Genomic DNA, 408,052 nt, shown 5'->3' with positions numbered 1-408,052 from the left:
CGACAACCTGACCAACGACGACACGCCGACGTTTAGCGGCACGGCCGAAGCCAACGCGACGGTGACGCTATACGACACGGACGGGACGACGGTGGTTGGCACGGGCTCGGCCGACGGCAGCGGCAACTGGTCGATCACGGTGAGCACGCTCTCGACGGGCGCCCACACGGTGACCGCCAAGGCAACGGATGCGGCCGGCAACACCAGCGTGGCGTCGACGGGCCTCGCGATCACCATCGACACGACCGCACCGAACGCGAACGACGATACGGGCGACGCCACTGAACCGGGCACTTCCGCGGCCGTCGACGCGACCGGCAACGTGATCACGAATGATTCCGACACCCACACCATGTCGATCAATGCCGTGGGAGGCGCGCCAGGCGACGTTGGCGCCGCGGTCACCGGCACGCACGGCACCTTTACGATCAATTCGAATGGCAGTTACACGTATGCGGTGAATGCCGCCGACTCGGCCGTCGATGCGCTCGCCACGTCGACGGACACGCTGACCGACGCGATCGTCTACACGGTCCAGGACGCCGCGGGCAACACGAGCACCGCCACGCTCACCGTGACCATCCACGGCGCCAACGACGCGCCCACCTCGGCGGCCGACTCCGTGACCTTCGACGAAGACACGGCCCAGACGCTCGACGCCTCGCACTTCGGCAGCTTCGCCGACGTCGACACCGGCGACTCGCTCAAGTCCGTGCGCATCGTCACCCTTCCGGCCAACGGCGTGCTGGCGCTCAACGGCACGCCGGTGTCTGCGGGCGACCTGGTCACGGCGGCCGACTTGGCCGCGAACCTGCTGGTCTACACGCCGGCGGCCAACGACAACACCGACGAGTCCCTGACGTTCAAGGTGCTCGACCAGTCGGATGCCGAGAGCGCGACGTACACCCTCACGCTCGACCTCACGCCCGTGGACGACCTGCCCACGGGCAACGTCACCATCAGCGGCACCGGCCTGGCCGGAAACACGCTCACCGCCACCAATACGCTCGCGGACGTGGACGGCATCGGCGTCATCTCGTACCAATGGAACTCAGACGGCACACCCATCGGCGGCGCCACCTCGGACACCTACCTGCTCGGATCCGCGGACGTCGGAACCGTCATTTCGGTCACCGCCACCTACATCGACGGCGATGGGAACACCGATTCCGTGACGGAGGCGATGACGTCGGCCATCGGTGCGGTGATCGTGCCGACGCCCGGCAGCACCACGCTCATCGGCTCGCCCGGCAACGACGTCCTGGCCGGCGGCAATGCCCGCGAAACGATGCTCGGCGGCGACGGAGACGACGTCTATCTCGTCGGGCGCGGCGACGTGGTCATCGAGCTCGCCGGCGAAGGTGTCGACACCGTGCAAGCGACGGACCGGTTCGAACTCGGCGATTTCGTTGAGAACGTGCTTCTCGTGGGTAACCGCAAGGCGACGGCGACGGGAAATTCGCTCGACAACATCATCACCGGCAACTCTGCGAGCAACACGCTCATCGGCGGCGGCGGCGCCGACACGCTCACGGGCGGGCTGGGCGCCGATACCTTCAGCTACCTCTCGGTCAGCGACAGCGCCTCGCCCGCCATCGACGTCATCACCGACTTCGACGTCACGGCGCGCGAGCACATCAACCTTTCGGTGATCGACGCGGACGTGACTCGCGACGGCAACCAGAAGTTCAAGTTCATCGGCGCAGCGAACTTCTCGGATTTCGCTTCGGCAGCCGGGCTCGTACGCTTCGATGCCGCGACTCACATGCTGCAGGCCAGCATCGACGGCGATACCGATGCCGAACTCGAAGTGGAATTGCTGGGGGTGACGAGCCTGGTGGCTCGCGACTTCGTCCTGTAAGCGTGCCGGGGGCGGGGCCTAGAGCTCCGCTCCCTCGACCAGGAAGCGCACGCGGCGAACGCCCTGCCATTCATCGGCGTCGAGGCGGAAGGCGATCTTCACGCGCGCCGGCAGCGGGTCGGTGTGGCCGAACCAGATCGCATCGACCGGCTGGCCCTGGTGGCGCAACTTCAGCTGCAGGTGCTTGTCGCCCACGAGGCGCTGCGAGACGACCTCCACCTCCTCGGAGAACACGGGCGGCGCGAAGCCCTGGCCCCACACCACCGCGTGCAGCGTCTCGACCAGGTCAGGGCGGCGGTACTCCGGCGCGAGCGGGCCATCGGTGTCGATGCGGCGCATCAGCGTGGCGGCATCGAGCCACTCCTGCGCGACCTGCGCGAAGGCGTTCTCGAACACGTCCAGGTGTTCCTCGGCGATGGTGCAGCCCGCGGCCATCGCGTGGCCGCCGAAGCGCAGCAGCACGCCCGGATGGCGCTTGGCCACCAGGTCCAGCGCGTCGCGCAAGTGGAAGCCCGGGATGGAGCGGCCCGAGCCCTTCAGCTCGTGCTCCTTGCCTTCGACCGAACTCGCCGCGAACACGAAGGTGGGGCGGTGCCACTTGTCCTTGATGCGCGAGGCGACGATGCCGACCACGCCTTCGTGGAAATCGGGATCGAAGACGCACACGGCCGGCGGCGGCACGTCGCTTTCGTCGAAGAGCGACTCGACGATCTCCATCGCCTGCTCGCGCATGCCGCCTTCGATGCCCTGGCGGTCGCGGTTGATGCCGTCCAGGCGCAGGGCCAGTTCTTCGCCGCGGACCGGGTCGTCGGTCAGCAGGCACTCGATGCCCAGTCGCATGTCATCCAGGCGCCCCGCCGCATTGATGCGCGGGCCCAGCGAATAGCCGAAGTCGAAGGTGGTCGCCACGAGGTGCTGGCGGCCCGCGGCCTTGAAGAGCGCGGCCAGGCCGCACGGCAGGGCGCCGGCGCGGATGCGCCGCAGGCCCTGCGCGACCAGGCGGCGGTTGTTGGCGTCGAGCTTTACCACGTCGGCCACGGTGCCGAGCGCCACCAGCGGCAGCAGCGTGTCGAGCTTGGGCTGCGTCGCCGCATCGAAGGCGCCGCGCGAACGCAGCTCCGAGCGCAGCGCCATCAGCACGTAGAACATCACGCCCACGCCGGCGATGGACTTGCTTTCGAAACCGCAGCCCGGCTGGTTCGGGTTGACGATCACCGCCGCGTCGGGCAACTGCGGCCCGGGCAGGTGGTGGTCGGTGACCAGCACCTGCAGGCCCAGTGCGTTGGCCGTGGCCACGCCTTCGACGCTCGCGATGCCGTTGTCGACGGTGACGAGAATGTCCGCGCCGCGGTCCTTCACGCGCTGGGCGATCGCGGGCGTCAGGCCGTAGCCGTCCACCACGCGGTCCGGCACGATGTAGTCCACCTGCTGCGCACCCAGCAGCTTCAGCCCGCGCAGGGCGACGGCGCAGGCCGTGGCGCCGTCGCAGTCGTAGTCGGCGACGATGCACAGGCGGCGGTTGGCGGCGATGGCGTCGGCCAAGAGCACCGCGGCTTCGGCCAGGCCCTTCATGCCGGCGGGCGGCAGCAGCCGGGCCAGGCCGTCGTCGAGTTCGTCGGCCGCGAGCACGCCGCGCGCCGCGTACAGGCGCGCGAGCAGGGGGTGCACGCCCGCCTGCTCCAGCGTCCATGCGGCCCGCGGGGGGATGTCGCGCGTGAGGATCTTCATAGGGATTCGAGAACTTGCGCCGCGCGCTTGCCGCGCAGCGTTGCCCGCAGTTTGCCCAAGAAACCGCCGCCCGCGCCTGCGAATGTGCGGGCGTTGCGTTCGCCGCACAACGTCAGCGCGACTTGTTCCCCGCGGTCCAGCGCCGCCACGAGGCGCATGCACTCGCGTTCGTCGACCTGGCGCCATGCCGAGGCCCACGCCTGCCAGTCCTGCAGCAGGGCGGCGTCGCGCAGGTTCTTCGTGACCTGAAGGCCGTCCGGGGCGCGGGGCGCGGCCGAGGCGGGCAGCGCGCCCGTGCCGCTCAACCAGAAGGAGTTGACCACCGGCAGGCCGCCCCGCGCGCGTTCCTCGTTGGTCTCGTTCGTGTACAGGAGCATCTGCATCTCCTGCTGCAGGCGCCGCACCGCCTTGCCCGCGTCGCCGCGCGGCATCCAGCGGTCGATCACGCGGCCGCTCACGCGGTCCAGCGAGGCCGACGCGAAGCCGCGGAACACCTCGCCGCGCGCCAGCCACTGCGTCGGCCCCTCGTACTCGAGCGCGATGCCGTCCTGCTCGAAGTAGGGCCGCATCGCGGCGAGCAGGGCCTGCGATTCCTCGCCGGACAGCTGCAGCTGCTGCGGGTGCGCCATCGCCACGTGGTCCTGGCCCACCTGCCAGTGGCAGGGCGTGATCCACGCCCACGCGGCCCCTTGCGGGTCGCGCCCGGCCTGCGCGACCTGCCACGCCGCCCACGGCACGCAGCCGTCGGGCGCGGCGATGCCGAATTCGCGCGCCAGCACCCTTTCGTGGGGCATGGCGAGCATGTGCTCGTCGCCTTCGTCGGCGGCGGCCGGCTGCAGGCGCGCCAGCAGCTGTTCCAGCGCCGGCAGCCGGAGCGTGCGCCGCGCCTCGGCGCAGCCGCGGTCGTCGCACGATGCGAAAGGGATCAACAAGTGGGCAGCGTCCGACACAGCTGTATTCTCGGCGATGCCACAATGCGCGGCTGGGCCACTTCCTGCATATCCGGTGAGCATCCCCTACGAACTGGCGCTGGGCTGGCGCTACACGCGCGCCGGCCGGGCGACCCGCCGCAACGGCTTCATCTCCTTCATCTCGGGCGTCTCGATGCTCGGGATCGCGCTGGGCGTGGCCGCGCTCATCATCGTGCTGTCGGTGATGAACGGCTTCCAGAAGGAGGTGCGCGACCGCATGCTGGGCGTGGTCTCGCACATCGAAATCTACGGCGCCACCGGTGGCACGCTGGCCGACGTGAACAAGACCATCGAGGAAGCGCGCCGCAACCCGCAGGTGGTCGGCGCCGCGCCGTTCATCGCGGCGCAATCGCTGTTGGCGCGCGGCGAGGACATGCGCGGCGCGATCATGCGCGGCATCGACCCCGCGCGCGAGCCGGAGGTGACCGACCTCGCGGCGAACATGAAGCAGGTGCTGTCGCGCCTGAAGCCGGGCGAGTTCGGCATCGTGCTGGGTGGCGAGCTCGCGCGCAACCTCGGCGTGCGCGAGGGCGACCCCGTCACGATGATCGCGCCGGGCGGGCAGGTGACGCCCGCGGGCGTCGTGCCGCGCCTGAAGCAGATGACCGTGGTGGGCACCTTCGATTCCGGCCACTTCGAATACGACAGCGGCCTGGCGCTGCTGCACGAGGAAGACGCCGCGCGCATCTTCCGGCTCGAGGGGCCGACGGGCGTGCGCCTGAAGCTCAAGGACCTGCACCAGGCGCCCGAAGTCGCCGCGCAGCTGGCCACCACGCTCACGGGCCACCCCATCGTGCGCGACTGGACGCAGCAGAACCGCACGTGGTTCGCGGCCGTGAAGGTCGAAAAGACCATGATGTTCATCATCCTCACGCTGATCGTCGCGGTGGCCGCGTTCAACCTCGTGAGCACGCTGGTGATGACGGTGACCGACAAGCGCGCCGACATCGCCATCCTGCGCACGCTGGGCGCGTCGCCGGGCAGCATCATGGGCATCTTCGTCGTGCAGGGCGCCGCGGTGGGTGTGATCGGCACGCTCGCGGGCCTGGTGCTGGGCCTGGCGGTGGCCTTCAACATCGACGTGATCGTGCCGGCCATCGAGAACATCTTGCAGGTGAGCTTCCTGCCGCGCGACATCTACCTGATCTCGCGCATGCCCAGCGAGCCGCAGCAGGCGGACATCCTGCCCATTGCCATCATTTCGCTCGTGCTCGCCTTCGTCGCGACGATCTACCCCAGCTGGCGCGCCAGCCGCGTGAATCCCGCGGAGGCCCTGCGCTATGAGTGACAACGGCGCGGTCCTGCAGGCCGAAGGCATCACCAAACGGTTCCACGAAGGCGACATCGACGTCGAGGTGCTCAAGGGCATAGCCCTCGACGTGCGCCGCGGCGACACGGTCGCCATCGTCGGCGCGTCGGGCTCGGGCAAGAGCACGCTGCTCCACCTGCTGGGCGGCCTGGATGCGCCGACGGCGGGCAGCGTGCGGCTGATGGGCGAAGCCTTCACGCAGCTCGACGCGGCGGCCCAGGGCCAGTTGCGCAACAAGCACCTGGGCTTCGTCTACCAGTTCCACCACCTGCTGCCGGAGTTCTCGGCGCTGGACAACGTGGCGATGCCGCTGCGCATCCGCCGCATGCAGTTGCACGAGGCGCACGAACAGGCCGCGAAGACGCTCGAAGCCGTGGGGCTGGGCGCGCGCGTGAAGCACCGGCCCGCGGAACTCTCGGGCGGCGAACGCCAACGCGTGGCGATCGCGCGGGCGCTGGTCACCAACCCGGCATGCGTGATGGCCGACGAGCCCACCGGCAACCTGGACCGCAGCACCGCCGACGTGGTGTTCGAGATGATGATGCAGCTCGCGCGCGACCGCGGCACGGCCTTCATCCTGGTGACGCACGACGAGGTGCTGGCGCGCAAGTGCGGCCGCGTGATGCGGCTCGCGTCGGGCGTGCTCAAAGAATCCGGTTAAACCACAGCAGGGAGAGTGCTGCGGACAGCAGCGCGAGGCCCGCGGCCGCCATCGCGAACAGCGCCGAGATCTCGGTCTCCTTCTTCTCGACCGTCAGCTTCGAGCTGAGCGACTCGTAGACCTTCTTCAGGTCCGCCGCCGTGCCGGCGTAGAAGTACTCGGCGTTGGTCTTGGTCGCGATCTGCTTGAGCGTTTCCTCGTCCAGGCGCACGCGCATCGACCAGCCTTCGAAGCCGATCGTTTCGCCGTCCACCGTTCCGATGCCCACCGTGTAGACGCGGATGCCGCGGTCGGCGGCGAGCTTGGCGGCCTCGATCGGGTCCACGCCCGTGGTGCGCTGGCCGTCGGTGAGCATGATGATCGCGGCCGAGGTGTAGGAGCCGGGCGCGACGGGCTCGCGCACCTTCTTTTCCTTCTTCTCGGCGTCGATGGCGAAGCCCTTCTGGCGGTCGCGGCCGGTCTGCAGCGACTGCAGGTCGATGCCGTCGTCGGGAAACAGCGTGGCCAGCGAGATCACGATGGCGTTGCCGGTGGCCGTGGCGCGCTGCAGCTGGAAGCGGTCGATGGCGGTGACCAGGTCCTCGCGGTTGATCGTCGGCAGTTGCGCGACCTGCGCCGAGCCGGCGAAGGCCACGATGCCCACCTTCACGTGGCGCGGCAGCTCGGTGATGAAGGCCTTGGCCGCGTTCTGCGCGGCGACGAGGCGGCTGGGCTGCACGTCGGTGGCGCGCATCGAGCCCGAGACGTCCATCGCCAGGATGATGGTCTGCTGGTTGGACGGCAGCGTGATGACCGCAACCGGCCGCGAGGCGGCGAACAGCATCGCGGCCATCGCGAAGAGGAAGAGCAGCGGCGGGATGTGGCGCTTGAGGCCCTGGCGCGCGCCCATGGCCTCCTTGACGATGGACAGCGACGCGTACTTCAGCGCGGTCTTGCGCTTGCGGCGCAGCATCCACACGTACAGCAGCACCAGCAGCGGCAGCGCCGCCATGAACCAGAGGAACTGGGGCCAGAGGAAGTTCATGCGGCCCTCAGGTGGGCGGGCAGGCCGCCGCCGGCGGCGAGCCGGGCGCGGCGCTTGCGCAGTTCGACGAAACGGATGACGGCGTCGGCCAGGTCGCCGTCGGTGGCGAGCTCCAGCGCGTCGACCCCGGCCTTGACGAAGGCGTCGCGCAGCTCGGCCTCGCGCTGCGCGGCGATGCGCGAGAAGCGCTTGCGGAAGCCCGCGTCGTGCGTGTCGACGAGCAGCTGCTCGCCGGTTTCCACGTCGCGCATGGTGATGAGGCCAAGGTCGGGCAGGTCCAGCTCCAGCGGGTCCACCACGCGCACGGCCACCACTTCGTGCCGCTGCGCCAGCAGGGCCAGGGCGCGCTCCCAGCCGGGTTCGCTGATGAAGTCGGAGACCACGAAGATGGTGGAGCGCCGCTTGATCATGGCCGCGCCGGCTTCGAGCAGGTCACGCAATTTCGTCGTGCCCGTCTCGCCCGCGGCCTGGCGCTTCTGCACGGCATCGAGCAGGTGCAGCACGTGGCGGCGGCCGCCGCGGGTGGGGATGACCTCGTCCACGCCGGCGCCGTAGAGCATCGCGCCGACGCGGTTGCCGTGGCGCGTGAGGATGCGCGCGAGCACGGCGGTGAACTCCGAGCTGATGCTGCGCTTGGCGAACTCGCCCGAGCCGAAGTCGACCGAGGGCGACAGGTCCACCAGGAACCAGGCGGCCATCTCGCGGTCTTCGGTGAACTCGCGCACGTGCGGCACCTGCAGGCGCGCGGTGACGTTCCAGTCGATGTGGCGCACGTCGTCGTGGTGCTGGTACTCGCGCAGGTCGGCCAGGTCCAGGCCCGCGCCGCGCAGCAGCGTGCGGTAGTCGCCCTGCAGCAGCCCGTCCAGGCGGCGGATCACCGTCCATTCCAGGCGTTTGAGCACGTTCTCCGCCGACGGGCGCACGGCCACGGGCGAGGTGGAGGCCGGCGCCTGCGGCTCGGCCTTCTTACGCCACCAGTTTTTCATGTTCCAGCGGTTTCGGCGGAGCGGGGATCTTGGCCATGATCTTGCCGACCAGCGCGTCGGGCGTGAGGCCTTCGGACAGCGCCTCGTAAGACAGCACGATGCGGTGGCGGAACACGTCGGCCACCAGGTCGGTCATGTCCTCGGGCAGCACGTAGGTGCGGCCGCGCAGCATCGCGAGCGCGCGCGAGGCTTCGGTCAGGTTGATGGTGGCGCGCGGGCTGGCGCCGAAGGTGATGTACTTCGCCAAGTCCTTCAGGCCGTGCTTGTCGGGGTTGCGCGTCGCGGAGACGAGGCGCACCGCGTACTGCACCAGCGACGGGTCGACGTACACGCGGCGGCATTCGTGCTGCAGGTGCGCCAGCTGTTCCGTGGTGGCCACCGCCGTCACGTCCACCCGGGGGCCGGTGACGCGCTCGACGATGACGAACTCTTCCTCGTCGGTGGGGTAGTCCACCAGCACCTTCATCATGAAGCGGTCCACCTGCGCCTCGGGCAGCGGGTAGGTGCCTTCGGTCTCGATGGGGTTCTGCGTGGCCATCACCAGGAACGGGTCGGGCACCTTGTGCGTCTCGCCGGCGATGGTCACCTGGCGCTCCTGCATCACCTCGAGCAGCGCGCTTTGCACCTTGGCCGGCGCGCGGTTGATTTCGTCGGCCAGCAGCAGGTTGGTGAACACCGGGCCCAGCGAGGTGCTGAAGTCGCCGGTCTTCTGGTTGTAGATGCGCGTGCCCACCAGGTCGGCCGGCACCAGGTCGGGCGTGAACTGGATGCGCTTGAACTGGCCGCGCACCGTCTGCGCGAGCGTCTTCACCGTGAGCGTCTTGGCCAGGCCCGGCACGCCTTCGACGAGCAGGTGGCCTTGCGCGAGCATGGCGACCATCACGCGTTCGAGGAAGCGGTCCTGGCCCACCACCACGCGCTTGACCTCGTAGAGGATCTGTTCCATCAGCTGCGCGGTGTCGCTGTCCTGGCGGGTCGTCGAATCCATGCTGCCCCTGCGTTGAAAACGAAAAAAAGCCGCCTCAGAACGGCGGCAGGCCGGCCGCCGTGGCGGCGTTCTCGATGGGCACCGCGAAGCCGATGCCGATGAAGGTGCGGGCGGGCGTGGGGTTGAGGATCGCCGTGACGATGCCCACCACCTCGCCGTCCATCGTGACGAGCGGGCCGCCGGAATTGCCGGGGTTGGCCGCCGCGTCGAACTGGATCAGGTTGTTCATCTCCTGCTTGCCCTCGGGCGAGCGGAACGAGCGCTTCAGGCCCGACACCACGCCGCCGGAGGCGGAAGGGCCGATGCCGAAGGGGAAGCCCACCGCCATCACCTTGTCGCCGGGCTGCAGGTCGGCGGTGGAACGCATGGTGGCGGCGATCAGGTCGTCGGGGATCTTGCGCGCCTGCAGCACGGCCAGGTCGTTCTCGGGCTGCACGCCGGTGATGGAGGCGTCGGCTTCCAGGCCGTCGGAGAAGGTGACCTTGATCTTGTCGGCGCCCGAGACCACGTGCAGGTTGGTCAGGATCACGCCCTTGTCGATGATGACGACGCCGGTGCCCACGCCCTGCTCGACTTCCTCGTCATCGTCGGCCTTGGCCAGCTTGTCGCCTTCCAGCGCCGGGCCGAGCGGCTTGGGCTTGGCGGTCTTGGGGGACTTGGGCGTGGGGTGCGCCTTCTCGAGCGCCTCCTTCAGGCGGCTCTTCTTGACGTAGCTCACGACGCGCACCACGGCGGGGCGGATGCTGTCGTAGGCCTTGGCGTACTCGGAGGGCAGGGTCTGCGTCTCCATGGTCTTGAGCACGGCCTTGTCGATATCTTCCTGCGTGATCGCGCGCGGGCCGTGGCGCAGCGACAGGCTCAGGCTGTACACCAGCGCCATGGCCATGAGCAGGATCACCGCCCAGAGCACGCGGGGGCTGGCGGGGTCGAAGCGGCGGGGGGTGGCGGGGGCGGCAGGCTGCGCGGCTTCCGGCGCCCCGCGAGGCGCTTCCGGCTGCTGCTGTCGCTGCTGCCGGCTGGAGCTGTAGAGGGCGGGCCTGCGCATGAAAACCTCGCCTGCACAGTAGCACGGTTTGAGCTCGGCTGCACGTAGGAGCGCGTAGCTCCTTCAGGCATCATGCCCCGCGATGGCCAGCTGGATCGACACGCACTGCCACCTGGACGCGCCCGAATTCGCGGCCGACCGGGAGCAGGTGCGTGAGCGCGCGCGCCACGCCGGTGTGACGCATTGCGTGGTCCCGGCGGTGGAGGCGGCGAATTTCGACGCCGTGCGGGAACTCGCGCACGCCGGCCGCGACAGCTACGCGCTGGGCATCCACCCGCTCTGCACCCCGCGGGCGGCGGATGAGGACCTGGTCCTGCTCGACGCGGCGCTGGCGGCCCACGCCGCCGACCCGCGCCTGGTGGCGGTGGGCGAGATCGGCATCGACCTGTTCGTGCCCGGCCTGGACCCGGCGCGACAGGAACTTTTTTATGGCGAGCAGCTCGCGCTGGCGCGCCGCCACGGCCTGCCGGTGATCCTGCACGTGCGGCGCTCGGCCGACGCGCTCCTCAAACACCTGCGCCGGATCCCCGTGCGCGGCATCGCGCATGCCTTCAACGGCAGCCTGCAGCAGGCCCACGAGTTCGTGCGGCTGGGGTTCAAGCTGGGCTTCGGCGGCACCCTGACCTACGAGCGCGCGCAGCAGGTGCGCCGGCTGGCGGTGGAGCTGCCGCTGGAAGCCCTCGTGCTGGAGACCGACTCGCCCGACATCCCGCCGCACTGGTTGTACCGGACCGCGGAAGAGCGCGCCCAGGGCGTGCCGCAAGGGCGCAACGAGCCCGGCGAGCTGCCGCGCATCGCCGCCGTGCTGGCGCAGCTGCGCGGCATCGGCGAGGACGAACTGGCCGCAGCCCTGCGCGCCAACGCCGTCGATGCGCTGCCCCGGCTGGGCCCACTGCTGGGCAGCCCATAATCGCGCGCCGTGAAGAAACCCGAGTTGCTGCCCGAAGTCACGTTCTCCGACCACGGCGACATCCGCTACCTGCACCTGGGCACGCCCTGGGTGCAGGGGTCCATGGACCTGCGCCGGCCCTACGAGCTGGAGCTGGAGTACGTGCAGCGGATGATGGCGTGGCTGCTCTTCGTCGAGCCCGCGACGGTGGCGCAGCGCCACGCGATGCAGTTCGGCCTGGGCGCGGCGTCGCTCACCAAGTTTTCGCACCGCAAACTGCGCATGAAGGTGACGGCCATCGAGCTCAACCCGCAGGTGGTCGCGGCCTGCCGCCTGTGGTTCAAGCTGCCCGCCGACGACGCGCGCCTGTCGGTCATCCTGGGCGACGCGGGCGAAGTGGCTTCGCACGACCACTGGCGCGGCCAGGTCGACGCGCTGCAGGTGGACCTGTACGACCATGAAGCGGCCGCGCCCGTGCTCGACTCGAAGGCCTTCTACGCCGACTGCCGCAAGCTCCTCACCGCCGACGGCGCGATGGTGGTGAACCTCTTCGGCCGCGACTCCAGCTACGGCGAAAGCCTGCGCCGCATCGTGGCTGCCTTCGGCGAGGACGCGGTGTGGGCCTTCCGCCCGACGCGCGAGGGCAACACCGTCGTGGTCGCCCTGCGCGCCCCCGTGACACCGGAGCGCGGCGAGCTTGCCCGCCGCGCGGAAACCATCGAAACTCGCTGGGGCCTGCCGGCGCGCAAGTGGCTGCGTTCGTTCAGGCCCACCGCACCCACCGCATGACCGCCGCAACCGCCAAGCACAAGGACAAGGCCTCCGCCCGCACCACGCCGCACGGCCCGCTGGACTGGCGCACGCTCGTCGAGTGGATGGAGCACGACGCCGTGATCACGCCCGAGGAGGCGCGCCGCACCATCGCGCGCTGCTCGCAGGCCGAAAGCGCCCAGCACCCGCTGGTGCGCCTCGCGGCCGTGGCCGTCACGCGCGCCAGCGACGGCAAGCCGCTGGACATCGAGATGCTCACGCAGTGGCTCGCGCAGCGCACGGGCCTGGACTACCTGCGCATCGACCCGCTGAAGGTGGACGTGGGCAAGGTCGCCGACATCATGAGCGCGGGCTACGCCGAGCGGCACCGCGTGCTGCCGGTGCAGGTCACGCCCACCGAGTGCGTCATCGCCACCGCCGAGCCCTTCATCACCGGCTGGGTCGACGAGGTGGAGCGCCAGGCCCGCCGCAAGGTGCGCCGCGTGCTGTCCAACCCGCAGGACATCCACCGCTACACGGCCGAGTTCTTCGCGCTGGCCAAGTCGGTGCGCGCGGCGCAGAAGGCCGGCGGCAACGCGGGCGCGGCGAGCTTCGAGCAGCTGGTCGAGCTGGGCAAGAGCAACAAGCAGCTGGACGCCAACGACCAGGGCGTGGTGCAGGTGGTCGACTGGCTGTGGACCTATGCCTTCGACCAGCGCGCGAGCGACATCCACCTGGAGCCGCGCCGCGAGCAGGGCGTGATCCGCTTCCGCATCGACGGCGTGCTGCACCCGGTCTACCAGATGCCCATCGCCGTGCTCAACGCGATGACGGCGCGCATCAAGCTGCTCGGCCGCATGGACGTGGTCGAGAAGCGCCGCCCGCAGGACGGCCGCATCAAGACGCGCAACCCGCGCGGCGACGAGATCGAGATGCGCCTGTCGACGCTGCCCACGGCCTTCGGCGAGAAGATGGTGATGCGCATCTTCGACCCCGACACGGCGGTGAAGGACCTCGACGCGCTCGGCTTCTCTGCGCACGACGCGCAGCGCTGGGAGCAGCTGGTCAAGCGGCCGCACGGCATCATCCTCGTCACCGGCCCCACGGGCTCGGGCAAGACCACCACGCTGTACTCCACGCTCAAGCGCCTGGCCACCGAAGAGGTGAACGTGAGCACCGTGGAGGACCCGATCGAGATGATCGAGCCCGCGTTCAACCAGACGCAGGTGCAGCCGCAGCTGGACTTCGGGTTCGCCGAAGGCCTGCGCGCGCTGATGCGCCAGGACCCGGACATCATCATGGTCGGCGAGATCCGCGACCTCGAGACGGCCGAGATGGCGGTGCAGGCGGCGCTCACCGGCCACCTCGTGTTCTCGACGCTGCACACCAACGACGCGCCGTCGGCCATCACGCGCCTGATGGAGCTGGGCGTGCCGCCCTACCTCATCAACGCGACCGTGAGCGGCGTGCTGGCGCAACGCCTGGTGCGCACCTTGTGCAAGCAATGCCGCGTGCTCGACGAGACCGCGTCCAGGGCCGAGGTGGACGCGCTGGTGAAGCCCTGGAAGATCACCGGCACCTGGCAGCCCTACAAGCCGGTGGGCTGCGTGGACTGCCGCATGACGGGCTTCCTCGGCCGCATGGGCCTGTACGAGCTGCTCACCGTGTCCGAAGCGTTCAAGGACAAGGTGAACGTCTCGCCGGCGATGGACAACCTGCGCCGCCAGGCCGTCACGGATGGGATGAGGCCCCTGCGCCTTGCCGGTGCGCTGCGGGTGGCCGAGGGCGTGACCACCATCGAGGAAGTGCTCACTGCGACGCCTCCGCTCGAGTAGGCGACCTGACCGGACGCTGAGCGCCGGTAGGTGAAACCCACATCCTTCCGAGGGGGCATTGCGACCACAATCGCGCCACCGTAATGCCGTTGAGGGCAAGGAGACAGCGACGTGAAAATCAAGAGCCAGAGGGACTTCTGGGCCGGCCTCATGTTCATGGCGGTCGGGCTGGGATTCTCGTGGGGTGCGACCCGCTATAACGTCGGCGAGGCGGCGCGGATGGGGCCGGGCTACTTCCCGCTCGTCCTGGGCATCGTGCTCGCGGGCCTGGGCGCCTTCATCATCTTCGAAGCCCTCGCGATCGAGACAGAAGATGGCGAGCCGATCGGCAAGTGGGCCTGGCGGCCCCTGGGCTACATCATCGCGGCCAACGTGCTGTTCGGCATCCTGCTGGGCGGCCTGCCCAGCATCGGCCTGCCGCACATGGGCCTGATCGTCGCGATCATCGGCCTGACCTTCGTGGCCGCGATGGCCGGCGACGAATTCAACTGGAAGGAAGTGGCGGTCCTTGCCGTGGTGCTCAGCATCGTGAGCTACCTTGCCTTCATCGTGCTGCTCAAGCTGCAGTTCCCCGTGTGGCCCAAGTTCATCACGGGCTGAAGCGAAAGAGAACGACATGGATCTGATTGCCAACCTTTCCATCGGTTTCGGCGTGGCCTTCACGCCGATCAACCTGCTGTACTGCTTCATCGGCTGCCTGCTGGGCACGCTGATCGGCGTGCTCCCGGGCATCGGCCCGGTGGCCACGATCGCCATGCTGCTGCCCGCCACGTATGCGCTGCCGCCCGTGTCGGCGCTGATCATGCTGGCCGGCATCTACTACGGCGCGCAGTACGGCGGCTCCACCACCGCCATCCTGGTGAACCTACCGGGCGAATCGTCGTCGGTCGTCACCTGTATCGACGGCTACCAGATGGCGCGAAGGGGGCGGGCCGGGCCCGCGCTCGCGGCCGCCGGCCTCGGCTCATTCTTCGCCGGCTGCGTCGGCACGCTGATCCTGGCCGCGTTCGCGCCGCCGCTGACGGAACTGGCGTTCAAGTTCGGCCCCGCCGAATACTTCTCGCTCATGATCCTGGGCCTGATCGGCGCCGTGGTGCTGGCCTCGGGTTCGCTCATCAAGGCCATCGCGATGATCGTGCTGGGCCTGTTGCTCGGCCTGGTCGGCACCGACGTGAACTCGGGCGTGGCGCGCTATTCGTTCGACATCCCGGAACTCACCGACGGCATCGGCTTCGTGGTCGTCGCCATGGGCGTGTTCGGCTACGGCGAGATCATCAGCAACCTGTCGGTGCCCAGCGAGCACCGCGAGGTGTTCACCGCCAAGGTGTCGGGCCTGCTGCCCACCAAGGAAGACTTCAAGGCCATGGCGCCCGCGGTGTTGCGCGGCACGAGCCTGGGCTCGGCACTGGGCATCCTGCCCGGCGGCGGCGCGCTGCTGGCGGCCTTCGCGGCCTACGCGCTCGAGAAGAAGATGGGCACGAAGCCCGGCGAAATCGAATTCGGCAAAGGCAACATCCGCGGCATCGCGGCGCCCGAGTCCGCCAACAACGCCGGCGCCCAGACTTCCTTCATCCCGCTGCTGACGCTGGGCATCCCGCCCAACGCCGTGATGGCGCTGATGGTGGGCGCGATGACCATCCACAACATCCAGCCGGGCCCGCAGGTGATGACCAGCAACCCGCAGCTGTTCTGGGGCCTGATCGCCTCGATGTGGATCGGCAACGCGATGCTCGTGATCCTGAACCTGCCGCTGATCGGCATGTGGATCAAGCTGCTGACCGTGCCCTACCGCTGGCTGTTCCCGGCCATCGTGCTGTTCTGCGCGGTGGGCGTGTACTCCACCAACAACAACACTTTCGACGTGTGGATGGTCGCGGCCTTCGGCGTGATCGGCTACGTGTTCATCAAGCTCGGGTGCGAACCGGCGCCGCTGCTGCTCGGCTTCATCCTGGGGCCGATGATGGAAGAGAACCTGCGCCGGGCGCTGCTGCTGTCGCGCGGCGACTGGAGCGTGTTCGTCACGCGGCCGCTGTCGGCGGGCCTGCTGGCGGGCGCGGTGGCCCTGCTCGTGATCGTGGCGCTGCCGTCCATCAAGGCCAAGCGCGAGGAAACCTTCGTCGAAGTCGATTGACGGCATCGCGAACGGAGAAGGCGGCGCCTGCGGGCGCCGCTTCACTTTGTACGGGCACAATCAGCGGGGGGGAGCCATGCCGCCGAACACGCATCCGCAGCGCACGGCGCTGCACAACGAGATCCACGCCCGCCCGCCCGAGGCAATGGGCGCGCCGCTGGCGATTTCGCACGTCGTCATGCTGGCCGACGCGGCGGGGCGCGAGGCGAGCCGCGCGCACCTGGCCGCGCTGCTGCGCGACCACCACCTGCCGCAGCCCGACGCGCAGGCTTCGCACCTGCGCATGGACATCGGCGCGGGCTTTCGCGTGCGCTGGGAGCTGCACACCGAATTCGTCACCTGGACCTTCTCGCGCGCCTTCGACGCGCAGGGCTTCGGCGAGCGCGAGCCGCCCACGGCCATCGAGGCCGTGCCGCAGGAGTGGCTGGCGAAGCTGCCGGGCGAATGCATCGCCAGCCTGCACCTGTGGGTGCTGCCGGCGCGCGGCTCGGCGGACACCAGCCTGGTCAAGCACGTGCTGCACGACGAATCGCTGGTCGCGTCGACCGTGGCCGATGGCCACGCGGAGGTCTACACCGACTTCGAGCTGCACGCCGACGGCTTCTCGCGCATGGTGCTGCTGGCCGGCGGGCTGGCACCGCGCCGCCTCGGGCGCCTGGTGCAGCGGCTGATCGAGATCGACACCTACCGCATGGTGGCGCTGCTGGGGCTGCCCGCGGCGCGCGAAGGCGCGGCGGTGCTGGCCTCGGCCGAGAGCGGCCTGGCCGAGCTGGCCGGCGCCATCCGCGCGGCGGGGCGCCACGAGGAACCGCAGCTGCTCGACCGGCTGACCAAACTCGCCGGCGAAGTGGAAGGCCAGTACGCGGCGACGCACTCGCGCTTCTCGGCGAGCGCCGCCTACTTCGAGCTGGTGGACCGGCGCATCGCCGACATCGGCGAATCGCGCCTGGCGGGCCTGCAGACCATCGCCGAGTTCATGGAACGGCGCCTGTCGCCGGCGCGCTCCACGTGCGCGTGGGTCACGCGGCGGCAGGACGCGCTGTCGCAGCGCGTCTCGCGCATCAGCAACCTGCTGCGCACGCGCGTTGAGATCGAGCAGCAGCAAAGCAGCCAGCTGTTGCTCGCCGCGATGAACCGGCGCCAGGGCCTGCAATTGAAGCTGCAGGCCACGGTGGAAGGCCTGTCGGTCGCGGCGATCACCTATTACATCGTCGGCCTCGTGAGCTACATGGCCAAGGGCGCGCACGCCATCGGCTGGCCGTTCAGCGCCGAGGCCACCGCCGCGGTGGCCATCCCCATCGTCGCGCTGGGCGTGTGGGCGTCGCTGCGGCGCCTGCACTCGAAGGTGTTCGCGGATTGAACGGCGTCCCCGCGCCCGCCCCACGCCTGGGCAGCGGGCTCGCGATGGCGCTGGCGGGCTCGATCGCCTTCAGCGGCAAGGCGATCATCGTCAAGCTCGCCTACCGCTACGGGGTCGACGCGGTCACGCTGATCATGCTGCGCATGCTGTTCGCGCTGCCGCTCTTCGCCGCGATGGCGTGGTGGGCCAGCCGCGGCAAGGAGCCGCTCACGGGACGCGACTGGATGGGCATCGCGGGGCTCGGCGTGTCGGGCTACTACCTCGCGAGCATGCTCGACTTCATGGGGCTGCAGTACATCACCGCCTCGCTCGAGCGGCTGATCCTCTACCTCAACCCGACGCTGGTGCTGCTGTTCGGGTGGGCCTTGTACCGCAGGCGTTTCACGAAACGCCAGGTACTGGGCATGGCGGTGAGCTACGCGGGCGTGCTGCTGGTGTTCGGCCACGAGGTGACGCTGGAAGGCGCCAACGTGGCGCTCGGCTCGCTGCTGGTCTTCGCCAGCACCATCAGCTACGCGATCTACCTGGTCTACAGCGGCGAGCTCGTGCAGCGACTGGGGTCGCTGCGCCTGGTGGGCCTGGCCACGAGCGTTGCGTGCGTGTGCTGCATCGTGCAGTTCGTCGTGCTGCGGCCGGTGGGAAGCGCCTTCGCCGTGGCGCCGGAAGTGATCTGGCTGTCCGTCCTGAACGCGAGCCTGTGCACCGCGGTGCCGGTGCTGCTGGTGATGATGGCGATCGAGCGCATCGGCCCGGCGACGGCCGCGCAGACGGGCATGGTCGGCCCGCTGTCGACCATCCTGATGGGCGTGCTGATCCTCGGCGAGCCCTTCACCGCGTGGATCGCGGCGGGCAGCGTGCTGGTGATCGCCGGGATCTTCGTCTTCAGCTCGAAGGGCGGCTAGCCGTCGTACTTGAACGACAGCGAGACGCGGGCGCGGTACGCGACCACCTTGCCGTTCTCGATCTTCAGGTCCAGCTGGCCGACCTCGGCCACGCGCAGGTCGCGCAGCGACTTGGCGGCGGTCTCCACCGCGTTCTTCGCGGCGGCTTCCCATGAGGTCGGGCTCGTGCCGATGATCTCGGTGACGCGGTAGACGCCGGAATCGGCTTTCTTCTTGGCCATGAGTGGTCTCCTCGGAGTGGCCGAACCATCATAGGCGCACTGCGGCGCGGCGCAAGGGCACCTGTGCCGGGGTCAGACGGTGGTCTTGGGGGCCGTGAACTTCCAGCCCGCGGGCGCGCCCGAGTCGAGCTTGGTCTTCATCTGCGGGCTGGCGCAAGCGCCGCTGAGCGTCACGTTGACCTCGGTGGCCGTGGCGCCGCCCAGCGCGAAGCACGCTTCGCCCATCTTGGCGTTGAGCGGGCGCAGCACCGCGTCCTGCACGATGTCCGTGGCGCTGCCGGGAGGCAGCTGCAAGGTGAACCGGCCGCCTTCGGCCGCCTGCGCATCGAGCACCGTGCGCAGGGAGCGCAGCTCGCGCAGGAGCGCGCCGCTGCCGCCCTCGGGCAGGCCCGTGAAGACGAGGGTCGTCTTCTGCGGGCGGTAGCTGAAATAGGACAGGAAGAAGTTCTTCGAGAACTCGTCGCCCACCAGCTTGCCGATCTCGGCCAGCGCCTGGTCCTCGTTGGCCCAGCTCTGGCCCTGCGGCATCTTGGTGCTCAGGTAGACCTCCTCGCCCGTGCCGGTGTCGATGGCCTTGAGCGTCCACGACGTGATGGCGCTCTTGGACACCGTCAGGCCCGAGGCCTGCAGCTTCATCGACATGGTGCGCAGCTTGACGTCGCCCTTGATCACGAAGTCGGCCTGCTGGGCGCTGGCGGCGTTGGGGTTGTCGCCTTCGCCCGACCAGACGCGGAAGCCGAAGGACTTGATGCGGTCCTTCACCACGTTCTCGGCCAGCTGCGAACGGTCGCGCGCGAGGTTGCCGCCGTCGGCGTTGCCGATGTCGATGCGGATGGAGATGCGCGGGTCGCCCTGGTTGCGGATGAAGTCGATGCGCTCCTCGCGCGAGAGCTGGTTGAGGGACCGCTGCACGTCGCGCATGTTCACCACGGCGCGGGTGGGCATCTCGACCAGCGAGCCTTTCGAGTCCGCCGTGCCTTCCTGCACCACCGTGCGGATGAACGAGCCGGAGTTGGCGAGCAGCTTGGCCTCGATGACCTTGCGGTTGGCCTCCAGCGACGACTTGTCGACGTACAGCGCCAGGGCCTTTTCGACGAGCTGGCGCTTCGCGTCCTCGCGGGCGGCGGCTGCGAGGGCCGCGGCATCGCCCTTGAAGTTGTTCGAATCGACGACGCCGAGCGCGGACAGGACCATCGTGCCGGGCTCGGCCGGTGGCGCCGCGACCGCGGGCGCCGCCGTGCCGGCCGTCAATGACACCACGGGAGCGGCGGAGCCCTTGGGGCCCTGGGTGACTTGCAGGGACCCCGAAACCTTCGTCCCGAAGAACACGTAGCCGCCGGCGACGACGGCGACGAGGGAAGCGGCAACCGCGACCCATGCACCGGCGGGCACAGCCTTCCTGTCGGCGGCGGGCAACTGCGCGGCAACGGGGGGCGGCTTGGTCGCGACCGCAGCGGCCGCGGCACCGGCGGTTGCGGCACCGGCGGGTGCGGCGACCGCCGCGCGCAGCGCCTCCGCGAACTCCTTGCCCGCCTGGTACCGCTCGTTCGGGTTCTTCGCGAGCGCCTTGCGGATCACCGCGTCCAGCGCCGGCGCGAGCGCCAGGTTGATCTGCGAGGGCGGCACCGGCTCTTCGCGCAGCACCTTGTACATGATGGTCGTGGTCGACTCGCCGGTGAACGGCTTCTCGCCCGTCATCATCTGGTACAGCATCACGCCGCACGAGAAGATGTCGCTGCGGCCGTCGACGGGGTGGCCCATGAACTGCTCGGGCGACATGTACGAGGGCGTGCCCAGCACCGCGCCGGTCTGCGTCAGCTCGGACTTCTCGACGCGCGCGATGCCGAAGTCGGCGATCTTGATGCGCCCGCTGTCCAGCACGATGATGTTGGCGGGCTTGATGTCGCGGTGCACGACGCCTTGCGCATGCGCGTGGTCCAGCGCCTCCAGCACCTCGCCCATGATGCGGGCCGCGTCGTCCGGCTTGAAGCGCTCGTTGCTCGCGAACAGGTCCTTCAGCTCGCGGCCCTTGATGAACTCCATCGCGATATACGCGACGCGTTCGGCGGGCTTCTCGGGCGCCGCCTTCGGCGCCATCATGGTGGCCTCTTCCTCGTTGAGGTCCTCGGGCACTTCCTCGCCGTAGTCGTAGATCGCGACGATGCCCGGGTGGTTCAGGCGGCCGGCGGCCTGCGCCTCGCGCTTGAAACGCGCCATGACCTCGGCGTACTGCGCGCCGTCGAGCTGCGAGGGCAGGATGGTCTTGATCGCGACGGTGCGTTCGATCACGGGATCGAAGCCCTCGTACACGATGCCCATCGCGCCCTTGCCGAGCGTGCGGCGGATCTGGTACTTGCCGAGCTTGTTCATCGTGACTTCAACCGGCGATCACTTGTACTTGTTGTCGATTTCCCAGACGCTGGTCTGCACCAGGCGCTGCACCATCGTGTCCAGGCCGACGCCGCCCTTGGCGCCCTGCGAGATGCCCAGCACGCTGGTGTTGTTGGCGCCGACCTCCATCTTCAGTTCCTTGTAGCCCTGCGCGACCTGCTCGGTGGTGGTGGCGTCCATGATCTTGTAGCGCATGCCGATCAGCCACACGCCGCTGGTCTCGTTGGTCTGCACGCTGCCCACCGCGCTGCCGGCCGCGTAGCTGCCCGTGGAGCCGCCCAGCATGCCCATGAGGCCGCCGATCGCGCGGCCGTCGAAGCCCTTCTTGTTCTCGGCGATCTGCTCGGCCTTGAGGATGTCGAACTTGACCACGAACTTGGCCGTCTTGAGCCGGCCGACCTGCATGGTCTTGCGCGCGGCCTGCGGGTCGCCCAAGTTGTAGGCCAGCGAGATCTCGTTGAGCAGCGGGCCGAGGTTGGAGCGCTCCAGCACCTGGAAGTTGGCCTGCGACAGCTCGAGCTCGCCGAAGTCGGCGATGTTGTTCGGAGCGAACTTGGCCATGAAGCCGGCGTTGTTGCTCTTGATCTCGCCGGGGATCACCACCAGCACCGGGCCCTGCCGGTTCTTGTTGGTGTACTCCACCTCCTTGTACGCGGCCTGGTCGGCGGCCGCATTGGCGGCCTGCGACGTCGAGCTGCCCGCGTTCGGCGACGGGTTGCCGAAGGTCGGTTGCGCGAGCGCGCTCGCGCATGCGAGGGTGGCGACGGCCGCGAAGGCGGCGCTGGCGCGCAGGGTTCTCTTCTCCATGGTGGCTCTCCTGTTGTGTGGTCACCGCTACCGGGCGTTGCGGCAGTAGTCGCTGTACAGCTGCGCGACGATTTCCTCGGCGCGTTCTTCGATGAGGGTCAGCGCCATGCCGGAGACGTCGGCCCCGGCGTAGCTGGCATTGGTGGCGCGCGCGTTCGAAACGGGGCGGCCCGCGGCGTCGGTGAGCGTGAAGTCCAGCGCCACGTTCACCTGGTTCACGTTGACCATCGTGTTGCGATAGGCCTGCGTGGCGATCACGCCCTTGAGCACGTACTGCGCGGCGAGGCGCCGGGACGCGGACAGCGCGCGGTCGGGGTCGTTCTTGAAGTACGCGTCGACTTCTTCCTGCGCGACCTGCTTGCGGATCTGCTCGGCGGAATAGGTCTGCAGGCCCAGGCCCTTCAGGCGCATGTTGATCGCCTCGACGTGCCGGCCGAACTGGCCCTGCGGCGCCGACACGCGGCCGTTCACCTCTTCGCCCACCAGCACGACGATCTTGCGGTTGCGGATGCGGTCGCGGCAGGGCGTGGCCAGTTGCCAGTCGACCTGCGCCTGCTTGCCCGCCTTGGCGGCGGCTTCGCGCTGCTCGTCGGGCGAGGGGTTGGAAAACTTGAAGCCCTGTTGCGCCGACGCGGAAAAAGCAGCCGCGCAGCACGCGAGCAAAATGGCCGATGATTTGAGCATCGCTGTGGAACTGCCAAGCTCAGCTATAGGAGGGCTGATTGTCATGGATATGGGTATTGCGGGCAAGTGGGCGCTGGTGTGCGGCGCCAGCAAGGGATTGGGGTTCGGCTGCGCCCAGGCGCTGGTGCGCGAGGGCGTGCACGTGCTCGTCGTCGCGCGCGGCGCCGAGGCGCTGGAGGCCGCCGTCGAGAAGCTGATTGCGGACCCGTTGCGGCCGAAGGACACCGCCGTGCAGCACGTCGCGGTGGACATCACCACCGCCGAGGGGCGCGAGAAGGTCTTCGCGGTCCGCCGCGAGTGGGACATCGTCGTGACCAACGCCGGCGGGCCGCCACCCGGCGACTTCCGTGAATGGACGCGCGAGGCGTGGCTGAAGGCGGTGGACGCCAACATGCTCACGCCCATCGAACTGATGAAGGCCACCGTCGACGGCATGGCGGCGCGCGGCTTCGGCCGCGTCGTCAACATCACGTCGAGCGCGGTGAAGGCGCCCATCGACATCCTCGGCCTGTCCAACGGCGCGCGCAGCGGGCTCACCGGTTTCGTCGCGGGGCTTGCGCGCACGGCGAAGCTGGCTTCGGCCAACGTCACCATCAACAACCTGCTGCCCGGCGCGTTCGACACCGACCGGCTGAAGGCGACGATGGAAGGCGCGGTGAAGAAGACCGGCAAGTCGATGGACGAGATCGCCGACGCCCGCCGCAAGACCATCCCGGCCGCGCGCTTCGGCACGTCCGACGAATTCGGCGCCACCTGCGCGTTCCTGTGCAGCGCGCACGCGAGCTACATCACGGGGCAGAACGTGCTGATCGACGGGGGCGCCTACCCGGGCACGTACTAGCGCCGCTGCGACGACACCACGATCCCGCCCACGATCAGCACGAACGCGATGGCGTGGTACACGTGCGGCAGCTCGCCGAGCATCGTGGCCGACATCACGGCGGCGAACAGCGGCGTGAGGTTGGAAAAGAACGCCGCGATGGTCGGGCCCACGCGCTGCACGCCGATGCCCCAGCAGCGGTAGGCAAGGATCGCGGGGCCGATGGCGACATAGGCCAGCGCGACGGCGAGCGGCCAGCCCCACTCGATGTGCGTGATGCCGGCGCTCCACTCGCCGGCGGCGAACAGCAGCGACCAGCCCAGCCCGAACACCATCTGCGCCATGAGGAATGCGGCCCAGTCGCCGCGGATCTCCGGCGGGTCGCCGGGGCGGATCAGCAGCCAGCTGTAGAAGGCCCACGCGAAGGTTGCGAGCAGCACGTAGAAGTCGCCGGGCACCAGGCGCACCTGCAGCAGCGCGTCCCAGTCGCCATGGCTGAGCACGACCAGCACGCCGGCGATCGACAGCACCGCGCCCGCCATCTGCCGGCTCGTGATGCGCTGGCCGAAGAACCAGGCGCCGACGAAGAGCATCCAGATGGGCGTGCTGGCGGCCACCAGCGTCACGTTGAGCGGCGTCGAGGTCTTCAGCGCCAGGTACTGCAGCGCGTTGTAGCAGCCCACGCCGAGCAGCCCGAGTAGCGCGAAACGTTTCCAGTGCGGCCACAGCGGGCTCGAGCGGCGCATCACCCAGCCCGCCAGCGGCAGCAGGATCAGGAAGGCGAAGAACCAGCGCAGGAAGTTGAGCGTGATCGGCGGCACAAGGCCGTTGACGAGGCGCCCGGTGACGGCGTTGCCGGCCCACAGCAGCGGCGGGACGGTGAGCAGCGCGGCGGTTCGAAGGTTAAGGCGTGAGTCCATGCGAGGGCCCGACTTTAGCCGTACGATGGCGCCGCATTGCTTTCAAGAGGACAACAGCATGACGCGCGCCATCCAGATCCAGAAGACCGGCGGACCCGAAGAACTGAAACTCGTCGACGTGAAGGTCGGCGAGCCCGGCCCCGGCGAGATCCGCATCCGCCACAAGGCCGTGGGCCTGAACTTCATCGACGTGTACCACCGCACCGGCCTGTACCCGCTGCCGCTGCCCGCGGGCATCGGCGGCGAAGGCTCGGGCATCGTCGAGGCCGTGGGCGAGGGCGTCACGCACCTGAAGGCGGGCGACCGCGCGGCGTATGCGACGAACTCGCCGGGTTCGTACTGCGAGGCGCGCGTGATGAACGCCAAGCACGTCTGCAAGATCCCCGATGCGATCGACTTCGACACGGCGGCCGCGATGATGCTCAAGGGCCTGACGGCGCAGTACCTGCTCAAGCGCTCGTCGCTGGGGCAGCTGCAGAAGGGCGACCACGTGCTGTTCCACGCCGCGGCCGGCGGCGTCGGCCTCATCGCCGTGCAGTGGGGCAAGGCCCTGGGCTACGAGATGATCGGCACCGCGGGCAGCGACGAGAAGTGCGCGCTGGCGAAGGAGCACGGCGCCGCGCACATGATCAACTACGCGAAGGAAGACTTCCTCGCGCGCGTGAAGGAGATCACCGGCGGCAAGGGCGTGAAGATCGTCTACGACTCGGTGGGTAAGGACACGTGGGAGAAATCGCTCGACTGCCTGCGGCCGCTGGGCATCATGGCGAGCTTCGGCAATTCGTCCGGCCCGGTGCCGCCGTTCGCGCCCGGCATCCTCGGGCCCAAGGGTTCGCTCTTCGTCACGCGCCAGACGCTGTTCACGCACATCGCCACGCGCGAGACCTGCCAGCAGATGGCCGACGACCTCTTCGACGCCGTGACCAGCGGCAAGGTGAAGATCCGCATCGCGCAGCGCTACCCGCTGGAGAACGTGCAGCAGGCGCACAAGGACCTGGAAGCGCGCAAGACCACCGGGTCGACCATCCTCACGCTGTGAGCCTGGCGCTCGACGCGGCGTACCGCGCGCGGCTGGCGCAGTTGCGGGACGTGGCGCCGCGCTCCCCGCGAGTGCCGCTGTTCGCGGGCGATGCGCGCATCGGCAGCGTCGAGCCGCACGTCTTTCCCCATCTCGCCTTGCCTGCATCGGTCATCCGCGAACACGGCGGCGGCTGGCAGGTGCAAGGCGAACTCACGGCCACGCTGGACACGATCGCGCGCGCCCTGCACAAGGCCGGCATCGCGCACCCGTCGTGGCGCGACGAGCAGCTGGCGGTCACCGACGAAGCGGGGCGCGTGCTCGGTTCGGTCGAGCGTGCGGCCGTGCGGCCCCTGGGCGTCACCACCTTCGCCGTGCACATGGCGGGGTTCGCACCCGACGGTCGGCACTGGGTGCAGCAGCGGTCCTTCTCGAAAGCGAACGACCCCGGCCTGTGGGACACGCTGATGGGCGGGATGATCCCCTTATCCGAGACGCTCGCCACCGCGCTCGAACGCGAGACGATGGAAGAAGCGGGGCTGGCGCTTTCGCAGCTGCGCGACCTGCGCCACGGCGGCCGCGTGCTCACGCGCCGCCCCACGCCGCCCGCGGGCTACATCGTCGAATGGATCGACTGGTACCGCTGCACGGTTCCCGATGGCGTGGCCCCGCGCAACCTCGACGGTGAAGTCGAACAGTTCGCCTTGCTGGACGAGCCCGCCGTCGCCGCGAAGCTCATGAATGACGAATTCACGCTCGAAGCGGCCGTGGTGTTGACTGAATCCGCGGGTTGACCGCGTTGCCAGCGGATGACTACAGGCATCGCCTGCGCGGGACGGCAGCGCGCCCTCACTTCCGTTCCTAGAGTGGCTCCAAGAGGGAGACACCAGCTCATGCCGTTCCGCACTTACATCGTCGAGGACAGTCCCACCATCCGCGACAACCTCATCGAGACGCTGGCGGAGCTGGCCGAGGTCGAATCCGTGGGCACGGCCGACACCGAGCAGGAAGGCAAGAGCTGGCTGGCCGCGAACGACGACCACTGGGACCTCGCCATCGTCGACCTCTTCCTCAAGGAGGGCAACGGCCTGAACGTCGTCGCCGCCTGCCGCGCGCGCAAGCCGACGCAGAAGCTCGTCGTGCTCTCCAACCACGCCACCCAGGACATCCGCTCGCGCTGCGCTCAGCTCGGCGCCGATGCGGTGTTCGACAAATCGACGGAGATCGAGAAGCTGGTGGCGTACTGCCTCACCGTGCGTGAGGACGTCACCTGAGACACTGGATCCCGGCCTGCGCCGGGATGACCTTCGCGTACGCGAAGGTCACTTCGGCATCAGCATCGCGCCGTCGGGCGCGGGCTCCTGCTGGCGCAGGCGGTTCGGCGCGAGCGCGCCGGCCGAATCCAGGATCGGGTAGGCGATCGAGCAGATGTGCGAATTGATGCGCTTGAGGTCGCTGATCAGGTCGATGTGCAGCGAACTCGTCTCGATGCTTTGCGGCGTGTTGCCCGACAGCCGCGTGAGGTGCGTGGAGGCATAGGCGCGCTCCAGGTCGCGGAAGCGCGCCTTCTCCTCGAGGAGCTTCTGCGCGTCGCGCACCGAGCCGTTGAGGAACACGCTCATGCCCAGGCGCAGGTTGTCGATCAGGCGCGCGTGCAGCTCGCAGATCTCGGCCATGCCGGCATCGGAGAAGCTGCGGCCCTTCTTGATCTTCTTGTCCTCGACGTCGATGATCACGCGCTCGATGATGTCGCCCACCTGCTCCATGTTGATGGTGAAGCTGATGATGTCGGTCCAGCGGCGGCTTTCCTCCTCGCCCAGCGCCTCGCGCGAGATCTTGGTCAGGTAGTACTTGATGGCCGAGTACAGCTCGTCGACCTGGTCGTCGAGCTTGCGCAGGTCTTCGGCCAGGCGCAGGTCGTTGTTGCGGATCACCTGCAGCAGGCCGACCAGCATGGTCTCCACCACGTCGGCCTGGTGCAGCGCCTCCCGCGCCGCGCAGGAGATCGCCAGGGACGGCGTTGCGAGGGCCGAAGGGTCGAGGTGGTGCGGCCGCCCCGACACGCGCGACTTGTCGGGCTTGGGCAGCCAGGCCTCGACCCATCGCGCGACGATGTGCGTGAAGCCGATGAAGACGATGGACACGGCTACGTTGAAGCACAGGTGGAACAGCACCACCAGCGTCGCCGGGTCGTTGACGTAGGGGCGCACGTGGCGCAGCCACAGGCCGGCCAGCGGCGCCATCAGCAGCACGCCGATGCCCTTGAAGACCAGGTTGCCCACGGGCACCTGCCGCACTTCCACGGTGGCCTTGGCCGTGGTGAGCACGGCCAGCAGCCCGCTGCCGAGGTTGGCGCCCAGCACCAGGCCCATCGCGGACTCGAGCGGGACCAGGCCGGTATGCGCCATGGTGGCCGTGAGCAGCACGATGGCCAGGCTCGAATAGGAGATGACGGACAGGAAGGCGCCCACCGTGATCTCCAGCAGCAGGTCGCTGGAGATCGAGTTGAGCAGGCCCTTCACCACCGGCGACTGCGTGATGATCTCCGTGGACGACTGCACCAGCCGCAGCGCCAGCAGCATCAGGCCCAGGCCGATGAAGATGCGCCCGATGCGCCCGACGAGGGTGGCCTGGCGCGACACGTAGAAGACCACGCCGACGAAGATGAACAGCGGCGACAGCCACGACAGGTCGAAGGAGAAGACCACGGCCATCAGGCTGGTGCCGATGTCCGCGCCCAGCATCACGGCCAGCGCCAGCGGCAGGGCAACCAGCCCTTGCCCGACGAAGGAGGAGACGATGAGGGCGGTGGCGGTGCTGGACTGGACCAGCGCGGTGACGCCCAGCCCGGAAATGAGCGCGGCCCAGCGGTTGGCCACGCTGTGCGCGATCACGTTGCGGAGGTTGGCGCCGAAGACGCGCAGGATGCCGGCGCGCACGAGCTGGGTGCCCCAGACCAGCAGCGCGATCGCCGCCAGGAGATTGAGCAGGTGCTTCATCGTTGACTGATCAACTATACGCCCCGCCGCGCGCCGACGGTATTAACCCGTGCGCCGGATCCTGCGCAATTCGTCGAGGATCAGACACACGGCGCCGATGGTGATGGCGCTGTCGGCCACGTTGAAGGCCGGGAAGTAATACGTGTTGCTCCAGTGGACCTGGATGAAGTCCACCACGTAGCCGTGGACCAGGCGGTCGACCACGTTGCCCACCGCCCCGCCCAGGATGCAGGCGAGCGAGAAGGAAAAGAGCCTCTGGCCCGCGTGCGAGCGCAGCAGGTAGACGATGAAGATCGCCGCCGCGATGCCGATGCCGGTGAACAGCCAGCGCTGCCAGCCCGAGGCGGCCGCGAGGAACGAGAAGGCGGCGCCCGTGTTGTGCGCGCGCACGACGTTGAAGAAGCTCGTGACGTAGGTCGAGTCGCCCAGCCGGTAGTAGCCCAGGATCATGACCTTGGTGAGCTGGTCGAGGAGGAAGATGGCCAGCGCAAGCGCCAGCCAAGGCATCCAGCTGCCCTGCGTGCTGCCGCGGGCCATCAGGCGAACTTCCTCGCTTCGCCTGCGCCGAACAGGTTCGACGAGCAACGGCCGCAAATGAGCGGATGCGCCTTGTCGCTGCCGACGTCCTCGCGCCAGTGCCAGCAGCGCTCGCACTTGACGCCCAGCGAGGGCTTGACGCTGATCGACATCTGTTCGCCCGCCTCCACCTCGGCCTTCGACGTGATGAAGACGAAACGCAGGTCGTCCTCCAGGCTTGCGAGGGCTTCGAAGAGCTCCGGGTGCTGGTGCATGGGCACGGTGAGGTCCACGGTGGCCTGCAGCGACGAGCCGACCTGGCCGGCCTCGCGCAGCGACTCGATTTCCTTGTTGACCATCTCGCGGGCCGCGCGGATGCGCGTCCACTTGCCGATCAGCGCCGCGTCGGGTGCACCGATCTCGGCGTAGGTCTCCAGGAAGATCGATTCGGAGCTGCCGAAGATCTTCCAGGCTTCTTCGGCCGTGAAAGACAGGAAAGGCGCCATCCAGCGCAGCATGGCGTGCGTGATGTTCCACAGCGCCGTCTGCGCGCTGCGCCGCGCCAGCGACTTGGGCGGGGTGGTGTACAGGCGGTCCTTCAGCACGTCCAGGTAGAACGCGCCCAGGTCCTCGGAGCAGTACACCTGCAGCTTGGCGACGACGGGGTGGAACTCGTACACCTCGTAGTGCGCCAGCACCTCCTGCTGGAACTCGGCCGCGCGCGACAGCGCATAGCGGTCGATCTCGAACATCTCGGCCACCGGCACGGCGTCCTTCGCGGGATCGAAGTCGCTGGTGTTCGCCAGCAGGAAGCGGAGCGTGTTGCGGATGCGGCGGTAGGCGTCCACCACGCGCGCGAGGATCTTGTCGTCGCCGGCGATGTCGCCCGAGTAGTCGGACGCGGCCACCCACAGGCGCACGATCTCCGCGCCGAGCTTCTTGTTCACTTCCTGCGGCTCGATGCCGTTGCCCAGCGACTTGCTCATCTTGCGGCCCTGCGCATCGACCGTGAAGCCGTGCGTGAGCAGGCCGCGGTAGGGCGCGCGGCCGTACATGGCGCAGGCCGTGAGCAGCGACGAGTGGAACCAGCCGCGGTGCTGGTCGTGGCCTTCGAGGTACAGGTCGGCCTCGGGGCCGCTCTCGTGCGCCGAGCCTTCGTGCGAGGTGCGCAGCACCGTGGTGTGCGTGGTGCCCGAGTCGAACCACACCTCGAGGATGTCGTTGCTCTTGGTGTACGCGGGCGCATCGGCGCCTGCGCCCACGCGCGCCAGGATGTCCTCGGTCGTGGCCTTGCTCCACGCCTCGATGCCGCCCTTCTCGACCATGCCGGCGGCGATGTCGAGGATTTCCATCGTCTTCGGATGCAATTCGCCCGAATCCTTGTGCAGGAAGAAGGGCAGGGGCACGCCCCAGCTGCGCTGGCGCGAGATGCACCAGTCCGGGCGGCCCGCGATCATGTCGCGCAGGCGCGCCTTGCCGTTCTCGGGGTAGAAGCCCGTTTCCTCGATCGCATCGAGCGCCATCTGGCGCAGCGTCTTGGGCGCCTTGTCCTTGGTGAAGACGCCTTCACCCTCGTCCATGCGGATGAACCACTGCGCCGCCGCGCGGTAGATCACCGGCGTCTTGTGGCGCCAGCAGTGCGGGTAGCTGTGCGTGATGCCTTCGGTGGCGAACAGGCGCCCGGCTTCCTTGATCTTGTCGATGATCACGGGCACGGCCTTCCAGATGTTCAGGCCGCCGAACAGCGGGAAGTCCGGCGCGTACGAGCCGTTGCCCTGCACGGGATTGAGGATGGCGTCGTACGCGAGGCCGTGCGCGATGCACGAGTTGAAGTCGTCCAGGCCGTAGGCGGGCGACGAGTGGACGATGCCGGTGCCGTCCTCGGCCGTCGCGTAGTCGGCGAGGTACACGGGGGACAGGCGCTTGTAGCCGGCGTCCACGTCATACAGCGGGTGGCGGAAGTTCAGCCCGGCCAGCGCCTCGCCTTCCACCGTGGACAGCACCTTGCCGTGCAGGCCGTAGCGCTTGAGCACGGCCTCCACCAGCGTCTCGGCCACGATGATCATCCCGCGTTCGGTGTCCACCAGCGCGTAGATGATTTCGGGATTCAGGTTGAGCGCCTGGTTCGCGGGGATGGTCCACGCGGTGGTGGTCCAGATCATCGCGAAGATGTCCTTCTTGGGCGCCTTGTCGAGCCCGAAGGCGTCGAGCACCTTCTTCGGCTCGTCGGCGGCGAAGCCCACGTCGAGCGTCTGCGACTTCTTGTCGGCGTACTCGATCTCGAATTCGGCCAGCGACGAGCCGCAGTCGAAGCACCAGTACACGGGCTTGAGGCCCCGGTAGACGAAGCCACGCTCGATCACGCGCTTGAACGCGCGGATCTCGGCCGCCTCGTTCACGAAATCCATCGTGCGGTACGGGTGGTCCCAGTCGCCCAGCACGCCCAGGCGCTTGAAGTCGCCCATCTGGATGCCGATCTGCTCGGTGGCGTACGCGCGGCTCTTGGCCTGCATCTCGTCGCGCGACAGGTTGCGGCCGAACTGCTTCTCGATGGCGTTCTCGATGGGCAGGCCGTGGCAGTCCCAGCCCGGGATGTAGGCCGCGTCCAGGCCCTTGAGCTGGCGCGCCTTCACGATCATGTCCTTCAGGATCTTGTTGACCGCGTGGCCCATGTGGATCTGGCCGTTGGCGTACGGCGGGCCGTCGTGCAGCACGAACTTCTCGTGGTTGCAGCGCGCCGCGCGCAGCTTCTTGTACAGGCCCTGGTCTTCCCACTCCTTGACCCAGCCCGGCTCGCGCCTGGGCAGGTCGCCGCGCATGGGGAAGGGCGTGTCGGGCAGGTTGAGGGTGGCGCGGTAATCGGTCTTGTCTGTCATGGAATCCTCGGCAAAGCGGAACGAGTGCTTGTCATGCCGGGCTCGACCGGCATCCGGTGTCTTTCGGTCGAAAGACGCCGGCCGCCTTAAATTCGATCGCGCGTCGTCTGGCGGCGCGTGGACGCGAAGAACGCGCGCGCCTGCTCGCTGTCGCGGGCGATGCCTTGCTTCAGCGCATCGAGGCCGTCGTACTTGAGCTCGTCGTGGAGTTTGTTCAGGAGTTCCACGCGGATGATTTTACCGTAGCCCCCCTCGTCGCCGAGGTGCGCCGGCCACTCGAAGCAGTGCGTCTCCAGCAGCACGCGGCCGCCGTTGGCGTCCTGCGGGTCCAGCGAGGGCCGGATGCCGAGGTTGGCCACGCCTTCCAGCGGCGCGTCGCCCAGGCCGTGCACGCGCACGGCGAAGATGCCGCTGGCCGCCGGCTTCCAGTGCGAGAAGCGAAGGTTCACCGTCTTGAAGCCCAGCTCACGCCCCAGCTTGCGACCGTGCACCACGTGGCCGCTGATGCTGTAGGGCCGCCCCAGCAGCGCCGCCGTTGCGTCCATGTCGCCGCGGCCCAGGGCCTCGCGCACGGCCGAACTCGACACGCGCAGGCCGTGCACCTCGTAGCTGTTCATGCGCGCCACGTCGAAGCCCTTGGCGGCGCCGGCCGCATCGAGCATCGCGTAGTCGCCGGCCCGCTTGGCGCCGAAGCGGAAGTCGTCGCCGACCAGCACGTACTTCGCGCCCAGGCCCCGGACCAGCACGTTCTCGATGAAGGCCCCGGGAACCTGCGACGACAGCCGCGCGTCGAACGGGAGCACGACGGTCTGGTCGACGCCGCAGCGCGCGAGTTCCGTGAGCTTGTCGCGCAGCGTGGCGACGCGGGCGGGCGCGAGCTCCGGCTTGCGCGCCAGCGCCGCGAAGAAGTCGCGCGGGTGCGGCTCGAAGGTGAGCACGCAGCTGGGCACGCCGCGGTGCTTCGCCTCGTTGTTCAGCAGCGCCAGCATGGCCTGGTGCCCGCGGTGCACGCCGTCGAAGTTGCCGATCGTCACGGCGGCCGCGGGCGCGACGCCGGGATGGTGGAAGCCTCGGAAGATGTGCATGCGGCGGGCGGTGCCTTGATATCGTTTTGATAGCAGCTCGTGCCGATTGCGCAACGGCCCGCAGGCAGCCGTGAGCGACCGGTCACGAAATCAGGGTATATTGTGCTGTAGAGCGTTCCCGGATGTGTTCGATGCACCGAAAGGAGTCCGTGTCTTGAAGGTCTTGAAGTTGTCGGCCCAGGGGCTGCCCCAGTCGTGGATCTCGCTGGAGCAGGCCGTCCTGCACTATGCCGCCGATGAGGTGCGGTGGGAGGCGGGCCGCGAGATCGCGGTGTTCCGCGGCGGCCACAACGCCGTCACCGGACGCCAGTCGCTGATCGCCGTCAGCAGCATCATCGGCACGAAGGGCGTGCCCAACATCAACCCCTTCGACCTGAAGCCGGGCCTCACGAACAGCAAGCTCTTCGCGCGCGACCGCAACGTCTGCGCCTATTGCGGCAGCCACCACCACGAGGAAGAGCTGACCCGCGAGCACATCATCCCCTTCGCGCAGAACGGCAAGGACCACTGGATGAACGTGGTGACGGCCTGCCGGGCCTGCAACCACCGCAAGGGCAGCCGCACGCCCGAGCAGGCGCACATGTCGCTGGTGTACGCGCCTTATGTGCCCAGCCTGTGGGAGGACTTCATCCTGCGCAACCGCCGCATCCTGGCGGACCAGATGGAGTTCCTGATGGCGCACCTGCCGAAGAACTCCCGCCTGCACTCGTAGCGAGCTCGGCCCCTCCCGGGCGGGTCCCCTTGCGCCTGGGGCACCCCGGGCGTATCTTGCCCTCTCCTGCGAGGAGGGCGCGCATGAAACGCATCCCTGGATGGCTGGCACCGGTCGTGGTCCAGCTCGGCTTGCTGTCGGCGTGCGGCGGCGGCGAGCCACCTGCCGCCCCCAGTGCCGATGTGCGCATGGCTGCCACCGCGGCCATCCCGACCTTCAGCGGCAAGCGCAACAGCTACAACATCGAGCAGACGGCGTCGGGCTACACCGTGTCCCAGAAGGTGGGCAGCACGTCCACGCAGGTGCCCGCGGGCACGGCTTCGGTCGCCTTCTCCGACTACACGGTGAACCTGGGTGTCGGCGCCAACGCCGCGGCGCTTTCGCAGGCCGACCTGCAGTTGCTCGTGGAGCTCTACATCGCCTTCTTCAACCGCGTGCCCGATGCGGATGGCCTGTCGTACTGGATCGGCCAGTTCCGGGCCGGCCGCTCGATCGACACGATCGCCGACAACTTCTACGGCGCGGCGGTGCAATTTTCCTCCGTCACGGGCTACAGCGCCGGCATGTCCAACGCGGACTTCGTGCGCATCATCTACAAGAACGTGCTGGGGCGCACCGGCGCCTCGGCTCCGCCGGACGCCGACGTGAACTACTGGGCCAATCGCCTGGACACCCACACCGACACACGCGGCAGCCTGATCCGCGTCATGCTCGGTTCCGCGCATACCTTCAAGGGCGACGCGACCTGGGGCAAGGTGGCCAACCTCCTGGACAACAAGTTCGCGGTGGGCTTCTACTTCGCCGTGCAGCAGGGGCTGAACTACAACTCCTCCAGCGACAACATCACGCGCGGCGCCGCGATTGCCGCGGCGGTGACCGCCACCAGCACGACTTCCGCGCGCACCCTCGTGGGCGTGACCGACCCGTCGTTCGCGCTGCTGACGCTCGCCCCCGGCGCGCCGACGCTGGTCACGGCGACAGCGGGCGAGGGGAAGGCCACGGTCACCTTCGCCGCACCGGCCTTCGACGGCGGGTCTGCGGTGACCGGCTACTCCGCGTCGTGCACGGGCGGGGGCATCACGCGCACCGCGACGGGCACGACCAAGACGATCGTCGTGAGCGACCTCACCGGCGGCACGACCTACGCCTGCACCGCGGCGGCGAAGAATGCGATCGGGACCGGCGCCTCGTCTGCAGCCGTCAGCATCACGACGCCGGGGTCGAACGCGTCGGGCATCTACGGATTCCTCACGGATGGGGCCGTGATGGGCGTGCGCTTCGCTTGCGGTCCCTCCAACGTATCGGGAATGACCGACCTGACCGGCCGCTTCCAGTGCGACCCGGGCGACGCGACTGCCGCTTTTTCCATCGACGCGCGCAATGGGGCCATCAACCTGGGCTCGGCAAACCTGCCGCAAATGAATGGGTTGCCGCTGTTCGTCTCCGTGCTGGAGCTCAATGGCACCGCCGTGGGCCTGAAGACGGCGGAAATCCTCCATGCGCTGGACCACGGCACCGGGACGCACATGGACGTCAGCAGCATCGTCCTGCCCGCGGCAGTGATCCAGGAAGCCAACGCCTTCATCGCCAACCCGTATGCGCCGCCGGCCGGCTACGCCAATGACGACGTCTTCCTGGCGCACCTGCAGACCGAGGCTGCGCAGAGCAGCGGATGGACCTTCAGGAATGCCGCCAATCCCCTTGGCAACGGGCAGGCGTTCGTCCAGGACGTCGTGCTGCCGCACGTGGCCGACACCTTCGTCCGGGCGGCGGCCGAGCTGCCGCGACCGGTTGTCGGCGCGGGCGGGTCCACACGCCTGGCCGGCACGATCGGCGTGGGCGGGAGCGTGAGCACGAGCGTCGACGGGGCGAGCGTCAATGCGTCATGGCAGGGAGGCGGCGTGATCAACATGGTCGTGCAGGGCGACATCACGCAACCCGGGGCCCACGGCGTCAACTACTCGACCCCGGGCATGGTCGTCGGCATCAATGTCGTCGTGACGGTCCCCGGGTTCCCGACGCAGACCCAGCGAGCCGCAGTCAATACCCCGGGCCTGCAAGGCAACGGCACGATCACCGTGACGGCCGGATTCGGTGGCAACTCGCTGACGTTGCCGGTGAACGCGCCCTTGCCGGCTGGTTGCTCGGGAACGCAGCAGTTCACCGGCACCGACGTGGGCCTGTCCAATCCGATGATCACGATGTCGATGCCGATGACCTGCAGCATCGACGGTGTCACGGTGACGGTGACCGTGACCATGAAGCTCGTCGGCGCGCCCTAGCCGGGGATTTCCGCCTCGGCGAGCAGCTTGAGGAGCGTGAGCGATTCCTGCCACCCGAGGTAGCACGCCTCGGCAGGGATCACGTCCGGGATGCCTTCCTGGATGACGTGCATCTCGGTGCCGACCAGCACCTTCTTCAGCGTGACCGTGGTCGTCATCTCGCCGGGCAGGTTCGGGTCGTCGAACTTCGAGGTGTAGCGCAGCTTCTCGCCGGGTACGAGCTCCAGGTAGGTGCCGCCGAACGAGTGGCCGCGGCCCGAGGAGAAGTTCGTGAACGACATGCGCCACTGCCCGCCGACCTTCGCGTCCATCTGGTGGACGGTGCCGGTGAAGCCATGCGGCGGCAGCCACTTGCACATGGCGGCCGGGTCGGTGAACGCCTTGTAGAGGCGCTGCGGCGGCGCGGTGAAGACGCGGTGGAGCTTGACGGTGTTGGGCATGGTGGTGGTTCCTTTCGGCCAGAGGACGACCCTCTGCCTGCACGACGAACGAGGATGCCGGAAATCGACAATCAGTAGGTCAGCTCCAGCACGCTGACGTGGTTTTCGGCGGCGGGCCAGCTGCGGCCGACCACGCGCTCGCCGTTGAACTCGGCCACGACGGCCCGCGGGATCCCGGTGGGCTTGATGGTCGAGCTGGCGACGCCGGCGCCCATGACGGCGCCCGGCGGCGGCGTCTGGCCGTCGAAGGCCATCTTGTCGCGCACCGGGTCGAGGAAGCCGCGCGGGCGGTCCAGGATCACGATCGATGGGGCATTCTTGTCGACGTCGGCAATGCGACGCAGCCGCAGGTTGACGATGTCGCTCGAGCGCGGGAAAGGGCTGCGGTAGACGTGCAGCGTGGCATAGCCCGGCGCCGTGACCGCGAATTCGTAGCGTGCATCGGGTTGCGCCGTGAACGGGCCCCACGTGCCGTCGGCGCCGACCTGCTTCGAGTACACCGCGGCGCCCTTGCGTTCGCCGAGGATGGGATCGATCACGAACATCTCCAGCTTCGCACCGGGCACCGGCAGGTTGTTCTGCGAGTTCCCGGACGCCGGGTCCGTCGACGACACGCCCAGGCCGGTCACGCGGCCCCTGAGCACGACGGTGTTCTCGGGCACGGGCGCGGTGGTTTGCGGCGCCTTGCCGGTGATGAACTCGTACGCTGCCGCGAAAGCCTGCGGCGAGAAAGCGGTCTCGCGGTGGTCGATGCGCGGGATCACCACGTTCTTGGCGCCCTTGAGTTCGGGGCTCGCCGGCGTCACGCCGGTCGCGACACCGCGCTTGCCGACCCACAGCCCGTCGGGCTGTGCAAACTTGTCGTTGCTGTCCGAGCGGATCGTCATCCACTTCACCGGCCCGGAGACTTCGTCGCCAGCGGCGTTCTTCGGCTTGTTCAGGGCGGTGAGGAAGGGACCGTGCCCGGCAAACTCGCTCGAATCCGGCAGGCCGTCGATCGTCACGGCCCACACGCCGTGGTTCGGCGTGCCGCCCAGGATGGCATGGCTCACCGTGCGTTCGCCGCCGCCATTCTGGATGTAGTCGCGCACGGCGTTGCCCCCGCGCGAACTGGCGAACAGCACGACTTTCGGCGCGCCGGTGCGCGCCATGACCTTCTCCACCTCGGACTTCAGGTAGGCCATGTGTTCGCCCGTCGAACTGCGTCCCGGCTGCTCCTTCAAGTCGTCGTCACGCGCCAGCGGGTAGGGCATCTCGATGGCGTGCAGGCGCTCGCGCGGCCAGCCGTTGGATTCGAAGCGCCAGATCGTGGACTGCCATTGCGAAGCCTGGTCGCCGTGCCCGTGCACGAAGACGATGGGCGGGACCGCCTGCGGGGCGGGGGCGGTGGCGCACGCCGCGAGCAGGGCGGCGGCGAATGCAAGGAATAGCCGGCGGGATGTCATGGATGCTCCTCTGGGCGGGGTATTTCTCTCGGGAAGGAGTTGCAGCAGAATTCCTTCGGGCTTTGTACCAAAGTCTTGAGGAGAGGGACATGGATGCAATCCGCAGGAGCACGTTCATCGCGTGCCTGGCCCTGGCCGGGTGCGGCGGCGGCGACGGGCTCGTGGCGCAATCGCCCCGGGCGCCCTCGACGACACCCTTGAACGGCGTCGTCACCTTCTCGGGCAACCGCACGAATTACACGCTCACTCGCACCAGCGCCGGCTTCGTGGTGAAGGACAACGTCGGCACGGAGGGTACGAACACCATCACCGGTGCCAGCTCGCTGAATTTCACGGACTACAGCGTCAACCTGGCGATCGGCGACAAGTCGCAGACCCTTGCGACCGCCGACCTGCAGTTGCTGATCGAGCTGTACGTCGCCTTCTTCAACCGCGTGCCCGACGCCGACGGCCTGTCGTACTGGATCGACCAGTTCAAGGCGGGCATGTCCATCGACACCATCGCCGACAACTTCTACGGCGCGGCGGTGCAGTTCTCCTCGGTCACCGGCTACAGCGCCACGATGACCAACGCCGACTTCGTGCGGATCATCTACAGCAACGTGCTGGGCCGCTCGGGCGCGACCGCGCCGCCCGACGCCGACGTGAACTTCTGGGCCGGCGAGCTCGCCAACGGGAACGAGACACGCGGGAGCCTGATCCGACGCATGCTGGGCTCGGCGCACACCTTCAAGGGCGACGCAACCTGGGGCTGGGTCGCGAACCTGCTCGACAACAAGTACTCGGTGGGCCTGTACTTCGCCGTGCAGCAGGGCCTGAACTTCAACACCTCCAACGACAACATCACGCGCGGCGCGGCCATCGCCGCCGCGGTGACGTCGACCGACACCGCGGCGGCGAGGACGCTGGTCGGCGTGAACGACACGACGTTCACCACGTCGGTGTCGGTCCCCGGCGCGCCGACGATTGGCACGGCCACCGCGGGCGACGGCACGGCCAGCATCGCCTTCACGGCGCCGGCATCCGACGGCGGCGCGGCGATCACGGGCTACACGGTCACGTGCACCGGCGGCAGCGTCGCGCGCACGGGGACAGGCGCGGCGAGCCCGGTCGGCGTCCTGGGCATGACCAACGCCACGTCGTATTCCTGTTCGGTGAAGGCGACCAATTCGGCGGGGACGGGCGCCGCATCCGGCATCGTCAGCGTCACGCCGCTGGCCGCCAACTCCACGGCCGCGGTCTATTGCTCGTTCAGCCAGAGCGTCACCAACCCGACGATCCACATCACCAGCACGGTCAACATCACGTGTTCCGCCACCCTTCGCATGATCTCCGGCAACGGCGTGCCGGACCATGCGGTCGGCGCGTTCCCCAACGCCGGCAACCCGAACAGCATCGGCTCCGTGAACGTGCAGTACAGCCATACGCTGACGCCGGTCTCCAACGGCGCGGCGACGGTGATGCAGCACAAGATCGGCTACGCGAACAACAGCGTGCCGTTCGACCCCGCGACGGCCGAGAGCTACCAGAACGCCGGCGTGTGGCGGATCGAGGCACTGAACCAGACCTACTTCCCCTTCGGCGTGGACAGCAACAACGCGCACGTGCAGCCCGACGGCGCGTACCACTACCACGGCATGCCGGAGAACTACATCACGCGCCTGGGCAAGGGCACGTCGACGATGACGCTGGTGGGCTTCGCGGCGGACGGCTTCCCGATCTATGCGCGCTACGGCTTCCAGACGGCCACCAACGCGTCGAGCGGCGTGAAGGTCATGAGCTCCAGCTACCGCAAGAAGACCACGCCCAACCCGGGGCGGCCGTCCACCGCGATGGTGCCCATGGGCACGTTCACGCAGGACTACGAGTACGTGCTGGGGCTGGGCGACCTCGACCAGTGCAACGGGCGGTATGGCGTGACGCCGGAGTTCCCCAACGGCATCTACCACTACTACATCACCGACGGCTACCCCTACATCCAGCGCTGCGTGATGGGCACGCCCTCGTACAACGGCACGCTGCAGCCGTGAACAGGTTCTGGACTGTCCTGTTACTGATGCTGGCGCTGGCGCGCCCGGCGGCGGCGCACCTGATGCCCGCCGGGCAGGGGGCGGTGCGGCTGGTGGGCGACTCCGCGTACGTGGTGGTCGCCGTGCCCGTGGCGGCGCTCACCGGCTTCGACGACAACCGCGACGGCCGCATCGACGTCGCGGAAGTGAACCGGCATCGCACGGCGCTGAATTCGCAGGTGTCGCGCCTGCTGCAGTGGCGCGACGGCGAGGGCGCCGAAGGCAGGCTGCTGTTCGAGGACCTGTTGATCTCGCACGCCGACCTGCCGGGCTTCCAGGGCGCCGACCACGTCGTGGTGGTGCGCCGCTACCAGTGGGGCCGGCCCGTGCGCTCGCTGGCCGTGAAGGCCGGCGTCAAAGTGGCCCTGCGCTGCATCCGCGACGCGCAGACCGAGGCCACGACCTTCACGCGCGCGGGCGCCGAGCACACCTTCTTCGCGCAGCGGCCCGCGCCTTGACGTTCAGGCGAAGACGCCGGCGGTGTCTTGCATGCGCGCGGAAACCTCGCCCAGGTGGTGCAATGTGTCGCCGAAGGTCATCTCCAGCTGCGTGAGCTTCTTGAAGTAGTGGCTGCCCGCGTACTCGTCGGTGACGCCGATGCCGCCGTGCATCTGCACCGACTGCTGGCCGATGAAGCGCATGGAGACGCCCAGCTGGTACTTCGCGCGTGACAGCGCGCGGCGGCGCTCGTCGGCCGGGGCGTTGAGCTTCAGCGTCGCGTAGTAGCTCATGGAGCGCGCGAGCTCCTGCTGCATCTTCATGTCGGCGACGCGGTGGCGCAGCGCCTGGAAGGTGGCGAGCGTCACGCCGAACTGCTTGCGCGTGTTCAGGTACTCGACCGTCAGTTCCATGGTCTTGTCCATGGCGCCCACGCCTTCGGCGCAGGCGGCGGCGATGCCGACGTCGACCGCGTACTCCAGCGCGGCCAGGCCATCTTGCGTGACGAGCGTGGCCGCTGCGTCCTTCAGCTTCACCTCGCCGGCACGGCTGCCGTCCTGCGTGACGTAGCCGCGCGTGGCGGCCGCGCCCTTCTCGACGAGGAAGAGGGCGAGCTTGCCGTCGGCGACCGCGGGGACCAGGAAGGCATCGGCCTTGTCGGCGAACGGGACCACGCTCTTCTCGCCCGTGAGCCGCCAGCCGCTGCCCGCCTTCTCGGCGCGCGTCTCGCACACGTCGAGCTTCCAGCGTGCCTTGCGCTCGTGGTGCGCGAGCACGACGATGGCTTCGCCGCCGGCGATCTTCGGCAGCCACGCCGCCTTCACGTCCTGCGGCGCGTAGGCCTGCAGCGTCGCGCCGGCGATGAGCGCCTGGGCCACCGGCTCCATCACGATGCCGCGGCCGAGTTCTTCCATCACCACCATGCCTTCGACCGGGCCCATGGCCATGCCGCCGAAGTCGTCGGGGACATACAGGCCCGTCAGGCCCAGCTCGGCGAGCTGGCCGTACACGGCCTTGTCGAAGCCACCCGCGCGCACGATGCCGCGGCGCTTCTCGAAGTCGTAGCCGCGGTCCACCCACTTGCGCACGGCGTCACGCAGTTGCTGCTGTTCGTCGCTGAATTCGAAATCCATTTGCCTCTCCTCAGCCCAGCACCGTCTGCGCGACGATGTTGCGTTGCACTTCGTTCGAGCCGCCGTAGATGGTGGTCTTGCGCATGTTGAAGTAGGTGGCGGCCAGCGGCGCGGCGTGGGCCGCGCCCACGTACTCGCCCTGCCAGCCGGCTTCCATGGCTTCCTGGATGAAGGGCAGCGAGTACGGGCCCGCGGCGAGCATCATCAATTCGGAATAGCGCTGCTGGATCTCGCTGCCCTTGATCTTGAGCAGGCCCGCGATGTCCAGCGAGTTCTTGCCCGACTTCTCGGCGGACAGGACGCGCAGCACGAGCATCTCGAGGGCGACGATGTCGACTTCGAGCTTGGCGATCTCGTCGCGGAAGCGCGTGTCGTCGTACACGCCCTCGGCTTTCGCGATGCGCTTGACCCGCTCGAGTTCGCGCTTGGCGCGGTTCACGTCGGCGATGTTGGTGCGCTCGTGCGAGAGCAGGTGCTTGGCGTAGGTCCAGCCCTTGTTCTCCTCGCCGATGAGGTTCTCGGCGGGCACCTCGACGTTGTCGAAGAACACTTCGTTCACCTCATGCCCGCCGTCGAGCATGATGATCGGCCGTACCGTGACGCCGGGCGACTTCATGTCCACGAGCAGGAAGGAGATGCCCGTCTGCGGCTTGCCTTCGTTCGACGTGCGCACCAGGTTGAACATCCAGTCGCCGTGCTGCGCCAGCGTGGTCCAGGTCTTCTGGCCGTTGACGATGTACTTGTCGCCCTTGCGCTCGGCGCGCGTCTTGAGCGACGCCAGGTCGGAGCCCGAGCCGGGTTCGCTGTAGCCCTGGCTCCACCACACTTCGCCGCTGGCGATGCCGGGCAGAAAGCGCTTCTGCTGCTCGGGCGAACCGAAAGCCATGATCACGGGCGCGACCATCACGGGGCCGAACGGCACCACGCGCGGCGCACCGGCCAGCGCCAGTTCTTCCTCGAACAGGTGCTTCTGGATCGCGGTCCAGCCGGGGCCGCCGAATTCCTTGGGCCAGCCGTAGCCCAGCCAGCCTTTCTTGCCGAGGATCTTCGCCCAGCGCTGGTGATCGTCGCGCGTCAGGTGCAGCGCGTTGTGCACCTTGTGCGAGATGTCCTTGGGCAAGGCGTCGCGCACCCAGGCGCGGATCTCCTCGCGGAATTTCTGTTCTTCGGGGGTGAATGCCAGGTCCATGGCGGATGTCTCCAGTGGTCGGGCGAATTATTAGCACGGTCGTGCTATTGCCGGTGTCCGGGCCGTGACAAGTGCGCGCCACGGATAATCCCGGCCTCGATGAAGAACATTGTGATCCTCATTTCGGGCGGTGGCTCGAACATGGCGGCCATCGTCCGCGCGGCCCAGCAGGGCAACTGGCGCAAGACCCTGGATGCGCAGGTGGCCGCGGTGGTCAGCAACCGGCCCGACGCCGGCGGCCTGGCGGTCGCGCGCGACAACGGCATCGCCACCGAAGTGGTCGACCACAAGCAATTCGAATCGCGCGAGGCTTTCGATGCGCAGCTGGCCTTGCGCATCGACGCGCACCGGCCGTCGCTGGTGGTGCTGGCGGGCTTCATGCGCATCCTCACGCCCGCGTTCGTCGATCGCTACCGCGGCCGGCTCATCAATATCCACCCGTCGCTGCTGCCCGCGTTCCCGGGCCTGCACACCCACCAGCGCGCGATCGAGGCGGGCTGCCGGTTCGCCGGCGCAACCATCCACCAGGTCACGCAGGACCTGGACTTCGGGCCCATCCTCGACCAGGCGGCGGTGCCGGTGCTGCCCGGCGACACGCCGCAGGCGCTGGCCGCGCGCGTGCTCACGCAGGAACACATCCTCTACCCGCGCGCCATCGCGCAGCTGCTGCCCACGCTCTGATGCATCCGAAAGCCTTGCTGGATGCGTCCGCCGAACTGGTGGGCCGCGTCCTGAAATTCGACCATCCCGCCGATGCGGTCGTGTCGCGCTACTTCCGCGACAACCGCTCGCTCGGGCCGCGCGAACGCGCCACGCTTGCCGAGACCGTCTACACGGTGCTGCGCAAGAAGCTTCTGTTCGACCATTTCGCGCCTTCGGGCATGGGCCCGCGCGAGCGGCGCATGGCGATCCTCGGATTCCACGGCGACCGCGACTTCCTCAAGTCGGCGCTGTCGCCGCAGGAGCGCGAATGGATCGACCAGTGCGACGCGATCGACACGAAGGACCTGCTGGAGCGCCATCGCCACAACCTGCCGGAGTGGCTGGTGGCGCCCCTGAAGCAGCAGGTGGGTGACGGCTTCTGGGCGCTGGTCGAGGCGCTGAACGAGCCGGCGCCGCTGGACCTGCGCGTGAACGCGCTCACCGACAAGCGCGAGGACGTGCAGAAGGAGCTGAAGCTGGCCGGCCTGCAGGCGCAGGCCACGCCGTATTCGCCCTGGGGCCTGCGGCTGGAGGGCAAGCCGGCGGTCAACAAGCTCGACGCGTTCGCGCGCGGCGCGATCGAGGTGCAGGACGAGGGCTCCCAGCTGCTGGCCTTGCTGCTCGACGCGAAGCGCGGCGAGATGGTGGTCGACTTCTGCGCGGGCGCGGGCGGCAAGACGCTGGCGATCGGCGCTTCGATGCGCAACACCGGCCGCCTGTATGCCTTCGACACCTCGGCGCACCGGCTCGACGCGCTCAAGCCGCGGCTCGCGCGCAGCAAGCTGTCCAACGTCTACCCCGCCGCCATCGCCAACGAACGCGACGAGCGCGTCAAGCGCCTGGCCGGGAAGATTGACCGCGTCATCGTGGATGCCCCGTGCTCGGGGCTGGGCACGCTGCGCCGCAATCCCGACCTGAAATGGCGCCAGTCGCCCCAGTCGGTGGAGGAGATGACGGTGAAACAGGCCGCGATCCTGCAAAGCGCCGCCCGCCTGCTCAAGCCGGGCGGCCGCCTGCTCTATGCCACCTGCAGCGTCCTGCCGCAGGAAAACGAGGCCATCGCCGAGGCCTTCACCGGGGCAAATAGGGAGTTCAGCCCACTCGCGGCAGGCGAAGTCCTGTCCAATCTGAAGGTCGCGCAGGGGTCGTCGCTCACTTCGGGCGGTGGGGATGGCCAGCAATATTTACGGCTTTGGCCGCACACCCGTGGCACGGACGGGTTCTTCGCCGCCCTCTGGGTGAAAAATTGACGAGCGACAACCATTTGATTACCTGCCCGCGAAATAGGGCTTGCAAATGGACCCCCCGGCTTAAAATGACCGGCTGAGCGCTGCCCGGCGCTTGCAATACCGACAAAGAGAGACACCCTTGATGCTTCCCGACTGGCCTGTCCTGGCCGCCGCGATCGACTGGCTCGGCAATGGCCTGTGGAACCTGACTTGGTGGCAGGTCGTGCTGTACACGCTGGCCACCACGCACATCACGATCGCCGCCGTGACGATCTTCCTGCACCGTGCGCAGGCGCACCGCGCGATGGACCTCGGGCCCATCCCGTCGCATTTCTTCCGCTTCTGGCTCTGGCTGGGCACCGGCATGGTGACCAAGGAGTGGGTCTCCATCCACCGCAAGCACCACGCCAAGTGCGAGACGGAGGAAGACCCCCACAGCCCGCAGACGCGCGGCATCGAAACCGTGCTGTGGCGCGGCGCCGAGCTGTACCGCGACGAGGCCAAGAACCCCGAGACCATGGCCAAGTTCGGCCACGGCACCCCCAACGACTGGCTCGAGCGCAACCTGTACTCGCGCTACAGCTGGCAGGGCGTGGGCCTGATGCTGCTGCTGGACCTGGCGCTGTTCGGCGGCGTCGGCGCGGCCGTGTGGGCCGTGCAGATGCTGTGGATCCCGATCACGGCCGCCGGCGTCATCAACGGCATCGGCCACTACTGGGGCTACCGCAACTTCGAGGCGCCGGACGCGTCCACGAACATCTCGCCCTGGGGCATCCTGATCGGCGGCGAGGAGCTGCACAACAACCACCACACCTACCCGACGAGCGCCAAGTTCTCGGTCAAGAGCTACGAGTTCGACCTGGGCTGGGTCTACATCCGCGCGATGGAAAAGCTCGGCTGGGCCAAGGTCAAGAAGGTGCCGCCGAAGCTGCAGCTGGGAGAGATCAAGCCGGTGGCCGACGAGAAGACGCTCGAGGCCCTGATCGCCAACCGCTACGAGGTGATGGCCGCCTATGCCCGCGAAATGAAGCGTGCGTGCAAGGCCGAGATCGCCGCGCTGAAGGCCAGGCGTGCCGATTCCTCCGGGCTCAAGTCGGTCCGGCGCTGGATGCACCGCGACGAGGACCGCGTGCCGGCCTCGGCCCGCCCGCAGATCCAGCAGGCCCGCGCCGCCCACCCGGCGCTGGACAAGATGCTCGCCATGCGCGAAGAGCTGCGCCAGATGTGGCTGAACACCTCGCAGTCGCGCGAGCAGCTGGCCGTCGACCTGCAGGCCTGGTGCCGCCGCGCCGAGGACAGCGGCGTGTCGCACCTGCAGCAGTTCTCGATGAAGCTGCGCATGGCGCACGCCTGACGAGAGCTGGCACAAAGAAAAAGCCCCGCGATGCGGGGCTTTTTTCTGGATCCCGGCCTGCGCCGGGATGACACGGCTATCGCCGTGTCACTTCAGCTTGGTCTCTTTGTACTCGACGTGCTTGCGGGCCTTCGGGTCGAACTTCATGATCGACATCTTCTCGGGCATCGTCTTTTTGTTCTTGCTCGTCGTGTAGAAATGGCCGGTGCCCGCCGTGGACTCCAGCTTGATCTTCTCGCGTCCGCCTTTGCTTGCCATGTCGGTGCTCCTTTAGGCCTGGCCGCGGGCACGCATGTCCGCCAGCACGCTGTCGATGCCGTTCTTGTCGATGAGGCGCAGCGCGGCGCTCGAAACACGCAGGCGAACCCAGCGGTTTTCGGTCTCGACCCAGAAACGGCGGTATTGCAGGTTCGGCAGGAACCGGCGCTTGGTCTTGTTGTTGGCGTGGGAGACGTTGTTCCCCACCATCGGGCCCTTGCCCGTCACTTCACATACGCGTGCCATGAAGCACTCTGCTTTCTTTTCAACGGCCGCCCGTGACCGGGAAGCCTCACCTCGCCAGGAAGGGTGGCGGTAACCCATGAAGGCCGGGTTGAATCCGGCCGAGCCCGCGATTATAGCAAGCCGGGCTCAGCCCTGCTGTTCCAGGAACCGCTGGGCGTCCAGGGCGGCCATGCAGCCCGTCCCCGCGCTGGTGATGGCCTGGCGGTACACATGGTCCTGCACGTCGCCCGCGGCGAAGACGCCCGGCACGCTGGTCATCGTCGCCATGCCCGAAAGGCCGGACTTCGTGATGATGTAGCCGTCCTTCATCTCCAGCTGGCCCTTGAAGATGTCGGTGTTGGGCGAGTGGCCGATGGCGATGAAGCAGCCTTGCAGCTGCAGGTCCTCGGTGGTGCCCGTGTTCGCGTCCTTCAGCCGGATGCCGGTCACGCCGGTCTTGTCGCCCAGCACCTCGTCGAGCGTCTTGAAGAGCTTGAGCTCGATCTTGCCTTCCTTGACCTTGTCCATCACCTTGTCGATGAGGATCGGCTCGGCGCGGAACTTGTCGCGCCGGTGCACGAGGTACACCTTGCTCGCGATGTTCGACAGGTACAGCGCCTCTTCGACGGCGGTGTTGCCGCCGCCGATCACGCAGGTGACCTGGCCGCGGTAGAAGAAGCCGTCGCAGGTGGCGCAGCCGGACACGCCCTTGCCCATGAAGGCTTGTTCCGAAGGCAGGCCGAGGTACTTGGCCGATGCGCCGGTCGCGATGATGAGGGAGTCGCAGGTGTATTCCCCGCTGTCGCCCTTGAGGGTGAACGGGCGCTTCGAGAAATCGACCGCGTTGATGTGGTCGAAGACGATCTGCGTCTTGAAGCGCTCGGCGTGTTCGAGGAAGCGCTGCATCAGCTCGGGGCCCTGCACGCCCATCGCGTCCGCGGGCCAGTTGTCGACGTCGGTGGTCGTCATGAGTTGGCCGCCCTGGGCGATGCCGGTGACGAGCATCGGGCTGAGGTTGGCGCGCGCAGCGTAGACCGCCGCGGTGTAGCCGGCGGGGCCGGAACCGAGGATCAGGACTTTGGCGTGTTGGGTGCTTGGCATCGTGAAAAACCTGTGTGATAAACAGCACGGACCGTGTAAAGTCGGGCCGCCGTTGCAAGTATCAACCCCGCAGTCGGGCGGAGCGCCTTGCACGTTTCAATCGCTGCGATTGTAAGAAGCCATCAGTAGTCCTCGCAGAAGGGATGTCTTGAGATGTCGATGCTGTCCAATCTGGAACTGATTCGCCGGGTCCCGCTGTTCGCCTTGCTGACAGCGAACCAGGCGGAAGCGGTCGCGGATGCAGTCGTCAAGCGCCGCTTCAAGCGCGGCGAGATCATCGTCGAGCAGGGCGAGAAGTCCAACACGCTCTTCATCATCCTCACCGGCCGGGTGCGCGTGGTCACCTCCGACAAGCGCGGCCGCGAGGTCATCCTGGCCACGCTCAACCCCGGCGACTACATCGGCGAGATGAGCCTCATCGACAACGAGCCCCATTCGGCCACCGTGCGCGCCGAGGTGCAGACGGACATGCTGGCCCTGGGCCGCGCGGAGTTCGCGCGCTGCCTGCCCGAGAACAGCTCGATGGCCTACGCGATCATGAAGGGGCTGGTGCAGCGCCTGCGCCAGGCCGACCGCAAGATCGAATCGCTGGCGCTGATGGACGTGTACGGCCGCGTCGCCCGCGCCCTGCTGGAGTTCGCGTCGCCCGACAAGGACGGCCAGCCGACGATCCGCGAGCGCATTTCCCGCCAGGACATCGCCAAGATGGTCGGCGCGTCGCGCGAAATGGTCAGCCGCGTCATGAAGGACCTGGAAGACCGTGGCTTCATCGAGACACGGGAAGACGGTTCGATGTTGATCAAGGATCGGCTGACCACGCTCGGATAGACAATCCGGGTTGATGACCTATTCGCTGAACACTCTCTCCGGCGCGGGCGGGATGCCCGCAGCGAACAAGGGCGGGGTGGGGCGCTTCGCCCACGAGATTGCCCTGGTCCTGGGCCTCGTCGCCATCGTCTTCTGGTTCCTGGCGCTCCTGAGCTACTCGGCACAGGACGCCGCCTTTTCCACGTCGGGCGCGGGCGGGCCCGCACGCAATTGGGGCGGGCGGCTGGGCGCCTGGGTCGCCGACGCCAGCTATTTCCTGCTCGGCTTTTCCGCCTGGTGGTGCCTGGCCGCGGCGTTGCGCGCGTGGCTGTCCACGCTGGCGCGCTGGATGCGCGGTGAAGAGCGCGTCGCCAAGGGGTGGACCCGCACGCGCGTCGCTTTCTGGGTGGGCCTGGCGGTGCTGCTGTGCGCCAGCACGGCGCTCGAATGGTCGCGCCTGTACCGCTTCGAAGCCCGGTTGCCGGACCACGCGGGCGGCGCGCTCGGATGGGTCGTCGGCCCCGCCGGCGTGAAGTGGCTGGGATTCGCCGGCTCGGGGCTCGTGTTCGTCGCGCTGGCCGTTCTGGGCATGGCGGTGGTCTTCCGCTTTTCGTGGAGCACGGTGGCCGAGGCCATCGGCGCCCGCATCGACGGCTTCATCGAGGCGCGGCGCGAAAAGCGCGAACGGGCGCAGGACATCGCCTTCGGCCAGGCCGCCGCGCGCGAGCGCGAGGAAGTCGTCGAAGTCGAGCGCACGGAGATCGCCGAGCATCACCCGGCGCCGGTGTTGATCGAACCGGTCGTCGTCGACGTGCCGCGCAGCGAGCGCGTGGCGAAGGAGCGGCAAAAGCCGCTGTTCTCGGACCTTCCGGACTCCAAGCTGCCGCAGGTGGACCTGCTGGACAACGCGGCGTCGCGCCAGGAAACCGTGGCGTCCGAAACGCTGGAGATGACCTCGCGCCTGATCGAGAAGAAGCTCAAGGACTTCGGCGTGGACGTGCGCGTGGTGCTGGCGCAGCCCGGCCCCGTGATCACGCGTTACGAGATCGAACCCGCGACGGGCGTGAAGGGCTCGCAGATCGTCAACCTCGCGAAGGACCTGGCGCGCTCGCTGTCGCTGGTGTCCATCCGCGTGATCGAGACCATCCCCGGCAAGAACTACATGGCGCTGGAACTGCCCAACGCCAAGCGCCAGTCGATCAAGCTGTCGGAGATCCTCGGCTCGCAGGTCTACAACGAAGCGCGCTCCATGCTCACCATGGGCCTGGGCAAGGACATCGTCGGCAACCCGGTGGTGGCGGACCTCGCGAAGATGCCGCACGTGCTCGTCGCGGGCACGACCGGCGCCGGCAAGTCGGTAGGCATCAACGCGATGATCCTGTCGCTGCTGTACAAGGCCGAGGCGCGCGACGTGCGCCTGCTGATGATCGACCCCAAGATGCTGGAGATGTCGGTCTACGAAGGCATCCCGCACCTGCTGGCGCCCGTGGTCACCGACATGCGGCAGGCCGCGCACGGCCTGAACTGGTGCGTCGGCGAGATGGAGCGGCGCTACAAGCTCATGTCGAAGCTCGGCGTGCGCAACCTGGCCGGCTACAACAGCAAGATCGACGACGCCAAGGCCAAGGGGCAATCGATCCCGAACCCGTTCAGCCTCACGCCCGAGGAGCCCGAGCCGCTCGAGCGCCTGCCGCACATCGTCGTCGTCATCGACGAACTCGCCGACCTGATGATGGTGGTGGGCAAGAAGATCGAGGAGCTGATCGCGCGCCTGGCGCAGAAGGCGCGCGCGGCCGGCATCCACCTGATCCTCGCGACGCAGCGCCCCAGCGTCGACGTGATCACGGGCCTGATCAAGGCCAACATCCCCACGCGCATCGCGTTCCAGGTGTCGAGCAAGATCGACAGCCGCACCATCCTCGACCAGATGGGCGCCGAGGCGCTGCTCGGCATGGGCGACATGTTGTACCTGCCCGCGGGCACCGGTTTCCCGGTGCGGGTGCACGGCGCGTTCGTCAGCGACGAGGAAGTGCACCGCGTCGTCGGCTACCTCAAGTCGCAGGGCGAGCCGAACTACATCGAGGGCGTGCTCGAGGGCGGCACCGTCGACGACGACGGCGACCTGCTGGGCGGCGAAGGCGGCGCGACCGGCGAGAAGGACCCGATGTACGACCAGGCCGTGGAAGTGGTGCTGAAGAACCGCAAGGCCAGCATCTCGCTGGTGCAGCGCCACCTGAAGATCGGCTACAACCGCGCGGCGCGCCTCGTCGAGGACATGGAGAAGGCGGGGCTCGTGAGCGCGATGAGCACCAGCGGCCAGCGCGAGATCCTCGCGCCGAACCGCCACGCCGAGTAACAAGCGCTCACGGCTGAATCGATCCGTCGGCCTGCGCTGACGCGGCCTTCACATGGCTGAGGAGACAATGGCGCCATGAAAACGAAGATCCTTGCCGCCGTCCTCGCGCTGGCCGCCTGCGCCGCGCACGCCAGCGGCCTCGACGCGCTCGAAGCCTTCATCAAGAACGCCAAGACCGGCCGCGCCACCTTCACGCAAGTGGTGACCGGCCCCCAGCGCGAGGGCCAGCCCGCCCGCACGCGCAATTCCACGGGCAGCTTCGAATTCGCGCGCCCCAACAAATTCCGCTTCGACTACAAGAAGCCTTTCGAGCAGGTGATCGTGGCCGACGGCCAGACGCTGTGGCTGCACGACGTCGACCTGAACCAGGTGACCGCACGCAAGCAGGACGCGGTGCTGGGCTCCACGCCGGCGGCGCTCATCGCCTCCGCGCCCGACCTCGCGACGCTGAAGAAGGACTTCGACCTGCAGGCCGCGCCCGACAAGGACGGCCTGCAATGGGTGCAGGCCACGCCGAAGAACAAGGAAGGCCAGCTGCGCGCGATGGCGCTGGGCTTTCGCGGCAACGAGCTGGCCAGGCTGGAGATCACCGACGGCTTCGGCCAGCGCTCGCAGATCACCTTCGACAAGATGGAGCTGAACGCGCAGGTACCCGCCGAGCGCTTCCAGTTCAAGCCGCCACAGGGCGCGGCCGTCGTCAAGCAATGAGGCGCGGCGTCAGATCTCGCGCGCGACGCGCTCGAGGTCCTTCCTCTCGATGAATTCGTCCATGCGCGACACGAGGCGCCACCACTCGCTGCCGTCGTCGCGGTAGATGCGCATCGCGCCGGCGCGCACCAGGATCTTGCGCAGCTCGTCGTCCTCGAAGCCGCCCAGGTGGCGCTGCAGGGTTTCGAACGAGCGGTCGGTGAAGCCCTTGTGCGACAGCAGGGCCCGCGCCGTTTCCTCGGCCATGAACTCGGTGCGGTGCTGCTCGCGCGCGAGCTTCAGCTGGTTGTCGAACTGTTGGCGGTTGAGCAGCCAGCTCATGCCGCCGCCAACGAGCGCGCCGGCGAGGGCCGAGAGCGCGGACCAGACCTGGGATTCCATGGGCCGGGACTATATTCGAGGCCGTGGCCAAAGCCATCCCCGTCCCCCTTGCCGAACGCCTGCGGCCCAAGTCGCTGGGCGAAGTGATCGGCCAGCAGCACCTGCTGGGTGAAGGCAAGCCGCTTCGCATCGCCTTCGAATCAGGCCGGCCCCACAGCTGCATCCTGTGGGGGCCGCCGGGCACGGGCAAGACCACCATCGCCCGCCTGATGGCCGATGCGTTCGATGCGCAGTTCATCCAGATCAGCGCCGTGCTGGGCGGCGTGAAGGACATCCGCGATGCGGTGGAGGCCGCCACGCGCGCACGCGACGGCCTGCAGCAGCAAAGCACCATCGTCTTCGTCGACGAGGTGCACCGCTTCAACAAGAGCCAGCAGGACGCGTTCCTGCCGCACGTCGAGTCGGGCCTGTTCACCTTCATCGGCGCGACCACGGAGAACCCCTCGTTCGAGGTGAACTCGGCGCTGCTGTCGCGCGCCGTGGTCTACGTGCTGCAGCCGCTCACCGAAGACGACCTGAAGCAGATCGTCGGCAAGGCGCAAGCCCTCGCCGCCGTGCCGCCGGTGGAACAGGCGGCGCTGGACCGGCTCGTGGCTTATGCCGACGGCGATGCCCGGCGCCTCCTGAACACGCTGGAGACGCTGGACGTCGCCGCGAAGAAGGAGAAGGTCGGCGAGATCACCGACGAGTGGCTGCTGAAGGTGCTGGGCGAGCGCATGCGCCGCTACGACAAGGGCGGCGAGCAGTTCTACGACACGATCAGCGCGCTGCACAAGTCGGTGCGCGGCTCCGACCCCGACGCGTCGCTCTACTGGCTGATGCGCATGCTCGACGGTGGCGCCGACCCGCGCTACATGGCGCGGCGCATGGTGCGCATGGCGGCCGAGGACATCGGCCTGGCCGACCCGCGCGCGCTGCGCCTGGCCCTCGACGCCGCGGAGGTGTACGAGCGCCTGGGCTCGCCCGAGGGCGAACTGGCGCTGGCCGAATGCGTCATTTATCTGGCGATGGCGCCCAAGTCCAATGCCGTCTATGTGGCATTCAATGAAGCAAAAGCATGGATTCGCGAAGACGGCACGCGCCCGGTGCCGCTACATTTGCGCAACGCGCCGACGCGCCTGATGAAGGACCTCGACTACGGCAAGGGCTATCGCTATGCCCACGACGAGGAAGGCGGGTACGCGGCGGGCGAGAAGTACTTCCCCGACGCGATGGAGCCGCAGCAGTTCTACCGGCCCGTGGAACGGGGTCTCGAGATGCGCATCGCGGAACGCCTGCGTGAGCTGAGGAAGCGCGACGATCAGGAACGCTGATAGGCGTTGAAAGAAGGCTGGAACGCCCGCGTATCGAGGGAAAACCCGGGACGGCGGGACGGCGGGCCGTCAGGAGCGCTGGCTACAATCCCGCGCAATCGAACCCGCCCCAGCGCCCGCTGGCGGGTTTTTTGCTAATTAGCGACGACGTACAACAGGCGGAGAAACCCAAATGGATGTCTTGCTCCAGCAGATCATCAACGGTCTGGTGCTCGGAAGCATGTACGCCCTCGTGGCCCTGGGCTACACGATGGTGTACGGCATCATCAACCTGATCAACTTCGCGCATGGCGAAGTGCTGATGGTCGGCGCGGTGACCAGCTGGTCGATCATCGTCACCGCGCAGGAGTCCATGCCCGGCATTCCCGGCTGGCTGCTGCTGGCGGTGGCCCTCATCATCTCCTGCGTGGTCGCGGCGGCGCTCAACTTCGTGATCGAGAAGGTGGCTTACCGGCCGCTGCGCAACAGCCCCAAGCTCGCGCCGCTGATCACCGCCATCGGCATGTCGATCCTGCTGCAGACGCTGGCGATGATCATCTGGAAGCCGAACTACAAGTCCTACCCCAACCTGCTGCCCGGCGGCCCGTACGAGTTCGGCGGCGCGGTGGTGACGACGACGCAGATCATGGCGCTGGTGCTCACGGTGGTGTCGCTGGCGGTGCTGACCTACGTGGTGAACTTCACCCGCCTGGGCCGCGCGATGCGCGCCACCGCCGAGAACCCTCGCGTCGCCGCGCTCATGGGCGTCAAGCCCGACATGGTGATCTCGGCCACCTTCATCATCGGCGCGATCCTCGCGACCATTGCCGGCATCATGTGGGCCTCGAACTACGGCACGGTCCAGCACACCATGGGCTTCCTGCCTGGCCTGAAGGCCTTCACCGCCGCGGTGTTCGGCGGCATCGGCAACCTCGCGGGCGCCGTGGTGGGCGGCGTGCTGCTCGGCCTCATCGAGTCGATCGGCTCGGGCTACATCGGCGCGCTGACCGGCGGCGTGCTCGGCAGCCACTACTCGGACATCTTCGCGTTCATCGTGCTCATCGGCGTGCTCACGCTGCGGCCTTCCGGCCTGCTGGGCGAACGCGTCGCGGACCGCGCCTGAGGAGGACGAGGCCATGGACTTCATCAACCGCCAGAACAAGTACGTCGTCTACGCACTGGGCGCGCTCGCGCTGTGCATCCTGCCGCTGCTGCTGCAGTACGCCGGCAACTTCTGGGTGCGCATCGCCGACATCGCGCTGCTCTACGTGCTGCTCGCGCTGGGCCTGAACATCGTGGTGGGCTATGCGGGCCTGCTGGACCTGGGCTACGTCGCGTTCTTCGCGATCGGCGCCTACATGTACGGCCTGATGGCCTCGCCGCACCTGTCCGAGAACTTCCCCTGGTTCGCGCGCATGTTCCCGCAGGGCCTGCACACGTCGGTGTGGATGATCATCCCGATGGCCGCGGCGCTGGCGGGCATCTTCGGCATCCTGCTGGGCGCGCCCACGCTGAAGCTGCGCGGCGACTACCTCGCCATCGTCACGCTCGGCTTCGGCGAGATCATCCGCGTGTTCCTGAACAACCTGGACCACCCGGTGAACCTCACCAACGGCCCCAAGGGCCTGGGCCAGATCGACGCGATCACGCTGTTCAAGTTCGACTGGCTGGGCATCCCCGGCATCAACCTCGGCAAGCGCCACGAGGTCTTCGGCTTCGACATCTCGGCGGTCACCAACTACTACTACCTGTTCCTCGTGCTGGTGGTCCTGTCCGTGATCATCTGCCACCGCCTGGAACTGTCGCGCATCGGCCGCGCCTGGATGGCGATCCGCGAGGACGAGATCGCGGCCAAGGCCATGGGCATCAACACGCGCAACATGAAGCTGCTGGCGTTCGGCATGGGCGCCACCTTCGGCGGCATCTCCGGCTCGATGTTCGCGGCCTTCCAGGGCTTCGTCTCGCCCGAGTCGTTCTCGCTGACCGAGTCGATCATGATCGTCGCGATGGTGGTGCTGGGCGGCATCGGCCACCTGCCGGGCGTGATCCTCGGCGCGGTGCTGCTGTCCTCGCTGCCGGAAGTGCTGCGCTGGGTGTCGGGCATCTTCGACCTGCAGGCGATCTCCGGCGGGCGGCTCGACCCCGCCATCCTGCGCCAGCTGCTGATCGCGCTGGCGATGATCATCGTGATGCTGCTGCGTCCGCGCGGCATCTGGCCCACGCCGGAACACGGCAAGTCGCTGCAGCAGCAGCCGGCGTCGAAGTGAGGTGAGCGGCATGGCTGAAACCGTCCTTCGCGTCAGCGGCGTATCCAAGCGCTTCGGGGGCCTGCAGGCGCTCTCCGACGTCGGGCTCACCATCGAGCGCGGCCAGGTCTACGGCCTGATCGGCCCGAACGGCGCCGGCAAGACGACCTTCTTCAACGTGATCACCGGGCTGTACACCGCCGACAGCGGCAGTTTCGAGCTCGCCGGCAAGCCCTACGTGCCGAGCGCGGTGCACGAGGTGGCCAAGGCCGGCATCGCGCGCACCTTCCAGAACATCCGGCTCTTTGCCGAGATGACGGCGCTCGAGAACGTGATGGTCGGCCGCCACATCCGCACGGAGTCGGGCCTCATGGGCGCGATGTTCCGCACGAAGCATTTCGTGAACGAGGAAGCAGCGATCGCCAAGCGCGCGCAGGAGCTGCTCGACTATGTCGGCATCCCGGGCTATACGGATTACAAGGCGCGCACGCTCTCGTATGGCGACCAACGCCGCCTGGAGATCGCTCGCGCGCTGGCGACCGACCCGCAGCTGATTGCGCTCGACGAGCCGGCGGCCGGCATGAACGCCACCGAGAAGGTGCAGCTGCGCGAGCTGATCGACCGCATCCGCAACGACGGCAGCACCATCCTGCTGATCGAGCACGACGTGAAGCTGGTGATGGGCCTGTGCGACAGCGTCACCGTGCTGGACTACGGCAAGTCGATCGCGCAGGGCTCGCCCTACGACGTGCAGCGCAACGAGAAGGTGATCGAGGCCTACCTGGGCCACAGCTACGTCGCGGGCGCGCCCGCGGCCGCCACCGCGGGGGACGAAGAATGAGCAACGTGCTCCTGAAGGTGAGCGGCGTGAAGGTGGCCTACGGCGGCATCCAGGCCGTCAAGGGCGTGGATTTCGAGGTGCGCGAGGGCGAGCTCGTTTCGCTCATCGGCTCCAACGGCGCCGGCAAGACCACCACGATGAAGGCCATCACGGGCTCGCTGCCGCTGGCCGGCGGCGACATCGAATACCTGGGGCGCAGCATCAAGGGCCGCGGCCCCTGGGAACTGGTGAAGGAAGGCCTGGCCATGGTGCCGGAAGGCCGCGGCATCTTCACCCGCATGACCATTGCCGAGAACCTGCTGATGGGCGCGCACATCCGCAGCGACAAGGAGGGCATCGCGGCGGACATGGACAAGGTGTACGGCATCTTCCCGCGCCTGAAGGAACGCCGCGAGCAGCTCGCGGGCACGCTGTCGGGCGGCGAGCAGCAGATGCTCGCGATGGGCCGCGCGCTCATGAGCCGGCCGAAGGTGCTGCTGATGGACGAGCCGTCGATGGGCCTGTCGCCCATCATGGTCGACAAGATCTTCGAGGTGGTGCGCGACGTGTACGCGCAGGGCGTGACGGTGCTGCTGGTCGAGCAGAACGCGGCGCGCGCGCTGGACATCGCCAACCGCGGCTACGTGATGGAGTCCGGGCTCATCACCATGAGCGGCGAAGGCAAGGCGATGCTCAACGACCCGAAGGTGCGGGCCGCCTACCTGGGCGAGTAGCGCCGCTCAGTACTTGTATTGCAGCCCCAGGTTCGTCGACCGCACGAGCCCCGTGGACATGCGCAGGTCGTAGGAAATCCACTCGAAGGTGGCCGTCAGGCGCGGTGAGAAGTCCCAGCTGACCCCGCCGCCCCAGGACATCCCCGGCGCGGTTTCCTGCAGCGGCACCGCTAGCGTGGACAGGCCGGTCAGCGGTGCATCGGGGCGTGACGCGGTGGTCGTCCCCAGCTTGCCGAATGCGGTGAAGGAGGCCACCTGCGCACGGCCGACGACGCTCAGGTCCTTGAGCCCGATGGGCGCGCGGCTCACGGCCAGGCCGAGCGAATAGGGAGAGGCAGCCTCCTGCTGCTGGGCCTGCACGATGCCGGCCGCGAGGAGGATGACGGATGCGAAAACCCTGCGCGCGATGCCCATGGCTGTCTCCTTCTTCCCTGCTGCTGAGGCACGTTGTAGGTCAGCAGCAGCCCGGCCGTTTGTAGGACAAACCGCACACGCGGTGTCGGAGAGACTGCTTAGGGTCAGTCGACCTTGGCGCCGGAAAGCTTCACAACTTTTTCGTATTTCACGAGCTCGGATTGCATGAAGCGGCCGAATTCCTGTGGCGTATTCCACACGGGCTCGGCCATCAGCGCGCCGAAGCGCGTCCTCGCTTCAGGCGATTGCAGTGCAGCAACGAACGCGGCGTTGTATTTCGCGACGAGGTCCGCGGGCATGCCCGCGGGGCCGACGAGTCCCCACCAGGTGTCGATCGCGAACCCCTTGACGGTGTCGGCCACGGGTGGGACGTCGGGCAGCGCAGGCGAACGGTTGAGCGTGGTGACGGCGAGAGCTTTCAGCTTGCCCGCCCGGATGTTCGGCGCCGCGGTGGCGAGGTTGTCGAAGTTGAAGTCGACCTGGCCCGACAGCAGCGCCAGCTGCGCCGGGTTGCCGCCGTTGTAGGGGATGTGCACGGCAAAGATGCCCGCGCCGCTCTTGAACATCTCGCCGGCGAGGTGCCCCGCGCTGCCGTTGCCGCCGCTGCCGTAGTTGAGCTTGGCCGGGTTGGCCTTGGCGTACGCGACGAGGTCGCGCACCGAGTTGATCTTCAGGCGCGCGGCCGTCTCCGCGTTCATGACCAGCACGTTGGGCACGCGGACCATCTGCGTGATCGGCGTGAAGTCCTTCACCGCGTCGTACGGCATCTTCGCGAACAGCCACGGGTTGATCGCGTGCGTCGCGACGGCCGAGATGCCGATGGTGAGGCCGTCGGGCGGCGCCTTGGCCACGATGTCGGCGCCGATGTTGCCGCCGCCGCCGGGCTTGTTGTCGATGATGAGGGTGCCCAGCGAATCCTTGACGCGTTCGGCGAGCAGGCGCGCGGTGACGTCGATGGGGCCGCCGGCGGCGTACGGGACGACCAGGCGGATGGGGCGCTGTTGCGCGAAGGCGGGCAGGGCGAGGGCGCTCGCGGCCGCGAGAAGGAAGGGGCGTCTTTGGATCATGCGGTCTTGCCGTGCTTGTCCGACTCGCTCGTGAAGGCGTCGGCGTAGAACTCGTCGGGGGGCAGCTTGCACTGCGCGCTGAACTGCTCGCGCGCGGAGTCGACCACGATGGGCGCGCCGCAGGCATACACCTGGTGGCCCGAGAGGTCGGGGAAGTCTTCCATCACCGCCTTGTGCACGAAGCCCGTGCGGCCGGTCCAGTTGTCCTCGGGCAGCGCGTTGGAGATGACGGGCACGTACTGCAGCGTCGGCATCTGCGCGAGCTGCGCCTTCACCCAGTCGTCCAGGTACAGGTCCGCCGGGCGGCGGCCGCCCCAGTACAGCGTGGCCGGGCGCTGGATGCCCTTGAACTGCAGGTGTTCGATCACGGCCTTGATCGGTGCGAAGCCGGTGCCCGATGCGAGCAGCACGATGGGCTTGTCCGAGTCCTCGCGCAGGTAGAAGCTGCCGTACGGCCCTTCGACGCGCATGATCTCCTTTTCCTTCATCGCCGTGAACACGTGGTCGGTGAACTTGCCGCCGGGCATGTGGCGGATATGCAGCTCGATCACCGGCGCGCTGGTGCCCGGGCCTGTCTCCTGCATCAGCCGGTGCGGCGCATTGGCCATCGAGTAGCTGCGGCGCGCGCCGTCGCGCAGGATGAACTCGACGTACTGGCCCGCGTGGAAGCGCATGGTGTCGTTGGCGGGCAGCTGCATGCGCAGCACCACGACGTCGGGCGAGCGCCGCTCCATCGACAGCACGCGCGAGGGCATCTTGCGCACGGGGAAGGCGCTCTCGTCGGTGACCTGCTTGGAGTAGATGACGACGTCGCTCTGCGGCACGCCGCAGCAGGTGAGGATGTAGCCCTCGGCTTCTTCCTCGGCGCTCAATGCCTTGGCCTGGTGGGTGCCGTGCACCACGATGCCCTCGAGCTTCTTGCACTTGCACGAGCCGCACGCGCCGTCCTTGCAGCCGTAGGGCATGCCGATGCCCTGGCGGATGGCGGCGGGCAGGATCGCCTCGCCACCTTCGACTTCGAACGAGCGCCCGCTCGGCTGGGCCGTCACCTTGAAGGGTCCGGTCGGTGCGCTGGGGCTCGTCATGTTTTCGGTATCCTCGGGCGGTCGTTGTCGCGAACAGTCGATTTTGCCCTCAATCCAGAGTCCCCTAGGCGCGCTGCCGTCGCGCTTCCGGCGCGAGCGCGTGCTCATCGTGGGCTGCGGCGACATCGGGTTGCGTGTCGCCAGCCGCTTGCGCGGGCGCGTGCTGATGAGGGCGCTCAGCTCCACACCGGAGCGTCATGCAACCTTGCGGGCGGCGGGGATCGTGCCCCTGGCGGGCAATCTCGATGACCCCCTGTCGTTGCGGCGCCTGGCCGGCCTCGCCACCCGTGCCATCCACCTCGCGCCGCCGGCGACCGAGCACTCGGGTGCGTGGTGGCGGGACTTCCGCACGCTCGCCCTGCTGCGCGCGCTGGCGGGGCGGTCCGCGCCGGCGAGCATGGTCTACGCGTCCACCAGTGGGGTGTACGGCGACTGCGGCGGGGCTCTTGTCGCCGAGGCTCGTCCGCCGAACCCGAGGACGCCGCGCGCGCAGCGCCGGCTCGACGCCGAGCGGCTGGTGCGGCATTTCGGCCGCCGCACCGGGTCGCGCGTGTCCATCCTGCGTGTGCCGGGCATCTACGGGCCGGGGCGCAGCGGCAGCCCGCGTGAGCGCCTCGAGCAGGGCACGCCCGTGCTGGCGGCCCCCGAGGATGTGTACACGAACCACGTGCATGCCGACGATCTCGCGCTGGCCGTCGAGGTGGCGCTTTGGCGGGGTTCGGCGCAGCGTGTGTACAACACCAACGACGACACGCGCCTGAAGGCGGGCGACTACTACGACCTGGCAGCGGACATCTACGGCCTGCAACGGCCGCGCCGCGTCGCGCGGGCATCGGCCGAACAGGAGCTGTCGCTCAACTCGCTGGGCTTCCTGAACGAATCCCGGCAGCTGTCCAACGAGCGCCTCAAGCGCGAGCTGCGCGTGGCGCTGCGCTTTCCGACCGTGCGCGAAGGCCTCGCGGCCATGCGGCCCTAGGGCAACACGCCGCGCTCGCGCAGCAGCGCGACGATGCGGTCGACCGCTTCCGCGGGCGTGACGCGGTCGGTCTGCAGGCGCAGCTCGGGCGACTCCGGCTCCTCGTAGCGCGAGTCGATGCCGGTGAAGTTCTTCAGCTCGCCGCGCCGCGCCTTCTTGTACAGGCCCTTCACGTCGCGCTGCTCGGCCACGGCCAGCGGCACGTCGATGTGGATCTCGATGAACTCGTCCTGCGCGACGAGCGAGCGCGCCATGCGCCGCTCGGCGCGGAAGGGCGAGATGAACGCGGTCATCACAATCAGGCCCGCATCGACCATCAGCTTGGCCACTTCGGCGACGCGGCGGATGTTCTCCACGCGGTCGGTGTCGGTGAAGCCCAGGTCCTTGTTGAGGCCGTGCCGCACGTTGTCGCCGTCGAGCAGGTAGGTGCGGTGGCCCATCGCGAAGAGGCGCTTCTCGAGAAGGTTCGAGATGGTTGACTTGCCCGATCCCGACAGGCCCGTGAACCACACGACGCACGACTTCTGGCCGTTCAGCTTGCAGCGCGCGGCCTTGTCCACGTCCGTGTGCTGCACGTGCACGTTCTGGCTGCGGCGCAGCGCGAAATGGATCATCCCCGCGCCGACGGTGGCGTTGGTCATGCGGTCGATCAGGATGAAACCGCCGGTGTCGCGGTTCTCCTTGTAGGGATCGAAGCCGATGGGGCGGTCAAGGTTGAGCGTGCACACGCCGATGGCGTTCAGGCCCAGCGTCTTGGCGGCGGTGTGCTCCAGCGTGTTGACGTTGACCTGGTACTTCACGTCCATCACGGAAGCGGTCACCGTGCGCGTGCCCATCTTCATCAGGTAGAAGCGGCCGGGCAGCAGCTGCTCCTCGTGCATCCATACGATGGTGGTCTCGAACTGGTCGGCGACACCGGCCGGCGCATCGGCCTGCGAGATCAGGTCGCCGCGCGAGATGTCCACTTCGTCGGCGAGCGCGATCGTCACCGACTGGCCCGCCACCGCGTGCGGCAGGTCGCCGTCGAGGGTGACGATGCGCTTGACGGTGCTCTCCTTGCCGGAGGGCTGTACCCGGATGCGGTCGCCGGGCTTCACCGTGCCACCCGCGATCGTGCCGGAGAAGCCGCGGAAGTCGAGGTCCGGGCGGTTCACCCATTGCACGGGCAGGCGGAACGGGCCCTTCTGCTGGCGCTCCTCGTCCACTTCCACCGTCTCGAGCCAACCCATCAGTGTCGGCCCGTTGTACCAGGGCATCTTCTCGCTGCGGCCGGTGATGTTGTGGCCCTTGAAGGCGGAGACCGGGATGAAGGTGACGTCCTTCAGGCCGATCTGCCCGGCGAACGCCAGGTAGTCGTCGACGATCTTCTGATACGTCTTCTCCGTGTAGTCGACGAGGTCCATCTTGTTGATGGCCACGCAGATGTGCTCGATGCCCAGCAGCGACACCAGGTAGCTGTGGCGCCGGGTCTGCGTGAGCACGCCCTTGCGAGCATCGACCATCAGGATCGCGGCGTCGGCCGTCGACGCACCGGTGACCATGTTGCGCGTGTACTGCTCGTGGCCCGGCGTGTCGGCGACGATGAACTTGCGGTTCTCGGTCGAGAAGAAGCGGTAGGCGACGTCGATGGTGATGCCCTGCTCGCGCTCGGCGGCCAGGCCGTCGACGAGCAGCGCGAAGTCGATGTTGTCGCCCTGCGTGCCCCACTTGCGCGAGTCGGCTTCCATCGCCGCAATCTGGTCCTCGAACAGCATCTTCGAGTCGTACAGCAGGCGGCCGATCAGCGTGCTCTTGCCGTCGTCGACGCTGCCGCAGGTGATGAAGCGCAGCAGGCTCTTCTTCTCGTGCTTCTCGAGGTATTGGGCGATGTCGGTGGAAATGAGCGCGTCCATCAGAAATAGCCCTCCTGCTTCTTCTTCTCCATCGAGGCCGACTGGTCGTGGTCGATCACGCGGCCCTGGCGCTCGGAGGTCTTCGCCAGCAGCATCTCCTGGATGATGTCCTGCAGCGTGTCGGCCTCGGACTCGATCGCGCCGGTCAGCGGGTAGCAGCCCAGCGTGCGGAAGCGCACCTTGCGCATCATGGGCACCTCGCCCGCGCCCAGCGGCATGCGCTCGTCGTCGACCATGATCAGCGTGCCGCCGCGCTCGACCACCGGGCGCTTGGCCGCGAAGTACAGCGGCACGATCGGGATCTTCTGCAGGTAGATGTACTGCCAGATGTCCAGTTCGGTCCAGTTCGACAGCGGGAACACGCGCAGCGACTCGCCCTTGTGCTTGCGCGCGTTGTACAGCTTCCAGAGCTCGGGGCGCTGGCTCTTGGGGTCCCAGCGGTGCTGCGCGGTGCGGAAGGAGAAGATGCGTTCCTTCGCGCGCGACTTCTCCTCGTCGCGGCGCGCGCCGCCGAAGGCCGCGTCGAAGCCGTACTTGTCCAGCGCCTGCTTCAGGCCCTCGGTCTTCATCACGTCGGTGTGGATCGCAGAGCCGTGCGTGAAGGGGTTGATGTTCTTCGCGACGCCTTCGGGGTTGGTGTGCACCAGCAGGTCCAGCCCCAGGTCCTTCACCATCTTGTCGCGGAAGGCGTACATGTCGCGAAACTTCCACCGCGTGTCCACGTGCAGCAGCGGGAAAGGCGGCTTGCTCGGGTAGAAGGCCTTCATCGCCAGGTGCAGCATCACGGCGCTGTCCTTGCCGATGGAATAGAGCATCACCGGCTTCTCGCACTCGGCGACCACCTCGCGCATGATGTGGATGCTCTCCGCCTCGAGGCGTTGCAGGTGGGTGAGGTTCATGGAGGTCCTTTCGACAGGGGCGGGCGCGGGCGCCCTGAGGATCGTGGGTGCGGCGAGCACGCTGGGCGTGCCGACCTGCGGGTCGACGAGGCGCACGGCATCGCGGTGCGCATCCAGCCACTCGCGCAGCTCGGGCACGCGCAGCAGGCGCGCCGAGCCCGGCACGCTCAACTCGATGGCGGTGCGTCGCGTCGCGATGCGTTGGAGGAATTCGCGGTAGTGGCGCGCTTCGAGCGGCCCGGCGAAGGCGAGCCAGAGCAGCTGGCCGCGGGCATCGCGCGCGACCAGCAGGCCGATCTTGCCGCTGTCGGCCGGCACGCCCGGCCAGGCGGGCAGGTAGGTCTCGATGCCCGACCAGCGCATGACGCCCTCGGCGCTTGCGGCCTGGGGCAGGGCGCTGTCCTCGAAATCCAGCCCGAGCATCTCGCACAGCCGGGTCACGGTGCCGGCGCTGCGCTCGCTGCCCTGGGCCTTCAGCCAGTCGCCCAGGGCCTTGCGGCTCCACAGCTTCTGGCCGACGCCGGAGTCCTCCGGCGGGCCCGCGAGCATGGCCTGGACGAGCCCGTGCAGGAGCTCCGGAGGCAGGCCTTCGGCCTCCCGTTTCGGCCGGCCTTGGCGAGGGCTCACTTGCACGGCATTCCAGCCGCCGTCCCGGTAGGCCTTCAGGGCCCCGATGATCGTGGGCGCGCTCAGCCCCGTGGCCGCAGCGACCGCGGCGAGCTTTTCGCCCTGCAGCCGCAGGCGCACCGCCTCACGCCGCCGGGCGTTGAGGTCGGCGACCGGGATCTGGTGGCCTTTCATGTATTAAACATTAAACTGCTGAGTGCAGTTAAACATATATTTCGGGCTGCAGTCTACACCAAGCCGGCCGTGACCTTCGACTTCAACCCCATGCTCGCCACCGCGGGCGCCTTCACCGGCGTGCTGGTCGGCCTGACCGGCGTCGGGGGCGGCTCGGTGATGACGCCGATCCTGCTCCTGATCTTCGGCACGGCGCCCATGGCCGCCGTCGGAACCGACCTCTGGTTCGCGGCCTTCACCAAGATCGCGGCGACGAAGGTGCACAGCGCCCGCGGCTTGATCGACTGGCAGGTCGTGCGCCGCCTGTGGCTCGGGAGCCTGCCCGCATCGGCTGCCACCATGTGGTGGCTTTCCACCTATCCCGTCGACGCGCATTCCACCGAATGGGTCAAGGGCGCGATCGCGATGGCCATCCTCGTGACGGCGACGGCCATGCTGTTCCAGGAGCAGCTGCACGAACTGGGGCGGCGCCTGCGCATCGGCGATGCCGAAACGTTCAAGGCCCTGCAGCCTTTCATGACGGTGGCTTGCGGGGCGACGCTCGGTTTCCTCGTCACGCTCACTTCGATTGGGGCGGGCGCGCTCGGCGTCGTCTTCCTCGCGTACCTCTACCCGCTGCGCCTGACTTCCTCGCGCCTCATCGCCACCGACATCGTGCACGCCATCCCGCTCGCGATGTTCGCGGGCATGGGCCACCTCGTCGCCGGCCATGTCGACCTGAACCTGCTCGGCAACCTGCTCATCGGCTCGCTGCCCGGCGTCGTGGTCGGCGCGCTGCTCTCGTCGAAGTTGCCGCAAGTGGTCCTGCGCCGCACGCTCTCCGCCATCCTCGTATTCATCGGCGTCAAGCTTTTGCACGCCGCCGGTTGACCCGCACCATGAAGTCTTCCCCCACCTTTGCCATCGTCGGCGCCGGCTTCTCCGGCATGGCCGTCGCCGTGCAGCTGCTGCAGCGCCTGAAGGGCCCTGCGCGCATCTGCCTCATCAACCGCTCGCTCAGTTTCGGCCGCGGCCTGGCCTACGGCACCAACTCGCCGAGCCACCTGCTCAACGTGCCCGCGGGGCGCATGAGCATCGACCCCGCGCACGAATCCGGCTTCATCGACTTCCTGAAAAGCCGCGGGCTGCGCTACAAGGGCGGCGACTTCGTGCCTCGCAGCCTCTACGGCGACTACCTCGAGCGCTGCCTGCTGCGTGCGCAAGCGGCCGCGGACGAGGGCGTGCGGCTCGAGATGGTCGAAGGCGAGGTGCTGCGCATCGAGACGCAAGGCGACGGGCAGGCGCCGGTGATCCACCTGGCGTCGGGCCGCGCCATCGAGGCGAACGAAGTGGTGCTCGCGCTGGGCAATTTCACGCCGCAGCCGCCGCGTGCATCGCGCGAGATCGACTGGACCGTCGCGCCGCTGGTGAACGACGTGTGGGCGCATGGCGTGCTCGAAGAACTCAAGCCCGACGCGCCGGTGCTGCTGGTGGGCACGGGCCTCACGGCCTACGACGCCGTGCTGCGCCTGCTGGACCAGGGACACCACGGGCCCATCACCATGCTGTCGCGCCGCGCGCTGTTGCCGCAGCCGCACCGCGAACAGGAAACGCCGCCTGCCGCGCACCTCGTGCCGGGGGACTTCCTGGCCGGCGAGACGAACCTGCGCCGCTGCCTGCGCGCGACGCGCGAACTGCTGGCCCGCGCCGCGGTGGAAGGGCACGACTGGCGCGACGTCATCGGTGGCCTGCGCCCGATCACACCGCGCCTGTGGCAGCAGCTCGACGCGAAGTCGCGCAAGCAGTTCGTGCGCCACGTGGGCCCGTACTGGGACACGCACCGGCACCGCGCGGCGCCGGCGATCTTCCGGCGCATCCGCGCGGCGCTCGATTCGGGGCAGCTCAGGGTGGTGCAGGGACGGTTGCTCGATGTCCATGCCAACGGCGACGGGCTCGCGCATGTGACGTGGCGTGCGCGAGGCGCCGCGGCGCCGACGGAGTCCACTTTCGCGGCGGTGGTGAACTGCACCGGCCCGTCCAGCGACCTGCGCCGCGTCGCCGATGCGCTCATCTCGCACCTGCGCGACACGTCGCAGCTGCAGATCGACCCGCTGTCGCTGGGCCTCGCGGTGGACGACGACTACCACGTGCTGCGCGCCGACGGCACGCCGCTGCGCAACGTGCGCTACGTGGGGCCTTTGCTCAAGGCGCAGCGCTGGGAAGCGACGGCCGTGCCCGAGCTGCGCGTGCACGCGAAGAACGTCGCGGATCGGCTGCTCGCCGAGTAGGAGGCCGGAATCCCGCGCGCTTGCGCGCGTTCCATTTCGGGCACATGTGCCGGTTCGAATCCGGCACGAGGGGCCACGCGCGAAGCAAGTGGTCCCGGAGGCCGGAATCGAACCGGCACGGGTTTTACCCCGGGGGATTTTGAGTCCCCTGCGTCTACCAATTTCACCACTCCGGGCTCAGGAGAGGGAGAAATGAATTGTGGCACAGTGACATGCATGAACGCCGTCACCTACCCCACGATCGAGGACGCGATCGGCAGGACGCCGCTGGTTGCGCTGCAGCGCATCGGGGCCGAGGACAACCGCAAGCGCGGCAACGTGATCCTCGGCAAGCTCGAGGGCAACAACCCGGCCGGCTCCGTGAAGGACCGTCCCGCGTTGTCGATGATCAAGCGCGCCGAGGAGCGCGGCGAGATCAAGCCCGGCGACACGCTGATCGAGGCCACTTCGGGCAACACCGGCATCGCGCTGGCGATGGCCGCGGCGATCCGCGGCTACCGCATGGTGCTGATCATGCCGGAGGACCTGTCGGTCGAGCGCGCGCAGACGATGAAGGCCTTCGGCGCCGAGCTGCTGCTCACGCCCAAGAGCGGCGGCATGGAGTACGCGCGCGACCTCGCCGAGAACATGCAGCGCGAAGGCAAGGGCCGCGTGCTGGACCAGTTCGCCAACGCCGACAACCCGCGCATCCACTACGAGACCACCGGCCCCGAGCTGTGGGACCAGACGCAGGGCCGCATCACGCACTTCGTGAGCGCGATGGGCACGACGGGCACGATCACCGGCGTGTCGCGCTACATGCGCGAGAAGAACCCCAAGGTGCGCATCGTCGGCGCGCAGCCCAACGAAGGCTCGCGCATCCCCGGCATCCGCAAGTGGCCCGAGGAATACCTGCCCAAGATCTACGACCCGGCCGCGGTCGACGAAATGGTCTACGTGAGCCAGGACGACGCCGAGGAGATGTGCCGGCGCCTGGCGCGCGAAGAGGGCATCTTCGCCGGCATCTCGGCTGCGGGCGCGCTGTGGGTGGCGCTGGAAGTCGCGAAGAAGGTCGAGAACGCCACGATCGTCTTCGTGGTGTGCGACCGCGGCGACCGCTACCTGTCGACCGGAGTGTTCCCCGCGTGACGCAGCACGAGTGGCGGTTCTGCCCCCACTGCGCGACCCCGCTGCAAAGCATCGCGCAGATGGAGGACGGTGGCGAGAAGGCGCGCCTGCGCTGCACTGCTTGTGGCTGGACGCACTGGAACAACCCGACGCCGGTCCTTGCGGCGGTGATCGAGTACGAAGGCCACATCCTGCTGGCGCGCAACGCGGCCTGGCCCGGCCGGCGCTTCGCGCTCATCACCGGCTTCATGGAAGCGGGCGAGACGCCGAAGGACGGCATCGCGCGCGAGATCAAGGAAGAGACCAACCTCGACGCGCGCGAGCTGAACCTGATCGGCGTCTACGAATTCTTCCGCATGAACCAGGTCATCATCGCCTTCCATGCGCGCTGCGAAGGCGAGGTGCGCCTGTCGCCCGAACTCGCCGAGCACAAGCTGTTCAAGTACGACGACGTGATGTGCTGGCCCGCCGGCACCGGCTACGCGCTGGCCGAATGGCTGCGCAGCCGCGGCCACGAACCCAAGTTCATGGAGATGCGATGAACGTCGACAAGGAAATCGACACGCGCGGGCTCAATTGCCCGCTGCCCATCCTCAAGGCCAAGAAGGCGCTGGCGGACATGCAGTCCGGCCAGCTGCTGAAGGTGGTGGCGACCGACTCGGGCTCGGTGCGCGACTTCCAGGCCTTCGCGAAGCAGACCGGCAACGAACTGGTGGAGCAGCAGACCGTGGGCGAGGAGTACGTCCACGTGCTCAAGCGCCGCTAGGCCTTCAGCTGCCGGATGTATTCCTGGAAGCCCGGCCCGACTTCGCCGTGCTTCAGGGCGAATTCGACCGTGGCTTCGAGGAAGCCCTGCTTGCTGCCGCAGTCGTAGCGCTTGCCTTCGTAGCGGTAGGCATGCACGCCTTCCGTCGCGATGAGCTTGGCGATGCCGTCGGTCAGCTGGATCTCGCCGCCGGCCCCGCGCGGGTTGTTGCGGATCTCCTCGAACACCGCGGGCGTGAGGATGTAGCGGCCCGAGACGCCCATGCGTGACGGCGCGTTCTGGGGCGAGGGTTTTTCCACCAGCTTCTCGGCCTTGAGCAGGCGCTCGCCCGCGTCGGTGCCGGCGACGATGCCGTAACGCTGGACGTGTTCGAGCGGGACCTCCTGCACGGCGACCAAACTTGTCTGCTTCTCGCGAAAAACGTTGACCATTTGCGTCAGCACGCCCGGGCCGCCCTCGGGGCCGCACATCAGGTCGTCGGCCAGGAGCACCGCGAACGGCTCGTCGCCCACCAGCGGTTCGGCGCACAGCACGGCGTGCCCGAGGCCGAGCGCGCGGGGCTGCCGCACGTAGGAGCAATCCATGTCCTCGGGCACCGAGCGCACGACCCGCAGCAGTTCGTGCTTCTGGTTGATCTCGAGTTCGTTCTCCAGCTCGTACGCGGTGTCGAAGTGGTCCTCGATGGCACGCTTGTTGCGACCCGTGACGAAGATCATGTGGCGGATGCCGGCCTCGTAGGCTTCTTCCACCGCGTACTGGATCAGGGGCTTGTCCACGACCGGCAGCATTTCCTTCGGCAAGGCCTTGGTGGCCGGCAGAAAGCGGGTTCCAAGGCCCGCGACCGGGAAGACCGCCTTGCGAATTTGTGTGATTTTGTTCATGGACGATGCATTTGTTTACAGCTAAAGTCTGCCCCACGCTTGTGGCGGGGGCCCACGAGTATCGGACTTAAGTTCAGCCGTATCTGTCAGACAAGGACTCATCCCGGGTGGACATCCTACTTCTCGAACGCCTGGTGCCGGAAGCCCTGGCATGGCTCGAGGCCCGGCACTCCGTCGAATCGCGGCCGGAGCTGGCCGCGGACCCGAGCGCACTGCGCAAGGCCGTCTACAAGGCCCAGGCCGTCGTCCTGCCGCGCAAGGTGCAGGTCACCCGCGAATTCCTCGATTTCGCCCCGATGCTCAAGGCCGTGGCCCGCATGCACGTGGGCACGGACAACACCGACCTGGAAGCCTGCCGCGAACGCAAGGTCCGCGTGATCCAGGCCACCACCGCCAACGTCCGCTCCAACGCCGAATACCTGCTCGCCTCGCTGCTGCTGCTGTACCGCCGCGGCATCGGCTCGTCGCTGATCGGCGACCGCCACGCCGACATCCGCATGGGCCGCGAGTTGAACGGCAGCATCGTGGGCATCTTCGGCCTGGCGCCCACGGCGCACACGCTGGCGCTCATGCTGCATGCGCTGGGCGCCAAGCTCGTGGGCTACGACCCGGCGGTGCATCACAGCGCGCCGATCTGGAGCCGCCTGAACATCCAGCCGCTGTCGCTCGCCGACATGATGGCGCAGGCCGACGCGGTCTCCGTGCAGGTGATGTACGCGTCGCGCTACCAGGGCTTCATCAACGACAAGGTGCTGGCGCACTGCAAGCCGGGCCAGGTGTGGGTGGGCACCAGCCGCTCGCATCTGTTCGACACGGAGGCGCTGGCCGCCGCGCTCACCGACGGCCGCATCGAGGCCTGCATGCTCGATGGCGCGGAGGCCGGCTTCGCCTCCAAGGGCAGCCCGCTGCACGAGCTGACCAACCTGTTCCTCACGCCGCGCATCGGTTCGCACACGCGCGAGTCGCGCCTGCGCGCCAGCTGGTACGTCGCCCACCGCATCCACGAGACGCTCGCCGCCCCGCGCGTGACCCATCTCGACCAGCTGCCCAGCGGCACCGCGCCGCTGGAGCCGGCCACGCCGCCCCAGTTCATCATCCGCTGAAGCCGCGGGCGTTCAGCCCAGGCGCTTGAGCTGCTCCTGGACCTTGTCCAGCGTGGCGGTGAAGTCCGCGATGCGCTTGCGTTCCTGCTCGATCACGGCCGGCGGCGCCTTCGCGACGAAGGCCTCGTTGGCGAGCTTGCCGTTGGCCTTCGCGAGCTCGCCCTTCAGGCGTTCGGCTTCCTTCGCCAGGCGCGCCTTCTCGGCGGCCAGGTCGATCTCCATGTACAGGCACAGGCGCGTGGAGCCCACGACGGCAACGGGCGCGGCTTTCGCTGCCGCTGCCCAAGAAACTGCGTCGTCGAACAGCTTGACTTCCGACAGGCGCGACAGCGCTTGCAGCACCGGCGCGGCTTCGCGGATGAACGACGCGTCGTCCGTCGAGCCCGCTACGACGTACGCCGGCAGGCGCGTCGAGGGCGACACGTTCATCTCGCCGCGCAGGTTGCGGCAGGCATCCACGACGGACTTGAGCTTCGCGGCCCAGGCCTCGGCCTGCGGGTCCATGTTGGCGGCCTGGCTTTCGGGATACGGCGCGACGCTGATCGACTCGCCTTCCTTGCCCGCGACGCCCTTCACGACTTGCCACAGCTCCTCGGTGATGAACGGGATCACCGGGTGCGCCAGGCGCAGGATCGCTTCCAGCACGCGTATCAGCGTGCGGCGCGTGCCGCGCTGCTGCGCTTCGTCACCTGTCTGGATCTGGACCTTCGCGATCTCCAGGTACCAGTCGCAGTACTCGTCCCACACGAACTGGTAGATCGTGTTGGCCACGTTGTCCAGGCGGTACTCGGCGAAGCCTTTCGCGACTTCCGCTTCCACGCGCTGCAACAGCGAGACGATCCACTTGTCGGCCTGTGTGCGCGTCGCGCCTTCCTCGCGCAGGTCGTGCCCTTCGCAATTCATCAGCACGAAGCGCGAGGCGTTCCAGAGCTTGTTGCAGAAGTTGCGGTAGCCCTCGCAGCGCTTGGTGTCGAAGTTGATATTGCGGCCCAGGCTGGCGTAGCTGGCCATCGTGAAGCGCAGCGCATCGGCGCCATACGCCGGCATGCCTTGCGGGAATTCCTTCTTCACGCGCGCGGCGACCTTCGGCGCCGTCTCCGGCTTGCGCAGGCCCACGGTGGACTTGTGCGTGAGCGTCTCGAGGTCCGCGCCCTGGATCAGGTCCACCGGGTCGACCACGTTGCCCTCGGACTTGGACATCTTCTTGCCTTCGCTGTCGCGCACCATCCCGTGGATGTACACGTTGCGGAAGGGCACCTGCCCAGTGAAGTGGGTCGTCATCATGATCATGCGCGCGACCCAGAAGAAGATGATCTCGTAGCCCGTCACCAGGACGGTCGACGGCAGGTACAAGTCCATCTCGGCCGTCTTCTGCGGCCAGCCAAGGGTGGAGAAGGGCACCAGCGCCGACGAGTACCAGGTGTCGAGCACGTCCTCGTCGCGGCGCAGCTTCTTGCCCGGCGCCTTCGCCTGCGCTTCGGCCTCGCTGCGCGCCACGATGATGTTGCCATCTTCGTCGTACCAGGCGGGGATCTGGTGGCCCCACCACAGCTGGCGCGAGATGCACCAGTCCTGGATGTTCTTCATCCACTGGTTGTAGGTGTTGACCCAGTTCTCCGGCACGAAGCGCACCGCACCGGAATCGACGGCATCGATCGCTTTCTGCGCAATCGACTTGCCCGTCGGGTCCTTGTCGCTCACCTTCGTGACGGCGACGAACCACTGGTCGGTGAGCATGGGCTCGACGACCTGCCCCGTGCGCCCGCAGCGCGGCACCACGAGCTTGTGCTTCTTGGTCTCGGCCAGGAAGCCTTGCGCCTCGAGGTCGGCGACGACCGCCTTGCGCGCGACGAAGCGGTCCATGCCGCGGTACTTGTCCGGCGCGTTGTCGTTGATCTTCGCGTCCAGCGTCAGTACGCCGATCATCGGCAGGCCGTGGCGCTGGCCCACGGCGTAGTCGTTGTAGTCGTGCGCGGGCGTCACCTTCACCACGCCGGTGCCGAAGGTGCGGTCCACGTACTCGTCGGCGATCACCGGGATCTCGCGGTCGACCAGTGGCAGCTTCACCTTCTGGCCAACGAGGTGCTTGTAGCGTTCGTCCTCGGGGTGGACCATCACGGCGGTGTCGCCGAGCATCGTTTCCGGGCGCGTCGTGGCCACGACCAGTTCGCCCTTGCCGGAGGCCAGCGGGTAGCGGATGTGCCAGAGGAAGCCGTCTTCCTCCTCGCTTTCCACTTCGAGGTCGCTCACCGCGGACTTCAGCTCCGGGTCCCAGTTCACGAGGCGCTTGCCGCGGTAGATCAGGCCCTGCTCGTACAGTTGCACGAAGGTCTCGGTCACGATGGTCGAGAGCTTCTCGTCCATCGTGAAGTACTCGTGCGACCAGTCGACGCTCGCGCCCAGGCGGCGCATCTGCGAGGTGATGGTGTTGCCGGACTTCTCCTTCCACTCCCACACCTTGGCGACGAAGTTCTTGCGGCCCAAATCGTGGCGCGACAGCTTCTGGTCCTGCAGCTGGCGCTCCACCACGATCTGCGTGGCGATGCCCGCGTGGTCCGTGCCCGGCACCCACAGCGTGTTGAAGCCGCGCATGCGGTGGTAGCGCGTCAGGCTGTCCATGATCGTCTGGTTGAACGCGTGCCCCATGTGCAGCGTCCCGGTGACGTTCGGCGGCGGCAGCTGGATCGAGAAGGCCGGCTCGCCGGCGCGCGACTGGCCCGTGCCGCGGTAGCCGGCCTTGGCGAAGCCGCTTTGCTCCCACCACGGCCCCCAGCGCGCCTCGATGGGCGCGGGTTCGAAGGACTTGGAAAGGCTGTTCAGCCCGGGTTGGGCGGTGGTGTCGTTCATGGGGCGGGAAAGGATGGCGCGCCCGGGGCTGCGCGCGGAGGTTCCCGCTATTTTAGGAGGCGAAGAGCTCGCACTCCGCCCAGCGCTTCGCCTGGGCGTCCTTGGCCGACAGTGACGGGGCCGCCCGCAGCTCTGCCAGCGGCCACGCGATGCCCAGGTGCGGGTCGTCCCAGGCCAGCATGCGCTCGTGCGCGGGGGAGTAGAAATCGGTGGACTTGTACAGCACGTCGGCGGCTTCCGAAAGCGTCAGGAAGCCGTGCCCGAAGCCGGCCGGGATCCACAACTGCTGCCCGTTCTCGGCCGAAAGCTCCACGCCCACCCACTGGCCCAGGCGGGGCGAGGACTTTCGCAGGTCCACCGCAACGTCGAAGATGCGCCCCGCCGTCACGCGGACGAGCTTGCCCTGAGCGGCCGGTTCCACCTGGTAGTGCATGCCGCGCAGCACGCCATGCGCCGAGCGCGAGTGGTTGTCCTGGACGAACCGCACCGGCTGCCCCACGGCTTCGTCGAAGCGCTGCTGGTTCCAGCTTTCCATGAAGAAGCCGCGCTCGTCGCCGAACACACGCGGCTTGAGAACCAGCACCTCCGGCAGGCGCGTGGGCGTGACTTCCAGCATCAGCGCTCCTCGGCCACCAGCGCGCGCAGGTAGTCGCCGTAGCCGCTCTTGCCGAGCGGGGCCGCCAGCGCCAGCAGCTGCGCGGCATCGATCCAGCCGTTGCGCCACGCGACTTCCTCGGGGCATGCGACCTTCAGGCCCTGGCGCTTTTCCAGCGTCTGGATGAAATGCGAGGCTTCGAGCAGCGATTCGTGCGTGCCCGTGTCCAGCCATGCGAAGCCGCGGCCCATCACCTCCACCGCCAGGTCGCCGCGCGCCAGGTAGGCCTGGTTCACGGTGGTGATCTCGAGCTCGCCGCGCGCGGACGGTTTCACGCCCGCCGCGATGTCGCACACGTCCCTGTCGTAGAAGTACAGGCCCGTGACGGCGCAGTTGCCCTTGGGCTGGGCGGGCTTTTCCTCGATCGAGGTCGCGCGGCCCGCCTTGTCGAAAGCCACCACGCCGTAGCGCTGCGGGTCCTTCACGTGGTAGGCGAAGACCGTCGCTCCCGCAGGCCGCGCATCGGCTTGGGCCAGCAGCTTGACCAGGTCGTGGCCGAAGAAGATGTTGTCGCCCAGCACCAGCGCCGCGGGGGCGCCGGCCAGGAACTGTTTGCCGATGATGAAAGCCTGCGCGAGGCCCTCGGGCTTCGGCTGCACGGCGTAGGTGATGTTCATGCCCCACGCCGACCCGTCGCCCAACAGCTGCTCGAAGCGCGGCGTGTCCTGCGGCGTGCTGATGACCAGCACGTCGCGGATGCCGGCGAGCATCAGCGTCGACAGCGGGTAATAGACCATCGGCTTGTCGAAGACGGGCAGCAACTGCTTCGACATGGCGAGCGTCGCGGGATGCAGGCGCGTGCCGGCGCCACCCGCGAGCACGATGCCCTTGCGTTTCGTCGCCGTCATGGGCGCCCCGCCGAATACTGCTGCTCGATCCACTGGCGGTACGCGCCGCTCGTGACCGATTGCACCCAGGCTTCGTTGTCCAGGTACCAGCGCACCGTGCGGCGGATGCCTTCCTCGAAGCGCACCGACGGCGCCCAGCCGAGCTCGCCCGCGATCTTAGTGTCGTCGATGGCGTAGCGCCGGTCATGGCCGCGCCGGTCCGTCACGTAGCGCACGAGCCGCTCGTGCGGCTGCCCGTCGGGCGAGGGCCGCATCTCGTCGAGCGTTGCGCACACGATGCGCACGACGTCGATGTTGGCCATCTCGGCGCGGCCGCCGATGTTGTAGGTGGCTCCCGGCTTGCCTTGCGCGAGCACGGCGCGCAGCGCACTGCAGTGGTCGGCCACGTAGAGCCAGTCGCGCACCTGCTGGCCGTCGCCGTACACCGGCAGCGGCTCGCCGCGCAGCGCGTTGTGGATCACCAGCGGGATCAGCTTCTCGGGGAACTGGCGCGGGCCGTAGTTGTTGGAGCAGTTGGTCGTGATCGTCGGCAGGTCGAAGGTGTGGTGCCACGCGCGCACGAAATGGTCGGCGCCGGCCTTCGACGCCGAATAGGGGCTGTTGGGCTGGTAGGGATGCGACTCGGTGAAGGGCGCGTCGCCGGGGCCCAGCGAGCCGAACACCTCGTCGGTCGACACGTTGACGAAGCGGAAGGCCGCCGCTTGCGCCGCGCCGAGCTTCTGCCAGTACGCCAGCGTCGCTTCCAGCAGCGCCACGGTGCCGTTGACGTTGGTGTCGACGAACGCGGCGGGGCCGGCGATGGAGCGGTCGACGTGGCTCTCGGCGGCGAAATGCACGATGGCGCGCGGCTGCCACTTCTCGAGCAGCGACGCGAAGAGGGCGCGGTCGCGGATGTCGCCGCGCACGAAGTGGTAGCGCGCGTTGCGCTCCACCGGCGCGAGGTTGCCCAGGTGGCCCGCATAGGTGAGCGCGTCGAGGTTCAGGACGGGCTCGTCGGCCTGCTCCAGCCAATCCAGCACGAAGCAGGAGCCGATGAAACCGCAGCCGCCGGTGACGAAGATCATGTGTTCAGCCCTTGGGCTGAACGATACCAGAGGGCATGTTGCGCGCAGCGTCCACGCAGCGCGCCAGAACCTCGGGGTCGCCGACCTGGTTGGCCAGCAGCAGCACGAGCCGCGCGTTCAGCAGCTGCGACTGCTCCGGTGTCAGGCCCTCGTGCGCATCGAGGAGGCGCTCGTAGAAGCCGTCGGCATCCTTCAGGTTCAGATCCGTCTTCATGCTGCGACCTCCGCCGTTCCCAGTGCCTTGCCCAAGGCTTCCACGAGGGAAGCATCGACGGCTTCGCCCGTCGCGGCGACATAGGCGTCCGGCCGCACCAGCGCCCACGAATGCCCGAACACATGGCAAGCGCCCTTGAGGTGCCCCTGTGGATCGCGCACATGCTCGCGTGCGGCGGCCCTGTCGCCTTTGCCCACCACCTGTACCGCAAGCAGCGGCGCGCTGGCCGCCAGGGCCTGCACGCGGCGCAGGTCGCTCGCTGCGACATCGCCGAAGAGCATGAGCAGCAAGCGCCCATCGGCCCACTGCAGCAAGTCGTTGACGGTTCCCGCCGCTCCGTCGGCCCACCGGAAGGCAACGTTCTGCACCGGCAGCCCGCCGCCGTCGCAGCAGGCGCGCGAAGCGGTGTACGGGTTGGCGATCGCCATGCGGCCGGTGTTCACGAACTGCCGGGCGAAGGGATACTGCCGCGCGAGGCTCAGGGCGGCCGAGCGAAACAGCCTCTCCGCACCGTCCGCGGGGCGCAGGAAGCGTGCCGTGCGATTCGTGACCAGCACGTTCTGGCGTGCGGCTTCATGCCGCTCGTCGTGGTACGTGTCGAGCAGCGATGGCGCCGCCCGGCCCTTGACGACCGCTGCGAGCTTCCAGGCGAGGTTCTCCGCATCGGCGATCCCGGTGTTTCCGCCGCGCGCGCCGAAGGGGCTGACGACCTTCGCGGCGTCGCCCATGAAGAACACGCGGCCATGCCGCATCTGGTCGACGCACTCGCTGCGGTACGCATAGGGGCCGACCCAGACGATCTCCAGTTCGCAGTCGGCGCCGAACTGGCGCGACAGGCGCTCGCGCACCACGTCCTCGCGGCTGACCTGCTCGGGGTCGGCATTGGGGGCCATCTGGTAGTCGATGCGCCAGACGCCGTCACCCATCAGGTGCTGCCACACGGCGCGGTTGTCATTGAACGGCGCCTCGATCCAGGTGTGGCGCTCCACCGGCGGGTGCTTGGAGAAGCGCACGTCGGCGATGCACCAGCGGTCGTCGCCCTTCTTGGCCGTGACCGAAGCGCCGACCCACTTGCGGAAGGGCGAGCGCGAGCCCGTGGCGTCGATCACGTGATCGGCTTCGATGGTGTATTCACCCTGCGGCGTGGCGACCGTGAGCGTGGCCACGCGGCCGTCCTGGAAAGCGGTGATGCGGTTGTTCCAGCGCAGGTCCACGTGGCCCAGCTCGCGGATGCGGTCGACGAGGAAGGCCTCGATGTAGAACTGCTGGATGTTGATGAAGGGCGGCTGGCACGACAGGTTGTACTGCGCCTGCTGCTTCAGGTCGAACGAGTACACCTCGTCGTCGCCGGCGAAGGTGCGGCCCACGCTCCACTGGATGCCCTTGCCGGCGATCTTGTCGTACACACCGAGGCGCTGGAAGATCTCCAGCGAACGCTGCGTGTAGCAGATGCCGCGCGAGGATGCGCCCTTGACGCCGACCGTGTTGTCCTCGTCGAGCAGGACGGCGGCGACGCCCAGGCGCGCGAGGCTGCACGCCATGGTCAGGCCGGCGAGGCCGCCGCCGGCGATCACGATCGCATGGCGGCCGGGTTTGCCGCTGCCGAGCTCGGGCGGCGCGACGAACGGGTACTCCGGCAGCGCGTAGCCCGAGCCCTGCGCGAATTCGTAGCTGTTCGTCAGCGCGACACGCGCGTATCCCTCCGCCATGGCCTCACTTCTTCACGTATTCGGGCCTGTCATTCTGCTGCGGCTTGAGCGGCTGGCTGGCCCTGCCGGCCGCGCGGTCCTTGCGCCACTGTTCCTTGCGCGCCGTCCACTCCTGCAGGCGCTTGTGCGCGGTCCTGCTCTCCTCGAGCATCTGGAACTCGTCGGCGCGCTGGGCGGTGAGCTCCAGCCGCACGCCGTTGGGGTCGAAGAAGTAGATGCTGTCGAAGATGTGGTGGTCGGTGATGCCCAGCACCTCGACGCCGTTGGCCTCCAGCCGCGCCTTCATCGCCTTCAGGTCGTCGATGGAGTCGACGCGGAAGGAGATGTGGTTCACCCACTTGGGCGTGTTGGGCGAGGGCTCGGCGGCCTGGTCGTCGCCGAGGTCGAAGAAGGCGATGAACGAGCCGTCCTGCAGGCGGAAGAAGAAGTGCGTGTACGGGCAATATTCGCCGGTGCTCGGCACCACGTCGCTCTGGATGATGTGGTACAGCGGCAGGCCCAGGATGTCTTCGTAGAAGCGCCGCGTTTCCTCCGCGTCCTTGGCCCGGTAGGCGTAGTGGTGCAGCTGGTGGATGGGCGCGGGCGGCGGCAACTGCGCGGTCGTCATGTCGGCTCCTCGATTTACCATTGCGTAACGCGTTTACTATAGCGTAACTGCTCGATGCTATCGAAACTGCTGAGTAATAGCTGCAGTCAATTGGATGGATAGCCGCCGCCAATTGGACGGTGTTCTCGCCGCCGCGCTACGCTCATCGCGCCTTTCAACACAGGAGAACACACCATGGCTTCCCTCAAGGGCTCGAAGACGGAAGAGAACCTGAAGGCCGCATTCGCCGGCGAATCGCAGGCGAACCGCCGCTATCTCTACTTCGCAAACAAGGCCGACGTGGAAGGCCAGAACGATGTCGCCGCGCTGTTCCGCTCCACCGCCGAAGGCGAGACGGGCCATGCGCACGGCCACCTCGAATGGCTCGAGCAGGTGGGTGACCCCGCCACCGGCCTGCCGATCGGCCCGACGCGCGACAACCTGAAGGCCGCCGTCGCCGGCGAAACGCACGAGTACACCGACATGTACCCGGGCATGGCCAAGACCGCGCGCTCCGAAGGCTTCGACGAAATCGCCGACTGGTTCGAGACGCTGGCCAAGGCCGAGCGTTCGCATGCGAACCGCTACACCAAGGCGCTGAACGAACTCGCCGACTGAAGTCCCAGAAGATGGCGCGTGAAGGCAACCTAGAGGCGCCCACGCGCCATCCGATCGACTGGAAAAGCGCGGACTACTGGGACGAGGCGTCCGCGCTCAACGAGCTCGAACGCATCTTCGACATCTGCCACGGCTGCCGCCGCTGCGTCAGCCTGTGCAACTCGTTCCCCACGCTCTTCGACCTGGTGGACGAAGGCAAGACGGGCGAGGTCGACGGGGTCGACAAGCAGGACTACTGGAAGGTGGTCGACCACTGCTACCTGTGCGACCTGTGCTACATGACCAAGTGCCCCTACGTTCCGCCGCACGAGTGGAACGTGGATTTCCCGCACACCATGCTGCGCGCGAAGGCCATCAAGTTCAGGAAGGGCGAGGTCGGCTTCGGCTCGAAGATGCTGTCGTCCACCGACGTGCACGGCCAGCTCGCGGGCATCCCGGTGGTGACGCAGGTCGTGAATGCGGTGAACGCGACGAAGCCCGCGCGCGCCGTCATCGAAAAGACGCTGGATGTCGACCGCAACGCGTGGCTGCCCTCGCTCGCCACGCGGCGCTTTCGCAGCAGTGCGCCGAAGGCGAAGGAGCAGCCCGTCAAGGATGGTGAGCGCACGCCGGGCAAGGTCGCGATCTACGCCACCTGCTACGTCAACTACAACGAGCCCGGCATCGGGCTGGACCTGCTGAAGATCCTCGACCACAACGAGATTCCCTACGTGGTCGTGAACAAGGAGAAGTGCTGCGGCATGCCCAAGCTGGAGCTGGGCGACCTCGATTCGGTCGACGCCAGCAAACAGGCCAACATCCCCGTGCTGGCGAAGTACGCGAAGGAAGGCTGGGCCATCCTCACGCCCGTGCCCAGTTGCACGCTGATGTTCAAGCAGGAGCTTCCGCTCATGTATCCGCAGGACGCCGACGTGCAGGCGGTGAAGGCGGCGATGTGGGATCCGTTCGAGTACCTCGCCGCGCGCCGCCGCGACGGGCTGCTCAAGACCGAGTTCCCCGTGCCGCTGGGCAAGGTGAGTTACCACACGCCCTGCCACCAGCGCGTGCAGAACATCGGCCGGAAAACCGAGGAAGTGCTGAAGATGGTGCCGGGCACGCAGGTGCACACGAACGAGCGATGCTCGGGCCATGCGGGAACGTATGGCGTCAAGAAGGGCACGCACGAGGTCGCGATGAAGATCGGCAAGCCGCTCTTCAAGCGCATGGCCGACCACCCCGCAGGCGGTGCGCCCGACTACATCAGCTCCGACTGCGCCCTGGCCGGCCACCACATCGGCCAGGGCTTCGAGGTGAATGCGCTGGGCGAGCCGAAACTTGAACATCCGCTGTCGCTGGTGCGCAAGGCGTACGGGTTGGAATGACCATGCAACTGACAGGCAAGATCACGCACGACAGCCTCATGACGCTGGAGGCCTACAGCAAGTGGCGCAAGGCGCACAAGGGCGAGGTCATCGCGCACCGCAAGCTGCGCAGCGTCGGACTGGGCGACCACGTCACGCTGCAGTTCGAAAGCGAGATGACCATCCGCTACCAGGTGCAGGAGATGCTGCGCATCGAGAAGATCTTCGAGGAGGAGGGCATCCAGTCGGAGATCGACACCTACGCGCCGCTGGTGCCGGACGGCACGAACTGGAAGGCGACGATGCTCATCGAGTACCCCGACGAGAACGAGCGCCGGCGCGAGCTCGCCCGGCTGATCGGCATCGAGGACCGCATGTTCGTCGAGGTCGAGGGCCACGAGCGCGTGTACGCGATCGCCGACGAGGACCTCGACCGCGAGAACGACGAGAAAACCTCGGCCGTGCACTTCGTGCGCTTCGAGTTCACGCGGCCGATGATTGCCGCGGTGAAGGCGGGCGCCGGCGTGATGCTCGGCTGCGACCACCGCAACTACCCGGCGCACGTGCACATTGCGCCGGAAACGCTCGCCTCACTCGCCGGCGACCTGCGCTAGCTACAGCGGCGCAAAGAGGTCCACGCGGTCGGTGATGACGCCGTCGGTGCCGAGCGCCAGCAGGCGCTGCGCGGCCCATTCGTCGTTGACGGTGTAGCTCAGGCACCGCCAGCCGGCGTCGTGCGCGCGCTTGACCGTGGCCGCGTCCCACAAGGCGTGGTTGCAGACGATGGCCACGACATCGAGCTTCTTCGCCGCTTCGAACCAGCCGTCCCACAAGGTGTCGAGCAGCAAGCCGCGCGGCAGCTGCGCCGCCGTGGCCAGCGCGCCTTCCAGCGCTTCGGGGCGGAACGATGTGAGAAGCGGCGGCACCACCGCGTCGTTCCACAAGCGCGCCGCGTGGCGCGCGACGACTTCCCCCGTGGCGCGCTCGGTGCCCGGCGTCGGCTTGATCTCGATGTTCAGGAAGAAGCCGTTGGCGAGGCAGTAGTGCGCGATGTTCTCCAGCGTCGGCAGCGGCTCGCCCGCGTAGCTGCGCGAGTGCCAGCTGCCCGCGTCCAGCCGCGCGAGCTCGGCCCACGCATGGTCGCCGCCCACATTGCTGGGGGCGGGGCCGAACACCGCTTTTGCGTTCGTCGTGCGGTCCAGTGTCGCGTCGTGCATCAGGAAGGGCACGCCGTCCGACGACAGCTTCGCGTCGCACTCGAACATGCGGTAGCCGTGCTGCGCGCCGAGGCGGAACGCCGCCAGCGTGTTCTCCGGCGCAAGCTTGCCCGCACCGCGATGGGCGACCCAGCGCGGGTAGGGCCAGGCCTTCATCCCATGCGCTTTCCGCTGGCCGCGTCGAACCAGTGCACGCGGTCTTCGCGCGGCTTCACGCGGATGCGGCCGCCCGGCTGCGGCGCGGCGACGTGTTCCTCGGTGCGCACGATGACCTGTTCGCCACCGACCGTGGCGTAGACCAGGCGTTCGGCGCCCAGCAGTTCGCAGGTCTCGACCGTTGCTTCCCAGCCGTCGTTGCCGACGTCGAGGTGCTCGGGGCGGATGCCGAGGATCGCACCGGCCTTGCCGCCGGGCGCGTTTTTCAACAGGTTCATCGGCGGCGAACCGATGAAGCTCGCGACGAACGTGCTGGCGGGGCGGTGGTACACCTCCTCGGGCGTGCCGAACTGCTCCATGTTGCCGGCGTTCATCACGATCATGCGCTGCGCCAGCGTCATGGCCTCGACCTGGTCGTGCGTGACGAACAGCGAGGTGATGCCCAGTTCGCGGTGCAGCTTCTGGATCTCGATGCGGGTCTGCGCGCGCAGCTTGGCGTCCAGGTTCGAGAGCGGCTCGTCGAACAGGAACACCTTCGGGGCGCGCACGATGGCGCGGCCCATCGCGACGCGTTGCCGCTGGCCGCCGGACAGCGCGCGGGGCTTTCGGTCCAGCAGGTGCGACAGCTCGAGGATCTTCGCCGCCTTGTCGACGCGGTTCTTGATCTCCTCGATGGGCATCTTGCGGATCTTCAGGCCGTACGCCATGTTGTCGAACACGTTCATGTGCGGGTACAGCGCGTAGTTCTGGAACACCATCGCGATGTCCCGCTCGGCCGGCTCCAGGTTGTTGACCACGCGCCCGCCGATCTCGATCGTGCCTTCGGTGATCTCCTCCAGGCCGGCGACCATGCGCAGCAGCGTGGACTTGCCGCAGCCCGACGGCCCGACGATGACGACGAACTCGCCTTCGCCGATCTGGGCGTTCACGCCGTGGATCACCTGCAGCGCCTGCTTGCCGGCGCCGTAGCGCTTGATCACGTTGGTGAGGGTGATACCCGACATCTTCTTATTTCTCCGTATCCACCAGCCCGCGCACGAACCACTTCTGCATCAGCATCACGACCAGCGCCGGCGGGATCATCGCCAGGATGGCCGTGGCCATCACCAGGTTCCACTCGACCTGCGCGTCGCCGCCGGTGGGGATCATCTGCTTGATGCCCATGACCACCGGGTACATGCGCTCTTCCGTGGTCACCAGCAGGGGCCACAGGTACTGGTTCCAGCCGTAGATGAACTGGATGACGAAGAGCGCGGCCGTGCTCGTGGCCGACAGCGGCAGCAGCACGTCCTTGAAGAAGCGCAGCGGCCCGGCGCCGTCCATGCGCGCCGCCTCGGCCAGTTCGTCGGGCACGGTGAGGAAGAACTGGCGGTACAGGAAGGTCGCCGTTGCCGATGCGATCAGCGGCACCGTGAGCCCCGCGTACGAATTGAGCATTCCCAGGTCCGACACGACCTTGTACGTGGGCAGGATGCGCACCTCCACCGGCAGCATGAGCGTGATGAAGATCGCCCAGAAGAACGCCATGCGGAAGGGGAAGCGGAAGTAGACGATCGCGAACGCCGACAGCAGCGAGATGGCGATCTTGCCGATGGCGATCGCCAGCGCCATCACCAGGCTCACGGTCATCATGCGGCCCACGGGTGCGTTCGTGCCGGCGCCGTGGCGGTCGCCCGTGATCACGGCCCGGAAGTTCTCGACGACGTGGCTGCCGGGTGTCAGCGGCATCGGCACCTGCACGACTTCCTGCGCCGTGTGGGTGGCCGCGATGAACGTGAGGTAGACGGGGAAGGCCACGACGAGCACGCCCAGCACGAGCACGACGTGCGTGAGGATGGTGAGGAAACGGTTGCGCTCGACCATCAGTAATTCACCTTCTTCTCCACGAAGCGGAACTGGATGACGGTGAGCGCGATCACGATCACCATCAGCACCGCGGACTGCGCGGCGGAGCCGCCGAGGTCCAGCGCCTTGAAGCCGTCGAAGTAGACCTTGTAGACCAGGATGGCGGTGTCCTTGCCCGGGCCGCCGTGCGTGGCCGCGTCGATGATGCCGAAGGTGTCGAAGAAGGCGTACACCACGTTGATCACCAGGAGGAAGAAGGTGGTGGGCGACAGCAGCGGGAACTGGATCGTCCAGAAACGCCGCCACGGCCCGGCCCCGTCGATCGCCGCCGCCTCGACCAGCGAACGCGGGATGCTTTGCAGGCCTGCGACGAAGAACAGGAAGTTGTAGGAGATCTGCTTCCACACGGCGGCGATGACGACGAGCGCCATCGCGTGGTTGCTGTCCAGGAGCGGGTCCCAGCGGATGTCGGCCTGGCGCAGGGCGTAGGCGATCATGCCGATGCTGGGCGAGAACAGGAACAGCCAGATCACGCCGGCCACCGCAGGGGCGACGGCGTACGGCCAGATCAGGAGCGTGCGGTAGAAGAGCGCGCCGCGCGCGACGCGGTCGGCGAAGTACGCCAGCACCAGCGACAGCGCGATGCCGAAGAACGCCACCAGCAGCGAGAACTTCGCGGTGACGGCGAACGAGGCCAGGTAGGTCTCGTCGTTGAACAGGTTGCGGAAGTTCTCCAGCCCGATCCACACCACCGAAGCGCCGAAGGCGTCCTGCTGCTGGAACGACTGGATCAGCGTCTGCACGGCCGGCCAGTAGAAGAACACCAGGATGATGATCGCCTGCGGCGCCAAGAGCGCCCACGGCAACCACGCCGACCGGAACGTGACCTTCTTCTCCATCGTCTTTCGATTATCAAGAAAAAGCGGCCCGCGGGCCGCTTTTTGATTTGCCGAGTGCGGTCAGCCCTTGTTGGCTTTCTGGAAACGTTCGAGCAACTCGTTCCCGCGCTTCACGATCGAGTCGAGCGCTTCCTTCGCCGACTTCTTGCCGGCCCAGACCTGCTCGAATTCCTCGTCCTCGATGGCGCGGATCTGCACGTAGTTGCCCAGGCGGATGCCGCGCGACTTGTCCGTGGTCTTGCGGATCATCTGGTTGACGGCGGTGTCCGTCCCCGGGTTCTCCTTGTAGAAGCCCGACTGCTCCGTGAGCTTGTAGGCCGCCATCGTGATCGGCAGGTAGCCGGTCGTCTTGTGGAACTTCGACTGGACCTCGGGCTGCGACAGGTAGCTGAAGAACTCGGCCACGCCCTTGTATTCCTCGGGCTTCTTGCCGGCCATCACCCACAGGCTGGCGCCGCCGATGACGGTGTTCTGCGGCGCACCGGCGACGTCGGGGTAGTAGGGCAGGGTGGAGACCGAGAACTTGAACTTGGCGTTCTTGGACGCGTTGCCGTAGAAGCCGGACGACGTGGTGATCATGGCGCACTCGCCGGAGACGAACGACGCCTCGGCCGCGTTGGCGCGGCCCTTGTAGACGAACAGGCCCGTCTTGGCCATGTTCGCCAGGTTCTCGATGTGGCGCACGTGCAGCGGCGAATTCGCCACGAGGCGGGCGTCCATGCCGTCCAGGCCGTTGCGCTTGGTCGCGAGCAGCGTGTTGTGCCAGGTGGAGAAGCTCTCCAGCTGGGTCCAGCCCTGCCACGCGATCGTGAGCGGGCACTTGTGGCCGCTGGCCTTGAGCTTGGCCGCAGCGAGCGCGACTTCGGGCCAGGTCTTCGGCAGGTTGCTCGTGTCCAGGCCCGCCGCCGTGAACGCGTCCTTGTTCACGTAGAACACGGTGGTCGAGCTGTTGAAGGGGAAGCTCAGCATCTGCCCGCTGGGCGCGGTGTAGTAGCCCGCCACGGCCGGCACGTAGGCGGCGGGGTCGAACTTCTTGCCGGCGTCGGCCATGATCTTGCTCACCGGCACGACGGCGCCCTTGGAGGCCATCATCGTCGCCGTGCCCACCTCGAACACCTGCAGGATGTGCGGCGCGTTGCCGGCGCGGAAGGCGGCGATCGCGGCCGTCATCGACTCGTCGTAGACGCCCTTGTAGACGGGGACGACCTTGTATTCCTTCTGCTTCGCGTTGAAATCGGCGGCCAGCCCGTTCACGGTTTCGGCGTTGACGGCCACCATCGAATGCCACCACTGGATCTCGGTCTGCGCGTGGGCGGCGAAGCTGGCCGCCGCGGCGAGGACGAGCGCGGAAAGTTTGCGTTTCATGAAGACTCCTGGATGTTCGGTCGCGGCAAAAACGCGCGACTCTACCTTTGCTTTGTGACGGCGATTAGAACGGGCGCCCTTCCCGCGGGGCAAGCGGGTTTCCCATGAGCGGGCCCGGTGATTGCTGCGCTGCGGTAACATCTTTCGTTCTCCAATGAACGCACCCACGACGCTCAACCAACTCATCGCGGCGGCCGACGACGCGCCGCGCCTGCGCGAGATCCCCTACAACTACACCTCGTTCTCCGACCGCGAGATCGTGATCCGCCTGCTCGGCGCGCGCGCGTGGGAGGTGCTGAACCGCCTGCGCGAGGAGCGCCGCACGGGCCGCTCCGCGCGCATGCTCTACGAGGTGCTGGGCGACATCTGGGTCGTGCAGCGCAATCCCTACCTGCAGGACGACCTGCTCGACAACCCCGGCCGGCGCAAGCAGCTGGTCGAGGCGCTGCACCACCGCCTGCACGAGGTCGAGAAGCGCCGCTCGCCCGAGGGCGACGCCGAACGCGACGCGCTGGTCGGCGAGCTGCTCGACGACGCGAAGCGCGCCGTGCACGCCTTCGATGCGTCGTTCCGCGAGGTGTCCGACCTGCGCAAGCAGGCGCTCAAGGCGCTGCGCCGCTGCACCGCGAAGGACAACATCAAGTTCGACGGCCTGTCGCGCGTGTCGCACGTGACCGATGCGACCGACTGGCGCGTGGAGTACCCCTTCGTCGTCCTCACGCCCGACACCGAGTCCGAGATGGCCGCTCTGGTGAAGGGCTGCATCGCGCTGGGCCTGACCATCATTCCGCGCGGCGGCGGCACCGGCTACACCGGCGGCGCGGTGCCGCTGACGTGGAAGAGCGCCGTCATCAACACCGAAAAGCTCGAGGCGATGACCGAGGTCGAGATGACCGCGATCCCCGGTCACGCGCAGCCGGTGCCGACGATCTGGACCGAGGCGGGCGTGGTCACGCAGCGCGTGGCCGACGCTGCCGAACGCGCGGGCTTCGTGTTCGCGGTGGACCCCACCTCGGCCGAGGCATCGTGCATCGGCGGCAACATCGCGATGAACGCCGGCGGCAAGAAGGCCGTGCTGTGGGGCACGGCGCTGGACAACCTGGTGTCGTGGCGCATGGTGACGCCGCAATCGCAGTGGCTGGAAGTCAGGCGCACCGACCACAACCTGGGCAAGATCCACGACGCCGAAGTCGCGCGCTTCGACCTGAAGTATTTCGAGGCCGACGGCAAGACCTTCGTGCGCGGCGAAACGCTCGAGATTCCCGGCTTCACCTTCCGCAAGGAGGGCCTGGGCAAGGACGTCACCGACAAGTTCCTCTCGGGGCTGCCGGGCATCCAGAAGGAAGGCTGCGACGGCCTCATCACCAGCGCGCGCTGGGTGGTCCACCGCATGCCGGCGCATACGCGCACGGTGTGCCTGGAGTTCTTCGGCAACGCGAAGGATGCGGTGCCCTCCATCGTCGAGATCAAGGACTTCATGTTCGCCGAGCAGAAGCGTTCGGGCGTGCTGCTGGCCGGCCTCGAGCACCTGGACGACCGCTACCTGAAGGCGGTCGGCTACGCGACCAAGTCCAAGCGCGCCGTGCTGCCGAAGATGGTGCTGGTCGGCGACATCGCCGGCGACGACCCCGACGCGGTGGCGCGGGCGACGTCCGAGGTGGTGCGCATCGCCAACTCGCGCAGCGGCGAGGGCTTCGTCGCCATCAGCCCCGAGGCGCGCAAGAAGTTCTGGCTGGACCGCAAGCGGACGGCCGCGATCAGCAAGCACACCAACGCCTTCAAGATCAACGAGGACGTGGTGATCCCGTTGCCGCGCATGGCCGAGTACACCGACGGCATCGAGCGCATCAACATCGAGCTGTCGCTGGCCAACAAGATCCAGCTGGCCAACCAGCTGGAGCTGTTCTTCGAGCGCGGCAACCTGCCGCTGGGCAAGGGCGACGACGCCAGCGAGATCGCCTCGGCCGAAATCCTCGAGGACCGCGTGCAGCAGGCCCTCGCGCTGGTGCGCGAGGTGCGCGCGCAGTGGCAGGGCTGGCTCGACGGCGTCGAAACGCTGTTCCCGCAGCTGCAGGACCACACGCTGCGTGCCAGCTGGAAGACGCAGATCCGCGCGCCGCTGCAGGCCATCTTTGCCGGCAACGCGTTCGTGCAACTGCTGGCGGAAGTGAACGCCATCCACAAGCGCGTCCTGAAGGGCCGTGTGTGGGTCGCGCTGCACATGCACGCCGGCGACGGCAACGTGCACACCAACATCCCGGTGAACAGCGACGACTACCAGATGCTGCAGACGGCGCACACGGCCGTGAAGCGGATCATGATCCTGGCGCGCTCGCTCAACGGCGTGATCTCGGGCGAGCACGGCATCGGCATCACCAAGCTGGAGTTCCTGACCGACGACGAGCTCAAGCCCTTCGCCGACTACAAGCAGCGCGTGGACCCGGAAGGGCGCTTCAACAAGGGCAAGCTGCTGCGCCACGCGCAGGAGGACCGCGCGGGCTCGGTCTATGCCGACCTGACGAACGCGTACACGCCGTCGTTCGGCCTGATGGGGCACGAGTCGCTGATCATGCAGCAGAGCGACATCGGCGCCATCAGCGATTCGATCAAGGACTGCCTGCGCTGCGGCAAGTGCAAGCCGGTGTGCGCCACGCACGTGCCGCGCTCGAACCTGCTGTACAGCCCGCGCAACAAGATCCTTGCGACCTCGCTGCTCGTGGAGGCTTTCCTGTACGAGGAGCAGACGCGCCGCGGCGTGTCGATCAAGCACTGGGAACAGTTCGAGGACGTCTCCGAGCACTGCACCGTGTGCCACAAGTGCGCTTCGCCGTGCCCGGTGAAGATCGACTTCGGCGACGTCTCGATGAACATGCGCAACCTGCTGCGCAAGATGGGGCAGAAGAGCTTCCGCCCCGCCAACGCGGCGGCGATGTTCATGCTGAACGCCACCAACCCGGACACCATCCGCTTCGTGCGCACGGCGATGGTCGACGTGGGCTTCAAGGCGCAGCGCCTGGCCAACGACTTCCTGCGCGGTCTTGCGCGTAAGCAGGTCACGCGGCCTCCTTCCACCGACGGCGGCCCGCCGAAGCTGAAGGAGCAGGTGGTCCACTTCGTCAACAAGAAGCTGCCCGGCGGGTTGCCCAAGAAGACGGCGCGTGCGCTGCTGGACATCGAGGACAAGGACTACGTCCCCATCATCCGCAACCCGCAGGCCACGACGCCGGAGACGGAGGCGGTCTTCTACTTCCCGGGCTGCGGCTCGGAGCGCCTGTTCTCGCAGGTCGGCCTGGCGACGCAGGCGATGCTGTGGCACGCCGGCGTGCAGACGGTGCTGCCGCCCGGCTACCTGTGCTGCGGCTACCCGCAGCGCGGCTCGGGGCAGTTCGACAAGGCCGAGAAGATCATCACCGACAACCGCGTGCTGTTCCACCGCGTGGCCAACACGCTCAACTACCTGGACATCAAGACGGTGGTGGTGTCGTGCGGCACCTGCTACGACCAGCTGCAGGGCTACGAGTTCGACAAGATCTTCCCCGGCTGCCGCATCATCGACATCCACGAGTACCTGCTCGAGAAGGGCATCAAGCTGGAGCCGTCGACGGCCTACATGTACCACGACCCCTGCCACACGCCGATGAAGCTGCAGGACCCGATGAAGACGGTGAAGGCATTGGTCGGCCCCGACGTGCGCAAGTCCGAGCGCTGCTGCGGCGAGTCGGGCACCTTCGGCATCACGCGCCCCGACATCTCCACGCAGGTCCGCTTCCGCAAGGAGGAGGAGCTGCGCAAGGACGAAGCCGCGCTGCGTGCCAGCGGCAAGGTCGGCGAGAAGGACAACATCAAGATCCTCACCAGCTGCCCGAGCTGCCTGCAGGGCCTGTCGCGCTACGGCCACGACCTGCAGAACGGCCTGCTGGAGGCCGACTACATCGTCGTGGAGATGGCCAACCGCATCCTCGGCGAGAACTGGATGCCCGACTACGTGCACGCCGCCAATTCGGGCGGGATCGAGCGCGTGCTGGTCTGATGCGCGCCGCCGGCTGCCCCTTGTGCGACACGGCCGGCGGACACATCGTGTTCGCGGGTGACAAATTCCGGCTGATCCGGGCCGAGGAGGCGGGGTTCCCCGCCTTCTACCGCGTCGTCTGGAACGACCATGTCGCCGAGTTCACCGACCTGGGCGCCGCCGATCGCGCCCTGTGCATGGAAGCCGTGGCGCAGGTGGAGGCCCTCGTGCGCCAACGCCTGAAGCCGCACAAGGTGAACCTGGCCGCCCTGGGCAACGTCGTGCCGCACCTGCACTGGCACGTGGTCGCGCGCTTCGAGTGGGATTCGCACTTCCCCGCTCCGGTGTGGGCCGAAGCACGCCGGCCCCCGGATGCAACCGGCGTCGCACAGGTTGCGGAACAACTGCCCGGGCTCGATGCGGCCTTGTGCGAAGCGCTCGGAAACGGGCGTGGAAATTGCACGGCAGCGTGACAATCCGCACGGCACGCCGTGCACGCCCGGGGATCGGCGGGTAGTTGCCGCGCCGACAACCGTGTATAAACCCACGGAGAAGGGCTATTCAGAGGAAACAAGAGTGTCCGGAGGTGCCATGTTCCCCCAGAAGCGATACCCCCTCGCCGCGCGTGCCGCGCTCGGGGCCTGGCTGCTGCTTGCCGCGGCGGCCGCTGGGGCGCAGGTTGCCGGCCAGGTGGAGTTCTCGCGCGGCGTCGGCTTCGCGCAGACCGCCGGGCAGACCCCCCGCACCCTCGGCCAGGGCCTGGACCTGAGGGAAGGCGACCGCCTGACCACGTCCGACGGCGGCTCGGCCATCATCAAGATGCAGGACGGCACGCGCATGACCGTGCGTCCCAACTCCGAACTGGTCATCTCCCAGTACCAGTTCAAGGAGAACGCCAACGACAACGGCATGGTGATGCAGCTCGTGCGCGGCGGCTTCCGCGCCGTCACCGGGCTGATCTCCAAGAGCTCGCCCAACGCGGCCCGCGTGCAAACCAGCACGGCCACCATCGGCATCCGCGGCACGGACTTCGACGCGCGCGTCTGCACGCGTGAGTGCGGGCAGGAGTCGCAGCAGCTCGCCGCCGCCGTCGCGCGCCCCAACACGGTGGTCGCCAGCGCCAAGATCGCCAACGCGGTCGGCGAGGTCTTCGCGCTCGACACGGCCGGCCAGCGCCGCCGCCTGGTCGAAGGCGGCAGCATCTACCCCGGCGACGTCGTCGAGACGCTGCCCGGCGCGCGCGCCGTGCTGGCTTTCCGCGACGACAGCCGCGTGAGCGTGGGCTCCAACAGCCGTTTCCGCGTCGACAACTTCGTCTACGACGAGAAGAACGCCGGCGAAGGCCGCTTCCTCGCCAGCATCCTGCGCGGCTCGGTCCGCGCGCTGACGGGCCTGATCGCCAAGGCCGACAACCGCAACGCCAGCTTCTCCACCGCCACGGCCACCATCGGCATCCGCGGCACGGGCTTCGATGCCGTGTGCGAGGACGCCAGCTGCAACAACGTCACCCTGTGGACCTGGCTGGGTTCGATCGCCGTCACCCCGCAGGGCACGACCGCGCTGCAGCTGCTGCAGTCCGGCCAGGGCCTGTTCATCTCGCCGCAGGGCATCCAGCCGGTGCTGAACGCGCCGCCCATGGGCGACAACGCGCGCCCCGACACGGTCAACATCCCGCCCAAGCTGTTCGGCAACCAGGAAGTGTCGGACGCGCAGGAGGGCCTGTTCGTGTTCGTGCGCGACGGCCACATCGAGATCGCCACCGCCAACCAGGTGCTGCAGCTGGGCAAGGGCGAGGCGGGCTTCGCCGGCAACAACGGCGACACCGCGCGGCCGAACAACATCCCCAAGTTCATCGACTTCGACAAGATCCCCTTGCCGAACTCGAAGAACCCCTTGCTCGTGAGCGTGCTCGCCGATGCAGGCGTGAAGCAACAGAACCAGTGCAAGTGAGTGCCTTGCCACCCGTCCAAGGGTGACAAGGCGGTAACCGGATGACACAATCGCCGATCATCCGGTTCCAAGAACAAGAGGGGCGAATCCGAATGCTGACAACGACTTGTGCGCCCCGCCGCGAGTGCGGGCGCGTGCGGCTGGGGGTGTTTGCCTTGACGGCGCTGGCAGCCGCGGCGTCGGCGCTCGCGCAGGCTCCCGCGCCGGCCCCGGCACCGGCACCGGCACCCGCGCCGCCGCCCATGGCCGCCTCGGTCCCGCCGCCCACGTTCGCCATCAAGGGCTTCACCGTCACCGGCGAGAACCCGCTGGGCGATGCCGAGACCCAGCGCATCCTGTCGCCCTACGTGCGCAACGACGCCAGCATCGACACGCTGCAGCAGGCCTCGGGCGCGCTGGAAAAGGCGCTGCGCGAGCGCGGCTACGGCCTGCACCGCGTCTCGCTGCCGCCGCAGGAGGTGGGCCAGTCGGTACGCCTGACCATCATCAAGTTCACCATCGCCAAGGTGGACTTTGAAGGCCGCAGCATCTACAGCGAGGGCAACATCCGCCGTACGCTGCCCGAGCTGAAGGAGGGCGGCACGCCCAACTTCTCCAAGCTCGCCATCCAGACGGCCATCGCCAACGAGAACGCCAACAAGCAGATCCAGGTGAACCTGAAGGAATCGGAGGAGATCGACAAGATCGACGCCGTGGTGATCGTGAAGGAGCAGAAGCCCTGGAACATCGGCCTGGGCATCTCCAACGCCGGCACCAAGAATTCGGGGCGCGACCGCTTCACCATCACCGCCTCGCACAGCAACCTGTGGGATGCGGACCACCAGTTCGTCGGTGCGTACACCACCTCGCTGCAGCGCTCGGGCGACGTCAAGCAGATCGGCCTGACTTACAAGGTGCCGCTGTACACGCTGGGCGGCGTCATCGGCCTCACCGCCACGAAGTCCGACGTGGTCGGCAACTTCGGCGCCTTCTCCAGCACGGGCGCGGGCCACACGCTGGGCGCCAACTACACGCACTACCTCGCGCCCGAAGGCGGCCGCCGCAGCTACGTCAGCATCGCCATCGACGACAAGGTCTTCAACGCGACCGAGATCGACGGCGTCGTGGCCGGCGTGGACCGCCGCAGCCGCCCGATCACCCTGGGTTACGCGGCCCGCATCGAGAACGACGCCGCCGCCTATGGCTACGACGTCGGCGTGGCGGTCAACACCGCCACCGGCTCGCACAACGATTCCGCGTCGTACGCGGCCGAGGCGGTGGACACTGTCCGCTGGAAAGCCCTGCGCGGCTCGGCCAACTACACGGCGCCGTTCGCCGGCACGTGGCTGTGGTCGATGCGCGGCAGCTGGCAGTACAGCCCCGATCCGCTGATCTCCGGCGAGTCCTTCGGCCTGGGCGGCCTGGGCTCGGTGCGCGGCACCAGCATCGACCGGCCGGTCACCGGCGACAGCGGCCTGGCCGGCACGCTCGAGGTCAGCACCCCCGAATGGGTCGGCGGCCTGCGCCTGCTCGGCTTCGTCGACGCCGGCTGGCTGTCCAGCAACGACGCCGCCGTGCGCGGCAAGCCTTCGAGCGACCGCCTCGCCAGCGCCGGCCTCGGCCTGCGCTACGTGAAGGAGCCGTTCGCCTTCTCGGCCGACTACGGCCGCATCTTCGTGGGCAGCAAGGTGCCGCTCACGGCGAACTCGGCCGCGCCCAAGAACGGCGACGACCGCTTCTACGTCAACTTCCAGGTCCGCTTCTGATCGCACATGGGTCCTAGAATGGGCCCATGGCAGGACTCTCCACCGATACGCCCACGCCCGTCGAACTGACGGTGCACGGGCGTTCGCGCGTGCTGGAAGTGGCGTTCAGCGACGGCGCGCGCTTCCGCATCCCCTTCGAGCTCATGCGCATCTACTCGCCCTCGGCCGAGGTGCAGGGGCACGGCCCGGGCCAGGAAGTGCTGCAGACGGGCAAGCGCGAGGTCGAGCTCGCCGACCTCAAGCCCGTCGGCAACTACGCCGTGCAACCGACCTTCTCCGACGGCCACGACACCGGCATCTTCTCGTGGGACTACCTGTACTTCCTGGGCTCGCAGGAGGCCCAGCTGTGGGCCGACTATGAGCGGCGCCTGACGGAAGCCGGCGTCGAGCGCGATGCGCCCATGGCCGCCAAGGGCGGCCACGCCTGCGGGCACCACTGAGCATGAGCCAGACGCATTTCGGCTACGAAACGGTCGACGAGCAGGAGAAGGCGCGCCGCGTGCGCGGTGTGTTCGACTCCGTCGCGCCGAAGTACGACGTGATGAACGACCTGATGTCCATGGGCCTGCACCGCGCGTGGAAGGCCTACACGGTGCTGGTCGCCAACGTCGCGCCGGGTGCGCAGGTGCTGGACATCGCGGGCGGCACCGGCGATCTCGCGCTGGCGTTCGCGAAGAAGGTGGGGAGCACAGGCCGCGTCGTGCACACCGACATCAACGAGGCCATGCTGCGCACCGGCCGCGACCGGCTGCTCGATGCCGGCGTCGTGTTGCCCACGGCGGTGTGCGACGCGGAGAAGCTGCCCTTCGCCGACGCCAGCTTCGACGTGGTGAGCGTGGCCTTCGGGCTGCGCAACATGACGCACAAGGAGGCCGCGCTCGCCGAGATGAACCGCGTGCTGAAACCGCGCGGCAAGCTGCTGGTGCTCGAATTCTCGAAAGTGGCGCAGCCGCTGGCCAAGGCCTACGACTGGTATTCCTTCAACGTGCTGCCGCTGCTGGGCCGCTGGGTGGCCGGCGACGAGGCGAGCTACCGCTACCTGGCCGAGTCGGTCCGCATGCATCCCGGGCAGGAGGAACTGAAAGCCCTCATGCGCAAATGCGGTTTCGGGCATGTGGACTACCACAACCTCACCGGCGGCGTGGTAGCGTTGCATGTTGGAATCAAGTGCTGACGCGCGCCGTGCGTGTCCTGGAGGCATCATGAAATTCTGGATTTCCGTTTTCGCGCTGGTGATGGCGACGTTCGCATTCGATGCGGAGGCCGCGCGCCGCCTGGGCGGCGGCAGTTCCGTGGGCCGCCAGTCCTCCAACGTGACGCAGCGCGAGGCCCAGAAGCCCGCGGCGCCCAACCAGGCGCAGCCCACCGCGCCCGCCAATGCCACGCCGCCCGTGCAGCAGGGCCCGCGCTGGGGCGGCATGCTAGGCGGCCTCGCCGCCGGCCTGGGCCTGGCGTGGCTCGCGCATTCGCTCGGTTTCGGCGAAGCCTTCGGCCAGTTCATCCTGATCTTCCTGGTCGTCATGATCGCGATGACGCTGATCGGCTGGGCCATGCGCCGCCGCGCGCAACATGCAGCGCCTTACGCCTATGGCGGTGCCGCGCCGGCAGACGTCGCGCGGGCCCCGCGCCAGTACAGCCCGGACAAGGTCGGCAATGACGCCTCGGCCCGCCCGTGGGAGCGCGCCAGCATGGCGTTCGACGCCGCCAAGTACGCCCCGCAACAGCCGGGCGAGCCCGTGCGCATCGGTTCCGCCCTGGAAGGCGCGCAGAACTGGGGCGTGCCCGCGGGCTTCGACACCCCGGGCTTCGTGGAAGCCGCCAAGCGCAACTTCGTGACGCTGCAGGAAGCCTGGGACAAGTCGGACCTGCCGACGCTGCGCTCGATGATGACCGACGAGATGCTGGGCGAGATTCGCTCGCAGCTGGCCGAGCGCGAGCGCCAGCAGGCCGGCCAACCCAACCGCACCGAAGTCGTGATGCTCGAGGCGCAGTTGCTCGGCATCGAGGACCTGGGCGGCGACTACATGGCCAGCGTCGAGTTCTCCGGGATGATCCGCGAGGAGCCCGCAGCCGCGCCCAGCCCGTTCCGCGAAGTCTGGAACATGACCAAGCCGAAGAGCGGCGCCAGCGGCTGGCTCGTGGCCGGCGTGCAGGCCCTGCAATAGCCGCGGCGGCCCTCGTCTTTCGGCGAGAATCCGGGGCCATGGCCAGCCCCTTTCCCTTCCAGCCCCCGCCTTGGCTTGTGGATGAAGTGCAGCGCCGCGTGGTGCTGCTGATCAACCACGTGCTGATGCAGGAAAGCGAGGCCCAGGCGCGCCTCGTGCGCCAGGCCGGCAAGTCCGTGCAGGCGAGCTGGCGCTCGTTCTCGATGCGGCTCGCGGCCACGCCCGCCGGCCTGTTCGAGGTGGTCGGCGACAGCGGCACGCCCGCCGACCTGACGCTCACGCTCACCGAGACCTCGCCCTTCCAGCTGGCGCAGGCCGCGCTCAAGGGCGACAAGCCGCCGGTGCACATCGCGGGCGACGTGCAGTTCGCCGCCGAGATCAACTGGCTCGTCGAGAACGTGCGCTGGGACCTCGAGGAGGATCTCGCGCGCGTGATCGGCGATGCGCCTGCGCATGCCGTGGGCGATGCGGCACGGCGCGTGCTCGGCGCCATGCGCCAGTTCGTCGCCAGCGCCACAGCGGTGGGCGCGCCAACGCCCGCGCCGGGCCCGGGCCCGGGAGGCCCGGGAAGCGCATGACGCGTTACCTGCGCGGCCTCTACATCGTCTGGGTCGCGCTGCGCTACGGCCTGGACGAGCTCGTCCTCAAGAGCTTCCGGCTGGCGTCCATCGCCCGTGTCCTGGCCGTGGGCCGCGACCTGCGCGCGCCGCGCGGCCAGCGCCTGCGCCAGGCGCTGGAGCACCTGGGCCCCATCTTCGTGAAGTTCGGGCAGGTGCTGTCCACGCGCCGCGACCTGCTGCCGCAGGACATCGCCGACGAGCTCGCGCTGCTGCAGGACCGCGTGCCGCCGTTCCCCACCGAAGTCGCGGTCGCCACCATCGAGCGAGCCTTCCGCCGCCCGCTCGATTCGATCTTCGTGAGCTTCGAGCGGGAGCCGGTGGCCAGCGCCTCGATCGCGCAGGTGCACTTCGCGACCATGCGCGACCGCCAGGGGCAGCTGAAGGAAGTCGCGGTGAAAGTGCTGCGCCCCGGGATGCTGCCGGTGATCGAGAAGGACCTGAGCCTCATGCGCATGATGGCCGGCTGGATCGAGCACCTGTCCGAGGACGGCCGCCGCCTGAAACCGCGCGAGGTGGTCGCCGAGTTCGACAAGTACCTGCACGACGAGCTGGACCTGGTGCGCGAGGCGGCCAACGCCGCGCAGCTGCGCCGGAACATGGCGGGCCTGAACCTGGTGCTGATCCCCGAGATGTACTGGGACCTGTGCCAGCCCGACGTCATCGTGATGGAGCGCATGCACGGCGTGCCGATCTCGCAGCGCGAGCGGCTGGTGGCTGCGGGCGTCGACATCAAGCAGCTCGCGCGCGACGGCGTCACCATCTTCTTCACGCAGGTGTTCCGCGACGGCTTCTTCCACGCCGACATGCACCCGGGCAACATCCAGATCAGCCTGGCGCCCGGCTCGTTCGGGCGCTACATCTCGCTGGACTTCGGGATCATCGGCACGCTCACCGAGTACGACAAGGAATACCTGGCGCAGAACTTCACGGCCTTCTTCCGCCGCGACTACAAGCGCGTGGCGGAGCTGCACATCGAGTCGGGCTGGGTGCCGCCGGGCACGCGCGTGGACGAACTGGAGGGCGCGGTGCGCACGGTGTGCGAGCCGTACTTCGACCGGCCGCTCAAGGAGATCTCGCTGGGCATGCTGCTGATGCGGCTGTTCCAGATGTCGCGGCGCTTCCACGTGGACATCCAGCCGCAGCTGGTGCTGCTGCAGAAGACGCTGTTGAACATCGAGGGGCTGGGGCGGCAGCTGGACCCCGACCTGGACCTGTGGGCCACGGCCAAGCCCTTCCTCGAGAAGTGGATGCAGGAAGAAGTGGGCCCGCAGAAGTTCCTGGACGAACTGCGGGACCAGGCGCCGCGCTACGCCAAGCTGCTGCCCGAGCTGCCCCACCTGGTCCACAAGTACCTGCGCGAGCGCTCGTGGGAGGTGCGCAACATCGACCGCGAGCTGCTGCAGGAACTGAAGCGCACCAACCGCCTGCTGCAGACGGTGATGTACGCCGCCGTGGGCTTCGCGGCCGGCCTGGTCGTGGTGCAGTTCCTGCTGAGGATGCGCGGGTTCTAGGGGATAATTCCGCCCCAATACGAGAGGGGCTTGGACGGCGATGAACTACACGCTGATCACGTTTGTCGTGCTGTACCTGGTGGGCACGCTCGCCATCGGCGTGTGGGCCGGCACGCGCATCAAGAACACGGCCGACTTCGCCATCGCCGGGCGCAGCCTGCCGCTGATCATGGTGGTGACCACCACCTTCGCCACCTGGTTCGGCGCCGAGACGGTGATGGGCATCCCGGCCAAGTTCGTGCAGGGCGGCCTCAACGCCATCGTCGAAGACCCTTTCGGCGCCGGCACCTGCCTGATCCTCGTGGGCCTGTTCTTCGCGGCCAAGCTGTACAAGCAGAACCTGCTGACCATCGGCGACTTCTACCGCCAGCGCTACGGGCGCGGCGTGGAGATCTTCTGCTCGGTCGCCATCATCCTGTCCTACCTGGGCTGGGTCGCGGCGCAGATCACGGCGCTGGGCCTGGTGTTCTCCGTGCTCACCAACGGCGCCATGTCCGAGACCACCGGCATGATCGTCGGCACGCTCGCGGTGCTGGTCTACGTGGTGATCGGCGGCTTCCTCGCGGTGGCTTGGACGGACTTCATCCAGATGATCGTGCTGGTGATCGGCCTGTCGGTCATCGCCTTCTTCTCGGCGGAGCTCGCGGGCGGCGCCGACAAGGTGATGGCCCTGGCGTCGTCCAAGGAGCTGTGGAACTTCCTGCCGCCGCCCACGTTCACGGACATCGCCTTCTTCATCGGCATGGGCCTGACCATGATGCTGGGCTCCATCCCGCAGCAGGACGTCTTCCAGCGCGTGATGTCGGCCAAGGACTCCAACACCGCCCGCAACGGCGCGGTGATCGGCGGCGTGAGCTACATCCTGTTCGCCTTCGTGCCTATGTTCATCGTCGCCAGCGCGGTGGTGGTGATGGGCAACAGCGCGCTCGAGCTGGCGAAGAACGACTACCAGCGCGTGCTGCCCACCTTCGTGCTGACGAAGATGCCGCTGGTGATGCAGATCCTGTTCTTCGGCGCGCTGCTCTCGGCCATCAAGAGCACCTCGTCGGCGACGCTGCTGGCGCCTTCGACCAGCTTCGTCGAGAACATCCTGAAGAACATGCGCCCGCACATGAGCGACAAGCAGCAGCTGCTGGCCATGCGCGTGACCATCGTCGTCTTCACGGCCTCGGTGCTGGCCTATGCGATCGCGATGAAGGGCACCTCGATCTACGACCTGGTGTCCTCGGCCTACCAGGTGACGCTGGTGGCGGCCTTCGTGCCGCTGGTGATGGGCCTGTACTGGAAGCGCGCCACCACCCAGGGCGCGATCTTCTCGCTGGCGGCGGGCATCGCGGTGTGGGTGCTGTTCTTCCCGCAGGTCGGCGGCGAGGCGCTGTCCAAGATGTTCCCCGGCCAGCTCGCCGGCCTGATCGCCGCCTTCGCCGGGATGGTCATCGGGTCGCTGATGCCGCAGGTCCTGCGCAACCGCCACGAGCCGCGCACCCCCGTGGCGGGCCTGCAGCCGCACTAGGGAGAGCCGGGGTTGAAAAACCCCGCCCCCTCTATAATTGAGGGCTTTGCACCGCCGCAACGACCCCTAGACAACGCCATGCCGATCTACGCCTACAAGTGCGCGTCCTGTGGCCATGCCAAGGACGTCCTGCAGAAGATCTCGGACGACCCGCTCACCGTGTGCCCCGCGTGCGGCGCCGACGCGTTCGCCAAGCAGGTCACGGCGGCCGGCTTCCAGCTGAAGGGTTCGGGCTGGTACGTGACGGATTTCCGCGGCGGCAACAAGGCCGGCGCCGAAAAGTCCACGGATGCCGCCCAGCCGGCTGAAGCGGCCAAGACCGAGGCCAAGCCTGCCGAGTCGAAGCCCGCGGAGTCCAAGCCCGCGGACAGCACGCCCGCGACCAAGCCCGCGACCAAGCCCGACACGCCGGCGGCGGCGGGCTGAAAGCCGGCACCATGCTCGCCCTGCGCAAATGGCTCGTCGCCGGCCTGCTGGCCATCGTGCCGCTGGCCGTCACGTTCGCCGTGCTGCGCTGGATCGTCGAGACGCTCGACAGCACGCTGCTGATCCTGCCCGAGGCCTGGCAGCCGGACAAGCTGATCGGCTTCCACATCCCCGGCTTCGGCGTGCTGCTCACGCTGGCCATCCTGCTGATCGTCGGCGCGATCGCCACGAACTTTTTCGGCCGCAAGCTCGTCGAATGGGGCAATGGCATCGTCGCGCGCATCCCCGTCGTCCGCTCGATCTACTCCAGCGTCAAGCAGGTGTCGGACACGCTGTTCTCGCCGGGGGGCAACGCCTTCCGCACGGCGGTGCTGGTGCAATGGCCGCGCGAGGACGTCTGGACCATCGGCTTCGTCACGGGCACGCCCGGCGGCGACGTCACCAACTACCTGGTGGGCGACTACGTGAGCGTCTACGTGCCGACCACGCCCAACCCCACCGGCGGCTACTTCGTCATGCTGAAGAAGAGCGACTGCATCGAGCTGAAGATGTCGGTCGACGAGGCGCTGAAGTACGTCATCTCCATGGGCGTGGTCGCACCCGCCCACCACAACGACAATCCCTGACGCGCCGCGCGAAAGCGGCAGCGTCTTTCCCCGGAAAGAAGGTACCTCCATGCAACTTCGCACCACCTATTGCGGGCTCGTGACCGAAGCCCTGATGGGCCAGACCGTGACCCTGTGCGGCTGGGTCAATCGCCGGCGCGACCATGGCGGCGTGATCTTCGTGGACCTGCGCGACCGCGAAGGCTACGTGCAGGTCGTGTGCGACCCCGACCGCGCCGAGATGTTCAAGACGGCGGAGGGCCTGCGCAACGAGTTCTGCGTGCAGGTCAAGGGCGTGGTGCGTGCGCGCCCGGAGGGCACGACCAACGACAACCTCAAGAGCGGCAAGATCGAGGTGCTGTGCCACGAGCTCACGGTGCTCAACGCATCGGTGACGCCGCCTTTCCAGCTGGACGACGAGAACCTCTCGGAGACCACGCGCCTCACGCACCGCGTGCTCGACCTGCGCCGCCCCACCATGCAACGCAACATGATGCTGCGCTACAAGGTGACGATGGAGGTGCGCAAGTTCCTCGACGCCAACGGCTTCATCGACATCGAGACGCCGATGCTCACCAAGAGCACGCCCGAAGGCGCGCGCGACTACCTCGTGCCCTCGCGCGTACACGATGGCCTGTTCTTCGCGCTGCCGCAGTCGCCGCAGCTGTTCAAGCAGCTGCTGATGGTGTCGGGCTACGACCGCTACTACCAGATCACCAAGTGCTTCCGCGACGAGGACCTGCGCGCCGACCGACAGCCCGAGTTCACGCAGATCGACGTCGAGACCTCCTTCATGCTCGAGGAGGAGATCCGCGAGATGTTCGAAGGCATGATCCGCAGCACCTTCCAGAACGTGCTGGGCATCGACATCGGCGCCTTCCCCGTGATGAAGCACTCGGACGCGATGCGCCTGTACGGCTCCGACAAGCCGGACCTGCGCGTGAAGCTGGAGTTCACCGAGCTCACCGACGTGATGAAGGACGTGGACTTCAAGGTGTTCTCCAGCCCCGCGAACCAGCCTGACGGCCGCGTCGTCGCCCTGCGCGTGCCGGGCGGCGGCGAGATGAGCCGCGGCGAGATCGACGGCTACACCGAGTTCGTCAAGATCTACGGCGCCAAGGGCCTGGCGTGGATCAAGGTCAACGAGGTGGCCAAGGGCCGCGAAGGCCTGCAGTCGCCCATCGTCAAGAACATCCACGACGCCGCGATCGCCGAGATCATCAAGCGCACCGGCGCCAAGGACGGCGACCTGGTCTTCTTCGGCGCCGACAAGGCCAAGGTGGTGAACGACGCCATCGGCGCGCTGCGCGTGAAGGTCGGCCACAGCGAGTTCGGCAAGAGCCGTGGCCTCATCGAAGGCGCGTGGCGCCCGCTGTGGGTCGTCGACTTCCCGATGTTCGAGTTCGACGACGACGCCCAGCGCTGGAACGCGGTGCACCACCCGTTCACGTCGCCGAAGGACGGCCACGAGGACCTGCTCGAGACCGATCCCGGCAAGGCGGTCGCCAAGGCCTACGACGCGGTGCTCAACGGCATCGAGCTCGGCGGCGGCTCGGTCCGTATCCACCGCGAGGAGGTGCAGAGCAAGGTGTTCCGCGCGCTGAAGATCGACGCGGAGGAAGCCAAGCTCAAGTTCGGCTTCCTGCTGGACGCGCTGCAGTACGGCGCGCCCCCGCACGGCGGCATCGCCATCGGCCTGGACCGCTTCGTCATGCTGATGACGGGCGCCGAGTCGCTGCGCGACGTGATTGCGTTCCCCAAGACGCAGCGCGCGCAGGACCTGCTCACGCAGGCGCCGGGGCCGGTGGACGAGAAGCAGCTGCGCGAGCTGCACATCAAGCTGCGGAATCCCGCGGCCGCCTGACCTGTCGTCCCGGCGCAGGCCGGGACCCAGTGACTGTTGTTCGGACGCCGGCGCTCAGCCGGCAACGCCTTTCCGCAGGTTGGCAATGAAGTTGCCCCGGAACGTTTTCTCCACCAGCTCGCGTATGTCCGGCGGTGCCCCAGGGGTCGGATCGAAGTTCGCGCTCCACTCGATGGCGCACCGGTTCGCACCGAGCGAGGCCAGGCGCACGGTGGCGACATAGTTGGCCAGCGGCCACGGGGACTCGACCAGGGAATAGCTGAAGCTGTGCGCCGCCTCGTCATGGGCCTCGCAGCGCTCGACGACGGGGCCGGCACTGCCTTCGACGTGGCGGATCGCCCCGACACCCGTCCCGTCGACCCGCACCACGCGGGCCTTCGCCCAGATCTCGATGTCGCCGAAGTTTCTCAGCAACGCCCACACTTCGGCGATGGGTGCGGCGATTTCCTCTTTCACGTGAGCACGCTCCATGGCGATCCCCTGTTGCGGCGGGCAGGCCGGCGGCTGCAAAGCTACGCCTGTGGCTGGCGACCTGCAAGAGTGAACACCAACAGCAGGTTGTTGGCCGGCATCGCGTGCCGCTGCGTGAGCGCGAGCCCGTTGCGGGCGGCTTCCGCCACGACGTCATCGAGCTGGCGGATGCCCCAGGAAGGATCGCGCGCCTTCAAGCTCTCGTCGAACGCGAGATTGCTGGGGGCGGTCGGCACTTCCCTCTCGAAGTAGGGGCCGTAGGTGACCAGCAGGCCGCCCGGCACGAGGTGGCGTGCCGCCCCGGCCATGAGGCCGGCGCATGCTTGCCACGGCGCGATGTGCAGCATGTTGGCGCAGAAGATGGCGTCGAACGTGCTCGTCAAGGGCCACTGCTGTTGCGTGACGTCCAGCTGCAGCGGGGGCAGGACGTTGCCCACGCCCGACTGGGCGATCCTCTCGGCGATGAGGGGCACCGTGTCCGGATCGAAGTCGGTCGGCTGCCACGTCCACCCGGGCAGGGCGGCGGCGAACCAGACCGTGTGCTGCCCGGTGCCCGAGGCGATCTCGAGGGCCGCCCCGTGGCTGCCCAGGATGGCCAGCAGCCGCGCAAGGATCGGTTCCTTGTTGCGTTCGGCAGCGGGGCTGTGGGGGAGGCTTGGCATGGGTAGAGGGGAAGCATAGCGGACGTCATCAGCACCGACGGACCCGGTCGGTCGCCAACGTCCGACGAATTGCTCAGGCATTTCGAAACGCAGGCGGCTTCCGCCAGGGTGAAGCTCTGGCAATGAAAATATCGACGATCCGACTGTGTGCCCTTGCCCTTCTTGCGACCGCGGTCGTCGCTTGCGGGGGAGGCGGAGGGTCACCGTCGCCGGCTGTGGCCGCAGCCGCGGCCGCCGAGCAGCCCCAGCCGCAACCACCCCAGGCGCAGTTCTCGGACCTGCTCGTCATCGGCAACAGCATCACCAAGATCGGCCCGAACGCCATGGTGGGCTGGACGGGCGACTGGGGCATGGCGGCATCGTCGGCCGACAAGGACTTCGCCCACCTCACGGCGGCGGCCCTGCACCTGCCGCTCACGGCGCTGAATTTCTCCCCGCTCGAAAAGAACCCCGCGGACAACGTCTGGCAGATCCCGTCGTACGTGCAGGCGGCTACGCCACGAACCGCCGTGGTCGTCGAGCTCGGTGACAACGTGCCGTTGGCATCCGTGCCCGCGTTCGGCGCCGCATACGGCTTGCTGCTGGATGCGCTGCACGTCGCGAAGCTGGCCTGCGTGTCCACGTGGTGGAAGGAAGAATCCAGGGATGCCGTGATCGAGCAGGCCTGCAAGGCCCATGGCGGCAAGTACGTCTACATCGGCGACATCTACCCGCAGCGGGCCGACGACATTGGCCGCTACGCCGATGTGGATGTCGACCGGCATCCCCACGACTGGAGCATGCGGGTGATCGCCGAGCGCGTGACGGCGGCGCTGCAGAACTGACTCAGAGGCTAGTCACCTGTCATTGCGGGCTTGACCCGCAATCCAGCGTCTTTGAGTTGTCCGCATTGGATCGCTGATGCATTGACACTGCCGGACAGGTCAGTGACCATCCTCCGCTGAGTCGTTCATCGACGCGCCATCCGCAGGAGGTACTGTGTTTCGACAATTGCACGTAGCAGCAGTCGCGCTGGGCCTGTGCTGTGCCTCTTTCATCGCAGGGGCACAGACCGGATTTCGGCCGGGGCCCATCTTTGGGGCGGAAGCGAAGCTCGATCCGGTCTTCTCTGGCGGCTTTTTCCTCGAAGGGCCGGCGGTCGCGGAAGATGGCACTGTCTTCTTCAGCGATATCACGATCACCGCCCAGTCCAGTGCGCAGGCAGGACACGTATGGCGCTACGACCCGCGCACGGGCAAGACCGTCATCTTCCGCTCGCCGAGCGGCATGAACAATGGGAACCGGTTCGACGAGGATGGGAGCCTGGTCAGCGCCCTCGGCGCCGACTTCGGCTGCCGCTGCGTGATCCGCACCGACATGAAGACGGGCAAGAGCTCCATCCTCGCCGGGTTGTTCAATGGGCGTCCACTGAATTCGCCGAATGATCTCGTGATCGACCGGCAGCGGCGCATCTATTTCACCGACCCCCGGTACTACGGCCACGAGTCCGTGGAGCAGCCGGTCGCGGGTGTGTACAGGATCGACCCAGGCGCACCGGCCAGGCTGGTCATCGCCGATGCCGGGAAGCCCAATGGGATTGCCATCTCGCCTGACCAGCGCACCCTTTACGTATCTAGCATCGGGCCGCCTGCGACCGCACAAATGGCCAGCAACCTCCCGGCAGCCATGAACTGGAACGCTGTCTACGCGTACCCGCTGGGGGCGGATGGCAGCGTGGGTCCCCGGCAGACCTTGGTGGACTACTGGGGCCGCCGGACAGGGATCGACGGGATGACGGTGGACACGGAAGGAAACATCTATGCCGCCCGCGTCAGCGCGGTGCCGCAGGATCGCGGCGTTGTCGTGTTTTCGCCTACGGGAGAAGAATTGGCCTTCGTTCCGATGGCCGACAACCCCACAAATGTTGCATTCGGCCGTGGCGGCGATCGGCGCAAGCTGTACATCACCGCGCGAGCGAACCTTTTTCGGATCGATGTGCTGAAGGATGGGTTCCACCCCTTCGAAAAGTGAGGGCCCCGACGCCAAGCGTCCGCTTCTCAGACGCGCACCTGCGGGCGGTCAATCCGTCGGTCCGTGTCCGTCAGTGCAGCCGATCCGCCTTGGAGCGTCGATCTTTCCGGGGCCAGACCCTTCTCATCGATTGGCGGGGGTTGGCGCTGGCCATCGCCCTACCGAAGCGGCGCGATCCGGAGCAACGCGCGCCCTGAAGCGAAGACCAGCCCCTCCGGCGTCCAGACCATGGCAGCAGGCGCGTAGAACTGTCCCGGCAATGCACCCAGTGCGATGCCGGTGCGCGTCGGGTTCCCTGCGAACCTCGTGATTTCGCCATCGGGCGTGACTTTCAGGATGGAGCCAGCCTGGATGACGATGGTCGAGCCCACGTAGAAGCCTTGCGGCACGTAGACGTTGCCCTCCGGATCGATCGCAAGCTCAGGACTGCTGGTAAATGCCGGGATGGAGCCCGGCGCCCCCACCGTCGCGGTCCGGCCGTCGGGTGTGACGCGGTGCAGCGTCTGTCCTTCGGGCGAGTATGCGAGCGCGTACGCGGTGCCGCCTGAATCGACTCCAAACGATTCGATGCCGCCCGCCACGGGCGGAATGAGGTCGTCCGTCACCGTCGTCATCGTGCCCGCGGGGGTGATCCTGACCAGTCGCGAGCCATCGACCACGTACACGTTGCCCTGCGCGTCGATGTCCGGCCCGACCAGCGCGTGGCCGAAGGAGGTGCGGTGGCTCCCCTCCGGGTCGGCGGCGCCGGCGATCTCCGCCCAGGTACCGTCGCGCTCGAGCCGCCAGACCGCCGATCCGCGCAGCTGGCAGAACTCCGGCAAGCATTCCGTGTTACTCACTGCGAGGTAGTGGACGCGGCGGCCGGGGTCGTATGCATATCCGGTGGCGGCAATGAGGCGGCCGCCCGCGCTCGGCTGCAGAAGGGGGATCTCGGTGGTCACGTTGCCCGCCGGTGTGACGCGGCGAATCGAGTAGCCCGCGGTCTCACGCGACAGGACGAGTACGTCCGCACCGTCCGCAGCCGTTGACAGGACGCCGAACGGGCTGAATCGCGCGTCCGCGCCTTGCCCATCACGGGCCGGGCCGTAGTCGAATGGCATGCCCGCGAAGAGCTCAAAGTGCTCGCTGCCCGGGCGAAGCACTCCCAGCACGGCGTTCCCTCCCGAGGCGTAGAGGTTGCCCGCCGCGTCGGCTGCGATGTCATCGATGAAAGGCAGGAGCGCATCCGAGGCGGCGATCGTCGTCACCTGACCCGCGGGATCGAACCGGCGGATGGTCTGGCCATCGGAGAGGAACACATTGCCACGGCCATCCACTGCGATCTGCCTCGCGCGCGGGAAGCGCGCGGTGTTCGCAGGACCGTCGACGTTCGTCGCGCCCTCGCCACCCGCCACAGTGGTGATCGCGCCATCGGGGCTAAGCCGCCGCAACGCGGTCCAGAAATATTCGATGGCGCCGTTCGACTCCCCGTCCAGCACGTACAGGCCGCCCTGTCCGTCGCTGGCCATGTCGAGCACATAGCGCAGCGTGCCCTGGCCTCGGGGGCCATCCGTGCGCCCCGGTGTGTACTCGATGCCGGCGAACAGCGTCTTTTGGTTCGAGGGCGACACCTTCCAAATGGTGTCGCGCAGCGTCTCGTCGGTGACGTACGTGTTGCCCTGCGCGTCGAAGACGCTGCCGAAGGAGACGGGCAGCGAATTCCTGAAGGCGTCCTGCGGGGGCGTGCTGACAGCCCCTTCGGGTGTCACCGTCCGGAGAAGGCCACTGTTCTCGAAAACGACCAGGTTGCCGTGCGGATCGATCCACAGTTGCATCGGCCCCTGGAGCCGCGCCACGGGGCCGAGGCCGTCGACTTCGCCGGGGCCGCCGCTGCTGCCCGCCAAGAGCGTGAGCGCGGGCTGCACCGCCTCGGCGGCGGGATGGGTGCCGCCCCCGCCGCAGGCCGCGAGCAGCAGCGTGCAAGAGAGCGCTGCGAGCGACGCGAGCCGCGCAATTTTGATCGCCATCGTTCCCCCTGAGATCCCGGGGATGGTAAAGAGACTGCCGCGCTGCGACCGTGGCGCAGGTCACGGTTTGGAAGAAGTGGCTTTAGCGACGGCCTATTGCCGGATTTTCAGCAGCGCGAGCCCCGAGCCGACAACGAGCCCGTCGGGCGTCCATAGCATGGAGCTGGGCGCATAGAGGATTCCCGGGAGCGGGCCGAGCTGAATGCCCGCGCGACCCAACTGACCAGCGATGGTCGTCACAGTGCCGTCGGGGCTGACCTTGCGCACCGCGCCTGGGGTGTCTGGCCCTAAGTAAACGGACGCGTCCGCCACCGCCGCTGCAGGCATGTAGACGTTGCCTTCGGGGTCAACGGCCATGCTGTTGGCCAAGACCTGTGGCCCCTGCAGCCGTGCAGCCGCGCCTTTCCCATCGACCCACCCCGGCTGGTTGGCGGCACCGGCCATGAATGTCACTTGGCCGTCGGGGCTGATTTTCCGCAGCACCCAGTCGTTGCTGAACGCATAGGCGGTCCCTTCGGCATCGACCGCCAAGGCGCGCACGGCGACGTTTGCCGGCGCTATCGCCTGCACGACTGTCGAAAGTGCTCCCGTGGGCGTGATCTTCCGCAGGGCATTGCCATCGGCTACATACAGATTCCCCTGCCCGTCGATCACCGGCCCGGTGACCGGTGCGTTCTCGAGGTCCGCGAATTTGCTCAATGAGCCGCTGGCCGTCATCCGCCAGATCGCGTGCCCTGGCAGGCACACGCTGTCGCTGATGCAGTGGCTGCCCTCTGAAAAGTAATGGATGCGGCGCACCGCGTCGAAGGCATAACCATTGGGATAGGAGACTGCCGACGCCGGGGCCCCGGTAGGAGCCACGAATTCGGTCGTCACCTTGCCGACCGACGTTACGCGCCGCGTGGTGAGGCCCGCCTTCGCGCCGAAAATCTCCCATGACGCGACGAGCACGTCCCCGTTCGTGTCAAGTGCCGTTGGCGCGACCGACGAAAAGCGCGCTTCGGCGCCAGTACCGTCGATCGTCCCGCCCTCTGCGGGCTGGCCGACTAGGCGCGATGCGTTCCCCGTCCCGGCGGGCACCTTGTAGATGGCGCCGCCGTCCGTCGTGAAGTAGATGTTGCCCGCTTCGTCCGCGGTAAAGCGCCTGGGATACGGCACGTCGGCAGGGATGGGCAAGACCGTGTCGTTGCCGGCACCGTCCACGCGCACGATGCCACGCGCGTCCAGTACGTATGCGTTGCCCTTGCCGTCGGCGGTGATGGTGTCGATCCACGTGAAGCGGCCGCCCGTACCTGGGTCCTCGACGAGGGTCGTGACGGTGCCGTCGGCGGCGATCTTGCGCAGCCGCTGCACGACGGGCTCCGGCGGCTCGTCCCACTCATTGCCCGTTTCGTCCGCGACGTAGATGGAGCCATGCCGATCGGAGGCGAGGGCGAAGATCCGGCCGAAGCGCGCCTGGTCGAGCGCGCCGTCGATCGCGCGGCAATCGTCCGCGAGGCCGCCGAGGACCGAAGCCACGAGCGCGGGCGTCACCTTCCAGAGCACGCAGTGGTAGCTATCTGCCACGTATCCATTGCCATTCGCGTCAGCCCCGATCGGGTAGAACTTGCGCGACATGTCCAAGGGATCGGCGGCAAATGCGAGGCTGTTGTTTGCCCCAGCGCGGCGATGCACTCCTTTGCCATCGGAGACCCACAGCGCCCCGTCGCCAGCGATCGCGACGCGGATGGCGCTCTGGTAGTCGCGCTGCGGCGTCGTTCCATCGTTGCTGCCCAGTGTGGTCACGGTGCCGGTCTGCGTCACTGCGCGTAGAACGCTGTCGTCGCTGACGACGATGTTGCCTTGCGCGTCGGACGCGATGGCCAGCAGCGACGAGAAGCGCGCCGTGACTGCATCACCGTCCGTGAAGCCGGGGCCGCCAGTGCTTCCGGCAAGCAAAGAGAGCGACGCGGCGGGCGATTGGGGCGCCATGCTTGCGCCGCCGCAAGCAGCGAGGACGACGGAAGCGGCGAGGGCCGCGCACACAACAGCTCTAAGCAACATCAGGATCGGGCACCGGAACAAGTGGGCGGTCGCGTAGGGTTCGAACCTGAAGCAACCAGTTCAAAACTGCGCGTCGCACAAGGATACTCGGTCGACAGAGGGTGAAAAGAGGAAGTCGGTGCATGGTGAAACCGCGGGTGCCAGAACCCCCAACTGAATCACGCTGGGTAGATGCTGCTTAGATTGACAGAGACTTGGCTGGCTTGTCACCGGCCAACAACAACTTGTGTGCTGCGATCTGTTCATCCTTTGTCTGAAGCCGAATTGCCTGACCACCGGATCGGTGTGACGGCTCATGGCAGTCGGTGCTGAAGGTCCAATGGGGGCGAAGGCAAGGGAGCGCGGACGGACAATCCGTCGGTAGGTGCGTTTCCGGTTAACACCGACGCCGGCGACCTCGGGCTGAGGGGGAACTCTCCGGCACGAAATAAAGGAGGAGGTGCGCATAGCGCAGACCGGGGGACATTCGTGCCAGAAAGTTCCCATTCAGCCCCGCCCCACAGTCAAAATGGGCCCGTGCAACAGCCGCGCCCTTACAAGATCCCGCACTCCGTCCTGGTCGTCATCCACACGCCCAGCCTGCAGGTGCTGCTGGTCAATCGCGCCGACATGCCGGACTACTGGCAGTCGGTGACGGGTTCGAAAGACACCATCGACGAACCGCTCGAAACCACGGCCCGCCGCGAAGTCATGGAAGAGACGGGCATCGACTGCGCGATCGGGCGCCTTTCGGACTGGAACCTCGAGAACGTCTACGACATCTACCCGCGCTGGCTGCACCGATACGAGCCCGGCGTGAGGCGCAACACCGAGCACGTGTTCGGCCTGTGCGTGCCCGAGAACACGCCCGTCACGCTCAACCCGCGGGAGCACACGGCGTACCAGTGGCTGCCCTGGCGCGACGCGGCGGACACCTGCGCTTCGTTTTCCAACGCCGAAGCGATCCTGTTGCTGCCAGAATTTGCCGATGGCAACGCTCTTTAGGGTCGCGACCTACAACATCCACAAGGGTGTGCAAGGCCTCGGCCCTGTCCGCCGGCTGGAGATCCACAACATCGGGCATGCCATCGAGCAGCTCGACGCCGACGTGGTGTGCCTGCAGGAGGTGCGCAAGCTCCACCGGCGCGAGGAACGCTGGTTCAAGCGCTGGCCCGAGCTGCCGCAGCACGAGTTCCTCGCGCCCGAGGGCTACCACGCCGTCTACCAGACCAACGCGACCACGAAGCACGGCGAGCACGGCAATGCCCTGCTGTCGCGCTGGCCCGTGGTGTCGCACGGCCACGAGGACATGTCGGACCACCGATTCGAGCAGCGGGGGCTGCTGCACGTGGAACTGGTGGTGCACAAGCACAAGCTGCACGTCATCGTGCTGCACCTGGGCCTGATCGCCGGCAGCCGGCTGCGCCAGGTCGAGCAGATGTTGCGCTACGTCCACCGGGTCATACCGCGGCGCGAGCGCCTGATCATCGCCGGCGACTTCAACGACTGGGGCGCGAAGCTGCGGCCCGCGATGCGCGCGGCGGGGCTTTACGACTACGTCGCGGAGCGCACCTACACGTATCCGTCGCGGCTGCCGCTGACGCAGCTCGACTACGTCTACGCGCGCGGCGTCAAGCCCACGGGCGTGCTCATCCCGAAGGGCCGCATCTGGTGGCGCATGTCGGACCACCTGCCGCTGATCGCGGAATTCAAAGCCTAGGCGCCATGGCGATCGCTTCCTGGATGCCCCGGCCCGGCCACGAGCTCGTGTTGCTCGAAGGCAGCCAGCAGTACTTCGCCGCGCTGGTGGCGGCGATCGACTCGGCGCGGGCGGAAGTGCTGCTCGAAACGTACATCTTCGATTTCACCGGCGGCGCCGCGGAGGTCGCGTATGCACTCGAGCGCGCGGCGCGGCGTGGGGTCACCGTGCGCGTGGTCGCCGACGGCTTCGGCAGCGCGCCGCCGCCGCCCATCTGGGAAGAGCGCTTCCTCGACGCGGGTGTCCAGTGGCGGATGTACCGCCCCATCGGCAACTGGGACCTGCTGTGGCCGGGCAGTTGGCGGCGATTGCACCGCAAGCTGTGCGTCGTCGACGGCAACCTCGCTTTCTGCGGCGGCATCAACATCCTCGACGACTTCCACGACCCGAACCACGGCCCGCTGACGTCGCCGCGCTTCGACTTCGCCGTGCAGGCGCGCGGGCCGCTGGTGGGCTATGCGCACCTGGCGATGCGGCGCACGTGGCAGCGCTTCAAGACCGTCAAGGGTTATGCGCGGCTGGCGGGCGCGCTGTCGTCGCTGCGCCCGTCGACAGCTGCTGCCGTGCCGCTGCCGCCGCCGGAACATCCCGAGTCGCGTTCGCGCGCGGCACTGGTCCTGCGCGACAACGTCCGCAACCGCGGCCGCATCGAGAAGGCCTACCGCCGCGCCATCGGCCGCGCACACGACGAGATCATCATCGCCAACGCCTACTTCGTGCCGGGCGGCAAGATGCGGCGTGCCCTGATCTCGGCCGCAAAGCGCGGCGTGAAGGTGAGCCTGCTGCTGCAGGGGCGCTACGAATACTTCATGCAGTACTACGCCTCGCGCCCCGTCTATGGCGCGCTGCTGGCCGCGGGCGTGGAGATCTACGAATACTCGGCGAGCTTCCTGCATGCGAAGGTGGCGACGGTGGATGGGCACTGGGCCACGGTGGGCTCGTCCAACCTGGACCCGCTGAGCCTGCTGCTGGCGCGCGAGGCCAACATCGTCGTGGAGGACCGCGAGTTCGCCGGGCAGCTGACGGCGCGCCTGCGCCGCGCCATGGCCGAGGAGGGCCGGCGCATGAACCCGGATGAGTACGCCAACCGCCCGCTGCACCAGCGCGTCCTCGAACGCCTTGCCTTGGGCATCATGCGGGTGTTGCTCATGATCCAGGGAAAGAAATACCTGTAGTGCCCGACCTCGTGGTCCAGCGGCCCGAGGGCCTGTACTGCCCGCCGGGCGACTTCTACATCGACCCGTGGCGCCCGGTCGCGCGCGCCGTGATCACGCACGCGCACTCGGACCACGCGCGCTACGGCAGCGGCCACTACCTCGCGTCGGCGCCGTCGGAAGGCGTGCTGCGCGCGCGCCTCGGCGAGATCAACCTCCAGCTGCTGCCGTACGGCGAGCGCATCGTGCACAACGGCGTCACGCTGTCGCTGCACCCGGCGGGGCATGTGCTGGGCTCGGCGCAGGTGCGGCTCGAGCATGGCGGGCAAGTGTGGGTGGCCAGCGGCGACTACAAGGTGGCGCCCGACCGTACCTGCGCGCCGTTCGAGCCGGTGCGCTGCGACGTGTTCATCACCGAATCGACCTTCGGCCTGCCGATCTACCGCTGGTGCGACGACGCCGACCTGTTCGCGCAGATCAACGCTTGGTGGGCGCGCAACGTGGAGCACAACCGCGCCAGCGTGCTCACCTGCTACTCCTTTGGCAAGGCGCAGCGGCTGCTGTCGGGCGTCGACCCGTCGATCGGCCCCATCGTCGTGCATGGCGCCGTGGAGCCGCTCAACCGCGCCTACCGCGAAGCGGGTGTCGAGCTGCCCGAGACGCAGTCGGCCTTCACGATCGCGCGCGCGGACATCAAGCGCGCGCTGGTCGTCTGCCCGCCGAGCGCCGCGGCCAGCCCGTGGATGCGGCGTTTCGGCGCCGACGCGCAACTGGCCTTCGCCAGCGGCTGGATGCAGGTGCGCGGCAACCGGCGCCGCGGCGGCTACGACCGCGGCTTCGTGCTGTCGGACCACGCGGACTGGCCGGGGTTGTTGAAAGCGATCGGCGCGACCGGCGCGTCGCGCGTGATCGTCACGCATGGCAGCTCGGCCGCCATGGTGCGCTACCTCGCGGAGCAGGGACTCGAGGCGGGCTCGTTCGAGACGGAGTACGGCGACGACGTCGTGGAGGCCGATGCGGCGGCGGAGGAGGGCGCGAAGTGAAGCGCTTCTCGCAGCTGTTCGCCGAACTCGACCAGACGACGTCGACCAACGCCAAGGTCGAGGCGCTCACCCGCTACTTCAACGAAGCGCCGCCGCGTGATGCGGCATGGGCCGTGTACTTCCTGGCCGGCGGCAAGCCGCGGCAGGTCGTGCCGATGGGGTCGCTGGGGGTGCTGGCCTGCGAAGTCGCGCGCATCGAGCCGTGGCTGTTCGACGAGTGCTACGAGCAGGTGGGCGATTTGGCCGAGACGATCGCGCTGGTGCTTCCCCTGGATGGCGAGACCACCGACCTGGGCCTGGCGGAGTGGATCGAGGACCGCCTGCTGCCCTTGCGCGGCTTGCCCTTCGAGGACATCGCGCCGCGCATCAAGTCCTACTGGCTGGAGCTCGATTCGCAAGGGCGTTTCCTGCTCACCAAGCTGATCGGCGGCGCCTTCCGCGTCGGCGTGAGCAAGTTGCTGGTGCAGCGGGCGCTGGCCGCGCACGCGGGTGTCGACGCCAAGCGCGTCGCGCAGCGCATGATGGGCTACACCGACGGCAAGGTCGTGCCTTCGGCGCAGCGCTACGAAGCCCTCGTCGCGCGGGAAGGCGCCGAGGAAGTGCGCGACGTCGGGCAACCCTATCCCTTCTTCCTGGCCCACCAGCTCGACGCGCCGGTCGAGCTGTTCAAGCCGCGCCTGGGCCCGGTCGAGGACTGGATGGTCGAGTGGAAGTACGACGGCATCCGCGGGCAGGTGATCAAGCGCGAAGGGCAGGTGTGGATCTGGACGCGCGGCGAGGAGCTCGCGACCGAGCGCTTCCCCGAAATCGTGGCGCTCGCACAGGCGTTGCCCAACGGCACGGTCATCGACGGCGAGATCCTGGTGTGGAACGAGGCGGACAACCGCCCGGCGCCTTTTTCCATCCTGCAGCAGCGCATCGGCCGCAAGAACCTGTCGAAGAAGATCCTGGAGGAAGCGCCGGTCGGCTTCATGGCCTACGACCTGCTGGAGCAGGACGGCGAGGATGTGCGCGCGCTGCCGCAGCGCGAACGGCGCGCACGGCTCGAGTCGATCCTGCAAGGCACGCGCATCCGCATCTCGCCGATCGAACGCGCCGCGTCATGGCTCGAGTTCGCCCGCCAGCGCGAGCGCTCGCGCGAGCTCGGCGTCGAGGGCTTCATGCTCAAGCGCATGGACGCCGCCTACGGCACGGGCCGCACCAAGGCCGAGGGCCTGTGGTGGAAGTGGAAGGTCGACCCGATGTCGGTGGACTGCGTGCTGGTCTATGCGCAGCCGGGCTCGGGCCGGCGCTCGTCCGTCCACACCGACTACACCTTCGCCGTGTGGAACCGCGCGCCGCAGGGCAAGGAAGAAGCCGACGCCGTCGTGCAGGCCATCCTGCGCAAGGAGCCGCCGAAGGAGGGCGAGCTGCAGCTGGTGCCCTTCGCCAAGGCCTACTCGGGCCTCACCGACGAGGAGTTCCGCCAGGTCGATGCCCTCATCCGCAAGAACACGGTGGAGAAGTTCGGCCCCGTGCGCAGCGTCAAGCCCCAGCTGGTCTTCGAGCTGGGCTTCGAGGGCATCAACCGCAGCAAGCGCCACCGCAGCGGCATCGCCGTGCGCTTCCCGCGCATGCTGCGCATCCGGCACGACAAGCCTTTGCACGAAGCCAACACATTGGGCGACCTGGAGGCACTCCTGGGACTGTAGGGGCATAGAGCGAGTGCTAACATTGTGTTAGTTCTATGAAAGCCGAACCTTCCGCCAACCTCGCGAAGCAGGCCGCCGACGAAGGCGTGCCGGTGTCGCAGAAGATCCGCGAACGCCTGATCGCGGCGCGCAAGCGTTTCCACTCCAACGACAACATCTCGGCCTTCATCGAGCCCGGCGAGATGGAGAAGCTGCTGGACGAGGTCGAGCACAAGATGCAGGGCGTGCTGGACGCCATGGTCATCGACACGGCCAGCGACCACAACACCAACGACACCGCGCGGCGCATCGCCAAGATGTACCTGAACGAGGTGTTCCGCGGCCGTTACGCCAAGCAGCCCACCATCACCGAGTTCCCCAACGCCGAACACCTGAACGAGCTGATGATCGTCGGCCCGATCACCGTGCGCAGCGCCTGCAGCCACCACTTCTGCCCCGTCATCGGCAAGCTGTGGGTCGGCGTGATGCCCAACGAGCACACCAACGTCATCGGCCTGTCCAAGTACGCGCGCCTGGCCGAATACATCATGGGCCGCCCGCAGATCCAGGAAGAGGCCGTGGTGCAACTCGCGGACCTGATCATGGAAAAGACGCAGCCCGATGGCCTCGCGGTCGTCATGGAAGCCAGCCACTACTGCATGGCGTGGCGCGGCGTGAAGGACCTGGACAGCAAGATGATCAACTCGGTGATGCGCGGCGTGTTCCTGAAGAACTCGGCGCTGCGCCGCGAATTCCTGTCGCTCATTCCGCAGAAGGGCTGACCACGATGCTCGTCCGCCTCCTTTATTGCAGCCGCGCCGTCGACACCAGCCCCGAGGCGATCGAGGCCATCCTCACGCAATCGCGCCAGCACAACCCGGTCAGCGGCATCACCGGCATCCTCTGCTACGGCGGCGGCATCTTCCTGCAGGCCATCGAGGGCGGGCGCATGCAGGTGAGCGAGCTGTTCGGCCACATCATCAAGGACGCGCGCCACAAGGACGTGGCCGTGCTCTCATTCGAGGAAATCTTCGAGCGCCGCTTCGGCGGCTGGAGCATGGGGCAGGTGAACATCTCCAAGGTGAACCACTCGATCCTGCTCAAGTACTCGGAGAAGGCCGAGCTCGACCCGTATGCCGTCTCCGGCAAGGTGTCGCTGGCGCTGCTCGAAGACCTGATGGCCACGGCCTCCATCTGCGGACGGGCGTAGCATTCCGATGACGCACCCGTGCGTCACCCGCCGCACGCTCGCCTGGGGCGAATGCGACCCGGCGGGCATCATCTTCTACCCCAACTACTACCGCTTCATGGACGAGGCCACGTGGGCCTTGTTCGCCGAGGCGGGCTTTCCGGCCGACCGCATGCGCGCCGAGCATTTCTCGCTGCCGCTTGTCGATTCGCGCTGCGAGTTCATGGCCTCGCCCTTCTTCGGCGACGAGATCGAAGTCCGCTCGCAGGTCTCCAAGTGGGGCCGCAGCTCGTTCTCGCTGTCGCATGAGTTCGTGATGGCCGACGACGGCCGGCTGCTCGCGCGCGGCAGCGAGTCGCGCGTGTGGTGCCGCTACGAATCCGGGCCGGGCTCGCCGCTCAAGAGCGTGCCGATCCCGGACGAAGTGCGCGCCGCGCTCGGCGCGCCGAAGTGAACCCGCCGCCGGTCCTCGGCTGCGACTTCTCCAGCACGCCGACGCGCCGCAAGCCCATCGTCATCGCGTGGGGCGCCGTTGCGCGCGAGGCCGTGGTGCTGCAGCGGATCGAAAAGCTCGAGTCGCTCGAAGCATTCGGCCTGTGGCTGAAGCAGCCGACCGATTGGGTGGGCGGGTTCGACTTTCCCTTCGGCCTGCCGCGCGAACTCGTCGAGCACTTGGGATGGCCGCTCACGTGGCGCGAGTGCATGGCGCACTACGCCACGCTGTCGCGCCCGCAGATCCGCGAGACCTTCGCCGCGTTCTGCGATGCGCGGCCCGTGGGCAACAAGTTCGCGCACCGCCTGTTCGACAAGCGCGCCGGCTCCAGCCCGTCGATGAAGTGGGTGAACCCGCCGGTGGCGTACATGTTGCACGCGGCGCTGCCGCTGCTGATCGAAGCCGGCGTGCACATGCCGGGCCTGCACGCCGGCGACACGAAACGGGTGGCGCTCGAAGCCTATCCCGGCTTGCTGGCGCGCGAACTCATCGCGCGGCGCAGCTACAAGGCCGACGAGAAGGCCAAGCAGACGCCCGAGCGCCTAATCGCGCGCAAGGACCTCGTCACGCGCCTGGAGCACGGCGACACGCGACTGGGACTGCGCCTGAAGCTCACGCACGCGCAGCGCGATGCGCTCGTGGCCGACGCGATGGGCGACAGCCTGGATGCCGTGCTGTGCATGGTGCAGGCGGCGTGGGCCGCGCGGCAAGGGCCGCCGAACTACGGCTTGCCAGCGGAACTCGATCCGCTGGAAGGCTGGATCGTCAGCTGCTGACCGTCAGCGGCCGAGCAGGCGCAAGGCCTGTTCGCGCAGAGGCGAAGGCTCCGGCCCGACTTCCAGCACGGTCACACGCTCGCCGTCGCGCAGCAGCTCGATGCGCAGGTCGCCGTCCGGCGCTCGCGCATCGGCACTCTTGCGCGCCGCGAAGCGCTCGGTGACCAGCGAAGCGAGTTCCGCCGCCTGCGAACGCGGGACCAGCACGGAGCGTGCGCCGCTCGTGATGCGCAAGTCCGTCCACGGGGGAGGGGCGGATTCGGCGCGTTGCGACCGAAGGGCGGGTGCAGCAGCGGGCGCCGGGGCGGCGGCCGCCGCGCGCCCTTCGGCCATCGGCGCCGCATCGCGGCGTGCGAGGTCTTCCGCGGGGGGAAGCGTCTTCGCGTCCGCGAGCGCGGGTGGAGCGGCAGGCACCGGCTTCGGCGCGGGCGCAGCCTGGCTTTTCGCGCGGGACGCGAGCGCGGCCTGGTCTTTCGGCGCAGGAGCCTGCTGCGCCACCACCACCGGAGGCGTGGCCGGAGCAGAGGCCGGGGGCGGTGCGGGTGCTGCGGCCATGGGCGCTTCGCGCTCCTGCACCGGCACCTCCTGGCCATGCCACATCACGCCGACCACGACCGCGAGCATGACGCTGGCCAACGCGGCGTTCCACGGCATGCGCGATTCGGGCACGAGCAGGCGCCGCCACCAGGGAAGGGCGATGACAGGCTTGGCGACCGCGTGCCGCGCCGCATCGCGGATGGCTTGCCTTGTCGCCGCGCCGGGTTCGGCCGCCACATCCGGCGCCGCCTGCAGCGCGCGCTTCAACCTCGCATCGCGCAGCTCGGTCATGCCGCCGCCCCCAGCGTCTGCAGGTAGTGCTTCATGCAGCCGCGCAGCTTCGTGAGCGCGTAGCGCAGCCGGCTCTTGGCCGTCTCGAACGGCAGGCCCAGGTGGCGGGCCATGTCCTCCACGCTCGCGCCGTCCTCGTGGTGCAGCAGGAACGCCGCACGCTGAGCCTCCGGCAATTCGTCGAGGCAGTGCAACAGCTGGCGGCCCGCGGCGCGCCAGAAGGCCTCGTCCTCGCTGGACGGATGGCTCGCATCGAGCGCGCCTTCGAGCCAGTCGAGCGGATCGTCACCGTCATCCTGCGTGGCCAGCGAGACTTCGCGGCCGCTGGTGCGCAGCCGGTCGATCGCGAGGTTGTGCGCGATGGTGAAGGCCCAGGTGCGCCAGCTCGCGCCCTGCGGCGAGAAGGACTCGCGCGCCGCGATGATGCGCACCCACGTGTCCTGGAACACCTCGTCAGCCTGCGCGGCCAGTGCGCCGCCGAGCACGCGCCGCACGAAGCGGAACAGCGCGCCTTCGTGCCGCGCGTACAGCTCGTCGAAGGCCTGCACGTCGCCCTTCGCATAGGCAAGCATCAGGTCCTCGTCGGGCATGTCGCGGGGCAGCCTCGGCATGGGCGGATTGTCACACCACGTTGTACGGGCGGCGCCGCGGATCGGGGTTAAACCCGGCGCGATCTTTTCACCCCACCGGCGCGCGTGGCCCGTGTGAGCCTGCATCCCAACCCCAGGAGCTGCCATGCACCGCCCGCCCTTCTTCCGCACCGTCGCCGCGCTCGTCGCCGCCCAGCTCGTGCTCTCGGCCTGCAGCGTTTCGGCCCAGCCGCAAGGCCTGTGGCCCGACCCCGAGCCGGCCATGCCTTCGACACCGGGGCCCATCGTGCGCAGCGTGCCGAACTTCCGCGCGCCTTCGGCCACGAACTGCGCCCGCCCGGTCTCCACCCGCGAGGTGCCCGGCTTCGCCCAGGGCCGGCGCGACGCGCGGGATGCGCTGGCATCGCGCGACGCGCGTGCGAAGTCGGCCCCCGCGGAAGGCGCGGCGGCGCCAGCCGCCCCGTCCACGCGCGGCGAGGGCCGTGCACTCGCCGACGCCGAATCGCTGCACCGGATGTTCCCCTCGCCACAGCCCGCGCCGCAGCGGCGGCCCGTCGAACCCGTGACCGTCGGCATGGTCGACGACAACGCCAGCTTCGCCGAGTACCTGGCCTTCGTCGCGCGCACGCCGGTCGTGCACCGCCCGCGCGACGTGCGCGAGCGCTACCTGCTGGACGTCAAGGACGCGCGCGGCCGCGGCGTCGCCGACGCCGAGGTGGCGGTGCAATCCCCGTCGGGCCACGCGATGTGGGCGCGCACCGATGCCGGCGGCCGCGTGTGGCTGCATCCGGACGCGTTCGACCCGTGGCGCTCGCCCACCTATGACGTGGCCGTGCGCAAGGAAGGGCGCGTGGCCTGGGGCCGGCTCGCGCGCGGGCAGAAGAGCGCCGTCGAGGTCCGCCTCGATGCCGCGGCGGCGACCTGGCCCGCCCGCCTCGACCTCGTCTTCCTCATTGACGCAACCGGCTCCATGTCAGACGAAATCGACAAGCTCAAGGCCAGCCTGCGCGCCATCGTCTCGGAAGTCTCCGCGCTGCCGAGCCGTCCCGACGTGTGCCTGGGCCTGGTGGCCTACCGCGACCGCGGCGACGCCTTCATCACGCGCACCCACGACTTCACCAACGACGTGGGCGGCTTCCTGCGCCAGGCGCTCATCCCGCTGCGCGCCGATGGCGGCGGCGACTATCCCGAGGCAATGAACGAAGCGCTGCACGAAACGGTCCATCGCCTGAGCTGGCGCGGCGACGGCGCGACCCGGCTCGTGGTGCTGCTGGCCGATGCGCCGCCGCACCTGGACTACGGCGCGCCGCACTACGACGACGACATGGTCGCCGCGCTGGGCAAGGGCATCAAGGTGTTCAGCGTGGGTGCGTCGGGCCTGGACCGCCAGGGCGAATTCATCCAGCGGCAGATCGCGCAGTACACCGGCGGCAAGTTCGTGTTCCTCACCTATGCCGACGCGCACGACCCGTCGAGCGGGCCGGGCCGCGAAACCGGGCACGACGTGAAGAACTATTCCGTCGACACGCTGGACCGCCTCATCGTGCGGCTGGTGTCGGAGGAACTGGCGAAGCTGGCGCCGCGTGGCTGAGCGCGGCGCTCACAGGAACGCCAGCTTCTTCACCGTGAAGTTCGCGAGGTTGGGCAAGGCGGTTTCGAGGTCGGCGTCCGCCACGCCCAGCCACGAGGCGATGGTCGCGGCATACTGGTCGACGGAGGTCGTGGGAACCCAGCGGCCTTCGTCGCTGCCGTCGTCGGGGCCACCGACCTGCAATTGCGGGAAGGTGCCGTACATGTCGCCGCCGCGCACGGCACCGCCCATCACGAAGCTGTGCCCGCCCCACGCGTGGTCCGTGCCGTCGCCGCCGTCGCCCGCCGCCATCAGCGTGCGCGAGAACTCCGAATGCGTGAAGGTCACGACGTTCGGGTCGACGCCGAGCGCGAGCATCGTCGCGGCGAAGGCGCCCAGCGCCTCCGACAACTCGCCCAGCAGTTCCTGCAGCGAATCGGCCTGGCCCGCGTGGGTGTCGTAGCCGCCTTGCTCCACGTAGAACAGCTGGCGCGACATGCCCAGCGCGCCGCGCGACGCGATGAGCTGGGCCACGCGGTACAGCTGCAGGCCGAGGTAGCTGTCGGGGAATTCGACGGGCAAGGTCGTCTCATACGCGGCGTCCAGCAGCCGGTCCTGCAGCAGCGCGCCGGACAGTGCATCGTTGTACGCCGAGTCCAGTTGTGGTGCGCCCGCGGCGGGCGCGAACTGGGTGAGGGCCGCCATGCGCGCGCGGTCCACCGGGGAGCCGCCCGCACCCGCGAACGACACCGAGCCCCACGGATCGATCACACCCGCGCCCGTGGCCAAGCCGTCGCAGAAGACATTGCTGCCCGCGGCCGACACCGTGGCGGGGAAGCGCGCGGTGGCGTTCGCCGGCCGCAGCAGGTCGGCGGTGCGCCCGCCCCAGCCCGTCACGGCGACGGGCATGCCCGGGTTGAGCATCACCCACTGGTTCTGCTGGTCGATGTGGGACAGCAGGTTGTCGGGCAAGGGCCACGCGCCCGACTTCGCTTGTTCCGCCGTGGTCGGCTTCACGAGCGTGCCGACATTGGCCAGCACCGCCAGGCGCTGCTGGTTGAAGAGCGCCTGCAAGGCGCCCAGTTGCGGATGCAGCCCGTAGGAGCCGCCGGAGGCCGGGGCGATGGCCAGCAGCTGCTCGCGCGGGATCGCCAGGCGCGGCCTTGCGCCGGCGTACATCGCATAGCGCGCGGTGTCGGTGGGCACGACGAGGTTGTTCGCGTCGCAGCCGCCGGCGAGGAACACGCACACGGCCGCGCGGTAGTCGCTGCCCGCGGCGCTGGCGACCAAGGACCCCAGTCCGCCCGTGGCCAGCGCGGAGAAGGCGCCAAGTTTCAGGAATTGTCGACGGTCCATCGCGATCACCTCTGGATGTTGAAAGCCGGGCTCGCGGCCACGAGGTACAGCGCCAGCATCGCGCGTTCGCGCGGCGCGGCGCCCGACGAGACCAGCGCCGTCGCCAGGGTGGACTTCATGCCGTCAGGCATCGTCCCGTGCATCAGCGTGGCATCCAGCTGCGCGACCAGCGCGGCGTCGCCGGCGGTCGCGGCCGCCACCAGCGGCGTGAAGTTCGGGAGCGTCTTGTTCGGCAGGCCGCCGTTGGCGAAGTCCCACGCAAAGTTCAGGCGTGATGCCACCGAAGGCGAGTTGAGCAGCTTGAATTCGGGGCCGTACAACGTGTAGCCCTGGGGCTTGTACGAAGGCGGGTAGAAGTTGAACACCGAGGGCGCGTCGAACACGTCCTGCCGCATCGACTGCGCGTAGTACGGCAAGCCGACGCCGGAGGTGCGCGTTGCGAACGCGCGCATCAGCCGCGTCATGTACAGCACCGGCTCGCGCAGCTTGCCGTCGGAAGCCGCCGCCGCCTGCGTGTCGCCGGCTCTGGCCTCCGCGTCCAGCAGCACCGCGCGGATCACGGCCTTCATGTCGCCGCGTTGCCCGCTGCCGTTGTTGGCGAAGGCGGCGGCCACGCGCTGCACGTAGGCCGGCGAGGGGTTGCTCTTCACAAGCGCCTGGATCAGGCGCGTGCCGATGAACGGGCCGACGTTGGGATGCCCGGCGATGTTGTCCAGGGCGACCTCCATCTCCGCCGCCGCGCCCTGCGACACCGTCGCGCCGTCGAGCAATTGCTTCGTGCCGCCCTGGTGGTATGACTCCACCAGCTGCAGCGGGCCGGTGTAGAGCGGGCCGTTGAGCGTGGGGAACTTGCTGCGCCTCTTCGAGGGATAGGTCCAGCCGGTGAACACGTGCGCGAAGCCCTCCACCGTCTCCTGCGAATAGGTGGCGATGGGCTTGCCGCCGGTATCGAGGACCGGCGTGCCGTCGGAATTGAGCTTGACCAGCCCGACGGAGAAGAGCTGCAGCACCTCGCGGGCGTAGTTCTCGTTGGGGGCGGTGCCCGCTTCCGGGTCCTCCTTCACGTTGTTCGCCATGTCCAGGTAGGTGCCCATGGCGGGCGACAGCGTCACGTCCTTGAGCAGCTGCCGGTAGTTGCCGAATGCGCCGGTGACCAGCACGCGCTGGTAGCTGGCGATGGCCGCCCGGTTGTCCAGCTTCTGGTCGCTCACCACCATCACCTGCCCGAGCGCGAAGGCCACGCGCTGGCGCAGCTGGTCGGGCGCATTGACGGCGATGTTGAAGAACGAGGCCTGCACCGCCTCGAGCGAAGTGCGGTCGCTGGCATTGGGGAACTGCGTGGGCTTCATGGCGAACTGTTCGTTCAGCCACGCGTCGAAGCCCACGGATTGAACGTGCGCGACCTCGCCCGGCGTCGGCCCGAAGGTCGCCTGCTCCAGGAAACGCACCGCCGCGGCATTCGAAACCGGCGCCGCGGCGACGAGCGCGGACTGCTGCTGCTGTCCGGCCAGCGTCATCACGGCGTCGCCTCCGCCGCACCCGGCAAGGAAGGCCGCGCCCGCGGCTGCGGCCATGTGGATCCATCGAGCCATCTCGTCCTCCACAGGCCAGCGGCCTGCGAGAACATTCTTGTCGAGCTGTGGCAAGCCCAGCAATACCGGAAATGCGTCGCGATGCGACTCGTTACACGGCTTGCACCGATGCGTTGTTGCGCAATGCTTCGAGCGCTTCCGCATCGGTTCGATACATGTGGAGCAGGGGCGAGGCCTTCAGCGCGCCGGCCTTTTCCAGCACGCGCTCCACCGGCAGCTTGATCCCGCTGACGTGCAGCGCGATGCCCCGGCCCTCCAGCATCGCGCGCAACTGCATGAAGGTTTCCACGCCGGTGGTGTCGATGCGGTTGATGGGCTGCGCGAACATCACCACGTGGCGCGTGCCGGGATGCGCGGCGATGTGGTCGACGATCGCTTCCTCGAACCAGGTGGACGAGGCGAAGTCCAGCTCGCCGTCCATGCGCAATGCGTACACGTCGGGCCCGAGCGGTTCGAGCTTCCACAGGTGGCGGTCGCGCAGGCTGCCGTCGGGGTGCAGGCCCACCTCGATGATGCGCGGGTGCAGCCGCATGTAGAGGAAGTGGCACAGGCCCAGCACCACGCCCGCCAGCACGCCCCAGTAGATGCGCGGCGCCGCCGCCAGCGTGACGGCGAAGGTGACGAGCGCAATCGCGGCCTCGATGCGGTCGATGCGCCCCACGCGCCAGAAGGTCGCCGGCTTGACGAGGTTCAGCACCGCCGCGACGACGATTGCCGCGAGCACCGCGCGCGGCACGTGGTGCAGCACGGGCGTGAAGAACAACAGGGCCAACGCGACGAACGCCGCGGCGAACACGGTGGCCCACCCGGTCTTCGCGCCGGAGTACAGCGTCAGCGCCGAACGCGAGAACGAGGTGCTGGTCGGGAAGCTGCCGCTGAACGCCGATGCGATCTTGCCCACGCCCTGGCCGATGAGGTCCTGGTTGGCGTCCCAGCGCTTGCCGTCGCGCTGGCTCTCGATCTTGGCGCTGGCCGCCATCTCCAGCGAGCTGACGAGGGCGAGCACCAGCGCCGGGATCACGATGGCGTGCAGCGTGGCCAATGTCGGCCATCCCGGCGCGTACGGCGACGGGAAACCGGCGGGCAGGTCGCCGACCACGCTGCCGTGCGCCGACCACCCGGTCCACTTGGCGATCGCCGCGGACGCCAGCAGCACGATGAGCACCATCGGCAACCGCGGCGCGAAACGTTTGCCCAGGATGAAGAGCGCCACGCTGCCCAGCCCGAACGCCAGCGCGGTGGGATGCGCGGGGCCTTGCGGGAGCGTCTCGATGCCGCCGGCGAGGCCCAGCAGGGCCGGAACCTGCGACACGATGATCAACAGCGCCGCCGCCTGGCTGAAGCCGGCGAGGATCGGCGAGCTCACGAGGTTGAGGACCCATGCCGCGCGCAACGCGCCCAGCGCCAACTGCACGAAGCCCGCGACGAGCGCCATCCACACGGCCAGCATCACCCACTCGGCCGACGCGGGTGCAGCCAATCCCGCGAGCGACGCGCCGACCAGCACGCTCGACAGCGCCGATGGGCCCACCGAGAGGCGCGTCGATGCGCTGAACAGCACCGACAGCAGCGGCGGCAGGAACGTGGCGTACAGCCCCGCGATCAGCGGCATACCGGCGAGGTGCGCGTACGCGACCGACTGCGGGATCATCACCAGCGCCACCGTCAGCGCCGAGACCGCCTCGTTGCGGGCGAGCGCCGGCGTGAGGCGCGGCCAGGCGAGGAAGGGCAGGTGGCGGGCGAAGCGCGTCATCGCTGCGGCATGTCCTTGGCGCCGAAGCCCGGGTACACGGCCGCGTCGTCGGGAATGGCGGGCATCGTCGCGTTCCACGCTTCCCAGGCTTCGCGCATGCGTTCCAGGCGGCGCGGGTCGCGGCCCGCGCGGTTGGCGCGCTCGCGTTCGTCCGCAGCGATGTCGAACAGGTAGTCGTGGCCGTCCACGCGCAGGTACTTCCAGTCGCCGTCGCGCAGCGCGCGTTGGCCGCGGTGCTTCATGCGCCAGTACAAGGGGCGGCGGAAGGTGCGCGACGGCTCGCGCAGCACCGGCAACAGCGACACGCCGTCCAGCGCATAGTCGGGGTCGGCCGCCACGCCCGCCGCGTCGAGCATCGTCGCCGACCAGTCCATGGTCATGCAGGCCTGGTCCGTCACGCCGCCCGCGGCGATGGCGGCGGGCCAGTGCGCGACCCACGGCACGCGGATGCCGCCTTCGGTCAGGTCCATCTTGCCGCCCACCAGCGGCCAGTTGTCGGAGAAGCGTTCGCCGCCGTTGTCGCTGGTGAAGACGACGAGCGTGTCGCGCTCGACGCCGGCGCGGCGCAGGGCATCCATCACCCAGCCAATGCCTTCGTCCATGTGGTGGATCATGCGGCGGTAGGTGTCGATGCTGCCGCCGTGCAGGTGGAAGAGGTTGTCCTTCACGTCCTGCGCCAGCGCCTCGTCCTCGCGCGTTTCCCACGGCCAGTGCGGCGCGGTGTAGTGCAGGCTCAGGAAGAAGGGTGCGTCCCCTTTCGCAACGCCCTCGATCCACTGCACGGCGCGCCGCGACAGCAGGTCGGTGAGGTAACCGGCGTCGGTGCGCTCCGCCTCCTTCTCCCACAGGTCATGCTCGCCGTTCGTGCCGCAGTGCGTGAAGTAGTCGACGCCGCCGGACATCGGCCCGTAGAAATCCTCATAGCCGGACTTGAGCGGGCCGAAGTGCGGCGGGTAGCCCAGGTGCCACTTGCCCACGAGGGCGGTGCGATAGCCTGCGTCCTTCAGCAACGAAGGCAGCGTGGGATGCGCCGGCGGCAGCCCGAGCGTGCCGCTGGCGCGCGTGCGGATGCTGAGCGGCTCTTCCGCCGCGCCGCGCAGGCGGTACTGGTAGCGCGCCGTCATCAGCGCGAAACGCGTCGGCGAACACACGGGCGAGTTCGCATAGCCTTGCGTGAAGCGGATGCCGTTCGCCGCGAGCGAATCCAGCACGGGCGAGACGGCGCCCCATTCCGCATCGCGGCCGCCGTAGCAGCCCAGGTCGGCGTACCCGAGGTCGTCGGCGACGATGAAGACGACGTTCGGCCGCTTCAAGGCTGGTAGCCGGACTTCTGCACCGCCGGCGCCCATTGCGCGCGGTACTTCTGCAGCATCGCGGCGCTTTGCGCCTGCGTCGCGACCACGGGCGTCATTTTCTGGTCGGTGAACTTGCGCCGCGTGTCCGGGTCCTGCATCACCTCATGGATCGCCTTCGCGAGCATGTCGACCTTGGCCTTCGGCATGCTGGCCGGCGCGAAGAACGCGTTCCAGCCGGTCGCGACGAGGTCGAGGCCCGCCTCCTTGAACGTGGGCACGTTCGGTGCGAGCGGGTTGCGCGTGGCGCCCGACACCGCCAGCACGCGCAGCTTGCCGCCTTCGTGCTGCGGCAGCAGGGTCTCGAACGTGTCGATGGCCACCGGCACCTGGCCGCCCACGACGTCGGAGACCAGCGGCGCCGAGCCGCGGTAGCCGATGACCTGGGCCTTCACGCCGGACTTGTCGCCCATCATCAGCGCGAAGAAATGCGGCAGGCTACCCGTGGCCGGCACGCCGAAGTTGGCCTGGTTGGGGTTCGCTCGCAGCCACGCGACGAGGTGCGTGAGCTCGCGCACCGGCACCGCGGGGCCCACGGCGACAGCGAACTCGTAGTCGTTCACGTGCGCCACCGGCACGAAGTCCTTCTCCGGGTCGTAGCCGTTGTCCTTGAACACCAGCGGCGCCACCACCATCGTCGCGGGGTTGCCCACCAGCAGCTGGTTCTGGTTGGACGGGATGCCCTTCATCTGCTGCGCGGCGAGGCGTCCGCCGGCGCCGGGCTTGTTGTCGACGACGACCGCGACGCCCAGCTTGGCTTGAAGCTTGTCGCCGACGATGCGCGCCACACGGTCCGTGGAACCACCCGGTGCGTAGCCGACGACGAGGTGCAGCGGGCCGTCGAGCGCCTGCGCTAAAGCGGTGAACGAGAAAGCGGCGGCCAGTGCCGCGAGCAGGCGTTTCATGCTGTCTCCTCTATGCTTCGGCCAATCATATGCCTGCCCCGCATTCCCCGGATGAGTTGACGCCCTCGGGCCAGTGGCTGGCGGGCAAGGGCTGGCAGGCCTTCCCGTTCCAGTACGAGGTGTGGGAGGCGATCGCGCAAGGCCGCAGCGGCTTGCTGCACGCGACCACGGGTTCGGGCAAGACCTACGCGGTGTGGCTGGGGATGCTCGACCAGCTGCTCGCGCGCCATCCGCCCGCTCGCGGCGCGGAGCCGCTGCGCGCCATCTGGCTCACGCCGATGCGCGCGCTCGCGGCCGACACGACACGGGCCATTTCCGAACCGCTGCGCGCGCTCGCACCCGAATGGACCATCGGCCAGCGCACCGGCGATACGCCCAGCGCCGAGCGGGCGCGCCAGGACCGGCGCTTTCCCACCGTGCTGGTCACCACGCCCGAGTCGCTGAGCCTGATGCTCACGCGCGAACATGCGCGCGCGGAGCTGGAAGGCGTCGAGTTCGTCGTCGTGGACGAGTGGCACGAGCTCGTGGGCAGCAAGCGCGGGGTGCAGGCGCAGCTGGCGCTGGCGCGGCTGGCCCGCTTCAACCCGAAGCTCGCGGTCTGGGGCCTGTCGGCGACGCTCGGCAACCTGGGCGACGCGATGGACGTGCTGTGCCGGCCCTGCGTCGCCGCGGGGGCGCCCGAGCCGCGCTTGGTGCGCGGGCGCATCGAGAAGAACCTGGTGATCGACACCTTGCTGCCGCACGACCCCGGCCGCTACTCCTGGGTAGGTCACCTGGGCGCGCAGATGCAGCAGCCGGTGGTGGAGGAGATCGCGAAGTCCTCGACCACGCTGGTGTTCACCAACGTGCGCTCGCAGGCGGAGATCTGGTACCAGCTGCTGCTCGAGGCGCGGCCGGAATGGGCCGGCGAGATCGCGCTGCACCATGGCTCGCTCGACAAGGCCACGCGCGAATGGGTCGAGCAGGGGCTGAAGGAAGGCACGCTGCGCGCTGTCGTCGCGACCTCGTCGCTCGACCTCGGCGTCGACTTCCTGCCGGTCGAGCGCGTTCTGCAGATCGGCTCGGCCAAGGGCATCGCGCGCATGATGCAGCGCGCCGGCCGCAGCGGCCACGCGCCCGGGCGTACCAGCCGCATCACGCTGGTGCCGACCAACACGCTGGAAATCATCGAAGGCGCGGCCGCGCGCGCGGCCGCGGTGGCGGGTCACGTCGAGGAACGCAACGCGCCCGACAAGCCGCTCGACGTGCTGGTCCAGCACCTCGTGACCATCGCCTTGGGCGGCGGCTTCACGGAGGATGCGCTCTACGACGAGGTGCGGGCGGCGTGGTCGTACCGCGACCTCACGCGCGGGGAGTTCGACTGGGCCCTGGCATTTTGTTCGCAGGGCGGCTCGAGCCTGGGCGCGTACCCCGAATACCACCGCATCGCGCGCAACGACGAAGGCGTGTGGCACGTGCCCGACCGCGGCGTGGCCAAGCGCCATCGCCTCTCCATCGGCACCATCGTCAGCGACGCGGCGATGCAGGTGAAGTGGATGAGCGGCGGCAACATCGGCACCATCGAGGAAGGCTTCATCGCGCGCCTGCACAAGGGCGACAACTTCTTCTTCGCCGGCAAGCTGCTGGAGTTCGTGCGTGTGCGCGAGATGGCCGCGTACGTGAAGAAGGCCACGAAGAAGAAGGGCACGGTGCCGAAGTGGCAAGGCAGCAAGATGGCGCTGTCGGCGGAGCTCGGGGACGCTGTGCTCGAGATGATGCTGCGTGCCGCGCAAGGCGATTTCTCCGAACCCGAGCTCGTCGCCGCGCGGCCCATGCTGGAAACGCAGGCGCGGCTGTCGCACATCCCCACGCCGCAGACGGTGCTGGCCGAAACCTTCCGATCGCGCGAGGGCTGGCACCTGTACCTGTACCCCTTCGCAGGCCGGCACGTGCACCTGGGCCTTGCCAGCCTGCTGGCCTGGCGCCTCGCGCGCGAGCGGCCCAACACCTTCAGCCTCTCGGTGAACGACTACGGCTTCGAGCTGGTGAGCGCGGAGGAATTCGACCTGACGCCGGTGATCCGCAAGGATGTCTTCGGCACCGACGACCTGTTGCACGACGTGCTGGCATCGCTCAACTCCACCGAGCTCGCGCAAAGGCGCTTCCGCGAGATCGCGCGCGTGGCGGGCCTGGTCTTCACCGGCTATCCGGGCCAGCCCAAGAGCACGCGCCAGCTGCAGGCTTCCAGCGGCCTGTTCTTCGAGGTGTTCCGCAAGTACGACCCGGCCAACCTGCTGCTCACGCAGGCGCAGAAGGAAGTCCTGAGCCAGGAGCTGGAGATCACGCGCCTGAAGGCGTCGCTGGACCGCATCGCGTCGCGCGAGCTGGACCTCGTCGAGCTGCGCCACCCCAGCCCCATGAGCCTGCCGCTCATGGTGGAGCGCTTTCGCGAGCAGCTCACGACGGAGCAGTTGTCGACTCGGCTGGACAGGATTCTGCGGGAGATGGAGCGGGAGGCTTAGCGGGCTTCGCGCGCGCGGCGTGGATCACGTCGTGCACGAAGCGCAGTTTCTCCAGCGCGGCGGCCGAGAGGGCGAATGGATAGGCATCGTCCTGCCCGAGGCTGCGGTTCAGGCTGTTCACCAACAGCGTGAGCGGCACCCAGTCCTGCACCAGCGCATCGAAGTCGCTGTGCGACGCCTCGAAGGGGTTGATGACCTCGTCGGCCTCGACCTCGTCGTCCCCGGGCAGCGCGATCGACGTGCTGTACGACGCGGCGGTCTCCAGCAGGTCCACCATGTGCAGGTAGTGCGCCCAGGTCTCGGCCCAGTCTTCCCACGGGTGCGAGGTGGCATAGGCGCTGACGTGGCTGGCCTCCCAGCCGCTCTTGCCGCCGCCGCCGGCGGCGTAGTGGCGCTGCAGCGACTGGCCGTAGTCGGCCCGCTCGTCGCCGAAGATCTTGCGGAAGGCTTCCAGCCGCCCGCCGCCTGCGATCAGGCGGTCCCAATAGAAATGGCCCGATTCGTGACGCAGGTGGCCGAGCAGGGTGCGGTAGGGCTCGTGCATCTGCACGCGCCGCTTCACGCGCTCGTCGTCGTCGGCTTCGGCGATGTTCAGGGTAATCACGCCGCCGGCGTGTCCGGTCATCACGCGATGGCCGGGCGTGTCGGCGAGGAACTCGAAGACGGGCCCGTCGTGCCCGTCCTTGGGCATGACCGCTGCGAGCCCGAGCTTGGCGAGCGTGTAGAACAGGTAGCGCTTGGCGCGCTCGACCTTGTACCAGCGCTCATGGTTGCCGGCGACCGACAGGTCGGGCAGCACGCGGGTCTGGCGGCACGACACGCACAGCGGGTTGGGGTCGTCCTGCGGCACCGCGAAATTGCAAGCCTGCTGCGTGTGGTTGGAGCAGAGGCGGTAGGTGAATTGCGACGTGGAGCGCCGCTTGCGGCGCCGCCACAGGCCCTTGCCGCCCGCGACCGGCTCGATGGCGCACAGCGCCAGCCGGTGCGGGAGGAAGGCGAGGTCGCTGCCGCACTTCAGGCAGCGGACGTTCTCGAAGAAAAGCGGGTGGCCGCAGTGATCGCAGAAGAACGTGCGCACCGCGGCTCCCCTTACTGCCTGGCCGCGCTTACGGGCGGACCATCAGGCTGTTCTGCACCTGGCGCACACCCTTGGTGTTGCGGGCGATGTTCTCGGCCTGCATCTTCTCGGCCTGCGACTTCGCGAAGCCCGACAGCTGCACGGTGCCGTTCAGCGTCTGCACCTTGATCGCGGCGGCGTCGACGGTCTTGTCCTCGACGAACTTGGCCTTGATCGCGGTGGTGATGGCCGTGTCGTCGACGTAGGCGCCGGCGGTTTCCTGGCCGCGGATCACCGAGCAGCCGGTACCCACCAGGGTGGCGCCGGCGACGATGGCGATGGCGAGGGCTCTTGCGTATTTCATCTGATTCTCCTGTTTCCAAGTTGCATTCGGTGCCCTTGCTCCCAATTGACGCACCGGCCGCGGCACCACGCCGCCGGTGCGTATCTCCCGTTACCGGTAGAACTCTTCGTCGTCGTACTCCGCTCCCTGCATCGCCGACATGACGACGCCCGCGAGTTGCGGCGACTTGGCGAGCGCGACCAGCACGCCCGTCACGGATATGAGGCGCCACGGCCGCGCGACCAGCAGCACCGCGCCCGCCACGGCGGCGATGCCGACATAGGCCAGCGGCTTGCGGCGCGCGAACTGCGACAGCAGCGGCGTCGCCATCTCCACGCCCATGCGCGCCGGGTGGTGGCGCCAGTAGCTTTTGGCGGCGCGGCCGATGCGCGAAAGCCACCCGCCGCCGCCGGAGGCAGCCGCAGCTTCGGCGGCTTCCCATTGCTCGCCTTCCTCGTGCTCGCCGCGCGCCTGCTGCGCGCGCGCGCGGTCGGGCTTGCGCTCCTTGCGGTGCACGTGCTCGATGAGCGCGAGCCGCGTGCGGTCCAGCTTGTCGCTCGCTGCGCTCATGCAGCCCCCATCGTGCGCAGCGCCTGCGCGTCGGCATCGAGCTGCTGGCGCAGCTCGCCGAAGGCGCGCGCCGGCAGCGGCTTGCGCGTCATCAGGAAGCCGGCGACAGCGATGGCCAGCGGCACCAGCGGGACGACGATGAAGGCCCAGTGGAAGTCGTGCGTCGCCGCCAGCATGCAGGCCACGCCGGCCAGCACCAGGAACACGAGCGCGCCGATGGCGCATGCGGCCCACGCGGCGGCGCGCCGCGCGACCTGCACGCCCACGGTCGACGCTTCTTCCTGCACCAGCGCCGCATAGCCCGCCACGTGGTCCATGACCAGTTCGGGCCTCGTTATCAGGGTCGAGAAGATCGGGTGGACCATGGCGTGCCCGCGGGGATCAATAGCGGTTGGTCGAGTTGTAGCGGCGCATCGCGATCACGATGCCGGCGACGGCGGCGCCGACCGCGGCGGCGATCAGCGCCGACTTCACGGGCTCGTCGGCGATGTAGCGCGTGGTGGCGCGCGTGTATTCATTGACGCTGCCCGCGCCGCGGCTGGCGATGTCCTTCACGCCCGTGCGCAGGTCGCGCAGGCGCGCGCCGGCGCGGTCGAAGGCCTCGTTGGCGTACTCGCGCGTGCTGTCGAGCGCTTGCGACGCGAGCGTGCGGGCGTCGTCGGCGTACGCGCCGGCTTCGGTGCGGATGGAACGGGTGCTGGTCATGGTGGTGTCCTCTGTGGTTGTGGATGAAAGCGGGGCCGCCCCGGGCCCCGCCGCTGGAATCGTGGGCCCGCTACTTGCGGCCGAGGCTGATGACGAAGGCGACGACGGCCAGGATGACGAACACGAAGAACAGGACCTTCGCGATCTCCATCGCGCCTGCTGCGATCCCGCCGAAGCCGAACAGCGCCGCGATCAGCGCGATCACGAGGAATACGATGGCGTAGTGAAGCATCCCGGTCTCCTGCCTGCGCGAACGGCCGCGCCTGCGAGGCAAGGTTAGGGTCGCCACGGCCGTGCTGGTGATAAGAGACAGGCGTGTGTACTTGTCGGCAGCCGCGAGAGCCCCCTGTAGGAGCACGACTACGCCGCGAAGGGACGAATCGGAAGCGGTTTTGTCAGGCGGCCGTCTCGGCCTCGGGCTCGGGGGCCGGCGCCGGCGGGCTGGCCGGCAGCACCGCGGCGATGCGCGTGCCGCGCCCCGGCGTCGAGGTCACGGTGAGCTTGCCGCCGGCGGCCTCCACACGGTGGCGCATGCCCGCCAGGCCATGCGTCGTGGGCTTCATGCGCGCGGGGTCGAAGCCCTTGCCGTCGTCGCGGATGTCCACCTCGACATGGCCGCCATAGTCGCGCAAGCTCACCTCCACCTGCTTCGCCTCCGCGTACTTGCCGACGTTGGTGAGCGACTCCTGCACCAGCCGGTACACGGTGAGCTGGCGCCCCTCGTCCAGCTGCACCTGCTCCAGGCCCGTGGTCACGTCCACGCCGGAACGTTCGGAGAACTCTCGCGCGAGGATTTCCAGCGAGGCGTTCAGGCCCAGATTGGACAGCGACGAGGGCCGCAGGTCCTCGATGATGCGGCGCTTCAGCGCGATGCCGCTGTTGAGCGCCTCGGTCAGGTGCTGCAGGCGCTGGGTAATTTCCGGGGCGGGCGTGGCGCCCAGCCGCGACTTCAGGCGCGCGACATCGAGCTTGGCGGCGGTGAGCAAGGCCCCGAGTTCGTCGTGAAGTTCGCGCGCGAGGTGGCCGCGCTCTTCCTCGCGCACGTTCTGCAGGTGGGTGGCCAGCTCGGCCAGCGTGGCGGTGCGCTCGCGCACCTGGCGCTCCAGCAGGTCGCGCTCGGCCTGCAGCACTTCCTGCTGGCGCTCGCCCGCTTCCTTCAGCGCCGTCGTCTGCCGCAGGTACAGGTAGAAGGCCACCAGCGCGATGAGCGTGACCAGCGCGATGCCCACGCGCGAGACGTCCTGCGACCGGCGCACCTGGTCCTGGCTGACCTCGACGCGCGCGGTGGCGCCGTCGAGCAGCTTGGCCGATTCGGCGCGGATCGCATCCATGTGCTGCTTGCCCACGTCGGACATCAGGATGAACTTCCACGTCTCCTCGTTGCCCTGCTTGCGCATGCGCACCGACATGTCCATCTCGGCGAGCTTGCGCTGCACGTGCCCGGTGAGCTGGTTGAGCATCTGCGCCTCGGCGCCCGAGGGCGCGTAGGTGGTGCGCAGGGCGTCCAGCTGCTGGCCAATCTCGGCCACCGCCGAGTTGTAGGGCTCCAGGTAGCGCGGGTCGCCGGTCAGCAGGTAGCCGCGCGAGCCCGTTTCGGCATCGAGCATCAGCTGCAGCACGCGGTTCAGCGACGCGCGCGTGCGGGAAGCCGCGGCGATGTTGTCCAGGGCGATGCTGGATTGCAGGTACCCGGTTTCGTTGATCGCGATCAGGAATACCGCGGCCAGCGTGGCCAGCCACAGGTTGACCGAGGTCCGGGACATTGAAAACCTACGCATGACACTTACTCCCCGTCACTCTTGTTGTGCATACAATGCCCGCAGGACTCGAGCGGACTCGGGACAAGGGGACGAACAGCCATGATCAGAGTCGGCATTGTCGATGACCACGCCATCGTGAGGCAGGGCCTCAAGCAGTTCTTCTCCGAACAGGTGGACCTGCGCGTGGTCGGCGAAGCGGCCAGCGGCCGCGAGGCCATCGACCTGGTGCGCAATGCGGAGATGGATGTGCTCGTCATGGACCTGTCGATGCCCGGGCAGAGCGGCATCGATGCCCTGGGCATGATCCGCGCCAAGGCGCCCGACGTGGGCATCCTCATCCTCTCGGGCTACCCCGAGGAACACTACGCGATGAACCTGATCCGCCAGGGCGCGAGCGGCTACCTCAACAAGGAATGCGAGCCGATGGAGATCGTCAACGCGATCCGCACCATCGCGCTGGGCCGCCGCTACATTTCGCCCGCGGTGGCCGAGCTGCTGGCGCAGCAGCTCAACCGCAAGGAAGGCGGCGCCCCGCACGAGCAGCTGTCGGAACGCGAGTTCCAGGTGTTCCTGAAGCTGGCCAAGGGCGAGACGGCGGGCGAGATCGCCAAGGCGCTGTCGCTGTCGGTGAAGACCGTGAGCACCTACCGCACGCGCCTGATGGAGAAGATGAACCTCGCCTCCAACAGCGACCTCACCTACTACGCGCTGAAGAACAAGCTCATCGACTGACAGGGCGGCGTCCATGCCTGGCGTCATGTCGCGCTTTGCGCGATGCAGTACTCCACGAGCGCATCGATTTCCCGCGACTTGTCGAACACGGCGTCCGCGCCCAGCTCGGCGCAGCGAACGCGCATCTCGGGTGTCGCGTAGTTGCTGAGGACGACGACGCGCTGCGAAGCATCGCGCTCGCGGCAGGCCTCCAGCACGCCCAGGCCGCTGCCCTCCTTCAGGAAAAGGTCGACGACCGCCAGGTCCCAGTCGCCCCGGCCGTGCGCGGCCAGCCAGCGGCGCGCGTCACCCTCCGTCTCGGCCCAGCCGAGCGAGCGGATGGAGGCAAGTTCTTCGAGGGCGCCGATGAGGTTGTCGCGGATCGTGGCGTTGTCTTCGACGATGTAGGTTCGCAGTTGCACTGGGATGCGCGCGTGGCCGCGCTGCAGACTTTCTTGGGGTCCCCTGGGTCGCGGAAATTGTGCCAGCGCCCCTTCGTGCCCACCGTAGGATGATTCCTACGCCGTAGGCGGGTGCCGACAGGCGCTCGCAAGGCATGCCGACCGCCGCGGCTGCGGCTCACCATGCAGACTGGGCCATGGACCACGCCGCACGCCACCCGCTGTGGGCGAAGCTGCTCGTCGCCTTCGCCGTCCTCGTCGCGGCGCTGGCCTTGCTGCTCGTCTTCTTTCCCTGGGACACGCTGCGCGAGCCCGTGAACCGCTACGTCAGCGAGAAGACGGGCCGCCACTTCGCGATCACGCGCAAGCTGGACGTGAAGCTGGGACGCACGACGCGCATCCTGGCCGACGGCATCGAGTTCGCGAACCCCGAATGGGCGAAGGACCCCTTCCTGGTCAAGGCCGAAGGCGGCGAGGTGCACATTCGCCTGTGGCCCCTGATCGCGCACCGCCAGTTCGTGATGCCGCTGGTGGAGCTGCGCAAGCCGCAGCTGGGCCTTCAGCTGGAGCCGGACGGCAAGCGCAGCTGGGCGTTGGGCCGCGACACCGGCGACAAGGCCAACGTGCCGGACATCGGCGCGCTGGTGGTGGACGAAGGCACGCTGCATTTCGTCGCGCCCGCGCACAAGGCCGACATCGCGACCGAGTTCGTCATCGACGGCCCGCTCACGCTGCGCGACACGACGACCCCCGACGGCCAGGCGCGCCCGGCGCTGCCGCTGCGCTTCAGCGCCAAGGGCACCTGGCAGGGCGAGGCCTTCAGCGCGAAGGGCCGCACGGGCAACGTGCTGTACCTGTCGGCGCCGCTGCAGCATCCCTTCCCGATGGAGATCGATGCGGTTGCCGGCGCGACGAAGCTGGCCGCGCGCGGCGAGATCGCGAGCCTGGCCACGCTGGACGGCGCGAACGCCACGGTGAACCTGCAGGGCCGCAACCTGGCGGAGCTGTACAAATTGCTCGGCGTGGTGCTGCCCGAGACGCCGCAGTACGCGGTGCAAGGCCACGTCACCAAGCGCGGCGAGGTCTGGGACGTGCAGGACATCAAGGGTCGGCTGGGGCACTCGGACGTGGCCGGCCGCCTCGCCTACGACAAGCAGAAGGACGTGCCGCACCTGGTTGGCGCGCTGCGCTCGAACCTGCTGGACTTCAACGACCTCGCGCCGCTGGTCGGCCTGCAGGACAAGCCCCGCGGTCCCAAGGTGGACCAGGTCGAGGATGCGCAGGCGAAGGCGGAAACGGGCAACCCGCGCGCCAAGGCGAAGAAGCCCCCGCGCGACCCCAACCGAAAGGTGCTGCCCACGGCGACGCTGGACCTCGCGCGCCTGAAGGCCATGAACTCCGACGTGCACTTCGTCGCCGCGAAGGTGACGAACGTGCAGCACCTGCCGCTGGACCGCTTCGACCTGCGCGTGCGCCTGCAGGATGGCGTGCTGAACCTGGACCCGATGAAGCTGGGCGTGGCCGGCGGCACGCTCAACGGCGCCTTGCGTATCGACAGCCATGCGAACCCCGCGGTGACCGAGGTGAAGCTGCACGCGCGCGGGCTGGAGCTGCAGAAGCTCGTGCGCGACGCCGAGATCATCAAGGGCAGCTTCGGCAAGATCCACGGCGACATCGAGCTGAAGGGCCGCGGCAACAGCGCGGCCCAGATGCTGGGCTCGTCCACCGGCAACGTCGCGCTGCTGATGGGCAAGGGGCAGATCAGCAACCTGCTGCTGGAACTCGTCGGCCTGGACGGGCGCGAGATCCTCAAGTTCCTGATGGGCGGCGACAGGGACGTGGGCCTGCGCTGCGCCGCGACGTCGTTCGACGTGAAGGACGGCCTGATGACGAGCCGCGCCGTGGTGCTCGACACCACCGACACCATCGTCTACGGCAAGGGCAGCGTGAGCTTCCAGAGCGAGGAGCTCGACATGTGGCTGCATCCCTACCCCAAGGACAAGAGCATCCTGAGCCTGCGCTCGCCGATCAACATCGGCGGCACGCTGGGCGCGCCCAAGGTGTCGCCCGACAAGAAGGCGCTGCTGGCGCGCGGCGCGGCGGCGGTGGCGCTGGGCGCGATCAACCCGCTGCTGGCGCTGGCCGCGACGATCGAGACGGGCCCGGGCGAGGACGCCGACTGCGGCGCCATCCTGAAGGAAGCCGCCAACCCGAACAGCCCCATGCGCGGCGCGACCGAGGCGATGCGCCGGCAGCAGGAAGAGGCCCAGAAGCTGGGCGGGCCGCGCGGGTTCCTCGGCGCGCTGCGCAAGGACAAGCCGACGGCCGAAGAGCCTGCCCTGCCCAAGGGCCAGTAGAACCGCAGCACGCAGAGTTTCTCTCTATTGGTCCCTGGGTCCCCTGCGTTTACGCTGTGTCCTCCGCGTTGGGCGGTTCAACGGAGGCCAAGTGATCCATTTCGTATTGCACGACCCGCGCGACACCGTCGCCGTCGTCGTCGTGGAGGGCGTGAAGTCCGGCAACGAGCTGACGGGCTGGGTGATGGACGAGGACCGGCTGGTGAACGTCGTCGCGCGCCAGGACATCCCCATCGGCCACAAGATCGCGCTGAAGGACATGAAGTCCGGCGACACGGTGGTCAAGTACGGCATCGACATGGGGCGCGTGGTCGAGCCGATCCGCGCGGGCGAGCACGCGCACGTGCACAACATCAAGACGAAGCGGTGGTGAACGGCATGGCAATCATCGACCGCAACACCACCTTCCTGGGCTACCGGCGCGAGAACGGCCGCGTCGGCGTGCGCAACCACGTCATCATCCTGCCGCTGGACGACCTGTCCAATGCGGCGAGCGAAGCCGTGGCCCACAACATCAAGGGCGCGCTCGCCATCCCGCACCCCTATGGCCGCCTGCAGTTCGGCGCCGACCTGGAGCTGCACTTCCGCACGCTGATCGGCACCGGCTGCAACCCCAACGTCGCCGCAGTCGTCGTGATCGGCATCGAGGACGGCTGGACGAAAAAGGTGGTGGACGGCATCGCCGCCACCGGCAAGCCCGTGGTGGGCTTCGGCATCGAGGGCCACGGCGACCACGACACGATCATGCGGGCGAGCAAGGCCGCGCGCGAGTTCGTGCAATGGGCCAGCGAGAAGCAGCGCGAGGCGTGCCCGATCACCGAGCTGTGGGTCTCCACGAAGTGCGGCGAGTCGGACACCACGTCCGGCTGCGGCGCCAACCCGACCGTGGGCAATGCCTTCGACAAGTTGCACCCCCTGGGCACCTACCTGTGCTTCGGCGAGACGACCGAGCTCACGGGCGGCGAGCACATCGTGGCCGCGCGCTGCGCCAACGACGCCGTGCGCGAGAAGTTCATGTTCATGTTCGACCGCTACCAGGAAGTGATCAACCGCCACAAGACCACCGACCTGTCCGAATCGCAGCCGACCAAGGGCAACATCGCCGGCGGCCTGACGACGATCGAGGAGAAGGCGCTGGGCAACATCCAGAAGATCGGCAAGCAGTGCACGGTGGACGGCGTGATCGACAAGGCCGAGATGCCCACGCACCCCGGCCTGTGGTTCATGGACTCGTCCAGCGCCGCCGCGGAGATGGTGACGCTGTGCGCGGCGTCGGGCTACACGGTGCACTTCTTCCCGACGGGGCAGGGCAACGTGATCGGCAACCCCATCCTGCCGGTGATCAAGATCTGCGCGAACCCGCGCACCGTGCGCCTGATGAGCGAGCACGTCGATGTCGACACCTCGGGCCTCCTGCAGCGCGAGATCACGCTCGACCAGGCGGGTGACAAGCTGCTCGAGTGCATGCTGCGCACCGCGAACGGCCGGCTCACCGCCGCCGAGGCGCTGGGCCATCGCGAGTTCGTGCTCACGCGGCTGTACGAATCGGCGTGAAGGTTCCCTTCGACGAAGCCGTGCGGCGCGTGGCGCTGCAGCTGGAGGCCGCCGGCGCGAGCGAGGCGCAGGCCGTGAGCACCGCCCTGGCGCTGGTGCGGGCGGAGGCGCAGGGCATCGGCTCGCACGGCCTGTCACGCGTCACGCAGTACGCAAGCCACTTGCGCAACGGACGTGTCGATGGTGAGGCCGAAGCGGTGATCGCACGTGAGCATGGCGCCGTGTTGCTCGTCGACGCCAGGGATGGCTTCGCGTTCCCGGCCTGCGAGCTGGCGGTCGAACGCGGCTCGCAGCTGGCGAAGAAATTCGGCGTGTGCTTCGCGGGCGTGACGAACAGCCACCACGCAGGCGTGCTGGTCGACCACCTTCGGCCGGCCGCGAAAGCGGGCCTCGTCGGGCTCGCCTTCGCGAATTCGCCGTCGGCCATGCCTGCCGCCGGCGGCAAGCGCGCGATCTTCGGCACGAATCCCATCGCGGCGGTGTTCCCACGCAAGGACCACGACGCGCTCATGATCGACCTCGCGCTATCCGAAACGGCGCGCGGCAAGATCGCCGTCGCGGCAAAGAAGGGTGAGCCGATTCCGCTCGGTTGGGCGCTGGACAGCGAAGGCCGCCCCACGACTGACGCGAAGGCGGCGCTCGCGGGCTCGATGTTGCCGATCGCCGGCGCGAAAGGCGCGATGCTGGCGCTCATCGTCGAGATCCTCGTCACCGCGCTCACGGGGGCACACATCGGCAGCGAGGCTTCGTCCTTCTTCGAGGACGAAGGCAACCGCCCGCGCATCGGCCAGGCGTTCATCCTCGTGAACCCGGGCGCGCTGTCGGGGAACGATGTCTACAACGAGCGCATCGAGGCGCTCATCGCGGCGATGCTGGTGGACGATGGCGTGCGGCTGCCGGGCGAGAGAAGGCTGGCGCTGGAGCGCCGGGCGCGCGAGGAGGGGATCGAGCTGCCGCCGGGCCTATGAGCGCAGCGGCGCGCACACCTCGCACGACGGGTTGCGCGGCACCCGCACTTCGTTCCACGCCATCGCGAGCCCGTCGAGCATCTGCAACCGTCCCGCGAGCGACTCGCCCGTCCCCGCGAGGATCTTCAGCGCCTCGGCCGCCTGCATCGCGCCGATGATGCCCACCAGCGGCGCGAACACGCCGAGCGTGGCGCAGCGCGTTTCCTCGAAGTCCTCGCTGGGCGGGAACACGCAGGCATAGCAAGGCGACTTCGCATCGCGCGTGTCGAAGACCGACACCTGCCCGTCCATGCGGATCGCGGCGCCGGAGACCAGCGGCTTGCGGTGTTTCACGCACGCCGCGTTGATGGCGTGGCGGGTTTTGAAGTTGTCGGTGCAGTCGAGCACCACGTCGGCCTGCGGCACCAGCTCGTCGAGCAGTTGCGCATCGGCGCGTGCGACCACCGGCTTCACCAGCACTTCGGGGTTGATGGCCTCGACGCCTTCGCGCGCGGACGTGGCCTTGGGCTGGCCGACGCGCTGCAGGGTGTGGGCGATCTGGCGTTGCAGGTTGGTGAGGTCCACGCTGTCGTGGTCGACGAGCGTGATGCGGCCGACGCCGGCGGTGCCCAGGTAAAGCATCACGGGCGAGCCGAGGCCGCCCGCGCCGATGACCAGCGCATGCGCATCGAGGATGCGCTGCTGGCCCTCCACGCCGATCTCCTCCAGCAGGATGTGGCGGGAGTAGCGCAGGAGCTGCTCGTCGGTCATGCAGGAATTGTGAAGGGAAAAAGAAAAGCCGCCTTGCGGCGGCTTTCCCGGGATCGCAGAGCGATCAGTTGTCCTTCTTGTCCTGCTTGTTCTCGACGACCTGCGTCTTCGAGACCAGCACCGGCCGTCCCTTGAGCTGGTTGACGGCCTGGGCCAGCTGGAAGTCCTTTTCCGTGCCGTACTCGGGCGCGCGCGGGGTGGGGCCGCCGGCCTTGGCCTGCTCTTCGGCCTTCTTGCGGGCTTCCTCGCGGGCCTTCTCGACGGCCGGGTCCTTGGTCTCGGGGCCCTGGCCGCTGCCGATGTGCTTTTCCAGGTCGGCTTCGCGCGTGCGCAGCAGCGAGAAGACGTTGCCCTCGGCGGTTTCGTCGACCAGCACGTCGGGCACGATGCCCTTGGCCTGGATCGAACGGCCGCTCGGCGTGTAGTAGCGGGCGGTGGTGAGCTTCAGGCCCGTGTCGGGGCCGAGCGGGCGCACCGTCTGCACCGAGCCCTTGCCGAAGGTCTGGCTGCCCAGCACGGTGGCGCGGTGGTGGTCCTGCAGGGCGCCGGCCACGATCTCGCTGGCCGAGGCGGAGCCTTCATTGACCAGCACGACCAGCGGCACGCTCTTGAGCCCGGCGGGCAGGCGGCGCAGCGGGTCGGCCCCGGCGCGGCGCTGGTAGTACTCCGGCGCGGCCTTGTAGGTGAACTTGGATTCGGGCAGCTGGCCGTTGGTGGAGACGACGGTGACGTTCTCCGGCAGGAAGGCCGCCGAGATCGCCACGGCCGCGTCGAGCAGGCCGCCCGGGTCGTTGCGCAGGTCCAGCACCATGCCCTTCATGTTGGGTTCCTGGCGGTACATCTCCTCGAGCTTGCGGACGAAGTCCTCGACGGTGCGCTCCTGGAACTGCGACACGCGGATCCAGCCATAGCCGGGCTCAACCACCTTGCCCTTGACGGACAGCGTGCGGATCTCTTCGCGGGTGATCGTGACCGGGAAGGAGCGGTTCTCGTCCTTGCGGTAGATCGTCAGCATGACCTTGGTGTTCGGCTCGCCGCGCATCTTCTTCACGGCTTCGTTCAGGCTCAGGCCCTTCACGGCCGAGTCGTCGATCTTGGTGATGAGGTCGTTGGGCTTGAGGCCCGCGCGGAAGGCGGGCGAGCCCTCGATCGGGGCGATGACCTTGACCAGGCCGTCTTCCTGCGAGATTTCGATGCCGACGCCAACGAAGCGGCCGGACGTGCCTTCCCGGAATTCCTTGAAGGACTTCTTGTCGAAGTACTGCGAGTGCGGGTCCAGGCTGGACACCATGCCGGCGATCGCGTCCTGGATCAGCTTGTGCTCGTCCACGGCCTCGACGTAGTCGGTCTTGACCATGCCGAAGACGGCCGCGAGCTGCTGCAATTCCTCCAGCGGCAGGGGCGCGAGCGAGCCGCGGGCGACCGTCTGCAACGACACCGTCGTGAGCGCGCCGGCCACTGCGCCTACGGAAATCCAGCCGGCAATCTTGAGTTTGTGGCTCATTAAGAGGGGGTCCTTGGAGGGTCCTGGGAGCACCTGCGGTGCTGCCTCGAAAATATACACCTGAGAAACGGATATGACGCCCGCGTTACCCGGGGGTTCCCGGAACGGTGCTTCCGTAACGTGTAAAAGTCCCGGGGCTGGCGAACTGCAGGGCGCAGCCCCGGGCAGGACCCACTACAGGGTAGGGCCGCCGGGAGCGGGGGTCAGTGAGGGGTCCGGCGGCCCCGTTCCCAATCTAGGCCGCCCGGCGCCGCCGTGGGTAAGCCTTTTCCTTAACCTGCCTTGCCCTGGTTGGCCACCGCCGCGGCCGCCTTGGCGATGGCTTCGGCGTCGCCCAGGTAGTAGTGGCGGATCGGTTTCAGGGCATCGTCCAGCTCGTACACCAGCGGGATGCCGTTGGGGATGTTCAGGCCCACGATGTCGGCGTCGGAAACGCCGTCCAGGTACTTCACCAGCGCCCGGATCGAGTTGCCGTGGGCCGAAACCAGCACGCGGCGGCCGACCTTGAGCGCCGGGGCGATGGAGTCGTTCCAGAACGGCAGCACGCGCGCCACGGTGTCCTTCAGGCACTCGGTCAGCGGGAACTGGCCCTCGGGCACGTGCTTGTAGCGGATGTCGCCGCGCTCGCTGCGGGGGTCGTTCGCGTCCAGCGGCGGCGGCGGGATGTCGTAGCTGCGGCGCCAGACCAGCACCTGGTCGTCGCCGAACTTCTTCGCCGTCTCGGCCTTGTTCAGGCCCTGCAGCGCGCCGTAATGGCGCTCGTTCAGGCGCCACGAGTGCACCACCGGCAGCCAGGTGCGGTCCATCTGGTCCAGCGTGTGCCACAGCGTGTGCGTGGCGCGCTTGAGGACGCTGGTGTAGCAGATGTCGAAGTCCCAGCCCTCCTGGCGCAGCAGGCGGCCGGCGGCCTGCGCCTCCTGGATGCCTTGTTCGGTCAGGGGGACGTCCGTCCAGCCGGTGAAGCGGTTTTCGAGGTTCCAGGTGGACTGGCCGTGGCGGATCAGGACGAGCTTGTGCATGGGAGCTTTCGTTGGAGGCAGGAAGAAAACCCCGGGTGGGCGGGAGCAAAACCCCGCATTCTAGAATCCGGGGCTGCCACCCAAGGAACCCACGTGAAATTTGTGATCGACAACTGGATGCTCATCACCATTGCCCTGACTTCCGGCGCGATGCTGGTGTGGCCCACCATCCAGGGAGCCGGCGCCGGCAGCCTGTCCACCGGCATGGCGGTGCAGTTGATCAACCGCGAGAAGGCCGTCGTGGTGGACGTGTGCGAAACCGAAGAGTTCGCGCAGGGCCACATCGGCGGCGCGAGGAACATCCCGCTGAACCAGCTGGAGCAGCGCCTGCCCGAAGTGGTGAAGAACAAGGGCCTGCCCGTGATCCTGGTCTGCGCCACGGGCGCCCGCGCCAGCCGCGCGGCGGCGGTGGCGAAAAAGCTGGGCTACGACAAGGCCCAGGCGCTGTCCGGCGGACTCAAGGCGTGGAAAGAAGCGAACCTGCCTGTCGAGAAAGCCTGACAAGGCCTCGCAGCAACGACGAACAAGATCGGGAGCCATGCAGTCCGTCAAGATGTACACGACCGCGGTTTGCCCCTACTGCATCCGCGCCAAGCAGATCCTCAAAGCCAAGGGCGTCGCCGACATCGACGAAGTCCGCGTCGACCTGCACCCCCAGGAGCGCTACAAGATGATGGAGATGACCGGTCGCCGCACGGTGCCGCAGATCTTCATCGGCGAGACCCACGTGGGCGGCTGCGACGACCTGGTCGCGCTCGACCACCGCGGGGGATTGGACCCGCTCCTTAAGGGATAATCGCCCTTCTGTCCCGAATCCGGCCCGCTTCGGTTCACCCCGGCGGGCCTTTGCACATCGAGTAAAGCCATGGCCGAGAACACCTTCACGAAAGACTCCCCGAACGCCCCCGTTTTCCAGATCCAGCGCGTGTACCTGAAGGAGGCTTCCCTGGAGCAGCCGAACTCGCCGGCCATCCTGCTCGAGCAGGAGCAGCCCGCGGTCGAGATCCAGCTGGGCGTGGAGGCCAATGCCGCCGCCGACGGCGTGTGGGAGGTGTGCGTGATGGCCACCGTCACCACCAAGATCAAGGACAAGACGGTGTTCCTGGTCGAAGTGAAGCAGGCCGGCATCTTCGAGATCCGCAACGTGCCGCAGGAGCAGGTCAGCCCCATCCTGGGCATCACCTGCCCGCAGATCCTCTACCCCTACCTGCGCGCCAACGTCGCCGACGTCGTCACGCGCGCCGGCTTCCCGCCCGTGCACCTGACCGAGCTGAACTTCCAGGCCATGTACGAGGCCCAGAACCCGCAGTTCCAGAACACGCAGCCGGGCGAAGAGTCCAAGGCCGTCGCCGCGGCCTGACGCGCGCATGAAGATCGCCGTGTTCGGGGCGGGCGCCTGGGGCACGGCGCTCGCGGTGAACGCGGCCGCACGCCACGACGTCGTGCTGTGGGCCCGCGACGCGGCGCAGGCCGATGCCTTGCGCCGCGGCCGCACCAACGCCCGCTACCTGCCGGGCGTCGACCTGCCGCAGCAGGTCACCATTTCCTCCGATGCCGACGTCGTGCCGCTCGCCGCCGCGTGCGAGCTCGCCGTCGTCGCCACGCCGATGGCCGCCTTGCGCGGCATGTTGTCGTCGCTATCGGCGCAGGCCAGCCCGGTCGTCTGGCTGTGCAAGGGCTTCGAATCGTCGGGCGCCGAAGGGCTGTTGGGCCATGAGGTGCAGGCGCAAAGCGCGCCGGCGCTGCGCTGCGGCGTGCTGAGCGGCCCGAGCTTTGCCGAGGAGGTGGCGCGCGGCCGGCCGACGGCCCTCGTCGCAGCGAGCGCGGATGCCGCGGTGCGCCAGCTGCTCGTCGACGCATTCCACAATGACCGCCTGCGCGTCTACGCGAACGACGACGTGCCGGGCGTCGAAGTCGGCGGCGCGGTGAAGAACGTGCTGGCCATCGCCACGGGCCTATGCGACGGCCTGGGGCTGGGCCTCAACGCGCGCGCCGCGTTGATCACGCGCGGCCTCGTGGAGATGACGCGCCTGGGCGTTGCGCTCGGCGCGCGGCCCGAAACCTTCATGGGCCTGTCGGGCCTGGGCGACCTGGTGCTCACCGCCACCGGCGACCTCAGCCGCAACCGCCGCGTCGGCCTGCTGCTCGCGCAGGGCCGCAGCCTCGCCGACGCGACCGCGTCACTGGGCCACGTGGCCGAAGGCGTGCTGTGCGCGCGGGCCGTCGTGGCGCGCGCCGACCGGCTCGGCGTGGAGATGCCGATCGCGCAGGCGGTGGCGGCGCTGCTCGAAGGCAGCGTGAAGCCGCACGACGCCGTGGCTGAGCTCATGGGCCGCGGCCCGGTGCCGGAAACCCGCTAGGAAACGTCCGCGCAACTGCGCTAGCCTGCCGTCTCCAACAACAAGGAGACCCCCATGCGCCGAACCGTCCTCGTTGCCGTCCTCGCCGCCAGCGGACTCGTTGCCGCCTGTGCCTCGATGATGGAAGACAAGTCGATGAGCTTCTTCATCACCAGCGCCAACCCCGGGAAGGGCGGCGACCTCGGCGGCCTCGCGGGCGCCGACGCGTTCTGCAAGCAGCTGGCCACCGCGGCCGGCCAGGGCAACAAGAACTGGCGTGCCTACCTGAGCACGGAGCCCGCCGGTTCGCAAGGCGCCGTCCATGCGCGCGACCGCATCGGCAAGGGCCCCTGGTACAACGCCAAGGGCGAGATGATCGCGGCCAACCTCGACGAGCTGCATGGCAACAACAAGCTCACCAAGGAGACGAACATCGACGAGAAGGGGCAGGTGGTCAAGGGCTTCGGCGACCCTGCGCCCTACGCGCACGACATCATGACCGGCTCCGGGCCTGACGGGCGCGCGGTCGGCGGCGCTACGTGCAACAACTGGACCGCCAGTTCCGGCGGCAGCGCGATGGTGGGGCACCATGACCGCAAGGGCACCAACCCCGACCCGGTGGCCAACGTGTCGTGGAATGCGTCGCACAAGACGGCCGGCTGCAGCCTGCCCGAACTGGCGCGCAGCGGCAGCGCCGGCTACTTCTACTGCTTCGCCGCGCGCTAGTCGATCTGTGCGAGCGCGCCGGCCATGGCGCGCTCGTCGGCGGGGCGCGTCACGCGCGCGACCTCGCGGCCGTCCTTCAGGAACACCAGCGTGGGCCACAGCTTGATGCGAAACGACCGGCCCAGCGGCCGCCCGGGGCCGTCTTCCACCTTGATGTGGCGCACGCCCTCGTGCCCGGCGAAGGCCCTGGCGATGTGCGGCTGCGCGCCCTGGCACCAGCCGCACCAGCCCGTGCCGAACTCCAGCACCACGGGCCCCGGCATGGCATCGACTTCCTCGCGCGTGGGCGCCTCGGCGGTGTAGCTGTCGGTCATGGCGCAACTGTGGCATGAACGGGCCGTGCGCGTGGTCGGAGGGTTTCCCACCCGCCTGCCGGACGGCCACCGGCATTGAAGCTATGCTTCCTGCATGACCTTCGCACCGCCTGAGCTGACGCGCACGGCCGCCGACGATGCGGCGCGCGCCCTGCGCGAGGACGTGGGCGCCGGCGACCTCACGGCTGCGCTGGTGCCGGCCGGCCGCCGGGCCTCGGCACGCATCCTGGCGCGTGAAAGCGCCGTCATCTGCGGCCGCCCCTGGGTGGAAGCCACCGTGAAGCAGGTGGATGCCGCCATCGAGGCGCGCTGGCGCGTCGACGAAGGCGCGCGCTGCGCGGCCAACGACGTCGTGCTCGAACTCGAAGGCCAGGCGCGATCGCTGCTGACGGCCGAACGCACGGCGCTCAACTTCCTCCAGCTGCTCAGTGCGGTCGCCACCAAGACCGCGACCTTCGTCGAGGCCGTGCGCGGCACGCGCGCGGCGATCGTCGACACGCGCAAGACGCTGCCGGGCCTGCGCATGGCGCAGAAGTACGCGGTGCGGGTGGGCGGCGGCACCAACCACCGCATCGGCCTGTTCGATGCGGTGCTGATCAAGGAAAACCACATCGCGGCCGCCGGCGGCGTGCGCGCGGCGCTCGAAGCCGCGCAGCGCGCCGCGGCGGGCGCATCGTTCGTCGAAATCGAGGTCGAGCGGCTCGACCAGCTGCAGGAAGCACTGGCGGCCGGTGCGAAGATGGTCCTGCTGGACAACATGGACATCCCCACCCTGCGCGAAGCCGTGCGCATCAACGCCGGCCGCGCCATCCTCGAGATTTCCGGGGGCGTCACGCTCGACGGCGTGCGCGCCCTCGCGGAAACGGGCGTCGACCGCATCTCCATCGGCGCGCTGACGAAGGACGTGAAGGCCACGGACTTCTCGATGCGCTTCACCGGCATCTGAAGAGACGACATGGCAGCCGTCATCCCCATCAAGGAAGTGGAATACGAGCACCCGCTGCCGGCGGGCACCTGCGACACGCGCTTCGCGTGGGCGCGCGTGCCGGCCGAGCCCTCGCAGGACGAGCGCGCGCAGCTGAAGGACAGGATCAGGCGCCTGCTGAAAGAGCGCAACGCGGTGATGGTGTCGCACTACTACGTGCACCCGGACCTGCAGGACCTGGCGGAGGAGACGGGCGGCATCGTCTCCGATTCGCTGGAGATGGCGCGCTTCGGGCGCGACCACCCGGCCACCACGCTCGTCGTGTCGGGCGTGCGCTTCATGGGCGAGACGTCCAAGATCCTGTCGCCGCACAAGAAGGTGCTGATGCCCGACCTGGACGCCACCTGCTCGCTCGACCTGGGCTGCCCGGCCGACGAGTTCTCGGCGTTCTGCGCGCAGCACCCGGACCGCACGGTGGTTGTCTACGCGAACACCAGCGCCGCCGTGAAGGCAAGGTCCGACTGGCTCGTCACCTCCAGCTGCGCGGTGGACATCGTGCGCGCACTGGCCGGCAAGGGCCACAAGATCCTGTGGGCGCCGGACAAGCACCTGGGCCACTACATCCAGCGCGAGACCGGCGCCGACATGGTGTTCTGGAACGGCTCATGCATCGTGCACGACGAGTTCAAGTCGTTCGAGCTGGAAGCGCTGAAGAAGGAGCACCCCGGCGCCAAGGTGCTGGTGCACCCGGAGTCGCCGGCGGAAGTGGTCGCGCTTGCCGATGCGGTGGGCTCCACCTCGGGCATCCTGAAGGCCGCGAAGGAGATGGACGCGAAGGAGTTCATCGTCGCGACCGACAACGGCATGATGCACAAGCTGCGCACCCTCAACCCCGGCAAGGTGTTCTACGAAGCGCCGACGGCGGGCAACAGTGCCACGTGCAAGAGCTGCGCGCACTGCCCGTGGATGGCGATGAACGGGCTGGCGGTGCTGGCGCACGTGCTCGAGACGGGCACCAACGAGATCTTCGTGGACGAAGCCATCATCGACCGCGCACGCGTGCCGATCGACCGCATGCTCGCTTTCACGGCCGCACTCAAGAGCGGCAAGCCCGCCGGCAGCCTCGTGCCGGACATCGGCGCGGCGTGACAGGATGCCGGCATGGAAACGATCGAGGACTTCTACCAGCACCACTGCCGCGAAGCGAGCGACATCCACGAGCACCTGCCCACGCTGGCGCGCTACGCGAAGGGCTGCGCGCACGTGACCGAGATGGGCGTGCGCACGGTGGTGAGCACCTGGGCCTTCCTGCACGCGCGCCCGAAGAAGCTGGTGTGCATCGACATCAACCCCGCGCCCATCGAGTACGCGCAGCGGCTCGCGGCCTCCAGCGGCGTGCAGTTGCAGTTCCGCCAGGCCGACACCGGCGACGAAAAGTTCGAGATCGAGCCGACCGACCTGCTGTTCATCGACACCTGGCACGTCTACGACCAGCTCAAGCGCGAGCTGGACCTGCACGCCGAGCAGGCGCGGCGCTGGATCATCCTGCACGACACGACGACCTTCGCGGACTTCGGCGAGGGCTACACCTACGAGTGCGCCACGCGGCCCGGCCGCCGCCGCAAGGGCCTGTGGCCGGCGATCGAGGAGTTCCTGCTGCAGAACCGCCACTGGCAGCTGTGGGAGAAGTACGCCAACAACAACGGGTTGACGGTGCTGGCGCGGCGCTGATCGCGCGCTACGTCGGCGCCAGGATCGTCGGGTGCGTGTCGTCAGCCAGCTGCGGGTAGTCGCGGCTGAAATGCAGCCCGCGGCTTTCGTGCCGCGCCTGCGCCGACTTCACGATGAGGTCGGCCACCGTCACCAGGTTGCGCAGCTCCAGCAGGTCGCGCGTGACGTGGAAGTTCGCGTAGAACTCCTGGATCTCGGCCTGCAGCAGGCGGATGCGGTGCGCCGCGCGCTCCAGGCGCTTGTTGGTGCGCACGATGCCGACGTAGTCCCACATGAAGCGGCGCAGCTCGTCCCAGTTGTGCGAGATGACGACCGCCTCGTCGGCGTCGGTCACGCGGCTCTCGTCCCAGCCCGGCAGCGCCGGAGGAACGGGCAGGCGCTGCGACAAGATGTCGTTGGACGCCGAGCGCGCGAACACCATGCATTCCACCAGCGAGTTGCTCGCCAGGCGGTTGGCGCCGTGCAGGCCGGTGTACGCCGTCTCGCCGATGGCGTGCAGGCCCGCCAGGTCGGTGCGGCCCTGCAGGTCGGTGTGGATGCCGCCGCAGGTGTAGTGGGCGGCGGGCACCACCGGGATGGGCTGCTTGGTGATGTCGATGCCCAGTTGCAGGCAGCGCGCGTAGATGTTCGGGAAGTGTTCCTTGATGAACTCGGCGGGCTGGTGCGAGATGTCCAGGTACACGCAGTCGATGCCGTGCTTCTTCATCTCGAAGTCGATCGCGCGGGCGACGATGTCGCGCGGCGCCAGCTCCTCGCGCTTGTCGTGCTGCGGCATGAAACGCGTGCCGTCGGGCAGCAGCAGCTTGCCGCCTTCGCCGCGCACGGCCTCGGTGATCAGGAACGACTTGACGTGCGGGTGGTACAGGCAGGTGGGGTGGAACTGGATGAACTCCATGTTCGTCACCCGGCAGCCCGCGCGCCACGCGGCGGCGATGCCGTCGCCGGTGGCGGTGTCGGGGTTGGTCGTGTACAGGTAGACCTTGCCCGCGCCGCCGGTGGCCACGATGGTCTGCGGCGCGCGGAAGGTGACGACTTCGTCGGCGATGTCGTCCAGCGCGTACAGCCCCAGGCAGCGCTGCGGCTCGTCGGGCGACATGCCCAGCTTGCGCGTGGTGATCAGGTCCACCAGCGTGTGCTGCTCGAACACCGTGATGTTCGGCGTGTTCTTCACGTGCTGGATCAGCGTCTGCTGCACGGCCGCGCCCGTGGCGTCGGTCACGTGCACGATGCGGCGGGCGCTGTGGCCGCCTTCGCGCGTCAGGTGCAGGTGGCCGCCTTCCTGCGAGAAGGGCACGCCCATCTCCACCAGCCAGTCGATGGTCTCGGGCGCGTGCTCCACGACGAAGCGCGTGGCATCCAGCTGCGACAGGCCCGCGCCCGCCACCAGCGTGTCGTCCACGTGCGACTGGAAGCTGTCGTCCTCGGCCATCACGGCCGCGATGCCGCCCTGCGCCCAGCCGCTGGAGCCGTCGCTCAACGAGCGCTTGGTGATGACGGCCACGCGCTTGGTCGGCGCGAGGTGCATGGCCGCGGTCAGGCCCGCGAGGCCGCTGCCGACGATGACGACGTCGAAATCCTTGGTGGTCATGCCGGCTGGTACGTGATGCGCACGTAGATCGGCGCGTAGGCTTCGGCCTGCGTCACCTCGATGAGCGTTTCCTTGGCGAGTTCCAGCATGGCGATGAAGGTGACGATCACCACCGGCATGCCGCGCGTGGTGTCGAACAGGTTCTCGAACTCCACGAACTTCCGCCCCTGCAGCTTGCGCAGGATGATGGACATGTGCTCGCGCACCGACAGCTCCTCGCGCGTGATCTTGTGGTGCTGCACGAGCCGGGCGCGCTTGATGATGTCCTGCCAGGCTTCCTGCAGGTCGACCACGTTCACGTCCGGGAAGCGCGGCTGCAGGGCCTGCTCGATGTAGACCTGCGAGCGCAGCACGTCGCGGCCCAGCTGCGGCATTTCGTTCAGGCGCGCGGAGGCGAGCTTCATCTGCTCGTACTCGAGCAGGCGGCGCACGAGCTCGGCGCGCGGGTCCTCGGCCTCCTCGCCGTCGGCCGACTTCTTCGGCGGCAGCAGCATGCGCGACTTGATCTCGATGAGCATCGCCGCCATCAGCAGGTACTCGGCGGCCAGCTCGAGGTTGCGCGTGCGGATCTCGTCCACGTACACCAGGTACTGGCGCGTGACGCCCGCCATCGGGATGTCGAGGATGTTGAAGTTCTGCTTGCGGATCAGGTACAGCAGCAGGTCCAGCGGGCCTTCGAAGGCCTCGAGGAAGACCTCCAGCGCGTCCGGCGGGATGTACAGGTCCGTCGGCATGGCGAACAGCGGTTCGCCGTAGAGTTTCGCGAGGGCCACCTGGTCCACCACGTCGGGCATCGTTTCCAGGGCAGGTTCGGTTGCCTCGGGCAACTGGGCCTCGCCGCTCGCGGCGGCGCTCATTTCACCGGTTCCGTCTGGTAGACGTAGGGCTTCTGGCGCACCTGCCCGGCGCGGAACTCGTCCCAGGCCTCGCGGTTGACCTGCTTGTCCCACCAGATGGCGCGGCCGGCGCGTTGCTGCGCCTCCAGGTCGGGCTTCTTCTCCTTGAGGTCGTCGATGAAGAGCGTGACCTCCGACTTGTAGTCGGGGCGGCGGAAGATGCGCTGCAGGAAGGACATACTCGCGATTTTACCGGTCCGACCCATGAAGCATTTCCTGCCTGCCATGGCCCTGTCGCTGGCGCCGTCACTGGCCCTGGCGCTGCCCCCGCTGGAAGAACTGGCCGCGCAGGTGAGCGAGGCCGAACTTCACGGCACCATCACGCGCCTGGTGGCTTTCGGCACGCGCCACACCTTGTCGGAGACGAAGAGCGAAACACGGGGTATCGGTGCCGCGCGGCGCTGGGTCCAGTCGCGCTTCGCCGCCATCTCGCGCGACTGCGGCGGGTGCCTGCAGGTGGTGACGCCGTCGCAGGTGTTCACGGGCCCGCGCATCCCGCAGCCCACGGAGGTGATGGACATCGTGGCCATCCAGCGCGGCACCGAGGACCCCAGCCGTGTCATCGTGATCACGGGCCACCTGGACTCGCGCGTCTCGGACGTGATGGACGCCACCAGCGACGCGCCCGGCGCCAACGACGACGCGTCGGGCGTCGCGGCGGTGATCGAGGCCGCGCGCGTGCTTTCGCGCCAGAAGGTGCGCGCGACACTGGTCTACGCCGCGCTGTCCGGCGAGGAGCAGGGCCTGTACGGCGGTAAGGTGCTGGCCGAATACGCGAAGGCGCAGGGCTGGCAGGTGGAGGCGAACCTGAACAACGACATCGTCGGCAACAGCCATGGCGCCGACGGCGTGCACGACAACAGCACGGTGCGCGTGTTCTCCGAAGGCACGAAAGCGACCGAGACGCCGCAGCAGGCCAACCGGCGCCGCTACAACGGCGGCGAGGTCGATTCGCCTTCGCGCAACCTCGCTCGCTTCATCGACAAGCTGGCGCAGAAGCACCTGCCGACTTTCAAGGTGCAGATGGTCTATCGCACCGACCGCTACGGGCGCGGCGGCGACCAGGTGGAGTTCCTCAACGCGGGCTTTCCCGCCGTGCGCATCACCGAGGCGCACGAGGACTACTCGCGCCAGCACCAGGACCTGCGGGTGGAGAACGGCGTGCGCTACGGCGACACGGTCGAGGGCGTGGACTTCGGCTACCTCGCGCAGGTCACGCGCCTGAACGTGATCGCGATGGCGGCCCTGGCGCACGCGCCGGCGCCGCCGAAAGGCGTGGCCATCGAAGGCGCCGTGACGCCCCACACCACGCTCAAGTGGCAAGCCGTGCCGGGCGCCGCGAGCTATCGCGTCTGGTGGCGCGCAACGACGGAGCCGCAGTGGCGCTTCAGCCGCGACGTGCCCGGCAATGTCACGCAGGCGCAGCTGCGCAACGTGGTGATCGACGACTGGTTCTTCGGCGTGTCGGCGGTGTCGGCCGATGGTTTCGAATCGCCTGTGGTCTTCCCCGGCGACCCCGGCTCGTTCTAGCCGGCCGCGACTTCGGGCGACGGCAGGTTCGCGGCCAGTTCCGCCGCGAAGCCCGAACGTTCGATCAGCCCGCGCGGCTGCTCGTGCAGGTTCTCCAGGTGCAGCGTGCCGCCGCGCAGCAGCGCCGCCTTGTGCAGCTGGCGCAGCGAATCCAGGCCCGAGGTGTCCAGCTGCACGAGGTGCGAGCAGTCGAGGATGACGACGGGTTCGCTCGGCCCGCGCTCCACGGCCTGCACCACCTCGTCGATCTTCGCGACCGCGCCGAAGAAGAGCGCGCCGTACAGCTCGTAGTGGATCACCGCGCCTTCTTCGCGCACGCGCTTGACGGAGAACAGCGCGCTCATGCGGCGGATGAACAGGCCGCACGCGGTGAGCAGGCCCACCTGCACGGCCACGGTCAGGTCGAAGACGACCGTGAGGAAGAAGGTGCCGAGCATCAGCACGCGGTAGTGCATGCTGTACTTCTTCAGGTTGGCGAACTCGTGCCACTCGCCCATGTTGAAAGCGACGAAGAGCAGGATGCCCGCCAGCACCGGCAGCGGCACCAGGAGCGCAAGCTTCGCCGCCGCCAGCACGATGATGGCCAGCGTCACGGCGTGCACGATGCCCGCAACGGGCGTCGAGGCCCCGGCGCGGATGTTCGTCACGGTGCGCGCGATGGTGCCGGTGGCCGGCATGCCGCCGAAGAAGGGCGTGACGAAATTGGCCACGCCTTGCGCCATCAGTTCCTGGTTGGGGTCGTGGCGCGGCAGGGTCGTGAGCTGGTCGGCGACGCGCGCGCACAGCAGCGACTCGATCGCGCCCAGCGCCGCGATGGTCAGCGTGGGCGTCACCAGCAGCTTCACCGTGGCCCACGAGAACTCGGGCAGCACGAAGGCGGGCAGGCCCTCGGGGATGGAGCCGAAGCGCGTGCCGATGGTTTCCACCGGCAACTGGAAGTACCAGGCGAAGAGCGTCAGCAGCACCAGCGCCACCACCGGGCCGGGCACGCGCCGGTTGAACGCCGCCGCCGTCTTCACGCCGGGCAGGTCGATGGCGGCGCGGATGGGCGAGCGCTCGCCCCACAGGCGCGGCCACACGAACAGCACCAGGACGCAGGCGGCTCCGAGCCCGAACGCGAAGGGGTTGAAGGTCGCGATGTTCGCGCCGATCACGTTCAGCTGCGCGAAGAAGTCGGCGGGCATCTTCTCCACCTTCAGCCCCAGCCAGTCCTTCAGCTGCGACACGGCGATGAGCACCGCGATGCCGTTGGTGAAGCCGATGACGATGCTCACCGGCACGTAGCGCACCAGCCGCCCCAGCCGGAAGAAGCCCGCGACGAAGAGCAGCACCCCGGCGCAGCTGGTGGCGATCAGCAGGTTGGCCAGGCCGAAGCGTTCGACGATGCCGTAGACGATGACGATGAACGCGCCCGCCGGCCCGCCGATCTGCACGCTGGAGCCGCCCAGCGCCGCGATCACCAGGCCCGCGATGATGGCCGTCCACAGGCCGGCTTCGGGCTTCAGGCCGGACGCGATGGCGAAGGCCATGGCCAGCGGCAGCGCGACGATGCCGACCGTGACGCCGGCGCCGAGGTCGCGCGCGAAATGCTCGCGGTCGTAACCGCGCAAGGCGTCCGCCAGGCGCGGACGGAAATGGAAGGGAAGTTGCAATCAGGTCTCCGGGAGCGGACGAAACGCGAAGCAGGCGTTCAGTTCGTTCCCGGTGGGCCGCAGTGATGCAGCCGCGTGATGAAGCGGCGGCGGCGCGAAAGCTGGAGCGGCGCGCGGACCATGGAGGGCAGTTTACGCCCGCGTGGCCTTACTGCTTGTCTTCGGCCTTCGACGGCATCACGACGCTGCCGACGGCCTTGGCCGTGCCGACGGTGGCGTCCACCGCCAGGCTGGCCGCCGTGGCGGCGAAGCCGACGGCGGTGCTGGCAACGGAAACGACGGCGCAGCCGGCGAGGAGGGCCGCGGCGGCGCAGGCCGCCGCGAGGCGAAAGAGGGCGGGGGTACTGCTCATGCGCAGCACTCTAGCGCCAAACGGCAGAGCTAGCGCACCCGCAACCCGGGCGTGGCGCCGGATGTGGGCTCCAGCACGAAAATTCCGGGGTTGGCCTTTTCGTCCCCGTGGCTGGCCGCCAACACCATGCCCTCGCTGACGCCGAACTTCATCTTGCGCGGGGCGAGGTTGGCGACGAGCACGGTGAGCTTGCCCACCAGCTGCTCGGGCTTGTAGGCCGAGGCGATGCCGGAGAACACGTTGCGCATGCGGCCTTCGCCCGCATCGAGCGTGAGCTGCAGCAGCTTGGTGGAGCCTTCCACCGCCTTGCACTCGACGATCTTCGCGATGCGCAGGTCCACCTTGGCGAAGTCGTCGATGGTGATCGGCGGTGCGAGCTCCTCGCCGCCCGGCGTCGCGGCGGCGGGCGCCGCTTCGGGCGCGGCTTCGAACAGGGCGTCGAGCTGCTTCGCATCGACACGCTGCATGAGGTGCTTGTACTCGCCGATCCGGTGGCCGACCGGCAACGCCTGCGCGGCGTTGGACCAGTCGAGCGGGCCGCACTTCAGGAAGGCCTCGGCCTGCGCCGCCAGCTCGGGCATCACCGGCTTCAGGCACGCCGTCATGACCTTGAAGGCCTGCAGGCAGTCGGAACACACGATGGCCGCCTCGCCGCCCTGGCCTTCCTTGACCAGCTTCCACGGCGCGGCGGTGTCGAAGCGCGTGTTGACCTTGTCGGCATAGGCCATCACCTCGCGCAGCGCGCGCGCGTAGTCGCGCGACTCGAAGAGGCCTTGCACGGACTGCGCGAGTTCCGTGGCTTCGGGTTCCACCTGCGAAGACACGAGCTTGCCGCCCTCGATGAACTTCACCGCGCGGCTGGCGATGTTCACGTACTTGCCGACCAGGTCGGAATTGACCCGGGCCATGAAGTCCTCGGGGTTGAAGTCGATGTCCTCGTTGCGGCCATTGAGCTTGGCGGCCAGGTAGTAGCGCAGCCACTCGGGGTTCATCGCGAGCGACAGGTACTTGAGCGGGTCCAGGCCCGTGCCGCGGCTCTTGCTCATCTTCTCGCCGTTGTTCACGGTGAGGAAGCCGTGCACGAACACCTTGTTCGGCACCTTGCGCCCGGAGAAGTGCAGCATGGCCGGCCAGAACAGCGTGTGGAAGGTGATGATGTCCTTGCCGATGAAGTGCACCTGCTCCACCTGCGGGTCGGCGATGTAGCGGTCGTAGTCGACGCCCACCTTGCCCAGGTGGTTCTTCAGCGAGGCCAGGTAACCCACCGGCGCATCGAGCCACACGTAGAAGTACTTGCCCGGCGCATCCGGGATCTCGATGCCGAAGTAGGGCGCGTCGCGGCTGATGTCCCAGTCGCCCATGGCGACCTTGCCTTCGGAGTCGGGCGTGAGCCACTCGGTGATCTTGTTCAGCACCTCGGGCTGCACGGCGCCGCTGGTCGTCCACTGGCGCAGGAAATCCAGGCAGCGCGGGTCGGACAGCTTGAAGAAGAAATGCTCCGACGACTTCAGCACCGGCGTGGCGCCCGAGAGCGCCGAGTACGGGTTGATCAGGTCGGTGGGGCTGTAGACCTTGCCGCACACCTCGCAGTTGTCGCCGTATTGGTCCTTCGCGTGGCAGTTGGGGCACTCGCCCTTGATGAACCGGTCGGGCAGGAACATGTTCTTCTGCGGGTCGAAGAACTGCTCGATCGTCTTGCTGGAGACGAGGCCGTTGACCTTGAGGTCGCGGTAGATCGCCTGCGCCAGCTCGTGGTTCTCGGGCGCGTCGGTCGAGTGCCAGTTGTCGAAGGCGATGTGGAAGCCGTCGAGGTAGGGCTTGCGGCCCGCGGCGATCTCCGCCACGAAGGCCTGCGGCGTCTTGCCGGCCTTGTCGGCCGCGATCATGATCGGCGCGCCGTGCGCGTCGTCGGCGCACACGAAATGCACCTGGCTGCCCTGCATTCGCTGGTGCCGCACCCAGATGTCGGCCTGGATGTACTCCATGATGTGGCCGATGTGGAACTTGCCGTTGGCGTACGGCAAGGCGGTGGTGACGAAGAGCTTGCGCTGGGGCATTACGGGATTTCTCGGGGTGAACCGGCGATTTTAGTTGGGGACCGTACACTCCGTCGGATGGCATCCCCCGAGCAATTGATGGCCGCGCTGGCGGCGGTGACCGACCCGAACACCGGCAAGGATTTCGTTTCCACCAAGCAGGTGAAGAACCTGCAGGTGACCGGCGGCGAGGTGTCGTTCGACGTCGAGCTGGGCTATCCCGCGAAAAGCCAGCTGCCGCAGCTGCGCACGGCGCTGATCGCGGCCGCGAAGTCGGTGGCCGGCGTGCAGAACGTCTCGGTCAACCTCTCGACCAAGGTGACCGCGCATTCCGTCCAGCGCGGCGTGCAGCTGATGCCCAACGTCAAGAACATCGTCGCCGTGGCCTCGGGCAAGGGCGGGGTGGGCAAGAGCACGACGGCGGTGAACCTGGCGCTGGCACTCGCTGCCGAAGGCGCGCAGGTCGGCCTGCTCGACGCGGACATCTACGGCCCCAGCCAGCCCATGATGATGGGCATCGACCAGCGCCCGGAAAGCGACGACGGCCAGACCATGGAGCCGCTGGAGAACTACGGCGTGCAGGTCATGTCGATCGGCTTCCTGGTGAACCAGGACGAAGCGATGATCTGGCGCGGCCCGATGGCCACGCAGGCGCTGGAGCAGCTGCTGCGCCAGACCAACTGGCGCGACCTCGACTACCTCATCGTCGACCTGCCGCCGGGCACGGGCGACATCCAGCTGACGCTGTCGCAGCGCGTGCCCATGACCGGCGCGGTGATCGTGACGACGCCGCAGGACATCGCGCTGCTCGACGCCAAGAAGGCCATCCGCATGTTCGAGAAGGTCGGCGTGCCGATCCTGGGCATCGTCGAGAACATGGCCGTGCACGTGTGCAGCAACTGCGGGCATGCCGAGCACGTCTTCGGCGAGGGCGGCGGGCGCAAGCTGGCCCAGCAGTACGGCGCCGACTACCTGGGCGCGCTGCCGCTGGACATCCAGATCCGCCTGCAGGCCGACAGCGGCAAGCCGACGGTGGTGAGCGACCCGGACGGCGACGTGGCGAAGGTCTACAAGGCCGTCGCGCGACAGGTCGCCGTGAAGATCGCGCAGAAGGCCAAGGACTTCAGCGCGAAGTTCCCGACGATCTCGGTCTCCAAGGACACCTGAACCCGGCGAGGCAGGCATGGCCGAACGTCCCAGCCTCGAAGTCGCGGTCGTCATGCGCCGGCAGCGCATCGACAACCGCTGGCAGCCCTGGCGCTGGGAGCTGGCCGACGTCGTGCCGCAGGAGGCCGGCTTCGGCACCGGGCCGCGCCTGCTGCTGAAGAACGACGACGAGGAGCGCTGGCTGCACCCGGGCTTCGTCGTGGAGCTGTTTCGCGATGACGCCGAGGGCTATTACCTCAACGCCACGACGCCGGCGCCGTGCTGGTTCGTGATGTGGCGGATGGAGGAAGAAGCCACCATCGCCGACGAGCCCATCGCGCGCCCCATCGTCGTCAGCGTCAGCTACCACGACGCCGGCCGCTGGCTCGATGCGACGGAGACGGTGGAACAGGTGCCCGCGCCACCGGACGTGGTGGAGTGGATGCGCGAGTTCGCGCTTGCGCACTACGTTCCCGAGCCGCGCAAGCGCGCGCGGCCGCAGAGCTTCCAGCGGCTGGAAGACCGTTTCGGCAACCCGGCGTCGGTGACGACGACGAAGAAGTTCGGCGGGGGCGGCGATGGCGGATGACAACTTCCTCTCGCGCTGGTCGCGGCGCAAGCAGGAGGTGCGCGCCGGCAAGCCCGTGGAACCGGAACCCGTCGCCGAGGCGCCCGCCGAGACGCCCCCCGATGTCGCGCCCGCGGTTGCGGAACCGCCGCCCCTGCTGGAGCCGCTGCCCAAGAAGCCCCCCGGCCCGACGATGGAGGACGTGCGGAGCCTCACCTTCGAATCCGACTTCAAGCGCTTCGTCGCCCCCGACGTCGCGCCCGAAGTGAAGAACGCCGCGGTCAAGAAGCTCTTCGCCGACCCACGCTACAACGTGCGCGACATGATGGACATCTACGCGGACGACTACAGCCAGCCCGACCCGATCCCCGAGTCGATGCTGCGCCAGCTCGCCAGCGCGCAGTTCCTCGGCCTCTTCGACGAGAAAAAGGATAGTCCCGAAGGGAAAAAGGACACGGAGGATGGCGCGGCGCCGAGGGATGTTGCGGATGACGTGCCCTCGGAAAACGTGGCACAGTCGCCGCAGGCCCCCGAAGCAGTACCCCATGCCGACGCTGATCTGCGATTGCAACAAGACGATGCCCCTGCAGGCGAAGAGCCTGGGCTCGGCGCTGAACCAGGAACTGCCGCTGCACACGACCCTGTGCCGCCGGGAAGCGGCCAGCTTCCAGAAGGCGATCAAGGGTAGCGAGGAAGTCGTCGTCGCCTGCACGCAGGAGCAGCGCCTCTTTTCCGAACTCGCGCAGGAAACCGAAGGCGCCGTCGCGCCCATCCGCTTCGTCAACATCCGCGAAACCGGCGGCTGGAGCCGCGACGCGGCCCAGGCGATGCCCAAGATCGCCGCGCTGCTCGCGGCCGCGCATTTGCCCGACCCGCAGCCGGTGGCCACCGTCACGTACAAGAGCAACGGGCGGTTGCTGGTCATCGGCGCGCTCGACGCGTGCGAGCAGGTGGCTTCGCTGGTCGGCGACGTCCTCGACGTCACGTTCTTCGCGCAAGGCGGCCGCAGCGAGCAGCAGCGCCGCTACCCCATCCTCACCGGCAAGCTGGACAGCATCAAGGGTTGGCTGGGCGCCTTCGACGTCGAGTGGACCCGCGGCAACCCGATCGACCTGGACCTGTGCACGCGCTGCAACGCGTGCATCACCGCGTGCCCCGAGGATGCGATCGGCCTCGACTACCAGGTCGACATGGGCAAGTGCAAGTCGCACCGCGCGTGCGTGCAGGCCTGCGAAGCGGTCGGCGCCATCGACTTCGACCGCGCGCCGCAGGCCTTCCGCGAAACCTTCGACATCGTGCTGGACCTGCGTGCGCAGCCTGCGTTCGCGCAGCACGCGCCGCCGCAAGGCTATTTCCACGCGCCCAAGGGCCTGGACCTGCCGCAGGTCGTGAAGCTGCGCGACCTGGTCGGCGAGTTCGAGAAACCCAAGTTCTTCGAGTACAAGGCCAAGCTCTGCGCGCACAGCCGCAACGAGAAGACCGGCTGCACGGCCTGCATCGACGTGTGCTCGGCCGAGGCGATCACCAGCGACAAGTCGCGCCAGCAGGTCAAGGTCAACCCGAACCTGTGCGTGGGCTGCGGCACCTGCACCACGGTGTGCCCGAGCGGCGCGATCACTTATGCCTACCCGCGCGCGAACGACCAGGCCGTCAAGCTGAAGACGCTGCTGGGCACGTACGCGCGCAGCGGCGGCAAGCAGGCGGCGGTGCTGCTGCACAGCCAGGAGCGCGGGCAGGCCCTCATCGAGGAACTGGGCCGCGCCGCGCAACTGGGCGTGGCGCAGGGCGTGCCGGCCAACGTCATTCCCGTGCCGCTGTGGCACACGGCCAGCGTCGGCATCGACCTGTGGCTCACCGCGGTGGCGTACGGCGCCGCGCAGGTGGTGGTGCTCATGACCCGCGAGGAGGTGCCGGAGTACCGCGACGCGCTGCGCCAGCAGATGGCAGTGGCGCAGGCCATCGTCACGGGCCTGGGCTACGCGGGCACGCACTTCGCGCTGGTCGAAGCCGACGCGGCTGCAGACCTCGACCAGCACCTGCGCGTGGTTGCCACCCGCGACGCGCAGCCGGCGACGGACCGCGCGAGCTTCGCGGTGCCCGCCGAGAAGCGCACCACGCTCGAACTCGCGATCGACCACCTCGCGGCCTGTGCGCCGGCCGTGCCCGAAGTCATCGACTTGCCGCAGGGCGCGCCCTTTGGCGCCGTTGCCGTGGACAAGGACAAGTGCACGCTGTGCATGAGCTGCGTCAGCGCCTGCCCGGTGAGCGCGCTGCAGGACAACCCGGCCGCGCCGCAACTGCGCTTTATCGAGAAGAACTGCGTGCAGTGCGGCCTGTGCGCGAAGACCTGCCCCGAGGACGCCATCGCGCTGGTGCCGCGGCTGCTCACGACGCCGGCGCGCAAGGAAGCGCGGGTGGTCAACGAGACGAAGCCTTTCGCGTGCGTGCGCTGCGGCAAGCCCTTCGGCACGCTCAAGGGCATCGAGGCGATGCTTGGCCGCCTGGCCGGCCATTCGATGTTCCAGGGCCCGGCGCTCGAGCGCCTGAAGATGTGCGGCGACTGCCGCGTCATCGACATGTTCTCCTCGCCCGACGGCGAAGTGAAGATCACCGACGCATGAAGCCCGAGATCCCCGTGTCGTCGGCGCTCGACGAGGAAACCGCGCGGGCCGAGGTGTACGGCCTGCTGGCGCAGCTCTACTACGCGCCGCCGCAGCCGAAGCTGCTCGAGGCGATCCGCGTCGCGCCGACGGAAGCGCCGTCCGCCGGTGGTTTCCTCGAAGAGCCGTGGCGCGCGTTCGTCGGCGTGGCGCGCGAGATGTCCGATGCCGACGTCGCCGCCGAATTCGAGGCGCTGTTCGGCGGCGTGGGCCGCCCCGAGCTCTACCTCTTCGGCTCGCACTACCTGGCCGGCTTCCTGAACGAGAAGCCGCTGGTGCGGCTGCGCACGGACCTCGACGCGCTGGGCCTCGCGCGCGACGAGGCGATGCCGGAAACCGAGGACCACTTCGCCTACCTGTGCGAGGTCATGCGCTACCTGATCGCGGGCGACGACGTCGCCGTCGCCAACCTTGCGAAGCAAAGCGAGTTCTTCGCGGCGCACGTGCAGCCCTGGGCGCCACAGATGTGCGACGCGATCGCGGCGTATCCGAAAGCGCGCTTTTACTCGGCCTTGGCCCTCTTCACGAAAGCTTTCCTCGCTGTCGAAACGCAAGGTTTCGACATGATGTGACGCGCTGCAGCATGCGGGGCAATGCTTTGGATTGCAGGTAGTTCTCCGGGTGTTGGCATGCTTGCGGCGACCCCTGTGCGGGGATACAGTTGGCCGGGGAAAACCCATGCATCGCCATGCATAACGCGGCGATGACACAGGAGACAAGACCATGAGCCAGGCCAAAGCCAAGTTGTCGCGCCGGACTCTGTTCGCAGGCGCGGGCACCGCAACCGCACTTGCCGCAGCCGCCACCGTGCTGCCGCGCATCGTGGAGCAGGAAGCGCCCCTTCCCGAAGCCAAGCCCGCCCCCGCGCGCGGCGGCGGCTACCAGCTGACGGACCACGTCAAGCAGTACTACAAGACCACCCGCATCTGACCCGCGCTGTCAGGAGACCCACATGTTGCTGACCAAGAAATCGGCTGGGCAAGCGCAAGCGCGCTCGCCGTTCGTGCACAGCTTGCAGCGCGGCCTGTCGCAAGCCATCCCCACCATGGACCGCCGCGCTTTCCTGCGCCGTTCGGGCCTGGGTGTCGGCGCCGGCATCGCCGCCACGCAGCTCGTGCTGGTGAAGAAGGCGCGCGCCGCCGAAGGCCGCGAGACCGCCGTGGGGCAAGGCAAGATCGAGGTGCGCCGCACGGTGTGCAGCCACTGCTCGGTCGGTTGCGCGATCGACGCCGTCGTCGAGAACGGCGTGTGGGTGCGGCAGGAGCCGGTGTTCGACTCGCCGATCAACCTCGGCGCCCACTGCGCCAAGGGCGCGGCGATCCGCGAGCACGGCCACGGCGAATACCGCCTGCGCTGGCCGATGAAGCTGGTGGACGGCAAGTACCAGCGCATCAGCTGGGACCAGGCCTACAACGAGATCGTCGCGAAGCTGAACGACATCCGCAAGCAAAGCGGGCCCGACGCGGTGTTCTGGGTCGGTTCGTCCAAGCATTCCAACGAGCAGTCGTACCTGCTGCGCAAGTTCGTGTCGCTCTGGGGCAGCAACAACTGCGACCACCAGGCGCGCATCTGCCACTCCACCACCGTCGCCGGCGTCGCCAACACCTGGGGCTACGGCGCGATGACCAACTCGTACAACGACCTGCAGAACAGCAAGTGCGCGTTGTACATCGGCTCCAACGCCGCCGAGGCGCACCCGGTCTCCATGTTGCACATGCTGCACGCCAAGGAGAACGGCACCAAGATGATCGTGGTCGACCCGCGCTTCACGCGCACGGCCGCGAAGGCCGACGAGTACGTGCGCATCCGCTCGGGCAGCGACATCCCGTTCCTGTTCGGGCTGCTGCACCACATCTTCAAGAACGGCTGGGAAGACCCGAAGTACATCAACGACCGTGTGTACGGGATGGACGAGGTCAAGAAGGACGTGATGGCCAAGTGGACGCCCGACAAGGTCGAGGAGGCCTGCGGCGTGCCCGAGGCACAGATGGCCAAGGTCGCCGAGATGTTCGCGAAGAACCGGCCGTCCACCATCGTGTGGTGCATGGGCCAGACGCAGCACACCATCGGCAACGCGATGGTCCGCGCCTCCTGCATCCTGCAGCTGGCGCTGGGCAACATCGGCGTGGCCGGCGGCGGCGCGAACATCTTCCGCGGCCACGACAACGTGCAGGGCGCCACCGACGTCGGACCGAACCCCGATTCGCTGCCCGGCTACTACGGCATCGTCGAAGGCTCGTGGCGCCACTTCGCCAAGGCGTGGGGCGTCGACTACGACTGGATCAAGGGCCGCTTCGCCAACCCGGCGATGATGTCCAAGCCCGGCATCACGGTGTCGCGCTGGATCGACGGCGTGCTCGAGAAGAACGAGCTGATCGACCAGGACCCGAACCTCAAGGCGCTCGTCTTCTGGGGCCATGCGCCCAACTCGCAGACGCGCGGCCTCGAGATGAAGAAGGCCATGGACAAGCTGGACCTGCTGGTCGTGGTCGACCCGTACCCGTCCGCCACGGCGGCGATGGCCGCGATGCCCGGCAACGCCAACGACCTGAACCCGAACCGCGCCGTGTACCTGCTGCCGGCGGCCACGCAGTTCGAGACCAGCGGCTCGGTCACCGCGTCGAACCGCTCGATCCAGTGGCGCGAGAAGGTCATCGACCCGCTGTGGGAAAGCCGCAGCGACCAGATGATCATGCAGCAGCTGGCCGACAAGCTCGGCTTCGGCAAGGAGCTGTCGAAGAACTACAAGATGCAGCAGGTCAAGGGCATGGACGAACCCTTGCCCGAGGACATCCTGCGCGAGATCAACAAGTCGGTGTGGACCATCGGCTACACGGGCCAGAGCCCGGAGCGCCTGAAGGCCCACATGCGCAACATGGCGGCGTTCGACGTGAAGACGCTGCGCGCCAAGGAAGGCGTGAAGGACAAGCTCACGGGCTACGACCTGACGGGCGACTTCTTCGGCCTGCCGTGGCCGTGCTTCGGCACGCCGGAGCTCAAGCACCCCGGCACGCACGTGCTCTACAACCCGTCGCTGCACGTGATGGAAGGCGGCGGCAACTTCCGTGCGAACTTCGGCGTCGAGCGAAACGGCGTGAACCTGCTGGCCGAGGACGGCTCGGCCTCCAAGGGCGCGGACATCCAGACCGGCTACCCGGAGTTCGACCACGTGCTGCTCAAGAAGCTGGGCTGGTGGGACGAGCTGACCGAGCCCGAGAAGGTTGCGGCCGAGGGGAAGAACTGGAAGACCGACAACTCGGGCGGCATCATCCGCGTCGCCATGAAGAACCACGGCTGCCATCCCTTCGGCAACGCGAAGGCGCGCGCGGTGGTGTGGAACTTCCCGGACCCGATCCCGCAGCACCGCGAGGCGCTGTACAGCACGCGCCCCGACCTCGTGGCCAAGTACCCGACGCACGACGACAAGAAGGCCTTCTGGCGACTGCCCACGCTGTACAAGACGATCCAGCAGAAGAACCTCACCGACAAGGTCGCGGAGAAATTCCCGCTGATCCTCACGTCGGGCCGCCTGACCGAGTACGAGGGCGGCGGCGACGAGACGCGTTCCAACCCGTGGCTGGCCGAGCTGCAGCAGGAGTCCTTCGTCGAGATCAACCCGAAGACCGCGGCGCAGAAGAACATCCGCAACGGCGACCGCGTGTGGGTGAGGACGCCCACCGGCGCGCAGCTGAACGTGCAGGCGCTGGTGACCGAGCGCGTCGGGCCCGACACGGTCTGGATGCCGTTCCACTTCGCGGGGCGCTGGCAGGGCCAGGACATGCTGGCCTGGTACCCCAACGGCGCGGCGCCGGTGGTGCGCGGCGAGGCCGTGAACACGGCGACGACGTACGGCTACGACAGCGTGACGATGATGCAGGAAACCAAGACCACGATCTGCAACGTGGAACGGGCATAAGAGGAGCAGCACCATGGCACGAATGAAATTTGTCTGCGACTCGGAGCGTTGCATCGAGTGCAACGGCTGCGTCACCGCCTGCAAGAACGAGCACGAGGTGCCCTGGGGCGTGAACCGCCGCCGCGTGGTCACGCTCAACGACGGCGTGCCGGGCGAGAAGTCGATCTCGGTCGCCTGCATGCACTGCTCGGACGCCCCCTGCATGGCGGTGTGCCCGGTCAACTGCTTCTACCGCACCGACGAGGGCGTGGTGCTGCACGACAAGGACGTGTGCATCGGCTGCGGCTACTGCAGCTACGCCTGTCCGTTCGGCGCGCCGCAGTTCCCCTCGGCCGGCTCCTTCGGCGTGCGCGGCAAGATGGACAAGTGCACCTTCTGCGCCGGCGGCCCCGAGGCCAATGGCTCGCAGGCCGAGTTCGAGAAGTACGGGCGCAACCGCCTCGCCGAAGGCAAGCTGCCCGCCTGCGCCGAGATGTGCTCGACCAAGGCGCTGCTCGCCGGCGACGGCGACGTGGTGGCCGACATCTTCCGCAACCGCGTGGTCAAGCGCGGCAAGGGCGCCGAGGCCTGGGGCTGGGGCACCGCCTACGGCTCCAAGCAGGCCGGCCAGCCCGGGGGGCAGAAGTCGTGAAGCGGCTCGTCTACCTCGCGCTCCCCTTGTTGGTCGTGGCCTGCGGCGACCAGCCGCAGACCATCGGCTCGAACAGCAAGGTCGACAAGCAGGCCTTCGAAGGCACGGGCGTCGCGCCGCCCTACACGGCCGCCGGCTGGAAGAACGGCGACAAGGGGGCCTGGGAGCAGCAGCTGAAGGTGCGCACCCAGATGGGCCAGAACGACTACAACAAGGTGCCGTGAAGATGAGTGGCGTTCGCAGCAGCCTCGTCGCCGCATTCGCCGTGCTGGCGTGCGCCTTCGCGTTCGCGCAGGCGCCCGCGCCGAAGCACGACGAGCCGCCGCCCGCGCCCGGCATGGGCGGCATCAAGGGCCAGAACATCCTCGAGGTGAAGCCCGAGGTGAAGCCGGACGCCAGCTCCGACCCCAAGTACATGCAGCAAAGCAACGGCGAGCGCAACCGCGTGCAGCCGGGCAACAACGCGCCCATGTACCGCGACATCGCACGCGGCGTCGAAGGCTTCACGAACTACCCGAAGGACCAGTACCCCGAGATGGGCGTGCTGATCCAGCCGCCGGTGGCCTACCCGGGCACCAAGTACGTGACGGCGGGCGAGGCGTGGCGCCAGGTGCGCAACAACTACATCATTCCCTACGGCGGCGCGCTGGTGCTCATCACCCTCGTGGCGCTCGGCATCTTCTACTTCACGCGCGGCCCCATCGGCCACGCCCCGGCCGTCGGCGGCGGCGGCCAGCTGATCGAGCGCTTCACGCCGTTCGAGCGCGCGGCGCACTGGACCAACGCCATCGCCTTCTGCGTGCTCGGCATCTCGGGCATCGTGATGGCCTTCGGCAAGTTCTTCCTGCTGCCGGTGATGGGGCGCCAGCTGTTCGGCCCGCTCACCTACCTGCTCAAGACGCTGCACAACTTCTTCGGGCCGCTGTTCGCGGTGTCGCTGGTCATCGTGATCATCACCTTCATCAAGGACGAGTTCCCGCGCCGCGGCGACCTCAACTGGCTGCTGAAGCTCGGCGGGATCTTCAGCAAGTCGGGCGACGAGCCGCCGACGCACCGCTTCAACGCCGGCGAGAAGGTCGTGTTCTGGATCGCCGTGGTGGCGCTGGGCCTCGTGGTCGTGGCGTCGGGCCTGGTGCTCGACAAGCTCGTTCCCTCGATGGACTACCTGCGCGCGACGATGCAGACGGCGCACATGGTCCACGCCGTGGCGGCCGTCTTCATGATCTGCCTGATCGGCTTCCACATCTACCTGGGAACCGTCGGCGTGCGCGGCGCGTACACGGCGATGCGCCACGGCTGGGTCGACGAGGCGTGGGCGCACGAGCACCACGGCTACTGGTACGAGGACCTGCGCGACGGCAAGGTGCCGGTGCAGCGCAGCCAGCCCGCCGGCCCATCGACCCCGGCCGAAACCGCAAGGCCCGCCTGAGGAGTGCAAGCCATGAACAAGAGCCTCATCGTGCTGGCGCTGGCCGGCTTCGCCCTGGCGGCATCCGCCAAGATCCCCCCGCCGCAGCTGGACGAAGCCGCCAAGGCCAAGGCCGCGGAAACCGCCGCGAAGACCGCGTGGCAGGCCAAATATGACGCCTGGCAGACGTGCAAGGTGCAGGACAAGATCGCGGCCAAGTACGGCAAGGGCGGCGCCAAGCCCATGCAGGTGGCCGCCAAGCCGCCGGCCGCGCCCGCCTCGGGTGCGGCATCGGGAACGCCGGTTTCCGCCGCCCCGCTGGCCCCGTGCATGGACCCGGGCCCCTTCGCCTTCAACCAGCCCGCGCAGAAGCCGCTGGAGACCTCGGGCGCGCATTCGCCGGCCGGCAATGCCACCAGCCCACCCAGCGTGAAGCAGGAAGCCGCGAAGATCCAGCCCTCGGGCAAGGCCGCGAAGCAGTAAGGCATTCCCGCATGGGGGAATAATCGCCCCCATGCCGCTGCCCTTCCTCACGCAGGCGAGCGCGCCCCTCACGCGCGAAGTCGAGACCGTCGACGAGCACGGCGAGCGCGGCACCACCTCGATCCCCGCCGAGCGGCCGCTGACGCTCTACGTCGACCGGCGCGAGCTCGTCACGCTGATGACGCTGGGCGCGCACCCGGAGTGGCTGGTGCTGGGCTACCTGCGCAACCAGCGCCTGGTGGAGTCGCCCGACGAGATCGAATCGATCACGGTGGACTGGGACGTCGACGCCGCCGCCGTGAAGACGCGCCGCGGCATCGCGAAATTCAAGGAGCGCACCGCCAGGCGCGTCGTCACCACCGGTTGCGGGCAAGGCAGCGTGTTCGGCGGCCTCATGGACGAGGTCGATTCGATCCACCTGCCCGAGGCGACGATCACGCAGGCCCAGCTCTACGCCATCGTCAACGCGATCCGGCTGCAGGAAAGCACGTACAAGTCCGCCGGCTCCGTGCACGGGTGCGCGCTGTTCGAAGGCGGGAAGATGCTGCTGTTCGTCGAGGACGTGGGCCGGCACAACGCCATCGACACCATCGCCGGCTGGATGTGGCTGCAGGGCGCCGCGATGACGAGCAGCAACAAGGTCTTCTACACGACGGGGCGCCTGACCAGCGAGATGATCATCAAGTCGGCGCAGATGGGCGTGCCGGTGGTGGTCTCGCGCAGCGGCATCACGCAGATGGGCCAGGAGATCGCGCAGAAGCTCGGCCTGTGCGCGATCGGCCGCGCGATGAACAAGCGCTTCCTCTGCTACGCGGGCTGCGAACGTCTCCAATTGCAACCGGAGCTCGCTGCGCCCGCGGTGGCATGATCCGGCGATGCCGGAACCCGAAAGACTGCCGCTTGCACGCTGGATCGCCGAAGGCCTGAGGGCCGGCGTGCTGCTGCGCCCGCGCGTGGGCGGCGCGCAGCCCACGCCGTGGCAGGTCGCCGCGCTCGTCGCCCTGTGGTCGCTGCTGGAGATCGCGCTGGGCCGCCTGGAAGTGGCGGGCGACGCGCATTTCGACCTGCGCGGCTGGCTCGTGCCGTGGTGGAGCACCGCGGCGATGCTGCTGATGGCGTGGTGGGTGCTGCCACGCCGAGAGGAAGCCGGCGAGACGCCGCGCGGGCTGGCGGCGTGGTTCGCGTTGTGGATCACCGCGGTCGTGCCGATCAACTGCTTCGCGCAGCTGGTGAGCATTGCGCAGGCTTATGACGCGATGCCGGCGTGGTTCAACGAAGGCGACTGGCGCGCGTGGCTCGTCTACCTGGTGCTGTGGGTGTGGATTCTGGCGATGGGTGCGCGGCTGGCCGCGGCGTTCGACGTACGGCCGCGCGCCAACACGGCGCTCACCGCCGGCTTCGCGCTGCTCTTCGCCATCGCAGCGTGGCAGTTCCCGGACCGTCCCTGGCAGCCCGATGCGCTGGCGCAGGGACCGGAGGGCAAGCCGCAGTTGCAGCTGTCGCAGGAAACCTTCGAGGCGCAGCAAGGCATGCTGCGGCAGGCCGCCGCGAACCTCGCGCCGGAGCGGCCGGGCGTGGTCGACGTGTACGGCGTCGTCTTCTCGCCGTACGCCAACGAGGACGTGTTCCTGCGCGAAGGCACGATGGTCACGCGCCTGCTGGAAGAGCGTTTCGACGCCGCCGGGCGGGTGATGCAGCTGGCAAACCACGCGACGACCGCGGAGGCGCTGCCCTGGGCCACGCCCGCCAACCTCGACCGCGCCATCGCCGCCGCCGGCGAGAAGATGGACCGCGAGCGCGACGTGCTGTTCGTGTACCTCACGTCGCACGGCGCGAAGGACTTCAAGCTGGAGGCAGCGAACGCGCCGCTGGCGGTGGACCCCGTCAGCCCCGGCGAATTGCGCCAGGCGCTGGACAACGCCGGCATCCGCCACCGCGTGATCGTGGTGTCGGCCTGCTACGCGGGCGGATGGGTCGGCCCCCTGGCCGACGAGCACACGCTGGTGATGACGGCGGCCGACGCGACGCACACGTCGTTCGGCTGCGGCGTCGGCTCCGAGCTCACCTTCTTCGGCCGGGCCCTCTTCGACGAGCAGCTGCGCAAGACCCATTCGCTCGAACAGGCCTTCGCTGCGGCGGTGCCGGTGATCCGCGAGCGCGAGCAGGCGGCCGGCAAGTCCGACGGCTTCTCCAACCCGCTGATGCAGGTGGGCGAGAAGATCCGCCCGCTGCTGCGGGAGCTGGAGCAGCGGCTGGACGCAGCCCCCAAGTAAGCGCTCATGCGCGCCTAAGGAAACACGGGTAGCCTCGCCGCCATGAACTCCGCCTGGCAGCTCGGATGGCGCACGCTCTGGCGCGACCTGCGCGCGGGCGAACTGCGCCTGCTGATCGTGGCGGTGACGCTGGCCGTGGCGGCGCTCACGGCCGTCGGCTTCTTCGCCGACCGCCTCAAGACCGGCCTCGCGCGCGACGCGCGCCAGCTGCTCGGCGGCGATGCGGTGGTGGTCAGCGACAACCCGTCGCTGGGCGCCTTCGCCGCGAAAGCCAAGGAGCTGGGCCTGCAGGCAACGACCACGGCCACCTTCCCGACGATGGCGCGCGCGACGGATGCCAAGGGCGGTGCGGCCCGGCTGGTGGCGCTGAAGTCCGTGCCCGAGGGCTATCCGTTGCGCGGGCGCCTGTCCACCGCGGTGCAACCCGAAGGGGAAGGGCAGCCGACCAAGGACATCCCGAAAGCCGGCGAGGCATGGGTCGATGCATCGCTGCTCGAGGGCCTGTCGCTGGGGCCGGGCGACGAGCTGCTGCTGGGCGACAGCCACCTGCGCATCGCGCGCGTGATCACGGCGGAGCCCGACCGCGGCGCGGGCTTCATGAGCTTCGCGCCGCGCGTGATGATCAACGCGGGCGACCTGCCGGCCACGAAGCTGGTGCAGCCGGCCAGCCGCATCTCGTACCGGTTCGCGGTGGCGGGGCCGGACAAGCGCGTGTCCGAGTTCGCGAACTGGGCGGACGCGCAGGCCAAGCGCGCCGACGTGCGCGGCGTGCGCGTGGAATCGTTCGAGGCCGGCCGCCCCGAGATGCGCCAGACGCTGGACCGCGCCGAGAAATTCCTGAGCCTGGTCGCGCTGCTCGCGGCGCTGCTCAGCGCGGTCGCCGTCGCGCTCGCGGCGCGCGGTTTCGCGGCCAACCACCTCGACGACTGCGCGATGCTGCGCGTGCTGGGGCAAAGCCAGCGCACGATCGCCTGGGCGTACACGTTCGAGTTCGGCGTGGTGGGCGCGGTGGCCAGCGCGATCGGCGTGGCGCTGGGCTTCATCGTGCACTTCGTGTTCGTGCAGCTGCTGTCGGGCCTGGTGGCCAGCGACCTGCCGATGCCGGGCGTGGGGCCGGGGCTGTTCGGGCTGGGCATGGGCCTGACGCTGCTGCTGGCCTTCGGCTTGCCCCCCGTGCTGCAACTGGCGCATGTGCCGCCGCTGCGCGTGATCCGGCGCGATGTCGGCAATCTCAAGCCGGCTTCGCTCGCCGTGCTCACCATCGGCGTCGCCGGTTTTGCCGCGCTCCTGCTGGGCGCCAGCAGCGACCTCTTGCTGGGCGCCATGGCGGTCGGTGGTTTCGCGGGGGCGGTCGTGCTCTTCGCGGTGCTCAGCTGGATCGCGGTGAAGGTGCTGCGCCTCTCGGTCAACGAAGCGACGGCGCCGCGCTGGCTGGTGCTGGCTACGCGGCAGATCTCGGCGCGGCCCGCGTATGCCGTCGTGCAGGTGAGCGCATTGGCCGTGGGCCTGCTCGCGCTCGTGCTGCTGGTGCTGCTGCGCACGGACCTGATCTCCAGCTGGCGGCAGGCCACGCCGCCCGACGCGCCGAACCGCTTCGTCATAAACGTGATGCCGGAGCAGGCGGACGATTTCCAGGGCGCGCTGCGCTCGGCCGGCGTGAAGAACTACGACTGGTTCCCCATGATCCGCGGGCGGCTCGTCGCGGTGAACGGCCGGACCGTGACGCCCGACGACTACAAGGACGACCGCGCCAAGCGCCTGGTCGACCGCGAGTTCAACCTGTCGCACGCGGCCGCGCAACCCGACCACAACACCGTGGTCGCGGGCAAATGGGCCGACAACGAGCCGGGGGCGATCAGCATGGAGGATGGCATCGCCACCACGCTGGGCCTGAAGCTGGGCGACATGGTGCGCTTCGACATCGGCGGGCTAGCGGTGGATTCGAAGATCACCTCGCTGCGCAAGGTGGACTGGGGCTCGATGCGCGCGAACTTCTTCGTGATCTACCCGGTCGCGCAGCTGCAGGGCGTCCCGGCCACGTACATGACGGCCTTCCGCGCGCCGGCGAAGAAGGGCTTCGACAACGAGCTGGTGCGGCGCTTCCCCAACATCACCAACGTCGACATGACCGCCACCATCAACCAGGTGCAGGGCGTGCTGGACAAGGTGGTGCGCGCGGTGGAGTTCCTGTTCGGCTTCACGCTGGCCGCGGGCGTGGTCGTGCTGTTCGCCGCAGTCACCGCGACGCGCGAGGAGCGCGCCCGCGAGTTCGCCGTGATGCGCGCGGTGGGTGCGGGCGGCAAGCTGCTGCGGCAGGTGCAGCGCGCCGAGCTCGCCGGCGTCGGGCTGCTGGCGGGCTTCCTTGCCAGCATGGTCGCCAGCGTGGTCGGTTGGGCCATGGCGCGCTACGCCTTCGAATTCACGTGGACCGCATCGGCCTGGGTGCCGTTCTTCGGCGCGCTGGCCGGCGCCGCGCTGGCGCTGGCGGCCGGTTGGTGGGGCTTGCGCGAGGTGCTCAACCGCCCGGTCGTGGAGACGCTGCGCCGCGCGGCAGAATGAGGGCATGACGCAGGACACGCAGACCCGGACACCTTTCGAGTGGATCGGCGGCGAAGGGAAGGTGCAGCAGCTCGTCGAGCGCTTCTACGATCTGATGGACCTCGAGCCCGCGTACGCCGAATTGCGGCAGGCGCACGGCACGGACCTCGTGCGCGCGCGGCAGAACCTCTTCTGGTTCCTGTGCGGCTGGCTCGGCGGGCCGCCGCACTACGAAAGCCGCTTCGGCCACCCGCGCCTGCGCGCGCGGCACATGCCCTTCATGATCCGCTCGGTGGAGCGCGACCAGTGGCTCGCGTGCATGGACCAGGCGATGGGCGAGGTCGGCATCGACGAGCAGCTGCGCGCACGCCTGAAGGAATCGTTTTTCCAGACGGCGGACTGGATGCGCAACACGCCGGGCTAGGCGCCCGGTACGGTCGGTCGCAGCAGGACCACCAGCGCCCCCGCCCCGCCTTCGTCGCCGCGCGCCTGCACGAAGGCCAGCACCTCGTCCTTCTGCACCAGCCAGCCGTGCACCTTGCCCTTGAGCACGGGCGTCTTGCCGGGCGAGCCCAGGCCCTTGCCGTGCACCACGCGCACGCAGCGCCAGCCGCGCTTGAGCGACTCGCGCAGGAAAGCCGCCAGCGCCTCGCGCGCCTCCTCGCGGCGCAGGCCGTGCAGGTCGATCTCGCCCTGGATGCTCCAGCCGCCCTTGCGCAGCTTGCGCACCACGTCCATGCCGACGCCGTGGCGGCGGAAGCTCAGGGCCTCGTCGACGTCCAGCAAGGTCGTCGCGTCGAACTCGTCGCTGATCGACTCCTGCAGCACGCGCTGCTCGTCCAGCTGCTGCTGCACGGCGACGGGCGCGGGCTGCTCGGGCGCGAGGTCCACCCGGCGATGCGGCGCGGCATGTTGCCGCAGCGGCTGCACCTCGCCCGCGGCGCGCACGAACAGCGTGCGCTCCGCATGCGCGCGCCGCTCGGCCTCCTGCCGGGCCCTTTCCTTTTCGGCGGCGGCCTTCTGCTGCTCGGCGAGCTTCTTGCCCACCGCCTGCAGGTCTTGCAGCGACTTGAACTTCATCGAAGCGAGGTTACAGCAAGCCCTTTTCGGCCATGGACAACGCATCACCCGGGGCAACGATCACGTGGTCGAGCACGCGCACGTCGATGAGGGCCAGCGCCGACTTCAGCGTCTGCGTCAGTGCCTCATCGGCACGCGAGGGCTGCACGGTGCCGCTGGGATGGTTGTGCGCGAGCACCACCGAGGCCGCGTGCAGCGCCAGCGCCTGCTTGACCACCTCGCGCGGGTACACGCTGGTTTGGGTGAGCGTGCCGTGGAAGAGTTCCCGCATCTCGACCAGGCGGTTCTGCGCGTCCAGGAACAGCACGCAGAAGACCTCGTGCGCCTTGTGCGCCAGGTGCAGCTGCAGGAAGCGCTTGACGGCATCGGGCGAGCTGAAGACCTCGCGCTCCTTCAGCTGCTGCGCGGCGGCGCGGCGCGCGAGCTCCATCACCGCCAGCAGTTCGGCGCGCTTGGCCGTGCCGCCCAGCCCGCTCACGGCCTTCAGCGCCGTGGGCTCGGTGTGCAAAAGTCCCGCGATCCCGCCGAACCTCTGCAGCACTTCGTCCGCCATCTGGAGGACGCCGCGCTCCCTCGTGCCGGTGCGCAGGAGCAGGGCGAGCAGCTCGGTGTCGGAGAGGGCGGCGGCGCCGCGGGCGAGGAGCTTCTCGCGCGGGCGGGAGTCGGCGGGCAGGGTCTTGAGCATGGCGGTCGTCAGCCCTTAACGCGCCAACCTAGAATGACGGCCTACCGATCGGCATCCGCATGGCATCCAACCGTGTCCAGCCGGGCTCCTTCCTCACGTTGCACTACCGTCTGGCCGGGCCCGAAGGCGACATCATCAACACGTTCGCAGGCAAGCCCGCCACGCTCACGCTGGGCACGGGCGAGCTGTCGCCGGCCGTCGAAAAGCACCTCATCGGGTTGGAGGAGGGCGCGCACCGCACCTTCGAGATTTCGGCCGGCGAGGCCTTCGGCGAGCGCAACCCCGAGATGATCCAGTGGGTGGCCAAGAAGATGCTGCGCGACCTGGGCGAGACCAGCACGGAGTACCACGTGGGCGAGGCCGTGCAGTTCCCCACGCCCGACGGCCTGTCCAGCTACGCGGGCCACGTGAAGCAGGTGGGCGACGACGCCGTCCTGTTCGATTTCAACCATCCGCTGGCGGGCCGCGCCGTCACGTTCGAAGCGAAAGTCATCGGCATCCTGTGAGCACCGTCCCCAAGGAAATCGTCCTGGCCGAACCGCGCGGCTTCTGCGCGGGGGTGGACCGCGCCATCGAGATCGTCGAGCGCGCGCTGGCCAAGTTCGGCGCGCCCATCTACGTGCGCCACGAGATCGTGCACAACACCTTCGTCGTCAACGACCTGAAGGCGCAGGGCGCGATCTTCATCGAGGAGCTGGACGAAGTGCCGCCCGGCGCGACGCTGGTGTTCTCCGCGCACGGCGTGAGCAAGGCGGTGGAGGAAGAGGCCACGCGCCGGGGCTTCCGCATCTTCGACGCCACCTGCCCGCTGGTGACCAAGGTCCACGTCGAGGTGGCCAAGCTCGCCAAGGAAGGCTACGAGTTCATCATGATCGGCCACAAGGGCCACCCCGAGGTCGAGGGCACGATGGGCCAGCTCGAGTCGGGCATCCACCTGGTCGAGGACGTGCACGACGTGCAGAAGGTGCAGCCGGGCCAGACGGACAAGCTCGCCGTCGTCACGCAGACCACGCTGTCGGTGGACGACGCGGCGGAAATCTCGGCGGCGGTGAAGCAGCGCTTCCCGAAGATTCGCGAGCCCAAGCAGCAGGACATCTGCTACGCCACGCAGAACCGGCAGGACGCCGTGAAGCTGCTGTCCAGGCAGGTCGACGTGCTGATCGTCGTCGGCAGCCGGACCAGCTCCAACAGCAACCGCCTCGCGGAGCTGTCGCGCAAGTTGGGCGTGCCCGCGTACATGGTGGACAGCGTGGAAGACCTCAAGGCCGAGTGGCTCGAAGGCAAGGACCGCGTGGGCCTGACCGCCGGCGCGTCCGCGCCCGAGGTGCTGGTGAAGGCCGTGATCCGCCACATCCGCGCGTTCGGCGCCGTCACGATCCGCAAGATGGACGGCATCGAGGAGACGGTGAAGTTCCCGCTGCCCAAGGGGCTGAAGCTGTGAACCGCGGCGCGATCGCGCAGGCTGCCGATCGCTTCTCGCGCGACTACGCGCACTTCATCCGCCGCACGCCGCTGCTCAAGTTACCGGGCAAGGCGCTGGGCGTCGCCAACGACGAGGTCTGGCTCAAGCTGGAGCACCTGCAGGCGGGCGGCAGCTTCAAGGCGCGCGGCATGCTCAACCGCCTGCTGGCTAACCCCATTCCCGCATCGGGCGTGATCGTCGCTTCCGGCGGCAACGCGGGCATCGCGACGGCGGCCGCCGCGCGCGAGCTCGGGGTGCCCTGCGAAGTCTTCGTGCCCACGGTCTGCAGCCCGGCCAAGCAGCAGAAGCTGCGCGAACTCGGCGCGAAGGTGGTCGTGACCGGTGCGGTCTACGGCGAGGCGCTCGAAGCGTGCATCGCGCGCCAAGGGGAGACCGGCGCGCTGATGACGCATGCCTACGACCAGCCCGAGGTGGTGGCCGGCGCGGGCACCATCGGCCGGGAGATCGAGGAACAGGGCAGCGGCTTGCCCGACGCCGTGCTCGTCAGCGTCGGCGGTGGCGGCCTGATCGCCGGCATCGCGGCGTGGTGCGAGGACCGCACGCGCGTGATCGCGCTGGAACCCCAGCTGGCGCCCACGCTGCACCGCGCGCGTGAAGCCGGCGGGCCGGTCGACGTCGCGGTGAGCGGTGTCGCGGCCGATTCGCTGGGCGCCAAGCGCGTGGGCGCCATCGCCTGGGACATCACGCAGCGCTGGGTGCGCGAATCGCACCTGCTCGCCGACGAGGCGATCCGCGAGGCGCAGCTGGTGCTGTGGAAAGAATTCAAGCTGGCCGTCGAGCCGGCCGCCGCGGTGCCCCTGGCCGCCCTGCGCGCGGGCATTGCCGCGGACGCCCGCCGCGCCTGCCTCGTCGTGTGCGGGGCCAATCTGGATCCTGCCACTCTCGCGTAGGGCCGCCGCCATAATTGGCCGCATGCCCACGTACGCCGACGTCCGCCTCGAAACCTCGCGCCTCGTCCTGCGCCCGTTCCGCCACGCGGATGCGGCCGACCTCTTCAAGGTGTACGCGGACCCGCAGGTGTTCCGGCACATCCCGATCGGCGACTGGAAGGACCTGGACGAAGCGCACCAGCGCATCGCGCGCGACATCAACACCATGGCCGAAGGCGGCTACGTCCGCCTGGCCGTCGAGCGCCGCGAGGACGCGCGCGTGCTGGGCGAAGTGCTGCTGTTCAAGTTCGACCTGCCGAGCCGCCGCGCCGAGATCGGCTATGCGCTGGCGAGCGATGCCTGGGGCTGCGGGTACGTGGCCGAGGCCTTGCCGCCGCTGGTGCAGTTCGGCTTCCACGAGCTCGGGCTGAACCGGCTGGAGGCCGTGATCGACCCGCGCAATGCGGCGTCCGAGAAGGTCATCCGCCGCCTGGGGTTCACGCACGAAGGCACCTTCCGCGAACACCACATCATCCGCGGCGAAGCGGTGGACAGCGCCGTCTGGGCGCTGCTGCGCCGCGAATGGGATTCGGGGACGCGTCCATGAACATCCACGGCAGCTGCCACTGCGGCAACATCGCGTTCGACCTCGACTGGCCCGGCGATGCGAAGGAGATCCCGGCCCGTGCGTGCACCTGCACGTTCTGCCAGAAGCACGGCGGCGTGTGGACGTCCAACCCGCAGGGCCAACTGAGCGTGCAGGTGAAGGAGCCGTCGCAGGTTTCGCACTACGCATTCGGCACGAAGACGGCGCGCTTCCACATCTGCTCGCGCTGCGGCGCAGTGCCGGTCGTCACGAGCGTCGTCGAAGGACACACCTACGCGGTCGTCAGCGTGAACGCGTTCGACAACGTCGACAAGGCTGCGCTCAGGCAGGCCAGCGCCACCTTCGACGGCGAGACGGAGGCCGACCGCCTGGCGCGCCGGGCGCGCAACTGGATCCCGCAGGTGCGGTTCGCGGAGGGCGCATGACCTTCACGACGAAGCCGCTCACCGCCGCCACCTGGCCGGACCTCGAGGCCGTCTTCAACGCGCGCGGCTGCTCGGTGGCGCGTGCGTGCTGGTGCATGTTCTACCGCAAGACCGGCAGCACCGAATGGGGCACGGCCGAGTACGCGAAGATCAAGGAGAAGAACCGCAAGCAGCTGAAAGCGCTGGCGGACGGCGGCGAGCAGGTGGGCCTGGTCGGCTACGAGGACGGCGTGCCCTGCGGCTGGATCTCCTTCGGCCCGCGCGAGGATTTCGCTCGGCTGGCCAACTCCACGATCATGAAGCCGGTGGACGACAAGCCGGTGTGGTCGGTGATCTGCTTCGTGGTGCCCAGCGAGTTCCGCAAGCAGGGCGTCGCGCGGCGCCTGCTGGATGCGGCCGTGGCCTTCTGCCGCAAGAAGAAGGTCAAGCTGCTCGAGGGCTACCCGGTCGACAAGCCCGGGCGCGCCGCGGACAGCAGCATGTGGTTCGGCGCGAAGTCCATGTTCGACGACGCGGGGTTCCAGGAAATCGCGCGGCGCAAGTCGACGCGGCCGGTGGTGCGCCTGAAGGTGGTGTGACGTGGTGCGCGTGGCCATCGAACGCCCGGACCAGCCGGACGTGCTGCGGCTCATCGACGAGCTCGACGCCTACCAGAAGCCCTTGTACCCGGCCGAGAGCCACCACGGCATCGACATCGAAGCCTTGCTGCAGCCTGCGGTGAGTTTCGCCGTTGCTCGGGACGACAGCGGTGAAGCGCTGGGGTGCGGCGCGGTCGTGGCCAACGGCGACTGGGCCGAATTGAAGCGCATGTATGTGCTGCCGCTATCGCGCGGCGGCGGGGTCGCGCAGTCCATCCTCGCGGTCCTCGAAGCGCAGGCCCGCGAGCGCGGCGCCGGCATCGTGCGCCTGGAGACGGGCTACCTGCAGCCCGAGGCCCTGCGCTTCTACGAGCGCGCCGGCTACGTGCGCCGTGGCCCTTTCGGCGACTACGGGCCGGACCCGAATTCGGTGTTCATGGAGAAGCGCCTGCCTGCTTAAGATAGGCGCCCAGGAGAAGACGACATGAAGGCATACGCCATCGCCGCGGCTTGCATCGCCCTTGCCGGATGCGCCACCGCACCCCCGCCGCCACTCGTGCAAGGCGAAGCGGCGCGCGAACAGGTAGCGGCCACCGAGCGCGCCTTTGCCAAGACCATGGCGGACCGCGACCTCAAGGCGTTCGGCAGCTTCCTCTCGGACGACACGGTGTTCTTCTCCGGCCCCAAGCCGCTGCACGGCAAGCACGCCGTGATCGACTTCTGGTCGCGCTTCTACAAGGCCGACGCGAAGCCCCCGTTCTCGTGGGAGCCGACCCTCGTGGAGGTGCTGCAAAGCGGCGCGCTCGCGCGCTCCAGCGGCCCGGTCTACGACCCCGAGGGCAAGCACGTCGGCTGTTTCGACTCGGTGTGGCGCCAGGAGTCGCGCGGCCAGTGGAAGATCGTCTTCGACCACGGCACCGGCCCGCAGGAATGCGAGAAGAAGTGAGCGCGCAGGACTACGAGGGCGGCTGCGACTGCCGCTACATCCGCTACCGGATGACCAGCGGCCCGCTTTTCGTGCACTGCTGCCACTGCCGGTGGTGCCAGCGCGAGACGGGCGCCTCCTTCGCGCTCAACGCCATGATCGAGAGCGAGCGTGTCGAGGACATCGGCGGCGAGGTCGAGATCGTCGACACGCCCAGCAACAGCGGCCGCGGCCAGAAGATCGCGCGCTGCCCGAAATGCCGCATCGCGCTGTGGAGCCACTACGCCGGCGCGGGGCCGATCGTGCGTTTCATGCGCGTGGGCACGCTGGACAACCCCGACACCTTCCCGCCCGACGTGCACATCTTCACCGAGAGCAAGCAGCCCTGGGTGGTGCTGCCGGCGGGCACGCCGGCCGTGCCCGTGTACTACGACTTCCGCGAGCTGTGGCCGGCCGCAAGCATCGAGCGCCGCCGCGTGCTGCGCGCGAAACACGGCCTGCCCGAGTAGCGGCGCATGCGCGAGGCGATCCGCTGCCTGGCCTGGGCCTTCGCGCTCGGCGCCGGCGCGCTGGCCTTCGCCCTGTTCGCCGGCGCGGGGCTGGAGCATTCCGACGGGCCCTTCGCGTGGCTCCTGGTCGTGGTGTATGCGCCGTACTACGCGCTCGTCCACGTCTTCGGCGACCGCGGCGAATGGCCTTTCCGAATCGCCGTTTTCGTCGCGCAAGCGGTGTGGTTCTTTGCCCTCGTCGCGCTGGTGCGGCGGGCGGCTCACGGGAAACCACGCTGGCGCTCCCGCGGCGCGGCGGAATAATCGCTGCCCATGGAAACGAAATGGCTCGAGGACTTCGTGAGCCTCGCGGAGACGCGCAGCTTCAGCCGCTCCGCGCAACTGCGCCACGTGACGCAGCCCGCGTTCTCGCGCCGCATCCAGGCGCTGGAAGCCTGGGCCGGCACCGACCTGGTGGACCGCAGCTCCTACCCGACGCGCCTCACGCCCGCGGGCGAGACGCTCTACGCGCAGTCGCTCGAGGTGCTGCAGGCGCTGCAAAGCACGCGCGCCATGCTGCGTGGCCATTCGGCGGCGGGGCAGGACGTGATCGAGTTCGCCGTGCCGCACACGCTGGCCTTCACCTTCTTCCCCGCCTGGGTGTCGTCGCTGCGCGAGAAGTTCGGCCCCATCAAGAGCCGCCTGATCGCGCTGAACGTGCACGACGCGGTGATGCGCCTGGTCGAAGGCAGCTGCGACATCTTCATCGGCTACTACCACCCTTCGCAGCCGTTCCAGCTGGACGCCGACCGCTACGAGATGGTCACGCTGGGCGAGGAGCCGCTGGCTCCCTACTGCAAGCCGGACGCCAACGGCGAGCCGCTGTTCAAGCTGCCCGGCCGTGCCAACCAGCCTCTCCCGTACCTGGGGTATGCACCCGGCGCCTACCTGGGGCGGGTGACGGACTTGATCCTCAAACAAGCGCCTACAGCGATCCACCTCGACCGCGTGTACGAGACCGACATGGCCGAGGGCCTGAAGGTGATGGCGCTGGAAGGCCACGGCATCGCCTTCCTGCCCTACAGCGCGGTGAAGAAGGAGCTGCGCTCGCGCCGCCTGGTGAGCGCGGCGGGGGATGTGCAGGGCCTGGAAATGGCGATGGACGTGCGCGCTTATCGGGAAAAACCCGTAGGCAAGGAAGCGCCCAAAAGCACTGCGCACGCGCTGTGGGAATACCTTTCCAAGGGCGGAAAGTAGGGTTATAACTTTCCTGCATAGCCCACCGCGCAAACAGCATTGGCGCGGTAAAACGCGTTTCCCTACAGTTCGCGCCACCGTGAACCAGCCCCACCGCACCGAACACGACTTCCTCGGCGAGAAGCAGATTCCCGCCGATGCCTACTGGGGCGTGCACACCGCCCGTGCGGTCGAGAACTTCCCGATCTCGGGCACGCCGGTGTCGGCGATGCCGCAGCTGGTGATCGCCTTCGGCCACGTCAAGAAGGCCGCCGCGCGCGCCAACTGCGAACTCGGCGTGCTCGACGGCAAGTTGCTCGATGCCATCGGCAAGGCGTGCGACCAGCTGGTCGCCGGCAGGCACCACGAACAGTTCGTCGTCGACGTGATCCAGGGCGGCGCCGGCACATCCACCAACATGAACGCGAACGAAGTGATCGCGAACGTGGCGCTGGAAACCATGGGCCTGGCCAAGGGCCGCTACGACGTGCTGCACCCCAACGACCACGTCAACGCCTCGCAGAGCACGAATGACGTCTACCCGACGGCCGTGCGCCTGGCGCTGTGGCAGGCGATCGACGAGCTGCTCGGCGCGATGGCCTACCTGCGCGCCGGCTTCGAGGCGAAGTCGGCCGAATTCGCCGACGTGCTCAAGATCGGCCGCACGCAATTGCAGGACGCCGTGCCCATGACGCTGGGGCAGGAGTTCAGCACCTACGCGGTGATGCTGGAAGAGGACGAGGCGCGGCTGCGCGAAGCGCGTGCCCTGATCCAGGAAGTGAACCTGGGTGCCACGGCGATCGGCACCGGCATCAACGCACCGGCCGGCTATGCCGACCTGGCGATCCGCTTCCTCGCCGAAGGCTCCGGCGTTCCCGTGGTGAAGGCGGTGAACCTCGTCGAGGCCACACAGGACACGGGCGCGTTCGTGCAGCTGTCGGGCGTGCTCAAGCGCGTGGCCACGAAACTGTCGAAGACCTGCAACGACCTGCGCCTGCTGTCCAGCGGCCCGCAGGCGGGCTTCGCCGACATCAAGCTGCCGCCGCGGCAGGCGGGCTCGTCGATCATGCCGGGCAAGGTCAACCCGGTGATCCCCGAAGTGGTGAACCAGGTGGCCTTCGAGGTGATCGGCAACGACGTCACCGTCACCATGGCGTCGGAAGCGGGCCAGTTGCAGCTCAATGCCTTCGAGCCCATCATGGGCTGGAGCCTGTTCAAGAGCATCTCGCACCTCGCGAGGGCCTGCCGCACGCTGCGCGACAACTGCGTGGACGGCATCGAGGCCAACCGCGACGTGCTGGCCAAGCGCGTGCGCGAGTCGATCACGCTGGTCACCGCGCTCAACCCGATCATCGGCTACGAAAAGGCGGCGCTGATCGCCAAGACCGCCATGGCCAGCGGCAAGCCGATCGACGAAGTGGCCGAAGAGCTGGGGATCATGAAGCGGCAGGAACTGCTCGCGCTGCTGGTGCCCGAGAAGCTGACCCAACCCTTGCGCCTGGAGCAGGGCGCCCGGAAGGCGGGCACAAAGCCTGCTTCATAGCCGGGTACTTCCGGGTATTCCCCCGCAACCGAATCCCTAGAATCCCGTTCTGCAATCACCCCGTTTCACACAGGAGACCCGTATGAAAAAGCAATTGATCGCCATCGCGGCCCTCGCGCTGGCCGCCGGCGCGCAAGCCCAGTCCGGCGACACGCTCGCCAAGGTCAAGGCCACCGGCCTCATCACGATGGGCGTGCGCGATTCGTCGGGCGCCCTGTCGTACACGCTGGGCGACGGCAAGTACGCCGGCTACCACGTCGAGATCTGCGAGCGCATCATCGCCAACGTCGAGAAGTCGGTGGGCCGCAAGCTGCAGATCCGCTACCAGCCCGTCACCTCGCAGAACCGCATCCCGCTGGTGGCCAACGGCACGGTGGACATCGAGTGCGGCTCGACCACCAACAACGCGGCCCGCCAGAAGGACGTGGACTTCGTGCACACCACGTACGTGGAAGAAGTGCGCATCGCCACCAAGGCCAACTCCGGCATCAACGGCATCAAGGACCTGACCAACAAGACCGTGGCCACCACCACGGGCACCACGTCCGTGCAGCTGCTGCGCAAGCACGAGCGCGCGAACAACGTCGACTTCAAGGAAGTCTTCGGCAAGGACCACGCCGATTCCTTCCTGCTGCTCGAATCGGGCCGCGCCGATGCGTTCGTGATGGACGGCCAGATCCTCGCGGGCAACATCGCCAACGCGAAGAACCCCGCCGAGTACAAGATCGTCGGCGAGCCGATCAGCGTCGAGCCCATCGCGATCATGGTCCGCAAGAACGACACGGCCTTCAAGAAGATCGCCAACGACACGGTGGACGGCCTGGCGAAGTCGGGCGACATCGGCAAGCTCTACGACAAGTGGTTCGTCAACCCGATCCCGCCGAAGAACGCGCGCCTGAACCTGCCGGCCAGCACCGCGACCAAGGCGGCGTGGGCCTCGCCGAACGACAAGCCGGTCGAGGAATACCTGAAGAAGTAACACCGGCGGCTCGGTGCACGAGGACCCCGCCGCAGGCTTGCCCCGGCGGGGTTTCTCATTTAAGGTTGAATGGATGGGCTGGGCGCAACGCGTGGCCCGACAAATAACGAACACGACGAGGGGCGCTCCAGGCGGCAGCTTATGAGTTGGGACTGGCAAGTCTTCTGCAAGAACACGTCGGACGGCGCCGTCGAGGCGGCGTGCTGGGCCAAGGGCGCGGACATCACCTATTTCGAATGGATGATCCATGCCTGGGGCTGGACGCTCGCGGTGGCCGCCTGTGCGTGGGTGATCGCGATGGTCGTCGGCTTCTCCGTGGGGGTGGCGCGCACCTTGCCGGCAAGCCCGGTGCTCACGCGGCTGGCCAACGCGTGGGTCGAGCTGTTCCGCAACATCCCGATCCTGGTGCAGCTGTTCCTGTGGTACTTCGTGGTGCCCAAGGCGTTCCCCTTCTTCCAGCACGTGCCCGGTTTCCTGCTGGTGATCTTCGCGCTGGGCTTCTTCACCTCCGCGCGCATCGCCGAGCAGGTGCGGGCCGGCATCCAGGCCCTGTCGCGGGGCCAGCGCTACGCCGGCATGGCCGTGGGCTTCACCACCGCGCAGACGTACCGCTACGTGCTGCTGCCGATGGCCTTCCGCATCATCATCCCGCCGCTCACCAGCGAGTCGATGAACCTGCTGAAAAACTCCTCGGTGGCTTTCGCGGTGTCGATCGCCGAGCTCACCTGGTTCGCCATGCAGGCGCAGGAAGAAACGTCACGCGGCATCGAGATCTACATCGGCGTCACGGTGATGTACGCACTGTCGGCCTTCGCCGTGAACCGCGTCTTCGCCTTCATCGAGAAGCGCATGCGCATCCCCGGCTTCATCGTCGCCGGCACCGGCGCGGGGGGGCACTGACATGGGCAACCTCGATTTCAGCTGGGTCAACTGGGACGTCGTCAGCAAGTTCGTCGCCACGGGCTTCGTGTTCTCGGTGGAACTGACGGCGATCTCCACGCTGGGCGGCATCGTCTTCGGCACGATCCTCGCGTTGCTGCGCCTGTCGGGCAAGCCCGCGCTGGCCATGCCCGCCACGGCGTACGTGAACGGCATGCGCTCCATCCCGCTGGTGATGGTGATCCTGTGGTTCTACCTGCTGGTGCCGCTGGTGATCGGCCGGCCCATCGGCGCCGAGTACTCGGCCATCATCACCTTCGTCGCCTTCGAGGCCGCGTACTTCTCCGAGATCATGCGCGCCGGCATCCAGTCGATCCCGCGCGGGCAGGTGTACGCGGCGCAGGCCATGGGCATGACCTATTCGCAGCAGATGCGCCTGGTCATCCTGCCGCAGGCCTTCCGCAACATGCTGCCGGTGCTGCTCACGCAGACCATCATCCTGTTCCAGGACACCTCGCTGGTCTACGCGATCAGCGCCTACGACCTGCTCAAGGGCTTCCAGAACGCCGGCAAGATCTACGGCCGCACCGAGGAGGCCTACCTGATCGCCGCCGTCGTCTACTTCATCCTCTGCGTCACGCTGTCCTTCCTGGTCAAGCAGCTGCAGAAGAAGATCGCCATCATCCGCTGAACGCATCGCCAGAAAGCCAGCCATGTCTTCCATGATCGACATCAAGAACGTTTCCAAGTGGTACGGCCCGGTGCAGGTGCTGACCGACTGCTCCGTCGCCATCAACAAGGGCGACGTGGTCGTGGTCTGCGGCCCCTCGGGCTCGGGCAAGTCCACGCTGATCAAGACGGTGAACGCGCTGGAGCCGTTCCAGAAGGGCGAGATCTTCGTCGACAGCATCCCCGTGCACGACCCCAAGACCGACCTGCCCAAGCTGCGCAGCCGCGTCGGCATGGTGTTCCAGCACTTCGAGCTGTTCCCGCACCTGTCGGTCACCGAGAACCTCACCATCGCGCAGGTCAAGGTGCTGGGCCGTTCGGCCGACGAGGCGCGCGAGCGCGGCCTGAAGATGCTCGACCGCGTGGGCCTGATGGCGCACAAGGACAAGTTCCCCGGCCAGTTGTCGGGCGGCCAGCAGCAGCGCGTGGCCATCGCGCGCGCGCTGTCGATGGACCCGATCGTGATGCTGTTCGACGAGCCGACGTCGGCGCTGGACCCGGAGATGGTCGGCGAAGTGCTGGACGTGATGGTGGGCCTGGCCAAAGAAGGCATGACGATGATGGTCGTCACGCACGAGATGGGCTTCGCCCGCAAGGTGGCCAACCGCGTGATCTTCATCGACGTCGGCGGCCGCATCCTCGAGGACTGCAGCAAGGAAGACTTCTTCGGCAACCCGGACGCCCGCCAGCCGCGCACCAAGGACTTCCTGAACAAGATCCTGCAGCACTGACCGTGCCGCGCCGTCTGGGACAATTGCTCCCATGACGCAGCAGATCACCATCACCCGCCCGGACGACTGGCACGTCCACGTCCGCGACGGGGAAGCGCTGAAGACCGTCGTGCCGCACACCGCGGCGCAGTTCGGCCGCGCGATCATCATGCCCAACCTGAAGCCGCCGGTGACCACGGCGGCGCAGGCCGTGGCGTACCGCGAGCGCATCATGGCCGCCGTGCCGAAGGGCGTGGCCTTCCAGCCGCTGATGACGCTGTACCTCACCGACAACCTGCCGCCCGACGAGATCAGGCGGGCGAAGGACGCCGGCGTGGTGGCGCTCAAGCTGTACCCCGCTGGCGCCACGACGAACAGCGACGCGGGGGTGACCGACATCCGCAAGACCCACAAGACGCTCGAAGCGATGCAGCGCGAAGGCATCCTGCTGCTGGTGCACGGCGAGGTGACCGCGCCCGACGTCGACGTGTTCGACCGCGAGGCCGTCTTCATCGAGCAGCAGCTGATCCCGCTGCGCCGCGACTTCCCGGGCCTCAAGGTGGTGATGGAGCACATCACGACGAAGGAGGCGGCGCAGTACGTGCGCAGCGCCGACGCCAACCTGGCCGCGACGATCACGGCGCACCACCTGCTGTACAACCGCAACGCGATCTTCACGGGCGGCATCCGGCCGCACTATTACTGCCTGCCGGTGCTCAAGCGCGAGGTGCACCGCCTCGCACTGGTCGAGGCGGCCACCAGCGGCAGCAGCAAGTTCTTCACCGGCACCGACAGCGCGCCGCATGCGGCGCACCTGAAGGAGCACGCGCTGGGCTGCGCCGGCTGCTACACGGCGCATGCCGCGATGGAGCTGTACACCGAAGCCTTCGACCGCGCGAACGCACTCGACAAGCTCGAAGGCTTCGCCAGCTTCCACGGCGCGGATTTCTACGGCCTGCCGCGCAACCCGGGCACGGTGACGCTGAAGCGCACGGAGTGGACCGTGCCCGACGCGTACGCCTACGCCGATGCGCAACTGAAGCCGCTGGCTGCGGGCGAAAGGCTGGGGTGGAAGCTCGCATGAGCGCGATTACCGAAAAGCTGCACCTGAGGATCGCGTTGTTGATCGACGCCGACAACGCGCCGGCCGAGAAGATCGACGAGATCACCACGGAGCTCTCCACGCTCGGCGTCATCAACGTGCGGCGGGCCTACGGCAACTGGACCAAGGCGGCCTTGCGAGGGTGGCAGGAAAAGCTCCTCGAATACGCGATCCGGCCCATCCAGCAATTCGACTACTCGCGGGGCAAGAATGCCAGCGACATGGCGATGACCGTCGACGCGATGGAACTCTTGTACTCCGACAAGCCGGATGCTTTCGGCATCGTCTCTTCCGATGCCGACTTCACGCCCCTGGTGATGCATTTGCGGGGCAAGGGCGCGGCGGTGTACGGGTTCGGGGCCGCGCAAACCCCGAAGCCCTTCGTGAATGCCTGCTCGCGCTTCCTCTACTTCGAGTCGCTGGGAGAATCCGCACCCGTCTCCGCGGTCGAACCCGACAGCGATGGCGCTGCGCCCGGGGTCCCCGTTCGACCCGCGAGGCTGCGCGTGCCGGGCAACGACCTGAGGCGCGACTCGAAGCTGGTCGTCTTGCTCCGCGACGCCGTCAATGCCAGCAAGGACGAATCCGGCTGGGCGCGTGTCGGTGCGGTCGGCACCCACATTGCGAACAAAACGTCGTTCGATCCTCGCAACTACGGCTACGCCACCCTCACGAAACTCATGGCGGCCACGGGGCTGTTCGATTTTCGTGACGAGGGGACGTCCCAGATTGCCGTGCGCGCCGTGGCCTCCAGGCCGGACAAGGGGTGATGGCCATTGGCGTGGACTGGCTGGCGCCATGGTTCGCACCGTGGCGCGATGTCGGCGAAGGCGTGCTGCAAGCCTGGCGCACGCGGCCATTGTCCACCGCGCTCGGCTCGGCCGGTGCTTTCCGTTTCGTGGCGCAGTCCGACATGCCGGAAGGCGAGCCCTACGAGGCCTTCGTCTTCCGCACGCGCAGCATCCCCACGCGCGACAACGCGCACGACTTCTTCAACGGCCTGGCCTGGCTGCGCTTTCCGCAACTGAAGCAGCGGCTGAACGAAGTGCAGGCCGGCGAGATCGCGCGCGACGGCGTTGGTGGCCGGCGCGGGCCGGTGCGCGATGCGGTCACGCTCCTGGACGAAAACGGCGCGTTCCTGGAAGCGCCCGACGCCCTCCGCGACGCGCTCGTGGCGCGCGACTGGCGGCGCCTCTTCGTCGACCTGCGGCCGCTCTGGGCGCAGGCGCAGGTCACCGTCTTCGGCCACGCGTTGCTCGAAAAGCTGCTGGCGCCGCGCAAGGACCTCACCGCGCACGTCTGGCTGGGCCCCGCCGACGTCACGCGCGAGGCGCTGGCAACCAAGCCTTTCGCGCCCCTGCCGCTGATGGGCATCCCCGGCTGGAGCCCCGAAAACCAGAACTTTTCCTTCTATGATGACTCCCTGGTCTTCAGAGCAGCCGGGCGCAGAACGAACCTCCAACAGCCCGTGCGCCGCCCCGAGCCTTGAAGGCGGCGCCAGCCGCCCCCATCTGGCGCTCGGGGTGAACCGCCCTTATCGGAGAAACCGACCTTGGCGAAACGAATCTTCCTGTTCCTGGCCACCAACCTGGCCGTCATCGTGGTGCTGGGCATCGTCGCCTCGCTGCTGGGCGTCAACCAGTACCTGACGGCGCAGGGCCTGAACCTCACGTCGCTGCTGGCCTTCGCGTTCGTGATGGGCTTCGGCGGCGCGATCATCTCGCTGCTGCTGTCCAAGCCGCTGGCGAAGTGGACGTCGGGCGTGCGCGTCATCACGGGCACCGAAGGCGCCGACGAAGCGTGGATCGTCGAAACCGTGCGCCGCTTCGCCGAGCGCGCGGGCATCGGCATGCCCGAGGTCGGCATCTTCGACGGCGAGCCCAATGCGTTCGCCACCGGCGCGTTCAAGAACAGCGCGCTCGTGGCCGTCTCCACCGGCCTGCTGCAAGGCATGACGCGCGACGAGGTCGAGGCCGTCATCGGCCACGAGGTCTCGCACATCGCCAACGGCGACATGGTCACCATGACGCTGATCCAGGGCGTGATGAACACCTTCGTGGTGTTCGCCTCGCGCGTGATCGGCTACGTGGTGGACGGCTGGCTCAGCCGCGGCGAAGAGCGCCGCGGCCCCGGCATCGGCTACTACATCACCACCATCGTGCTGGACATCGTGCTGGGCTTCCTCGCGGCGCTCATCGTCGCGTGGTTCTCGCGCCGGCGCGAATTCCGCGCCGATGCCGGCTCGACGGCGCTCATGGGCCAGAAGCAGCCGATGATCAACGCGCTGGCCCGCCTGGGCGGCATGGTCCCCGGCGAGCTGCCCAAGGGCCTGCAGACCATGGGCATCACCTCGGGCGTGGGCAAGCTGTTCTCCACGCACCCGCCCATCGAGGAGCGGATCGCCGCGCTTCAGGCGGCGTAAGCCGCGATCGAGAGGGCGACGGCCTCGCCCACCTTGATGCCGTCGACGCCGGCGGAGAGGATGCCGCCGGCGTAGCCCGCGCCTTCACCGGCCGGGTAAAGCCCGCGGACGTTCAAGCTTTGCAAGTCCTCGCCGCGCGTGATGCGCACCGGCGAGGACGTGCGCGTTTCCACGCCCGTCAGCACCGCATCGGGCATGTCGTAGCCGCGGATCTTGCGGCCGAAGGCGGGCAGCGCTTCGCGAATCGCCTCGATGGCGAAGGCGGGCAGGGCGGCGTGCAGGTCGCCGAGCTTCACGCCGGGCTTGTACGACGGTTGCACGTCGCCGAAGGCCGTTGACGGCTTGCCCGCGACGAAGTCACCCACCAATTGGCCCGGCGCATCGTAGGTTTCGCCACCGAGCACGAAGGCGCGCGACTCCAGCTCGCGCTGCAGGCCTACGCCGGCGAGCACGCCGCCCGGGTAGTCGCGCTCGGGTTCGATGGCCACGACGATGCCGGCGTTGGCATTGCGCTCGTTGCGCGAGTACTGGCTCATGCCGTTCGTCACGACGCGCCCCGCTTCCGATGTGGCCGCCACGACGGTCCCGCCAGGGCACATGCAGAAGCTGTACACCGCGCGCCCGTTGGCGGCGTGGTGCACGAGCTTGTAGTCCGCAGCGCCCAGCAGTGGGTGGCCGGCATGCTTGCCCCAGCGCGCGCGGTCGATCACGCCCTGCGGATGCTCGATGCGAAAGCCGATGGAAAAAGGCTTGGCCTCCATGAACACGCCGCGTGCGTGCAGCATCTCGAAGGTGTCGCGCGAGCTGTGGCCCAGGGCCAGCACGGCGTGGTCGGTGCGCAATTCGCTCGAAGTGCCCGTCGCCTGGTCCAGCACCGTCAAGCCGCGCAGGTGGCCGTCCTCGGTGTGCACGTCCGTCACGCGCTGCTGGAAGCGCACCTCGCCGCCCAGCCGCTCGATCTCCGCGCGCATGTTCTCCACCACCTTCACCAGGCGGAAGGTGCCGATGTGCGGGTGCGCGACGTAGAGGATTTCTTCCGGCGCGCCGGCCGCGACGAACTCGCGCATCACCTTGCGCCCGAGGTGGCGCGGGTCCTTGATCTGGCTGTACAGCTTGCCGTCGGAGAAAGTGCCGGCGCCGCCTTCGCCGAACTGCACGTTGCTCTCCGGTTGCAGTTCGCGCTTGCGCCACAGGCCCCAGGTGTCCTTGGTGCGCTCGCGCACCGTCTTGCCGCGCTCCAGCACGATGGGCCTCAGGCCCATTTGCGCGAGCACGAGCGCGGCGAAGATGCCGCAGGGGCCGAAGCCGACGACGACGGGGCGCCGCTCGGGCGCCGCATCGAAACGCGCGGGCGCCTGCCACGCCATGTCGGGCGTGCGTGCGATGTGCGGGTCGCGTTCGTGCCGCGCCAGGACGGCGTCTTCGTCGGCGACGGCGGCGTCCACGATGTAGACGGCCGCCAGCTCGGCCTTGCGAGCGTCGAAGCTGCGCTTGAAGACCTCGAGCTGCGTGACCGGCGCGCCGAGCCTGGCGGACGCGGCGGCGCGCAGCGCCTCGAGCGGATGCACGCCTTCCTCGGGCGGGACGGCCGCCAGCGGCAGCTTGATTTCGGAGATGCGGATCATGGCTTCGGGGCCGTGTCGAGCGGCCAGTTGAAGTGCCGGGGATAATACGCCCCGTGAAGCCCGCCAGGCCGTCGCTGGTGCCGCATGGGAAACCTGGCACCGGAGGAACGTCCGGACTGCACAGGGCAGCGTAGCAGGTAACTCCTGTCCGCCGTGAGGCGAGGATCAGAGCAACAGAGACGAGTCTTTCACGCCGCAAGGTGTGCGAGGGTGAAACGGGCAATCTCTACGCGCAGCAATACCAAATAGGCCAGCGTTGATGTGGCTCCGCGGAGCTGGCGGGTAGGTAGCACCGAGCCGGTGGGGCGACCCCCGGCCCAGAGGAATGACGGTCACGTCCCGCAAGGGACGCACAGAATCCGGCGTACGGCGGACTTCACACTTTTTCTTTTTCAGCGGCAGGCCCCGCCGCCGCCGGAGCGCAGCGCCAGCGCGCGCTCGTGCGTGGCCGGGTGGCTGCTGAGCAAATCCAGCGCGCCCGACGACTTCGCGGGCGCCTTGCCGCCCGCCTGCAGCGCTTCGAGCGCCAGCAGCAAATCGGCCATCGGCGGCGTCGCCACCTTCACCTTGCGCAGCAGCGCCACCGAAAAGCAATCGGCCTCGGTCTCGTGCGCGCGCCGGTAGGCCAGCCCCGTGATGGCCGAGCCCGCGAGCGACACCAGCGACGACACGTCGCCCATCGCCAGGCCCAGGCCGACGTTCAGCACCGCCTGTTCCACCACGATGCGCGTGGTGTGGCGGTGGAACACGTGGCCGATCTCGTGCGCGAGCACGCCCACCAGCGCGTCGTCGCGCAATTCCTGCTTCTGTGCTTCCTCCACCAGCGCATCGGTCATCACGATCGTGCCGCCGGGCAGCGCGAACGCGTTGGGGCCCATGCCGGAACGGAAGGCGAGCGTGAGCTTCGGCGAGTAGGCGCCATAGCGTTTCATCGACGGGTCGACGGCGCGCGCGAGTTCGTCGAAGCGCTGCTTCAGCTCCGCCTGCCGCTGCGCCGGCAGCTTGCTCGGCTTGAGCCACGCTTCGTCCAGCTGGGACATGGCGCGTTCGCTCAGCGAGAGCTCCCATGTGAGCGGCACTTGCCGCGTGACCTGCGTCGCTGCCCACGGCGTCCCCCACCGGTAGAACGCCGCCAGGCCCAGCCCGGCGAGCAGGAAAACCGTGAGGAAGGTCTTCCACCGCGTCTGCATGCGCGTGGCCAGCCGGTTGCGCCCGCCCGCGGCTTCGAAGGCGGATTGCCACGCGAGGGGCTCGTCCACCTCCAGCGTGCCGGCGTCGCCGAGGGCGACGGTCACGCGTTTCGGTGCGCGCTTCGCGCTCCACGCCTCGGGCCATTCGACGTCGCGCGCCGCGAAGGATTCGCCGGGCGTGCCGTCCACGGGCAGGAGCACAAGAGTCGGCCCGCCGGGCGCGGGTTCCAGCCGGACGTCGACTTCGCGCGGCCGGCTGCTGCGGCCATCGAACCAGCGGCCGCGCATGGTGTCAGCCGACGAGGTCCAGCCCCACGGCGTCGGCCAGCGCGTCGCCCACGCCGCCTTCCTGCTGCCGCGCGAGGCGGCCGGCCAATTGGTCGAGCCCGCCCTTGACGTGCAGCGTGACCGATTCGGTCCTCATGCGGTGCTCGCTGACGCGCGCGAACGGGCGCCAGAAACCCAGCGTGAACACGGTGAGCAGCACGTTGCGGATGCGCAGCAGCACGTAGCGCCACGCGCTCAGGTCGCACTTGAAGCGCGCGATCTGGCTGACGCCCACGTTGTTCCACACCAGCTGGAACATGCGGGCCTCGCGGTACGCGCGCACCGGCGCGATGGCGACCAGCATGCCGACCAGCGCCGCGAGCGGCACCAGGACGAGCAGCGCGAAGCCGAGCGAACCCAGGTCGGCGGGAACCTTCGATTTGCCGACGAAGAGGAACACGACGCCCGCGATGAGGGCCACCATCGTGAGCATCGACAGGAACAGCACGCCCAGCGTGGCGAGCCAGATGCGCACGAAGTCACCGTACACCGGCTTCCAGCGGCCCGACTCGCCGCCGATGCGCGCACGCAGCACCAGCAGGCTCTTGTAGTTGAACTCCAGCCGGATGGTGCACAGCACCGTTGCCACCAGCGCCGCCGCGACGGCCAGCCAGAACACGCCGGGAATCTTCGGCAGGCGCGGCCCGCGCCCGGTGGCTTGCGACGGCTCGAAGAGCACGCCGGCCGCGAAACTCACGCCGATCCACACCAGCGCGATCACGAACACCGGCCAGCTGGCCTTGTAGACCTCGCCCCACGACGGCGCGAACTGCAGGCGCAGGCCGCGCCAGCGCGTGGCGCTCAGGCGGAAGCGCATCGCGCTGGCCCAGAAGTACGGCGCCAGTACGGCGCCGGCCAGCATGAAGAAGGCGACGGTCGCGTCCTGCCCCGTTTCGCTGGCGACGTTGAACGCGATGTACAGGCCCACCAGCACCAGGAAGCCGATCACCATCTTGCGCTGCTGCGCGGTGAACTCCAGCGGGCTGCCGGCCACGTCGGTGTGCGAGAAGAAGTACTGCGCCGTGCGCCGGCGCGCGAAGGGCGTGTAGAAGCCCAGCGTCACGATGGACAGCAGCACGTTGACGATCCAGACGCGGAAGAACTCGCCGCCCGTTCCCGTGAAGCGCAGCGGGAAGGCCTCGATGCCCGGGGCCAGCATCGCCTCCGTGTCGACGCGTTGGCCCGATGCGTGCGTGCGCGGCGCCGCTGCGCCTGCTTCGATCTCCATGCCCCTGTCTCCCTGTCGATGGCGCGGCCAGTTTAGCCGAGCAGGCCCAGCGCCTCGATGCGCTGCACGTGCGCCAGCAGCGAGCGCTGCGCCACCGGCCACATGCGCGGCGGCACGTCGTCGTAGGCGATCTGCACCCAGTCGTCCATCGACCCCGCGGGCTTCGCGCGCATGGCGGCGATCACCTTCGCCTCGCGGGCGAGCCGGTGCGACTTCAGGTGCGCGATCGCGAGCGGCGCGAAACCCAGCACATAGCCATGCGCGGGCAGGATGAACTCGATGCCGCGCTCGTCGCACGCGCGCCGCAGCTTGTCGAGCGATTCGATGTAGGCGCTCATGTCGCCGTCGGGCGGGTCCACCACCGTCGTGCTGCCGTTCAGGATGTGGTCGCCCGAAAAAAGCAGGGCGTCTTCCACCAGCACGAAGCAGGTGTGGTTCGCGGCATGGCCGGGCGTGTGCACGGCGCGCAAGGTGTGGCGCACGCCGCCGCCCTCGACGAAGACCTCTTCGCCGTCGGCAATCTCGCGATCGGGCGTGAACTCGCTGGCCGGGCGCGCCGTGGGCTTCGACGCCAGGCCCAGGACCGGCGGCTTCGTGGCGCACAGCTGCTGCAGCGGCCGCGCGCCGGGCGAATGGTCGGCATGCGAGTGCGTGCACAGGATCAGGCGGATGTCGCCGCCCGCGGTGCGCCACAGCCGCTCGATGTGCGCGGGATCGTTGGGGCCGGGATCGATGGCGACATAGCCGGTGTTCGGGTCGCCGACGAGGTAGCTGTTGGTGCCGGGCCCCGTCATCACGCCGGGGTTGGGCGCGGTGATGCGCGTGACGTTCTTCAGCAGCGGCACGGCCTGGTCGGCGCGCCAGTCGAGGTGGTGCACCAGCTGGCCGTCGGGGCTGACCAGCGCCAGCTCGCCGAAGGGCATCTCGTGCTCCATGTAGCGCGTGTCGGCGCCGCCCACCAGGCCTGCGCGCGGGCACGAGGTCCACAGCGGTTCGCCCGGGCATGCGGCGAGCACTTCCTGCACGTTGGCGTACTTCGCCAGCCGCTGCAGCGTGCGGATGGTCGGGAAGATCATGAAGAAGCTGCCGGCCTCGTGGCGCGCCAGCGCGTCGGCGGGGCGCACCCACACCGGCTCGAACTGCTCGGCTTCGTCGGCCACGGGCTCCTGGCCCTCGGGCATGCGGGCCACGAAGAAGGTCACGTCGAAGCGCCGGGGCAGGTCGCGGTCGGTGATCCAGCGCGCCAGCACGTGCAGGCTGTCCTGCGTGATCCGCAGGGACAGCTCCTCGAGCGTTTCGCGGACGGCGGCTTGCGGGGGCGTTTCGCCGGCGTCGACCACGCCGCCCGGGAAGACGAACGCACCGGGGGCGAAACTCGCCTTCTCCGAGCGGCGCGTCATCAGCACCTCGAAGCCCTGCGGCGTGTCGCGCAGCAGCAGGACGGTGGCCGCGGGGCGCGTGGCGACGGGTTCGCGTTGCGGATGCAGCAACTGTGTGGCTCTGACCATGGACGGATTATCGGGTTGGGGCGGAATCTCTTCGATAATCCGGGGCATGCGGGTTCGCTTCACGAAGATGCATGGCGCGGGCAACGACTTCGTCGTCCTGGACGAGACGAAGGAAAGCCTGGGCCTGAAGCCGTCGCAGTACCGCTGGCTCGCCGACCGGCACTTCGGCGTCGGCGCCGACCAGATCCTCACCGTGCGCCCGGCGCCGGCGGCGGGACTCGATTTCGAATACGTGATCCACAACGCCGACGGCGGCGAGGTGGAGCAGTGCGGCAACGGCGCGCGCTGCTTCGTGCGCTACGTGCGCGACAAGGGCCTGACGGACAAGGACCGCGTGCGCGTGCAGACTCTCTCCGGCGTGATCGAGCCGCGCCTGGATGCCGACGGCCGCGTCACGGTGGACATGGGCGCGCCCTTCTTCGAGCCGTCGCAGGTGCCGTTCGACGCCGCGGGCCTGTCGCCGCAGCCCGACGGCGGCTGGCAGAAATGGCACCTGGCGCTGGGCGCCAGCGCCGATTCGGCCATCGTGCCCCTGGCCATCCTCTCCATGGGCAACCCGCACGCGGTGCAGGAAGTCGCGGACGTGGACCGCGCGCCGGTCGGCACGCAGGGCCCCGTGATCGAGCACCACTCGCGCTTTCCCAACCGCGTGAACGCCGGCTTCATGCAGGTGGTGAGCCGCTCGCGCATCCGCCTGCGCGTGTGGGAGCGCGGCGCGGGCGAAACACTCGCCTGCGGCACCGGCGCGTGCGCGGCCGTCGTCGCGGGCATCCGCCTGGGCCGGCTGGACCGCCGCGTCGACGTGGAGACGCGCGGCGGCATGCTCACCATCGAATGGGACGGCGCGGGCCCGGTCTTCATGACCGGCCCGGCCGTGACGGTTTTCGAGGCGGAGATCGAAGTCCCCGAATCACCATGAAACACAACCAGAACGGCACCATGAACCCGATCACCGAGGACGACATCGCCAACTACCTGGCGAACTCCCCCGACTTCTTCGAGCGCCACGCGGCGCTGCTGGCGGGCGTGCAGCTGACCAGCCCGCACGGCAACCGCGCGGTGAGCCTGCAGGAGCGGCAGGCCGAGATGCTGCGCGAGAAGATCAAGGCGCTGGAACACCGCATCATGGACATGGTGCGCCACGGCAACGAGAACATGATCATCGCCGACCGCCTGCACCGCTGGGCGCGCAACCTGTTCCGCGTCACGTCGGGCCGCGCGCTGCCGGCCACCATCGCCGCGGAGATCCAGTCGCAGTTCATGGTGCCGCAGGTGGCGATCAAGGTCTGGGACGTGGATTCGAAGTACGGCAAGGAGGTGTTCGCCGACGGCGTCACCGACGACGCGAAGGCTTTCGCTTCCTCGCTCACGCAGCCGTACTGCGGCGTGAACTCCGGCTTCGAGGCGGTGAAGTGGCTCGACGACGCGGCCATGGCGCTGTCGATCGCGCTCATCCCCTTGCGCGAAGGCTCGGTCAGCGAAGCCGGCTCGGCCTTCGGCATGCTGGTGCTGGCCTCGCCCGACCCGCAGCGCTTCACCTCGGGCATGGGCACCGACTTCCTGGAGCGCATCGCCGAACTGGCGAGCGCTTCGCTCTCGCGCCTGCGCAAGGGGTGACGCTCGTGGCCGATGGCGCCGCCCGGATCGAGCGCTATCTGGAACACGTGCGCGTGGAAAAGCGGCTGGCGCAGCGCACCGTGGAGCTGTACGCGCTGGACCTGGCGAAGCTCTCGGAGTTCGCGAAGCAGGCCGGCGTCGAGTTCGAGCGCGTCACCTCCGCCCACATCCGCCGCTGGGTCGCGCAGATGCATTCGGGCGGGCGCAGCGGCCGCGGCATCGCGCTGATCCTCTCGGGCTGGCGCGGCTTCTACAACTGGCTGGGACGCGAAGGCGTCGTCGCGAGCAACCCCGTCGTCGACGTGCGGGCGCCCAAGGCGCCGAAGCCCTTGCCCAAGGCGCTGTCGGTGGACGACTCCGTGCGCCTCGCGGAATTCGAGGACGGCGACGCCGACCCGTGGCTCGAAGCGCGCGATGCGGCGATGGTGGAACTGCTGTACGGCTGCGGCCTGCGCGTGGGTGAACTCGTGGGCCTGGATGTCGCTGCGAGCACGCAGGCACGCGGCTGGGTCGACCTGGAGGCCGGCGAGGCGCACGTGCTCGGCAAGGGCAGCAAGCGGCGCACGGTGCCCGTCGGCACGAAGGCCGCGCAGGCGCTGCAGCACTGGCTGGCCGCACGCGGGGCGCAGCCGACGCCGGCCCTCTTCACCGGCCGCCACGGCACGCGATTGACCGCGCAAAGCATCTGGGCGCGCCTGAAGCGCCGCAGCCGCATCGCCGGCCTGGCGACGCCGGTGCATCCGCACATGCTGCGCCACTCGTTCGCGAGCCACGTGCTGCAATCCAGCGGCGACCTGCGCGCGGTGCAGGAGCTGCTGGGCCACGCGAACATCACGACGACGCAGGTCTACACGCGGCTGGACTTCCAGCACCTGGCCAAGGCCTACGACGCCGCGCACCCGCGGGCGCAGCGAAAACGAAAATAAAGCCACTGGGTCCCGGCCTTCGCCGGGATGACATCAGCTCGTCAAAGTAAAGACGGCCCGCTTGCTCTCCGGCGACACGTTCGCCAGCAGCGCCTCCAGCCGCTCCACCACCTGCTTCGCGTCGGCGCGCTGCGTGGGCACGATGGTCTGCGCCACGCGCACGTGGGCCACCCATTCGATCGGCTTGTCCTTGAACGGCATCAGGCAGCGCGCGACGATGCGCGGGCCTTCGGAGGCGGCGTCCTCGGGGCTGAGCGGCCCTTCGATCAGCATCCCGAACCGGTGCTCGCCCAGGCGCGCCACGGCGTCGATGTCGCGCGCCGACGCGAGCAGGCGGCCCGCGACCTGCAGCGGCAGCTCCTCCGACGAACGCGCGCCGTAGTTGCGGCGGATCTGGTCGGCATTGATGATGTCGACCACCAGCACCGCGCTCTGGTACTTCAGCCGCTGCGAGCGCGCCATCATGCGCGACAGGCCGCCGACGAAGGTGGTGGCGTTCAGCAGGCCCGTGGCCGGGTCGATCTTGTCGAAGCCCTGCAGGCGCCGCGTGTGCTCGCGCCGCTGTTCGCTGCGCAGGATCAGGATCAGCAGCACGATGGGCAGCTCGAAGCTCATGCCCAGCTGCATCCCGTGGGTGGCCCAGAAGCCGACGGGGATGACGCCCGATGCGCGCAGCATGGGGAACGTGGCGCCGATCGCGACCGGCAGCGACCCGACCAGCAGCCACGATGCCCAGCGGTCGCCGCGGCGCGCCGCCCACAGCACCGCGAGCAGCCCGATCGTGCCGGCGACCGAGATGTACCCGACCATGATCTTCACGCGCAGGGCCGGGTCCATCAGCGCGATGCCCGCCGCGGCGGCGAGCGACAGCCAGCCCAGCGCGGCCATCGTGTAGTGGAGCAGGCGCGAGCGCTCGCGCATCGACACCACCTCGGAGAAGAACCATTGCAGGGAGCCCACGCCCAGCACGGGCAGGGCCAGCACCGAGAAGTCGTTCCACCAGGGCGCGTCGGGCCACAGGTTCAGGCCCGCGATGCCCGTGAGCGAGGCCTGCGTGAGGGCCATGAACAGCACGCTGACCGCGTACAGGGCGTAGCTGCGGTCGCGCAGCGACACCGCGCTCATCATGGCCAGCACCATCGCCAGGCCGGCGAGGCCGAAGTAGATGCCCAGGATCACCGAGCTTTGCTGCGCATCGCGCAGCAGGTGCGCGTCGCTCACGAACTCCAGCGGCGCGCCGAAGCTGTGGGTGTTCTGGATGCGCACCAGGTATTGCTGCGGCCCGGGCGCCAGCGGCAGCAGCGGGAAGCGGTGCGGCACCGGCCAGTCGCCCACTGCGATCGTGTCGCCGGCCTCCTGGCCCCAGCCGCCCGTGCCCTCCAGCCCGTACAGCGTCACCTTGTCGACGGCGGGGTAGGGGATCTGCAGGTACCAGCGTTCGGTGCCGGGGACGATGACCGTGAAGCGAACCCACAGCGTCTTGCCGGGCGCGATGCGGTAGACGCCGCCCTGGGCCATCGGCGACCAGGTGATCCCGGTGCCGTCGGCGACCATCTCGGGGGAGGCCTGGCCGCTTTCGTCGATCCAGGCCGTGCCGGCCTCGGCGAGCGGGACCGGCTGGTCCTTCGCGACGTCGAGCTGCAGCGGCTGGTGGGCGGCGAACGCGCACGCGCACGCCCCCAGCCCCAGCAGGGCCGCGATCGCCCACGCGCGCAGCATCTTCCGCATACCCCCGACTCCTTGCGCCGAGAATAACGCCAATGAAGACGATTCGACTGAGGGTTGGCAAGGAAAGGTCGCTGCGGAGACAACATCCGTGGGTTTTCGACAGCGCCATCGCGAAGGGCGGCGGCGATGCCGGCGAAACGGTACGCATCGATTCCGCGGAGGGCGAGTTCCTCGCCTGGGCCGCGTTCAGCCCGCAATCGAAGATCCGTGCCCGGGCCTGGAGCTTCGACGAGTCGCAGCGCATCGACGCGGCGTTCATCGCGGCGCTGTGCGAAAAGGCCGTGCGCGCGCGCGAGCGCTTCGCCATCGCCAGCGACGGCATGCGCCTGGTGCACGGCGAGTCGGACGGCTTGCCCGGGCTGGTCGTGGACCGCTATGGCGACACGCTGGTGGCGCAGTTCCTCTCGGCCGGCGCCGAGCGCTGGAAGCCGGTGATCGCCGATGCGCTGCTTGCGGCCACCGGGCTGGCGAAGCTGTACGAGCGCTCCGACGCGAACGCCCGCTCGCTCGAGGGCATGGAGAGCGCCACTGGCTGGCTGCGCGGCGAAGGGCCTACGGAGATCACGATCCGCGAACACGACTGGCGCCTGACGCTGGACGTCGCCACGGGCCACAAGACCGGCTTCTACCTGGACCAGCGCGACAACCGGCGCAAGTTCCGGGACGACGTCGCGCGCCTGAAGTCGCAGCGCGTGCTCAATTGCTACTGCTACACCGGCGGCTTCACCATCGCGGCGCTGGCCGGCGGGGCCGGGCACGTGACCTCGATCGATTCGTCGGCGCCGGCGCTGGAGCGCGCCCGCGCGCACGTTGCCCTGAACGGCTTCGACGCCGCCCGAACGGATTTCCTCGACGCCGACGTCAACGCGTCGCTGCGCCGGTTCATCGAGGAAGGGCGCACCTTCGACGCCATCGTGCTCGACCCGCCCAAGCTCGCCCCCACGGCCGCGCACGCCGAACGCGCGGCACGGGCCTACAAGGACATCAACCGGCTCGCGCTGAAGCTGCTCGAGCCCGGCGGCGTGCTGTTCACCTACTCGTGCTCGGGCGGCATCTCCGCCGACCTCTTCCACAAGATCGTCGCCTCGGCCGGCGCCGACGCGCAGGTGGACGGCTACATCGTCGAGCGGCTCTCGGCCGCGCCGGACCACCCGATGACCTTGAACTTCCCCGAAGGCGAATACCTCAAGGGCCTCGTGGTCCAGCGGAAAGCCTAAACTTCCCGCATGAGCCTCATCCCCGCCACCATCCTCACCGGCTTCCTGGGCTCGGGCAAGACGACGCTGCTCAAGCGCGTGCTGTCCGAAGCCCATGGCCAGAAGATCGCCGTCATCGAAAACGAGTTCGGCGAAGAGAACATCGACTCCGACATCCTCGTCACCGAGACGAAGGAACAGATCGTGCAAATGAGCAACGGCTGCATCTGCTGCACGATCCGCGAGGACCTGCGCGCCACGCTGCAGCTGCTCGCCGCCAAGAAGCGCAAGGGCATGCTCGACTTCGAGCGCGTGGTGATCGAGACCACGGGCCTGGCCGACCCCGGCCCCGTCGCGCAGACCTTCTTCATGGACGACGAGATCGCCGAGAGCTTCCTGCTCGATTCGATCATCACGCTGGTCGACGCCAAGCACGCGGACAAGCAGCTGGACGACCGCCAGGAGGCGCGCCGGCAGGTGGGCTTCGCCGACCAGATCTTCATCAGCAAGACGGACCTGGCCGCGAAGGACGAAGTCGACGCGCTGGTGCACCGCCTGAAGCACATGAACCCGCGCGCGCCGATGAAGCCGGTGCACTTCGGCGAGGTGGCGCTGAAGGAGGTGTTCGACCTGCGCGGCTTCAACCTGAACGCCAAGCTGGACATCGACCCGGACTTCCTGAAGGAAGACGACCACGCCCACCACGACCACGATCACGACCACCACGACCATGACCACGAGCATGGCGAGCATTGCGACCACCCGCACCACCACCACGTGGACGACGACGTCAAGAGCTTCGTGTTCAAGTCCGACCGACCCTTCGATGCCGCGAAGCTCGAGGACTTCCTGGGCGCGGTGGTGAACATCTACGGCCCGCGCATGCTGCGCTACAAGGGCGTGCTGTACATGCAGGGGACCGAGCGCAAGGTCATCTTCCAGGGCGTGCACCAGCTGATGGGAAGCGACCTGGGCCCCGAGTGGCAGGCCGGCGAGCAACGGACCAGCAAGATGGTCTTCATCGGCATCGAGCTGCCCAAGGACATCTTCCTGCAGGGCCTCGAACAGTGCCTGCTGCCCGCGTGAAAGGGCGTTGAGCCTTCCCAGGATCGGTTAGGCTAGCGCCCTTCCAAAAAGAGGGGTTGGGGCGCTGGAAAATGATTGTCTCGATTCTGCAACTGATGGCTTTCCCATTCGGCAGGCGCGAGGCGCAGCCCGAGGGTGAAAACCCCAACCGCGAGGCTCCGCCCAAGGGCAATCAGGGTATAACCCGCATTGATGAAGGCGATCGAGCGCAACAACGAGGACAGCCTGCGGACGGGCGGCACGGCCGTGCCGAAGCAGCGGGCGCGAGGAGACGGGAAGTGAAGCCCCAATCGAAGGCGAAAGCCAAGCCGGCCGCGAAAAAGCCGGCGGCCAAGACCTCCAAGCCGGCGGCCAAGAAGCCTGCGGCAAAGAAGGCGCCGGCCAAGAAGGCCGCCAAGGCGCCCGCGAAGAAAACGCCTGCGAAGAAACCCCTGGCGAAGGCGCTGGCCAAGGCCGCCAAGCCCGCCGCGAAGAAGGCGCCCCCGCCCAAGGCCAAGCCGGTCGCGAAAGCGCCCGCCAAGGCCCCGGTGAAGGCGCCGGCGAAAGCCGCCACCAAGCCGGCGGCGCCCGCCAAGGCGGCGCCCGCCCCCGCAGTACCCGTGAAGGCGCCCGCGGCGCCTCCAAGGGCCGACAAACAAGCGGCGCGGTCAGCGCCCGTGCCGGTGGCCCCCCCGCAGCCGGTGCAGGCGTCCATGGCCGCCAAAGCAAGCTACACCCCCACGATGTCCAATGTGCTGAACCCGCCGCCCCTGGTGGCGATCAAGAAAGACCCGAAGCTCGCCAACAACTGGAAGTCGAAGTCGGCCGAGGAGATGAGCGACGAGGAAGTGCTCGCCATGCCCGACAGCGAGTACATGAACGACAAGCAGATGGCGTATTTCCGCCTGAAGCTGCTGGCCCTGAAGGAAGACATCCTGAACAGCGCCGGCGAGACGACGGAACACCTGCGCGAGGACACGGTGATCGTGCCGGACCCGGCCGACCGCGCGACGATCGAGGAGGAGCACGCGCTGGAGCTGCGCACGCGCGACCGCGAGCGCAAGCTGCTCAAGAAGATCGAGCAGTCGATCGCGCGCATCGACGCCGGCGACTATGGCTACTGCGACGAGACGGGCGAGCCGATCGGTGTCGCGCGCCTGCTCGCGCGGCCCACCGCGACGCTCTCGCTCGAGGCGCAGCAGCGCCGCGAGCTGAAGCAGAAGATGTTCGGGGACTGAAGGTCCCCCTCGCACCGCAGTACCCCTGACGACCCGCCATGGCAACCAAGGACGACGGATCCGGATTGCTTTCGAAGGTCGTCAAGTTCGTCAAGAACCCGACGACGAACTGGGCCGACCTCGACCAGCCCGACAGCGACCGCGAAAGCTCCTACAGCAAGCAGATGCTGAAGGAGATGATCGAGCGCAAGCGGCGCAACGACTTCGTGCGCAAGCGCGAGTTCGACATGCTGCGCAAGATGCGCCGCAGCGAGGTGATGGCCGGGCAGGACCCGGCCGCGCGCCCGTCGTTCTTCCAGAGCTCCATGCCGTCGAAGCCCGACGACCGCGCCACCACGCTCAAGAAGATCGACGAGATCGAGGCGCAGATGTCCATGCAGTGGTGGAAGACCAAACATGGCGACAACTCCAGCCGCCTGAACACCACCGGCAGCTTCCAGGTGTCCTCGCAGCAGTCCGAGGCGCCGTCGGGCGCGCCGGCCGCCGCGCGCCCGGCGGGCTCGTCCGGCGCGCTGCGCTCCACCGCGTACATCAAGACCGAGCCCTCTCCGCTCGAGCCGGCGGCGGCACCGGCGGCGACGACCGAGCCCGCCGAGCTGATGCCGGATTTCGTCGCGCCCAGCGCGCTGCCGCAAACGCCGGCGACGCCGCCGGTGGCAGCGCCCGCCGCGCGCGTGGCGCAGCCGCCCGCCGCGCCGGTGGCGCAGCCTGCCGCGCAGCGGGCCGCCCCGCAGCCCGCCGCACCGCAGAAGGCCGCGCCCGTGTCGGCACCGAGCGTGCGGCCCGGCGCGCCGGTGTTCTCGCCGATGGCGTCGTCGGCCGGCCCTTCGTCGGAGCCCGGCGGCACCACGGGCTTTTCCGCGTCGAAGCTCTTCGCCATCGACGTCGACGAGTTCGCGCACGACCCCGAACTGGAAGAAGCCTCCATCCGTTTCGCCAATGGCGACGATGCGGGCGCCGAAGCCGGCCTGCTCGAAGTGCTCGCGCCGACGGGCCCGCGCGTCGACCATGACGAAACCTGGCTGACGCTGTTCGACCTGTACCGCGCCACCGGCCAGCAGGACCGCTTCGAGACGGCCGCGATCGACTTCGCCGGCCGCTTCGGCCGCTCGGCGCCGCAGTGGTTCTCCATCCCCGAGGCGGTGGGCCGCATGACGGCGGCGCCGCCCGCGGCGCCCGCGGGCGCCCCGCAGGCCATCGCCAACTGGACGTCGCCGCCCACGCTGGGCACGCAGTCCATCGCGGCCATGAACGCGGCGCTGGCCAAGGCGACCGCGCCGTGGAAGCTCTCGTTCGCCAAGCTCAATGCGATCGACGAAGGCGCGATCGAGCCGCTGACCAAGCAGTTCACGCAGTGGGCGTCGCAGCCGGTGCAATTGCGCTTCATCGGCGCCGACAACTTCGAGCGCGTGCTCAAGGACGCCACGCCTTCGGGCGACAAGGGCGTGAACCCGGCGTGGTGGAAGCTGCGCATGGAGGTGCTGCGCGTCATGCACCGCCCCGACGAGTTCGAGCTGGTCGCGCTGGACTACTGCGTGACCTACGAGGTCTCGCCGCCGTCGTGGGAAAGCGCGCGCTGCGAATACAAGCCGCTGCAGGCCGACGGCAGCTACGTCGCCGGCCACACCATCATCGGCGAGGCCTTCCGCGATTCGATCACCTCGGGCCTGTCCAGCCTGTACGGCGACACGGCCACCGCCGGCCCCAGCTCGCAGATGTCGAACATCTCCACCGTGGAACTCGCGGGCCAGATCCTCGGCGACGCCACCGAAGCGCTCGACATGCTCGAGGCCAAGACGCTGGGCGCGGACGTCATCGTCATCTCCTGCGCTCGGCTCATCCGCATCGACTTCTCGGCGGCGGGCACGCTGCTCAACTGGGTCACGGCCCGCCAGGCCGAAGGCCGCCAGGTGCAGTACATCGAGGTGCACCGCCTCGTGGCCGCGTTCTTCAACGTCATCGGCATCAGCGAGCACGCCCGCGTCATCGCGCGAACCGACTGACCCTTCGCTCGGTACATTCTTTAACCAACAGCGCTGCACTGCTGATGTTTCACATGCAGTGCCCTCTCTAAGTCGTTCATTCTGAACGCGTTTTTGCGCGCATTCGGCACGCAAAAGCTGCTCCAAGTCCTTGATTTCAAAGGAAAAATTCCGCACTCGCGGGGTTGCGTTGCTGTCTTTTCCTGCTACAGTGCAAAAAAGTGCAATTAGGTGGGATTAACTGGTGTTCCAAGGCGCTTCCTCTCTCGCTCTCGATGCCAAGGGCCGGCTGTCCGTCCCTACGCGGCATCGCGAGGTGCTGGGCGCCATCGCCAACAACCAGCTCACCCTCACCAAGCACCCGCATGGCTGCCTGATGATCTTCCCCCGCCCCGAATGGGAAAAATTCCGGGACCGTATCGCGGCGTTACCGATGGACGCGCAGTGGTGGAAGAGAATCTTCCTTGGCAACGCGATGGACGCGGAGCTCGACGGCACCGGTCGCGTGCTGGTCTCTCCCGAGTTGCGTGCCGCGGCGGGCATCGAGAAGGAAACCATGCTCCTGGGCATGGGCGCCCATTTCGAGCTCTGGGACAAGGCGACGTACGAGGCCAAGGAAGCAGAGGCGATGCGGGGTGCGATGCCCGACGTCTTCAAGGGTTTCACATTCTGAGCGCAGGCGGTGGACGCATGGAATCACACCACCGTCTTGTTGAACGAAGCAGTCGAGGCCCTTTCGGGCGACTCATTCACCAAGCCGGGACAGACCTATGTCGACGCGACGTTCGGCAGGGGCGGGCATTCGCGCGCGATCCTCGCGCGGCTGGACGAAACCTCGCGGCTCATCGCCTTCGACAAGGACCCGGAAGCCATCGCGGCGGCGAACGCGATCGCGGACGGGCGCTTCTCGATCCGCCACGAGGGCTTCGCCGCGATGTCGCAGCTGGAAGGCTCCAGCGCCGCCGGCATCCTGATGGACCTGGGCGTGAGCTCCCCGCAGATCGACAACCCCGCGCGGGGTTTTTCTTTTCGCGCGGACGGACCGCTCGACATGCGGATGGACACCACGCGCGGGCAGAGCGCGGCGGACTTCCTGGCCAGCGCTCCGGTGGAGCAGATCGCGGAGGTGATTCGTGAATTCGGCGAAGAACGGTTTGCTCTTCCGGTTGCAAAGGCGATTGCTGCTCGCCGCGAGCAGGGTGGCCCCCTCCGCGGCACACGGGAGCTGGCCGAACTCGTGGCTCGCGCGGTCAAGACCCGCGAGCCAGGCCAGGACCCTGCGACGCGCACATTTCAGGCTCTTCGGATTTTCGTCAACGCCGAGCTTGAAGAGCTCGGCCAGGCGCTAGAGGCAAGCCTTCATGTACTTCAACCCGGGGGTCGGCTGGTCGTGATCAGCTTCCATTCGCTGGAGGACCGCATCGTCAAGCAGTTCGTCGCGAAGCATTCGCGCGAGGTGTTCGACCGCCGCGCGCCCTTCGCCGCACCCAAGGCGATGAAGCTGAAGGCGATCGCGCGCGTGAAGCCTTCGGAAGAGGAGCTGCAGCGCAACCCGCGCGCGCGCAGCGCGATCATGCGCGTGGCCGAGAGGACGGACGCATGACCCGCCTGAACCTCGTCCTGTTGGTGGCGGTGATCGCGAGCGCGCTGTTCCTGGTGCGCACGCAGTACCAGTCGCGGCGCCTCTATGCCGAACTGGACAAGGCCGAAGGCGACGCCCGCAAGCTGCTGGTCGAGAAGGAACGCCTGGAGTTCGAGAAGCGCGCGCAGGCCACGCCGCTGCGCGTCGAGAAGCTCGCGAAGGAGCAGCTGCAGATGCGCACGGCCGGCCCGGCCATCACGCAGTACGTGAAGCTCAAGGACGCGAGGGCCGCGCAATGACCAGCCGCAGCGTCATCTACACCTCCAGCCCGCTGCTCGCGAGCAAGACGCCCGTGTGGCGCAGCAAGTTCATCGTCGCGGGCTTGGCGATCGGCTTCGTCGTGCTGGCGGGCCGCGCCGCGTGGGTGCAGGTGTTCGGCAACGAGTTCTTCCAGAAGCAGGGTGAGGTGCGCTACGCCCGCACCATCGAGCTGCAGGCCAACCGCGGCCGCATCCTGGACCGCAACGGCCTGCTGCTCGCGACCAGCGTGCCCGCGCCGAGCATCTGGGCGTCGCCGGAGGACATGGAGCGCGACCGCGCCAAGCTCGCGCAGCTGGCCAGGCTGCTCGACATGCCCCTGGCCGACCTCGACAAGAAGCTCGCCGACGAGGACAAGACCTTCGTGTGGCTGAAGCGCCAGGTCGACGAATCGGTCGCGCAGCAGGTTGCCAGGCTGAACATCAAGGGCGTGTTCCAGCGCAAGGAATACAAGCGCGAGTACCCGGAAGGCGAGGCGGCCGCGCACGTGGTCGGCTTCACCAACATCGAGGACCATGGCCAGGAAGGCATGGAGCTGGCGTTCGACAAGGAACTGGCCGGCCGGCCGGGCTCGCGCCGCGTGATCAAGGACCGCCTGGGCCGCATCGTCGAGGACGTGGGCGAGCAGTCGCCGCCGGTGGACGGCCGCGACTTGCAGCTGGCGATCGACAGCAAGATCCAGTTCTTCGCGTACCAGAAGCTGCGCGACGCGGTCGTCGAGCACAAGGCGCGCGGCGGCAGCGTGGTGGTGATGGACGCATTGACGGGTGAAGTGCTGGCGCTGGCCAACTACCCGAGCTACGCGCCGGGCAAGCGGCAGAACCTCTCGGGCGAGCAGCTGCGCAACCGCGCCATCACCGACGTGTTCGAGCCCGGCTCGACGATCAAGCCCTTCACCGTCGCGCTGGCGCTGGAGAACAAGCTGGTCACGCCGCAGACGCCGATCCAGACCGCACCCGGCTTCATCATGATGGCCGGCATGAAGATCTCCGACTCGCACCCGAACGGCGTGTTGACGGTGCAGGAGGTGATCCAGAAGTCCAGCAACATCGGCACGCTGAAGATCGCGCTGCAGATGCAGCCGCGCCAGATGTGGGAGCTGTTCACGCAGGTGGGCTTCGGCCAGAAGCCGCAGATCACCTTTCCCGGCGCGGTGAGCGGCCGGCTGCGTCCCTACAAGACCTGGAAGCCGGTGGAGCAGGCCACGATGTCCTACGGCTACGGCCTGTCGGCGTCGCTGTTCCAGATGGCGCGCAGCTACACGGTGTGGGCGCACGACGGGCAGATCGTTCCCGCGACGCTGCTCAAGAGCCCCGACCCCGCCACGGGCGTGCAGGTGTTCTCGCCGGGCACCGTGAACGAGGTGCGCACCATGCTGCAGATGGCCGCGGGCCCGGGCGGCACGGGCCAGAAGGCGCAGACGCTGGGCTATTCGGTGGGCGGCAAGTCCGGCACCGCGTACAAGCAGGTGGGCAAGGGCTACGCCACCAACAAGTACCGCTCGTGGTTCGTGGGCATCGCGCCCATCGAGAAGCCGCGCATCGTGGTGGCTGTGATGGTCGACGAGCCCACGGCAGGCAAGTACTACGGCGGCGACGTCGCCGCGCCCGTCTTCAGCGCCACCGTGCAGCAGACGCTGCGCATGATGGGCGTGCAGCCCGACATGAACGTCAAGCCGCAGATCGTGGTGAACGCGGCCGAGGAGTCGTTCTGATGGTGGAACTGCGCAGCGCCCACGAAGCCGCGCAATGGCTGCGCGCGCGCGTGACGGGCACGCTCCACTGCGACAGCCGCAACGTGAAGGCCGGCGACGGCTTCATCGCGTGGCCGGGCGCGGCCACCGACGGCCGCAAGTACGTGCCGGCCGCCATTGCCCAGGGCGCCGCCGCGTGCCTGGTCGAGAGCGAAGGCGCCGACGCGTTCGCCTTCGATTCGGACGCCATCGCTTCGTATGCGCGACTGAAATTCGCGACCGGCCCCATCGCCGCCGAGTACTTCGGCCAGCCGACGGACCGCCTCGACGTGGTCGCCGTGACCGGCACCAATGGCAAGACGTCCACCGCATGGTGGCTGGCGCAGGCACTGTCGAATGCCGGCATCCCGTGCGGCGTCGTCGGCACGCTGGGCATCGGGCGCCCGCCGCAGGTGGACTTCGTCGGCCTGACCACGCCTGACCCGGTGCTGCTGCAGCGCGAGTTCCGCCAATTCGCCGACGCCGGCGTGAAGGCGTGCGCGATCGAGGCGTCGTCGGTCGGCATCGTCGAGCGGCGCCTGGACGGCACGCGCATCCGCGTGGCCATGTTCACCAACTTCACGCAGGACCACCTGGACTACCACCAGACGATGGACGCGTACTGGGACGCGAAGGCCGAGCTGTTCCGCTGGCCGGGCCTCAAGGCGGCGGTGGTCAACATCGACGACGAGAAGGGCCATGCGCTGGCGGCGTCGCTGGAAGGCTCGGCGCTCGACGTCTGGACGCTGTCGTGCCGCGAGCCGGCGCGCATCGCCGCGCGCAACATCGGCTACGGCGAGCAGGGCCTGGTGTTCGACGTGTGCGAAGGCAACGAGACGGTGAAGCTCGCGACCAGCGCCATCGGCCAGTACAACGTGTCCAACCTGCTGGGCGTCGTCGCCGCCTTGCGCGCGATGGGCGTGGCACTCGCCGATGCGGTGAAGGCCTGCGGCTCGCTTCTGCCCGTGCCCGGCCGCATGGAGCGCCTGGCCGAGCGCGGCAAGCCGCTGGTGGCCGTCGACTACGCGCACACCCCCGACGCACTGGACAAGGCGCTGGGGGCGCTGCGCCCGCTGGCGCAGCAGCGCGGCGGCGAGCTGTGGTGCGTGTTCGGCTGCGGCGGCGACCGCGATCCCACCAAGCGCCCGCTGATGGCCGCCGTGGTCGAGAAGAACGCCGACCACGTGGTCGTCACCAGCGACAACCCGCGCAGCGAGAAGCCCGAGAACATCATCAGCCAGGTGCTGCTGGGCCTGTCGCACGACAAGTGCGTGCAGGTGCAGGCCGACCGCGCCAAGGCGATCGCCGAGACGATCGCCGCCGCCGCCGCGAACGACGTGGTGCTCATCGCCGGCAAGGGCCACGAGAACTACCAGGAGGTGGCGGGCCGCAAGCACCCGTTCTCCGACCAGGAGCATGCGCGCATCGCGCTGGCCCTGAGGAAGGCCGCATGAGCGAAGTCATGACCACGCTCGCCCTCGCCGCGCAACTGGTGCCGGGCTCGCGCGTGTCGGGCGCCGGCGGCACGACGTTCACGCGCGTGCACAGCGACACGCGCACGCTGCAGCCCGGCGACCTCTTCGTCGCGCTGAAGGGCGAGCGCTTCGACGCCAACGACTTCCTCGCCGACGCGCAGGCCAAGGGCGCGGTGGCCGCGCTCGCGCACCGTGGCCGCCTGCCGGCCGGCATGCCGGGCCTCGAGGTCGACGAGACGAAGCTCGCCCTGGGCCAGCTGGCGACCGGCTGGCGCTCGCGCTTCGAGCTGCCGCTGGTCGCGGTGACGGGCAGCAACGGCAAGACGACGGTGACGCAGATGATCGCGTCCATCCTGCACGCGTGGCAGCCGCAGCACATGCTGGCCACGCAGGGCAACCTGAACAACGACATCGGGCTGCCGCTGACGCTGCTGCGCCTGCGGCCGCACCACAAGGTCGGCGTGATCGAGCTGGGCATGAACCACCCCGGCGAGATCGGCTACCTCGCGCAGCTCGCGAAGCCCACCGTCGCGCTCGTGAACAACGCGCAGCGCGAACACCAGGAATTCATGGCGACCGTCGAGGCCGTCGCGCGCGAGAACGGTTCGGTGTTCTCGACGCTCGGCGCGACCGGCGTCGCTGTCTTCCCCGCCGGCGAGGAGTTCACGCCGCTGTGGAAGCAGCTAGCGGGGCCGCGGCCCTGCATGACTTTCGGCGACGCTGCCAGCGGCGCCGACATCGTTCTGGCCGGGACTGAATGGCAAGACGGCCACTGGGACGTGCGGGTGGAAACACCCGCCAGCCCGGTGGGCTACCGACTCCATATCGCCGGCCGCCATAACGTGCGCAACTCGCAGGCCGCGATCGCCTGCGCGCTCGCGGCCGGTGCGCCGCTGCCCGTCATCGCGCAGGGCCTGCAGGCCTTCGAGCCGGTCAAGGGCCGCTCGCGCGCGGTCTCGGTGGCCATCGGCGGGCGCAAGCTCACGTTGCTCGACGACACGTACAACGCCAACCCCGATTCCGTGCGCGCCGCGATCGACGTGCTCGCCGAACTCCCGGGCCCGCGCCTGGCCGTGCTGGGCGACATGGGCGAGGTCGGCAACCAGGGGCCGCAGTTCCACGCCGAGGTGGGCGGGCATGCGCGCGAGCGCGGCATCGACCAGGTCTTCACGCTCGGCGCGCAGTCGGTCGCGATGCAGGGCCGCCACTTCGCCGACATCGACGCGCTCAACGCCGCGGTGCTCGGCGAGCTGCCGCGCGTGGCCAGCGTGCTGGTGAAGGGCTCGCGCTTCATGAAGATGGAACGCGTGGTCGAGGCCATCCTGCAGCGTGCGGGACAAGAACAACAAGGAGACCCGCATGCTGCTTAGCCTGTCGAGCTGGTTGCAGTCGCTCAGCCCGGAATTCGGCTTCCTGCGCGTGTTCCAGTACATCACCTTCCGCGCCGTGATGGCCGCGATGACGGCGCTGTTGATCGGCCTGATGGCCGGCCCCGCCGTGATCCGCCACCTCGCGGCGCTGAAGATCGGCCAGCCGGTGCGCGGCTACGGCCTGCAGACGCACCTGGCCAAGAGCGGCACGCCCACCATGGGCGGCGTGCTGATCCTGATCTCGATCGCCGTTTCCACGCTGCTGTGGTTCGACCTGACCAACCGCTTCGTGTGGATCGTTCTGGTGGTGACCATCGGCTTCGGCGCGATCGGCTGGGTGGACGACTGGCGCAAGGTGGTGCGCAAGGACCCCGAAGGCATGCGCTCGCGCGAGAAGTACTTCTGGCAGTCGCTGATCGGGCTGCTCGCCGCGTTCTACCTGGTGTTCAGCATCTCCGAGAGTTCCAACTGGCGGGTGCTGCAGCTGTTCTACCAGTGGGTCTGGTCCGGCTTCGACGTGAACCTGCCGCCCAAGGCCGGCCTGCTCGTGCCCTTCTTCAAGGAGATCAGCTACCCGCTGGGCGTGTTCGGCTTCGTGATCCTGACCTACCTGGTGATCGTGGGCGCGAGCAATGCCGTGAACCTCACCGACGGCCTCGATGGCCTGGCGATCATGCCGGTGGTGATGGTCGGCTCGGCCCTCGGCGTGTTCGCGTACGTGACGGGCAGCGCCGTGTACTCCAAGTACCTGTTCTTCCCGCACATCCCGGGTTCCGGCGAGCTGCTGATCTTCTGCGCGGCGGTGTCGGGAGCGGGCCTGGCGTTCCTCTGGTTCAACACGCACCCGGCGCAGGTCTTCATGGGCGACGTCGGCGCGCTGGCGCTGGGCGGCGCGCTCGGCACCATCGCCGTGATCGTGCGCCAGGAAATCGTGCTGGCGATCATGGGCGGCGTGTTCGTCGTGGAGGCCATCTCCGTCATGGCCCAGGTCGCGTACTTCAAGTACACGAAGAAGAAATACGGCGAGGGGCGCCGCATCCTCAAGATGGCGCCGCTGCACCACCACTTCGAGAAGAGCGGCTGGACCGAGACGCAGGTCGTGGTGCGCTTCTGGATCATCACCATGCTGCTGTGCCTCGTGGGCCTGTCCACGCTGAAACTCAGATGAACGGCCGGCACGTCCTCATCCTCGGCCTCGGCGATTCCGGGCTGGCCATGGCGCGCTGGTGCGCGGCCCGCGGTGCGACGGTGACCGTGGCGGATACGCGCGCCCAGCCGCCGCAGCTCGGCGCACTGCGCGAGGAGCTGCCACAGGCGCACTTCATCGCGGGCGAATTCGGTGAAGCGCTGCTCGAAGGCGTGCAAGCCGTGTACCGCAGCCCGGGCCTGACGCCCGCACAGGTTGCAACCATCGTCGACGGTGCACGCACGCGCGGCATCGAAGTCGGCGGCGAGCTGGGTCTCTTTGCCGAAGCGCTGGTCCGGCTGAAGGAAGAACAAGGCTATGCGCCGGCCGTCATCGGCGTGACCGGCACCAACGGCAAGACGACGGTGACCTCGCTCGCGGGGCAGCTGGTCGAGCGCAGCGGCCGCACGGTGGCGGTGGCCGGCAACATCGGCCCGACGCTGCTCGACACGCTGGCCGCCAAGATCGAAGCCGGATCGTTGCCGCAGGTGTGGGTGATCGAGCTGTCGAGTTTCCAGCTGGAGGCCGCGGGCGGTTTCGAGCCGACGGTGGCCGCGGTGCTGAACGTCACGCAGGACCACCTGGACTGGCACGGCACGATGGACGCGTACGCCGCGGCCAAGTCGCGCATCTTCGGCAAGGCCGGCGTGATGGTGCTCAACCGCGAGGACCCGCTCGTCATGAAGATGCTGCCCGAGCCCGTGCGGCTCAAGGGTGGCAAGCACGAGCAGCGCGCGCACGTGACCTTCGGCGGCGACATGCCGCGGCGGCCCGGCGACTACGGCATCGAAGTCGTGAACGGCATGGCGTGGCTGGTGCGCGCGCTCGAGGCCGACGAGACGCGGCGGCACCGCAAGGACGAGGAAGAGGAACTGCACTTCCAGCGCCTCATGCCCGCCGATGCGCTGCGCATCCGCGGCCGCCACAACGCCATCAACGCGCTGGCGGCACTGGCGCTGGCAACGGCGGCGGGCTGCCAGCTGGGCCCCATGCTCTTCGGCCTGCGCGAGTACCGCGGCGAGCCGCACCGTGTGGAGCCCGTGGGCGTGCTGCACGACGTCGAGTACTTCGACGACAGCAAAGGCACGAACGTCGGTGCGACCGTGGCCGCGCTGCAAGGCCTGGGCGCCGAGCGCAAGGTGGTCGTGATCCTTGGCGGCGACGGCAAGGGCCAGGACTTCGCGCCGCTGGCCGGCCCGGTCTCGCGCTTCGCGCGCGGCGCGGTGCTGATCGGCCGCGACGGCCCGCAGATCCGCGCGGTGCTGGAAGAAAGCGGCGTCTCGCTGGCCGACGCCGGCAGCATGGAAGAGGCCGTGCGCGCGGCGGCGCAGCGCGCGCAGCCCGGCGACGCCGTGCTGATGTCGCCGGCCTGCGCCAGCTTCGACATGTTCCGCAACTACGAGGACCGCGCCAACGCCTTTCGCGCCGCGGTCAAGGCGATCGCCGACGAAGCGGGCATCGACCTGGAGGTGCAGGCGTGAGCGCCATGGCCTCCACCCTGGGCCGCTGGTTCGGCGGCGCGTCCGCGGGGCCGCGGCCGGTGGCCGTGCATGCGATCGACCGCGCCATCGTGTGGGTGAGCGTGGCGCTCCTGTGCTTCGGCCTGGTGATGGTCTACTCGGCATCCGTGGCGCTGCCGGACAACCCGCGCTTCGCCAACTACACGCAGACGCACTTCCTGGTGCGCCACGGGTCGTTCGTCGCGATCTCGCTCATCGCCGCGCTGCTCGCCTTCCAGGTGCCGGTGGCAACCTGGGAAAAGCTCGCGCCCTGGCTCTTCGTCGCGTCGCTGGTGCTGCTGATGGTCGTGCTCGTCCCGCACATCGGCAAGGGTGTGAACGGCGCGCGGCGCTGGCTGGGGTTCGGCTTCATCAGCTTCCAGCCGTCCGAGCTGGCGAAGCTCGCCACGCTGCTCTACGCCGCCGACTACATGGTGCGCAAGATGGACGTGAAGGAGCGCTTCTTCCGCGCCGTGCTGCCGATGGCTGCCGCCGTCGCCGTGGTCGGCCTGCTGCTGCTGGCCGAGCCCGACATGGGCGCCTTCATGGTGATCGCGGTGATCGCCATGGGCATCCTGTTCCTCGGCGGCGTCAACGCGCGCATGTTCTTCCTGATCGCGGCGGTGATCACCGTGGCCTTCGTGCTGATGATCGCGCTGTCGGACTGGCGGCGCGACCGCATCTTCGCCTACCTCGACCCGTGGAGCGAGAAGCACGCGCTGGGCCGCGGCTACCAGCTGTCGCACTCGCTCATCGCCATCGGCCGCGGCGAGATCTTCGGCGTGGGGCTGGGCGGCAGCGTGGAGAAGCTGCATTGGCTGCCCGAGGCGCACACCGACTTCCTGCTGGCGGTGATCGGCGAGGAGTTCGGCCTCATCGGCGTGCTCACCGTCATCGCCGCCTTCCTGTGGATGACGCGGCGGATCATGCACATCGGCCGCCAGGCCATCGCGCTGGACCGCGTGTTCGCCGGGCTGGTCGCGCAAGGCGTGGGCATCTGGGTCGGCTTCCAGGCGTTCATCAACATGGGCGTGAACCTGGGCGCGCTGCCGACCAAGGGCCTGACGCTGCCGCTCATGAGTTATGGCGGCTCGGCGATCCTGATGAACCTCGTGGCGATCGCGATCGTCCTGCGCATCGACTACGAGAACAAGATGCTCATGAGGGGAGGGCGCGCATGACGCAGCGCTGCGCCCTCGTGATGGCCGGCGGCACCGGTGGCCACATCTTCCCCGGCCTCGCGGTCGCGGAAGCGCTGCGTGCACGCTCGTGGCAGGTGCACTGGCTCGGTGGCGGCGCCGGCACCATGGAAAGCCAGCTGGTGCCGCCGCGGGGCTTCCCCTTCGAGGCCATCGACTTCGGCGGCGTGCGCGGCAAGGGCCTGAAGACCCTGGTGCTGCTGCCGCTGCGCCTGCTCAAGGCCTTTGCGCAGAGCATCGGCGTCGTGCGGCGCGTGAAGCCCGACGTGGTGATCGGCCTGGGCGGCTACATCACCTTCCCCGCCGGGATGATGAGCGTGCTGCTCGGCAAGCCCCTGGTGCTGCACGAGCAGAACTCCATCGCCGGCATGGCCAACAAGGTGCTGGCGGGCGTGGCGGACCGCGTGTTCAGCGCCTTCCCCAACGTGCTGAAGAAGGCGCAATGGGTGGGCAACCCGCTGCGCGAAGGTTTCCTGAAGCAGGCCGAGCCCGCGCAGCGGCTGGGTGGCCGCACGGGCCCGCTGAAGGTGCTGGTCGTCGGCGGCAGCCTCGGTGCCAAGGGCCTCAACGACGTCGTGCCCAAGGCGCTGGCGCTGATCCCGGCCGCCGAGCGCCCGCAGGTGCTGCACCAGAGCGGCGCGAAGCAGATCGACGAACTGCGTGCGAACTACGCGGCCGCCGGCGTGCAGGCCGAGCTCACACCTTTCATCGACGACACGGCGCAGGCCTATGCCGACGCCGACCTGGTCGTGTGCCGCGCGGGCGCGAGCACGGTCACCGAGATCGCGGCCGTCGGCTGCGCCGCGGTGTTCGTGCCCTTCCCGGCGGCGGTGGACGACCACCAGACGACCAACGCGAAATTCCTGGTCGATGCCGGCGGCGGCTGGCTGGTGCAGCAGCGGGACCTCACGCCCGAATGGCTCGCCCGGCTGCTGCGCACGGTCGACCGCAACGAACTCATTCGCCGCGCCGAAGCGGCCAAGAAGATGCAGAAGATCCATGCGACCGAAGAGGTCGTGGCCGCGTGCGAGGAACTCGCGAAATGAAGCACGCCATCAAGCACATCCACTTCGTCGGCATCGGTGGCGCCGGCATGTCCGGCATCGCCGAGATCCTGCACAACCTGGGCTACACGATCTCGGGCTCCGACTTGTCGGACAGCGCCACGCTCAAGCGCCTGAAGTCGCTGGGCATAGCCACCTTCGTCGGCCACGATGCCAAGAACATCGGCGGCGCCGATGCGGTCGTCACGTCGACCGCCGTGCAGGCCGACAACCCCGAGGTGATCGCGGCCCGCGTGAAGAAGATCCCCGTGGTGCCGCGCGCCATGATGCTGGCCGAGCTGATGCGCCTGAAGCAGGGCATCGCGATCGCCGGCACGCACGGCAAGACGACGACCACGTCGCTGGTGGCCAGCATGCTGGCCGAAGGCGGGCTCGACCCCACCTTCGTCATCGGCGGCCGCCTGAACAGCGCGGGCGCCAACGCCAAGCTTGGGAGCGGCGACTACATCGTGGTCGAGGCCGACGAGTCGGATGCCTCATTCCTGAACCTGTTGCCCGTGATGGCGGTCGTCACCAACATCGACGCCGACCACATGGAGACTTACGGGCACGACTTCCGCAACCTGAAGCGCGCCTTCCTCGATTTCCTGAACCGCATGCCGTTCTACGGCACGGCGATCCTGTGCACCGACGACGCGGCGGTGCGCGAAGTCTCGGCCGAAGTGCAATGCCCGGTGACGAGCTACGGCTTCGGCGAGGACGCCCAGGTTCGCGCGGTGAACGTGCGCGCCGCGGGGCCGCAGATGAAGTTCACGGCGCAGCGCCGCAACGGCGTCACGCTGCCCGACATGGAAGTGACGCTCAACCTCGCGGGCCAGCACAACGTGCTCAACGCGCTGGCGGCCATCGCTATCGCGGTGGAACTGAACATCCCCGATGCCGCCGTGCAAAAGGCGCTGGCGGAGTTCCGCGGCGTCGGCCGGCGCTTCCAGGGCTATGGAGACGTTGCGGTTGCCGGTGGCAAGGGCAAGTTCACGGTGATCGAGGACTACGGCCACCACCCGGTCGAGATCGCGGCCACGCTGCGCGCGGCGCGCGGCGCGTACCCCGGCCGCCGGCTCGTGCTGGCGTTCCAGCCGCACCGCTACACGCGCACGCGCGACTGCTTCGAGGATTTCGTCAAGGTGATGGGCGAAGCCGACGCGGTGCTGCTGGCCGAGGTGTATTCGGCGGGCGAGGCGCCGATCGTCGCAGCGGACGGCCGCTCGCTCGCGCGCGCCATGCGCGTCGCGGGCCAGGTCGAGCCGGTCTTCGTCGAGGACATTGCGCAGATGCCCGAGGCGATCTTCAAGATGGCGCGCGACGGCGACGTGGTGATGTGCATGGGCGCGGGCTCCATCGGCGGCGTGCCGGCGAAGCTGGTGGAAATGGGAGGTGCCGCATGAGCACCCAGAAGCCCGCCAACTGGGACGGCACCGAGCGCCGCAAGGCCGCGGACGTGCCCAGCTTCGGCAAGGTGGCCGTGCTCATGGGCGGCCGCTCGGCCGAACGCGAGGTGTCGCTGATGTCCGGCAGCGGCGTCCTCAAGGCGCTGCAATCCAAGGGCATCGATGCGCATGCCTTCGACCCGGCCGAGCGCGACCTCGTGGAACTCAAGCGCAAGGGCTTCAAGCGCTGCTTCATCGCGCTGCACGGCCGCTTCGGCGAGGACGGCACGGTGCAAGGCGCGCTGGAGCTGCTCGGCATCCCGTACACCGGCTCGGGCGTGATGGCCTCGGCGATTTCCATCGACAAGGTGATGACCAAGCGCGTGTGGCTGGCCGAAGGCATCCCCACGCCGAAATTCACGCTGTTGCACCGCGGGTCCTACACGCGCGAACAGGTGCGCGCCGTGCCCGACGACCTGGGCCTGCCCGTGATCGTGAAGCCCGCGCGCGAGGGCTCGTCCATCGGCGTGGCGAAGGTGCAAGGCTATTCGGACATGGCTGCAGCGGTGGACGCCGCCGCCGCGCTCGACGCCGACGTGCTGTGCGAGGAGTTCGTCGCGGGCGACGAGGTGACCTGCCCCGTGCTGGGCGCGGGCGAATCGGCGCACGCGCTGCCGGTCATCCGCATCGTCGCGCCCGAAGGCAACTACGACTACCAGAACAAGTACTTCACCGACGACACCAAGTACCTGGTGCCTTGCGGCCTGCCCGAGGGCGAGGAGCAGGCGATCCAGGAACTGGTGGTGAAGGCCTACCGCGTGCTGGGCTGCCGCGGCTGGGGCCGCATCGACGTGATGATCGACGCGAAGACGCGCAAGCCCTCGCTGCTGGAGATCAACACGTCGCCGGGCATGACGGGCCATTCGCTCGTGCCCATGTCGGCGCGCGCGGCGGGCATCAGCTACGAGGACCTGTGCGTGATGCTGCTGGCGTCGGCGTCGCTGGACCAGGAACCGAAGGAGGCCGCGAAGAAATGAGCGCCGCCCTGCCCATGCCGTTCGACGTGAAGCTGATGAACCTCGCGGCCAGCGCGCTGTTCGCGATCGGCCTCGCGCTGTTCGCGGCGGCGGGCGCGTGGTGGGCCGTGCGGCATCCGCTCTTCGCGATCGCGGGCATCACGGTGCAGGGCGAAACCTCGCACAACAGCGTGCCCACGCTGCGCGCCAACGTGACGCCGCAGCTGGCGGGCAATTTCTTCACGATCGACCTCGCCGCGGCGCGGCAGGCCTTCGAGAGCGTGCCGTGGGTGCGCCAGGCGGTGGTCAAGCGCGAGTTCCCCAACAAGCTGCGTGTGGTGGTCGAGGAACACCACGCGGTGGCGCTGTGGGGCGGCGAGGGCGACTCGCGCCTGCTGGGCGACCGCGGCGAGGTCTTCGAGGCCAACGTGGGCGACGTGGAACAGGACGACCTGCCGCGCCTGGCCGGCCCGGACGACCAGGCGGCGCAGGTGCTGGCGATGTACCAGGCCGTCAAGCCGCTGTTCGATCCGCTGGACCTGGGCGTGGCGCAGCTGACGCTCACGCCGCGCGGCAACTGGCAGGTGGAGCTGGACAACGGCGCCTCGGTGGAACTGGGGCGCGGCACGCCGGCGGAAGTGGCGGCGCGCACGGGCCGTTTCATCCAGACGGTGACGCAGGTGGCGTCGCGCTACGGGCGCACGCCCGAGGCGCTGGTGTCGGCCGACCTGCGCTACGCGGAAGGCTATGCGTTGAAGTTGAGGGGCGTCACGACAACCGTCGGTGACGCGGCGAAGAAATGAACGAGGGGCAACGCGCTTAACAACATGGCTAAGGAATACAAGGACCTGGTCGTCGGCCTGGACATCGGCACCGCCAAGGTGATGGCGGTGGTGGCCGAGGTCATGCCGGGTGGCGAGCTCAAGCTTGCGGGCCTGGGCGTGGCGGCGTCGAACGGCCTCAAGCGCGGCGTGGTGGTGAACATCGACGCGACGGTGCAGAGCATCCAGCAGGCGCTGAAAGAGGCCGAGCTGATGGCCGACTGCAAGATCGTGCGCGTCTACACCGGCATCACCGGCAGCCACATCCGCGGCATCAACTCCAGCGGCATGGTGGCGGTGAAGGACCGCGAGGTGACGCCGGCCGACGTCGCGCGCGTCGTCGAGACCGCGCGCGCCATCAACATCTCCACCGACCAGCGCCTGCTGCTGGTCGAGCCGCAGGAATTCGTGATCGACGGCCAGGACGTCAAGGAGCCGATCGGCATGAGCGGCATCCGGCTCGAGGCCAAGGTGCACATCGTGACCGGCGCGCAGAGCGCGGCCGAGAACATCATCAAGTGCGTGCGCCGCTGCGGCCTCGAGGTCGAACAGCTCCTGCTCAACCCGCTGGCTTCGAGCGTGGCCGTGCTGACGGAAGACGAGCGCGAGCTGGGCGTGGCGGTGGTGGACATCGGCGCGGGCACGACCGACGTCGCGATCTTCACGGGCGGCTCCATCCGCCACACCGCGGTGATCCCGATCGCCGGCGACCTGATCACCAGCGACATCGCCATGGCGCTGCGCACGCCGACCAAGGACGCCGAGGACATCAAGGTCGAAAGCGGCTATGCCAAGCAGCTGCTGGCCGACCCCGAGCAGCAGGTCGAGGTGCCGGGCCTGGGCGACCGCGGCCCGCGCATGCTCTCGCGCCAGGCGCTGGCCGGCGTGATCGAGCCGCGTGTCGAGGAGATCTTCTCGCTGGTGCAGCAGGTGATCCGCGAGTCGGGCTACGAGGAAGTGCTGTCCTCGGGCGTGGTGATCACCGGCGGCAGCGCCGTGATGCCCGGCATGGTGGAACTGGGCGAGGACATCTTCCTGAAGCCCGTGCGCCGCGGCATGCCCAAGTACGGCGGCGCGCTGGCCGACATGGTGGCGCAGCCGCGGGCGGCCACCGTGATGGGCCAGCTCGAGGAAGCGCGCCTGGCGCGCGTGCGCGGCCTGAAGGTGGCGCAGAAACACGGATCGATGAAGACGGCCTTCGGCCGCTTCAAGGACTTCATCGTGGGGAACTTCTAGCCATGCACCCCACCAAGACCTGGCTCTCTCGCGCGTCACCGGGGCCACCCCGGCGAAAACGACGATGAAGGCACACACAACAATCTTTCGAAATTGGCAACTGCAACGGATAGGAGAGACACCATGAGTATCGAAATGATCGAAGTCGAGGAATTCCACCAGGGCACGCAGATCAAGGTGATCGGCGTCGGTGGCGGCGGCGGCAACGCGGTCGAGCACATGATCGACCGCGCCGTGCAGGGCGTGGAGTTCATCTGCGCGAACACGGACGCCCAGGCGCTGTCGCGCAGCAGCGCGCAGAAGCAGATCCAGCTGGGCTCCAGCGGGCTGGGCGCGGGCAGCAAGCCCGACAAGGCGCGCGAGGCGGCGGAAGCGGCCGAGGACGCGATCCGCGAGGCCATCGACGGCGCGCACATGCTGTTCATCACGGCCGGCATGGGCGGCGGCACGGGCACCGGCGCGGCGCCGGTGATCGCGCGCATCGCCAAGGAGATGGGCATCCTCACGGTGGGCGTGGTGACCAAGCCCTTCGACTGGGAAGGCGGGCGCCGCATGACCAACGCCGACCAGGGCCTGCAGGAGCTCGAGGCCAACGTCGATTCGCTGATCGTGGTGCTCAACGAGAAGCTGCTCGAGGTGCTGGGCGACGAGGTGACGCAGGACGAGGCCTTCGCGCACGCCAACGACGTGCTGAAGAACGCCGTCGGCGGCATCGCGGAGATCATCAACGTGCCCGGCCACGTCAACGTGGACTTCGAGGACGTGCGCACGGTGATGGGCGAGCCCGGCAAGGCGATGATGGGCACGGCGATCGCCAACGGCCCCGACCGCGCGCGCCTGGCCGCGGAACAGGCCGTGGCCTGCCCGCTGCTGGAAGGCATCGACCTGTCCGGCGCCAAGGGCGTGCTGGTGCTGATCACGGCGGCCAAGGGCAGCCTGAAGCTGTCCGAGTCGAAGCTGGCGATGAACACCATCCGCGCCTATGCCTCGCCGGACGCGCACGTGATCTACGGCACGGCTTACGACGACGAGCTGGGCGAGGACATCCGCGTGACCGTCGTCGCCACCGGCCTGTCCCGCCAGGGCCAGCGCCGCACGGCGCCCCCGCTGCAGGTGCTGCGCACCGGCACCGACAACGTGCCGTTCAACGTGCCCACGGTGAACAACGCGGTGGCCGGCCCCGGTGCGATCGTCACGCGCGAGCAGCAGGCCGCGACGCCGCAGCCCGCGCAGCCGGCCGGTGCCGACTACGGGAACATGGCCGTGCCCAGCGTGTGGCGCACCAACCGCACGCAGGCCGCGGCCAAGGTCGACGCGCTGTCCAACGGCGGCATGGACGACTTCGAGATCCCGGCGTTCCTGCGCAAGCAGGCGGACTGATCAAAAGAGTGTTCTCCAAGGGGAGTGCTTGCGGGGTGGGTTGGCAGTCCCACCCCTTTTTCTTCCTGGCCGCCTGCGTGTTCGCCGCAGGGGTCCATGCGCAGGCCGCCGGCCCGTCGGCGGCCGAGAAGGTGGCGTGGGATAGCATCGTGTGCGTGCCCGGGGCCTGCAACAAGCTGGCGGGGCAGGGCTTCCTCTTCGCGACGCCCGGCGCGAAGCATGCGGTCCTCATCTCCCATGGCTCGCAAGGCATCGACAGCCGCATGTACGACTACGTCGACGCGTTGCAGAAGGCCGGCTTCGCGGCGCTGGTCATCGACCACTGGACGCCGCGCGGCATCGGTGTCACGCACGAGGACTACGCGGCCGCTTCGCTGAAAGGCGGCAACGAATTCAACATGGCCGCCGACAGCCTGACGGCGGCGGCCTTCCTGCGCGCGCGGGGCTACGCCCGCGTCGGCAGCGTCGGCGAGTCGCAGGGCGGCGGCGCCGCGATCATGATGCAGCAGAAGTTCGCGCACGCGATCATCGAGCGCAACGTGCGGCGGCTGTACGCCAGCGACTTCACCCTGAAGCCGGTGGATGCGGTGGTGGGGCTCTATGCCCCGTGCTTCTACCGCAACGCCAAGCGCGACGCCTACGTCGGCACGCCCCTGCTCCTGGTGACCGGCGAGGTCGACGACGAGACCCCCAGCCGCTACTGCGAGAAGCACGTGGGCTGGATGAACGCGCGCGGCGGCAACGTGCGCATCGTCGTGATGCCCGGCGAGGGCCACAGCTTCGATGCGCCCTACGCGCGGCGGTATTCGAACGGGCCGCACTATGCGAAGTGCGACGTGCTGGTGGACGAAACGGGCACGACCGAGCTGAACAGCGGCCGCAAGGCGGCGGGCGAGGACGCCAACGCGATGATGGCCACCTGCGTTTCGCGCGGCTACCACACGGGCCATTCCGGGCGGCGCTTCGGGGCGTTCCCGGTATGGATCGGCTTTTTCAGGGACATCCTGTGACGTTTACGCGCCGTTGACCCCCGCCACTTAAAATCGCACCCCATGGTCCGCCAACGCACGCTCAAGACCCTGACCCGCGCCGTCGGCGTGGGGCTGCACTCCGGGCAGCGGGTGGAGCTCACGCTGCGCCCGGCGCAGCCGGACACGGGCATCGTCTTCCGCCGCGTGGACCTGCCGATCCCCGTGGACATCCCGATCTCGGCCAGTGCCGTGACCGATACGCGGCTGGCCTCGACCATCTCCAACGGCAGCGCCAAGGTCCACACGGTCGAACACCTGCTGTCGGCCTGCGCGGGCCTGGGACTGGACAACCTCTACATCGACATCACCGGCGAGGAGGTGCCCATCCTCGACGGCTCCTCGGCCTCGTTCGTCTTCCTGCTGCAAAGCGCCGGCATCGAGCTGCAGAACGCACCGCGCCGCTTCGTGCGCGTGCTCAAGCCGGTGGAAGTGCGCGAAGGCGAGGGCGAGAACCTCAAGTGGGTGCGCCTGGACCCGTACCACGGCTACAAGCTCACGTTCGAGATCGAGTTCAACCACCGCGTGGTCAGCTCCACCGGCCAGAAGGTCGAGTTCGACCTGGGCACGGGCAACTACGCGCGCGACATCGCGCGGGCCCGCACCTTCGGCTTCACGCGCGACGTGGAAATGATGCGCTCCAAGGGCCTGAGCCTGGGCGGCGGCATGGACAACGCCATCGTGGTCGACGACTACCGCGTGCTGAACAGCGACGGCCTGCGCTACGACGACGAGTTCGTGAAGCACAAGATGCTCGACGCCATGGGCGACCTGTACCTGGTCGGCAAGCCCATGCTCGCCGCCTACGGCGCCTTCCGGTCGGGCCACGCCCTGAACAACAAGCTGCTGCGCGAGCTGCTCTCGCAGCCCGGGGCCTTCGACATCGTCACCTTCGAGGACGAGCAGCTCGCGCCCGTGGGCTTCGCCCAACCCGCGCGCGCCTGGTAGATGGCGGCCTTCCGCGTCCTGATGCTGCTGATGCTGGTGGCGTCGGGGGCTTCGTTCGTTCTCTATGCCGCGACCGGGCAGATGCGGTTCCGCAAGTTCGGCATCCGCGTCCTCCTGGGTGCCATCGCCGCGGCGCTGGTGTTCTTCGCCGTGCTGATCGCGGAAAACCTCCTGGCCGGCTAGTAGCTGCGTCCGCGCCGGTAATTCCCCGTCGACTTCCTGGCGAGCGGCGTCACCTGCGCCATGCGCGCCTGTGACGCCCCGACATGCGCATGCGTGATTGCGAGTCCGAGCGCATCGGAAGCATCCTTGCCCGGCGCCTTCGGCAGTTTCAGCAAGCGCTTCACCATCTCCTGCACCTGCTCCTTGGCCGCCTTGCCATGTCCGGCGACGGCGCGCTTCATTTGCAGCGCGGTGTATTCCGCCACGGCGAGGTTGCACGACACCAACGCGGTGACGCAGGCGCCGCGCGCCTGGCCCAGGAGCAGCGTGGCTTGCGGGTTGACGTTGACGAACACGATCTCCACGGCGGCGACGTCGGGCTGCCAGCGCGCCTTCACCTCCGCGATGCCGTCGTACAGCACCTTCAGCCGCGCGGGCAGGTCGCCGCGCTCGAGGTGCGTGGTGGTGATCGTGCCGCTGGCGACGTAGTTGAGCGCATGGCCCTCGACGTCGATCACGCCGAAGCCGGTGGTCTGCAGGCCGGGGTCGATGCCGAGGATGCGCACGGCCTTCATCATGCCCCGGAATACCAGCGGACCGAGTGGAAAAAGATCGGCGCCGCGAAGCACAGGGCGTCGACGCGGTCCAGCAGGCCGTTGGCGCCGGTGACCGAGATGCCGCGCTGGCCCCAGGCGGTGACGCCGCGATCGCGCTTGAGCGCCTTCATCACCAGGTGGCCCATCGAGCCCGCGACGCAGGCCACGAAAGCCATGATGACCGCCTGCCAGGTGCGGAACGGCGTGATGAACGACAGGACGGCGCCCACGAAGCTGCCCAGGACCATGCCGAGCAGCCACGAATACCAGTTGAAGCTGCTGCTGATGGCGGGGATGCTCGCCTTGCGCTCGAGGTGGCGCGTGAGCAGGTGCTGCAGCAGCATGCACGCCTGCACCACCAGGACCAGGAAGAACACCAGGAACGCGCCCTTGCCTTCGTAGTCGCGGAACTCGAGCAGCATCAGCGCCGGCACGTGGCTCAGGCCGTAGACGCACACGACGATGCCCCACTGCAGCTTGGCGTTGCGCTCCAGGAAACGCTGCGTGTCGCCTGAGAAGGCGCTCACCACCGGGATCGCGAGGAACACGTAGACCGGGATGAACACCGTGAACAGGTCGAAGTGGCGCGTGGCGACCAGCCAGAACTGGATCGGCAGCACGATGAAGAAGGCCAGAACCAGGCTGCGGTGGTCGCCGCGGCGCGTCGGCGACAGCGTGATGAATTCGCGCAGCGCGAAAAAGGAGATCAGCGCGAACAGGATGTTGGCCACCGCCGGCCCGGCCGCCCAGCCGATCCAGAACACCACCACCATGAACCACGAGGTGGACAGCAGGCGGCGGAAGTTCTTCAGCTCCGCATGCCAGCGCTCGTCGCGCGCCGCGCCGCGCTGGCGCAGCGACAGCAGGAAGGCCGTGACGCTGGCGATCGTGAGGATGCCGAAGACGATGATGAACAACGCCGCCACCTGCTCGGTGGCCGTGAGGCTGCGCAGGAACCGGTTCATACGTCCCTCAGGGCAATCACGGCCTGCCTCGCGCGTTCCAGGAACTCCTTGCGGTCCTCGCCCTCGCGAAGCTGGACCGGCTCGCCGAAGGTCACGGAGCACAGGATGGGGACGGGCACCACTTCGCCCTTGGGCATGACGCGCTGGATGTTGTCGATCCAGGCCGGCACCAGCACCACGTGCGGGAAGCGTTGCGCCAGGTTGTACAGGCCCGCCTTGAAGGGTTGCGGCTCCTCGGCATGGCCGCGCGTGCCCTCGGGGAAGATGATGAGCGAGTCGCCGTGTTCCAGCGCCTCGATCAGCGGCTGCAGCGGGTCTTCGCCTTCCTTGCGTTCGCGCTCGACGTACACCGCGTTGAAGACGGCGGTGGTGATCCAGCGCTTGAAGTCCGACTTCGTCCAGTAGTCCTTCGCGGCGATGGGGCGGGTGATCGAGCGCAGCTCCTCGGGCAGGGCGGCCCAGATCATCACCAGGTCGGCGTGGCTCTGGTGGTTGGCGAAGTAGATGCGCTGCTCGGCCTTCGGCGGGCAGCCGTACCAGCGCGCTTGTGCGCCCGTGAGCATGCGCACGAGGGCCAGCAGCCCCCAGCCCATGGCCTTGGCGCGGAGGTTGTTGCTGCTCATGGCAGCTCGGCGCCGCGCATGCGCCCGGTGATGAGGCCTGCGCGCGCCGCGAGGTAGCCGGAGTTCGGCAGCTTCTCGAAGTACTTCGGCCGCGGCAGCATCACCGCCAGGCGCGCGGCTTCGTAGGGCGTGAGCTGCGACGCGGGCTTGCGGTAGTAGTGGCGCGCCGCCGCTTCCGCGCCGAAGACGCCTTCGCCCCATTCGACGCTGTTCAGGTAGATCTCGAGGATGCGCTCCTTGCTCATCATCTTCTCGAGCGCGAAAGTCAGGACGATCTCCTGCGCCTTGCGAAACAACGTGCGCTCGCCCGACAGCAGCAGGTTCTTGGCGAGCTGCTGCGTGATGGTGGAGCCGCCAACGATCTTCACGGGCCGCACGGGCGCGTTGGGCCGCGCGCGCGACTGCTGCTTGGCGGCGCGCTCCTCGGCCTTCTGGTTGCGCTCCCACGCCTTCTCCAGCGCTTCCCAGTCCACGCCGTCGTGGTTGGTGAAGGAGTCGTCTTCCGAGGCGATCACGGCGCGCTTGAGGTGGTCGGAGATGCGCGAATAAGGCACCCACTGCTGGCCCCAGCGCAAGGTGCCCTTCTGCGTGGCGATCCGCCAGGCCTCCGAGCGCTGGAAGGCGGTCGACTGCGGGTCCATGGTGGCCGCGAGGGCGATGCGCGCGACGAAGAACACCTCCAGCGCGCAGCCCGCGAGCAGGACCAGCGCGACGAGGCGAAGCAGCGCCTTCATGCGAGCGTGGCGCGCAGTTCCGCCAGCACCTGCGCGCTGGGCGGCCGCACGCCGCGCCAGACGAGGAAGGCCTCGGCCGCCTGTTCGACCAGCATCCCCAGCCCATCGCGCGCGACGGCGCCGTTCTCCTGCGCCCAGGCGACGAAGCCCGCGGCGGCGGGGCCGTACATCAGGTCGCAGGCCAGCGCGCGCGGCTTGAGCACCGAAGCAGCGATGGGGATGCCCGAGCCGCTCATGCTGGCCGCGGTGGCGTTGATCACCACGTCGAAGGCGCCGTTGGCCTCCAGCTGCGACGCGTGCAGCTCCACGCCGTGCTCGCGCGCCATGGCCGCATGCCGCTCGACGATCGCTTGCGCCTTGTCCACCGTGCGGTTGGCGATGACGATGCGGCGCGGCTGCGCATCGATGAAGGGCCCCAGCACGCCCGCCGCGGCGCCGCCCGCGCCCACGATCAGCACGTCGCGGCCCGCGAGTGCCACGCCCGCGTTGTCCTGCACGTCCATCACCAGGCCGATGCCGTCGGTGTTGTCGCCGAGGATGTCGTTGCCGTCGAAGGCCAGGATGTTGCTGGCCTGGGCCAGCTGCGCGCGCGGCGTCAGGCGCGTGGCCAGCTGCGGCGCCTCGAACTTGAAGGGCACGGTGACGTTGCAGCCCCGGCCGCCCTCGGCGCGGAAGTCGCGCACGGCGCGGACGAAGCCATCCAGCGGGATGAGCCGCTTGTCGTAACGCAGCAACTGGCCGGTGAGCTCGGCGAAGCGCGCGTGAATCCACGGCGACTTGCTGTGCTCCACGGGATTCCCCATGACGCAGTAAAGATCCATTCGGGATGCCTAGCGGTCGACGAGCTTGGTCTCGAGCGTGCCGTCGCGCGCGAAAGTGAATGTCTGGATGAAGGCCAGCCGGTTGTAGCCGGACTTGAGCATTTTCGCCTGCACCTTCTGCGGCACCGCGCCGAAGGGCCCGGCGCTGCGGGCGATGGCCTGCGCGCGCTTGTCCAGCGTGGCGTTGCCCGACGAGCGCTCGATGAAGGTGTCGCTGATGTTGCCGTCGAAGCCCACGGTGAGCTGGATCACGAGCTGGCCATAGAGCGGGCGGCCGCCCGCCTGCGGGAAGTTGCGCGTGCCCTTGTCCTCGATCTTGCGGCGCAGGACGTCGTAGTAGATGGCGAACACCTCCTCGCGCGTGGCGGGCGTCACGTAGCGCTTGCGCGGGCGGGCGTTCTCCTCGCTGATGCGCCGCTCGATCTCGGCCAGGATCTTCAGCTGCTGGCGGCGGCGCTCCTCGAAGGCCGCGCGCTCGGCGGGGCTGGCCTGCGCGATCTCCGGCGGCTTCATGGCCACGACTTCGCTGCGCTTGGCCGCCAGCAGCACGGTCTGCTGCTGCAGCAGCTGCAATTCGGCCTGGCGCTGCATGTCCTCGGCCGAATCGCCGAATTCGGTCATCAGCGAGGGCGGCAGGGGCGAGGTGGCGCGGCCCTTGGCGGCGTCGCCGCCGCCGGCCAGCGAGGCCTGCGCAATGGCCTGGGCCTTGTCCGGGCGTTCGTTCGCGTTGGCGTTGACCAGGATGACTTCGAGCGGCGTGTCCTCGAACACCCGGTTGAAATTCTCGGGGTCGACGAAACGGAAGGTGAGGAGCGCCCCATGCACGGCGATGGAGATGCCGAGCGCGATCTGCAGGGTACTGAACTGGCGCAGGTTCACGAGCCCGAATTGTCGCCGGTAACGGCTGAGCTGTCCTCAGTTTCGTTCACATCGACCGCAATGGCAATCGGGCCTGCCACGGCTTCTTCCTCGCCTTCGTCTTCGGCATCCAACGGTTCGGCCGGCAGGTCCAGGCGCTCGACGACCGTTCCCTTGACGTCCAGGGTGATCAGGTCGATATCGCCCAGCTTCACCCGCACGTGGGCGCCCCGGGGCAGGCCGGCGCCGCCCAGCACCGGCAGCACCAGCGGGATGTCGTCCGCCCGCACCAGGCCGTCCTTGAACTGGGTGCCGACGATCTCGCCGATGCCCTGCTGCTGGAGGTATTTCAGCGTCCAGTAGCGCTCCATGGTGGCCTGGTGGCCGTTGTAGGCGGTATACGCCGCGTCGAACGCCGAGATGATCGAGAACAGCTCGGCGTCCTTGGGCTTGAAGGGCGCCGCCAGGGCGGCGGTGCGGCCGTGGCGGGCGGCGGCGATCACCTGCCACTGGTTGACCAGGTCCGTGTAGCGGCGCAGGGGCGAGGTCGTCCAGGCGTAGCTTTTCACCCCGATGCCGGCATGGGGCAGGGCCTTGGTGCCCATGCGCACCTTCACGCCGGGCGCCAGGCTGGCCTGGCTGCGGTAGATGGCGGGCACGCCCAGCTCGGCGAGCCAGCTGCCCCAGGTGCTGTTGGCCAGGATCATGGCCTCGGCCACGATCAGGTCCAGCGGGGCGCCGCGGCGGCGGATGGTGATCTCCACGCGCTCCTCGCCGGTGGGCTCCGCGCCGTTGTTGCCGGCGAGGCGGAAGTTGTAGTCGGGGCGGTTGAAGTTCTCGGGCTTGCCGCGCACGATCTCGCGCTGCGCCTTCAGCTGCAGCGCCAGGCGGTGCAGGAAGGCCAGCTGCGGGTGCAGTGCCGCCACGGGATGGCCGTCGCCGGGGTGCGAGGCCGTGAGCCATTCCTCGGTGACAGCCGCATCGAGCAGGTCGTGGCGCAGGTTGATCGTGATCGGCACCCGCTCCAGGCGCGTCTCGGTGGCCTTCAGCGCGAGGGTCGCCTCGTCGAAGGTCGCGTACAGGGACACCGACGGGCACTCGACGCCTTCCTGCAAGGTGTACGCCTGCACCACGTCGTCGGGGAGCATGGTGATCTTGAAGCCGGGCATGTACACGGTGGACAGGCGTTGGCGGGCCACCCCGTCCAGCGGCGCACCCGGCTGAAGCGCGAGGCCCGGCGCTGCGATGTGCACGCCGACGACCACCTCGCCCGTGCCCAGGCCTTGCACCGACAGCGCATCGTCGATCTCCGTCGTGCTCGAGTCGTCGATGGAAAACGCCTGCACCGGTGCCACCGGCAGGTCGTCCTTGATCTCGGGCGCCGACAGCGGCGGGAAGGCGTAGCCCTTGGGGAAGTTCTCGAACAGGAAGCGCTTGTAGTGGAACTGGTAGGCCGAGGTGATCGCGCCGGCGCGCTGCAGCAGCGCGAGCGGCGAAAGCTGCGTGGCGCGCGCGGCTTCGACGACGGCCTTGTACTCGGGCGCGTTCTTGTCGGGCTTGAAGAGGATGCGATAGAGCTGCTCGCGGATGGCAGCGGGGCACTGGCCCGCGGCGAGTTCCTCCGCCCAGCCGGTGATCTGCGCCTGCACCTGCTTCTTCTTCTCGATCGCGACGAGCGCCTGCTGCAGGATCTCCGCCGGCGCCTTGCGAAAGCGCCCCTTCCCGCTACGGCGGAAGTAGTGCGGCGCGTCGAATAGGCGGAACAGCGCGGCGGCCTGCTGGGCGAGCGAGGCCTTGTCGCTGAAGTAGTCGCGCGCGAGGTCGGCGAAGCCGAACTCCTCCTCCGGCGCGAACTCCCAGGCGAGCTCCAGCTCGATCGAGGGCGCGAGCGCCTGCGCCTCGCGGATCAGTTCGTCCGGCGCGGGCTTGTCGAACTTCAGCAGGATGTTGGCGGACTTGACCTTGACGCGCTTGCCGCTGGCGAGCTCGACCTGCGCCGAGGACTCGGCCTCGGACATGACGCGGCCGGCCTGGAACTTCCCGCTTTCTTCGAACAACGCAAACATGCTTGCGATTGTCCCATGGGGATGGATCAGGAAAGGCCGAGGAAGCTCAGCACTTCGGCGATGTGGTCGTCGAAATCGGTGATGGCATGGTCGCTGCCTTCGAGCAGCTTGATGCGTGCGCCGGGGTAGCGGCCCGTCATCTCGCGCCAGTCGAGCACCTCGTCGCCCTTGGCGATCACCGCGAACAATTTCGCGGGATCGCGCAGCGGGCCCGCCTGCAGGGCGCGCAATTCGTCCACGTAGCGCGGCTCGAAGAAGAAGCGCTCGTTGGGGTCATGCCAAGCGGCCTGTTCGCCGACGTACTTCGCCAGGTCGCGCGCGGGGTCGACCGCCGGGTTGAGCAGCACGGCGCGGCAATCGCACGCCTGCGCGACATAAGTCGCATAGAAGCCCCCCAGGGAGGAGCCGATCACGCCCATGCGGCTGCGCGGCCAGCTGGCGATGCCGGCCATGACCATCTCCATCGCGGCCTTGGGCGAAGGCGGCAGCTGCGGGCACCACCAGTCCACCCCGGGGTGGCGCTGCGCCACCCGGGCGGCGACCATCCGGGCCTTGGTGGACATCGGGGAAGAACGGAACCCGTGCAGGTACAGCAGGTGGCTGACCGCGGGGGTGGGGGAAGGCATGGCCGATCATCCCACGGGGGCCATAATCGACGAGCCATGTCCGCAGTCTTCGACCAGCCCTCGGTGGGCCGCCGCCTCGCGCCCATGCTCGACGGGTTCGACGGGCCGCTCGCCTTCGCCGCCTTCATCCTCGCGTGCGCCGGGCTGCTCACCATGTACTCCACGGGGTACGACTTCGGCTCGCGGTTCCCGGACCACGCGCGCAACATGCTGCTGGCCGGCGTGATCATGTTCGTCGTCGCGCAGGTGCCGCCGCAGCGCCTGATGCGCTTCGCCGTGCCGCTGTACACCCTGGGCGTGGCGCTGCTCATCGCCGTGGCCGTGTTCGGCATCACCAAGAAGGGCGCGAAGCGCTGGGTCAACGTGGGCATCGTCATCCAGCCCAGCGAGATCCTCAAGATCGCGATGCCGCTCATGCTGGCGTGGTGGTTCCAGAAGCGCGAAGGCCAGCTGCGCCCGCTGGACTTCGTCGTGGCCGCGGTGCTGCTGGTGATCCCCGTGGGCCTGATCGTGAAACAGCCGGACCTGGGCACCGCCATCCTGGTGATGGTGGCCGGCCTGGCGGTGATCTTCTTCGCCGGCCTGTCCTGGAAACTGATCATCCCGCCGGTGGTGCTGGGCCTGGTGGCCGTCGTGCTGCTGGTGATTTTCGAGCCACGCCTGTGCGCCGACGGCTTCCGCTGGCCGATCCTGCACGACTACCAGCAGCAACGCATCTGCACGCTGCTGGACCCGAGCAAGGACCCGCTGGGCAAGGGCTTCCACATCATCCAGGGGATGATCGCCATCGGCTCCGGCGGCCTGCTGGGCAAGGGCTTCATGAAGGGGACGCAGACGCACCTGGAGTTCATTCCCGAGCGCACGACCGACTTCATCTTCGCGTCGTTCTCCGAGGAGTTCGGGCTGCTGGGCAACCTGATGCTGATCGGCGGCTTCGCCTTCCTGATCCTGCGCGGCCTGTCGATCGCGCTGGAAGCCTCCACTTTGTTCTCGCGCCTGCTCGCCGGGGCCATCACCATCATCTTCTTCACCTATGCCTTCGTGAACATGGGCATGGTCAGCGGCATCCTGCCGGTGGTGGGCGTGCCGCTGCCCTTCATCAGCTACGGCGGGACGGCCATGGTGACGCTGGGCCTGGGCCTCGGCATCCTGATGTCGATCGCCAAGAGCAAACGGCTGGTCCAGAGCTAGGAGCCGCTCGTGCGCACGGTCGGCATCGTCGGCGTGGGCAACATGGGCGGCGGCATGGCGGCCCACCTGCTCGCGCAGGGATGGACGGTGCACGTGCACGACATCGTGCGCGAGAAGGTGGATGCGTTCGCGGCGCTCGGCGCGGTGCCTTGCGCCAATGCCGCCGAGGCAGCGCAGGACGTGGCGGCGCTGGTCGTCTGCGTGGTGGATGCGGCGCAGGCGCGCGAAGTGCTGTTCGGCCCCGGCGGCGGCGCCGCGAGTTTGCGCAAAGGTGCGGCAGTGCTGCTGTGCCCCACCATCTCCCCCCGCGACGTGGAAAGCATCGCCTCGCAGCTGCGGGAAATCGGCATCGCCGCCATCGACGCGCCGATGTCGGGCGGGCCGGCGCGGGCCCGCGACGGCTCGATGAGCCTGATGGTCGCGTGCAACGAGGCGGTGTTCGAAGCCAACCGGCCCCTGGTCGAGGCCCTGAGCCGCAAGGTGTTCCGCGTGGGCGACAAGGTGGGCGACGGGGCCCGCACCAAGCTCGTGAACAACCTGCTGGCGGCCATCAACCTGGTCGGCGCCGCCGAAGCGATCGCGCTGGCGCGCAAGTTGGGGCTGGACGCCCGCACGACGCTGGACGTCATCGAGCAGTCCAGCGGCCAGAGCTGGATCGGGGTGGACCGCATGCGCCGGGCCATCGAAGGCGACTTCGAGCCGCGTGCGCACATGACCCTGCTGGCCAAGGATTCCCGGCTGGCGCTGGAGGAGGCGCAGGCGGCGGGCTTCGAGGGGCCCCTGGGGGCGGCCGCCCGCGACGTCTTCGCCCGCGCGGTCGAAGAGGGGCTGGCCGGGCTGGACGACGCCGCCCTGCTTACACTGCTGTCGTCATGACCACGATCCTGATCGTCGAGGACGACGACGCCATTCGCAACAACGTCATCCGGATGTTGAAGCTGGAGGGCTACGAGATCGTCTCCGCCACCAACGGCCGCCAGGGCCTGGAGCGGGCCCGCGCCGAGCGGCCCGACCTGATCATCTCGGACATCGGCATGCCCGAGATGGACGGTTTCGAGATGCTGGAGGCGATCCGGGCCGACGACGTGCTCGGCTCCACCTCGGTCATGCTGCTCACCGCGCTCGATGACCGCGCCAGCATGCGCCGTGGCATGACGGCCGGCGCCGACGACTACCTGGCCAAGCCGTTCACCCGCGTCGAACTCCTCGATGCGCTGCAGGGCCTCCTGAAGAAGAAGGGGCGGATCGAGGCCAGCATCGAATCGGCCGTGCGCGAGCGCGAGGAGCACCTGCGCCGCGCCTTCACCGAGAGCCTGGGCGGCCGTGCGCTGCCGGACAAGTTCGCGCTGGCGCCCCCCAAGGGCGCGATCACCGATACGGTGGTCGAGGCCACTGTGCTGTTCTCCGACATCCGCGGCTTCACCTCGCTGGCCGAGAAACTGAGCTCGCGCGAGGTGGCGGAGCTGCTCACCGAATACTTCGACCGCATCTGCGAACCCGTGCTGAAGAACGGCGGCCAGCACCTGCGCTTCATCGGCGACGGGCTGATGGCGGTGTTCTCCGACAACATGGTCGAGACCTCGCCGCTGCCGGCGGCGCGGCGCGCCATCTCGGCGGCGCTGGGCATGGCGCTGTCCACGCAGGACTACCGCTCGTGGCTGGGACAGCGCTTCGCGCAGCGGGGCCTGCCTGCCTTCGCGATCGGCATCGGCCTGCATTGCGGCGAGGTGACTATCGCGCGCCTGGGAACGACCAACAACAAGGAAACCACGCCGATCGGCGACACGGTCAACATGGCCGCGCGGCTGGAGTCAGCCAGCAAGGAGCTGAACTGGACGGTGGTCGCCAGCAACGTGGTGCTGGAACACGCGGGCGAGGGGGTGCTGACCGGCGGCATCACCTCGCTGGAGGTGCGCGCCAAGAACGTGTTCATGGACGTGGCCGAGATCGTGGGCCTCGATGCCTCCGAGGAGGACAAGCTGTTCGGCATGGCGACGCTCGCGGACCGCGCGAACGAGGTGCGCGAGGCCGTGCAGATCAACTCCGAGATGACGGCGCGGGCGGTGAAGGGCGCGCTGCAGTCCAAGCTGTCGGCGTTCAAGGACTTCGCGCCGGGCGACGAGCCGCTGCGCCTGAAAGGCTACCGCCTCACGCGCAAGATCGGCTCGGGCGGCATGACGGAGGTGTTCCTGGCCGTGCGCGAGGCCGACGGCCTGCCGGTGGTGCTGAAAGTTCTGGACGCCAGCGGCAAGGCCACCAGCGAGCACCTGTCGCGCTTCATCCAGGAATACACGATCCTCTCGCGCATCGATCACCCGAACGTCATCCGCATCTACGACCAGGGTTTCACCGACGACCACGCGTACATCGCGATGGAGTATTTCGAGCACGGCGACCTGCGCGCCGAGATCAAGATGGGCATGACGCCCAGCCGCGTCGTCGAGATCGTGCGCGAGGTGGCGCTGGCGCTGGAAGCCATCCACGAGCGCGGCATCATCCACCGCGACCTCAAGCCCGAGAACGTGATGCGCCGCCCGGACGGCACGGTGGCCCTGGCCGACTTCGGCATCGCCAAGTCGATGATGCAGCAGGAAAACATGGCTCTCACGCAGACGAAGCACGGCGACGTGGTGGGCACACCGTACTACCTGAGCCCCGAGCAGGCGTCGGGCCAGGCCATCACCACGCAGTCGGACCTGTACAGCCTGGGCGTGATGATGTTCGAGATGCTCACGGGGCAGCGGCCCTTCCGCGCCGAAACGCTCAACCTGCTGCTCGCGCACCATGTGTCGGCGCCCACCCCGCGGCTGCCCGAGGCGCATGCGGCGCTGCAACCGGTGGTGGACCGCCTGATGGCCAAGAAGCCGGCCGACCGCTATGCCAGCGCCCGCGAGCTGCTGGACGATTTCGCCGAAGGCGCGCTCAGCCGTACGCTCGTCGAGCGGCGCTGAGACCCGCGACCTAGAATGGTTCCATGATTTCCCGCGAACCCACCCTCGAGCGCCTGGCCACCGCCCAGCGCCTGCTGCTCGAACCCTTCGGCCTGGACGAAACGCACCTGGCGCGCGCGCTGGCCGAGATCACGGCCCACCGGGTCGACGACGCCGACCTGTACTTCCAGTACACGCGCAGTGAAGGCTGGAGCCTGGAAGAAGGCATCGTCAAGACCGGCAGCTTCAGCATCGACACCGGCGTGGGCGTGCGCGCCATCAGCGGCGAGAAGACGGCCTTCGCGTATTCCGACGACATCAGCGAGGCGTCGCTGCTCGACGCAGCGCGCACCGTGCGCACCATCGGTGCCGCCGGCGGGCAGGGCCGCGCCCGCGTCGGCGAGAAGAAGATCGCGGGCGGTCGTTCGCTCTACGGCGCGATCGACCCCATCGCCACGCTGGACAGCACGGCCAAGGTGCAGCTGCTCGAGCGCGCCGAGAAGCGTGCCCGCGCCAAGGACCCGCGCATCGTGCAGGTGATGGCGGGCCTGGCGAGCGAGTACGACGTGGTGGTGGTCGCGCGCGCCGACGGCACGCTGTCCGCCGACGTGCGCCCGCTCGTGCGCCTGTCGGTCACGGTGATCGCCGAGCAGGGCGGCCGGCGCGAGATGGGTACCGGCGGCGGCGGCGGGCGTTTCGGCCTGGCCTACTTCGACGACGGCAAGATCGACGAGTACGTCGACGATGCCGTGAAGGCGGCGCTGACCAACCTCGAGTCGCGCCCCGCGCCCGCGGGCGAGATGACCGTGGTGCTCGGCCCCGGCTGGCCGGGGATCCTGCTGCACGAAGCCATCGGCCACGGGCTGGAAGGCGATTTCAACCGCAAGGGCTCCAGCGCCTTCTCCGGCCGCGTCGGCAAGCGCGTTGCCGCCAAGGGCGTGACGGTCCTGGACGACGGCACGCTCTCCGACCGCCGCGGCTCGCTGAACGTGGACGACGAAGGCAACCCGACGCAGCGCACCGTGCTGATCGAGGACGGCATCCTGCGCGGCTACATCCAGGACACGCTCAATGCCCGCCTGATGGGCGTCGCGCCCACGGGCAACGGCCGCCGCGAAAGCTATGCGCACATCCCCATGCCGCGCATGACCAACACCTACATGCTCGGCGGCGACAAGCCGGCCGATGAAATCGTCGCCAGCATGAAGAAGGGCCTGTACGCAACCAACTTCGGCGGCGGGCAGGTGGACATCACCTCGGGCAAGTTCGTGTTCTCGGCCAGCGAGGCTTTCTGGGTCGAGAACGGCAAGGTGCAGTACCCCGTGAAGGGCGCGACCATCGTGGGAAACGGCCCCGACGCGCTCACGCGCGTGACCATGATCGGCAACGACATGGCGCTCGACACGGGCGTGGGCACCTGCGGCAAGGAGGGGCAGAGCGTCCCGGTCGGCGTGGGCCAGCCCACGCTGCGCATCGACGGATTGACGGTGGGCGGCACGGCCTAGCGCGAGATGGACACCAGCGGCTCGTCGTCGCCGAATTCGCGCCTCCGGCGCCATCCGACGACGCACATGCCGAGCATCAACACGTTCGGCGACCTGTCGAACTTCCTGCGCGGCGCGGTCGCCGACGAGGACAGCCGCCAGCTGTCTGAGAGCATGGCGCAGCTGTCGGTGCACATCGAGGCCATCATCGCGGCGCTGCGCGTGGACCGCGTGCGCACGACGATCGCGCCGATGCTGGTGGACCTGCTGACGGTGCTGCGCGGGCACCGCAACCTCGTGGTGAACCTGGGCCTGCCCTGGCGCGGCCTCTACGAGTACGCGGCCTACCTGCAGGCCCTGAACAACTTCCGCGTGCTGATCGGGCAGTGGCTGCTGGACGGCGGCCCGCGCAGCCAGCAGCTGCTGCTGACGGCGGAAGACTTCGAGCTGGTGGCGTGGCGCACGCTGGGCGAAGGCATGCTGCTGATCGACATGTACGAGCAGTGGCTCGCCAGCGAATCCAAGGACCAATCCACGCTCGGCTCGCTGCCGGAGCCGCAGGTGCAGCGCGCCTTGCAGTGGTGGAAGAAGCTGCGGCTCTAGTGGCCGTGCGGCCTTTGTGCTACATTGCCCCCATGATTTCGCGTTTCGCGTTTTTCTTTGCGTATTTTTGGCATCTCCATCCCACCGGCGGAAGAGAGAGCTGACCGTACCCGAAGAAAACGCGTCACACACCTCAACGAACCGCCGGCCAACCCGGCGGTTTTTTGTTTTCAGGAGCCCGAAGAACCATGAATGCCACCACCGCCGATGCCTGGCTGTCCCACCCGGTCGACAAGACCAGCGAGACCGACGATGAGCGCATCAAGGACATCACCGTGCTGCCCCCGCCCGAGCACCTGATCCGGTTCTTCCCGATCCGGGGCACGCCGGTGGAGAGCCTGATCACCCACACGCGCCGGGCGATCCACAACATCATGCAGGGCAAGGACGACCGGCTGCTGGTGATCATCGGGCCGTGCTCGATCCACGACCCGTCGGCCGCGCTGGACTACGCGCGGCGGCTGAAGGACGTTCGCACCAAGTACGCCGACACTCTCGAAGTCGTGATGCGCGTGTACTTCGAGAAGCCGCGCACGACGGTGGGCTGGAAGGGCCTGATCAACGACCCCTACCTCGACGAAAGCTACCGCATCGACGAGGGCCTGCGCATCGCGCGCAACCTGCTCATCGACATCAACCGCCTGGGGCTGCCGGCGGGCAGCGAATTCCTCGACGTGATCTCGCCGCAGTACATCGGCGACCTGATTTCCTGGGGCGCCATCGGCGCGCGCACGACCGAGAGCCAGGTGCACCGCGAGCTCGCCTCGGGCCTGTCGGCGCCCATCGGCTTCAAGAACGGCACCGACGGCAACATCCGCATCGCGACCGACGCAATCCAGGCCGCGGCGCGCGGGCACCACTTCCTGTCGGTCCACAAGAACGGGCAGGTGGCTGTCGTGCAGACCAACGGCAACAAGGACTGCCACGTGATCCTGCGCGGGGGCAAGACGCCCAACTACGACGCGGCCAGCGTCGATGCGGCGTGCCGCGACTTGCAGTCCGCCAAGCTGCCGCCGGTGCTGATGGTCGACTGCAGCCATGCCAACAGCAACAAGGAGCACCAGCGCCAGGTCGAGGTGGCGCGCGACATCGGCACGCAGGTTGCGGGCGGATCGCGCTCCATCTTCGGCGTGATGATCGAAAGCCACCTGCACGCCGGTGCGCAGAAGTTCACGCCGGGCAAGGACGATCCCCAGAAGCTGGAGTACGGCAAAAGTATCACCGACGCATGCCTCGGCTGGGACGATTCCCTGCAGGCGCTGGAGATCCTGGCGGGCGCAGTCAAGAAGCGCCGCAGCTAGCGGAGTTTTGCAAAAAGTAACTAGAGGCGTATATTTGTTGCTGGCTTTTCAAGCCGCAACATGAACAACGAGCTTCCTACCTTCCGGCTGGGTATCGCCGGGTTTGCGTCGGACGAGCAGCAGGCCATCGAGCGGGTGCTGCATTCCGGTGCCGGGGAGGCCGCCACGTGGGAGGTCGGCGACGCCGACAACGCCGACGCCTGGTGGCTGAACGGCGCGCGCACGCAATCGGTGGGCGGCGGTCGCATCCGGGTCGCACCCGCCATCCCCACGGCCCACGCCCTGCAGATGCACCTGCCGGACATCGACCGGCCGGTCGCCTTCGCCGAGCCGGTGCCGCCTGGCGTCGAGGCGCGCTGCAAGTTCAACCTGGAGGCGCCGGGGACGATGAAGGCGGTGCTGCAGCAGTTCGACGCGTGGTTCGCGCCGGTCGTCGCGCAGTTCTGCCTGGCGTCGCACGTCGTGGAGCACCAGTCGGCCCTGGGTGCGGGCCAGTTCGAGCTGCGCGTGAATTCGGAATTGCTCGCCGTGGTCGACATGCACGGCGACGCCGCCGTGCGCGGCACCGCCGGGCCCGCGGATTTCGAGGAAGCGGTGTGGTCGCGCGCGGCCGGCGGGCCGATGCCGGAGAACTTCGTCCACTCGAGCCTGTCGCAACTGATGTGGCAGTACGCGCTGCGCACGCAGCGCGACGTGCTGCCCCGCCACTACCGCACCGGCCTGCTGTACTTCCGTCGCGCGCCCCGCCTGCCGCAAAGCCTGCTGAAGGATTCGCACCTGCTCGTCATGCGCGAGCTCGTGCTCGCGCCGGGCACGTTTGCCGACCTGATGCAGCGCTGCGGGATGGACGACGCGCGCCTGGCCCGCGAACTGGCCGCGCTTTATTTCGTGGGCAGCATCACCTCCAACCCGAAGCGGGCCGCGCGCGCCCCGAACGAGCCGAGCACGCGCAGCCACCTGGTGACGGTGCCCGATTCGGAGGCACCCGCGGATTCAAAGCCCCTGCGGCAGGTCGGCCTCTACGACCTCACCGCGCCCGCGCCGCTGCGGCCCGACCGCTAGCGAGCCAGCGCCGCCAGCAGCTTCGCGTGGATGCCGCCGAAGCCGCCGTTGCTCATGCACAGCACGTGGTCGCCGGCGCGCGCCGCGTCCACCACCATCTTCACGGCGGCGTCGATGCTGGCAGCGACCTGCGCTTTCGCGCCCAGCGGCGCCAGCGCCTCGGCAGCGTCCCAGTCGAGCCCGCCCGAATGGCAGATCGCCAGGTCGGCCTGCTCCAGGCTCCACGGCAGTTGCGCCTTCATCGACCCGAGCTTCATGGTGTTCGAGCGCGGTTCGAACACCGCGACGATGCGAGCGCTGCCGACCTTGCGCCGCAGGCCGTCGATGGTCGTGCGGATGGCCGTGGGGTGGTGCGCGAAATCGTCGTAGACGGTGACGCCGCCCGCGACGCCGCGCACTTCCATGCGGCGCTTGACGTTGGCGAACTGCGCGAGCGCCTCGCCGGCTTTCGCGGGCGGCACCCCCACGTGGTCGGCGGCGGCGATCGCGGCCAGCGCATTGAGCTGGTTGTGCACGCCCGTCAGGTCCCACGCGACATGCGCGACGCGCTTGCCGCGCGCCAGCACCTCGAAGTCGTGCGGCTCGCCTTCGGCGGTGAAGTCGTCGGTCGCCGCGCCGAAGCTGCGCACCTCGCTCCAGCAGCCCGCATGCAGCACGCGCGCCAGGCTCTCTTCCAGGCCGTTGGTCACCACGCGCCCCGTCGATGGGACGGTGCGCACGAGGTGGTGGAACTGCCGCTCGATCGCCGCGAGGTCCTCGAAGATGTCGGCGTGGTCGAACTCGAGGTTGTTCAGCACCGCGGTGCGCGGGCGGTAGTGCACGAACTTGCTGCGCTTGTCGAAGAAGGCCGTGTCGTACTCGTCGGCCTCGATGACGAACGTGCTTCCCTTGCCCAGGCGCGCCGAGATGCCGAAGTTGCCCGGTACGCCGCCGACCAGGAAACCCGGCTGCAGGCCCGCGTGCTCCAGGATCCACGCGAGCATGGAGGTCGTCGTGGTCTTGCCGTGCGTGCCGGCGACCGCGAGCACGTGCCGCCCTTGCAGCACGTTCTCCGCGAGCCACTGCGGCCCGCTGGTGTAAGGCAGGCCCCCGTCGAGGATGGCTTCCATCAGGGGATAGCGCGGGTTGCCGTCGGCGCTCCGTGCGCGCGACACGACGTTGCCCACGACCCAGACGTCAGGCTTCAGCGACAGCTGGTCCGCCCCATAGCCTTCGATCAGCTCGATGCCCAGCGCGCGCAGCTGGTCGCTCATCGGCGGGTACACGCCCGCGTCGCAGCCGGTGACCTTGTGCCCCGCCTCGCGGGCGAGTGCGGCAACCCCTCCCATGAACGTGCCGCAGATGCCGAGGATGTGTAGATGCATCCGAAGATGATAAAGACACTGGATCCCGGCCTGCGCCGGGATGACCGCTCAGCGAGCGGTCATTTCGGGAACATCTGCCGCAGCCTGAGCTTCCAGAACTTGCCGGTGGAGGTGCGCGGCACGGCTTCGATGAACTCGTAGCGCTCGGGCAATTGCCACTTGGCGAAGCTGTGCGCGAGCAGGTGTTCGTCGAAGGCCTTGCGCTCGGCCTTCTGGCCGGGCTTGAGGACGATGCAGGCCAGCGGCCGCTCGCTCCACTTCTCGTCGGGGATCGCGATCACGGCAGCCTCGGCCACCGCAGGGTGCGCCATGAGTGCGTTCTCCAGGTCCACCGAACTGATCCACTCGCCGCCGGACTTGATCAGGTCCTTGGTGCGGTCGGTGATGCGCACGAAACCCAGCTCGTCCACCGAGGCGACGTCGCCCGTGCGCAGCCAGCCGTCCTCGGTGAACTTCTCGCGCTCGACGGGCACCTCGTGGTAGCTGCCGGTGATGAAGGGGCCGCGCACCTGGATCTCGCCGACGCTCTTGCCGTCGCGCGGCTGCTCGCCGCTGTCGCCGCGCACGCGCAGTTCCACCAGCGGCACCTCGATGCCGGCCATGGCCGCGCGGCGGTATTTCTCGTCGTCGCTGGCGCCGCGCAGTTCGGCGCGCGGATACGAGACGGTGCAGACGGGCGAGGTCTCTGTCATGCCCCAGCCCTGCATGATCCAGATGCCGTGCCTGTCGAACGCGCGGATCAGCGACTCGGGCACCGCGGCGCCGCCGACCAATGAACGCATGCCGCGGGGCAGCTTCCACCGGCCCTTGTTCGGCGAGCCCTCGGCCTGCGCCGCGTCATAGGTCTGGATCAGCGTCATCCAGATCGTCGGCACGCCCAGCGCCAGCGTCGGCGGCTCCAGCGTCATCAGGTCGAGGATGTCGTCGGGGTGCAGGTGCGGGCCGGGGAAGACCAGCTTCACGCCCATCATCACCGCACCGTAAGGCATGCCCCAGCTGTTGGCGTGGAACATGGGCGTGACCGGCAACACGACGTCGGTGCCGCGCAGCCCCCAGAAATCGCCCAGGCTCGCGACCAGCGTGTGCAGCACCGTGGAGCGGTGCGAATAGACCACGCCCTTGGGGCGGCCCGTGGTGCCGGACGTGTAGCACATGGAGACGGGGTCGGTCTCCGCGTGCGGCTCGTAGGCGAACGCGTCGGGATCGGCGCTCGCCAGCAGCGCCTCGTAGTCGCCGAAGCCGTCCGGCACCGCCGCGCCCGAGAAGGGGAACACGATCACCTTCTCGAAGGTGTGCAGGTGCGCGAACTGCTTGTACAGCGGCAGCAGGATGTCGTCGACCACCAGGAAGCGGTCGTTCGCGTTGCCGGCGATCCAGCCGATCTCGTCCGGCGACAGGCGCAGGTTCAAGGTGTGCATCACGCCGCCGGCCGCCGGGATGCCGAAGTAGCACTCCAGGTGCGCGTGGTGGTTCCAGCACAGCGTGGCGACGCGGTCGCCCTTGCGCAGCCCGAGCTTGCGCAGCGCATCGCCCAGCGCTCGCGTGCGCCGGTAGAACTCGCCGTAGCTGTGGCGCTTGAGGCTCTTGTCGGGCAGGCGCGAAACGATGTGGTTGTCGTGGAACACCTGCCCCGCCCGTTCCAGCAAATGGTTGAGCGAGAGCGGCACGTCCATCATGGTGCTGCGCATGGCGGTCTCCTTCTTTCGGGCCACTCTAAGTGCCGGGGCCTTTCGCGGCAATGCAGAATGCCCCGGTGATGGACACCAAAGCGGAGATCGCGCAGGCCGCCGCGCGCCTCGTCGTCGAGGAAGGCCTGGAGTACGGCCCCGCCAAGCGCCGGGCGGTGAAGCAACTGGGCCTGGCCGCGCGCAGCGCCTTGCCCGACAACGACGCGGTCGAGGAGGCCGTGCGGGAGTACATCTCGATCTTCTGCGCCGACACGCAGCCGCGCGAGCTGGCGGCGCTGCGGCAGTTGGCGCTCACGTGGATGGAGCGGCTCGCCGAGTTCAGGCCGTACCTGGGCGGCGCCGTCTGGCACGGCACCGCGACGCGCCTGTCCGACATCTACCTGCAGCTGTTCTGCGACGACCCCAAGTCCACCGAGATCGCCTTGATCGACAAGGGGGTCGACTACGAGGCCCGCACGGTCACGGGCTTCAACGGCGAAGCGGTCGAGGCCCTGAGCTTTTCCAGCGTGAGCCGCGAACTGGAGGAGGTCATCGGCGTGCACCTGCTCATCCATGACCACGACGACGTGCGCGGGGCCCTCAAGCCCGATTCGCGCGGACGCCCGCCGCGCGGCGACGCCAATGCGGTGCGCGCCTTGCTGGAGAATGCCGCGCCATGACGGGCGAAACCCTGCCTCCGGGCGTCGACGAGCGCCGCCGCGGCCTCCTTTATGCGGGCGTTGGCGCCGTGGCCGCCGTGGCCGGCGCCGGCCTGGCCATCTGGAAATGGGGCCCGCACGAGTCCGGCCGGGCCGACCCGGCGCTGTGGGCCATGAACTTCGAGTCGCCCGCCGGGGCGCCGCTGGCCATGCAGGCTTTCCGCGGCAAGCCGCTGCTCCTGAACTTCTGGGCCACCTGGTGCCCGCCGTGCGTCGAGGAGATGCCCTTGCTCGACGCGTTCTTCAAGCAGAACGCCGCCAAGCAGTGGCAGGTGGTCGGCCTGGCCATCGACCAGCCCAGCAAGGTGCGTGCTTACCTGCAGAAGACGCCGGTTTCCTACCCGATCGGCCTGGCCGGGATGGGCGGGACGGAACTGGCGAAGACCCTGGGCAACGAATCGGGCGGCCTGCCGTTCACGCTGGTCGTCGGCGCGGGGGGCGAGGTGCTGGAGCGTAGAATGGGCCGCCTCACCGCCGCCGACCTGGGGCGATTCGCCACGGCCAGCTGACCGCAGGCGTAGTCGCCGGTCCCCCGCCTGTCAAGGCGAGGCGTAAAAATAATAGAAAAAAGCGGTTAGAAGCCGAAAGTAGCCGAGTTTTGCTGTAAATTCCCGCATCTTTTCGCAAGAGAGAGTTGGGACATGGACCTGCGCAAACTCAAGACGTTGATCGACCTCGTGTCGGAATCCAATGTCTCCGAGCTCGAAATCACGGAAGCCGAAGGGAAGGTCCGCATCGTCAAGGGCGGCGGCGCCGGCCAGCAAATGATGGCCCCGATGGTCATGCCCGCAGCCCAGGCCGTGGCCGCACCGGCGCTGGCCGCCGCACCCGCCCCGCAAGCCGGCGCCGCCCCGGCCCCGGCCGCCGCGCCCACCGGCCATGTGGTCAAGTCGCCGATGGTCGGCACCTTCTACCGCTCCGCGAGTCCCGGCGCCAAGCCGTTCCTGGAGATCGGCTCGCAGGTCAAGGAAGGCGACACGGTCTGCATCATCGAGGCCATGAAGATCCTCAACGAGATCGAGGCCGACAAGGCCGGCACCATCACCCAGATCCTGGTGGAGAACGGCCAAGCAGTGGAGTACGGCCAACCGCTCTTCGTGATCGAGTAAGCGCGGGGCCGAATGTTCAAGAAGATCCTGGTCGCCAACCGAGGCGAGATTGCCCTGCGCATCCAGCGCGCCTGCCGTGAACTCGGCATCCGTGCGGTGATGGTCTATTCCGAGGCCGACCGCGAGGCCAAGTACGTCAAGCTGGCCGAGGAGGCCGTGTGCATAGGCCCGGCCCCGTCGCCGGCCAGCTACCTCAACATGCCCGCCATCATTTCGGCGGCCGAAGTCACCGACGCCGAAGCCATCCATCCCGGCTACGGCTTCCTGTCCGAGAACGCCGATTTCGCCGAGCGGGTGGAAAAGAGCGGCTTCCAGTTCATCGGCCCGACGCCGGAGTCGATCCGCATCATGGGCGACAAGGTCTCGGCCAAGCAGGCCATGATCAAGGCGGGCGTGCCTTGCGTGCCGGGCTCGGAGGGCGAGCTGCCCGACAACCCGGTCGAGGTCCGCCGCATGGCCAAGGCCGTCGGCTACCCGGTGATCATCAAGGCCGCCGGCGGCGGCGGCGGGCGTGGCATGCGCGTCGTGCACACCGAAGCCGCGCTGATCAACGCCGTGCAGATGACCAAGGCCGAGGCCGGCGCCGCCTTCGGCAACCCGGCGGTGTACATGGAGAAGTTCCTCCAGAACCCGCGCCACATCGAGATCCAGGTGCTGGCCGACAAGCACAAGAACGCGGTGTACCTGTGGGAGCGCGACTGCTCCATGCAGCGGCGCCACCAGAAGGTGATCGAGGAAGCGCCGGCGCCGGGCATCACGCGCAAGCTGGTCGAGAAGATCGGCGACCGCTGCGTGGCTGCCTGCAAGCGCATCGGCTACCGCGGCGCGGGCACCTTCGAGTTCCTCTACGAGAACGGCGAGTTCTACTTCATCGAGATGAACACGCGCGTGCAGGTGGAGCACCCGGTCACCGAGCTGATCACCGGCATCGACATCGTCAAGACGCAGATCACGGTCGCCGCGGGCGAGAAGTTGCCCTTCAAGCAGGGCGACATCCAGCTGCGCGGCCACGCCATCGAGTGCCGCGTGAACGCCGAGGACCCGTACACCTTCGTGCCGTCGCCCGGGCGCATCACGCTGTGGCACGCGCCCGGCGGGCCGGGCGTGCGCGTGGACTCGCACGTGTACAACAACTACTTCGTGCCGCCCAACTACGACTCGATGATCGGCAAGATCATCGTGCACGGCGACACGCGGGAACAGGCGCTTGCGAGGATGCGCGGTGCGCTGGCCGAGACGGTGGTCGAAGGGATCAACACCAACATCCCGCTGCACCGCGAGCTGATGGTCGATGCCCGCTTCATGGAAGGCGGCACGAACATCCACTACCTCGAAGAGTGGTTGGCCCACCACAAGCGCTGATGTTCGAATTGCGCCTGCTGTGCCCCGAGGAGCGGGTGGAGCCCGTGAGCGAGGCGCTGGAGGCGCTGGATGCCCTGAGCATCTCGGTCGAGGACGCCGACGCGCAGACCGATGCCGAGCAGGCGCTCTTCGGCGAGCCGGGCCTGCCGCCGCCCAAGGAAGGCTGGCAGCGCTCGCGCGTGATCGCGCTCTTCGATGCCGAGGACGCCGCGAAAGAAGCCGCGCGCATCCTCTCCGTCCAGGATTTCTTCGAAGGCTGCGAGCTGCAGGGCATCGCGGCCGTGGCCGACGAGGACTGGGTGCGCCTGACGCAATCGCAGTTCGCGCCGGTGCCGGTCACCGACGATTTCTGGATCGTGCCCACCTGGCACGAGCCGCCCGCGCAGGCGAAGAAGGTGATCCGCCTGGACCCCGGCCTGGCCTTCGGCACGGGCACGCACCCGACCACGCGCATGTGCCTGCGCTGGATCGCCCGCCAGGGGGTGGGCGGCGGCCGCGTGCTGGACTACGGCTGCGGCTCCGGCATCCTCGCCATCGCCGCGGCGCTGCACGGCGCGCGTGAAGTCGACGCCGTGGACATCGACCCCGCCGCGGTGCAGGCAACCACGGCCAATGCGCAGGCCAACGGCGTCGCCGTGCGCGCCGCGCTGCCCGACGCCGCCCAGGGCGCCTACGACCTCGTGCTCGCGAACATCCTCGCGATGCCGCTGAAGGTGCTGGCGCCGCTGCTGTGCGCGCACGTGGCCCCCGGCGGCGCCCTCGTGCTCGCGGGCATCCTCGAGCGGCAGGCCGGCGAATTGAAGGACGCGTACGCGCCGCATGCGCGCCTCGAAGTCTCGGACGCGGAAGACGGCTGGGTCCTGATGACCGCGCGCCCCTAAAATCGCCCGCACATGGGCCTGATCACGCGCTGCCCCGTTTGCGGGACGATGTTCAAGGTGGTCGCGGACCAGCTCAAGATATCCGAGGGCTGGGTCCGCTGCGGCCACTGCGCGGAGATCTTCGACGCCACGGCCGACCTGCGCGACGAAACCGAGCTGGAACTGCCCAACGTCGTTCGCGACACCGCGCCCGCCCCTGCGGAGGAGTCCGTGGAGTCGGCGTCCTCGGAATACCCATCGTCGGTGCACAGCGAAGTGGGTGAGGAAGCCATCGCCGGCCAGCCCGACGCCATCGAGATCGAGGAGCAGGTCGAGGCCATGCGCTCGCACCCGCTCGACGAGCCCTTCGCGCTGCGCCGCGCCGACACCAGCGACATAGCCCAGGCGGGCCCGCACGGCTTCTCCCGCCCGTCGCCCCTGGAGCCCGAGCCGGAGCTGCACGACCTGTCGTTCGTGCGCCAGGCGCGCGCGCGCGAGTTCTGGCGCAAGCCCGGCGTGCGCTTCCTGCTGGTGCTGTTCCTGGTGGCTCTGGCCGCGCTGCTGGCGGCGCAGGTCGCATGGCAGGACCGCGACCGGCTGGCCGCCGCCTACCCGGAACTGCGGCCGTGGCTGGTCCGCATGTGCGACGCGTTCGCCTGCCGCCTCGGCCCGCCGCGGAACATCGAGTCCGTCGCGATCGAGACCTCGTCCTTCAGCAAGCTGCGCGGCGACACTTACCGCCTCAACGTCACGCTCAGGAACCAGGCCGCGATGGCCGTGGCCATGCCCGCGCTGGAGCTGACGCTGACCGACGCGCAGGACCAGGCCGTCGTGCGGCGCGTGCTGCAGTCGGCCGAGTTCGCGCCGGGCGTGGCGTCGCTGGGCGCGCGCGCCGACTGGTCGGCCTCGCTCGCGATCGCCGTCAATGCCAGCGCCGCCGGCGGGCGCATCGCGGGCTACCGCGTGCTGGCCTTCTACCCCTGACCCCCATCCCCAGAAAGACCAAGACATGCCGGCGCTGATCTGCGGCTCGCTCGCCTTCGACACCATCATGACCTTCCCCGGCCGGTTCGCGGACCAGATCCTGCCGGACCAGCTGCACATCCTGAACGTGTCGTTCCTGGTGCCGCAGTTGCGGCGCGACTTCGGCGGCTGCGCGGGCAACATCGCCTACAGCCTGAAGCTGCTGGGCGGTACGCCCATCCCGATGGCCACCGTGGGCAGCGACGGCCGCGACTACGTCGCGCGCATGCAGAAGCTGGGGATCAGCACGGAGTTCGTGCGCGAGGTGTCGGACGCCTACACCGCGCAGGCGATGATCATGACCGACGTCGACAACAACCAGATCACGGCGTTCCACCCCGGCGCGATGGCTCAGGCGCACGTGACGAAGGTGCCCGCGCGCGCCGACATCAAGCTGGGCATCATCTCGCCCGACGGCCGCGACGCGATGCTGGAGCACGCGCAGCAGTTCAAGTCCGCGGGCATCCCCTTCGTGTTCGACCCGGGGCAGGGCCTGCCGATGTTCGACGGGCGCGAGCTCGCATCCTTCATCGAGGCATCCACTTGGGTCACCGTGAACGACTACGAAGGCAAGATGCTGTCCGAGCGCACCGGCTGGGACGAAGCGGCGATCTCGCGCAAGGTCGAAGGCCTGGTCGTCACGCTCGGCGCGCAGGGCTGCGACGTGTGGGTGAAGGGCGAGAAGACGCATGTGCCCGGCGTCAAGGCCGCGGCGGTCGTCGACCCCACGGGCTGCGGCGACGCGTGGCGCGGCGCGCTGCTCCATGGGCTCGAACAAGGCTGGCCGCTGGCGAAGTGCGCCGCGCTGGGCAACCGCGTCGGCGCGGTGAAGATTGCCAGCCGCGGCCCGCAGAACTGGGCCTGGGCCGGCTAGCGGCTCACGAACCGCGCGCGATCGTCACGCCGCCGTCCACGGCGATCGTTTCCCCCACCACGAAGTCGCCCGCGCGCGAAGCCAGGTAGATGGCCACGCCGGCCATGTCGTCGTCGCGGCCGATGCGGCCCACCGGCACGCGCTGCGCGACCTCGTCGCCGTGGTCGCGCGCCATCTTGTTCATTTCCGATGCAAAGGGCCCGGGCGCAATGCCGCTGCAGATGATGTTGTCCTTGGCCAGGCGCAGCGCCATGCGCTTGGTCAGGTGCAACAGGCCCGCCTTGCTGGCCGTGTAGGAATAGGTTTCCCACTGGTTGACGGAGATGCCGTCGATCGAGGACACGTTGATCACCTTGGCGGGGCGCGCCTTGGCGGCCTCCTTCAGCAGGCCGTACAGGGCCTGGGTCAGGAAGAACGGGCTCTTCATGTTCAGGTCCACCACCTTGTCCCAGCCCTTCTCGGGGAAGGTCTCGAACTCTTCGCCCCAGGCGGCGCCGGCGTTGTTGACCAGGACGTCCAGCGACTTCTCGCGGGCCGCGTAGGCCTGGGCCAGGGCCCGGACGCCTTCCATGCCCGAGACGTCCGCCGGCAGCGGCACGCAGGGGCCCAGGTGCGCCAGCTCCCGGGCCGTTTCCTCGCACGCTTCGGCCTTGCGCGAGGAGATGTAGACCTTCGCGCCCTGCGCGAGGAAGCCGGCGGCGATCATGCGGCCGATGCCGCGGGAGCCGCCGGTGACGATGGCCGTGCGGCCCTGGAGGGAGAAGAGGTCGTTCATGGCCACAGGTTAGCGGGCCGGGAAAGTCCCGCCAATCACATGCATGACAGGACGGCCCGGGGCCCCTACGATGACGAGATGGAGCTCGCAACCGACAGCCGGCCCGCCGGCGCGACCGAGGCGCCCGCCGTGGGGGTGCGCCACCTGCGCCAGGTGCTGCTGTGGCCGCTGCGGCTGATACCGGTCGAAGGCCGCGCCGGGCCGCCCTGGGATGCGCTGCGCAGCGCGACCGGCTCGCCGTGGCAGGAACAGGTGGACGAGTACACCGGCAACCCCGACGGCTTCCACGAGCGCCACTACAACGAGTTCGTGGCCTTCCTGCCCTACGTGCAGCGCTTTCTCTACGGCGAGGGGCGGGCGCGCCGCGCCGGGGCGGAGGGCGGCTCGCCGATGCGCGTGTTCCGCCGCCACGACATAGCGAAAGTGCGCACCGTCGCGCGGCCGGGCGATGCGCCCGTCACCCTCGACATCGTCCACATCGACCTGTACTTTTTCTTCGACGTCGACGTGGTCGTGCTCAACGTGGAGGTGAGCACGGATGGCTTGCAGATGCAGCAGGCCAACGAGCTGCTGTACCGCTTCGGGCGCGGCTACCCCAGCGGCTGGGACGACGAGGGCCAGCCCACGCACAGCATGGCCAGCGTCGAATGGCTGGGCGCGGACGGTTCGGTGATGGCCGCTTCCGACGCGCAGCGGCGAGAGCTCTTCCTGTCGCACGTGTGCGAGCACCGCGCGCCGCGCATCGCCGCGCACTGGGCCTTCCTCCTGCGACCGCTGGTCAGCGACCACTCGAGCGAGGAAGGTGCGCTGCGCTACCAGCAGATCGAGTACTACCGCATGCCGCTGATGGCGTACCTCGCGGTGGACCGGCCCAAGGCGCTCACGCGCGCCGATTTCGCGCGCCTGGCGCTCGTCACCGGCGCCGCGCCGGGCAACGAGCAGTCCATGCCCTATGCCGACGGCTACCTGGGCGACTTCGAGCAGCGCTTCTGCTACGACCGCTTCTGGGGCGACACGGGCACCGCGCCGAACACGCGCTACCTGTGCAGCGGCCATTCGCTGGTGGTGGTGGGCGACGCGTCAGCGCAGTTCTTCGGCTGCCGCGACCGCGGGGTGCTGGCGCAGTTCCGCCACCAGCACTTCCTGATGTTCCTGATCGCGCATTTCCAGAAGGCGGCGCTGCTGATGTTCTCCGACCGGTTGGTCGAGGCGTTGATGGACCTGGACATCCGCGACCCCGCGAGCGTGCGCCGCTTCAAGCGCGCCATCCGCGCCAGCTTCGAGGGCTTCCTGCGCTTCACGCACCGCTACTGGTTCCACGAGATCTCCGAACAGGCGCACGTGCGTGCGCTGTGGCACCTGATGGCCAAGCACCTGGACCTCGACCCGCTCTATGCCGAGGTCAAGGAGCGCATCGCGGACATGAACAGCTACCTGGACGCTGACAGCCTGCGGCGGCAGGCCAACACGGTGGTGCGGCTGACGGTGACGACGATCTTCGGCCTGATCGGCACCGTGGCGACGGGTTTCCTCGGCATGAACCTGATCTCGGAAGCGGATGCGCCGTGGCCGAAGAAGATCGCGTTCTTCTTCATGGTGTTCGTGCCCACGACGTTCCTGACGCTCTACACGATCGCGAAGTCGAAGCGGCTGTCGGACTTCCTGGACGCGCTCTCGGACGAGCGCGTCACCGTCGGCGGCAAGTTCCGCGCGCTGGCGGCGGTGTGGTTCGGGCCGCGCCCGGAGTAGCTGTCAGGGCCGGGCGCGCCGGCGCTCCATGAAGGCGTGCAACTCGCCGACGATGCCCTTGCGGAAGGCGAGCACGCAGACGACGAAGATCACGCCGATGATGACGTTCACCCAGGAGCCGGCCTTGTCGGCCAGCGTGTCCTGCAGCGCGATCACGATGCCGGCGCCGAGGACCGGGCCGAAGAACGTGCCGACGCCGCCCAGCAGGCTCATGAGGATGACCTCGCCCGACATCGTCCAGTGCACGTCGGTCAGGGACGCGAAGCCCATCACGAGTGTCTTGAGCGAACCTGCCAGGCCCGCGAGGCCCGCGGAGAGCACGAACGCGAGCAGCTTGTACTTGTCCACGTCGTAGCCCAGCGAGGTGGTGCGCGGCTCGTTTTCGCGGATCATCTTGAGCACCTGGCCGAAAGGCGAGGTGACGATGCGCAGGATGCCGAGGAAGCACGCGACGAAGACCGCCAGCACCACGTAGTACATCACCCGGTCGTCGGCCAGCGGCAGGATGCCGAACAGGTTGCCGCGTGGAACGCCCTGCAGCCCGTCCTCGCCGTGGGTGAATGGGGCCTGCAGGCAGAAGAAGAAGACCATCTGCGACAGCGCCAGCGTGATCATCGCGAAGTAGATGCCCTGGCGGCGGATGGCCACCAGGCCGAACACCAGGCCGAGCAGCGCGCCGGAAACGGTGCCGGCGAGGATGCCTGCGGCCGGACCCCAGCCTTGCTCCTTGACGATCCAGCCCGCGATGTACGCGGCCATGCCGAAGAACGCGGCGTGGCCGAAAGAGAGCAGCCCCGTGAATCCCAGCAGCAGGTTGAACGCGCACGCGAAGAGCGCGAAGCAAAGCAGCTTCATCACGAAGACGGGATACAGCCCGAGCAGCGGCGCGAGGATCGCAAGCACGAGCAGCGCGAGGTACGTGAAGCGGACGGCCTTGCTCATGCCCGCATTCTGCACGGGGGCCGCCGTGGTGGTTTCAACCGCTTCCGTTTGTGCGGCGACGGACGTGTTCATCTCAGGCTTCCTTACCGAACAGGCCCGCGGGGCGCACCATCAGCACGATGGCCATGATCACGAAGACGACGATGTTGGATGCCTCCGGGTAGAAGACCTTGGTGAAGCCCTCGATGACGCCCAGGCCCAGGCCGGTGACGACCGAGCCCATGATGGAGCCCATGCCGCCGATCACGACGACGGCGAACACGATGATGATCAGGTTGGAGCCCATTTGCGGCGCGACCTGGTAGACGGGTGCGGCAAGCACGCCGGCCAGCGCGGCGAGCGCCGCGCCCGCGCCGTAGGTGAGCATCACCATCACGGGCACGTTGACGCCGAAGGCCTGCACGAGCTTGGCGTTCTCGGTACCTGCGCGAAGGTACGCGCCCAGCCGCGTGCGCTCGATGATGTACCACGTGCCGACGCACACGATGAGAGATGCCAGCACGACGAACGCGCGGTAATTGGGCAGCACCATGAACCCGAGGTTCGTGGCGCCGGCCAGCGCATCGGGCACGGAATAGGACTGGCCCGACACGCCATACTGGTCGCGGAAGATGCCTTCCAGGATCAGCGACAGGCCGAAGGTGAGGAGCAGGCCGTACAGCGGGTCGAGCCCGTACAGCCGCTTGAGCATGGTGCGCTCGATGACCACGCCCAGGGCGCCGACCACGAGCGGGGCGAGGATGAGCGCGAACCAGTAGTTCACGCCCCACTTCTCCAGCATGATCCACGCGAGGAACGCGCCGACCATGTACAGCGCGCCGTGCGCGAAGTTCACGATGTCCAGCAGGCCGAAGATCACGGCCAGGCCGAGGCTGAGCATGGCGTAGAAGGCGCCATTCACCAGCCCCAGCATCAACTGGCCAAGGAAAGCCTGGATCGGGATTCCGAAGATTTCGGTCATGCCGGACTCGTTCTCTTTCTCAGATTACTTCCAGAGCGCGCACTTGCTGTCGGCCTTGGTCGTCCACGCCTCTTCGCCCTTGAGCGTCTGCACGACGTTGTAGTAGTCCCACGGCTCGGTGGACTTGCTCGGCTCCTTGACCTGCATCAGGTACATGTCGTGGATCACGCGGCCGTCGCCACGCACGTAGCCGTTCTTCATGAACACGTCGTTGAACTTCGCCTTCTTGAGGTGCGCGAGCACCTTCTCGGCATCGTCGCTGCCCGTCGCCTTGACGGCGGCCAGGTACTGCGTGGTGGCCGAGTAGTCGGCAGCCTGCAGCGAGGAGGGCATGCGCTTCATCTTGTCGAAGAACTTGCGCGCCCAGGCACGCGTCTCGGGCGACTGGTTCCAGTACCAGCTGTCCGTGAGGTACATGCCTTGCGTGGTCTTCAGGCCCAGCGAGTGGATGTCGTTGATGAACACCAGCAGGCCGGCGAGCTTCATCGTCTTGGTGATGCCGAACTCGTTCGCGGCCTTGATCGAGTTGATCGTGTCGCCGCCGGCGTTGGCCAGGCCCAGGATCTGCGCCTTGCTGCCTTGTGCCTGCAGCAGGAAGGACGAGAAGTCGCTGGCGTTCAGCGGCGCGCGCACGGAGCCGACGACCTGCCCGCCCGAGCCGGTCACAACCTTCGACGTGTCGGCCTGCAGCTGGTGCCCGAAGGCATAGTCCGCCGTCAGGAAGTACCAGGTCTTGCCGCCGCTCTTCACCACGGCGCCGCCCGTGCCCTTGGCGAGCGCGGTGGTGTCATAGGCCCAGTGCAGCGTGTACGGGGTGCACTGGTCGTTGGTCAGGGCCGAGGTGGCCGCGCCCACGGCGATGAAGGGCTTCTTCTTCTCGGCCGCGACCTTCGCCATGGCGAGGTTCGTGCCCGAGTTGGTGCCGCCGATCAGCATGTCGAGGCCCTGCGTGTCGAACCACTCGCGCGCCTTCGTCGCGGCGACGTCGGCCTTGTTCTGGTGGTCGGCCGTGACCAGCTCCACCTTCTTGCCGTTGATCGTGCCGCCCATGTCGGCGATGGCCATCTTGATGGCCTCGATGCCGCCCTGGCCGTCGATGTCGGCATACACGCTCGACATGTCGGTGATGATGCCGATGCGGATGACGTCGCCCGAGATCTGGGCAACGGCCGGCGTGGCGGCGCCGAACAGGCCCGCGGCAGCGAGGGCTCCGGCGGCAAACACGTTCTTGAATTTCATGCGGGTCTCCTTGGGTAAAACGGGTTGTGTCCCGGGGCTAGACGCCCAGGAACTCCTGCAGCATGGCCATGTTGTCCTTCAGCTCGCTCTGCGCGAACTGCTTGACGATCTGGCCGTGCTCCATGACGTAGAAACGGTCGGCAAGCGGCGCGGCGAAGCGGAAGTTCTGCTCCACCAGCACCACCGTGTAGCCCTTGGCCTTGATCATGCGGATCATCTCGCCCAGGCGCTGGACGATCACGGGGGCGAGGCCTTCCGAGATCTCGTCCAGCAGCAGCAGGCGCGCGCCGGTGCGCAGGATGCGCGCCACCGCCAGCATCTGCTGTTCGCCGCCCGACAGGCGCGTGCCCTGGCTCGACGCCCGCTCCTTCAGGTTCGGGAACATCTCGTAGATCTCGTCGATCGTCATGCCGCCGGCGGCCAGCGTGGGCGGGAGCATCAGGTTCTCTTCGGCGGAAAGGCTCGCGAAGATGCCGCGCTCCTCGGGGCAGTAGCCCACGCCCAGCCGCGCGATGCGGTGCGGCGGCAGCTTGATCGATTCCGTGCCGTTGATGCGGATCGAGCCGGTGCGCTTGCCGACCAGGCCCATGATGGCCCGCATGGTCGTCGTGCGGCCCGCGCCGTTGCGGCCCAGGATGCAGACGACTTCGCCTTCCTTCACGTGCAGGTCGACGCCGTGCAGGATGTGCGACTCGCCGTACCAGGCGTTCAGCCCCTCGATGCTCAGGAGTTCGTTGCCGGCCATCAGTGCGCTCCCTGCAATTCGGTGTTGGCGGAGCCCATGTAGGCTTCGATCACCTGCGGGTTCTTCGACACCTCGGCGTACGGGCCGTCGGCGATCACCGCGCCGCGCTGCAGCACCGTAATGCGGTCGGCAATGGTCGACACCACGTTCATGTTGTGCTCGACCATGAGGATGGTGCGGCCGGCCGACACCTTCTTGATCAGCTGCGTGACGCGGTGCACGTCCTCGTGGCCCATGCCTTGCGTCGGCTCGTCGAGCAGCATCAGGTCCGGCTCCAGCGCCATCGTGGTTGCCAGCTCCAGCGCGCGCTTGCGGCCGTAAGGCAGGTTCACGGTGAGTTCGTCGGCGAAACCCTGCAGGTCCACCGATTCGAGCAGCGCCCGCGCGCGGTCATGCAGGGGGAACAGCGACTTCTCCGCCTTCCAGAAATGGAACGAGGTGCCTAGGTTGCGCTGCAGCGCCGCGCGCACGTTCTCCAGGACCGTCATGTGCGGGAACACCGCTGAGATCTGGAACGAGCGCACGATGCCGCGGCGCGCAGTCTGCGAGGGCCGCTCGTTCGTGATGTCGTTGCCGAGGTAGGTGATCGTGCCGCGCGTGGGCGGCAGGAACTTGGTCAGCAGGTTGAAGAAGGTCGTCTTGCCGGCGCCATTGGGGCCGATGAGCGCATGGATGTCGCCGCGGCGCACCTGCAGGTCGACGTTGTTGACCGCCACGAAGCCCTTGAACTCCTTGGTCAGCCCCTTCGTCTCGAGAATGATCTCGCCCGGCAACGTCGCCTCCTCGTGTTGGCGTGCAGGGACGATCCGCCCCCGCACAAGTGGGCGAATGCTAGGAACGTGTGCTGCAGTGCGGTAGGGGGTAAAACCTTAGGTAGTTTTGCTGCCCGGAAAGGCTGTCGGAAGCCTGACTTTCACGCGCCCGCGATCTCGGCAGGAAAGGGGCAGGCTTTGCGCGCGTCGGTGTCGAGGTGAACGCCGATCAATGTGGTCACCGCCGACACCTCGCCCGTGCCCTCGTTGACCATCTCGTGGCGGAAGCGCACCTTCTTGCCCGCAAGCTCCAGCACGGTCGAGCGAACCGTGACGACGTCGCCCGCATGCAGTTCGCGCTTGTACTCGATGTGCTGGTCGACCGCGGCCATGCCGCGGCGGTTCTCGCGCAGGTACTTCGCCGTGATGCCCATGCGGTGGAACAGGTTCCACGTCGCCTCGTCGAACTTGCCCACGTACCACATGACGTTCATGTGGCCCACATGGTCGCAATGCCAGGGGTACACGGCGCCGCGGTAGGTGATCTCCTCTTTCTGCATCGCTTGCTCACATGTTGCGGCGGTATTGGCCGCCGACTTCGAACAGCGCGTTGGTGATCTGGCCGAGCGAGCACACGCGCACCGCGTCCATCAGCACCTCGAACACGTTGCGGTTTTCGATCACGGCCTGCTGCAGGCGCTTGAGCAGTGCCGGCGCCTCGCCGGCGTTGCGCGCGTGGAAGTCCGCCAGCCGCTTGAGCTGGTTCTGCTTCTCCTCTTCGGTCGAGCGCGCGAGCTCCAGCTTCTCGAGCACGACATCGCCATGCGGGTTGCGGAAGGTGTTCACGCCCACGATCGGCAGCTCGCCGGTGTGCTTGAGCATCTCGTAGTGCATCGACTCGTCCTGGATGCGCCCGCGCTGGTAGCCGGTTTCCATCGCGCCCAGCACGCCGCCGCGCTCGGAGATGCGCTCGAACTCGGCCAGCACCGCTTCCTCGACCAGTTCGGTGAGCTCCTCGATGATGAACGAGCCCTGGCTGGGGTTCTCGTTCTTCGCCAGGCCCCATTCGCGGTTGATGATCAGCTGGATCGCCATCGCCCGGCGCACGCTGTCCTCGGTGGGCGTGGTGATCGCCTCGTCGAACGCGTTGGTGTGCAGCGAGTTGCAGTTGTCGTAGACCGCGATCAGCGCCTGCAGCGTGGTGCGGATGTCGTTGAACTGGATCTCCTGCGCGTGCAGCGAGCGGCCCGAGGTCTGGATGTGGTACTTGAGCTTCTGGCTGCGCTCGTTGGCGCCGTAGCGCTCCTTCATCGCCACGGCCCAGATGCGGCGCGCCACGCGGCCCATCACCGTGTACTCCGGGTCCATGCCGTTGCTGAAGAAGAACGACAGGTTGGGCGCGAAGTCGTCCACGTGCATGCCGCGGGCCAGGTACGCCTCGACCAGCGTGAAGCCGTTGGACAGCGTGAAGGCGAGCTGCGAGATCGGGTTCGCGCCGGCCTCGGCGATGTGATAGCCCGAGATCGACACCGAGTAGAAGTTGCGCACGTTGTGGTGCACGAAGTACTCGGCGATGTCCCCCATGACTTTCAACGAGAACTCGGTGGAGAAGATGCAGGTGTTCTGGCCCTGGTCTTCCTTCAGGATGTCGGCCTGCACCGTGCCGCGCACGTTGGCCAGCACCCATTCCTTGATCTTGGCGGCCTCGGTGGGCGTGGGCTCGCGGCCGTTGTCGGCCTTGAACTTCGCCACGTTCTGGTCGATGGCCGTGTTCATGAACATCGCGAGGATCGTCGGCGCCGGGCCGTTGATCGTCATCGACACGGAAGTGGCCGGGTTGCACAGGTCGAAGCCCGAGTACAGCACCTCCATGTCATCCAGGGTCGCGATGGACACGCCCGAGTTGCCCACCTTGCCGTAGATGTCCGGGCGCCGGTCGGGGTCGTTGCCGTAGAGCGTGACCGAGTCGAAGGCCGTGGACAGGCGCTTGGCCGGCATGCCTTCGGAGAGCAGCTTGAAGCGCTTGTTGGTGCGGAAGGGATCGCCTTCGCCCGCGAACATGCGCGTCGGGTCCTCGTTCTCGCGCTTGAATGCGAAGACGCCGGCGGTGTACGGGAAGCTCCCCGGCACGTTCTCCAGCATCAGCCACTTGAGGATTTCGCCGTGGTCCTCGAACTGCGGCAACGCGACCTTCTTGATGGTCGTGCCCGAGAGCGACTTGGTGGTCAGCGCGGTGCGGATTTCCTTGTCGCGGATCTTCACCACGTACTCGTCGCCCGAATACGCCTTCTGCATGTCGGGCCACTGCTGTAGCAGGTGCAGCGCGTCGCGGTCCATCTTCGACTTGCGCTTGCCGGCGAGGTCCAGCGCCGCTTCCGCCGCGGGCGCGCGCTCGGGCTTGTCGACCTTGAGCATGCGGGCCGCTTCCTGCAATTGCTGGATCTCGCGCGCGAGCTTCGCCTGTTCGCGCGCCTTCTTCTTGTAGCCGCGCACGGATTCCGAGATGTCGGCGAGGTAGCGCGTGCGCGCCGGCGGCACGATGGGCGTCTGGTTCGTGCTGTGCCGCACGCCGGCGATGGGCAGGCGCCCTTCCTTCACCGCGAGGCCGAGCTCCGCCAGGCGCGGCTTCATCGCCTGGTACAGCGCCGTCACGCCGTCGTCGTTGAAGCGCGCGGCCATGGTGCCGAACACGGGCATCTCGTCCGGCCGCTTGCCCCACAGCTCCTTGTTGCGCTGGACCTGCTTGGCCACGTCGCGCAGCGCGTCGGCCGCGCCCTTGCGGTCGAACTTGTTGATGGCCACGAACTCGGCGAAGTCCAGCATGTCGATCTTCTCGAGCTGGCTGGCAGCGCCGAACTCCGGCGTCATCACGTACATGGGCAGGTCCACCAGCGGCACGATGGCCGCGTCGCCCTGGCCGATGCCGGAAGTTTCCACCAGCACCAGGTCGAAGCCTGCGGCCTTGCAGGCCGCGATGACGTCGGGCAGGGCAGCGGAGATTTCGCTGCCGAAGTCGCGCGTGGCGAGCGAGCGCATGTACACGCGCGGCCCCTTGCCCCACGGGCTGATGGCGTTCATGCGGATGCGGTCGCCGAGCAGCGCGCCGCCGCTCTTGCGGCGCGACGGGTCGATCGAGATGACGGCGATGCGCACGTCGTCGTCCTGGTCCAGGCGGATGCGGCGGATGATCTCGTCGGTGAGCGACGACTTGCCCGCGCCGCCCGTGCCGGTGATACCGACCACCGGCACCTTGCGCTCGCCCGCGGCCGCGCGCACCGAGTCCATCAGCTTCGCGTCGGCGGTGCCGTTCTCGATGGCGGTGACCAGTTGCGCCAGCGCGCGCCAGTTCATCTCGCCGTGCCCCCGGATTGCCTTCGCGTCCTTGGGGGCGTAACCGGTGATGTCCTTGTCGCAGCGCATCACCATCTCGCCGATCATTCCCGCGAGGCCCATGCGCTGGCCGTCCTCGGGGCTGTAGATGCGCGTGACGCCGTAGTCCTGCAGTTCGCGGATCTCGGGCGGCACGATCACGCCGCCGCCGCCGCCGAACACCTGGATGTGCGCGCCGCCGCGCTGCTTCAGCAGGTCCACCATGTACTTGAAGTACTCGACGTGGCCGCCCTGGTAGGAGCTGACGGCGATGCCCTGCACGTCTTCCTGCAGGGCGGCGGTGACGACGTCGTCCACGCTGCGGTTGTGCCCGAGGTGGATCACCTCCGCACCCATGCCCTGCAGGATGCGTCGCATGATGTTGATGGCGGCGTCGTGGCCGTCGAAGAGGCTCGCGGCCGTGACGAAGCGCACCTTGTGGGTGGGTCGATAGCTCGCCAGCGCCTTGAATTCGGCGGAGAGGTCGGTCATGGAAGCTCCCGGGTTGCCGCAAGGTTAATTGACGTTTACGTAAACGTCAACTTGCACCCGCAATGCGTTCCGGCATCATGGGCGCCGCCAGAAGTTTGGCGGAAGAAGGAGACACAAGCCATGCAAAGACGAAAGTTCGTGAATGTCGCCGCGGCGGCGGCCGCCGGCGCCGGCCTGGCGGCCTGCGCCACCGGGACCACCCAGTCGGGCGCCCGCAGCCCGTTCGCCGTGAAGACCAGCACCATCCCGATCGTGGGATCGGATGAGGTGTTCCCGGTGCGGCGCATCTACTGCATCGGCCGCAACTACCGCGCCCATTCGATCGAGATGGGCTCCAACCCCGACCGCGAACCCCCGTTCTTCTTCCAGAAGCCGACCGACGCCATCCAGTACGTCCCCGTCGGCACCGTGGCCGACCACCCCTACCCGACGCTCACCAAGAACTACCACTATGAGGTCGAGCTGGTCGCCGCCATCGGCAAGGGCGGCCGCAACATCCCCGTGGCGCAGGCGCTGGACCACGTGTACGGCTACACGCTGGGCCTGGACATGACGCGGCGCGACCTTCAGCGCGCCATGGGCGACGAGAAGAAGCCCTGGGAGATCGGCAAGAGCTTCGACCATTCGGCGGTGCTGGGGGCGATCCACCGGGTGCCGCAGGTGGGCCATTTCCGCAACGGCCAGATCTGGCTGAAGGTCAACGGCACCATCAAGCAGACGTCCGACCTGCAGATGATGATCTGGTCGGTGGCCGAGCAGATCGCCAACCTGTCGCTCGCCAACGAGCTCTTCCCCGGCGACATCATCTATTCCGGCACGCCCGAGAACGTCGGGCCGGTGGTGCGCGGCGACGTGATCGAGATCCACATCGACCGCCTGCCGAACCTCAGCGTCAAGATCGTGTGACGCCGATCCAGCTCTTCGACCCCGCCTCCAGCACGTACACCTACCTGCTGGCCGATGCCGCTGCGCGCGAGGCGCTGATCATCGACCCGGTGGACGAACAGCTGGAGCGCGACCTGGCGATTCTGCGCGAGCGCGGGCTCAAGCTCGTGTGGAGCGTCGAGACGCACGCGCATGCCGACCACATCACGAGCGCGGCCGCGCTTGCCGAGCATGCCGGTGCGCGCACCGCCGCGCCGCAGGGCTGCAACATCGGCACCGCGGCCGTGCAGCTCAGGCACGGCGACGTGCTGCGTTTCGGCGGCGAAGAGCTGCGCGCGCTGCACACGCCCGGCCATACGGCCGGGAGCATGTGCTTCGTGTGGCGAGGCAACGTCTTCACCGGCGACACGCTGTTGATCAACGGTTGCGGCCGCACCGATTTCCAGTCCGGCAGCGCCGCCCAGCTGTACCGCAGCATCACGGAAATCCTGTTCGCGCTGCCCGATGAAACCGTCGTCTGGCCGGCCCACGACTACAACGAACGCTCGTGCTCCACCATCGGGCAGGAGAAAAGGACCAATGCGCGGGTGGCCGGCAAGTCGCTGGCAGAATTCGTGAAGATCATGGACGACTTGAACCTCCCCAAGCCCAGGCGCCTCGACGAAGCGGTGCCGGCGAACCTGAGCTCCGGGCTGCGCCACGACGCCGGCGGCAACGACGGCGTGCCGCCGCCGGCGCAGGGCTATGCCGGCAACATCCCGCCGCAGACCGCCTACGAGTGGTGGCAGAAGGGCGATGCGGTGCTGGTGGACGTGCGCAGCGACGCCGAGCGTGAATGGGTGGGCTTCATCCCCGGCGCGGCCAACGTCGTGTGGAAGCAATGGCCCGGCATGAAGATGAACGCCGATTTCGACGAGCAGATCCGCCAGGCCGTGCCCCCGGGCAAGAAGGCGGTGATGCTGTGCCGCAGCGGCGCGCGCTCGGCCCATGCTGCGCGGCGCGCCACCGAGCTGGGGATCGAGTCGTACAACATCCTCGAAGGCTTCGAGGGTGACCCGGACGAGAACGGCCAGCGCGGCAACCGCGGCGGCTGGCGCCAGCGCGGCCTGCCCTGGCGGCAGGGCTGATCACCACCAACCACAGGAAAAAAAGCGATGGCAGTCAACCTGGCCGCACCCAAGGCCGAGGACCTGCACCCCGTGCGCGGCCTGCGCATCGGCGTGGCGGAAGCGGGCATCCGCAAGGCGAACCGCAAGGACCTGACGGTGGTGCTCCTCGACGAAGGCGCCTCCGTGGGTGGCGTGTTCACGCAGAACCGCTTCTGCGCGGCGCCGGTGCAGGTGTGCCGCGAGCATTTGGGCGGTGGCAATGCGATCCGCGCACTCGTCATCAACACGGGCAACGCCAATGCGGGCACCGGCGAAGAGGGCCTGAAGCGCGCGCGCCGCATGTGCGAGGCGCTGGCCGCGCAGGTGAAGGTCGACGCGCGGCAGGTCCTGCCGTTCTCCACCGGCGTGATCATGGAGCCGCTGCCCATCGAGCGGATCGAAGCGGGCCTGCCCGCGGCCGTGGCCGATGCGTCGGAGAGGAACTGGCTGCGCGCCGCCGAAGGCATCATGACCACCGACACCCTGCCCAAGGCCTTCAGCCGGCAGGTGAAGCTGGGAGGCGAGACGATCACCGTCACCGGCGTGAGCAAGGGCGCCGGGATGATCCGGCCCAACATGGCGACGATGCTGGGCTTCCTCGCCACCGATGCGCGCATCGCACCGGCGCTGATGGAGAAGCTGGCGTTCGAACTCGCGGAGGGGTCCTTCAACCGCGTCACGGTGGACGGTGACACATCGACGAACGATTCCTTCGTGGTCATCGCCACCAACAAGGCCGGTCCGCAGGTCTCGTCGCTGGACAGCGCCGATGGCCGCGCGGTGCGCGACGCGATGATGGAAGTCGCGCGCCTGCTGGCGCAAGCCATCGTCCGCGACGGCGAAGGCGCCACCAAGTTCATCACCGTGCAGGTCGAAGGCGGCCGTACGAAGGACGAGTGCCGGCAGGTGGCTTATGCCATCGGCCATTCGCCGCTGGTGAAAACCGCTTTCTTCGCCAGCGACCCCAACCTGGGCCGCATCCTGGCGGCCGTGGGCTACGCCGGCATCGCCGACCTCGACCAGACGAAGATCGACCTGTTCCTCGACGACGTGCACGTGGCCGTCAAGGGCGGGCGCAACCCGTCGTACCGGGAGGAGGACGGGCAGCGCGTGATGAAGAAAAGCGAGATCCTCGTGCGCGTGAATCTCGGCCGCGGCACGGCCACCGACACCGTGTGGACGTGCGACTTCAGCCATGATTACGTGAGCATCAACGCGGACTACCGGTCGTGAACGAGAAGTTCGAACACCTGATCGAGCGCGCCGCGGAACTCGTCGCGCGTATCGAGGCGATCCTGCCGCAGCCGCTGTCGGCGCCAAAGTGGGACGAGGCGATCGCGTGGCGCTACCGCAAGCGCGCGTCGGGCCACGGCGTGCTCGAACCCGTGCGGCACGTGGCGGAAATTCGCCTTTCGGACCTCAAGGAGATCGAGCCGCAGAAGGAGAAGATCCAGCGCAACACGCTGCAGTTCGTGCAGGGCCAGCCGGCCAACAACGTGCTGCTGACGGGCGCGCGCGGCACGGGCAAGTCGTCGCTGGTGAAGGCCTGCCTGAACGAATACGCGAAGCAGGGCCTGCGCCTGATCGAGGTCGACAAGTCCGACATGGTGGACTTGCCCGACATCGTGGACATCGTTGCCTCGCGGCCGGAGAAGTTCATGGTGTTCTGCGACGACCTGAGCTTCGAGGAGGGCGAGCCCGGTTACAAGGCGCTCAAGTCGATCCTCGACGGCTCGGTCGCGGCCGCCACGCCGAACGTGCTGATCTACGCAACCAGCAACCGCCGCCACCTGATGCCGGAGTACATGAAGGAGAACCTCTCGTACACGCACACGGAGGACGGCGAGGTGCACCCCGGCGAGGTGGTCGAGGAGAAGATTTCGCTGTCGGAGCGCTTCGGCCTGTGGGTCAGCTTCTACCCCTTCAGCCAGGACGAGTACCTGGCCATCGTCGCGCAGTGGCTGTCGTCCTTCGGTGTCGGCGCGTCAGAGATCGAGGCTTCGCGCCCCGAGGCGCTCGTCTGGGCACTGGAGCGCGCCTCGCGCAGCGGCCGCGTGGCCTACCAGTTCGCGCGCGACTACGCGGGCCGCAAGGGCAAGTGACCATCCTCGTTGCCGACGGCGACCGCCCGCGCGAAGGCGGGCCCGACCGCAAGGAGGTCGAAGTCGCCGTGGGCGTGCTGGTGCGCAAGGACGGGGCGTTCCTCCTCACCTCGCGCCCGGAAGGCAAGGTCTACGCCGGCTACTGGGAGTTCCCCGGCGGCAAGGTCGAAGCCGGCGAGACCGTCGAACAGGCCTTGCGGCGCGAGCTCATCGAGGAGATTGGCGTCACGATCGGCGCCGTGCATCCGTGGCGCGTCGAGCGCGTCGACTACCCGCATGCGCTGGTGCGCCTGAATTTCTGCAAGGTGTTCGAGTGGGAAGGGCAGCTGCACATGCACGAAGGCCAGGCCTGCGCGTGGCAGCAACTGCCCGTCGACGTGAAGCCGGTGTTGCCCGGCACGGTGCCCGTGCTCCAGTGGTTCGCGCAGGAGCGCGGTCACGCGGGGCCCACGCACGCCGAAGCGTGAACTAGCGCTCCTTCGGGTCGCCGAAGGCCTGGTCGTCGGGCGGCGTGTCGGCCGGCACGCGGAAGTTCTCGCTGGCCCAGGCGCCCAGGTCCATGCCCTTGCAGCGTTCGCTGCAGAACGGCCGCCACCGGTTGGAGGGCGCATAGACGCTGTCGCCGCCGCAGGCCGGGCAGCGCACGATGCGTGGCTTCGCTTCGCTTCCCATCGCGATCACGAGCAGAGCGTGAGCTCGAAAGCCGTGTCCTCGTTGACGGGCTGCATCTTGTCCGCAGCCTCCTGGCGCATGAGGCGCACGGAGATCATCAGGCGGTTGCCGCTGATCTCCGGCACGAGCCCGCGCGACGAATCGATGCGCAGCCGCAGCAGCTGGAAGCTGCGGCCTTGCGGCAGGTTCTGCTGCAGTTGCCCGCCGGTGGCGACGACCTTCTGGGGCGTCCCCGAATCGCGCAGCAGCTTGAGCAGCATGTGCACCGACTCCGCGAGCGGGCCCAGCGCGCCGGCCCAGCGCTCGAGGTCCGCGCGCCTTTGCTCCGGCGAGCGGTGCTGCCACGCGTAGTAGGCGGGCAGGTCGAACTCGCAGGTGCCGCCGGGGATGTTGATGCGGCTGCGGATGCTCATGAGCCAGTCGTTCTCGGTCAGCGACTGGCCGGCCTTGCCGGGGATGGTGTTGAGGAGGTTGAAGGAGCGATCGAGCTTGCCGATCGCCTCGTCGAGGACCTGCTCCGACACCGCTGGGTTGCCGCGGTAGTTCCCGAGCTGCGTGCGCTGCCGGTCCAGGTCCTTCATCACGTCGGCCTTGAGGTCGGCGCGCGCGGCGACGTCCATCACTTCGAAGACGGTGGCCAGCGCGTAGTGGTGATCGATCGGGTGGTTGCGCGGGACCAGTTCGCCGAGGCGGCGGAACAGGTGTTCCAGCCGCAGGTACGTACGGATGCGTTCGTTGAACGGGTATTCGTAGAGGATCACGGCGGGCATCATAGCCCGAAGCCCAGCGCCGCCTGCTTCACTTCGTTAGCGAGTTCCTCCAGCGAAAGATGCTCGTTGCAGACGACGACGTCGGCCGCGGCGAGGCGCTGTTCTCGAGTGGCTTGCGCGGCGATGATGGCGCGCACCTCGTCCGCCTTCAGGCCGCTGCGTTGCATCACGCGGGCCACCTGCGTCTCGACGGAGCAGTCGACGACGAGCACGCGGTCCACCTGCTGGCGCCAGCGTCCCGACTCCACCAGCAGCGGGATGTCGAAGACGATGCACTTCGCGCCGGCCGCCAGCGCGGCTTCGACCTGCCGCGCGCTTTCGGCGCCGACGAGCGGATGGATGATGGCTTCCAGCTGCTTGCGCGCCTGCGGATCGGTGAAGGTGTGTTCGCGCATGCGCTCGCGGTGCAGCGCGCCTTCGGGGGTGATGAAGCCCGCGCCGAACACGCGCGCGATCTCCGCGATCGCCGCACCGCCGGCGGCGGTGGTGCCGCGCGAGATCGCATCGGCGTCGATGGCGGTGGCGCCCAGCTGCGCGAGCATCGCGAGCACCGTGCTCTTGCCGCTGCCGATGCCGCCGGTCAGGCCCACGCGCAGCGTCATGCCGCTACAGCCGGTCGAGCGCGAAGGCGAACGGGAAGTAGTCGCGCATCGCCTGCGGGCCGAGCACCAGCACGAGGATGCCGGTGGCGGCCAGGAAGGGCCCGAACGAGATCGGGATGTGGCGGTTGGCGATCCGTCCGATCGCGATCAGCGCGATGCCGAGGACCGCGCCGACGACGGAAGACAGCAGCACGATGGGCAGCAGGTACGACGCGCCCAGCCACGCGCCCAGCGCAGCGAGCAGCTTGAAGTCGCCGTGGCCCATGCCGATGCGACCGGTCGCGAGCTTGTACGCCTGGAAGATCACCCACAGCACGCCGTAGCCGAGGATGGCGCCCCACACGGCCTCGGCCAGCGGGATGCCGGTGAGCTTGAGCGCGGCGCCGCCGAGCCCCAGCCAGAGCAGCAGGTAGGTGAGCGTGTCGGGCAGGAGCTGCGTGTCCAGGTCGATCAGGAACTGGCACAGCAATAGCGCGCAGAAAGCCATCCACAGCGCCGCCTGCAGCGACACGCCGAACTTCCACACGCAGAAGGCGAACAGGCCGCCCGTGACCAGTTCCACGATCGGGTAGCGCGGAGAGATCGGGTTCCCGCACGCCGCGCACTTGCCTCGCAGCACGAGGTAACTGACGACGGGCACGTTCTGGTACCAGCGGATGGGCGTGCCGCAGCGCGGGCAGCGCGACGCCGGGCCGATGATGGTGAAGGGGGGCAGCGCCTGCAGCTGCTTGCCGCCGGCGGTGGCCGCGGCTTCGAGCTCGCGCGGCGTGTCCTGGCCGGGGCCGAACACCAGCTTCCACAGGCTGGGCACGGGCGGGGCGTCCTGCAGGTTCTGGAGCGACTCGTCCAGCCACTCGCGGTACATCATGCGCGGCAGCCGGTAGATGACCACGTTGAGGAAGCTGCCCACGAGCAGGCCGAAGACGCCGGCCAGGCCAGCGTCCACCCCATGCGAAAAGACCATCAGACGACGGCGCCCAGCTTGAAGATCGGCAGGTACATCGACACGACGATGCCGCCGATCAGGCCGCCGAGGAACACGATGATGATCGGCTCCATCAGGCTCGAGAGGCCCTCCACCATGTCGTCGACCTCGGCTTCGTAGAAGTCCGCGGCCTTGCCCAGCATGTGGTCGAGCGCGCCGGACTCCTCGCCGATCGCGCACATCTGCAGCACCATGGTCGGGAAGACGTTGGCGTTGGTCATCGCGGCCGTGAGGCTGGTGCCGGTGGCCACCTCCATCTGGATCTTCTCGGTGGCCGACTGGTAAACGTAGTTGCCGGAAGCGCCGCCGACGGAGTCGAGCGCCTCGACCAGCGGCACGCCCGCGGCGAACATGGTGGACAGCGTGCGCGTCCAGCGTGCGATCACGGACTTGTAGACCAGGTTGCCGAAGACCGGCAGCTTGAGCATCAGGCGGTCCATGAAGATCTGGACCTTCTCGCTGCGCTTCCACGACTGGAAGAAGAAGTACAGGCCGCCGCCCAGGCCGCCGAAGATCAGCCACCACCACTTCACGAAGAACTCGCTCATGCCGATCACGAAGAGCGTCGGCGCGGGCAGGTCCGCGCCGAAGGACGTGAACACTTCCTTGAACGCCGGGATCACGAAGATCATGATCACCGACACCACGATGAAGGCCACGACCACCACCGAGATCGGGTACATCAGCGCCGACTTGATCTTGCTCTTGATGGCCTCGGTCTTTTCCATGTAGACCGCCAGGCGGTCGAGCAGCGCTTCCAGGATACCGGCGGCTTCGCCGGCCTCGACCAGGTTGCAGTACAGGTTGTCGAAGTACAGGGGGTACTTGCGGAACGCGGCCGACAGCGACGTGCCGGTCTCGACGTCGGTGCGCACGTCGTTGAGCAGCTTGGTGACGCTGGCGTTGGCGTTGCCGCGGCCGACGATGTCGAAGGCTTGCAGCAGCGGTACGCCGGCTTTCATCATGGTGGCGAGCTGGCGGGTGAAGATCGCGATGTCCTTGGGCTTGATCTTCGCGCCCGAGCGCATCTTGCGCTTCTTGACCTTCGTGGGCGTGACGCCCTGGCGGCGCAGCGCGGCCTGCACCTGGTTCTCGCCGGCGGCGCGCGTCTCGCCGCGCACCTGCTTGCCGTTGCGGTCGCGGCCTTCCCATTCGAAGACGAATTCGGTGACTTTTGCGGCAGCTGCTGTAGCCATGGCGTTCCCTTAATTCTTCACGCGATGTTGGTCACGGCGAGCACTTCCTCCAGAGAGGTCAGGCCCTGCCGCACTTTCGACAATCCCGACTCGCGCAGCGTCTTCACGCCTTCGGCGGAGGCCTGCTTCGCGATGTCCAGCGCGCTGCCGTCTTCGAGGATGATGCGCTGCATGTCCTCGCTGATCGGCATGACCTGGTAGATGCCCACGCGCCCCTTGTAGCCGTTGTTGCAGGCGCTGCAGCCCACCGGCTTGTAGGTCGTCCACGTGCCGTCGATGTCTTCTTCCTTGAAGCCGGCGTCCATCAGCGACTCGTGCGGGATGTCGTGCGGCGCCTTGCAATTCGGGCACAGGCGCCGCGCCAGGCGCTGGGCCGTGATCAGGATGACGCTGGACGCGATGTTGAACGGCTGGATGCCCATGTTGCGCATCCGCGTGAGCGTGGTGGGCGCGTCATTCGTGTGCAGCGTCGACAGCACCAGGTGGCCCGTCTGCGCGGCCTTGATGGCGATGTCGGCCGTTTCCAGGTCGCGGATTTCGCCGACCATGATCACGTCCGGGTCCTGGCGCAGGAAGGACTTGAGGGCCGCCGCGAAGGTGAGGCCGGCCTTCTCGTTGACGTTGACTTGGTTCACGCCCGGCAGGTTGATTTCCGACGGGTCTTCGGCGGTGGAGATGTTCACCCCCGGCTTGTTCATGATGTTCAGGCAGGTGTAGAGCGACACCGTCTTGCCCGAACCCGTGGGGCCGGTGACCAGGATCATGCCGTAGGGCCGCCCGATGGCTTCGAGCAGGCGCTCCTTCTCCACCGTGTCATAGCCAAGCGCATCGATGCCGAGCTTGGCGCTGGACGGGTCCAGGATACGGATCACGATCTTCTCGCCGAAGAGCGTGGGCAGCGTGCTGACGCGGAAGTCGATGACGCGGTCCGCGCCGACCTTCAGCTTCATCTTGCCGTCCTGCGGCACGCGCTTCTCGGAGATGTCCATCTTGGAGATCACCTTGATGCGCGAGGCCAGCTTTTCCTTGATGGCCGTGGGCGGCGAGGCGATCTCGCGCAGCTCGCCGTCGATGCGGAAGCGCACGCGGTACTGGAACTCGTAGGGTTCGAAGTGCAGGTCCGACGCGCGCATGGACACGGCGTCCAGCAGCATCTTCTGCAGGAACTTGACGACCGGCGCGTCCTCGACTTCGGAGGTGGCGGCCTCGGCATCGTCGGTCGCGGCCTCGATGCTCGACTCGTCGAACTCGAAGTCCTCGCCGATGATGCTGTCCATCGTCTCGGTCGCGGTCGTCGTGACGGCCTCGACCATCTTGGTCAGCTTGTCGTACTCGGCGATGATCCAGTCCACGCCCATCTGGGTGGAGAACTTGATCTTCTCGGCGGCCTGCTGGTCCGACGGGTCGGCCGTGGCGACGATCAGGCGGTTGTTGCGCTTGGACAGCACCACGACGCGCAGCGTCTGGCAGATCTTGGTGTCGAGCAGGCCCTTCGGCAGGCGCGGGGGGTCGACGGCGTTCAGGTCGAGCAGCGGCGCGCCAAAGGCCGTGGACATCGTGTGCGCGAGGTCCGAGGCCGAGACCGAACCCGAGCCCACCAGCTCGGCGATGAAGCTGGTGCGGTTGCCCTGCGCGCGCTTGTAGATTTCTTCCGCCGACTTCTGCCCCAGCTTGCCGGCCGAGACCAGCGCGCGGGCGAGGCCGGGCAGCGCCATCGAAGGCGATTCGGATGCGACGGGATCGACGGCGGCCATGGGCTTTTCGGGGGTCGTGGCCCTGCCTGTCCTACTCAGCAGGGCTCGCCGATCATCGCTGATTGCCCCGGGGCTGTAAACGCGCGCACGGGCAAACGCCGCCTCGCAGTTGGTACGAAGTCACGCACGAACCTAAGGGGAAACGAGAGGGGAAACTGGTCGGGGTGAGAGGATTCGAACCTCCGGCCTCTACGTCCCGAACGTAGCGCTCTACCAGGCTAAGCTACACCCCGTCTGCGGCTCGGCCGGCGGTCCTGGCAATCAGGCGCGGCGCGAAAGCAGTTGAGCCGCCAATTGTAGCAAACCCTCCGTGTACGAATTGGACGGGAGGATGCGCGCCGCTTCGATCGCACGCGCGGCCTCCTGCGCCGCCGCTTCGCGCGTCACTTCCAGGGCACCCGTGTCGCGCACGATGGCGACGATCGCATCGAGTTCGCCGGCGCCGCCCGATTCGATCGCGCGCCGGATCACCGCGGCCTGGTCCGCCGTGCCGCGCCGCATCGCGGCGATCAGCGGCAGCGTGGCCTTGCCCTCGCGCAGGTCGTCGCCGAGGTTCTTGCCCATCTCCGAGGCGTCGCCGGCGTAGTCGAGGACGTCGTCGATCACCTGGAAGGCGGTGCCCAGCGCCTGCCCGTAGGTGGCGCAGGCTTCCTCGACGCGCGTGCCGGAGCCGGAGAGCACGGCGCCCAGCCGCGCGCTGGCCTCGAACAGCTTTGCCGTCTTCGAGCGGATCACGCGCAGGTATGCCGCCTCGTCGAGCGACGGGTCGTGCATGTTCATCAGCTGCAGCACCTCGCCCTCGGCGATGACGTTGGTGGCGTCGGCGAGGATCTGCATGATGCGCATCTGGCCGGCGTCGACCATCATCTGGAAGGCGCGCGAGTACAGGAAGTCGCCGACCAGCACGCTCGCCGGGTTGCCGAAGCGCTCGTTGGCGGTTTCGCGGCCGCGCCTGAGGGTCGACTCGTCGACGACGTCGTCGTGCAGGAGCGTGGCGGTGTGGATGAACTCGACGACGGCGGCCAGGTTGTGCCGCTGCGCGCCCTTGTAACCAAGTGCGCCGCAGACCAGCAGGAGCAAGGCGGGGCGCAGGCGCTTGCCGCCGGCACCGATGATGTAGCGGCACACCTCGCCGACCAGGGGCACGCCGGAATCGAGGCGGCGGGCGATGACCTGGTCCACCTCGGCCATGTCGCCGGCGATCAGGGAGAGCACGGAGGCGGTGCTGGCGGAGGACGCGGTCAAGATAAAAGGATTATAGGAAGGGGGTCCGCCCCCGCCGGGGCCCCCGGGCGGGCTCGCTGTGAGTAACCGCAAACTATGCTATGATCGCGGGCTCTGCGGAAATCCGTCCGTGGATAGATAACCAATCGAGGTCAACATGTACGCGGTCATAAAAACCGGTGGCAAGCAGTATCGCGTTGCTTCCGGCGAAAAGATCAAAGTAGAACAGATTGCTGCGGACATCGGCCAGGAGATCGTGATCGACCAGGTGCTTGCCGTCGTGGACGGGGACAAGCACAACGTCGGCGCACCCCTGGTGTCCGGTGCAACTGTCAAAGCCACCGTCGTCGCGCACGGCAAGCACGACAAGGTGCGCATCTTCAAGATGCGCCGTCGCAAGCACTACCAGAAGCGCCAGGGTCATCGCCAGTCCTTCACGGAACTGCAGATCGGCGCCATCGCCGTCTAAGGAGCTTTGAAATGGCACAGAAAAAAGGCGGCGGCTCCACGCGCAACGGGCGGGATTCCCAGCCCAAGATGCTCGGCGTGAAGGCATTCGGCGGCGAGCTCATTTCGGCGGGCTCGATCATCGTGCGCCAGCGCGGCACCAAGTTCCACCCCGGCACGAACGTCGGCGTCGGCCGCGACCACACGCTCTTCGCGCTGGTCGACGGGCACGTCAAGTTCCAGACCAAGGGCGAGCTGAACAAGCAGACCGTGAGCGTGGTCCCGGCGTAAGCCACCAGGTCTCACCGCAAGAGGCCCTGCATCACCATGCAGGGCCTTTTTGTTTTAATCGAGCCAACATGAAATTTGTCGACGAAGCCTACATCGACATCGCCGCTGGCGATGGGGGGAACGGCTGCGTCTCGTTCCGGCACGAGAAGTACAAGGAGTTCGGCGGGCCCAACGGCGGCGACGGCGGCCGCGGCGGCAACGTCTACGCTTTCGCCGACGTCAACCTCAACACGCTCGTCGACTACCGCTATTCCAAGCGCCACGAGGCCAAGCGCGGCCAGCACGGCATGGGTTCCGACATGTTCGGCGCCGCGGGCGACGACATCGTGCTGAAGATGCCGGTGGGCACCATCATCACCGACGCCGAGACGGGCGAGGTGCTGTACGAGCTGCTCACGCCCGGCGAGATGCTGATGATCGCCAAGGGCGGCGAGGGCGGCTTCGGCAACATGCGCTTCAAGAGCTCGATCAACCGCGCCCCGCGCCAGAAGACGCCGGGCAAGGAAGGCGAGCGCAAGAGCCTGAAGCTGGAGCTCAAGGTGCTCGCCGATGTCGGCCTGCTCGGCATGCCGAACGCCGGGAAGTCGACGCTGATCGCGGCCATCTCCAACGCGCGGCCGAAGATCGCCGACTACCCTTTCACCACGCTGCACCCCAACCTCGGCGTGGTGCGCGTCGGCCCCGAGCAGAGCTTCGTCGTCGCCGACGTGCCGGGCCTTATCGAAGGCGCGGCTGAAGGCGCGGGGCTGGGCCACCAGTTCCTGCGCCACCTGCAGCGCACGCGCCTGCTCCTGCACCTCGTGGACATCGCGCCCTTCGACGAAGGCGTGGACCCCGTCGCGCAGGCGAAGGCCATCGTCGCCGAGCTGAAGAAGTACGACCAGGCGCTGTACGACAAGCCGCGCTGGCTGGTGCTGAACAAGGTCGACATGGTTCCCGCGGACGAGCGCGAGAAGCGGGTGAAGGACTTCGTCAAGCGCATGAAGTACAAGGGCCCGGTGTTCGAGATCTCGGCGCTCACGCGCGAGGGCTGCGACACGCTGGTGAAGTCCGTGTTCGAGCACGTGCACAAGGTCCACCGTTCCGAGCAGCCGCCGGAAGAAGTCGATCCGCGATTCCAGGATGTCTGAGAACAAGCCCTCGTCCCCGGTCGTGCGCGATGCGCGGCGCATCGTCGTCAAGGTCGGCTCCAGCCTCGTGACCAACGAAGGCCGCGGCCTGGACGAGCACGCGATCGGCGAGTGGTCGCGCCAGCTCGCGGCGCTGGCGCGCGAGGGCCGCGAGGTGATCATGGTTTCCAGCGGCGCCATCGCCGAAGGCATGAAGCGCCTGGGCTGGACGACGCGGCCGCACGAGGTGAACGAGCTGCAGGCCGCCGCCGCCGTGGGCCAGATGGGCCTGGCGCAGATGTACGAAACGAAACTGCGCGAGCACGGCATGCACTCCGCGCAGGTGCTGCTCACGCACGCCGACCTGGCCGACCGCGAGCGTTACCTCAACGCCCGCTCGACGCTGCTCACGCTGCTGCGCCTGAAGGTCATCCCCGTGATCAACGAGAACGACACGGTGGTCAACGACGAGATCAAGTTCGGCGACAACGACACGCTGGGTGCGCTGGTCGCGAACCTGGTCGAGGCGGATGCGCTCGTCATCCTCACCGACCAGAAGGGCCTGTACAGCGCCGACCCGCGCAAGGACCCGGCCGCCACCTTCGTGCATGAAGCCAAGGCAGGAGATGCCGCGCTCGAGGCCATGGCCGGCGGCGCGGGGTCGACGCTGGGCAAGGGCGGGATGATCACCAAGATCCTCGCGGCCAAGCGCGCGGCGGGCTCGGGCGCCTCGACGGTGATCGCCTGGGGCCGCGAGAAGGATTGCCTGGTGCGCCTGGCGCGCGGCGAAGCGATCGGCACGCTGCTCGTCGCGCCGACGCAGAAGAACCAGGCGCGCAAGCGCTGGATGGCCGACCACCTGCAGTTGCGCGGCTCCGTGACGGTGGACGAAGGCGCCGTCGCCAAGGTGCGCGCGGAAGGCAAGAGCCTGTTGCCGATCGGCATGACGGCGGTTGACGGCGAGTTCTCGCGCGGCGACGTGATCGCCGTGCGCGACCCGCAAGGCAACGAGATCGCGCGGGGCCTCGCGAACTACGCGAGCGCCGAAGCCCGCCTGCTGTGCCGCAAGCCGTCGACCGAGATCGAGAAGCTATTGGGCTACGTTGCCGAGCCCGAGATGATCCACCGCACCAACCTGGTGGTCACCCGCTAGAAGCCGGTCTTGCGGTCGCTGGGTGTCCTGAGGGCCTGGACGATCTGCGCCGGCGTGCCGCCCGGCACGCGGCCGGAACACACCCCCGCTCGTGCGGCCAGGTAGCCGAAACGTCCCTCCAGCCCTTCGTTCAGCGCCTTCCACTCCGCCTCGACGGCGCGCCAGCCTTGCGCCGGGCTGTGCCGCGCATACAGGCGATACGTGGCGCGCGCGCAGTGCACGCCTTGGTAGAACGCGTTGACCGTGCCCGACGGGCTCGTCGCGACGATCACGAAACGCACGACCTCGTCCTTGCCGACGGAAACGGATGCGGGATCGATGCCGAAGCGCAGGTCCGAGCCCTGGATGTCGAGGGGAACGAGCGCCTCGGTCCGCAATGGCGGCGCCAGGGGCACGGTGCCCTCGTTCCAGTCGCCGAACACCTGCGCGAACGCCGGGCCCGCGGCGAGCGCCGCGGCCAGCGCGAACTCACGGCGCATGCTTGTCCTTGCCCGCCGGTGCGACGGCGGCCTGCGGGTCGGGGTCGAACGTGGCGCCCGGCGGAAGCTCGAAGCCGGGCATGGGCATCTGCTGGTGCTGCTCGGGCGGGTGCTCGTGATCGCCGTGGTCGCGCGAGCGCATGCCGCTGCGCAGGTAGCGGTTGCGGTGGTCGTGCCGCGGCAGGAAACGCGCGAGCTCCGTCAGCGCCATCTCGTACACGCCGCGCTTGAATTCGACGACCACGTCCAGCGGCACCCAGTAGTCGTTCCAGCGCCAGGCGTCGAACTCCGGGTGGTTGGTGGCGCGCAGGTTCAGGTCCCAGTCGTGGCCGGTCAACTGGAGCAGGTACCAGATCTGTTTCTGGCCCTTGTAGTGGCCGCGGGCATCGCGGCGGATGTACCGGTCCGGCACCTCGTAGCGCAACCAGTCGCGGGTGCGGGCGATGATCCGCACATGCTCCGGCAGGAGCCCGACTTCCTCGTGCAGCTCGCGGAACATCGCCTGTTCGGGCGTCTCGCCGCGGTCTATGCCCCCTTGCGGGAACTGCCAGGAGTGGGTGCGGATCCGCTTGCCCCAGAACACCTGGTTCTTCTGGTTGAGCAAGATGATGCCGACGTTGGGCCGGAAGCCGTCCCGGTCGAGCATAATCAAACCCCAAATCCTTAAACTGAGTTCATTATGCACGCCGCTTCGCGGCGCCGCCATAGGCTCAGCGGCCGTGGCCGATGCGGCCTTCCCCAGATCGAATGAAAGCCTCCCAGTTCCTCGTTTCCACCCAGAAGGAAGCCCCGGCGGACGCCGAAGTGACCAGCCACAAGCTGATGATGCGCGCGGGCATGGTCAAGAAGCTCGGCGCCGGCATCTACACCTGGATGCCCATGGGCCTGAAAGTCGTGCGCAAGATCGAGGCGATCGTGCGCGAGGAGATGAACCGCGCCGGCGCGGTCGAATGCCTGATGCCGGTGATCCAGCCGGCGGAGTTCTGGCAGGAGACGGGGCGCTGGGACAAGATGGGCCCCGAGCTGCTGCGCCTGAAGGACAGGCACGATCGCGACTTCATCGTCCAGCCCACCAGCGAAGAGGTCGTCACCGACATCGCGCGCCAAGAGCTGCGCAGCTACAAGCAGCTGCCGAAGAACCTGTACCACATCCAGACCAAGTTCCGCGACGAGAGGCGGCCGCGCTTCGGTGTGATGCGCAGCCGCGAGTTCACGATGAAGGACGCCTACAGCTTCGATCGCGACGAGGCCGGCGCCAAGCAAAGCTACCAGGTGATGGCCAAGGCCTACCGCGCCATCTTCGACCGCTTCGGGCTGCGCTACCGCGCCGTGGCCGCGGACAGCGGCGCCATCGGCGGTGACCTGTCCGAGGAATTCCAGGTGATCGCCGCCACCGGCGAGGACGCGATCATCTACAGCCCCGACAGCGACTACGCGGCCAACATCGAGAAGGCCGAGGCGCTGGCGCCCCAAGGCCCCCGGCCGGCTGCGTCGAAGCCGATGACGAAGACGCCGACGCCGGGCAAGGCCACCTGCCAGGACGTCGCGGCGCTGCTCGGCGTTCCGCTGCAAACCACGGTGAAGTCGATCGTGCTCGCGACGGACGAACTGAACGAGCGCGGCGAAATCGCGAAGTCGCAGGTGTGGCTGCTGCTGCTGCGGGGCGACCACGACCTCAACGAAGTGAAGGCGGGCAAGGTCGAAGGCCTGAAGAACGGCTTCCGCTTCGCCACGGTGCCCGAGATCATCGAACACTTCGGCACCAAGCCCGGCTACCTCGGCCCCATCGGCATGAAGAAGCCGGTGAAGGTGGTCGCCGACCGCGAAGTGGCGGTGATGGCCGACTGGATCTGCGGCGCCAACGAGGAAGACTTCCACATCACCGGGGTGAACTGGGGCCGCGACCTGCCCGAGCCCGAGCAGGTCGCCGACATCCGCAACGTCGTCGAAGGCGATGCGTCGCCGGACGGCAAGGGCCGGCTCGCGATCCAGCGCGGCATCGAGGTCGGCCACATCTTCTTCCTCGGCACGAAGTACAGCGCCGCGATGAACGCGAACTTCCTCGACGAGACCGGCAAGCCGCGCCTGATGCAGATGGGCTGCTACGGCATCGGCATCACGCGCCTGCCCGCAGCCGCGATCGAGCAGAACAACGACGAGCGCGGGATCATCTGGCCGGACGCGATCGCGCCGTTCACGGTGGTCGTGTGTCCGATCGGCATGGACCGCAGCGCGGAAGTCAAGGCCGCCGCCGAGAAGCTGCACGACGACCTGGCCGCGGCGGGCGTCGACGTCATGCTCGACGACCGCGGCGAGCGCCCCGGTGCGATGTTCGCCGACTGGGAACTGATCGGCGTGCCGCACCGCATCGTGATCTCCGACCGCGGCCTGAAAGAGGGCCAGGTGGAATACCAGCACCGCCGCGACGCGGCAGCGACCCGGGTGGCGGCCGGCGAGGCCTTCGGCTTCGTGAAAGGCCGCCTCCAAGCGTGATCGCCCGACGCGAACTGCTCTGGGCGGCGCCATGGGCGTTGCTGGCGCCGGGCGCCGCATTCGGCGGGGCGCAAGCCGAGGAGCCCATCGCCGAAAGCGCGTTGAACGGCCTGCGGGCCGCCATCGGCGGCGACCCGGTCGACTACCACCGCCTGCCGCAGCCGCATTTCCCCGACCAGGAGTCGCGCCTGTTCTACCTGCGCTGGCTGGGCGCGATGAACCGGCGCCTCACGACGCGCATGGACTGGGAGCAGCGGCGCGACTTCCTGCAGACCGTCTGGTACGAGGCGCGGCGCGCCAGCCTCGACCCCGCGCTCGTTCTCGGCCTGATCCAGGTCGAGAGCAATTTCAACAAGTTCGCCGTCAGCCGCGCCGGGGCGCGCGGCTACATGCAGGTCATGCCGTTCTGGGCGCGGCTCCTGGTGGGCAAGTCCGATGTATCGGTGCTGTTCCACATGCAGACCAACCTGCGCTTCGGCTGCGTGATCCTGCGCTACTACCTGCGCGACCGCGAGAACGGCGACCTGTTCATGGCGCTGGGGCGCTACAACGGCAGCCGCGGCCGCGCCGAGTACCCCAACGCCGTGCTGCGCGCCAAGCGCGCGTACGACTGGAAGGATGCCGTTCCGCCGTCCTTAGTTCAGGAATCCCAGACGCCCCCGACCCGCTGAGGGCTTGGGCAGGTCCTCCACCAGGATTTCGCCGCGCGCTTCCAGCCGCGCATTGCCGAAGCCCGTCATCAGCGCGCGGCGCATGTCGCGCGGCGCCAGTTCGGCGAGCTGGTCCAGCACGTCGTCGCGCGGCTCGCCCTCGAAGCGCGAGCCCCAGCCATGGTCCTTGCGGATCGCGGCGTAGAGGTTGCGCGCGATCGTGCGCGCCATGTCGAACGAGGGCGCTTCGACCTCGAACACGTTCATGCGGTTGAGGATGGGCTCCGGGATCATGCGTTCGTCGTTCGCGGTCATGATCCAGATCACCTGGCTCGCGTCGATCGCCACCTCGGCGAATTCGTCCATGAACGAGCCGGCCGTGTCGTGCTCCAGCAGCGAGTACATCGCGCCCAGCGGGTCGTACTGCGCATCGGCGGCGGCCTTGTCGATCTCGTCGACGACGATCACCGGGTTGGCGTACTGGCCTTCGACCAGCGCCTCGAACACCTTGCCGGGCTTGGCGCCCTTCCACTGGGACGAGGCCCCGGACAGCAACCAGCCCGCGGTCATCGAGCTCATGGGAACCAGCGACATGCCGGTGCCCAGCAGGTCCGCCAGCTTGCGCGCGAAGTGCGTCTTGCCGATGCCGGGCGGGCCGAGCAACAGCATGGGCGTCACTTCTAGGCCGTCGCGCGAGTCCTGCGACAGCGCGACGTGGCGCCGCACGTCGTCGAGGGCTTCCGTGAAGTTGGGCAGCTCGTCGTAGAGGTGCTGCATCTCGGGGATGCCGCTGGGCTTGACCTGGAAGCGCTCCGGGCCGCGTTCCAGCATGCGCTCGTAGGTGGAGCGCAGGTTCTCGTGGTCCTTGCCGGGGAGCTTGGCCAGCTTGCGCTCGACGTCGTGCGGCCGGAAGACGCTGCGCATGTGGGCGATGGGCAGCTCCAAGGAAGATGATCGATGAGGAACGAGACTCCGTGTTTCCATCCACGCACTCCTTGCTGGTCCATTCCAGCATAGAGCGGGCGGCTGATCAATGGATGGGCGCGCAAGCCCGATGTGTTGTCGGCTCGAACCGACAGGCTGGCAGTCGCATCCCGCGACTGCCAAGGCCGCGGCGCGGTTTTACGCGGTGGTGCCGAGAACCTGCTGCAGCTCGCCGCTCTGGTACATCTCCATCATGATGTCCGAGCCGCCGATGAATTCGCCGCGCACGTAAAGCTGCGGAATCGTCGGCCAGTTGCTGTATTCCTTGATGCCCTGGCGGATCTCGTCGTCCTCCAGCACGTTCACGGTGGTGACCTGCCTGGGGTCCACGCCGCAGGCCTTCAGGATCTGGATGGCGCGGCCGGAGAAGCCGCATTGCGGGAAGGTCGCATTGCCCTTCATGAACAGCAGGATCTCGTTGCCCTTGACCAGCTGGTCGATGCGTTGTTGCGTGTCGCTCATTGGAATCTCCAGATTGGGAAGGATTATCCCAATTCAAGCCATTTCGCGCCGGTGCAGCGCTCGATGCCCGCAAGGTCCCTGCGGCTGGCCACGTAGCCGAAGCCGGCGGCGTGGAGCAGGGCGCGCACGGCCGGCGCCTGGTCCCAGCCGTGCTCCAGCAGCAGCCAGCCGCCCGCCCCCAGGTGCGACGGCGCCTGCGCGACGATCGCGCGGATGGCGTCCAGCCCGTCCGCGCCGGAGACCAGGGCCGGTTGCGGTTCGTGCTGCAACGCGGCCAGATGGGCGTCACCCACGGCCACGTAAGGCGGGTTCGACGCGATGAGGTCGTAGAACCCCACCGCGCCGTCCAGCCACGATGCCAGCCGGAATTCGACCGCCAGGCCCAGCCGGTGCGCATTGGCCTGGGCCGCGGCGAGCGCGTCCGCGCTGGTGTCGCACGCCTCGACGCGTGCGCCGGGGATTTCCTTCTTCAGCGCCAGCGCGATCGCCCCGCTGCCGGTTCCCAGGTCGACGACGCGCGGCGCCTCGTGCGCACGCAGCAGCTCGATGGCCCAGTCGACGAGCGTCTCGGTATCGGGCCGGGGCACGAGCACGCGCGCATCGACCTGCAAGTCCAGCCCGTGGAATTCCTTGCGGCCGACGATGTAGGCGAGTGGCTCGCCGCCGGCCCGCCGCTGGCAGGCCGCTGCAAAGGCGTGTTCGTGCGCGCCGGCGATACCGTCCGTGTCGTGCGCCAGCAGCCAGCCGCGGTCGGTCCCGCTGCGCCCCAGTGCATGCAGCAACAACAGCTGCGCATCGAGGCGGTCGAGCCCGAGCGAGGCCGCCTGCGCCAGCGCCTGCGCGACGTTCATGCCAGGCCCAGCTCCTCGAGCTGTTCGCCCTTGCGGGCCAGCAGCAGCGCCTCGACCACCTCGTCGAGGTCGCCTTCCATGATGAACTGCAGCTTGTAGAGCGTCAGGTTGATGCGGTGGTCCGTGAGGCGCCCCTGCGGGAAGTTGTACGTGCGGATGCGGTCGCTGCGGTCACCGCTGCCGATCAGGCCTTTGCGCGTGGCCGCCTCCTTCGCCGCGCGTTCGCTGCGTTCCTTCTCCTGGATGCGCGCGGAAAGCACCTGCAGCGCCTTCGCCTTGTTGCGGTGCTGCGAGCGGTCGTCCTGGCACTCGGCCACGATGCCCGTCGGGATGTGCGTGATGCGAACCGCCGAATCGGTCTTGTTGATGTGCTGCCCGCCCGCGCCGGATGCGCGGTAGGTGTCTATGCGCAGGTCGGCCGGGTTGATCTGCACCGCCTGCGCCTCGTCGGGCTCGGGCAGGGCCGCCACCGTGCAGGCGCTCGTGTGGATGCGCCCTTGCGTTTCGGTCGCCGGCACGCGTTGCACGCGATGCCCGCCCGACTCGAACTTCAGCTTGCCGTAGGTGCCGTCGCCCACGACGCGGATCACCACTTCCTTGAAGCCGCCGACTTCGCCGGCGCTGTCGCTGATCACCTCGGTGCGCCAGCCCTGGCGCTCGGCGTAGCGCGTGTACATGCGCAGCAGGTCGCCGGCGAATAGCGCCGCCTCGTCCCCGCCCGTACCGGCGCGGATTTCGAGGAAGGTGTTGCGCGCGTCGTCGGGATCCTTCGGCACGAGCAGGCGCTGCAGTTCTTCCTCGAGCTGCGGCAGTTCGGCTTCGGCGGCGGCGATCTCTTCGCGCGCCATCTCCGCCATGTCGGCGTCCGCCTCCATCTCGCGCGCGGCGGCGAGGTCGCGCTCGCGCTGCAGGTAGTGCGCGTAGCGGGCGGCGACCTCGCTGACTTCGGCGTGCTCGCGCGTGAGCGCGCGGTAGCGCTCCATGTCGCTGGCGATGTCCGGCTGCTGCAGGAAGAAGTCCAGCTCCTGCAGGCGGACCGGGTAGCGTTCGAGTTGCTGGCGGAGGAAGGGTTTCATGGGATGAGCGAAGAGAGGCCGGAAGACACTGGATGCCGGATCAAGTCCGGCATGGCAGGTGGGCCGCAGCTAACGCTCTTTGCGCAGGAAGAAGTGCTGGATGGCGTTGGTCGCGCGTTCGCGCGACGCGGGGTCGCCGCTGTGCAGCTCGGCCATCGCGCCGTGCAGCATCTTCTGCGTCAGGCCCTTGGACAGCGCGTCCAGGACCGCATCCACGTTCTCGCCGCGCGCGATCAGCTTGCGCGCGCGGGCGAGTTCCGCCGCGCGCCATTCGTTGGCCTGCGCGTTCAGCTGCAGGATCAGTGGCACGTTGCTGCGCTGGTCCATCCAGTGCAGGAAGCTCTGCACGCCGGCGTCGATGATCGCCTCGGCCTGGGCGACCGCGGCCTGGCGGTTCTCCTTGCCGGTCTGCACCACGCCCGCGAGGTCGTCGACGGTGTACAGGTACACGTCTTCCAGCGCCTTCACCTCGGGCTCGATGTCGCGCGGCACCGCCAGGTCCACCATGAACATGGGGCGGTGCTTGCGCGCCTTGATCGCGCGTTCGACGGCGCCCAAGCCGATGATCGGCAGCGTGCTGGCCGTGCAGCTGACCACCGCGTCGAATTCGTGCAGGCGCGCCGGCAGGTCGGCCAGGCGCATCACCTCGGCGCCGAAGCGCGTCGCGAGCTTCTCGCCGCGCTCCAGCGTGCGGTTGGCGATCGCCATCGACTTCGGGTTCCGGGCGGCGAAATGCGTGGCCGCCAGCTCGATCATCTCGCCCGCGCCCACGAAGAGCACGCGGATCTTGTGCACGTCCTCGAACAGCTGCGAGGCCAGGCGCACCGCGGCGGCGGCCATGCTGATCGAGTGCGCGCCGATCTCGGTGGACGTGCGCACTTCCTTGGCCACCGCGAACGAGCGCTGGAACAGCTGGTTGAGCGTCGTGCCGAGCGCGCCCGCCTGGTCGGCCACGCGCACGGCTTCCTTCATCTGGCCGAGGATCTGCGCCTCGCCCAGCACCATCGAATCGAGGCCGCTGGCGACGCGGAAGGCGTGGCGCGCCGCCTGCGCATCGTGCAAGGTGTAGGCGTGCGAGCGCAGCAGCTGCGTCGACACCCCGCCCGAATGGGCCAGCCAGTCGAAGGTGCGGTCCATCGCGCCGCGGTCGCCGGCGCAATAGATCTCCGTGCGGTTGCACGTGGACAGGATGGCGGCCTCGGGCTGGGGCGACAAAGCCTCGCGCAAGGCGCGCAAGGTGGGCTCCAACTGGTCCAGGGCATAGGCGAACCGGCCGCGCATATCGAGCGGCGCGGTCGTGTGGTTGAGGCCCAACGCCCAGACGGTCATGGGGGGATTATAAAATTTGCTTCAGTTTCAAGTACTTGCGCTGGCGCAAGGCCACATGGGCCCGGTCGACTTCACCTTTCACCTGTTCGGTTTCGCGGCTCCGGCGCTGTTCGTCGCACTGGCCGTGACTTTCGGCGCGCGTTTCGTGGGCGCGGCGCCCCAGCCGTTGCGCTGGTGGGTCCAGGCCGCGATCAATTTCACGGCGGGGCTGGCCGTCCTCCTGGGGGGGCTGTGGTGGTTCGGGGTGGACGGCAAGATGGCCACGTACGCCGGGCTCGTCCTGGCCGTCGCCGCCACCCAATGGGTATGTGGCCGAGGCTGGAAGTGAACGGCGCGTTCGGCGGAGAATGAGGGCATGACCACGGCAGAGAGACAGCAGATCACGCCGGAGTTGCGGCAGTGGATCGTCGAGCAGGCCCAGGCCGGGCACAGCGCCGAGTCGGTGCTGAAGTCCATGCTCGCGTCGGGTTGGCAGGAAGACGTCGCCATCGAGGCGATGGAGACCACGCTGCGCGGCCACCTCGAGCAGCAGGCCGTGGCGCAGGGCCTGCCCGCCGCGGTGCCGGTGCCCGAACCCAGCCTGGGCGAGTCGCCGCTCTATGTCGACGCGGGCGACCGCAAGGTCCACATCCTGCAATCCATGTTCGACCCGCGCATCGTGGTGTTCGGCGAACTGCTGTCGCACGAGGAATGCGACCAGTTGATCGAGCTGGCCAAGCCGCGCCTGGCGCGCTCGCTGACCATCGAGACCAAGACCGGCGGCGAGGAAGTCAACGCCGACCGCACCAGCAACGGGATGTTCTTCCAGCGCGGCGAGAACGAGCTGGTCACGCGCATCGAGGAGCGCATTGCGCGCCTGGTGAACTGGCCGATGGAAAACGGCGAAGGCCTGCAGATCCTGCATTACACGCCCGGCACCGAGTACAAGCCGCACTACGACTACTTCGACCCGACGCAGCCGGGCACGCCCACCATCCTGCGCCGCGGCGGCCAGCGCGTGGGCACCCTGATCATGTACCTGGGCGAGCCGGAGAAGGGCGGGGGCACGGTGTTCCCCGACGTGCACATGGAGGTCGCACCCAAGCGCGGCAACGCCGTGTTCTTCAGCTACGAGCGCCCGCACCCCAGCACCAAGTCGCTGCACGGCGGCGCGCCCGTGATCGCCGGCGAGAAGTGGATCGCCACCAAGTGGCTGCGCGAGCGCCGGTTCGAGTGAGAGTCGACGCCAACGGCACTGCCATCGAAGTCGAGGACTTCGGCCCGCCCGACCGGCCGGCGGTCGTGCTCGTCATGGGCCTGGGCATGCAGCTCGTGGCCTGGCCGGACGCTTTCGTCGATACGCTCGTCGCAGCGGGCTACCGCGTGGTGCGCTTCGACAACCGCGACATCGGCCTGTCGCAGAAGTTCGACCAGCTCGGCGTGCCCAACCTGGTGTGGGAGAGCGTCAAGCACCGCCTCGGCTTTTCGGTGCAGGCGCCGTACACGGTGCACGACATGGCGGCCGACACGCTCGGCGTGATGGACGCGCTGCGCATCGAAAGCGCGCACGTCGTGGGCGTGAGCATGGGCGGCATGATCGCGCAGCGCGTGGCGATCGCCGCGCCGCAACGCGTGATGTCGCTCACGAGCATCATGAGTTCCAGCGGTGCGCGCTACCTGCCCGGCCCGAAGGCGCACGTGCTGCAGGCCTTGTTGTCGCGCCCCGGCGGCAAGAGCGAAGAGGCAATCGTCGACCACTACGTGCACCTGTTCCAGGTGATCGGCAGCCCCGGCTTCCCGATGGACGAAGCCGAACTGCGCCGCCGCATCACGGTGGCCACGCGCCGCAGCTTCCACCCGCAGGGCACCGTGCGCCAGCTGACCGCGGTGGCGGCGGACGCGCATCGCGCCGACGAACTGCCGCGCATCAAGGCGCCGACGCTCGTCATCCACGGCCGCGACGACCCGCTGGTGCCGCTGCCCTGCGGCAACGACACCGCACGCCGCATTTCGGGCGCGAAGTTCCACGTCGTCCCGGGGATGGGGCACGATCTCGTCCCGGGCGTCGTCGAGCGCCTCCTGGCGAGCCTGCTGCCGCACCTGCAATCGGTGCACGTCCCATGACCACGCCCGAGCAATCGCAGCTGGGCAAGCCCGCGCCGTATGCCGACCGCTACGACGCGTCGCTGCTGTTCCCGATCTCGCGGCGGCCCAAGCGCGAGGAGATCGGCCTGGGCGAGACGCTGCCCTTCTTCGGCGCGGACCTCTGGACCGCGTTCGAGCTGTCGTGGCTCACCCCGCGCGGCAAGCCGCAGGTGGCCATCGCGCACGTCACCGTGCCGTGCGAAACGCCGAACATCGTCGAGAGCAAGTCCTTCAAGCTGTACCTGAACAGCTTCACGAACGAGCCTTTCGCCGGTGCCGACGAGGTCCGCGACCGCATCCGCGCCGACGTCAGCGAGGCGGTGTGGCGCGGCGCGCCTTCGCAGGCCGGCGTCGGTGTGCGCATCGTCATGCCGGAGCAGTTCGACGCCGAACCGATCCACGAACTGGACGGCCTGAGCCTGGACCGCCTCGACATCGAATGCACGCAGTACACGCCCGCGCCCGAGCTGCTGAAAGCGGCGGCGGGGGAGCAGCCCGTGACGGAAACGCTGGTGAGCAACCTGCTGAAAAGCAACTGCCTGGTGACCGGCCAGCCGGACTGGGGCAGCGTGCAGGTGCGTTACAGCGGGCCGCAGATCGACCAGGGTTCGCTGCTGCAATACCTCGTGAGCTTTCGCAACCACAACGAGTTCCACGAGCAGTGCGTGGAGCGCATCTTCATGGACCTGTGGACGCGGTGCCGGCCCACCAAGCTCGCGGTGTATGCGCGCTACACGCGTCGAGGCGGGCTGGACATCAACCCGTTCCGCAGCAGCCACCCGGCGCCCGCCCCGACGAACGTGCGCACCGCGCGGCAGTAGCGGCTACCGGCCGATCGAGGCCGCTGCGGGCATCCAGTCGCAGCGCAGGCGGCCGGCGCGATGCGCCTTCTTGCGCCACTCGACGTACAGGCTCGGGGCCGCCATCGCCAGCACGCACAGCGGCAGGCCCCAGATCACGTCGCACGCATAGACGGGAACCCAGCCCACCCAGCCGGCGACCCACAGCGTGAGCATGGCGTCCCAGGCGTGGTACTCGACGGGGTGGTCGTTGCGATGCGCGAGGTGCCACCTCTTGATCCGTTGCAGATCGTCGACTGTCATGCGCACCTCCGCCGGGCGGCCCCGTAAGTTTCGAGTAAGGACACTGTAAGTTCCGCGTAAGTTGGCGTCAAGCGCTCCTTTTTTAGGAGCGTCCGGCACAGTGTGGACCAAGCGGGGAGGGCTGTCTGTCAGTTCCGATTCAGTTTCGGTGCGGGCAAACACCGAGGGCCCCGGTAAGGGCTTCGTCAGCCGTATCGCCCAGATTTCACTGACAGCACAACGCAACACAGGAGACAGAGATGGAAGCACAAGCACCCGCCTGGCGCCTCACCTCCAAGGGACAAGTCTTCCGTGACCTCGTCGAGACCAACGACACGACGCTGGCGCCCCTGTCGCGCTACCTGCACGACGTGCTGCTGATGTGCGGCTCGGGCATGTGGTTCGACCAGATGCGGCAGTTCATGCCCCCTCACTCGCTCCGCGAATCTCTGCAAACCCTCCAGCTGCTGGGCTTGCTCGAACCTTCGGACGGCCGCGTCCATTGACCATGATCTACGCCATCACGCCCAAGGGCCACGTCGTGCTGCGCAGTGCAGCGCGGTGGGGCCTGTCGCGCCACCTGCGCGAGCTGCTGGCGTTCTGCGACCCGGCCATGCGCGTCGAACAGGCGCGCCAGTTCTTCCCACCCGACTCGCTGCAGATCGCGCTCTACGCGCTGCAGCAGCTCGAGCTCATTGACGGTCCCCCCGTCGAGGCCCCGCGCGTCAACACCACGTGGGCGGCGCAGCCCGTCTGGCGGCGCGCGCCGGGCGAGCTCCGCGACCAGCCCGACAGCACGCCGGCCTGAGGCGCGTCAGCCGCGCTGGTACAGCACGACGTTCGCCTCGCGCCGCACGTCTTCCTTCGTCGCCAGCATGTGCACGTCGTATTTCGTGCCCGGCACGGGCAACGGCGAGCGGAAGCTGAATTCGAAGAATCCGCGCGCATCGGCCTGCAAGGTCTGCGCGAAGACTTGCTGCGCGCCCGTGAACTGGCCGAGCAGCGGCGGCACAGCCGTCACGCGCACCTCGACGCGCGCGAAAGGCGCCGTGCGGCCGCGCACGTTGGCCACGTCGCCTTCGATGGTGCCGTTGTTGGGGTGCGAGACGATCTCGATCGGAACCTCGATGGGCGCGGCGGCCAGCACCAGCGGCCGGTCGATGTTCATGGTGGATGCACGGTCGCCGATGCGCATGTGCGCTACCGCCGGGGCACGCGGGTTCAGGCGGTCGTTGCGCGTGAGCGTGTAGCCGCCTTCATAGAAGCCGGGGCGCACCTCCTCCAGGCGCACGTTCTGCTCGATGCCGGGCAGGTCCACCCACACGCGCGCACCGGGCGTGCCTTCCACCGCGAAGCGCAGCACCGCGCCGGGTTCCATGCGCTCGGCCGGCCAGTTGTTCACGCGCAGGATGCGGACCTCGTCGGCCGCCGGCGCCTGCGCGACGGCGCCGCGGACGTCGTGGGGCACGTTGTATTCGGCCACGGCCACGCGGTTGCCGTTCCTCAGGCTGGCACGGATCGGTGCGCCGGGCTCGATGCGGTCGGCGCTGGTGACGGTGTAGCGGCCCACGTACAGGCCGCGCTCGACTTCGCGCAGGGCGATGTTGCCGCGGATGCCGCGCACGCGCACGGAGGCCTCGGCGCGCGGTGTGCCTTCCATGCGGAAGCGCAGGCGCGAGCCCGGGGCCACGGCGCCGTCGGTCGTCACTTCGAGCGAGCGCACTTCCAGCGCCTGCTGCGCGACGGCCGTCGAGGGCAGGGCGGTGAAGGTCAAGGCGGCCGGCGCCAGCAGGAAGGCGGCGGTGACGTAGTTTTTCAGATGAGCTTTCATGGCAGGCTCCTTCGATGGTTGTGCCTGCTTTAGTTAACGTCCTTGCTCGTCCGTCGCCTGTAGGCGCCGCAGCGCTGCTTCGGTAGGACTCGCCTGCACGGATGAGCTTCGCTACCATGGGCCATGGCCCTGACTCTCAAGGATTCCGTTGCCTGGCTCGATTCGCTGGAGCGTGCCCGTACCGTGCACACCACGGGCGCATGGCCGCTCGTTTCGGTCCTGGACCACCTGGCGCAGAGCATCGAGATGAGCATGGACGGCTACCCGCAGCCCAAGGGCGCGCTGTTCCAGATGACCGCGGGGCGCGCCGCGTTCACCGTCTTTCGTGCCCGCGGCAAGATGAGCCATGGCCTTGCGGAACCGATCCCGGGCGCGCCGCCGCTGGATGTCGGATCGGACTGGAAACCCGCGGCCCGGCGCCTGCGCGCGGCCATCGCGCGCTTCGAGGCGCACAAGGCCCCGCTCAAGCCGCACTTCGCTTATGGCGAACTGTCGAAAGACGACTACACGCTGGCGCACGCGATGCACATCGCCAACCACCAGGAAGAGATCGTCGCGGCCTGAGCGCCGTCAGAACAGGTCCAGGGTCTGTTCGTTCACCGCGTGCGCGGTGGGCTGGGGCAGCGCATAGGCCGCTTCGGACCCCGCGCGCGCCAGCTTCCCCACCCGCACGCCCAGCAGGCGCAGCTTGCGCGACAGGTCCACGCGCTTGAGGCACTGGCCCGCCACCTTGCGGATCGTCGCCCCGTCGGCGGTGAAGTGCTCGATGGTCTGGTCGCGCGTGGCGGTGCGGAAGTCGTCGTAGCGCAGCTTGATGCCGATGGTCTTGCCGACGTAGCCCTTGCGCTGAAGGTCGCCGGCCACCTGCAGGCACAGGTCGGTGAAGATCGCGCCGAGTTCGGCCTTGTCGCGCACTGCATGCAGGTCGCGGTCGAAGGTGGTCTCGCGGCTCATGGAGACGGGCTCGCTCTCGGTGACCACCGGCCGGTCGTCGCGGCCCCACGCGGCCTCGTGCATCCAGGCGCCGTAGGACTTGCCGAAGTTGTCGACCAGCCATTCGGGGTCGGCCTTCGCGATGTCGCCGATCGTGTGCAGGTGCAGCTTGAGCAGCTTCTCCTCCGACTTGGGGCCGATGCCGTTGATCTTGCGCACCGGCAAAGGCCAGATCTTCGCCTGCACGTCGGCTTCGTAGAGCACGGTGATGCCGTTGGGCTTGTTGAACTCGCTCGCCATCTTGGCGATGAGCTTGTTGGGCGCCACCCCGATGGAGCACGTCAGGCCCGTGCGCTCGACGATCGCGCGCTGGATCAGGCGGGCCAGCACGCGGCCGCCTTCGCGCTGGCCGCCGGGCACTTCGGTAAAGTCCACGTAGACCTCGTCGATGCCGCGATCCTCGATGAGCGGCGCGATCTCGGCGATCGTCTCCTTGAAAGCGCGCGAGTAGCGCCGCACCTCGTCGAAATCCACCGGCAGCACGATGGCCTGCGGGCACAGCTTGGCGGCCTTCATCATGCCCATCGCCGAGCCCACGCCGAACTGGCGAGCCGGATAGGTGGCTGTGGTGATCACGCCGCGGCCCACGTAGTCCTTCAGGAGCGGGAAGGCGGCGGCGGGGATTTCCGACAGCGGCAGGCCCGCGTACTGCTCCCGGATGATCTCGTCGACGCGCCGGCGCCCGCCGCCGATCACCACGGGCAGGCCCTTGAGCTGCGGGTAGCGCAGAAGTTCGACGGACGCGAAGAAAGCATCCATGTCGAGGTGGGCGATGCGTCGAAGCGGCGGCGTCACGGCCACGATTTTGCGACCTAGTTCCCGATTCCCGAGCGCGCCACCGCGTCTTCCCTGACGGATTTTTGCGCGATCTGGCGAGAATCGTGCCATCGGAGAGCGAGGAGAAGAAGAGTGAAGCCTTGGATGAAGTGGACGCTGGGCGTCCTCGTGGCGCTGGTGGCGCTGGTGGCGGCGGCAGCTGCCATCGGCTGGCAGATGGCAGCCAGCAAGATGGACCGCACCGTCACGGTCCCCGCGCGTGCCGTTGCGTACGTCGAGGACCAGCAGTCGCTGGCGCGCGGCAAGTACCTGTTCGAGTCGCGCGGCTGCGTGGATTGCCATGGCGCCAACGGCGGCGGGCGCGTGTTCGTCGAGAAGGACGACCTGAAGATCGCGGGCCCGAACATCACCGCGGGCGGCGCGACAGCGGCCTACCAGCCGGCCGACTGGGAGCGCAGCATCCGCCACGGCGTCAGGCCCAACGGCCGGCCGCTGATGATCATGCCCAGCGAGGACTACAACCGGTTCACCGACCAGGACCTCGCAGCGCTGGTGGCGTACGTGCGCAAGCTGCCGCCGCAGAAGGGCGGCGAGGCGATCCTGAAGTTCCCGCCGCCGATGCGCGTGCTGTACGGCTTCGGCGCGATCCAGGACGCGGCCGCGAAGATCGACCACAACCTGCCGCCGGCGCAGCCGGTGGAGGCGGGCGTGAACGTCAAGCACGGCGCGTACGTGGCCAACATGTGCATCGGCTGCCACGGCGAGCACCTGTCCGGCGGCAAGATTCCCGGCGGCCCGCCCGACTGGCCGGCCGCCGCCAACCTCACGCCGGGCGAAGGCAGCGTGATGAAGGCGCGCTACAAGGATTCGGCCGCGTTCATCGCGATGTTGCGCTCGGGCAAGCGCCCCGACGGGTCGGCGATCCCGGTGATGCCTTTCGAGTCGCTGGCCAAACTGAACGACGTCGACGCGCAGGCGCTCCACGCCTACTTGCTCACCGTCGAGCCGCGGCCTTTCGGCAAGCGTTAGTAGCTGCCGGGCAGCAGGATCGACGAATCGACCGTGTTGATGTCGGTGCGCCCGCAGAAGGCCATCGACAGCTCCAGCTCGCGCTGGATGATCCTGAGCGTGTGGTCCACGCCTTCCTCGCCCATCGCCCCCAGGCCGTACAGCATCGCGCGGCCGATGTAGGTTCCCTTGGCGCCGAGCGCCAGTGCCTTGAGCACGTGCTGGCCGGAGCGGATGCCGCCGTCCATGTGCACCTCGATCTCCTTGCCGACGGCGGCGGCGATCTCCGGCAGCGCCGAGATGGACGAGGGCGCGCCGTCGAGCTGGCGGCCGCCGTGGTTGGAGACGATGATCGCGTCGGCGCCGGTGCCCACGGCGAGGCGCGCATCCTCCACGTCCTGGATGCCCTTGAGGACCAGCTTGCCGCCCCAGCGCTTCTTGATCCATTCGACGTCGTTCCATGACAGGCGCGGGTCGAACTGCTTGGCCGTCCACTCCGACAGCGACCCCATGTTGTCCACGCCCTTGACGTGCCCGACGATGTTGCCGAACTGCCGGCGCTGCGTGCCGAGCATGCCCAGGCACCAGCGCGGCTTGGTCATCATGTTCAGGATGTTGGGGAGGGTGAGCTTGGGCGGCGCCGACAGCCCGTTCTTCAGGTCCTTGTGGCGCTGGCCGAGGATCTGCAGGTCCAGCGTGAGCACCAGGGCCGAGCAGTTCGCGGCCTTGGCGCGGTCGATCAGGCGCTCGATGAAGTCGCGGTCGCGCATCACGTAGAGCTGGAACCAGAAGGGGTGCCCGCCCGTCTCCTTGGCCACGTCCTCGATGGAGCAGATGCTCATGGTGGACAGCGTGAACGGGATGCCGAACTTCTTGGCCGACTTCGCCGCGAGGATCTCGCCGTCGGCATGCTGCATGCCCGTCAGGCCCGTCGGCGCGATCGCCACCGGCATGGCGACGTCCTGGCCGATCATCTTCGTGCGCGTGCTGCGGTTGTCCATGTTCACCGCCACGCGCTGGCGGAACAGGATGCGGTCGAAGTCGGCTTGGTTGGCGCGGTAGGTGGATTCGGTCCAGGAGCCGGAATCGGCGTAGTCGTAGAACATCCGCGGCACGCGCTTTTGCGCGAGCACCCGCAGGTCCTCGATGTTGGTGATGACGGGCACGAGCTGTCTCCTCTCTCGTACCCGATGCTAGCGGCTCGCGCGTGGGGCCGCGGGACGAAATTTCGCCGACCGGCGAAATTCCCTCAACGGGTCATCGGCGAGGAGCCTTGCACGCGCAGGCCGTTGGTGAGCAGCGTCTCCTCCTGCACCGGCGCCATGTGGCGCACGACGCAGCCGCGATCGGAGCCCACGGAGATGCTCACGTCGCAGGCGGGCGGCCCGCCCATGACAGCGGTGCGCGGCGCGGGGGTCCCCGCGCAGCCGGCCAGGCCGAACGCGAGCGCCAGGGCCGTGCAGGAAGTCAGGATGGGGTTCATGGGCCCATGCTGGGCGCGGCGCTGCCGCCCTGCTGTCGGACACCGTCCGCAAACGGTGAACGTGAAATCAGGACAGGCGCTGGCGGTGGCGCGCGATCTCGGCGCGCACCTGCGCCGGGGCCGTGCCCCCGGCCACGTTGCGGGCGTCGAGCGAGCCGCGCAGCGACAGGGCGTCGTACACGTCCTTGCCGATGGCCGGGTGGAACTGCTGCAGCACCGTCAGCGGCAGCTCGGACAGGTCGACGTTGTGCGACACGGCGGCCTTCACCGCCTGCGCGACCGTGTCGTGCGCGTCGCGGAAAGGCAGGCCCTTCTTGACGAGGTAGTCGGCCAGGTCGGTCGCCGTGGCGTAACCCTTCAGCGCCGCCTGCTCCATGGCCTGCGCGTTCACGGTGATGCCGCCCATCATCTCGGTGAAGATGCGCAGCGTGTCGCGCAAGGTGTCGGCCGCGTCGAAGAGCGGCTCCTTGTCTTCCTGGTTGTCCTTGTTGTACGCCAGGGGCTGGCCCTTCATCAGCATGAGCAGGCCCATGAGGTGGCCGGCCACGCGGCCCGTCTTGCCGCGCGCGAGCTCCGCCACGTCGGGGTTCTTCTTCTGCGGCATGATCGACGAGCCGGTGGTGAAGCGGTCGGCGATGCGGATGAAGCCGAAGTTCTGGCTCATCCACAGCACCAGCTCCTCCGACAGGCGGCTGATGTGGACCATGGCCAGCGAAGCGGCCGCGGTGAACTCGATGGCGAAGTCGCGGTCGCTCACCGCGTCGAGCGAGTTGCGGCAGATGCCGTCCATGCCAAGGGCCTTGGCGACCATCTCGCGGTCCAAGGGGTAGCTGGTGCCGGCGAGTGCCGCGGCGCCCAGCGGCAGGCGGTTCACGCGCTTGCGCACGTCGGCCATGCGCTCGGCGTCGCGCTGGAACATCTCCACGTACGCCAGCAGGTGGTGGCCGAACGTGACGGGCTGCGCCACCTGCAGGTGCGTGAAGCCGGGCATGACGGTGTCGGCGTGCTTGTCCGCCAATTCCAGCAGCGACTTCTGTAGCGCCGCGAGCAGTGTGGCGATGGTGTCGATCTCGCCGCGCAGCCACAGGCGGATGTCGGTGGCGACCTGGTCGTTGCGGCTGCGGCCGGTGTGCAGGCGCTTGCCCGCGTCGCCCACCAACTGCGTCAGGCGCGCCTCGACGTTCAGGTGCACGTCCTCCAGCTCCAGCTTCCACTGGAACTGGCCCGATTCGATCTCCTGCGCCACCTGCGCCAGGCCCTTCTCGATGGCCGCGAGGTCCTCGCCCGAGATGACCTTCTGCGCCGCCAGCATGCGCGCGTGGGCCAGCGAGCCGTCGATGTCGGCCCGCCACATGCGCTTGTCGAAGCCGACGCTGGCGGTGTAGCGTTGCACCAGCTCGCTCATGGGCTCCGAGAAGAGCGCGGACCAGCCTTCGGATTTCTTGTCGAGAGGGTTCATGGGGAGCGGGGGATCACCAATAATCGGCCGGAAGCAGCCGCTTGGCTATGAACGATTCGCAAATTCTATCGGCCTTCCAGGAAAGCACGGCACCCGCCGTGGCGCCGCGGCGTGTCCTGGTCTTCGATGCCTGCCATGTGGGCGTGGTGCTGCGCGCCGTGCTCTTCGTGGAGGTGGTGATGGCCGTTGGCGCGACTTTCGGCGCCGCGACCCCGGCCGATTGGCTGTTGCGCCTGGCGACCCTGAGCGCCGCCGCCCTGCCGGCGACCATCGCCTGGCTCGTCATTGCCTGCGTCCTGAAGACCGCGCTGGAGAGCCTGCCGCCGGCCGCCCAGCAGGCCTTCGGGATCGCGCTGGGTGCGGTCGTGGGGCTGTTCGGCTGCGGCCTGGTGAGCGCCACCGGGTTCGCCGCCAACCCGCCGTGGGTCGCCTCGGCTGCCACCGGTGCGCTGCTCGCGGCCGCGCTGGTCGCCGCCCTGGTGCTGCGCGCCAAGGCCCGGCTGCCTGCGGACGCGGCGGCGAAGCTGTCGCAGCTGCAGGCGCGCATCCGCCCGCACTTCCTCTTCAACACGCTGAACAGCGCCATCGCGCTGGTCCGGGATGACCCGGCGCGGGCGGAAGCGATCCTCGAGGACCTGTCCGACCTGTTCCACCACGCGCTGCGCGAGCCCGGCGAGTCGGTCACGCTGGCCGACGAGATCGAGCTGGCGCGTCGCTACCTCGACATCGAGCAGGTGCGCTTCGGCGACCGCCTGCGGGTCGAGTGGTCGATCGACGCCGAAGCCGGCGGCGCCCGCGTGCCGCCCCTGGTGCTGCAGCCGCTGGTGGAGAACGCCGTGAAGCATGGCGTGGAACCCAGCGAGGAGGGCGCGCAGGTGAAGGTCAGCACGCAGCGGCGCGGCGCGCGCGTGGTGATCAAGGTGACGAACACCGTGCCCGCGGGGCAGGGCGCGCCGGGGCACGGCGTGGCGCAGGCCAACGTGCGCGAGCGGCTGGCGCTGCTGCACGACGTGCAAGGCCAGTTCCAGGCCGTGCTGCAGGACGGCGTCTACCAGGTGCGCATCGAGGTGCCGGCGTGAGCATGCAGGTGCTCATCGTCGACGACGAGCCATTGGCGCGCTCGCGCCTTCGCACCTTGCTCGCCAGCTGCGGCTCGCCGGCGGTGGCCGTGGCGGCCGAGGCCGCGGGCGCGTCGCAGGCGATGGAGCTGATCGCGAATGGGGACTTCGATGCGGTGTTCCTCGACGTGCAGATGCCGGGCATGGACGGCGTGGCGCTGGCGCGCGCCCTGCGGGCGGCGGGTCGCACACCCGCGATCGTCTTCGTCACCGCGCACGCGCAGCACGCGGTGGCCGCGTTCGAAGTGGAGGCGGTGGATTACCTGACCAAGCCCGTGCGCCTCGAGCGGCTGCAGTCGGCGCTGGAGAAGGTTCGCAAGCGCCGCCTTGCGGCCGGCGATGCCGACCCCGAGATCCTGCTCATCCAGGACCGCGGCCGGACCGAGCGCGTGCCGCTGCCCGAGGTGCTCTATTTCAAGGCCGAGCTGAAGTACGTGACGGTGCGCACCGCGGCGCGCAGCTACATCCTGGACGCATCGCTGTCCGACCTGGAAGAGCGGCACAGCGCGTACTTCCTGCGCATCCACCGCAATGCCCTGGTGGCGCGCAAGGCCGTCCGCGCCCTCGAGAAGCACTACGACCCCGAGGAGGGCGAGGGCTGGGCCGTGCGCCTGAACGGTATCGATGAGCTGCTTGCAGTCTCCCGCCGACAGCTGAGCGCGGTGCGGGACGCCATCTCAGCCTGAACAACGCGCCCACAATGCGGGCCATGGACAGGCCCGACGAACAAGCACAACAGGCGCTGGAGACTCCGGACGCCACGCCGGCGCCGGCGCCGATGCCCGCCGACCCCGACGATCCGTCGCACGTGCTGCTGCACATGCCGGTGCACGTGCGCAGCATGTCGCTGATGCTGCTGGCGGCGTTGCTGGTCATCGCCACGCTGAAATGGGCTGCGCCCTTTTTCATCCCGGTGATGATCGCCTTCCTCCTGAGCTATGCGCTGTCGCCGATCGTCGATCGCCTCCAGCGCTGGCGCGTCCCGCGCGCGCTCACCGCCGCCGTGCTGATCTTCGGCCTGCTGGCGTCGGCGGGCGGGGGCGCGTGGTCGTTCAGCGACGACGTCAGCTCGATGATCGAGTCGCTGCCCGTGGCCGCCACGAAGCTGCGCGACAAGCTGCGCCAGCAGGCGGCCGGCAAGGACACCCTCACGACCGTGCAGAAAGCCGCGTCGCAACTGGAGCAGGCGGCCGCCGAAGCGGGAGGGGCCGCAGCGCCGGCGCAGCGTGGCGTGCAACGCGTGGTCGTCGAAAAGCCGCGCTTCGACCTGCGCGAACACCTCTGGACGGGAACCATCGGTGTCGCGAGCCTCGTCGGGCAGGTCGTCGTCGTGACGTTCCTCACCTACTTCCTCTTGATCTCGGGGGACACGTTCCGGCGGAAGCTGGTGAAGATCACGGGACCCCAATTGAGCCAGAAGAAGATCACCGTGCAGGCGCTGGACGAGATCAACGAGCAAATCCAGCGCTACCTGCTGGTGCAGCTGGTCTCCAGCATCATCGTCGGCGTGGCCACGGCGCTGTCGTTCTGGGCGCTGGGCCTGAAGCACGCGGCCGTGTGGGGCTTCTTCGGCGGCCTGCTCAACCTGATCCCCTACATCGGCGCCATCGTCATCACGGCCGCCGCGTCCATCGTCGCCTTCATGCAGTTCGGGGACCTCGACCAGGCCATCTACATCGCCGCGGCGTCGACCACCATCCACACCATCGTCGGCTACCTGCTGGTGCCCTGGTGGACCAGCCGCACCAGCCGGATGAACGCGGTGGCCGTCTTCATCGGCGTGCTCGCATGGGGCTGGCTATGGGGCGTGTGGGGCCTGCTCCTGGGCATCCCCATTCTCATGATCGTCAAAGCGGTGTGCGACCGCGTCGACCATCTCAAGCCCGTCGGGGAGCTGCTGGGGCAGTAGCGGCTAGTGCAGCGTGTCCGACTGCACGCTGGGCACCGAGAGCTCGCGGCCCACCATGGCGCGCGCGTACAGGTAGTTGGCGCGGGCGCGGTCGGTCAGCGCGTCCATGTCGACGCGGCCTTGCCGGTCGCACGGGAACGCGTAGCCCCTGCCCGCATTGAACAGGGAGCGGAAGCACAGCTGGAACGGGGCGGAAGCGGTCTGCAGCATGGCGGTTCTCCTCGAAGCGTGGTGACAGCATCCCTGCTGCGAAGATTCGGCGCAAAGCCTGTCTTGCCGCTGACACGAACCGTCATCTGACCGACAACTGACAAACCGAGCTCCGCGTGGTTTGTCATCCCGGCGCAGGCCGGGATCCAGCGTCTTTCACCCCGTGTTCCTCAACCCTGCTGCAATTCCATTGATCGAGATGTGGATGCCGCGTCGCGCCCGCTCGTCCAGCTCCCCTTCCCTGTGGCGGCGCACCAATTCCACCTGCAGGTGGTGCAGCGGGTCGATGTAGGGGAAGCGGTGGCGGATGGAGCGCGCCAGCGCGGCGTTGCCCGCCAGGCGCTGCCTCTCGCCGGTGATGGCGTTGAGTGCTTCCACCGTGCGGTGCCACTCCGCCTCGATGGTGGCGAAGATGCGCTTTCTCAGCTTCGCATCGCCCACGAGCTCCGCGTAGCGCGAGGCCAAGGCCAGGTCGCTCTTGGCCAGCACCATGTCGATGTTGGACAGCAGCGCCTTGAGGAACGGCCAGTTGCGGTACATGCGCTGCAGCAAGGCCAGTTGGTTGCGCTTGTCCTCGGCGAGGAAAGACTCCACGGCCGAACCGAACCCGTACCAGCCCGGCAGCGTCAGGCGGCACTGGCCCCAGCTGAAGCTCCAGGGGATGGCGCGCAGGTCCTCGATCCTGTGGCTGGACTTGCGCGAGGCCGGGCGCGAGCCGATGTTCAGCTCGGCGATCTCGCGGATGGGAGTCGAGCCGAAGAAGTAGTCGGTGAAGCCGGGGGTTTCGTAGACGAGGGCCCGGTAGGCTTTCATGCTCGCTTGCGACAGGGCTTCGGCCGCGGCGATGAATTCCTTCGGTGCCGGCTTGCTCGGTTGCAAGAGACTCGCTTCGAGCGTGGCGGCGACCAGCGTCTCCAGGTTGCGCCGCCCGATCTCCGGGTTGGCGTATTTGGAGCCGATCACCTCGCCCTGTTCGGTCAGGCGGATCTGACCGCGCACGGTGCCCGGCGGCTGCGCCAGGATCGCCTGGTAGCTGGGGCCGCCGCCTCGGCCCACGGTGCCACCGCGCCCGTGGAACATGCGCAGCTGGATGTTGTGGCTGTTGGCCAGTTGCTCGAACAGGTTGACCAAGGCGGTGCCCGCGCGGTACAGCTCCCAGTTGCTGGTGAAGATGCCCCCGTCCTTGTTGGAGTCGCTGTAGCCCAGCATGATGTCCTGCTCGGCGCCCGAGCGCTGCACCAGGCGAGCCACGCCCGGCAGCCGGTAGAACTCGCGCATGATGCGCGCGGCGTTTCGCAGGTCCTCGATGGTTTCGAACAGGGGCACGACGATCAGCTGCGCCTGCGCGTCGTCATCGAGGGTGCCGCGCATGAGGCCCGCTTCCTTCTGCAGCAGCAGGACTTCGAGCAGGTCGGAGACGTCCTCGGTGTGGCTGATGATGTAGTGGCGGATCGCCTGCGCGCCCAGGCGCGAGCGCATGGCCAGGGCCATCTCGAAGATGGCCAGCTCCTTCTTGGCAAGCTCGCTGTACTGCGCGCCCATCACGCGCAAGGGGCGCGCGTCGCACAGCAGGCGCACCAGCAGCTCGCGCCGGGCGGGTTCGTCGAGCTTGGCGTAGTCCGCCTCGATGCGGGCCACCGACAGCAATTCCGCAACCACCAACTCATGCTGGTCGGAGCTTTGGCGCAAATCCACCGTGGCCAAGTGGAAGCCGAACACTTCCACCGCGCGGATCAAGGGATGCAGCCTTTGCTGCACGATCGCGCCGCCATGGTGGGCGAGGAGGGAAGCTTCGATCGTGCGCAGGTCGGCCAGGAACTCCTGCGAGCTGGCATAGGGGTTCTGCGGCGGGATCGCATGCCGCGCCGCGTCGCCGCCGGTGAACTCCTTCAATGTCGCCGCCAGCCGCGCATACATCCCGGTCAGCGCGCGGCGATACGGCTCGTCGAGCCGGTGCTCGGTCATGTCCGGCGAGCTGTCGGCCAGCGCGCGCATCTGGGGCGTGATGGCAACGAGGAGCGCCGATTGCGAGAGCTCCTGGCCGAGGAAGTGCACTTCGGTGAGGAAGTGGCGCAGCGCCACTTCCGATTGGCGGCGCAGCGCGTACTCCAGCGTCTGCGCCGTCACGTTCGGGTTGCCGTCGCGGTCCCCGCCGATCCATTGGCCCATGCGCAGGAAGGAAGCCACGGGTTGCGAGCCGAGTTCGCGTTCGAGATGCGCGTAGAGCTTCGGAATCTCGCGCAGGAAGGTCGCCTCGTAATACGACAGCGCGTTCTCGATCTCGTCCGCCACCGTGAGCTTCGTAAACCGCAGCAAGCGCGTTTGCCACAGCTGCAACACCCGCGCCCGCATGTGCGCCTCGTTCGCCGCAAGCTCGCGCGGCGCCAGCGCGTCCTTGGGCAAGGCACGCGCCTTGATCTCGTCGCGTGCGGTCAGGAGATTCGCGATGTCGCGTTCGGCATCCAGGATGCTCTTGCGCTGCACTTCCGTCGGGTGCGCGGTCAGGACGGGCGAGAGGTAGCTGTGCGCGAGGAGTTGGGAGACGGACTTCGCACCGATGCCCGCCCAGCGCAGGCGCGCCAGCGCCACCTCGATGCTGCCCTCCTGCTGGTCGCCGGCGCGCTCGTGGATCGAGCGGCGGCGGATGTGGTGCCGGTCTTCCGCCAGGTTGGCCAGGTGCGAGAAGTAGGTGAACGCACGGATCACGCTGACCGTCTGCTCGCTCGACAGCGACTTGAGCAGCGCCTTCAGCGCCCGGTCCGCCTCGTGGTCCGCATCGCGCCGGAATGCCACCGAGAACTTGCGCACCCGCTCGATCAGCTCGTACGCTTCCACGCCTTCCTGCTCGCGGATCACGTCGCCCAGGATGCGGCCCAGAAGGCGGATGTCTTCGATCAGGGGCTTCTCGTTCTCGCGCGCGCGGCGCGAGGGCGTCGTGGGGGGCGTGTCCGGCGGCATGGTGCGGGCGATGCTAGCATCGACGACTGTTTAAGCATTACAGAGTGATGACGACGAACCGACTCGTGATCGCGACGCGCGAAAGCCGCCTGGCCCTGTGGCAGGCGGAGCACGTGAAGGCGCTGCTCGAGGAACGTGGGCACCCCGTGTCGCTGCTCGGCATGACCACGCGCGGCGACCAGATCCTCGACCGCACGCTGTCCAAGGTGGGCGGCAAGGGCCTCTTCGTGAAGGAACTCGAGGTGGCGCTCGAGGAGGGCCGCGCCGACATTGCCGTGCACTCGCTCAAGGACGTGCCCATGGAACTGCCGGCGGGTTTCGAGCTCGCCTGCGTGATGGAGCGCGAGGATCCGCGCGATGCCTTCGTGTCCAACAAGGCCGCGTCGCTGGCCGAGCTGCCGCAAGGCGCGCTGGTCGGCACGTCCAGCCTGCGCCGCGTCGTGCTGCTGCGATCGCTGCGCCCCGACCTGCGCATCGAGCCGCTGCGCGGCAACCTCGACACGCGCCTGCGCAAGCTCGACGAAGGCCAGTACGACGCGATCGTGCTGGCGGCCGCCGGCCTCAAGCGCCTGGGCCTCGCGGACCGCATCCGCGCGACGTTCGAGCCGGAAGAAATGCTGCCCTCCGCCGGCCAGGGCGCGCTGGGCATCGAGATCCGTGCCGAGCGCAGCGACCTGGCCGCCGCGCTGGAGCCGCTTTCGCATCACGCCACGTGGATGGCCGTTGCCGCGGAGCGCGAAGTGAGCCGGGCATTGGGAGGCAGTTGCTCGATGCCGTTGGCCGCCTACGCGGCGTATTCGGGCGAGTATTTGCAGCTGCGCGCGGCGTGGGGCGACGCGGAAGGCACGGGTCCGCTCTTGCGTGCGCAATCGGCCGCCGCGGTGGCCGACCTTGCGCAAGCCCGGGCCCTCGGCGCGGAAGTCGCGGGCCGCCTGCGCGCCGCCGGTGCGCACTGAGGCGGCCATGCGCGTGATCGTCACCCGGCCGGCCGCTGAAGCGGCCGAGTGGGTCGAGGGCCTGCGCTCGGCGGGGTTCGCCCCGGTGGCCTTGCCCCTGATCCAGATCCTCCCGGCAGGCGACGCGCGTGCCTTGCAGGACGCGTGGTTGCGCATCACGCACTATCGCGCCGCGATGTTCGTCAGCGCCAATGCCGTGCGCGGCTTCTTCGCGGCTGCGCCCGCGGCAACGGCGTTCGGCACGCGGGCGTGGGCCACCGGCGCGGGCACGTTGGGCGCATTGCTCGCGGCGGGCGTCGCGCGTGACCGCATCGACGCCCCGCCCGCCGATGCGCCGCGCTTCGATTCCGAGGCGCTGTGGGACGTCGTCCAAGCCCAAGCCGAAGCGGGTGCCCGCGTGCTGCTGGTGCGCGGCGCCGACGCCGGTTCGCAACAGCCGGCGGGCCGCGAGTGGCTGGAGCAGCGGCTGCTGGAGAAGGGCGCGCGGCCCGAAGCCGTCGTCGCGTACGTGCGCGCCTGCCCGAAACTGTCGGACGCGGACCGCGAATGGGCCGCGCGGGCCGCGAGCGATGGCAGCGCCTGGCTCTTCAGCAGTTCGCAGGCCATCGCCAATCTCCAGGCACAACTGCCGGGCGTCGACTGGTCGCGCGCCCGCGCCGTCGCGACGCATCCGCGCATCGCCGATGCAGCGCGCGCGGCGGGCTTCGCTGTTGTGCGCGTGTCACGCCCGCCCCTCGAGGCGGTGGTGGCCGACCTAGAATCGCTCGGATGAGCTCCGAGCCGAACGACCCGTCCCTCGCTTCGAGCCAGGTCCCGGCCCTGGAGCCCGCGCCGCCGCCCGCGTCCGACCCGGCGAGCGCGCCCGGCGCCGTCGTCGTCACGCGCGGCCTTCTCTACGCACTGATCATCGTCGCGGGCCTGGCGCTCCTCGCCAGCGGCCTGCTGTGGCAAAGGCTCTCCAACATCCAGGAGCAGCTCGCGCGCCAGTCGCAGGAATCGGGCAACACGTCGGTGGAGGCGCGCACGCTCGCCAAGCAGGCCCAGGAGCTCGCGCGCGAGACCGCCGCGCGCCAGGCGGTGCTCGACACGCGCCTGGCCGAAGTCGCGCTGCAGCGCAGCCAGGTCGAGGAACTGGTGCAAAGCCTCTCGCGCTCGCGCGACGAGAACATGCTGGTCGACATCGAGTCGGGCCTGCGCCTGGCGCAGCAGCAGGCGCAGCTGACGGGCAGCGTCGAGCCGCTGCTGGCCGCGATGCGCGGCGCCGACCAGCGCCTCGAACGCAGCGGCCAGCCGCGCCTGGCGCGCGTGCGCTCGGCCGTGCTGCGCGACATCGACCGCATCAAGGGCGCGACGGTGGCCGACGTGCCTTCGCTGCTCGCGCGCCTGGACGAGATCACGCGCCAGGTCGACGAGCTGCCGCTGGCAAACGCCACCGCAGCGGCGCCGGCGGCTTCGGCGCGGAGGAAGGAAGCGCCGACGAAGCTGCCGTGGTGGGAGCAGGCGCTGGCCGACATCCGCGAGGAGGCGCGCGGCCTGGTGCGCGTGAGCCGCATCGACGAGCCCGAAGCCGTGCTGCTCTCGCCCGACCAGGGTTTCTTCGTGCGCGAGAACGTCAAGCTCAAGCTGCTCAACGCGCGCCTGGAAGTGCTGTCGCGGCAGATGGAAGCGGCCCGTGCCGACGTCACCTCGGCGGGGGCTGCGCTGCGCAAGTACTTCGATGCGAATTCGCGCAAGACGCAGGGCACCGTGCAGCAGCTGCAGCAGGTGCAGTCGCAGCTGCGCGCCGTGGAAGTGCCGCGCATCGACGAGACGCTCGCGGTGCTGGCGACCGCCGCGGCGGGCAGGTAGGCCGCGATGCGCGCGGCCCTGTGGCTCCTGGCCCTGTTCGGCATTGCCGTGGCGGTGGCGCTGTTCGCCGGCAACAACCAGGGCACGGTCACGCTGTTCTGGCCGCCGTGGCGCCTGGACCTGTCGCTCAACCTCGTGCTGCTGCTGCTCGTGGGTGCGTTCGTGCTGCTGCACGTGGCGCTGGGCGCGCTGTCCGCGCTGTTCGACATGCCCCGGCAGGCGCTGCGCTGGCGTACGCAGCAGAAGGAAAGGGCGATGCACGCGTCGGTGCTGGACTCGTTCTCGCACCTGATCGCCGGCCGCTTCATCCGCGCGCGCAAGGCCGCCGAGGCCGCGCTGGGCCAGGAGAAGTCGCTGACGTCCGGCGGGCACGCGCCGGCCAACGGCGCCCAAGTGCGAACGTTGGCCCACCTGCTGGCTGCCGAGAGCGCGCAGTCCCTCCAGGACAAGCCGGCGCGCGAGGAACACCTGAAGCTCGCACTCGACGAAGGCGCGGCGCGCGACGCGCAGGAGACGCGCGAAGGCGCGCTGATGCGCGCGGCGCGCTGGTCGCTCGACGACCGCGACCCCGATGCCGCCATTGCCTGGCTGCGCGAGCTGCCGCAGGGCGCGGCGCGGCGCACGCTGGCGATGCGCATGAAGCTGAAGGCCGCCCGGCTGGCGCGGCAGACCGCGGACGCGCTGGAGACGGCGCGCCTGCTCGCCAAGCACCGCGCGTTCTCCAGTACGGCCGCCGAGAGCATCGTGCGCGGCCTTGCGATGGACATGCTCAATGGCGCACACGATGCGCAGCAGCTGCAGCGCACGTGGCTGTCGCTGGAGGCGGCGGAGCGCGAGATGCCCGAGCTCGCCATCCATGCGGCGCAGCGGCTGGTGATGCTCGGCGGCGACGCCCAGGTGGCGCGGGAATGGCTGTTGCCCGTGTGGGACCAGCAGCACCAGCTCGGCGACACCGCCAAGGTCAAGCTCGTGCGAGCGCTCGAAACGGGGCTCGACACGCTCGATGCGACGTGGCTTGCACGTATCGAAACGGCGCAGCGCGCCAATCCGCGCGACGCGACGCTGCAATACCTCGCCGGGATGGCGTGCATGAAGCGCCAGCTGTGGGGCAAGGCGCAGCAATTGCTCGGGCAGGCGGCCCTGGGTATCCAGGACCCGCGCCTGCACCGCAACGCATGGCGCGCGGTGGCGGAGCTTGCCGAGCAGCGCGGGGATGCGGAAGCGGCCGCGCGCGCATGGAAGCGCGCCGCGACCGAGTGACGCTTACTGCAGCGGCAGGCCCTGCTGCTCGAACGGCAGCTGCAGGCCGCGCAGGTCGCGCTTCGTCTCCACCATCACCAGCGGGCCCTCGTCGAGCTCGATGAGCGGCGGGCGCTCGCGCGGCACGTGCACGGGCTTGGGCTCGGCGGCCATCGCGGCCTGCACGGCAGCGACCTTTTCCGAATCCGAATTCACCCATTGCAGGCCGGAGCCTTCGGCCACCTGCGCGAGCTGGTCGACCGGCAGGTTGTAGGGCCTGGCTTTCGGCATCCCGCGGCTGGTAGCGGGAGCATGGACGGGCGCAGGGGCCGCGACGGGTGCCCGAACGGGCGCCTGTTCGCGCGCCTGTTCGGGCGCTGCGTGCTGCACCGGCGCTTCGTTCGTCGAGGTGGCTTCCTCGTCGGACACGAAGCCCGTCGGGTAGCGCGGGCGGCGCTCTTCCTGCGGCGGCGTCGCGCCCTCGTTGGAGGCGGCGACTTCCTCGCGCGGGCCGCGCTCGCGACGGTCGCGGCCATAGCGGTCGCGTGACCGGCGCTCACGGCGCTCTTCACCTTCGCCGCCTTCGCGCTGCTGCACCGGCGCTTCCGCGCCCATGCCCTCGAGCGGCTGCTGCTGCTCGTCGTTCGCGGCGGCGTCCTGCGGCTGCTGGTCGCGCGGGGCGCGCTCGCCCCGGCTGCGGTCGCGGTTGCGGTCGCGCCGGCCTTCGCCGCGCTCGCCACGATCGCCACGATCGCCGCGTTCCGCGCGCTGTTCGCCTTGCACCTCGCCCACCGCCTGTTGCGGCTCGCGCTGCTGCGGCTGGCGCTCGCGGTTGTCGCGCTGCTCACCGCGTTCGCCACGCTCGCCTCGCTCGCCTCGCTCGCGGCGCGGCTGCTCGCCGCCCCGTTCGCGCCGCTGCTGGTCGTCGCGGCCCCGCTGTTGCTGCTGGCCTTCGGCACCTTCGGCCGCCACGCGGTCGCGCCGCTGCTCGCCCTGGCGCTGGTCGCCGCGGTCGCCCCGGTCGCCGCGCTCGCCGCGACGGTTGCGGTCGCCCCGGCGGTTGCGGTCACCGCGGCCATCGCCGCGCTGCTCGCCACGCTGGCCGTCGCGCCGTTCTTCCTTCTTGGCTTGCTGCACTGGCTGGACGGGCGCGGGTGCCGGCGCCGGGCCGATGCCGAACAGGCCCTTGATCCACGCCGTGAAGCCGGTTTCGGCCGGCGCTGCGGGTGCGCGCGCCGGCGCGGGTGCGCGTGCGGCCACGGGAGCCTGCGGCTTCGCGGCTTGCGGCTGGCGCACCGGCGGCTCGGGCTTCGGCTCGGGCATGGGAGCCGGCGCATCGGGCAGCACGCCCTTGATGATGGGCTCCTGCTTGTTGGTGCGCTCGTGCGTGCGGCGCGTGACCTCGGTCGTTTCCTCGAAGTCCTCGGCCATGTGGTAGCTGGCCTGCAGGTTGTCCAGGCGTGCGTCGTCGTGCTTCAGGCGCTCGAGCTTGTAGTGCGGCGTCTCCAGCGTCTTGTTGGGCACCATGATCACGCCGATGCGCTGCTTGAGCTCGATCTTGGCGATCTCGGTGCGCTTCTCGTTCAGCAGGAACGAAGCGACTTCCACCGGCACCTGAACGTGCACGGCGGCGGTGCCGTCCTTCATCGACTCTTCCTGGATCACGCGCAGGATCTGCAGCGCGGAGCTTTCCGTGTCGCGGATGTGGCCGTGGCCGCCGCAGCGCGGGCAGGGGATGGACGCGCCTTCGGAGAGCGCCGGGCGCAGGCGCTGGCGGCTCATCTCCATCAGCCCGAACTTGCTGATCGTGCCGAACTGCACGCGCGCACGGTCCTGGCGCAGGGCGTCGCGCAGGCGGTTCTCCACCTCGCGGCGGTTGCGCGACTCTTCCATGTCGATGAAGTCGATGACGATCAGGCCGCCCAGGTCGCGCAGGCGCATCTGGCGGGCCACTTCGTCGGCGGCTTCGAGGTTGGTGCGCGTGGCCGTCTCCTCGATGTCGCCGCCCTTGATGGCGCGGGCGGAGTTGACGTCGATGGACACCAGCGCTTCGGTGTGGTCGATCACCACGACGCCGCCGGAGGGCAGCTTCACCTCGCGGGCGTACGCCGATTCGATCTGGTGCTCGATCTGGAAGCGCGAGAACAGCGGGGCATCGTCGCGGTAGCGCTTCACCTTCGCCGCATGCTCGGGCATGACGTGCGACATGAACTGGTGCGCCTGGTCGAAGATGTCGTCCGTGTCGATCAGGATGTCGCCGATGTCGTGGTTGAAGTAATCCCGGATGCAGCGGATCACCAGCGACGACTCCTGGTAGATCAGGAACGCGCCCTTGCCGCCCTTGGCCGCGCCGTCGATGGCGGTCCACAGCTTGAGCAGGTAGTTCAGGTCCCACTGGAGTTCGGCGGCGCTGCGGCCGATGCCGGCCGTGCGCGCGATGATGGACATGCCGTTGGGGTACTCCAACTGGTCCATGTTCTCCTTGAGCTCGGCCCGGTCGTCGCCCTCGATGCGGCGGCTCACGCCGCCGCCGCGCGGGTTGTTCGGCATGAGCACGACGTAGCGGCCGGCCAGCGAGATGAACGTGGTGAGGGCCGCGCCCTTGTTGCCGCGCTCTTCCTTCTCGACCTGGACGACGATCTCCTGGCCTTCCTTGATCACGTCGTTGATCCGGGCCTGCGAGGGCGGCGTGTTGCCCTGGAAGTAGGTCTTGGAGATTTCCTTGAATGGCAGGAAGCCGTGGCGGTCCTCGCCGTAGTCGACGAAACAGGCTTCCAGCGACGGCTCGACGCGCGTGACGACGGCCTTGTAGATGTTGCCCTTGCGCTGTTCGCGCCCTTCGATCTCGATCTCGTAGTCGAGGAGCTTCTGCCCGTCGACGATGGCCAGCCGGCGCTCTTCGGCCTGCGTGGCGTTAATGAGCATGCGTTTCATGCGTCACCTTCTTCTCAATACATCAACAGCCCCATGGCGGGGCAACGATGCCGGACGGACGCTTCGAAACGACGGGAACTGCCGCGGGGGCGCTTACGCGAGCGGTGGGCTCGAACGCAGGCGCCAGGGCACGTGGATGGGGGCGAGAGGGACGAAACGCGGCCGCGCGGCGGGAAGCGCTGCGACGGCGGGGCGTGTCAGGGGGTAGCCCGGGTTCCATGCGGCGGCCTTCGGCGGGCTCGTGAGCCACTGCCAGCAGGCCATGATGAAAGCCAGGAGCACGTTGTTCTCGCTTCGATCCGCCCGCGAGCTTTCACTTCTCGCGGGTTGGTATTCCGTATCGGTGTCTCGAAATGTCGGCCATGGCCGCGACCCCACGATTGACGTGATTGCCACGGCGGCATCGACCTCCGGCTGCTCCCGGGCTGCAGGCGTGGACTAAACTCCAAACCAAATCAACCACTTACGGCGCAAAGCCAGTGAAACGCATTATAGGCGCACCGGCCGAGGCTGCCAACGCGCAGGTGAAATGGCTGGAAGTGGGGGAGGAGTCCGCCGGCCAGCGCCTGGACAACTACCTCATCCGCCAGCTCAAGGGCGTGCCCAAGACGCATGTCTACCGGATCATCCGCAGCGGCGAGGTGCGGGTGAACAAGGGGCGGGCGGGCGCCGACACCCGGGTGGCAGAGGGCGACGTCGTTCGCCTGCCGCCCGTGCGCGTATCCGAGCCGAAAGCCAGGCCCGCCCCTGCGCGCCACTTCCCGGTGCTGTTCGAGGACGAGCACCTCATCGCGATCGACAAGCCAGCCGGCGTGGCCGTGCACGGCGGCAGCGGCGTGAGCTTCGGCGTGATCGAGCAATTGCGCCAGGCGCGGCCCACGGCGAAGCTGCTGGAACTGGTGCACCGGCTCGACCGCGAGACTTCGGGCCTGCTGCTGGTCGCGAAGAAGCGCTCGGCCCTCACGAAGCTGCAGGACCAGTTCCGCGAGCGCGAGACGGGCAAGACCTACCTGGCGCTCGTCGTGGGCAAGTACCCGGCGAACAAGAAGGTGATCGACCTGCCGCTGCACAAGTACCTGCAGGCCGACGGCGAGCGGCGCGTGAAGGTGGTGGCCAAGGACGACCCCGACGGCATGCGGGCGATCACGCTGGTGAAGGTGGCGCGCAAGTTCGAGGCGTTCACACTGCTGGAGGTGACGATCAAGACCGGCCGCACGCACCAGATTCGGGTGCACCTCGCGGCGGCGGGCCACCCGATCGCCGGCGACGACAAGTACGGGGACTTCGACCTCAACAAGCAGCTCGCGAAAGAAGGCCTCAAGCGCATGTTCCTGCACGCGTGGCGGTTACAGTTCACGCATCCCGCGAGCGGCGAGCGCGTCGAGCTGACGGCGCCGCCGCCCCCCGAGCTCGAGAAGTTCCTTGCGAATGTCCCCTAGGCCGCGCCGCTTCGACCTGATCGCCTTCGATTGGGACGGCACGCTGTTCGATTCCACGAAGATCATCGTGCGCTGCATCCAGCGCGCCGTGGCCGACGTCGGCGGCACTGTGCCCGGCGACCGCGAGGCGGCTTACGTGATCGGCATGGGCCTGATGGAAGCGCTGGCGCACGCTGCTCCCGACGTGCCGCAGGACAAATACCCCGAGCTCGGGGCGCGTTACCGGCACCACTATTACGCGCACCAGGACGACCTGGTGCTGTTCGACGGCGTGTTGCCCATGCTGGGCGAGCTGAAGCGGCGGCACCACTGGCTGGCGGTGGCGACGGGAAAGTCGCGGCGCGGCCTGGACGAGGCGCTGCGGTCGTCGCAGTTGCACGGCGTGTTCGACGGATCGCGCACCGCGGACGAGACCGCTGGCAAGCCGCACCCGCGCATGCTCCACGAGCTGATGCGGGAGTTCGGCACCGAACCTGACCGGACCCTGATGATCGGCGACACCACGCACGACCTGCAGATGGCGGTCAACGCGGGCTGCGCGGCGGTGGGGGTGAGCTACGGCGCGCACGAGCCGTCGGAGTTCGATGCCCTCCAGCCCGTGTTCGTGGCGCATTCGGTGGGTGACCTGCATCGCTGGCTCGCGGAGAACGCATGAGCGACGCGCGCGAAATCCCCTTGTGCAATTCCACCGAGCTCGTGGACGGCGGCATCGCCGTCCCCTTCGACGTCGTTTACGGCGGCCAGACCTGCCGCGCCTTCGCGGTGCGTTACGAAGGCACGGTCCATGCGTACCTCAACCGGTGCTCGCACGTCGCCATGGAACTGGATTGGCAACCCAACCAGTTCTTCGACGACAGCGGGCGCTGGCTGCTGTGCGGCACGCACGGCGCGGTTTACGAGCCGGACTCGGGCAAGTGCGCGGGCGGACCGTGCCGCGGCGGCCTGGTGAAGATCGCGCTGTCGGAGCGCGACGGCGTGGTGCACTGGCATACTGACCACAACCTCCAACCCGTGGAGTTCTGAGAGCTAGGACATGGACGACTACACGACCGGCAACCCGCCGCCCGAAGCGCCGCCGCCGACAGCGGCGCCCGTCACCGCTGCCTCGGCGCCGGCCGGCTGGGAGCGCGCGACCTTCGAGCGCCTGATGTTCGCCACGCTCGCCGAACAGCGCGCCGCTCGCCGCTGGAAGACGATCCGCAGCCTGGCCTGGCTGGCGTTCTTCGCGATCCTGCTGTGGACGCTGACCCACCGCAGCACGCCCAGCGCCGACAAGACTGCCGCGCACACCGCGGTGGTCGAGATCAAGGGCGAGATCGCGTCCGGCGCCGATGCGAGCGCCGAGTCGGTGGTCGCCGCGATGCGCAGTGCAATGGAGGATTCCGGCGCGCAAGGCATCGTGCTGCTGATCAACTCGCCCGGCGGCAGCCCGGTGCAGGCGGGGATCATCAACGACGAGATCAAGCGCCTGAAGGCCAAGTACAAGAAGCCGGTCTACGCCGTGGTGGAGGAATCGTGCGCGTCCGCCGCGTATTACATCGCCGCGGCGACCGACCGCATCTTCGTCGACAAGGCCAGCATCGTCGGCAGCATCGGCGTGCTGATGGACGGCTTCGGTTTCACCGGCCTCATGGAAAAGCTCGGCGTGGAGCGCCGCCTGCTCACCGCCGGCGAGAACAAGGGCTTCCTCGACCCGTTCAGCCCGCAGACCGACAAGCAGCGCGAATTCGCGCAGCAGATGCTCAACCAGGTGCACAAGCAGTTCATCGACGCGGTGAAGGCCGGCCGGGGCAAGCGCCTGAAGGAAACGCCGGAGCTCTTCAGCGGCCTGTTCTGGACCGGCCAGCAGGCCGTGGACCTGGGCCTGGCCGACCAGCTGGGCAACCTCGACTTCGTCGCGCGCGAAGTGGTCAAGGCCGAGGAGCTGGTCGACTACACGCGCCGCGACAACGTGGCCGAACGCCTCGCGAAGAAGTTCGGTGCGGCGATGGGCGAGGGCGCCGTGCGCGCCTTGCGCGCGCTACCGGCGGTGCACTAACGCCCGATGGCGAAGACCGCGGGGATGTCCGCGGTGACCGGCACCGCGCGTTGGCGCCAATCCGCGACGGGCGCGCTTGCGATCACCGGCTCGGCAAGCGTCAAGCCGCTGGCGACAGCGACCCGCGTGCGCGGGTTCAGCGATTCGCACAGGCTTTGCCACAGCGCCGGGTTGCGGTAAGGCGTCTCGATGAACAGCTGCGTCTGGCCGCTCTTGACCGCAAGCGCTTCGAGCTCGCGCAAGCGCTTCGCGCGCTCGCCGCTGTCCTGTGGCACGTAGCCGACGAACGCGAAGTTCTGGCCGTTCAATCCGCTCGCCGCGAGCGCGAGCAGCACCGACGCCGGTCCCACCAGCGGGACCACTGCGACGCCGAGTTCGTGCGCCGCGCGCACCACCGACGATCCCGGGTCCGCAACGGCCGGCATGCCGGCTTCGCTGAGCAAGCCGATGTCGTTGCCCTGCAGGGCGGCCGCGAGCAGCGGCTTCGCATCGAAGCCCGGGTCGTGATCGCCCTTCTTGTGGACCTCGCGCGGGAGCTCCGTGATCTGCTGTTCGCGCAGCGGCGCAGCGAGCGCCTGCAGCTCACCGACGCGCTTGAGGTAGGCGCGCGCCGTTTTCGCGTTCTCGCAGATCCAGTGCGTGAGGGATGCGGCCCGCGCAATCGTGCCCGCGGGGAGCACGTCGGGCAGCGGCGCCTGCTGCGCGCACCCGAAATCGAGCGGCGCGGGGACGAGGAAGAGGCGGCCGCGCGGCGCGGTCACAGCAACCGCACCCCGGCGGCGCGCAGCATGCGGCAGGTGCGGATCAGCGGCAGGCCGACGAGGGCGCTCGGGTCGTCGTTGTCGATCTGCTCGAGCAGCGCGATGCCCAGCCCTTCGCTGCGTGCGCTGCCGGCGCAGTCGTAGGGCTTCTCGGCCTGCAGGTAGGCCTCGATCTCCGCATCGGTGAGGTCGCGGAACGTGACGCGCACCGGCGCCAGGTCGACCTGCTCGAAACCCGTTGCCGCGCACACCACGGCCACCGCCGTCTGGAACACCACCACGCGGCCGCGCATGCGCCGCAGTTGCTCGACCGCGCGCTCGTGCGTGCCGGGCTTGCCCAGCGGTTCGCCGTCGAGGTCGGCGACCTGGTCGGAGCCGATCACGGCGGCATCGGGGTTCTTGCGCGCCACCGCGCGTGCCTTCTCGATGGCCAGGCGCCACGCGATGTCGCGCGGCGTCTCGCCCGGGCGCGGCGTCTCGTCGACCGCCGGCAGGTCCACGTCGAACGGCACTTTCAGGCGCGACAGCAACTCGCGGCGGTACGGCGAGCTCGAGCCCAGCACGATGCGGCGCGACGTGGATGAGGTCTCCGGCATGCCGCGATTCTCTTACACTGACCGTCATGGCCAAGACGTTCAGCCCGAAGCGCCTCGACGTGAAATCTTTCGCGGAAGAAGGCGCCACGATCACGGGACAGGAACCCCTGCGCGGCCACGAGCGGCTCCTCGCGGAAACGCACGGCCGCGGGGCGGAGACGCCGGTGACGTGGAGCGCCACCGGCGAGGTGCGCAACCCGCTCCACGTCGCGCCCGAGGTCTGGCTGCACCTGAAGGCGGGTACGCAGCTGTCGCTCACCTGCCAGCGCTGCCTGGGCCCCGTGGAGGTGCCCGTGGCGGTGGAGCGCTCCTTCCGCTTCGTGGCCGACGAGCAGACCGCCGCGGCGCAGGACGACGAGTCGGAGGAGGACGTGCTGGCGCTCACCGCCTCGCTCGACCTGACCGGGCTGGTCGAGGACGAACTCCTGATGGAAATGCCGCTGGCCCCGCGCCACGAGACCTGCCCGCCGGTTCACCTGGTCGTGGAGGACGAGGGCTTCGAGGGCTCGTCGGCCCGCCACGAGAACCCCTTCGCCGTGCTGGGGCAGCTGAAGGGCCCCAAGACGGGCGGATGAGCGCCGCGGGGCCGATCCGCCGCCTTCGGCTATAATCGCAGGCTTCGCGCGTGAAGGGCCCCGGCCCCGCGCCTTCCACCGTATTCACCGCCTCGCGCCATGCGCGGGGCCACCAGACCAGGAGCCCACCATGGCCGTCCAGCAGAACAAGAAGTCGCCGTCCAAGCGCGGCATGCACCGCTCGCACAACGCGCTGACGGTGCCCGGCATCGCCATCGAGCCCACCACGGGCGAGACGCACCTGCGCCACCACGTGAGCCCCAGCGGCTTCTACCGTGGCCGCAAGGTCGTCAAGACCAAGAACGACGCCTGAGCTTCGGCCACCAGGCGATGAAGAGGCCCGCCGCGCGCGGGCCTTTGTTTTGGTTTTCCCGCAAGCGGTACAGTCCAGTTTCATGACGACGACACTTGCCGTCGATTGCATGGGGGGCGACCACGGCCCGGGCGTCACGCTCGCGGCTTGCCGGCACTTCCTCGATCGCGAACCCGATGCGCAGCTGCTGCTCGTCGGCCGTCCCGACGCGCTGTCGGCGTGGAACCATCCGCGCGGCCGCGTGGTCGCCGCGGCCGAAGTGGTGGCCATGGACGACCCGGTCGAGGTCGCGCTGCGCAAGAAGAAGGATTCGTCGATGCGCATCGCCATCCAGCAGGTCAAGGATGGCAGCGCGCAGGCCGCGGTCTCCGCGGGCAACACCGGCGCGCTGATGGCGCTGGCGCGCTACCTGCTCAAGACCGTCGAAGGCATCGACCGCCCGGCCATCGCCTACCCGCTGCCCAACGCCAAGGGCGGCGCCACCACGGTGCTGGACCTCGGCGCCAACGTCGATTGCACCGAGCAGCACCTGCTGCAGTTCGCCGTGATGGGATCGGCCCTGGTGTCGGCGCTCAAGCACGTCGATGCGCCTTCCGTCGGGCTCCTGAACATCGGCGAGGAAGTGATCAAGGGCAGCGAGGTGATCAAGCGCGCGGGCGAGCTGCTGCGCTCCGCGGCCGCCAGCGGCGACCTCAATTTCCACGGCAACGTGGAAGGCAACGACATCTTCAAGGGCACGACGGACATCGTGGTGTGCGATGGCTTCGTGGGCAACGTGGCCCTGAAGACCAGCGAGGGCCTCGCGTCGATGATCGGCGGCTTCCTGAAGGAGGAGTTCTCGCGCAACCCCCTGACCAAGTTGGCGGCGCTCGTCGCGCTGCCGGTGCTCACGGCCTTCAAGAACCGCGTCGACTACCGCCGCTACAACGGCGCCGCGCTGCTGGGCCTGCGCGGCCTGGTGTTCAAGAGCCACGGCTCCGCCGATGCCTTCGCCTTCGAACAGGCGCTGGTGCGCGCGTATGATGCGGCCCGGAACAACCTGCTCGAGCGCGTCCAGGCCCGTATCGCCCACGCGCGTCCGCTGCTCGCCGCCGGCGACGGCGACGCCCAATCCGCCGACGCCGCCCTAGTCCCATGAACCGATACTCCCGCATCACCGGCACCGGCAGCTACCTGCCGCCGCGCCGCGTGACGAACGACGACCTCGCGGCGCAGCTCGCGGCCAAGGGCATCGAGACCTCCGACCAGTGGATCATCGAGCGCACCGGTATCCGCGCCCGCCACTTCGCCGACGAAGGCGTCAACACCAGCGACCTCGGCGCGCATGCCGCGCGCCACGCGCTGGAGGCGGCGGGCCTGAAGCCCGAACAGATCGACCTGATCATCGTCGCGACGTCCACGCCGGACATGATCTTCCCCTCGGCCGCCTGCATCATGCAGAACAAGCTGGGCATCGCGGGCTGCGCGGCTTTCGACGTGCAGGCCGTGTGCAGCGGCTTCGTCTACGCGCTGACGGTGGCCGATTCGATGATCCGAACCGGGGCCGCCAGCAAGGCGCTCGTGGTGGGCGCCGAAGTGTTCTCGCGCATCCTCGACTTCAACGACCGCACGACCTGCGTGCTGTTCGGCGACGGCGCCGGCGCCGTGGTGCTCGAAGCTTCCGACACGCCGGGCATCCTCGCGAGCGACCTGCATGCCGACGGCAAGCACGTGGGCATCCTGTGCGTGCCCGGCACCGTCTCGGGCGGGCAGGTGCTCGGCGACCCGCTGCTCAAGATGGACGGGCAGGCGGTGTTCAAGCTCGCCGTGGGCGTGCTCGAGGACGCCGCGCGCGCCACGCTCGCCAAGGCCGGCCGCACCGACGCCGACATCGACTGGCTCATCCCGCACCAGGCCAACATCCGCATCATGCAAGGCACGGCCAAGAAGCTGAAACTGCCCCTGGCCAAGCTGGTCGTCACGGTGGACGAGCACGGCAACACGTCGGCGGCCTCCATCCCGCTGGCACTGGACGCCGCGGTGCGCAGCGGCAAGGTGAAGAAGGGCGATACGCTGATGCTCGAAGGCGTCGGCGGCGGCTTCACCTGGGGCGCGGTCCTCCTCGATTTCTAGAAGAACACCATGAAACCGTTCGCATTTGTCTTTCCCGGGCAGGGATCGCAGTCGGTCGGCATGCTCGACGCATGGGGCGGCCATCCGGAGGTCGCGGCGACCCTGCGCGAAGCTTCCGACGCACTCGGCGAGGACGTCGGCCGCCTGATCAAGGAAGGCCCGAAGGAGTCGCTGGCACTCACCACCAACACGCAGCCCGTGATGCTGGTCGCGGGCGTCGCGGCCTTCCGAGTCTGGAAGGCCGAGGGCGGCGCCGACCCGGCGGTGATGGCGGGCCACTCGCTGGGCGAGTACTCCGCGCTGGTGTGCGCCGGGGCGCTGGCGCTGGCCGATGCCGCGCCGCTTGTGCGCTTCCGCGCCCGCGCCATGCAGGAAGCCGTGCCCGTGGGGACCGGCGCGATGGCCGCCATCCTCGGCCTCGATCCGCAGAAGGTGATCGAGGGCTGCGCCGAGGCGCAGCGCCAGTCCTCGGGCGAAGTGGTCGAGGCCGTGAACTTCAACGACCCCGCTCAGACCGTCATCGCCGGCAGCAAGGCCGGCGTCGACAAGGCCTGCGAGCTGCTGAAGGCCATGGGCGCGAAGCGCGCGTTGCCACTGCCCGTGTCCGCCCCGTTCCATTCCAGCCTGATGAAGCCCGCCGCCGAAAAGCTGAAGGTGAAGCTGGCCGAGACGACATTCGCGTCCCCGCGCATCCCGGTGGTGAACAACATCGAGGTGAAGGCGGAATCCGATCCCGACCGCATCCGCGCCGCCCTGTACGAGCAGGCCTTCGGCCCGGTGCGCTGGGTCGAGTGCGTGCAGGCGATCAAGTCGCGCGGCGTCACGACGATCGTCGAGTGCGGCCCCGGCAAGGTGCTGGCCGGCATGGCCAAGCGCATCGACGCCGAACTCACCGGCATGGCGATGTTCGACCCGGCGACGCTCGCCGAGGCGAAAGGGGCGCTCGCATGAACACCAAATTCGAAGGGCAGGTGGCCCTGGTCACCGGCGCCTCGCGCGGCATCGGCGCGGCGATCGCGCACGAACTCGCCCAACGCGGCATGAAGGTCATCGGCACGGCGACCTCCGCCGACGGCGCGGCCAGGGTCACGCAGGCGCTCGCCGCCTTCGCGGGCAGCAAGGGCGCGGTCCTTGACGTGAACGATGCCCAGGCCGCCGAAGCCCTGGTCGACTCCGTCGTCAAGGAGCACGGGGCCCTGCAGGTCCTGGTGAACAACGCCGGCATCACGCGCGACATGCTCGCCATGCGCCTGAAGGACGAGGACTGGGACGCGGTGCTGGACACCAACCTCAAGGCTGTCTTCCGGATGAGCCGCGCCGTGATGCGCACGATGATGAAGCAGCGCTATGGCCGCATCGTGAACATCACGTCGGTCGTCGGCGCATCCGGCAACCCCGGGCAGGCCAATTACGCCGCCGCCAAGGCAGGCGTTGCCGGCATGACCCGCGCGCTGGCCCGGGAGCTGGGAAGCCGCGGCATCACGGTCAATTGCATCGCCCCCGGCTTCATCGAGACGGACATGACGTCCGCCCTGCCGGAAGAGCAGCAGAAGGCATTGCTGGGCCAGATCCCGCTGGGCCACCTGGGCAAGCCCGCCGACATTGCCCAGGCCGTTGCCTTTGTGGCTTCGCCCCAGGCGGGCTACATCACCGGCCAGGAAATCCACGTCAACGGCGGCATGTTCATGGCCTGAGCGGCCGGGTGGCCGGCCTACGGGGCCGGCCACCCGCCAAAAGCTAGAATTGCCGATTCATTCACAACCCGCCAGAGGGAACCCAATGAGCGATATCGAAGCACGTGTCAAGAAAATCATCGCCGAGCAGCTCGGCGTGGAGGAGTCCCAGGTCACCAACGAAAAGTCCTTCGTGGCCGACCTCGGCGCCGACTCCCTCGACACCGTGGAACTCGTGATGGCGCTCGAGGACGAGTTCGGCATCGAGATCCCGGACGAGGACGCCGAGAAGATCACGACGGTGCAGAACGCCATCGATTACGCCAACGCCCACCAGAAGGCCTGATCCCGCTCATGGTTCGCCGCCGCGTCGTCGTCACGGGACTGGGCTGCGTGAGCCCGGTGGGCAACACCGTCGCCGAGAGCTGGTCCAACCTGCTCGCCGGCAAGCCGGGCATCGACTTCATCACGCAGTTCGACGCGGCCAACTTCGCCTGCAAGTTCGCCGGCGAGGTCAAGGGCTTCAACGTCGCCGACTACATTCCCGAGAAGGAAGCGCGCCACATGGACCGCTTCATCCACCTCGGGCTGGCGGCCTCGTTCCAGGCCGTGGCCGACAGCGGCCTGCCGACGGGCGACGCGCTCAAGCCCGAGCTGGCGGAGCGCATCGGCTGCAACGTGGGCGCGGGCATCGGCGGCCTGCCGATGATCGAAGAGACCCACGCCGAACTCGTGAACCGCGGCCCGCGCCGCATCTCCCCCTTCTTCGTGCCCGCCTCGATCATCAACATGATCTCGGGGCACGTGTCGATCAAGTACGGCTTCAAGGGCCCGAACCTGTCCGTGGTCACGGCCTGCACGACCGGCCTGCACGCGATCGGGCTGGGCGCGCGCCTCATCGAATGCGGCGACGCCGACGTGATGGTGGCGGGCGGCGCCGAATCGACCGTCTCGCCTTTGGGCATCGGCGGCTTCGCCGCGGCGCGCGCGCTCTCGACGCGCAATGACGACCCCAAGACGGCCTCCCGCCCCTGGGACAAGGACCGCGACGGCTTCGTGCTGGGCGAAGGCGGCGGCGTGATGGTGCTCGAGGAGCTCGAGCACGCCAAGGCCCGCGGCGCGAAGATCTACGCGGAGCTCGTCGGCTTCGGCATGAGCGGCGATGCGTACCACATGACCGCCCCCGACGTCGACGGCCCGCGCCGCTCGATGGTCAACGCCATGCGCAACGCCGGTGTCAACCCGGACCAGGTCCACTACCTCAACGCGCATGGCACCTCCACGCCGCTGGGCGACATCAACGAGACCAACGCCATCAAGGCGGCCTTCGGCGCCGACGCGGCGAAGAAGCTCGTGGTGAATTCCACGAAGTCCATGACGGGCCACCTGCTGGGCGGCGCGGGCGGCATCGAGTCGGTGTTCACGGTGCTCGCCGTCCACCACCAGAAGAGCCCGCCCACCATCAACATCTTCAACCAGGACCCGGAGTGCGACCTGGACTACTGCGCCAACACCGCGCGGGACGTGAAGATCGACTACGCGCTCAAGAACAACTTCGGCTTCGGCGGCACCAACGGCACGCTGGTGTTCAAGCGCTTCCAGTAAGCCTTCGATTCGATGCACGGCGCCCCATCGGTGAGCCATCCGGTGGGGCGTTCGCGTTTTGCGGCCATGGCCTGCGCATGCGCCTGGCTGCTGGCCGCCGCTGGCGTGGCGCTGTGGTCGGCGCAGGTGCAGGCGTCGCCCGCACGGCTCGCCGGCGCCGGCTGCGTGCTCGCCGCCGCGGGGCTGGTCGCCTGGCGCTCCTGGCAGCGCTCGCCGCAGGGCACGCTGGCGTGGAACGGCGAGGGCTGGAGTTGGGCGGCTTCGCCCCAAGCTGAAGGGGGCATGCCCGAACCCGTCCTCGATCTCCAGCAAGTCCTGCTGCTGCGCTGGCGCCCGGAGTCGGGGCCGGTGCGCTGGCTGTGGGCCGAGAGGCGCGCGCAGCCCGCGACCTGGGACGACCTGCGCCGTGCCGTATATTCGCGCGTTCCCCCATGACGAGAACGCCTCCCGCAGCGACGCCCGCGCCCGCGCCGACCGACCTGATGCTGGTGCAGCGCACGGTGGCAGGCGACCAGCGCGCCTTCGAGCTGCTGGTGATCAAGTACCAGCGCCGCATCGAGCGCCTGATCGGCCGCATGGTGCGCGACCAGGACCTGGTCCAGGACATCGCCCAGGAAACCTTCATCCGTGCCTACCGGGCCCTGGCCCAGTTCCGCGGCGATGCCCAGTTCTACACGTGGCTGTACCGGATCGCCGTCAACACGGCCAAGAAGGCCCTGGTGGACCTCAAGCGGGACCCCACCGTCTCCGAATCGGCCCTGAGGGGCGGGGGCGACGACGACGATGAAACTTCCGGCGTGGAGAACGAACTAACCAGCGCGGAGACACCCGAAACGGTGCTCGCCGCCAAGGAAATCGCCGCCACGGTCAACTCGGCCATGGAGGCGCTGCCCGAGGAACTGCGGCAGGCGGTCACCCTGCGCGAGATCGAGGGCCTGAGCTACGAAGAGATCGCGGAAGTGATGAATTGCCCGATCGGCACGGTGCGCTCGCGGATTTTCCGGGCGCGCGAGGCGATCTCGGCCAAGGTCAAGCCCCTGCTGGAGAACCAGTCGGGCAAACGCTGGTAGTCAGAACAAGGCGGAAGCACGGAGTTGGCGGATATGGAGAACATGGACAAGCGCGAGATGGTGTCGGCACTGGCCGATGGGCAACTGGCCGGCGAGGCGTTCGCCCGCGGGGTCGAGATCGCGAGCACGGACGAGGCCGCGCGCGAGGCATGGCATGCGTACCACCTGATCGGGGACGTGCTGCGCTCCAGCGACCTGGCGCACTGCGCGCCATCGGACGGCTTCCTGGCCCGCCTGCAGGAGCGCCTGCGCGAGGAACCTGCCGCCGCCTTCCAGGCGGCTGCGCTGGTTGCCGCGGCGCCGCGCGCTACGGAGGCCGCGAACGACGGCAGTTTCCGCTGGAAGGTCGTGGCGGGCGCCGCGTCGTTCGCCGCCGTTTCGGCGATTGCCTGGACGCTCATCGGCACGGCGCCGGGCCGGCAGGAGGGCGCGCAGCTGGCCGCGTCGCGCGCGGCGGGCGGCACGGTGCTCACCAGCTCCGAACGCGGCGTGATGATCCGCGACCCGCGCCTGGACGAGTTCATGGCGGCCCACCGCCAGCTCGGCGGTGCGACCCTCGTGGCGCCCGCGGGCTACCTGCGCAACGCCACCTTCGACACGCCCGCGCGCTGACCCGCCGTCCATGCCGACGACGCTTCCCACCAAACGCAGCTTCGCACGCGGCCTCGTCGCCGTCGGGCTCGGTTTCGGTTTCGGCTTCGTGAATGCGCAGCCCGCGCCCCCGGCGTCGGCGCAGCTGAAGGACCGCACGGTGAGCGAATGGCTGGTGCGCATGCACGAGGCCTCGAAGATCCGCAGCTACGTCGGCACCTTCGTCGTGTCCTCGATCGGCGGCGGCATGTCCAGCGCGCGCATCTGGCACGCCTACGAAGGCGAGGTGCAGGTCGAGCGCGTGGAAGCCCTCACGGGCGCGCCGCGCTCCGTCTTCCGCCGCAACGAGCAGGTGGTCACTTTTTTCCCCGAGGCGCATGTGGTGCGCACCGAAAAGCGCGAGTCGCTGGGCCTCTTCACGAACCTGCTGAAGTCGACCGAGAGCGCGATCCCCGAGTACTACGTCGCGCGCCGTGTCGGCGGCGACCGCGTGGCCGGCTTCGAGGCCGACGTGGTGCAGCTCGCGCCGCGCGACAACTTGCGCTTCGGCTACCGCATCTGGAGCGAGCGCCGCTCGGGCCTCGTGGTGAAGCTGCAGACGGTGGACGGCGACGGCAACGTCCTGGAGCAGTCGGCGTTCTCGGAGCTCGCGCTCGACACGCCGGTGCGCGCCGACAAGCTCACGCAGATGATGGCGGCCACGCAGGGCTGGCGCATCGAAAGCCTGGACGTCAGCAAGACGACGGCCGAAGGCGAGGGCTGGCAGCTGCCCGCCCCGCCGCCCGGCTTCAAGCCCATCAGTTGCTACAAGCGGCCCGTTGCGGGCCAGCCCGCGCCGCAGGGCGCGATGCAATGGGTGTTCTCCGATGGGCTGGCCGCGGTATCCCTCTTCATCGAGCCCTACGACGCGCGCCGCCACGTGCAGGAAGGGCTCTTCGCCAGCGGCGCGACGCAGACGCTCACGCGCCGCGTGCAGGACTGGTGGCTCACGGCGGTGGGCGAGGTGCCCCCGGCCACGCTGCGCGCCTTCGCCCAGGGCCTTGAGCGGCGCAGATGAGCCCCCAAATCGTTCCGCATCCCCCAGCATTGACGTTTTCCCGAAAGGCCGACATGACCCGTACCCCCTGGAACCCGCTGCGCGCATGGACGCTCGCGATCGCGTTCGCCCTCGGTGCCGGCACGCTGGCACTCGTGCCGCACGAAAGCACGCACGCCCAGGCGGGCCGCAACCTGCCCGACTTCGCCGACCTCGCCGAGCAGGTCGGCCCCGCCGTCGTGGGCATCCGCACGCTCGAGCGCGCGAAGGCCGCTACCGGCCTGCCCGACAACATGGACGAGGAGATGCGCGAGTTCTTCCGCCGCTTCTTCGGCCAGCCCGCGCCCGGCACGCCCGACCAGCCGCGGCGCCCCCAACGGCCGCAACGCCCGCAGCCCGACGAGGACAACCGCGAGCAGCCGCGCGGCCTGGGCTCCGGCTTCATCCTCTCGCCCGACGGCTTCGTGATGACCAATGCACACGTGGTCGACGGCGCCGACGAAGTGATCGTGACGCTCACCGACAAGCGCGAGCTCAAGGCCAAGATCGTCGGCCTGGACAAGCGCACCGACGTCGCGGTCGTGAAGATCGAAGGCACGAACCTGCCCTACGTGAAGGTCGGCGACGTCGGCAAGCTGCGCGTGGGCGAATGGGTGCTGGCCATCGGCTCGCCCTTCGGCCTGGAAAGCACCGTCACGGCAGGCATCGTGAGCGCCAAGCAGCGCGACACGGGCGACTACCTGCCGCTCATCCAGACCGACGTCGCGATCAACCCCGGCAACTCCGGCGGCCCGCTGATCAACATGCGCGGCGAGGTGGTGGGCATCAACAGCCAGATCTACTCGCGCTCGGGAGGCTACATGGGCATCTCGTTCGCGATCCCGATCGACGAGGCCATCCGCGTCAGCGAGCAATTGCGCACGGCCGGCAAGGTCACGCGCGGGCGCATCGGCGTGTCCATCGACCAGGTGTCGCGCGACGTCGCCGAGTCCATCGGCCTGGGCCGCCCGCAGGGAGCGCTGGTGCGCAGCGTCGAGAGCGGCTCGCCGGCCGACAAGGCGGGTATCGAGCCGAACGACATCATCACCAAGTTCAACGGCAACACCATCGACCGCGCCACCGACCTGCCGCGCATGGTGGGCAACACCAAGCCCGGCACGCGCGCGACGCTCACGGTGTTCCGCAAGGGCCAGACGCGCGAACTCGCCGTCACCGTCGCGGAATTCGAGCAGGAGCGCTCCGCGCGCGCGTCCTCGCCGCAGAAGGACGAGAAGCCCAAGGGTTCGCCCGCCGCGCAGTCCATCGGCCTGCAGGTGAGCGAGCTCACCGACGCGCAGAAGAAGGAGCTGAAGCTGCGCGGCGGCGTGAAGGTCGATGCGGCCACGGAAGCGGCGGCGCGCGCCGGCATCCGCGAAGGCGACGTGATCACGCAGATCGCCAACAGCGAGATCAACAACGTGCGCGACTTCGAGGCGGCCGTCGCCAAGGTGGACCGCGCCAAGCCGGTGGCCGTCTACGTGCGCCGCGGCGAGCTGGCTGCGATCCTGGTGATCCGCCCGGCCCGCTGACCGGCTCCTGCCGGGCCAAAGCCCCAACCCGCACTCGGGTTTGGGGCTCTTTGTTCAGGTGACTTCGCCGAAATGACACGGCCCCAAAAATTTTTTTGCGGGGCCGAAAGGGCCGCAATAAGTTGGCGAACACTAACTTTTTGGAGGGCTACGTGTCTTTTTCGATAGAATCGCCCGGCTCGACACCCGATTGGCCGCATATCGCGGGGCTTGGGAACCACGATGCGGAAGGCTTTCCAGCCATCCAAGGCCGATCCACAGATCGCCCACAACTTGTCCCACCAGCTCTTCCCAATTTTTGTTGATAACCTGTGATTAAGAAGCTTGTTGTTGGACTGCAACGACCCTTGGCGGGCGGGGTTGCGTCTGTACGCCCGGCGCGTTTTGCCTACAATGAAGCTCCAACTATCGCAGTTGCCATAGATTGTTGGTTCAGGGCGCGTCGCCACTCGACGCGCCCTTTTTTCTTGCCTTCGCGCGTTTGAATTCAATCACTTAAGTCGTTCCGTTGATGAACCACATCAGAAACTTTTCGATCATCGCGCACATCGACCACGGCAAGTCGACGCTCGCCGATCGCTTGATCCAGCGTTGCGGCGGGCTGTCGGATCGCGAGATGGAAGAGCAGGTGCTCGACTCGATGGATCTCGAAAAGGAGCGTGGGATAACCATCAAGGCGCAGACCGCGGCACTGCGCTACGAAGCCCGCGACGGGCGCATCTACAACCTCAATCTGATCGACACGCCGGGCCACGTCGACTTCTCGTACGAGGTTTCGCGTTCGCTGTCGGCGTGCGAAGGCGCGCTGCTCGTCGTCGATGCGAGCCAGGGCGTCGAGGCGCAGACGGTCGCCAACTGCTACACCGCGCTCGACCTCGGCGTGGAGGTGCTGCCGGTCCTGAACAAGATGGACCTGCCGCAGGCCGATCCCGAGAACGCCAAGCGCGAAGTCGAGGACGTGATCGGCATCGACGCGTCGCAGGCGATCCCGTGCTCGGCCAAGACCGGCATGGGCATCGACGAGATCCTGGAGGCGATCGTCGCCAGGATCCCGGCGCCGCGGGGCCAGGCCGACGCCCCCCTGCGCGCCATGATCATCGACAGCTGGTTCGACAGCTACGTCGGCGTCGTGATGCTCGTGCGCGTCGTCGACGGCCGGCTCGCCAAGGGCGACCGCATCAAGCTGATGGCGACCGACGCCGCCTACGAGGCCAACCAGCTGGGCGTCTTCACGCCGGGCAACGAGCCGCGCGAGGCGCTCGAGGCCGGCGAGGTGGGGTACATCATCGCGGGCATCAAGGAGCTGCAGGCGGCGAAGGTGGGCGACACGGTCACGCTCGAGAAGAAGCTGCCGAACAACGCCGGGACCGCCACCGAGCCGCTGCCCGGCTTCAAGCAGATCCAGCCGCAGGTGTTCGCGGGCCTGTACCCGGTCGAGGCCAGCGAGTACGACTCCCTGCGCGATGCGCTGGAGAAGCTCAAGCTCAACGACTCGTCGCTGCACTACGAGCCGGAGGTGAGCCAGGCGCTGGGCTTCGGCTTCCGCTGCGGCTTCCTGGGCCTGCTGCACATGGACATCGTGCAGGAGCGCCTGGAGCGCGAGTTCGACCAGGACCTGATCACCACCGCGCCTTCGGTGGTCTACGAGGTGCTCAAGGGCGACGGCGAGGTCATCCTGGTGGAGAACCCGGCCAAGATGCCCGAGCAGGGCCGCATCCAGGAGATCCGCGAGCCGATCGTCAACGTGCAGCTGTACATGCCGCAGGAATACGTCGGCCCCGTCATGACGCTGGCCAACCAGAAGCGCGGCGTCCAGCTGAACATGGCCTACCACGGCAAGCAGGTCATGCTCACCTACGACCTGCCGCTGGGCGAGATCGTGCTGGACTTCTTCGACAAGCTGAAGTCGGTCAGCCGCGGCTACGCGTCGATGGACTACCACTTCAAGGAGTACCGCGCGGCGGACGTCGTGAAGGTGGACATCCTGCTCAACGGCGACAAGATCGACGCCCTGTCGATCATCGTCCACCGCAGCCAGGCGCCGTACCGGGCGCGGGCCGTGGTCGGCAAGATGCGCGAGATCATCAGCCGCCAGATGTTCGACGTGGCGATCCAGGCGGCCATCGGAGCGAATATCATTGCGCGCGAAACCGTCAAGGCCCTGCGCAAGAACGTGCTGGCCAAGTGCTACGGCGGGGACATCACCCGCAAGCGCAAGCTCCTCGAAAAACAGAAGGCAGGCAAGAAACGCATGAAGCAGATCGGCTCCGTCGAAGTCCCGCAGGAAGCCTTCCTCGCCATCCTCCAGGTCGAGGAATAACGGTGATGCCTTTCCTCACCGCCGCGGTCCTCGCGGCGTTCGTCGGATACGCGGGCGCCTGGTACGTCGGCGTGCTGGAAGGCAACTTCGCGCTGCTGCTGTTCGTCGCCACGCTGGTCACCGGGCTGTACTGGGTCGCCGAGCGCGCCTGGTTCCTGCCGCGCCGCCGGGAGGCCGCGGCGGCGCTCGAGGCGCAGGACGCCCAGCGCCGCGCCGAGCTCTCCGCCCGCGGCATCTCGCAGGTGGACGGCGACGTGCAGCAGGCGCGCCAGCGCATCCTGATGCAGCCCTGGTGGCTGGACTGGACGGCGGGCCTGTTCCCCGTGATCCTGGCCGTCTTCGTCCTGCGCTCGTTCCTCTTCGAGCCGTTCAAGATCCCCTCGGGCTCGATGATCCCGACGCTGCTGGTGGGCGACCTGATCCTGGTGAACAAGTACACCTACGGCGTGCGCCTGCCGGTGGTCAACACCAAGCTCACCGACGGCACGCCGCCCCAGCGCGGCGACGTGATGGTGTTCCGCTACCCGCCCAAGCCGAGCCTGGACTACATCAAGCGGGTGGTGGGCGTGCCGGGCGACGAGGTCGCCTACTTGAACAAGAAGCTCACCATCAACGGCCAGCCCGTCTCGAAGCAGCCCGTCGCGGACTACTTCGACGAGGACGCCATGGCGTACTACAAGCAGTACGAGGAGCTCCTGGGCGCGAGGCGCCACCGCATCCTGAACGACGACAACCGCCCGGCGTTCATTCCCGGCGTCGAGAATTTTCCTTCCCGGGAGAATTGCCGCTACAGTGTCGAGGGCGTCGTCTGCAAGGTGCCGGAAGGGCACTATTTCATGATGGGCGACAACCGGGATAATTCGCTGGACTCGCGCTACTGGGGGTTCGTCCCGGACAAGAACATCGTCGGCAAGGCGTTCTTCATCTGGATGAACTTCGGCAGCTTCAGGCGCATCGGTTCGTTCGAGTAGTGGGTCGCGCATCGATCGGAGGAGTGGGAATGAAACGGGTTTCGAGGGCAACGCAATCGGGCATCTCGTTCGTCGGGCTGCTGTTCGTCGTGGGCGTGCTCGCCTGCCTCGGCGTGGTGGCCGCGCAGGTGTTCCCGACGGTGGTCGAGTACCAGGCAATCCTGAAGGCGGCGCAGAAGGCCACGGCCGGCAACAGCGTCCCGGAGGTGCGGCAGATCTTCGACAAGGCGTCCGAAGTGGACGACTTCAAGGCGATCCGCGGCCGCGACCTGGAGATCTCCAAGGAAGGCGACAAGGTCATCGTCAAGTTCGCCTACAACAAGGAAATCCACCTGGCCGGCCCGGCGTTCCTGCTGATCAAGTACGCCGGCCAGTCGAAGTAAGCCGGCGCGCGTGGATGGCCGTCTCGCCCCCCTGCAGGAAAGCCTGGCGCACAGCTTCCGCGACCCCCGCCTGCTCGAGCAGGCGCTGACGCACCGCAGCCACTCGGCCGTCCACAACGAGCGCCTGGAGTTCCTGGGCGATTCCGTCCTGAACCTCGCGGTGTCCAGCCTGCTGTACAAGCGGCTCGGGTCGCTGCCCGAGGGTGACCTCTCCCGCGTGCGGGCCAACCTCGTCAAGCAGGACACGCTGCACCGCCTGGCGCTGGAGCTCAAGCTGCCGGAGGTGGTACGCCTCGGCGAAGGCGAATCGCGCTCCGGCGGGCACAAGCGCCCCTCCATCCTCGCCGACACGCTGGAGGCGCTCATCGGCGCCGTCCACCTGGACGCCGGCTACCCGGCCGCCGAGGCGGTCGTGCACCGGCTGTACCGCAACGTCGACATCACGCCCGGCATGGCTGCCGGCGAGAAGGACCCGAAGACCGAACTGCAGGAATGGCTGCAAGGGCGGAAAATGAAGCTGCCGGTCTACCGCGTCGCGGGCACGCTGGGCGCTGCGCACAAACAGACCTTCAACGTCGAGTGCGAGATCGCCGAGCTGGGCGTGGTCGAGCATGGCATCGGCGCGTCGCGGCGCGCCGGCGAGCAGGCGGCCGCGGCCGCCGCGCTCATGGCGTTGAAATCGAAAAGCAAATGACCGAAACCCCGCAGCGCTGCGGACTCATCGCGATCGTCGGCAAGCCCAATGTGGGCAAGTCGACGCTGCTCAACGCCCTCGTCGGGCAGAAGATCAGCATCACCTCGCGCAAGGCGCAGACCACGCGCCACCGCATCACGGGCATCCGCACGGCCGGCGCGACGCAGTTCGTGTTCGTGGACACGCCGGGTTTCCAGACGCGCCACGGCACGGCCTTGAACCGCGCGTTGAACAAGGCGGTGACCGGCGCGGTCTCCGGCGTGGACCTCGTGCTGCTGGTCGTGGAGGCCGGCCATTTCACGCCCGCCGACGCGAAGGTGCTCGAGCTGCTGCAGCCCGGCATCCCGGTGATCCTGGTGGCCAACAAGCTCGACACGGTCAAGGACCGGGTGGCCCTGGCGCCGTGGGTCAAGGACGCCGCATCGAAGCATGAATTCGCCGAGATCGTCCCGATGTCGGCGAAGAACCGCAAGGACATCGAGCGCCTGTTCGGCATCTGCGAGAAGTACCTGCCCGAACAGCCGTGGTTCTACGGCGAGGACGAGCTGACCGACCGCAGCGAGCGGTTCCTCGCCGGCGAGACCGTGCGCGAGAAGCTCTTTCGCCTGACCGGCGACGAGCTGCCATACACGTCCACGGTGGTCGTCGACAAGTTCGAGGAAGAGCCCAGCCCCAAATTCGGGCGGTTGGTGCGCATCGCGGCCACCATCGTCGTCGAGCGCGACGGCCACAAGGCCATGGTGATCGGCGAGAAGGGCGAGCGCCTCAAGCGCATCGGCACGGAGACCCGCCAGGAGCTCGAGAAACTCATGGACTGCAAGGTGTTCATCGAGCTGTGGGTGAAGGTGCGCTCGGGCTGGGCGGACGACGAGGCGCGAGTGCGCAGCTTTGGCTACGAGTAAACGCATCTCCGACGAGCCCGCGTTCGTCCTGCACCGCTACGACTGGAGCGAGTCCAGCCTGATCCTCGAGGTGTTCACGCGCCACCATGGGCGTATCGCCGTGGTCGCCAAGGGCGCCAAGCGCCCCAGCTCCAACTTCCGTCCCGTGCTGCTGCCGCTGCAGCCGCTGCACCTGGCCTTCGGCGGCGAGGCGGAAATCCGCACGCTCAAGGGCGCCGAATGGGTCGGCGGGCAGGTGATGCCCACGGGCGATGCGCTGTTGTCGGGCTACTACCTCAACGAACTGCTGTTGCGGCTGCTGGCCCGCGACGACCCGCATCCGCAACTCTTCGACGCGTATGCCGCGGCGGTGACGGTGCTGGCATCCGAACACGGCGAGGCGCGGGAGCCCGCGTTGCGCGCCTTCGAGCTGCTGCTGCTGCGCGAGATCGGCCTGCTGCCGGCGCTGGACATGCAGACGCTGACCTTGGCGCGGCTCGATGCCGATGCGCCGTACGGCCTGGTCGCGGAAGCCGGCCTGATCGCCGTCGACGAGGAGGACGACCGCCCGCACCTGGCCGGCGAGCGCTGGCTGGCGCTGCAGCGAGCGCTGGACGACGCGGCGCCTTTCCACGCCACGCTGCGCGAAGCGGCACGGGACATGGCCGAGCTCAAGCCCATGCTGCGCACGCTGCTGCACTACCATTGCGGGGTCGGCACGCTGCGCACGCGCCAGATGCTGGTCGACCTGCAATCGCTATGACTTTCCTCTCGGTGAACGTGAACAAGGTGGCGCTGGTGCGCAACACGCGCCACCTCGGCATTCCCAGCGTGGAACGCGCGGCCCAGCTGTGCCTCGAGGCGGGCGCGCACGGCATCACGGTGCACCCGCGGCCGGACGAGCGCCACGTGCGCTCCGCCGACGTGTATGCGCTGGCCGCGTTGCTCAAGAAGTGGCCGAAGGCCGAATACAACATCGAAGGCAACCCCTTCCACAACCTCATGCCTTTCGTGCGCGACGTGCGCCCCCACCAGTGCACGTTCGTTCCCGACGGCGAAGGGCAGTTCACCAGCGACCATGGCTGGGACCTCGCGAAGGATGGCGACCGCGTGAAGCCCCTCATCGCGGAGGCGAAGTCGCTCGGTGTGCGCGTGAGCCTCTTCATGGACGCCGTGCCCGAAGCCATGGAACTGGCACGGGCGGTCGGCGCCGATCGCGTCGAGCTGTACACCGAGCCCTATGCGGCGGCGTGGGGCAAGCCGGACGAGGCGAAGGTGCTCGCGCAGTTCGCGGCTGCCGCGCGCGCCGCGCAGGCTGCGGGCCTGGGCGTGAACGCCGGGCACGACCTCAACCGCGACAACCTGCCGGCGTTCGTGCGCGAGGTGCCCGGCGTGCAGGAAGTGTCGATCGGCCACGCGCTCGTCTCCGACGCACTGGAGATGGGCTACGCCGAGACGGTGCGGCAGTACCTCGCGGCCCTGCGGCGATGATCTACGGCATAGGCACGGACATCTGCGACGTGCGGCGCATCCGCGCGTCCATCGAGAAGCACGGCGACCGGTTCGCGAACAAGGTGCTGGCCGAGGGCGAGATCAAGGTGTGGAAGTTCCGCACGGCCCGCTGGCCGGAGCGCGGCGTGCGCTACCTTGCCACGCGCTTTTCCGCCAAGGAGGCGTTCAGCAAGGCCGTGGGCATGGGCATGCGCATGCCCATGACCTGGCGGCTGTGCGAGATCGCCAACGAGCGCAGCGGCAAGCCCTACGTCGTGCTGCACGGCGGCTTGAAGGAGTGGTTCGAGGCTCAGGGCCTCGTCGCCCACGTCACCGTCACCGACGAATCGGACTACGCGGCGAGCTTCGTCGTCGTCGAAAAGAAAGACCCATGATCGACCATTCCCCCGTCATCCTCGACGTCGCGGGCACCGCGCTCACCGACGTCGACCGCAAGCGCATCGCCCACCGCCTGACCGGGGGCGTGATCCTGTTCGGCCGCAACTGGAAGGATCGCGAGACGCTCACGCGCCTGTGCGCCGACATCAAGGCCGTGCGCGACGACGTCGTCATCTGCGTGGACCACGAGGGCGGCCGCGTGCAGCGCTTCCGCACCGATGGCTTCACGCACGTCGCGCCCATGCGCGCGCTGGGCGAGCTGTGGATGAAGGACGCGCTGGCCGCCACCAACGCGGCGACGGCCGCGGGCTTCGTGCTGGGCTGCGAATTGCGCGCGTGCGGCGTGGATTTCACTTTCGCGCCGGTGCTGGACCTCGACTGGGGCGGCAGCTCCGTCATCGGCGACCGCGCGTTCCACCGCGACGCCCGCGTGGTCGCGATGCTCGCCAAGGGCGTGATGCACGGCCTGCTCGAGGCGGGCATGGCGAACTGCGGCAAGCATTTCCCGGGGCACGGTTTCGTCAAGGCGGATTCGCACCACGAGATCCCCGTGGACAACCGCAGCCTCAAGGCGATCCTGGCCGACGACGCCGCGCCGTACGGCTGGCTCAGCTCCGTGCTGTCGAGTGTGATGCCCGCACACGTCGTTTACACGAAGGTGGACAGCAGGCCCGCGGGTTTCTCCAGCCGCTGGCTCGACGACATCCTGCGCGGGCAACTCGGCTTCCAGGGCGCGGTGGTGAGCGACGACCTGAGCATGGAAGGCGCGCGCAAGGTCGATGGCCGCGACGTCAGCTACACGGAGGCCGCGCTGCTTGCGCTGGAAGCGGGATGCGATCTCGTGCCGATCTGCAACCAGTCGGTGCAGTCCGAAGGCGGCAAGGCCATCGATGAACTGCTGGAGGGCCTGACCGCGGCACGCGCGCAGGGCCGCTGGAACCCGAGCGAGGCGAGCGAGCAACGGCGCCTGGCTCTCCTGCCCCGTGCGCCGTCCCTGAACTGGGATGAACTGATGGGCGATGCACGCTACATGCATGCCCTGGATTTGCTGCCCTAGCTTTCGCGGCGCAGCGCCGGGAACAGGATGACGTCCCGGATGCTGGGGCTGTCCGTGAGCAGCATGATCAGCCGGTCGATGCCGACGCCGCAGCCGCCGGTGGGCGGCATGCCGTACTCCAGCGCACGCACGAAGTCGTGGTCGTAGAACATGGCTTCGTCGTCACCGGAATCCTTGGCGCTCACCTGCGCATTGAAGCGCGCGGCCTGGTCCTCGGCGTCGTTCAGCTCCGAGAAGCCGTTGGCGATCTCGCGGCCGGTGATGTACAGCTCGAAGCGCTCGGTGACCTCGGGGCGCTCGTCGTTGGCACGGGCCAGTGGCGAGATTTCCGTCGGGTGCTCCATGATGTACGTCGGCTGCCAGAGCTGCTCCTCGACCTTTTCCTCGAAGTACAGCACCTGCAGCGAAGCGAGCGAGCGCTTGGACAGGCGGTCCTTCTCCTCGGTCAGGCCCAGCTTGCGCAGCGCGTTCACGAGCCATTCGCTGCTGGTCACGTTGTCGCCGGCATCGGTGTACTTGCGGATCGCCTCGACGATGGTCAGGCGGTCGAAAGGCTTCGCCAGGTCCACGGCCTTGCCGCCGTATGTGAGCTGCAACGTGCCGACAGCTTTCTGCGCCGCATCGCGCACCAGCTGCTCCGTGAAGTCCATCAGGTCGCGGTAGTTCCAGTACGCCGCGTAGAACTCCAGCATCGTGAACTCGGGGTTGTGGCGCACCGAGATGCCTTCGTTGCGGAAGTTGCGGTTGATCTCGAACACGCGCTCGAAGCCCCCCACCACCAGGCGCTTGAGGTACAGCTCGGGCGCGATGCGCAGGTACATCGCCTGGTCCAGCGCGTTGTGGTGCGTGATGAACGGCTTGGCGTTGGCACCGCCCGGGATCGGGTGGAGCATCGGCGTCTCCACTTCCAGGAACTCGTGGGACGTCATGAATTCGCGGATGCCGCTCACGGCCTTGCTGCGGGCGACGAAGCGGTCGCGCGCCGCCGGGTCCATCATCAGGTCGACGTAGCGCTGGCGGTACTTCACCTCCTGGTCAGCCACGCCGTGGAACTTGTCCGGCATGGGGCGCAGGTTCTTCGTCAGCAGGCGGATGGAGCGCGCGTGCAGGGACAACTCGCCCGTCTTCGTCTTGAACAGCGTCCCCTCGGCCGCGACGATGTCGCCCAGGTCCCAGTGCTTGAACGCGGCGTAGGCTTCCTCGCCCACCGCGTCGCGCGTGACGTAGATCTGGAAACGCCCCGTGGCGTCCTGGAGCGTCGCGAAGCTGGCCTTGCCCATCACGCGCTTGAGCATCATGCGGCCCGCGACGCTGGCGCCGATGCCTTCCTGTTCCAGCTGCTCGGGCGATTTGGCGCCGTGGTGCCCCTGCAGGGCCGCGGCGCGGTGGCCCGGCTTGAAGTCGTTGGGAAAGGCGACGCCCTTGCCTTGCTTCTGCGCTTCCCTCAGGGCTTTCAGCTTGTCGCGCCTTTCGGCAACGAGCTGGTTTTCATCCTGGGGCGGGGTGGGGCGGTCTTGCTCGGACATAGCCCGCCATTCTAGTTTCTCAGTGCGCGACGCCCTCGCTGCGCGCCACCTTCCAGAAAGTCAGGGCCAGGATCTTCAGGTCGAAGGCGAAGGAGCGGTGCGCCAGGTAGTGCGCGTCGAACTCGACTTTCTGCGGGATCGGCAGCTCGTCGCGGCCGTTCACCTGCGCCCAGCCGGTCAGGCCGGGCCGCAGGACGTGGACGCCGCGCTGCGTGCGCAGCTCGATCAGGTCGTGCTGGTTGTGCAGGGCCGGGCGCGGGCCCACCAGGCTCATGTCGCCCACGAGGATGCTCCACAGCTGGGGTAGCTCGTCGAGGCTGGTCTTGCGCAGGAAGCCGCCGATGGGCGTGAGCCAGCGCTCGGGCGATTCGAGCAGGTGCGTCGCCACCACCGGCGTGTCCACGCGCATGGTGCGGAACTTGGGCATGCGGAACACGCGGTTGTCCCGGCCGATGCGGTCCGACCAGTACAGCGCGGGACCGCGCGAGCTGAGCTTGACCGCAAGGGCGACGATCGCGATCGGCAGCGCCAGCACCGGGAGGGCCGCGAGGCAGGTGAGGACATCGAAGGCGCGCTTGGTCATGGGCGGCTGGCTGCTGCGGCTTGCACGATACCCTCCCGCGGGGCCACGCGCGGCTGCCAGCCGAGCGAGCGCAAGGCATTGCAGTCGATCTCGAGGTCGCCGAGCAGACTGTCGGCCATGCGTCCGCGGCCGGTGGCCCGCGCCGCAGCCTCGAGCATCGTTGCCGGCAGGGGCCAGAGGCGGGCGGAAGCTCCCAGGCCCTGCGCGATGAGCGCCACAAGTTCCGGTGTCGAAACGGGCTCGGCATCGGCGACCAGGAACGTGCGGCGGGCCGCATCCGGGTGGTCGGCGCCGCACACGATCGCGTCGACGAGGTTGTCGAGCGCCAGCAGCTGCCGGCGGTTGCGCACGCCGGCCAGCGGCAGCGGCCAGCCGCGCTGCACGGCCCGCACGAGCCGCGCGAAGTTGCCGGGTGCGTGCGGGCCATAGACCATCGACGGCCGCAGGATCGTCCACTCCGTCGCGCCCGCTGCCAGCTCGCCTTGCAGCGCCTGCTCCGCATGCCACTTGGCATGCGCGTAGGGCTCTCGCGGTGCGGGCGGCGTGGCCTCGGTGAACGCCGTGCCGCGTGTGCGCGTGCCGAGCACGCCGACCGAACTCACGTGCACGAAGCGCCGCACGCCGCCTTGCTTCGCGATGCGTGCGAGCGACCGGGTGAGCGCGACGTCGGCTTCGAAATCCGCCGCGGAACCTGCGCGGTGCGCACGGGCCGCCAGGTGCACGACGCAGCCGGCGCCGTCGAACGCGCGCTCCAGGGACCCGTCGCGCGCTTCGAGTTCGCGGCGCCCGAGCGCGACCAGCGCCCGGCCTTCGCCCGCGAGCCGCGCCACGAGCCCGCGCCCGATGAATCCCGTTGCGCCGGTGACGACGACAGCGCCCTTCATCGTGCCAGCGCCCGGAAATGCGCGGCCTGCAGCAACAGCGCGCCCGTCATGCAGCCCGCGACCACCATGATCCAGTCGCCCGGCGCGACCTGCACCAGCGGCGCCAGCACGAGCAGGCCGAGCAGCATGGTGTCGACGCCTATGCACTGCAGCGAGTACGCGCGCGCGCGGCCCGCGAGGAAGGGCGCGTGGCTCAGGCTCCCGAAGAGGCAGGCCGCCATCTGCCAGATCGCGAGCGGCCAGATGTAGCGCCGGAGCGCCGCCCACTCGGGCGCGAGCCAGCCGAACGCCAGCGCCGCCTGCACGAGCAGGCCGAGGACGAGGACGATGGCACAGCATGCCGCACCGACGGCCACGGACGAGCGCACGCGCGCCTCGCCCTTGGACAGCAGGACCTGGGCCCATGCCGTGTGAACGAGCGCCGGCACGAAGCCGTACACGCGCAGCAGCACCAGCAGGTAGCCGGCCTCGACGGGACCCCACACGCGCGTCCACTGCACGGCGATCAACGTGGCGCTCGCGAGGTCGAACAGCGTGTGGACCAGCTTGAGCCGGCTGGAGCGGTCGTCGTGGCCATCGGCCTGCGCTGCATCGCCTGGCTCGACCGGTGCCCGCGCAGACAGCGTGGGGAACAGCCACAGGGAGCCCACGGCGTACCCGACGACGGCCGCGAGCAGCAGCGCCGTCGGCTCGCTGCGGGGGAACGCGAAGGCGCCGACACCGGCGATCAGGACCGCCAGCGCCGGCGGCACGCAGCGCACCAGGAAGATCGACAGGCCCGGGCCGGTGCGCAGCACGAGGCTTTGCGCCAGCGCCCAGGTCATCTGCGTGATCGCGATCGCGGCCAGCCAGGCGAGGGGGCTCGCATGGAAACCCGTCGCGGGGCTGCTCCAGAACCACGCGAGTGCCGCGAGCGGCAGCAGCCACACCATGCGCACGGCACTGGCAAGCCAGGCGCGGCGCGCGCCATGGGCAGGGTCGGCGCGATCGGCCAGCAGCGACAGCGGGCTTTGCGCCAAAGCGAGCGTCGCCCAGCTGAACGCGACCTGGTTCACGAGCGAAAACACACCGACCGCTGCCGGCTCGAAGAGCTTCAACAGGAACGCGGCGAAAAGTGCCTGGCTGGCGAGCGAAGCGAAGCTGCCCAGCAACGCGGGACCGCTCGCCTGCGGCAAGTGGCGCAGCAGCTTCATGGCAGCGCGCTCCACACCGGAAGCCCTCGCAGGCGCGCGTCCCACGCCAGCGAGAGCCGCTGCGAACGGTCTTCTTCGCGGGGCGGCAGCGAAGCCATCGCCGTGCGCCACGCGTTCGCATCGGCGACTTCGAGCGAGCGCAAGCGGCCCGCATGCTCGCGCGCCGCGCGCTCGAACCACGGATAGCCGTTGCCCACGACCGGCAAGCCCACCGCGAGGTATTCGAGCACCTTGGTCGAGGTCTGCTCGGAGAAGGGCAGGCGACCGGGCATGAGGTTCAGGCCCGCCCTTGCGCGCAGCAGCTGCGCGGGCACCTCGTCCTGCGCGATGCGACCCGTGCATGTGGCGTGGCCCGCGGCGGCGCGCAGCGAATCGTCCATCGCGCCGACGACGAGCAGGCCCAGGCCTGCGTCGCGGATCGCGGCCAACGCCGCGGCGAAAGCGGCGAGGCGCGTCGTCTCGCCGAGGTACACGAGGTCGAATTCGGGCGCCCCTGCCGCCCGTGCTTCGAAGAAGGCTTGCGGCACGCCCATGTCGCGCAGGCTCCAGGGCACATCGTCGATGAACCCCATGCGCTCGCGCACCCAGTCGCTCTGGAACACACGGTGCTGCGGCCGGGGGTGCGTCCAGCGCTTGACGCGGTCCTTGAGAGCGGCGGCCGGCGGCACGCTCGCCGACGCGTATTCATGCACCTGGTAAGCGCGCGGCCAGCGCGCCGCGGCATCGCGAGGCACGCGGCCGCAGATCCACCACAGCACCTGCGCATCCGCGGGCACCGTGCCGGCATCGGCATGGACGGTCGACTCGTGGCCCAGCGCGGCAAGGTGCGCGGCATAGGCCTGCAGCTCCGGCAGGTAGGACGCGCCGCCGCGGATGAAGTGCACGCGCGGCTTCGTCATCGCGCGATGCTTTCGGTGAGTACGTCATCCCAGGCGGCGATGAAGCCTTGCGGGTCGTGTTCGGCGTTGACGGCGGCGATGTCACGCGCGACCTCCTGCGGGTCCCGCGCGAACAGGGCCTGCACGGCTTCGGCCAGTGCCTGCGGCGACGCATCGCGCGCGACCATGTACGGCGCGTGGCGCGCCAGCATTTCGGCCGCCGGCGGGATGGGCGTGCTCACGACCGGCACGCCGCTGGCCAGCGACTCCAGCAGGACCAGCGGGTAGCCTTCGTACGCGGAACAGAGCAAGGTCACGTCCCACTGCCGGTAGCTCGCAGCCGTGATCGCCTGCTGGCCCGCGAACTGCAGGCGGCCCGATGCGATCTCGGCGCGCCCTTTCTCCACGAGGGCAGGCGCGAGGGCACCCGTGCCAACGACGGTGAGGCCATAGTCCGGCGGCAGCACAGCGAGGGTTTCGATGAGCACATGGGGCTGCTTTTCGGCGGACAGCCGGCCGACGAAGCCGAGGCGGCGCGAGCCCGGAACCGGCGCGCCGGCAGCAAGGAATTCCGGCGCCGCGGTGTTGCGGATGACATGCAGGCGCTGGCGTGACGGGTCGATGTCGCAAAAGGCGCGCAGCGAGTCCAGGCTGGCCTGGGAGCTGCACACGACGACGGGCGCCCGCCGGTACGTGTAGCGCAGCAGCGCACGCTTCACGGCGCCGGGCCGGGCGGCCTCCAGCACGTTCGTCACCGGCCCATGCACGCACATCACCCACGGCCTGCGCGCGATCGCGGCGAGGGCGCAAGCAACGTAGGAGGTGGAGAAGTTCTGCGTGGCGACGATCACGCCGCGCATGCGGTCGACGCGTTTGAGGTGCTCGAACGCGCTGCCGGGGTTGGAGAGGTTCAGGTGGTCGACGCTCCAGCCCCGGCCTTGCAGCCCTTGCGCCAACTGCCGGGACACCTGACCGACGCCGCCCACGCTGCGGTTGTCGTGGACGAAGAGCACATGCTTCGTCACGCCGCCGGCTCCCGCACGAGCGACCGGTAGACCTCCAGCACGCGCATCGCCATGGTCTGCGCACCGAACTCGCGCTCGTAGCGGGCTCGCGCCGCATGCCCCAACTGCGCACGCAAGGCCGGGTCGTGCAGCAGGTGCTCGAGCGCTTCGGCAACGGCGTGCGGGTCGTTGTCCACCAGCAGCGCCGATTCGCCATGCGTCACGAGTTCCGCGGCCCCGGGCAGGCGGCTGGCGATGATCGCCATGCCCGCGCGCATGGCTTCGAGGATGGAGATGGGCAGCCCCTCGTGGTCGGACAGCAGCACGAAGATGCGGTGCTGCGCGAGGCGTCGCGGCACGTCCGCGACGTTGCCCGAAAAGCGCACGCGTGTCAGGCCGAAGTTGCTCGCCTGCGCCTGCAGCTCGGCCCGCAGCGGCCCGTCGCCAATCACCTCCACCGGCGGCGGCGCGGCGACCAGGTGCAAGGCCTCCAGCAACAGGTCCGCGCGCTTGGGCGGCGCGAGCCGCGCGACCATCGCCACAGAAGCGGGCTCGCGGCCCGGGTCGCTGCGGAACGCGACGTCCGGCAGGCCGTTGGGGATCACGGTCACCGCGCCGGCGGCGACGGGCAGGCGGCGCGCCAGCTGCGCCTCGTGCTCGGACACGCAGATCAGGCGGTCGGTGCCGCGCGCCAGCAGCCGCTCGCCGATCCATGCGGCCTCGCGGGCCGGCGACTGCGCTTCGCGCTTGAAGCCGAAGCCGTGCACCGTGTAGACGGCCGGCAGGCCGCAGCGCCGCGCCGCGATGCGCGTGGCCGCGCCCGCGAACGAGCTGTGCGCGTGCAGGATGTCGGGCCGCAGGCGCCCGGCGAGGTCCTGCATCTCGCGAGCCGCGCGCATCAGCTGGAACGGGTTGGTCGAGTTGCGTGTCTGCTGCAGGGCATGCACCGGGATGCCCAGCGCCGCCAGCCGTTCCGCCAGCACGCCGCCGCCCGAGCCTATCGCCACCGCCAGGTCGACGTCTTGGCGCAGGGCTTCGCACAGCGCGAGCACGTGGCTTTGCGCGCCGCCGGCTTCGCCGCTCGTGATGGCCTGCAGGACCCTCATGGGGCGCAGGCCGGCTCCGCCGCGGCGTCCTGCCGCGCCTGGAAGACATGGTCGAACACCCGGCCCTCGAGCTGCGCGTTGGGCACCAGGCGTTCGAGCACTTCGCGCAACGCGATCACGTCGCCGGCCGCTGCGGCATCGGCCAGCCGGCGCAGCTGCCCCGCCAGTTCGGGCCAGGGAAGGAAGTCCTCACGCGCACGCATGATGCGCGGGTGCGGCGTGGCCTCGGGGTTGTCGCCGATCAGCAGTTCCTCGTGCAGCTTCTCGCCGGGGCGCAGGCCCGTCACGGCGATCTCGACGTCGCCGTCCGGTTGCCGCTCGTCGCGCAGCGTCAGGCCCGAGAGCGCCACCATGCGCCGTGCCAGCTCGATGATGCGCACCGGCTCGCCCATGTCGAGCACGAAGACCTCCCCGCCCTGCGCCATCGCGCCGGCCTGCACCACGAGCTGGCTCGCCTCGGGAATCGTCATGAAGAAACGCGTGACGTCCGGGTGCGTCACGGTGACCGGCCCGCCCGCGGCGATCTGCGAGCGGAACAGCGGGATCACGCTGCCGCTGGAGCCCAGCACGTTGCCGAAGCGCACCATCGCGAAGCGCGTGGTGTTGGCGACCGGCGCGGTCCCGTCGAAATCGACCGACGCCTGCGCCGACAGCGCCTGCAGGATCAACTCGGCGATGCGCTTGCTCGCGCCCATCACGTTGGTCGGCCGCACGGCCTTGTCGGTGGACACCAGCACGAACAGCCGCACGCCGCTCGCGATGGCGGCGCGCGCGGCGTTGAGCGTGCCCAACACGTTGTTCACCACGCCTTCCACCGGGTTGTGTTCCACCAGCGGCACGTGCTTGTAGGCGGCCGCGTGGTACACGGTGTCGGGCTTCCACGCGGTGCACACCTCCGCCAGGCGCGCGAGGTTCTGCACGCTGCCCAGCAGCGGGACGATCTCCACCCCCAGGCTTTGCTTGGCCGCTTGCGCCTGCAGCTCCGAGTGGATGCCGTACAGGCCGAACTCGTTGTGGTCCAGCAGCAGCAGCGTGCGCGGGCGCTGGCCGAGGACGACCCGGCACAGTTCGCTGCCGATGCTGCCGCCGGCGCCCGTCACCAGCACCACCTGCCCGCGGCAGTTCGCCGCCAGGAGCGCGGGGTCGGGCGCGACGGGCTCGCGCCCCAGCAGGTCCTCGACTTCCAGCTCGCGGATGTCGTTCACCGTGACGCGGCCGCTCGCGAGGTCTTCCAGCGCCGGCAGCGTCTGCAGGCGCACCGGCAGCGAGGCGAGGCTGTCGATGATCTGGTTGCGGCGCTCTCGGCTCGTGCCGGGCAGGGCCAGCAGGATGTCGGTGATCTCGTGCTGCTCGACCGCCTCGGGCACTTCATCGGGCGCGAACACGCGCGCGTCGTTGATGCGGCGGCCGACCTTCGTGCGGTCGTCGTCGATGAATCCGGTGACCGAGTATTGCCAGCTGTTCGCGAGCGCCGCGGCCGTCTGCGCGCCTGCTTCGCCGGCGCCGTAGATCAACAGGCGCCGCACGGGGCGCCGGTGCTGGCCCGTGAGCCAGAAGCGCGCGACCGATCGGCTTCCCGACACCAGCAGGAAGAAGAGGATGGGCTGCGTGATGCCGAGCGAACGCGGGATGACCTGGCCGCCCATCGCCTGCGTACCCCACAGCACGGCCGACATCAGCACCGCGTACACGGCCACCGCGCCCGCCGTGACCTTGAGCGTGGCGGCGCCCGTGAAGCGGAAGATGGCGCGGTACAGGCCGAAGGCGATGAACACGCCAACCGCCAGCACCGGCGCGGCGGCGTAGATCACCGCCTGGTCGGCGCTCGGGCGGTGCAGCGCGTCCAGGCGCAGGGTGAAGGCGATCCAGGTGGCGAGGAGCGCCAGCACCACGTCGAGGCTCGCGACGAGCAGCGTCTTGGCGGGGCGGGGCCACTGGAGGATCCGGGTGCGCATCGGTGGGGGCCCGCATGCGGGCCGCCGATTTTAGGCGGTGCGGGTGTCGATGCCGGCGTTGGCCAGCAGGTCGCCGACCAGTTCCAGGCGCACCAGCGGGTTGTCCAGCTCCATCAGCCTCTGCTTCAGCTCCACGGGCATGGGCATCAGTTCGCACCAGCGGTTGGCGAGCCAGCCGCTGTCCTGCAGCGCCAGCGGCGCCTGCACGGGCAGCTCGCCCTCCGCCACGCCCTGGTCGCGCAGCGAGTGGAGCAGGCGGTCCAGCGCCGTGGCGACGCCGCGCAGGTCGTCCGGTACCTCGACGTGCGCGTCCTGCGCGACCATCTGCACGTCGGCGACCCACAGGCCGTGCCGCAGCCGCTCGCGCCTGAGGATGCGGAAGCGCTGGCCGCCGCGCGCGCGGATGTGCATGAGGCCCGGCTGCACCTGCTCGACGTGCTCCAGGGTCGCGAGCGTGCCCACGTCGCGGAAGGTTTCCTTCTGCCCCGGCTGCTGCACCTCGGCGCCTTCGATGAGGGAGACGACGCCGAGCGGCGCGCCGGCCTTGTGCACCTTGCCGATCATGTCGAGGTAGCGCACCTCGAAGATCTTGAGCGGCAGCACCCCGCCGGGAAAGAGCACGGTGCTCAGGGGAAACAGCGGCAGCGATTGCAGCGTGAGGGCGGACGACATCGGGGAATTCACCGGCTGGGCCGCTATCATCCCACGACCCGGAGCCCCGCGCCTTGGTAGCCTACAAGATCATCACCTTCCTGCTGGACGTCGTCGCCGGCCTCATCGGCGGCGCCTGCCTGCTGCGCCTGTACATGCAGTGGCAGCGCATCCCGTTCTCCAACCCGCTGGGGCGTTTCGTCTTCGCGATCACGGACTGGATCGTCCTGCCCCTGCGCAAGGTGCTGCCGGCCGTGCGCAAGTTCGACACCGCGAGCTTCGTCGCCGTGGTGCTCGTGGAGCTCGCGGAATTCACCCTGCTCTGGCTGATCTCCGGGCGGCCCGGTGGCCCCGAGATCCTGCTGGTGCTGACGCTGTTCGGCGTGATCCGGCTGACGATCTCCGCCGTGATCGGCCTGATGATCGTCTACGCGGTGCTCTCGTGGGTGCAGAACGACTCGGTGTTGTCCGACCTGATCGACCGCCTGGCCGCGCCGCTGCTGCGGCCGATCCGCAAGATCGTCCCGCTCATGGGCGGGGTCGACCTCTCGCCCCTGGTCTTCATCGTGGCGATGTACGTGCTGCTGATGCTCCTGGATCCGCTCCAGGCGGCGGCGCTGAGCCTCTAGTCGACCGCGTCGGCCGGCTGCCGCTGCAGCATGGCCAGCGCGTGGGCCACCGTCTTGCGCAGCTCGCGCCGGTCGCAGATGAAATCGACCGCGCCCTTCTGCTGCAGGAACTCGGCGCGCTGGAAGCCTTCGGGCAGCGTCACGCGCACCGTGGACTCGATCACGCGCGGGCCGGCAAAGCCGATCAGCGCCTTGGGCTCGGCGATCACGATGTCGCCCATGAAGGCGAAGCCGGCGCTCACGCCGCCCATGGTGGGATCGGTGAGCACGGAGATGTAGGGCAGGCCCTTCTTGGCCAGGCGCGTGAGCGCGGCGTTGGTCTTGGCCATCTGCATCAGCGACAGCAGGCCTTCCTGCATGCGCGCGCCACCAGTGGCGGTGAAGCAGACGAAGGGCACCTTTTGCTCGATGGCGGTCTCGACGCCTCGGGCGAAGCGCTCGCCGACCACGGAGCCCATCGACCCGCCCATGAAGTCGAACTCGAAGGCCGCCGCGACGAGGCTGATGCTGTGCACCGCGCCGCCCATCACGACGAGCGCATCGGTCTCGCCGGTGTTCTCCAGCGCTTCCTTCAGCCGTTCGGGGTAGCGGCGGCTGTCCTTGAACTTGAGCGCGTCGACCGGCAGCACCTCCTGGCCGATCTCGTAGCGGCCTTCGCCGTCGAGGAAGGCATTGAGGCGGGCGCGGGCGCCGATGCGGTGGTGGTGGCCGCAGGTGGGGCAGACGTTGACGTTCTGCTCCAGGTCCGTCTTGTACAGCACGCTCTCGCAGCTCGGGCACTTGATCCACAGGCCCTCGGGCACCTGCCGGCGATCGGCGGGGTCGGTCTGCTGGATCTTGGGCGGGAGCAGTTTTTCGAGCCAGCTCATGCGGTCCTTCCTGTCGGGCTGAAACCGGGATTATGCGTCCAGGGCCTGCCGCACCCCCCGGAGGAAGGCGGCAAGGGCCGGGGCGACCTCGGAACGCGGTAATTCTTCGGCCACCTGGATGACCTTGGTGCCGATGACGACGGCGTCGGCCACCTTGCCGATCGCCTGGGCCGTCTGGGCATCTCGGATGCCGAAACCCACGCCGACGGGCACTTTCACGTGCTTGCGGATGCGGGGCAGGGCCTGTTCCACCGAGGCCGTGTCCAGGTGCCCGGCGCCCGTCACGCCCTTGAGCGAGACGTAATAGACGTACCCGCTGGCCACCCGCGCGACCTGCGCCATGCGCTCGTCGGTGCTGGTGGGCGCCAGCAGGAAGATCAGGTCCATGCCGCGCGCGCGCAGCTTGGCCGCGAAGGCTTCGCACTCTTCGGGCGGGTAGTCGACGACCAGCAGGCCGTCGACGCCGGCTTCGGCGCAGTCGCGGATGTAGGCGTCCTCGCCGTTCACCAGGTCGTAGCGCTCGACCGGGTTGGCGTAGCCCATGAGGACCACGGGGGTGCGGGTGTCGCGCTGGCGAAAGGTGCGCACCATCTGCAGCACCTGCTTCATGCCCACGCCGAGCGCCAGCGCCTTCTCGCCCGCGCGCTGGATCACGGGGCCGTCGGCCATCGGGTCGGAAAAGGGCACGCCCAGCTCGATGACGTCGCTGCCCGCCTCGACCATCGCGTGCATCACCTCAGGCGTAATGTCCGCATAGGGAAAACCGGCGGTGATGTAGGGGATGAGCGCCTTGCGCTTGCCTTCGCGCAGCCGCGCGAACGTGGCGTCGATGCGGCTCATTTCGAATCCCCGCCCTTGACCTTCAGACCGCGCATGGAAGGCCGGTCGTAGAAGTCCACGCCCGCCAGGTCGGCCACCGTGCCGATGTCCTTGTCGCCGCGGCCCGAGAGGTTCACGAGGATGTGCTGGTCGGGCTTCATCGTCTTCGCGAGCTTCATCGCGTAGGCGATGGCATGGCTGGACTCCAGCGCCGGGATGATGCCCTCGGTACGGCACAGGTAGTGGAAGGCCTCGAGCGCTTCCTTGTCAGTGATGCCCACGTATTCGGCGCGCTTGCTGTCTTTCAGCCATGCGTGCTCGGGGCCGACGCCGGGGTAATCGAGGCCCGCGCTGACGCTGTGCGTCTCGGTGATCTGGCCGTTGTCGTCCTGCAGGATGTAGGTGCGGTTGCCGTGCAGCACGCCCGGCGAGCCGCGCTGCAGCGATGCGGCGTGCTTGGGTGTGTCGAGGCCTTCGCCGGCCGCTTCGACGCCGACCAGGCGCGTCTTCTCGAACCCGATGTACGGGTAGAAGATGCCCATCGCATTGCTGCCGCCACCCACGCAGGCGACGACGACGTCGGGCTGCTTGCCGCCGGCCACCTGCGGCATCTGCTCGATGCACTCCTTGCCGATCACCGACTGGAAGTCGCGCACCATCATCGGGTACGGGTGCGGGCCCGCCACGGTGCCGATGATGTAGAAGGTGTTCTCGACGTTGGTGACCCAGTCGCGCATCGCCTCGTTCAGTGCGTCCTTCAGCGTCTTGCTGCCGGACTCCACGGGCACGACGGTGGCGCCCAGGAGGTTCATGCGGTAGACGTTGGGGCTTTGGCGCTTGACGTCCTCGCTGCCCATGTACACCACGCATTCCAGGCCGTAGCGTGCGCAGATCGTGGCCGTCGCCACGCCGTGCTGGCCGGCGCCGGTCTCGGCGATCACGCGTGGCTTGCCCATGCGCTTGGCGAGCAGCGCCTGCCCGATCACGTTGTTGATCTTGTGGGCGCCCGTGTGGTTCAGGTCCTCGCGTTTCAGGTAGATCTGCGCGCCGCCCTGCTCGCGCGACATGCGCGCCGCGTGGTAGACGGGCGAGGGGCGCCCCACGAAGTGCTTCAGCTCGTAGGCAAACTCTGCGAGGAACTCGGCGTCGTTCTGGTACTTCGCGTACGCCTCGCGCAATTGCGCGATGGCGTGCGTGAGCGTCTCGCTCACGAAACTGCCGCCATAGATGCCGAAGTGGCCGGCGGCGTCAGGTTGCTGGTAGGTGGTCATGGGAACTCTTCGCAAGAAGTGCGTCGGCGGCGCGCACGGCCGCGACGAACCGGATGATCTTTTCCGGGTCCTTGATCCCTTTCGAGACCTCGACCCCGGAGCTCACATCAACGGCCAGCGACTTGCAGCGCGGCCGTACTTGCGCGATGCCATCGCCCACGTTTGCAGGTGTCAACCCACCAGACAAGACGAGGTGAGCGTTGACGTTTGCGGGCAGGCGTGACCATTCGAAGGTTTTCCCGGCGCCGCCGTAGCCCTCCACGTGCGCATCCAGGAGGATGGCCCGGGCCGCGGCGTGCTCGTGGGCGAATTTTAGCAAGTCGAAGGCCGTGCCATCGAGGGGGATGCGGGCTGCCCGCAGGAAGGGATGACGGCCGCCTTGGGTCGAGTCCAGGCACTGCTGGGGCGTCTCGTCGCCATGGAACTGGGCCAGGGCATGGGGCAGGCGGCCCAGGCACTCGAGCACGCGCGCCGGGCTTTCATTGACGAACAGCAGCACCGGCGTGACGAAGGCGGGCAGGCGCGATGCCAACTCGACGGCGCGCTCGATGGGAACGTGGCGCGCGCTCTTCGCGTACTGGATGAAGCCGACCGCGTCCGCACCGGCCTCGACGGCCGCAGCCACGTCCTGCTCGCGCGTGAGCCCGCAGATCTTGATGCGCGTGCGTTCGGCGGCCTTCATGGCAACCCATCATACGCAGGGGTGCGGCTCGGCAATTGCCACTTGGCGTCGTACACCGGGCCGAGGAAGTACAGGCCGTCGGGCGAGAAGGTGGGCGAAGCGGCGTCGCGGTCACGCGCGGCGACCACGTCGCGCATCCAGTCCGGGGGTTGCTGTCCCTGGCCGATCACGAGCAGCGACCCCATGATGTTGCGGATCATGTGGTGCAGGAACGCATCGGCCTCGAAGTCGAAGCGCCAGTACGCGCCGCGCCGCGAGATGTCCACGCGCGTCAATGTCTTCACCGGGCTGCGCGCCTGGCACTCGGAGGCACGGAACGACGTGAAGTCGTGCGTGCCGACGAGGTGGGCCGCCGCGGCGCGCATCGCTTCGCCGTCGAGCGGCCGGAACACCCACCCGACGCGGTTCGCGTCGATGCTGGGCCGCACGGGCGATTCGAGCACCACGTACGCATAGCGCCGCGACGTGGCGCTCGCGCGCGAATGGAATTCGTCGGGCACGGCACGCGCCCATTGCACGGCGATGTCGGGCGGCAGGAAACGGTTGGTGCCGCGCAGCCAGGAGAACTCGCGGCGGTCGACGGCTACGTCGAAGTGCACCACCTGCATCAGCGCGTGCACGCCGGCGTCGGTGCGGCCCGCGCACACGGTGGAGACGGGCTGCGCGGTGAACTGCGAGAGGGCTTCTTCCAGCTTGTCCTGCACCGTGCGCCGCGAAGGCTGGCTCTGCCAGCCTTCGTAGGCGGTACCGAGGTAGCTCAGGCCCAGGGCCAGCCGCATCGCCGGCGTCCTAGAAGGGCGGAATCAGCTGATTTCCGCGAGGAACTTCTGCGCGGCGGACTTCAGCTCGCCGGAGGCTTCGGCGATCACTTCCTGGGCCAGCGTGCGCGCGCCGTCGGGGTCGCCGATGGCGTTGAACTCCTGCGCCAGGGCCAGCTTGGTGGCCAGCGGGTCGCTGCCCGTGTCGTCGAAGCCCGCGGTGGAAAGCGGGGCGCCGGCGGTGGTGGGCGTTTCGGTGTCGGGGCCGGCGGCCGGTGCGGCCGCGGCGGCCTTGGGCTCGTCCGCCTTCGCGCCGGGCAGGTCGAGCGACAGGCCGCCCAGGTCGAATTCGAGCATGCCTTCCGCGGAGGCGGCGGGCGCGGGTGCGGCGGCGGCCTGTGCCGCCGGTGCGGGCGCCTGGGCGGGCGTCGCATCGAAGTTCAGGCTGTTCTCGTCGAGCACGAGGTCGGGCGCGTCCAGCGTCGCGGCGGCGGGCGCAGCGGCGGCTTGGGGCGCTGCAGCCGGTGCGGCGTCGAAGTTGAGGTCCAGCGCCGGCATCTCGGGCGTGGCTTCGACGGCCTGCGTGCGGTCGTAGGTTCCGCCGGCGGCCGGGGCCGCTGCGGGCGCCGCTGCAGCGGCTTGCGGTGCGGCCGCAGCGGCGGGCTCGTCGTCGCCCAGCGAGAAGTCGAGGTCGAGGTCGACGTCCGGAGCCGGCGGGGCGTCCACCGGCAGGGCGGCGACCTGCTGCGTCGCGCCGAAGTTGCCGCCTTCCGTGGCCGCGGCAGCCGCGGCGCTGGCGGTTTCGCTCGGGGCGCCGCCGGGGCGGTACAGCGAGTTGGACGGGTCGAGCTCCTGGCCCAGTTCGCAGATGCGCGTCCACTCCGGGCCGTCGCCGTGCGTCAGGCCGTAGGCCTCGGTCGCGATCAGCTCGAAGGCCTTCGCGTCGCGGCGCTTCGCATAGATCTCCAGCAGCTTGGTGTGGATGGCCACGCGCTGCGGTTGCGTGCGCAAGGCTTCCTTGAGGATTTCCTCGGCCTGCAGGTCGCGGCCGTAGGCGAGGTACACGTCGGCTTCGGCCACCGGGTCGACGTCGCCAGCCGCGTCGAGCTGGCTGGGCGAATAGACCATCGAGGAGCCGGTGACGCTGCCTTCGTTGGTGTCGATGCGCTGGCCGCCGCTGGCGCCGAAGAAGGAATCGGGCTGCAGGCGGCTTTCGAGGAAGGACGAATCCACCTGCGCGGCCTTCTTGCGCTGCTGCACGCGATAGAAGCCGAAGGCCGCGGCCAGGGCCACGAGCAGGCCGATGCCGCCGAGGATGAGCGGGTTCTCGAGCAGGTCGTCGAGGAAGCCGGCCTCGGCCTTCGCGGGCGCTGCGGGCGGCTTGGCAGCCGCGGCAGGCGCGGGTGCGGAAGCGGGCGCAGCGGCCGTCACGGAAGCCGCGGGTGCGGCGGCGGAAGCGGAAGCCACCGCAGCGCTGGCGGCCGGCGCAGCGGCCGCGGAAGCGCTGGTCGTGGCCGGCGCGGCGGCCGAGGCGACCATCGCCGCAGCCGGGGCGGAAGCGGGCGCCGCGGCGACCACGGGTGCCGGCGCAGAAGCCGGCTTCGCGGGTTCGGCGACGGCCGGCTTGGCGGAGGCGGCAGCGGCGGGCGCAGGAGCCGGCGGCGTGGGGGCGGGCGCGGCGGCGGCCGGCGCGGAAGCCGGCTTGCCGGCGGCGGCGGGCGTGCCGAGCGGCACCGGGATGCCGGGCTTGGCGGCGCTGGCCGTCGTGGCGGCGGCGGGCGTGCCGGGCGCGGGGGCCTTGCCGAGCTTGTTCAGGTCGGCGATGTTCTTGTTCAACTCCGCCACGCGCGTGGCGGCGTCCTGCTGCGCGCGCTGCTGGGCGATCTTGTCCTCGGCCCCGCCCTTGCCCTGCGCGCTGCCCTTGGACAACGTGAGCTTGTCGGGCGCGGCGGCCGTGGGCTTCTTCTCTTCGACCTTCGCGGTGACCTTGCCGCCCGACTGGCGCTGGGCATCGCCGACCTTGGTGGTAGGCACGCCCTCGGCGAGGCGGCGGCGGAATTCGTTGAAGTCCTTGCTCTGGGCGACCAGCGTCTGCTTGGCTTCGTCCGTCGGCACCAGCGCGGCCTGCTCGGCGCTGGGCATGTCCAGCACGGCGCCGGAGCGCAGGCGGTTGATGTTGCCGCCCATGAAGGCGTCGGGGTTGGCGCGCAGCATCGCGACCAGCATCTGGTCGAGCGACACCGTGGCGGGCTTGTTCGCGCTGGCGATCTTGCCGGCGGTGTCGCCGTCCTTCACCGTGACCTGCTTGCCTTCGCCGGGAGGCGAGGGCGCGCGGGCCGTGGGTGCTGAGGGAGCGGCACGGCCGCCAGGCGCAGCGCGGCCCGCGACGGCGGGAGCGGAGGGCTGGGCGGCGCCGGGCGCACGCGCGGCGGGCTGTTGCGGCGCGGGGGCCGGGGCCGTCTGCGCAGTGACCGGTTGCTGTTGCTGCTGGCGCATGGCCGGCGGATCGAACAGCATGGTGTAGTCGCGCACGATGCGGCCGGACGCCCAGCTGCTCTCGAGGATCAGGTCGACGAAGGGTTCGTTGACGGCGCGGAAGCTGACCAGGCGCAGGAAGTGGCGGCCGTCGGGACGGCGCTCGAGCGTGATGCGCACGTCGGCGAGGGCGGGGCTGTATTCGACGCCGGCGGCCTTGAAGGCGTCGGGCGAGGCAATGTTCGCCTTCAGCGAGGCGATCTCGTCGGCATTGATCTCGGGGATGTCGATCTCGGCGCGCAGGGGCTCGCCCAGCGCCGACAGCACGGTGACGCGGCCCAGTGCGAGCGCGTTGGCATCCGACGCGGAAACGCCGAAAACGACCGCAGCGGCGATGGCCAGCGCAGTCGCTTGCCATCGCGGCCTACCGATCGCAGATTGCGTCCCCATTGCCCGCTCGCCAGGCAATCTTTTTGTCTTCATGCGAACCCACGCCTCGACGCTGAAAAACTGAAAAGGACCATAACATCAATGTCTTAGGCTGACAAGCTGAGACAAGTTTTCAACTTCGTTGCCTGCTTGCGATTCATGGTTTGCACGCACACGGTCGTTGTCGCTTGACAACGGCTCGGGCCCGCCGGACCCCCAAGTGGCGACGGCCTGGACCCCGGGAGGGACAGGCCGTCGTCGTTTGCCTCGGGTGAGGCGGGCGATTATGCGTCAAGCAGGATGCGCAGCATCCGGCGCAGCGGCTCCGCGGCGCCCCACAGCAGCTGGTCGCCGATGGTGAACGCGCCCACGTACTCGGGGCCCATCGCCATCTTGCGGATGCGGCCCACGGGGATCTGCAGCGTGCCCGTGACGGCGACCGGCGTGAGGTCCTTCAGCGTGGCCTCGCGCGTGTTGGGCACGACCTTCACCCACTCGTTGTCGGCCGCGAGCATGGCCTCGATGTCGGCGACCGGCACGTCCTTCTTCAGCTTGAAGGTGAGCGCCTGGCTGTGGCAGCGCATCGCGCCCACGCGCACGCAGAAGCCGTCCACCGACACCGCGGGCGCCGCGAAACCGGGCCCCTGGCCGAGGATCTTGTTGGTCTCGGCGCCGCCTTTCCATTCCTCGCGCGACACGCCGTTGCCCAGGTCCTTGTCGATCCACGGGATCAGCGAGCCCGCGAGCGGCACGCCGAAGTGCTCGGTCTCGGTGGCCGACAGAGCCTGTTGCTTGCCCAAAAGCTTGCGGTCGATCTCGAGGATGGCCGACTTCGGGTCGTCGAGCAGCGAGCGCACTTCGGCGTTGAGCGTGCCGAACTGCGTGAGCAGCTCGCGCATGTGCTGCGCGCCGCCGCCCGAGGCCGCCTGGTAGGTCATGGTCGACATCCACTCGACCAGGCCCGCCTTGTACAGCGCCCCCACGCCCATCAGCATGCAGCTCACGGTGCAGTTGCCGCCGATCCAGTTGCGCCCGCCCTTGGCCAGCGCGTTCCTGATCACCGGCATGTTCACGGGGTCGAGGATGATGACCGCGTCGTCCTTCATGCGCAGCGACGAGGCCGCGTCGATCCAGTGGCCCGTCCACCCGGCCGCGCGAAGCTTGGGGAACACCTCGGTCGTGTAGTCGCCGCCCTGGCAGGTGATGACGACGTCGCACTTCTTCAGCGCCTCGATGTCGAAGGCGTCCTTCAGCGTCGTCTCGTTCTTGGCTTGCGCCGGGGCCTTGCCGCCGGCATTGGACGTGGAGAAGAAGACCGGCTCGATGAGGGGAAAGTCGCCTTCCGCCTGCATCCGGTCCATGAGGACCGAGCCGACCATGCCGCGCCAGCCCACGAGGCCGACCAGCGGTTGCTGCTGCTTGAGAGTCATGTCATCGCCCTTTCAGTTTTGATCCTGTGTCCCCCGGCTCGTCTGACGGGCCGGGAGGGGGCGCGCGACGAACCGGAGCTGCTAGCTCTTGGTAATCGTCTTCTTCGTGATCGCGGCCACGACGGCGTCGCCCATCTGCTGGGTGCCGACCTTCGTGGTGCCTTCCGACCAGATGTCCGCGGTGCGCAGCCCCTGCGCGAGCACGTGCTCGACCGCCGACTCGATGCGCGAGGCGGCCTGGGGCTGGTTGAGTGAGTAGCGGAGCATCATGGCTGCAGACAGTATTGTAGCCAAAGGATTAGCGACGCCCTTGCCCGCGATGTCCGGCGCGCTGCCGTGGCTGGGCTCGTACAGGCCCTGGTTGTTGGCATTCAGCGACGCCGAGGGCAGCATGCCGATGGAGCCGGTCAGCATCGCCGCCTCGTCCGAGAGGATGTCGCCGAACATGTTGCCGGTCACGACCACGTCGAAGAACTTGGGCTGGCGCACCAGCTGCATCGCCGCGTTGTCGACGTACATGTGGTCGAGCTTGACGTCGGGGTAGTCCTTGCCCACCTCGGTCACCACGTCCTTCCACAGCTGGAAGGTCTCCAGCACGTTGGCCTTGTCGACGCTGGTGACGTGCTTGCCGCGCTTGCGCGCCGCCTCGAAGGCCACGCGGGCGATGCGCTCGATCTCCGGGCGCGTGTAGCGCATGGTGTCGAAGGCTTCCTCGGCGCCGGGGAACAGGCCGTCGGGCGACTGGCGGCGGCCGCGCGGCTGGCCGAAGTAGATGTCGCCCGTGAGCTCGCGGATGATCAGGATGTCCAGGCCCGACACGAGCTCGGGCTTGAGGCTGGAGGCGCCCACCAGCTGCTCGTAGCAGATGGCCGGGCGGAAGTTGGCGAACAGGCCCAGGTTCTTGCGCAGGCCCAGGATGGCCTGCTCGGGGCGCAGCGCGCGTTCGAGCTTGTCGTATTTCCAGTCGCCCACGGCTCCGAACAGCACCGCGTCGGCCTGTTTGGCGAGCTTCAGCGTCGCGTCGGGCAAAGGGTGGCCGTGCGCCTCGTAGGCGGCGCCGCCCACCAGCGCGGTTTCGCTTTCAAATTTCAGGTCGAGGACGTTCAGGACCTTCACGGCCTCGGCGACGATCTCGGTGCCGATGCCGTCGCCCGGCAGGATGGCGATCTTCATGGGGTGGATGCTTTCAATTGCGCGAGGACGTCGCGGAAACGCTGCGTCAGGGCGGGGTTGCGCACCGCGCTGCCGGTGACGATCAGCGCGATGTTGTCCGCGGTGGTTTCCTCGGGGTGGATGACGTAGCCGGTGTTGCCGCCCAGCTGTTTGAGGTAGGACTCGTTCGTGTTCGCGTCGAACCACAGGGGCTGGCCGTCGCGGCGCACCGGCACGCTCGCCTTGCCGTCCGCCGAGGGCTCGACCGCGAGCAGCCGCACGTCGAGCACGTGGAAGAAGGTTTCGCCCGGCTGCAGCGTGGTGCGGCGCGCGACGAGCACGGGCATGACGGAATACGCGCCGCCTGCGGCCTCGACACGCATGGCGTGACGGTCGAACGGCGCGTCGGGGTTGAGGATGCGCGGCTCCAGCCACTCGGCCGGCCACGCGAGCGGCGGCGCTTCGGAAAAACCGAGCACGGCGTAGAGGCGGCTGGCGCGCGGCGCGTTGTAGCGGCTCCAAACGTGGAACAGCTCGTGCGCCATCAGGCCCGGCGAAGGCGGTACGTTGCGCGGCAGGAAGACCGCGGCGCCGCGTGTGTAGGGCGCGCCGGCGGAATCGCCGCCATTGGTGCACGCGATGGTCACGGTGGGCGGCAGGCGCAGGCCGAGCTCCTCGAAACGGGGCGCCACGCCCGCGAGCGACGCGCGGGCGGTTTCCACCGCGGCCGGTGCGCAATCGACCGCGCTGGCCTGCAGCACCTGGCGGAACTCATCGCGCGACACCGCGCGCCCGGCCGTCGCGGCGCGATGGAACGGGCCGACGTTGGGCAGCCAGTCGTCGTCGGCGGCCAGCAGCTGGCGCGTCTCGGCCGCGGTCGCGAATTGGAAACGCGTGGCGCGGGTACCTGCGTCCTGCGCTTGAGCGGCTGCCGCCGCGAGCAACGCGGCGGCGAGGAAGGCGCGGACTTTCACTGCAGCGTGTGCGCCAGCCAGGGCTTGGTCGCGAGGCGCTGCGCCTCGAAGGCCTTGATCTCGTCCTTGTGCCGCAGCGTCAGGCCGATGTCGTCGAAGCCGTTGAGCAGGCAGAACTTGCGGAAGGGCTGCACGTCGAAGGCGATCTCGGGGCCCTGCGGCGCGACGATGACCTGCCGCTCGAGGTCGATCGTGAGCTCGTAGCCGGGGAAGGCATGGACCTCGTCGAACAGGCGCGACACCTGCGCCTCGGAAAGGACGATGGGCAGCAGGCCGTTCTTGAAGCAGTTGTTGAAGAAGATGTCGGCGTAGCTGGGCGCGATGATCGCGCGGAAGCCGTACTGGTCCAGTGCCCACGGCGCGTGCTCGCGCGACGAGCCGCAGCCGAAGTTCTTGCGCGCGATGAGGATTGACGCGCCCTGGTAGCGCGGCTGGTTCAGCACGAAGTCCGGGTTGGGCTTGCGCTGCGAAACGGGCTTGCCGACCCAGCCCGGGTCGGTGAAGCGCCACTCGTCGAACAGGTTCTCGCCGAAGCCGGTCTTGCGGATCGACTTGAGGAACTGCTTGGGGATGATCGCGTCGGTGTCGACGTTCTCGCGGTCCATCGGGGCCACGAGCCCCTTGTGCACGGTGAACTGCTTCATTTCTTCTTCGATGCCGCGTCTTCGATCTTCTCGCCGGCGCGCTGGATGTCCTGGCCCGCGCCCTTGACGGTGTTGCAGCCGGCGATCAGGAAAGCGAAGGACAGGGCGACGAGGGTCGTGATGGTCTTCATGGCGGGGGCTCCTCTTTCAGGCGAATTGGCGGACATCGACGAAATGCCCGTGGACCGCGGCGGCGGCTGCCATCGCGGGGCTCACGAGGTGGGTGCGGCCCCCTTGTCCCTGGCGGCCTTCGAAATTGCGGTTGCTGGTGGAGGCGCAGCGCTCGCCCGGCTCGAGCCGGTCGGCGTTCATGGCCAGGCACATGGAGCAGCCGGGCTCGCGCCACTCGAAGCCGGCGGCGCGGAAGATCTCGTGCAGGCCTTCGCGCTCGGCCTGCTCCTTCACGAGGCCGGAGCCGGGCACCACCATCGCGAGCTTGACGTTCTTCGCGACCTTCTGCCCCAGCTTCTTCACCACGGCGGCGGCGTCGCGCAGGTCCTCGATGCGGCTGTTGGTGCACGAGCCGATGAACACCTTGTCGATGACGATGTCCGTCATCGGCTTGCCGGGCTGCAGGCCCATGTAGGTCAGCGCGCGCTCGACGGCGTCGCGCTGCGAGGCGTCCTTGACGGCATCGGGGTCCGGCACGCGGCCGTCCACGCCCGTGACCATCTCGGGCGAGGTGCCCCAGGTGACCTGCGGGATGATCTTCGCTGCATCGAGCTCGACGACGGTGTCGAACTTCGCGTCGGCGTCGGTGTGCAGCGTGCCCCAGTAAGCGACGGCCTGCTCCCACTCCACGCCGCGCGGCGCCATCGGGCGGCCACGCACGTATTCGATGGTCTTGTCGTCGACGCCCACCAGGCCCGCGCGCGCACCGGCTTCGATCGCCATGTTGCACACGGTCATCCGGCCTTCCATCGACAGCGAGCGGATGGTGGAGCCCGCGAACTCGATCGTGTAGCCCGTCCCGCCCGCGGTGCCGATCTTCCCGATGATCGCGAGCACCACGTCCTTGGCCGTCACGCCGCGCGCCAGCGCGCCTTCGACGCGCACCAGCATGTTCTTCGCCTTCTTGGCGATCAGCGTCTGCGTGGCCAGCACGTGCTCGACCTCGCTGGTGCCGATGCCGTGCGCGAGCGCGCCGAACGCGCCGTGCGTGGACGTGTGCGAGTCGCCGCAGACGACCGTCATGCCCGGCAGCGTCGCGCCTTCCTCGGGGCCGATGACGTGCACGATGCCCTGCTGCTTCGACAGGAAGGGGAAGTAGGCCGCCGCGCCGAACTCGGAGATGTTCTTGTCCAGCGTCGTGACCTGTTCCTTGCTGATGGGGTCGTCGATGCCGTCGTAGCCGCGCTCCCAGCCGGTGGTGGGCGTGTTGTGGTCGGCGGTGGCGACCACGGAGCTGATGCGCCAGATGCGGCGGTGGTTCTCGCGCAGGCCTTCGAACGCCTGCGGGCTCGTCACTTCGTGCACCAGGTGGCGGTCGATGTAGAGGAGGGCCGTGCCGTCGTCCTCGGAGCGGACGACGTGTTCGTCCCAGATCTTGTCGTAGAGGGTTCTGCCCATGGCTTGCTTTCCGGAAGATTCTATGCGGCGGCCTTGCGGGGCCAATTGGCGGCGGCGCGCTTTTGCAGGTGTTCGACCAGCAGGCGCGACGTGAGGGGCAGCGCGTCGAAATCGCGCGCCACCAGGTTGATCTCGCGCACGGCCCACGCATCGCGCAGGCGCACGCACTTCAGCTCGCCCGCACCGCGCATCAGCTCGAAGGCGCGGCGCGGCATGATGCCCACGCCCAGGCCGTTGTGGATCATCCGGCACATCGCGTCGAGGCCCGTCACCTGGATGCGCAGGCGGATGGTGCGGCCCGCGGCCGTCGCGGCTTCGCGCATCGCGACATAGACCGAGCTGTTCGAATGCAGGCCGACGTGGTCGAACTCCAGCGTGTCCTCGAAGGACAGCTCGCGCTCCTTCGCCAGCGCGTGCCGCGCGGGCGTGACCAGCACCAGCTCGTCGCGGCGGTAGGGCTTCTGCGCCAGTTGCGCGCCGAGCGCCAGGCCCTGCGTGTTGCACACGCCGACGTCGGCTGCGCCTTCGTGCACGGCGCGGGCGACTTCGCTGGACAGGTGCTCCTGCAGGTCGATCTTGACCTGCGGGTGTTCGCGCGCGAACGAGCCGAGGTCCTCCGGCAGGAACTGCACGACGGCGGAGATGTTCGCGTGGATGCGCACGTGGCCGCGCACGCCCTCGGCGTACTCCGAGAGCTCGGCTTGCATCTTCTCCAACCCGAACAGGACCGAGCGCGCATGGTGCAACAGGCTCTGGCCGGCCGGTGTCAGGCTGACCCCGCGCGTGTGCCGGTACAGGAGGGGCGTTTCCAGGATGGCCTCGAGGTCCGACAGGCGCTTGCTCACGGCGGAGGCCGCGATGAACTCGCGCTCGGCGGCCTTCCCGATGGAGCCGAGCTCGCACACCGCCACGAACAGCTGCAGCGAGGTCAGGTCCAGTTTGCGGGTGAGGGAGGGCGCGGTCATCGTGGTTGGCGATGGAATTCCCGCATTTTCCCTCGGAATTAGGGCTCCAGCCATCGCCGTTCGCGATGACCCCGGTCGAAAACGAAAAAGCCCGCCAAGGCGGGCTTCCCCTGGGGCCGGCGCGGCTTACCGCTGGCTCAGCGGCTTGACGTCCCGGCGCTCGGAGCCGGTGAACAGCTGGCGCGGGCGGCCGATCTTGTACTCGGGGTCGCCGATCATCTCGTTGAGCTGGGCGATCCAGCCCACCGTGCGGGCCAGCGCGAAGATGGCGGTGAACAGCGACACCGGGATGCCGATGGCTCGCTGGACGATGCCCGAATAGAAGTCGACGTTCGGGTACAGCTTGCGCGAGACGAAGTACTCGTCCTCCAGCGCCACCTTCTCCAGGGCCATCGCCAGCTTGAACAGCGGGTCGTCGTGCAGGCCCAGCTCGTTGAGCACCTCGTGACAGGTTTCGCGCATGAGCTTGGCGCGCGGGTCGTAGTTCTTGTACACGCGGTGGCCGAAGCCCATCAGCTTGATGCCGCTGTTCTTGTCCTTCACCTTGGCGACGAACTCGCCGATCTTCGCGACGCCGCCCATCTTCTGGATGTCTTCCAGCATGTTCAGCGCGGCTTCGTTCGCGCCGCCGTGCGCCGGGCCCCAGAGGCAGGCCACGCCCGCGGCGATGGCGGCGAAGGGGTTGGTGCCCGACGAGCCGCACAGGCGCACGGTGGACGTGGACGCGTTCTGCTCGTGGTCGGCGTGCAGGATGAAGATGCGGTCCATCGCGCGCACCAGCACGTCGTTGGGCTTGTACTCCTCGCACGGCGTCGCGAACATCATGCGCATGAAGTTCGACGTGTAGCTCAGGTCGTTCTTCGGGTACATGTACGGCTGGCCGGCGCTGTACTTGTAGGCCATCGCGACCAGCGTGGGCATCTTCGCGATCAGGCGGATCGCCGAGATCTCGCGGTGCTGCGGGTTGTTGATGTCGGTGCTGTCGTGATAGAAGGCCGACAGCGCGCCCACCAGGCCGGTCATGATGGCCATCGGGTGCGCGTCGCGGCGGAAGCCGCGCAGGAAGAACTGCATCTGCTCGTTGACCATCGTGTGCATGGTCACGTTGTAGGTGAAGTCCTTCTTCTGCTGCGTGTTGGGCAGCTCGCCCTTGAGCAGCAGGTAGCAGGTCTCGAGGAAGTCGCACTGCGTCGCGAGCTGCTCGATCGGGTAGCCGCGGTACAGCAGCTCGCCCTTGTCGCCGTCGATGTACGTGATGGCCGACTGGCAGGCGGCCGTCGAGAGGAAGCCCGGGTCGTACGTGAACATCCCCGTCTGCGCGTACAGCTTGCGGATGTCGATCACTTCGGGGCCGATGCTGCCCTGGTACACGGGCAGTTCGACGCTGGGGCTGCCGTTGGAGAACGACAGGGTGGCTTTGGTGTCGGCGAGTTTCATGATGGTCTTCCTGTGGTTTCTCTTTGCTGCAGCAGGGCCAGCAGCTCGCGGATGTCGTCCCTGTCGAGTTCGCCTTCCGGTGCCTTGCGCGCGAGCAGCAGGTCCAATAGGTCGTTGTCGCCGAGCTCCATCAGTTCGGCGAGCGCGTCGCCCTGCCTTTGGGTGAGGCGGTCGCCGTGGCGCCCGAAGAACCGCTCGATGAAAAGGTCATTTTCCAGCAAACCCCGGCGGCAGCGCCACTTGAGTTTGGAGAGGGACCTCTCGTCGAGCATCGCTTCCATACGCTATACGGCTCGCCGCACCATCAGCTCCTTGATCTTGCCGATGGCCATGGTGGGGTTCAGCCCCTTCGGGCACACGTCCACGCAGTTCATGATCGTGTGGCAGCGGAAGAGGCGGTAAGGGTCTTCGAGGTTGTCCAGGCGTTCGCCGGTGGCTTCGTCGCGGCTGTCGGCGATGAAGCGGTAGGCCTGCAGCAGGCCGGCGGGGCCGACGAACTTGTCGGGGTTCCACCAGAAGCTCGGGCAGCTGGTGGAGCAGCTCGCGCACAGGATGCACTCGTACAGTCCGTTGAGCTCGTCGCGCTCCTCGGGAGACTGCAGGCGCTCCTTCTCGGGCGGGATGCTGTCGTTGACCAGGTAGGGCTTGATCGAGTGGTACTGCTTGAAGAAGTCCGTCATGTCGACGATCAGGTCGCGCACGACGGGCAGGCCCGGCAGCGGCTTGAGCGTGATGACGCCCGGCAGCGTGAGCATGTTCGTCAGGCACGCCAGGCCGTTCTTGCCGTTGATGTTCATCGCGTCCGAGCCGCACACGCCTTCGCGGCACGAACGGCGGAAGGACAGCGTCGGGTCCTTCGCCTTGAGCTTCATCAGGGCGTCCAGCAGCATGCGCTCGTTGCCCTCGAGCTCGATCTCCACCGTCTGCATGTACGGCTTCGCGTCCTTCTCGGGGTCGTAGCGGTAGATCTGGAAGGTGCGCTTTTGCATCTGTGTTCTCTTCTTGTGAATCTAGTCGGCGAGTTGGATTCGTGCCAGTACGTACTAGAACGTACGGACCTTCGGCGGCACCGACTCCACGGTCAGCGGCTTGAGCTTCACGGGCTTGTAGGCCAGGCGATTGCCTTCGCTGTACCACAGCGAGTGCTTCATCCAGTTGGCGTCGTCGCGGCCCAGCGGCGCGACCGGGTCGTCCGCCGGCTTCTCGTAGTCGCTGACGGTGTGCGCGCCGCGGCATTCCTTGCGCGCGGCGGCCGAGACCATGGTGGCCTGCGCGCACTCGATGAGGTTCTCGACTTCCAGCGCCTCGATGCGGGCGGTGTTGAAGACGCGCGACTTGTCGGCCATGCCGATCACGTCCACGCGCTCGCGGATCTTCGCGATCTTCGCCACGCCTTCGTCCATGCTGGCCTGCGTGCGGAAGACACCCGCGTGCTTCTGCATCGCGTTGCGGATGTCGTTGGCGACGTCCTGCGCGTATTCGCCGGACTTCGTGGATTCGAGCCGGTTCAGCCGCTCCAGCGTGCGCTCGGCCGCATCGGCGGGGATCGCCTTGTGCGACTTGTTCTTGCTGGCGAATTCGACGATGTGGTTGCCCGCCGCGCGTCCGAAGACCAGCAGGTCGAGCAGCGAATTGGTGCCCAGGCGGTTGGCGCCGTGCACGCTGACACAGGAGCATTCGCCCACCGCGTACAGGCCGTTGACGACGTCGTTGTCGCTGCCGTTCTTCTGCGTCACCACCTGGCCGTTGATGTTGGTCGGGACGCCGCCCATCTGGTAGTGGATGGTCGGCACCACGGGGATCGGCTCCTTGGTGATGTCGACGTTGGCGAAGTTGATGCCGATCTCGTACACCGAAGGCAGGCGCTTGTGGATGGTGTCGGCGCCCAGGTGGTCGAGCTTGAGCATCACGTAGTCCTTGTTCGGACCGCAGCCTCGGCCTTCCTTGATTTCCTGGTCCATCGAGCGCGACACGAAGTCGCGCGGCGCCAGGTCCTTCAGCGTGGGCGCGTAGCGCTCCATGAAGCGCTCGCCGTTGCTGTTCAGCAGGATCGCGCCTTCGCCGCGGCAGCCTTCGGTGAGCAGCACGCCCGCGCCGGCCACGCCGGTGGGGTGGAACTGCCAGAACTCCATGTCCTCGAGCGCGATGCCGGCGCGCGCCGCCATGCCCAGGCCGTCACCGGTGTTGATGAAGGCGTTGGTCGATGCCGCGAAGATGCGCCCCGCGCCGCCGGTGGCCAGCAGCGTGGTCTTGGCTTCGAGGATGTAGAGGTCGCCCGTCTCCATCTCCAGCGCCGTCACGCCGACGACGTCGCCGTCGGCGTCGCGGATCAGGTCCAGCGCCATCCACTCGACGAAGAACGAGGTCTTGGCGCGCACGTTCTGCTGGTACAGGGTGTGCAGCATGGCGTGGCCGGTTCGGTCGGCCGCGGCGCAGGCGCGCTGCACGGGCTTCTCGCCGTAGTTGGCCGTGTGGCCGCCGAAGGGACGCTGGTAGATCGTGCCGTCGGGGTTGCGGTCGAACGGCATGCCCATGTGCTCGAGCTCGTACACGACCTTGGGCGCCTCGCGGCACATGTACTCGATGGCATCCTGGTCGCCGAGCCAGTCGCTGCCCTTGACGGTGTCGTAGAAGTGGTAGTGCCAGTTGTCCTCGGACATGTTGCCCAGCGACGCGCCGATACCGCCTTGCGCGGCGACGGTGTGCGAGCGGGTGGGGAACACCTTGGAAAGCACTGCGACGTTCAGGCCCGCACGCGCGAGCTGCAGCGACGCGCGCATGCCGGAGCCGCCGGCGCCGACGATGACGACGTCGAACTTGCGGCGGGCGATGTTGGAAGAGGTGTATGCCATGTCGTTGTTCTTCAAGGGCCTCAAACTCGCCAGAGCACCTGCACGGCCCAGCCGGCACAGCCCACGAGGTAGACGATCACGAGGATCTGCAGCACGAGGCGGATGCCCACGGGCTTGATGTAGTCCATCAGCACGTCGCGCATGCCCACCCACACGTGGTACAGCAGGCCGACGATGGTGGCGAAGGTGAGCATCTTCATGCCCTGGCCGGCGAACAGGCCCGCCCACTTGTCGTAGCCGACGGGGCCGCTGGTGAGCAGGATGCGCGCGAGCACGACGACGGTGAAGACCGCCATGAGGCCGGCGGTGACGCGCTGCGCGAGCCAGTCGCGCGTGCCGTAGTGCGCGCCGACGACGCTGCGACGGGAACCGTAATTGACTGCCATGGGGTGTTCTCCTCGACTCAGTACAGGCCGAACAGCTTGGCGCCCAGCACCAAGGTGAGGAAGATGCTCGCGGCGAGCGTGAACACCGCCGACTTCGCGCCGAACTCCTTGCTCACCGCGGCGTGGCTCGTGTCCATCCACAGGTGGCGCAGGCCGGCGATGAAATGGTGCAGGTAGGACCAGATGAGCGCGAGGGCGACCAGCTTGACGAACCAGCCGGGCACGAACCCCAGGCCGTTGTTGAAGGCGCTGCGGAAGCGCGCGAAGGAATATTCGGAGGAGATGGACGTGTCGAACATCCAGATGATGAACGGCATCAGCAGGAACATGATCACGCCGCTGATGCGGTGCAGGATCGAGACCCAGCCCGCAGCGGGCAATCGGTAGGTCGGCAGGTCCCGGAACGCGTGGATGTTCCGGAATTCGGGGCGCTTCTTGGCGATCTCGGTCATGTGCGCTTTCTTGGGGGGCAACCCAAAATTCTACCGATTGCAGCGCAACAACCTGACACGCAGGTTTCAGACTCGCATGAATTCAGCGCCGGGTCAGCTCAATTCGTTCCTGTAGTGATGCGTGTCGGTGCGGTACAGGCCGCGCCGCAATTCCATCGGCACGTCGTTGTACGTGTAGGCCAGCCTTTCGACCGACAGCAGCGGCGTGCCCTTGGCAACGTCGAGTATGGCGGCTTGCTGCGCGTCGGCGGCAAGCGCGCGGATCTTTTCTTCGGCGCGCACCATCTGCACGCCGAATTCGACCTCGTACATCGCGTAGGTCGGGCCCTGGTAGCCCGCCATCTGTTCGGCCGTCAGGCCCTTGAACGCGGCGCCGGGCAGCCACAGGTCTTCCAGGATGGTCGGCACGTCGCGGAAGGCAAGCACGCGCCGCAGCTGCACGACCGCGTCGCCGGTGCGCAGCTGCAGGGCGCGCGCGATCTCGGCGGATGCGCGCGTGCGCTTGCATTCGAGCACCGTGCGGTGCGCGGGGCCCTCGCTGTCGAGGTCGCCCTCGTCGGGCATCAGCTTCAGGAAGCGGTACTGGACGTGCTGCTCGGCGTGGGTGGCAACGAAAGTTCCCTTTCCCTGCCGGCGCACGACGAGGTTGCCGGCCGCGAGTTCGTCGATCGCCTTGCGCACGGTGCCCTGGCTCACGCGGTAGCGCGCGGCCAGGTCCATTTCGCTGGGGATGGCTTCGCCCGGTTTCCACTCGCCGGCCTGCAGGCTTTGCAGGATCAGGCCCTTGATCTGCTGGTACAGCGGGCTGAACGCCGGGGCCTGGCCGTCGGCGGTTTCAGTGGGGGTGGCTGCGGCCATGCGGAATTGCCTTGCGAAATTTGGAAGCGCAAGCGGAGCTTGCGCGGCTCGAATCATATCTTATATAAGATACAAGACAAATTGACGATTAAGGGTTGACCCGAGTAAACTCGCCCGCTGCCGCGCTCCACGCGCGCGTTCAAGAAACCACCCCTTCCGGAGAATTCCATGAGCAAGAAGCCCGTCCGCGTTGCCGTCACCGGCGCCGCGGGACAAATCGGTTACGCCCTCCTGTTCCGCATTGCCTCGGGCGAGATGCTCGGCAAGGACCAGCCCGTGATCCTGCAGCTGCTGGAGATCCCGGACGAGAAGGCGCAGAAGGCGCTCAAGGGCGTGATGATGGAGCTGGAGGACTGCGCGTTCCCGCTGCTCGCCGGCATGGAGGCGCACAGCGACCCCATGACCGCCTTCAAGGACACCGACTACGCGCTGCTCGTGGGCGCCCGCCCGCGCGGCCCCGGCATGGAGCGTGCCGACCTGCTGGCCGCCAATGCGCAGATCTTCACGGCCCAGGGCAAGGCCCTCGACAAGGTGGCTTCGCGCAACGTGAGGGTGCTGGTCGTGGGCAACCCCGCCAACACCAACGCCTACATCGCGATGAAGAGCGCGCCGAGCCTGCCGCGCGAGAACTTCACCGCCATGCTGCGCCTGGACCACAACCGCGCGCTGTCGCAAGTGGCCGCCAAGACCGGCACGAAGGTCGGCGACATCGAGAAGATGGCCGTGTGGGGCAACCACTCGCCCACGATGTATGCGGACTACCGCTTCGCCACCGTCGGCGGCAAGGCCGTGAAGGACCTGATCAACGACCAGGTGTGGAACGCCGACGTGTTCCTGCCCACGGTGGGCAAGCGCGGCGCCGCGATCATCGAAGCGCGCGGCCTGTCGTCCGCCGCATCGGCCGCCAACGCCGCCATCGACCACATGCGCGACTGGGCGCTGGGCACCAACGGCAAGTGGGTCACCATGGGCATCCCGTCCAATGGCGACTACGGCATCCCCAAGGACGTGATGTTCGGCTTCCCCGTGACCACCAAGGACGGCAAGTACGAAGTGGTGAAGGGCCTGGAAATCGACGCGTTCAGCCAGGAGCGCATCAACAAGACACTCAAGGAACTGCAGGACGAGCAGGCTGGGGTCGCCCACCTGCTCTGAAGCCGCAGCAAGACCGATGGCCGACTGGAACCCCGCGCTGTACCGCCGCTTCGAGGACGAGCGGACGCGGCCGGCGCGGGAGCTCCTGGGGCGCGTGCCGCTCGCGCAATGCAAGCTGGCGTACGACCTGGGCTGCGGCCCGGGCAACTCCACCGAACTGATCGTCGAACGCTTCCCGCAGGCGCGCGTCGTCGGCGTCGACAACTCGCCGGCGATGCTGGAGAGCGCGCGCCAGCGCCTGCCGAAGACGCCGTTCGAGCTGGCCGACATCGCCCACTGGCAGCCGGAGCAGGCGCCGGACCTGATCTATTCCAACGCGACGCTGCACTGGGTGCCGGGCCATGAGGCACTGGTTGCGCGCCTGTTCTCGCTGCTGGCGCCCGGCGGCGTGCTGGCCGTGCAGATGCCGGACAACCTGGACGAGCCCAGCCACCGGCTGATGCGCGAGGTTGCGGCCATCGACACGCTTCGCTCGCATTGCACGCAGACCGGCCAGACCGGCACGCGCACGGAGCTGCTCGGCCCCGGTGGGTACTACGACGTGCTCGCGCCGGTCGCGGCGAGCGTCGACGTCTGGCGCACGACGTTCAATCACCCGATGGCGTCCGCGGCGGCGATCGTCGAATGGGTGAGCAGCACGGGACTGAAACCCTTCCTCGAGGCGCTGGACGGCGACGAGGCGCGCAAGGCCTTCCTCGCGGAATACGAACGCCGCATCGATGCCGCCTACCCGGCGCGCGCCGACGGCAAGCGCCTGCTCGCTTTCCCGCGCCTGTTCTTCGTGGCGGTAAAGAAATGAACGCCCGGGTGCATCCCCGCGAGGCCCTGCTCGGCGCGCAGGCCGGCGCCGTCGTGCTGCCCGTGTGCGACCACTACAGCGGCGTCGAGGCGCGCATGCGCAAGAGCCTGCAGCTGCAGCAGGAGTTGATCGAGGAGTTCGGCGCCTGCGTGTTCGACGTGACGCTGGACTGCGAGGACGGCGCGCCGGTGGGCGGCGAGGCCGAGCATGCGGCGCTGGTTGTCGCGCTGGCGTCGCTCGCGAGCGAGAAGGCACGGGTCGCCGTGCGCGTGCACCCGGTGGACCATCCCGTGTTCGATCAGGACGTCGCGCTCATTGCAGGCAAGGCCGGCAAGAAGCTCGCGCACATCATGCTGCCCAAGGTCGAGTGCGTCGAGGACGTCGTGCGCGCCTGCAAGGCCATCGACGCCGCTGGCGCCGCGCACCTGCCGGTGCATGCGTTGATCGAATCGCCGGCGGCCGTGCACCGCGCCTTCGATATCGCCGCGCACCCGCGCGTGCAGTCGCTCAGTTTCGGCCTGATGGATTTCGTCTCCGCCCACGGCGGCGCCATCCCGTCCGAGGGCATGGGCATCGAAGGGCAGTTCACGCATCCGCTGGTGGTGCGCGCGAAGGTGGAGATTTCATCCGCCTGCCACGCGCACGGCAAGGTGCCGTCGCACGGCGTCGTCACCGAATTCAAGGACACGAAGGCGCTGGGCCGCGCGGCATCGCGCGCGGCGCGCGAGCTCGGCTACACCCGCATGTGGAGCATCCACCCGGACCAGATCCGGCCCATCCTCGAAGCTTTCGCGCCGCAGGCGAAGGAGATCGACACGGCTGCGGGCATCCTCGTCGCCGCGCAGGCGGCCGAATGGGCGCCCATCAGCCACGCCGGGAAACTGGAAGACCGGGCGAGCTACCGGTATTACTGGCAGGTGCTCGAGAGGGCGCACCGGACCGGCAGGAAGCTGCCCCCGGAAGTAGCAGGTTGGATCACAGGAGACAAATGATGAAAGTCCTTCTCGCAGCCATCGCCATTGCCTTGAGCCCCGCGCTCGCCCTGGCGCAGCAGGCCCCGCCGGCCAAGAAAGCGCCCGCGCCGGGCGCGAACAAGAAGCTCGCGCCGGCCGCGCAAAAGGCCGTCGAGGAAAACACGCCCATCGACGCCGACCCGAACGTCAAGCTCACGGATGCCGACCTGGAAGTCGCCAAGCGGGTCTTCGTCGGCGACATCCCGTGCGAACTGGGCGCCAAGGTCACCGTCACGCCGCTGAAGCGGGAGGGCTTCTTCCTGGTCACGACCAAGGGCCACCGCTTCGCGATGCACCCGGTCGAAAGCCGCACCGGCGCCATCCGCCTGGAGGACCCGAAGCGCGGCGCGATGTGGCTGCAGCTGGGGAACAAGTCCATGCTCATGAGCCAGAAGCTGGGCCAGCGCCTGGCCGACGAGTGCCAGAGCCCCGAGCAGGTCACCTTCGCCGAGAAGCTCAAGGCCAACCCCGTGAACATCCTCGAGGCGCCCAAGCAGCCCGACCCCATCACCATGCCGCCCGCCGCGCCCGCTTCGAAGCCGGCGAGCAGCTGACGAACCCTGAAAACCGTACGGAGAGAACCATGTTGCAAGCCTATGTCGAACACGTCGCCGAACGCGCGGCCCTGGGCATCCCGCCGCTGCCGCTGTCGGCCAAGCAGACTTCGGACCTGATCGAGCTGCTGAAGAACCCGTCCACCGCCGAGGCCGAGTTCCTGGTCAACCTGATCACGCACCGCGTGCCGGCGGGCGTGGACGACGCGGCCAAGGTCAAGGCGAGCTACCTCGCCGCCGTGGCCCACGGCACCGAGAAGTGCCTGGTGATCTCGCGCGAGAAGGCCACCGAGCTGCTGGGCACCATGCTGGGCGGCTACAACATCAGCCCGCTGATCGACCTGCTGGACGACCCGGAAGTGGGCGGCGTGGCCGCGGACGGCCTGAAGAAGACGCTGCTGATGTTCGACCAGTTCCACGACGTCAAGGAAAAGGCCGACAAGGGCAACGCCAATGCCAAGGCGGTGCTGCAAAGCTGGGCCGACGCCGAGTGGTTCACCTCGCGCCCCGAAGTTCCGCAAAGCATCAAGGTCACGGTGTTCAAGGTATCCGGCGAGATCAACACCGACGACCTCTCGCCCGCGCCCGATGCGTGGAGCCGCCCCGACATCCCGCTGCATGCGCTGGCCATGCACAAGAACCCGCGCCCCGGCATCACGCCCGAGGAAGAAGGCAAGCGCGGCCCGGTCAAGTTGATCCAGGACCTGCGCGCCAAGGGCAATGTCGTCGCCTACGTGGGCGACGTGGTGGGCACGGGTTCCTCGCGCAAGTCGGCGACCAACAGCGTGCTGTGGTTCACCGGCGAGGACATCCCCTACGTGCCGAACAAGCGCTTCGGCGGCGTGTGCCTGGGCGGCAAGATCGCGCCGATCTTCTACAACACGATGGAAGACGCGGGCGCGCTGCCCATCGAGCTCGACGTGAGCAAGATGGAGATGGGCGACGTCGTCGAGCTACGCCCCTACGAAGGCAAGGCGTTGAAGAACGGCGAGGTGATCGCCGAGTTCAAGGTCAAGAGCGAGGTGCTCTTCGACGAAGTGCGCGCCGGCGGCCGCATCCCGCTGATCGTGGGCCGGGGCCTGACGGCCAAGGCGCGCGAGGCGCTGGGCCTGCCGCCCTCCACGCTGTTCCGCCTGCCGCAGGCGCCCGTGGACACGAAGAAGGGCTTCTCGCTGGCGCAGAAGATGGTCGGCCGCGCCTGCGGCCTGCCGGAAGGCCAGGGCGTGCGCCCGGGCACGTATTGCGAGCCGAAGATGACCTCGGTGGGTTCGCAGGACACCACCGGCCCGATGACGCGCGACGAATTGAAGGACCTGGCGTGCCTGGGCTTCTCGGCCGATCTCGTCATGCAGTCGTTCTGCCACACGGCGGCCTACCCGAAGCCGGTGGACGTGAAGATGCACCACGAGCTGCCCGACTTCATCTCCACGCGCGGCGGCATCTCGCTGCGCCCGGGCGACGGCGTGATCCACTCGTGGCTCAACCGCCTGCTGCTGCCTGACACGGTGGGCACGGGCGGCGACTCGCACACGCGCTTCCCGATTGGCATCTCGTTCCCCGCGGGCTCCGGCCTCGTGGCGTTTGCGGCCGCCACCGGCGTGATGCCGCTGGACATGCCCGAGTCGGTGCTGGTGCGCTTCAAGGGCGGCAAGATGCAGCCGGGCGTGACGCTGCGTGACCTCGTAAACGCGATCCCGCTCTACGCCATCAAGCAGGGCCTGCTCACGGTGGAGAAGAAGGGCAAGAAGAACATCTTCTCCGGCCGCATCCTCGAGATCGAGGGCCTGCCCGACTTGAAGGTGGAGCAGGCGTTCGAGCTGTCCGACGCGTCCGCCGAGCGTTCCGCCGCCGGCTGCACGGTGAAGCTGAACAAGGAACCGATCATCGAGTACATCAACAGCAACATCACGCTGATGCGCTGGATGATCGCCAACGGCTACGCCGACGCGCGCACGCTGGCCCGCCGCATCGCGGCGCAGGAAGCCTGGCTGAAGAACCCGCAGCTGCTCGAAGGCGATGCCGATGCCGAGTACGCCGCGGTGATCGAGATCGACCTGGCCGAGATCCACGAGCCCATCGTCGCCTGCCCGAACGATCCCGACGACGTGAAGACGCTGTCGGAAGTCGCCGGCGCCAAGATCGACGAGGTGTTCATCGGCTCCTGCATGACCAACATCGGCCACTTCCGCGCGGCGTCGAAGCTGCTCGAAGGCAAGCGCGACATCCCGGTGAAGCTGTGGGTCGCACCGCCGACGAAGATGGACCAGCAGCAGCTGACCGAGGAAGGCCACTACGGCGTGCTGGGCGTGGCCGGCGCGCGCATGGAGATGCCCGGCTGCTCGCTGTGCATGGGCAACCAGGCGCAGGTGCGCGAGGGCGCGACGGTGATGTCGACATCCACGCGCAACTTCCCGAACCGCCTGGGCAAGAACACGAACGTGTACCTCGGTTCCGCCGAACTCGCGGCCATCTGCTCGCGCCTGGGCCGCATCCCGACCAAGGACGAGTACATGGCCGACATGGACGTGCTCAGCGCCAACGGCGACAAGATCTACAGGTACATGAACTTCGACCAGATCGCCGACTTCAAGGAAGCGGCGGACAAGGTGGCGGCGTAAGAACCCGCGCCCATGGAAAAGCGGCCCGCGGGCCGCTTTTTCTTTCAGTGGGCTTCCAGTTCCCGGTGCTCGCCCATGTCGGGCGGCGTGCCCGTGACGGCCGCCTTCGCCATCTTGAACAGCTGCGTCGTCTTGCTCTCCTTCACGTCCCAGTACTCGGCGTGCAGGATGCGCACCTGCACCAGTTCCAGGTCGGGGTCGCCGGCGCCGCCCGGGAACCACGCCTTGGCCATCGCGTTGAACAGGTGCTGCTTCAGGCGCATGTCCTCGCTGATGCTCGCCTGCCCGGTGATGGAGACATAACAGTCTTTCGCCGTGTCGGCGTACGCCACGTTGACGTTGCCGTCGGCCATCAGGCGCTGCCCCAGCTCGGTCTTCTTCGACACGAAGAAGTACAGCATCAGGTCCGGCTCCAGCGACTTGTTCTGCGTGGTGAGGGGATGCGCATGCAGGCTGCCGTTGGCGTGCCGGTGCGTGAGCATGCCGAAGCGGATGTGCTTGACGATTTCCCAGAGTCTCTTGTGCGGGTCGGGATGCGCGGTCACGGGGCTCTCCTTGAAAGCACCCATGCTGGACCGCGCGCCCGTGCGGCGCCGTCGTCTGGGCGCGGCGCTTGCTGTGCGTGGCCGCCGACAGCGGATCAGAGCGTCGCGTGCAGCTGCCGCAGAGCCTGCGCCGTGGCCTCGTCGGCGGGGAAGAAGGTTTCCAGCGCGAGCTCCTGCAGCGTCACGTCCACCGGCGTGCCGAAGATCGTCGTGGTGCTGATGAAGCTCAGCATGCCGCTGGCGCCGCGGAAGCGGAACGGCATCAGCACCCCGAGCAGCTCGCCCTCGACGTGCTCGTCGCAGCCTTCGGGGACCGGGTAGCTGCGCAGCTCGTCGAGCAGGGCCGCCAGCGTGGCGTCGCCGGTAGCCTGCACCTGGTGGCGCAGCCGCTCGAAGATGTGCGCGCGCCACTGCCCCAGGTTGGCGATCTTGGGCGCGAGCCCCTTCGGGTGGAGCGACAACCGCAGCACGTTCACGGGCGCCTGCACCAGCGACGCATCGGCGCCTTGCATCAGGTGCGGCAGCATGCGGTTGGCGGCGACGAGGTTCCAGTGGCGGTCCACGGCCAGCGCGGGGTGGGGCTCGTGGCTTTTCAGCAAGGCCTCGATCGCCCGCCGCGCGGGTGCGAGCGCCGGGTCGTCCAGGGGCCGCTCCCGGTACATGGGCGCATACCCGGCAGCCACCAGCAGCGCGTTGCGCTCGCGCAGCGGCACGTCCAGGCGCTCGGCCAGGCGCAGCACCATCTCGCGGCTGGGCATCGAGCGGCCGGTTTCCACGAAGCTCAGGTGGCGCGTGGAGATATCGGCGTCCTGGGCCAGGTCCAGCTGCGACAGGCGCCGCCGTTGGCGCCAGTCGCGCAGGTGGTCGCCGAAGCCGCGCGGCGCGGCACGGCGCGAAGGGGCAGCGATCGTGTCCATGGCGCGATGGTAGTGCCGGGCGCGGCGCGGGCCATTACCTGCCACGTCATCGACGCCACGCCGGCGGCCGCGAAAGATGCGGGCATCCCAACCCAAGGAGCCCACCATGGCCATCGTCGATTCCCCCAAGTTCCTGCGCTACGTCCTGCTTGCCGACAGCGCCTCCTGCGTCGCGACCGGCGCCGTGCAGGTGCTGCTGGCCGCCACGCTGGCCGACCTGTTCCGCCTGCCGGCGATGCTGCTGATGGGTACGGGCGTGTTCCTGCTCGCCTATGCCGCGGTGGTCGCCTTCATCGGCACGCGCGAGGTCATCCCGCGCGGCTTCGTGTGGCTGTTCGTCGCCGGCAATTTCGGCTGGGCCGCCGGCTGCGTCGCGCTGCTCGCGGCGGCGCCGCTCAACCCGACCGCGCCGGGCCAGGCCTGGGTGATCGCACAAGCCATCACCGTGGTCATCCTCGCGGAACTGCAGTGGGCGGGGCTCCGTTCCCGACCGGCCGGTTGGGCTTAGGGGACATTCGATTCTTGTATGCTGGGGAGCTCCATTTCCTCCCCCGCTACGAGAAGAGAAAGCCCCGATGACCCGCGTCTTCAATTTCAGCCCCGGACCCGCGACCCTCCCCGAATCCGTCCTGCGCCAGGCCGCCGGCGAGATGCTCGACTGGCATGGCAGCGGCATGTCCGTGATGGAGATGAGCCACCGGGGCAAGGAATTCATCGCGATCCACGCCGAGGCCGAGCAGCTCGCGCGCGAGCTGATGGGTGTACCCGCGAACTACAAGGTGCTCTTCATGCAGGGCGGCGCGATCGGCGAAAACGCCATCGTGCCGATGAACCTCATCGGCGCGACCGGCAAGGCCGACTACGTGATCACCGGTGACTGGTCGAAGAAGTCGGCGACCGAAGCCAAGAAGTACGGAACGATCAACACGGCCGCGAGCGGCGAAGGCGGCAAGTTCACGGCCATCCCGAAGCAATCGGAGTGGAAGCTCGACGCAGGCGCGTCGTACGTGCACATCTGCTCCAACGAAACCATCGGCGGCGTTCAGTACCACTGGCTGCCCGACACGGGCAAGGTGCCGCTGGTGGCGGACATGTCGTCGGACATCATGTCGCGCCCCGTCGACGTGGCCCGCTACGGCCTCATCTACGCCGGTGCGCAGAAGAACATGGGCCCGTCGGGCCTCACCCTGGTGATCGTGCGCGACGACCTTCTGGGCCACGCCATCCCGGCTTGCCCCTCTGCCTTCAACTACAAGCTGCAGGCCGAAGCGGATTCGATGTTCAACACGCCGCCCACGTATGCGATCTACATCGCGGGCCTCGTCTTCAAGCATTTCAAGCAGCAAGGCGGGCTGAAGGCCGTGGAGGAACACAACCGCGCCAAGGCCAAGGTGCTGTACGACTACCTGGACGAAAGCAAGTTCTATTCGAACCCTGTCGCGAAGGAAGATCGCTCGCTGATGAACGTGCCCTTCAAGCTGAAGGACGATTCGCTCGACGAGGCCTTCCTGAAAGGCGCGCAGGCGAAGGGCATGATCCAGCTCAAGGGCCACCGCTCGGTCGGCGGCATGCGCGCGTCGATCTACAACGCGATGCCCATCGAAGGCGTGAAAGCGCTGGTGGCGTACATGAAGGAATTCGAGGCGCAGCATGGCTAGCCGCTCGCCCTATCGTGTCCTGGTGTTGAACCAGATTTCGGAGAAGGGCCTGCAGCGCCTGCCCGAAGGCAAGTACGTGACGGGCAAGGACATGGCGAATGCCGACGCCGTGCTCGTGCGCTCGGCGGACATGCATTCGCTGGAGATCGCACCGAGCGTCAAGGCGATCGCCCGTGCGGGCGCGGGCACGAACAACATCCCCACCAAGGCGATGAGCGCCCGCGGCGTGCCCGTGTTCAACGCGCCCGGCGCCAACGCGAACGCGGTGAAGGAGCTCGTGCTGGCCGGCATGCTGATGGCCGCGCGCAACCTGGCGCCCGCGCTGTCGTTCGTTGGCGGGCTCGACGCGAAAGCCGCGGACCTCGACAAGCGCGTCGAAGAGGGCAAGAAGGACTTCGCCGGCTTTGAACTCGCGGGGCAGACGCTCGGCATCGTTGGCCTCGGCAAGGTCGGTTGTCTGGTCGCGGATGCCGCCATCAAGCTCGGCATGAACGTGCTGGGCTACGACCCCGAAATCACGGTCGACGCAGCCTGGAGCCTGCCCGCGCAGGTGAAGAAGGCCACGAGCGTCGCCGACGTGCTGAAGAACGCCACCTTCATCAGCCTGCACGTGCCGCTGGTCGAAGCCACGCGCGACCTGGTGAACGACAAGAACATCGCGCTGCTCAAGCCGGGCAGCGTGCTGCTGAACTTCTCGCGCGACGGCGTGGTGAACGACGCGGCGGCGCTCAAGGCGCTCGATGCGAAGCAGCTCGCCTGGTACGTCTGCGACTTCCCGGCCGATGCCATCCTCTCGCACCCGCGCGTGGTGGCGCTGCCCCACCTGGGCGCATCGACGCGCGAGGCGGAGGAGAACTGCGCCGTGATGGTGGCCGACCAGCTGCGCGACTACCTCGAACACGGGAACATCACGAACTCCGTGAACTTTCCCAACGTGCAGATGCCGCGCGAATCGCGCTACCGTTTGGCCATCGCCAACGCCAACGTGCCGAACATGCTGGGGCAGATCTCCACCACGATGGCGCAGGCGGGCTTGAACATCCACAACATGGTGAACAAGTCGCGCGGCGAGATGGCCTACACGCTCGTCGACGTGGACAGCCCCGTGGGCGACGCGGTCATGGCGCAGCTCAGGGCCATCCACGGCGTGCTCGCCGTACGCTACCTGCCGCAGGAAGAAGACTAAGAAAGGTCCCGCCATGCCCCACGCCTTCGAAAACACCCTCAAGACTTTCAAGGCCGGCGGCGGCAGGACGGGGCGGTACTACTCGCTGCCCGAGCTGGCGAAGCAGTACCCGAAGATCGGCCGCCTGCCCGTCTCGATGCGCATCGTGCTCGAGTCGGTGCTGCGCAACTGCGACGGCAAGAAGGTCACCGCCGAGCACGTGCGCGAGGTGGCCAACTGGTTCCCCAACGCCGACCGCACCGAGGAAATCCCCTTCGTCGTCGCGCGCGTGGTGCTGCAGGACTTCACCGGCGTGCCGCTGCTGGCGGACCTGGCGGCCATGCGCAGCACCGCGGGGCGCCTGGGCAAGAAGCCCGGGCAGGTCGAGCCGCTGGTGCCGGTGGACCTGGTCGTCGACCACTCGGTGATGGTGGACCACTACGGCACGCGCGATTCGCTGGACCTGAACATGAAGCTGGAGTTCCAGCGCAACCGCGAGCGCTACCAGTTCATGAAGTGGGGCATGCAGGCCTTCAAGACCTTCGGCGTCGTGCCGCCGGGCTTCGGCATCGTGCACCAGGTGAACCTGGAATACCTCGCGCGCGGCGTGATGTCCGATGCGAACGGCGTGTTCTATCCGGACACGCTGGTGGGCACCGACAGCCACACGACCATGATCAACGGCATCGGCGTGGTGGGCTGGGGCGTCGGCGGCATCGAGGCCGAAGCGGCGATGCTCGGCCAGCCCGTCTACATGCTCACGCCGGACGTCGTGGGCTTCGAGCTGACGGGGCGCCTGCGCGAAGGCTGCACGGCCACCGACCTCGTGCTCACGGTCACCGAGCTGCTGCGCAAGCACAAGGTGGTGGGCAAGTTCGTCGAGTTCTTCGGCGAAGGCACGCGCACGCTGGCCGTGCCCGACCGCGCCACCATCGGCAACATGGCGCCCGAGTACGGCGCCACCATGGGCTTCTTCCCGATCGACGACAAGACCATCGACTACTACGAGGGCACGGGCCGCACGAAGGAGCAGCTCGCGGCGATCGAGGGCTACTTCAAGGCACAGGGCCTGTTCGGCGTGCCGATGCCCGGCGACATCGACTATTCGACCGTCGTCTCGCTGGACCTGGGCGACGTCACGCCCAGCCTCTCGGGCCCGAAGCGGCCGCAGGACCGCATCGAGATCGGCAGCGTGAAGTCGCGCTTCATCGACCTGTTCAGCAAGCCCGCGGCCGACAACGGCTTCAACAAGCCGGCGGACGTGCTGCAGACGCGCACCCTGATCCACCCCGGCGGCGAAACGCCCGACCCGAAGATTCCCGCGAACCCGCCGGTGAAGCCGGCGGCCCCGGCGTTCGTGGCGGAGATGGAGTCGAACAAGCCCACGCTCGCCGCCGCGCAGCACGAAGCCCCCTCAGCACCGGCCGTGGCGCGGGACATCACGATCGGCAATGGCGACGTGCTGATCGCGGCCATCACGAGCTGCACGAACACGTCGAACCCCGGCGTGATGCTGGCTGCCGGCTTGCTCGCGAAGAAGGCGGTGGAGGCGGGCCTGCGCGTCAAGCCGCACGTGAAGACATCGCTGGGCCCGGGCTCGCGCATCGTCACCGAGTACCTCGAGAAAGCCGGGCTGATCCCCTACCTGGAGAAGCTGGGCTTCGCGGTGGTGGGCTACGGCTGCACCACCTGCATCGGCAACTCGGGCGACCTGGCGCCCGAGATCAACGAGGCGATCACCAAGAACGACCTCGTCTGCGCCGCGGTGCTCTCGGGCAACCGCAACTTCGAGGCGCGCATCCACCCGAACATCAAGGCGAATTTCCTGGCCTCACCGCCGCTCGTGGTGGCCTATGCCATTGCAGGCACCGTGCTCAAGGACCTGATGACCGAACCGGTCGGCAAGGGCACGGGCGGCAAGGACGTGTGGCTGGGCGACATCTGGCCGGCGAGCGAAGAGATCCACAAGCTATTGAAGTACGCCATGGACGGCAAGGCTTTCCAGGCGAACTATGGCAACGTCAAGAGCAAGCCGGGCAAGCTGTGGCTGGACATCCACGGCGTGAGCGGCGAGACCTACAACTGGCCCAAGAGCACCTACATCGCCGAGCCCCCGCTCTTCGATGGCTTCACCCTGGCCCCGCCGACGGCGCAAGGCGCCAGCTACGACGTGAAGCAGGCGCGCATCATGGCGCTCTTCGGCGACTCGATCACCACCGACCACATCTCGCCCGCGGGCTCCATCAAGGAGAGCTCGCCCGCCGGCCAGTGGCTGCTGGAGCACGGCGTGATGAAGCCCGACTTCAATAGCTACGGCTCGCGCCGCGGCAACCATGAGGTGATGATGCGCGGCACCTTCGCCAACGTGCGCATCAAGAACCTGATGATCCCGGCGCGCGACGACGGCTCACGCGAGGAAGGCGGCGTCACGGTGCACCGCGACTCGAAGGGCAACGCCGAGAAGATGTTCATCTTCGACGCGGCGATGAAGTACATGGCCGAGGGCCGGCCCACGGTGATCTTCGCGGGCGAGGAATACGGCACGGGCTCGTCGCGCGACTGGGCGGCCAAGGGCACGCAACTGCTCGGCATCAAGGCCGTGGTGGCGCGCAGCTTCGAGCGCATCCACCGCAGCAACCTGGTGGGCATGGGCGTGCTGCCGCTGCAGTTCAAGGGCAGCGACACCTGGCAGTCGCTGCGCCTGGACGGCAGCGAGTGGGTCGACGTGATCCCCGACCCGAACCTGCGCCCGCAGAGCGACGCGAAGGTGGTGGTGACGCGCGCCGACGGCAGCAAGCAGGAGTTCGTGGCGACGCTGCGCATCGACACGCCGATCGAGGTGGACTACTACCGCCACGGCGGCATCCTTCCCTTCGTCCTGCGCCAGCTCCTCAGCTCGTGATCGCCTGCGCCTTCGCGATCTGCGCGAGGGCGTCCATCAGGTAGGCGGCGGCGGGCGAGGGCGTGCGCCCCGCCAGCGACACCACGCCGATCTGCGAATGCGAGAACTCCGCGGCGAAGTCCTCGACGTTCAACGGCACAAGGCGCCCGGCCCCGATCTCCACGGCGAGCAGGTCGTCGGTGCCGATGATGACCGTGTCGCTGCCCAGTGCCACCTGCTTGAGCAGGTGCACGTCGTCGCATTCGACGGCGATGGGCAGCGGCGTGCCGTCGGCCAGGCCCATCATGCGCACGAACTGCACGGTCACGTCGTCCGGCAGGCGGCCTGTGCCGATGCCGAAGGGCAGCAGGTCGGGCATCTTCAGGTGCTTGCGCCCCAGCAGCGGATGCCCGCGCCGCACGTAGAAGCCCCCGCGCATGCGCCCGAGGCTGCGCACCTGGAAAATGCCGCCGCGCGGCACGCGCCGCGCATTCGCGACGAAGAACTCGTGCTCCTCGCGCTCCACGCAGTCCAATAGGTCCTGCGCGTTGCCCATGCGAACGCGCACGGCAACGTGCGGGTAGCGCTTGCGCAGCTCGCCGAGCGCCAGGGGCACCAGCGTGGCCGCGGGGAACGGCCCCGTGCCGAAAGTAACGTCGCCGATCTCGCGCTCACGGAACATCGCCATGTCGCGCTCGAGACGCTCGCTCTGGTGCAACAGGGCCCGGGCGCGCTCGACGAAGAAGGTGCCGGCGGGGGTCGGCCGCGCCTCCAGGGCGCCGCGGTCGAAGAGCCTGAGCCCCAGCTCCTTCTCGGCGGCCTGGATGCTGCGGCTGAAGGCGGGCTGGCTCAGGTGCACCCGCTCCGCCGCCCGGCGGAAGTTGGATTCGTCGGCCAGCGCGACGACGTGTTGCAGGCGCCTCAGGTCCACGCTATGCACCCCCTGCATCGATTCTGGACCCACAATGCATTGGACGGCAATACTTCATGCCTAAATAATCCGCTCCCGTCCCACCCCCGCCCACGAGGCGACCCGGACCGGAAAAGACCCCCTTGAACACCCCCAAGATCGTCACCCGCGTGCTGCGGGCCAGTGTTTCGCGCATCAGCGGTTCCGTCATGGAGGCACTGTTCGACGCGCGCGAGCGCGCCGTCAACGAGCGCGTGGAAGGCCTGCACGCCTCGCTGATGTATTCCAGCGGCTGGTTCCTGCTGTGGCTGGAAGGCAGCGACGAAGCCGTGGACACGGTGCTGGCGCGCTCGTCGAAGAAGCTGCGCAAGCACGTGCAGCCGCGCATCATCCACCGCAGCAAGGGCGCCGCGACGCTGAAGGAAGCGCTCACGGTGATGACCACGCAGTGGCCCGAGACGCCCGCCGATTTCGCGCGCCGCATCGAGGCGGTGGAGCATGCGCGGCCGCTGCTGGAGCCGAAGGAAATGTGGCGCCGCCTGGCCGAGCCCTGCGCGCTGGGCGAGGCGCACCCGGCCCGGCGCGTCGCGCTGGTCGGCGCCGACGACACCCGCTCCATCGATTTCGTCCGCAAGCTCGCCGACCGGTTCGGTGCGCCCATGGTCTACCAGCGCTTTGCCAACTCCGACCTCACGACGCGCGACGTGGGCGCGGTCTACGTGGACCTGCCGATCGACGGCGAGCCTACCCGCGTGCAGGTGCTGTCGCGCCGCGCGCTGGGGCACCGCATGGTGCGCGAATCGCTCAGGAACGTGCAGAAGATCGCGGTCGTGCTGGGCCCGCGCCCGGGGTCGGCCATCGAGCTCGCGGACAGCGTCGCCGGTTTCGTCCACGCGGTTCCCGCGGTGCCCGAGATCGACCTGATCGGCCAGTGCGCCGAGACGGCGCACAGCGTCAGCGAGTACCTGTGCCGACAGGTCAAGCGCGCGATCACGCACCGCGTGTCCGAAGCGACCGAGGCGAACCTGCTCGAGGTCCTGTTCGGCCCGCCGCTCGCCAAAGCGGCCTGACCAATTCACCGCGCGTGGCGGGCAGAATGCCCCCATGCCCATCGAGCTGACGATCGCCGGGGGTGGCATCGCCGGCCTTGCCGCGGCGTTTGCCAGCGCCCGCGCGGGCATGGAGGCCCGCGTGTTCGAGCGCGCGCCGCAATTCAGCGAGACGGGCGCGGGCATCCAGCTCGGGCCGAACGTCACCCGCATCCTCGAGGCCTGGTCGCTCGGCGCCGCCCTGCGCGCCTGCGCCGCTGCGCCCGAAGCGCTGGTCGTGCGCGATGCGGCGGACGGGCGCGAGCTGGCCCGCATGCCGCTGGGCCGTGACTTCGAGCAGCGCTACGGCGCGCCGTACCTCACCTTGCACCGCGCGGACCTGCAGCACCTGTTGCTGGACGCGGCGCGCGAAGCCGGCGTGGACTTGCACGTGGATGCCGCGGTGGCCGAGGTCGCGATGGACGCGCGCGTTCGCATGCAGCTGTCGAACGGACAGAGCGTGGAAGCGGACGCCCTGGCCGCGGCCGACGGCGTGTGGAGCACGCTGCGCCGCCTCGTGGCCGACGACGGGCCCGCGCAAGCGACGGGCCACTTCGCCTACCGGGCCCTCGCGCTGCAACCGTGCCTGCCGCCGGCCCTGCGAAGCGTGGAAGTGACGGTTTGGCTCGCGCCGCGTATGCACGTCGTGGCATACCCGGTGCGCGGCGGCGAGCAGCTCAACGTGGTCGCCTTGCTGGAACGCGCGAGCCAGGTCCCCGCGCAGGGCTGGGACGCCGTCGGCGCGGAATCGGACCTGCTGCCGGCGATGCACGGCATGTGCTGCGCCTTGCACCAGTTGTTCGATGCGATGCCGGGCTGGGGCGTGTGGTCCCTGCACGACCGGCCGCCGGTGGCGGGTGCGCGCGAGCTGGCGAAGGGCCGTGTCGCGCTGCTGGGCGACGCCGCGCATCCCATGCTGCCGTACCTGGCGCAGGGCGCGGGCATGGCGATCGAGGATGCGCAGGACCTCGCGCTAGTCCTCGCCGACGCCACGCCCGCCTCGGTGCCCGGCGCGCTGCAGCGGTATGCCGAGGCGCGCTGGCGGCGCTGTGCCCTGGTGCAGGAGCGTGCGCGGCGCAACGCGACGATCTTCCATGCGAGCGGCCCGCTGCGGTTCGCGCGCGACGCGGCGATGCTCGTCGCGGGGCAGAAGCTGCTCGACCAGCCCTGGCTGTACGCGCGCTAGAGGTTCGTCCGGAGTTTCCAGATCTCGGGGAACAGCACGACGTCGAGCATCTTGCGCAGGTAGCTCACGCCACCCGTGCCACCGGTGCCGCGCTTGAAGCCGATGATGCGCTCCACCGTGGTGACGTGGCGGAAGCGCCAGAGGCGGAAGGCGTCCTCCAGGTCCGTCAGTTCCTCGCCCAGCTGGTACAGGTCGAAGTACTTGTCGTTCTCGCGGTAGACCTTGAGCCACGCCTGCTCGACCTGGTCGCTCTCCACGTACGGCTGCGTCCAGTCGCGTTGCGTGTGCGACGCCGGGATCGGCAGTCCGCGCGCCGCCAGCAGCCGCAGCGACTCGTCGTACAGCGATGGCGACTCGTGGAACAAGCGCACCTGCTCGTGCAGGTCGGGCCGGTGCTCGTGCGGCTTGAGCATGGCCGCGTTCTTGTTGCCCAGCGCGAATTCGACGCAGCGGTACTGCGCGCTCTGGAAGCCGCTGGATTGGCCCAGGTAGGGACGGATCGCGCTGTACTCCGGCGGCGTCATGGTCGCGAGCACGTCCCACGCATGCACCAGTTGCTCCATGATCCGCGACACGCGCGCCAGCATCTTGAAGGCGCTGCCCAGCTCGTCGCGGGCGACGGCCGAGATCGCAGCGCGCAGTTCGTGCAGCATCAGCTTCATCCACAGCTCGCTGGTCTGGTGCTGCACGATGAACAGCATCTCGTTGTGGTCGGGCGAGAGCGGCTGCTGCGCCGACAGGATCTTGTCCAGCTGCAGGTAGTCGCCGTAGCTCATGGACTGGGTGAAGTCGGTGTGCGCGTTTTCGGCGCGCACGATCTCTTCGGGTTTCTTGGTCGCCATCAGGTCACCGCGTTCCTGCGATTGAATTCGTCCTTGCGCCATTCACCGCTCTCGAGCACCTGCTGAAGGTGCTCCGCCGCGTGCCACACGTCCTCGAACGACGTGTACAGCGGCGTGAAGCCGAAGCGCAGGATGTCCGGTGCGCGGAAGTCGCCGATCACGCCGCGCGCGATCAGCGCCTGCACGATGGCGTAAGGCCCGTCGCCCCGCGCCAGGCACACCTGCGAGCCGCGCAGGGCGTGGTCGCGCGGGGTGACGACGGAAAGCCCGTGTCCTGCGCAGCGCTCCTCGACGAGCGCGATGAAGAGGTCGGTGAGCGCCAGCGACTTCGCACGGATCGCCGCCATGCCGCCATGGCTTTCGGCCGCGGTGAAGGCATCGAGCCCGCATTCGAGCGCCGTCATCGACAGCACGGGCTGCGTGCCGCACAGGTACTGCGCGATGCCGGGGGCGGGGCGGTACTCGTGCGTGAATTCGAAGGGCGCCGCGTGGCTCCACCAGCCGGCCAGCGGCTGCTCGAACTTGTCGCGGTGCCGCGGATGCACCCACACGAACGCGGGCGCACCGGGGCCGCCATTGAGGTACTTGTAGCCGCAGCCGATGGCGAAGTCGGCATCGGCCGCGTGCAGGTCCACCGGCACTGCGCCGGCGCTGTGGCACAGGTCCCAGACCGTGAGGATGCCGGCCGCGTGCGCGGCGCGCGTGATTGCGCCCATGTCGAGCATCGCGCCGGTGCGGTAGTTCACGTGGGTGAGCATCAGCACGGCAACGTCGGGCCCCAGCGCGGGCGCGACCACGCCGTCGTCGACGAGGCGCAATTCGCATCCGCGCTCGCGGCACAGCGCCTGCGCGATGTACAGGTCGGTGGGGAAGTTGCCGCGCTCGCTGACGATGACGCGGGCCGACTTGTCGCGCGACTGCGCGATGGTGATCGCCGCGCTGAGCACCTTGTAGAGGTTGATCGAAGTCGTGTCCGTCGCGACCACTTCGCCGTCACGCGCACCGACCAGCGGCGCGATCTTGTCGCCCAGGCGCTGCGGCATCTCGTACCAGCCGGCGGCGTTCCACGAGCGGATCAGGCCCTCGGCCCATTCCTCGCTCACGGCCTGCGCGATGCGCTGCGGCACGGTCTTGGGCATCACGCCCAGCGAATTGCCGTCCAGGTAGATCACGCCCTCGGGGATCACGAACAAGTTGCGCAGGGCGCGCAGCGGGTCCTGCGCATCGAGCGCGAGGCAGTTTTGCAAGGTGGTCATGTCAGTTCGCGCAGCACCGCGCGCACGGGCGACGCGTCGGCGGCCATCAGCTTCAGGGGGAGGGCGATCAGTTCGTAGTCGCCTTCGGGGACGTCGTCGAGCACCAGGTTCTCCAGCACGCGCAAGCCCAGGCGCCGGATCACCTGGTGGCTGTCCAGCGTCTTGCTTGGCGCGGGGTCGATGCTGGCGGTGTCGATGCCGACAAGCTTCACGCCGCGTGCGGCCAGCTTCTCGATCGTTTCGGGTGCGTAGGCCGACAACTGTTCATCCCAGCGATCGACCGGCGCATGGTCATACGTGCGCACGAGCACGCGCGACGGCAGTTCGCGCACCGCGTGCTCGATGTGACGCCACTCGACGAGCGGCCCGCAGCCGATCGCATGGATCACGCGGCACGGGCCGAGGTACGCATCGAGGTCCACCTCGCCGATGGTCGTGCCTTCGTTGCCGTAGTGCAGCGGCGCATCGGCATGCGCGCCCACGTGCGGCGACAAGGTGATGCGGCTGACGTTGACGGGACAGCCCGGCCCGATCTGCGCGGACCATTCCTGCGCGTAGGGCGTGTCGCCGGGAAACACCGGCGAGCCGGGCGCCACCGGCGGCGAGATGTCCCAGAGCCTCTTTTTCATGCGGCGGAGTGTGCGCCGGGCGGAAAGGTCGTGGTGTCGGTTAATTCCAACAATCGATCGCTGCGAGGCCATGGCGCGCACGGGCGTTGTTGCATGCATCGCTTCCGGCTTCGAACTCGCGGCATGGCGAAGGCCGCCACTCGTAGATGCCGCAACTCGCCCGCTCGCCAACGCGCCCCACCAGTGCGGCGCAGCGAGGGCGGGCGTGGTCGGTGCCGCGCATGCGGCACATCGAAGGCGTCACCTCGACCGCAAGCCCCTCGGGAACGCGCCCGCCGTGCGCCTCGCTTTCCTGTGCCGCGAAATCCACGCGAAACGACGCGCAGCACGCCCCACATTCGAGGCAAGGGTGAACCCGGTCAGCGCCCATGTCCGTCAACGGCCGCGCCGCGCCTTGCGTTGCAGGCGAACTGTACGCCGATACAGTGTTCATCAACCTGGAGGATCATCATGGAACTTCAAGCCGCGCGCCAGATTATCGACACCCTCGCGCAGGGCATCCATCCCGTCACCGGCGAGGTCATGCCGGAAGACAGCCCCTACAACGCCCCGCCCGTCATCCGCGCGCTGTTCGCGGTGTCGCAGGCGCTGGACGGCCAGCCCGCAAAGGCGCGCCGCGAGCCGCCGCCGAATGCCGGCAAGCCCTGGTCGGCACAGGAAGACGGCAAGCTCGAGTCCGCGTTTTCCGCGGGGATCGATGTGCGCGACATCGCACTGGAGATGGGGCGCACCGCGTGGGCCGTCGAAGCGCGCCTCGTCAAGCTGGGGAAGATCGCGCCGCGTCCGGGAATGCGGATGTCCTCGCCGCTAGCGAACTAGCGTGTGGTTGGCCGGGCCGCGGCGGAGGACATTCGGGCAACAGAGTGCCGCCGCACCCGCCACCCTGCATCGAATCACACGCGACCGAGAAGGAGGTACTCCATCAAAGCCTTCTGCACGTGCATCCGGTTCTCCGCCTCTTCCCACACGACCGACTGCGGACCGTCGATCACGTCCGCTTCCACTTCCTCGCCGCGATGCGCAGGCAAGCAGTGCATGAAAAGCGCATCGGGCTTGGCGGCCTTCATCATCTCGGTGTCGACGCACCAATCCGCGAAGGCCTTGCGGCGCACTTCGTTCTCGGCTTCGTAGCCCATGCTGGTCCACACGTCGGTGGTGACGAGGTCCGCGCCGGCGCAGGCTTGCATCGGGTCCTTGAAGACCTTGTAGCTCTGGGCGCTGCGGATGCCGGCGAGGGCCTGGTCCACCTCGTAGCCGTGGGGTGTGGAGACGTGCACCTTGAAGCCGAGCAGGTCGGCGGCCTGCAGCCAGGTGTTGGCCATGTTGTTGCCATCGCCCACCCATGCGACGACCTTGCCCTGGATCGAGCCGCGCTGCTCGATGAACGTGAAGATGTCCGCGAGCACCTGGCACGGATGGAACTCGTTGGTCAGGCCGTTGATCACGGGCACGCGCGAGTGCTGCGCGAACAGCTCGATCTTGTCCTGCCCGAAGGTGCGGATCATCACCAGGTCGACCATGCGGCTGATCACGCGCGCGCTGTCCTCGATGGGTTCCGCGCGGCCCAATTGGCTGTCGCCGGTCGTGAGGTGCACGACGCTGCCGCCCAACTGGTACATACCGGCCTCGAAGCTCACGCGGGTGCGCGTGGAGGCCTTCTCGAAGATCATCGCCAGCGTGCGGTCGGCGAGCGGGTGGTACTTCTCGTAGGCCTTGAACTTGCGCTTGATCTCCGCGGCGCGCGCGAAGACCCACGCGTATTCGTCGGCGGTGAAATCCGAGAACTGCAGGTAGTGCTTGATCGCAGCCATGCTCAGGGCTCCGCCAGGAACTGCTTCACCACCGGCACGAGCTTCGCGACGATCTCGTCGGCTTCCGCCACCGTGAGGATCAGCGGGGGCACCAGGCGGATGACGCTGTCGGCCGTCACGCTGATCAACAGGCCGTTGTCGCAGGCGCGCTGCGTGAGCACGCCGCAGGGCTTGTCCAGCTCGATGCCCAGCATCAGGCCCTGGCCGCGGATCTCGGTGACGCCTTCCAGCGACCCGAGTTCGTTGCCCAGCGCCTCCTTCAGGTGCGCGCCGACGCGGGCGGCGTTGGCGAGCAGGCCTTCCTCTTCCATGATGCGGATCGTCTCGACACCCGCGCGCATGGCGAGCGGGTTGCCGCCGAAAGTAGTGCCGTGGTTGCCCGGCTGGAAGATGTTGGCGGCCTTGGGGCCGGCGACGACGGCCCCCACGGGCACGCCCGAGCCCAGGCCCTTCGCCAGCGGCATCACGTCCGGCACGATGCCGGCCCACTGGTGCGCGAACCACTTGCCGGTGCGGCCCATGCCGCACTGCACCTCGTCGATCATCAGCAGCCAGTCGTTCTGCGTGCACAGCTCGCGCACCTGCTTCAGGTACTCGACGCGCATCGGGTTCACGCCGCCTTCGCCCTGGATGGTCTCGAAGAACACGGCCACCACGCTCTTGTTGTTGGCGGTCTTCTGCTTCAGGGCCTCGATGTCGTTGAGCGGCACGCGGATGAAGCCGGGCACCAGCGGGCCGAAACCCTTCTGCACCTTCTCGTTGCCCGTGGCCGACAGCGTGGCGATGCTGCGTCCGTGGAAGGCCTTCTCGTACACCACGATCTGCGGCGTCTCGATACCCTTGTCGTGGCCGAACTTGCGCGCGAGCTTGATCGCGCCCTCGTTGGCCTCCAGGCCCGTGCAGCAGAAGAACGCGTTGGTCATGCCCGAGAGCTCGACCAATTTGGCCGCCAGCTTTTCCTGGTTGGGCACGTGGTAGTAGTTGGACGAGTGGATGATCTTGGCCACTTGGTCCTGCAGCGCCGCCACCAGCTTCGGGTGGGCGTGGCCCAGCGTGTTCACGGCGATGCCGGCGAGGGCGTCCAGGTACTCGCGGCCGTTCACGTCCCACACGCGCACGCCTCGGCCATGCGACAGCGCGATCGGCAGCCGGCCGTAGGTGTTCATGGTGTGGGGCGATGCAGCCTCGATCATCGAAACGGTCCTTTCCAGGTCCAGAAAAAGAAATCGGCCCAACGAGTGAGCCGCTGAGGCCCAATTCTAGGCACACGCGTCGCGGCCCTTGGTTGCCGATTCCGCATCAGACCGATGCCCCGTGACAGCGGGCTGAAAGGGCCAGGTCTTATATAAGAGTACAATTTCCTGCTGCGCTGCAAAAAATGGCGAAACAGATCTTCATCCAGGGCGTCACGCGCGACGGCAAGACGTTTCGCCCGAGCGACTGGGCCGAGCGATTGGCCGGTGTGATGAGCTCTTTCCGCCCCGGCGGCGTGCAGCCCGGCAGCCACCTGAGCTATTCGCCCTGGTGCTTCCCCACCGTGGTCAACGGCGTCAAGTGCGTGGTGTGCAGCATGGAGCTGCGCGAGGCCGACCCCATGGCCTGGGACTTCGTCGTGAACTTCGCCAAGGACAACAACCTCGAGTACGGCGAAGCCTGCCTGATGCCGGACGAGAAAGACACTGGATCCCGGCCTGCGCCGGGATGACAAAAGGGGCCCGAAGGCCCCTTTGTCACTTTGCTGGCAGCGCACCCGTTTCAAACGGCACAAGCCTTTCGGGCCTGCGGGCTGTTTGCCTGAATCGTCAGGCGGCGGTGGCCAGGGTCTTGACCCGGGCGGCCAGGCGGCTCTTGTCGCGAGCGGCCTTGTTCTTGTGGAAGATCTGCTTGTCGGCCACGGTGTCGATGATGCTCTGGGCCTTCGAGAAGGCTTCGGCGGTCTTGGCCTTGTCGCCGGTGGCGGCGGCCTTCTCGACGTTCTTCACCGCGGTGCGGTACTTGGAGCGCAGGGACGTGTTCGCTGCGTTCAGCTTGACGTCCTGGCGTGCGCGCTTCCGGCCCGAGGCCAGTCGCGGGTTCTTTTTCTTGGGTTTTCCAGCGGCCATGTAAATGTGTCCTTAAGTGTCTGAGGATGTTGCCAGCAAAGCCCACCATTATAGCGGCGGGTACACTGGCGCGCTGCCGATGAGCCTGTTCAAAGCCGCATCCACCGTCTCGCTGCTCACGCTGGCGTCGCGCATCACGGGGCTGGTCCGCGACCTGCTCATGGCGGCCACCTTCGGCGCCAGCGGGTTGACCGACGCATTCAACGTCGCATTCCGCATCCCCAACCTGTTCCGCCGGCTCTTTGCCGAGGGCGCCTTCAGCCAGGCTTTCGTGCCGGCGCTGGCCCACTCCCGGGAAACGGACGGCGAGGAAGCCACCCACCGCCTGATCGACGGCGTGGCCACGGTGCTGGCGTGGGCCCTGCTGGTCACCTGCGTGATCGGCGTGGCCGGCGCGCCGGTGCTGGTGTGGCTGCTCGCCAGCGGGTTCAAGAACACGCCCCACAGCTTCGAGGCGGCCGTCTTCATGACGCGCTGGATGTTCCCGTACATCGCCTTCATGTCGCTGGTGGCACTGTCCGCCGGCATCCTGAACACGTGGAAACATTTCGCGGTGCCGGCGGCCACGCCGGTGCTGCTGAACGTGGCGATGATCCTCGCGGCCTGGCTGGGCGCGCCGTGGTTCCGCAGCATGGGCATCGAGCCGATCTACGCGATGGCCGGCGGCGTGATGCTGGGCGGCGTGCTGCAGCTGGCCGTGCAGGTGCCGGCGCTGCTGCGCATGGGCCTGCTGCCACGGATCGGCCTGGGGTGGAAGACGCTGCGCAGCGCGATGGCCGAGCCCGGCGTGCGGCGCGTGGCGGCGCTGATGGCGCCGGCGTTGCTGGGCGTCAGCGTCTCGCAGATCTCGCTGATGATCAACACGCAGATCGCCTCGTGGCTGGGCCCCGGCAACGTGACGTGGCTGGATTACGCCGGCCGCCTCATGGAGTTCCCCACCGCGCTGCTCGGCGTCGCGCTCGGCGTGGTGCTGATGCCGCAGCTCGCGGGCGCGCGCGCCGGCGGCGACGACGCGCGCTACTCCGCGATGCTCGATTGGGGTTTGCGCCTCGTGGTCCTGCTCGCGGTGCCGAGCTCGCTCGCGCTCCTGGTCTTCAACGTGCCGCTGATCGCCACGCTGTTCCACTACGGCGCGTTCAAGGACAGCGACGTCACGCAGGTGGCGCTGGCGCTCGCCGGCTACGGCGCCGGCCTCGTGGGCCTCGTGGCGATCAAGGTGCTGGCGCCCGGCTTCTACGCCAGCCAGGACATCCGCACGCCGGTGCGCATCGCCATCGCGGTGCTGGTCATCACGCAGCTCATGAACATCGCGCTGGTGCCCTGGCTGCGGCATGCCGGCCTGGCGCTGTCCATCAGCCTCGGTGCGCTGCTCAATGCCGGCTGGCTGCTCGTCGGCCTGCTGCGCCGGGGCACCTACAAGCCGACGCCCGGTTGGGGGCGCTTCCTGCTGCAGGTGGTTGCGGCGACGGCGCTCATGACGGTGTTCCTGATGTGGGGTGCTTCCGCCTTTGCATGGCTGGCGTTGCGCGCCGAAGCGTTGCAACGCGCGGCCTTGCTCGCGGGCCTGCTCGCGGCCGCCGGCGCGATCTACTTCGCCGCCCTTTGGGCGGCCGGCTTGAAACTTCGCCAATTTATCGCGCACTAAGCGGGATGCGCGGACTTCCCTGCCTTGACGGGCAGGGGGGCCTCCACTACAAAGAACCATGCTGTTGAATTTCACGCCGCCGACGCCGCTGGAGTACTTCAGTGCTCTCGTGCAAAGCGACGACGAGTTCCCGCTGCTCGAAGCCGCCTGCAGCATCGCGCAGGACGAATACCCTGACCTCGACGTGCAGCAGGTGCTGGGCGACGTCGACCAGCTGCTCGCACGCCTGAAGCGCCGCCTGCCCGCCGACGCCGCCGCCCTGCAAAGGCTGCGCGCGCTCAACCAGTTCTTCTTCCGCGACCTGAGCTTCGGCGGCAACGTCAACGACTACTGCGACCCCGACAACAGCTACCTGAACGTGGTGCTGCGCACGCGCCGCGGCAACCAGATCGCGCTGGCGGTGCTGTGGATCGAGCTCGCGCAGGGCCTGGGCCTGCACGCGCGCGGCGTGTGCTTCCCGGGGCACTTCATGGTCAAGGTGAACCTGCCCAAGGGGCAGGTCGTGATCGACCCGTTCACGGGCCAGTCGCTCTCGCGCGAGGAGCTCGAGGAAAGGCTGGAGCCCTACAAGCGCCGCAGCGGCCTCATCGACGACTTCGAGGTGCCGCTGGGCCTGTACCTGCAGGCCGCGCCGGCGCGCGACATCGTGGCGCGCATGCTGCGCAACCTGAAGGAAATCCACCAGTCGCAAGAGGACTGGCAGCGCCTCATCGCGGTGGAGGACCGCTTGCTGGTGCTGTTGCCCGATGCCTGGGCCGAGTACCGCGACCGCGGCCTCGCGCATGCGGAGCAAGGGCATTCGCAATTGGCGGTGGTGGACCTGGAGACGTACCTGGTCCACGCGCAGGATGCGCTGGACATCGACTCGATCGCCGACCGCGTCGCGAACCTGCGCAGGGAAAAAAGCTGACACGCCGCGCAGGCGTGTCATCCCGGCGCAGGCCGGGATCCAGCGTCGTCTAACGCTTGAGGAACTGCGGGACTTGCGTGCGCGATCCCGCCAGCGTTCCCGCCACCGCACGGTGTTCCGTGCGCGTCGCCGAAACACCCGACAGCCGCGTGCCGTGCACCAGCGAGTCCTGCGCGGGCATCAGGTTCTCCGGACGGGCCGACGCGATGCGCGTGGGCGCCTGCGTGCGGATCACCGGCCCGTCGTTCGCCGCTTGCGGCGGGGAGATCACCGGTTCCAGCCACTCGAGGATGCTTTGCCACTGGCCCAGGTCGGTGGCGACCTGCGCCGGCTTCACGTCGAAGATCGTCAGCCCGCGTTCCAGCGCCCGTGTGTAGACCGTCGTCTCGCGCAGCACGCCCAGGAAGGGGATGCCCATCGCGTCGGCCCAGGCGCGCATCACCTCGGCGCCGTTGGTGCGGCCGTCGATGCGCATGCCGACCACGCCGATGCGGCAGCGGCCATTGGCCACGCGCGGCAGCGCCATCAGTTCCGCGTGGCACAGCGCGGCCGATTCGCGGTCGAACATCGACGGGCACACCGGCATGACGATCGCGTCGGCGAACATCACGACGCGCGCCAGCTCGAAGCCGTGCAGGCCGCCGGGCGTGTCGAGCACGACGTGGCTGATGCCCGTGGGCACGCGCAAGGTGTTCTGGTCCATCGCCCAGGGCGCGATGGCGGGAAGGTCGGAAGGACGGCGCCGCAGCCAGTTGCGGCTCGATTGCTGGCGGTCGACGTCGCCCAGCATCACGGCGTGGCCCGCGCGCGCGCACCAGGCCGCGACGTGCGCCGCGAAGGTGCTCTTGCCGCTGCCGCCCTTGCGGTTGACGACCGCGATCACAGGCATGGAAACCGTCTCCTCGTCCCGGGGGAGGGCCAGTCTGCTACAAATTTGGGCAGCCGTCCACAACGAAAGCCCGGATGCGGGGCCGTCGCTAGCGGATTTGTAGCGATTCGGACGGCCGGCCGGCGAGGCCCAGACTGCGCCAGGCCCGGCGCAACTGGGTGTCCGACGAGAAGCCGGCGATCTCCGCGGCCCTCGTGACCCCCTGGCCCGAGGCCAGCGCCGCCTGCGCGAGGGCCAACCGGATCCGCCGCACGTAGACCATGGGCGCCGTTCCCGCGTGTTCGACGAACAGGCGCGTGAGGTGGCGCGCCGAGGTGTGGCCGACGGCAGCCATGCGGGCCAGCGTCCAGTCCTGCTGCGGCTCGGCACACACGGCGTCCTGCACGCGGTGCAAGGCGGCGTGGACGTGGCCGCGGTGGGCCAGGAACGGCGAGAGCTCCGGGTCGTTGGGGCCGCGGCGCAGGGCCACGACCATGGTTTGCGCCACACGTGCGGCCAGCGGCGCGCCGCACTCCTGGGCGATGAGGTGCAAGGCCAGGTCGATGCCGGTCGTGACCCCCGCGCTCGAGGCCACGTCGCCATCGAGCACGAACACCCGGTTGCCCACGACGTCGCAGGAGGGCGCGACCTTCCGCAATTCCTCCAGGTGCTGGTGGTGCGTCGTGGCCCGGCGGCCGTCCAGCAAGCCCGCGTGGGCGGCGATCAGCGAGCCGGCGCAGACCGTGACGATGCGCAGCCCTCGCTGCCCGGGCCGCTGCTGCTGCAGCCAGCGCAAGGTCTCGGGCGCGCCGGGCTGGGTGGGGTCGAACTGGCGCCCCGGCATGCCGACCAGCACGAGCCAGCTGCCTTCCGGAAGTGATTCGGGCAGCGGATCGACGCCAGTCACTGCGATGCCGACCGAAGTCACCGGCGCTGTCTCGGGCCCGATGAAGCGCAGCTCGAAGCGCTGCGCTTCGCCACGCTCCGCCAGGCACTGGTTGGCGATGCGCAGCGCCTCGGCCGGCCCGCCCCAGTCCAGGACCAGGCTGCCGGGCAGCAGCACGAACCAGACCGGGATGGGTCTTTTCATCACTCGCCGCGCGCCATGCGTTCGACCGCCTGCGCCGCCGTGCAGATCGTGGCGAAACGGTCCTTCAGCACGGTGGCCGTGCGCTGCTTGATGTCGGCGGCCGTGAGCGTCGAGCCGTCGGCGTTCTGCATGTCGAAGGTGTGCGTGGCGTCCGCGACGAAGTCCACGGCGAAGCCCAGGTCCGACGCGTGGCGGGCGGTGGTCTCGCAGCACTGCTCGGTGCGGATGCCGCTGACCACGATGCGGTTGACGCCGTTCTGCGTGAGCCACACGTCCAGCCCCGTGCCCACCAGCGCGCTGTGGCGCGACTTGTGGAAGGTGGCGGCGGGCTCGCACTCGCGCAGGCCCTGCAGCGGCCGCACGTGGCCCGATTCGAGCGCGAACGGGTTCGACGCGGCCTTCGGCCCGGAGACGTGGAACACACGCACGATCGGCACGCCATGGCGTTGCGCACCCTCGATCAGCGCGTTCTGCGCCTCCAGGTAGGCGGGCAGGTCTCGCTCGGTGAAGAACGGGCGGTGGCGGAAGGATTCCTGGATGTCGATCAGAACGAGACAGGACTTCATGGCGGCCTTTCGGTGGGTGGATGCCGCGATCTTCGCTGGCGCGCGCGGGTCGTGCCACGCGCCACGGGACGGGTTTCGATCAGTTTAGGACATCACCGGCCGGCGCGCGAGCAGCCCCGCCAGGGCCAGCGCCGTCAGGCCCGCCCCGCACCAGAAGGTGACCGAGGCCCCGTAGGCGTCCCACAGCCAGCCCGCCAGGGCGCTGGCCGCCAGCAGCGCGATGCCGCTGGCCAGGTTGAAGACCCCGAAAGCCGTCCCGCGCAGGTCGTCGGGCGCATTGCCCGCGACCATCGCCGCCAGCAGGCCCTGGGTCATGGCCATGTGCAGGCCCCACAGCGCGATGCCGGCCCACAGCAGCGGGCCGGTGGACGACAGGGCGAGCAGGGCGTCGGACACGATCAGCACCACCAGCCCGCCGGCCAGCAGCGCGTGCCGGTTCACCCGGTCCGAGAGCTTGCCCAGCGGGTACGCGCCGAGCGAGTAAACGACGTTCATGGCCACCAGCACCAGCGGGGCGAAGGCGATGGCGAGCCCGCCTTCCTGCGCTCGCAGCACCAGGAAGGCCTCGGAAAAGCGGGCCAGCGTGAACACGCTGCCCACGGCCACCACCCACCAGTAGGCGCTGCCCAAGCGCCGCAGGTTGGCGCGGCGGATGGGGAACTCGCGCTTCTCGCTGCGGGGCACGTCGGGCTCGCGCACGCCGAACGCCAGCAGCGCCACCGCGAGGACCGCTGGAATCACCGCGACCCAGAAGACGGCGCGGAAGTCGTTGGCCCACAGGACCATCAGGCCCATGGCGAGCAAGGGCCCGGTGAAGGCGCCGACCGTGTCCAGCGACTGCCGCAGACCGAAGGCGGCGCCCTGCATGTGGCGCGGGGCGATGTCGGCGATCAGTGCATCGCGCGGCGCCCCCCGGATGCCCTTGCCGAAACGGTCGGCCAGCCGCGCCGTGAGCACGAGGCCGATGCTGTCGGCGATGGCGAAGAGCGGCTTGGACACCGCGGCCAGTGCGTAGCCCAGCACGGCCAGGGGCTTGCGCTTGCCGAACCAGTCGCTGAGCACGCCCGAGAACACCTTGACGATGAGCGCCATGGCCTCGGCCAGGCCCTCGATGATCCCGACGGTGAGCATGCTGGTGCCGAGCACGGTCACCATGAACACCGGCAGCAGGCTGTGGATCAGTTCCGAGGAAACGTCCATCAGCAGGCTCACGAAGCCCAGCGCCCAGACGGCGCGGGGCATGCGGTCGGTGGCGGGCGATAATTTGGTCATGGATTCGAAGGCATCGGCCGGGGGCGGAACCCTCAGCTACGAACAGGCAGGCGTCAACTACGACCTCATCGACCCCCTCAAGGTCGCCGCGCAGCGGGCCGCCGCGGCCACCGGGGCCCACCTGGCGGCGCACGGCTTCACCGAAGTGAAGGCCTCGCGCGGCGAGTCGGCGTACGTCGTCGACGTCGGGCCCTTCTACATCGCTTCCATCGTCGAGTGCCTGGGCTCCAAGGCGCTCGTCGCCGACGAGATGCACCAGCTCACCGGCCGCAGCTTCTACGCGAGTATCGCGCAGGACACCATCGCGATGGCCGTGAACGACCTGATCACCGTGGGCGCCACACCGCTGGTCGTGCAGGCGTACTGGGCCGCGGGCGGGTCGGAATGGTTCTCCGACGCGCAGCGCGCGCAGGCGCTGGTCGAAGGCTGGAAGAAGGCGTGCGAGGTGTGCGGCGTCGCCTGGGGCGGCGGCGAGACGCCCGCGCTCGCCGGCATCGTCGAGGCGAACCGCATCGACCTTGCGGCTTCTTGCACGGGCTTGATCAACCCGAAGGAGCGGCTGTCGGTGGGCGACAAGCTGGCGGCCGGCGATGCCATCGTGCTGCTGGCATCGAGCGGCATCCACGCCAACGGCCTGTCGCTCGCGCGCAAGCTGGTCGAGCGGCTGCCGCAGGGCTACCTGACGAAACTCGACGACGGCCGCAGCTACGGTGAGGCCTTGCTCGACGCGACGACGCTCTATTCGCCGGTGACCGAGGCCCTGTACAAGGCCGGCATCCAGCCGCACTACTGCGCCAACATCACCGGCCACGGCTGGCGCAAGCTGCTGCGCCATCCCGCGCAGCTCACGTACCGGATCCACACCGTGCCGCCGGTCCCGCCGGTGCTGCGCTTCATCCAGCAGCACGCCCAGCAGGACGACCGCGAGGCCTACAGCACGCTCAACATGGGTGCGGGCTTCGCGATCTTCGTCCCCGCGAAAGACGCGCAGCGCACCGTCGACGTCGCCAAGGCCTGCGGCATCGACGCCTGGGTCGCCGGTGCCGTCGAAGCCGGGCCCAAGCAATTGCTGGTCGAGCCGCTGTCGATCCGCTTCGGCGACGACGACCTGCAGCTGCGCTGAACGAAGCACGCATGGAGTTCACGCCGACCCAGAAACGCGCCGCGCTGTGGATCGCCTTCGCCCTGCTGGCGGTGTTCCTGCTGCGGGCGCTGGGGCCCGTGATCACGCCGTTCGCGATCGCTGCCGTGCTCGCCTACGTGCTCACGCCGCTGGTCGATCGCCTGTGCGAAATGGCGGGGGGCAAGTTCCCGCGCTGGCTCGCCGCCGCCGTCGTCGAGCTGCTGCTCTTCGTGGTCCTTGCCCTGCTCGTGCTGCTGGTCGTCCCCGTGCTGTACAAGGAGCTGCCGCTGATGCGCGAGCAGCTGCCCGGCATGTTCGACAAGCTCGACGCCTGGGCGCGGCCCTGGCTGCGCGAGCTGGGCATCTATGTGGCGCTGGACCTCGCCAGCCTCAAGGCCCAGGCCGTCGGCTGGCTCAATGCGAACTACAGCGATGCGGTGTCCTCGCTCTTCTCGTCGCTGCGCCTGGGCGGCAGTGTCGCGGCGGTGGTGATCTTCAACCTGATCCTCACGCCGGTGGCGCTGTACTACCTGCTGCTCGACTGGGACAAGGTCACGCACCGCGTCCTGGAGCTCGTGCCACCGCGCGCGCGCCCGGGTGTCGATTCCTTCACCCACGAGGCCGACGCGGTGCTGGGGCAGTACCTGCGCGGGCAATTGCTCGTGATGGTGACGATGGCGGTTTATTACTCGACGGGCCTCGCGCTCTTCGGGCTGGACCTCGCGCTGCCCATCGGCGTGTTCACGGGCCTGGCGATGTTCGTGCCCTACGTCGGCTTCGGCATCGGCCTCATCCTCGCGCTGCTCGCGGGCTTCCTGCAGTTCGCATCGGCCAAGGCGCTCGTGATGGTCGCGGTGGTGTACGGCAGCGGCCAAGTCGTCGAAGGCTTCTTCCTCACCCCGCGCCTCGTGGGCGAGCGCATCGGCCTGCATCCGCTGGCGGTGATCTTCGCGCTGTTGGCGTTCGCGCAGCTCTTCGGCTTCGTCGGCGTGCTCGTCGCGCTGCCGGCCAGCGCCGTCCTGCTCGTCGCCATCCGCCGCCTGCGCGCGGGTTACATGGGCAGCAACCTGTACCAGGGATGAAGCAGATCGCTCTGGACATCGGCCTGGGCGCACCGCCGTCGCTCGCGAATTTCTTCGCGGGCCCCAACGAGCCCGCGCTGCGCCACCTGCTGCTGTGGGCGGGCAGCCCGACGCGCTCGCCGGTGCCGACCTACCTGTGGGGCGCCACCGCCAGCGGCAAGACGCACCTGCTCCGGGCCACCGGGCAGGTCCTGCGCGACCAAGGGGCGAGCTGCGGCTGGCTCGACGCCGGCATCGCCGAGCCGCCCGCATTCGACGAGCGCTGGGCCGCCGTGATGATGGACGACGTCCACCTGTACACGGCGGTGCAGCAGCATGCGGCCTTCAACTGGTTCGTGAACGCGCAGGCGCTGCAGCGCGGCGTGCTGGCGGCGGGGGCGCTGCCGCCGGCGGACCTGAAACTGCGCGAAGACCTGCGCACGCGCCTGGGCTGGGGCCATGTGTTCCAGCTGCAGGTGCTGAGCGAGCCCGAGCGGCGTGCGGTGCTGCGCCAGGCGGCCGACGAGCGCGGCGTGTTCCTCTCCGACGAGGTGATGGACTTCATGCTCACGCGCTTCTCGCGCGACCTGGCGAGCCTGATGCAGCTGCTGCAGCAACTGGACGGCTACGCGCTGCAGACGCAGCGGGCCATCACCATCCCGCTGATCAAATCGATGCTGGAGAACGAGTGAGCCGCAAGACCAAGATCGCCCTGTTCGACCTGGACCACACGCTGATCCCGATCGACTCGGACTTCTCGTGGGGCGAATTCACGCAGAAGATCGGCTGGACCGACCCGGTCGAGTTCAAGCGGCGCAACGACGAGTTCTACGAACACTACAAGGCCGGCACGCTCGACGTGCACGACTACGTGCGCTTCGCGACCGAGGCCGTGCGACTGCGCGGCGCCGACGAGGGCGCGAAGGCCCATGCGCAATTCATGCACGAGGTGATCCGCCCCGTCATCCACGAGCAGGCGCGCGAGCTCATCGAGGGCCACCGCCGCTCGGGCGACCTCATCGCCATCGTCACGGCCACCAACGAGTTCGTCGTGATCCCGATCGCGCGGGAGCTCGGCGTGGATGAGCTCATCGCGGTGAAGCTGGCGCGCGACGACGCGGGCTGGATCACCGGCGACATCGACGGCGTGCCTTCGCTGCGCGAAGGCAAGGTCCACCGCGTCGAGGAATGGCTCGCGCAGCGCGGCCTCGACTGGGCCGGCGCCGACATCACCTTCTATTCCGACTCGACCAACGACCTGCCGCTGCTCGAGCGCGTGGACCACCCCGTGGCCACCAACCCCGACGCGCGCCTGCGCGCCATCGCGAAGCAGCGCGGCTGGCGCATACTCGACCTGTTTCCCCACCAATGATCAAGAAATTCATCGACAAGCTGCTGGGCAGCGGCAAGCCCGCGCGCCCGGATTTCGGCAAGCGCCGCGAGATCGGCCCCGAAGAGCACGGCATCGACCCCACGCTCGTGGACGAGCGCGCGGCCAACGTCGTGCACACCCTGAAGGAAGCCGGCTACGAGGCCTACATCGTCGGCGGCGCCGTGCGCGACCTGCTGCTGGGCCTGCGCCCCAAGGACTTCGACGTGGCGACCAACGCCACGCCCGAGCAGGTGAAGTCGCTGTTCCGCCGCGCCTTCATCATCGGCCGGCGCTTCCGCATCGTGCACGTGGTGCACGGCCGCGGGCGCGAGCACGAGGTGATCGAAGTCTCGACCTTCCGCGCGTACATGGACAACGCCGCGGCCGAGCAGGTGGCGGGCAACGAGAAGACCAGCCGCAGCGAGCTCGCCGGCATGAAGCACGCGGTGGATTCCACCGGCCGCGTCCTGCGCGACAACGTGTGGGGCCCGCAGGACGAGGACGCCACGCGCCGCGACTTCACGATCAACGCCATGTACTACGACCCCGAGACGCGCACGGTGGTCGACTACCACGGCGGCATCAAGGACGCGAAGAAGCGCCTGATCCGCATGATCGGCGACCCGCTCACGCGCTACCGCGAGGACCCGGTGCGCATCATCCGCGCCATCCGCTTCGCGGCGAAGCTGAACGCGCTGGGCTTCAAGCTTGACGCCAAGACCGCCGCGCCGTTGAAGCCTTCGCTGTCGCTGCTGCAGGACGTGCCGCAAAGCCGCCTGTTCGACGAGATGCTCAAGCTGCTGCAGACGGGGCATGCGATCGCCACCATCGAGCAGCTGAAGGCGCTGGGCCTGGCCAAGGGCATCTACCCGCTGCTGGACCTGATCGTCGAGCGCGCCGCCGACCCCTTCGTGCGCGCCGCGCTGCAGGACACCGACCGCCGCTGCGCCGAGGGCAAGCCGGTGGCGCCCAGCTTCCTGCTCGCCTGCGTGCTGTGGTCGGACGTGCGCGACGGCTGGTCGGAGCGCCTGGCGCAGAAGATGCACCCCTTCCCCGCGCTGCAGGATGCGATCGACAGCGTCTTCGATTCGCGCATCGGCGACGTGTCAGGCCGCGGCAAGCTCGGCGCCGACATGCGCGAGATCTGGATGATGCAGCCGCGCTTCGAGAAGCGCACGGGCAATACGCCGTTCTCGATGGTGGAGCAGCCGCGCTTCCGCGCCGGCTTCGACTTCATGCGCCTGCGCGCCGACGTCGGCGAGGTCGACGTGGTGCTGGCCGACTGGTGGCAGGAGTTCAGCCAGGCCAGCGACTCGGTGCGCGAGGACCTCGTGGCGCAGCTGCGCGACGAGCAGCGCGGCGGCGCGCGGCGCGTGCGCACGCCGCGCCCGCCGAAGCCGGCGCAGGAGCAGGAGGCCCGGCAGGGCCGGCGCCAGGCTGAACCCACGCCGCCTGCCGAAGGCACGCCTTCCGGTGACGGCCAGCCCGCAGCGCGCAAGCGGCGGCGCCGGCGCCGCAAGCCGTCGGGGCAGGGCGGCAGCGCCGGCGGCGCGCCCGCACCCGGCCCGCAGGAGTAGCGCGACGGTCACGGCGTACGTCGGCATCGGCGCGAACCTGGGCGACGCGGTGGCCGCCGTGCGCAGCGCGCTCGCGCGGCTCGCCGTACTGCCGCAATCGACGCTGGTAAAGGCGTCGTCGCTCTACCGCACGGCGCCGCACGAAGCCCAGGGTCCTGACTTCATCAACGCCGTCGCGCAGCTCGAGACGCAGCTCCAGGCGCACGACCTGCTCGCGCAATTGCAGGCCATCGAGGCCGAAGCCGGGCGCGAACGTCCGTACCCCAACGCGCCGCGCACGCTCGACCTGGACCTGCTGCTCTACGGCGCCGACACGATCCGCACCGCGCGGCTGGCGGTGCCGCACCCGCGGATGAACGAGCGCGCCTTCGTCCTTGTGCCGCTGGCCGAGATCGCACCAGCGCTCGTGCCCGCCGATCGCCTGCAGGCCGTCGCTCACCAGCGGATCGAACCATTACCTCCCGCGTAATTGGCAGGCCGCACCCGCGGCGGCACCATGGGGCCATCGACAACGGAGGTACACCATGAGCGACACGGGACTGATCGCGGTAGCGTGCGGATTGATCATCGGGCTGGGCGCCATCGGCGCCTGCCTGGGAATCGGCACCATGGGTGGCCGCTTCATCGAGGGCGCCGTGCGGCAGCCGGAAATGATGGAGCCGCTGCAGACCAAGATGTTCCTGCTGGCCGGCCTGATCGACGCCAACTTCCTGATCGGCGTGGGCATCGCGATGATGTTCGTCTTCGCGAACCCCTTCGCGCACTGAGGAGCCTGGCTCCTAAAACCAGTCGACGAAGCCCGATTGCGCGGCGTTCTGCGGGTTGGAGCCCGCCGCGCGCACGCGCTCCAGCGCTTCCTCGGCCGGCAGGCCCAGCGCCTTCAGCACGCAAGCGGCCGCGCTGCCGGTGCGGCCCATGCCGGCGGCGCAGTGCATCAGCACCGACTCGCCGGCTTCGATGCGGCGCGCGATGCGGTCGATGGCGGCGCGGAACGCCTTCGCATCCGGCGGCACGCCGAAGTTGGGCACCGGCAGGTGCACCCACTCGTAGCTCGCGCCGCCGCGCCGCACCGCCGCGCCGTAGTCGGGCGACAACTCGTCGATCTCGTCGCGCGGCGTGAGGCACACGACGACCTTCAGGCCGCCGGCCTTCGCCTTGTCCTCGAACTCGCGCATGGAGCCGTAGCGCCCGGGCATCGCAGAGAGCCACAGCGAGCCGCGCACCGTGGCCGGAAGTTCGACGGGGCGCAGGTTCATTGCGTCGTGCTGCTCCTCTGGCGCGCGACGTCGAGCGCGCTCACGGCGCCCGAGCGGTTGCCCCAGGACATGCGGATGTGGCTCAGCACCGCGGCGACGTCTTCGTCGGACAGCAGCGTCGCATAGGGCGGCATGCCGAAGGGGCGCGGGTTGCCCGCCGTGGCCGGCGGGAAGCCGCCGCCCAGCACGACCTGCACGAGGTTCGCCGTCACGGGCAAATTTACCGCGCGGTTGCCCGCGAGCGCCGGGTAGGCGTTCGCCACGCCTTCGCCCTTGTCGCCATGGCATTGCGAGCAGCTGTTGCGGTACACGAGCGCGCCGCGCTCGGCGATGCGCGCGGGCAGCTCCGCCACCTTCGCCGGTTCGCCCTCGCGCTGCGGCAGGTCCTTCAGGAACACCGCCATCGCGCGGGCGTCCGCATCGTCCAGGTGCTGCGTGCTTTGCAGCACCACCTCGGCCATCGGGCCCAGCACCGTGCCGCGCGGCGCGGTCCCGGTGCGCAAGAGCCTTTCGATCTGGGCGACGTCCCAGTTGGCCACGCTCGCCTCATTGCGCGAGGCCAGTGAAGGCGCATACCAGTTCTGCATCGGGATCACGCCGCCCGACAGGTCCATCATGTCGCTGCTCGCGCCCAGGGCGTTGCGCGTCGAGTGGCACGCGCTGCAGTGGCCCAGCCCCTTCACGAGGTAGGCGCCGCGGTTCCATTCGGCCGGCTTGTCCTTCTCGCCCGCGTAGCCGCCGGGCGTGAAGTACAGCGCGCGCCACACCGCCAGCGCGGCCTGCGTGCTGTAGGGCCAGCGGAGCCGGTTCGGCGTCGCGGCCTTGGGCACGGCCGGCAAGGTGCGCAGGTACGCGAAGATCGCATCCGAATCCGCGCGCGTCACCAGCGTGTAGTTCGGGTAGGGGAACGCCGGGTACAGCCGCCGCCCGTCGCGCGAGCGGCCATGGTGCAGGGCGCGCCAGAAGTCGGCCGAGCTCCATTCGCCCAGGCCCGTCTGCGCGTCCGGCGTGAGGTTGGTGGAGAACACCGTGCCGAACGGCGTTTCGATCGCGCGCCCGCCCGCGAACGCCGCGCCGCCGCGCTCCGTGTGGCACGCGATGCAGTTGCCCGCGCGCGCGAGGTAAGCGCCGCGCTTTGGGTCCCCTGTCGCGGCGGGCGCGGGTGCTCCGGCTTCCTCGCGCAGGTTCAACCAGCCCACGGCCAGCGCCAGCACGGCAAGGATCGCGACGATGGCGAGGGCGATGCGCTTGCCCATGCTCACGATCCCTTCGGCAGGTTCGCGCTGCCGCACGCCATCGGCGGCCTGGCGGGCAGCGCCGTGGCCGGATGCGCGTCGGCCGGCAGCGGTTGCGCCGACAGCCACGCAGCGACCGCCGCCAGGTCCTCGGGCGGCAGCTGCTTCGCGATGTCGGCCATGCAGTCGGGCGCATGCGCGCGCCGCTGGCCGAAGCGCCACGCGCCCAGCTGCGAGTTGAGGTAATCGCGCGAAACGCCCAGCAGGCCGGGCACGTTCGGCGCGACGCCGGTCAGGCGTTCGCCGTGGCACTGCACGCACGCGGGCACTTTCGCCGCCGGCACGCCGTCGCGCGCGATGCGGCGGCCGCGCTCGAGCACGTCGGCCGTGGCACTCGCCGCCGGTGGCGGCGCGTAAGGCAGGTCGAGCGCCGCGAAGTACTGCGCGATCTCCAGCAGGTAAGGCTCCGACAGCGGGTCGATCAGGCGCGTCATCAGCCCGTAGTGGCGGCGCCCGTCGCGGAAGTTCAGCAGCTGGTTGTAGAGGTAGCCCGCCGGCTTGCCCGCGATGCGGGGGTAGTAGCCGTCGGGCGCGGCGCGGCCTTCCTTGCCGTGGCAGGCGGTGCAGGCCAGCGTGCGTTGCGCCATCGTGTCCTCGAAGGCCGGCGCCGCACACGCCGAAGCACACGCGAAGAAGAGGACGAGCAGGGCGCAGCGCATGCGGCGACTATGCCACCAGTCCTACAGCGCCCGCAGCGCGGCCGTCCTAGATTGGCGCATGGCCATCCCCAAACTGCCCGAGCGCCCGAAGGAACTGGACCAGCCGCTGCCGCCCGAGGAAGACAAGCCGGGCACCAACGAAACGCAGCACCATCCGAACCCGCGTGCCGAGCCCTCGCCCGCGGGCGAGCAGCCCTACCATCCGCGCAGCCCGTACACGACGGGCAACGACTGAGCCGGGCCGAACATAATCGGCCGATGGCATCCAGTCTCCTCGCACTCCTCGACGACATTTCCACGCTGCTCGACGATGTGTCGCTGCTGGCCAAGACGGCCGCGCACAAGACCTCGGGCGTGATCGGCGACGACCTGGCGCTCAATGCGCAGCAGGTGGCGGGCGTGCGCGCCGAGCGCGAACTGCCCGTCGTGTGGGCGGTCGCCAAGGGCTCGTTCCTCAACAAGGCGATCCTGGTGCCCGCCGCGCTGGCGATCAGCGCCTTCGCGCCGTGGGCCGTCACGATCCTGCTGATGATCGGCGGCGCTTTCTTGTGCTTCGAGGGCTTCGAGAAGATCGCGCACCGCTTCCTGCACAGCAAGGCCGAGGACGACGCGCACCACGAGGAACTGGCGCGCGCCGTCGCCGACCCCGCAGTCGACCTGTGCGCGGTGGAGAAGGACAAGATCCGCGGCGCGATCCGCACGGACTTCGTCCTGTCGGCCGAAATCATCGCGATCACGCTCGGCACGGTGGCCGAGGCCGACTTCCTCCAGCAGGTCGTGGTGCTCGCCGGCATCGCGATCGCCATGACGATCGGCGTGTACGGCGTGGTCGCGCTGATCGTGAAGCTCGACGACATCGGCTTTTACCTCACGCGCCGGCCCGGCGCCGTGCCGCGCGCCATCGGCAGCGGCATCGTCCGCGCCGCTCCATGGCTGATGAAGACCCTGTCGGTCGTCGGTACCGCGGCGATGTTCATGGTGGGCGGCGGCATCCTCGTGCACGGCATGCCGTGGCTGCACCACATCGGCGACAACCTGCACGCGCTGGCGGCGGCCGGCTTCAACATCGTCGTGGGCCTGGTCGCGGGCGCCATCGCGCTGGGCGTGTTCACGCTGGCGCAGCGCGTCCTGCGCCGCGCATGAGCGAACCCGTGTTCGTCGAGTGGGCCGAGGGCGGCCAGCCGCAGCGCGCTCGCTGGCGCTCCGAAGCCGGCGTGCCGCCGCCGGTTCGGCTGCGCGCGGTCGACGACACGCTCACGGCCGACGAGGCGGTGCGGCTCGCCAGCGAAGGCACGGGCCTCGTGTGGCGCAGCGACTACCACAACGCGCGCCAGCTGTTGCAGGCGATGGCGCGCCGGATGGAGCGCAAACGCAAGCCGGCCAAGCCCGCGGGCTCCATCACCGAGCGCTTCCACCAGCACCGCCAGCAGCAAGGCCAGCGCGCCCGCATCCTCGGCCGCGTGCTGGTGCCGCTCGACGGCGACTGGCGCATTCCCTTGCATCGCGCGCCCGACGTGCGGCTGGCCTGCGCCGAAGCATGGGGGCCGGCGGACGGCACGCCTTCGCTGGTTGCGCTGCGCGAGCTGCTCGGCGTCATCGGCGCGCACGAGTGGCGCACGAAAGGCGTCGAGATCCCCGCGCTGGGCGCGCGCATCCACCCGCACTACGGCGTGTTCTCGCCGGTGCGCGGCGAATACGTCGACCTCGTCGCGCAGGCGCCGCTGCCGCACCTGGACCTGGCGTTCGACGTGGGCACCGGCACCGGCGTGATCGCGGCGTTGCTCGCGAAACGCGGCGTCAAGCGGGTGGTGGCGACCGATGTCGACGAGCGCGCCCTGGCCTGCGCGCGCGACAACATCGCGCGGCTCGGCCTGGCCAAGCAGGTCGACGTGGTGCGCGCGGACCTGTTCCCGGAAGGCCCCGCGCCCTTGATCGTGTGCAACCCGCCGTGGCTGCCGGGCCGCGCGAGCGCGCCGCTGGAGCGCGCCATCTACGACGAGGACAGCCGCATGACGCGCGCCTTCCTCGCAGGCCTGCGCGCGCACCTGGCGCCCGGCGGCGAGGGCTGGCTGGTGATGTCCGACTTCGCGGAGCACCTCGGCCTGCGCGCGCCCGGCGAACTGGCGTCGTGGATCGAAGCGGCGGGCCTGCGTGTGATGGCGCGCGACGACACGCGCCCGCGGCACCCCAAGGCCGTCGACGCCGACGACCCGCTGCACGACGCACGCGCGCGCGAAACCACGTCGCTCTGGCGCCTGGCAGCGCAACGGTAGGCCCCCTCCTACGCTGGCTCAAGCGTTTGCCGGATATGGCTGTGCTTGCGCGCCGCCGAAGATGCAGCTTCACGCATCGCACCTCCGAAAGGCCGCGCCATGAACGCTTCCAGCCAGCCCACGCAATCCTTCACGCCCGCACGCGTGGCGGAACCCGTGCGCGACGCGCTGGCGCTCGCGGACGACCACGATTTCGCGATCGGCTGCGAGTGCGCCAACCCGGTGCTCCAGATCGACGTGTGGGGCCGCGAAGCGGCAGCCCAGCCGTTGCAAAGCTAAGCCTGAGCAGCAAACGGTGACAGTGCCGGTCCTACAGGCTGTGCCTGTGTAGGCCCACTTTTTGGCGCCTTCCCGAAACTTAGTCTTTCGGAAGTCGGCAAACGCGCCGGCTTTTGCCAATCAACTTCATCCCTTCGGGGATGTGTCCCTTTCAAGGAGTCCAAGACATGTCGAAAAAAATCCTGACGACGCTGGCCGCAGCCGCGGCCCTGACCATCGGTGGTGTGGCGATTGCCCAATCGGGCAGCGGCGCTGCGGCGGGCGGCGGTAACGCCGGCGCTTCGGCCGGTACCGGCGCTGCTGCCGGTACGGGCGCCTCCGCGGGCACCGGCGCTTCCGCCGGCGGCCAGGGCGGTGCGAACGCCAACACGTCCAACTCGAGCACGACGCCGGGCGCGACGCCCAGCACGTCCACGATGGGCGCGAGCGGCTCCACGAGCGCCAGCACCCCCAGCACCAGCTCCAGCACCTCCACGCCGAGCGCCAGCGGCTCGACGTCCTCGTCGACCGACACCAGCGCCAGCACCTCGACCCCGAGCTCTTCGAGCTCCTCGTCGATGGGTTCCAGCACCGACACGTCGACCACGACGAAGTCGGCCCGCGCGGACCGCGGCTAAGCAGCGCACCGCAAACGGCTCCATCGGGTTCGCCCGGTGGGGCCTTTTTTCAGTGGCGAACATGACGGACAAGAACGACAAGCCCCAGGCAACCCGCCCCCGCCGCGCCCTCGTGGCCGTGGCCGCCGCGCTCGCGCTTGTGCTGCCGCCGTCGCTTTATTTCGCCTACCACCCATTCCGCGCCACCGCCACGTCGCCCGCGAAGGTTTCGCAGGCGCAGCGGCTGGCGCAATTCGGTTCGGAGCCGGCGGGCAAGGACGTCCGCCGCGTCGCGAACTGGGTCGCCGCATCGGGCGACAACGGCACCAGGGGCTTCGCGATCCTCGACAAGGTCGGGGCCAAGGTGTTCCTGTTCGACGCGCAAGGGCGACTGCAGGCCGCCGCGCCCGCGCTGCTCGGCGCCGCGCACGGCGACGAGACCGTGCCCGGCATCGGCGACAAGGCGCTGAAGGACATCACGCTCGAGGAGCGCACCACCCCCGCGGGCCGTTTCATCGCATCCGTCGGCGAGAGCTCCTCGCGCGGCGAGGACGTGGTGTGGGTCGACTACGACGCCGCCGTGTCCATGCACCGGATCATCAAGGTGCCCGAGCGCCTGGAGGCGATCGCAACCCCCACGCCCGACGACAACCGCATGTCGTACGGCTGCATCAACCTGCCCGACGAGTTCTATGAGAAGGCCCTGCGCCCCGCCGTCGATCGCACGGGCGTCGTCATTTACATCCTCCCGGAAACGCGGCCGCTGGAGCAAACTTTCGCATCGTTCCGCGACGTCGAATCGCCGACGAAACTCGCGCAGCACTGACTTCCTGCACAGCTTGCCCGCCTGTTACCGTTACAAAGGCTCAGGCAGCGCAGCTCATCGCTAACATCGGTCCCCTGTTGTCGAGCTGAGGGGATTTCCGATGGACCGGATCCGCCAGGCGCTGGCGGCGGCCCTGCTGGGCCTGGCCTGCGCCTTGCCCGCGGCGGCCGCCGAGTACAAGGCGCCGCCCGTTTCCCGCGACACGCGCGAACTTGCGCAGTGGGTCCTGCAAAAGAGCGACCATGGCGCGCGTGCCTTCGCCATCGTCGACAAGAAGTCGGCGCACCTGTACATCTTCGACGCCAGCGGTCGCCTGCAAGGCGACACGCCGGTGCTGCTGGGCCAGCAACCCGGTGACGACAGCGCACCTAACGTCGGCGAGCATGCGCAGCAAGGCTTCGTTCCCTTCCACGAACGCACGACACCGGCCGGCCGCTTCGAAGCCGAGGCGGGCGTGAACGACACGGGCGAGCAGGTGATCTGGGTGGACTACGACAGCGCGTTCGCCATCCACCGCCTGCGCCCCGGCCGGGCGATGCGCGACCGCGAAGCGCGGCTGAGGTCCACCGACATGGCCGAGCGGCGCGCGTCCTCGGGCTGCGTCGTCGTGCCCGTGCGCTTCTTCGAGGACGTGGTGCTGCGCTGGCTCGGCGAAAGCCGCTCGGTCGTCTACGTGCTGCCCGAGAGCGGCTCCGCCCGCGACATCGCCGGCTCACTCTGAACGGGTGCTGTCGTGCTCCGTCCGACAGGAGGACGGGCAGCGCACCGACGATGCGCCCGGCGCGCAAATCTAGCCTTGACTGTGCGGCCCGCATCCCGCGGACCGCGATTCGACAAGACACAGCCAAGGAGTCCTGCAATGAACATGAAGCACCTCGTCGCGATCGCGGCCGCGCTCACGGTAGCCGGCGGCGCCATCGCCCAGAACTCGGCCAACTCGCCGCAGACGGCCTCGGGCCCCGCCATCGACAAGACGGCGGGCGGCAAGGGCTCGCCGAACGGCGGCGCCACGCCGAGCACCACCAACAACACCTCGGTCGAGAACAAGTCCAACGCCACGACGTCCATGGGCGCCACCGGCACGGGCACGACCAGCAGCAGCACGACGTCTTCCACCCCCAGCACCAGCAGCGCGTCGGGCTCGACCTCGACGACGACCGACATGCCGGCCGACACGACGACGAAGTCGAAGTCGACGAAGACCGCCAAGGCCGACCGCGGCTAGGCGACCGCAGCTGTCACACGGAAAGCCGGGCCGCGTGCCCGGCTTTTTCATGGGCGCAGGGTGTGGGCGTGGCCGCGCGCACCTTCATCGCGTTCATCGCGGCGACGGCGATGGCGACGACCAGGAAGAAGCGCAGGAATGCGGCGGGCATGGGCGCCTGGCGGGCAAATGCGGCCGGGCCCGCTGGACAATGTTCCTCGTTTCGCCGCCCCAAACTGCAGGGCGATGCGAAATCCGGAGACCTGTCTTTGGCGCGAGACCCGGCCGGCACACCGCAGTGTCGGCAGCGGCGCGGCGGTGCATCGCAAGCGCGGGCCGTGTGGCGGTGTAGGGGCCTTTCGACAGCCCTGGTGCGTCAATCGCGGAGCAGCGCGTCGAAGCCGCCGGGCGGCTCGAACCGCCCATCCACGTAGTGCAGGCGCGTCGGGCCGGGCAGCGCGCGTGCGGCGATGCTGTGGCGCGCATCGCCCGGGTAGCAGATGACGCGCACGCCGTCCTGCTCGAACGGTTCGGGATGCACCAGCGGGGGCGGGCGCGATGTCGCGTCCGCGAAGGCCTGCGCCGTGCCCGCGTGGCGCGACAGGTGCGCCAGGCTCATGATCTGCGGCGGCGCGAGCTGGATGGCGCCGTCGCGGTACTGCTGCAGGGCGGCCAGCGGCGCGAGCCACAGGCTTTCGGTGGCTTCGCGCTGGTCGTGCGTCGGCTCCTGCCCCGCCGGCACGCGCGCCAGGAAGAAGCGCGTGTCGAAGCGCTTGCGGATGACGCCGCCGACCGCCGGCGTGATCCAGCGCGACCAGGGCACGAGTTCGCTCGCGCGCAACCGCAGCTGCGCGCCATGCAGCACTTCGGCGAAGGACAGGCCTTCGCGCAGCGCCTCGTAGGCGCGGCCGGCCACGCGCGCATCGGCGCCCTCGGCGAACAGGACGCCGCTTTCCTCGAAGGTCTCGCGCAGCGCCGCGACGAAGAGCGCGGCCGCATCCGGTGCAGGCAATCCGGGCTCGCTCAGCGCGTGCTGCAACTGCGCCGGCGTGCGATCCAGCATCGTGTGCAGCACCGCGTCGCCGTCTTCGTCGTCCAGCTTGCCGCCGGGGAACACGTAGGCGCCGCCGAGCACGTCGGACAGGCCGTGGCGCTTGACGAGGAACACCTCCAGGCCCGCCGGGCCGTCGCGCAGCATGACGACCGTCGCCGCGGCGCGCACCGGCGAGTCGGAAGGCTCGAGGTTGATCTGCATCGACCGCGAGCGTAGCGCTATTTGCGGTTGCCCGATTTCTGCTGGTCGATGCGCTGCAGGATCAACTGGCGCGTCGACCGGATCTCGGCCGCGAACGGGCCTTGCGGGTCGCCGCCGACGCGGTCGAGCGCGGCCAGCGCTTCGCCGTGCCGGCCCGCGTCGGACAGCAGCTGCGCGAGGTTGTTCGCGACGATGGCCGACTGGGGGTTGCGCTGTTGCGCGCTGCGCAGAACGGTGATGGCCTGCGCGGTCTCCCCGCGCGCCTGGTGCACGCTCGCCAGGCCGATGGCCGCCGGCACGTTGTCGGGCCAGCGCGCGAGCGCGGTGCGGTAGCCGGTCAGCGCGGCTTGCGGCGTGGACGTGCGCGCCATCGCGATCACGGCGTTCACCCACCCGTTCTCGTTGGCGGTGGCGGGGATGCGGTCTGGGGGCACCACCACCATGGACCAGTACTTGCCGGCGATCCAGGTGCGCTCGAAATACGTGAAAGGCATCTCCAGCCGCCTGTCCTTGCCCGAGCGCAGGTACACGGTGCCCGACGGGTAGTCGAAGCCGTTCACCACCGAGTAATGCCACTGCGTACCGAACATGCCGACGTCGTGCAGCACGATCACCGGGTTGCCCGCGGCCACCTCGCGCAGCAGGTCGGTGTATTTCGGAGCGAGCTGGTAGGTCACGCGGTCGTAGCCGCGCGGCGCGGCGATCATCTCCACTTGCAGGCTGCCCTTGCGCGCGGGCAGGAACACCTGCTTGGCCAGCGTCTCGGGCGCGACGCTCACGCCGGTGTGCACGAGCACCGTGGCCAGCGCCGCGGGCCCGCACTCGTAGTCTTCCTGCGGGAAGAAAGGCACCTCGGTGAGCTCGACCGTCTGCGGCACGCCCGCGGGCCAGTCGGTGCGCAGGCCCACGGTCTGCGGCACGAGCTGCGCGCAGCCCGCGAGCAGCAAGGCCGCCGCGGAAAGAAGAAGGCCCGCACGCGCGCGGGCCCCTGGAGAAAAAACCGCCGTCATCGGGCGGAGTTGTACTGCATCCGGCAGCTCAACGGCGATACGCGAAGTACCAGATCGCCGCGGCGATCAGGATCACGGCTGCCCAGCCCCAGCCGCTCATGGCGCCGGCGGGAGCGGTCTGGATGTCCTGCGCGAGGGCGTGGACTTCCTGGTCGGTCATGGCGTTGACGCGGGCGCGCGCCGTTTGCGGGTCGATGCCCAGTTGCGCCAGCTGCGTCGCGGTCTCGCTGCGGTCCAGGACGCTCATCACCACGGCACGGTCGGTCTGCGCGGCCTGCTGCGCCGCCTGGTCGGGGCTGATAAAGCCTGCCCGCGCCGTCGTGAACGACAGCGTGAGCAGCGATACCACCAGGGCCCGGCAGGTCATCTTCTTGAACGTGGATGTCATCTTGGTTGCTCCTTGGAAGGTTTCAGGTGTCGCGCCTTCGGCCATGAAACCAACCGGGCGCGGGACCAATATACGACTGCATGCGGGGGTTGTGTGCAGGGTGGTTGCTGGCGCGCGACTGTGCAGCGGCGTGGATTCACATTCGGCTACAAAAAAAGGCCACAACGCGTGGCCTTCGGGTCGGGTTGGAGTGGCCGCTAACGCGTGGGCTCCGCTTCGCGGCGGATGGTGTCGCGCGTGCGGTGGTCGTGGCGATCGAGTTTCCCGAATGTGTGCTCCAGCGAACGGATGAGCTTCTGTGCCGCGCCGCGGATCGCTTCGTCGATATTCCCGGCTTCGTGAGTCACGGCGACGGGCGGATGGCCCGTCAGGCGCGCCTCGAGCATGCAGCGCATGTCGCTCGCGCCGCGCTTGCCGCGAGCCTCGTCGCTCAGCTGCACTTCGACCGTCGTGAGTTCCTGGCTGAAGCGCGCGAGCGAGTCGTTGAGGAATTCGCTGGCCCAGCTTTCCAGCGTGTCCTTGTTGGGAAGCCCATTGCCGGTGTTGACTTGTACGTGCATCGCAGTTCCTTTTCTCCCGAGGTGTGGAACCAGTTTGGGGTGCGTGCGCGCGCCGGGCTGTAGGGCGAGGACGCCATGCGCTTGTCGGACGGCTCGGGCCGGCACGGTATGCTCGCGGCGTGCTGGACACCATCGACATCGAGACCGCGCCTCAGCCGCGCGCAAGCATCGTCATCCTCCACGGCCTGGGCGCCGACGGCAACGACTTCGTGCCGGTGGCCCAGGAGCTGGACTTGCGGGCAGTCGGCCCCGTGCGCTTCGTCTTTCCCCACGCGCCCGAAATGCCGGTGACGATCAACGGCGGCTACCGCATGCGCGCCTGGTACGACATCCTCGGCGCGGATTTGCGGCAGCGCCAGGACGAGAAGGGCCTGCGGGCGTCGCTTGCGCTGGTGGAGGAGGTGATCGCGCGCGAGAAGGAGCGCGGCATCGCCGCCAACCGCATCGTGCTGGCGGGCTTCTCGCAAGGCTGCGCGATGGTGCTGCTCACCGGCCTGCGCCACAAGGAGCGCCTGGCCGGGATCATCGGTATGTCGGGCTACCTGCCGCTGGCGGAGACGACCGAGAAAGAGCGCTCGGACGCCAACCGGCTCACGCCGGTGTTCCTCGCGCACGGGACGATGGACCCGGTCGTTCCGGTCGCGGCGGCGCATGCCTCACGCGATGCGCTGCGCGCGATGGGCTACGACGTGGAGTGGCACGAATACCCCATGCCGCATTCGGTGTGCATGGAGGAGATCCAGGCGATGAACGCCTGGCTGCTGAAGGTGCTGGGGTAAACGACGCTG

Annotated in this window: 409 protein-coding genes, 2 tRNA genes, 1 other RNA gene and 1 pseudogene; 239 read left to right on the top strand and 174 right to left on the bottom strand. The window is 68.5% G+C overall.

The genetic code is table 11. The annotated features are described in order from the left end of the window. On the top strand, positions 1 to 1,861 hold a 1,861-nt coding region (locus WG903_RS19135; protein ID WP_340078171.1), incomplete at its 5' end, for an Ig-like domain-containing protein. Positions 1,862 to 1,879: 18 nt separating this feature from the next. On the opposite strand, the gene recJ is transcribed toward WG903_RS19135, so the two are convergent. Continuing rightward, positions 1,880 to 3,589 carry a single-stranded-DNA-specific exonuclease RecJ gene (gene recJ, locus WG903_RS19130; protein WP_340078170.1) on the bottom strand — a complete coding sequence of 570 codons (1,710 nt, stop codon included), beginning with the start codon at positions 3,587 to 3,589 and terminating at the stop codon, positions 1,880 to 1,882. Continuing rightward, positions 3,586 to 4,521, bottom strand: a complete 936-nt coding sequence (locus tag WG903_RS19125) for a phosphoglycerate mutase (RefSeq protein ID WP_340078169.1) — start codon at positions 4,519 to 4,521, stop codon at positions 3,586 to 3,588. Before WG903_RS19125 ends, recJ begins: the two co-directional genes overlap by 4 nt. A 73-nt stretch (positions 4,522 to 4,594) precedes the next feature. On the opposite strand from WG903_RS19125, the gene WG903_RS19120 reads away from it, so the two are divergent. Further along, positions 4,595 to 5,848 (top strand): lipoprotein-releasing ABC transporter permease subunit, encoded by a 1,254-nt coding sequence (locus WG903_RS19120; protein ID WP_340078168.1) that lies wholly within the window; start codon positions 4,595 to 4,597, stop codon positions 5,846 to 5,848. Beyond that, entirely contained in the window at positions 5,841 to 6,530 is a 690-nt protein-coding gene (gene lolD / locus WG903_RS19115) for a lipoprotein-releasing ABC transporter ATP-binding protein LolD (protein WP_340078167.1), read from the top strand. The genes WG903_RS19120 and lolD overlap by 8 nt, the downstream gene beginning before the upstream one ends. Here the strand turns inward: lolD and WG903_RS19110 are convergent. The 4 genes from WG903_RS19110 to WG903_RS19095 are packed head-to-tail and all read right to left on the bottom strand — an operon-like array spanning position 6,514 to position 10,573. Next, positions 6,514 to 7,554 (bottom strand): VWA domain-containing protein, encoded by a 1,041-nt coding sequence (locus WG903_RS19110; protein WP_340078166.1) that lies wholly within the window; start codon positions 7,552 to 7,554, stop codon positions 6,514 to 6,516. The genes lolD and WG903_RS19110 overlap by 17 nt on opposite strands. Then, entirely contained in the window at positions 7,551 to 8,540 is a 990-nt protein-coding gene (locus tag WG903_RS19105; RefSeq protein ID WP_340078165.1) for a DUF58 domain-containing protein, read from the bottom strand. The genes WG903_RS19110 and WG903_RS19105 overlap by 4 nt, the downstream gene beginning before the upstream one ends. Continuing rightward, complete coding sequence (locus WG903_RS19100) at positions 8,521 to 9,528, bottom strand: AAA family ATPase (RefSeq protein WP_340078164.1); 1,008 nt, start codon at positions 9,526 to 9,528, stop codon at positions 8,521 to 8,523. The genes WG903_RS19105 and WG903_RS19100 overlap by 20 nt, the downstream gene beginning before the upstream one ends. 34 nt (positions 9,529 to 9,562) lie before the next feature. Continuing rightward, positions 9,563 to 10,573, bottom strand: coding sequence for a S1C family serine protease (locus WG903_RS19095; RefSeq protein ID WP_340078163.1), 1,011 nt, complete (start codon positions 10,571 to 10,573; stop codon positions 9,563 to 9,565). A gap of 82 nt (positions 10,574 to 10,655) precedes the next feature. Between WG903_RS19095 and WG903_RS19090 the strand changes: the two genes are divergently transcribed. The 7 genes from WG903_RS19090 (at position 10,656) to WG903_RS19060 (ending at position 18,440) form a co-directional block, all read left to right on the top strand. After that, positions 10,656 to 11,483: a TatD family hydrolase gene (locus WG903_RS19090; protein ID WP_340078162.1), complete on the top strand. Its 828-nt coding sequence runs from the start codon at positions 10,656 to 10,658 to the stop codon at positions 11,481 to 11,483. A 9-nt stretch (positions 11,484 to 11,492) separates the two neighbouring features. Next, entirely contained in the window at positions 11,493 to 12,251 is a 759-nt protein-coding gene (locus tag WG903_RS19085; protein ID WP_340078161.1) for a spermidine synthase, read from the top strand. After that, positions 12,248 to 14,047, top strand: a complete 1,800-nt coding sequence (locus tag WG903_RS19080; protein ID WP_340078160.1) for a GspE/PulE family protein — start codon at positions 12,248 to 12,250, stop codon at positions 14,045 to 14,047. The genes WG903_RS19085 and WG903_RS19080 overlap by 4 nt, the downstream gene beginning before the upstream one ends. A 111-nt stretch (positions 14,048 to 14,158) precedes the next feature. After that, on the top strand, positions 14,159 to 14,647 hold the full coding sequence (locus WG903_RS19075; protein WP_340078159.1) for a tripartite tricarboxylate transporter TctB family protein: 489 nt from the start codon (positions 14,159 to 14,161) through the stop codon (positions 14,645 to 14,647). 16 nt (positions 14,648 to 14,663) lie between these two features. Further along, positions 14,664 to 16,178: a tripartite tricarboxylate transporter permease gene (locus tag WG903_RS19070; RefSeq protein ID WP_340078158.1), complete on the top strand. Its 1,515-nt coding sequence runs from the start codon at positions 14,664 to 14,666 to the stop codon at positions 16,176 to 16,178. A gap of 76 nt (positions 16,179 to 16,254) precedes the next feature. Continuing rightward, positions 16,255 to 17,538: a DUF3422 family protein gene (locus tag WG903_RS19065; RefSeq protein WP_340078157.1), complete on the top strand. Its 1,284-nt coding sequence runs from the start codon at positions 16,255 to 16,257 to the stop codon at positions 17,536 to 17,538. Between the two features lie 44 nt (positions 17,539 to 17,582). Then, on the top strand, positions 17,583 to 18,440 hold the full coding sequence (locus WG903_RS19060) for a DMT family transporter (RefSeq protein WP_340078287.1): 858 nt from the start codon (positions 17,583 to 17,585) through the stop codon (positions 18,438 to 18,440). Here the strand turns inward: WG903_RS19060 and WG903_RS19055 are convergent. From WG903_RS19055 to WG903_RS19040, 4 genes are all read right to left on the bottom strand, one after another. After that, complete coding sequence (locus tag WG903_RS19055) at positions 18,437 to 18,661, bottom strand: dodecin family protein (protein ID WP_340078156.1); 225 nt, start codon at positions 18,659 to 18,661, stop codon at positions 18,437 to 18,439. The genes WG903_RS19060 and WG903_RS19055 overlap by 4 nt on opposite strands. Positions 18,662 to 18,733: 72 nt before the next feature. After that, positions 18,734 to 21,031, bottom strand: coding sequence for a serine/threonine-protein kinase (locus WG903_RS19050; protein ID WP_340078155.1), 2,298 nt, complete (start codon positions 21,029 to 21,031; stop codon positions 18,734 to 18,736). A gap of 18 nt (positions 21,032 to 21,049) precedes the next feature. After that, complete coding sequence (locus tag WG903_RS19045) at positions 21,050 to 21,859, bottom strand: hypothetical protein (RefSeq protein ID WP_340078154.1); 810 nt, start codon at positions 21,857 to 21,859, stop codon at positions 21,050 to 21,052. A 27-nt stretch (positions 21,860 to 21,886) separates the two neighbouring features. After that, the gene (locus tag WG903_RS19040; RefSeq protein WP_340078153.1) at positions 21,887 to 22,543 is read right to left on the bottom strand and encodes a hypothetical protein; all 657 of its coding nucleotides are present in this window, start codon (positions 22,541 to 22,543) and stop codon (positions 21,887 to 21,889) included. 43 nt (positions 22,544 to 22,586) lie between these two features. Between WG903_RS19040 and WG903_RS19035 the strand changes: the two genes are divergently transcribed. Further along, a complete protein-coding gene (locus WG903_RS19035; RefSeq protein WP_340078152.1) occupies positions 22,587 to 23,384 on the top strand; it encodes an SDR family oxidoreductase in 798 nt (265 codons plus the stop codon). Here WG903_RS19035 and WG903_RS19030 read toward each other — a convergent pair. Next, positions 23,381 to 24,283, bottom strand: coding sequence for a DMT family transporter (locus WG903_RS19030; protein ID WP_340078151.1), 903 nt, complete (start codon positions 24,281 to 24,283; stop codon positions 23,381 to 23,383). The genes WG903_RS19035 and WG903_RS19030 overlap by 4 nt on opposite strands. Before the next feature lie 58 nt (positions 24,284 to 24,341). Between WG903_RS19030 and WG903_RS19025 the strand changes: the two genes are divergently transcribed. The 3 genes from WG903_RS19025 to WG903_RS19015 all read left to right on the top strand — a co-directional run bounded on the left by WG903_RS19025 (position 24,342) and on the right by WG903_RS19015 (position 26,575). After that, positions 24,342 to 25,322: a quinone oxidoreductase family protein gene (locus WG903_RS19025; protein ID WP_340078150.1), complete on the top strand. Its 981-nt coding sequence runs from the start codon at positions 24,342 to 24,344 to the stop codon at positions 25,320 to 25,322. Further along, on the top strand, positions 25,319 to 26,095 hold the full coding sequence (locus tag WG903_RS19020) for an NUDIX hydrolase (protein ID WP_340078149.1): 777 nt from the start codon (positions 25,319 to 25,321) through the stop codon (positions 26,093 to 26,095). The genes WG903_RS19025 and WG903_RS19020 overlap by 4 nt, the downstream gene beginning before the upstream one ends. Positions 26,096 to 26,194: 99 nt before the next feature. Next, the gene (locus WG903_RS19015; protein WP_340078148.1) at positions 26,195 to 26,575 is read left to right on the top strand and encodes a response regulator; all 381 of its coding nucleotides are present in this window, start codon (positions 26,195 to 26,197) and stop codon (positions 26,573 to 26,575) included. Between the two features lie 48 nt (positions 26,576 to 26,623). Here WG903_RS19015 and WG903_RS19010 read toward each other — a convergent pair whose 3' ends face one another. The 4 genes from WG903_RS19010 to WG903_RS18995 form a co-directional block, all read right to left on the bottom strand. Continuing rightward, positions 26,624 to 28,300, bottom strand: coding sequence for a Na/Pi cotransporter family protein (locus WG903_RS19010; protein WP_340078147.1), 1,677 nt, complete (start codon positions 28,298 to 28,300; stop codon positions 26,624 to 26,626). A gap of 42 nt (positions 28,301 to 28,342) precedes the next feature. Next, the gene (lspA, locus tag WG903_RS19005; RefSeq protein WP_340078146.1) at positions 28,343 to 28,837 is read right to left on the bottom strand and encodes a signal peptidase II; all 495 of its coding nucleotides are present in this window, start codon (positions 28,835 to 28,837) and stop codon (positions 28,343 to 28,345) included. Then, a complete protein-coding gene (ileS, locus tag WG903_RS19000) occupies positions 28,837 to 31,692 on the bottom strand; it encodes an isoleucine--tRNA ligase (RefSeq protein ID WP_340078145.1) in 2,856 nt (951 codons plus the stop codon). The genes lspA and ileS overlap by 1 nt, the downstream gene beginning before the upstream one ends. A gap of 86 nt (positions 31,693 to 31,778) precedes the next feature. Next, positions 31,779 to 32,777 carry a bifunctional riboflavin kinase/FAD synthetase gene (locus tag WG903_RS18995; RefSeq protein ID WP_340078144.1) on the bottom strand — a complete coding sequence of 333 codons (999 nt, stop codon included), beginning with the start codon at positions 32,775 to 32,777 and terminating at the stop codon, positions 31,779 to 31,781. A gap of 154 nt (positions 32,778 to 32,931) precedes the next feature. On the opposite strand from WG903_RS18995, the gene WG903_RS18990 reads away from it, so the two are divergent. Further along, positions 32,932 to 33,489, top strand: a complete 558-nt coding sequence (locus WG903_RS18990) for an HNH endonuclease (RefSeq protein ID WP_340078143.1) — start codon at positions 32,932 to 32,934, stop codon at positions 33,487 to 33,489. Positions 33,490 to 33,572: 83 nt separating this feature from the next. Then, positions 33,573 to 35,771: a DUF4214 domain-containing protein gene (locus tag WG903_RS18985; RefSeq protein WP_340078142.1), complete on the top strand. Its 2,199-nt coding sequence runs from the start codon at positions 33,573 to 33,575 to the stop codon at positions 35,769 to 35,771. On the opposite strand, the gene WG903_RS18980 is transcribed toward WG903_RS18985, so the two are convergent. Then, the gene (locus WG903_RS18980) at positions 35,768 to 36,211 is read right to left on the bottom strand and encodes an SRPBCC family protein (protein WP_340078141.1); all 444 of its coding nucleotides are present in this window, start codon (positions 36,209 to 36,211) and stop codon (positions 35,768 to 35,770) included. The genes WG903_RS18985 and WG903_RS18980 overlap by 4 nt on opposite strands. Positions 36,212 to 36,282: 71 nt before the next feature. Continuing rightward, positions 36,283 to 37,656, bottom strand: a complete 1,374-nt coding sequence (locus WG903_RS18975; protein WP_340078140.1) for a twin-arginine translocation pathway signal — start codon at positions 37,654 to 37,656, stop codon at positions 36,283 to 36,285. Positions 37,657 to 37,745: 89 nt separating this feature from the next. On the opposite strand from WG903_RS18975, the gene WG903_RS18970 reads away from it, so the two are divergent. Further along, positions 37,746 to 39,686, top strand: coding sequence for a YHYH protein (locus WG903_RS18970; RefSeq protein ID WP_340078139.1), 1,941 nt, complete (start codon positions 37,746 to 37,748; stop codon positions 39,684 to 39,686). A gap of 26 nt (positions 39,687 to 39,712) precedes the next feature. Next, a complete protein-coding gene (locus WG903_RS18965; protein ID WP_340078138.1) occupies positions 39,713 to 40,183 on the top strand; it encodes a hypothetical protein in 471 nt (156 codons plus the stop codon). Between the two features lie 3 nt (positions 40,184 to 40,186). Here the strand turns inward: WG903_RS18965 and WG903_RS18960 are convergent, their stop codons facing one another. Together WG903_RS18960 and WG903_RS18955 are read right to left on the bottom strand one after the other, a co-directional pair. Then, the gene (locus tag WG903_RS18960; protein ID WP_340078137.1) at positions 40,187 to 41,296 is read right to left on the bottom strand and encodes an acyl-CoA dehydrogenase family protein; all 1,110 of its coding nucleotides are present in this window, start codon (positions 41,294 to 41,296) and stop codon (positions 40,187 to 40,189) included. Between the two features lie 10 nt (positions 41,297 to 41,306). Next, positions 41,307 to 42,485: an acyl-CoA dehydrogenase family protein gene (locus WG903_RS18955; protein ID WP_340078136.1), complete on the bottom strand. Its 1,179-nt coding sequence runs from the start codon at positions 42,483 to 42,485 to the stop codon at positions 41,307 to 41,309. Positions 42,486 to 42,584: 99 nt separating this feature from the next. On the opposite strand from WG903_RS18955, the gene purN reads away from it, so the two are divergent. The 3 genes from purN (at position 42,585) to WG903_RS18940 (ending at position 45,770) form a co-directional block, all read left to right on the top strand. Further along, on the top strand, positions 42,585 to 43,166 hold the full coding sequence (gene purN, locus WG903_RS18950; RefSeq protein WP_340078135.1) for a phosphoribosylglycinamide formyltransferase: 582 nt from the start codon (positions 42,585 to 42,587) through the stop codon (positions 43,164 to 43,166). Then, positions 43,166 to 44,437, top strand: a complete 1,272-nt coding sequence (locus WG903_RS18945) for an RsmB/NOP family class I SAM-dependent RNA methyltransferase (RefSeq protein WP_340078134.1) — start codon at positions 43,166 to 43,168, stop codon at positions 44,435 to 44,437. Before purN ends, WG903_RS18945 begins: the two co-directional genes overlap by 1 nt. Positions 44,438 to 44,555: 118 nt before the next feature. Continuing rightward, positions 44,556 to 45,770 carry a DesA family fatty acid desaturase gene (locus tag WG903_RS18940; protein ID WP_340078133.1) on the top strand — a complete coding sequence of 405 codons (1,215 nt, stop codon included), beginning with the start codon at positions 44,556 to 44,558 and terminating at the stop codon, positions 45,768 to 45,770. Between the two features lie 87 nt (positions 45,771 to 45,857). Here WG903_RS18940 and rpmG read toward each other — a convergent pair whose 3' ends face one another. The 3 genes from rpmG to trxB form a co-directional block, all read right to left on the bottom strand. After that, the gene (gene rpmG, locus WG903_RS18935) at positions 45,858 to 46,028 is read right to left on the bottom strand and encodes a 50S ribosomal protein L33 (RefSeq protein ID WP_055899695.1); all 171 of its coding nucleotides are present in this window, start codon (positions 46,026 to 46,028) and stop codon (positions 45,858 to 45,860) included. A gap of 12 nt (positions 46,029 to 46,040) precedes the next feature. Then, complete coding sequence (gene rpmB, locus WG903_RS18930; protein WP_340078132.1) at positions 46,041 to 46,274, bottom strand: 50S ribosomal protein L28; 234 nt, start codon at positions 46,272 to 46,274, stop codon at positions 46,041 to 46,043. Positions 46,275 to 46,400: 126 nt separating this feature from the next. Further along, entirely contained in the window at positions 46,401 to 47,354 is a 954-nt protein-coding gene (trxB, locus tag WG903_RS18925) for a thioredoxin-disulfide reductase (RefSeq protein WP_340078131.1), read from the bottom strand. A 153-nt stretch (positions 47,355 to 47,507) separates the two neighbouring features. On the opposite strand from trxB, the gene WG903_RS18920 reads away from it, so the two are divergent. The 3 genes from WG903_RS18920 to lolA all read left to right on the top strand — a co-directional run bounded on the left by WG903_RS18920 (position 47,508) and on the right by lolA (position 51,225). Then, complete coding sequence (locus WG903_RS18920; protein ID WP_340078130.1) at positions 47,508 to 48,182, top strand: Crp/Fnr family transcriptional regulator; 675 nt, start codon at positions 47,508 to 47,510, stop codon at positions 48,180 to 48,182. A gap of 13 nt (positions 48,183 to 48,195) precedes the next feature. After that, positions 48,196 to 50,517 (top strand): DNA translocase FtsK, encoded by a 2,322-nt coding sequence (locus WG903_RS18915; RefSeq protein WP_340078129.1) that lies wholly within the window; start codon positions 48,196 to 48,198, stop codon positions 50,515 to 50,517. Between the two features lie 75 nt (positions 50,518 to 50,592). Then, positions 50,593 to 51,225: an outer membrane lipoprotein chaperone LolA gene (gene lolA, locus WG903_RS18910; protein ID WP_340078128.1), complete on the top strand. Its 633-nt coding sequence runs from the start codon at positions 50,593 to 50,595 to the stop codon at positions 51,223 to 51,225. Positions 51,226 to 51,234: 9 nt separating this feature from the next. On the opposite strand, the gene WG903_RS18905 is transcribed toward lolA, so the two are convergent. Then, entirely contained in the window at positions 51,235 to 51,606 is a 372-nt protein-coding gene (locus tag WG903_RS18905; protein WP_340078127.1) for a hypothetical protein, read from the bottom strand. Positions 51,607 to 51,629: 23 nt separating this feature from the next. On the opposite strand from WG903_RS18905, the gene WG903_RS18900 reads away from it, so the two are divergent. The 5 genes from WG903_RS18900 to WG903_RS18880 all read left to right on the top strand — a co-directional run bounded on the left by WG903_RS18900 (position 51,630) and on the right by WG903_RS18880 (position 56,698). Then, the gene (locus tag WG903_RS18900; RefSeq protein WP_340078126.1) at positions 51,630 to 52,919 is read left to right on the top strand and encodes a replication-associated recombination protein A; all 1,290 of its coding nucleotides are present in this window, start codon (positions 51,630 to 51,632) and stop codon (positions 52,917 to 52,919) included. Between the two features lie 172 nt (positions 52,920 to 53,091). After that, entirely contained in the window at positions 53,092 to 54,021 is a 930-nt protein-coding gene (locus tag WG903_RS18895; protein ID WP_340078125.1) for a branched-chain amino acid ABC transporter permease, read from the top strand. Positions 54,022 to 54,034: 13 nt separating this feature from the next. After that, positions 54,035 to 55,165, top strand: a complete 1,131-nt coding sequence (locus tag WG903_RS18890; RefSeq protein ID WP_340078124.1) for a branched-chain amino acid ABC transporter permease — start codon at positions 54,035 to 54,037, stop codon at positions 55,163 to 55,165. A gap of 10 nt (positions 55,166 to 55,175) precedes the next feature. Continuing rightward, entirely contained in the window at positions 55,176 to 55,985 is an 810-nt protein-coding gene (locus WG903_RS18885; protein WP_340078123.1) for an ABC transporter ATP-binding protein, read from the top strand. Next, entirely contained in the window at positions 55,982 to 56,698 is a 717-nt protein-coding gene (locus WG903_RS18880) for an ABC transporter ATP-binding protein (RefSeq protein ID WP_340078122.1), read from the top strand. Before WG903_RS18885 ends, WG903_RS18880 begins: the two co-directional genes overlap by 4 nt. A 6-nt stretch (positions 56,699 to 56,704) precedes the next feature. Here WG903_RS18880 and WG903_RS18875 read toward each other — a convergent pair whose 3' ends face one another. From WG903_RS18875 to WG903_RS18865, 3 genes are all read right to left on the bottom strand, one after another. Next, positions 56,705 to 57,112, bottom strand: coding sequence for a hypothetical protein (locus tag WG903_RS18875; RefSeq protein ID WP_340078121.1), 408 nt, complete (start codon positions 57,110 to 57,112; stop codon positions 56,705 to 56,707). A gap of 104 nt (positions 57,113 to 57,216) precedes the next feature. Beyond that, a complete protein-coding gene (locus tag WG903_RS18870; RefSeq protein ID WP_340078120.1) occupies positions 57,217 to 58,179 on the bottom strand; it encodes a Bug family tripartite tricarboxylate transporter substrate binding protein in 963 nt (320 codons plus the stop codon). Further along, positions 58,176 to 59,264 carry a CDP-6-deoxy-delta-3,4-glucoseen reductase gene (locus WG903_RS18865; RefSeq protein WP_340078119.1) on the bottom strand — a complete coding sequence of 363 codons (1,089 nt, stop codon included), beginning with the start codon at positions 59,262 to 59,264 and terminating at the stop codon, positions 58,176 to 58,178. The genes WG903_RS18870 and WG903_RS18865 overlap by 4 nt, the downstream gene beginning before the upstream one ends. 43 nt (positions 59,265 to 59,307) lie before the next feature. Here WG903_RS18865 and WG903_RS18860 point away from each other — a divergent pair, with 43 nt between their 5' ends. Beyond that, complete coding sequence (locus tag WG903_RS18860; protein WP_340078118.1) at positions 59,308 to 60,240, top strand: NAD-dependent epimerase/dehydratase family protein; 933 nt, start codon at positions 59,308 to 59,310, stop codon at positions 60,238 to 60,240. On the opposite strand, the gene cysN is transcribed toward WG903_RS18860, so the two are convergent. The 3 genes and pseudogenes from cysN to WG903_RS18845 all read right to left on the bottom strand — a co-directional run. Then, positions 60,237 to 62,132: a sulfate adenylyltransferase subunit CysN gene (gene cysN / locus WG903_RS18855; RefSeq protein ID WP_340078117.1), complete on the bottom strand. Its 1,896-nt coding sequence runs from the start codon at positions 62,130 to 62,132 to the stop codon at positions 60,237 to 60,239. The two genes, WG903_RS18860 and cysN, sit on opposite strands and share 4 nt — an antisense overlap. Next, positions 62,132 to 63,031, bottom strand: a complete 900-nt coding sequence (gene cysD, locus WG903_RS18850; RefSeq protein ID WP_340078286.1) for a sulfate adenylyltransferase subunit CysD — start codon at positions 63,029 to 63,031, stop codon at positions 62,132 to 62,134. The genes cysN and cysD overlap by 1 nt, the downstream gene beginning before the upstream one ends. A 609-nt stretch (positions 63,032 to 63,640) precedes the next feature. Then, positions 63,641 to 63,832 (bottom strand): annotated as a pseudogene (locus tag WG903_RS18845) (helix-turn-helix domain-containing protein); the annotation flags it as partial. A 69-nt stretch (positions 63,833 to 63,901) separates the two neighbouring features. On the opposite strand from WG903_RS18845, the gene WG903_RS18840 reads away from it, so the two are divergent. Beyond that, on the top strand, positions 63,902 to 64,702 hold the full coding sequence (locus tag WG903_RS18840) for a sulfite exporter TauE/SafE family protein (protein ID WP_340078116.1): 801 nt from the start codon (positions 63,902 to 63,904) through the stop codon (positions 64,700 to 64,702). 8 nt (positions 64,703 to 64,710) lie between these two features. After that, positions 64,711 to 66,099: an FAD/NAD(P)-binding protein gene (locus WG903_RS18835; protein ID WP_340078115.1), complete on the top strand. Its 1,389-nt coding sequence runs from the start codon at positions 64,711 to 64,713 to the stop codon at positions 66,097 to 66,099. A gap of 89 nt (positions 66,100 to 66,188) precedes the next feature. Here WG903_RS18835 and WG903_RS18830 read toward each other — a convergent pair. Then, positions 66,189 to 66,275: transfer RNA gene (locus WG903_RS18830), tRNA-Leu, on the bottom strand. A 40-nt stretch (positions 66,276 to 66,315) separates the two neighbouring features. Here WG903_RS18830 and cysM point away from each other — a divergent pair. The 3 genes from cysM to WG903_RS18815 are packed head-to-tail and all read left to right on the top strand — an operon-like array spanning position 66,316 to position 67,972. Continuing rightward, positions 66,316 to 67,227, top strand: a complete 912-nt coding sequence (gene cysM, locus WG903_RS18825) for a cysteine synthase CysM (RefSeq protein WP_340078114.1) — start codon at positions 66,316 to 66,318, stop codon at positions 67,225 to 67,227. 59 nt (positions 67,228 to 67,286) lie between these two features. Then, complete coding sequence (locus WG903_RS18820) at positions 67,287 to 67,748, top strand: NUDIX domain-containing protein (RefSeq protein WP_445263638.1); 462 nt, start codon at positions 67,287 to 67,289, stop codon at positions 67,746 to 67,748. Further along, positions 67,745 to 67,972, top strand: coding sequence for a sulfurtransferase TusA family protein (locus tag WG903_RS18815; protein WP_340078112.1), 228 nt, complete (start codon positions 67,745 to 67,747; stop codon positions 67,970 to 67,972). The genes WG903_RS18820 and WG903_RS18815 overlap by 4 nt, the downstream gene beginning before the upstream one ends. Here WG903_RS18815 and galU read toward each other — a convergent pair. After that, positions 67,969 to 68,853 (bottom strand): UTP--glucose-1-phosphate uridylyltransferase GalU, encoded by an 885-nt coding sequence (galU, locus tag WG903_RS18810; protein ID WP_340078111.1) that lies wholly within the window; start codon positions 68,851 to 68,853, stop codon positions 67,969 to 67,971. The two genes, WG903_RS18815 and galU, sit on opposite strands and share 4 nt — an antisense overlap. 107 nt (positions 68,854 to 68,960) lie before the next feature. Between galU and WG903_RS18805 the strand changes: the two genes are divergently transcribed. Then, positions 68,961 to 69,956, top strand: coding sequence for an NAD(P)-dependent oxidoreductase (locus tag WG903_RS18805; protein ID WP_340078110.1), 996 nt, complete (start codon positions 68,961 to 68,963; stop codon positions 69,954 to 69,956). Positions 69,957 to 69,968: 12 nt separating this feature from the next. Here the strand turns inward: WG903_RS18805 and WG903_RS18800 are convergent, their stop codons facing one another. From WG903_RS18800 to WG903_RS18770, 7 genes are read right to left on the bottom strand one after another with little or no spacing between them, the layout of a single operon-like run. Beyond that, entirely contained in the window at positions 69,969 to 72,803 is a 2,835-nt protein-coding gene (locus WG903_RS18800; RefSeq protein ID WP_340078109.1) for a valine--tRNA ligase, read from the bottom strand. 52 nt (positions 72,804 to 72,855) lie between these two features. Continuing rightward, complete coding sequence (rfbC, locus tag WG903_RS18795; protein ID WP_340078285.1) at positions 72,856 to 73,416, bottom strand: dTDP-4-dehydrorhamnose 3,5-epimerase; 561 nt, start codon at positions 73,414 to 73,416, stop codon at positions 72,856 to 72,858. A gap of 2 nt (positions 73,417 to 73,418) precedes the next feature. Beyond that, on the bottom strand, positions 73,419 to 74,306 hold the full coding sequence (rfbA, locus tag WG903_RS18790; RefSeq protein WP_340078108.1) for a glucose-1-phosphate thymidylyltransferase RfbA: 888 nt from the start codon (positions 74,304 to 74,306) through the stop codon (positions 73,419 to 73,421). Next, complete coding sequence (gene rfbB / locus WG903_RS18785) at positions 74,303 to 75,370, bottom strand: dTDP-glucose 4,6-dehydratase (protein WP_340078107.1); 1,068 nt, start codon at positions 75,368 to 75,370, stop codon at positions 74,303 to 74,305. Before rfbB ends, rfbA begins: the two co-directional genes overlap by 4 nt. Positions 75,371 to 75,374: 4 nt before the next feature. After that, complete coding sequence (locus WG903_RS18780; protein WP_340078106.1) at positions 75,375 to 75,584, bottom strand: DUF2783 domain-containing protein; 210 nt, start codon at positions 75,582 to 75,584, stop codon at positions 75,375 to 75,377. Beyond that, positions 75,581 to 77,293, bottom strand: coding sequence for an FAD-dependent monooxygenase (locus tag WG903_RS18775; protein ID WP_340078105.1), 1,713 nt, complete (start codon positions 77,291 to 77,293; stop codon positions 75,581 to 75,583). Before WG903_RS18775 ends, WG903_RS18780 begins: the two co-directional genes overlap by 4 nt. Before the next feature lie 4 nt (positions 77,294 to 77,297). After that, positions 77,298 to 77,900 (bottom strand): VOC family protein, encoded by a 603-nt coding sequence (locus WG903_RS18770; protein WP_340078104.1) that lies wholly within the window; start codon positions 77,898 to 77,900, stop codon positions 77,298 to 77,300. Between the two features lie 174 nt (positions 77,901 to 78,074). Here WG903_RS18770 and WG903_RS18765 point away from each other — a divergent pair, with 174 nt between their 5' ends. The 3 genes from WG903_RS18765 to WG903_RS18755 are packed head-to-tail and all read left to right on the top strand — an operon-like array spanning position 78,075 to position 80,451. Then, positions 78,075 to 78,497, top strand: a complete 423-nt coding sequence (locus WG903_RS18765; RefSeq protein WP_340078103.1) for a rubrerythrin family protein — start codon at positions 78,075 to 78,077, stop codon at positions 78,495 to 78,497. Between the two features lie 11 nt (positions 78,498 to 78,508). Beyond that, positions 78,509 to 79,858: a heterodisulfide reductase-related iron-sulfur binding cluster gene (locus tag WG903_RS18760; RefSeq protein ID WP_340078102.1), complete on the top strand. Its 1,350-nt coding sequence runs from the start codon at positions 78,509 to 78,511 to the stop codon at positions 79,856 to 79,858. Between the two features lie 2 nt (positions 79,859 to 79,860). Beyond that, positions 79,861 to 80,451, top strand: a complete 591-nt coding sequence (locus WG903_RS18755) for a DUF3501 family protein (protein ID WP_340078284.1) — start codon at positions 79,861 to 79,863, stop codon at positions 80,449 to 80,451. Here WG903_RS18755 and ugpQ read toward each other — a convergent pair whose 3' ends face one another. Genes ugpQ through ugpB form a run of 5 tightly spaced genes read right to left on the bottom strand, consistent with a single transcriptional unit; the run spans position 80,452 to position 85,319 of the window. After that, positions 80,452 to 81,210, bottom strand: coding sequence for a glycerophosphodiester phosphodiesterase (gene ugpQ, locus WG903_RS18750; RefSeq protein WP_340078101.1), 759 nt, complete (start codon positions 81,208 to 81,210; stop codon positions 80,452 to 80,454). Beyond that, positions 81,207 to 82,214: a sn-glycerol-3-phosphate ABC transporter ATP-binding protein UgpC gene (ugpC, locus tag WG903_RS18745; protein ID WP_340078100.1), complete on the bottom strand. Its 1,008-nt coding sequence runs from the start codon at positions 82,212 to 82,214 to the stop codon at positions 81,207 to 81,209. The genes ugpQ and ugpC overlap by 4 nt, the downstream gene beginning before the upstream one ends. A gap of 4 nt (positions 82,215 to 82,218) precedes the next feature. Next, the gene (gene ugpE / locus WG903_RS18740; RefSeq protein ID WP_340078099.1) at positions 82,219 to 83,073 is read right to left on the bottom strand and encodes a sn-glycerol-3-phosphate ABC transporter permease UgpE; all 855 of its coding nucleotides are present in this window, start codon (positions 83,071 to 83,073) and stop codon (positions 82,219 to 82,221) included. After that, positions 83,073 to 83,954: a sn-glycerol-3-phosphate ABC transporter permease UgpA gene (gene ugpA / locus WG903_RS18735; RefSeq protein WP_340078098.1), complete on the bottom strand. Its 882-nt coding sequence runs from the start codon at positions 83,952 to 83,954 to the stop codon at positions 83,073 to 83,075. Before ugpA ends, ugpE begins: the two co-directional genes overlap by 1 nt. Before the next feature lie 60 nt (positions 83,955 to 84,014). Then, the gene (ugpB, locus tag WG903_RS18730) at positions 84,015 to 85,319 is read right to left on the bottom strand and encodes a sn-glycerol-3-phosphate ABC transporter substrate-binding protein UgpB (RefSeq protein WP_340078097.1); all 1,305 of its coding nucleotides are present in this window, start codon (positions 85,317 to 85,319) and stop codon (positions 84,015 to 84,017) included. A 154-nt stretch (positions 85,320 to 85,473) separates the two neighbouring features. Between ugpB and WG903_RS18725 the strand changes: the two genes are divergently transcribed. The 13 genes from WG903_RS18725 (at position 85,474) to aspS (ending at position 101,727) form a co-directional block, all read left to right on the top strand. Further along, a complete protein-coding gene (locus tag WG903_RS18725; RefSeq protein ID WP_340078096.1) occupies positions 85,474 to 89,349 on the top strand; it encodes an FAD/FMN-binding oxidoreductase in 3,876 nt (1,291 codons plus the stop codon). Further along, the gene (locus WG903_RS18720) at positions 89,349 to 89,801 is read left to right on the top strand and encodes an HIT family protein (RefSeq protein WP_340078095.1); all 453 of its coding nucleotides are present in this window, start codon (positions 89,349 to 89,351) and stop codon (positions 89,799 to 89,801) included. Before WG903_RS18725 ends, WG903_RS18720 begins: the two co-directional genes overlap by 1 nt. Positions 89,802 to 89,919: 118 nt before the next feature. Then, on the top strand, positions 89,920 to 91,278 hold the full coding sequence (locus tag WG903_RS18715; RefSeq protein WP_340078094.1) for a FecR family protein: 1,359 nt from the start codon (positions 89,920 to 89,922) through the stop codon (positions 91,276 to 91,278). A 155-nt stretch (positions 91,279 to 91,433) separates the two neighbouring features. After that, on the top strand, positions 91,434 to 93,023 hold the full coding sequence (locus WG903_RS18710) for a ShlB/FhaC/HecB family hemolysin secretion/activation protein (RefSeq protein WP_340078093.1): 1,590 nt from the start codon (positions 91,434 to 91,436) through the stop codon (positions 93,021 to 93,023). 26 nt (positions 93,024 to 93,049) lie between these two features. After that, entirely contained in the window at positions 93,050 to 93,463 is a 414-nt protein-coding gene (locus WG903_RS18705) for a DUF971 domain-containing protein (protein ID WP_340078092.1), read from the top strand. A gap of 2 nt (positions 93,464 to 93,465) precedes the next feature. Beyond that, positions 93,466 to 94,197 (top strand): bifunctional demethylmenaquinone methyltransferase/2-methoxy-6-polyprenyl-1,4-benzoquinol methylase UbiE, encoded by a 732-nt coding sequence (ubiE, locus tag WG903_RS18700; RefSeq protein ID WP_340078091.1) that lies wholly within the window; start codon positions 93,466 to 93,468, stop codon positions 94,195 to 94,197. Positions 94,198 to 94,225: 28 nt separating this feature from the next. After that, the gene (locus tag WG903_RS18695; RefSeq protein WP_340078090.1) at positions 94,226 to 95,188 is read left to right on the top strand and encodes a Tim44 domain-containing protein; all 963 of its coding nucleotides are present in this window, start codon (positions 94,226 to 94,228) and stop codon (positions 95,186 to 95,188) included. Positions 95,189 to 95,226: 38 nt separating this feature from the next. Then, positions 95,227 to 95,766, top strand: a complete 540-nt coding sequence (locus WG903_RS18690; RefSeq protein ID WP_340078089.1) for a hypothetical protein — start codon at positions 95,227 to 95,229, stop codon at positions 95,764 to 95,766. After that, positions 95,763 to 97,319 (top strand): ubiquinone biosynthesis regulatory protein kinase UbiB, encoded by a 1,557-nt coding sequence (gene ubiB / locus WG903_RS18685; protein ID WP_340078088.1) that lies wholly within the window; start codon positions 95,763 to 95,765, stop codon positions 97,317 to 97,319. Before WG903_RS18690 ends, ubiB begins: the two co-directional genes overlap by 4 nt. A 40-nt stretch (positions 97,320 to 97,359) precedes the next feature. Next, positions 97,360 to 98,832, top strand: a complete 1,473-nt coding sequence (locus WG903_RS18680; protein ID WP_340078087.1) for a sodium:solute symporter family protein — start codon at positions 97,360 to 97,362, stop codon at positions 98,830 to 98,832. Positions 98,833 to 98,910: 78 nt separating this feature from the next. Then, entirely contained in the window at positions 98,911 to 99,258 is a 348-nt protein-coding gene (locus WG903_RS18675) for an FmdB family zinc ribbon protein (protein ID WP_340078086.1), read from the top strand. Positions 99,259 to 99,269: 11 nt separating this feature from the next. Further along, on the top strand, positions 99,270 to 99,884 hold the full coding sequence (locus WG903_RS18670; protein ID WP_340078085.1) for a DUF502 domain-containing protein: 615 nt from the start codon (positions 99,270 to 99,272) through the stop codon (positions 99,882 to 99,884). Positions 99,885 to 99,933: 49 nt separating this feature from the next. Continuing rightward, on the top strand, positions 99,934 to 101,727 hold the full coding sequence (gene aspS / locus WG903_RS18665; RefSeq protein ID WP_340078084.1) for an aspartate--tRNA ligase: 1,794 nt from the start codon (positions 99,934 to 99,936) through the stop codon (positions 101,725 to 101,727). Between the two features lie 54 nt (positions 101,728 to 101,781). Here aspS and WG903_RS18660 read toward each other — a convergent pair whose 3' ends face one another. Together WG903_RS18660 and WG903_RS18655 are read right to left on the bottom strand one after the other, a co-directional pair. Further along, positions 101,782 to 102,183 carry an SRPBCC family protein gene (locus tag WG903_RS18660; protein WP_340078083.1) on the bottom strand — a complete coding sequence of 134 codons (402 nt, stop codon included), beginning with the start codon at positions 102,181 to 102,183 and terminating at the stop codon, positions 101,782 to 101,784. A gap of 56 nt (positions 102,184 to 102,239) precedes the next feature. Continuing rightward, positions 102,240 to 102,860 (bottom strand): DUF938 domain-containing protein, encoded by a 621-nt coding sequence (locus WG903_RS18655; RefSeq protein ID WP_340078082.1) that lies wholly within the window; start codon positions 102,858 to 102,860, stop codon positions 102,240 to 102,242. 215 nt (positions 102,861 to 103,075) lie between these two features. On the opposite strand from WG903_RS18655, the gene WG903_RS18650 reads away from it, so the two are divergent. Beyond that, positions 103,076 to 103,684: a hypothetical protein gene (locus WG903_RS18650; RefSeq protein WP_340078081.1), complete on the top strand. Its 609-nt coding sequence runs from the start codon at positions 103,076 to 103,078 to the stop codon at positions 103,682 to 103,684. 154 nt (positions 103,685 to 103,838) lie between these two features. Further along, positions 103,839 to 104,870, top strand: coding sequence for an SMP-30/gluconolactonase/LRE family protein (locus WG903_RS18645; RefSeq protein ID WP_340078080.1), 1,032 nt, complete (start codon positions 103,839 to 103,841; stop codon positions 104,868 to 104,870). 158 nt (positions 104,871 to 105,028) lie between these two features. On the opposite strand, the gene WG903_RS18640 is transcribed toward WG903_RS18645, so the two are convergent. Together WG903_RS18640 and WG903_RS18635 are read right to left on the bottom strand one after the other, a co-directional pair. Then, a complete protein-coding gene (locus WG903_RS18640) occupies positions 105,029 to 106,876 on the bottom strand; it encodes a hypothetical protein (protein WP_340078079.1) in 1,848 nt (615 codons plus the stop codon). 93 nt (positions 106,877 to 106,969) lie between these two features. Further along, positions 106,970 to 108,847, bottom strand: a complete 1,878-nt coding sequence (locus WG903_RS18635; protein ID WP_340078078.1) for a hypothetical protein — start codon at positions 108,845 to 108,847, stop codon at positions 106,970 to 106,972. Positions 108,848 to 109,435: 588 nt separating this feature from the next. Between WG903_RS18635 and nudB the strand changes: the two genes are divergently transcribed. From nudB to WG903_RS18590, 9 genes are read left to right on the top strand one after another with little or no spacing between them, the layout of a single operon-like run. After that, positions 109,436 to 109,903 carry a dihydroneopterin triphosphate diphosphatase gene (gene nudB, locus WG903_RS18630; RefSeq protein ID WP_340078077.1) on the top strand — a complete coding sequence of 156 codons (468 nt, stop codon included), beginning with the start codon at positions 109,436 to 109,438 and terminating at the stop codon, positions 109,901 to 109,903. Further along, complete coding sequence (locus WG903_RS18625; protein WP_340078076.1) at positions 109,887 to 110,618, top strand: endonuclease/exonuclease/phosphatase family protein; 732 nt, start codon at positions 109,887 to 109,889, stop codon at positions 110,616 to 110,618. The genes nudB and WG903_RS18625 overlap by 17 nt, the downstream gene beginning before the upstream one ends. Before the next feature lie 5 nt (positions 110,619 to 110,623). Beyond that, positions 110,624 to 111,832, top strand: coding sequence for a cardiolipin synthase ClsB (clsB, locus tag WG903_RS18620; protein ID WP_340078075.1), 1,209 nt, complete (start codon positions 110,624 to 110,626; stop codon positions 111,830 to 111,832). Further along, positions 111,823 to 112,854 carry a ligase-associated DNA damage response exonuclease gene (locus WG903_RS18615; protein WP_445263637.1) on the top strand — a complete coding sequence of 344 codons (1,032 nt, stop codon included), beginning with the start codon at positions 111,823 to 111,825 and terminating at the stop codon, positions 112,852 to 112,854. Before clsB ends, WG903_RS18615 begins: the two co-directional genes overlap by 10 nt. Then, positions 112,851 to 114,545 (top strand): ATP-dependent DNA ligase, encoded by a 1,695-nt coding sequence (locus WG903_RS18610; RefSeq protein ID WP_340078073.1) that lies wholly within the window; start codon positions 112,851 to 112,853, stop codon positions 114,543 to 114,545. Before WG903_RS18615 ends, WG903_RS18610 begins: the two co-directional genes overlap by 4 nt. Positions 114,546 to 114,580: 35 nt before the next feature. Further along, entirely contained in the window at positions 114,581 to 115,306 is a 726-nt protein-coding gene (gene folE / locus WG903_RS18605) for a GTP cyclohydrolase I (RefSeq protein WP_340078072.1), read from the top strand. Between the two features lie 5 nt (positions 115,307 to 115,311). Further along, positions 115,312 to 115,734 (top strand): BLUF domain-containing protein, encoded by a 423-nt coding sequence (locus WG903_RS18600; RefSeq protein ID WP_340078071.1) that lies wholly within the window; start codon positions 115,312 to 115,314, stop codon positions 115,732 to 115,734. A gap of 7 nt (positions 115,735 to 115,741) precedes the next feature. Next, on the top strand, positions 115,742 to 116,167 hold the full coding sequence (locus WG903_RS18595) for an acyl-CoA thioesterase (RefSeq protein ID WP_340078070.1): 426 nt from the start codon (positions 115,742 to 115,744) through the stop codon (positions 116,165 to 116,167). Next, complete coding sequence (locus WG903_RS18590; protein ID WP_340078069.1) at positions 116,164 to 116,982, top strand: DUF429 domain-containing protein; 819 nt, start codon at positions 116,164 to 116,166, stop codon at positions 116,980 to 116,982. Before WG903_RS18595 ends, WG903_RS18590 begins: the two co-directional genes overlap by 4 nt. A 3-nt stretch (positions 116,983 to 116,985) precedes the next feature. On the opposite strand, the gene WG903_RS18585 is transcribed toward WG903_RS18590, so the two are convergent. Further along, the gene (locus tag WG903_RS18585; RefSeq protein WP_340078068.1) at positions 116,986 to 117,810 is read right to left on the bottom strand and encodes a hypothetical protein; all 825 of its coding nucleotides are present in this window, start codon (positions 117,808 to 117,810) and stop codon (positions 116,986 to 116,988) included. Further along, complete coding sequence (locus WG903_RS18580) at positions 117,807 to 118,421, bottom strand: sigma-70 family RNA polymerase sigma factor (RefSeq protein ID WP_340078067.1); 615 nt, start codon at positions 118,419 to 118,421, stop codon at positions 117,807 to 117,809. The genes WG903_RS18585 and WG903_RS18580 overlap by 4 nt, the downstream gene beginning before the upstream one ends. A 124-nt stretch (positions 118,422 to 118,545) precedes the next feature. Here WG903_RS18580 and WG903_RS18575 point away from each other — a divergent pair, with 124 nt between their 5' ends. Further along, on the top strand, positions 118,546 to 119,991 hold the full coding sequence (locus WG903_RS18575) for a VWA domain-containing protein (RefSeq protein WP_340078066.1): 1,446 nt from the start codon (positions 118,546 to 118,548) through the stop codon (positions 119,989 to 119,991). A gap of 9 nt (positions 119,992 to 120,000) precedes the next feature. Here the strand turns inward: WG903_RS18575 and WG903_RS18570 are convergent, their stop codons facing one another. The 5 genes from WG903_RS18570 to WG903_RS18550 all read right to left on the bottom strand — a co-directional run bounded on the left by WG903_RS18570 (position 120,001) and on the right by WG903_RS18550 (position 126,928). Beyond that, positions 120,001 to 121,326: a DUF1501 domain-containing protein gene (locus WG903_RS18570; protein WP_340078065.1), complete on the bottom strand. Its 1,326-nt coding sequence runs from the start codon at positions 121,324 to 121,326 to the stop codon at positions 120,001 to 120,003. Between the two features lie 5 nt (positions 121,327 to 121,331). Further along, entirely contained in the window at positions 121,332 to 122,918 is a 1,587-nt protein-coding gene (locus WG903_RS18565) for a DUF1800 domain-containing protein (RefSeq protein WP_340078064.1), read from the bottom strand. Positions 122,919 to 123,009: 91 nt separating this feature from the next. Then, positions 123,010 to 124,671 carry a SulP family inorganic anion transporter gene (locus WG903_RS18560; protein WP_340078063.1) on the bottom strand — a complete coding sequence of 554 codons (1,662 nt, stop codon included), beginning with the start codon at positions 124,669 to 124,671 and terminating at the stop codon, positions 123,010 to 123,012. Beyond that, positions 124,668 to 125,984, bottom strand: coding sequence for a sulfatase family protein (locus WG903_RS18555; protein WP_340078062.1), 1,317 nt, complete (start codon positions 125,982 to 125,984; stop codon positions 124,668 to 124,670). Before WG903_RS18555 ends, WG903_RS18560 begins: the two co-directional genes overlap by 4 nt. Next, positions 125,981 to 126,928: a Bug family tripartite tricarboxylate transporter substrate binding protein gene (locus WG903_RS18550; protein WP_340078061.1), complete on the bottom strand. Its 948-nt coding sequence runs from the start codon at positions 126,926 to 126,928 to the stop codon at positions 125,981 to 125,983. Before WG903_RS18550 ends, WG903_RS18555 begins: the two co-directional genes overlap by 4 nt. A gap of 29 nt (positions 126,929 to 126,957) precedes the next feature. Between WG903_RS18550 and WG903_RS18545 the strand changes: the two genes are divergently transcribed. Continuing rightward, on the top strand, positions 126,958 to 129,429 hold the full coding sequence (locus WG903_RS18545; protein ID WP_340078060.1) for a ligase-associated DNA damage response DEXH box helicase: 2,472 nt from the start codon (positions 126,958 to 126,960) through the stop codon (positions 129,427 to 129,429). Here WG903_RS18545 and WG903_RS18540 read toward each other — a convergent pair. The 7 genes from WG903_RS18540 to WG903_RS18510 all read right to left on the bottom strand — a co-directional run bounded on the left by WG903_RS18540 (position 129,365) and on the right by WG903_RS18510 (position 133,867). Then, complete coding sequence (locus WG903_RS18540) at positions 129,365 to 130,507, bottom strand: zinc-binding metallopeptidase family protein (protein WP_340078059.1); 1,143 nt, start codon at positions 130,505 to 130,507, stop codon at positions 129,365 to 129,367. The genes WG903_RS18545 and WG903_RS18540 overlap by 65 nt on opposite strands. A gap of 28 nt (positions 130,508 to 130,535) precedes the next feature. Beyond that, positions 130,536 to 130,850, bottom strand: coding sequence for a BON domain-containing protein (locus WG903_RS18535; protein ID WP_340078058.1), 315 nt, complete (start codon positions 130,848 to 130,850; stop codon positions 130,536 to 130,538). 90 nt (positions 130,851 to 130,940) lie between these two features. Next, positions 130,941 to 131,399 carry a hypothetical protein gene (locus WG903_RS18530; protein WP_340078057.1) on the bottom strand — a complete coding sequence of 153 codons (459 nt, stop codon included), beginning with the start codon at positions 131,397 to 131,399 and terminating at the stop codon, positions 130,941 to 130,943. Beyond that, a complete protein-coding gene (locus WG903_RS18525; RefSeq protein WP_340078056.1) occupies positions 131,396 to 131,764 on the bottom strand; it encodes a hypothetical protein in 369 nt (122 codons plus the stop codon). Before WG903_RS18525 ends, WG903_RS18530 begins: the two co-directional genes overlap by 4 nt. Before the next feature lie 16 nt (positions 131,765 to 131,780). After that, positions 131,781 to 132,104, bottom strand: coding sequence for a hypothetical protein (locus tag WG903_RS18520; protein ID WP_340078055.1), 324 nt, complete (start codon positions 132,102 to 132,104; stop codon positions 131,781 to 131,783). Between the two features lie 70 nt (positions 132,105 to 132,174). Continuing rightward, positions 132,175 to 132,336: a DUF1328 domain-containing protein gene (locus WG903_RS18515; RefSeq protein ID WP_340078054.1), complete on the bottom strand. Its 162-nt coding sequence runs from the start codon at positions 132,334 to 132,336 to the stop codon at positions 132,175 to 132,177. 163 nt (positions 132,337 to 132,499) lie between these two features. Next, complete coding sequence (locus tag WG903_RS18510; protein ID WP_340078053.1) at positions 132,500 to 133,867, bottom strand: CHASE3 domain-containing protein; 1,368 nt, start codon at positions 133,865 to 133,867, stop codon at positions 132,500 to 132,502. Between the two features lie 96 nt (positions 133,868 to 133,963). Between WG903_RS18510 and WG903_RS18505 the strand changes: the two genes are divergently transcribed. Continuing rightward, positions 133,964 to 134,596: a response regulator transcription factor gene (locus tag WG903_RS18505; protein ID WP_340078052.1), complete on the top strand. Its 633-nt coding sequence runs from the start codon at positions 133,964 to 133,966 to the stop codon at positions 134,594 to 134,596. Positions 134,597 to 134,619: 23 nt separating this feature from the next. On the opposite strand, the gene WG903_RS18500 is transcribed toward WG903_RS18505, so the two are convergent. After that, positions 134,620 to 134,997 carry a response regulator gene (locus tag WG903_RS18500; protein ID WP_340078051.1) on the bottom strand — a complete coding sequence of 126 codons (378 nt, stop codon included), beginning with the start codon at positions 134,995 to 134,997 and terminating at the stop codon, positions 134,620 to 134,622. Positions 134,998 to 135,173: 176 nt separating this feature from the next. Between WG903_RS18500 and WG903_RS18495 the strand changes: the two genes are divergently transcribed. From WG903_RS18495 to WG903_RS18480, 4 genes are all read left to right on the top strand, one after another. Then, positions 135,174 to 137,333 carry an AsmA family protein gene (locus tag WG903_RS18495; RefSeq protein WP_340078050.1) on the top strand — a complete coding sequence of 720 codons (2,160 nt, stop codon included), beginning with the start codon at positions 135,174 to 135,176 and terminating at the stop codon, positions 137,331 to 137,333. A gap of 91 nt (positions 137,334 to 137,424) precedes the next feature. Next, entirely contained in the window at positions 137,425 to 137,706 is a 282-nt protein-coding gene (locus WG903_RS18490) for a UxaA family hydrolase (RefSeq protein WP_340078049.1), read from the top strand. A gap of 5 nt (positions 137,707 to 137,711) precedes the next feature. Continuing rightward, a complete protein-coding gene (locus WG903_RS18485) occupies positions 137,712 to 138,887 on the top strand; it encodes a UxaA family hydrolase (RefSeq protein ID WP_340078048.1) in 1,176 nt (391 codons plus the stop codon). Continuing rightward, entirely contained in the window at positions 138,884 to 139,855 is a 972-nt protein-coding gene (locus WG903_RS18480) for an Ldh family oxidoreductase (RefSeq protein ID WP_340078047.1), read from the top strand. The genes WG903_RS18485 and WG903_RS18480 overlap by 4 nt, the downstream gene beginning before the upstream one ends. On the opposite strand, the gene WG903_RS18475 is transcribed toward WG903_RS18480, so the two are convergent. The 3 genes from WG903_RS18475 to gpmA form a co-directional block, all read right to left on the bottom strand. Beyond that, complete coding sequence (locus WG903_RS18475; protein ID WP_340078046.1) at positions 139,850 to 140,605, bottom strand: HesA/MoeB/ThiF family protein; 756 nt, start codon at positions 140,603 to 140,605, stop codon at positions 139,850 to 139,852. The genes WG903_RS18480 and WG903_RS18475 overlap by 6 nt on opposite strands. A 64-nt stretch (positions 140,606 to 140,669) precedes the next feature. Beyond that, positions 140,670 to 142,109 (bottom strand): S41 family peptidase, encoded by a 1,440-nt coding sequence (locus WG903_RS18470; RefSeq protein WP_340078045.1) that lies wholly within the window; start codon positions 142,107 to 142,109, stop codon positions 140,670 to 140,672. Between the two features lie 272 nt (positions 142,110 to 142,381). Next, the gene (gene gpmA / locus WG903_RS18465) at positions 142,382 to 143,128 is read right to left on the bottom strand and encodes a 2,3-diphosphoglycerate-dependent phosphoglycerate mutase (RefSeq protein ID WP_340078044.1); all 747 of its coding nucleotides are present in this window, start codon (positions 143,126 to 143,128) and stop codon (positions 142,382 to 142,384) included. Between the two features lie 93 nt (positions 143,129 to 143,221). Between gpmA and WG903_RS18460 the strand changes: the two genes are divergently transcribed. The 5 genes from WG903_RS18460 to WG903_RS18440 all read left to right on the top strand — a co-directional run bounded on the left by WG903_RS18460 (position 143,222) and on the right by WG903_RS18440 (position 146,193). After that, entirely contained in the window at positions 143,222 to 143,629 is a 408-nt protein-coding gene (locus WG903_RS18460; RefSeq protein ID WP_340078043.1) for a rhodanese-like domain-containing protein, read from the top strand. 37 nt (positions 143,630 to 143,666) lie between these two features. Further along, a complete protein-coding gene (gene grxC, locus WG903_RS18455) occupies positions 143,667 to 143,924 on the top strand; it encodes a glutaredoxin 3 (RefSeq protein WP_340078042.1) in 258 nt (85 codons plus the stop codon). 69 nt (positions 143,925 to 143,993) lie between these two features. Further along, positions 143,994 to 144,488: a protein-export chaperone SecB gene (secB, locus tag WG903_RS18450; RefSeq protein WP_340078041.1), complete on the top strand. Its 495-nt coding sequence runs from the start codon at positions 143,994 to 143,996 to the stop codon at positions 144,486 to 144,488. Between the two features lie 7 nt (positions 144,489 to 144,495). Beyond that, complete coding sequence (locus tag WG903_RS18445) at positions 144,496 to 145,488, top strand: NAD(P)H-dependent glycerol-3-phosphate dehydrogenase (RefSeq protein ID WP_340078040.1); 993 nt, start codon at positions 144,496 to 144,498, stop codon at positions 145,486 to 145,488. Positions 145,489 to 145,542: 54 nt separating this feature from the next. Next, on the top strand, positions 145,543 to 146,193 hold the full coding sequence (locus WG903_RS18440) for a hypothetical protein (protein WP_340078039.1): 651 nt from the start codon (positions 145,543 to 145,545) through the stop codon (positions 146,191 to 146,193). Here WG903_RS18440 and WG903_RS18435 read toward each other — a convergent pair. Beyond that, positions 146,190 to 146,507 (bottom strand): thioredoxin family protein, encoded by a 318-nt coding sequence (locus WG903_RS18435; protein WP_340078038.1) that lies wholly within the window; start codon positions 146,505 to 146,507, stop codon positions 146,190 to 146,192. The two genes, WG903_RS18440 and WG903_RS18435, sit on opposite strands and share 4 nt — an antisense overlap. A gap of 94 nt (positions 146,508 to 146,601) precedes the next feature. Here WG903_RS18435 and nadC point away from each other — a divergent pair, with 94 nt between their 5' ends. Genes nadC through WG903_RS18420 form a run of 3 tightly spaced genes read left to right on the top strand, consistent with a single transcriptional unit; the run spans position 146,602 to position 149,163 of the window. Then, positions 146,602 to 147,453: a carboxylating nicotinate-nucleotide diphosphorylase gene (gene nadC, locus WG903_RS18430; RefSeq protein ID WP_340078037.1), complete on the top strand. Its 852-nt coding sequence runs from the start codon at positions 146,602 to 146,604 to the stop codon at positions 147,451 to 147,453. Positions 147,454 to 147,462: 9 nt separating this feature from the next. Continuing rightward, complete coding sequence (nadA, locus tag WG903_RS18425) at positions 147,463 to 148,581, top strand: quinolinate synthase NadA (protein WP_340078036.1); 1,119 nt, start codon at positions 147,463 to 147,465, stop codon at positions 148,579 to 148,581. Positions 148,582 to 148,593: 12 nt separating this feature from the next. Then, entirely contained in the window at positions 148,594 to 149,163 is a 570-nt protein-coding gene (locus WG903_RS18420) for a hypothetical protein (protein ID WP_340078035.1), read from the top strand. A gap of 7 nt (positions 149,164 to 149,170) precedes the next feature. Here WG903_RS18420 and nadB read toward each other — a convergent pair whose 3' ends face one another. Genes nadB through WG903_RS18405 form a run of 3 tightly spaced genes read right to left on the bottom strand, consistent with a single transcriptional unit; the run spans position 149,171 to position 151,826 of the window. Beyond that, positions 149,171 to 150,751: an L-aspartate oxidase gene (gene nadB, locus WG903_RS18415; RefSeq protein ID WP_340078034.1), complete on the bottom strand. Its 1,581-nt coding sequence runs from the start codon at positions 150,749 to 150,751 to the stop codon at positions 149,171 to 149,173. After that, entirely contained in the window at positions 150,748 to 151,545 is a 798-nt protein-coding gene (locus WG903_RS18410; protein WP_340078283.1) for a segregation and condensation protein A, read from the bottom strand. The genes nadB and WG903_RS18410 overlap by 4 nt, the downstream gene beginning before the upstream one ends. Positions 151,546 to 151,604: 59 nt before the next feature. Further along, positions 151,605 to 151,826 (bottom strand): DUF3460 family protein, encoded by a 222-nt coding sequence (locus WG903_RS18405; RefSeq protein ID WP_340078033.1) that lies wholly within the window; start codon positions 151,824 to 151,826, stop codon positions 151,605 to 151,607. Between the two features lie 25 nt (positions 151,827 to 151,851). Between WG903_RS18405 and WG903_RS18400 the strand changes: the two genes are divergently transcribed. Next, complete coding sequence (locus tag WG903_RS18400) at positions 151,852 to 153,177, top strand: M20/M25/M40 family metallo-hydrolase (RefSeq protein ID WP_340078032.1); 1,326 nt, start codon at positions 151,852 to 151,854, stop codon at positions 153,175 to 153,177. Here WG903_RS18400 and WG903_RS18395 read toward each other — a convergent pair. The 3 genes from WG903_RS18395 to metG all read right to left on the bottom strand — a co-directional run bounded on the left by WG903_RS18395 (position 153,174) and on the right by metG (position 157,238). Further along, positions 153,174 to 154,829 (bottom strand): SulP family inorganic anion transporter, encoded by a 1,656-nt coding sequence (locus WG903_RS18395; protein ID WP_340078031.1) that lies wholly within the window; start codon positions 154,827 to 154,829, stop codon positions 153,174 to 153,176. The two genes, WG903_RS18400 and WG903_RS18395, sit on opposite strands and share 4 nt — an antisense overlap. A 148-nt stretch (positions 154,830 to 154,977) precedes the next feature. Continuing rightward, positions 154,978 to 155,181, bottom strand: a complete 204-nt coding sequence (locus tag WG903_RS18390) for a hypothetical protein (protein ID WP_340078030.1) — start codon at positions 155,179 to 155,181, stop codon at positions 154,978 to 154,980. 29 nt (positions 155,182 to 155,210) lie between these two features. Further along, complete coding sequence (gene metG, locus WG903_RS18385) at positions 155,211 to 157,238, bottom strand: methionine--tRNA ligase (RefSeq protein WP_340078029.1); 2,028 nt, start codon at positions 157,236 to 157,238, stop codon at positions 155,211 to 155,213. Positions 157,239 to 157,295: 57 nt separating this feature from the next. On the opposite strand from metG, the gene apbC reads away from it, so the two are divergent. The 15 genes from apbC (at position 157,296) to WG903_RS18310 (ending at position 173,264) form a co-directional block, all read left to right on the top strand. Beyond that, complete coding sequence (apbC, locus tag WG903_RS18380) at positions 157,296 to 158,384, top strand: iron-sulfur cluster carrier protein ApbC (protein ID WP_340078028.1); 1,089 nt, start codon at positions 157,296 to 157,298, stop codon at positions 158,382 to 158,384. 16 nt (positions 158,385 to 158,400) lie between these two features. Further along, positions 158,401 to 158,952, top strand: coding sequence for a DUF3305 domain-containing protein (locus WG903_RS18375; protein WP_340078027.1), 552 nt, complete (start codon positions 158,401 to 158,403; stop codon positions 158,950 to 158,952). Beyond that, positions 158,942 to 159,619, top strand: coding sequence for a DUF3306 domain-containing protein (locus tag WG903_RS18370; protein WP_340078026.1), 678 nt, complete (start codon positions 158,942 to 158,944; stop codon positions 159,617 to 159,619). Before WG903_RS18375 ends, WG903_RS18370 begins: the two co-directional genes overlap by 11 nt. Further along, positions 159,510 to 161,552: a 4Fe-4S binding protein gene (locus WG903_RS18365; RefSeq protein WP_340078282.1), complete on the top strand. Its 2,043-nt coding sequence runs from the start codon at positions 159,510 to 159,512 to the stop codon at positions 161,550 to 161,552. The genes WG903_RS18370 and WG903_RS18365 overlap by 110 nt, the downstream gene beginning before the upstream one ends. After that, positions 161,549 to 162,163: a TorD/DmsD family molecular chaperone gene (locus WG903_RS18360; protein ID WP_340078025.1), complete on the top strand. Its 615-nt coding sequence runs from the start codon at positions 161,549 to 161,551 to the stop codon at positions 162,161 to 162,163. Before WG903_RS18365 ends, WG903_RS18360 begins: the two co-directional genes overlap by 4 nt. 151 nt (positions 162,164 to 162,314) lie before the next feature. Beyond that, on the top strand, positions 162,315 to 162,521 hold the full coding sequence (locus WG903_RS18355; RefSeq protein ID WP_340078024.1) for a formate dehydrogenase: 207 nt from the start codon (positions 162,315 to 162,317) through the stop codon (positions 162,519 to 162,521). 22 nt (positions 162,522 to 162,543) lie between these two features. Further along, on the top strand, positions 162,544 to 165,507 hold the full coding sequence (locus WG903_RS18350) for a formate dehydrogenase subunit alpha (protein ID WP_340078023.1): 2,964 nt from the start codon (positions 162,544 to 162,546) through the stop codon (positions 165,505 to 165,507). 13 nt (positions 165,508 to 165,520) lie between these two features. Further along, complete coding sequence (gene fdh3B / locus WG903_RS18345) at positions 165,521 to 166,138, top strand: formate dehydrogenase FDH3 subunit beta (protein ID WP_340078022.1); 618 nt, start codon at positions 165,521 to 165,523, stop codon at positions 166,136 to 166,138. Next, on the top strand, positions 166,135 to 166,362 hold the full coding sequence (locus WG903_RS18340; RefSeq protein WP_340078021.1) for a hypothetical protein: 228 nt from the start codon (positions 166,135 to 166,137) through the stop codon (positions 166,360 to 166,362). Before fdh3B ends, WG903_RS18340 begins: the two co-directional genes overlap by 4 nt. A gap of 2 nt (positions 166,363 to 166,364) precedes the next feature. Further along, positions 166,365 to 167,567 carry a formate dehydrogenase subunit gamma gene (locus tag WG903_RS18335; protein ID WP_340078020.1) on the top strand — a complete coding sequence of 401 codons (1,203 nt, stop codon included), beginning with the start codon at positions 166,365 to 166,367 and terminating at the stop codon, positions 167,565 to 167,567. 12 nt (positions 167,568 to 167,579) lie between these two features. Continuing rightward, positions 167,580 to 168,029, top strand: coding sequence for a hypothetical protein (locus tag WG903_RS18330; RefSeq protein ID WP_340078019.1), 450 nt, complete (start codon positions 167,580 to 167,582; stop codon positions 168,027 to 168,029). 31 nt (positions 168,030 to 168,060) lie between these two features. Beyond that, entirely contained in the window at positions 168,061 to 168,897 is an 837-nt protein-coding gene (locus WG903_RS18325) for a formate dehydrogenase accessory sulfurtransferase FdhD (RefSeq protein WP_340078018.1), read from the top strand. Positions 168,898 to 168,904: 7 nt separating this feature from the next. After that, entirely contained in the window at positions 168,905 to 170,302 is a 1,398-nt protein-coding gene (locus WG903_RS18320; protein ID WP_340078017.1) for a C13 family peptidase, read from the top strand. A gap of 42 nt (positions 170,303 to 170,344) precedes the next feature. Beyond that, positions 170,345 to 172,861 carry an ABC transporter permease gene (locus tag WG903_RS18315; protein ID WP_340078016.1) on the top strand — a complete coding sequence of 839 codons (2,517 nt, stop codon included), beginning with the start codon at positions 170,345 to 170,347 and terminating at the stop codon, positions 172,859 to 172,861. 4 nt (positions 172,862 to 172,865) lie between these two features. Beyond that, positions 172,866 to 173,264, top strand: coding sequence for a group II truncated hemoglobin (locus WG903_RS18310; protein WP_340078015.1), 399 nt, complete (start codon positions 172,866 to 172,868; stop codon positions 173,262 to 173,264). Here the strand turns inward: WG903_RS18310 and WG903_RS18305 are convergent. Together WG903_RS18305 and radC are read right to left on the bottom strand one after the other, a co-directional pair. Next, positions 173,261 to 173,920: a Smr/MutS family protein gene (locus WG903_RS18305; protein WP_340078014.1), complete on the bottom strand. Its 660-nt coding sequence runs from the start codon at positions 173,918 to 173,920 to the stop codon at positions 173,261 to 173,263. The two genes, WG903_RS18310 and WG903_RS18305, sit on opposite strands and share 4 nt — an antisense overlap. A 10-nt stretch (positions 173,921 to 173,930) precedes the next feature. Continuing rightward, positions 173,931 to 174,605, bottom strand: a complete 675-nt coding sequence (radC, locus tag WG903_RS18300) for a RadC family protein (RefSeq protein WP_340078013.1) — start codon at positions 174,603 to 174,605, stop codon at positions 173,931 to 173,933. A 59-nt stretch (positions 174,606 to 174,664) separates the two neighbouring features. On the opposite strand from radC, the gene WG903_RS18295 reads away from it, so the two are divergent. The 20 genes from WG903_RS18295 (at position 174,665) to htpX (ending at position 189,580) form a co-directional block, all read left to right on the top strand. Then, positions 174,665 to 175,111, top strand: a complete 447-nt coding sequence (locus WG903_RS18295) for an FKBP-type peptidyl-prolyl cis-trans isomerase (protein WP_340078012.1) — start codon at positions 174,665 to 174,667, stop codon at positions 175,109 to 175,111. Beyond that, a complete protein-coding gene (ispH, locus tag WG903_RS18290) occupies positions 175,108 to 176,046 on the top strand; it encodes a 4-hydroxy-3-methylbut-2-enyl diphosphate reductase (protein WP_340078011.1) in 939 nt (312 codons plus the stop codon). Before WG903_RS18295 ends, ispH begins: the two co-directional genes overlap by 4 nt. Beyond that, positions 176,043 to 176,978, top strand: coding sequence for a threonine/serine dehydratase (locus WG903_RS18285; RefSeq protein WP_340078010.1), 936 nt, complete (start codon positions 176,043 to 176,045; stop codon positions 176,976 to 176,978). Before ispH ends, WG903_RS18285 begins: the two co-directional genes overlap by 4 nt. Before the next feature lie 22 nt (positions 176,979 to 177,000). Continuing rightward, on the top strand, positions 177,001 to 177,564 hold the full coding sequence (locus WG903_RS18280) for a GNAT family N-acetyltransferase (RefSeq protein ID WP_340078009.1): 564 nt from the start codon (positions 177,001 to 177,003) through the stop codon (positions 177,562 to 177,564). Next, positions 177,561 to 177,989 (top strand): GFA family protein, encoded by a 429-nt coding sequence (locus WG903_RS18275; protein ID WP_340078008.1) that lies wholly within the window; start codon positions 177,561 to 177,563, stop codon positions 177,987 to 177,989. The genes WG903_RS18280 and WG903_RS18275 overlap by 4 nt, the downstream gene beginning before the upstream one ends. Continuing rightward, entirely contained in the window at positions 177,986 to 178,567 is a 582-nt protein-coding gene (locus tag WG903_RS18270; protein ID WP_340078007.1) for a GNAT family N-acetyltransferase, read from the top strand. Before WG903_RS18275 ends, WG903_RS18270 begins: the two co-directional genes overlap by 4 nt. Before the next feature lie 10 nt (positions 178,568 to 178,577). After that, positions 178,578 to 179,027, top strand: a complete 450-nt coding sequence (locus WG903_RS18265) for a GNAT family N-acetyltransferase (protein ID WP_340078006.1) — start codon at positions 178,578 to 178,580, stop codon at positions 179,025 to 179,027. A 24-nt stretch (positions 179,028 to 179,051) separates the two neighbouring features. Beyond that, a complete protein-coding gene (locus WG903_RS18260; protein WP_340078005.1) occupies positions 179,052 to 179,513 on the top strand; it encodes a YybH family protein in 462 nt (153 codons plus the stop codon). Further along, positions 179,510 to 180,001 (top strand): GFA family protein, encoded by a 492-nt coding sequence (locus WG903_RS18255; protein ID WP_445263617.1) that lies wholly within the window; start codon positions 179,510 to 179,512, stop codon positions 179,999 to 180,001. Before WG903_RS18260 ends, WG903_RS18255 begins: the two co-directional genes overlap by 4 nt. A 6-nt stretch (positions 180,002 to 180,007) precedes the next feature. Beyond that, a complete protein-coding gene (locus tag WG903_RS18250) occupies positions 180,008 to 180,304 on the top strand; it encodes a hypothetical protein (protein WP_340078004.1) in 297 nt (98 codons plus the stop codon). Between the two features lie 9 nt (positions 180,305 to 180,313). Then, a complete protein-coding gene (locus WG903_RS18245; protein ID WP_340078003.1) occupies positions 180,314 to 181,237 on the top strand; it encodes a LysR substrate-binding domain-containing protein in 924 nt (307 codons plus the stop codon). Between the two features lie 79 nt (positions 181,238 to 181,316). Next, positions 181,317 to 182,759 (top strand): aspartate ammonia-lyase, encoded by a 1,443-nt coding sequence (locus WG903_RS18240; protein WP_340078002.1) that lies wholly within the window; start codon positions 181,317 to 181,319, stop codon positions 182,757 to 182,759. Between the two features lie 82 nt (positions 182,760 to 182,841). Beyond that, a complete protein-coding gene (locus WG903_RS18235) occupies positions 182,842 to 183,738 on the top strand; it encodes an amino acid ABC transporter substrate-binding protein (RefSeq protein ID WP_340078001.1) in 897 nt (298 codons plus the stop codon). Between the two features lie 141 nt (positions 183,739 to 183,879). Next, positions 183,880 to 184,638, top strand: coding sequence for an amino acid ABC transporter permease (locus WG903_RS18230; protein WP_340078000.1), 759 nt, complete (start codon positions 183,880 to 183,882; stop codon positions 184,636 to 184,638). Between the two features lies 1 nt (position 184,639). Further along, positions 184,640 to 185,308 (top strand): amino acid ABC transporter permease, encoded by a 669-nt coding sequence (locus WG903_RS18225; protein WP_340077999.1) that lies wholly within the window; start codon positions 184,640 to 184,642, stop codon positions 185,306 to 185,308. A gap of 31 nt (positions 185,309 to 185,339) precedes the next feature. After that, on the top strand, positions 185,340 to 186,077 hold the full coding sequence (locus tag WG903_RS18220; RefSeq protein ID WP_340078280.1) for an amino acid ABC transporter ATP-binding protein: 738 nt from the start codon (positions 185,340 to 185,342) through the stop codon (positions 186,075 to 186,077). A gap of 31 nt (positions 186,078 to 186,108) precedes the next feature. Next, positions 186,109 to 187,140 carry a dihydroorotase gene (gene pyrC, locus WG903_RS18215; protein ID WP_340077998.1) on the top strand — a complete coding sequence of 344 codons (1,032 nt, stop codon included), beginning with the start codon at positions 186,109 to 186,111 and terminating at the stop codon, positions 187,138 to 187,140. Then, entirely contained in the window at positions 187,137 to 187,928 is a 792-nt protein-coding gene (locus WG903_RS18210) for an NYN domain-containing protein (protein ID WP_340077997.1), read from the top strand. Before pyrC ends, WG903_RS18210 begins: the two co-directional genes overlap by 4 nt. Beyond that, entirely contained in the window at positions 187,928 to 188,647 is a 720-nt protein-coding gene (locus tag WG903_RS18205; RefSeq protein ID WP_340077996.1) for a DUF3025 domain-containing protein, read from the top strand. The genes WG903_RS18210 and WG903_RS18205 overlap by 1 nt, the downstream gene beginning before the upstream one ends. Before the next feature lie 63 nt (positions 188,648 to 188,710). After that, positions 188,711 to 189,580, top strand: a complete 870-nt coding sequence (htpX, locus tag WG903_RS18200) for a protease HtpX (protein ID WP_340077995.1) — start codon at positions 188,711 to 188,713, stop codon at positions 189,578 to 189,580. Here the strand turns inward: htpX and WG903_RS18195 are convergent. After that, complete coding sequence (locus tag WG903_RS18195; protein ID WP_340077994.1) at positions 189,568 to 191,205, bottom strand: NAD(P)/FAD-dependent oxidoreductase; 1,638 nt, start codon at positions 191,203 to 191,205, stop codon at positions 189,568 to 189,570. The two genes, htpX and WG903_RS18195, sit on opposite strands and share 13 nt — an antisense overlap. A gap of 55 nt (positions 191,206 to 191,260) precedes the next feature. Between WG903_RS18195 and rnpB the strand changes: the two genes are divergently transcribed. Then, an RNA gene (gene rnpB / locus WG903_RS18190) (RNase P RNA component class A) lies at positions 191,261 to 191,587 on the top strand. A gap of 10 nt (positions 191,588 to 191,597) precedes the next feature. Here the strand turns inward: rnpB and WG903_RS18185 are convergent. The 3 genes from WG903_RS18185 to WG903_RS18175 all read right to left on the bottom strand — a co-directional run bounded on the left by WG903_RS18185 (position 191,598) and on the right by WG903_RS18175 (position 195,458). Then, positions 191,598 to 192,683, bottom strand: a complete 1,086-nt coding sequence (locus tag WG903_RS18185; RefSeq protein WP_340077993.1) for a M48 family metallopeptidase — start codon at positions 192,681 to 192,683, stop codon at positions 191,598 to 191,600. A 4-nt stretch (positions 192,684 to 192,687) separates the two neighbouring features. After that, positions 192,688 to 193,881: a YjgN family protein gene (locus tag WG903_RS18180; RefSeq protein WP_340078279.1), complete on the bottom strand. Its 1,194-nt coding sequence runs from the start codon at positions 193,879 to 193,881 to the stop codon at positions 192,688 to 192,690. Between the two features lie 101 nt (positions 193,882 to 193,982). After that, complete coding sequence (locus WG903_RS18175; RefSeq protein ID WP_340077992.1) at positions 193,983 to 195,458, bottom strand: MBL fold metallo-hydrolase; 1,476 nt, start codon at positions 195,456 to 195,458, stop codon at positions 193,983 to 193,985. Positions 195,459 to 195,504: 46 nt separating this feature from the next. Here WG903_RS18175 and dapF point away from each other — a divergent pair, with 46 nt between their 5' ends. Genes dapF through WG903_RS18160 form a run of 3 tightly spaced genes read left to right on the top strand, consistent with a single transcriptional unit; the run spans position 195,505 to position 198,001 of the window. After that, positions 195,505 to 196,377, top strand: coding sequence for a diaminopimelate epimerase (gene dapF / locus WG903_RS18170; RefSeq protein ID WP_340077991.1), 873 nt, complete (start codon positions 195,505 to 195,507; stop codon positions 196,375 to 196,377). Further along, on the top strand, positions 196,374 to 197,075 hold the full coding sequence (locus WG903_RS18165) for a DUF484 family protein (protein WP_340077990.1): 702 nt from the start codon (positions 196,374 to 196,376) through the stop codon (positions 197,073 to 197,075). Before dapF ends, WG903_RS18165 begins: the two co-directional genes overlap by 4 nt. After that, complete coding sequence (locus tag WG903_RS18160) at positions 197,072 to 198,001, top strand: tyrosine recombinase XerC (RefSeq protein WP_445263616.1); 930 nt, start codon at positions 197,072 to 197,074, stop codon at positions 197,999 to 198,001. Before WG903_RS18165 ends, WG903_RS18160 begins: the two co-directional genes overlap by 4 nt. 33 nt (positions 198,002 to 198,034) lie before the next feature. Here the strand turns inward: WG903_RS18160 and WG903_RS18155 are convergent, their stop codons facing one another. Continuing rightward, positions 198,035 to 199,729 carry a sensor domain-containing diguanylate cyclase gene (locus WG903_RS18155; protein ID WP_340077988.1) on the bottom strand — a complete coding sequence of 565 codons (1,695 nt, stop codon included), beginning with the start codon at positions 199,727 to 199,729 and terminating at the stop codon, positions 198,035 to 198,037. A 32-nt stretch (positions 199,730 to 199,761) separates the two neighbouring features. Here WG903_RS18155 and WG903_RS18150 point away from each other — a divergent pair, with 32 nt between their 5' ends. From WG903_RS18150 to WG903_RS18045, 22 genes are all read left to right on the top strand, one after another. Further along, positions 199,762 to 200,946 carry a class I SAM-dependent rRNA methyltransferase gene (locus tag WG903_RS18150; protein ID WP_340077987.1) on the top strand — a complete coding sequence of 395 codons (1,185 nt, stop codon included), beginning with the start codon at positions 199,762 to 199,764 and terminating at the stop codon, positions 200,944 to 200,946. Between the two features lie 9 nt (positions 200,947 to 200,955). Next, positions 200,956 to 202,011, top strand: coding sequence for a CobW family GTP-binding protein (locus WG903_RS18145; protein WP_340077986.1), 1,056 nt, complete (start codon positions 200,956 to 200,958; stop codon positions 202,009 to 202,011). A 278-nt stretch (positions 202,012 to 202,289) separates the two neighbouring features. Continuing rightward, positions 202,290 to 203,228, top strand: coding sequence for an RNA polymerase-binding protein DksA (dksA, locus tag WG903_RS18140; protein WP_340077985.1), 939 nt, complete (start codon positions 202,290 to 202,292; stop codon positions 203,226 to 203,228). Between the two features lie 38 nt (positions 203,229 to 203,266). Further along, entirely contained in the window at positions 203,267 to 205,231 is a 1,965-nt protein-coding gene (locus WG903_RS18135) for an STAS domain-containing protein (protein WP_340077984.1), read from the top strand. Between the two features lie 223 nt (positions 205,232 to 205,454). Further along, positions 205,455 to 205,883: a division/cell wall cluster transcriptional repressor MraZ gene (gene mraZ, locus WG903_RS18130; RefSeq protein WP_340077983.1), complete on the top strand. Its 429-nt coding sequence runs from the start codon at positions 205,455 to 205,457 to the stop codon at positions 205,881 to 205,883. Between the two features lie 9 nt (positions 205,884 to 205,892). Next, positions 205,893 to 206,813, top strand: a complete 921-nt coding sequence (gene rsmH, locus WG903_RS18125; RefSeq protein ID WP_340077982.1) for a 16S rRNA (cytosine(1402)-N(4))-methyltransferase RsmH — start codon at positions 205,893 to 205,895, stop codon at positions 206,811 to 206,813. Then, positions 206,810 to 207,091, top strand: a complete 282-nt coding sequence (gene ftsL / locus WG903_RS18120) for a cell division protein FtsL (protein WP_340077981.1) — start codon at positions 206,810 to 206,812, stop codon at positions 207,089 to 207,091. Before rsmH ends, ftsL begins: the two co-directional genes overlap by 4 nt. Beyond that, the gene (locus WG903_RS18115) at positions 207,088 to 208,824 is read left to right on the top strand and encodes a peptidoglycan D,D-transpeptidase FtsI family protein (protein ID WP_340077980.1); all 1,737 of its coding nucleotides are present in this window, start codon (positions 207,088 to 207,090) and stop codon (positions 208,822 to 208,824) included. Before ftsL ends, WG903_RS18115 begins: the two co-directional genes overlap by 4 nt. Then, positions 208,824 to 210,296 carry a UDP-N-acetylmuramoyl-L-alanyl-D-glutamate--2,6-diaminopimelate ligase gene (locus tag WG903_RS18110; RefSeq protein ID WP_340077979.1) on the top strand — a complete coding sequence of 491 codons (1,473 nt, stop codon included), beginning with the start codon at positions 208,824 to 208,826 and terminating at the stop codon, positions 210,294 to 210,296. Before WG903_RS18115 ends, WG903_RS18110 begins: the two co-directional genes overlap by 1 nt. Further along, entirely contained in the window at positions 210,293 to 211,687 is a 1,395-nt protein-coding gene (locus WG903_RS18105; protein WP_340077978.1) for a UDP-N-acetylmuramoyl-tripeptide--D-alanyl-D-alanine ligase, read from the top strand. Before WG903_RS18110 ends, WG903_RS18105 begins: the two co-directional genes overlap by 4 nt. Next, a complete protein-coding gene (mraY, locus tag WG903_RS18100) occupies positions 211,677 to 212,855 on the top strand; it encodes a phospho-N-acetylmuramoyl-pentapeptide-transferase (RefSeq protein ID WP_340077977.1) in 1,179 nt (392 codons plus the stop codon). Before WG903_RS18105 ends, mraY begins: the two co-directional genes overlap by 11 nt. Next, positions 212,852 to 214,354 (top strand): UDP-N-acetylmuramoyl-L-alanine--D-glutamate ligase, encoded by a 1,503-nt coding sequence (murD, locus tag WG903_RS18095; RefSeq protein WP_340077976.1) that lies wholly within the window; start codon positions 212,852 to 212,854, stop codon positions 214,352 to 214,354. The genes mraY and murD overlap by 4 nt, the downstream gene beginning before the upstream one ends. A gap of 5 nt (positions 214,355 to 214,359) precedes the next feature. Next, positions 214,360 to 215,553 carry a putative lipid II flippase FtsW gene (gene ftsW / locus WG903_RS18090; RefSeq protein WP_340077975.1) on the top strand — a complete coding sequence of 398 codons (1,194 nt, stop codon included), beginning with the start codon at positions 214,360 to 214,362 and terminating at the stop codon, positions 215,551 to 215,553. Further along, positions 215,550 to 216,617, top strand: a complete 1,068-nt coding sequence (gene murG, locus WG903_RS18085; RefSeq protein WP_340077974.1) for an undecaprenyldiphospho-muramoylpentapeptide beta-N-acetylglucosaminyltransferase — start codon at positions 215,550 to 215,552, stop codon at positions 216,615 to 216,617. Before ftsW ends, murG begins: the two co-directional genes overlap by 4 nt. Next, positions 216,614 to 218,020, top strand: a complete 1,407-nt coding sequence (murC, locus tag WG903_RS18080) for a UDP-N-acetylmuramate--L-alanine ligase (RefSeq protein ID WP_340077973.1) — start codon at positions 216,614 to 216,616, stop codon at positions 218,018 to 218,020. Before murG ends, murC begins: the two co-directional genes overlap by 4 nt. A gap of 83 nt (positions 218,021 to 218,103) precedes the next feature. Next, the gene (locus WG903_RS18075; protein ID WP_445263636.1) at positions 218,104 to 219,039 is read left to right on the top strand and encodes a D-alanine--D-alanine ligase; all 936 of its coding nucleotides are present in this window, start codon (positions 218,104 to 218,106) and stop codon (positions 219,037 to 219,039) included. Further along, positions 219,036 to 219,821, top strand: coding sequence for a cell division protein FtsQ/DivIB (locus WG903_RS18070; RefSeq protein WP_340077971.1), 786 nt, complete (start codon positions 219,036 to 219,038; stop codon positions 219,819 to 219,821). Before WG903_RS18075 ends, WG903_RS18070 begins: the two co-directional genes overlap by 4 nt. Positions 219,822 to 219,845: 24 nt before the next feature. After that, on the top strand, positions 219,846 to 221,075 hold the full coding sequence (ftsA, locus tag WG903_RS18065; protein WP_340077970.1) for a cell division protein FtsA: 1,230 nt from the start codon (positions 219,846 to 219,848) through the stop codon (positions 221,073 to 221,075). A gap of 123 nt (positions 221,076 to 221,198) precedes the next feature. Beyond that, positions 221,199 to 222,455 (top strand): cell division protein FtsZ, encoded by a 1,257-nt coding sequence (gene ftsZ / locus WG903_RS18060; protein ID WP_340077969.1) that lies wholly within the window; start codon positions 221,199 to 221,201, stop codon positions 222,453 to 222,455. Positions 222,456 to 222,490: 35 nt separating this feature from the next. Further along, positions 222,491 to 223,465, top strand: a complete 975-nt coding sequence (locus WG903_RS18055) for a dienelactone hydrolase family protein (RefSeq protein WP_340077968.1) — start codon at positions 222,491 to 222,493, stop codon at positions 223,463 to 223,465. 42 nt (positions 223,466 to 223,507) lie between these two features. Next, positions 223,508 to 224,431 carry a UDP-3-O-acyl-N-acetylglucosamine deacetylase gene (gene lpxC / locus WG903_RS18050; protein WP_340077967.1) on the top strand — a complete coding sequence of 308 codons (924 nt, stop codon included), beginning with the start codon at positions 223,508 to 223,510 and terminating at the stop codon, positions 224,429 to 224,431. After that, positions 224,432 to 224,614, top strand: a complete 183-nt coding sequence (locus WG903_RS18045; protein WP_340077966.1) for a hypothetical protein — start codon at positions 224,432 to 224,434, stop codon at positions 224,612 to 224,614. It abuts the gene before it with no gap. On the opposite strand, the gene ruvC is transcribed toward WG903_RS18045, so the two are convergent. The 8 genes from ruvC to WG903_RS18005 are packed head-to-tail and all read right to left on the bottom strand — an operon-like array spanning position 224,611 to position 231,882. After that, positions 224,611 to 225,159, bottom strand: a complete 549-nt coding sequence (gene ruvC, locus WG903_RS18040; protein WP_340078278.1) for a crossover junction endodeoxyribonuclease RuvC — start codon at positions 225,157 to 225,159, stop codon at positions 224,611 to 224,613. The genes WG903_RS18045 and ruvC overlap by 4 nt on opposite strands. Before the next feature lie 8 nt (positions 225,160 to 225,167). Beyond that, positions 225,168 to 226,154 carry a phosphatidate cytidylyltransferase gene (locus WG903_RS18035; RefSeq protein ID WP_340077965.1) on the bottom strand — a complete coding sequence of 329 codons (987 nt, stop codon included), beginning with the start codon at positions 226,152 to 226,154 and terminating at the stop codon, positions 225,168 to 225,170. Continuing rightward, on the bottom strand, positions 226,151 to 226,777 hold the full coding sequence (locus WG903_RS18030; protein WP_340077964.1) for a lysophospholipid acyltransferase family protein: 627 nt from the start codon (positions 226,775 to 226,777) through the stop codon (positions 226,151 to 226,153). The genes WG903_RS18035 and WG903_RS18030 overlap by 4 nt, the downstream gene beginning before the upstream one ends. After that, positions 226,774 to 227,511 (bottom strand): monofunctional biosynthetic peptidoglycan transglycosylase, encoded by a 738-nt coding sequence (mtgA, locus tag WG903_RS18025; protein ID WP_340077963.1) that lies wholly within the window; start codon positions 227,509 to 227,511, stop codon positions 226,774 to 226,776. The genes WG903_RS18030 and mtgA overlap by 4 nt, the downstream gene beginning before the upstream one ends. Continuing rightward, positions 227,508 to 228,332: a shikimate dehydrogenase gene (gene aroE, locus WG903_RS18020; RefSeq protein WP_340077962.1), complete on the bottom strand. Its 825-nt coding sequence runs from the start codon at positions 228,330 to 228,332 to the stop codon at positions 227,508 to 227,510. The genes mtgA and aroE overlap by 4 nt, the downstream gene beginning before the upstream one ends. A gap of 9 nt (positions 228,333 to 228,341) precedes the next feature. Continuing rightward, entirely contained in the window at positions 228,342 to 229,211 is an 870-nt protein-coding gene (locus tag WG903_RS18015) for an energy transducer TonB (protein WP_445263615.1), read from the bottom strand. Continuing rightward, positions 229,208 to 231,256 (bottom strand): ribonuclease catalytic domain-containing protein, encoded by a 2,049-nt coding sequence (locus WG903_RS18010; RefSeq protein WP_340077961.1) that lies wholly within the window; start codon positions 231,254 to 231,256, stop codon positions 229,208 to 229,210. The genes WG903_RS18015 and WG903_RS18010 overlap by 4 nt, the downstream gene beginning before the upstream one ends. Positions 231,257 to 231,282: 26 nt before the next feature. Further along, on the bottom strand, positions 231,283 to 231,882 hold the full coding sequence (locus tag WG903_RS18005) for a YqiA/YcfP family alpha/beta fold hydrolase (RefSeq protein ID WP_340077960.1): 600 nt from the start codon (positions 231,880 to 231,882) through the stop codon (positions 231,283 to 231,285). A gap of 36 nt (positions 231,883 to 231,918) precedes the next feature. Here WG903_RS18005 and rodA point away from each other — a divergent pair, with 36 nt between their 5' ends. From rodA to WG903_RS17970, 7 genes are all read left to right on the top strand, one after another. Further along, positions 231,919 to 233,073, top strand: coding sequence for a rod shape-determining protein RodA (gene rodA, locus WG903_RS18000; protein ID WP_340077959.1), 1,155 nt, complete (start codon positions 231,919 to 231,921; stop codon positions 233,071 to 233,073). 9 nt (positions 233,074 to 233,082) lie between these two features. Then, complete coding sequence (locus WG903_RS17995; RefSeq protein WP_340077958.1) at positions 233,083 to 233,949, top strand: NAD(P)-dependent oxidoreductase; 867 nt, start codon at positions 233,083 to 233,085, stop codon at positions 233,947 to 233,949. Then, positions 233,946 to 236,024: a protein kinase domain-containing protein gene (locus WG903_RS17990; RefSeq protein ID WP_340077957.1), complete on the top strand. Its 2,079-nt coding sequence runs from the start codon at positions 233,946 to 233,948 to the stop codon at positions 236,022 to 236,024. Before WG903_RS17995 ends, WG903_RS17990 begins: the two co-directional genes overlap by 4 nt. A gap of 23 nt (positions 236,025 to 236,047) precedes the next feature. Beyond that, positions 236,048 to 237,508: a metalloprotease TldD gene (gene tldD / locus WG903_RS17985; RefSeq protein WP_340077956.1), complete on the top strand. Its 1,461-nt coding sequence runs from the start codon at positions 236,048 to 236,050 to the stop codon at positions 237,506 to 237,508. Between the two features lie 66 nt (positions 237,509 to 237,574). Further along, a complete protein-coding gene (locus WG903_RS17980) occupies positions 237,575 to 238,090 on the top strand; it encodes a hypothetical protein (protein WP_340077955.1) in 516 nt (171 codons plus the stop codon). Positions 238,091 to 238,278: 188 nt separating this feature from the next. Further along, positions 238,279 to 239,391, top strand: coding sequence for a 3-deoxy-7-phosphoheptulonate synthase (locus WG903_RS17975; RefSeq protein ID WP_340077954.1), 1,113 nt, complete (start codon positions 238,279 to 238,281; stop codon positions 239,389 to 239,391). Between the two features lie 60 nt (positions 239,392 to 239,451). After that, a complete protein-coding gene (locus WG903_RS17970) occupies positions 239,452 to 240,453 on the top strand; it encodes a hypothetical protein (RefSeq protein ID WP_340077953.1) in 1,002 nt (333 codons plus the stop codon). On the opposite strand, the gene mpl is transcribed toward WG903_RS17970, so the two are convergent. Together mpl and WG903_RS17960 are read right to left on the bottom strand one after the other, a co-directional pair. Further along, the gene (mpl, locus tag WG903_RS17965; protein ID WP_340077952.1) at positions 240,450 to 241,817 is read right to left on the bottom strand and encodes a UDP-N-acetylmuramate:L-alanyl-gamma-D-glutamyl-meso-diaminopimelate ligase; all 1,368 of its coding nucleotides are present in this window, start codon (positions 241,815 to 241,817) and stop codon (positions 240,450 to 240,452) included. The genes WG903_RS17970 and mpl overlap by 4 nt on opposite strands. Positions 241,818 to 241,876: 59 nt before the next feature. After that, a complete protein-coding gene (locus WG903_RS17960; protein ID WP_340077951.1) occupies positions 241,877 to 243,505 on the bottom strand; it encodes a long-chain fatty acid--CoA ligase in 1,629 nt (542 codons plus the stop codon). 68 nt (positions 243,506 to 243,573) lie between these two features. Between WG903_RS17960 and WG903_RS17955 the strand changes: the two genes are divergently transcribed. From WG903_RS17955 to WG903_RS17925, 7 genes are all read left to right on the top strand, one after another. Beyond that, positions 243,574 to 244,164, top strand: coding sequence for a hypothetical protein (locus WG903_RS17955; protein ID WP_340077950.1), 591 nt, complete (start codon positions 243,574 to 243,576; stop codon positions 244,162 to 244,164). Continuing rightward, complete coding sequence (locus WG903_RS17950; protein WP_340077949.1) at positions 244,161 to 244,712, top strand: TlpA family protein disulfide reductase; 552 nt, start codon at positions 244,161 to 244,163, stop codon at positions 244,710 to 244,712. Before WG903_RS17955 ends, WG903_RS17950 begins: the two co-directional genes overlap by 4 nt. A 132-nt stretch (positions 244,713 to 244,844) precedes the next feature. After that, entirely contained in the window at positions 244,845 to 245,312 is a 468-nt protein-coding gene (accB, locus tag WG903_RS17945) for an acetyl-CoA carboxylase biotin carboxyl carrier protein (RefSeq protein ID WP_340077948.1), read from the top strand. A 12-nt stretch (positions 245,313 to 245,324) separates the two neighbouring features. Continuing rightward, entirely contained in the window at positions 245,325 to 246,674 is a 1,350-nt protein-coding gene (gene accC / locus WG903_RS17940; protein WP_340077947.1) for an acetyl-CoA carboxylase biotin carboxylase subunit, read from the top strand. Then, positions 246,674 to 247,555, top strand: coding sequence for a 50S ribosomal protein L11 methyltransferase (prmA, locus tag WG903_RS17935; protein ID WP_340077946.1), 882 nt, complete (start codon positions 246,674 to 246,676; stop codon positions 247,553 to 247,555). Before accC ends, prmA begins: the two co-directional genes overlap by 1 nt. Positions 247,556 to 247,567: 12 nt before the next feature. Then, on the top strand, positions 247,568 to 248,518 hold the full coding sequence (locus tag WG903_RS17930) for a DUF3426 domain-containing protein (protein WP_340077945.1): 951 nt from the start codon (positions 247,568 to 247,570) through the stop codon (positions 248,516 to 248,518). 25 nt (positions 248,519 to 248,543) lie between these two features. After that, on the top strand, positions 248,544 to 249,431 hold the full coding sequence (locus tag WG903_RS17925; protein ID WP_340077944.1) for a carbohydrate kinase family protein: 888 nt from the start codon (positions 248,544 to 248,546) through the stop codon (positions 249,429 to 249,431). Between the two features lie 4 nt (positions 249,432 to 249,435). Here the strand turns inward: WG903_RS17925 and WG903_RS17920 are convergent, their stop codons facing one another. Then, positions 249,436 to 250,206 (bottom strand): SDR family oxidoreductase, encoded by a 771-nt coding sequence (locus WG903_RS17920; RefSeq protein WP_340077943.1) that lies wholly within the window; start codon positions 250,204 to 250,206, stop codon positions 249,436 to 249,438. A 78-nt stretch (positions 250,207 to 250,284) separates the two neighbouring features. Here WG903_RS17920 and WG903_RS17915 point away from each other — a divergent pair, with 78 nt between their 5' ends. Beyond that, entirely contained in the window at positions 250,285 to 251,955 is a 1,671-nt protein-coding gene (locus tag WG903_RS17915) for a hypothetical protein (protein ID WP_340077942.1), read from the top strand. Between the two features lie 3 nt (positions 251,956 to 251,958). Here WG903_RS17915 and WG903_RS17910 read toward each other — a convergent pair whose 3' ends face one another. From WG903_RS17910 to icmF, 7 genes are all read right to left on the bottom strand, one after another. After that, positions 251,959 to 252,897 carry a branched-chain amino acid ABC transporter permease gene (locus tag WG903_RS17910; RefSeq protein WP_340077941.1) on the bottom strand — a complete coding sequence of 313 codons (939 nt, stop codon included), beginning with the start codon at positions 252,895 to 252,897 and terminating at the stop codon, positions 251,959 to 251,961. A 73-nt stretch (positions 252,898 to 252,970) separates the two neighbouring features. Continuing rightward, positions 252,971 to 253,858, bottom strand: coding sequence for a branched-chain amino acid ABC transporter permease (locus WG903_RS17905; RefSeq protein WP_340077940.1), 888 nt, complete (start codon positions 253,856 to 253,858; stop codon positions 252,971 to 252,973). A 24-nt stretch (positions 253,859 to 253,882) separates the two neighbouring features. Beyond that, positions 253,883 to 255,097 carry an ABC transporter substrate-binding protein gene (locus tag WG903_RS17900; protein ID WP_340077939.1) on the bottom strand — a complete coding sequence of 405 codons (1,215 nt, stop codon included), beginning with the start codon at positions 255,095 to 255,097 and terminating at the stop codon, positions 253,883 to 253,885. Positions 255,098 to 255,134: 37 nt separating this feature from the next. After that, on the bottom strand, positions 255,135 to 255,842 hold the full coding sequence (locus WG903_RS17895) for an ABC transporter ATP-binding protein (protein WP_340077938.1): 708 nt from the start codon (positions 255,840 to 255,842) through the stop codon (positions 255,135 to 255,137). Beyond that, positions 255,842 to 256,615, bottom strand: a complete 774-nt coding sequence (locus WG903_RS17890) for an ABC transporter ATP-binding protein (protein ID WP_340077937.1) — start codon at positions 256,613 to 256,615, stop codon at positions 255,842 to 255,844. The genes WG903_RS17895 and WG903_RS17890 overlap by 1 nt, the downstream gene beginning before the upstream one ends. A 140-nt stretch (positions 256,616 to 256,755) precedes the next feature. Further along, positions 256,756 to 257,154, bottom strand: a complete 399-nt coding sequence (locus tag WG903_RS17885; RefSeq protein WP_340077936.1) for an acyl-CoA thioesterase — start codon at positions 257,152 to 257,154, stop codon at positions 256,756 to 256,758. A gap of 7 nt (positions 257,155 to 257,161) precedes the next feature. Next, the gene (gene icmF, locus WG903_RS17880) at positions 257,162 to 260,455 is read right to left on the bottom strand and encodes a fused isobutyryl-CoA mutase/GTPase IcmF (RefSeq protein ID WP_340077935.1); all 3,294 of its coding nucleotides are present in this window, start codon (positions 260,453 to 260,455) and stop codon (positions 257,162 to 257,164) included. Between the two features lie 120 nt (positions 260,456 to 260,575). On the opposite strand from icmF, the gene WG903_RS17875 reads away from it, so the two are divergent. Genes WG903_RS17875 through WG903_RS17855 form a run of 5 tightly spaced genes read left to right on the top strand, consistent with a single transcriptional unit; the run spans position 260,576 to position 265,057 of the window. Beyond that, positions 260,576 to 261,361 carry a fumarylacetoacetate hydrolase family protein gene (locus tag WG903_RS17875; protein WP_340077934.1) on the top strand — a complete coding sequence of 262 codons (786 nt, stop codon included), beginning with the start codon at positions 260,576 to 260,578 and terminating at the stop codon, positions 261,359 to 261,361. Beyond that, on the top strand, positions 261,358 to 262,467 hold the full coding sequence (locus WG903_RS17870) for an MBL fold metallo-hydrolase (protein ID WP_340077933.1): 1,110 nt from the start codon (positions 261,358 to 261,360) through the stop codon (positions 262,465 to 262,467). The genes WG903_RS17875 and WG903_RS17870 overlap by 4 nt, the downstream gene beginning before the upstream one ends. A 27-nt stretch (positions 262,468 to 262,494) precedes the next feature. Next, positions 262,495 to 263,721 (top strand): bifunctional glutamate N-acetyltransferase/amino-acid acetyltransferase ArgJ, encoded by a 1,227-nt coding sequence (gene argJ / locus WG903_RS17865; RefSeq protein WP_340077931.1) that lies wholly within the window; start codon positions 262,495 to 262,497, stop codon positions 263,719 to 263,721. Next, on the top strand, positions 263,718 to 264,590 hold the full coding sequence (locus tag WG903_RS17860; protein WP_340077929.1) for an ATP-binding protein: 873 nt from the start codon (positions 263,718 to 263,720) through the stop codon (positions 264,588 to 264,590). Before argJ ends, WG903_RS17860 begins: the two co-directional genes overlap by 4 nt. Beyond that, positions 264,587 to 265,057, top strand: a complete 471-nt coding sequence (locus WG903_RS17855) for an NUDIX domain-containing protein (RefSeq protein ID WP_340077927.1) — start codon at positions 264,587 to 264,589, stop codon at positions 265,055 to 265,057. Before WG903_RS17860 ends, WG903_RS17855 begins: the two co-directional genes overlap by 4 nt. A gap of 1 nt (position 265,058) precedes the next feature. Here the strand turns inward: WG903_RS17855 and WG903_RS17850 are convergent, their stop codons facing one another. The 8 genes from WG903_RS17850 to WG903_RS17815 all read right to left on the bottom strand — a co-directional run bounded on the left by WG903_RS17850 (position 265,059) and on the right by WG903_RS17815 (position 271,760). Further along, on the bottom strand, positions 265,059 to 265,262 hold the full coding sequence (locus WG903_RS17850) for a DNA gyrase inhibitor YacG (RefSeq protein ID WP_340078276.1): 204 nt from the start codon (positions 265,260 to 265,262) through the stop codon (positions 265,059 to 265,061). Positions 265,263 to 265,267: 5 nt separating this feature from the next. Then, a complete protein-coding gene (gene zapD / locus WG903_RS17845) occupies positions 265,268 to 266,023 on the bottom strand; it encodes a cell division protein ZapD (protein WP_340077925.1) in 756 nt (251 codons plus the stop codon). An 8-nt stretch (positions 266,024 to 266,031) separates the two neighbouring features. Beyond that, positions 266,032 to 266,634, bottom strand: coding sequence for a dephospho-CoA kinase (gene coaE, locus WG903_RS17840; RefSeq protein WP_340077923.1), 603 nt, complete (start codon positions 266,632 to 266,634; stop codon positions 266,032 to 266,034). Between the two features lie 4 nt (positions 266,635 to 266,638). Beyond that, positions 266,639 to 267,598: a prepilin peptidase gene (locus WG903_RS17835; protein ID WP_445263614.1), complete on the bottom strand. Its 960-nt coding sequence runs from the start codon at positions 267,596 to 267,598 to the stop codon at positions 266,639 to 266,641. After that, complete coding sequence (locus tag WG903_RS17830; RefSeq protein WP_340077919.1) at positions 267,598 to 268,815, bottom strand: type II secretion system F family protein; 1,218 nt, start codon at positions 268,813 to 268,815, stop codon at positions 267,598 to 267,600. The genes WG903_RS17835 and WG903_RS17830 overlap by 1 nt, the downstream gene beginning before the upstream one ends. Before the next feature lie 17 nt (positions 268,816 to 268,832). Then, complete coding sequence (pilB, locus tag WG903_RS17825; RefSeq protein ID WP_340077917.1) at positions 268,833 to 270,569, bottom strand: type IV-A pilus assembly ATPase PilB; 1,737 nt, start codon at positions 270,567 to 270,569, stop codon at positions 268,833 to 268,835. 156 nt (positions 270,570 to 270,725) lie between these two features. Continuing rightward, positions 270,726 to 270,802, bottom strand: a tRNA-Pro gene (locus WG903_RS17820). 28 nt (positions 270,803 to 270,830) lie between these two features. Then, positions 270,831 to 271,760 (bottom strand): polyprenyl synthetase family protein, encoded by a 930-nt coding sequence (locus WG903_RS17815; RefSeq protein ID WP_340078274.1) that lies wholly within the window; start codon positions 271,758 to 271,760, stop codon positions 270,831 to 270,833. A 190-nt stretch (positions 271,761 to 271,950) separates the two neighbouring features. Between WG903_RS17815 and rplU the strand changes: the two genes are divergently transcribed. From rplU to proB, 4 genes are all read left to right on the top strand, one after another. Then, on the top strand, positions 271,951 to 272,262 hold the full coding sequence (gene rplU / locus WG903_RS17810; RefSeq protein ID WP_340077915.1) for a 50S ribosomal protein L21: 312 nt from the start codon (positions 271,951 to 271,953) through the stop codon (positions 272,260 to 272,262). Between the two features lie 11 nt (positions 272,263 to 272,273). Beyond that, positions 272,274 to 272,531: a 50S ribosomal protein L27 gene (gene rpmA, locus WG903_RS17805; protein ID WP_340077913.1), complete on the top strand. Its 258-nt coding sequence runs from the start codon at positions 272,274 to 272,276 to the stop codon at positions 272,529 to 272,531. Positions 272,532 to 272,599: 68 nt separating this feature from the next. After that, on the top strand, positions 272,600 to 273,661 hold the full coding sequence (cgtA, locus tag WG903_RS17800) for an Obg family GTPase CgtA (RefSeq protein WP_340077911.1): 1,062 nt from the start codon (positions 272,600 to 272,602) through the stop codon (positions 273,659 to 273,661). Further along, the gene (gene proB / locus WG903_RS17795; RefSeq protein ID WP_340077909.1) at positions 273,654 to 274,793 is read left to right on the top strand and encodes a glutamate 5-kinase; all 1,140 of its coding nucleotides are present in this window, start codon (positions 273,654 to 273,656) and stop codon (positions 274,791 to 274,793) included. The genes cgtA and proB overlap by 8 nt, the downstream gene beginning before the upstream one ends. Here proB and WG903_RS17790 read toward each other — a convergent pair. After that, positions 274,790 to 275,272 carry a CNP1-like family protein gene (locus tag WG903_RS17790; protein WP_340077907.1) on the bottom strand — a complete coding sequence of 161 codons (483 nt, stop codon included), beginning with the start codon at positions 275,270 to 275,272 and terminating at the stop codon, positions 274,790 to 274,792. The two genes, proB and WG903_RS17790, sit on opposite strands and share 4 nt — an antisense overlap. After that, positions 275,262 to 275,918 carry an RNA pyrophosphohydrolase gene (locus WG903_RS17785; RefSeq protein ID WP_340077905.1) on the bottom strand — a complete coding sequence of 219 codons (657 nt, stop codon included), beginning with the start codon at positions 275,916 to 275,918 and terminating at the stop codon, positions 275,262 to 275,264. The genes WG903_RS17790 and WG903_RS17785 overlap by 11 nt, the downstream gene beginning before the upstream one ends. Positions 275,919 to 276,019: 101 nt before the next feature. On the opposite strand from WG903_RS17785, the gene WG903_RS17780 reads away from it, so the two are divergent. Beyond that, a complete protein-coding gene (locus WG903_RS17780; RefSeq protein ID WP_340077903.1) occupies positions 276,020 to 277,765 on the top strand; it encodes a proline--tRNA ligase in 1,746 nt (581 codons plus the stop codon). Continuing rightward, on the top strand, positions 277,762 to 278,436 hold the full coding sequence (locus WG903_RS17775; protein WP_340077901.1) for a lytic transglycosylase domain-containing protein: 675 nt from the start codon (positions 277,762 to 277,764) through the stop codon (positions 278,434 to 278,436). The genes WG903_RS17780 and WG903_RS17775 overlap by 4 nt, the downstream gene beginning before the upstream one ends. On the opposite strand, the gene WG903_RS17770 is transcribed toward WG903_RS17775, so the two are convergent. The 5 genes from WG903_RS17770 to hemA form a co-directional block, all read right to left on the bottom strand. Further along, the gene (locus WG903_RS17770; RefSeq protein ID WP_340077899.1) at positions 278,401 to 279,399 is read right to left on the bottom strand and encodes an AAA family ATPase; all 999 of its coding nucleotides are present in this window, start codon (positions 279,397 to 279,399) and stop codon (positions 278,401 to 278,403) included. The two genes, WG903_RS17775 and WG903_RS17770, sit on opposite strands and share 36 nt — an antisense overlap. 138 nt (positions 279,400 to 279,537) lie before the next feature. Further along, a complete protein-coding gene (gene grxD / locus WG903_RS17765; RefSeq protein WP_340077897.1) occupies positions 279,538 to 279,861 on the bottom strand; it encodes a Grx4 family monothiol glutaredoxin in 324 nt (107 codons plus the stop codon). A gap of 23 nt (positions 279,862 to 279,884) precedes the next feature. Next, the gene (gene prmC / locus WG903_RS17760; RefSeq protein WP_340077895.1) at positions 279,885 to 280,712 is read right to left on the bottom strand and encodes a peptide chain release factor N(5)-glutamine methyltransferase; all 828 of its coding nucleotides are present in this window, start codon (positions 280,710 to 280,712) and stop codon (positions 279,885 to 279,887) included. Beyond that, the gene (prfA, locus tag WG903_RS17755) at positions 280,709 to 281,788 is read right to left on the bottom strand and encodes a peptide chain release factor 1 (protein WP_340077893.1); all 1,080 of its coding nucleotides are present in this window, start codon (positions 281,786 to 281,788) and stop codon (positions 280,709 to 280,711) included. The genes prmC and prfA overlap by 4 nt, the downstream gene beginning before the upstream one ends. Before the next feature lie 69 nt (positions 281,789 to 281,857). Further along, the gene (gene hemA, locus WG903_RS17750) at positions 281,858 to 283,117 is read right to left on the bottom strand and encodes a glutamyl-tRNA reductase (RefSeq protein WP_340077891.1); all 1,260 of its coding nucleotides are present in this window, start codon (positions 283,115 to 283,117) and stop codon (positions 281,858 to 281,860) included. A gap of 16 nt (positions 283,118 to 283,133) precedes the next feature. On the opposite strand from hemA, the gene WG903_RS17745 reads away from it, so the two are divergent. From WG903_RS17745 to queF, 4 genes are read left to right on the top strand one after another with little or no spacing between them, the layout of a single operon-like run. Continuing rightward, positions 283,134 to 283,445: a hypothetical protein gene (locus tag WG903_RS17745; protein WP_340077889.1), complete on the top strand. Its 312-nt coding sequence runs from the start codon at positions 283,134 to 283,136 to the stop codon at positions 283,443 to 283,445. Positions 283,446 to 283,472: 27 nt separating this feature from the next. Then, positions 283,473 to 284,333 carry a 2OG-Fe(II) oxygenase gene (locus WG903_RS17740; protein ID WP_340077887.1) on the top strand — a complete coding sequence of 287 codons (861 nt, stop codon included), beginning with the start codon at positions 283,473 to 283,475 and terminating at the stop codon, positions 284,331 to 284,333. Continuing rightward, complete coding sequence (locus tag WG903_RS17735) at positions 284,330 to 285,220, top strand: alpha/beta fold hydrolase (protein WP_340077885.1); 891 nt, start codon at positions 284,330 to 284,332, stop codon at positions 285,218 to 285,220. Before WG903_RS17740 ends, WG903_RS17735 begins: the two co-directional genes overlap by 4 nt. Beyond that, positions 285,217 to 286,062, top strand: a complete 846-nt coding sequence (gene queF, locus WG903_RS17730) for an NADPH-dependent 7-cyano-7-deazaguanine reductase QueF (RefSeq protein WP_340077883.1) — start codon at positions 285,217 to 285,219, stop codon at positions 286,060 to 286,062. The genes WG903_RS17735 and queF overlap by 4 nt, the downstream gene beginning before the upstream one ends. A 3-nt stretch (positions 286,063 to 286,065) precedes the next feature. Here queF and WG903_RS17725 read toward each other — a convergent pair whose 3' ends face one another. After that, positions 286,066 to 286,344: a hypothetical protein gene (locus WG903_RS17725; protein WP_340077881.1), complete on the bottom strand. Its 279-nt coding sequence runs from the start codon at positions 286,342 to 286,344 to the stop codon at positions 286,066 to 286,068. 239 nt (positions 286,345 to 286,583) lie between these two features. Between WG903_RS17725 and WG903_RS17720 the strand changes: the two genes are divergently transcribed. After that, positions 286,584 to 286,829 (top strand): hypothetical protein, encoded by a 246-nt coding sequence (locus tag WG903_RS17720; RefSeq protein WP_340077879.1) that lies wholly within the window; start codon positions 286,584 to 286,586, stop codon positions 286,827 to 286,829. 2 nt (positions 286,830 to 286,831) lie between these two features. Then, on the top strand, positions 286,832 to 287,131 hold the full coding sequence (locus WG903_RS17715) for a hypothetical protein (protein WP_340077877.1): 300 nt from the start codon (positions 286,832 to 286,834) through the stop codon (positions 287,129 to 287,131). Between the two features lie 6 nt (positions 287,132 to 287,137). Here WG903_RS17715 and WG903_RS17710 read toward each other — a convergent pair whose 3' ends face one another. After that, positions 287,138 to 288,154 (bottom strand): hypothetical protein, encoded by a 1,017-nt coding sequence (locus WG903_RS17710; RefSeq protein WP_340077875.1) that lies wholly within the window; start codon positions 288,152 to 288,154, stop codon positions 287,138 to 287,140. Between the two features lie 123 nt (positions 288,155 to 288,277). Between WG903_RS17710 and WG903_RS17705 the strand changes: the two genes are divergently transcribed. Beyond that, complete coding sequence (locus tag WG903_RS17705; RefSeq protein ID WP_340077873.1) at positions 288,278 to 288,718, top strand: DUF1569 domain-containing protein; 441 nt, start codon at positions 288,278 to 288,280, stop codon at positions 288,716 to 288,718. A gap of 6 nt (positions 288,719 to 288,724) precedes the next feature. Here the strand turns inward: WG903_RS17705 and WG903_RS17700 are convergent, their stop codons facing one another. Continuing rightward, positions 288,725 to 289,906, bottom strand: a complete 1,182-nt coding sequence (locus WG903_RS17700) for a Y-family DNA polymerase (protein ID WP_340078273.1) — start codon at positions 289,904 to 289,906, stop codon at positions 288,725 to 288,727. A gap of 150 nt (positions 289,907 to 290,056) precedes the next feature. Between WG903_RS17700 and WG903_RS17695 the strand changes: the two genes are divergently transcribed. Beyond that, positions 290,057 to 290,953, top strand: coding sequence for a cytochrome c (locus tag WG903_RS17695; protein WP_340077871.1), 897 nt, complete (start codon positions 290,057 to 290,059; stop codon positions 290,951 to 290,953). Here the strand turns inward: WG903_RS17695 and WG903_RS17690 are convergent. From WG903_RS17690 to argH, 3 genes are all read right to left on the bottom strand, one after another. Beyond that, on the bottom strand, positions 290,950 to 292,098 hold the full coding sequence (locus WG903_RS17690; protein ID WP_340077869.1) for an alpha-hydroxy acid oxidase: 1,149 nt from the start codon (positions 292,096 to 292,098) through the stop codon (positions 290,950 to 290,952). The two genes, WG903_RS17695 and WG903_RS17690, sit on opposite strands and share 4 nt — an antisense overlap. A gap of 83 nt (positions 292,099 to 292,181) precedes the next feature. Next, positions 292,182 to 292,415, bottom strand: a complete 234-nt coding sequence (locus WG903_RS17685; protein WP_340077867.1) for a hypothetical protein — start codon at positions 292,413 to 292,415, stop codon at positions 292,182 to 292,184. 67 nt (positions 292,416 to 292,482) lie between these two features. Then, positions 292,483 to 293,874, bottom strand: coding sequence for an argininosuccinate lyase (gene argH / locus WG903_RS17680; RefSeq protein ID WP_340077865.1), 1,392 nt, complete (start codon positions 293,872 to 293,874; stop codon positions 292,483 to 292,485). Between the two features lie 47 nt (positions 293,875 to 293,921). On the opposite strand from argH, the gene WG903_RS17675 reads away from it, so the two are divergent. Genes WG903_RS17675 through WG903_RS17665 form a run of 3 tightly spaced genes read left to right on the top strand, consistent with a single transcriptional unit; the run spans position 293,922 to position 296,901 of the window. After that, positions 293,922 to 294,953 carry a sensor histidine kinase gene (locus tag WG903_RS17675; RefSeq protein WP_340077863.1) on the top strand — a complete coding sequence of 344 codons (1,032 nt, stop codon included), beginning with the start codon at positions 293,922 to 293,924 and terminating at the stop codon, positions 294,951 to 294,953. 2 nt (positions 294,954 to 294,955) lie between these two features. Continuing rightward, a complete protein-coding gene (locus WG903_RS17670; RefSeq protein ID WP_340078272.1) occupies positions 294,956 to 295,678 on the top strand; it encodes a LytR/AlgR family response regulator transcription factor in 723 nt (240 codons plus the stop codon). 23 nt (positions 295,679 to 295,701) lie between these two features. After that, entirely contained in the window at positions 295,702 to 296,901 is a 1,200-nt protein-coding gene (locus tag WG903_RS17665; protein WP_340077861.1) for an AI-2E family transporter, read from the top strand. Between the two features lie 3 nt (positions 296,902 to 296,904). On the opposite strand, the gene WG903_RS17660 is transcribed toward WG903_RS17665, so the two are convergent. Then, the gene (locus tag WG903_RS17660) at positions 296,905 to 297,111 is read right to left on the bottom strand and encodes a hypothetical protein (protein WP_340077859.1); all 207 of its coding nucleotides are present in this window, start codon (positions 297,109 to 297,111) and stop codon (positions 296,905 to 296,907) included. 156 nt (positions 297,112 to 297,267) lie between these two features. Beyond that, positions 297,268 to 300,069, bottom strand: coding sequence for a phosphoenolpyruvate carboxylase (gene ppc / locus WG903_RS17655; protein ID WP_340077857.1), 2,802 nt, complete (start codon positions 300,067 to 300,069; stop codon positions 297,268 to 297,270). A 47-nt stretch (positions 300,070 to 300,116) separates the two neighbouring features. Here ppc and hemC point away from each other — a divergent pair, with 47 nt between their 5' ends. The 4 genes from hemC to WG903_RS17635 are packed head-to-tail and all read left to right on the top strand — an operon-like array spanning position 300,117 to position 304,133. Next, positions 300,117 to 301,025, top strand: a complete 909-nt coding sequence (gene hemC / locus WG903_RS17650; RefSeq protein WP_340077855.1) for a hydroxymethylbilane synthase — start codon at positions 300,117 to 300,119, stop codon at positions 301,023 to 301,025. A 7-nt stretch (positions 301,026 to 301,032) separates the two neighbouring features. Next, on the top strand, positions 301,033 to 301,797 hold the full coding sequence (locus WG903_RS17645) for a uroporphyrinogen-III synthase (RefSeq protein ID WP_340077853.1): 765 nt from the start codon (positions 301,033 to 301,035) through the stop codon (positions 301,795 to 301,797). Next, positions 301,794 to 302,873, top strand: coding sequence for a uroporphyrinogen-III C-methyltransferase (locus WG903_RS17640; protein WP_340077851.1), 1,080 nt, complete (start codon positions 301,794 to 301,796; stop codon positions 302,871 to 302,873). The genes WG903_RS17645 and WG903_RS17640 overlap by 4 nt, the downstream gene beginning before the upstream one ends. Before the next feature lie 6 nt (positions 302,874 to 302,879). Then, positions 302,880 to 304,133, top strand: coding sequence for a heme biosynthesis protein HemY (locus WG903_RS17635; RefSeq protein ID WP_340077849.1), 1,254 nt, complete (start codon positions 302,880 to 302,882; stop codon positions 304,131 to 304,133). Between the two features lie 3 nt (positions 304,134 to 304,136). On the opposite strand, the gene WG903_RS17630 is transcribed toward WG903_RS17635, so the two are convergent. Then, positions 304,137 to 307,046 carry an Rne/Rng family ribonuclease gene (locus WG903_RS17630; RefSeq protein WP_340077847.1) on the bottom strand — a complete coding sequence of 970 codons (2,910 nt, stop codon included), beginning with the start codon at positions 307,044 to 307,046 and terminating at the stop codon, positions 304,137 to 304,139. A gap of 479 nt (positions 307,047 to 307,525) precedes the next feature. Between WG903_RS17630 and WG903_RS17625 the strand changes: the two genes are divergently transcribed. From WG903_RS17625 to WG903_RS17610, 4 genes are read left to right on the top strand one after another with little or no spacing between them, the layout of a single operon-like run. Next, positions 307,526 to 308,485: an RluA family pseudouridine synthase gene (locus WG903_RS17625; RefSeq protein WP_340077845.1), complete on the top strand. Its 960-nt coding sequence runs from the start codon at positions 307,526 to 307,528 to the stop codon at positions 308,483 to 308,485. Further along, entirely contained in the window at positions 308,475 to 309,140 is a 666-nt protein-coding gene (locus WG903_RS17620) for an HAD family hydrolase (RefSeq protein ID WP_340077843.1), read from the top strand. The genes WG903_RS17625 and WG903_RS17620 overlap by 11 nt, the downstream gene beginning before the upstream one ends. After that, positions 309,137 to 309,508, top strand: coding sequence for a Rieske (2Fe-2S) protein (locus tag WG903_RS17615; protein ID WP_340077841.1), 372 nt, complete (start codon positions 309,137 to 309,139; stop codon positions 309,506 to 309,508). The genes WG903_RS17620 and WG903_RS17615 overlap by 4 nt, the downstream gene beginning before the upstream one ends. A 10-nt stretch (positions 309,509 to 309,518) precedes the next feature. Further along, on the top strand, positions 309,519 to 310,523 hold the full coding sequence (locus WG903_RS17610) for a S49 family peptidase (RefSeq protein WP_340077839.1): 1,005 nt from the start codon (positions 309,519 to 309,521) through the stop codon (positions 310,521 to 310,523). Here WG903_RS17610 and WG903_RS17605 read toward each other — a convergent pair. Then, positions 310,520 to 311,284, bottom strand: coding sequence for an SAM-dependent methyltransferase (locus tag WG903_RS17605; RefSeq protein WP_340077837.1), 765 nt, complete (start codon positions 311,282 to 311,284; stop codon positions 310,520 to 310,522). The two genes, WG903_RS17610 and WG903_RS17605, sit on opposite strands and share 4 nt — an antisense overlap. After that, the gene (locus tag WG903_RS17600; protein WP_340077835.1) at positions 311,281 to 311,880 is read right to left on the bottom strand and encodes a Maf family nucleotide pyrophosphatase; all 600 of its coding nucleotides are present in this window, start codon (positions 311,878 to 311,880) and stop codon (positions 311,281 to 311,283) included. The genes WG903_RS17605 and WG903_RS17600 overlap by 4 nt, the downstream gene beginning before the upstream one ends. Before the next feature lie 26 nt (positions 311,881 to 311,906). On the opposite strand from WG903_RS17600, the gene WG903_RS17595 reads away from it, so the two are divergent. The 22 genes from WG903_RS17595 to nagZ all read left to right on the top strand — a co-directional run bounded on the left by WG903_RS17595 (position 311,907) and on the right by nagZ (position 330,619). Then, a complete protein-coding gene (locus WG903_RS17595) occupies positions 311,907 to 312,455 on the top strand; it encodes a YceD family protein (protein WP_340077833.1) in 549 nt (182 codons plus the stop codon). A 130-nt stretch (positions 312,456 to 312,585) separates the two neighbouring features. Beyond that, on the top strand, positions 312,586 to 312,768 hold the full coding sequence (gene rpmF / locus WG903_RS17590; RefSeq protein ID WP_340077831.1) for a 50S ribosomal protein L32: 183 nt from the start codon (positions 312,586 to 312,588) through the stop codon (positions 312,766 to 312,768). An 82-nt stretch (positions 312,769 to 312,850) separates the two neighbouring features. Continuing rightward, positions 312,851 to 313,906: a phosphate acyltransferase PlsX gene (plsX, locus tag WG903_RS17585; RefSeq protein WP_340077829.1), complete on the top strand. Its 1,056-nt coding sequence runs from the start codon at positions 312,851 to 312,853 to the stop codon at positions 313,904 to 313,906. Next, positions 313,903 to 314,880, top strand: coding sequence for a beta-ketoacyl-ACP synthase III (locus WG903_RS17580; protein ID WP_340077827.1), 978 nt, complete (start codon positions 313,903 to 313,905; stop codon positions 314,878 to 314,880). Before plsX ends, WG903_RS17580 begins: the two co-directional genes overlap by 4 nt. Before the next feature lie 9 nt (positions 314,881 to 314,889). Continuing rightward, the gene (gene fabD / locus WG903_RS17575; RefSeq protein WP_340077825.1) at positions 314,890 to 315,831 is read left to right on the top strand and encodes an ACP S-malonyltransferase; all 942 of its coding nucleotides are present in this window, start codon (positions 314,890 to 314,892) and stop codon (positions 315,829 to 315,831) included. Continuing rightward, on the top strand, positions 315,828 to 316,574 hold the full coding sequence (gene fabG, locus WG903_RS17570) for a 3-oxoacyl-ACP reductase FabG (protein ID WP_340077823.1): 747 nt from the start codon (positions 315,828 to 315,830) through the stop codon (positions 316,572 to 316,574). The genes fabD and fabG overlap by 4 nt, the downstream gene beginning before the upstream one ends. A gap of 85 nt (positions 316,575 to 316,659) precedes the next feature. Then, complete coding sequence (acpP, locus tag WG903_RS17565; RefSeq protein WP_201677100.1) at positions 316,660 to 316,899, top strand: acyl carrier protein; 240 nt, start codon at positions 316,660 to 316,662, stop codon at positions 316,897 to 316,899. A gap of 8 nt (positions 316,900 to 316,907) precedes the next feature. Continuing rightward, positions 316,908 to 318,158: a beta-ketoacyl-ACP synthase II gene (fabF, locus tag WG903_RS17560; protein ID WP_340077814.1), complete on the top strand. Its 1,251-nt coding sequence runs from the start codon at positions 316,908 to 316,910 to the stop codon at positions 318,156 to 318,158. 12 nt (positions 318,159 to 318,170) lie between these two features. Further along, the gene (locus tag WG903_RS17555; protein ID WP_340077812.1) at positions 318,171 to 318,593 is read left to right on the top strand and encodes a hypothetical protein; all 423 of its coding nucleotides are present in this window, start codon (positions 318,171 to 318,173) and stop codon (positions 318,591 to 318,593) included. After that, complete coding sequence (gene rpoE / locus WG903_RS17550; protein WP_340077810.1) at positions 318,590 to 319,228, top strand: RNA polymerase sigma factor RpoE; 639 nt, start codon at positions 318,590 to 318,592, stop codon at positions 319,226 to 319,228. The genes WG903_RS17555 and rpoE overlap by 4 nt, the downstream gene beginning before the upstream one ends. A 33-nt stretch (positions 319,229 to 319,261) precedes the next feature. Then, the gene (locus WG903_RS17545; RefSeq protein WP_340077808.1) at positions 319,262 to 319,840 is read left to right on the top strand and encodes a sigma-E factor negative regulatory protein; all 579 of its coding nucleotides are present in this window, start codon (positions 319,262 to 319,264) and stop codon (positions 319,838 to 319,840) included. A 10-nt stretch (positions 319,841 to 319,850) separates the two neighbouring features. Continuing rightward, positions 319,851 to 320,876, top strand: coding sequence for a MucB/RseB C-terminal domain-containing protein (locus tag WG903_RS17540; RefSeq protein WP_340077806.1), 1,026 nt, complete (start codon positions 319,851 to 319,853; stop codon positions 320,874 to 320,876). A 53-nt stretch (positions 320,877 to 320,929) separates the two neighbouring features. Further along, positions 320,930 to 322,423: a DegQ family serine endoprotease gene (locus WG903_RS17535; protein WP_340077804.1), complete on the top strand. Its 1,494-nt coding sequence runs from the start codon at positions 320,930 to 320,932 to the stop codon at positions 322,421 to 322,423. 511 nt (positions 322,424 to 322,934) lie between these two features. Then, entirely contained in the window at positions 322,935 to 324,743 is a 1,809-nt protein-coding gene (gene lepA, locus WG903_RS17530; protein WP_340077802.1) for a translation elongation factor 4, read from the top strand. Positions 324,744 to 324,748: 5 nt separating this feature from the next. Beyond that, on the top strand, positions 324,749 to 325,714 hold the full coding sequence (gene lepB / locus WG903_RS17525; RefSeq protein WP_340077800.1) for a signal peptidase I: 966 nt from the start codon (positions 324,749 to 324,751) through the stop codon (positions 325,712 to 325,714). Positions 325,715 to 325,743: 29 nt separating this feature from the next. After that, positions 325,744 to 326,097, top strand: coding sequence for a DUF4845 domain-containing protein (locus WG903_RS17520; RefSeq protein ID WP_340077798.1), 354 nt, complete (start codon positions 325,744 to 325,746; stop codon positions 326,095 to 326,097). Between the two features lie 10 nt (positions 326,098 to 326,107). Further along, the gene (rnc, locus tag WG903_RS17515) at positions 326,108 to 326,791 is read left to right on the top strand and encodes a ribonuclease III (RefSeq protein ID WP_340077796.1); all 684 of its coding nucleotides are present in this window, start codon (positions 326,108 to 326,110) and stop codon (positions 326,789 to 326,791) included. Next, positions 326,788 to 327,693 (top strand): GTPase Era, encoded by a 906-nt coding sequence (era, locus tag WG903_RS17510; RefSeq protein WP_340077794.1) that lies wholly within the window; start codon positions 326,788 to 326,790, stop codon positions 327,691 to 327,693. The genes rnc and era overlap by 4 nt, the downstream gene beginning before the upstream one ends. Further along, the gene (recO, locus tag WG903_RS17505) at positions 327,680 to 328,435 is read left to right on the top strand and encodes a DNA repair protein RecO (protein ID WP_340077792.1); all 756 of its coding nucleotides are present in this window, start codon (positions 327,680 to 327,682) and stop codon (positions 328,433 to 328,435) included. The genes era and recO overlap by 14 nt, the downstream gene beginning before the upstream one ends. Next, a complete protein-coding gene (locus tag WG903_RS17500; protein ID WP_340077790.1) occupies positions 328,432 to 329,163 on the top strand; it encodes a pyridoxine 5'-phosphate synthase in 732 nt (243 codons plus the stop codon). The genes recO and WG903_RS17500 overlap by 4 nt, the downstream gene beginning before the upstream one ends. Next, positions 329,160 to 329,558 (top strand): holo-ACP synthase, encoded by a 399-nt coding sequence (gene acpS, locus WG903_RS17495; RefSeq protein WP_340077788.1) that lies wholly within the window; start codon positions 329,160 to 329,162, stop codon positions 329,556 to 329,558. The genes WG903_RS17500 and acpS overlap by 4 nt, the downstream gene beginning before the upstream one ends. Continuing rightward, positions 329,555 to 330,619: a beta-N-acetylhexosaminidase gene (nagZ, locus tag WG903_RS17490; RefSeq protein WP_340077786.1), complete on the top strand. Its 1,065-nt coding sequence runs from the start codon at positions 329,555 to 329,557 to the stop codon at positions 330,617 to 330,619. The genes acpS and nagZ overlap by 4 nt, the downstream gene beginning before the upstream one ends. Here the strand turns inward: nagZ and lysS are convergent. The 9 genes from lysS to WG903_RS17445 are packed head-to-tail and all read right to left on the bottom strand — an operon-like array spanning position 330,616 to position 340,420. Further along, on the bottom strand, positions 330,616 to 332,145 hold the full coding sequence (gene lysS / locus WG903_RS17485) for a lysine--tRNA ligase (RefSeq protein WP_340077784.1): 1,530 nt from the start codon (positions 332,143 to 332,145) through the stop codon (positions 330,616 to 330,618). The two genes, nagZ and lysS, sit on opposite strands and share 4 nt — an antisense overlap. A gap of 19 nt (positions 332,146 to 332,164) precedes the next feature. After that, the gene (locus tag WG903_RS17480; RefSeq protein ID WP_340077782.1) at positions 332,165 to 332,728 is read right to left on the bottom strand and encodes a sugar transferase; all 564 of its coding nucleotides are present in this window, start codon (positions 332,726 to 332,728) and stop codon (positions 332,165 to 332,167) included. Beyond that, positions 332,725 to 333,612 carry an NAD-dependent epimerase/dehydratase family protein gene (locus tag WG903_RS17475; protein ID WP_340077780.1) on the bottom strand — a complete coding sequence of 296 codons (888 nt, stop codon included), beginning with the start codon at positions 333,610 to 333,612 and terminating at the stop codon, positions 332,725 to 332,727. Before WG903_RS17475 ends, WG903_RS17480 begins: the two co-directional genes overlap by 4 nt. Continuing rightward, positions 333,609 to 334,805 (bottom strand): hypothetical protein, encoded by a 1,197-nt coding sequence (locus WG903_RS17470; RefSeq protein ID WP_340077778.1) that lies wholly within the window; start codon positions 334,803 to 334,805, stop codon positions 333,609 to 333,611. Before WG903_RS17470 ends, WG903_RS17475 begins: the two co-directional genes overlap by 4 nt. Then, complete coding sequence (locus WG903_RS17465) at positions 334,802 to 335,704, bottom strand: glycosyltransferase (RefSeq protein WP_340077776.1); 903 nt, start codon at positions 335,702 to 335,704, stop codon at positions 334,802 to 334,804. Before WG903_RS17465 ends, WG903_RS17470 begins: the two co-directional genes overlap by 4 nt. After that, positions 335,701 to 336,708 (bottom strand): glycosyltransferase, encoded by a 1,008-nt coding sequence (locus WG903_RS17460; RefSeq protein ID WP_340077774.1) that lies wholly within the window; start codon positions 336,706 to 336,708, stop codon positions 335,701 to 335,703. Before WG903_RS17460 ends, WG903_RS17465 begins: the two co-directional genes overlap by 4 nt. Further along, positions 336,705 to 337,793 carry a glycosyltransferase family 4 protein gene (locus WG903_RS17455; RefSeq protein WP_340077772.1) on the bottom strand — a complete coding sequence of 363 codons (1,089 nt, stop codon included), beginning with the start codon at positions 337,791 to 337,793 and terminating at the stop codon, positions 336,705 to 336,707. Before WG903_RS17455 ends, WG903_RS17460 begins: the two co-directional genes overlap by 4 nt. After that, a complete protein-coding gene (locus WG903_RS17450) occupies positions 337,790 to 339,748 on the bottom strand; it encodes a polysaccharide biosynthesis protein (protein ID WP_340077770.1) in 1,959 nt (652 codons plus the stop codon). The genes WG903_RS17455 and WG903_RS17450 overlap by 4 nt, the downstream gene beginning before the upstream one ends. A 30-nt stretch (positions 339,749 to 339,778) precedes the next feature. Further along, positions 339,779 to 340,420 carry an LON peptidase substrate-binding domain-containing protein gene (locus tag WG903_RS17445; protein WP_340077768.1) on the bottom strand — a complete coding sequence of 214 codons (642 nt, stop codon included), beginning with the start codon at positions 340,418 to 340,420 and terminating at the stop codon, positions 339,779 to 339,781. A 53-nt stretch (positions 340,421 to 340,473) separates the two neighbouring features. On the opposite strand from WG903_RS17445, the gene WG903_RS17440 reads away from it, so the two are divergent. Then, positions 340,474 to 341,028: a YggT family protein gene (locus WG903_RS17440; protein WP_340077766.1), complete on the top strand. Its 555-nt coding sequence runs from the start codon at positions 340,474 to 340,476 to the stop codon at positions 341,026 to 341,028. Here the strand turns inward: WG903_RS17440 and accD are convergent. From accD to WG903_RS17340, 20 genes are all read right to left on the bottom strand, one after another. Next, positions 341,025 to 341,897: an acetyl-CoA carboxylase, carboxyltransferase subunit beta gene (gene accD, locus WG903_RS17435; RefSeq protein WP_340077764.1), complete on the bottom strand. Its 873-nt coding sequence runs from the start codon at positions 341,895 to 341,897 to the stop codon at positions 341,025 to 341,027. The two genes, WG903_RS17440 and accD, sit on opposite strands and share 4 nt — an antisense overlap. A gap of 30 nt (positions 341,898 to 341,927) precedes the next feature. Then, positions 341,928 to 342,737 carry a tryptophan synthase subunit alpha gene (gene trpA, locus WG903_RS17430; protein ID WP_340077762.1) on the bottom strand — a complete coding sequence of 270 codons (810 nt, stop codon included), beginning with the start codon at positions 342,735 to 342,737 and terminating at the stop codon, positions 341,928 to 341,930. Next, the gene (gene trpB, locus WG903_RS17425) at positions 342,734 to 343,987 is read right to left on the bottom strand and encodes a tryptophan synthase subunit beta (RefSeq protein WP_340077760.1); all 1,254 of its coding nucleotides are present in this window, start codon (positions 343,985 to 343,987) and stop codon (positions 342,734 to 342,736) included. Before trpB ends, trpA begins: the two co-directional genes overlap by 4 nt. Beyond that, a complete protein-coding gene (locus WG903_RS17420) occupies positions 343,965 to 344,669 on the bottom strand; it encodes a phosphoribosylanthranilate isomerase (protein ID WP_340077758.1) in 705 nt (234 codons plus the stop codon). Before WG903_RS17420 ends, trpB begins: the two co-directional genes overlap by 23 nt. Continuing rightward, the gene (gene truA / locus WG903_RS17415; RefSeq protein WP_340077756.1) at positions 344,666 to 345,448 is read right to left on the bottom strand and encodes a tRNA pseudouridine(38-40) synthase TruA; all 783 of its coding nucleotides are present in this window, start codon (positions 345,446 to 345,448) and stop codon (positions 344,666 to 344,668) included. The genes WG903_RS17420 and truA overlap by 4 nt, the downstream gene beginning before the upstream one ends. A 24-nt stretch (positions 345,449 to 345,472) precedes the next feature. Further along, complete coding sequence (locus tag WG903_RS17410; RefSeq protein WP_340077754.1) at positions 345,473 to 348,352, bottom strand: FimV/HubP family polar landmark protein; 2,880 nt, start codon at positions 348,350 to 348,352, stop codon at positions 345,473 to 345,475. A 263-nt stretch (positions 348,353 to 348,615) separates the two neighbouring features. Continuing rightward, positions 348,616 to 349,761: an aspartate-semialdehyde dehydrogenase gene (gene asd, locus WG903_RS17405; protein WP_340077752.1), complete on the bottom strand. Its 1,146-nt coding sequence runs from the start codon at positions 349,759 to 349,761 to the stop codon at positions 348,616 to 348,618. Positions 349,762 to 349,842: 81 nt separating this feature from the next. Further along, entirely contained in the window at positions 349,843 to 350,934 is a 1,092-nt protein-coding gene (gene leuB / locus WG903_RS17400; RefSeq protein WP_340077750.1) for a 3-isopropylmalate dehydrogenase, read from the bottom strand. Continuing rightward, on the bottom strand, positions 350,931 to 351,887 hold the full coding sequence (locus WG903_RS17395) for a hypothetical protein (RefSeq protein WP_340077748.1): 957 nt from the start codon (positions 351,885 to 351,887) through the stop codon (positions 350,931 to 350,933). Before WG903_RS17395 ends, leuB begins: the two co-directional genes overlap by 4 nt. After that, complete coding sequence (leuD, locus tag WG903_RS17390; RefSeq protein ID WP_340077746.1) at positions 351,884 to 352,531, bottom strand: 3-isopropylmalate dehydratase small subunit; 648 nt, start codon at positions 352,529 to 352,531, stop codon at positions 351,884 to 351,886. The genes WG903_RS17395 and leuD overlap by 4 nt, the downstream gene beginning before the upstream one ends. After that, complete coding sequence (locus WG903_RS17385) at positions 352,528 to 352,662, bottom strand: entericidin A/B family lipoprotein (RefSeq protein WP_340077744.1); 135 nt, start codon at positions 352,660 to 352,662, stop codon at positions 352,528 to 352,530. Before WG903_RS17385 ends, leuD begins: the two co-directional genes overlap by 4 nt. A gap of 16 nt (positions 352,663 to 352,678) precedes the next feature. Further along, the gene (gene leuC / locus WG903_RS17380; protein WP_340077742.1) at positions 352,679 to 354,100 is read right to left on the bottom strand and encodes a 3-isopropylmalate dehydratase large subunit; all 1,422 of its coding nucleotides are present in this window, start codon (positions 354,098 to 354,100) and stop codon (positions 352,679 to 352,681) included. Between the two features lie 20 nt (positions 354,101 to 354,120). After that, on the bottom strand, positions 354,121 to 355,065 hold the full coding sequence (locus WG903_RS17375; RefSeq protein WP_340077740.1) for a LysR family transcriptional regulator: 945 nt from the start codon (positions 355,063 to 355,065) through the stop codon (positions 354,121 to 354,123). 126 nt (positions 355,066 to 355,191) lie between these two features. Beyond that, positions 355,192 to 356,502, bottom strand: a complete 1,311-nt coding sequence (locus tag WG903_RS17370; protein ID WP_340077738.1) for a citrate synthase — start codon at positions 356,500 to 356,502, stop codon at positions 355,192 to 355,194. After that, entirely contained in the window at positions 356,499 to 356,783 is a 285-nt protein-coding gene (locus tag WG903_RS17365; RefSeq protein WP_340077736.1) for an FAD assembly factor SdhE, read from the bottom strand. The genes WG903_RS17370 and WG903_RS17365 overlap by 4 nt, the downstream gene beginning before the upstream one ends. Before the next feature lie 3 nt (positions 356,784 to 356,786). Continuing rightward, positions 356,787 to 357,491 carry a succinate dehydrogenase iron-sulfur subunit gene (locus WG903_RS17360; protein ID WP_340077734.1) on the bottom strand — a complete coding sequence of 235 codons (705 nt, stop codon included), beginning with the start codon at positions 357,489 to 357,491 and terminating at the stop codon, positions 356,787 to 356,789. Between the two features lie 54 nt (positions 357,492 to 357,545). Next, positions 357,546 to 359,354: a succinate dehydrogenase flavoprotein subunit gene (gene sdhA, locus WG903_RS17355; RefSeq protein ID WP_340077732.1), complete on the bottom strand. Its 1,809-nt coding sequence runs from the start codon at positions 359,352 to 359,354 to the stop codon at positions 357,546 to 357,548. Between the two features lie 20 nt (positions 359,355 to 359,374). Further along, positions 359,375 to 359,740, bottom strand: a complete 366-nt coding sequence (gene sdhD, locus WG903_RS17350; RefSeq protein ID WP_340077730.1) for a succinate dehydrogenase, hydrophobic membrane anchor protein — start codon at positions 359,738 to 359,740, stop codon at positions 359,375 to 359,377. A 17-nt stretch (positions 359,741 to 359,757) separates the two neighbouring features. After that, complete coding sequence (gene sdhC, locus WG903_RS17345; protein ID WP_340077728.1) at positions 359,758 to 360,192, bottom strand: succinate dehydrogenase, cytochrome b556 subunit; 435 nt, start codon at positions 360,190 to 360,192, stop codon at positions 359,758 to 359,760. A 93-nt stretch (positions 360,193 to 360,285) separates the two neighbouring features. Next, the gene (locus tag WG903_RS17340) at positions 360,286 to 361,050 is read right to left on the bottom strand and encodes a GntR family transcriptional regulator (protein ID WP_340077726.1); all 765 of its coding nucleotides are present in this window, start codon (positions 361,048 to 361,050) and stop codon (positions 360,286 to 360,288) included. Between the two features lie 168 nt (positions 361,051 to 361,218). Between WG903_RS17340 and WG903_RS17335 the strand changes: the two genes are divergently transcribed. Genes WG903_RS17335 through acnB form a run of 5 tightly spaced genes read left to right on the top strand, consistent with a single transcriptional unit; the run spans position 361,219 to position 367,189 of the window. Next, entirely contained in the window at positions 361,219 to 362,205 is a 987-nt protein-coding gene (locus tag WG903_RS17335) for a malate dehydrogenase (RefSeq protein ID WP_340077724.1), read from the top strand. Between the two features lie 16 nt (positions 362,206 to 362,221). Continuing rightward, on the top strand, positions 362,222 to 363,004 hold the full coding sequence (gene tam / locus WG903_RS17330) for a trans-aconitate 2-methyltransferase (protein ID WP_340077722.1): 783 nt from the start codon (positions 362,222 to 362,224) through the stop codon (positions 363,002 to 363,004). Beyond that, positions 363,001 to 363,996 carry an HpcH/HpaI aldolase/citrate lyase family protein gene (locus WG903_RS17325; RefSeq protein WP_340077720.1) on the top strand — a complete coding sequence of 332 codons (996 nt, stop codon included), beginning with the start codon at positions 363,001 to 363,003 and terminating at the stop codon, positions 363,994 to 363,996. Before tam ends, WG903_RS17325 begins: the two co-directional genes overlap by 4 nt. After that, entirely contained in the window at positions 363,996 to 364,571 is a 576-nt protein-coding gene (locus tag WG903_RS17320) for a hypothetical protein (RefSeq protein ID WP_445263613.1), read from the top strand. Before WG903_RS17325 ends, WG903_RS17320 begins: the two co-directional genes overlap by 1 nt. A gap of 29 nt (positions 364,572 to 364,600) precedes the next feature. Next, a complete protein-coding gene (gene acnB / locus WG903_RS17315) occupies positions 364,601 to 367,189 on the top strand; it encodes a bifunctional aconitate hydratase 2/2-methylisocitrate dehydratase (protein WP_340077716.1) in 2,589 nt (862 codons plus the stop codon). Between the two features lie 44 nt (positions 367,190 to 367,233). Here the strand turns inward: acnB and WG903_RS17310 are convergent, their stop codons facing one another. After that, the gene (locus WG903_RS17310; RefSeq protein WP_340077714.1) at positions 367,234 to 367,734 is read right to left on the bottom strand and encodes a pyridoxamine 5'-phosphate oxidase family protein; all 501 of its coding nucleotides are present in this window, start codon (positions 367,732 to 367,734) and stop codon (positions 367,234 to 367,236) included. A gap of 95 nt (positions 367,735 to 367,829) precedes the next feature. Further along, positions 367,830 to 368,651, bottom strand: a complete 822-nt coding sequence (locus tag WG903_RS17305; protein WP_340077712.1) for a helix-turn-helix domain-containing protein — start codon at positions 368,649 to 368,651, stop codon at positions 367,830 to 367,832. Between the two features lie 106 nt (positions 368,652 to 368,757). Here WG903_RS17305 and WG903_RS17300 point away from each other — a divergent pair, with 106 nt between their 5' ends. From WG903_RS17300 to WG903_RS17285, 4 genes are all read left to right on the top strand, one after another. Continuing rightward, the gene (locus WG903_RS17300; protein ID WP_340077710.1) at positions 368,758 to 369,159 is read left to right on the top strand and encodes a hypothetical protein; all 402 of its coding nucleotides are present in this window, start codon (positions 368,758 to 368,760) and stop codon (positions 369,157 to 369,159) included. Positions 369,160 to 369,226: 67 nt separating this feature from the next. Beyond that, on the top strand, positions 369,227 to 370,309 hold the full coding sequence (serC, locus tag WG903_RS17295; RefSeq protein WP_340077708.1) for a 3-phosphoserine/phosphohydroxythreonine transaminase: 1,083 nt from the start codon (positions 369,227 to 369,229) through the stop codon (positions 370,307 to 370,309). Between the two features lie 22 nt (positions 370,310 to 370,331). Then, a complete protein-coding gene (locus tag WG903_RS17290; protein WP_340077706.1) occupies positions 370,332 to 371,495 on the top strand; it encodes a phosphoglycerate dehydrogenase in 1,164 nt (387 codons plus the stop codon). Between the two features lie 13 nt (positions 371,496 to 371,508). Next, positions 371,509 to 374,376 carry an aconitate hydratase gene (locus WG903_RS17285; protein ID WP_340077704.1) on the top strand — a complete coding sequence of 956 codons (2,868 nt, stop codon included), beginning with the start codon at positions 371,509 to 371,511 and terminating at the stop codon, positions 374,374 to 374,376. On the opposite strand, the gene WG903_RS17280 is transcribed toward WG903_RS17285, so the two are convergent. Beyond that, positions 374,366 to 375,286, bottom strand: coding sequence for a LysR family transcriptional regulator (locus WG903_RS17280; protein WP_340077702.1), 921 nt, complete (start codon positions 375,284 to 375,286; stop codon positions 374,366 to 374,368). The two genes, WG903_RS17285 and WG903_RS17280, sit on opposite strands and share 11 nt — an antisense overlap. A gap of 122 nt (positions 375,287 to 375,408) precedes the next feature. Here WG903_RS17280 and WG903_RS17275 point away from each other — a divergent pair, with 122 nt between their 5' ends. Both WG903_RS17275 and WG903_RS17270 read left to right on the top strand, forming a co-directional pair. Beyond that, positions 375,409 to 376,335 (top strand): hypothetical protein, encoded by a 927-nt coding sequence (locus tag WG903_RS17275; protein ID WP_340077700.1) that lies wholly within the window; start codon positions 375,409 to 375,411, stop codon positions 376,333 to 376,335. Between the two features lie 34 nt (positions 376,336 to 376,369). Next, positions 376,370 to 377,539 (top strand): FAD-dependent monooxygenase, encoded by a 1,170-nt coding sequence (locus WG903_RS17270; RefSeq protein ID WP_340077698.1) that lies wholly within the window; start codon positions 376,370 to 376,372, stop codon positions 377,537 to 377,539. On the opposite strand, the gene kynA is transcribed toward WG903_RS17270, so the two are convergent. From kynA to WG903_RS17250, 4 genes are read right to left on the bottom strand one after another with little or no spacing between them, the layout of a single operon-like run. Beyond that, positions 377,536 to 378,381: a tryptophan 2,3-dioxygenase gene (kynA, locus tag WG903_RS17265; RefSeq protein WP_340077696.1), complete on the bottom strand. Its 846-nt coding sequence runs from the start codon at positions 378,379 to 378,381 to the stop codon at positions 377,536 to 377,538. The two genes, WG903_RS17270 and kynA, sit on opposite strands and share 4 nt — an antisense overlap. Next, positions 378,381 to 379,637: a kynureninase gene (gene kynU, locus WG903_RS17260; RefSeq protein ID WP_340077694.1), complete on the bottom strand. Its 1,257-nt coding sequence runs from the start codon at positions 379,635 to 379,637 to the stop codon at positions 378,381 to 378,383. Before kynU ends, kynA begins: the two co-directional genes overlap by 1 nt. Beyond that, entirely contained in the window at positions 379,634 to 380,266 is a 633-nt protein-coding gene (gene kynB / locus WG903_RS17255) for an arylformamidase (protein WP_340077692.1), read from the bottom strand. Before kynB ends, kynU begins: the two co-directional genes overlap by 4 nt. 40 nt (positions 380,267 to 380,306) lie before the next feature. Next, positions 380,307 to 380,636: a YkgJ family cysteine cluster protein gene (locus WG903_RS17250; RefSeq protein ID WP_340078271.1), complete on the bottom strand. Its 330-nt coding sequence runs from the start codon at positions 380,634 to 380,636 to the stop codon at positions 380,307 to 380,309. A gap of 80 nt (positions 380,637 to 380,716) precedes the next feature. Here WG903_RS17250 and WG903_RS17245 point away from each other — a divergent pair, with 80 nt between their 5' ends. Continuing rightward, positions 380,717 to 381,085 (top strand): hypothetical protein, encoded by a 369-nt coding sequence (locus tag WG903_RS17245; RefSeq protein ID WP_340077690.1) that lies wholly within the window; start codon positions 380,717 to 380,719, stop codon positions 381,083 to 381,085. A gap of 74 nt (positions 381,086 to 381,159) precedes the next feature. On the opposite strand, the gene argF is transcribed toward WG903_RS17245, so the two are convergent. Further along, positions 381,160 to 382,077 carry an ornithine carbamoyltransferase gene (gene argF, locus WG903_RS17240; RefSeq protein WP_340077688.1) on the bottom strand — a complete coding sequence of 306 codons (918 nt, stop codon included), beginning with the start codon at positions 382,075 to 382,077 and terminating at the stop codon, positions 381,160 to 381,162. A 2-nt stretch (positions 382,078 to 382,079) separates the two neighbouring features. Continuing rightward, the gene (locus tag WG903_RS17235) at positions 382,080 to 383,270 is read right to left on the bottom strand and encodes an aspartate aminotransferase family protein (RefSeq protein WP_340077686.1); all 1,191 of its coding nucleotides are present in this window, start codon (positions 383,268 to 383,270) and stop codon (positions 382,080 to 382,082) included. A 185-nt stretch (positions 383,271 to 383,455) separates the two neighbouring features. On the opposite strand from WG903_RS17235, the gene WG903_RS17230 reads away from it, so the two are divergent. Further along, a complete protein-coding gene (locus tag WG903_RS17230) occupies positions 383,456 to 383,782 on the top strand; it encodes a DUF3579 domain-containing protein (protein WP_340077684.1) in 327 nt (108 codons plus the stop codon). 97 nt (positions 383,783 to 383,879) lie between these two features. On the opposite strand, the gene rpsT is transcribed toward WG903_RS17230, so the two are convergent. Beyond that, positions 383,880 to 384,179 carry a 30S ribosomal protein S20 gene (rpsT, locus tag WG903_RS17225; protein WP_340077682.1) on the bottom strand — a complete coding sequence of 100 codons (300 nt, stop codon included), beginning with the start codon at positions 384,177 to 384,179 and terminating at the stop codon, positions 383,880 to 383,882. Between the two features lie 79 nt (positions 384,180 to 384,258). Between rpsT and murJ the strand changes: the two genes are divergently transcribed. After that, the gene (gene murJ / locus WG903_RS17220; protein WP_340077680.1) at positions 384,259 to 385,824 is read left to right on the top strand and encodes a murein biosynthesis integral membrane protein MurJ; all 1,566 of its coding nucleotides are present in this window, start codon (positions 384,259 to 384,261) and stop codon (positions 385,822 to 385,824) included. 58 nt (positions 385,825 to 385,882) lie between these two features. Then, positions 385,883 to 386,734, top strand: coding sequence for a SirB1 family protein (locus WG903_RS17215; protein ID WP_340077678.1), 852 nt, complete (start codon positions 385,883 to 385,885; stop codon positions 386,732 to 386,734). A gap of 49 nt (positions 386,735 to 386,783) precedes the next feature. Here WG903_RS17215 and WG903_RS17210 read toward each other — a convergent pair whose 3' ends face one another. The 4 genes from WG903_RS17210 to WG903_RS17195 form a co-directional block, all read right to left on the bottom strand. Next, positions 386,784 to 387,623: a ParA family protein gene (locus WG903_RS17210; protein ID WP_340077676.1), complete on the bottom strand. Its 840-nt coding sequence runs from the start codon at positions 387,621 to 387,623 to the stop codon at positions 386,784 to 386,786. A gap of 88 nt (positions 387,624 to 387,711) precedes the next feature. Beyond that, a complete protein-coding gene (locus WG903_RS17205; RefSeq protein ID WP_340077674.1) occupies positions 387,712 to 388,692 on the bottom strand; it encodes a GlxA family transcriptional regulator in 981 nt (326 codons plus the stop codon). After that, complete coding sequence (locus tag WG903_RS17200) at positions 388,692 to 389,258, bottom strand: cysteine hydrolase family protein (RefSeq protein WP_340077672.1); 567 nt, start codon at positions 389,256 to 389,258, stop codon at positions 388,692 to 388,694. Before WG903_RS17200 ends, WG903_RS17205 begins: the two co-directional genes overlap by 1 nt. A gap of 84 nt (positions 389,259 to 389,342) precedes the next feature. Continuing rightward, positions 389,343 to 390,530 (bottom strand): MFS transporter, encoded by a 1,188-nt coding sequence (locus tag WG903_RS17195; RefSeq protein ID WP_340077671.1) that lies wholly within the window; start codon positions 390,528 to 390,530, stop codon positions 389,343 to 389,345. Between WG903_RS17195 and WG903_RS17190 the strand changes: the two genes are divergently transcribed. The 7 genes from WG903_RS17190 to atpE are packed head-to-tail and all read left to right on the top strand — an operon-like array spanning position 390,529 to position 396,430. After that, a complete protein-coding gene (locus WG903_RS17190; protein WP_340077669.1) occupies positions 390,529 to 391,653 on the top strand; it encodes an AIR synthase-related protein in 1,125 nt (374 codons plus the stop codon). The two genes, WG903_RS17195 and WG903_RS17190, sit on opposite strands and share 2 nt — an antisense overlap. A gap of 11 nt (positions 391,654 to 391,664) precedes the next feature. Continuing rightward, entirely contained in the window at positions 391,665 to 392,735 is a 1,071-nt protein-coding gene (locus WG903_RS17185) for an AI-2E family transporter (protein WP_340077667.1), read from the top strand. Then, positions 392,732 to 393,406: a DnaA regulatory inactivator Hda gene (gene hda / locus WG903_RS17180; RefSeq protein ID WP_340077665.1), complete on the top strand. Its 675-nt coding sequence runs from the start codon at positions 392,732 to 392,734 to the stop codon at positions 393,404 to 393,406. The genes WG903_RS17185 and hda overlap by 4 nt, the downstream gene beginning before the upstream one ends. Further along, on the top strand, positions 393,403 to 394,086 hold the full coding sequence (locus tag WG903_RS17175; RefSeq protein WP_340077662.1) for an HAD family hydrolase: 684 nt from the start codon (positions 393,403 to 393,405) through the stop codon (positions 394,084 to 394,086). Before hda ends, WG903_RS17175 begins: the two co-directional genes overlap by 4 nt. Continuing rightward, positions 394,083 to 395,663 (top strand): polynucleotide adenylyltransferase PcnB, encoded by a 1,581-nt coding sequence (pcnB, locus tag WG903_RS17170; RefSeq protein WP_340077660.1) that lies wholly within the window; start codon positions 394,083 to 394,085, stop codon positions 395,661 to 395,663. The genes WG903_RS17175 and pcnB overlap by 4 nt, the downstream gene beginning before the upstream one ends. A gap of 25 nt (positions 395,664 to 395,688) precedes the next feature. Beyond that, positions 395,689 to 396,132 (top strand): 2-amino-4-hydroxy-6-hydroxymethyldihydropteridine diphosphokinase, encoded by a 444-nt coding sequence (gene folK / locus WG903_RS17165; RefSeq protein WP_340078270.1) that lies wholly within the window; start codon positions 395,689 to 395,691, stop codon positions 396,130 to 396,132. 55 nt (positions 396,133 to 396,187) lie between these two features. Continuing rightward, entirely contained in the window at positions 396,188 to 396,430 is a 243-nt protein-coding gene (atpE, locus tag WG903_RS17160) for a F0F1 ATP synthase subunit C (RefSeq protein ID WP_340077658.1), read from the top strand. Positions 396,431 to 396,442: 12 nt separating this feature from the next. Here atpE and WG903_RS17155 read toward each other — a convergent pair whose 3' ends face one another. Genes WG903_RS17155 through WG903_RS17145 form a run of 3 tightly spaced genes read right to left on the bottom strand, consistent with a single transcriptional unit; the run spans position 396,443 to position 398,873 of the window. Continuing rightward, on the bottom strand, positions 396,443 to 396,919 hold the full coding sequence (locus tag WG903_RS17155) for a protein-tyrosine phosphatase family protein (protein WP_340077656.1): 477 nt from the start codon (positions 396,917 to 396,919) through the stop codon (positions 396,443 to 396,445). Continuing rightward, positions 396,916 to 398,175 carry a c-type cytochrome gene (locus WG903_RS17150; RefSeq protein WP_340077654.1) on the bottom strand — a complete coding sequence of 420 codons (1,260 nt, stop codon included), beginning with the start codon at positions 398,173 to 398,175 and terminating at the stop codon, positions 396,916 to 396,918. The genes WG903_RS17155 and WG903_RS17150 overlap by 4 nt, the downstream gene beginning before the upstream one ends. Before the next feature lie 2 nt (positions 398,176 to 398,177). After that, positions 398,178 to 398,873, bottom strand: a complete 696-nt coding sequence (locus tag WG903_RS17145; protein ID WP_340077652.1) for a c-type cytochrome — start codon at positions 398,871 to 398,873, stop codon at positions 398,178 to 398,180. A 58-nt stretch (positions 398,874 to 398,931) separates the two neighbouring features. Here WG903_RS17145 and WG903_RS17140 point away from each other — a divergent pair, with 58 nt between their 5' ends. The 8 genes from WG903_RS17140 (at position 398,932) to WG903_RS17105 (ending at position 404,072) form a co-directional block, all read left to right on the top strand. Next, positions 398,932 to 399,108 (top strand): hypothetical protein, encoded by a 177-nt coding sequence (locus tag WG903_RS17140; protein WP_340077650.1) that lies wholly within the window; start codon positions 398,932 to 398,934, stop codon positions 399,106 to 399,108. Between the two features lie 23 nt (positions 399,109 to 399,131). Beyond that, complete coding sequence (locus WG903_RS17135) at positions 399,132 to 400,016, top strand: DUF808 domain-containing protein (RefSeq protein ID WP_340077648.1); 885 nt, start codon at positions 399,132 to 399,134, stop codon at positions 400,014 to 400,016. Beyond that, on the top strand, positions 400,013 to 401,146 hold the full coding sequence (locus tag WG903_RS17130) for a class I SAM-dependent methyltransferase (RefSeq protein WP_340077646.1): 1,134 nt from the start codon (positions 400,013 to 400,015) through the stop codon (positions 401,144 to 401,146). The genes WG903_RS17135 and WG903_RS17130 overlap by 4 nt, the downstream gene beginning before the upstream one ends. A 99-nt stretch (positions 401,147 to 401,245) precedes the next feature. Next, a complete protein-coding gene (locus WG903_RS17125; protein WP_340077644.1) occupies positions 401,246 to 401,425 on the top strand; it encodes a hypothetical protein in 180 nt (59 codons plus the stop codon). A gap of 167 nt (positions 401,426 to 401,592) precedes the next feature. Then, entirely contained in the window at positions 401,593 to 402,042 is a 450-nt protein-coding gene (locus WG903_RS17120) for a hypothetical protein (RefSeq protein WP_340077642.1), read from the top strand. Between the two features lie 61 nt (positions 402,043 to 402,103). Next, positions 402,104 to 402,847: a hypothetical protein gene (locus WG903_RS17115; RefSeq protein WP_340077640.1), complete on the top strand. Its 744-nt coding sequence runs from the start codon at positions 402,104 to 402,106 to the stop codon at positions 402,845 to 402,847. Between the two features lie 100 nt (positions 402,848 to 402,947). Then, positions 402,948 to 403,568 carry a L,D-transpeptidase gene (locus WG903_RS17110; RefSeq protein ID WP_340077638.1) on the top strand — a complete coding sequence of 207 codons (621 nt, stop codon included), beginning with the start codon at positions 402,948 to 402,950 and terminating at the stop codon, positions 403,566 to 403,568. Positions 403,569 to 403,706: 138 nt separating this feature from the next. After that, positions 403,707 to 404,072, top strand: coding sequence for a hypothetical protein (locus tag WG903_RS17105; RefSeq protein WP_340077636.1), 366 nt, complete (start codon positions 403,707 to 403,709; stop codon positions 404,070 to 404,072). Positions 404,073 to 404,085: 13 nt separating this feature from the next. Here WG903_RS17105 and WG903_RS17100 read toward each other — a convergent pair whose 3' ends face one another. The 5 genes from WG903_RS17100 to WG903_RS17080 all read right to left on the bottom strand — a co-directional run bounded on the left by WG903_RS17100 (position 404,086) and on the right by WG903_RS17080 (position 407,264). Then, positions 404,086 to 404,223 carry a hypothetical protein gene (locus tag WG903_RS17100; RefSeq protein WP_340077634.1) on the bottom strand — a complete coding sequence of 46 codons (138 nt, stop codon included), beginning with the start codon at positions 404,221 to 404,223 and terminating at the stop codon, positions 404,086 to 404,088. 204 nt (positions 404,224 to 404,427) lie between these two features. Further along, entirely contained in the window at positions 404,428 to 405,306 is an 879-nt protein-coding gene (locus WG903_RS17095) for an NUDIX hydrolase (protein WP_340077632.1), read from the bottom strand. 17 nt (positions 405,307 to 405,323) lie between these two features. Continuing rightward, complete coding sequence (locus WG903_RS17090) at positions 405,324 to 406,316, bottom strand: PA2778 family cysteine peptidase (protein ID WP_340077630.1); 993 nt, start codon at positions 406,314 to 406,316, stop codon at positions 405,324 to 405,326. Positions 406,317 to 406,344: 28 nt separating this feature from the next. Beyond that, the gene (locus WG903_RS17085; RefSeq protein ID WP_340077628.1) at positions 406,345 to 406,704 is read right to left on the bottom strand and encodes a PA2779 family protein; all 360 of its coding nucleotides are present in this window, start codon (positions 406,702 to 406,704) and stop codon (positions 406,345 to 406,347) included. A 197-nt stretch (positions 406,705 to 406,901) separates the two neighbouring features. After that, complete coding sequence (locus WG903_RS17080) at positions 406,902 to 407,264, bottom strand: HPF/RaiA family ribosome-associated protein (protein WP_340077626.1); 363 nt, start codon at positions 407,262 to 407,264, stop codon at positions 406,902 to 406,904. 119 nt (positions 407,265 to 407,383) lie between these two features. Between WG903_RS17080 and WG903_RS17075 the strand changes: the two genes are divergently transcribed. Beyond that, positions 407,384 to 408,043, top strand: coding sequence for an alpha/beta hydrolase (locus WG903_RS17075; protein WP_340077624.1), 660 nt, complete (start codon positions 407,384 to 407,386; stop codon positions 408,041 to 408,043). The last annotated feature ends 9 nt before the right edge of the window (positions 408,044 to 408,052 follow it).

This window comes from Ramlibacter sp. PS4R-6 (genome assembly GCF_037572775.1).
Classification (GTDB): domain Bacteria; phylum Pseudomonadota; class Gammaproteobacteria; order Burkholderiales; family Burkholderiaceae_C; genus Ramlibacter.
The sequence above is the reverse complement of the archived record's forward strand: the minus strand, read 5'-3'. Positions and strand labels throughout refer to the sequence as shown.

What these genes read in the sequence shown, in the direction of transcription:
- recJ (WP_340078170.1), bottom strand. Translation starts at nt 3,589, where the DNA reads ATGAAGATCCTCACGCGCGACATCCCCCCGCGGGCCGCATGGACGCTG.
- lolD (WP_340078167.1), top strand. Translation starts at nt 5,841, where the DNA reads ATGAGTGACAACGGCGCGGTCCTGCAGGCCGAAGGCATCACCAAACGG.
- WG903_RS19110 (WP_340078166.1), bottom strand. Translation starts at nt 7,554, where the DNA reads ATGAACTTCCTCTGGCCCCAGTTCCTCTGGTTCATGGCGGCGCTGCCG.
- WG903_RS19105 (WP_340078165.1), bottom strand. Translation starts at nt 8,540, where the DNA reads ATGAAAAACTGGTGGCGTAAGAAGGCCGAGCCGCAGGCGCCGGCCTCC.
- WG903_RS19100 (WP_340078164.1), bottom strand. Translation starts at nt 9,528, where the DNA reads ATGGATTCGACGACCCGCCAGGACAGCGACACCGCGCAGCTGATGGAA.
- WG903_RS19095 (WP_340078163.1), bottom strand. Translation starts at nt 10,573, where the DNA reads ATGCGCAGGCCCGCCCTCTACAGCTCCAGCCGGCAGCAGCGACAGCAG.
- WG903_RS19090 (WP_340078162.1), top strand. Translation starts at nt 10,656, where the DNA reads ATGGCCAGCTGGATCGACACGCACTGCCACCTGGACGCGCCCGAATTC.
- WG903_RS19080 (WP_340078160.1), top strand. Translation starts at nt 12,248, where the DNA reads ATGACCGCCGCAACCGCCAAGCACAAGGACAAGGCCTCCGCCCGCACC.
- WG903_RS19070 (WP_340078158.1), top strand. Translation starts at nt 14,664, where the DNA reads ATGGATCTGATTGCCAACCTTTCCATCGGTTTCGGCGTGGCCTTCACG.
- WG903_RS19065 (WP_340078157.1), top strand. Translation starts at nt 16,255, where the DNA reads ATGCCGCCGAACACGCATCCGCAGCGCACGGCGCTGCACAACGAGATC.
- WG903_RS19060 (WP_340078287.1), top strand. Translation starts at nt 17,583, where the DNA reads ATGGCGCTGGCGGGCTCGATCGCCTTCAGCGGCAAGGCGATCATCGTC.
- WG903_RS19055 (WP_340078156.1), bottom strand. Translation starts at nt 18,661, where the DNA reads ATGGCCAAGAAGAAAGCCGATTCCGGCGTCTACCGCGTCACCGAGATC.
- WG903_RS19050 (WP_340078155.1), bottom strand. Translation starts at nt 21,031, where the DNA reads ATGAACAAGCTCGGCAAGTACCAGATCCGCCGCACGCTCGGCAAGGGC.
- WG903_RS19045 (WP_340078154.1), bottom strand. Translation starts at nt 21,859, where the DNA reads ATGGAGAAGAGAACCCTGCGCGCCAGCGCCGCCTTCGCGGCCGTCGCC.
- WG903_RS19040 (WP_340078153.1), bottom strand. Translation starts at nt 22,543, where the DNA reads ATGCTCAAATCATCGGCCATTTTGCTCGCGTGCTGCGCGGCTGCTTTT.
- WG903_RS19035 (WP_340078152.1), top strand. Translation starts at nt 22,587, where the DNA reads ATGGATATGGGTATTGCGGGCAAGTGGGCGCTGGTGTGCGGCGCCAGC.
- WG903_RS19030 (WP_340078151.1), bottom strand. Translation starts at nt 24,283, where the DNA reads ATGGACTCACGCCTTAACCTTCGAACCGCCGCGCTGCTCACCGTCCCG.
- WG903_RS19025 (WP_340078150.1), top strand. Translation starts at nt 24,342, where the DNA reads ATGACGCGCGCCATCCAGATCCAGAAGACCGGCGGACCCGAAGAACTG.
- WG903_RS19015 (WP_340078148.1), top strand. Translation starts at nt 26,195, where the DNA reads ATGCCGTTCCGCACTTACATCGTCGAGGACAGTCCCACCATCCGCGAC.
- WG903_RS19010 (WP_340078147.1), bottom strand. Translation starts at nt 28,300, where the DNA reads ATGAAGCACCTGCTCAATCTCCTGGCGGCGATCGCGCTGCTGGTCTGG.
- lspA (WP_340078146.1), bottom strand. Translation starts at nt 28,837, where the DNA reads ATGGCCCGCGGCAGCACGCAGGGCAGCTGGATGCCTTGGCTGGCGCTT.
- ileS (WP_340078145.1), bottom strand. Translation starts at nt 31,692, where the DNA reads ATGACAGACAAGACCGATTACCGCGCCACCCTCAACCTGCCCGACACG.
- WG903_RS18995 (WP_340078144.1), bottom strand. Translation starts at nt 32,777, where the DNA reads ATGCACATCTTCCGAGGCTTCCACCATCCCGGCGTCGCGCCCGCGGCC.
- WG903_RS18985 (WP_340078142.1), top strand. Translation starts at nt 33,573, where the DNA reads ATGAAACGCATCCCTGGATGGCTGGCACCGGTCGTGGTCCAGCTCGGC.
- WG903_RS18980 (WP_340078141.1), bottom strand. Translation starts at nt 36,211, where the DNA reads ATGCCCAACACCGTCAAGCTCCACCGCGTCTTCACCGCGCCGCCGCAG.
- WG903_RS18975 (WP_340078140.1), bottom strand. Translation starts at nt 37,656, where the DNA reads ATGACATCCCGCCGGCTATTCCTTGCATTCGCCGCCGCCCTGCTCGCG.
- WG903_RS18970 (WP_340078139.1), top strand. Translation starts at nt 37,746, where the DNA reads ATGGATGCAATCCGCAGGAGCACGTTCATCGCGTGCCTGGCCCTGGCC.
- WG903_RS18965 (WP_340078138.1), top strand. Translation starts at nt 39,713, where the DNA reads ATGCTGGCGCTGGCGCGCCCGGCGGCGGCGCACCTGATGCCCGCCGGG.
- WG903_RS18960 (WP_340078137.1), bottom strand. Translation starts at nt 41,296, where the DNA reads ATGGATTTCGAATTCAGCGACGAACAGCAGCAACTGCGTGACGCCGTG.
- WG903_RS18955 (WP_340078136.1), bottom strand. Translation starts at nt 42,485, where the DNA reads ATGGACCTGGCATTCACCCCCGAAGAACAGAAATTCCGCGAGGAGATC.
- purN (WP_340078135.1), top strand. Translation starts at nt 42,585, where the DNA reads ATGAAGAACATTGTGATCCTCATTTCGGGCGGTGGCTCGAACATGGCG.
- WG903_RS18945 (WP_340078134.1), top strand. Translation starts at nt 43,166, where the DNA reads ATGCATCCGAAAGCCTTGCTGGATGCGTCCGCCGAACTGGTGGGCCGC.
- rpmG (WP_055899695.1), bottom strand. Translation starts at nt 46,028, where the DNA reads ATGGCAAGCAAAGGCGGACGCGAGAAGATCAAGCTGGAGTCCACGGCG.
- rpmB (WP_340078132.1), bottom strand. Translation starts at nt 46,274, where the DNA reads ATGGCACGCGTATGTGAAGTGACGGGCAAGGGCCCGATGGTGGGGAAC.
- trxB (WP_340078131.1), bottom strand. Translation starts at nt 47,354, where the DNA reads ATGCCAAGCACCCAACACGCCAAAGTCCTGATCCTCGGTTCCGGCCCC.
- WG903_RS18920 (WP_340078130.1), top strand. Translation starts at nt 47,508, where the DNA reads ATGTCGATGCTGTCCAATCTGGAACTGATTCGCCGGGTCCCGCTGTTC.
- WG903_RS18915 (WP_340078129.1), top strand. Translation starts at nt 48,196, where the DNA reads ATGACCTATTCGCTGAACACTCTCTCCGGCGCGGGCGGGATGCCCGCA.
- lolA (WP_340078128.1), top strand. Translation starts at nt 50,593, where the DNA reads ATGAAAACGAAGATCCTTGCCGCCGTCCTCGCGCTGGCCGCCTGCGCC.
- WG903_RS18905 (WP_340078127.1), bottom strand. Translation starts at nt 51,606, where the DNA reads ATGGAATCCCAGGTCTGGTCCGCGCTCTCGGCCCTCGCCGGCGCGCTC.
- WG903_RS18895 (WP_340078125.1), top strand. Translation starts at nt 53,092, where the DNA reads ATGGATGTCTTGCTCCAGCAGATCATCAACGGTCTGGTGCTCGGAAGC.
- WG903_RS18890 (WP_340078124.1), top strand. Translation starts at nt 54,035, where the DNA reads ATGGACTTCATCAACCGCCAGAACAAGTACGTCGTCTACGCACTGGGC.
- WG903_RS18885 (WP_340078123.1), top strand. Translation starts at nt 55,176, where the DNA reads ATGGCTGAAACCGTCCTTCGCGTCAGCGGCGTATCCAAGCGCTTCGGG.
- WG903_RS18880 (WP_340078122.1), top strand. Translation starts at nt 55,982, where the DNA reads ATGAGCAACGTGCTCCTGAAGGTGAGCGGCGTGAAGGTGGCCTACGGC.
- WG903_RS18875 (WP_340078121.1), bottom strand. Translation starts at nt 57,112, where the DNA reads ATGGGCATCGCGCGCAGGGTTTTCGCATCCGTCATCCTCCTCGCGGCC.
- WG903_RS18870 (WP_340078120.1), bottom strand. Translation starts at nt 58,179, where the DNA reads ATGATCCAAAGACGCCCCTTCCTTCTCGCGGCCGCGAGCGCCCTCGCC.
- WG903_RS18865 (WP_340078119.1), bottom strand. Translation starts at nt 59,264, where the DNA reads ATGACGAGCCCCAGCGCACCGACCGGACCCTTCAAGGTGACGGCCCAG.
- cysN (WP_340078117.1), bottom strand. Translation starts at nt 62,132, where the DNA reads ATGGACGCGCTCATTTCCACCGACATCGCCCAATACCTCGAGAAGCAC.
- cysD (WP_340078286.1), bottom strand. Translation starts at nt 63,031, where the DNA reads ATGAACCTCACCCACCTGCAACGCCTCGAGGCGGAGAGCATCCACATC.
- WG903_RS18835 (WP_340078115.1), top strand. Translation starts at nt 64,711, where the DNA reads ATGAAGTCTTCCCCCACCTTTGCCATCGTCGGCGCCGGCTTCTCCGGC.
- cysM (WP_340078114.1), top strand. Translation starts at nt 66,316, where the DNA reads ATGAACGCCGTCACCTACCCCACGATCGAGGACGCGATCGGCAGGACG.
- WG903_RS18820 (WP_445263638.1), top strand. Translation starts at nt 67,287, where the DNA reads ATGGAGGACGGTGGCGAGAAGGCGCGCCTGCGCTGCACTGCTTGTGGC.
- WG903_RS18815 (WP_340078112.1), top strand. Translation starts at nt 67,745, where the DNA reads ATGAACGTCGACAAGGAAATCGACACGCGCGGGCTCAATTGCCCGCTG.
- galU (WP_340078111.1), bottom strand. Translation starts at nt 68,853, where the DNA reads ATGAACAAAATCACACAAATTCGCAAGGCGGTCTTCCCGGTCGCGGGC.
- WG903_RS18800 (WP_340078109.1), bottom strand. Translation starts at nt 72,803, where the DNA reads ATGAACGACACCACCGCCCAACCCGGGCTGAACAGCCTTTCCAAGTCC.
- rfbA (WP_340078108.1), bottom strand. Translation starts at nt 74,306, where the DNA reads ATGACGGCGACGAAACGCAAGGGCATCGTGCTCGCGGGTGGCGCCGGC.
- rfbB (WP_340078107.1), bottom strand. Translation starts at nt 75,370, where the DNA reads ATGATCTTCGTCACCGGCGGCTGCGGTTTCATCGGCTCCTGCTTCGTG.
- WG903_RS18780 (WP_340078106.1), bottom strand. Translation starts at nt 75,584, where the DNA reads ATGAAGACGGATCTGAACCTGAAGGATGCCGACGGCTTCTACGAGCGC.
- WG903_RS18775 (WP_340078105.1), bottom strand. Translation starts at nt 77,293, where the DNA reads ATGGCGGAGGGATACGCGCGTGTCGCGCTGACGAACAGCTACGAATTC.
- WG903_RS18770 (WP_340078104.1), bottom strand. Translation starts at nt 77,900, where the DNA reads ATGACGACCGCGCAGTTGCCGCCGCCCGCGCCCATCCACCAGCTGCAC.
- WG903_RS18765 (WP_340078103.1), top strand. Translation starts at nt 78,075, where the DNA reads ATGGCTTCCCTCAAGGGCTCGAAGACGGAAGAGAACCTGAAGGCCGCA.
- WG903_RS18760 (WP_340078102.1), top strand. Translation starts at nt 78,509, where the DNA reads ATGGCGCGTGAAGGCAACCTAGAGGCGCCCACGCGCCATCCGATCGAC.
- WG903_RS18755 (WP_340078284.1), top strand. Translation starts at nt 79,861, where the DNA reads ATGCAACTGACAGGCAAGATCACGCACGACAGCCTCATGACGCTGGAG.
- ugpQ (WP_340078101.1), bottom strand. Translation starts at nt 81,210, where the DNA reads ATGAAGGCCTGGCCCTACCCGCGCTGGGTCGCCCATCGCGGTGCGGGC.
- ugpC (WP_340078100.1), bottom strand. Translation starts at nt 82,214, where the DNA reads ATGTCGGGTATCACCCTCACCAACGTGATCAAGCGCTACGGCGCCGGC.
- ugpE (WP_340078099.1), bottom strand. Translation starts at nt 83,073, where the DNA reads ATGGTCGAGCGCAACCGTTTCCTCACCATCCTCACGCACGTCGTGCTC.
- ugpA (WP_340078098.1), bottom strand. Translation starts at nt 83,954, where the DNA reads ATGGAGAAGAAGGTCACGTTCCGGTCGGCGTGGTTGCCGTGGGCGCTC.
- ugpB (WP_340078097.1), bottom strand. Translation starts at nt 85,319, where the DNA reads ATGAAACGCAAACTTTCCGCGCTCGTCCTCGCCGCGGCGGCCAGCTTC.
- WG903_RS18725 (WP_340078096.1), top strand. Translation starts at nt 85,474, where the DNA reads ATGAACGCACCCACGACGCTCAACCAACTCATCGCGGCGGCCGACGAC.
- WG903_RS18720 (WP_340078095.1), top strand. Translation starts at nt 89,349, where the DNA reads ATGCGCGCCGCCGGCTGCCCCTTGTGCGACACGGCCGGCGGACACATC.
- WG903_RS18715 (WP_340078094.1), top strand. Translation starts at nt 89,920, where the DNA reads ATGTTCCCCCAGAAGCGATACCCCCTCGCCGCGCGTGCCGCGCTCGGG.
- WG903_RS18705 (WP_340078092.1), top strand. Translation starts at nt 93,050, where the DNA reads ATGGCAGGACTCTCCACCGATACGCCCACGCCCGTCGAACTGACGGTG.
- ubiE (WP_340078091.1), top strand. Translation starts at nt 93,466, where the DNA reads ATGAGCCAGACGCATTTCGGCTACGAAACGGTCGACGAGCAGGAGAAG.
- WG903_RS18695 (WP_340078090.1), top strand. Translation starts at nt 94,226, where the DNA reads ATGAAATTCTGGATTTCCGTTTTCGCGCTGGTGATGGCGACGTTCGCA.
- WG903_RS18690 (WP_340078089.1), top strand. Translation starts at nt 95,227, where the DNA reads ATGGCCAGCCCCTTTCCCTTCCAGCCCCCGCCTTGGCTTGTGGATGAA.
- ubiB (WP_340078088.1), top strand. Translation starts at nt 95,763, where the DNA reads ATGACGCGTTACCTGCGCGGCCTCTACATCGTCTGGGTCGCGCTGCGC.
- WG903_RS18680 (WP_340078087.1), top strand. Translation starts at nt 97,360, where the DNA reads ATGAACTACACGCTGATCACGTTTGTCGTGCTGTACCTGGTGGGCACG.
- WG903_RS18675 (WP_340078086.1), top strand. Translation starts at nt 98,911, where the DNA reads ATGCCGATCTACGCCTACAAGTGCGCGTCCTGTGGCCATGCCAAGGAC.
- WG903_RS18670 (WP_340078085.1), top strand. Translation starts at nt 99,270, where the DNA reads ATGCTCGCCCTGCGCAAATGGCTCGTCGCCGGCCTGCTGGCCATCGTG.
- aspS (WP_340078084.1), top strand. Translation starts at nt 99,934, where the DNA reads ATGCAACTTCGCACCACCTATTGCGGGCTCGTGACCGAAGCCCTGATG.
- WG903_RS18655 (WP_340078082.1), bottom strand. Translation starts at nt 102,860, where the DNA reads ATGCCAAGCCTCCCCCACAGCCCCGCTGCCGAACGCAACAAGGAACCG.
- WG903_RS18640 (WP_340078079.1), bottom strand. Translation starts at nt 106,876, where the DNA reads ATGGCGATCAAAATTGCGCGGCTCGCGTCGCTCGCAGCGCTCTCTTGC.
- WG903_RS18635 (WP_340078078.1), bottom strand. Translation starts at nt 108,847, where the DNA reads ATGGCGCCCCAATCGCCCGCCGCGTCGCTCTCTTTGCTTGCCGGAAGC.
- WG903_RS18625 (WP_340078076.1), top strand. Translation starts at nt 109,887, where the DNA reads ATGGCAACGCTCTTTAGGGTCGCGACCTACAACATCCACAAGGGTGTG.
- clsB (WP_340078075.1), top strand. Translation starts at nt 110,624, where the DNA reads ATGGCGATCGCTTCCTGGATGCCCCGGCCCGGCCACGAGCTCGTGTTG.
- folE (WP_340078072.1), top strand. Translation starts at nt 114,581, where the DNA reads ATGAAAGCCGAACCTTCCGCCAACCTCGCGAAGCAGGCCGCCGACGAA.
- WG903_RS18600 (WP_340078071.1), top strand. Translation starts at nt 115,312, where the DNA reads ATGCTCGTCCGCCTCCTTTATTGCAGCCGCGCCGTCGACACCAGCCCC.
- WG903_RS18595 (WP_340078070.1), top strand. Translation starts at nt 115,742, where the DNA reads ATGACGCACCCGTGCGTCACCCGCCGCACGCTCGCCTGGGGCGAATGC.
- WG903_RS18585 (WP_340078068.1), bottom strand. Translation starts at nt 117,810, where the DNA reads ATGACCGAGCTGCGCGATGCGAGGTTGAAGCGCGCGCTGCAGGCGGCG.
- WG903_RS18580 (WP_340078067.1), bottom strand. Translation starts at nt 118,421, where the DNA reads ATGCCGAGGCTGCCCCGCGACATGCCCGACGAGGACCTGATGCTTGCC.
- WG903_RS18575 (WP_340078066.1), top strand. Translation starts at nt 118,546, where the DNA reads ATGCACCGCCCGCCCTTCTTCCGCACCGTCGCCGCGCTCGTCGCCGCC.
- WG903_RS18570 (WP_340078065.1), bottom strand. Translation starts at nt 121,326, where the DNA reads ATGGACCGTCGACAATTCCTGAAACTTGGCGCCTTCTCCGCGCTGGCC.
- WG903_RS18565 (WP_340078064.1), bottom strand. Translation starts at nt 122,918, where the DNA reads ATGGCTCGATGGATCCACATGGCCGCAGCCGCGGGCGCGGCCTTCCTT.
- WG903_RS18560 (WP_340078063.1), bottom strand. Translation starts at nt 124,671, where the DNA reads ATGACGCGCTTCGCCCGCCACCTGCCCTTCCTCGCCTGGCCGCGCCTC.
- WG903_RS18550 (WP_340078061.1), bottom strand. Translation starts at nt 126,928, where the DNA reads ATGAAACGCCTGCTCGCGGCACTGGCCGCCGCTTTCTCGTTCACCGCT.
- WG903_RS18545 (WP_340078060.1), top strand. Translation starts at nt 126,958, where the DNA reads ATGCCTGCCCCGCATTCCCCGGATGAGTTGACGCCCTCGGGCCAGTGG.
- WG903_RS18535 (WP_340078058.1), bottom strand. Translation starts at nt 130,850, where the DNA reads ATGAAATACGCAAGAGCCCTCGCCATCGCCATCGTCGCCGGCGCCACC.
- WG903_RS18530 (WP_340078057.1), bottom strand. Translation starts at nt 131,399, where the DNA reads ATGAGCGCAGCGAGCGACAAGCTGGACCGCACGCGGCTCGCGCTCATC.
- WG903_RS18525 (WP_340078056.1), bottom strand. Translation starts at nt 131,764, where the DNA reads ATGGTCCACCCGATCTTCTCGACCCTGATAACGAGGCCCGAACTGGTC.
- WG903_RS18520 (WP_340078055.1), bottom strand. Translation starts at nt 132,104, where the DNA reads ATGACCAGCACCCGTTCCATCCGCACCGAAGCCGGCGCGTACGCCGAC.
- WG903_RS18515 (WP_340078054.1), bottom strand. Translation starts at nt 132,336, where the DNA reads ATGCTTCACTACGCCATCGTATTCCTCGTGATCGCGCTGATCGCGGCG.
- WG903_RS18510 (WP_340078053.1), bottom strand. Translation starts at nt 133,867, where the DNA reads ATGTCCCGGACCTCGGTCAACCTGTGGCTGGCCACGCTGGCCGCGGTA.
- WG903_RS18505 (WP_340078052.1), top strand. Translation starts at nt 133,964, where the DNA reads ATGATCAGAGTCGGCATTGTCGATGACCACGCCATCGTGAGGCAGGGC.
- WG903_RS18495 (WP_340078050.1), top strand. Translation starts at nt 135,174, where the DNA reads ATGGACCACGCCGCACGCCACCCGCTGTGGGCGAAGCTGCTCGTCGCC.
- WG903_RS18485 (WP_340078048.1), top strand. Translation starts at nt 137,712, where the DNA reads ATGGCAATCATCGACCGCAACACCACCTTCCTGGGCTACCGGCGCGAG.
- WG903_RS18475 (WP_340078046.1), bottom strand. Translation starts at nt 140,605, where the DNA reads ATGACCGACGAGCAGCTCCTGCGCTACTCCCGCCACATCCTGCTGGAG.
- WG903_RS18470 (WP_340078045.1), bottom strand. Translation starts at nt 142,109, where the DNA reads ATGAGCCACAAACTCAAGATTGCCGGCTGGATTTCCGTAGGCGCAGTG.
- gpmA (WP_340078044.1), bottom strand. Translation starts at nt 143,128, where the DNA reads ATGCACAAGCTCGTCCTGATCCGCCACGGCCAGTCCACCTGGAACCTC.
- grxC (WP_340078042.1), top strand. Translation starts at nt 143,667, where the DNA reads ATGCAGTCCGTCAAGATGTACACGACCGCGGTTTGCCCCTACTGCATC.
- secB (WP_340078041.1), top strand. Translation starts at nt 143,994, where the DNA reads ATGGCCGAGAACACCTTCACGAAAGACTCCCCGAACGCCCCCGTTTTC.
- WG903_RS18445 (WP_340078040.1), top strand. Translation starts at nt 144,496, where the DNA reads ATGAAGATCGCCGTGTTCGGGGCGGGCGCCTGGGGCACGGCGCTCGCG.
- WG903_RS18440 (WP_340078039.1), top strand. Translation starts at nt 145,543, where the DNA reads ATGCGCCGAACCGTCCTCGTTGCCGTCCTCGCCGCCAGCGGACTCGTT.
- WG903_RS18435 (WP_340078038.1), bottom strand. Translation starts at nt 146,507, where the DNA reads ATGACCGACAGCTACACCGCCGAGGCGCCCACGCGCGAGGAAGTCGAT.
- nadC (WP_340078037.1), top strand. Translation starts at nt 146,602, where the DNA reads ATGACCTTCGCACCGCCTGAGCTGACGCGCACGGCCGCCGACGATGCG.
- nadA (WP_340078036.1), top strand. Translation starts at nt 147,463, where the DNA reads ATGGCAGCCGTCATCCCCATCAAGGAAGTGGAATACGAGCACCCGCTG.
- WG903_RS18420 (WP_340078035.1), top strand. Translation starts at nt 148,594, where the DNA reads ATGGAAACGATCGAGGACTTCTACCAGCACCACTGCCGCGAAGCGAGC.
- nadB (WP_340078034.1), bottom strand. Translation starts at nt 150,751, where the DNA reads ATGACCACCAAGGATTTCGACGTCGTCATCGTCGGCAGCGGCCTCGCG.
- WG903_RS18410 (WP_340078283.1), bottom strand. Translation starts at nt 151,545, where the DNA reads ATGCCCGACGTGGTGGACCAGGTGGCCCTCGCGAAACTCTACGGCGAA.
- WG903_RS18405 (WP_340078033.1), bottom strand. Translation starts at nt 151,826, where the DNA reads ATGTCCTTCCTGCAGCGCATCTTCCGCCGCCCCGACTACAAGTCGGAG.
- WG903_RS18400 (WP_340078032.1), top strand. Translation starts at nt 151,852, where the DNA reads ATGAAGCATTTCCTGCCTGCCATGGCCCTGTCGCTGGCGCCGTCACTG.
- WG903_RS18390 (WP_340078030.1), bottom strand. Translation starts at nt 155,181, where the DNA reads ATGAGCAGTACCCCCGCCCTCTTTCGCCTCGCGGCGGCCTGCGCCGCC.
- metG (WP_340078029.1), bottom strand. Translation starts at nt 157,238, where the DNA reads ATGCCCCAGCGCAAGCTCTTCGTCACCACCGCCTTGCCGTACGCCAAC.
- apbC (WP_340078028.1), top strand. Translation starts at nt 157,296, where the DNA reads ATGGCATCCCCCGAGCAATTGATGGCCGCGCTGGCGGCGGTGACCGAC.
- WG903_RS18375 (WP_340078027.1), top strand. Translation starts at nt 158,401, where the DNA reads ATGGCCGAACGTCCCAGCCTCGAAGTCGCGGTCGTCATGCGCCGGCAG.
- WG903_RS18370 (WP_340078026.1), top strand. Translation starts at nt 158,942, where the DNA reads ATGGCGGATGACAACTTCCTCTCGCGCTGGTCGCGGCGCAAGCAGGAG.
- WG903_RS18365 (WP_340078282.1), top strand. Translation starts at nt 159,510, where the DNA reads ATGCCCCTGCAGGCGAAGAGCCTGGGCTCGGCGCTGAACCAGGAACTG.
- WG903_RS18360 (WP_340078025.1), top strand. Translation starts at nt 161,549, where the DNA reads ATGAAGCCCGAGATCCCCGTGTCGTCGGCGCTCGACGAGGAAACCGCG.
- WG903_RS18355 (WP_340078024.1), top strand. Translation starts at nt 162,315, where the DNA reads ATGAGCCAGGCCAAAGCCAAGTTGTCGCGCCGGACTCTGTTCGCAGGC.
- WG903_RS18350 (WP_340078023.1), top strand. Translation starts at nt 162,544, where the DNA reads ATGTTGCTGACCAAGAAATCGGCTGGGCAAGCGCAAGCGCGCTCGCCG.
- fdh3B (WP_340078022.1), top strand. Translation starts at nt 165,521, where the DNA reads ATGGCACGAATGAAATTTGTCTGCGACTCGGAGCGTTGCATCGAGTGC.
- WG903_RS18335 (WP_340078020.1), top strand. Translation starts at nt 166,365, where the DNA reads ATGAGTGGCGTTCGCAGCAGCCTCGTCGCCGCATTCGCCGTGCTGGCG.
- WG903_RS18330 (WP_340078019.1), top strand. Translation starts at nt 167,580, where the DNA reads ATGAACAAGAGCCTCATCGTGCTGGCGCTGGCCGGCTTCGCCCTGGCG.
- WG903_RS18325 (WP_340078018.1), top strand. Translation starts at nt 168,061, where the DNA reads ATGCCGCTGCCCTTCCTCACGCAGGCGAGCGCGCCCCTCACGCGCGAA.
- WG903_RS18320 (WP_340078017.1), top strand. Translation starts at nt 168,905, where the DNA reads ATGCCGGAACCCGAAAGACTGCCGCTTGCACGCTGGATCGCCGAAGGC.
- WG903_RS18315 (WP_340078016.1), top strand. Translation starts at nt 170,345, where the DNA reads ATGAACTCCGCCTGGCAGCTCGGATGGCGCACGCTCTGGCGCGACCTG.
- WG903_RS18310 (WP_340078015.1), top strand. Translation starts at nt 172,866, where the DNA reads ATGACGCAGGACACGCAGACCCGGACACCTTTCGAGTGGATCGGCGGC.
- WG903_RS18305 (WP_340078014.1), bottom strand. Translation starts at nt 173,920, where the DNA reads ATGAAGTTCAAGTCGCTGCAAGACCTGCAGGCGGTGGGCAAGAAGCTC.
- radC (WP_340078013.1), bottom strand. Translation starts at nt 174,605, where the DNA reads ATGCTCAAGACCCTGCCCGCCGACTCCCGCCCGCGCGAGAAGCTCCTC.
- WG903_RS18295 (WP_340078012.1), top strand. Translation starts at nt 174,665, where the DNA reads ATGGCATCCAACCGTGTCCAGCCGGGCTCCTTCCTCACGTTGCACTAC.
- WG903_RS18280 (WP_340078009.1), top strand. Translation starts at nt 177,001, where the DNA reads ATGCCCACGTACGCCGACGTCCGCCTCGAAACCTCGCGCCTCGTCCTG.
- WG903_RS18275 (WP_340078008.1), top strand. Translation starts at nt 177,561, where the DNA reads ATGAACATCCACGGCAGCTGCCACTGCGGCAACATCGCGTTCGACCTC.
- WG903_RS18270 (WP_340078007.1), top strand. Translation starts at nt 177,986, where the DNA reads ATGACCTTCACGACGAAGCCGCTCACCGCCGCCACCTGGCCGGACCTC.
- WG903_RS18260 (WP_340078005.1), top strand. Translation starts at nt 179,052, where the DNA reads ATGAAGGCATACGCCATCGCCGCGGCTTGCATCGCCCTTGCCGGATGC.
- WG903_RS18250 (WP_340078004.1), top strand. Translation starts at nt 180,008, where the DNA reads ATGCGCGAGGCGATCCGCTGCCTGGCCTGGGCCTTCGCGCTCGGCGCC.
- WG903_RS18245 (WP_340078003.1), top strand. Translation starts at nt 180,314, where the DNA reads ATGGAAACGAAATGGCTCGAGGACTTCGTGAGCCTCGCGGAGACGCGC.
- WG903_RS18235 (WP_340078001.1), top strand. Translation starts at nt 182,842, where the DNA reads ATGAAAAAGCAATTGATCGCCATCGCGGCCCTCGCGCTGGCCGCCGGC.
- WG903_RS18230 (WP_340078000.1), top strand. Translation starts at nt 183,880, where the DNA reads ATGAGTTGGGACTGGCAAGTCTTCTGCAAGAACACGTCGGACGGCGCC.
- WG903_RS18225 (WP_340077999.1), top strand. Translation starts at nt 184,640, where the DNA reads ATGGGCAACCTCGATTTCAGCTGGGTCAACTGGGACGTCGTCAGCAAG.
- WG903_RS18220 (WP_340078280.1), top strand. Translation starts at nt 185,340, where the DNA reads ATGATCGACATCAAGAACGTTTCCAAGTGGTACGGCCCGGTGCAGGTG.
- pyrC (WP_340077998.1), top strand. Translation starts at nt 186,109, where the DNA reads ATGACGCAGCAGATCACCATCACCCGCCCGGACGACTGGCACGTCCAC.
- WG903_RS18210 (WP_340077997.1), top strand. Translation starts at nt 187,137, where the DNA reads ATGAGCGCGATTACCGAAAAGCTGCACCTGAGGATCGCGTTGTTGATC.
- WG903_RS18205 (WP_340077996.1), top strand. Translation starts at nt 187,928, where the DNA reads ATGGCCATTGGCGTGGACTGGCTGGCGCCATGGTTCGCACCGTGGCGC.
- WG903_RS18195 (WP_340077994.1), bottom strand. Translation starts at nt 191,205, where the DNA reads ATGATCCGCATCTCCGAAATCAAGCTGCCGCTGGCGGCCGTCCCGCCC.
- WG903_RS18185 (WP_340077993.1), bottom strand. Translation starts at nt 192,683, where the DNA reads ATGCGCGGCCGCTGGTTCGATGGCCGCAGCAGCCGGCCGCGCGAAGTC.
- WG903_RS18180 (WP_340078279.1), bottom strand. Translation starts at nt 193,881, where the DNA reads ATGCTGGCCCCGGGCATCGAGGCCTTCCCGCTGCGCTTCACGGGAACG.
- WG903_RS18175 (WP_340077992.1), bottom strand. Translation starts at nt 195,458, where the DNA reads ATGGTCAGAGCCACACAGTTGCTGCATCCGCAACGCGAACCCGTCGCC.
- dapF (WP_340077991.1), top strand. Translation starts at nt 195,505, where the DNA reads ATGCGGGTTCGCTTCACGAAGATGCATGGCGCGGGCAACGACTTCGTC.
- WG903_RS18165 (WP_340077990.1), top strand. Translation starts at nt 196,374, where the DNA reads ATGAAACACAACCAGAACGGCACCATGAACCCGATCACCGAGGACGAC.
- WG903_RS18155 (WP_340077988.1), bottom strand. Translation starts at nt 199,729, where the DNA reads ATGCGGAAGATGCTGCGCGCGTGGGCGATCGCGGCCCTGCTGGGGCTG.
- WG903_RS18150 (WP_340077987.1), top strand. Translation starts at nt 199,762, where the DNA reads ATGAAGACGATTCGACTGAGGGTTGGCAAGGAAAGGTCGCTGCGGAGA.
- WG903_RS18145 (WP_340077986.1), top strand. Translation starts at nt 200,956, where the DNA reads ATGAGCCTCATCCCCGCCACCATCCTCACCGGCTTCCTGGGCTCGGGC.
- WG903_RS18135 (WP_340077984.1), top strand. Translation starts at nt 203,267, where the DNA reads ATGGCAACCAAGGACGACGGATCCGGATTGCTTTCGAAGGTCGTCAAG.
- ftsL (WP_340077981.1), top strand. Translation starts at nt 206,810, where the DNA reads ATGACCCGCCTGAACCTCGTCCTGTTGGTGGCGGTGATCGCGAGCGCG.
- WG903_RS18115 (WP_340077980.1), top strand. Translation starts at nt 207,088, where the DNA reads ATGACCAGCCGCAGCGTCATCTACACCTCCAGCCCGCTGCTCGCGAGC.
- WG903_RS18110 (WP_340077979.1), top strand. Translation starts at nt 208,824, where the DNA reads ATGGTGGAACTGCGCAGCGCCCACGAAGCCGCGCAATGGCTGCGCGCG.
- WG903_RS18105 (WP_340077978.1), top strand. Translation starts at nt 210,293, where the DNA reads ATGAGCGAAGTCATGACCACGCTCGCCCTCGCCGCGCAACTGGTGCCG.
- mraY (WP_340077977.1), top strand. Translation starts at nt 211,677, where the DNA reads ATGCTGCTTAGCCTGTCGAGCTGGTTGCAGTCGCTCAGCCCGGAATTC.
- murD (WP_340077976.1), top strand. Translation starts at nt 212,852, where the DNA reads ATGAACGGCCGGCACGTCCTCATCCTCGGCCTCGGCGATTCCGGGCTG.
- ftsW (WP_340077975.1), top strand. Translation starts at nt 214,360, where the DNA reads ATGGCCTCCACCCTGGGCCGCTGGTTCGGCGGCGCGTCCGCGGGGCCG.
- murG (WP_340077974.1), top strand. Translation starts at nt 215,550, where the DNA reads ATGACGCAGCGCTGCGCCCTCGTGATGGCCGGCGGCACCGGTGGCCAC.
- murC (WP_340077973.1), top strand. Translation starts at nt 216,614, where the DNA reads ATGAAGCACGCCATCAAGCACATCCACTTCGTCGGCATCGGTGGCGCC.
- WG903_RS18075 (WP_445263636.1), top strand. Translation starts at nt 218,104, where the DNA reads ATGGGCGGCCGCTCGGCCGAACGCGAGGTGTCGCTGATGTCCGGCAGC.
- WG903_RS18070 (WP_340077971.1), top strand. Translation starts at nt 219,036, where the DNA reads ATGAGCGCCGCCCTGCCCATGCCGTTCGACGTGAAGCTGATGAACCTC.
- ftsA (WP_340077970.1), top strand. Translation starts at nt 219,846, where the DNA reads ATGGCTAAGGAATACAAGGACCTGGTCGTCGGCCTGGACATCGGCACC.
- ftsZ (WP_340077969.1), top strand. Translation starts at nt 221,199, where the DNA reads ATGAGTATCGAAATGATCGAAGTCGAGGAATTCCACCAGGGCACGCAG.
- lpxC (WP_340077967.1), top strand. Translation starts at nt 223,508, where the DNA reads ATGGTCCGCCAACGCACGCTCAAGACCCTGACCCGCGCCGTCGGCGTG.
- WG903_RS18045 (WP_340077966.1), top strand. Translation starts at nt 224,432, where the DNA reads ATGGCGGCCTTCCGCGTCCTGATGCTGCTGATGCTGGTGGCGTCGGGG.
- WG903_RS18035 (WP_340077965.1), bottom strand. Translation starts at nt 226,154, where the DNA reads ATGAACCGGTTCCTGCGCAGCCTCACGGCCACCGAGCAGGTGGCGGCG.
- WG903_RS18030 (WP_340077964.1), bottom strand. Translation starts at nt 226,777, where the DNA reads ATGAGCAGCAACAACCTCCGCGCCAAGGCCATGGGCTGGGGGCTGCTG.
- mtgA (WP_340077963.1), bottom strand. Translation starts at nt 227,511, where the DNA reads ATGAAGGCGCTGCTTCGCCTCGTCGCGCTGGTCCTGCTCGCGGGCTGC.
- aroE (WP_340077962.1), bottom strand. Translation starts at nt 228,332, where the DNA reads ATGGATCTTTACTGCGTCATGGGGAATCCCGTGGAGCACAGCAAGTCG.
- WG903_RS18010 (WP_340077961.1), bottom strand. Translation starts at nt 231,256, where the DNA reads ATGTTTGCGTTGTTCGAAGAAAGCGGGAAGTTCCAGGCCGGCCGCGTC.
- WG903_RS18005 (WP_340077960.1), bottom strand. Translation starts at nt 231,882, where the DNA reads ATGCCTTCCCCCACCCCCGCGGTCAGCCACCTGCTGTACCTGCACGGG.
- rodA (WP_340077959.1), top strand. Translation starts at nt 231,919, where the DNA reads ATGTCCGCAGTCTTCGACCAGCCCTCGGTGGGCCGCCGCCTCGCGCCC.
- WG903_RS17990 (WP_340077957.1), top strand. Translation starts at nt 233,946, where the DNA reads ATGACCACGATCCTGATCGTCGAGGACGACGACGCCATTCGCAACAAC.
- tldD (WP_340077956.1), top strand. Translation starts at nt 236,048, where the DNA reads ATGATTTCCCGCGAACCCACCCTCGAGCGCCTGGCCACCGCCCAGCGC.
- WG903_RS17980 (WP_340077955.1), top strand. Translation starts at nt 237,575, where the DNA reads ATGCCGAGCATCAACACGTTCGGCGACCTGTCGAACTTCCTGCGCGGC.
- WG903_RS17975 (WP_340077954.1), top strand. Translation starts at nt 238,279, where the DNA reads ATGAATGCCACCACCGCCGATGCCTGGCTGTCCCACCCGGTCGACAAG.
- WG903_RS17970 (WP_340077953.1), top strand. Translation starts at nt 239,452, where the DNA reads ATGAACAACGAGCTTCCTACCTTCCGGCTGGGTATCGCCGGGTTTGCG.
- mpl (WP_340077952.1), bottom strand. Translation starts at nt 241,817, where the DNA reads ATGCATCTACACATCCTCGGCATCTGCGGCACGTTCATGGGAGGGGTT.
- WG903_RS17960 (WP_340077951.1), bottom strand. Translation starts at nt 243,505, where the DNA reads ATGCGCAGCACCATGATGGACGTGCCGCTCTCGCTCAACCATTTGCTG.
- WG903_RS17955 (WP_340077950.1), top strand. Translation starts at nt 243,574, where the DNA reads ATGGACACCAAAGCGGAGATCGCGCAGGCCGCCGCGCGCCTCGTCGTC.
- WG903_RS17950 (WP_340077949.1), top strand. Translation starts at nt 244,161, where the DNA reads ATGACGGGCGAAACCCTGCCTCCGGGCGTCGACGAGCGCCGCCGCGGC.
- accB (WP_340077948.1), top strand. Translation starts at nt 244,845, where the DNA reads ATGGACCTGCGCAAACTCAAGACGTTGATCGACCTCGTGTCGGAATCC.
- accC (WP_340077947.1), top strand. Translation starts at nt 245,325, where the DNA reads ATGTTCAAGAAGATCCTGGTCGCCAACCGAGGCGAGATTGCCCTGCGC.
- prmA (WP_340077946.1), top strand. Translation starts at nt 246,674, where the DNA reads ATGTTCGAATTGCGCCTGCTGTGCCCCGAGGAGCGGGTGGAGCCCGTG.
- WG903_RS17930 (WP_340077945.1), top strand. Translation starts at nt 247,568, where the DNA reads ATGGGCCTGATCACGCGCTGCCCCGTTTGCGGGACGATGTTCAAGGTG.
- WG903_RS17925 (WP_340077944.1), top strand. Translation starts at nt 248,544, where the DNA reads ATGCCGGCGCTGATCTGCGGCTCGCTCGCCTTCGACACCATCATGACC.
- WG903_RS17920 (WP_340077943.1), bottom strand. Translation starts at nt 250,206, where the DNA reads ATGAACGACCTCTTCTCCCTCCAGGGCCGCACGGCCATCGTCACCGGC.
- WG903_RS17915 (WP_340077942.1), top strand. Translation starts at nt 250,285, where the DNA reads ATGGAGCTCGCAACCGACAGCCGGCCCGCCGGCGCGACCGAGGCGCCC.
- WG903_RS17910 (WP_340077941.1), bottom strand. Translation starts at nt 252,897, where the DNA reads ATGAGCAAGGCCGTCCGCTTCACGTACCTCGCGCTGCTCGTGCTTGCG.
- WG903_RS17905 (WP_340077940.1), bottom strand. Translation starts at nt 253,858, where the DNA reads ATGACCGAAATCTTCGGAATCCCGATCCAGGCTTTCCTTGGCCAGTTG.
- WG903_RS17900 (WP_340077939.1), bottom strand. Translation starts at nt 255,097, where the DNA reads ATGAAATTCAAGAACGTGTTTGCCGCCGGAGCCCTCGCTGCCGCGGGC.
- WG903_RS17895 (WP_340077938.1), bottom strand. Translation starts at nt 255,842, where the DNA reads ATGGCCGGCAACGAACTCCTGAGCATCGAGGGGCTGAACGCCTGGTAC.
- WG903_RS17885 (WP_340077936.1), bottom strand. Translation starts at nt 257,154, where the DNA reads ATGCAGAAAGAGGAGATCACCTACCGCGGCGCCGTGTACCCCTGGCAT.
- icmF (WP_340077935.1), bottom strand. Translation starts at nt 260,455, where the DNA reads ATGACCGACCTCTCCGCCGAATTCAAGGCGCTGGCGAGCTATCGACCC.
- WG903_RS17875 (WP_340077934.1), top strand. Translation starts at nt 260,576, where the DNA reads ATGCAAAGACGAAAGTTCGTGAATGTCGCCGCGGCGGCGGCCGCCGGC.
- argJ (WP_340077931.1), top strand. Translation starts at nt 262,495, where the DNA reads ATGGCAGTCAACCTGGCCGCACCCAAGGCCGAGGACCTGCACCCCGTG.
- WG903_RS17850 (WP_340078276.1), bottom strand. Translation starts at nt 265,262, where the DNA reads ATGGGAAGCGAAGCGAAGCCACGCATCGTGCGCTGCCCGGCCTGCGGC.
- coaE (WP_340077923.1), bottom strand. Translation starts at nt 266,634, where the DNA reads ATGACGCTGCGCGTGGGCCTGACCGGCGGCATCGGCAGCGGCAAGAGC.
- WG903_RS17835 (WP_445263614.1), bottom strand. Translation starts at nt 267,598, where the DNA reads ATGGTCTTTTCGCATGGGGTGGACGCTGGCCTGGCCGGCGTCTTCGGC.
- WG903_RS17830 (WP_340077919.1), bottom strand. Translation starts at nt 268,815, where the DNA reads ATGGCTACAGCAGCTGCCGCAAAAGTCACCGAATTCGTCTTCGAATGG.
- pilB (WP_340077917.1), bottom strand. Translation starts at nt 270,569, where the DNA reads ATGGCCGCCGTCGATCCCGTCGCATCCGAATCGCCTTCGATGGCGCTG.
- WG903_RS17815 (WP_340078274.1), bottom strand. Translation starts at nt 271,760, where the DNA reads ATGGCCGAGGTGGACCAGGTCATCGCCCGCCGCCTCGATTCCGGCGTG.
- rplU (WP_340077915.1), top strand. Translation starts at nt 271,951, where the DNA reads ATGTACGCGGTCATAAAAACCGGTGGCAAGCAGTATCGCGTTGCTTCC.
- rpmA (WP_340077913.1), top strand. Translation starts at nt 272,274, where the DNA reads ATGGCACAGAAAAAAGGCGGCGGCTCCACGCGCAACGGGCGGGATTCC.
- cgtA (WP_340077911.1), top strand. Translation starts at nt 272,600, where the DNA reads ATGAAATTTGTCGACGAAGCCTACATCGACATCGCCGCTGGCGATGGG.
- proB (WP_340077909.1), top strand. Translation starts at nt 273,654, where the DNA reads ATGTCTGAGAACAAGCCCTCGTCCCCGGTCGTGCGCGATGCGCGGCGC.
- WG903_RS17790 (WP_340077907.1), bottom strand. Translation starts at nt 275,272, where the DNA reads ATGCGCCGTGAGTTCGCGCTGGCCGCGGCGCTCGCCGCGGGCCCGGCG.
- WG903_RS17785 (WP_340077905.1), bottom strand. Translation starts at nt 275,918, where the DNA reads ATGCTCGACCGGGACGGCTTCCGGCCCAACGTCGGCATCATCTTGCTC.
- WG903_RS17780 (WP_340077903.1), top strand. Translation starts at nt 276,020, where the DNA reads ATGAAAGCCTCCCAGTTCCTCGTTTCCACCCAGAAGGAAGCCCCGGCG.
- WG903_RS17770 (WP_340077899.1), bottom strand. Translation starts at nt 279,399, where the DNA reads ATGGAAACACGGAGTCTCGTTCCTCATCGATCATCTTCCTTGGAGCTG.
- grxD (WP_340077897.1), bottom strand. Translation starts at nt 279,861, where the DNA reads ATGAGCGACACGCAACAACGCATCGACCAGCTGGTCAAGGGCAACGAG.
- prmC (WP_340077895.1), bottom strand. Translation starts at nt 280,712, where the DNA reads ATGAACGTCGCGCAGGCGCTGGCGCAGGCGGCCTCGCTCGGGCTCGAC.
- prfA (WP_340077893.1), bottom strand. Translation starts at nt 281,788, where the DNA reads ATGAAACCCTTCCTCCGCCAGCAACTCGAACGCTACCCGGTCCGCCTG.
- hemA (WP_340077891.1), bottom strand. Translation starts at nt 283,117, where the DNA reads ATGACCGTCTGGGCGTTGGGCCTCAACCACACGACCGCGCCGCTCGAT.
- WG903_RS17740 (WP_340077887.1), top strand. Translation starts at nt 283,473, where the DNA reads ATGACCACGGCAGAGAGACAGCAGATCACGCCGGAGTTGCGGCAGTGG.
- queF (WP_340077883.1), top strand. Translation starts at nt 285,217, where the DNA reads ATGACCACGCCCGAGCAATCGCAGCTGGGCAAGCCCGCGCCGTATGCC.
- WG903_RS17725 (WP_340077881.1), bottom strand. Translation starts at nt 286,344, where the DNA reads ATGACAGTCGACGATCTGCAACGGATCAAGAGGTGGCACCTCGCGCAT.
- WG903_RS17720 (WP_340077879.1), top strand. Translation starts at nt 286,584, where the DNA reads ATGGAAGCACAAGCACCCGCCTGGCGCCTCACCTCCAAGGGACAAGTC.
- WG903_RS17715 (WP_340077877.1), top strand. Translation starts at nt 286,832, where the DNA reads ATGATCTACGCCATCACGCCCAAGGGCCACGTCGTGCTGCGCAGTGCA.
- WG903_RS17710 (WP_340077875.1), bottom strand. Translation starts at nt 288,154, where the DNA reads ATGAAAGCTCATCTGAAAAACTACGTCACCGCCGCCTTCCTGCTGGCG.
- WG903_RS17705 (WP_340077873.1), top strand. Translation starts at nt 288,278, where the DNA reads ATGGCCCTGACTCTCAAGGATTCCGTTGCCTGGCTCGATTCGCTGGAG.
- WG903_RS17700 (WP_340078273.1), bottom strand. Translation starts at nt 289,906, where the DNA reads ATGGATGCTTTCTTCGCGTCCGTCGAACTTCTGCGCTACCCGCAGCTC.
- WG903_RS17685 (WP_340077867.1), bottom strand. Translation starts at nt 292,415, where the DNA reads ATGAACCCCATCCTGACTTCCTGCACGGCCCTGGCGCTCGCGTTCGGC.
- argH (WP_340077865.1), bottom strand. Translation starts at nt 293,874, where the DNA reads ATGAACCCTCTCGACAAGAAATCCGAAGGCTGGTCCGCGCTCTTCTCG.
- WG903_RS17675 (WP_340077863.1), top strand. Translation starts at nt 293,922, where the DNA reads ATGAACGATTCGCAAATTCTATCGGCCTTCCAGGAAAGCACGGCACCC.
- WG903_RS17670 (WP_340078272.1), top strand. Translation starts at nt 294,956, where the DNA reads ATGCAGGTGCTCATCGTCGACGACGAGCCATTGGCGCGCTCGCGCCTT.
- WG903_RS17665 (WP_340077861.1), top strand. Translation starts at nt 295,702, where the DNA reads ATGGACAGGCCCGACGAACAAGCACAACAGGCGCTGGAGACTCCGGAC.
- WG903_RS17660 (WP_340077859.1), bottom strand. Translation starts at nt 297,111, where the DNA reads ATGCTGCAGACCGCTTCCGCCCCGTTCCAGCTGTGCTTCCGCTCCCTG.
- ppc (WP_340077857.1), bottom strand. Translation starts at nt 300,069, where the DNA reads ATGCCGCCGGACACGCCCCCCACGACGCCCTCGCGCCGCGCGCGCGAG.
- hemC (WP_340077855.1), top strand. Translation starts at nt 300,117, where the DNA reads ATGACGACGAACCGACTCGTGATCGCGACGCGCGAAAGCCGCCTGGCC.
- WG903_RS17645 (WP_340077853.1), top strand. Translation starts at nt 301,033, where the DNA reads ATGCGCGTGATCGTCACCCGGCCGGCCGCTGAAGCGGCCGAGTGGGTC.
- WG903_RS17640 (WP_340077851.1), top strand. Translation starts at nt 301,794, where the DNA reads ATGAGCTCCGAGCCGAACGACCCGTCCCTCGCTTCGAGCCAGGTCCCG.
- WG903_RS17635 (WP_340077849.1), top strand. Translation starts at nt 302,880, where the DNA reads ATGCGCGCGGCCCTGTGGCTCCTGGCCCTGTTCGGCATTGCCGTGGCG.
- WG903_RS17630 (WP_340077847.1), bottom strand. Translation starts at nt 307,046, where the DNA reads ATGAAACGCATGCTCATTAACGCCACGCAGGCCGAAGAGCGCCGGCTG.
- WG903_RS17620 (WP_340077843.1), top strand. Translation starts at nt 308,475, where the DNA reads ATGTCCCCTAGGCCGCGCCGCTTCGACCTGATCGCCTTCGATTGGGAC.
- WG903_RS17615 (WP_340077841.1), top strand. Translation starts at nt 309,137, where the DNA reads ATGAGCGACGCGCGCGAAATCCCCTTGTGCAATTCCACCGAGCTCGTG.
- WG903_RS17610 (WP_340077839.1), top strand. Translation starts at nt 309,519, where the DNA reads ATGGACGACTACACGACCGGCAACCCGCCGCCCGAAGCGCCGCCGCCG.
- WG903_RS17600 (WP_340077835.1), bottom strand. Translation starts at nt 311,880, where the DNA reads ATGCCGGAGACCTCATCCACGTCGCGCCGCATCGTGCTGGGCTCGAGC.
- WG903_RS17595 (WP_340077833.1), top strand. Translation starts at nt 311,907, where the DNA reads ATGGCCAAGACGTTCAGCCCGAAGCGCCTCGACGTGAAATCTTTCGCG.
- rpmF (WP_340077831.1), top strand. Translation starts at nt 312,586, where the DNA reads ATGGCCGTCCAGCAGAACAAGAAGTCGCCGTCCAAGCGCGGCATGCAC.
- plsX (WP_340077829.1), top strand. Translation starts at nt 312,851, where the DNA reads ATGACGACGACACTTGCCGTCGATTGCATGGGGGGCGACCACGGCCCG.
- WG903_RS17580 (WP_340077827.1), top strand. Translation starts at nt 313,903, where the DNA reads ATGAACCGATACTCCCGCATCACCGGCACCGGCAGCTACCTGCCGCCG.
- fabD (WP_340077825.1), top strand. Translation starts at nt 314,890, where the DNA reads ATGAAACCGTTCGCATTTGTCTTTCCCGGGCAGGGATCGCAGTCGGTC.
- fabG (WP_340077823.1), top strand. Translation starts at nt 315,828, where the DNA reads ATGAACACCAAATTCGAAGGGCAGGTGGCCCTGGTCACCGGCGCCTCG.
- acpP (WP_201677100.1), top strand. Translation starts at nt 316,660, where the DNA reads ATGAGCGATATCGAAGCACGTGTCAAGAAAATCATCGCCGAGCAGCTC.
- fabF (WP_340077814.1), top strand. Translation starts at nt 316,908, where the DNA reads ATGGTTCGCCGCCGCGTCGTCGTCACGGGACTGGGCTGCGTGAGCCCG.
- WG903_RS17555 (WP_340077812.1), top strand. Translation starts at nt 318,171, where the DNA reads ATGCACGGCGCCCCATCGGTGAGCCATCCGGTGGGGCGTTCGCGTTTT.
- rpoE (WP_340077810.1), top strand. Translation starts at nt 318,590, where the DNA reads ATGACGAGAACGCCTCCCGCAGCGACGCCCGCGCCCGCGCCGACCGAC.
- WG903_RS17545 (WP_340077808.1), top strand. Translation starts at nt 319,262, where the DNA reads ATGGAGAACATGGACAAGCGCGAGATGGTGTCGGCACTGGCCGATGGG.
- WG903_RS17540 (WP_340077806.1), top strand. Translation starts at nt 319,851, where the DNA reads ATGCCGACGACGCTTCCCACCAAACGCAGCTTCGCACGCGGCCTCGTC.
- WG903_RS17535 (WP_340077804.1), top strand. Translation starts at nt 320,930, where the DNA reads ATGACCCGTACCCCCTGGAACCCGCTGCGCGCATGGACGCTCGCGATC.
- lepA (WP_340077802.1), top strand. Translation starts at nt 322,935, where the DNA reads ATGAACCACATCAGAAACTTTTCGATCATCGCGCACATCGACCACGGC.
- lepB (WP_340077800.1), top strand. Translation starts at nt 324,749, where the DNA reads ATGCCTTTCCTCACCGCCGCGGTCCTCGCGGCGTTCGTCGGATACGCG.
- WG903_RS17520 (WP_340077798.1), top strand. Translation starts at nt 325,744, where the DNA reads ATGAAACGGGTTTCGAGGGCAACGCAATCGGGCATCTCGTTCGTCGGG.
- era (WP_340077794.1), top strand. Translation starts at nt 326,788, where the DNA reads ATGACCGAAACCCCGCAGCGCTGCGGACTCATCGCGATCGTCGGCAAG.
- WG903_RS17500 (WP_340077790.1), top strand. Translation starts at nt 328,432, where the DNA reads ATGACTTTCCTCTCGGTGAACGTGAACAAGGTGGCGCTGGTGCGCAAC.
- acpS (WP_340077788.1), top strand. Translation starts at nt 329,160, where the DNA reads ATGATCTACGGCATAGGCACGGACATCTGCGACGTGCGGCGCATCCGC.
- nagZ (WP_340077786.1), top strand. Translation starts at nt 329,555, where the DNA reads ATGATCGACCATTCCCCCGTCATCCTCGACGTCGCGGGCACCGCGCTC.
- lysS (WP_340077784.1), bottom strand. Translation starts at nt 332,145, where the DNA reads ATGTCCGAGCAAGACCGCCCCACCCCGCCCCAGGATGAAAACCAGCTC.
- WG903_RS17480 (WP_340077782.1), bottom strand. Translation starts at nt 332,728, where the DNA reads ATGACCAAGCGCGCCTTCGATGTCCTCACCTGCCTCGCGGCCCTCCCG.
- WG903_RS17475 (WP_340077780.1), bottom strand. Translation starts at nt 333,612, where the DNA reads ATGAAGGGCGCTGTCGTCGTCACCGGCGCAACGGGATTCATCGGGCGC.
- WG903_RS17470 (WP_340077778.1), bottom strand. Translation starts at nt 334,805, where the DNA reads ATGAAGCTGCTGCGCCACTTGCCGCAGGCGAGCGGTCCCGCGTTGCTG.
- WG903_RS17465 (WP_340077776.1), bottom strand. Translation starts at nt 335,704, where the DNA reads ATGACGAAGCCGCGCGTGCACTTCATCCGCGGCGGCGCGTCCTACCTG.
- WG903_RS17455 (WP_340077772.1), bottom strand. Translation starts at nt 337,793, where the DNA reads ATGAGGGTCCTGCAGGCCATCACGAGCGGCGAAGCCGGCGGCGCGCAA.
- WG903_RS17450 (WP_340077770.1), bottom strand. Translation starts at nt 339,748, where the DNA reads ATGCGCACCCGGATCCTCCAGTGGCCCCGCCCCGCCAAGACGCTGCTC.
- WG903_RS17445 (WP_340077768.1), bottom strand. Translation starts at nt 340,420, where the DNA reads ATGTCGTCCGCCCTCACGCTGCAATCGCTGCCGCTGTTTCCCCTGAGC.
- accD (WP_340077764.1), bottom strand. Translation starts at nt 341,897, where the DNA reads ATGAGCTGGCTCGAAAAACTGCTCCCGCCCAAGATCCAGCAGACCGAC.
- trpA (WP_340077762.1), bottom strand. Translation starts at nt 342,737, where the DNA reads ATGAGCCGCATCGACGCCACGTTCGCGCGGCTGCGCGAAGGCAAGCGC.
- trpB (WP_340077760.1), bottom strand. Translation starts at nt 343,987, where the DNA reads ATGACCACCTACCAGCAACCTGACGCCGCCGGCCACTTCGGCATCTAT.
- WG903_RS17420 (WP_340077758.1), bottom strand. Translation starts at nt 344,669, where the DNA reads ATGAAGGCCGCCGAACGCACGCGCATCAAGATCTGCGGGCTCACGCGC.
- truA (WP_340077756.1), bottom strand. Translation starts at nt 345,448, where the DNA reads ATGCGGCTGGCCCTGGGCCTGAGCTACCTCGGTACCGCCTACGAAGGC.
- WG903_RS17410 (WP_340077754.1), bottom strand. Translation starts at nt 348,352, where the DNA reads ATGGGGACGCAATCTGCGATCGGTAGGCCGCGATGGCAAGCGACTGCG.
- asd (WP_340077752.1), bottom strand. Translation starts at nt 349,761, where the DNA reads ATGACTCTCAAGCAGCAGCAACCGCTGGTCGGCCTCGTGGGCTGGCGC.
- leuB (WP_340077750.1), bottom strand. Translation starts at nt 350,934, where the DNA reads ATGAAGATCGCCATCCTGCCGGGCGACGGCATCGGCACCGAGATCGTC.
- leuD (WP_340077746.1), bottom strand. Translation starts at nt 352,531, where the DNA reads ATGAAGCAGTTCACCGTGCACAAGGGGCTCGTGGCCCCGATGGACCGC.
- WG903_RS17385 (WP_340077744.1), bottom strand. Translation starts at nt 352,662, where the DNA reads ATGAAGACCATCACGACCCTCGTCGCCCTGTCCTTCGCTTTCCTGATC.
- leuC (WP_340077742.1), bottom strand. Translation starts at nt 354,100, where the DNA reads ATGGGCAGAACCCTCTACGACAAGATCTGGGACGAACACGTCGTCCGC.
- WG903_RS17375 (WP_340077740.1), bottom strand. Translation starts at nt 355,065, where the DNA reads ATGACCGCGCCCTCCCTCACCCGCAAACTGGACCTGACCTCGCTGCAG.
- WG903_RS17370 (WP_340077738.1), bottom strand. Translation starts at nt 356,502, where the DNA reads ATGAAACTCGCCGACACCAAAGCCACCCTGTCGTTCTCCAACGGCAGC.
- WG903_RS17365 (WP_340077736.1), bottom strand. Translation starts at nt 356,783, where the DNA reads ATGGAAGCGATGCTCGACGAGAGGTCCCTCTCCAAACTCAAGTGGCGC.
- WG903_RS17360 (WP_340077734.1), bottom strand. Translation starts at nt 357,491, where the DNA reads ATGCAAAAGCGCACCTTCCAGATCTACCGCTACGACCCCGAGAAGGAC.
- sdhA (WP_340077732.1), bottom strand. Translation starts at nt 359,354, where the DNA reads ATGGCATACACCTCTTCCAACATCGCCCGCCGCAAGTTCGACGTCGTC.
- sdhD (WP_340077730.1), bottom strand. Translation starts at nt 359,740, where the DNA reads ATGGCAGTCAATTACGGTTCCCGTCGCAGCGTCGTCGGCGCGCACTAC.
- sdhC (WP_340077728.1), bottom strand. Translation starts at nt 360,192, where the DNA reads ATGACCGAGATCGCCAAGAAGCGCCCCGAATTCCGGAACATCCACGCG.
- WG903_RS17340 (WP_340077726.1), bottom strand. Translation starts at nt 361,050, where the DNA reads ATGGCCGCAGCCACCCCCACTGAAACCGCCGACGGCCAGGCCCCGGCG.
- WG903_RS17335 (WP_340077724.1), top strand. Translation starts at nt 361,219, where the DNA reads ATGAGCAAGAAGCCCGTCCGCGTTGCCGTCACCGGCGCCGCGGGACAA.
- tam (WP_340077722.1), top strand. Translation starts at nt 362,222, where the DNA reads ATGGCCGACTGGAACCCCGCGCTGTACCGCCGCTTCGAGGACGAGCGG.
- WG903_RS17325 (WP_340077720.1), top strand. Translation starts at nt 363,001, where the DNA reads ATGAACGCCCGGGTGCATCCCCGCGAGGCCCTGCTCGGCGCGCAGGCC.
- WG903_RS17320 (WP_445263613.1), top strand. Translation starts at nt 363,996, where the DNA reads ATGAAAGTCCTTCTCGCAGCCATCGCCATTGCCTTGAGCCCCGCGCTC.
- acnB (WP_340077716.1), top strand. Translation starts at nt 364,601, where the DNA reads ATGTTGCAAGCCTATGTCGAACACGTCGCCGAACGCGCGGCCCTGGGC.
- WG903_RS17305 (WP_340077712.1), bottom strand. Translation starts at nt 368,651, where the DNA reads ATGGACACGATCGCTGCCCCTTCGCGCCGTGCCGCGCCGCGCGGCTTC.
- WG903_RS17300 (WP_340077710.1), top strand. Translation starts at nt 368,758, where the DNA reads ATGGCCATCGTCGATTCCCCCAAGTTCCTGCGCTACGTCCTGCTTGCC.
- serC (WP_340077708.1), top strand. Translation starts at nt 369,227, where the DNA reads ATGACCCGCGTCTTCAATTTCAGCCCCGGACCCGCGACCCTCCCCGAA.
- WG903_RS17285 (WP_340077704.1), top strand. Translation starts at nt 371,509, where the DNA reads ATGCCCCACGCCTTCGAAAACACCCTCAAGACTTTCAAGGCCGGCGGC.
- WG903_RS17270 (WP_340077698.1), top strand. Translation starts at nt 376,370, where the DNA reads ATGCCCATCGAGCTGACGATCGCCGGGGGTGGCATCGCCGGCCTTGCC.
- kynA (WP_340077696.1), bottom strand. Translation starts at nt 378,381, where the DNA reads ATGGCGACCAAGAAACCCGAAGAGATCGTGCGCGCCGAAAACGCGCAC.
- kynU (WP_340077694.1), bottom strand. Translation starts at nt 379,637, where the DNA reads ATGACCACCTTGCAAAACTGCCTCGCGCTCGATGCGCAGGACCCGCTG.
- kynB (WP_340077692.1), bottom strand. Translation starts at nt 380,266, where the DNA reads ATGAAAAAGAGGCTCTGGGACATCTCGCCGCCGGTGGCGCCCGGCTCG.
- WG903_RS17250 (WP_340078271.1), bottom strand. Translation starts at nt 380,636, where the DNA reads ATGGGCGCTGACCGGGTTCACCCTTGCCTCGAATGTGGGGCGTGCTGC.
- WG903_RS17245 (WP_340077690.1), top strand. Translation starts at nt 380,717, where the DNA reads ATGGAACTTCAAGCCGCGCGCCAGATTATCGACACCCTCGCGCAGGGC.
- argF (WP_340077688.1), bottom strand. Translation starts at nt 382,077, where the DNA reads ATGGCTGCGATCAAGCACTACCTGCAGTTCTCGGATTTCACCGCCGAC.
- WG903_RS17235 (WP_340077686.1), bottom strand. Translation starts at nt 383,270, where the DNA reads ATGATCGAGGCTGCATCGCCCCACACCATGAACACCTACGGCCGGCTG.
- WG903_RS17230 (WP_340077684.1), top strand. Translation starts at nt 383,456, where the DNA reads ATGGCGAAACAGATCTTCATCCAGGGCGTCACGCGCGACGGCAAGACG.
- rpsT (WP_340077682.1), bottom strand. Translation starts at nt 384,179, where the DNA reads ATGGCCGCTGGAAAACCCAAGAAAAAGAACCCGCGACTGGCCTCGGGC.
- murJ (WP_340077680.1), top strand. Translation starts at nt 384,259, where the DNA reads ATGAGCCTGTTCAAAGCCGCATCCACCGTCTCGCTGCTCACGCTGGCG.
- WG903_RS17215 (WP_340077678.1), top strand. Translation starts at nt 385,883, where the DNA reads ATGCTGTTGAATTTCACGCCGCCGACGCCGCTGGAGTACTTCAGTGCT.
- WG903_RS17210 (WP_340077676.1), bottom strand. Translation starts at nt 387,623, where the DNA reads ATGCCTGTGATCGCGGTCGTCAACCGCAAGGGCGGCAGCGGCAAGAGC.
- WG903_RS17205 (WP_340077674.1), bottom strand. Translation starts at nt 388,692, where the DNA reads ATGAAAAGACCCATCCCGGTCTGGTTCGTGCTGCTGCCCGGCAGCCTG.
- WG903_RS17200 (WP_340077672.1), bottom strand. Translation starts at nt 389,258, where the DNA reads ATGAAGTCCTGTCTCGTTCTGATCGACATCCAGGAATCCTTCCGCCAC.
- WG903_RS17190 (WP_340077669.1), top strand. Translation starts at nt 390,529, where the DNA reads ATGGATTCGAAGGCATCGGCCGGGGGCGGAACCCTCAGCTACGAACAG.
- WG903_RS17195 (WP_340077671.1), bottom strand. Translation starts at nt 390,530, where the DNA reads ATGACCAAATTATCGCCCGCCACCGACCGCATGCCCCGCGCCGTCTGG.
- WG903_RS17185 (WP_340077667.1), top strand. Translation starts at nt 391,665, where the DNA reads ATGGAGTTCACGCCGACCCAGAAACGCGCCGCGCTGTGGATCGCCTTC.
- hda (WP_340077665.1), top strand. Translation starts at nt 392,732, where the DNA reads ATGAAGCAGATCGCTCTGGACATCGGCCTGGGCGCACCGCCGTCGCTC.
- pcnB (WP_340077660.1), top strand. Translation starts at nt 394,083, where the DNA reads ATGATCAAGAAATTCATCGACAAGCTGCTGGGCAGCGGCAAGCCCGCG.
- atpE (WP_340077658.1), top strand. Translation starts at nt 396,188, where the DNA reads ATGAGCGACACGGGACTGATCGCGGTAGCGTGCGGATTGATCATCGGG.
- WG903_RS17155 (WP_340077656.1), bottom strand. Translation starts at nt 396,919, where the DNA reads ATGAACCTGCGCCCCGTCGAACTTCCGGCCACGGTGCGCGGCTCGCTG.
- WG903_RS17150 (WP_340077654.1), bottom strand. Translation starts at nt 398,175, where the DNA reads ATGGGCAAGCGCATCGCCCTCGCCATCGTCGCGATCCTTGCCGTGCTG.
- WG903_RS17145 (WP_340077652.1), bottom strand. Translation starts at nt 398,873, where the DNA reads ATGCGCTGCGCCCTGCTCGTCCTCTTCTTCGCGTGTGCTTCGGCGTGT.
- WG903_RS17140 (WP_340077650.1), top strand. Translation starts at nt 398,932, where the DNA reads ATGGCCATCCCCAAACTGCCCGAGCGCCCGAAGGAACTGGACCAGCCG.
- WG903_RS17135 (WP_340077648.1), top strand. Translation starts at nt 399,132, where the DNA reads ATGGCATCCAGTCTCCTCGCACTCCTCGACGACATTTCCACGCTGCTC.
- WG903_RS17130 (WP_340077646.1), top strand. Translation starts at nt 400,013, where the DNA reads ATGAGCGAACCCGTGTTCGTCGAGTGGGCCGAGGGCGGCCAGCCGCAG.
- WG903_RS17125 (WP_340077644.1), top strand. Translation starts at nt 401,246, where the DNA reads ATGAACGCTTCCAGCCAGCCCACGCAATCCTTCACGCCCGCACGCGTG.
- WG903_RS17120 (WP_340077642.1), top strand. Translation starts at nt 401,593, where the DNA reads ATGTCGAAAAAAATCCTGACGACGCTGGCCGCAGCCGCGGCCCTGACC.
- WG903_RS17115 (WP_340077640.1), top strand. Translation starts at nt 402,104, where the DNA reads ATGACGGACAAGAACGACAAGCCCCAGGCAACCCGCCCCCGCCGCGCC.
- WG903_RS17110 (WP_340077638.1), top strand. Translation starts at nt 402,948, where the DNA reads ATGGACCGGATCCGCCAGGCGCTGGCGGCGGCCCTGCTGGGCCTGGCC.
- WG903_RS17105 (WP_340077636.1), top strand. Translation starts at nt 403,707, where the DNA reads ATGAACATGAAGCACCTCGTCGCGATCGCGGCCGCGCTCACGGTAGCC.
- WG903_RS17100 (WP_340077634.1), bottom strand. Translation starts at nt 404,223, where the DNA reads ATGCCCGCCGCATTCCTGCGCTTCTTCCTGGTCGTCGCCATCGCCGTC.
- WG903_RS17095 (WP_340077632.1), bottom strand. Translation starts at nt 405,306, where the DNA reads ATGCAGATCAACCTCGAGCCTTCCGACTCGCCGGTGCGCGCCGCGGCG.
- WG903_RS17090 (WP_340077630.1), bottom strand. Translation starts at nt 406,316, where the DNA reads ATGACGGCGGTTTTTTCTCCAGGGGCCCGCGCGCGTGCGGGCCTTCTT.
- WG903_RS17085 (WP_340077628.1), bottom strand. Translation starts at nt 406,704, where the DNA reads ATGACATCCACGTTCAAGAAGATGACCTGCCGGGCCCTGGTGGTATCG.
- WG903_RS17080 (WP_340077626.1), bottom strand. Translation starts at nt 407,264, where the DNA reads ATGCACGTACAAGTCAACACCGGCAATGGGCTTCCCAACAAGGACACG.